At 39.9% G+C, this 461,373-nt stretch carries 435 protein-coding genes, 9 pseudogenes and 3 riboswitches (2 of these 447 cut by a window edge); of the genes and pseudogenes, 123 read left to right on the forward strand and 321 right to left on the reverse strand.

What is annotated here, in order from left to right; all coding sequences use genetic code 11:
• From murQ to BN988_RS08780, 8 genes are all read right to left on the reverse strand, one after another.
• Positions 1-94 carry the 5' portion of an N-acetylmuramic acid 6-phosphate etherase gene (gene murQ / locus BN988_RS08745; protein WP_036575271.1) on the reverse strand. Its footprint begins 821 nt before the window's first position, so 94 of the gene's 915 nt are visible here — the first part of the coding sequence; it begins with the start codon at positions 92-94; its stop codon lies beyond the left edge, outside the window.
• A 356-nt stretch (positions 95-450) separates the two neighbouring features.
• Positions 451-1,305, reverse strand: a complete 855-nt coding sequence (locus BN988_RS08750) for a MurR/RpiR family transcriptional regulator (protein ID WP_036575273.1) — start codon at positions 1,303-1,305, stop codon at positions 451-453.
• Between the two features lie 12 nt (positions 1,306-1,317).
• Positions 1,318-2,277, reverse strand: a complete 960-nt coding sequence (locus BN988_RS08755) for an N-acetylglucosamine kinase (RefSeq protein WP_036575275.1) — start codon at positions 2,275-2,277, stop codon at positions 1,318-1,320.
• A gap of 211 nt (positions 2,278-2,488) precedes the next feature.
• On the reverse strand, positions 2,489-3,511 hold the full coding sequence (locus BN988_RS08760) for a LacI family DNA-binding transcriptional regulator (protein WP_036575278.1): 1,023 nt from the start codon (positions 3,509-3,511) through the stop codon (positions 2,489-2,491).
• Positions 3,512-3,545: 34 nt separating this feature from the next.
• Positions 3,546-5,888: a glycoside hydrolase family 31 protein gene (locus tag BN988_RS08765; RefSeq protein ID WP_036575281.1), complete on the reverse strand. Its 2,343-nt coding sequence runs from the start codon at positions 5,886-5,888 to the stop codon at positions 3,546-3,548.
• Between the two features lie 37 nt (positions 5,889-5,925).
• The gene (locus BN988_RS08770; protein WP_036575284.1) at positions 5,926-6,768 is read right to left on the reverse strand and encodes a sugar ABC transporter permease; all 843 of its coding nucleotides are present in this window, start codon (positions 6,766-6,768) and stop codon (positions 5,926-5,928) included.
• Between the two features lies 1 nt (position 6,769).
• Positions 6,770-8,050 (reverse strand): carbohydrate ABC transporter permease, encoded by a 1,281-nt coding sequence (locus BN988_RS08775; RefSeq protein WP_036575286.1) that lies wholly within the window; start codon positions 8,048-8,050, stop codon positions 6,770-6,772.
• A 223-nt stretch (positions 8,051-8,273) separates the two neighbouring features.
• Positions 8,274-9,563, reverse strand: a complete 1,290-nt coding sequence (locus tag BN988_RS08780; RefSeq protein ID WP_036575289.1) for a sugar ABC transporter substrate-binding protein — start codon at positions 9,561-9,563, stop codon at positions 8,274-8,276.
• A 266-nt stretch (positions 9,564-9,829) separates the two neighbouring features.
• Between BN988_RS08780 and BN988_RS08785 the strand changes: the two genes are divergently transcribed.
• The 4 genes from BN988_RS08785 (at position 9,830) to BN988_RS08800 (ending at position 13,828) form a co-directional block, all read left to right on the forward strand.
• Entirely contained in the window at positions 9,830-11,593 is a 1,764-nt protein-coding gene (locus BN988_RS08785) for a glycoside hydrolase family 13 protein (protein ID WP_036575291.1), read from the forward strand.
• A gap of 238 nt (positions 11,594-11,831) precedes the next feature.
• On the forward strand, positions 11,832-12,587 hold the full coding sequence (locus tag BN988_RS08790) for an SDR family NAD(P)-dependent oxidoreductase (RefSeq protein ID WP_231495227.1): 756 nt from the start codon (positions 11,832-11,834) through the stop codon (positions 12,585-12,587).
• 15 nt (positions 12,588-12,602) lie between these two features.
• Entirely contained in the window at positions 12,603-13,034 is a 432-nt protein-coding gene (locus BN988_RS08795; protein ID WP_036575297.1) for a MarR family winged helix-turn-helix transcriptional regulator, read from the forward strand.
• 59 nt (positions 13,035-13,093) lie between these two features.
• The gene (locus BN988_RS08800; protein ID WP_036575299.1) at positions 13,094-13,828 is read left to right on the forward strand and encodes a glucose 1-dehydrogenase; all 735 of its coding nucleotides are present in this window, start codon (positions 13,094-13,096) and stop codon (positions 13,826-13,828) included.
• A gap of 149 nt (positions 13,829-13,977) precedes the next feature.
• Here BN988_RS08800 and BN988_RS08805 read toward each other — a convergent pair whose 3' ends face one another.
• Entirely contained in the window at positions 13,978-14,478 is a 501-nt protein-coding gene (locus tag BN988_RS08805) for a DinB family protein (protein ID WP_036575301.1), read from the reverse strand.
• Between the two features lie 298 nt (positions 14,479-14,776).
• Here BN988_RS08805 and BN988_RS08810 point away from each other — a divergent pair, with 298 nt between their 5' ends.
• The gene (locus tag BN988_RS08810; protein ID WP_036575303.1) at positions 14,777-15,217 is read left to right on the forward strand and encodes a cell wall hydrolase; all 441 of its coding nucleotides are present in this window, start codon (positions 14,777-14,779) and stop codon (positions 15,215-15,217) included.
• Between the two features lie 448 nt (positions 15,218-15,665).
• Here BN988_RS08810 and BN988_RS08815 read toward each other — a convergent pair whose 3' ends face one another.
• On the reverse strand, positions 15,666-16,019 hold the full coding sequence (locus BN988_RS08815; RefSeq protein WP_036575305.1) for a VOC family protein: 354 nt from the start codon (positions 16,017-16,019) through the stop codon (positions 15,666-15,668).
• 283 nt (positions 16,020-16,302) lie between these two features.
• Between BN988_RS08815 and BN988_RS08820 the strand changes: the two genes are divergently transcribed.
• From BN988_RS08820 to BN988_RS08830, 4 genes are all read left to right on the forward strand, one after another.
• Entirely contained in the window at positions 16,303-17,379 is a 1,077-nt protein-coding gene (locus BN988_RS08820) for an EAL domain-containing protein (RefSeq protein ID WP_051557762.1), read from the forward strand.
• Complete coding sequence (locus tag BN988_RS08825; protein ID WP_051557764.1) at positions 17,360-19,804, forward strand: EAL domain-containing protein; 2,445 nt, start codon at positions 17,360-17,362, stop codon at positions 19,802-19,804. Before BN988_RS08820 ends, BN988_RS08825 begins: the two co-directional genes overlap by 20 nt.
• A gap of 96 nt (positions 19,805-19,900) precedes the next feature.
• Complete coding sequence (locus BN988_RS19295) at positions 19,901-20,032, forward strand: hypothetical protein (RefSeq protein ID WP_261796567.1); 132 nt, start codon at positions 19,901-19,903, stop codon at positions 20,030-20,032.
• Between the two features lie 109 nt (positions 20,033-20,141).
• Positions 20,142-20,537: a hypothetical protein gene (locus tag BN988_RS08830; RefSeq protein ID WP_036575310.1), complete on the forward strand. Its 396-nt coding sequence runs from the start codon at positions 20,142-20,144 to the stop codon at positions 20,535-20,537.
• A gap of 79 nt (positions 20,538-20,616) precedes the next feature.
• On the opposite strand, the gene BN988_RS08835 is transcribed toward BN988_RS08830, so the two are convergent.
• The 3 genes from BN988_RS08835 to BN988_RS08845 are packed head-to-tail and all read right to left on the reverse strand — an operon-like array spanning position 20,617 to position 24,208.
• On the reverse strand, positions 20,617-22,284 hold the full coding sequence (locus tag BN988_RS08835; protein ID WP_036575313.1) for an acyl-CoA dehydrogenase family protein: 1,668 nt from the start codon (positions 22,282-22,284) through the stop codon (positions 20,617-20,619).
• Positions 22,285-22,299: 15 nt separating this feature from the next.
• The gene (locus tag BN988_RS08840; RefSeq protein WP_036575315.1) at positions 22,300-23,814 is read right to left on the reverse strand and encodes a class I adenylate-forming enzyme family protein; all 1,515 of its coding nucleotides are present in this window, start codon (positions 23,812-23,814) and stop codon (positions 22,300-22,302) included.
• Entirely contained in the window at positions 23,801-24,208 is a 408-nt protein-coding gene (locus BN988_RS08845) for a MerR family transcriptional regulator (protein WP_051557766.1), read from the reverse strand. Before BN988_RS08845 ends, BN988_RS08840 begins: the two co-directional genes overlap by 14 nt.
• Positions 24,209-24,364: 156 nt before the next feature.
• Between BN988_RS08845 and BN988_RS08850 the strand changes: the two genes are divergently transcribed.
• Positions 24,365-26,425, forward strand: coding sequence for a thioredoxin domain-containing protein (locus BN988_RS08850; protein WP_036576539.1), 2,061 nt, complete (start codon positions 24,365-24,367; stop codon positions 26,423-26,425).
• Positions 26,426-26,829: 404 nt separating this feature from the next.
• On the opposite strand, the pseudogene ltrA reads toward BN988_RS08850, so the two are convergent.
• The 3 genes and pseudogenes from ltrA to BN988_RS08870 form a co-directional block, all read right to left on the reverse strand.
• Positions 26,830-27,912: pseudogene (ltrA, locus tag BN988_RS08860) on the reverse strand (group II intron reverse transcriptase/maturase); the annotation flags it as partial.
• A 958-nt stretch (positions 27,913-28,870) separates the two neighbouring features.
• The gene (locus BN988_RS08865) at positions 28,871-29,110 is read right to left on the reverse strand and encodes an indolepyruvate ferredoxin oxidoreductase subunit alpha (RefSeq protein WP_036575320.1); all 240 of its coding nucleotides are present in this window, start codon (positions 29,108-29,110) and stop codon (positions 28,871-28,873) included.
• 99 nt (positions 29,111-29,209) lie between these two features.
• Entirely contained in the window at positions 29,210-29,536 is a 327-nt protein-coding gene (locus tag BN988_RS08870) for a CHY zinc finger protein (RefSeq protein WP_036575323.1), read from the reverse strand.
• Positions 29,537-29,625: 89 nt separating this feature from the next.
• Here BN988_RS08870 and BN988_RS08875 point away from each other — a divergent pair, with 89 nt between their 5' ends.
• The gene (locus BN988_RS08875; RefSeq protein ID WP_036575325.1) at positions 29,626-29,823 is read left to right on the forward strand and encodes a DUF2188 domain-containing protein; all 198 of its coding nucleotides are present in this window, start codon (positions 29,626-29,628) and stop codon (positions 29,821-29,823) included.
• A 65-nt stretch (positions 29,824-29,888) separates the two neighbouring features.
• Positions 29,889-30,401 (forward strand): YtxH domain-containing protein, encoded by a 513-nt coding sequence (locus BN988_RS08880; RefSeq protein WP_036575328.1) that lies wholly within the window; start codon positions 29,889-29,891, stop codon positions 30,399-30,401.
• Between the two features lie 161 nt (positions 30,402-30,562).
• Here BN988_RS08880 and BN988_RS08885 read toward each other — a convergent pair whose 3' ends face one another.
• Positions 30,563-32,734 (reverse strand): DNA topoisomerase III, encoded by a 2,172-nt coding sequence (locus tag BN988_RS08885; RefSeq protein ID WP_036575330.1) that lies wholly within the window; start codon positions 32,732-32,734, stop codon positions 30,563-30,565.
• 149 nt (positions 32,735-32,883) lie between these two features.
• Between BN988_RS08885 and ytaF the strand changes: the two genes are divergently transcribed.
• Positions 32,884-33,486, forward strand: a complete 603-nt coding sequence (ytaF, locus tag BN988_RS08890; protein WP_036575332.1) for a sporulation membrane protein YtaF — start codon at positions 32,884-32,886, stop codon at positions 33,484-33,486.
• A gap of 360 nt (positions 33,487-33,846) precedes the next feature.
• Here ytaF and BN988_RS08895 read toward each other — a convergent pair whose 3' ends face one another.
• On the reverse strand, positions 33,847-34,743 hold the full coding sequence (locus tag BN988_RS08895; protein ID WP_036575335.1) for an AEC family transporter: 897 nt from the start codon (positions 34,741-34,743) through the stop codon (positions 33,847-33,849).
• A gap of 32 nt (positions 34,744-34,775) precedes the next feature.
• Positions 34,776-35,024: a hypothetical protein gene (locus BN988_RS08900; RefSeq protein WP_036575338.1), complete on the reverse strand. Its 249-nt coding sequence runs from the start codon at positions 35,022-35,024 to the stop codon at positions 34,776-34,778.
• Positions 35,025-35,147: 123 nt separating this feature from the next.
• Between BN988_RS08900 and BN988_RS08905 the strand changes: the two genes are divergently transcribed.
• From BN988_RS08905 to BN988_RS08920, 4 genes are read left to right on the forward strand one after another with little or no spacing between them, the layout of a single operon-like run.
• On the forward strand, positions 35,148-35,522 hold the full coding sequence (locus BN988_RS08905; protein WP_036575340.1) for a GntR family transcriptional regulator: 375 nt from the start codon (positions 35,148-35,150) through the stop codon (positions 35,520-35,522).
• Positions 35,523-35,526: 4 nt separating this feature from the next.
• A complete protein-coding gene (locus BN988_RS08910; RefSeq protein ID WP_036575343.1) occupies positions 35,527-36,381 on the forward strand; it encodes an ABC transporter ATP-binding protein in 855 nt (284 codons plus the stop codon).
• Positions 36,378-37,019 carry an ABC-2 transporter permease gene (locus BN988_RS08915; protein WP_036575346.1) on the forward strand — a complete coding sequence of 214 codons (642 nt, stop codon included), beginning with the start codon at positions 36,378-36,380 and terminating at the stop codon, positions 37,017-37,019. The genes BN988_RS08910 and BN988_RS08915 overlap by 4 nt, the downstream gene beginning before the upstream one ends.
• Positions 37,020-37,032: 13 nt before the next feature.
• On the forward strand, positions 37,033-37,698 hold the full coding sequence (locus BN988_RS08920) for an ABC-2 transporter permease (RefSeq protein ID WP_036575348.1): 666 nt from the start codon (positions 37,033-37,035) through the stop codon (positions 37,696-37,698).
• Between the two features lie 113 nt (positions 37,699-37,811).
• Here the strand turns inward: BN988_RS08920 and BN988_RS08925 are convergent, their stop codons facing one another.
• Positions 37,812-39,254, reverse strand: coding sequence for a serine hydrolase domain-containing protein (locus BN988_RS08925; protein WP_036575351.1), 1,443 nt, complete (start codon positions 39,252-39,254; stop codon positions 37,812-37,814).
• A 580-nt stretch (positions 39,255-39,834) separates the two neighbouring features.
• Here BN988_RS08925 and BN988_RS08930 point away from each other — a divergent pair.
• A complete protein-coding gene (locus BN988_RS08930) occupies positions 39,835-40,689 on the forward strand; it encodes a CvfB family protein (protein WP_036576541.1) in 855 nt (284 codons plus the stop codon).
• A gap of 44 nt (positions 40,690-40,733) precedes the next feature.
• Here BN988_RS08930 and BN988_RS08935 read toward each other — a convergent pair whose 3' ends face one another.
• The 3 genes from BN988_RS08935 to BN988_RS08945 all read right to left on the reverse strand — a co-directional run bounded on the left by BN988_RS08935 (position 40,734) and on the right by BN988_RS08945 (position 41,614).
• Positions 40,734-40,925: a hypothetical protein gene (locus BN988_RS08935; protein WP_036575354.1), complete on the reverse strand. Its 192-nt coding sequence runs from the start codon at positions 40,923-40,925 to the stop codon at positions 40,734-40,736.
• Positions 40,926-41,034: 109 nt separating this feature from the next.
• On the reverse strand, positions 41,035-41,319 hold the full coding sequence (locus tag BN988_RS08940) for a hypothetical protein (protein WP_036575357.1): 285 nt from the start codon (positions 41,317-41,319) through the stop codon (positions 41,035-41,037).
• A gap of 100 nt (positions 41,320-41,419) precedes the next feature.
• Positions 41,420-41,614 carry a YwbE family protein gene (locus BN988_RS08945; RefSeq protein ID WP_182858811.1) on the reverse strand — a complete coding sequence of 65 codons (195 nt, stop codon included), beginning with the start codon at positions 41,612-41,614 and terminating at the stop codon, positions 41,420-41,422.
• A gap of 108 nt (positions 41,615-41,722) precedes the next feature.
• Between BN988_RS08945 and BN988_RS08950 the strand changes: the two genes are divergently transcribed.
• Positions 41,723-43,420, forward strand: coding sequence for a M3 family oligoendopeptidase (locus BN988_RS08950; protein ID WP_036575359.1), 1,698 nt, complete (start codon positions 41,723-41,725; stop codon positions 43,418-43,420).
• Between the two features lie 127 nt (positions 43,421-43,547).
• On the opposite strand, the gene BN988_RS08955 is transcribed toward BN988_RS08950, so the two are convergent.
• From BN988_RS08955 to BN988_RS08965, 3 genes are all read right to left on the reverse strand, one after another.
• Positions 43,548-44,045, reverse strand: coding sequence for a hypothetical protein (locus tag BN988_RS08955; RefSeq protein ID WP_036575362.1), 498 nt, complete (start codon positions 44,043-44,045; stop codon positions 43,548-43,550).
• A gap of 159 nt (positions 44,046-44,204) precedes the next feature.
• Entirely contained in the window at positions 44,205-44,471 is a 267-nt protein-coding gene (locus tag BN988_RS18635) for a helix-turn-helix domain-containing protein (protein WP_231495207.1), read from the reverse strand.
• 115 nt (positions 44,472-44,586) lie between these two features.
• A complete protein-coding gene (locus tag BN988_RS08965) occupies positions 44,587-45,027 on the reverse strand; it encodes a cyclic nucleotide-binding domain-containing protein (RefSeq protein ID WP_051557768.1) in 441 nt (146 codons plus the stop codon).
• Positions 45,028-45,116: 89 nt separating this feature from the next.
• Here BN988_RS08965 and BN988_RS08970 point away from each other — a divergent pair, with 89 nt between their 5' ends.
• Entirely contained in the window at positions 45,117-45,887 is a 771-nt protein-coding gene (locus BN988_RS08970) for an HAD-IIB family hydrolase (protein ID WP_036575364.1), read from the forward strand.
• A gap of 148 nt (positions 45,888-46,035) precedes the next feature.
• Here the strand turns inward: BN988_RS08970 and BN988_RS08975 are convergent, their stop codons facing one another.
• Positions 46,036-46,494, reverse strand: coding sequence for a hypothetical protein (locus tag BN988_RS08975; protein WP_036575367.1), 459 nt, complete (start codon positions 46,492-46,494; stop codon positions 46,036-46,038).
• Between the two features lie 305 nt (positions 46,495-46,799).
• Here BN988_RS08975 and BN988_RS08985 point away from each other — a divergent pair, with 305 nt between their 5' ends.
• Positions 46,800-47,585, forward strand: a complete 786-nt coding sequence (locus BN988_RS08985) for an HAD family hydrolase (RefSeq protein ID WP_036575373.1) — start codon at positions 46,800-46,802, stop codon at positions 47,583-47,585.
• 47 nt (positions 47,586-47,632) lie between these two features.
• Here the strand turns inward: BN988_RS08985 and BN988_RS08990 are convergent, their stop codons facing one another.
• The 3 genes from BN988_RS08990 to ggt all read right to left on the reverse strand — a co-directional run bounded on the left by BN988_RS08990 (position 47,633) and on the right by ggt (position 50,431).
• On the reverse strand, positions 47,633-48,160 hold the full coding sequence (locus BN988_RS08990; protein ID WP_036575376.1) for a chromate transporter: 528 nt from the start codon (positions 48,158-48,160) through the stop codon (positions 47,633-47,635).
• Complete coding sequence (locus tag BN988_RS08995) at positions 48,157-48,732, reverse strand: chromate transporter (protein WP_036575379.1); 576 nt, start codon at positions 48,730-48,732, stop codon at positions 48,157-48,159. The genes BN988_RS08990 and BN988_RS08995 overlap by 4 nt, the downstream gene beginning before the upstream one ends.
• Before the next feature lie 85 nt (positions 48,733-48,817).
• Entirely contained in the window at positions 48,818-50,431 is a 1,614-nt protein-coding gene (gene ggt / locus BN988_RS09000; RefSeq protein ID WP_036575381.1) for a gamma-glutamyltransferase, read from the reverse strand.
• Between the two features lie 157 nt (positions 50,432-50,588).
• On the opposite strand from ggt, the gene BN988_RS09005 reads away from it, so the two are divergent.
• Positions 50,589-51,038: an Lrp/AsnC family transcriptional regulator gene (locus tag BN988_RS09005; protein WP_036575383.1), complete on the forward strand. Its 450-nt coding sequence runs from the start codon at positions 50,589-50,591 to the stop codon at positions 51,036-51,038.
• Here the strand turns inward: BN988_RS09005 and BN988_RS09010 are convergent.
• The 10 genes from BN988_RS09010 to BN988_RS09055 all read right to left on the reverse strand — a co-directional run bounded on the left by BN988_RS09010 (position 51,028) and on the right by BN988_RS09055 (position 62,704).
• The gene (locus BN988_RS09010) at positions 51,028-51,219 is read right to left on the reverse strand and encodes a hypothetical protein (protein ID WP_036575385.1); all 192 of its coding nucleotides are present in this window, start codon (positions 51,217-51,219) and stop codon (positions 51,028-51,030) included. The two genes, BN988_RS09005 and BN988_RS09010, sit on opposite strands and share 11 nt — an antisense overlap.
• 160 nt (positions 51,220-51,379) lie before the next feature.
• The gene (locus tag BN988_RS09015) at positions 51,380-52,783 is read right to left on the reverse strand and encodes an SLC13 family permease (RefSeq protein ID WP_051557769.1); all 1,404 of its coding nucleotides are present in this window, start codon (positions 52,781-52,783) and stop codon (positions 51,380-51,382) included.
• A 4-nt stretch (positions 52,784-52,787) separates the two neighbouring features.
• A complete protein-coding gene (locus BN988_RS09020; RefSeq protein ID WP_036575386.1) occupies positions 52,788-54,275 on the reverse strand; it encodes a tripartite tricarboxylate transporter permease in 1,488 nt (495 codons plus the stop codon).
• A 12-nt stretch (positions 54,276-54,287) separates the two neighbouring features.
• Entirely contained in the window at positions 54,288-54,746 is a 459-nt protein-coding gene (locus BN988_RS09025; RefSeq protein ID WP_036575389.1) for a tripartite tricarboxylate transporter TctB family protein, read from the reverse strand.
• Between the two features lie 78 nt (positions 54,747-54,824).
• Positions 54,825-55,835 carry a tripartite tricarboxylate transporter substrate binding protein gene (locus BN988_RS09030; protein WP_036575390.1) on the reverse strand — a complete coding sequence of 337 codons (1,011 nt, stop codon included), beginning with the start codon at positions 55,833-55,835 and terminating at the stop codon, positions 54,825-54,827.
• Between the two features lie 332 nt (positions 55,836-56,167).
• Positions 56,168-56,845, reverse strand: coding sequence for a response regulator (locus BN988_RS09035; protein ID WP_036575393.1), 678 nt, complete (start codon positions 56,843-56,845; stop codon positions 56,168-56,170).
• Between the two features lie 17 nt (positions 56,846-56,862).
• A complete protein-coding gene (locus tag BN988_RS09040; RefSeq protein ID WP_036575394.1) occupies positions 56,863-58,449 on the reverse strand; it encodes an ATP-binding protein in 1,587 nt (528 codons plus the stop codon).
• Between the two features lie 199 nt (positions 58,450-58,648).
• Complete coding sequence (locus BN988_RS09045) at positions 58,649-60,100, reverse strand: carbon starvation CstA family protein (RefSeq protein ID WP_036575395.1); 1,452 nt, start codon at positions 60,098-60,100, stop codon at positions 58,649-58,651.
• Between the two features lie 137 nt (positions 60,101-60,237).
• Positions 60,238-60,963, reverse strand: coding sequence for a LytR/AlgR family response regulator transcription factor (locus tag BN988_RS09050; RefSeq protein ID WP_036575396.1), 726 nt, complete (start codon positions 60,961-60,963; stop codon positions 60,238-60,240).
• The gene (locus BN988_RS09055) at positions 60,950-62,704 is read right to left on the reverse strand and encodes a sensor histidine kinase (protein WP_036575397.1); all 1,755 of its coding nucleotides are present in this window, start codon (positions 62,702-62,704) and stop codon (positions 60,950-60,952) included. Before BN988_RS09055 ends, BN988_RS09050 begins: the two co-directional genes overlap by 14 nt.
• Positions 62,705-62,837: 133 nt before the next feature.
• Here BN988_RS09055 and BN988_RS09060 point away from each other — a divergent pair, with 133 nt between their 5' ends.
• Both BN988_RS09060 and BN988_RS09070 read left to right on the forward strand, forming a co-directional pair.
• Entirely contained in the window at positions 62,838-63,089 is a 252-nt protein-coding gene (locus tag BN988_RS09060; RefSeq protein WP_036575398.1) for a hypothetical protein, read from the forward strand.
• A 354-nt stretch (positions 63,090-63,443) separates the two neighbouring features.
• The gene (locus BN988_RS09070) at positions 63,444-63,923 is read left to right on the forward strand and encodes a GNAT family N-acetyltransferase (RefSeq protein WP_036575409.1); all 480 of its coding nucleotides are present in this window, start codon (positions 63,444-63,446) and stop codon (positions 63,921-63,923) included.
• 106 nt (positions 63,924-64,029) lie between these two features.
• Here BN988_RS09070 and dhaM read toward each other — a convergent pair whose 3' ends face one another.
• From dhaM to BN988_RS09150, 15 genes are all read right to left on the reverse strand, one after another.
• Complete coding sequence (gene dhaM, locus BN988_RS09075) at positions 64,030-64,404, reverse strand: dihydroxyacetone kinase phosphoryl donor subunit DhaM (protein WP_036575412.1); 375 nt, start codon at positions 64,402-64,404, stop codon at positions 64,030-64,032.
• 3 nt (positions 64,405-64,407) lie between these two features.
• On the reverse strand, positions 64,408-65,028 hold the full coding sequence (gene dhaL / locus BN988_RS09080) for a dihydroxyacetone kinase subunit DhaL (protein ID WP_036575414.1): 621 nt from the start codon (positions 65,026-65,028) through the stop codon (positions 64,408-64,410).
• A gap of 30 nt (positions 65,029-65,058) precedes the next feature.
• A complete protein-coding gene (gene dhaK, locus BN988_RS09085) occupies positions 65,059-66,054 on the reverse strand; it encodes a dihydroxyacetone kinase subunit DhaK (protein ID WP_036575416.1) in 996 nt (331 codons plus the stop codon).
• 186 nt (positions 66,055-66,240) lie between these two features.
• Positions 66,241-67,734, reverse strand: coding sequence for a glycerol kinase GlpK (glpK, locus tag BN988_RS09090; RefSeq protein ID WP_036575419.1), 1,494 nt, complete (start codon positions 67,732-67,734; stop codon positions 66,241-66,243).
• 12 nt (positions 67,735-67,746) lie between these two features.
• Entirely contained in the window at positions 67,747-68,577 is an 831-nt protein-coding gene (locus BN988_RS09095; RefSeq protein ID WP_036575421.1) for an MIP/aquaporin family protein, read from the reverse strand.
• Positions 68,578-69,058: 481 nt separating this feature from the next.
• Positions 69,059-69,700 (reverse strand): queuosine precursor transporter, encoded by a 642-nt coding sequence (locus tag BN988_RS09105; protein WP_036575424.1) that lies wholly within the window; start codon positions 69,698-69,700, stop codon positions 69,059-69,061.
• Positions 69,701-69,743: 43 nt separating this feature from the next.
• Positions 69,744-70,232 (reverse strand): preQ(1) synthase, encoded by a 489-nt coding sequence (queF, locus tag BN988_RS09110; RefSeq protein WP_036575426.1) that lies wholly within the window; start codon positions 70,230-70,232, stop codon positions 69,744-69,746.
• A 77-nt stretch (positions 70,233-70,309) separates the two neighbouring features.
• Positions 70,310-70,356: riboswitch (PreQ1 riboswitch) on the reverse strand.
• 47 nt (positions 70,357-70,403) lie between these two features.
• The gene (locus tag BN988_RS09115; protein ID WP_036575428.1) at positions 70,404-70,685 is read right to left on the reverse strand and encodes a YciI family protein; all 282 of its coding nucleotides are present in this window, start codon (positions 70,683-70,685) and stop codon (positions 70,404-70,406) included.
• Between the two features lie 69 nt (positions 70,686-70,754).
• Entirely contained in the window at positions 70,755-73,145 is a 2,391-nt protein-coding gene (locus BN988_RS09120; protein ID WP_051557872.1) for a penicillin acylase family protein, read from the reverse strand.
• Between the two features lie 352 nt (positions 73,146-73,497).
• On the reverse strand, positions 73,498-75,345 hold the full coding sequence (gene asnB / locus BN988_RS09125) for an asparagine synthase (glutamine-hydrolyzing) (protein WP_036575431.1): 1,848 nt from the start codon (positions 75,343-75,345) through the stop codon (positions 73,498-73,500).
• Between the two features lie 296 nt (positions 75,346-75,641).
• The gene (gene opp4A, locus BN988_RS09130) at positions 75,642-77,483 is read right to left on the reverse strand and encodes an oligopeptide ABC transporter substrate-binding protein (protein WP_036575433.1); all 1,842 of its coding nucleotides are present in this window, start codon (positions 77,481-77,483) and stop codon (positions 75,642-75,644) included.
• 155 nt (positions 77,484-77,638) lie between these two features.
• Positions 77,639-78,547 carry an ABC transporter permease gene (locus BN988_RS09135; protein WP_036575435.1) on the reverse strand — a complete coding sequence of 303 codons (909 nt, stop codon included), beginning with the start codon at positions 78,545-78,547 and terminating at the stop codon, positions 77,639-77,641.
• Positions 78,548-78,574: 27 nt separating this feature from the next.
• The gene (gene opp4B, locus BN988_RS09140; protein ID WP_036575438.1) at positions 78,575-79,537 is read right to left on the reverse strand and encodes an oligopeptide ABC transporter permease; all 963 of its coding nucleotides are present in this window, start codon (positions 79,535-79,537) and stop codon (positions 78,575-78,577) included.
• A 7-nt stretch (positions 79,538-79,544) separates the two neighbouring features.
• Positions 79,545-80,474, reverse strand: a complete 930-nt coding sequence (locus BN988_RS09145; RefSeq protein ID WP_036575439.1) for an ABC transporter ATP-binding protein — start codon at positions 80,472-80,474, stop codon at positions 79,545-79,547.
• Positions 80,461-81,477, reverse strand: a complete 1,017-nt coding sequence (locus BN988_RS09150) for an ABC transporter ATP-binding protein (RefSeq protein WP_036575442.1) — start codon at positions 81,475-81,477, stop codon at positions 80,461-80,463. Before BN988_RS09150 ends, BN988_RS09145 begins: the two co-directional genes overlap by 14 nt.
• 607 nt (positions 81,478-82,084) lie before the next feature.
• Here BN988_RS09150 and BN988_RS09155 point away from each other — a divergent pair.
• The 8 genes from BN988_RS09155 (at position 82,085) to BN988_RS09190 (ending at position 90,454) form a co-directional block, all read left to right on the forward strand.
• Positions 82,085-83,239 (forward strand): acyl-CoA dehydrogenase family protein, encoded by a 1,155-nt coding sequence (locus tag BN988_RS09155; protein WP_036575444.1) that lies wholly within the window; start codon positions 82,085-82,087, stop codon positions 83,237-83,239.
• Between the two features lie 451 nt (positions 83,240-83,690).
• Positions 83,691-84,617 carry a glucose-1-phosphate thymidylyltransferase RfbA gene (gene rfbA / locus BN988_RS09160; RefSeq protein ID WP_036575446.1) on the forward strand — a complete coding sequence of 309 codons (927 nt, stop codon included), beginning with the start codon at positions 83,691-83,693 and terminating at the stop codon, positions 84,615-84,617.
• On the forward strand, positions 84,614-85,651 hold the full coding sequence (rfbB, locus tag BN988_RS09165) for a dTDP-glucose 4,6-dehydratase (RefSeq protein ID WP_036575448.1): 1,038 nt from the start codon (positions 84,614-84,616) through the stop codon (positions 85,649-85,651). Before rfbA ends, rfbB begins: the two co-directional genes overlap by 4 nt.
• On the forward strand, positions 85,627-86,604 hold the full coding sequence (locus tag BN988_RS09170; protein ID WP_051557874.1) for a glycosyltransferase family 2 protein: 978 nt from the start codon (positions 85,627-85,629) through the stop codon (positions 86,602-86,604). Before rfbB ends, BN988_RS09170 begins: the two co-directional genes overlap by 25 nt.
• A gap of 4 nt (positions 86,605-86,608) precedes the next feature.
• Positions 86,609-87,298: a GNAT family N-acetyltransferase gene (locus tag BN988_RS09175; protein WP_081779424.1), complete on the forward strand. Its 690-nt coding sequence runs from the start codon at positions 86,609-86,611 to the stop codon at positions 87,296-87,298.
• Between the two features lie 2 nt (positions 87,299-87,300).
• Positions 87,301-87,657: an EamA family transporter gene (locus tag BN988_RS09180; protein ID WP_036575453.1), complete on the forward strand. Its 357-nt coding sequence runs from the start codon at positions 87,301-87,303 to the stop codon at positions 87,655-87,657.
• Between the two features lie 6 nt (positions 87,658-87,663).
• A complete protein-coding gene (gene rffA, locus BN988_RS09185) occupies positions 87,664-88,797 on the forward strand; it encodes a dTDP-4-amino-4,6-dideoxygalactose transaminase (RefSeq protein ID WP_036575455.1) in 1,134 nt (377 codons plus the stop codon).
• Positions 88,757-90,454 (forward strand): DUF6044 family protein, encoded by a 1,698-nt coding sequence (locus BN988_RS09190; protein ID WP_051557771.1) that lies wholly within the window; start codon positions 88,757-88,759, stop codon positions 90,452-90,454. The genes rffA and BN988_RS09190 overlap by 41 nt, the downstream gene beginning before the upstream one ends.
• A 356-nt stretch (positions 90,455-90,810) precedes the next feature.
• Here the strand turns inward: BN988_RS09190 and BN988_RS09195 are convergent, their stop codons facing one another.
• The 6 genes and pseudogenes from BN988_RS09195 to BN988_RS09215 all read right to left on the reverse strand — a co-directional run bounded on the left by BN988_RS09195 (position 90,811) and on the right by BN988_RS09215 (position 95,606).
• The gene (locus BN988_RS09195; protein ID WP_036575458.1) at positions 90,811-91,260 is read right to left on the reverse strand and encodes a hypothetical protein; all 450 of its coding nucleotides are present in this window, start codon (positions 91,258-91,260) and stop codon (positions 90,811-90,813) included.
• Between the two features lie 80 nt (positions 91,261-91,340).
• Positions 91,341-91,418: pseudogene (locus BN988_RS19425) on the reverse strand (hypothetical protein); the annotation flags it as partial.
• 82 nt (positions 91,419-91,500) lie between these two features.
• Positions 91,501-93,096 (reverse strand): esterase/lipase family protein, encoded by a 1,596-nt coding sequence (locus BN988_RS09200; protein ID WP_147629701.1) that lies wholly within the window; start codon positions 93,094-93,096, stop codon positions 91,501-91,503.
• Positions 93,097-93,331: 235 nt separating this feature from the next.
• Entirely contained in the window at positions 93,332-93,562 is a 231-nt protein-coding gene (locus BN988_RS09205) for a hypothetical protein (RefSeq protein ID WP_036575460.1), read from the reverse strand.
• Between the two features lie 42 nt (positions 93,563-93,604).
• The gene (locus tag BN988_RS19185; RefSeq protein WP_036575463.1) at positions 93,605-94,069 is read right to left on the reverse strand and encodes a hypothetical protein; all 465 of its coding nucleotides are present in this window, start codon (positions 94,067-94,069) and stop codon (positions 93,605-93,607) included.
• Positions 94,070-94,196: 127 nt separating this feature from the next.
• Entirely contained in the window at positions 94,197-95,606 is a 1,410-nt protein-coding gene (locus BN988_RS09215; RefSeq protein ID WP_036575464.1) for a hypothetical protein, read from the reverse strand.
• A gap of 393 nt (positions 95,607-95,999) precedes the next feature.
• Here BN988_RS09215 and BN988_RS09225 point away from each other — a divergent pair, with 393 nt between their 5' ends.
• Both BN988_RS09225 and BN988_RS09230 read left to right on the forward strand, forming a co-directional pair.
• Positions 96,000-96,455: a CoxG family protein gene (locus BN988_RS09225; protein WP_036575469.1), complete on the forward strand. Its 456-nt coding sequence runs from the start codon at positions 96,000-96,002 to the stop codon at positions 96,453-96,455.
• Between the two features lie 282 nt (positions 96,456-96,737).
• Positions 96,738-97,604: a YitT family protein gene (locus BN988_RS09230; protein ID WP_036575472.1), complete on the forward strand. Its 867-nt coding sequence runs from the start codon at positions 96,738-96,740 to the stop codon at positions 97,602-97,604.
• 350 nt (positions 97,605-97,954) lie between these two features.
• On the opposite strand, the gene ilvA is transcribed toward BN988_RS09230, so the two are convergent.
• The 10 genes from ilvA to ilvD all read right to left on the reverse strand — a co-directional run bounded on the left by ilvA (position 97,955) and on the right by ilvD (position 109,624).
• Complete coding sequence (ilvA, locus tag BN988_RS09235; protein ID WP_261796576.1) at positions 97,955-98,941, reverse strand: threonine ammonia-lyase; 987 nt, start codon at positions 98,939-98,941, stop codon at positions 97,955-97,957.
• 38 nt (positions 98,942-98,979) lie between these two features.
• The gene (leuD, locus tag BN988_RS09240; RefSeq protein ID WP_036575475.1) at positions 98,980-99,558 is read right to left on the reverse strand and encodes a 3-isopropylmalate dehydratase small subunit; all 579 of its coding nucleotides are present in this window, start codon (positions 99,556-99,558) and stop codon (positions 98,980-98,982) included.
• Between the two features lie 13 nt (positions 99,559-99,571).
• Positions 99,572-100,978 (reverse strand): 3-isopropylmalate dehydratase large subunit, encoded by a 1,407-nt coding sequence (gene leuC, locus BN988_RS09245; RefSeq protein ID WP_036575478.1) that lies wholly within the window; start codon positions 100,976-100,978, stop codon positions 99,572-99,574.
• 17 nt (positions 100,979-100,995) lie between these two features.
• Complete coding sequence (gene leuB / locus BN988_RS09250; protein WP_036575481.1) at positions 100,996-102,102, reverse strand: 3-isopropylmalate dehydrogenase; 1,107 nt, start codon at positions 102,100-102,102, stop codon at positions 100,996-100,998.
• A 21-nt stretch (positions 102,103-102,123) separates the two neighbouring features.
• Complete coding sequence (locus BN988_RS09255) at positions 102,124-103,674, reverse strand: 2-isopropylmalate synthase (protein WP_036575483.1); 1,551 nt, start codon at positions 103,672-103,674, stop codon at positions 102,124-102,126.
• Positions 103,661-104,704: a ketol-acid reductoisomerase gene (gene ilvC / locus BN988_RS09260; protein WP_036575486.1), complete on the reverse strand. Its 1,044-nt coding sequence runs from the start codon at positions 104,702-104,704 to the stop codon at positions 103,661-103,663. Before ilvC ends, BN988_RS09255 begins: the two co-directional genes overlap by 14 nt.
• A 63-nt stretch (positions 104,705-104,767) precedes the next feature.
• Positions 104,768-105,286: an acetolactate synthase small subunit gene (gene ilvN, locus BN988_RS09265; protein WP_036575488.1), complete on the reverse strand. Its 519-nt coding sequence runs from the start codon at positions 105,284-105,286 to the stop codon at positions 104,768-104,770.
• Complete coding sequence (gene ilvB, locus BN988_RS09270; protein ID WP_036575491.1) at positions 105,283-107,001, reverse strand: acetolactate synthase large subunit; 1,719 nt, start codon at positions 106,999-107,001, stop codon at positions 105,283-105,285. Before ilvB ends, ilvN begins: the two co-directional genes overlap by 4 nt.
• Before the next feature lie 666 nt (positions 107,002-107,667).
• Complete coding sequence (locus tag BN988_RS18855; RefSeq protein WP_147629702.1) at positions 107,668-107,898, reverse strand: hypothetical protein; 231 nt, start codon at positions 107,896-107,898, stop codon at positions 107,668-107,670.
• A 37-nt stretch (positions 107,899-107,935) separates the two neighbouring features.
• On the reverse strand, positions 107,936-109,624 hold the full coding sequence (gene ilvD, locus BN988_RS09280; protein ID WP_036575498.1) for a dihydroxy-acid dehydratase: 1,689 nt from the start codon (positions 109,622-109,624) through the stop codon (positions 107,936-107,938).
• Between the two features lie 276 nt (positions 109,625-109,900).
• Between ilvD and BN988_RS09285 the strand changes: the two genes are divergently transcribed.
• Positions 109,901-110,374: a divergent PAP2 family protein gene (locus BN988_RS09285; RefSeq protein ID WP_036575501.1), complete on the forward strand. Its 474-nt coding sequence runs from the start codon at positions 109,901-109,903 to the stop codon at positions 110,372-110,374.
• A gap of 61 nt (positions 110,375-110,435) precedes the next feature.
• Here BN988_RS09285 and BN988_RS09290 read toward each other — a convergent pair whose 3' ends face one another.
• Entirely contained in the window at positions 110,436-111,260 is an 825-nt protein-coding gene (locus BN988_RS09290; RefSeq protein WP_036575504.1) for an aldo/keto reductase, read from the reverse strand.
• Between the two features lie 143 nt (positions 111,261-111,403).
• Here BN988_RS09290 and BN988_RS09295 point away from each other — a divergent pair, with 143 nt between their 5' ends.
• On the forward strand, positions 111,404-112,879 hold the full coding sequence (locus BN988_RS09295; protein WP_036575507.1) for a potassium/proton antiporter: 1,476 nt from the start codon (positions 111,404-111,406) through the stop codon (positions 112,877-112,879).
• 227 nt (positions 112,880-113,106) lie between these two features.
• On the opposite strand, the gene BN988_RS09300 is transcribed toward BN988_RS09295, so the two are convergent.
• The 29 genes from BN988_RS09300 to manA form a co-directional block, all read right to left on the reverse strand.
• The gene (locus BN988_RS09300; protein WP_051557776.1) at positions 113,107-113,463 is read right to left on the reverse strand and encodes a nucleoside/nucleotide kinase family protein; all 357 of its coding nucleotides are present in this window, start codon (positions 113,461-113,463) and stop codon (positions 113,107-113,109) included.
• 345 nt (positions 113,464-113,808) lie between these two features.
• Positions 113,809-115,161, reverse strand: a complete 1,353-nt coding sequence (locus BN988_RS09305) for a transposase (protein ID WP_036573490.1) — start codon at positions 115,159-115,161, stop codon at positions 113,809-113,811.
• A 181-nt stretch (positions 115,162-115,342) separates the two neighbouring features.
• Positions 115,343-115,897 (reverse strand): GNAT family N-acetyltransferase, encoded by a 555-nt coding sequence (locus tag BN988_RS09310; protein WP_036575509.1) that lies wholly within the window; start codon positions 115,895-115,897, stop codon positions 115,343-115,345.
• Between the two features lie 192 nt (positions 115,898-116,089).
• The gene (locus BN988_RS09315) at positions 116,090-116,308 is read right to left on the reverse strand and encodes a hypothetical protein (protein ID WP_036575512.1); all 219 of its coding nucleotides are present in this window, start codon (positions 116,306-116,308) and stop codon (positions 116,090-116,092) included.
• Positions 116,308-116,649, reverse strand: coding sequence for a hypothetical protein (locus tag BN988_RS09320; protein ID WP_036575515.1), 342 nt, complete (start codon positions 116,647-116,649; stop codon positions 116,308-116,310). Before BN988_RS09320 ends, BN988_RS09315 begins: the two co-directional genes overlap by 1 nt.
• A 161-nt stretch (positions 116,650-116,810) precedes the next feature.
• Positions 116,811-117,128 carry a hypothetical protein gene (locus BN988_RS09325; protein WP_036575518.1) on the reverse strand — a complete coding sequence of 106 codons (318 nt, stop codon included), beginning with the start codon at positions 117,126-117,128 and terminating at the stop codon, positions 116,811-116,813.
• Between the two features lie 115 nt (positions 117,129-117,243).
• Positions 117,244-117,927: an ECF transporter S component gene (locus BN988_RS09330; RefSeq protein WP_036575521.1), complete on the reverse strand. Its 684-nt coding sequence runs from the start codon at positions 117,925-117,927 to the stop codon at positions 117,244-117,246.
• Positions 117,903-119,543, reverse strand: a complete 1,641-nt coding sequence (locus tag BN988_RS09335; protein ID WP_036575524.1) for an ABC transporter ATP-binding protein — start codon at positions 119,541-119,543, stop codon at positions 117,903-117,905. Before BN988_RS09335 ends, BN988_RS09330 begins: the two co-directional genes overlap by 25 nt.
• On the reverse strand, positions 119,516-120,406 hold the full coding sequence (locus BN988_RS09340) for an energy-coupling factor transporter transmembrane component T (protein ID WP_036575527.1): 891 nt from the start codon (positions 120,404-120,406) through the stop codon (positions 119,516-119,518). The genes BN988_RS09335 and BN988_RS09340 overlap by 28 nt, the downstream gene beginning before the upstream one ends.
• Positions 120,403-121,248: a DUF4430 domain-containing protein gene (locus tag BN988_RS09345; RefSeq protein WP_036575530.1), complete on the reverse strand. Its 846-nt coding sequence runs from the start codon at positions 121,246-121,248 to the stop codon at positions 120,403-120,405. Before BN988_RS09345 ends, BN988_RS09340 begins: the two co-directional genes overlap by 4 nt.
• Positions 121,249-121,314: 66 nt before the next feature.
• Complete coding sequence (locus BN988_RS18340) at positions 121,315-123,360, reverse strand: DUF4430 domain-containing protein (RefSeq protein WP_051557778.1); 2,046 nt, start codon at positions 123,358-123,360, stop codon at positions 121,315-121,317.
• A gap of 273 nt (positions 123,361-123,633) precedes the next feature.
• A riboswitch (cobalamin riboswitch) is annotated at positions 123,634-123,822 on the reverse strand.
• Positions 123,823-124,361: 539 nt separating this feature from the next.
• Positions 124,362-125,339: a Gfo/Idh/MocA family protein gene (locus BN988_RS09360; protein ID WP_036575537.1), complete on the reverse strand. Its 978-nt coding sequence runs from the start codon at positions 125,337-125,339 to the stop codon at positions 124,362-124,364.
• A 17-nt stretch (positions 125,340-125,356) separates the two neighbouring features.
• Positions 125,357-125,980: a 3-hexulose-6-phosphate synthase gene (hxlA, locus tag BN988_RS09365; protein WP_036575539.1), complete on the reverse strand. Its 624-nt coding sequence runs from the start codon at positions 125,978-125,980 to the stop codon at positions 125,357-125,359.
• 14 nt (positions 125,981-125,994) lie between these two features.
• A complete protein-coding gene (locus BN988_RS09370) occupies positions 125,995-126,948 on the reverse strand; it encodes a sugar kinase (protein WP_036575541.1) in 954 nt (317 codons plus the stop codon).
• Positions 126,949-126,970: 22 nt separating this feature from the next.
• Positions 126,971-127,642, reverse strand: coding sequence for a ribose-5-phosphate isomerase RpiA (rpiA, locus tag BN988_RS09375; protein ID WP_390620575.1), 672 nt, complete (start codon positions 127,640-127,642; stop codon positions 126,971-126,973).
• Positions 127,643-127,764: 122 nt separating this feature from the next.
• Positions 127,765-129,051 (reverse strand): TRAP transporter large permease, encoded by a 1,287-nt coding sequence (locus tag BN988_RS09380; protein ID WP_036575547.1) that lies wholly within the window; start codon positions 129,049-129,051, stop codon positions 127,765-127,767.
• The gene (locus BN988_RS09385; RefSeq protein ID WP_036575550.1) at positions 129,051-129,536 is read right to left on the reverse strand and encodes a TRAP transporter small permease; all 486 of its coding nucleotides are present in this window, start codon (positions 129,534-129,536) and stop codon (positions 129,051-129,053) included. The genes BN988_RS09380 and BN988_RS09385 overlap by 1 nt, the downstream gene beginning before the upstream one ends.
• A gap of 18 nt (positions 129,537-129,554) precedes the next feature.
• On the reverse strand, positions 129,555-130,574 hold the full coding sequence (locus tag BN988_RS09390; RefSeq protein ID WP_036575553.1) for a TRAP transporter substrate-binding protein: 1,020 nt from the start codon (positions 130,572-130,574) through the stop codon (positions 129,555-129,557).
• Between the two features lie 162 nt (positions 130,575-130,736).
• Complete coding sequence (locus tag BN988_RS09395) at positions 130,737-131,366, reverse strand: bifunctional 4-hydroxy-2-oxoglutarate aldolase/2-dehydro-3-deoxy-phosphogluconate aldolase (protein WP_036575555.1); 630 nt, start codon at positions 131,364-131,366, stop codon at positions 130,737-130,739.
• Positions 131,367-131,380: 14 nt separating this feature from the next.
• A complete protein-coding gene (hxlB, locus tag BN988_RS09400; protein WP_036575557.1) occupies positions 131,381-131,938 on the reverse strand; it encodes a 6-phospho-3-hexuloisomerase in 558 nt (185 codons plus the stop codon).
• A 23-nt stretch (positions 131,939-131,961) separates the two neighbouring features.
• Positions 131,962-132,966: a LacI family DNA-binding transcriptional regulator gene (locus tag BN988_RS09405; protein WP_036575559.1), complete on the reverse strand. Its 1,005-nt coding sequence runs from the start codon at positions 132,964-132,966 to the stop codon at positions 131,962-131,964.
• A gap of 220 nt (positions 132,967-133,186) precedes the next feature.
• On the reverse strand, positions 133,187-134,725 hold the full coding sequence (locus BN988_RS09410) for an arylsulfatase (RefSeq protein WP_051557780.1): 1,539 nt from the start codon (positions 134,723-134,725) through the stop codon (positions 133,187-133,189).
• Between the two features lie 20 nt (positions 134,726-134,745).
• A complete protein-coding gene (locus BN988_RS09415; RefSeq protein ID WP_231495208.1) occupies positions 134,746-136,524 on the reverse strand; it encodes a glycoside hydrolase family 2 protein in 1,779 nt (592 codons plus the stop codon).
• 19 nt (positions 136,525-136,543) lie between these two features.
• The gene (locus BN988_RS09420) at positions 136,544-137,407 is read right to left on the reverse strand and encodes a carbohydrate ABC transporter permease (RefSeq protein ID WP_036575560.1); all 864 of its coding nucleotides are present in this window, start codon (positions 137,405-137,407) and stop codon (positions 136,544-136,546) included.
• A complete protein-coding gene (locus tag BN988_RS09425) occupies positions 137,408-138,283 on the reverse strand; it encodes a carbohydrate ABC transporter permease (RefSeq protein ID WP_036575562.1) in 876 nt (291 codons plus the stop codon).
• Between the two features lie 59 nt (positions 138,284-138,342).
• Positions 138,343-139,641: an extracellular solute-binding protein gene (locus tag BN988_RS09430; protein WP_036575564.1), complete on the reverse strand. Its 1,299-nt coding sequence runs from the start codon at positions 139,639-139,641 to the stop codon at positions 138,343-138,345.
• 240 nt (positions 139,642-139,881) lie between these two features.
• A complete protein-coding gene (locus BN988_RS09435; protein ID WP_036575565.1) occupies positions 139,882-140,805 on the reverse strand; it encodes an ArsR/SmtB family transcription factor in 924 nt (307 codons plus the stop codon).
• A gap of 156 nt (positions 140,806-140,961) precedes the next feature.
• Complete coding sequence (locus tag BN988_RS09440) at positions 140,962-142,053, reverse strand: nitric oxide synthase oxygenase (RefSeq protein ID WP_051557782.1); 1,092 nt, start codon at positions 142,051-142,053, stop codon at positions 140,962-140,964.
• A gap of 77 nt (positions 142,054-142,130) precedes the next feature.
• Positions 142,131-143,087, reverse strand: a complete 957-nt coding sequence (manA, locus tag BN988_RS09445) for a mannose-6-phosphate isomerase, class I (protein WP_036575567.1) — start codon at positions 143,085-143,087, stop codon at positions 142,131-142,133.
• A 239-nt stretch (positions 143,088-143,326) separates the two neighbouring features.
• Here manA and BN988_RS09450 point away from each other — a divergent pair, with 239 nt between their 5' ends.
• Together BN988_RS09450 and BN988_RS09455 are read left to right on the forward strand one after the other, a co-directional pair.
• Complete coding sequence (locus BN988_RS09450) at positions 143,327-143,563, forward strand: hypothetical protein (RefSeq protein WP_147380280.1); 237 nt, start codon at positions 143,327-143,329, stop codon at positions 143,561-143,563.
• 103 nt (positions 143,564-143,666) lie between these two features.
• Entirely contained in the window at positions 143,667-145,061 is a 1,395-nt protein-coding gene (locus BN988_RS09455) for an NAD-dependent succinate-semialdehyde dehydrogenase (RefSeq protein WP_036575571.1), read from the forward strand.
• A gap of 265 nt (positions 145,062-145,326) precedes the next feature.
• On the opposite strand, the gene BN988_RS09460 is transcribed toward BN988_RS09455, so the two are convergent.
• From BN988_RS09460 to BN988_RS09515, 14 genes are all read right to left on the reverse strand, one after another.
• Entirely contained in the window at positions 145,327-147,168 is a 1,842-nt protein-coding gene (locus tag BN988_RS09460) for an exo-beta-N-acetylmuramidase NamZ family protein (RefSeq protein ID WP_081779387.1), read from the reverse strand.
• 21 nt (positions 147,169-147,189) lie between these two features.
• Positions 147,190-147,552, reverse strand: coding sequence for a PTS lactose/cellobiose transporter subunit IIA (locus tag BN988_RS09465; RefSeq protein WP_051557784.1), 363 nt, complete (start codon positions 147,550-147,552; stop codon positions 147,190-147,192).
• Entirely contained in the window at positions 147,539-148,294 is a 756-nt protein-coding gene (gene chbG, locus BN988_RS09470; RefSeq protein ID WP_036575573.1) for a chitin disaccharide deacetylase, read from the reverse strand. The genes BN988_RS09465 and chbG (BN988_RS09470) overlap by 14 nt, the downstream gene beginning before the upstream one ends.
• Positions 148,295-148,301: 7 nt before the next feature.
• Positions 148,302-149,588, reverse strand: a complete 1,287-nt coding sequence (gene celB / locus BN988_RS09475; RefSeq protein WP_036575575.1) for a PTS cellobiose transporter subunit IIC — start codon at positions 149,586-149,588, stop codon at positions 148,302-148,304.
• A gap of 22 nt (positions 149,589-149,610) precedes the next feature.
• A complete protein-coding gene (locus BN988_RS09480) occupies positions 149,611-149,913 on the reverse strand; it encodes a PTS sugar transporter subunit IIB (RefSeq protein WP_036575577.1) in 303 nt (100 codons plus the stop codon).
• Between the two features lie 25 nt (positions 149,914-149,938).
• Positions 149,939-151,237, reverse strand: coding sequence for a 6-phospho-beta-glucosidase (locus BN988_RS09485; protein ID WP_036575579.1), 1,299 nt, complete (start codon positions 151,235-151,237; stop codon positions 149,939-149,941).
• A 222-nt stretch (positions 151,238-151,459) separates the two neighbouring features.
• Positions 151,460-153,367 carry a BglG family transcription antiterminator gene (locus BN988_RS09490; RefSeq protein WP_036575581.1) on the reverse strand — a complete coding sequence of 636 codons (1,908 nt, stop codon included), beginning with the start codon at positions 153,365-153,367 and terminating at the stop codon, positions 151,460-151,462.
• A gap of 119 nt (positions 153,368-153,486) precedes the next feature.
• The gene (locus BN988_RS19190; protein WP_315970414.1) at positions 153,487-154,200 is read right to left on the reverse strand and encodes a PrsW family glutamic-type intramembrane protease; all 714 of its coding nucleotides are present in this window, start codon (positions 154,198-154,200) and stop codon (positions 153,487-153,489) included.
• Positions 154,201-154,407: 207 nt separating this feature from the next.
• The gene (gene tnpB, locus BN988_RS09500) at positions 154,408-155,559 is read right to left on the reverse strand and encodes an IS200/IS605 family element RNA-guided endonuclease TnpB (RefSeq protein WP_036575582.1); all 1,152 of its coding nucleotides are present in this window, start codon (positions 155,557-155,559) and stop codon (positions 154,408-154,410) included.
• Between the two features lie 110 nt (positions 155,560-155,669).
• The gene (locus BN988_RS19430) at positions 155,670-155,795 is read right to left on the reverse strand and encodes a zinc-ribbon domain-containing protein (protein WP_081779389.1); all 126 of its coding nucleotides are present in this window, start codon (positions 155,793-155,795) and stop codon (positions 155,670-155,672) included.
• A 68-nt stretch (positions 155,796-155,863) separates the two neighbouring features.
• Positions 155,864-156,016 carry a hypothetical protein gene (locus BN988_RS19085; protein ID WP_187120246.1) on the reverse strand — a complete coding sequence of 51 codons (153 nt, stop codon included), beginning with the start codon at positions 156,014-156,016 and terminating at the stop codon, positions 155,864-155,866.
• Between the two features lie 64 nt (positions 156,017-156,080).
• Positions 156,081-157,205, reverse strand: a complete 1,125-nt coding sequence (locus tag BN988_RS09505; protein ID WP_036575584.1) for a M20 family metallopeptidase — start codon at positions 157,203-157,205, stop codon at positions 156,081-156,083.
• A gap of 348 nt (positions 157,206-157,553) precedes the next feature.
• Positions 157,554-158,768 (reverse strand): MFS transporter, encoded by a 1,215-nt coding sequence (locus BN988_RS09510; protein WP_036575586.1) that lies wholly within the window; start codon positions 158,766-158,768, stop codon positions 157,554-157,556.
• 67 nt (positions 158,769-158,835) lie between these two features.
• Positions 158,836-159,906, reverse strand: a complete 1,071-nt coding sequence (locus tag BN988_RS09515) for an AbrB family transcriptional regulator (protein ID WP_036575588.1) — start codon at positions 159,904-159,906, stop codon at positions 158,836-158,838.
• A 142-nt stretch (positions 159,907-160,048) separates the two neighbouring features.
• Here BN988_RS09515 and BN988_RS09520 point away from each other — a divergent pair, with 142 nt between their 5' ends.
• The 3 genes from BN988_RS09520 to BN988_RS09530 are packed head-to-tail and all read left to right on the forward strand — an operon-like array spanning position 160,049 to position 160,944.
• The gene (locus BN988_RS09520; RefSeq protein WP_036575589.1) at positions 160,049-160,354 is read left to right on the forward strand and encodes a PadR family transcriptional regulator; all 306 of its coding nucleotides are present in this window, start codon (positions 160,049-160,051) and stop codon (positions 160,352-160,354) included.
• Complete coding sequence (locus BN988_RS09525; RefSeq protein WP_036575592.1) at positions 160,351-160,734, forward strand: hypothetical protein; 384 nt, start codon at positions 160,351-160,353, stop codon at positions 160,732-160,734. Before BN988_RS09520 ends, BN988_RS09525 begins: the two co-directional genes overlap by 4 nt.
• Positions 160,735-160,752: 18 nt before the next feature.
• Positions 160,753-160,944, forward strand: a complete 192-nt coding sequence (locus tag BN988_RS09530; RefSeq protein ID WP_036575595.1) for a hypothetical protein — start codon at positions 160,753-160,755, stop codon at positions 160,942-160,944.
• A 190-nt stretch (positions 160,945-161,134) separates the two neighbouring features.
• Here BN988_RS09530 and BN988_RS09535 read toward each other — a convergent pair whose 3' ends face one another.
• From BN988_RS09535 to BN988_RS09575, 9 genes are all read right to left on the reverse strand, one after another.
• Complete coding sequence (locus tag BN988_RS09535; protein WP_036575598.1) at positions 161,135-162,397, reverse strand: metal-dependent hydrolase family protein; 1,263 nt, start codon at positions 162,395-162,397, stop codon at positions 161,135-161,137.
• A 26-nt stretch (positions 162,398-162,423) separates the two neighbouring features.
• A complete protein-coding gene (locus BN988_RS09540) occupies positions 162,424-163,590 on the reverse strand; it encodes a hypothetical protein (RefSeq protein WP_036575599.1) in 1,167 nt (388 codons plus the stop codon).
• 674 nt (positions 163,591-164,264) lie between these two features.
• Complete coding sequence (locus BN988_RS09545) at positions 164,265-164,912, reverse strand: class II aldolase/adducin family protein (protein WP_036575602.1); 648 nt, start codon at positions 164,910-164,912, stop codon at positions 164,265-164,267.
• A gap of 15 nt (positions 164,913-164,927) precedes the next feature.
• A complete protein-coding gene (locus BN988_RS09550; RefSeq protein ID WP_036575604.1) occupies positions 164,928-166,202 on the reverse strand; it encodes a TRAP transporter large permease in 1,275 nt (424 codons plus the stop codon).
• The gene (locus BN988_RS09555) at positions 166,199-166,696 is read right to left on the reverse strand and encodes a TRAP transporter small permease (RefSeq protein WP_036575606.1); all 498 of its coding nucleotides are present in this window, start codon (positions 166,694-166,696) and stop codon (positions 166,199-166,201) included. The genes BN988_RS09550 and BN988_RS09555 overlap by 4 nt, the downstream gene beginning before the upstream one ends.
• Entirely contained in the window at positions 166,697-167,713 is a 1,017-nt protein-coding gene (locus BN988_RS09560) for a TRAP transporter substrate-binding protein (RefSeq protein WP_036575608.1), read from the reverse strand. It lies immediately after the preceding gene.
• Positions 167,714-167,727: 14 nt separating this feature from the next.
• Positions 167,728-168,756, reverse strand: coding sequence for a zinc-dependent alcohol dehydrogenase (locus tag BN988_RS09565; RefSeq protein WP_036575611.1), 1,029 nt, complete (start codon positions 168,754-168,756; stop codon positions 167,728-167,730).
• A 15-nt stretch (positions 168,757-168,771) separates the two neighbouring features.
• A complete protein-coding gene (locus BN988_RS09570; RefSeq protein ID WP_036575613.1) occupies positions 168,772-169,392 on the reverse strand; it encodes a GntR family transcriptional regulator in 621 nt (206 codons plus the stop codon).
• A gap of 19 nt (positions 169,393-169,411) precedes the next feature.
• Positions 169,412-170,743, reverse strand: coding sequence for a four-carbon acid sugar kinase family protein (locus BN988_RS09575; protein WP_036575616.1), 1,332 nt, complete (start codon positions 170,741-170,743; stop codon positions 169,412-169,414).
• Between the two features lie 355 nt (positions 170,744-171,098).
• Between BN988_RS09575 and BN988_RS09580 the strand changes: the two genes are divergently transcribed.
• Together BN988_RS09580 and BN988_RS09585 are read left to right on the forward strand one after the other, a co-directional pair.
• Positions 171,099-171,530 (forward strand): MarR family winged helix-turn-helix transcriptional regulator, encoded by a 432-nt coding sequence (locus BN988_RS09580; protein WP_036575618.1) that lies wholly within the window; start codon positions 171,099-171,101, stop codon positions 171,528-171,530.
• A complete protein-coding gene (locus tag BN988_RS09585) occupies positions 171,527-172,711 on the forward strand; it encodes an MFS transporter (protein ID WP_036575620.1) in 1,185 nt (394 codons plus the stop codon). The genes BN988_RS09580 and BN988_RS09585 overlap by 4 nt, the downstream gene beginning before the upstream one ends.
• 55 nt (positions 172,712-172,766) lie before the next feature.
• Here the strand turns inward: BN988_RS09585 and BN988_RS09590 are convergent, their stop codons facing one another.
• From BN988_RS09590 to BN988_RS09605, 4 genes are all read right to left on the reverse strand, one after another.
• Positions 172,767-175,859, reverse strand: a complete 3,093-nt coding sequence (locus tag BN988_RS09590) for an AAA family ATPase (protein WP_036575622.1) — start codon at positions 175,857-175,859, stop codon at positions 172,767-172,769.
• 30 nt (positions 175,860-175,889) lie between these two features.
• Positions 175,890-177,083 carry an exonuclease SbcCD subunit D gene (locus BN988_RS09595; RefSeq protein WP_036575624.1) on the reverse strand — a complete coding sequence of 398 codons (1,194 nt, stop codon included), beginning with the start codon at positions 177,081-177,083 and terminating at the stop codon, positions 175,890-175,892.
• Between the two features lie 134 nt (positions 177,084-177,217).
• The gene (locus BN988_RS09600; protein ID WP_036575626.1) at positions 177,218-177,613 is read right to left on the reverse strand and encodes a hypothetical protein; all 396 of its coding nucleotides are present in this window, start codon (positions 177,611-177,613) and stop codon (positions 177,218-177,220) included.
• 534 nt (positions 177,614-178,147) lie between these two features.
• A complete protein-coding gene (locus BN988_RS09605; RefSeq protein ID WP_036575628.1) occupies positions 178,148-179,188 on the reverse strand; it encodes a lactonase family protein in 1,041 nt (346 codons plus the stop codon).
• A gap of 125 nt (positions 179,189-179,313) precedes the next feature.
• Here BN988_RS09605 and coaW point away from each other — a divergent pair, with 125 nt between their 5' ends.
• A complete protein-coding gene (coaW, locus tag BN988_RS09610) occupies positions 179,314-180,114 on the forward strand; it encodes a type II pantothenate kinase (protein ID WP_051557786.1) in 801 nt (266 codons plus the stop codon).
• A gap of 50 nt (positions 180,115-180,164) precedes the next feature.
• Here the strand turns inward: coaW and BN988_RS09615 are convergent, their stop codons facing one another.
• On the reverse strand, positions 180,165-181,031 hold the full coding sequence (locus tag BN988_RS09615) for an ROK family protein (RefSeq protein WP_036575632.1): 867 nt from the start codon (positions 181,029-181,031) through the stop codon (positions 180,165-180,167).
• Positions 181,032-181,274: 243 nt separating this feature from the next.
• Between BN988_RS09615 and BN988_RS09620 the strand changes: the two genes are divergently transcribed.
• The 9 genes from BN988_RS09620 (at position 181,275) to BN988_RS09660 (ending at position 192,532) form a co-directional block, all read left to right on the forward strand.
• Positions 181,275-182,726 carry a sodium:solute symporter family protein gene (locus BN988_RS09620; protein WP_036575633.1) on the forward strand — a complete coding sequence of 484 codons (1,452 nt, stop codon included), beginning with the start codon at positions 181,275-181,277 and terminating at the stop codon, positions 182,724-182,726.
• 169 nt (positions 182,727-182,895) lie between these two features.
• Entirely contained in the window at positions 182,896-184,539 is a 1,644-nt protein-coding gene (locus tag BN988_RS09625; RefSeq protein ID WP_315970416.1) for an amidohydrolase, read from the forward strand.
• Between the two features lie 345 nt (positions 184,540-184,884).
• Positions 184,885-185,421, forward strand: coding sequence for a hypothetical protein (locus BN988_RS09630; protein ID WP_036575638.1), 537 nt, complete (start codon positions 184,885-184,887; stop codon positions 185,419-185,421).
• A 412-nt stretch (positions 185,422-185,833) separates the two neighbouring features.
• Positions 185,834-186,139, forward strand: coding sequence for a hypothetical protein (locus BN988_RS09635; protein WP_036575641.1), 306 nt, complete (start codon positions 185,834-185,836; stop codon positions 186,137-186,139).
• Between the two features lie 224 nt (positions 186,140-186,363).
• Positions 186,364-187,413, forward strand: a complete 1,050-nt coding sequence (locus BN988_RS09640) for a 2,3-butanediol dehydrogenase (RefSeq protein WP_036575642.1) — start codon at positions 186,364-186,366, stop codon at positions 187,411-187,413.
• Positions 187,414-187,927: 514 nt separating this feature from the next.
• Positions 187,928-189,718 (forward strand): cation:proton antiporter, encoded by a 1,791-nt coding sequence (locus BN988_RS09645; RefSeq protein WP_036575644.1) that lies wholly within the window; start codon positions 187,928-187,930, stop codon positions 189,716-189,718.
• Between the two features lie 170 nt (positions 189,719-189,888).
• Positions 189,889-191,142, forward strand: coding sequence for a M20/M25/M40 family metallo-hydrolase (locus tag BN988_RS09650; RefSeq protein WP_036575646.1), 1,254 nt, complete (start codon positions 189,889-189,891; stop codon positions 191,140-191,142).
• 113 nt (positions 191,143-191,255) lie between these two features.
• Positions 191,256-192,047 carry a DUF3100 domain-containing protein gene (locus BN988_RS09655; RefSeq protein ID WP_036575648.1) on the forward strand — a complete coding sequence of 264 codons (792 nt, stop codon included), beginning with the start codon at positions 191,256-191,258 and terminating at the stop codon, positions 192,045-192,047.
• Positions 192,047-192,532, forward strand: coding sequence for a hypothetical protein (locus tag BN988_RS09660; protein WP_036575651.1), 486 nt, complete (start codon positions 192,047-192,049; stop codon positions 192,530-192,532). Before BN988_RS09655 ends, BN988_RS09660 begins: the two co-directional genes overlap by 1 nt.
• 40 nt (positions 192,533-192,572) lie before the next feature.
• Here the strand turns inward: BN988_RS09660 and BN988_RS18345 are convergent, their stop codons facing one another.
• The 16 genes from BN988_RS18345 to BN988_RS09740 all read right to left on the reverse strand — a co-directional run bounded on the left by BN988_RS18345 (position 192,573) and on the right by BN988_RS09740 (position 208,386).
• Positions 192,573-192,983, reverse strand: a complete 411-nt coding sequence (locus tag BN988_RS18345) for a DUF4064 domain-containing protein (RefSeq protein WP_051557788.1) — start codon at positions 192,981-192,983, stop codon at positions 192,573-192,575.
• Positions 192,984-193,236: 253 nt separating this feature from the next.
• Positions 193,237-193,524, reverse strand: coding sequence for a PTS sugar transporter subunit IIB (locus tag BN988_RS09670; protein WP_036575653.1), 288 nt, complete (start codon positions 193,522-193,524; stop codon positions 193,237-193,239).
• 16 nt (positions 193,525-193,540) lie between these two features.
• Positions 193,541-194,194, reverse strand: a complete 654-nt coding sequence (locus tag BN988_RS09675; RefSeq protein ID WP_036575655.1) for an L-ribulose-5-phosphate 4-epimerase — start codon at positions 194,192-194,194, stop codon at positions 193,541-193,543.
• Positions 194,195-195,550, reverse strand: coding sequence for a PTS galactitol transporter subunit IIC (locus BN988_RS09680; RefSeq protein WP_036575657.1), 1,356 nt, complete (start codon positions 195,548-195,550; stop codon positions 194,195-194,197).
• 57 nt (positions 195,551-195,607) lie between these two features.
• Positions 195,608-196,057, reverse strand: a complete 450-nt coding sequence (locus BN988_RS09685) for a PTS sugar transporter subunit IIA (protein WP_036575659.1) — start codon at positions 196,055-196,057, stop codon at positions 195,608-195,610.
• Positions 196,047-198,149 carry a BglG family transcription antiterminator gene (locus tag BN988_RS09690; RefSeq protein ID WP_036575661.1) on the reverse strand — a complete coding sequence of 701 codons (2,103 nt, stop codon included), beginning with the start codon at positions 198,147-198,149 and terminating at the stop codon, positions 196,047-196,049. The genes BN988_RS09685 and BN988_RS09690 overlap by 11 nt, the downstream gene beginning before the upstream one ends.
• Positions 198,150-198,308: 159 nt before the next feature.
• Positions 198,309-199,685 (reverse strand): dihydrolipoyl dehydrogenase, encoded by a 1,377-nt coding sequence (gene lpdA / locus BN988_RS09695; RefSeq protein ID WP_036575664.1) that lies wholly within the window; start codon positions 199,683-199,685, stop codon positions 198,309-198,311.
• A gap of 11 nt (positions 199,686-199,696) precedes the next feature.
• Positions 199,697-201,031, reverse strand: a complete 1,335-nt coding sequence (locus BN988_RS09700; RefSeq protein ID WP_036575666.1) for a dihydrolipoamide acetyltransferase family protein — start codon at positions 201,029-201,031, stop codon at positions 199,697-199,699.
• 11 nt (positions 201,032-201,042) lie between these two features.
• On the reverse strand, positions 201,043-202,026 hold the full coding sequence (locus BN988_RS09705; RefSeq protein WP_036575668.1) for an alpha-ketoacid dehydrogenase subunit beta: 984 nt from the start codon (positions 202,024-202,026) through the stop codon (positions 201,043-201,045).
• Positions 202,027-202,038: 12 nt separating this feature from the next.
• Complete coding sequence (locus BN988_RS09710) at positions 202,039-203,019, reverse strand: thiamine pyrophosphate-dependent dehydrogenase E1 component subunit alpha (protein WP_036575671.1); 981 nt, start codon at positions 203,017-203,019, stop codon at positions 202,039-202,041.
• A 359-nt stretch (positions 203,020-203,378) separates the two neighbouring features.
• Positions 203,379-204,671: an NAD(P)H-dependent oxidoreductase gene (locus BN988_RS09715; protein WP_036575674.1), complete on the reverse strand. Its 1,293-nt coding sequence runs from the start codon at positions 204,669-204,671 to the stop codon at positions 203,379-203,381.
• A gap of 30 nt (positions 204,672-204,701) precedes the next feature.
• Positions 204,702-205,073 (reverse strand): PTS glucitol/sorbitol transporter subunit IIA, encoded by a 372-nt coding sequence (locus BN988_RS09720; protein ID WP_036575677.1) that lies wholly within the window; start codon positions 205,071-205,073, stop codon positions 204,702-204,704.
• Positions 205,074-205,330: 257 nt separating this feature from the next.
• Positions 205,331-206,383 (reverse strand): PTS glucitol/sorbitol transporter subunit IIB, encoded by a 1,053-nt coding sequence (gene srlE, locus BN988_RS09725; protein WP_036575680.1) that lies wholly within the window; start codon positions 206,381-206,383, stop codon positions 205,331-205,333.
• Between the two features lie 27 nt (positions 206,384-206,410).
• Positions 206,411-206,956, reverse strand: a complete 546-nt coding sequence (gene srlA / locus BN988_RS09730) for a PTS glucitol/sorbitol transporter subunit IIC (protein WP_036575683.1) — start codon at positions 206,954-206,956, stop codon at positions 206,411-206,413.
• Positions 206,944-207,342: a transcriptional regulator GutM gene (locus BN988_RS09735; protein WP_036575685.1), complete on the reverse strand. Its 399-nt coding sequence runs from the start codon at positions 207,340-207,342 to the stop codon at positions 206,944-206,946. The genes srlA and BN988_RS09735 overlap by 13 nt, the downstream gene beginning before the upstream one ends.
• Positions 207,343-207,432: 90 nt before the next feature.
• The gene (locus BN988_RS09740) at positions 207,433-208,386 is read right to left on the reverse strand and encodes a sugar-binding transcriptional regulator (protein ID WP_036575688.1); all 954 of its coding nucleotides are present in this window, start codon (positions 208,384-208,386) and stop codon (positions 207,433-207,435) included.
• A gap of 215 nt (positions 208,387-208,601) precedes the next feature.
• Here BN988_RS09740 and BN988_RS09745 point away from each other — a divergent pair, with 215 nt between their 5' ends.
• From BN988_RS09745 to BN988_RS09755, 3 genes are all read left to right on the forward strand, one after another.
• Positions 208,602-210,254: a glycerol-3-phosphate dehydrogenase/oxidase gene (locus BN988_RS09745; RefSeq protein WP_036575691.1), complete on the forward strand. Its 1,653-nt coding sequence runs from the start codon at positions 208,602-208,604 to the stop codon at positions 210,252-210,254.
• 15 nt (positions 210,255-210,269) lie between these two features.
• Positions 210,270-211,316: a zinc-dependent alcohol dehydrogenase gene (locus tag BN988_RS09750; RefSeq protein WP_036575694.1), complete on the forward strand. Its 1,047-nt coding sequence runs from the start codon at positions 210,270-210,272 to the stop codon at positions 211,314-211,316.
• A 234-nt stretch (positions 211,317-211,550) separates the two neighbouring features.
• Positions 211,551-212,120, forward strand: a complete 570-nt coding sequence (locus tag BN988_RS09755; protein WP_036575696.1) for a hypothetical protein — start codon at positions 211,551-211,553, stop codon at positions 212,118-212,120.
• 208 nt (positions 212,121-212,328) lie between these two features.
• Here BN988_RS09755 and BN988_RS09760 read toward each other — a convergent pair whose 3' ends face one another.
• The 11 genes from BN988_RS09760 to BN988_RS09810 all read right to left on the reverse strand — a co-directional run bounded on the left by BN988_RS09760 (position 212,329) and on the right by BN988_RS09810 (position 224,577).
• Complete coding sequence (locus BN988_RS09760) at positions 212,329-213,273, reverse strand: sugar-binding transcriptional regulator (protein ID WP_036575699.1); 945 nt, start codon at positions 213,271-213,273, stop codon at positions 212,329-212,331.
• A 126-nt stretch (positions 213,274-213,399) separates the two neighbouring features.
• Positions 213,400-214,800 carry a dipeptidase gene (locus tag BN988_RS09765; RefSeq protein WP_051557878.1) on the reverse strand — a complete coding sequence of 467 codons (1,401 nt, stop codon included), beginning with the start codon at positions 214,798-214,800 and terminating at the stop codon, positions 213,400-213,402.
• A gap of 336 nt (positions 214,801-215,136) precedes the next feature.
• A complete protein-coding gene (locus BN988_RS09770) occupies positions 215,137-215,913 on the reverse strand; it encodes an SDR family oxidoreductase (RefSeq protein WP_036575701.1) in 777 nt (258 codons plus the stop codon).
• 162 nt (positions 215,914-216,075) lie between these two features.
• Positions 216,076-216,606 (reverse strand): GNAT family N-acetyltransferase, encoded by a 531-nt coding sequence (locus tag BN988_RS09775; RefSeq protein ID WP_036575703.1) that lies wholly within the window; start codon positions 216,604-216,606, stop codon positions 216,076-216,078.
• Positions 216,607-216,774: 168 nt separating this feature from the next.
• Positions 216,775-218,109 carry a GH1 family beta-glucosidase gene (locus tag BN988_RS09780; RefSeq protein ID WP_036575705.1) on the reverse strand — a complete coding sequence of 445 codons (1,335 nt, stop codon included), beginning with the start codon at positions 218,107-218,109 and terminating at the stop codon, positions 216,775-216,777.
• 44 nt (positions 218,110-218,153) lie between these two features.
• Positions 218,154-218,981, reverse strand: coding sequence for a carbohydrate ABC transporter permease (locus tag BN988_RS09785; protein WP_036575708.1), 828 nt, complete (start codon positions 218,979-218,981; stop codon positions 218,154-218,156).
• 16 nt (positions 218,982-218,997) lie between these two features.
• A complete protein-coding gene (locus BN988_RS09790) occupies positions 218,998-219,891 on the reverse strand; it encodes a carbohydrate ABC transporter permease (RefSeq protein ID WP_036575711.1) in 894 nt (297 codons plus the stop codon).
• 156 nt (positions 219,892-220,047) lie between these two features.
• Positions 220,048-221,352: an ABC transporter substrate-binding protein gene (locus BN988_RS09795; protein ID WP_231495210.1), complete on the reverse strand. Its 1,305-nt coding sequence runs from the start codon at positions 221,350-221,352 to the stop codon at positions 220,048-220,050.
• A gap of 463 nt (positions 221,353-221,815) precedes the next feature.
• On the reverse strand, positions 221,816-222,814 hold the full coding sequence (locus BN988_RS09800) for a LacI family DNA-binding transcriptional regulator (RefSeq protein WP_036575714.1): 999 nt from the start codon (positions 222,812-222,814) through the stop codon (positions 221,816-221,818).
• A gap of 157 nt (positions 222,815-222,971) precedes the next feature.
• Positions 222,972-223,613, reverse strand: coding sequence for a YesL family protein (locus BN988_RS09805; protein ID WP_036575717.1), 642 nt, complete (start codon positions 223,611-223,613; stop codon positions 222,972-222,974).
• Positions 223,614-223,806: 193 nt separating this feature from the next.
• Positions 223,807-224,577 carry an acetoin reductase gene (locus BN988_RS09810; RefSeq protein ID WP_036575719.1) on the reverse strand — a complete coding sequence of 257 codons (771 nt, stop codon included), beginning with the start codon at positions 224,575-224,577 and terminating at the stop codon, positions 223,807-223,809.
• Between the two features lie 277 nt (positions 224,578-224,854).
• Here BN988_RS09810 and selD point away from each other — a divergent pair, with 277 nt between their 5' ends.
• The 3 genes from selD to BN988_RS09825 all read left to right on the forward strand — a co-directional run bounded on the left by selD (position 224,855) and on the right by BN988_RS09825 (position 227,890).
• Positions 224,855-225,907, forward strand: coding sequence for a selenide, water dikinase SelD (gene selD, locus BN988_RS09815; RefSeq protein ID WP_036575722.1), 1,053 nt, complete (start codon positions 224,855-224,857; stop codon positions 225,905-225,907).
• Between the two features lie 57 nt (positions 225,908-225,964).
• Entirely contained in the window at positions 225,965-227,023 is a 1,059-nt protein-coding gene (gene mnmH / locus BN988_RS09820; RefSeq protein ID WP_036575724.1) for a tRNA 2-selenouridine(34) synthase MnmH, read from the forward strand.
• Positions 227,024-227,263: 240 nt separating this feature from the next.
• Positions 227,264-227,890, forward strand: a complete 627-nt coding sequence (locus tag BN988_RS09825; RefSeq protein WP_036575727.1) for a DUF421 domain-containing protein — start codon at positions 227,264-227,266, stop codon at positions 227,888-227,890.
• A 97-nt stretch (positions 227,891-227,987) separates the two neighbouring features.
• Here the strand turns inward: BN988_RS09825 and BN988_RS09830 are convergent, their stop codons facing one another.
• The 7 genes from BN988_RS09830 to BN988_RS09860 form a co-directional block, all read right to left on the reverse strand.
• Positions 227,988-228,674: a plasmid pRiA4b ORF-3 family protein gene (locus BN988_RS09830; RefSeq protein WP_036575730.1), complete on the reverse strand. Its 687-nt coding sequence runs from the start codon at positions 228,672-228,674 to the stop codon at positions 227,988-227,990.
• Between the two features lie 141 nt (positions 228,675-228,815).
• Positions 228,816-229,739: an LCP family glycopolymer transferase gene (locus tag BN988_RS09835; protein WP_036575733.1), complete on the reverse strand. Its 924-nt coding sequence runs from the start codon at positions 229,737-229,739 to the stop codon at positions 228,816-228,818.
• Positions 229,740-230,011: 272 nt separating this feature from the next.
• Positions 230,012-230,482, reverse strand: coding sequence for a FixH family protein (locus tag BN988_RS09840; protein WP_036575736.1), 471 nt, complete (start codon positions 230,480-230,482; stop codon positions 230,012-230,014).
• Between the two features lie 21 nt (positions 230,483-230,503).
• On the reverse strand, positions 230,504-231,892 hold the full coding sequence (locus tag BN988_RS09845) for a PepSY-associated TM helix domain-containing protein (protein ID WP_036575738.1): 1,389 nt from the start codon (positions 231,890-231,892) through the stop codon (positions 230,504-230,506).
• A 307-nt stretch (positions 231,893-232,199) separates the two neighbouring features.
• A complete protein-coding gene (locus tag BN988_RS09850) occupies positions 232,200-233,198 on the reverse strand; it encodes an NADP-dependent oxidoreductase (RefSeq protein ID WP_036575741.1) in 999 nt (332 codons plus the stop codon).
• Between the two features lie 32 nt (positions 233,199-233,230).
• Entirely contained in the window at positions 233,231-233,566 is a 336-nt protein-coding gene (locus tag BN988_RS09855) for an ArsR/SmtB family transcription factor (RefSeq protein ID WP_036575744.1), read from the reverse strand.
• A gap of 265 nt (positions 233,567-233,831) precedes the next feature.
• The gene (locus BN988_RS09860) at positions 233,832-234,047 is read right to left on the reverse strand and encodes a hypothetical protein (RefSeq protein WP_036575746.1); all 216 of its coding nucleotides are present in this window, start codon (positions 234,045-234,047) and stop codon (positions 233,832-233,834) included.
• A gap of 450 nt (positions 234,048-234,497) precedes the next feature.
• On the opposite strand from BN988_RS09860, the gene BN988_RS09865 reads away from it, so the two are divergent.
• Positions 234,498-234,803, forward strand: coding sequence for a hypothetical protein (locus BN988_RS09865; RefSeq protein WP_081779391.1), 306 nt, complete (start codon positions 234,498-234,500; stop codon positions 234,801-234,803).
• Between the two features lie 152 nt (positions 234,804-234,955).
• Here BN988_RS09865 and BN988_RS09870 read toward each other — a convergent pair whose 3' ends face one another.
• Both BN988_RS09870 and BN988_RS09875 read right to left on the reverse strand, forming a co-directional pair.
• Positions 234,956-235,972: a 2,3-butanediol dehydrogenase gene (locus tag BN988_RS09870; protein ID WP_036575751.1), complete on the reverse strand. Its 1,017-nt coding sequence runs from the start codon at positions 235,970-235,972 to the stop codon at positions 234,956-234,958.
• Positions 235,973-236,400: 428 nt separating this feature from the next.
• Positions 236,401-236,847, reverse strand: a complete 447-nt coding sequence (locus tag BN988_RS09875; protein WP_036575754.1) for an RrF2 family transcriptional regulator — start codon at positions 236,845-236,847, stop codon at positions 236,401-236,403.
• A 135-nt stretch (positions 236,848-236,982) separates the two neighbouring features.
• On the opposite strand from BN988_RS09875, the gene hmpA reads away from it, so the two are divergent.
• Positions 236,983-238,206, forward strand: coding sequence for an NO-inducible flavohemoprotein (gene hmpA, locus BN988_RS09880; RefSeq protein WP_036575756.1), 1,224 nt, complete (start codon positions 236,983-236,985; stop codon positions 238,204-238,206).
• Between the two features lie 35 nt (positions 238,207-238,241).
• On the opposite strand, the gene BN988_RS19300 is transcribed toward hmpA, so the two are convergent.
• Together BN988_RS19300 and BN988_RS09885 are read right to left on the reverse strand one after the other, a co-directional pair.
• The gene (locus BN988_RS19300) at positions 238,242-238,373 is read right to left on the reverse strand and encodes a hypothetical protein (protein WP_259343691.1); all 132 of its coding nucleotides are present in this window, start codon (positions 238,371-238,373) and stop codon (positions 238,242-238,244) included.
• 11 nt (positions 238,374-238,384) lie between these two features.
• Entirely contained in the window at positions 238,385-239,413 is a 1,029-nt protein-coding gene (locus BN988_RS09885) for a TDT family transporter (RefSeq protein ID WP_036575759.1), read from the reverse strand.
• Positions 239,414-239,594: 181 nt separating this feature from the next.
• Here BN988_RS09885 and ytvI point away from each other — a divergent pair, with 181 nt between their 5' ends.
• Positions 239,595-240,743, forward strand: coding sequence for a sporulation integral membrane protein YtvI (ytvI, locus tag BN988_RS09890; RefSeq protein ID WP_036575762.1), 1,149 nt, complete (start codon positions 239,595-239,597; stop codon positions 240,741-240,743).
• 112 nt (positions 240,744-240,855) lie between these two features.
• Positions 240,856-242,055 (forward strand): cytochrome P450 family protein, encoded by a 1,200-nt coding sequence (locus BN988_RS09895; protein ID WP_036575764.1) that lies wholly within the window; start codon positions 240,856-240,858, stop codon positions 242,053-242,055.
• A 189-nt stretch (positions 242,056-242,244) separates the two neighbouring features.
• Here the strand turns inward: BN988_RS09895 and BN988_RS09900 are convergent, their stop codons facing one another.
• From BN988_RS09900 to BN988_RS09935, 8 genes are all read right to left on the reverse strand, one after another.
• Positions 242,245-242,988, reverse strand: a complete 744-nt coding sequence (locus BN988_RS09900; protein ID WP_051557790.1) for a basic secretory protein-like protein — start codon at positions 242,986-242,988, stop codon at positions 242,245-242,247.
• Positions 242,989-243,029: 41 nt separating this feature from the next.
• The gene (locus BN988_RS09905; RefSeq protein ID WP_036575767.1) at positions 243,030-246,185 is read right to left on the reverse strand and encodes an alpha-mannosidase; all 3,156 of its coding nucleotides are present in this window, start codon (positions 246,183-246,185) and stop codon (positions 243,030-243,032) included.
• 62 nt (positions 246,186-246,247) lie between these two features.
• Entirely contained in the window at positions 246,248-247,084 is an 837-nt protein-coding gene (locus BN988_RS09910; protein WP_036575769.1) for a carbohydrate ABC transporter permease, read from the reverse strand.
• Between the two features lie 11 nt (positions 247,085-247,095).
• The gene (locus tag BN988_RS09915; RefSeq protein WP_036575772.1) at positions 247,096-248,016 is read right to left on the reverse strand and encodes a carbohydrate ABC transporter permease; all 921 of its coding nucleotides are present in this window, start codon (positions 248,014-248,016) and stop codon (positions 247,096-247,098) included.
• A 61-nt stretch (positions 248,017-248,077) separates the two neighbouring features.
• A complete protein-coding gene (locus tag BN988_RS09920; protein ID WP_036575774.1) occupies positions 248,078-249,373 on the reverse strand; it encodes an ABC transporter substrate-binding protein in 1,296 nt (431 codons plus the stop codon).
• A gap of 192 nt (positions 249,374-249,565) precedes the next feature.
• Entirely contained in the window at positions 249,566-250,726 is a 1,161-nt protein-coding gene (locus BN988_RS09925; protein ID WP_051557794.1) for a GntR family transcriptional regulator, read from the reverse strand.
• A gap of 382 nt (positions 250,727-251,108) precedes the next feature.
• Positions 251,109-252,665 carry a zinc ribbon domain-containing protein gene (locus BN988_RS09930; RefSeq protein ID WP_036575777.1) on the reverse strand — a complete coding sequence of 519 codons (1,557 nt, stop codon included), beginning with the start codon at positions 252,663-252,665 and terminating at the stop codon, positions 251,109-251,111.
• 309 nt (positions 252,666-252,974) lie between these two features.
• The gene (locus BN988_RS09935; protein WP_036575779.1) at positions 252,975-253,565 is read right to left on the reverse strand and encodes a TetR/AcrR family transcriptional regulator; all 591 of its coding nucleotides are present in this window, start codon (positions 253,563-253,565) and stop codon (positions 252,975-252,977) included.
• Positions 253,566-253,805: 240 nt separating this feature from the next.
• On the opposite strand from BN988_RS09935, the gene BN988_RS19435 reads away from it, so the two are divergent.
• Entirely contained in the window at positions 253,806-253,877 is a 72-nt protein-coding gene (locus BN988_RS19435; protein ID WP_220473663.1) for a putative holin-like toxin, read from the forward strand.
• 130 nt (positions 253,878-254,007) lie between these two features.
• On the opposite strand, the pseudogene BN988_RS18655 reads toward BN988_RS19435, so the two are convergent.
• Positions 254,008-255,200: pseudogene (locus tag BN988_RS18655) on the reverse strand (ISL3 family transposase).
• Positions 255,201-255,780: 580 nt separating this feature from the next.
• Here BN988_RS18655 and BN988_RS09945 point away from each other — a divergent pair.
• Together BN988_RS09945 and BN988_RS09950 are read left to right on the forward strand one after the other, a co-directional pair.
• The gene (locus tag BN988_RS09945; RefSeq protein ID WP_051557798.1) at positions 255,781-256,230 is read left to right on the forward strand and encodes a DUF2975 domain-containing protein; all 450 of its coding nucleotides are present in this window, start codon (positions 255,781-255,783) and stop codon (positions 256,228-256,230) included.
• 9 nt (positions 256,231-256,239) lie between these two features.
• On the forward strand, positions 256,240-256,455 hold the full coding sequence (locus tag BN988_RS09950) for a helix-turn-helix domain-containing protein (RefSeq protein ID WP_036575782.1): 216 nt from the start codon (positions 256,240-256,242) through the stop codon (positions 256,453-256,455).
• A gap of 74 nt (positions 256,456-256,529) precedes the next feature.
• On the opposite strand, the gene BN988_RS09955 is transcribed toward BN988_RS09950, so the two are convergent.
• From BN988_RS09955 to BN988_RS09970, 4 genes are all read right to left on the reverse strand, one after another.
• Entirely contained in the window at positions 256,530-257,228 is a 699-nt protein-coding gene (locus BN988_RS09955) for a copper homeostasis protein CutC (protein ID WP_315970417.1), read from the reverse strand.
• A 306-nt stretch (positions 257,229-257,534) separates the two neighbouring features.
• Complete coding sequence (locus BN988_RS09960; protein ID WP_036575784.1) at positions 257,535-258,041, reverse strand: DUF1648 domain-containing protein; 507 nt, start codon at positions 258,039-258,041, stop codon at positions 257,535-257,537.
• A 20-nt stretch (positions 258,042-258,061) separates the two neighbouring features.
• Positions 258,062-258,346: a hypothetical protein gene (locus tag BN988_RS09965; protein WP_036575787.1), complete on the reverse strand. Its 285-nt coding sequence runs from the start codon at positions 258,344-258,346 to the stop codon at positions 258,062-258,064.
• A gap of 56 nt (positions 258,347-258,402) precedes the next feature.
• Positions 258,403-258,861: a nuclear transport factor 2-like protein gene (locus BN988_RS09970; protein ID WP_051557800.1), complete on the reverse strand. Its 459-nt coding sequence runs from the start codon at positions 258,859-258,861 to the stop codon at positions 258,403-258,405.
• A 715-nt stretch (positions 258,862-259,576) separates the two neighbouring features.
• On the opposite strand from BN988_RS09970, the gene BN988_RS09975 reads away from it, so the two are divergent.
• Complete coding sequence (locus tag BN988_RS09975) at positions 259,577-260,881, forward strand: S8 family peptidase (RefSeq protein WP_036575789.1); 1,305 nt, start codon at positions 259,577-259,579, stop codon at positions 260,879-260,881.
• Between the two features lie 159 nt (positions 260,882-261,040).
• Here BN988_RS09975 and BN988_RS09980 read toward each other — a convergent pair whose 3' ends face one another.
• From BN988_RS09980 to BN988_RS09990, 3 genes are all read right to left on the reverse strand, one after another.
• A complete protein-coding gene (locus tag BN988_RS09980) occupies positions 261,041-261,514 on the reverse strand; it encodes a hypothetical protein (protein WP_231495212.1) in 474 nt (157 codons plus the stop codon).
• Between the two features lie 224 nt (positions 261,515-261,738).
• The gene (locus BN988_RS09985; RefSeq protein WP_187120240.1) at positions 261,739-262,404 is read right to left on the reverse strand and encodes an N-acetylmannosamine-6-phosphate 2-epimerase; all 666 of its coding nucleotides are present in this window, start codon (positions 262,402-262,404) and stop codon (positions 261,739-261,741) included.
• Positions 262,405-262,457: 53 nt separating this feature from the next.
• Positions 262,458-263,120, reverse strand: a complete 663-nt coding sequence (locus BN988_RS09990; RefSeq protein ID WP_036575796.1) for an HAD family hydrolase — start codon at positions 263,118-263,120, stop codon at positions 262,458-262,460.
• Positions 263,121-263,433: 313 nt separating this feature from the next.
• On the opposite strand from BN988_RS09990, the gene BN988_RS18360 reads away from it, so the two are divergent.
• Entirely contained in the window at positions 263,434-264,354 is a 921-nt protein-coding gene (locus BN988_RS18360; RefSeq protein ID WP_051557802.1) for a DnaD domain-containing protein, read from the forward strand.
• A 73-nt stretch (positions 264,355-264,427) separates the two neighbouring features.
• Here the strand turns inward: BN988_RS18360 and BN988_RS10000 are convergent, their stop codons facing one another.
• Both BN988_RS10000 and BN988_RS10005 read right to left on the reverse strand, forming a co-directional pair.
• Positions 264,428-265,087, reverse strand: a complete 660-nt coding sequence (locus BN988_RS10000) for a hypothetical protein (RefSeq protein WP_036575797.1) — start codon at positions 265,085-265,087, stop codon at positions 264,428-264,430.
• Positions 265,088-265,175: 88 nt separating this feature from the next.
• On the reverse strand, positions 265,176-265,928 hold the full coding sequence (locus BN988_RS10005; protein ID WP_036575799.1) for an alpha/beta family hydrolase: 753 nt from the start codon (positions 265,926-265,928) through the stop codon (positions 265,176-265,178).
• A gap of 266 nt (positions 265,929-266,194) precedes the next feature.
• Between BN988_RS10005 and BN988_RS18860 the strand changes: the two genes are divergently transcribed.
• Positions 266,195-266,371 carry a hypothetical protein gene (locus tag BN988_RS18860; protein WP_231495213.1) on the forward strand — a complete coding sequence of 59 codons (177 nt, stop codon included), beginning with the start codon at positions 266,195-266,197 and terminating at the stop codon, positions 266,369-266,371.
• 151 nt (positions 266,372-266,522) lie between these two features.
• Positions 266,523-266,651 carry a hypothetical protein gene (locus tag BN988_RS19305; RefSeq protein WP_259343693.1) on the forward strand — a complete coding sequence of 43 codons (129 nt, stop codon included), beginning with the start codon at positions 266,523-266,525 and terminating at the stop codon, positions 266,649-266,651.
• Between the two features lie 70 nt (positions 266,652-266,721).
• On the opposite strand, the gene BN988_RS18365 is transcribed toward BN988_RS19305, so the two are convergent.
• The 6 genes from BN988_RS18365 to BN988_RS10035 form a co-directional block, all read right to left on the reverse strand.
• A complete protein-coding gene (locus tag BN988_RS18365; protein WP_051557805.1) occupies positions 266,722-268,086 on the reverse strand; it encodes an OmpA family protein in 1,365 nt (454 codons plus the stop codon).
• Positions 268,087-268,911: 825 nt separating this feature from the next.
• Positions 268,912-269,121: a hypothetical protein gene (locus tag BN988_RS18865; protein ID WP_147380268.1), complete on the reverse strand. Its 210-nt coding sequence runs from the start codon at positions 269,119-269,121 to the stop codon at positions 268,912-268,914.
• Between the two features lie 674 nt (positions 269,122-269,795).
• Positions 269,796-271,352 (reverse strand): ROK family protein, encoded by a 1,557-nt coding sequence (locus BN988_RS10020; protein WP_036575803.1) that lies wholly within the window; start codon positions 271,350-271,352, stop codon positions 269,796-269,798.
• A 3-nt stretch (positions 271,353-271,355) separates the two neighbouring features.
• The gene (locus BN988_RS10025; RefSeq protein WP_036575805.1) at positions 271,356-272,447 is read right to left on the reverse strand and encodes a DUF917 domain-containing protein; all 1,092 of its coding nucleotides are present in this window, start codon (positions 272,445-272,447) and stop codon (positions 271,356-271,358) included.
• A complete protein-coding gene (locus BN988_RS10030; protein WP_036575807.1) occupies positions 272,444-273,760 on the reverse strand; it encodes a purine-cytosine permease family protein in 1,317 nt (438 codons plus the stop codon). Before BN988_RS10030 ends, BN988_RS10025 begins: the two co-directional genes overlap by 4 nt.
• Positions 273,753-274,349, reverse strand: a complete 597-nt coding sequence (locus BN988_RS10035; protein WP_036575809.1) for a TetR/AcrR family transcriptional regulator — start codon at positions 274,347-274,349, stop codon at positions 273,753-273,755. The genes BN988_RS10030 and BN988_RS10035 overlap by 8 nt, the downstream gene beginning before the upstream one ends.
• A 276-nt stretch (positions 274,350-274,625) precedes the next feature.
• On the opposite strand from BN988_RS10035, the gene BN988_RS10040 reads away from it, so the two are divergent.
• The 3 genes from BN988_RS10040 (at position 274,626) to BN988_RS10050 (ending at position 277,931) form a co-directional block, all read left to right on the forward strand.
• Positions 274,626-275,627, forward strand: a complete 1,002-nt coding sequence (locus BN988_RS10040; protein ID WP_036576609.1) for an ROK family protein — start codon at positions 274,626-274,628, stop codon at positions 275,625-275,627.
• Between the two features lie 510 nt (positions 275,628-276,137).
• Entirely contained in the window at positions 276,138-277,349 is a 1,212-nt protein-coding gene (locus tag BN988_RS10045) for an MFS transporter (RefSeq protein WP_036575811.1), read from the forward strand.
• Between the two features lie 24 nt (positions 277,350-277,373).
• Positions 277,374-277,931 carry a sugar O-acetyltransferase gene (locus tag BN988_RS10050; protein ID WP_036575813.1) on the forward strand — a complete coding sequence of 186 codons (558 nt, stop codon included), beginning with the start codon at positions 277,374-277,376 and terminating at the stop codon, positions 277,929-277,931.
• 113 nt (positions 277,932-278,044) lie between these two features.
• Here the strand turns inward: BN988_RS10050 and BN988_RS10055 are convergent, their stop codons facing one another.
• Positions 278,045-278,710: a lysozyme inhibitor LprI family protein gene (locus BN988_RS10055; RefSeq protein ID WP_036575814.1), complete on the reverse strand. Its 666-nt coding sequence runs from the start codon at positions 278,708-278,710 to the stop codon at positions 278,045-278,047.
• A gap of 220 nt (positions 278,711-278,930) precedes the next feature.
• Here BN988_RS10055 and BN988_RS10060 point away from each other — a divergent pair, with 220 nt between their 5' ends.
• The 3 genes from BN988_RS10060 to BN988_RS10070 all read left to right on the forward strand — a co-directional run bounded on the left by BN988_RS10060 (position 278,931) and on the right by BN988_RS10070 (position 281,115).
• Entirely contained in the window at positions 278,931-279,725 is a 795-nt protein-coding gene (locus BN988_RS10060) for a sulfite exporter TauE/SafE family protein (RefSeq protein ID WP_231495214.1), read from the forward strand.
• Positions 279,726-279,754: 29 nt separating this feature from the next.
• Positions 279,755-280,489, forward strand: a complete 735-nt coding sequence (locus BN988_RS10065; protein ID WP_036575816.1) for a class I SAM-dependent methyltransferase — start codon at positions 279,755-279,757, stop codon at positions 280,487-280,489.
• A gap of 392 nt (positions 280,490-280,881) precedes the next feature.
• Entirely contained in the window at positions 280,882-281,115 is a 234-nt protein-coding gene (locus tag BN988_RS10070; protein WP_036575817.1) for a hypothetical protein, read from the forward strand.
• A gap of 137 nt (positions 281,116-281,252) precedes the next feature.
• On the opposite strand, the gene BN988_RS10075 is transcribed toward BN988_RS10070, so the two are convergent.
• Both BN988_RS10075 and BN988_RS10080 read right to left on the reverse strand, forming a co-directional pair.
• Positions 281,253-281,966, reverse strand: a complete 714-nt coding sequence (locus BN988_RS10075) for a GntR family transcriptional regulator (protein ID WP_036576612.1) — start codon at positions 281,964-281,966, stop codon at positions 281,253-281,255.
• A gap of 254 nt (positions 281,967-282,220) precedes the next feature.
• The gene (locus BN988_RS10080) at positions 282,221-284,071 is read right to left on the reverse strand and encodes a glucose PTS transporter subunit IIA (RefSeq protein ID WP_036575819.1); all 1,851 of its coding nucleotides are present in this window, start codon (positions 284,069-284,071) and stop codon (positions 282,221-282,223) included.
• Between the two features lie 253 nt (positions 284,072-284,324).
• On the opposite strand from BN988_RS10080, the gene BN988_RS10085 reads away from it, so the two are divergent.
• Together BN988_RS10085 and BN988_RS10090 are read left to right on the forward strand one after the other, a co-directional pair.
• Complete coding sequence (locus tag BN988_RS10085; protein WP_036575821.1) at positions 284,325-285,524, forward strand: enolase C-terminal domain-like protein; 1,200 nt, start codon at positions 284,325-284,327, stop codon at positions 285,522-285,524.
• A 211-nt stretch (positions 285,525-285,735) separates the two neighbouring features.
• Positions 285,736-286,698 (forward strand): TRM11 family SAM-dependent methyltransferase, encoded by a 963-nt coding sequence (locus BN988_RS10090; protein ID WP_036576614.1) that lies wholly within the window; start codon positions 285,736-285,738, stop codon positions 286,696-286,698.
• Between the two features lie 25 nt (positions 286,699-286,723).
• Here the strand turns inward: BN988_RS10090 and BN988_RS18870 are convergent, their stop codons facing one another.
• The 9 genes from BN988_RS18870 to BN988_RS10135 all read right to left on the reverse strand — a co-directional run bounded on the left by BN988_RS18870 (position 286,724) and on the right by BN988_RS10135 (position 294,652).
• On the reverse strand, positions 286,724-286,861 hold the full coding sequence (locus tag BN988_RS18870) for a hypothetical protein (protein ID WP_155988279.1): 138 nt from the start codon (positions 286,859-286,861) through the stop codon (positions 286,724-286,726).
• A 260-nt stretch (positions 286,862-287,121) separates the two neighbouring features.
• Positions 287,122-287,850: an SIS domain-containing protein gene (locus BN988_RS10100; protein ID WP_036575827.1), complete on the reverse strand. Its 729-nt coding sequence runs from the start codon at positions 287,848-287,850 to the stop codon at positions 287,122-287,124.
• Positions 287,850-288,566: a KDGP aldolase gene (locus BN988_RS10105; protein ID WP_036575829.1), complete on the reverse strand. Its 717-nt coding sequence runs from the start codon at positions 288,564-288,566 to the stop codon at positions 287,850-287,852. Before BN988_RS10105 ends, BN988_RS10100 begins: the two co-directional genes overlap by 1 nt.
• 50 nt (positions 288,567-288,616) lie before the next feature.
• Positions 288,617-289,336 carry a creatininase family protein gene (locus tag BN988_RS10110; RefSeq protein ID WP_036575831.1) on the reverse strand — a complete coding sequence of 240 codons (720 nt, stop codon included), beginning with the start codon at positions 289,334-289,336 and terminating at the stop codon, positions 288,617-288,619.
• A gap of 69 nt (positions 289,337-289,405) precedes the next feature.
• Positions 289,406-290,398, reverse strand: a complete 993-nt coding sequence (locus BN988_RS10115) for a phosphotriesterase family protein (protein ID WP_036575834.1) — start codon at positions 290,396-290,398, stop codon at positions 289,406-289,408.
• A 71-nt stretch (positions 290,399-290,469) separates the two neighbouring features.
• Entirely contained in the window at positions 290,470-291,765 is a 1,296-nt protein-coding gene (locus BN988_RS10120; RefSeq protein ID WP_036575836.1) for a PTS ascorbate transporter subunit IIC, read from the reverse strand.
• A 22-nt stretch (positions 291,766-291,787) separates the two neighbouring features.
• Positions 291,788-292,057: a PTS sugar transporter subunit IIB gene (locus tag BN988_RS10125; RefSeq protein WP_036576616.1), complete on the reverse strand. Its 270-nt coding sequence runs from the start codon at positions 292,055-292,057 to the stop codon at positions 291,788-291,790.
• Between the two features lie 6 nt (positions 292,058-292,063).
• Positions 292,064-292,504, reverse strand: coding sequence for a PTS sugar transporter subunit IIA (locus BN988_RS10130; protein ID WP_036575839.1), 441 nt, complete (start codon positions 292,502-292,504; stop codon positions 292,064-292,066).
• A gap of 27 nt (positions 292,505-292,531) precedes the next feature.
• Positions 292,532-294,652 (reverse strand): BglG family transcription antiterminator, encoded by a 2,121-nt coding sequence (locus BN988_RS10135; protein WP_051557806.1) that lies wholly within the window; start codon positions 294,650-294,652, stop codon positions 292,532-292,534.
• Between the two features lie 543 nt (positions 294,653-295,195).
• On the opposite strand from BN988_RS10135, the gene BN988_RS10140 reads away from it, so the two are divergent.
• The 6 genes from BN988_RS10140 (at position 295,196) to BN988_RS10165 (ending at position 302,031) form a co-directional block, all read left to right on the forward strand.
• Complete coding sequence (locus BN988_RS10140) at positions 295,196-296,059, forward strand: AraC family transcriptional regulator (protein ID WP_036575842.1); 864 nt, start codon at positions 295,196-295,198, stop codon at positions 296,057-296,059.
• A gap of 191 nt (positions 296,060-296,250) precedes the next feature.
• Positions 296,251-296,352: riboswitch (SAM riboswitch) on the forward strand.
• 119 nt (positions 296,353-296,471) lie between these two features.
• A complete protein-coding gene (locus BN988_RS10145) occupies positions 296,472-297,236 on the forward strand; it encodes an SDR family NAD(P)-dependent oxidoreductase (protein WP_036575845.1) in 765 nt (254 codons plus the stop codon).
• 53 nt (positions 297,237-297,289) lie between these two features.
• Positions 297,290-298,612 carry a Na+/H+ antiporter NhaC family protein gene (locus BN988_RS10150; protein ID WP_036575848.1) on the forward strand — a complete coding sequence of 441 codons (1,323 nt, stop codon included), beginning with the start codon at positions 297,290-297,292 and terminating at the stop codon, positions 298,610-298,612.
• A 64-nt stretch (positions 298,613-298,676) separates the two neighbouring features.
• On the forward strand, positions 298,677-299,147 hold the full coding sequence (locus tag BN988_RS10155) for an S-ribosylhomocysteine lyase (RefSeq protein ID WP_036575852.1): 471 nt from the start codon (positions 298,677-298,679) through the stop codon (positions 299,145-299,147).
• A 500-nt stretch (positions 299,148-299,647) separates the two neighbouring features.
• The gene (locus BN988_RS10160; RefSeq protein ID WP_036575854.1) at positions 299,648-301,111 is read left to right on the forward strand and encodes an Msr family ABC-F type ribosomal protection protein; all 1,464 of its coding nucleotides are present in this window, start codon (positions 299,648-299,650) and stop codon (positions 301,109-301,111) included.
• Positions 301,112-301,134: 23 nt separating this feature from the next.
• A complete protein-coding gene (locus BN988_RS10165) occupies positions 301,135-302,031 on the forward strand; it encodes a macrolide 2'-phosphotransferase (protein ID WP_036575856.1) in 897 nt (298 codons plus the stop codon).
• A gap of 339 nt (positions 302,032-302,370) precedes the next feature.
• Here BN988_RS10165 and BN988_RS10170 read toward each other — a convergent pair whose 3' ends face one another.
• The 5 genes from BN988_RS10170 to BN988_RS10195 all read right to left on the reverse strand — a co-directional run bounded on the left by BN988_RS10170 (position 302,371) and on the right by BN988_RS10195 (position 306,788).
• On the reverse strand, positions 302,371-303,012 hold the full coding sequence (locus BN988_RS10170) for a chloramphenicol phosphotransferase CPT family protein (protein WP_036575858.1): 642 nt from the start codon (positions 303,010-303,012) through the stop codon (positions 302,371-302,373).
• Between the two features lie 55 nt (positions 303,013-303,067).
• Entirely contained in the window at positions 303,068-303,586 is a 519-nt protein-coding gene (locus BN988_RS10175; RefSeq protein ID WP_036575860.1) for an NUDIX hydrolase, read from the reverse strand.
• A gap of 296 nt (positions 303,587-303,882) precedes the next feature.
• Positions 303,883-304,338 (reverse strand): GNAT family N-acetyltransferase, encoded by a 456-nt coding sequence (locus tag BN988_RS10180; protein ID WP_036575862.1) that lies wholly within the window; start codon positions 304,336-304,338, stop codon positions 303,883-303,885.
• A 522-nt stretch (positions 304,339-304,860) separates the two neighbouring features.
• Complete coding sequence (locus BN988_RS10190) at positions 304,861-306,087, reverse strand: TolB family protein (RefSeq protein WP_147629706.1); 1,227 nt, start codon at positions 306,085-306,087, stop codon at positions 304,861-304,863.
• A 317-nt stretch (positions 306,088-306,404) separates the two neighbouring features.
• The gene (locus BN988_RS10195) at positions 306,405-306,788 is read right to left on the reverse strand and encodes a DUF192 domain-containing protein (protein ID WP_051557808.1); all 384 of its coding nucleotides are present in this window, start codon (positions 306,786-306,788) and stop codon (positions 306,405-306,407) included.
• A 206-nt stretch (positions 306,789-306,994) separates the two neighbouring features.
• On the opposite strand from BN988_RS10195, the pseudogene BN988_RS18875 reads away from it, so the two are divergent.
• A pseudogene (locus BN988_RS18875) lies at positions 306,995-307,123 on the forward strand (IS256 family transposase); the annotation flags it as partial.
• Between the two features lie 169 nt (positions 307,124-307,292).
• Here BN988_RS18875 and BN988_RS18880 read toward each other — a convergent pair.
• The 12 genes and pseudogenes from BN988_RS18880 to BN988_RS10255 all read right to left on the reverse strand — a co-directional run bounded on the left by BN988_RS18880 (position 307,293) and on the right by BN988_RS10255 (position 312,491).
• Positions 307,293-307,442, reverse strand: coding sequence for a hypothetical protein (locus tag BN988_RS18880; protein ID WP_155988281.1), 150 nt, complete (start codon positions 307,440-307,442; stop codon positions 307,293-307,295).
• Between the two features lie 262 nt (positions 307,443-307,704).
• A complete protein-coding gene (locus tag BN988_RS10205) occupies positions 307,705-307,986 on the reverse strand; it encodes a type II toxin-antitoxin system RelE/ParE family toxin (RefSeq protein WP_036575869.1) in 282 nt (93 codons plus the stop codon).
• A complete protein-coding gene (locus BN988_RS10210; RefSeq protein WP_036575871.1) occupies positions 307,986-308,255 on the reverse strand; it encodes a hypothetical protein in 270 nt (89 codons plus the stop codon). The genes BN988_RS10205 and BN988_RS10210 overlap by 1 nt, the downstream gene beginning before the upstream one ends.
• Before the next feature lie 137 nt (positions 308,256-308,392).
• Entirely contained in the window at positions 308,393-309,052 is a 660-nt protein-coding gene (locus BN988_RS10215) for a DNA alkylation repair protein (protein ID WP_036575874.1), read from the reverse strand.
• Positions 309,053-309,219: 167 nt separating this feature from the next.
• Positions 309,220-309,594 carry a VOC family protein gene (locus BN988_RS10220; protein ID WP_036575877.1) on the reverse strand — a complete coding sequence of 125 codons (375 nt, stop codon included), beginning with the start codon at positions 309,592-309,594 and terminating at the stop codon, positions 309,220-309,222.
• Between the two features lie 154 nt (positions 309,595-309,748).
• On the reverse strand, positions 309,749-310,042 hold the full coding sequence (locus BN988_RS10225) for a type II toxin-antitoxin system RelE/ParE family toxin (protein ID WP_036575879.1): 294 nt from the start codon (positions 310,040-310,042) through the stop codon (positions 309,749-309,751).
• Positions 310,030-310,212, reverse strand: a complete 183-nt coding sequence (locus BN988_RS10230) for a hypothetical protein (RefSeq protein WP_036575881.1) — start codon at positions 310,210-310,212, stop codon at positions 310,030-310,032. Before BN988_RS10230 ends, BN988_RS10225 begins: the two co-directional genes overlap by 13 nt.
• Positions 310,213-310,412: 200 nt before the next feature.
• Positions 310,413-310,529, reverse strand: a pseudogene (locus BN988_RS19465) (VOC family protein); the annotation flags it as partial.
• Positions 310,530-310,652: 123 nt separating this feature from the next.
• The gene (locus tag BN988_RS10240) at positions 310,653-311,195 is read right to left on the reverse strand and encodes a hypothetical protein (protein WP_036575886.1); all 543 of its coding nucleotides are present in this window, start codon (positions 311,193-311,195) and stop codon (positions 310,653-310,655) included.
• Positions 311,196-311,241: 46 nt separating this feature from the next.
• Positions 311,242-311,625: a VOC family protein gene (locus tag BN988_RS10245; RefSeq protein ID WP_036575888.1), complete on the reverse strand. Its 384-nt coding sequence runs from the start codon at positions 311,623-311,625 to the stop codon at positions 311,242-311,244.
• A gap of 39 nt (positions 311,626-311,664) precedes the next feature.
• Positions 311,665-311,943 (reverse strand): ArsR/SmtB family transcription factor, encoded by a 279-nt coding sequence (locus BN988_RS10250; protein ID WP_036575890.1) that lies wholly within the window; start codon positions 311,941-311,943, stop codon positions 311,665-311,667.
• A gap of 161 nt (positions 311,944-312,104) precedes the next feature.
• Positions 312,105-312,491: a YkvA family protein gene (locus BN988_RS10255; RefSeq protein WP_390620595.1), complete on the reverse strand. Its 387-nt coding sequence runs from the start codon at positions 312,489-312,491 to the stop codon at positions 312,105-312,107.
• Between the two features lie 356 nt (positions 312,492-312,847).
• Here BN988_RS10255 and BN988_RS10260 point away from each other — a divergent pair, with 356 nt between their 5' ends.
• The 6 genes from BN988_RS10260 to BN988_RS10290 all read left to right on the forward strand — a co-directional run bounded on the left by BN988_RS10260 (position 312,848) and on the right by BN988_RS10290 (position 317,162).
• The gene (locus BN988_RS10260; protein ID WP_036575894.1) at positions 312,848-313,252 is read left to right on the forward strand and encodes an RDD family protein; all 405 of its coding nucleotides are present in this window, start codon (positions 312,848-312,850) and stop codon (positions 313,250-313,252) included.
• A gap of 601 nt (positions 313,253-313,853) precedes the next feature.
• Positions 313,854-314,039: a hypothetical protein gene (locus BN988_RS10265; protein WP_036575896.1), complete on the forward strand. Its 186-nt coding sequence runs from the start codon at positions 313,854-313,856 to the stop codon at positions 314,037-314,039.
• A gap of 329 nt (positions 314,040-314,368) precedes the next feature.
• Positions 314,369-314,683, forward strand: coding sequence for a hypothetical protein (locus BN988_RS19090; protein ID WP_187120241.1), 315 nt, complete (start codon positions 314,369-314,371; stop codon positions 314,681-314,683).
• A gap of 603 nt (positions 314,684-315,286) precedes the next feature.
• Entirely contained in the window at positions 315,287-315,586 is a 300-nt protein-coding gene (locus tag BN988_RS10275; protein ID WP_036575898.1) for a hypothetical protein, read from the forward strand.
• 86 nt (positions 315,587-315,672) lie between these two features.
• Positions 315,673-315,900 carry a DUF3923 family protein gene (locus tag BN988_RS10280; RefSeq protein WP_036575900.1) on the forward strand — a complete coding sequence of 76 codons (228 nt, stop codon included), beginning with the start codon at positions 315,673-315,675 and terminating at the stop codon, positions 315,898-315,900.
• Positions 315,901-316,346: 446 nt separating this feature from the next.
• Positions 316,347-317,162, forward strand: a complete 816-nt coding sequence (locus tag BN988_RS10290; protein ID WP_036575905.1) for a hypothetical protein — start codon at positions 316,347-316,349, stop codon at positions 317,160-317,162.
• A gap of 329 nt (positions 317,163-317,491) precedes the next feature.
• On the opposite strand, the gene BN988_RS18370 is transcribed toward BN988_RS10290, so the two are convergent.
• The 10 genes from BN988_RS18370 to BN988_RS10340 all read right to left on the reverse strand — a co-directional run bounded on the left by BN988_RS18370 (position 317,492) and on the right by BN988_RS10340 (position 323,762).
• Positions 317,492-317,878 (reverse strand): retropepsin-like aspartic protease, encoded by a 387-nt coding sequence (locus BN988_RS18370; protein WP_051557810.1) that lies wholly within the window; start codon positions 317,876-317,878, stop codon positions 317,492-317,494.
• The gene (locus BN988_RS10300) at positions 317,878-318,135 is read right to left on the reverse strand and encodes a hypothetical protein (RefSeq protein WP_036575907.1); all 258 of its coding nucleotides are present in this window, start codon (positions 318,133-318,135) and stop codon (positions 317,878-317,880) included. Before BN988_RS10300 ends, BN988_RS18370 begins: the two co-directional genes overlap by 1 nt.
• A gap of 220 nt (positions 318,136-318,355) precedes the next feature.
• Positions 318,356-318,835 carry a GNAT family N-acetyltransferase gene (locus tag BN988_RS10305; RefSeq protein WP_036575910.1) on the reverse strand — a complete coding sequence of 160 codons (480 nt, stop codon included), beginning with the start codon at positions 318,833-318,835 and terminating at the stop codon, positions 318,356-318,358.
• 37 nt (positions 318,836-318,872) lie between these two features.
• Complete coding sequence (locus BN988_RS10310) at positions 318,873-319,187, reverse strand: putative quinol monooxygenase (RefSeq protein WP_036576630.1); 315 nt, start codon at positions 319,185-319,187, stop codon at positions 318,873-318,875.
• Positions 319,188-319,279: 92 nt separating this feature from the next.
• Complete coding sequence (locus tag BN988_RS10315) at positions 319,280-319,837, reverse strand: dihydrofolate reductase family protein (RefSeq protein WP_036575914.1); 558 nt, start codon at positions 319,835-319,837, stop codon at positions 319,280-319,282.
• A gap of 82 nt (positions 319,838-319,919) precedes the next feature.
• Positions 319,920-320,819, reverse strand: a complete 900-nt coding sequence (gene bla / locus BN988_RS10320; RefSeq protein ID WP_081779428.1) for a class A beta-lactamase — start codon at positions 320,817-320,819, stop codon at positions 319,920-319,922.
• 586 nt (positions 320,820-321,405) lie between these two features.
• Positions 321,406-321,711, reverse strand: coding sequence for a type II toxin-antitoxin system RelE/ParE family toxin (locus tag BN988_RS10325; RefSeq protein ID WP_036575919.1), 306 nt, complete (start codon positions 321,709-321,711; stop codon positions 321,406-321,408).
• Positions 321,701-321,967 (reverse strand): type II toxin-antitoxin system Phd/YefM family antitoxin, encoded by a 267-nt coding sequence (locus tag BN988_RS10330; protein WP_036575922.1) that lies wholly within the window; start codon positions 321,965-321,967, stop codon positions 321,701-321,703. The genes BN988_RS10325 and BN988_RS10330 overlap by 11 nt, the downstream gene beginning before the upstream one ends.
• A gap of 479 nt (positions 321,968-322,446) precedes the next feature.
• The gene (locus BN988_RS10335) at positions 322,447-322,773 is read right to left on the reverse strand and encodes a hypothetical protein (RefSeq protein WP_036575923.1); all 327 of its coding nucleotides are present in this window, start codon (positions 322,771-322,773) and stop codon (positions 322,447-322,449) included.
• Positions 322,774-322,886: 113 nt separating this feature from the next.
• Entirely contained in the window at positions 322,887-323,762 is an 876-nt protein-coding gene (locus tag BN988_RS10340; RefSeq protein ID WP_036575925.1) for an EamA family transporter, read from the reverse strand.
• Between the two features lie 578 nt (positions 323,763-324,340).
• On the opposite strand from BN988_RS10340, the gene BN988_RS18375 reads away from it, so the two are divergent.
• The 3 genes from BN988_RS18375 to BN988_RS10355 all read left to right on the forward strand — a co-directional run bounded on the left by BN988_RS18375 (position 324,341) and on the right by BN988_RS10355 (position 325,657).
• Complete coding sequence (locus tag BN988_RS18375; protein ID WP_051557812.1) at positions 324,341-324,724, forward strand: helix-turn-helix domain-containing protein; 384 nt, start codon at positions 324,341-324,343, stop codon at positions 324,722-324,724.
• A 74-nt stretch (positions 324,725-324,798) separates the two neighbouring features.
• On the forward strand, positions 324,799-325,314 hold the full coding sequence (locus BN988_RS10350; RefSeq protein ID WP_036575928.1) for a sigma-70 family RNA polymerase sigma factor: 516 nt from the start codon (positions 324,799-324,801) through the stop codon (positions 325,312-325,314).
• A 46-nt stretch (positions 325,315-325,360) separates the two neighbouring features.
• Entirely contained in the window at positions 325,361-325,657 is a 297-nt protein-coding gene (locus tag BN988_RS10355) for a hypothetical protein (protein WP_036575930.1), read from the forward strand.
• A 103-nt stretch (positions 325,658-325,760) separates the two neighbouring features.
• Here BN988_RS10355 and BN988_RS10360 read toward each other — a convergent pair whose 3' ends face one another.
• From BN988_RS10360 to BN988_RS10500, 31 genes and pseudogenes are all read right to left on the reverse strand, one after another.
• The gene (locus BN988_RS10360; protein ID WP_036575933.1) at positions 325,761-325,940 is read right to left on the reverse strand and encodes a hypothetical protein; all 180 of its coding nucleotides are present in this window, start codon (positions 325,938-325,940) and stop codon (positions 325,761-325,763) included.
• 381 nt (positions 325,941-326,321) lie between these two features.
• Positions 326,322-327,689: an FAD-dependent oxidoreductase gene (locus BN988_RS10365; protein ID WP_036575934.1), complete on the reverse strand. Its 1,368-nt coding sequence runs from the start codon at positions 327,687-327,689 to the stop codon at positions 326,322-326,324.
• A gap of 163 nt (positions 327,690-327,852) precedes the next feature.
• Positions 327,853-328,212 (reverse strand): hypothetical protein, encoded by a 360-nt coding sequence (locus BN988_RS10370; RefSeq protein ID WP_036575937.1) that lies wholly within the window; start codon positions 328,210-328,212, stop codon positions 327,853-327,855.
• A 24-nt stretch (positions 328,213-328,236) separates the two neighbouring features.
• Positions 328,237-328,581: a hypothetical protein gene (locus BN988_RS10375; protein ID WP_036575940.1), complete on the reverse strand. Its 345-nt coding sequence runs from the start codon at positions 328,579-328,581 to the stop codon at positions 328,237-328,239.
• Positions 328,582-328,774: 193 nt separating this feature from the next.
• On the reverse strand, positions 328,775-329,077 hold the full coding sequence (locus BN988_RS18380) for a hypothetical protein (RefSeq protein ID WP_147629707.1): 303 nt from the start codon (positions 329,075-329,077) through the stop codon (positions 328,775-328,777).
• A gap of 12 nt (positions 329,078-329,089) precedes the next feature.
• Entirely contained in the window at positions 329,090-329,230 is a 141-nt protein-coding gene (locus BN988_RS18885; RefSeq protein WP_155988283.1) for a hypothetical protein, read from the reverse strand.
• A gap of 53 nt (positions 329,231-329,283) precedes the next feature.
• Complete coding sequence (locus BN988_RS10385; protein ID WP_051557818.1) at positions 329,284-329,640, reverse strand: hypothetical protein; 357 nt, start codon at positions 329,638-329,640, stop codon at positions 329,284-329,286.
• Between the two features lie 243 nt (positions 329,641-329,883).
• A pseudogene (locus tag BN988_RS19200) lies at positions 329,884-330,172 on the reverse strand (NAD-dependent epimerase); the annotation flags it as partial.
• A 135-nt stretch (positions 330,173-330,307) separates the two neighbouring features.
• Positions 330,308-330,847 carry a restriction endonuclease gene (locus tag BN988_RS10390; RefSeq protein ID WP_231495215.1) on the reverse strand — a complete coding sequence of 180 codons (540 nt, stop codon included), beginning with the start codon at positions 330,845-330,847 and terminating at the stop codon, positions 330,308-330,310.
• Between the two features lie 70 nt (positions 330,848-330,917).
• A pseudogene (locus tag BN988_RS10395) lies at positions 330,918-331,523 on the reverse strand (NAD-dependent epimerase/dehydratase family protein); the annotation flags it as partial.
• Between the two features lie 50 nt (positions 331,524-331,573).
• Entirely contained in the window at positions 331,574-332,926 is a 1,353-nt protein-coding gene (locus BN988_RS10400; RefSeq protein ID WP_036575943.1) for a hypothetical protein, read from the reverse strand.
• Positions 332,927-333,043: 117 nt separating this feature from the next.
• Positions 333,044-334,027, reverse strand: coding sequence for a UDP-glucose 4-epimerase GalE (gene galE, locus BN988_RS10405; protein ID WP_036575947.1), 984 nt, complete (start codon positions 334,025-334,027; stop codon positions 333,044-333,046).
• Positions 334,028-334,226: 199 nt separating this feature from the next.
• Complete coding sequence (locus BN988_RS10410; protein WP_036575950.1) at positions 334,227-335,510, reverse strand: lipopolysaccharide biosynthesis protein; 1,284 nt, start codon at positions 335,508-335,510, stop codon at positions 334,227-334,229.
• A gap of 84 nt (positions 335,511-335,594) precedes the next feature.
• Positions 335,595-336,938, reverse strand: coding sequence for an O-antigen polymerase (locus BN988_RS10415; protein ID WP_036575952.1), 1,344 nt, complete (start codon positions 336,936-336,938; stop codon positions 335,595-335,597).
• Entirely contained in the window at positions 336,926-338,017 is a 1,092-nt protein-coding gene (locus BN988_RS10420; RefSeq protein WP_036575955.1) for a glycosyltransferase family protein, read from the reverse strand. Before BN988_RS10420 ends, BN988_RS10415 begins: the two co-directional genes overlap by 13 nt.
• Before the next feature lie 113 nt (positions 338,018-338,130).
• Positions 338,131-339,156 (reverse strand): glycosyltransferase, encoded by a 1,026-nt coding sequence (locus BN988_RS10425; protein ID WP_036575957.1) that lies wholly within the window; start codon positions 339,154-339,156, stop codon positions 338,131-338,133.
• A gap of 134 nt (positions 339,157-339,290) precedes the next feature.
• Complete coding sequence (gene wecB / locus BN988_RS10430; RefSeq protein WP_036576639.1) at positions 339,291-340,370, reverse strand: non-hydrolyzing UDP-N-acetylglucosamine 2-epimerase; 1,080 nt, start codon at positions 340,368-340,370, stop codon at positions 339,291-339,293.
• Between the two features lie 33 nt (positions 340,371-340,403).
• Entirely contained in the window at positions 340,404-341,624 is a 1,221-nt protein-coding gene (locus tag BN988_RS10435; RefSeq protein ID WP_036575960.1) for a nucleotide sugar dehydrogenase, read from the reverse strand.
• Between the two features lie 39 nt (positions 341,625-341,663).
• Positions 341,664-343,517, reverse strand: coding sequence for a heparinase II/III domain-containing protein (locus tag BN988_RS10440; RefSeq protein ID WP_036575963.1), 1,854 nt, complete (start codon positions 343,515-343,517; stop codon positions 341,664-341,666).
• On the reverse strand, positions 343,514-344,791 hold the full coding sequence (locus BN988_RS10445; protein ID WP_036575965.1) for a glycosyltransferase family 4 protein: 1,278 nt from the start codon (positions 344,789-344,791) through the stop codon (positions 343,514-343,516). Before BN988_RS10445 ends, BN988_RS10440 begins: the two co-directional genes overlap by 4 nt.
• Before the next feature lie 4 nt (positions 344,792-344,795).
• Entirely contained in the window at positions 344,796-345,674 is an 879-nt protein-coding gene (locus BN988_RS10450; RefSeq protein ID WP_036575967.1) for an NAD-dependent epimerase/dehydratase family protein, read from the reverse strand.
• Complete coding sequence (locus tag BN988_RS10455; protein WP_036575969.1) at positions 345,671-346,327, reverse strand: sugar transferase; 657 nt, start codon at positions 346,325-346,327, stop codon at positions 345,671-345,673. Before BN988_RS10455 ends, BN988_RS10450 begins: the two co-directional genes overlap by 4 nt.
• A complete protein-coding gene (locus BN988_RS10460) occupies positions 346,324-347,151 on the reverse strand; it encodes a formyltransferase family protein (protein WP_036575971.1) in 828 nt (275 codons plus the stop codon). The genes BN988_RS10455 and BN988_RS10460 overlap by 4 nt, the downstream gene beginning before the upstream one ends.
• Positions 347,152-347,172: 21 nt before the next feature.
• Positions 347,173-347,853, reverse strand: a complete 681-nt coding sequence (locus BN988_RS10465; RefSeq protein ID WP_036575972.1) for a PIG-L deacetylase family protein — start codon at positions 347,851-347,853, stop codon at positions 347,173-347,175.
• 288 nt (positions 347,854-348,141) lie between these two features.
• Complete coding sequence (galU, locus tag BN988_RS10470; protein WP_036575974.1) at positions 348,142-349,020, reverse strand: UTP--glucose-1-phosphate uridylyltransferase GalU; 879 nt, start codon at positions 349,018-349,020, stop codon at positions 348,142-348,144.
• Positions 349,021-349,086: 66 nt separating this feature from the next.
• The gene (locus BN988_RS10475; protein WP_036575976.1) at positions 349,087-350,916 is read right to left on the reverse strand and encodes a polysaccharide biosynthesis protein; all 1,830 of its coding nucleotides are present in this window, start codon (positions 350,914-350,916) and stop codon (positions 349,087-349,089) included.
• Positions 350,913-351,563: a helix-turn-helix transcriptional regulator gene (locus BN988_RS18385; protein WP_051557821.1), complete on the reverse strand. Its 651-nt coding sequence runs from the start codon at positions 351,561-351,563 to the stop codon at positions 350,913-350,915. Before BN988_RS18385 ends, BN988_RS10475 begins: the two co-directional genes overlap by 4 nt.
• A gap of 145 nt (positions 351,564-351,708) precedes the next feature.
• Positions 351,709-352,374 (reverse strand): response regulator transcription factor, encoded by a 666-nt coding sequence (locus BN988_RS10485; RefSeq protein WP_036575978.1) that lies wholly within the window; start codon positions 352,372-352,374, stop codon positions 351,709-351,711.
• 178 nt (positions 352,375-352,552) lie between these two features.
• Positions 352,553-353,317 carry a tyrosine-protein phosphatase gene (locus BN988_RS10490; protein ID WP_036575980.1) on the reverse strand — a complete coding sequence of 255 codons (765 nt, stop codon included), beginning with the start codon at positions 353,315-353,317 and terminating at the stop codon, positions 352,553-352,555.
• Between the two features lie 254 nt (positions 353,318-353,571).
• Positions 353,572-354,273: a CpsD/CapB family tyrosine-protein kinase gene (locus BN988_RS10495; protein WP_036575982.1), complete on the reverse strand. Its 702-nt coding sequence runs from the start codon at positions 354,271-354,273 to the stop codon at positions 353,572-353,574.
• A complete protein-coding gene (locus tag BN988_RS10500) occupies positions 354,248-355,012 on the reverse strand; it encodes a YveK family protein (RefSeq protein WP_036575983.1) in 765 nt (254 codons plus the stop codon). The genes BN988_RS10495 and BN988_RS10500 overlap by 26 nt, the downstream gene beginning before the upstream one ends.
• Positions 355,013-355,329: 317 nt before the next feature.
• On the opposite strand from BN988_RS10500, the gene BN988_RS10505 reads away from it, so the two are divergent.
• Positions 355,330-356,421: a C40 family peptidase gene (locus BN988_RS10505; RefSeq protein ID WP_051557823.1), complete on the forward strand. Its 1,092-nt coding sequence runs from the start codon at positions 355,330-355,332 to the stop codon at positions 356,419-356,421.
• A gap of 473 nt (positions 356,422-356,894) precedes the next feature.
• Here the strand turns inward: BN988_RS10505 and BN988_RS10515 are convergent, their stop codons facing one another.
• Positions 356,895-357,833, reverse strand: a complete 939-nt coding sequence (locus BN988_RS10515) for a nuclease-related domain-containing protein (RefSeq protein ID WP_036575988.1) — start codon at positions 357,831-357,833, stop codon at positions 356,895-356,897.
• 266 nt (positions 357,834-358,099) lie between these two features.
• On the opposite strand from BN988_RS10515, the gene BN988_RS10520 reads away from it, so the two are divergent.
• Positions 358,100-359,020 carry a type II toxin-antitoxin system SpoIISA family toxin gene (locus tag BN988_RS10520; RefSeq protein ID WP_036575989.1) on the forward strand — a complete coding sequence of 307 codons (921 nt, stop codon included), beginning with the start codon at positions 358,100-358,102 and terminating at the stop codon, positions 359,018-359,020.
• Between the two features lie 112 nt (positions 359,021-359,132).
• Here the strand turns inward: BN988_RS10520 and BN988_RS10525 are convergent, their stop codons facing one another.
• Positions 359,133-359,714, reverse strand: a complete 582-nt coding sequence (locus tag BN988_RS10525) for a class D sortase (RefSeq protein ID WP_036576644.1) — start codon at positions 359,712-359,714, stop codon at positions 359,133-359,135.
• 13 nt (positions 359,715-359,727) lie between these two features.
• A complete protein-coding gene (locus BN988_RS10530) occupies positions 359,728-361,107 on the reverse strand; it encodes a processed acidic surface protein (protein ID WP_036575992.1) in 1,380 nt (459 codons plus the stop codon).
• Positions 361,108-361,249: 142 nt separating this feature from the next.
• Between BN988_RS10530 and BN988_RS10535 the strand changes: the two genes are divergently transcribed.
• A complete protein-coding gene (locus BN988_RS10535; RefSeq protein WP_036575994.1) occupies positions 361,250-361,723 on the forward strand; it encodes a hypothetical protein in 474 nt (157 codons plus the stop codon).
• A gap of 58 nt (positions 361,724-361,781) precedes the next feature.
• Positions 361,782-362,975: an AGE family epimerase/isomerase gene (locus BN988_RS10540; protein ID WP_036575996.1), complete on the forward strand. Its 1,194-nt coding sequence runs from the start codon at positions 361,782-361,784 to the stop codon at positions 362,973-362,975.
• 275 nt (positions 362,976-363,250) lie between these two features.
• Here the strand turns inward: BN988_RS10540 and BN988_RS10550 are convergent, their stop codons facing one another.
• The 6 genes from BN988_RS10550 to BN988_RS10575 all read right to left on the reverse strand — a co-directional run bounded on the left by BN988_RS10550 (position 363,251) and on the right by BN988_RS10575 (position 370,566).
• On the reverse strand, positions 363,251-364,003 hold the full coding sequence (locus tag BN988_RS10550; protein WP_379553672.1) for a carbohydrate ABC transporter permease: 753 nt from the start codon (positions 364,001-364,003) through the stop codon (positions 363,251-363,253).
• Positions 364,004-364,071: 68 nt separating this feature from the next.
• On the reverse strand, positions 364,072-365,010 hold the full coding sequence (locus tag BN988_RS10555) for a carbohydrate ABC transporter permease (RefSeq protein WP_036576003.1): 939 nt from the start codon (positions 365,008-365,010) through the stop codon (positions 364,072-364,074).
• Between the two features lie 343 nt (positions 365,011-365,353).
• The gene (locus tag BN988_RS10560; RefSeq protein WP_036576006.1) at positions 365,354-366,649 is read right to left on the reverse strand and encodes an ABC transporter substrate-binding protein; all 1,296 of its coding nucleotides are present in this window, start codon (positions 366,647-366,649) and stop codon (positions 365,354-365,356) included.
• 104 nt (positions 366,650-366,753) lie between these two features.
• Positions 366,754-368,163 (reverse strand): response regulator transcription factor, encoded by a 1,410-nt coding sequence (locus tag BN988_RS10565; RefSeq protein WP_036576008.1) that lies wholly within the window; start codon positions 368,161-368,163, stop codon positions 366,754-366,756.
• On the reverse strand, positions 368,144-369,589 hold the full coding sequence (locus BN988_RS10570) for a sensor histidine kinase (protein WP_036576010.1): 1,446 nt from the start codon (positions 369,587-369,589) through the stop codon (positions 368,144-368,146). The genes BN988_RS10565 and BN988_RS10570 overlap by 20 nt, the downstream gene beginning before the upstream one ends.
• Positions 369,586-370,566, reverse strand: a complete 981-nt coding sequence (locus tag BN988_RS10575; protein ID WP_036576013.1) for a substrate-binding domain-containing protein — start codon at positions 370,564-370,566, stop codon at positions 369,586-369,588. The genes BN988_RS10570 and BN988_RS10575 overlap by 4 nt, the downstream gene beginning before the upstream one ends.
• Before the next feature lie 353 nt (positions 370,567-370,919).
• Between BN988_RS10575 and BN988_RS10580 the strand changes: the two genes are divergently transcribed.
• Entirely contained in the window at positions 370,920-371,165 is a 246-nt protein-coding gene (locus tag BN988_RS10580) for a hypothetical protein (RefSeq protein ID WP_231495216.1), read from the forward strand.
• 133 nt (positions 371,166-371,298) lie between these two features.
• Here BN988_RS10580 and BN988_RS10585 read toward each other — a convergent pair whose 3' ends face one another.
• On the reverse strand, positions 371,299-371,574 hold the full coding sequence (locus tag BN988_RS10585) for a helix-turn-helix domain-containing protein (RefSeq protein WP_051557825.1): 276 nt from the start codon (positions 371,572-371,574) through the stop codon (positions 371,299-371,301).
• Positions 371,575-372,008: 434 nt separating this feature from the next.
• Here BN988_RS10585 and BN988_RS10590 point away from each other — a divergent pair, with 434 nt between their 5' ends.
• Positions 372,009-374,108, forward strand: a complete 2,100-nt coding sequence (locus BN988_RS10590) for an AAA family ATPase (RefSeq protein ID WP_036576015.1) — start codon at positions 372,009-372,011, stop codon at positions 374,106-374,108.
• A gap of 573 nt (positions 374,109-374,681) precedes the next feature.
• On the forward strand, positions 374,682-375,221 hold the full coding sequence (locus BN988_RS10595) for a hypothetical protein (RefSeq protein WP_036576018.1): 540 nt from the start codon (positions 374,682-374,684) through the stop codon (positions 375,219-375,221).
• Positions 375,222-375,407: 186 nt separating this feature from the next.
• On the opposite strand, the pseudogene BN988_RS10600 reads toward BN988_RS10595, so the two are convergent.
• Positions 375,408-378,374: pseudogene (locus tag BN988_RS10600) on the reverse strand (Tn3 family transposase).
• Positions 378,375-378,521: 147 nt separating this feature from the next.
• Between BN988_RS10600 and BN988_RS10605 the strand changes: the two are divergent.
• The 5 genes from BN988_RS10605 to BN988_RS10625 all read left to right on the forward strand — a co-directional run bounded on the left by BN988_RS10605 (position 378,522) and on the right by BN988_RS10625 (position 382,332).
• Entirely contained in the window at positions 378,522-379,013 is a 492-nt protein-coding gene (locus BN988_RS10605; protein ID WP_036576021.1) for a recombinase family protein, read from the forward strand.
• Positions 379,014-379,178: 165 nt separating this feature from the next.
• A complete protein-coding gene (locus tag BN988_RS10610) occupies positions 379,179-380,009 on the forward strand; it encodes a GNAT family N-acetyltransferase (protein WP_036576024.1) in 831 nt (276 codons plus the stop codon).
• 205 nt (positions 380,010-380,214) lie between these two features.
• Positions 380,215-380,871 (forward strand): Type 1 glutamine amidotransferase-like domain-containing protein, encoded by a 657-nt coding sequence (locus BN988_RS10615; RefSeq protein WP_036576026.1) that lies wholly within the window; start codon positions 380,215-380,217, stop codon positions 380,869-380,871.
• A gap of 272 nt (positions 380,872-381,143) precedes the next feature.
• Complete coding sequence (locus BN988_RS10620) at positions 381,144-382,076, forward strand: alcohol dehydrogenase catalytic domain-containing protein (RefSeq protein ID WP_036576030.1); 933 nt, start codon at positions 381,144-381,146, stop codon at positions 382,074-382,076.
• A complete protein-coding gene (locus tag BN988_RS10625; protein ID WP_036576034.1) occupies positions 382,063-382,332 on the forward strand; it encodes a hypothetical protein in 270 nt (89 codons plus the stop codon). Before BN988_RS10620 ends, BN988_RS10625 begins: the two co-directional genes overlap by 14 nt.
• 136 nt (positions 382,333-382,468) lie before the next feature.
• Here BN988_RS10625 and BN988_RS18890 read toward each other — a convergent pair whose 3' ends face one another.
• Positions 382,469-382,627 (reverse strand): hypothetical protein, encoded by a 159-nt coding sequence (locus BN988_RS18890; protein ID WP_155988285.1) that lies wholly within the window; start codon positions 382,625-382,627, stop codon positions 382,469-382,471.
• A gap of 86 nt (positions 382,628-382,713) precedes the next feature.
• Here BN988_RS18890 and BN988_RS10630 point away from each other — a divergent pair, with 86 nt between their 5' ends.
• Positions 382,714-383,589: an aldose 1-epimerase family protein gene (locus tag BN988_RS10630; protein WP_036576036.1), complete on the forward strand. Its 876-nt coding sequence runs from the start codon at positions 382,714-382,716 to the stop codon at positions 383,587-383,589.
• A 99-nt stretch (positions 383,590-383,688) separates the two neighbouring features.
• Here BN988_RS10630 and BN988_RS10635 read toward each other — a convergent pair whose 3' ends face one another.
• From BN988_RS10635 to BN988_RS10680, 9 genes are all read right to left on the reverse strand, one after another.
• Positions 383,689-387,909 (reverse strand): GH92 family glycosyl hydrolase, encoded by a 4,221-nt coding sequence (locus BN988_RS10635; protein WP_231495217.1) that lies wholly within the window; start codon positions 387,907-387,909, stop codon positions 383,689-383,691.
• Between the two features lie 307 nt (positions 387,910-388,216).
• Complete coding sequence (locus BN988_RS10640; protein WP_036576039.1) at positions 388,217-389,710, reverse strand: BCCT family transporter; 1,494 nt, start codon at positions 389,708-389,710, stop codon at positions 388,217-388,219.
• 593 nt (positions 389,711-390,303) lie between these two features.
• Positions 390,304-391,278 (reverse strand): LacI family DNA-binding transcriptional regulator, encoded by a 975-nt coding sequence (locus BN988_RS10650; RefSeq protein WP_036576043.1) that lies wholly within the window; start codon positions 391,276-391,278, stop codon positions 390,304-390,306.
• A 20-nt stretch (positions 391,279-391,298) separates the two neighbouring features.
• On the reverse strand, positions 391,299-393,284 hold the full coding sequence (locus tag BN988_RS10655; RefSeq protein ID WP_051557826.1) for a beta-galactosidase: 1,986 nt from the start codon (positions 393,282-393,284) through the stop codon (positions 391,299-391,301).
• The gene (locus BN988_RS10660; protein ID WP_036576045.1) at positions 393,285-395,540 is read right to left on the reverse strand and encodes an alpha-galactosidase; all 2,256 of its coding nucleotides are present in this window, start codon (positions 395,538-395,540) and stop codon (positions 393,285-393,287) included.
• Positions 395,541-395,551: 11 nt separating this feature from the next.
• Positions 395,552-397,276, reverse strand: coding sequence for a glycoside hydrolase family 35 protein (locus tag BN988_RS10665; RefSeq protein WP_036576047.1), 1,725 nt, complete (start codon positions 397,274-397,276; stop codon positions 395,552-395,554).
• Positions 397,277-397,294: 18 nt separating this feature from the next.
• Positions 397,295-398,131 (reverse strand): carbohydrate ABC transporter permease, encoded by an 837-nt coding sequence (locus BN988_RS10670; protein ID WP_036576049.1) that lies wholly within the window; start codon positions 398,129-398,131, stop codon positions 397,295-397,297.
• Positions 398,128-398,982, reverse strand: coding sequence for a carbohydrate ABC transporter permease (locus tag BN988_RS10675; RefSeq protein ID WP_036576051.1), 855 nt, complete (start codon positions 398,980-398,982; stop codon positions 398,128-398,130). The genes BN988_RS10670 and BN988_RS10675 overlap by 4 nt, the downstream gene beginning before the upstream one ends.
• Positions 398,983-399,208: 226 nt before the next feature.
• A complete protein-coding gene (locus BN988_RS10680; RefSeq protein ID WP_036576052.1) occupies positions 399,209-400,486 on the reverse strand; it encodes an ABC transporter substrate-binding protein in 1,278 nt (425 codons plus the stop codon).
• A 561-nt stretch (positions 400,487-401,047) separates the two neighbouring features.
• Here BN988_RS10680 and BN988_RS10690 point away from each other — a divergent pair.
• Genes BN988_RS10690 through BN988_RS10705 form a run of 4 tightly spaced genes read left to right on the forward strand, consistent with a single transcriptional unit; the run spans position 401,048 to position 405,743 of the window.
• Complete coding sequence (locus BN988_RS10690) at positions 401,048-402,223, forward strand: galactokinase (RefSeq protein WP_036576056.1); 1,176 nt, start codon at positions 401,048-401,050, stop codon at positions 402,221-402,223.
• Positions 402,220-403,221, forward strand: coding sequence for a UDP-glucose 4-epimerase GalE (gene galE, locus BN988_RS10695; protein ID WP_036576059.1), 1,002 nt, complete (start codon positions 402,220-402,222; stop codon positions 403,219-403,221). The genes BN988_RS10690 and galE (BN988_RS10695) overlap by 4 nt, the downstream gene beginning before the upstream one ends.
• Entirely contained in the window at positions 403,218-404,690 is a 1,473-nt protein-coding gene (gene galT, locus BN988_RS10700) for a UDP-glucose--hexose-1-phosphate uridylyltransferase (RefSeq protein WP_036576061.1), read from the forward strand. The genes galE (BN988_RS10695) and galT overlap by 4 nt, the downstream gene beginning before the upstream one ends.
• Before the next feature lie 15 nt (positions 404,691-404,705).
• Positions 404,706-405,743 (forward strand): aldose epimerase family protein, encoded by a 1,038-nt coding sequence (locus BN988_RS10705; RefSeq protein ID WP_036576063.1) that lies wholly within the window; start codon positions 404,706-404,708, stop codon positions 405,741-405,743.
• Between the two features lie 54 nt (positions 405,744-405,797).
• Here the strand turns inward: BN988_RS10705 and BN988_RS18895 are convergent, their stop codons facing one another.
• Entirely contained in the window at positions 405,798-406,034 is a 237-nt protein-coding gene (locus tag BN988_RS18895) for a hypothetical protein (RefSeq protein WP_147629708.1), read from the reverse strand.
• An 82-nt stretch (positions 406,035-406,116) separates the two neighbouring features.
• Positions 406,117-407,445: a 6-phospho-beta-glucosidase gene (locus BN988_RS10710; RefSeq protein WP_036576065.1), complete on the reverse strand. Its 1,329-nt coding sequence runs from the start codon at positions 407,443-407,445 to the stop codon at positions 406,117-406,119.
• 343 nt (positions 407,446-407,788) lie between these two features.
• Between BN988_RS10710 and BN988_RS10715 the strand changes: the two genes are divergently transcribed.
• Entirely contained in the window at positions 407,789-408,523 is a 735-nt protein-coding gene (locus tag BN988_RS10715; protein WP_036576068.1) for a MurR/RpiR family transcriptional regulator, read from the forward strand.
• Positions 408,524-408,933: 410 nt separating this feature from the next.
• Here the strand turns inward: BN988_RS10715 and BN988_RS10720 are convergent, their stop codons facing one another.
• The 11 genes from BN988_RS10720 to BN988_RS10765 all read right to left on the reverse strand — a co-directional run bounded on the left by BN988_RS10720 (position 408,934) and on the right by BN988_RS10765 (position 419,411).
• The gene (locus BN988_RS10720) at positions 408,934-410,082 is read right to left on the reverse strand and encodes an ROK family transcriptional regulator (protein ID WP_036576070.1); all 1,149 of its coding nucleotides are present in this window, start codon (positions 410,080-410,082) and stop codon (positions 408,934-408,936) included.
• Between the two features lie 97 nt (positions 410,083-410,179).
• Positions 410,180-410,590, reverse strand: a complete 411-nt coding sequence (locus BN988_RS10725; protein WP_036576073.1) for a GNAT family N-acetyltransferase — start codon at positions 410,588-410,590, stop codon at positions 410,180-410,182.
• Between the two features lie 36 nt (positions 410,591-410,626).
• The gene (locus BN988_RS10730) at positions 410,627-411,253 is read right to left on the reverse strand and encodes an SGNH/GDSL hydrolase family protein (protein ID WP_036576658.1); all 627 of its coding nucleotides are present in this window, start codon (positions 411,251-411,253) and stop codon (positions 410,627-410,629) included.
• Between the two features lie 67 nt (positions 411,254-411,320).
• Positions 411,321-411,452, reverse strand: a complete 132-nt coding sequence (locus BN988_RS19310; RefSeq protein WP_261796572.1) for a hypothetical protein — start codon at positions 411,450-411,452, stop codon at positions 411,321-411,323.
• A 258-nt stretch (positions 411,453-411,710) separates the two neighbouring features.
• Positions 411,711-412,421 carry a chitin disaccharide deacetylase gene (chbG, locus tag BN988_RS10735; RefSeq protein ID WP_036576075.1) on the reverse strand — a complete coding sequence of 237 codons (711 nt, stop codon included), beginning with the start codon at positions 412,419-412,421 and terminating at the stop codon, positions 411,711-411,713.
• 42 nt (positions 412,422-412,463) lie between these two features.
• On the reverse strand, positions 412,464-413,780 hold the full coding sequence (locus BN988_RS10740; RefSeq protein WP_036576076.1) for a 6-phospho-beta-glucosidase: 1,317 nt from the start codon (positions 413,778-413,780) through the stop codon (positions 412,464-412,466).
• A 14-nt stretch (positions 413,781-413,794) separates the two neighbouring features.
• Positions 413,795-414,106: a PTS lactose/cellobiose transporter subunit IIA gene (locus BN988_RS10745; protein ID WP_036576078.1), complete on the reverse strand. Its 312-nt coding sequence runs from the start codon at positions 414,104-414,106 to the stop codon at positions 413,795-413,797.
• Between the two features lie 10 nt (positions 414,107-414,116).
• Complete coding sequence (gene celB, locus BN988_RS10750) at positions 414,117-415,445, reverse strand: PTS cellobiose transporter subunit IIC (RefSeq protein ID WP_036576081.1); 1,329 nt, start codon at positions 415,443-415,445, stop codon at positions 414,117-414,119.
• Between the two features lie 12 nt (positions 415,446-415,457).
• The gene (locus BN988_RS10755; protein WP_036576083.1) at positions 415,458-415,763 is read right to left on the reverse strand and encodes a PTS sugar transporter subunit IIB; all 306 of its coding nucleotides are present in this window, start codon (positions 415,761-415,763) and stop codon (positions 415,458-415,460) included.
• A gap of 271 nt (positions 415,764-416,034) precedes the next feature.
• Positions 416,035-417,606, reverse strand: coding sequence for an FMN-binding glutamate synthase family protein (locus tag BN988_RS10760; RefSeq protein ID WP_051557828.1), 1,572 nt, complete (start codon positions 417,604-417,606; stop codon positions 416,035-416,037).
• A gap of 89 nt (positions 417,607-417,695) precedes the next feature.
• The gene (locus BN988_RS10765) at positions 417,696-419,411 is read right to left on the reverse strand and encodes a pyruvate oxidase (protein ID WP_036576086.1); all 1,716 of its coding nucleotides are present in this window, start codon (positions 419,409-419,411) and stop codon (positions 417,696-417,698) included.
• Between the two features lie 230 nt (positions 419,412-419,641).
• On the opposite strand from BN988_RS10765, the gene BN988_RS10770 reads away from it, so the two are divergent.
• The 3 genes and pseudogenes from BN988_RS10770 to BN988_RS10780 form a co-directional block, all read left to right on the forward strand.
• Positions 419,642-419,977 (forward strand): PadR family transcriptional regulator, encoded by a 336-nt coding sequence (locus BN988_RS10770; protein ID WP_036576088.1) that lies wholly within the window; start codon positions 419,642-419,644, stop codon positions 419,975-419,977.
• A gap of 5 nt (positions 419,978-419,982) precedes the next feature.
• Complete coding sequence (locus BN988_RS10775; RefSeq protein WP_036576089.1) at positions 419,983-420,336, forward strand: DUF1048 domain-containing protein; 354 nt, start codon at positions 419,983-419,985, stop codon at positions 420,334-420,336.
• Positions 420,333-420,644, forward strand: a pseudogene (locus tag BN988_RS10780) (DUF1048 domain-containing protein); the annotation flags it as partial. The gene BN988_RS10775 and the pseudogene BN988_RS10780, both read left to right, overlap by 4 nt.
• A 232-nt stretch (positions 420,645-420,876) precedes the next feature.
• Here BN988_RS10780 and BN988_RS18900 read toward each other — a convergent pair.
• From BN988_RS18900 to BN988_RS10825, 10 genes are all read right to left on the reverse strand, one after another.
• Complete coding sequence (locus tag BN988_RS18900) at positions 420,877-421,035, reverse strand: hypothetical protein (protein ID WP_155988287.1); 159 nt, start codon at positions 421,033-421,035, stop codon at positions 420,877-420,879.
• Between the two features lie 51 nt (positions 421,036-421,086).
• Positions 421,087-421,362, reverse strand: coding sequence for a hypothetical protein (locus BN988_RS10785; protein WP_036576092.1), 276 nt, complete (start codon positions 421,360-421,362; stop codon positions 421,087-421,089).
• Positions 421,363-421,704: 342 nt separating this feature from the next.
• Positions 421,705-422,529 carry an endonuclease/exonuclease/phosphatase family protein gene (locus tag BN988_RS10790; RefSeq protein ID WP_036576095.1) on the reverse strand — a complete coding sequence of 275 codons (825 nt, stop codon included), beginning with the start codon at positions 422,527-422,529 and terminating at the stop codon, positions 421,705-421,707.
• Between the two features lie 120 nt (positions 422,530-422,649).
• Positions 422,650-423,480 carry a hypothetical protein gene (locus BN988_RS10795; protein ID WP_036576097.1) on the reverse strand — a complete coding sequence of 277 codons (831 nt, stop codon included), beginning with the start codon at positions 423,478-423,480 and terminating at the stop codon, positions 422,650-422,652.
• 14 nt (positions 423,481-423,494) lie between these two features.
• Positions 423,495-424,118, reverse strand: coding sequence for an NUDIX hydrolase (locus BN988_RS10800; protein WP_036576099.1), 624 nt, complete (start codon positions 424,116-424,118; stop codon positions 423,495-423,497).
• A 12-nt stretch (positions 424,119-424,130) separates the two neighbouring features.
• Entirely contained in the window at positions 424,131-425,300 is a 1,170-nt protein-coding gene (locus BN988_RS10805) for an extracellular solute-binding protein (protein WP_036576102.1), read from the reverse strand.
• Positions 425,301-425,322: 22 nt separating this feature from the next.
• Positions 425,323-426,756: a phosphohexomutase domain-containing protein gene (locus tag BN988_RS10810; RefSeq protein ID WP_036576104.1), complete on the reverse strand. Its 1,434-nt coding sequence runs from the start codon at positions 426,754-426,756 to the stop codon at positions 425,323-425,325.
• A gap of 188 nt (positions 426,757-426,944) precedes the next feature.
• Positions 426,945-428,621, reverse strand: coding sequence for an ABC transporter permease (locus tag BN988_RS10815; protein WP_036576108.1), 1,677 nt, complete (start codon positions 428,619-428,621; stop codon positions 426,945-426,947).
• Complete coding sequence (locus BN988_RS10820) at positions 428,593-429,705, reverse strand: ABC transporter ATP-binding protein (protein ID WP_036576110.1); 1,113 nt, start codon at positions 429,703-429,705, stop codon at positions 428,593-428,595. Before BN988_RS10820 ends, BN988_RS10815 begins: the two co-directional genes overlap by 29 nt.
• A 68-nt stretch (positions 429,706-429,773) precedes the next feature.
• Positions 429,774-430,796 (reverse strand): ABC transporter substrate-binding protein, encoded by a 1,023-nt coding sequence (locus tag BN988_RS10825; protein ID WP_051557829.1) that lies wholly within the window; start codon positions 430,794-430,796, stop codon positions 429,774-429,776.
• Between the two features lie 112 nt (positions 430,797-430,908).
• Here BN988_RS10825 and BN988_RS10830 point away from each other — a divergent pair, with 112 nt between their 5' ends.
• Both BN988_RS10830 and BN988_RS10835 read left to right on the forward strand, forming a co-directional pair.
• Positions 430,909-432,690, forward strand: coding sequence for a cache domain-containing sensor histidine kinase (locus BN988_RS10830; RefSeq protein WP_036576112.1), 1,782 nt, complete (start codon positions 430,909-430,911; stop codon positions 432,688-432,690).
• 3 nt (positions 432,691-432,693) lie between these two features.
• Positions 432,694-433,809, forward strand: coding sequence for a response regulator transcription factor (locus tag BN988_RS10835; protein WP_036576115.1), 1,116 nt, complete (start codon positions 432,694-432,696; stop codon positions 433,807-433,809).
• Between the two features lie 593 nt (positions 433,810-434,402).
• Here the strand turns inward: BN988_RS10835 and BN988_RS10840 are convergent.
• The 6 genes from BN988_RS10840 to BN988_RS10865 form a co-directional block, all read right to left on the reverse strand.
• Positions 434,403-435,224: a carbohydrate ABC transporter permease gene (locus BN988_RS10840; RefSeq protein ID WP_036576117.1), complete on the reverse strand. Its 822-nt coding sequence runs from the start codon at positions 435,222-435,224 to the stop codon at positions 434,403-434,405.
• Between the two features lie 13 nt (positions 435,225-435,237).
• On the reverse strand, positions 435,238-436,563 hold the full coding sequence (locus tag BN988_RS10845) for a carbohydrate ABC transporter permease (protein WP_036576120.1): 1,326 nt from the start codon (positions 436,561-436,563) through the stop codon (positions 435,238-435,240).
• A 76-nt stretch (positions 436,564-436,639) separates the two neighbouring features.
• On the reverse strand, positions 436,640-437,968 hold the full coding sequence (locus BN988_RS10850) for an ABC transporter substrate-binding protein (protein ID WP_036576122.1): 1,329 nt from the start codon (positions 437,966-437,968) through the stop codon (positions 436,640-436,642).
• A gap of 151 nt (positions 437,969-438,119) precedes the next feature.
• A complete protein-coding gene (locus BN988_RS10855) occupies positions 438,120-438,866 on the reverse strand; it encodes an SDR family oxidoreductase (RefSeq protein ID WP_036576125.1) in 747 nt (248 codons plus the stop codon).
• Positions 438,867-438,879: 13 nt separating this feature from the next.
• Positions 438,880-439,863, reverse strand: coding sequence for a LacI family DNA-binding transcriptional regulator (locus tag BN988_RS10860; protein ID WP_036576128.1), 984 nt, complete (start codon positions 439,861-439,863; stop codon positions 438,880-438,882).
• 441 nt (positions 439,864-440,304) lie between these two features.
• Positions 440,305-441,252: an acetylxylan esterase gene (locus tag BN988_RS10865; protein WP_036576131.1), complete on the reverse strand. Its 948-nt coding sequence runs from the start codon at positions 441,250-441,252 to the stop codon at positions 440,305-440,307.
• A 381-nt stretch (positions 441,253-441,633) separates the two neighbouring features.
• Here BN988_RS10865 and BN988_RS10870 point away from each other — a divergent pair, with 381 nt between their 5' ends.
• Positions 441,634-442,038: a secondary thiamine-phosphate synthase enzyme YjbQ gene (locus tag BN988_RS10870; RefSeq protein WP_036576133.1), complete on the forward strand. Its 405-nt coding sequence runs from the start codon at positions 441,634-441,636 to the stop codon at positions 442,036-442,038.
• 68 nt (positions 442,039-442,106) lie between these two features.
• Here BN988_RS10870 and BN988_RS10875 read toward each other — a convergent pair whose 3' ends face one another.
• The 6 genes from BN988_RS10875 to BN988_RS10905 all read right to left on the reverse strand — a co-directional run bounded on the left by BN988_RS10875 (position 442,107) and on the right by BN988_RS10905 (position 451,933).
• Positions 442,107-443,141, reverse strand: coding sequence for a Gfo/Idh/MocA family protein (locus tag BN988_RS10875; RefSeq protein WP_036576136.1), 1,035 nt, complete (start codon positions 443,139-443,141; stop codon positions 442,107-442,109).
• Between the two features lie 118 nt (positions 443,142-443,259).
• Positions 443,260-444,282 (reverse strand): Gfo/Idh/MocA family protein, encoded by a 1,023-nt coding sequence (locus tag BN988_RS10880; protein ID WP_036576139.1) that lies wholly within the window; start codon positions 444,280-444,282, stop codon positions 443,260-443,262.
• A gap of 15 nt (positions 444,283-444,297) precedes the next feature.
• Positions 444,298-445,017, reverse strand: coding sequence for a ThuA domain-containing protein (locus BN988_RS10885; RefSeq protein ID WP_036576142.1), 720 nt, complete (start codon positions 445,015-445,017; stop codon positions 444,298-444,300).
• A gap of 55 nt (positions 445,018-445,072) precedes the next feature.
• Positions 445,073-445,822: a sugar phosphate isomerase/epimerase family protein gene (locus BN988_RS10890; protein WP_036576144.1), complete on the reverse strand. Its 750-nt coding sequence runs from the start codon at positions 445,820-445,822 to the stop codon at positions 445,073-445,075.
• 341 nt (positions 445,823-446,163) lie between these two features.
• Positions 446,164-449,496 carry a GH36-type glycosyl hydrolase domain-containing protein gene (locus tag BN988_RS10895; RefSeq protein ID WP_036576147.1) on the reverse strand — a complete coding sequence of 1,111 codons (3,333 nt, stop codon included), beginning with the start codon at positions 449,494-449,496 and terminating at the stop codon, positions 446,164-446,166.
• 277 nt (positions 449,497-449,773) lie between these two features.
• The gene (locus tag BN988_RS10905) at positions 449,774-451,933 is read right to left on the reverse strand and encodes a glycoside hydrolase family 3 N-terminal domain-containing protein (RefSeq protein WP_036576151.1); all 2,160 of its coding nucleotides are present in this window, start codon (positions 451,931-451,933) and stop codon (positions 449,774-449,776) included.
• A gap of 538 nt (positions 451,934-452,471) precedes the next feature.
• Here BN988_RS10905 and BN988_RS10910 point away from each other — a divergent pair.
• The 5 genes from BN988_RS10910 to BN988_RS10930 all read left to right on the forward strand — a co-directional run bounded on the left by BN988_RS10910 (position 452,472) and on the right by BN988_RS10930 (position 458,096).
• Positions 452,472-453,710, forward strand: a complete 1,239-nt coding sequence (locus BN988_RS10910; protein ID WP_036576153.1) for a sugar ABC transporter substrate-binding protein — start codon at positions 452,472-452,474, stop codon at positions 453,708-453,710.
• 566 nt (positions 453,711-454,276) lie between these two features.
• Complete coding sequence (locus tag BN988_RS10915) at positions 454,277-455,161, forward strand: carbohydrate ABC transporter permease (RefSeq protein WP_036576154.1); 885 nt, start codon at positions 454,277-454,279, stop codon at positions 455,159-455,161.
• Positions 455,162-455,174: 13 nt separating this feature from the next.
• A complete protein-coding gene (locus BN988_RS10920; RefSeq protein ID WP_036576156.1) occupies positions 455,175-455,996 on the forward strand; it encodes a carbohydrate ABC transporter permease in 822 nt (273 codons plus the stop codon).
• Between the two features lie 262 nt (positions 455,997-456,258).
• Entirely contained in the window at positions 456,259-457,032 is a 774-nt protein-coding gene (locus tag BN988_RS10925; protein ID WP_036576157.1) for an alpha/beta hydrolase, read from the forward strand.
• Positions 457,033-457,100: 68 nt separating this feature from the next.
• Positions 457,101-458,096: a LacI family DNA-binding transcriptional regulator gene (locus BN988_RS10930; protein ID WP_036576160.1), complete on the forward strand. Its 996-nt coding sequence runs from the start codon at positions 457,101-457,103 to the stop codon at positions 458,094-458,096.
• A gap of 17 nt (positions 458,097-458,113) precedes the next feature.
• Here BN988_RS10930 and BN988_RS10935 read toward each other — a convergent pair whose 3' ends face one another.
• The 4 genes in view from BN988_RS10935 to BN988_RS10950 are tightly spaced (at most 46 nt apart) and all read right to left on the reverse strand, a layout consistent with a single transcriptional unit that may run on beyond the window.
• Positions 458,114-458,500, reverse strand: coding sequence for a hypothetical protein (locus BN988_RS10935; RefSeq protein ID WP_036576163.1), 387 nt, complete (start codon positions 458,498-458,500; stop codon positions 458,114-458,116).
• A 46-nt stretch (positions 458,501-458,546) separates the two neighbouring features.
• Positions 458,547-459,707, reverse strand: coding sequence for a mannitol-1-phosphate 5-dehydrogenase (locus BN988_RS10940; protein ID WP_036576166.1), 1,161 nt, complete (start codon positions 459,705-459,707; stop codon positions 458,547-458,549).
• Positions 459,708-460,145, reverse strand: a complete 438-nt coding sequence (locus BN988_RS10945) for a PTS sugar transporter subunit IIA (RefSeq protein WP_036576169.1) — start codon at positions 460,143-460,145, stop codon at positions 459,708-459,710. It abuts the gene before it with no gap.
• A 15-nt stretch (positions 460,146-460,160) separates the two neighbouring features.
• Positions 460,161-461,373 carry the 3' portion of a BglG family transcription antiterminator gene (locus BN988_RS10950; protein WP_036576174.1) on the reverse strand. It continues 899 nt past the right edge of the window, so the window shows 1,213 of its 2,112 coding nt (coding positions 900-2,112); its start codon lies off the right edge, out of view — the gene reads right to left on this strand; it ends in the stop codon at positions 460,161-460,163.

Here is a 461,373-nt window from a genome sequence, read left to right on the forward strand (position 1 = left end):
GCTGTAGGATGTCGCGAGTTGGCATTCCATCCAGATTCATAGAATTAGGATTTCTTTGCTCCGTAACCAATCCGGCAAGATTAGATAGGTTCATATGTATATAATCTCCTTATCTGCTAAAAGCTGAAATAAAATAAAATTTCAATTGGGGACTCTTACTATAATTAAAGCGCTTTCATACATTTTCTATAAGGAAGCCCGTAAAAAAATTCTTTAATTCTACCGACTTCTTTCATCTGCCAGCGTACTCCAATTTGTCATAGGTGTCTGTGCAGCTCTTTGTTTAGTTGTTTATATTATAGGGTGAATGATATTTTTTGTCAATTTTATTTTTAAAATAAGAAATAAAATTTCACAAAGCATATAAAGCGTCCCTTTGCTTAAACTTTTTCAGTAAAACTTATCTCTACCTAGCTTAAGTTGGAGCCGTTGGACGCTAGATTTATCTAGTTAATCACGTAAAAACATGACCGCTTCTCTTGATGCATCAAGGTGTTGGATTGTTTCTTCATAATGGTTGGATGCAAGACACATCAATAACATATCAACGACATGTAGCTGGGCAATCCGAGACGAGGTAGCCCCGCTGCGAAAGGTTGCTTCCTTTGCTGCAGACGTATGTAATAAAATATCAGCGTATTGGCTTACAAGGGAATTTCCATATTTCGTTATCCCTATCGTTGTAATGTCACGTTGTTTTGCCAACTGAAGCAATTTGGCAACTTCCTGTGTGTCCCCAGAAAAAGATATCCCGATCACGACATCTCCTTTTCCTTTGTTTGCAATCAGTGTTGCTGCTAAATGAATGTCTGAAAAGGAATAGGCATTTTTATCGATTCGCTGAAACTTTTGCTCTCCATCCTTGGCAGCAATATAAGACGCACCCACCCCAGCGAGTACGATAGAATTTGCATTCGCTAATGCTTCTACCGCCTTTTTCAATTGATTCTCATCGATAATATCCACTGTTTCCTTCAATGTTTGCACTGTATTTGCTGTCACTTTGTCTATAATACTTTTATAGGTTTCATTCGGCTCAATATCCCGGTAAACGGTTGCATCATCTGTCTGGAGATCCCCAGCTACTCGAATTTTTAATTCCTGAAATCCTTTAACGCCAAGTGATTTACAAAGCCGAATCACTGCTGCACTACTTGTATTACTTTTTTCCCCTAGACCGAGTGCCGTGAGATGGATCGCTTCCTGTGGATGGTCAATAATATATGTTGCAACCTTACGCTCTGATGGTGACAGACTGTTCACCATTTCTTTCAAAATCACGAGTCCGCCTTTAACATGTGCCATGACTTCACCTTCTTATTGTGTATTTTTCATCTGCTCTAACATATTTCGGCTTACTTGAATAGTTGCTTGTTTGTATGCTCCGATTAGCGAACCAGCCACTGGTGGAAATTCTGGTTGCACGAGGGTGATTGGAATATTTTCCAAATAGTCCTTTAAAAGGAATGGCATCACGGCTTTCTCTTGAAAAACACCACCACAAAGCACGACCTTTGTTTTCTCATCACCAGTAAATAGTGTACGATATAGTGCCATAATTTGGGAAGCAATGTCTTTGGCAGCCTGTTGTAAGATAGCTTGTGCCACGAGATCTTCTTGGGCATATGCTTGAAATACAATTCGGGATAATGGCGCAATAATCGTTTTCGGTTGTTTGGCATTATAGACTTTCTTTATAAGCTCCTGGGCTTGCGAAACTTGAAAATGCTCGTAAAGCATCTCAAGCAGAATGGTAGGTTCCCCTCTCCCATCAACCGATTTCAACGCCTCCGTTACGCCTGCTCTGCCTATCGCATAACCACTGCCCTCATCACCAAATAAATAGCCCCATCCGCCTACTCTTCCTTGATCACCAGCTTCATTCATCCCGTATGTAATGGAACCTGTGCCAGCAATCTGAACGATCCCCGCTCCCCCATACGTCCCAGAATATAAGGCGCAAACAGCATCCGGCTCAACAAAAACAGTTGCATGTGGAAGGAGCTTGGAAAGGATACTTTCTAATAAGGTTCGATTAGCTGGATTGGCTGACCCGGCAATGCCGGCATACACCCATTTTACATTCTTTAGCGGTGTTTTTCCCTCGTTATCCAATTTTAGAAAAAGGGTTTGGAACACTTGGCTAAGCTCTTGCTCCCCGACAGCATTTGGATTACTTGCCCCACTGATAGCCTGTGATAAAATGTTCCCTTTCTCATCTGCCAATACAGCATTAGTTTTCGTACCTCCACCATCTATTCCAATATAATATGCCATTTGTCTCCCTCCCCGCTTGATTGATTATCCAACACACATTACAAAATTTTATTTTAAATTCATAAGTAATTATTGAAATATTATTATAACATAAAATTTCATTTACTTTTATAGCAAACAAGTTGAAAATATCAGGAAAGTTTTCGATACAGAACTGAACTCCCTATCTACAAAGAAATAGCTCCATTCCTGAGAACAGAGCTATCTTCCACTATTTTTCTATTTTACTTACTGAATCCCTGTAGACAATTTGATGCGGGATAATAATTCGCTTAGCCGGTTCGTCCTTATTAAGTGTCAATTCAATCAGCGCTTTTGCTGACTGTGCTCCAAGCTGATGGATTTGTACATCCACCGTCGTTAAAGCAGGCCTGGTTATCTCCGATAAATAGACATTATTAAAACTTACCAACGACATATCAAAAGGAACATGGAAGCCCAGCTCCTCCAACGTACTTAGCACCCCTAAACTCATCAGGTCATCTGTTACGACAACGCCTGTTGGCTTCACATCAAGTGACAGGAGCTTTTCTACTGCTTCCCTACCACCAGATTTTAAAAACTCGGTGTGCAATTTATACGCCGGATTTTCTGAAATGCCCGCCTCTCGCATTGCCGCCTCATAGCCAGCTTCCCGGTCAACTGTCACAAATAAATCCTTCGCACCACCTATGAAAGCAATTCGTTCATGCCCTTGCTCAATTAGATAGGAGGTGATGTCTTTGCCTGCTTTAAAGTTATCATTGTCCACATGCGTAATATTGCTTACATTATCATACGGCTTTCCGACAATAACAAAAGGGAAGTTTGTTTCGATTAAGAAATCCGTAATCCGATCGTTTACACGGGAATACAGCAGAATAACCCCGTCAACATAGCTACCATAAACCATACGTTCCACTTCATTAAATATCTCTTCCTCTGTATCTCCACTCGATAGTGTCATGGAATACTGCATTTTATGTGTGATGGAACCAATTCCTCTTAGTACTTCGGGAAAAAAAGGATTTTGCAATGATTTATCAGCAGAAGATGGCAGAATAACGCCGATTGCTTTTGTTGATTTCGCGACAAGATTCCGGGCGTTTACGTTTGGGTGGTATCCCAGGTCCTTCATTGCTTTGCGAACCTTCTTTTTCGTATCTGGACTTATTCTTGGATTATCGGCAATCACTCGTGACACAGTAGAAGGTGAAACCCCTGTTGCCTTTGCTACATCTTTAATTGTTACCATTACCTTCACCCTCTAGTTTTTTTGGAAAGACCTTTTAATTAACCACAGGTATAGTGTTTCTTTGTTGACCATTTATTAAAAGCACCTGGCCATCATGTAATCCAATACCATTTATAGTAATCTCTTTATATTCAGGAATAAAATTCCCTTGTTTTTGAACAACATTAACTTCAACCTTAGCATTTGTTGAAATAACCTCAATATCTAACTTCAGATAATTCCCTTCTTCATGAGCAAATGTTTCACCATCATCGTCATAATACGTAAATTGATATTTTTCGCCTGCTATACCAGCATATATATTCATATTTACATTTCGGGGAGTTTTTTGAGTATTGGAAACCCATTCTCCTTGCATCAATGCTGTTCCTTGCTTTACAAAAATCGGTAAATCTTCAAGTTCAGCATGGATTAAGTATGTCTTTTCTCCTTCAAAAACCTCTCCCGTTGAAAATTCTACCCAATTTCCTTTTGGTAAATAAACAGCACGGTCTGTTATTGCTGGTTGTAATATTGGTGCAAAAATCACATTATCTCCAAGCATGAATTGATCATTTAAGTTATACGTTTTTTCATCCTGAGGATATTCCATTAGCAATGGTCGCATAACCGGCAGTCCTTTTTGACTTGCTTCATAAAACAGACTGTATAGTTGCGGCATCCACTCATAACGCATTTGAATGTAACGCTTCATAATTGCTTCATATTTTTCACCAAACTGCCATGGTTCCTGATAGCGGAACCCGATTGCAGAGTGATTACGGAAGAATGGCGTAAAAGCACCAACCTGGGTCCAGCGTGTTAATAATTCGGCATTCGTATCGTGCGCAAATCCACCAACGTCCGGCCCTGTAAAGGCTACACCCGATAATCCTAAGTTCATAACCATCGGAAGCGACATTTGAAGATGTTCCCAAAAACTACGATTATCACCTGTCCAAACTGATGCATATCGTTGCACACCAGCATACCCTGCACGAGTTAGTAAAAATGGTCGTTTACCATCTAATTGTTGCTTCATGCCTTCATAAGTTGCTTTCCCCATTAATAACCCATATACATTATGAAGCTCACGATGTGTTGTTGGTTTTCCATCATTTCGATGCATGACTTCAAGATCCATTGTTTTCGATTCATTAAAAACAGCTGGCTCATTCATGTCATTCCATATGCCTTCGACTCCTATATTAGTGTAAAAAGCGTGCTTCTCTCCCCACCAATTACGAACTTTTTCTTCTGTAAAGTCAGGGAATGCACTAACACCAGGCCAAACTTCCCCAAAATATGTTTCACCTTCTATATATTTACAGAATAGATCCTCATTAACTCCCTCTTGATAAATAGCATATTCAGCATCTTTTTTCACCCCAGGATCGACAATTGGTACTACACGAATCCCCATTTCACGTAAGTCACTAATTAATTTCTCTGGGTTTGGAAAACGTTCCTTATCAAAAGTAAAGACTCGATAACCATTCATATAATGAATATCCAAATGAATGACATCAACTGGGATATCCTTATCTATAAAATACTGTGCTAATTCACGTACTTCTGTTTCTGATTCGTAGCTATAACGGGATTGGTGATAACCTAGTGACCATTTTGAAGGAAGTGGAATTCTTCCAGTTAAATACGTATATTGCTCCAAGACTGATTTCGGTTCTGGTCCAGCCATAACATAATAATCTAGCTGACCACCCTCAGCTGAGAATGTATAGTACTCTTCTGAAGATGCCATATCAAATTTTGAACGAAAAGTATTATCAAAAAACACACCATGTGCTCTTCCATTACGCAGCGTCATGAAGTATGGAATAGATTCATATAAGGCATTTGTTTCTGGATTATGAGGAGCATAAACATCAGAGTTCCACATTTCAAATTTCTCATCTCGTTTATCTAAATGACCTGATTTTTCTCCAAAACCATAGAAATGATCGTAATCGTACATCTTTTTAAATGCTACCACTTCACCATTTTCCCGGTATGCCATGCCACGTTCGGTTTCTGATACCAGCTCTTTTCCTAGTTTATCAAAAATATCAACTCGGAAAGGAGCTTTTCTTATTTTTAGTTGGAGTTGTGAAGTAGCAAGGATTATAAATTCTCCCTTACTACTAGCTTCAACCTTAACTGTTTCAGGTTTCACAATGACCGATTTGGATTGGTTTAATATTGGATCGGTTTGTGGATTCATTGTAATTCTAACAATCGAACTTGTATAAAATTGAATTGCTACATTTCCACTTTCACAAGTGAATTTATATATAGTAGAAAAATCTTCTGCAATCAAGTTACCAATATCACGGTAAACAACTGCTTTTGAAGCCTGGTCCTTTCCTGGATGAATAGCAAAGCTAGTATCTTCAAGCATTAGAATACCTCCTGTAATCGTTTAAAATCTATCATTCTTATCCTTTAATTCCACCTGCAGTTAAACCAGATACAAAATACTTCTGTAGCGATAAGAATAAGATGGCTATGGGAACTGCGATTAAAATACTACCAGCAGCAAATAATGTAAACTCACTACCATATTGACGTGACACTAGCTCGTATAAGCCAACAGCTAGTGTATATTGTTCTGGCTGCCTTAGTAGGACTTTTGCTAAGATAAAATCTGTGAACGGTGTGATAAATGAAAATACGGCAACAACAGCAATCATAGGTTTTGCTAATGGCATAATAATTTGCCAGAAGATACGAAAATGTCCTGCTCCATCCATTCGAGCACTTTCATCTAATTCTTTAGGAATCGTTTCTAAATAACCCTTCATCAGCCATGTATTCATCGGAATAGCACCACCGATATAAATAAGAATCAAGCCTAGATGTGTATTAATTAGTCCTGTCACATTAGCTAGAACAAAGATAGCAATAAGTGCAGCAAAGTTTGGAATCATCTGCAGAATTAAAAATGTAACAAGACCATTTTTTCTTCCTACAAATTGATATCTTGAGAAGGAATAAGCCATTAAACTAATTGTAATTACAGAAGCAAGCATTGAAAGAATACTTACTTTGATGGTATTCCAATACCATGTAAGATAAAGACTCTCTTCTGAATTAAATAGCTCTTTATAATGTGACCATGTAGGATTATCTGGAATAATACTAGAACTCGAAATACTTGTGCCAGGGGTTAAGGAGGCGCCAAAAACCCAGACAAGTGGATAAATAATTACCACTGCCATGATAGCGATAATGAAATAGCTTGCTGTTATACGCACGATTTTTGATTGTTTTTTATTCATATTACATCATATCCTCTTCTTGGAATGACTTTGTTCTTCTAAATTGCCAAATTGCGATAGTGATAACAATAGCTGACATAATCATCGTTATTACGGAAGCCATGCCGTATTGCTGTGTTGTCATCGTCAAATTGTAAATCCATGAAATTAGAATATCCGTCCCACCAGCATTTTGTTCAGGTATGGAAGGTCCGCCGCTATTGAATAAGAATATAACGTTAAAGTTATTAAAGTTAAACGTATATTGCGTGATCAATATCGGGGCAATGGAAAACATGACAAGTGGAAATGTAATCTGTTTAAACTTTTGGAATACGCTGGCACCATCAACAGTTGCTGCTTCATATAATTCATTTGGTATTGCTTGTAAAACCCCGGTAACCATAACAAAAATAAATGGAAACCCAAGCCATGTTTGAATCATAATTAACGCTAACCTTGTCCACATCGCATCGGTCATCCATGGGATAGAATCAATTCCTAATGCAGATAAGATCGTCGTATTTATAGCACCGAAAGATTCATTAAACATACCCGAGAAAATTAAAATAGTAACAAAAGCAGGTACTGCCCAAGGTAAGATTAGCAACGTACGAATAATTGCTTTCCCTTTAAGGTCTTTTTGATTGACCAACATTGCTAAAAATACGCCCAAAGCGATTTGAAGAGTGGTGGCAACCAATGTCCATATAATGGTCCAAGCAAAAACACTAAAAAATGTGTTACGCCAAACTTCCATCGTAAATAATTTTTTGAAATTCTCAAAACCAATCCAATCCGTTAATTGCGCTGGCCAGTTATGATATAAATCATAGTTTGTAAAAGCTAGTAAAAATACAAATATGATTGGCAATATAACAACGAATAGTAATAAGAAAAAACCTGGACTTAACATTAGATATGGAAATCCATTATCAACTAAATTGCGATACTGTCCACGAATTGAATTCAATTGTAGCCCCATATCTCGCTTTTTCCCATTTTTATATGCATCACGTAAATTGATGTACATAAAAATAAAAGCAATCGCAAGTAAAAATATTGAAATTATCCCATATACCAAAAGGAAAATTGAATTATCCCTTGGAAGTTGTTCCCCAAGTGTAATAAACCCCCATATCCCAAGATCAATAAAGTCCCAAAAAGCAATTAGGAAAGATGTTCCTAGTACCAGAAAAATTAATCCTTTCATATATTGCTTGTTATAAATTTGTCCTATACCTGGAATAATGGATAGCGCTAAAGCTATTTTTCTATGATTTGTTTGATGTACATTATCCATTGAAAGAGACTCCTCTCTTCTACAACATTAGAATACTCAATGCTTTAATGACTAAAATAGTAAACACGATAATTTAAATTTCACCTTTTACTAAGAAGAACATATATATAATTTGCGGAGCTTTGTTAGTGGTCATTCTATTTCCTATAAATAATGCGTTTATTCTATCCCTTTAGTAAAAGGGAAGGCAGTATCTTGACTAACAAGATACCGCCCATGCAAATTAGTTAGCTCCACCATGATTCATTTCAATGTTTTGCTTGATCAATTGAACTGCTTCCTCTAGTGCTTCTTTTGGTTCAGCTTTATCAGTAGCTACTGTTTGAATTGCAGTTTGCATTGGGTCCCATATTTCTGCCATTTCTGGAATAGATGGCATTGCTACAGCGTTTTTAGATTGAGCCATTACAGCTGCTGCGCCTTCATTTTCACTTACCCATTGCTCATCTTCTAATAGGGATACTAGTGGAGGAATTTCTCCTGTTAATTCATATCTTTTCTTTGCATTTTCTTCGTTAGCAACAAACTCAACAAATTTTTGTGCCCACTCTTGGTTATCTTTAAAGTTAGTTACAAACCAACCTTTAACACCCATAAATGTACCAACAGGTTCTCCACTTGGTAAATTAGGCATTGGAGCAATCCCGATATCAATACCAGCATCTCTATAATCATTAAATGCCCAAGGACCATTTTGTACTGCAACTGCTTTCCCTTGCTTAAATAGACCATTCATTTGGTCATTTGAAGTTTCTCCGATAATTCCACTTGGGAATAATCCTTCTGCATACCATTTTTGAATATATTCTAACGCCTCAACTGATTTTTCATTATTTAAGCCGATATCTGATGAATCATCATTATTTCCTCCGAACACATATCCCCCAAACCCGTGAAAGATACCATGCGCATGATAGAAGTCATCCCAAATAGCTAAGAATCCATATTCATCACCATTTAATTTTTCTTGTGACAATTCATATAGTTCATCTAGTGTTTCAGGAACTTCTGGTAGTAATTCTTTATTGTATATAAATACGGGTGTTTCAGTTGCTTTTGGTAAACCATATAAATTGCCTTCATACTCAAATGCTTCAACTGAAGACTCTGTATATTGACTTAATACGTCTTCGCTCACTTCAATTGGTGCAATATAACCTTTGACTACTGACGGACCTACACCATCATGTGACATTGTTACAACATCAGGTGCGGATTCAGTATTCCCATCCAAAGCCATGTTTTCTTGCATTTCAGTTATGTTGTATTCTTGGTACTCAATTTTTATACCATATTCTTCCTCAAACTTAGCAGCTGCATCCTCTAGTGCAACTCCTTTATCCTGGTCTTCCCAAACAATAAGTTTTTCAGGTTTATCTGTACTATCTGTATTTTCTGAGCCATCCGAATTAGATCCGGTCGAGCCTTCCTCAGCCTCATCATCCGGGCCACATGCTGCAAGTACACCTATAATCAATACTAAAGCAAATAATACACCTAACCATTTCTTCATCTAATTGACCTCCCCTTAGGAATAATTTGTAAGCAATTGACCATATCTGTGAAATCGTTTGCGCAATCACTTAAATTTAATTATACAGCGTTTTCATAAAAAGACAACTATAAATTTAACACCTTACTATTCTATGTTTAGATATACAGGTAACGCTTACATTAAATTATTATTCTGTTATACTATTCTTAGTAATAGTAAGTTACTATAATACACATTTTTTCTTATAATAATGCAAACGTTTGAATTAAAAAGGAGTGTCTTATGTGATAAAAGAAGCAATCTACCACCGCCCCAAAAATAATTTTGCCTATGCTTATGATGCGGACACGCTTCACATTGTTTTGCAGACGAAAAAAGGTGACATGCAGGATGTTCAGCTGATCTACGGGGATCCCTATAATTGGAAAGATGGAAAATGGCAAACTGAAGCAGAATCTATGACCTGTTCCGGTTCTACAGACTTATATGACTACTGGTTTATTGCAGTTAAACCGACATTCCGTAGAATGCGATATGGCTTTTATTGCTCAGATGGTGAAGAAGAATGCTATGTTGCGGAAGATGGCATCTTTTCTACTTTGCCAACTGAAATTAGCCATTTCTTCTGTTTTCCATATTTAAATAAGGCTGATGTCTTTCAGGCGCCAAATTGGGTGAAAGACACTGTTTGGTATCAAATTTTCCCAGAGCGATTTGCTAATGGGGATGCTTCTATTAACCCTGAGGGCGCACTTCCATGGGGATCTGAGGACCCAACACCTTCAAATTACTTTGGCGGTGATTTTCAAGGGGTTATAAATAATCTTGATTACTTAGAGAAACTTGGCATTAACGGGATTTACTTTACCCCTATATTCAAGGCATACTCTAACCATAAATACGACACCATTGATTATATGGAAATTGATCCGCAATTTGGGGATAAGGAAACCTTCCGTACGTTGATTAAGAAATGTCATAAACGTGGTATTCGAGTAATGCTCGATGCCGTGTTTAATCATAGTGGATATTATTTCCCTCCATTTCAGGATGTTCTTGAAAACCAAGAAAACTCCCAATACAAGGAATGGTTTCACTTATGGGATTACCCCGTTGTTACAGATCCTGCACCAAACTATGATACATTCGCTTTTGTTTCGTCGATGCCAAAACTAAATACGGAAAACAAAGAAGTCCGTGACTATTTACTCGAAGTGGCCCGTTATTGGGTAGAGGAATTTGACATTGATGGCTGGCGACTTGATGTTGCCAATGAGGTGGATCATGCGTTTTGGCGTGACTTTCGCCGAGTCGTAAAAGAAGTAAAACCGGAAGCATATATTCTCGGAGAAATTTGGCATGATTCCATGCCGTGGTTACAAGGGGATCAGTTTGACGCGGTTATGAACTACCCATTCACCAACGGGGCCATTACCTTTTTTGCCGAAAACAACATGCAACCAACCGCGTTCTCTCATGCTATTAACCGGGTTATGCATATGTATCCGCAAAACGTCAATGAGGCAGCCTTTAATCTTTTGGATAGCCATGATACACCACGCATTCTCACTTTGGCGAAAGAAAGTGTAGCAAGAGTGAAGCTACTTTATTTATTTCAGTTAACCTTTACGGGGAGTCCTTGCATTTATTATGGTGATGAAATTGGAATGAGCGGTGGGCAAGACCCTGGATGTCGTGCCTGCATGGAATGGGATTCGAGCAAGCAAGATCAAGAGCTGTTCCAATTTGTCCAAGAACTCATCGCTTTACGTAAGCAGAATGCGTTATTTGGAAATCAAGCAACATTTCGCTTCCTCCATGCAGATGATGAGAAAAATGTGCTTGTCTATGAAAAGAGATTGGGTAACCAACAGCTAGTCGTCCTGTTAAATAACAGTGAATCTGTATCGTATGTTTCGAAAACTATTTTTGATAAAGAGCTAAACAGTGAAATTTCCCTACCTACACAAAAACTCGAACATCAAGATAGTGCTTCGGAGTTTGAAGTCCCTCCTTTAGGATATCGAATTTTTGAAGTGATAGATTAATGAGTAAAAGGAAATTCGAACTAGATTGTATGAAAGACAATCCAAGTTCGGATTTCTTTTTTACTTATATACTCCTCCCTCTTTTCTTCTTTTTATTTTCCATTTCTTCTATCGAACAATTAATCTTATTGATTTTATCTAGTAGTTTTATGTATTTAATTTTCATAATAATCTATACAGTTTACTACCGAACCTTTATTGTTTATAATGACATTAAATCTTAGGAAAGGAAGTAATAATCATGCGTTTAGAGGATAAGATTGTGATTATCACTGGCGGTGCTGGTGGTATAGCTACTGGTATGGCCACAGCCATGGCCAAAGAAGGTGCCATTATAGTATTAGTTGATATTAATGATGAAGCTGGAAAAGTTGTGGAAGCAAAAGTTAGAGAGATTTCTCCTAAATCAATGTTTATAAAAGGAGATCTTTTTGATGTTGAAAACTTACCTACTATTATTGAAACGGTTGTTGCAAAGTATGGTAAATTAGACGTACTAATTAATAATGCGCATGCGTCGAAACAAAAGCCGTTCGAAGAAACAACCCAAGAAGATTTTGATTTCTCATTTGGTACAGGCTTTTACCCTACTTTCTACTTGATGAAAGCAGCATTTCCTCATTTAAAAGAGACAGAAGGCACCGTGATTAACTTTGCATCTGGTGCTGGCTTATCGGGCCAACCAACGCAAACCTCTTATGCAGCAGCAAAAGAAGCAATCCGTGCTATTTCCCGCGTTGCAGCTAATGAATGGGGCAAATATAATATCAATGTTAATCTAATCAGTCCTATTGCAAAAAGCCAAGCTGTAGAAAAATGGGCTGAGGACTTCCCTGAAATGTATGAGACAAGCCTTTCCTCAATCCCATTAGCCCGCTGGGGAGAACCTGAAGAAGATGTCGGGCGTGTCGCTGTGTTCTTAGCCTCTGAGGATGCTCGTTATATTACAGGACAAACGATAATGGTAGACGGTGGTTCGATTCAATTGCGCTAATCAAAGGAGAAGCCAATGAATAAACCTACATTTTATGAATTAATTAATATGGTCGAACAGGTGAACAACGCAAATATTATCCAATTTACAGAAGGATTGACTAAACCAATTGGCATTTCTTCGCTTATCGTATTAAGCGAAATTCGCAAACTTGAACAATGCCAACCCGTAGAATTATCCAATAAACTTGGATATTCAAAAAGCAGTATTTCTATTATTACTAAAAAATTAGTTGATGCTTGCTATATTGAAAACACATTTGATCCACATGACCGGAGAAAAATTTATTTAAGCTTAACAAACGCAGGCAATGATATGTTACGCGAAGCCGAATATCTTGGTCAGCAATACTATGAAAATATATATAGTGTACTCACTGATGAAGAGTTACTTCAGTATATTGAGATTCAAAAAAAGTTACTGAATAAGTTGAAGGGTTCAAAATAACTATTAACATTCCGTTCTGCATAGTTTTTAGCTAATCTAAGACACGGAGGCAAATATAAATGAATCGTTTAGAGAATAAAGTTGCAATCATTACTGGTGGAGCTCAAGGCATGGGTGCTGCCCATGTGAGATTATTTGTAGAACAAGGTGCAAAAGTGGTACTAACAGATTTAAACGAAGAAAAAGGCCAAGCATTAGCTGCTGAATTAGGTGATAATGCGATCTTTATAAAACAAAACGTTACAAGTGAAGAAGACTGGAATAATGTACTTAGAGTAACAGAAGAAAAGTTCGAGCAAGTGAATGTATTGGTTAATAATGCAGGAATTACGATGGCCAAAAGTATACTAGACATTTCGCTTGAAGAATATCGCCGAATCGTGGATATTAACCAGACTTCCGTATTTCTTGGCATGAAAACTGTTGCACCGTTAATGGCTAAATCAGGCGGCGGATCTATCATAAATATTTCTTCAATGAATGGTTTAGTTGCAGGCGCTGTAGGTTATACAGATACGAAATTCGCGGTACGTGGTATGACAAAAGCAGCAGCCATGAATTTAGCGGCTATGGGTATCCGGGTGAACTCTGTACATCCTGGGGTGATTGCTACCCCTATGGTAGTACAAGAAGATACTAAAGCTGCTGTAGAAACATTTTCTGCACAGATTCCATTAAAACGTGTAGCGCAACCAGAAGAGGTATCGAACATGGTACTATTCTTAGCTTCGGATGAATCGAGCTATTCAACTGGCTCGGAATTTGTAATCGATGGTGGATTAACTGCACAGTAATTTGGTTATTCAATATAAAATTGGTAGCACCGAAAGTAATTTTCAGTGCTACCCTTATAGTATAATCTTTTCTCCCATTTCTTTTCTGCAATGTCTTTGTATTGCGATACAACGGGTCTTCCTAATGAGGCGTCCCATTTAATCATTCATTAAACGGATTGGTTCTGCTCATCTAAGAAGTTTTCTATTTGCTTCCTGTGATGGTTGTCATGCCAAACAAAGCCTGAGAAGTAATTAAACGCATTGTGCGGATAGCCAGAGTGCTCGTCAAGGGTTTCACCATTTAACTTAAAAGTTGTCGTGAAAAATGATTCATCCTTTGCTTTCAACGCTGTAAGTAAAGCATTCCTTGCTTGCTGCTGTTCCTGCAAAATTTGTTTCTGGCTAATTCCTGATTTCGCATGCGTAGCCGCTTCCTTGTTAAGTTTTTCAATATCGATGCTTTGAATGTCCGCATCTTGCTCCATTTTGGGTAGCATAGCAGTAAGAATATATGTATCCCAATAAGCAATATGTGTCATAATCTCCGCCATTGCCCATTTGCCCTTAGCAATTGGGGTAAAAAAAAGATTCTCCTCAACCTTATATAAGGTTTCCGCCCATTCTTTAAATTGCTCCATATCCTGGTAAAGTTCGTTTATTGTATACATACATGTACCTCCCTTTCTTTTTAACTATTCTATAAAGGGAGAGTTAATCCCTCTTTCTAGATAATATATATCCTTGGATCTTGTTAGGCCCTTCCTTCTTGTATTAAAAGAATCAATAATATCGGCTTATTTAGGCTATATGATATGGAGAAACCGATGATATTTACCACATTGGTGTAAAAAATGGAAAAATCGAAACTGGCCTTACTAAAATTTCTACTTGTCCATTCGTAAAAATTGTAAAAAGCCTACATTTTAGTAGGCTTTTTTTAATACACTGCTTTTAGAGGTGATAAATATGGCTAGAGTGAGATACACGGATAAAGATGTTGATTTAGTGGCAAGGATGATGCGAGCAGAAGCAGAAGGTGAAGGCAAACTGGGAATGCTGATGGTTGGGAACGTTATCGTTAACCGATTAAAGGCAGACTGTTTAGATTTTCAAGATTTAAGATCCATTAACGATGTGATTTTTCAAATCCAAGGTGGAAATTACTCCTTTGAAGCAGTACAAAAAGGAAACGTCTTTTATAACAGAGCAAGAACTACAGAGAGACGATTAGCCAAACAGACCTTAGATTATTGGCGACAACACCCTTCCAAATTTGCGCTTTGGTATTTCAATCCCTATGGTGAATGTCCACCTACTTGGTATGATCAACCTTTTGCAGGACAATTTAAACAGCATTGTTATTATGAACCAATTGCTGATACATGCGAAAGTGTTTATAGTTACTAAGAAAATCCCCACTCTACATTTCTACTTTTCTTTAGAAAGGAGAAAAAGGTTGGTAAGAATTTTTTTCTCCAAATCAACCCCTTTTAATTTTAAGAGGCCAGAACATAACTAAATTGTAAGTTTTTAAACACAAATAATACTTTATAGCACCTCTTTGGCAGAACACTATGCTTTCCACGGGCATGGCTTCAGCCTCCTCGTGGAAAGGAAATCACTGTGGCGGGTTCAGTTCGTGCTGTTCCCGTAGGACAAGGAGAGCTTCGACAGCTTCACTTCGCACGAAGAAAATTGGTTTGGATTTTTGAGGAGTCTCCATGTTCTGCCTAAGCTAAATTAGATTAGATTCATACAAAACCCGTACTAAGCAAATCTTTATTCAAGGCTTTGTATTATAGTTTGGGTTATAATCTACCAGCAATACTTTTGTATGTCGCTCGTATAACTAACATCAACATTTGCAAATCATTAACATATTTCCATCAGGGTCTTGAAAATTAAAATAGTGATCATGTTCAATCTCCGTCGTTACGTTAACACCCTTCTTCTTCATAAATTGAAATGCTTCTTTAATATCTTTCGTGTTCAGGTGAAATGCTGGGGTTTTATATATATGGTCCTCTGAATAAATCTTGCTGTCTAGCACAATCCCTGCTCCCTCCATTGGTACCACATAAAGATGACCAAACTGTATTTCTCCCACAGTTTTTAAACCTAACACATCACTATACCAATCCCTTGCTTTCTCTATATTGCTTACCGGAATGAATACAGTTCCAATTTGGTTTTGAATGGGATGAGTCATGAAAACACCTCCTATATTTAAATTTCTACCGTCAACATAGTTTGTATATAGACAACTCTTTAATTAACTTAAAATATAGCATATTCACATAATTTAGCAAGCCAAAATAAATGCTGGACTTCTTGCCTGTATTTTGGCTAGATGTGCCTACATGTAGATCTTTATCCAGCATCTTCTTAACCATAAAAATTTCCTGAAAAATCCTCTCTCTTTAATAGTAACGGGTCTTCTTATCTGGTATAAATAGACTAGGAAGAAATAGCTTAAGAGAGGTGTACTAAACATGTTTTGTGATATTTGTCAGCCAAAACCAAAAGGTTATACTGTTTATTTTGCTGATGATCAGGATGCGCAACCACTTATACATTACATAGAAGGAAAACCAGAGAATACGTGGAGTGTAATAAATGAAAGAATGTTTTGGGTTATGGAAGCTATTCTATTCGATATGATCGATTATGTAGAAGCCCATTTGGATCCTAAGAGCATTTATGCTGTCGAGGCAAACAGAGAAGATCCACTTAAAACGTTATATAAAATGAAACAAATCCATGAGTTTCAAATAGAACGGGAGTCAAGCTGGATTGATGAGGTTATCGAGCAAAGCCAACTTCGCACCCATTTCCAACCTATTATAGAAAGAATAAATGGAAGTTCTGAAATTGTAGGGTACGAGCTTCTTTCAAGAGGCGTAGATCAGGATGAAAACATCATCCCACCTTTCAAGCTATTTGAGGCAGCAAGAGTGAGAAATCGGACGTTCGCTCTTGATCGCGCTTGTAGGCTACAGGCAGTAAGAAACGCTGCTACTTTGCCTTCTGATAAATTAATCTTTATTAATTTTATTCCAACCGCTATTTATGTTCCGGAGCATTGTCTTGCCACTACCTTCGCTTTGATTAAGAAGCTTAATATAAAACCGGAGCAGGTGGTATTTGAAGTAGTGGAAACAGATGAAGTAGAAAATATTGAGCATTTGAAATCCATCTTAAATTATTATCGTGATCACGGTTTTAAATATGCCTTAGATGATGTTGGAACAGGCTTTAATGATCTGCAAAAATTAGCCGATCTAAGACCTGATATTGTGAAGCTTGCCCTGGAATTTTCTAATGGCGTGAGTGAAGACAAAGCCAAACAGGAAGTTGCAGCATCCGTAGTAAAACTCTCACGTGAGATGGGTGCAAAAGCACTTGCTGAAGGTGTCGAAATAGAAACAGATTATCACTATCTTACTAAAATGGGATATGAATTATTCCAAGGTTATTATTTTGCCAAGCCGAGTCCTACACCACTGGAAACACTCAACTTAGAAAAAGACGGAAGGCCTGAACACTTACATGATAACAGCAGAATATAATGTACCACTTGTATTACTTTCCGTAGCAATTGCTATTTTTTCATCATACACAGCACTCAGCCTAGCAAGTCGATTACAGTCAGCAAAAGGAAAGTTGCGAAGAGTCTGGCTGTCTGCAGGTGCCTTCTCCTTAGGCTTTGGGATCTGGTCCATGCATTTTATTGCCATGCTTGCCTTTCATTTATCGATTGAAGTCTCCTATAATATTCTGCTTGTTGTACTATCTATTATCCTTGCAGTACTAGCAAGCGGAATTGCATTTTATATTGTCAGTAAAGGTTTAACCAAAAGACGTCATATGCTAATAGGTGCCTTTTTCATCGGCTCAGGTATTGTATCCATGCATTATATCGGCATGGACGCAATGCAGATGGAGGCTACTATTGTATACAATCAATTTTTGTTAATCACTTCCTTTGTGATCGCATTTCTGACATCTTGGGTTGCCTTATACTTACTTTTTTATTTTCAAAAGGACTCCACTCGGTTTAGCCTTCGTGTTAGAAAAGTTATTAGTTCGATCATTATGGGGGTTGCCATTTCTGGGATGCATTACACTGGTATGGCAGCAGCAGATTTCTCCTCTACTCACCAACATCATATGATGCCTGAGATGGGTGGTACGATAAACAGTACCATTATGGCATATGCTGTGGGAGTTGGAATGACATTTATTCTAGGTATTGTCTTAAGTAGTATTTACTTTGACAGAAGACTCCAGATGAAATCTTCTGAGTTGGAATTTATAGATAATATCTACCAGAATTTTGTAATGCATGCGAGTGACGCCGTGATTCTAACAGATAAGAACGATATAATCATATCCTGGAATCTAGCAGCAGAAACAATTTTCGGCTATACAGCAGAGGAAGCGCTGGGTCAAGTTATAGAGACTATTATTCCAGAAAGATATAGGGAAGAACATCGAGAAAAGGTAACCTCCTATTTGCATACTGGGCATACAAGCATGAATGGCAAAACAGTTGAACTTCTTGGTTTAAAAAAAGATGGCACAGAACTGTCGATCGAATTATCCATTTCCATTTTAAAGAGAGAAGAAGAAACCTACTTTAGCCGCATTATTCGTGATATATCCGAACGTAAAAAAGCGGAGGAACAGATTAACGAATTAGTTTACCATGATCCGTTGACCGAACTGCCTAATCGCCGGTTATTCAATAATTACCTATCCAAAAGCATTGAACAGACTTCCATAGATGGTCAAATGCTCGCCGTTATGTTCATCGACTTGGACCGTTTTAAAAATATTAATGATTCGCTCGGCCATGCCACAGGGGATAGTTTATTAAAAGAAGTGGCAAGAAGAATGGAAGCATGTATTGGGCGTAAAGACATGTTAGCACGCCAGGGTGGTGACGAGTATATCCTCATTTTCCCTCGCACTTCTCACAAGGAGGTTGCCAACACAGCTCAAGCTATTTTGAAATCCATTAATCAGCCTTTCTTTCATGAGCAAAACGAGTTGATTATTTCTGGATCAATTGGAATTAGTATGTTTCCCGAAGACGGGTTGGAAGCTGAAACACTTGTAAAACATGCTGATTTATCCATGTACCGGGCCAAGGAACTTGGTAAGAATAATTATCAATTTTTCACCAAGGACATGAACGAGATTATTGCCAATAAGATGAACCTTGAACTCGGTTTGCGAAAAGCGCTTATAAACGAAGAATTCGAATTGTATTACCAGCCACAAGTAGATGTGGGAACTGGTAAAATAAAAGGAATGGAAGCATTAATTAGATGGCAACATCCAGAGCATGGCTTAGTCCCACCCAACCAATTCATTCCATTAGCTGAAGAGACTGGCTTAATTATCCCAATTGGCAAATGGGTCATGCAAACTGCTTGTGAACAAGCAAAGAAATGGGAAGTTATGCTACATAGACCATTAAGAGTCAGTGTAAATATTTCAGCTTTGCAATTTCAGCAAACAGACTTTACGGAGGTAGTGAAGGAAGTATTGGAAACAACGAAGCTACCTGCTTCTTCTCTAGAGCTTGAATTAACTGAGAGCATTGTCCAAGATCCAGAGCAGGCTCTCCCAGTAATGAATCAGTTAAAAGAGATGGGAGTGCTTTTGTCACTCGATGATTTTGGAACAGGTTATTCATCGTTAAGCTATCTACGCTCTTTTCCACTTGATACGTTAAAAATTGATAAGCTCTTCATAGATAATATGAATGATGTCAAAGACGATGCCATCGTCAGAACCATTATTAGTATGGCAAACAGTCTGGAACTTAACGTTATTGCGGAAGGTGTTGAAACAGTCGACCAGTTAACTTCTTTAGCTGGGAAAGCTTGTGATGAGTACCAAGGATATTTATTTAGCAAACCTGTTCCTCACCAAGATTTAGAAAAAATTCTACAAGCTAATACATCTACTATGCCCGTGATATAATTCTACTAAAGTGACTCCTTTTCAGGAGCCACTTATTTTTTTATGGACTTATTTCCTGTATACTTGGGTTATGCAATGAATTGGAGGAGAACAAAAATGAAGGTAAAAATGAATGTACAAACTGCCTACCATGGGGATTTGCTCCGTGCGGGGAAAATATATGAAATTGATGAAGCGACTGCAAAACGTTGGATCGCCAGTAAAATTGCGGTAGCGGCTGAAGAATAAAGCGAACCCCCTTTGATTGAGACATACAGACTTCAAAGTGGGATAAATTTCCCCTGTAGAAACCTTATAGATGGTACGTTATAATGAGTAGGACAAGGAGGTGATTAGGTTGAGTGAGGAACGATTTGACCGGATGGAGAGTACTCTATCTCAAATTATTACAATGCTAGGTAATGTTATGGAAGAGCAAACTGCTATGAAAACTGATCAAGCTACTATGAAAGAGGAGCTAACCACTCTAAAAGACATGCAAGCTGCTATGAAAGCCGATCAGGCTACTATGAAAGAGGAGTTAACCAGTCTAAAGGACATGCAAACTGCTATGAAGTCAGATCAAGCTACCATGTGGAAAGAGATCACCGCAATGAAAAAAGAAAGCAAAGAGCAACATACTGAAGTAATGGACAAGCTAAAATCCATCGAGGCAGACCAAGAACATATTTGGGAAAAAGCCGCTCGTAATGAACGAGAGTTTGCGCGATTTAAGAATCAATTCCACTTATAATGACCCACAACAAAAAAACAATCTACAATAACGCCTCATTTTAACCCGCTACAAGCTCCCAGCCTGTAACGGGTTTTGTTTACCCACAAATAATTTGAAAATATTCTAAGGTAACGGGGTCTGCTTCCATCTCATCCTTATTCCAGGTGTGCTGCAAGTAAACTTCTGCGACAGCCTCTTCTCTACTTCCTCTCTTAACAGCTGTCTCCATCGCAATGACACTTTCGAGAAGAATAGCAAATTTATGCGCGATATCCTTGCTGTAATATGTTTGAAGCTCCTGCTTTTTCGAAGACCTTATTAGTGTAATCTGCTGGATTAACGAAGACAACTCTTCTTCAAGACGCGTAACCCACTCAGACAAAACTGATTTTTCATTTATGTTGGCAAGCCTTTTTTTCATTTCCTCTATAAAAATAGTGTCCACGTGATATTTTTCAATGAGACGAACAACCTCTAATCCAAGAATATTAGCTGTTCCTTCCCAAACGGTAAGGACTTGGGCGTCGCGCAATAGCCTAGAGGTAACAAAATCTTCAATATAGCCATTTCCCCCATGCATTTCGATAGCTTCATGTGCAAAATGTATTGCCTGTTCAGCAGTTTCCTTTTTTACGATGGCCACATAGAGTCGAAAGAGGATTTGCTCTTCTTCGGTAGCTTCATGCTTTGTCTGCTTCCCCATCACCTTATCCATCAGCTGAATCACGTGAAACAGCGTATTAAGTTCCACTTCTTGCTTTGTAGCCATTTTACCTAATGTGTCCTGAACCATTGGATAATGGGTTAAGGGATTGCCAAATGCTGGACGATTTCTTGCATAGTTTCTTGCCTCAAGATAAGCACGTTTCATAATCCCGAGTGAGGCGACAGCATTCGCTACACGCGACAAATTAAGCGCCTCCATCATGTATCCCAGCCCCTTGTTTGGCTCACCTACAAGGAAACCTTTCGCACCAGAAAATTCCACTTCAGCCGACGGAACGGCTCGCACACCGAGCTTATCTTTCAGCCTGCGAATACGTAGGAGTCCTTCTTTGCGGTTCTCTTCCCACGGAACTAAAAACAGACTAAGTCCTTTCGTCCCCTCTGGTGCTCCGTCCATTCTAGCAAGTACCATTGCCAGACCACAGGCACCGGCATTACTCGCAAAATATTTTTCACCACTAATGCGGAAGCTCTTTCCATTCGGCACAGCTTTTACCTCATTTGCGCCGACATCTGATCCTCCCTGTCGCTCTGTTAGAAAGGTTGCCCCTTCATAAAGTTCTACTTCTCCGGTTGAAAGTACATGTGGCAAGTATAATTGCTGCAAATCTTCTGAAGCATAGTGGTCTATCAGGTAGGCAGTTGCTTGGGACAGGGTGACAGGACAATAAAAACCAGCTTCCGCATGTGATAATAGATAGGCTTGAGCAAAAGCATACACATAATTTCCCTTTTGTTCTAATGCTGGTATTTCTTTGTGCACATAAGCGACAATCCCCGTATTATAGGTTTCTTCTACTGTTTGACGATATCCTTCATTTAACCAGACTTCAGATATTTCCTCACCCATTTTGTTATAGCGAATTAACTTTGGTTGCCCCTCTCGGTCTGTATGCACAGCACGTTCATCTATTGGACCAGCGCAAAGTTCGCCAAATATTCCAAGCTCCTTGTCCGCCCATTCCCAAAATGGCTGGGGAAGCTGATCCTGTAAAATCTGCTTTAAGTTAGGATCGTTATGATAAAAATTTTTCAATATGGTGCCTCCTCTTCCCTACTGTTGTATGCGCTCCCTCAATTGGTTTTTTTGTAGTTTCCCAGTTATGTTCCTAGGAAGCGCTTCCAATTGTTCGCATAGTTTTGGAATTTTATAGTCTGCGAGTTTTCCTTCTAGAAAACTTGTGAGCTCCTCCAATGGCTCGTTTATTGGTTTGTCTGCAACGATAAATGCCTTTACGGTCTCTCCCCAATTTGGGTTTGGAACTCCCACTACAGCAACTTCTTGTATGGCTGGATGTGTAACAATTAATTTCTCTATTTCCTGTGGGAAGATATTAACTCCACCAGAAATAATGATATCTTTCTTTCGATCTACTACCCAGAAATAACCGTCCTTATCCTCCATTGCCATGTCCCCCGTATACAACCATTCTCCTTTTAAAACATTTGCTGTTTCTTCAGGATTTTTGTAATAGCCTTTCATATTTCCTTCTCCGCGAAGGATGATTTCCCCAATCTCTCCCTGTTTCACATCATTTCCATTCTCATCTACAAGCCGTAGTTCACAATGTAAAGCGGCACGGCTTCCAATACTTCCTGCCTTGTTGTCATGTTCCTCTGAGCGAAGCAGTGTCCCACTTGGACCCGCTTCCGTTAATCCGTAAACACAGGCTAGTCTGTTTGTTGAAAAATGTTGTTTAATATACGACACCTCCTGCTGGGAAAGTGGCGCACCTCCATAAACCCAATATTCCATGGAACTTAAATCAAAGTCTTTTAGTTTAGAATGCTTGGTGCTAGCTAGGTAAGCAATAGGAGCACCAAAGAAATGCGTAATTTTCTCTTTTTCAACTGTTGATAGTAATAATTCTGGTGTGAAGGTTGGCACGACGACATGTGTAGCACCCACATTTAAAGCCGCTGCCATAAACAAGTGCAATGGAGCTGAATGGCTGAGAGGCATGATATGAAGTACCCTGCTTTCAGGTTTCATTGTCATTTCAATACAAATCATGCGGGCAACAGTCAAAATATTCCGATACGTGAACAAGACCCCCTTTGGATCTCCTGTTGTACCAGAGGTGTATAGAATACTAGCTTCATCATCTTCGTTTAGATCAGATAAGATCTCTTCCTCCGAAGCATTATCCATTATTTGCTCAAGACTATACCAAGTTGAAGTGGGTTCCCCTGTTGTGATAAAAAGGGAGGCATTATCATTTGCTAACTGCTCCACTTGCTGAAAAATGAGCTCATGCGTGATAAACGCCTTTGCCTCACTGTGGGATAAGATGTAAGTTAATTCGTTTGCAACTAGCTTGGCATTAACAGGAACAATAATTCCGCCAAGCCGTTGGACCGCAAAATAAGTATAGAGGAATTCTTTTGTATTTGGCATATGGAGAATTACTTTATCGCCCCGCTCAATACCTAGTGTTAGGAGGGCATGCGCCAATTGATTCACCTTTTTATTCCATGTCTCATAGGTGACACTTTCTGTCGGTGTTATGATAGCTTCTTTGGTTGGATATTTTCTTGACTGATGGGCTAATAAGTCAGGCATATTCATCTTTGTCACGCTCCAATTCGGATAATTTTTCCTGAAAATCTACGATATACTGCTCCATCTCTGAACGAATCTGAACTAAATCTTCTATTCTGCTGCTCACCTCCTCTATTTTTTCTTTTCCGTATTGTATCGTGCGTTCAAGCTGCTGACGTCCACTTGGATCCTGATCAAAAAGCTGGATCATGTCTCTTATCTCATCTAAGGAAAAACCATATTTCTTTCCACGAAAAACGAGTTGAAGACGTGCTTTCTCTTTTTTGGAAAATAAGCGTTGGCCACCTTCCGAACGATGTGGAGTGAGTAAACCTATCTCTTCATAGTAACGAATTGTTCGTGTTGTAATCTCAAAATGCCTGGCGAGCTCCGAAATAGAGTACATTTCCGTTTGAGACATGTGATCACCTTTTCTTTCAATTTTCCAATAATTTTAGTTTACCATTAACGTTAACGTCAAGTTCAAGGGGGAAATGATGCATTCCTATTTGGTATGGAATTGGTGTTTTGTGGTAAAGTAACATATAACATTTTACGAAAAGAAGGTGATCATCTTATGACATCAGACCAAAAACCGAACGGATTAATAAATGAAAAATCTCCATACCTACTTCAGCATGCATATAATCCTGTGGATTGGCTTCCATGGGGAGAAAAGGCGTTTGATAAAGCAAAGCGGGAAGGTAAGCCGATCTTCTTATCTATTGGATATAGTACTTGTCATTGGTGTCATGTTATGGCACATGAATCTTTTGAAGATAAACAGGTTGCAGAGCTGCTCAATAAGCATTACGTCTCTGTAAAGGTGGACAGAGAGGAACGCCCTGATGTTGACTCGATTTATATGAAGGTATGTCAAATGATGACAGGACATGGTGGCTGGCCATTAACCATTATCATGACGCCAGATCAAATCCCTTTTTATGCAGGTACATACTTTCCAAAAGAAAGTACATACGGAATGCCCGGTGTAATAGAAATGTTGACACAGCTGCACAGAAAATATGAAGACGATCCTGCCCATATCTCAGAGGTTACGGAAAGTGTGCGTGCTGCACTGAAGCGAACCGTCATGGCCAAAAGTGAATCGAGACTTACGGAGAAAAGCTGTCAGGAGGCGTTCGACCAACTTTCCGGCCAGTTTGATCTAACGTATGGAGGCTTTGGGGAAGCTCCAAAGTTTCCTATGCCCCATGTACTTACCTTTTTACACAGACACTATCAAACAAATGGGAACAATACTGCACTCGATATGGCGAAGAAAACCCTTTACTCTATGGCTGAAGGGGGCATCTATGATCATATAGGATTTGGTTTTGCGAGATATGCGACAGATGAAACATGGCTTGTCCCTCATTTCGAAAAAATGCTATATGACAATGCTTTACTGTTAATTGCATATACAGAAGGGTATTTACTTACAAAGGATGAACATTTTAAAAATGTAGCTACAGAAATCATCACCTTTTTACAGCGGGAAATGAAGGGGTCAGATGGAGCCTATTATTCGGCAATTGATGCCGATTCTGAAGGTGTGGAAGGAAAGTACTATGTTTGGGATAACGACGAGATAATATCCGTTCTAGGAGATGATGCAGGTTCTTTATTTGCAGATGTCTACTCCATTTCCCCTCAAGGTAATTTTGAAGGGAAAAATATTCCAAACCTTATTGGCAAGGACTTAGGTATTGAAGCAGCAAAACGAGGCATTAAGCCTGTGCAGTTAAGCAAGCAGATAGAAGAATCCCGACAGAAACTGTTAGAGGTAAGGGAAAAACGTGTCTACCCACATGTCGATGATAAGGTTTTAACCTCATGGAATGCCATGGTAATTGCCGCTCTAGCGAAGGCCTCTAAAGTTTTTGAGCAGGATGATTATTTAGGTTATGCCAAGGGGGCAGTTGCCTTTATTGAAGAAAAACTTATGGATGATGACCGCTTGATGGCTCGGTATCGTGATGGCGAAACGAAGTATAAGGCTTATATTGACGACTATGCATATCTTTCCTGGGCTTATCTTGAATTATATGATGCAACGTATTCATTAGAATACTTGGAAAAAGCGAGAGCTCTAGCAGATAACATGTTGGCATTATTCTGGGATGAGGAAAATGGTGGCTTCTTTTTCAGTGGGAATGATAGTGAAGAACTCATTGCTGTAGATAAAGATATTTACGATGGAGCACTTCCTTCTGGAAATAGTGTCGCAGCTGTAATGCTTGCAAGGATTGGATATTTAACTGGAGAGTCTCGTTACCTTGATAAAGTGGATGAAATGTATTATAGCTTTTATGATGATATAAAGCGTCAAGCCTCTGCAGCGCCGTTCCTCCTGCAAGCTCTGCAGCTTACAGAAAATCCAACGAAAGAAGTTGTGATTATCGGTGCGGAGAGCGACCTTGAAAGACAGCGTTTAATCCGACAGCTGAACCAGCATTTCCTCCCTCATATCACATTATTGGTTGCTGAGGATGCGGAACGTTTGGCACAGGTTGCCCCATTTGCAGCAAATTATAGGCAAATTGGCAATAAAACGACTATCTATATTTGTGAAAACTTTGCCTGCCAGCAGCCGACAACAGATATGGAGAGTGCTTTAGAGGAGATATTGAAGTAGTTTAGGAATGGTGTTGGCGCGCCTCTTTGGGATATTGGTGCGTCTCTTGGGAGGCGAGCTGCGTCTCTTGGGAGGCGAGCTGCGTCTCTTGGGAGGCGAGCTGCGTCTCTTTCGGGTGGTGGTGCGTCTCTTGGGATGGGGGGTGCGTCTTTTTTGGGTGGTGGCGCGTCTCTTGGGAGGCGGGGTGCGTCTCTTTCGGGTGGTGGCGCGCGACTTTTCCGAGTTGACACGCGGCTTCACGTAGCTCCCGCGCGACTTTTCAAGAACCATAACAGGCAGTAGAGTAGGAGGAGGGCTTTCACCCTCCGACCCCTCGTCAAACCGTACGTGCAGATTTCCCGCATACGGCTTTCACTTTGTCAGTTCCCCATTTCCGGGAGTGAGCCCATGATTTCACCCACGGATTAGGAACGGTTGGTGAGTAAGTCGACCATTGAAACCAACCCCAGATGAGTTAGTACTTTGTTCGGTATTCGCCAATTGGATTCCATGGAACGTTTCTTTCGCATGTAAGCTCGAACTCTCATTCGAATCCATTCGTCTTGCCGTTCGAACTTCTTCTTCACATTACCCACCTTAAAATAATTTGCGAAGCCACGGATAACTTCATTTAACTTGAAAATCATTTCTTCCGTACTTCTGCCTTGTTGCCTTCTCGATATTTGCCGGATTTTATCTTTGAACTTCCTAACTCTGTCTTCCGGTAAAACCATATAGTCTTTCCAGAAGTCAAAGCCCAAAAAGCGAAATCCTTCATCGAAATGGACAACCCTTGTCTTGGTGGGATGCATTGTTAAATGGAGCTTTTGTTCCAATATCCACTGTGCTTCCATATATGCCCTTTCTGCTTGCATTCTGGACTTACAGAAGATAACTGCGTCATCCGCAAAGCGGACTACTGGAAAGTCTGCCTCCACCATTGACCAATCAAATTCATCCAAATATATATTTGCCAACAACGGTGAAATGACACCCCCCTGTGGCGAGCCTTGATGCGTGTCATAGAACCGATCGTCTTCCATGACTCCAGCTTTTAACCACATTTCGATCAAATCAAGTACTCGCCCGTCGGCTATTTTGTTCTTGATTCGCTCCATTAGTTGGTTATGTGGGATATTATCAAAATACGACTTGATATCTAAATCAACAACGTATTCATATCCGCTTCGCTTAGCACGTCTCACCACATTCAATGCTTGATGTTGGGAGTGACCTTTTTGAAATCCATAACTATGTGGATAAAAGTCTCGGTCAAACAAGGGGTCCATCACCTGTCGGACTGCTTGTTGAATGATTCGGTCTCTGACTGTGGGTATCCCCAATGGTCGCTTTTGCTTCCCATCCCCTTTCGGGATATAATGACGCAAAACCGGCTCTGGTCGATAGCGATTTTGCTTCAGAAGTCGTTGAATCTCTCCGAGATTCTGTTCCAGTTGTGCCTCAAACCACAAAATCGTTTCTCCATCTACTCCGGCGCTTCCTTTATTGGCTTTTACAGCGTTTCATGCATTAGTTAGGTTACTCCTACAGTATACCTTATCTATAATGGAATAGTATTTGCGCTTAGGTCTCATACATATCACCACCTTCGCGCTTGCTCACCACAGTGTTCTTACGGTCGTTACAGGAAACGATTCCTTTCTCATTCCATCGCAAGGAATTGCGTGTCTAGGTAAAACCAATCGCTCCTATTCCTCTGCGATGTACTCAGGTCGCCAGTTCCTCTTTATCCTTACACAATTGTTGATGTTCGGCGGGCAATTCCCTCTTGAAGAACCTCTCCTCATTTAAGGCGTTACGTTTCCCACTCACTTCCATTCACAATGTTGACAAAGCAGATCCCTTCGCCTCTATTATGAAACTTTTGGTTTCATAGTAGGTTGGGCAACGCAATGCACCCACTCATCCGAGTTTTCTCCTCCTCACTGTCGCCAGCTTTCATTGGCTCGGATTTCATCACTACTACGGAGTCATCCGCCACCTGCAGTGCCGTCGGTTCGGCTTTCCCTTAAAGGTTATACCTCCCCTACCTAATGATGTTTACCATTAGGAGCCTACAGTGCTTCCCCCAGTAATTGCACACTCTCTTCCATCCATCCTGACCCTAATCACGTCGATGTGTCCTATAGGTCATTTCCCTTTTCCTTGTTTTCCTATAGAGTATACTTTCGTATAGGCTTCCCCGTTTTTCGGGCGGGTCACCCAGCATCGCCGCCACCTCTGGTTCACATGTTGTTCCGGGCTGGACTTTGCCTGCAGACCTTTCAGATTCCCCTTCGCAGAGGACACCCTGTCCATCCTTCTCCAGCTTGGAGGGAGGATGTTGCTTCGGCTACGTCACTTTAAAGGGTAAAGTTAACGGGTGGATTTGAACCACCTAGACTGTGTAACAGTGGGGCACACCAAAAAAAGCCGCTCCATCAATAGATGGAGCGGCTTTTTTATCTATTTATTCGCAAAGAATTTCTCTGCTTTTTCTAGGAATACTTCTTGTTCTGGTGTTATATCGTATTCTTCTTCTATTGCATCTACTGGGCAGACGGCTTTACATGCTCCACAATCGATACAAATATCTGGATCTATGTAAAACTGGTCTGGACCTTCCTCTATACAATCAACTGGACACACACTGACACATTCGGCTGCTTTCTCCGGTCCGCATGGATCCAATATAACGAATGCCATTTAAGTTACCTCCCTTATTACGTAAAAGATAGCTAGTATCTCTTCTATTATGATACATGAGAGGGCAATTGCAAGTAAACAGCTTAAAGCAAATTCCCGTTATTTTTCGAAGTAAAGCTCGTAATGTAGTGCACATCCTGGGTTAAAAGCTGCTTGACAGGAAGGGCAAGCATAGCCTGATTTTAAATAGTTACCAATACTTAGTTCTTTACCACAAGACCCGCAGAGAATGGCCTTATGATCGAATTTCTCCTTTGGCCATACTTCTTCTTTGCCACAACCATGCTCCTCATGGCATTTATAGCAAGGATAATAATCCTGACAGCAATAAAATTTTATTGCAATCCGGTCTGTGGGACCATGGTAATGCGTGCAACGCGTCTCTTTATCCAGAGAACCTTTTATATTAAGTCCTTGTATATTCAAGAAATTAGCCCCTTTATCATGTTTTACTTACTCTTTCAGTGGGAAAAGATTAGATATAATCATTATAAAGGATAAAGGAGTTTGTCAAAATGAAAACATATAGTGTCGTACCAAATGTAGATGTGTCAGGGTGGTTTGTTAAACTAGAAAATGTGGCACCTGAAGATGTATACGAGGCAAAAGATGATGCCATCGCCGCCGCAGAGCAAATGGCAAAAGAAAACACACCAAGCATGGTGGAAATCATGGACAAGAATCATAACGTCATAGAAGAAAAACGATTCTAGTAGTTTACATTTCTATTGCGAGGGTACTAGTAGACTAAATCAATAAAAGGCAGGAGAGATGAACAATGGAAAAAACGAAAAATAACAAAGTTGGATTACTAGTAGGTGCTGGAGCTTTAGCAGGTATTTCCTTCATCCTTCTGAATCCAAAAACAAGAACAAAAGTAAAAGATTCATCCATGAATGCAAAAGATTCTGTTGTAACGTACACGCAAAAAATTAAAGAAGATCCAAATGGCACAAAACAATCTCTTGTTGAAAATGCCAAACAAACACTATCAAGTGCACAGCAAGCACTTGAAAAAGTACAAAATGTTTGGGCTAATGAAGGCCAGGAAATAAAAGAAACAGCTAAAAATATTGTAGATGAAACAAAAGAGCTTGGTGACCAAGCAAAAGATGTAAAAGAAGGCGTGAAGGATGCCAAGTCTGATATAGACGAAGCAAGAAACACTGCAATGGATGCTGGTAAAAAGGTGAAGAAGGAAGCAAAATCGACTAATACTTCATCAACATCCAGCGATTCTTCTAACGAAACGGATCATCATGTACTAGACGAACCAATTAATAAAATGTAAAACCGAAGCGCCGTGATTGGCGCTTCTTTTTATGTGTTGGCATATTTTCGCATCTGTGAATCTCCCTCGACCAATATTTTCCCAAACAAAAATGCCTCGTTTCTCTCTTTGCTAGAAAGAAACGAGACTTTTACATAACGAGTGTTTCGAATTTAAATTCCTTACTTTTTCAACTTAGCCAACTGCTCTGCCAAGGCATTATTGCTAAAGCCTTCATCCTGCTTTTTCAGATACTTATTAACATCTTTTTTGGAGACTTTATGCTTTTTCTCTTTTTGCTTCCGCTCATTAAAGGTAGACAGTTTTTCTCTATGGCCACATTTACAGGTAAACATCTGGCCTTCTCCTTGTCCGCGCAGTTCTAAGCGTTTATGACATTTTGGACAACGGGCATTTGTTTGTTTGGCAATGTTTTTCTTATGACCACAAGAGCGATCCTGACAGACTAGCATTTTGCCGTTTTTGTTCTTGATTTCCAACATTAATTTACCGCAGTCAGGACATTTGGTTCCTGTCATATTATCATGCTTGAATGTTTCGTCACTGTTCTTAATTTGCTGTACGACATCTTTGGCATACTCTTTCATTTCGCCGATGAACTTATTTTTATTAAGTTTTCCTTCTGCTATTAAACCTAGCTTCTGTTCCCACTCTGCTGTGAGTGCAGGGGATTGCAGGTCATTTGGAACAAGATCCAGCAATTGTCGCCCTTTTGATGTGATGAAAATATGCTTACCTTTCATCTCCATATACATACCGTTAAATAGTTTTTCAATGATATCAGCGCGCGTGGCAACAGTACCTAGGCCACCTGTTTGATTAATGGTTCCAGCAAGATGCTTCTCATCTGGCTGCATGTAGCGAACAGGGTTTTCCATTGCTTGCAGGAGCGCACCTTCCGTGAAGCGTTCTGGTGGCTTCGTTTCCCCCTGTGTACGGGATAGCTGCAAATTGGCGAAGGTATCGCCTTTTTCCACTTCTGGCAACTTCTCTTCGTCCTCTTTGTCCTCATCATCAAAACGATTGTTGTACACTTCTTTCCAACCTTGTTTTTTCACTGTTTTGCCTCTTGCAGAAAAACGTTCCCCATTGATCGTGGCAACTAATGTGACCTGCTCGTATTCAAATGGATCGGATAAAACGGCCAAAAAGCGTTTTACTACAAGATCATAAATCTTGCGTTCTTTATCATCCAGATCAGCTAAAATTACATGCTGTTCGGTTGGAATGATGGCATGGTGATCGGAGACTTTCTCATTATTAACTACAGATTTAGATAGCTTGAATTGCTTGTTTGCCAGCTTTCCAGCTATCTTCGCATACTCATCTACCCCACATGCCTTTAAGCGATCCTTTAATGTTGGTACGATGTCTGTCGTGAGGACTCTTGAATCTGTACGTGGATAAGTTAGAACTTTATGGCGCTCGTAAAGACGTTGCATCAGGGATAGTGTTTGCTTACCGGAAAAGCCAAAAATTCGGTTGGCATCACGCTGAAGCTCGGTTAAATCATACAGCTGTGGTGCATGTTTTTTCTTGTAAGCTTTATCTACCTGCACAATTTTAGCCGGCTTGTTTTTTAATTGCTTATACAAGCCATCCGCTTTTTCTTCTGAAAAGATGCGGGTGTTATTTTTATCATCTTGCCACGTAAGCTTAAATCCTTTGCCAGTCCTTGCTACAATTCCATAAAACTTGCGTGGATTAAAGTCTTTAATTTCCTTTTCTCTAGCCGCAATCATAGCAAGTGTAGGTGTCTGCACTCGACCACTGGAAAGCTGTGCATTGAACTTTGTTGTCAACGCACGTGTGGCATTAAGCCCAACGTACCAGTCTGCTTCAGACCGTGCGACCGCTGCATGGTAAAGATTTTCAAATTTACCACCGGGTTTTAATTGATTAAATCCATCCCGAATTGCTATATCTGTTACAGAAGAAATCCACAGACGCTTCACGGGTTTGGTGTTCCGTGCTTTTTCCAGGATCCAGCGTGCTACTAGCTCCCCTTCTCTTCCAGCATCTGTTGCAATAACAACAGATGAAACATCATTTCGGTTTAGAACCGATTTAACCGCATTGAACTGTTTTCCGGTTTTCTTCATTACTACAAGCTTTAGCTGCTTTGGCAGCATCGGCAGGTCATCAAGCTTCCATGTTTTATATTTATCATCATAAACTTCAGGGTCGGCAAGTGTTACCAAATGCCCTAGAGCCCATGTCACAATATATTTTGAGCCTTCCATATAGCCATTGCCTTTTTTATTGCAATTCAGTACACGGGCAATGTCTCTGCCAACAGAAGGTTTTTCTGCTAATACAACCGTTTTACTCATACACAAAAATCCTCTCTTTTTGTTAAAGCGCTCCTTCTACTTTACCACAGAATCAATTGTTCTTGCAGAGCCACTTTGTTGGACAGGAACAGAGTAAGCCACCTCTCCATAAGCTATGGATACAACGAACGTGTAAAGGAATTGGTCGTATGCTTTTCTATACAGGATTATTACTTTTAGTTGTTGCAGTAAGTCTTGACGGTTTTGGCGTTGGGATTACGTATGGAATGCGAAAAATACATGTGCCTGCTGTTGCTCTATGTATTATAATGCTTTGTTCAGGTGGGATCGTGTTACTGGCCATGACGATCGGGACTGGGATTACCTCCCTCCTATCACCAGATATAACGAGGTTCATTGGTGGCGGGATATTGATTGCGATTGGTTCGCTTACCTTTTATAATAACGTCCGCTCCGGAAAGGCACAGCAACAAAACCACAATGCGATTACAACGGTTCTGACTGACCCAAATAAGGCTGACTTAGACAAATCTGGGAATATCTCCTCCACCGAAGCCTTATTACTAGGTGCAGCGCTGGCTTTGGACGCTTTTGGTGCAGGAATTGGTGCATCTATGCTCGGCTACCCACCTGTTTTTACAGCCATTCTTGTTGCCTGTATGAGTGGAGTATTTCTCTTTAGCGGAATAAATTTAGGTCTTTACTTGGCGAAAAATAAGCAAATGCAACAAATGTCTCTCCTCCCATCCGTTCTTTTAATCACCATTGGTGTATGTAATATCTTTTTATAAAGTGAAACTTCAATCAGTGGGGATTTTCGAACTTCCCCCACTGATTGTTAGTTGAACGAATCGGGGTGTTAGCGTCCTTTTACTCACACTTCATATTTTGAAGTGGGAGTCTTACGGACGGTTGCACCGGGATAAAACGAAAGTTCATTTGGTGGGAAGGCAAAATAAAAAATCCCGAACGCTTTAAAGGCGCTCGGGATTTTTATTTTTTTACAGCATGGAGATGATCCAACCTATAACAACGATTGCTCCGATAATCATTAAAATGGTGCGTAACATACATTTCATCCTTTCAGTGTAACTCTTGGTTTCTTTTCGTCTCCTGTCTATAGGTTACCCTGTATTAGATGGTAAGAAACATTACGAAACAATGTTAAGGAGTAATGTAATTGTTACAATACTGACGAGCGTTGCTGCAAAGGTGATGCTGGAAACTAGTTCTGGCTCTGTATCAAACTCAATAGCATACATCGTAGTGGTAGCCGCTGTTGGCATTGCCGAGATGATGATAAGCACAGATGCAATGATCGGATCCATATCCACAATCGCTACAAACCCGAAGGCAATCAGTGGTGCGACAATCATTTTTAAGGTAACAGCCGAAATCAGAACCTGCCAATTAAGCTTTAGACCTGTAATGGACGCTAGCTGCATACCAAGCATTACCATCATGACGGGAATGGCTGCGTCTCCTACCATCGAAAGTGTAGAATGGGCAGCTTCAGGAACCGGGATGCTAAATTGCTGAAAGACAAAGGCCAGGATAGCCGCATAGGTGGTCGGCATTTTCAATACATTCAACACAGCTCGCTTCATTCCGCTCGTACTCCGAGAAGCATAATAAACACCGAAGAAGTTATTTTGCAGCGCCTGTACTACCATAATAAAAATTGCAAACGGTACTGCTTCCTGTCCTACACTGAAGAGCACAACAGGCAAACCATAGTTACCAGAGTTCATAAACCCTGTAGCTAGAATAGATGCACTCTCCACTGATGGTGACCATTTAAATACACGTGCCACTATTTTATTTAGAAGAACCATTATAAAAAATAGGACAAAGATATAAATGAATATAATTAAAAAATCACGATCAAACGACGCATCGTACAATGAAACGAAAACAAGCGCCGGTGACAGGATATAAAGCGACACAGCTGAAACAGATTTCACATCAAGCAATCGAATTCGCTGTAATACATACCCTGCTGCAAAAACAGCCATAATTGGCAAAATAACATTTAAAAATAAACTCATGCTGACATCCCCACTATAATTTTTGTATTTTCCTAGTTTACCATATTTGGTTCTTTTAGGACGGGCGATTTGGTTGGAAGTGGTTTCAGTTTTGGTGGGTGACGATTCAGTTTGGGGCGGTGTGGTTTCACTTCTCGCGGCTCAGGTTTCACTTTGGAGACGTGTGGTTTCACATCATGCCGCTGACGCTTCACTTTTAGCGCCTCTTGCGCCACTTTTTCTTTTGCTGCTTCTCTTCTCCCTTCCACCGTGTCACTTTTTCCTATTCCTGCGTCAATCACTGCTCCCCTTGCGTCTTCCTAACTTATTCCGGCGTCTCCTCTCCCACAGTAGTTGACAAAGGAACTAAATGTGTATATATTGTATATAATGTATATATACAATAATAAAATGAGGTTTTGTAAATGAATATTTTAATTGCCAGTACGAGTAAAGAGCCATTGTTCCAGCAAATCAAGGAACAGATTAAACAGCATATTTTTTCGGGAGAGCTGAAGGAAGGCGATGCGCTTCCCTCCATGCGTGCGCTTGCCAAGGATTTGAAGGTAAGTGTGATTACCACCAAAAGGGCGTATGAGGATCTGGAAAACGAGGGCTACCTTATATCCTCTGTTGGCAAAGGAACCTTTGTAGCCGGTCAACAGCCCCATGTATTGAAGGAATGGCAGGTTCGCGAGCTAGAGAATGAACTGGAAAAACTCACAACGGAAGGAAAACGGCTTGGACTTTCTAAAGCTGACTTAATCGAACTGTTGGAGATTTACTATGAAGGAGAGTAGATGCATGAATGCTGTAGAGTTTCATGACGTTACAAAGAAGAGAAAAGATTTTACGCTGGATACAATTAATTTAACGATTCCTCAAGGCTATGTTACCGGATTTATTGGCCCAAATGGCAGTGGCAAAACAACGACCATCCAAATGCTGATGGACCTCCTCCCTCCTGACAGTGGAGACATTACACTATTTAATGAAAGCAATAAAAACCATCGAATGAAGCAGCGAATTGGATTTGTCTATGATGAACTCTATATGTATGAGGAGTTTAACATTAAGAAAATGAAGTCGTTTATTGCCCCACTTTATGAAAATTGGAATGAGGCGCTGTTCCAACAATATTTAAAAGAGTTTGATTTACCATTAAAGAAGAAATTAAAGCATTTTTCCAAAGGTATGAAAATGAAGTGCTCGCTACTTTTCGCGCTAGCGCATGAGCCTGAATTCATTATTATGGATGAACCAACCTCAGGTCTTGATCCGATATTTCGCAGGGAGTTACTTGATCAACTACAGGAGCTTATGTTGCGTGACAACCAGACGATTTTCCTGTCCACACACATCACCACTGACCTTGAACGAATAGCTCATTATATTGTTTTCATATATAAAGGCGAAATTATTTTTCAAAAAAGCATGCTGGAAATACAGGAACAGTTCCATATTGTAAAAGGGAAGCGGGAAATGATTGATGCAGATACAGAAACTCTCTTCTCGGGGATAAAAATGAACCAGCATGGATTTACAGCACTCTTTGAAGGTGACTCAACTGTTTTTAATGCTTATAGTGATGATTTAGTGATAGAGAAAGCTAGTCTGGAAGATATTATGTACTTCCTGACAAGGGAGGGACCTGAATGATTGCGCACTTGATGAAGAAAGATTTCCATATTAATAGTTTCTATTACGGTTTTAATGCGCTATTAATCCCATTATTTTATGTGATGGGATTTACAGAAAGTTATTTCTTCTTTGTGATCATGATTCATTTCCTTTTTAATCTATTCTATTTTGATCATCGTAATCATGTAAATCGATTTATTAGTAGCCTTCCTGTAAAGCTTCATCATGTTGTATTAAGCAGGTATCTGTATTTGCTTTTATTTCTAATCGGCTTTCTTCTATACGTCTGGCTTGTTGATAGCATTGCTTCTAAGGGGTTGCCTTATCTGACTTCCCAACCTATTGATGCCTTAAGTATAACGTTATTGTTTACTACGATTTGCATAGTTATATCGTTATCTATGCCAATTTACTATCTCGTAACATCCTTTAATAAAGCATTTGTAATTCAGATGGGGCTACTAGTTTTTAGTACCTTTGCTTTCTCAGTCACGCTTGGAAATGATCTCATTACTTTTCACGAACCGATTTTATCGTGGTTTTCCAATTTAATTGAAATACAACCAATCATTATCCTAGTGGCCATTTCCCTTGTATGCTTATACTTGTCCTATCTTTTATCTGCATGGATATATACAAAAAAAGCGAAAGTTTGAGAGGAGGATTACCATGCTACACTTTGTTAAATATGATCTTATGATGCCTACTTGGGGCGCAATACTGGGATTTCTGTTTATCATACCATTATTTTATGCTGTTATGTTTCCATTGTTTTTTATCTTTGTTTCCTGTGTACTGGCAATTACAGTAGGCTTATTTTACTCCGACCAGCGGGAGAAAAGTAAGCTCTATATGTCTAGTCTTCCTGTCAATAGGGTTTCCATCGTGCGGGGTAGATATGTGTCCATTTTAATGGTAAGTATATGTTTCGTCTTATATCAAAGCATATGGGGAAGGATCCTCAGCCTTACATTAGAAAATAACTACTATGTTTACAGCTGGAAGAATATGCTGGTCCTTTTGTGTATAGCAATCTTAATAGAAGTTGTTGCTATCCCAATTTATTATGGTCTTTCTTCTTTTATAATGGCTACTGGAAATCTAGCATTTTTGTTTTTTCTCTCCATAATTTTCATTTTACCTCCTCTAACTAACGTTTTAGGGATGGAGTATGAGATTATCTTTAATGACCTTGACCCGGGGTTTGTGTTGCTCGTGGAAAAGTACATTCCTTTCCAGCCATATGTAACAGTTAGCTTGGTAACAGCTACCCTTTTTTATCTTTCCTTAAAGCTTTCCGAACTGCTGTTTGTAAAAAAAGCTAAGGTTTCTTGAAAACAATTGTTCTCAAGAGATTATGTGTTAATTTTATAAATAGAATTAAAAACAGCCTAGAACCTTGTAATTACTGGTTCTTCGGCTGTTTCTGTTTTTCAAAAAGTAGGAGTCTAATTCATCGATTCATTACCTTCCTCTACCTTTGAAATTTGTCGGAATGCAACTTCAACCCGATGAATATTTCTGTTCTCATTTCTTCTAAAACGAATGGTGGTATCTTGGTCCCTCATGGATGTTAAAAACTGGTCATTCCCAATTGGTTTAAGTACTTTAGTAGCAAAGCCAGGAATTGCCACATACAACTCACCATTTTCTAAAGAAAACGTGCTTGTCATGCCATCGTTTGCCATGAAGGTTCCTTCAAACTCTTTTAAGCTTTCACATGGTATGTCGACAATCTCGACATCTAAGTGTGAAGCATCAGCAGGCTTTCCTAAGTAACCAGCAAATGCACTAAATAAAAGTTTGGAAGACGGGGCTTCTGCAAGATTTGCAAGCGATATTCCGGTTAATCCGATTTCTGGAAGAATACCCATTTGAGCTGTTACCCCTTTTATATCACCCCCATGGTGAATGAGCTTATATCCAAAGAAATCTGGAATAATCATGACGCCATATCCGTAATAAGTGTCATGTGAACATTGCATGTACGGCGTAGTCATAACCTTCACACTTTCCGTGGATAGGATTCTTGCACGTCCAACTTTACCTTCATTCCGTATGATTTCCATAAATTTGAGCATATCATTCACTGTCGACTTTATAAACCCTGCCGCACGCATTGCTGGTGCATCCCATGGATGATTGGACCTCGCTATCATTTTTTCATCCTCATTAGTTTCCAAGACATATAAGACGGCTATATCTTCATATCCCTTCAAGTCCTCATATTGAAAAACACTATGGTACATACCAGCAGGGTTGAAAATATTATCTTGCACATATTGTTCGTACGACATACCACTAACCGTTTCTATAATTGCACCTAAAATGGCATAACCGTCATTGGAATAACTGAATTCTTTTCCTGGTTCCCCGAGCAATGTGAATTCTGTTCTTGCAATGGTATCCATTAAATCCCCATGTGTATCTATTGTTTGAATCGCGTCCAATGGGTTTCCTTGCTCTGGATCTACTATAAAAGTTGGATCACTTTCCATACTTTTCTTTACTGCGCCCATTAACGTGGCTAATGGTGGAATGCCTGATGAGTGTGTCAAAAATTGGTGTAGACTTATTTTTTCGGATTGTTCTTCATTAGGCGTCTTAAATTCAGGTAAATAGTTACTGACAGGGTCATGTACGTTGAGCTTTCCACTTTCTTGTAGCTGAAGAATAGCAATCGCTGTAATGGCTTTTGTTATAGAACCTACCCCAAAAACAGTATCCAAAGATAACGGTAGCTTCTCTTCACTGTCGCGGAATCCAAACTCTTTCTTATAACCCAATTCACCATATTCGGCTATTCCCATTGCAAAACCAGGTACGTTGTATTTTTTTAAAATGACATCAGTATATCGTTCAAATTCGCGGATCTCTGTAGTTTGTTTCATAAAGTAATCCCTGCTCTCTATTTTTTTATTGCCTGTAGTTACACTCTAATTGTATTTTGTCGTTTATGCGCCCACCGAAAGTTTGGAATGATCTACGACCTCAGACCGATATTTCCATTTGTTGTATTACATTCGAAATTCTTCTTGACAATGCACAACATATATGAGATTATAAACGTTGGTAGTAAAAGAAGTAACAGATAAGTGATCTGGCATTCTACAATGTTTATCGAAGATGCTTATTCACACTGGCGCGACTAAGGGGTCGCAAGGACATAAGAGCAGGTAGGGCTTATGTTGCTTAAGTTAGAGAACACCCAGTGGAACACGTACCGCGGTTAAGTGAAATTCTAAAAAACCTCATAAAGGTTTTCGAATTATAAAGGAAGAATATATGGCTTGTAGCCTAAATACGCCTGGAAATCGTATGTTTTCCGAGGTTATAAAAAGAATTTCCCACCCGATCTATTCGGGGTTAATAAAAATTTAAATCTTATGTGTTACTTTGTAAATCAAAGGGGTACTCTTACTAGTGAGTACCCCTTTTCCAATCTTACATAAAATGAAAGAAGGTTTGCTAATGAGTGATTTACCTATAGGTACTATCCAAACAATGGTAGTACTTCGAAAAATTGATACGGGTTATGTCCTGCAAAAAGATTTAGAAGAAGCATTGCTGCACCGCAATGAAACGGAAACAGAGCTTGAAGTTGACCAAGAAGTAGAGGTCTTCCTTTACCAGGATAAAAAAGGAAACACGATAGCTACAACAAAACTCCCTTCTATTCAAATGGATGAGTATGGCTGGGCTGAAGTGGTAGAAGTGCTTGCTAATCTTGGAGCTTTCGTTAATATTGGTACAACAAAGGAAATACTTGTTTCCAAAGATGATCTTCCCCTGTTTGAATCCGTCTGGCCCGAAAAAGGAGACAAGCTTTTTGTTACACTTGGCAAAGACCAAAAAGACAGATTACTTGCCATCCCAGCAACAGAAGGTGTGATTGCTCGTGAAGTGGAGCTTGCTCCAGACGAATTGTTGAACCAACAGGTTTCGGGAACGGTGTATCATACAAGCAGAGAAGGAGCAGCTTTCCTAACAACTGAAGATTACCGTGGATTTATCCATTACACAGAACGAAAAACAGAGCCGCGCCTAGGTGAGTTTGTAACCGGTCGTGTTATTGAAGTAAGACCTGATGGGACATTAAATGTTTCGCTTCGTCCGTTAAAGCAAGATAGCATGGGCGAAGATGCCGATGCCATTATGGAGCGTTTAGAGCTAAGTGGTGGCGTCATTCCATTTGGTGATAAAAGTGATCCAGAAGATATTCGTGGAACCTTCCAAATAAGTAAAGCAGCATTTAAGCGGGCGCTTGGAAAGCTTATGAAAGAAGGAAAAGTTGAACAGCGTGACGGTAGTACGTATTTAAAATAAATAAGAAAATCCACCTAGCTCTAATGCAGGTGGATTTTTTCATTCTATGGCAAGTATTTCTTTAACTTTTCATCCCATCCAGTAAAAAGCATCACTGCGGTTATCGGTAGTGCTACTGTTATGAGGAAAGGTACCGATATGGCATTAGAAGACCCGAGGAGAAAAGTAATTAACAGCAAGATCATCACAAATCCAATGTAATGCTTTAAGAATAGCTTGAAGGGGATTTTCTTCATCCCTATAACCCCTCTTCCATTTAGTATTCGGAATATCAAACTGGTTTTCTTCTAAAAAAAACCGTAGAAAAGCATTGCTCCTCTACAGGTTCCTTGATGCGATCATTTGTTATGCCTCTGCGTTTGCAGACGAATCTAGTATCGTTGTGATAAGGATGCCAGCTGCTGCTGCAAATAAGAATGCGATTCCCCATCCGCCATAGCCTAGTCCCATAATGTCTGCTTTACCAGCAAGTGCGGACAGCACGATAAATACGCCACCAGCAAGTGCAACAATAAAGCTTGGAAAATATCCAATATATTTATCTTTTGATACCGCTTTAGAAATAAATAAACTAATTGCGACAAGGATTGCAGCCGTGACGCCTCCGATAGTTAGAACGGTTTCTATCATCTTTTCACCCCATGATTTATGTATAGTAAGCTACTTCCAGTCTACAAGTGAACAATTGGAAAGTCAATTGCCAGAAAGATAGTCTAGTTAACTATCTTTCTTAATCATACACCACTCTGCCTACCTGTCCATCTTCTAAGCGAACCTTTATGCCATGTGGATGAAACGAGGACTTTGTTAATAAATCTTTTACAATCCCTGCGGTTCGATTTCCTGATCTTTGATCCTTCTTTAAAATGACCTCAACTTCAAGTCCTGGGTATATATTTTTACGATGTCTTCCATCTATTTGCATTTTCATAGCTCCTCCTACTGACTTCGCTCCATTATATAATAATTTTATTTAGAGAAAAAGGATTCTCCCCTTTTATGTCGAATATTAGTAGGATAAAGGAGGGTCATCATGCAAACTTTTGAAAATTACACTTATGAGCGACCAGATATGCCAGTAGAAAAAGAGAAATTCAACGCGTTATTAAACAAATTCAAAGAAGCTTCTTCTTATAAGGAAGCTACAGAAGCGATCGAAGCAATTAATAAGAGAAGAAATACATTATCTACCATGTTCAATCTTGTCTACATACGTGCTTCGATTGATACAAATGATGCTTACTATCAAAAAGAGCGGGACTTTTTTGACGAAGTTAGTCCAGAGATATCTGAGATGGCAACTGCCTTCTATAAAGAATTGGTCTCCTCTCCTTACCGAGAAGAGTTGGAAAACCAATGGGGTTCTCAGCTATTCCAAATTGCCGACTACCAAATTAAATCCTTCTCACCTGAAGTGATGAATCTATTGCAGGAGGAAAATAAATTATCATCCAGCTATTCCAAGCTTGTCGCATCTGCGGAAGTTGAATTCCAAGGTGGAACGTATACCTTAGCTCAGCTAGGTCCTTTTGCAGAGCATAAAGATCGCGCTGTACGTAAGGAAGCAATGAATGCCAGTGCTGGTTTCTTTTCAGAACACGCCGATAAATTTGATGAGATTTATGACAAGTTAGTAAAAGTACGTCACGAAATCGCCGTGAAATTAGGCTATAAAAACTTTGTTGAACTAGGCTATGTGCGGATGCAGCGAATTGATTATAATGCAGAAATGGTAGACGTCTTCCGTAAACAAGTTCGGGATGTCATCGTACCACTTGCTTCTAAGCTTTATAAAAAGCAGGCCGAGCGGATCGGGGTAGATAAGCTGAAATTCTACGATGTTAATTTTGACTTTAAGACAGGGAATGCCACACCAAAAGGATCCCCTGAATGGATCATCGAAAATGGGAAACAAATGTACAAGGAATTATCTGATGAGACCAATGAGTTTTTCCAATTCATGCTTGATCGTAATTTGATGGATCTTGAGGCGAAAAAAGGAAAAGAAGCTGGTGGATATTGTACCTTAATCGAGGACTACCAAGCACCATTTATCTTTGCTAATTTCAATGGCACATCTGGCGATATTGATGTCCTTACACATGAAGCAGGCCATGCATTCCAGGCGTATTCCAGCAGAAATATCGGAGTGCCAGAGTATTTGTTCCCAACATATGAATCTGCAGAAATCCACTCCATGAGCATGGAATTCTTTACATGGCCATGGATGGAGTTATTTTTCAAAGAGGATACGGAAAAATATAAATATGCACACCTGGCAAGTGGACTACACTTTATTCCATACGGTGTTGCTGTAGATGAATTCCAGCACCTTGTTTATGAGAACCCAGAGTGGACACCAGATGAGCGCAAGCAGGCTTGGAAAAAGCTAGAGGAAACATACCTTCCGCACATTGACTATGATGGAAATGCTTATTTGGAAGCTGGTAGCTATTGGCAACGTCAAGGCCATATCTATGATGTTCCATTCTATTATATTGATTACACATTGGCACAAATTTGTGCATTCCAGTTCTGGAAAAAATCTAGAGAAGACCAAGAGAAGGCATGGGAAGATTACCTACATCTTTGTAAACTTGGTGGATCAAAATCTTTCCTTGGTCTCGTCGAAGCTGCCAACCTAAGATCACCATTTGAGCAAGGTACAGTGGAAGATACCGTTGCGGTTATCGAGGAATGGCTTGAAAGTGTGGACGATAAAGCGTTATAGGTTATAATGTTTCAGAAATAGTTAAGCAAGAGCCGAATGGTTATTTTCTATCCATTCGGCTCTTACTATCTTTGAAAAGCCTATTACCGTACAGACAGCACGTAAAAAGCTTCCCCTTCCATATTTATTAATTCACCGTTCCTGTCATATTTACAGTTGGATTTTTCTTAACATATTTCGTAAATACATAACGTACGATCGGCCCCATGATGATAAGCTGTAACGGTAACGCCATGATCAAATTCTTTAAAGCAATCGAAGCATAGCTTTCCCATAAGGATGTTTCACCTAAGCTGTCCATAACTGCCGCCGTTATTAACCCGTAAAGCGACATGCATAACACCATTCCCAATACCATCAAGACAGTCATCGTCAGGATTTTATAAATGGGTTTGTCTTGTTTGATAGGCAGTGAAAATGCGATTTTCCGCGCAACAGGCCCCACAATAAATAAATCTAAACTAAATGCAACGATAAATCCTAATAGAAGATTTATAATAATTCCGGTCACGGGTATGACGCCAAACAATTCCTGTAAAAATAAATTATAAAAGGTCATCACAATAACCATTCCCGAACACATCATAAAACCAAAATAGAAGCTTTCTTTTTTTGTTGTCGGCATTCTTTCCTCATCCCTTCTCTTTAAAATGTCTAGGTTCACGCTTCAGAAACGCTACGCTTTTCCAAGAACACTTCGTTATTATATAGGTTTAAAAAATTCTTCATAAGTGAACATTTTATGACAGTTTTGTATTACCAAGAGAAGCGATGTTTGCCTGTCTCATTCATAACGTATATCATTGGACAATTTCTCTAGAAGTGACCAATCTTGTATTTGAATAAAATGCCTGTCTTTTGTGATGATCTCCCTTTCGATAAGAGAATGAACTACTCTATTAAGATGGCGATAGGTTGTGCCAAGTAACCCGGCTATTTCTTGCAGATTTGTAGTCTTTAATTCTAAACCAAAGGGATGCTCTGCATCAGCAGCTAGGGTGGACAAAAGATAACTCGCAAATCTATTTTCCACAGATGCTAATAAATTCACACGCGAAGCTGTCGTACAGGTTTGTAGCTTGTAAGCTACATGATCTAATAATAAGTGCAGAAGCTTCGGGTTGTCCTGCTCGTACTTTTTTACACGTTAGGAAAAGTATAAAATTTTAGCTAGGAAGCAATAACGACGTAGTTAAAATTTTGAAGTCCCAAGTATAAGAAAAACGTACACATTCGCTAAATGGCGAGCGAATGCGAGTTTTTCTAACATAGTCTCGTGGTAAGCCAATTAGCAGGCTTTTCTCCACTGCCTTGATTTGTGATTGAACAGAAACGTTTCGAATGAGTTCAATGTCGCCAATAATAGAAAAAGGCTGAACAAATCGCAAAAGCAGTGATTTTCCTGTAGCGACACTCGAGGTTACTTTTACTTTTCCATCCACTAAAAATAATAGTGATTCCAGTTCTGTACCTTCATGCAAAATGACTTCATTTGCATCATAATATTGGAGAGAAAACGGTGGCTTTTTTTCCAGGTCAACTATTTTGTCTAGCTTATATTTTTGTAAGGTTGTTTGCAGTAGCTTTTCGTCTTGAATATTTTTCATTATAAACCCCTTTTTAGGACATATGTCCTTTCCATTATAATACAACCTGATATGATGGAAACATTAACGCGATTATTGGGGGAAATTTTATGAAATATGTATTTGATTTGGATGGAACCATTTGCTTTAAGGGGCAGCCTGTTTCAGAGAGCCTTTTGGTTGCATTGGAGAAATTAGTAGAAGATGGACATGAGGTGATTTTTGCTTCCGCAAGACCAATTCGAGATATTCTCCCCGTATTACCTGAACGTTTTCATCACTACCCTATGGTCGGTGGCAATGGTTCGCTCGTTGCCAGAAACGGAGAAATCCTTTCAGCTGTGTCGTTTAGTGAAGAAACACTTGCTAAAATCCTAGCCATTATTAACATTAACCAGGTTAGTTACTTAATAGATGGAGAGTGGGATTACGCTTATACAGGACCTGCTAACCATCCCATCTTAAAAAATTTAGATACCCAAAACCGTGCAGAAAAGGTTCCTTTAAACCAGCTACAATCTATTGTAAAGATTTTATTGTTCGCGTCTGCAAATATAGAGACTATGGAAGAAAAGTTGAACTTATCAGATGTGGTGGTTAACAAACATGGAAATGAAGGAATTTTAGATATTAGTCCTAGTGGTGTTAATAAGTGGCGTGGATTGCAACAGCTGGGACTAGAAGACGGGGAGTACATTGCATTTGGGAATGATGTGAATGACATAGCGATGTTCCAACATGCTTTACATACCGTAATGGTTGGCGAAAATACGCAACTAGCCCCGTTTGCATCGGAAAGCCTGTTGGTGCCAGAGATCGAGAGCCTGTTGCCGAAAAAACTACAAGAATTAAGTGAGAAGCAGATATCATTAAACATATAACCAATTCATGCAAATAAAGCTTCTTTTGTTATACTGTGGGGATTATCACTGTAATTCACATTTTAGATCACACTAGAAAAAGCTTAGAGAAGTTTTTCCTCTTAGCTTTTTTATAATTCGTTCCACTTGTAATTTCAACGATATTTTATCACTCTTTTACTTCAATAAATTCAACATAAGTATCGTTATTTAATGCAGAAAATAGATTTTTAAAATGACTTACTGCATCCGCATTCGTCATTTCAAAATCAGCATCACTAACTTCTGCTGCATACGTACTGAAATCTTTCTCACTTTCTTTAATTTTAAAGCTTAGTTTTAATATTTCATTGTCATTTTTAAAATGAAGCAAAAGTACATTGTCATTTAGTACATATGTTCCCTCTCCGTTTTGAATAGAGCTCGTGAACGTCTTTTCATCTAAAAATTCTACTGTCAAAAGGGACGCATAGTTATCAGGATCATCAGCATCCCCCTCTATTGACATGTTTGGATCCACGGATGGATAACCAAGTTTAAACGTTTTTCCAGCTAATTCGTCGTTACCGTTACAAGCTGAAAGGAAAAGTACAAGAAAGAATGATAATAGAAGGAATCGCTTTTTCATCATGAACACCCCTTTTTTTCTTAATATACAAAATAGTTTTATTACTATATATACGAAAGAAAACAGGATAACGTTTCACTCTATTGAACATGAGTTAAAAGAATGAGTAAATATGTGATTTTGCTCTACCTCTCCAATATAATCGTTATGTTGGAATTGGAAAGGTTTAATTTCCTCACCTATATGAAAAACTATGTTAGAATTTCCTATATAAAGTGAAACTTTAATCAGTGGGGGATCTTCATTCTTCTCCCATTGATTGTTAGCTGCACCAGGATAAACATGTATAGAAGAAGGAGAGCCAGATGACATATAAACTATTATTCCTCGATATCGATGGAACCATTTTAAAACCAGATCACACATACAGTGCATCTACTAAAGAAGCAATTGCAGAAGTAAAAAAACAAGGGGTCGAAGTATTTTTGGCAACAGGAAGACCACTCCATGAAGTAAGAGAGCTTGCAGAAGAATTGGACGTACAATCTTTTGTTGGGTATAACGGTGCATTTGGAATATACCAAGATGAGACTATCATCAATGAACCTTTAAAAGAAAGTACAATAAAGGAATTCCTTAGACTAGCAAAAGAGCATAACCATGAGCTTGTTTGCTATACGTCCGAGAAAAATTACTTTACATCTTTAACCCATCCAAAGGTGCAGCAATTCATTGATATTTTTAATCTGAAATGGAATGAAGCTCTAACAGAAGACGTCGTAAGTGGCATCCTTGGTGCTACGGTAATGAATTTAAAACCTGAAGATGTAGCATTATACGAGGAAGAAGCAGATATCCACTTGTCCCAAGTTAACGTGGAAGAAGTTAAGCATGGTTATGATGTTATCCGAAAAAGTGTTAACAAGGGTGTTGCTGTGCAACGTATTATGGAGCGCTTAAATATAAAAAAAGAGCAGACCATTGCATTTGGGGATGGGATGAACGATAAAGAAATGCTCCAAGCGGTTGGGGAAGGCTTTGCAATGGGAAATTGTGCGCCAGAACTTCTGCCCTATTCGAAACACCAAACTACCACGGTAACAGAATCAGGAATTGCAAACGGACTAAAACAACTTGGATTGCTGAAATAACAAAACGGGGCTGTGTCATCCTTGACACTTGCCCCGTTTTTATTTTGCTATAGCAGAAAACCACCATATATTAGCGCCCCAGCAATAACAAATGCCGGATGAACTTTAAGTCTTTCGATCAGGATATAGCTAGCTCCAGTTAAAAATACCGTCTGCCAAATGCCGACTCCTTCATACGATTCGAAGAAAAAACGCCAAGCCATGACCCCGAGTAGGATTGCGATAACTGGTCTGACAAATAAGGTAAGCCTTTTTACCTTTGGGGAATCCTTGTATTTAAAAAGGATGCGCAATAGGAGGATCATTAAAATTAGTGATGGTGCAACAGCTGCAAAAACGCCCACCACTGCACCAAGTATCCCCCCTACATCATAGCCAATATAGCCAGCGAGCTTTGTGGCAATCGGCCCTGGTAATGCATTTGCAAGGGCGAGCATTTCACTGAATTCCTGAACACTCATCCATGCAAAACGACCGACCACTTCGTTTTCAACGAGTGGAATAGATGCTGGTCCGCCACCATAGCCTAGGATACCTGGTATGAAAAAGGCAATAAAAATTTCCCAGTAGATCATGAAGGATCACGCTCCTTCCCACCAGCGCCTTGTTTCGGTTTATCTTTTATAAGCAAGGCAATTGCAAGCAGGCTGGCAATGATTATACCAGGGTGCAAGCCAACGATCTGAATAAGTACAAATAGAATCACTATCATGATCGCCGTTTTCACCCAACCAAGCCCACTGCCTGATTTCGCAATAAACTGCCAGGAGAGAACTGCTAGCATCATGCCTACAACAGGGATAACCGCTGCTGTCATTCCCTGTACCCAGTCATACCCCTTAATGGAGGAAAGCGATCCAAGTAATATGATCATGAGGAGAATCGTCGGGACCATAGTTGCCACCACAGCATTTAGCATGCCCCATATGCCTGCTACCCGGTAGCCAATATAGCCTGCCAATTTCGTAGCAATTGGTCCAGGTAGGGTGTTTCCCAAGGCAAGCAGATCACCAAACTCTTCATTATCCATCCACTTATATTTCTCAATTACTTCCTTCTGGATTAAGGGAATGGAAGCAGGTCCGCCACCATACCCAAGAATCCCTACTCGAAAGAAAGCTATAAATAAATTCCAATGTGTTTTCATACGTCACGAACCTTTTCAACATAATAAAGTTACGTTACTCTTTTGTCAGGTCTGGTTTACTCCCAGTCCCTTTCGCATTCTGTGCTTACCAGGCGGAAACGCTGCCGTCTGTACGTGATTCTGTACCACCGATTAAAATTCCGGTCTCCTGATCACGCCAAATAATTTGCCCTCTTCCAAAGCTATTTGGCTCTAGTTGTATTTGTATTTTGTGTCCCTTATCTGCCAGCCCTTGTGCAAGATGGTGTGGGAAGCGATTTTCGACTTCAACTTGTTTTTCCTTTAACCACTGCCAACGAGGCGCGTCCAAGGCTGCCTGCGGGTTCAGATTAAAGTCAATGGTATTCATCATCACTTGCACATGGCCCTGTGGCTGCATAAATCCACCCATAACACCAAATGGTCCAACAGGCGAATCATCCTTCGTTAAGAAGCCTGGAATAATTGTGTGGTACGTGCGTTTGCCACCTGCCAATGCGTTCACATGGTCAGGGTCCATGGAAAAATTATGCCCGCGATTTTGCAGTGCTATTCCCGTTCCTGGAACCACAAGGCCGGAACCAAAGCCCATATAATTACTCTGTATAAAGGAAACCATATTTCCTTCCCCATCTGCTGTTGCTAAGTAAACAGTACCGCTGCTGTTCGGCTCCCCCGCTTCCGGCAACAGTGCTTTATCAGTAATGAGCTTCCTGCGTGTTTCTGCATAAGCTTCACTTAGAATGTCTGCTGTAGTATGATGCATCGCATCCTCTTCTGTCACGTGTTTTTGACCATCAGCAAAAGCCAATTTGATTGCCTCAATTTGTTTGTGATATGTATCTACAGATTCTTTTTCGTTAAAGGTAAAACCTTTAAGTATATTTAGTGCTTGCAGGGCAATAATTCCCTGGCCATTTGGCGGGATTTCCCATACATCATAGCCTCGGTAATTCACTTGAATTGGATCTACCCAATCTGGTTTATATGCAGCTAGATCGTCTGCTGTTAAAAAGCCTCCATTTTCCTCAGAGAAGGCTGCAATTTTCTCAGCAAGCTCTCCCTTGTAAAAAGATGCTCCTTTTGTTTCCGCAATAGCACGAAGCGTCTTAGCATGATCAGGTGAAGACCAGATCTCTCCTATTTTTGGAGCACGGCCTTTAGGCGCAAAGGTTTTGAACCAGTTCTCAAATACTTCATCCGTTAATCTTTCTTTAAAAACTTCATATCCACGGGCCCAAAACTTTCCTAAAGTTGGCGATATCGGAAAGCCCTCTTCGGCATACGTGATTGCTGGTTGTAGAACTTCGGTTAAAGGTAGCTTACCAAATCGCTCAGAAAGCTCAGCCCAAGCGCCTGGTGCACCAGGTACTGTAACAGGAATCCAACCATGTGTAGGGATTGTTTCATGCCCCTTCTCTTTTACTGCATCAATTGAAATATTTTGTGGTGAACGCCCACTAGCATTCAGTCCGTGTAGTTTCCCTTTTGTCCAAACAAGGGCAAATGCATCTCCGCCTATTCCGTTTGAAGTCGGTTCTACAACAGTGAGACATGCTGCAGTGGCGATTGCTGCATCAATGGCATTACCGCCTTTTTTTAATATTTCTAATCCGGCCTGTGAAGCAAGAGGCTGTGATGTTGCCACCATTCCATTTTTTGCATATGTCGCATGCCTTGTAACAGGATACGGGTAGGATGGGTTTGTGAATGAATCCATTTTTTTCACTCCTTTGTTGTCTGAATTATAAAAACATCATACGTAATGTACAGCAATTTGTCAACACAATAAGAAGGTGATAATATGGTTATACTTACATTTAGATTAATGATCTTAGCATATACTTTCATAATGTGGATATAGTGGAGGTTTAACGATGAAATATGATGATATTGATAAAAAGCTTCTGGAGGAACTAACTGAAGACGGCAGGTTATCCTATGTCGAATTGGCAGAAAAGGTCGGTCTCTCCCGTGTCGCTGTTAAGGACCGTATTCAAAATTTGAAAGACAAGGGCGTCATTGAAAAATTTACTGTCGTCATAAACTCAGAAAAGTTTGGCAAGAATGTTTCTGCTTTCTTTGAAGTAGATGTGGAGCCCAAACAGCTGCAGCAAGTTGCACAAAATCTAGCGGATAATCCACACGTTGCAAGCATTTACCAAATGACTGGTCCGAGCACCTTACACATGCACGTCCTCGTGGAAGACTTTCAAAAGTTGGAAGTGTTTATAAATGAAGAGCTATACGCCGTTACAGGCATTACCCGTGTTGAGAGCTCTGTTATCTTGAAGCGATTTAAGAGTCGGACTGGGTTTAAGCTTTAGAGTTGGTGGAGTGGATGGCATTGTTGCCTATGGCATGAGGGTGCGGCGCTTTGTTTCGTGGTGCGTCTCTTCCTCTTACTGATGCGTCACTTCCTCCTGCTGGGGCGTATCTTCCTCTTGCTGGGGCGTCTTTTTCTCTTGTTGGTGCGTCACTTTTTTTGTTGGTGCGTCTCTTTCTCATGGTGATGCGCCGCTTCCCCTTGCTAGTGCGTCACTTTCTAATATTGGCGCGCGACTTGGCTCCGCTCACACGCGACTTTCTTATGTTGACGCGCGACTTTCCCTTGCTGACACGCGACTGCCTGTCCAGATGTATAAAAAACCAGCATTCAGCTGGTTTTTTACCAATAATAGAGTGTAGAAAGAATAGCGATCACCATGAAAAATAGGCTAGAAAATATACTAATGGTGTAGTGTTCCTTTTTACTAAGGATTCCTGTGTCGTAAGCCAAATAGGAGGTAGTCGTATGTATTGGCAGAACCATCATGCTGCCAATGATTAAAATGATAAGAAACGCAAGTTGAATTGGCGGCAATCCGATTAGCTCTGAGTACGACATGACGATCGGAAAAATTACAATTACTGCAGACGATGGGACGACAAAGAAAAAACGAAGTACAAATACAATGAGTGCAATGATCACTACCTTTATAACGATCCCCGCATTATCAGGAATCAATTCAACCAGCATCCCTGCCAGCTGCTGAGCAGTACCATTTGCTTCAAGAACGTAGCCCAGCGAAAAGGAAGCTCCGAGCAGTAAAAAATTTTCCCAATCAAAGCTCCGAATAGTGCGATTGGTGATCAGCCCTATCCTAGGCAACGAATAAAACACAATTAGCAACATAGGTGGAAGTAACAGGGGCACTCGATTTTGATCGGTTACAATCCACGTCAGAATCATAAGTACAAATGCACCTGTCATAATCCAGAATGTACTATTAATTTCTTCGGTCTCCATTTCTTCATGCTTGGGTATTGGTTCCTTATCTTCTGTATTTCCAACCCTCTTTAAGTAGTTCCAACCTAAAAATGCAAGGATAAATGCCCCAATCCATAATGGAGGCGCAATAAGTAGAAACCAGTCCATCCACCCAAGGTTCGCAATTTGATAATCTCGAATTAACTGTGAGGCCAAAATTGGAAAGCCACCACCAGTATAAATGATCATGGTAGCGTTCTGATTCATCATGCCTATTACATAGATACAATACTTCTGGAAAACACTCTTTTCTGTGAACCCGTAAATGCGATTTAAGCTTACCGTGACTGGTAACAGCATCTTAAAGCGGGCGACAGCTGACGGCAGAAAAATAGGCAAAACTGAAATGAACAGTGGCATTCCAATAATGACAAATGCTGGTCCTCCTCTGCTGATTTTCAACAAAAACCCCGCAATAACACGATCCATCCCTACTTTTACAAGAGACTTGCTGATCAACGATAGCATGAAAATAAAATACAACGCAGGTGAAAGAAATCCGATTACGGCTTCTTCCATGGTATCGACTAGGCCGAGTAATAGTAGCATGGCGAGAATAAGGATACTGCTGGCGCCTGTCGGGATCGGTGCTGCCACCCATAGATAAATGGCGAACAGAAGCAGTAACAATGTTCGCAGTTGTTCTGGGGTGAACTCTCTCCATATCCCTGCATTCCACAAGCCGAACAGGGCAATCGCGGTGATGCATAACAAACTGTAACGAACGATATTTTTAAACAATAGCATTTCTCGTACCCGCATATACTTACGCTCTTCTACTTCGGACAACACGAATCAATGGAAAAACGAAAGAAAGCAAGGCAACAAATAACAATGTTAACGCAATTGGATCTTGGACAAATACCGTAAGACTACCATTGGAAATGGTTAGGGACTGCCTAAATGCCTGCTCCATCATGCCACCAAGAATAAACGCGAGAATAAACGGTGGTGCCGGAAATGAAAACAATCTCATTACAAAGCCGACGACCCCAAAGAGCAATAACATATACAGATCAAATGTATTAAAACTAATGGCATAAACGCCGATGATACTAAACATGATCACAAGGGATATCAATAACGGCCGTGGTATTTTTAATATCTTTGCAAAATACGGAATGAGAGGCAAATTTAAGATCAGCAAGAAGACATTCCCTATGTACATACTTGCAATAATACCCCAGAAAATCTCCGGCCTATCCGTCATTAACAGTGGACCTGGCTGTACACCTAGCACAAGAAAGGCACCGAGCATCACTGCAGTTGTACCAGACCCAGGAATCCCCAAGCTCAATAACGGTACAAACGCTCCACTGGTTGCCGCATTATTGGCTGTCTCTGGGGCAGCCAGTCCTTTGACGGATCCTTTGCCGAATTCTTCAGGATTCTTTGATAGCTTCTTCTCCGTAATATAAGAGATAAAAGATGCTATCGTAGCACCAGCACCTGGCAAAACGCCAAGAATAAATCCTAGAAAGGAGTGGCGTGTTACCGGGCCGCTCATGTCTTTGAAATCCTGTTTACTGAGACGCATACTTCCCAACTTATGTGCATTTTCCTGTGAAAGATCTTTTCGTTTAATAATTAGCGTACAAACCTCCGCAAGTGCGAAAAGTCCGAGTGCAATGACTAAAAAATCAATTCCTTCTAATAGGTTTACATTCCCAAACGTAAACCGCTGTGTTCCTGTTTGTGCATCAATACCAATTGTGACAATCATAAATCCCGCCACAGCAGATATAAGTGCTTTAATCGTACTACCTTCAGACAAACTTGAAATAGCTGTAAGGCCCATCAGCATTAATGCAAAATAGGCAGGTGGACCAAACGAAATCGCAACACTTGAAAGCATCGGAGCCAGTAGCATCAGCAGAATAACACTAACCGTACCACCGATAAACGAACTGATCGCGGCTATGGCCAATGCTTTTCCGGCTTTCCCCTGTTGCGCCATCGGATAACCATCAAATGCGGTTGCCACTGCACCAGACACACCTGGGGCATTTAATAAAATCGAGGATGTTGATCCGCCAAATATAGCGCCATAGTATACACCTGCCATCATAACTAACGCAGGCGCCGGATTCATTCCAAACGTAATTGGGATCATGACCGCGATGGCACTTATGGGGCCCAACCCCGGCATCATTCCAATAAAAGTACCTACAAAAACACCAATCATAACAAACAACAAGCCTTCCAAACTGAAAGCCACTTGAAACCCTGCTATAATTCCTTCTAATGAACCCATCTAGATTCCTCCTTAAAAAGGCCATAATCCTTGTGGCAGACTTATATTAAGAAACTCTGTAAACATCCCATACATACATAACGGAAATAGGATAGACACAAGGGCATTGCTTAGATGTTTTTTATACCCTAGAAACCACGAACAAAAGAAAATAAACAACATTGTCATTAGGACGAATCCCAATAATTCCAAAAATAGTATATATACAAAAATAAAGGAAAAGACAGCAAGCAATGCTCCAATATCCTTCTTAGGAATTTTTCTTCTCGCCTTCTGCTCTTCTGTTTCCGAGTCTTTCGAAAAATAGAGGCAAGATGCCAATAGGATTAAAAGAATGCCTAGTGTTATGGGGACTACATCAGCATCGACTGGCACATAGGCATACGAAGGAAGCTGAAATGCGAGAAGCAAATAACAAATCCCAATGGCAATTAAAACTAAACTAATTCGTTGATTCACTGTTTTTAACATGCTTACACCACCTGGTTTGTGAAATAGATAGAAGTCAATGATCTAAAGTTGATCACTGACCTCCCTTAATATAAATTGCTATTCGCCAAGTCCTAATTCATCAAGTAATGATTGTATTTCTCCCTTTTTTTCATCAAGGAACTGCTGGTATTCCTCACTATTCATGTACATTTCGTCCCACCCGAACTGTTTGCGTATATCTGCAAAGGCCTCTGAATCGCTCAATTCTTTAAACTTTTCTTCATAGTAGGCTATCGCCTCTTCATCCATGTTTGGTGGTCCAAAGAATCCTCGCCAGTTAACAAACGTCGCATCAATCCCCTGTTCTTTAGCTGTTGGGAAGTCTTCCAATACTTCACCTTCCAGCCTTTCCTCTGAGGTTACCCCAAGAACTTTGATTGTCCCCGCTTTAACTTGCTCTACTGTTTCAGAAACCCCAGTGGAGAAAACATCCACACTTCCATTTAAAAGTTGTGTCAAACCGACTCCATCTTGGTCTGATACGTATTTGATTTTTGTCACGTCAACCCCTGCTGCCTTGGCAATTTGAACAAACTGAATGTGATCCATACTTCCTGGTGACGATGTTCCAACCACTGTTATACTGGAAGGGTCTTTCTTCATATCATCAAATAGTTCATTTAAGTTGTCCCATTTGGCATCTGCCGCTACTGCAAATGCTGCATAATCGGCTATCACGTTAGCAATCGGAGTAAAGTCTTCATGACCATATTCCGATTGTCCATTTAACGGGATAAAGAGAAGTGGCGGGGAAGCAACAAACATATTGTATGGACTTCCCTCTTGCCCAGCTACATAAGCCCAACCGACTGCACCGCCACCACCGGCTTTGTTAACCACACCAATATCACTGTCTATGATTTCTTCTTCCGTAAAGACCTTTGCTGCCATTCTGGCTGTAGTATCCCAGCCCCCACCTGCCCCAGCAGGTGCGACAATCTCAATTGGCTTCTCAGGTTTCCATTCTTTGGAACCCTCTGTTCCACTTGCCCCTTCATCGCCTCCAGAACAAGCTGCTGAGAAAATAAGTAGTATGACAAATACGATGCCTATAAAAACCTTCTTCATAAAAATTCCTCCTCTTTAAATCAAAAAATTCACATAATTATTACTTACCACTCACTATAAAGTAGGATGATCATAATGTAACCGTTTTCAAAATAATGGGTAATAAGTTTTTTCTATACGTTTTGGTCATTTTGTTCATGGGTCTGTGAGGGAAAAATAAGTCCTTGTGATGCAATATAAAAAAAGCGAACACGATAGTATTCGCTTTAGGGTTAGCTTAATTAAGCCAGCCAATATAATAGGCTGCCAAGTACCTTTATACTAATCTGAGTAATAAGATGAATATTCTTTGGTGTGAAGATCGCTCCTTCTTATTTTCTTCTCACGGCTGACTACTTTTTAACATGATATTTTCTTTCTGGCCTTCCTACTACGCCATATTCCAATTCTGCTTTGATCTCTCCCTCTGTGATAAGATATTCGAGATAGCGCCTTGCAGTCGTTCGGGAAGTGCCAATTTCCATACCCATTTCTTCTGCAGTTACCCCATTGTTTAAAGTATGTATGCGTTGCTTTATTTTTTCTAGTGTAAGAGGGTCAATACCTTTTGGTGTTTGCTTTTCCATAATTGACACACTACTTCCATAGCCGAAATAATCATCAAGAAAACTCTGGTCCAACTCCTTTTGTGCTGCAAGTTTTCCCTTTACTTCTTTGTACCGTTCCATTGTCTCCATGAATCGCTCCAGTTTTACGGGTTTCATAATATAGTCAAATACCCCGTTGCGTAACACTTCCCCTACGATTTTTGCTTCGGTAGCTGCAGAAATCATAATAATGTCCAATTGTTTGTTTAAGGATCGAATGGTTTGTAGCAGTTCTGACCCTAAAATATCAGGCATATAAATATCTAGCAGTACAAGATCTATTTTCTCTTTTTCTATGATTTCCAAGGCTTCTTTCCCATTTAGCACTTTTTCGACTACTTGTATCCCCTCTACTTTCTCTAAAAATTCTTCATGGATACCTGCAATCCGGTAATCATCTTCCACAATAAGTACATGTATCATACGTCTGCCCCCTTTTTTCAACCATGAACTCGAGGAATGAACACAGTAAATACCGCTCCCCCATTCGGTTGCGTGTGTACTTCCAAATGCCCTCCCAAGTCTTCTACTGTTTCTTTTACAATGGCTAGTCCATATCCATGTGCCTGCTCATCATGTGTTTTTGTAGTATAGCCCTGCTTAAAGATTCGGTCTAGATTTTCTTCAGGAAGACCTGGTCCATTATCCGCAATCTCAAATACAATGTCTTCTCCCAAATCGGTTGCAAAGAAAACGATGTGTTTTTCCGTCTGACCTGCTACCGCCTCTAGGGCGTTATCGATTAGGTTTCCCAATATGGTTATAAGCTTAGCAATATCCACCTTTTCGGGCAATGGTTCGAGATAACTGTTTTCATCGATTTCAAACGTTACCTTTTTCTCTGAAGCTTTTCCGATTTTCCCAAGTATTATGGCTTGTACGGTACGATCGTTTATCTGGTCAAGCAGCACTTTATGCTGGTTTGCAGCAAGCTGTGACTCTTTTTGAATAAGTTCAATTGCGTCCTGGTAGTGACCAAGCTGTAACAATCCTGATATAACATATAATTTGTTAGTATATTCATGGGTTTGCGCACGTAGATCTTCAGAGTATTGTCTGACTTCTGATAATGTATTAATCATCTCATTTAATTCGGTCTTATCCCGAAAACTGGAAACTACTCCTACCACCTCATCTCCATCCATGATAGGGGTGCGATTAACAATGACCTGCCGGTTATTCAGGATAAATTCTTCATCTTGACCAGTATTCTTGGAAAGCAACACATCATACATTTTGGTATTTGGAAAAACATCCTCAATTTGCCTACTCTCCGGATCTCCTTGTAAACCTAATATTTTCCGTGCTGATCCATTCATCAAGCTTATTTTCCCTGTCTTATCCATTGCAATAATCCCTTCTCTAATACTGGAAAGAATTGCAGTTCTATCTCGGTACAAGGAGGCAATTTGATGTGGCTCCAGTCCTAGCGTATCCTTTCTTATGTTTCGAGCTAGCGCGATACCTCCACCTATACCAATGAGAACGACGAAGAGAGAAGCTCCGCTTATTTTCACCAATTTGCTAACTATCATGGAACGAATATCCTCCACCATAAAGCCAACTGAAACAATTCCTACAACTTCTCCCTCGTCATTAAAGATCGGTGCTTTTCCCCTTAATGATGGACCAAGACTTCCTATTGCTTTTGAGGTATAATACTCTGCATCTATTAAGGCCCGGTCATTATCGCCCCCGACCATTTTTTTGCCAATCTTTTCGATATCAGGATGAGCGACGCGGACACTTTCTTTATCCCCGACCACGATAAACTCTGCCCCAATAAACTTCCTAATTTCTTCTGCTATGGGTTGGATAATGTTCGCGGGGTTTTCGTTAGCAAATGCAGCTTTGACGGAAGGCATAAAAGAAAGAGTAGTAGCAACTTGTAGCGCCCGCTCTCCTACTTGCTCCTCCACATCCTTGGATTCAAAATAGGCATTAATCGCGGTTAACAAAAGTGTGACCAACATAATCAAAGTGGTAATAAGCACCAGGACTTTTGTTTGGAGAGAAAACCGAGGCATAGATATTCCCCTTTCTATGAATCTATATCTACTTGCAATTCATCTATGTAATCGCTTTATCATATCATGGTAAATGTGTACTGAAAAGCGACTATTTTAATGAAAAATAGTCTGGTAGTATTGGCTGGAAAACGAGGAATTTTTTAGAGAATTGCTTTCTTATCTAAAAAAGGTATCAGGTCTCCCTGATACCTTTTCATTATGCTGATTTTTTCCAATTTGTAATATCTTCTTCTAATGGTATGTTCTTTCTCCGTGCCTTTACTGCTGCTAAGAAGAAGGTTATGACAAGTGCGATCGTAATAATGGTTGCACCGATATATGAAATATTCATCGGTAAGCGGAAACCAATTGGAGCATTTAGTATATAGGTCATGGTTGCCATTAGCATAAACGTACCTGGAATTAAGGCAATCCAATAATTCTTCTTGGCAATGAACAAATACATGGATCCGACAAACAAGGCAATTACTGCTGTTGACTGGTTGGCCCAAGAGAAATAGCGCCATAACAGGTTAAAGTCAATTTGAGTAAGGGCAATTGATATAGCGAATAATGGTAGTGCGATCCATAGACGATTCATTATTTTTTTCTGTGGGAAACGAATATAATCTGCAATAATCATACGTGCACTGCGGAATGCTGTATCTCCTGACGTGATTGGCAGGATAATAACTCCAAGTACTGCCAACGTACCACCAATAGCACCAAGCATTAAGGTAGAAGCTTCGCTTACAACAGCTGCTGTTCCACCATTGTTAAGTAACTCGTTTAGGCCAACTGGTCCGTCGAAAAGACTCATGGCTGCTGCGGCCCAAATCATGGCGATGATTCCTTCTGCAATCATCATGCCGTAGAAAATTTTACGGCCTTGTTTCTCCCCTTTGGTTGTACGAGAAATGATTGGTGTTTGCGTTGCATGGAATCCAGAGATAGCCCCACATGAGATGGTTAAGAATAACAATGGAAAGATTGGTGCATTATCCGGATGGAAATTTGCCAATGTAAGTTCCGGGATTGGAGCACCTGTTACAATCATTCCAACTGCCACGCCAATTGCACTAATTACGAGCAAGGCACCAAAGATTGGGTAAACTCGTCCGATGATTTTATCAATTGGTAGCAGGGTTGCCAGTAAATAATAAACAAAAATGGCGCCAATAATATAACCTAGTGCAACCCAGCCATTCATTAGATTATAAAGTAAATCTGCTGGTGCTGTTACAAAAACAGTAGCAACTAATAATAGCAACAAGACAGCGAAACCGTTTACAACATGTTTCATAAATCGACCTAGAAATTTTCCAGCAAGCTCAGGTAAATGTGCGCCTCTGTTGCGGATGGAAATCATTCCAGTTAAATAATCATGTACCGCACCGGCAAAGATACAGCCCACCACGATCCAAATGAAAGCAACTGGTCCGTATAGTGCGCCCATAATTGGACCAAAAATCGGACCAACACCAGCTATATTTAATAATTGAATCAAAGAATTTCGAGGTGTACTCATAGGCATGTAATCTACGCCATCACTGCTTGTATAAGCAGGTGTATCCCTCTCCTCTTTCACTCCAAAAATCTTTTCTACTATTTTTCCATACGTGAAGTAACCTATAATTAAAAGTAAAATACCAGCTAAAAATGTATACATAATATTACCCTCTCTTTCCGATGTATGCGATTACATACAGTGTAAGACATAAACCATTGAAAGGGCTTTATTTAGCGTAAGATGTTGCAAAGGGAGGTTGAAATGCATTAGCAGACAATCAAGATGCACAGCTGGTCTCACAATTCCAGCTTGCTACGAAGTGCTTTGACATAGTTACGACTCACCGCTAATGCTTCCTCTTTCCCTTCTAACTTTAATTGGTAGGCACCATTAAACCATGGTGTCAACATTTTTACATAGGAAAGGTTCACCACATAGCTCTTATGTATACGAAAAAACTCAAACCCAGCAAGCCTGGCTTCCAAATCTTTTAAGGTAGCCCGAACATGGTATTCCTTATCAGCTGTAAAAATCTTAGTAAACTTGTCTTCACGGGACAAATAAAGAATATCGGCTGGATTAAGATAATGAATTTCCCCTTCAGTTTCAATCGACAGCTTTCCTTTAGCAACTATGGTCTGCTCATCGGCAGTAAACAACCGCTTTTCCACACGGGAAATCGTTTCCTGTAGTTGCTCTTCTTCATAGGGTTTTAATAGATAATCAAGTGCCTCAAGGCGAAAAGCGTCTGCCGCAAACTGTGGGTATGCTGTTGCAAAAATGATGAGCGGGGCTTTTTTTAACTCCTGTAATACTTTGGCCGCTTCCATCCCGTTCATTTTTGGCATCTCGATATCTAGAAAAACAATGTCTGGCTTTAAGGTTAGACTCTTCACAATCGCATCCTCTCCCGATTCCGCCTCCCCTACCACGCGAATATGTTTAAAATCACCTAACAGGTGGACTAGTTCCTCGCGTGCGTAGCGCTCATCATCCACAACGAGTACATCAATTTGTTTCATTCATTCTTTCCCCCATTCCAATTGGCAGATTTAAGCTAATTCTAGTACCATGACCTGGCTTGCTGGTTATTTGAATACCTGCCCGCAACCCAAACTTCATCGTTAATCGTCTGTTGACATTATACAAACCAATGCCTGTCCCTGTTTCAGATTCAAACTGTGTTTCGCCCAAGTTCTTTAGCTTGCTCTCTTTAATCCCTACCCCATTGTCTTCGACTATAATGACAATCCTGTCCTTTTCTCGCTTAATGGAGATATGAACAAGCGCGTCTTTTTCCATTTCCTTAATCCCATGCTTGACCGCATTTTCGACTAGTGGCTGCAGTGTTAATGGTGGAATATTGTTTTCGAGTACCGCTTCTTCGATGTCATAGGTGACGTGTAATTTGTCTACAAACCTCGATGATTCGATTTCAAGGTATGCCTTCACATGCTCCAGTTCTTGTCTTAAGGAAACAATCTCAGCGGTCGTTCCAGCTAGGTTTTGCCTAAAGAAATGGGAAAGAGACATTAAAAGCTTTCGTGCTTTTTTTGGATCGGTACGAATTAAGGAAACAATGATATTTAAGGAATTAAACAGGAAATGTGGGCTAATTTGCGCCTGTAATGCTTTAATTTCTGCCTCTTTTGCTAACTGGTAAGCTTTTTCGGTGTCTGCTAGCTCTACCTGTGTACTTAACAAGGAGCTGAGACCAGAGATAAGCTCCAAATTTACATTGGTGATGTGTTTTTCCGACTGGAAATAGACCTTCAGTGTTCCGATAACTTCATTACGGCTTTTTAATGGCGCCATGACGACCGCACCGAGCGGACAACCTTCCACACTGCAATGAATTGTTTCATCATTGGCGACGACAAGTTTTCCATGCTGAATTACCTCTTTTGTGAGTTTCGTGCGAATCGGTGTATTTGCTACATGGTGATCACTTGCCAGTCCGACATGCGCCAAAATAAGTTCCTTGTCAGTAATTGCAACGGCACTCGGATTTATTTCTTTATAAAGAATAGAACAGACGGCTAATGCCGATTGGTTGGTCATCCCCTGTCTTAAGTAACCGATCGTCTGCTCAGCAATGCGCAACGTCTTTTGAGCCTGCTCGGCGCTTGCATTTTCTCTTTCTTTCACAACATTTTGCACAATTAACAAGAAAATTGCTGTTCCAAGCCCGTTTGCCAATATCATAGGAATTCCAATGATCTGAACGAGCGTCCACGCCATCTCAAATGGTTTGGAGAGAATTAAGATAATGAGCATTTGAACCGATTCTGCAAGTGCGCCAATCAAAAATGCTGTTGGGAGCTTTAAATATTTCCCTTTCTTTCTGAAGTAACCAGCCATAGCGCCAGCAATGACACTGGCTAAACTACAGGAAACAGCAGTGAAACCCCCGAGCGTTAAACGGTGAATCCCTGCTATAAGTCCAGCTCCTATTCCTACTCGATAGCCTCCTAAAAGGCCTGCAATGACCACCCCTATCACACGAGAATTTGCGATTGCTTCCTCTGCAGCGAGATCCATTGTCACACTATCGAATAGTAGAGTACCCGTATTAAGGGCCACACCATAATATGTTCCCATAATGCCAAATAACCCAAAGAAGAGAATGGCAGTAAACTGCTTCCTATTATTAAGCTGATCTTGATGAATCATGTCCTGGAAGAAGCGAAAACGTGTCAGCACAAACGCAACTGCTACCAAAATACCAATTCGCTCTAGCATCGTTATAAGTAGATCAATCAATGCTCGCACCTCACTAACCATCCGTAAAATAAATTCTTAGCTTATCATATCACATTATCAAATACGATCTTAACAAGCAGCGCTAACATGGTATCATGGCATTAGAAGTTTTTTCTAAGGAGGAGTTAAATCAATGAAATTATTTGGAGCTATATTTTTTAGTACCATTTTAGGGTATATCTTAATCCCCTTTAATGTATTTGGTATTGCAATTGCATTTGGCATTATCGCAGGGTCGCTATTCTATGGTATTAGCCAGTTACTATCTATTAAAGAAAAACTAGCAATGATTAGTAAACACCTTGATATAAAAGAAGAAAATGTTGAGGTGACTGATGAAGAGATTGAGAGAGAATTAGAAAGTTTTTCTAAGAATGGAGGATGATTGATGAAGTGTTATCCTCCAGAAATGCTAATGATGAGGGAAGTGTTTAAATCATCGCTACGGAAAATTTTACGCTTTCCAGGGGCGGCTGCTAAGTCTCCTCGTGCTTGTCGCACTGCGGGGCCTTATCTAGGCCTTTTCTCCCCTAGGAGTCTACAAATTTTCCTCCGCTGGATGTTGTGTACTTTATCTCCTAATCTTTAACTATTAAACTCGAGTCCTATAACATGTATCTGGTTGGTTGATATACACTTCTGTTAGAAAAACTACACGATATCTTTTAATTAATTTGAATTGTAGAAAGAAAGTGAATAGAATAATACTATAAATTGCATACGCTGGGGGAGCATTTTCATGATCATTCGAGAAATAGAAGTAAAAGATAACCAAAGAATAGAACATATTATCAAACGTTCACTAGAATCATTTGATTTGGACATTCCGGGAACAGCCTATTATGATCCACAACTAGCAAGCTTGGCGCAATTTTACCAGCAACAAGCAAAGGCTAATTATTGGGTTGCTGTCAATGAACATGACGTAGTCGTCGGTGGTGTCGACATTGGTCCATATGGCCAGACCGCAGACGTATGTGAACTGCAAAAGCTATACATCGCACCAGAAGCTCAAGGAATAGGACTGTCAAAAAAGCTGATGGATGTGGCCCTTACATACGCGAAGGAACATTATTCATATTGTTACTTAGAAACATTAGACAAGCTTGAGGTAGCAAATTCCTTATACAATAAATTAGGATTTGAGCTACTTGATAAAGCACTAGAGGGATCTGATCATGATGCAATGGATGCTTGGTATATAAAAAAATTGAAATAAGTGGGGTTTATGAAGAAAGGTAAATATGTAATTCCTTTTTCCTTGCTTCTTATCCAGAAAACAGCCTCAAGGATTTTCTCCCCTGAGGCTGTTACTCTATTTTATTTTAAAATGATTTCTTTACAGCGTCATGCACTTCCTGCAAGGTTTTCCCCATGCCTGACTCCACTGCTGCTACATAAGCCCCTTCAACTAAAGGACCTTCGACAAGGAGAGCCTGCTCTGTCTCGTTCATTTCGATTGCCATTTCCGCATTCATCTTCGCGCTACCGATATCATAAAACAACAGCACGCCTTCTCCCTTATCTGCTTCCGCTATCGCACCTGTGATTTTCTCAATGCTAGTACCAATCTCACCGTCATCTGTGCCACCGGCTGTTTCTATTGGTACGTCTGTCATAACCTGACGAATTAAATCTTTGAGACCTTCCGCTATTTTAGAGCTATGAGAAATCAGGACAATACCTACATAAGAACTCATCGATTATGCACGCTCCTTCAGTACATCACTTAATGCTTCGAATAAATAGAAGGAAGAGGCAGAACCTGGATCAATATGTCCCTGTGACTTGTCTTTAAAATAAGCGGCACGCCCTTTTGTGGCCAGCATATCCTTCGTGTTCTCCATTGCCTGCTTTGCTGTCTCTGCTAAAACCTCTGCAGAAAAATCTTGCTCTTCCGTGAGCGCTTCGGAAACCGGGTACCACACATCAACCATAGTTTTTTCTCCAGCTTCTGCCTTACCACGTTGTTTTACCCCTGCGACTGCTTGCTCTATTCCGTTAACAAAAGCCTCATATGAGATCGTTTCGGAACCTTTTACCGCAGTGGAAAGCTTCAAAAAGGCTGTTCCAAATAATGGGCCAGATGCGCCACCCACTTTTGACATGAGCGTCATGGCAATATCTTTTAGCACATCTGCAGGTGTCTCATAGGTTTCCTTTGTTACCTTGTTTTCGACTTCTTGAAAGCCCCTTGCCATATTAATCCCATGGTCGCCATCCCCTATCGGTTGATCCAATGTCGTTAAATAAGGTTTGTTTTCCTGCATTTTTTCATTTGTTTTTTTCATCCAGTCTACTATGAGTTGTACGTCTAATTCCATTGCGAATCCTCCTTTCTTTGTTGACCAATATTAGCTACGAAAAGCAGGAGCATCTGAATCGGCATCCAGCAATGTTTTTAACTCATCATCCAGCTTGAGTAAGGTGACAGAACATCCTGTCATCTCCAGTGCTGTCATGTACTCCCCGACAAATGTTTTGTACACGGTAATACCCTTCTCTTTTAGTATTTCTTGTACCCGTTTATTTACAATATACAGCTCCATTTCTGGAGTAGAGCCGAGACCATTGATCATCACAGCAACATCTTCGCCTGTAGTATAGTCAAGATCTTGTAAGACTTTTGCGGTTAATTCCTCTGCTATTTGGTCTGCGCTGGCTATTTCCTTCCGCTCTATCCCAGGCTCGCCATGGATTCCAATGCCGATTTCCATTTCATCGTCTTTCAATTCAAAGCTTGGACTCCCAGCTGCCGGGACAGTACATGGCTTTAACGCCATCCCCATGGAACGGACGTTGGCAACCACCTTTTCTCCAACCTGTTTCACTTCTGCTAAAGATCCACCAGACTCTGCTTTTGCGCCTGTAATTTTATGAACAAAGACTGTTCCAGCAATTCCTCGTCGGCCAGTCGTAAACGAACTATCTTCTACTGCAACATCATCATTGACGACGACATACTGCACATCAATACCTTCAGCTTCTGCTAGTTCTGCTGCCATTTCAAAGTTCAAAACGTCTCCCGTATAATTCTTTATAACAAGAAATACGCCTGACCCACCATCTACTGTTTTGATCGCTTCCAATACTTGATCTGGTGTTGGCGAGGTAAACACTTCACCTGCTACTGCAGCATCAAGCATGCCTTTTCCAACATACCCAGCATGTGCTGGCTCATGGCCGCTTCCTCCGCCACTGACAATCCCTACTTTTCCTTGGACAGGCGAATCTTTTCTAGCAAGAACCATTGTCTCAGGTACTTGCTTTAGTGCTTCTGGGTAAGCTGCTACCATTCCTTGCACCATGTCTTGTACAACTTGATTTGGATCGTTAATAATTTTTTTCATTATCTTCTCTCCTCTTCCATTAAAGTTTGCAATGAATCAAGCAATCATGCACGTTATATTAATGTGCTTCTTTTCGATTTCTTTTACTCTGTCATTTTCCATTGTATATGAGAAAGAGGAAGTCTCTACTTACCTTTGTTTATAAAGATAAATGGAGCTTCCCCTTTCTTTTCCCTTTACGGGTTTCTATTTAAACGTTCTTGTCGACGCAACTGCTTTTTCCCAACCAGAATAAAGTTTATTGCGTTTTCCTTCTGTCATAGCTGGTTTAAATGTTTTCTCGATATTCCATTGTTTTGCAATTTCTTCTTTATCTTTCCAATATCCTACAGCTAGGCCAGCTAGATAAGCAGAGCCAAGTGCAGTCGTTTCCTGTACAACTGGTCGTTCAACCGGTACGTCCAGCATGTCACTTTGGAACTGCATGAGGAAGTTATTTTTTACAGCTCCACCATCAACGCGCAAGGTTTTTAAATCAATTTCAGAGTCTTTAATCATCGCATCCAACACATCTTTTGTTTGATAAGCAAGTGATTCTAACGTTGCGCGGACAAGATGGTCCTTTGTAGTCCCTCGTGTAAGCCCAAACATTGCTCCTCTTGCATCACTATCCCAATACGGTGTGCCAAGTCCAACGAATGCCGGTACCATGTAAACACCATCTGTAGAATCTACGTTAGTAGCAAGCTGCTCACTTTGTGGTGCGCTTTCAATTACTTTCAAGCCATCACGTAGCCATTGAATTGCAGATCCGGCAACAAAAATACTACCTTCTAATGCATACTCGACTTTTCCATCAACACCCCAAGCAAGTGTTGTTAACAATCCATGCTCAGATTTAACGCCTTCTTCGCCAGTATTCATGAGCATGAAACAACCAGTTCCATATGTGTTTTTAGCCATGCCTTTTTCAAAACATGCCTGACCAAATAATGCTGCCTGTTGGTCTCCTGCGATACCTGCAATTGGCACTTCATGGCCAAAGAAATGATAAGAAGCGGTATTCGCGTACACTTCAGACGATTGCTTCACCTCTGGTAGCATGCTTTTCGGTACAGTTAGAATATCTAGCAATTCATCGTCCCATTTTAAATCATAGATATTAAACATAAGGGTTCTTGATGCATTAGAGTAATCAGTGATATGTGTTTTTCCACCGGAAAGCTTGTAAACAAGCCAGCTGTCAATTGTTCCAAATAACAGATCGCCATTATCTGCTTTCTCTCTTGCTCCTGCCACATGATCGAGAATCCATTTTACTTTTGTTCCAGAGAAATATGGGTCAAGTAGTAAACCTGTTTTCTTATTGAAAAGTTCGTTGTGACCTGCTTCTCTTAATTCTCTACATATGCCTTCTGTCTGTCTGGATTGCCACACAATCGCCTGATAGATCGGCTTTCCTGTGTTTTTATTCCAGACAACAGCTGTTTCACGCTGGTTCGTAATTCCAATACCAGCAATGTCTATTGGTTCAGCATCTGCTTTACGAAGCACGTCCGCGATACAAGCAAGTACGGATGTCCAGATTTCATTTGCATCATGCTCTACCCAACCTGGCTGTGGGAAAAACTGCTGAAATTCCTTTTGTGCTGTTTCTACGATTTCTCCATCATGATTAAACAAAATGGCTCTTGAGCTCGTTGTCCCTTGATCAATGGATAAGATATATTTTTTACTCATTATATTTCCCCCTTAAGAAATTTTTTGTTCTACTTTGTTTGCTGTACTTTTTCCTTTTTTCAATTCTGCATTTGCTGCACCAATGAATAGGATTGCTACTAATGCGCTCATTATCCAGAAGAGAGCACCAAAGTTTCCTAGAAACATAGCATTATAGAATACTGCTCCGTAGATACCTCCAAGAATTGGTCCTACTACTGGGATCCAAGAATATCCCCAGTCAGAACCGCCTTTTCCTGGTATTGGAAGAAGCGCATGTGCGATACGTGGACCCAAATCCCTTGCAGGGTTAATCGCATAGCCTGTAGCTCCACCAAGTGACATCCCGATTGCAATGATAAGAGCACCAACGATAATTGGGTTCAAACCTTCTGTGAATTCGTTTGCACCGATGAATAAAAGTCCCATTAATAAAGCAAAAGTTCCAACCATCTCACTAATTAGATTGGAGAATGGGCTACGAATTGCTGGATCTGTAGCAAATACGCCCAGCTTAGCACCTTGATCTTCTGTTTCTTTCCAATGTGGTAGATAATTAAAGAATACGATTGCTGCCCCAATCATGGCACCAATTAATTGTGCTGTAATGTATAATGGTACATCGGCCCACGGAAATTCACCAATTGCGGCAAATCCGAGCGTTACGGCAGGGTTTAAATGTGCTCCTGAAAAATTCCCAACGGCATAAACACCTAAAGCAACAGCAAGACCCCAGCCAATTGTAATGACTACCCAGCCAGCACCTTCTGCTTTGGTTTTCTTCAAGACGACGCCACCTACTACACCGCCACCAAAAATGATTAAAATCATTGTACCAATAAGTTCTGCTAAAAACTCGGACATGTAAAACACCCCTTTATGTTCATTAATAGTTAATTGCCAACGGTAAAAGACCCACACTTTAACAGACATACTCCTAGCAAGGAATATCTATTAAAGTGTGGGTCTCCATATCTCCGCCACATAATTAACTTGTGCTTTCATCATAAACGAAACTGAAAGCGGTGTCAATGAGTTTTAATAAATTATTCCTAGATTATTAGATTTCTTTCTTACCTGCCTCATACCTTTGAACCGTATACAAGTCATTACACGCAGAAAGTCTTATATGGACTGCCCCCCTTTTTGCTCTTATGAGGTACAAGCACAAGCGTTATTAGTTTATGTAACGAAAATTAAAAAAATACCGCTGCTATCTCATCCTTTAGGTGGTGTTTTCTTGCAAATAACGACATATATTTCCCGGGAAATGAAACAGTTTCGTAGTGCAAGTTTCCTAGAGCTAGATTGTTTATGCTCCAATGCGAAAAAAACCATTCCGATGTTAGGAATGGTTTACAAGTAAATCGCTCGATTCAGTTTTATCTTTGTCACGCTTCGCTAGTCTGACAAGAAGATACACAATAGGAGTATCTACAATGGCAACAAGCAGTTTAAAACAATATTGTGTGGCAATCATTCCAAGTAAAACGGCAGTTGGCACTGTTCCCCAGAATGCAATGGTGATAAAGATGCTCGTATCCACCAGCTGACTCGTCATTGTGGAGAGATTGTTACGTAGCCATAGCTTACTATTACCATGCTTCTTTTTTAGGCGATGAAACAAGCTGACATCCAAGTGCTGACTGGCCAAGTAAGATAATAGACTTGCTAGCATCACACGAAAGCTACCACCTAGAATGGTTTCGAATTCTGTCTGTACTGTAAAGACTGGTGCCGCTGGTAACTCGATTGCAATAAATACAAAAACGAGTACGAGGATCTGTGTCAGAAATCCTGCCTGAACCGTCTTCCTTGCAGCTCGCTTCCCGTACACCTCCCCAATAACATCCGTGATGATAAAGGTAATAACATATACAATAACCGCTGCCGGCAAAATAAACTCTCCGATTGCAAAAAGTTTCACACCGAGAATATTTGATACAATTAACAGTCCTGCAAATAAAGCATTTAGATATAAATACATTTTTTCTCTCCTCTTTATATGAGAAGAACTTAGCAACCCTCTATTATCGATTGTCTATTTTTTCTGGATAAAGATCATGATTCATTAGTCGTTGCTCTGCCATTTTTTCATACTTTGTTCCAGGCTTCCCATAGTTACAATATGGATCGATCGAGATGCCACCACGTGGTGTGAATTTACCCCAAACCTCGATGTACCTAGGATCCATCAAGTTAATCAAATCGTTCATGATCACATTGATACTATCCTCGTGAAACCCACCATGGTTACGAAAGCTGAACAAATACAATTTAAGAGCCTTACTTTCTACCATTTTCACATCTGGAATATAGCTTATGTACAAGGTAGCGAAATCTGGCTGCCCTGTCATTGGACAAAGTGTCGTGAATTCAGGGCAATTAAATTTCACAAAGTAGTCTCTGTCCGGATGGTTGTTTTCAAAGATTTCTAGCACGTCAGGATTATAGTCAAACGCATAGGTTGTTCCCTGACTTCCAAGCAGTGTTAGTTCGGAAAGATCTTGTTCTTTCATCGTATATACCTCCTTTTCCTATTTTCACATCAAAAAAGCCATGTACCTACTAAGGCACATGGCTTGATTCGCATCATCTGTCCTTAGTTTTTTATAGAGGGTTTAAGCTAAGAACCTCTCGCATTGTTACCTGACATATTATATCGATTGGCCATAGCACTGTCAATGCAATTATGATTGTGGTTTGTCCCCTACAAGCACCATTGTCCATTCATGCACTTCATAATTTCGTGCACCTTTTTCAACATACGGATCTGCTTTAACTAATACTTCTGCTTCTTCTAGACTATCAGCCTGGTAAATGACAAGTCCACCAGCACCGTCTGTAAATCTACCTTTGGCAAATACTTTCCCCTGTTCCTCCATCTCTTCCAAATAGGCTAAATGGTCAGGACGATACGTTTTACTTTTTTCCTCATCTTTCATTGGCAACAATGCCGCATAGTAATTCATTATGTTCTCCCTTTCTATTTCTAGCATATCTCTTATTTTGTCGTTTTTCTCGCCACATGGCAAGTGGAATTATTCCGGCTTTAAAGTAAGTTCCTCGCCATTGAATGACTTAAGATTTGTTTCATGATAGTTTCCGTACACCCAATCTTCCAACTGGTCATCATACCAATCACTCTTAAAATGCCCGGATTGCCCTGGACCGACGATATGATAGCCCTTCTGCATTTCATTGGAATCAATCACAAAACGCCAGGATGCCCCGTGATCAACCATCCCTGTCTTTTTGTCATAGCTTGCTGCCATTGGTGTAACACTACTTCCTCCGACTTCCATCGGCTTTTCATTATTGAAGAAAAAGGCCAGGACAGGATTGATTCCAGAGAGTGGATGGACAAATTGAACCTGGTGATAGTCTCCCCATCGCCATCCATTTATCGAGTCCCCATACTCTTCCTGTAGCTTCTCTATCGTTTTACTAAATGTTTCTCCCAATAGCCCTTCTATCCCGCCTTCTTCCTCGACCCAAATAGAAGTATCTCCACGAAGCGCGGTTCGTAACAATTCATCTGTTGTTTGTCCTTTACCAGAAAACATGCCCATCATGTTACGTGGTATATCTTTATATAACCGGTTTTCGATCTCTTCCATCCAATGGTGATAAAGGAGGGCTTGGGAACTTTCGACATCATCTTCATAGTTCCACTTTTCTAACAGCTGGATAGCCTGTTGCTCGATATCTGTATGCTCGGTTCCACTTAAAGTCTCTATAAAAAGCGGGACAAATTCTCTTGCACGCAAATTTTTAATATCCACCTGTATTGCCATCATGTCTTCTGCTGTTAGGTTTGTTCCTGATTCTAACACTTCCGAAATTCGCTCATATCTGTATGGCTGTGCCCACACATTACTTATATGGTACGGATAATCGTCTCCGGTAATTTTATTGTTCGCTGTGGCAATATAGCCTTTTTCCCGATTTACTACACGAGGGAGTTCATCAAACGGTATAAATCCTTTCCATTCATTTTCTGCTTCCCATCCGGCTAATGGAAGCAAAGCATCTTCCCCATCCTCATAGATGGGAATGTTTCCGTTAGCCTTATAGGCAATGGTGCCATCCTTGTCGGCAAACACAAAATTCTGTGCTGGAGCAAGGAACTTCTCTAAACCTGTTTCGAATTGCTCCCAATCAGCTGCTTTATTGATAGACAAAATCGCTTCCAGCTCTGTTGTCGCATCCAAGGCTGTCCATCTTAAAGAAAGAACGGTATCTTTGCCTGTGTCCTCAGCAAATTCGGAAATAATAGGACCGTGCCTTGTTTCTATCACGTCATAATCGATTGTTTCTTCATCTTTTACCTTAATTGGTTCTTCAATAACATTTGCTTCTTCCCAGCTATCTTCATAAAGAAATGCTGTGTCGTTTTCCGGGCTACGCTTTTCGACATATAGCTGTTGCACGTCCGGCCCTGTATTGGTTACGCCCCAGGCTATATCCTCGTTATGGCCAAGAATAATTCCCGGTACTCCAGCGAAAATCACGCCACTTACATTCATTTCCTCTGCTTGTAAATGCATTTGAATCCAAATCGAGGGTGTTGCTAACCCCAAATGCGGGTCATCTGCAAGCAGTGGCATGCCTGAAGCTGTTTTATCACCGCTAACCACCCAGTTATTGCTCCCATTAAATGTATGAGGGATCACTGCCTTCTCAAAGCTAGTCGCAATATCCAGCTCCCCTTCTCCGATAATAGTCGGCATATCTTTCGGATATGTGGGGAAAAGTTCTAATGCTTTTTCCTCGTCAAATGTTTCTAATAGGTAGTGATTAAAGGCTTGGCTTTCCCAATGTCCGCCTAAATCGAATGCCATATACTTTCCAATAGTTAGGGAGTCTAATGGTGTCCATTCAGCTGGCTTGGAACCCATCAACGTAAACTCAATTGGTAAACTGTTTTCTTCAATTGCTTCTTCAATATAGGCATTGACGCCATCTGCAAAGCTCTGCAGTACAGCTTTGGATTCGTCGGTATATAGCTCATATGATTTCTCAGCCGCTCTTCTTAACCCCAATGTACGGAAGTATTTATCATTGTCCACTGCTGCTGAACCTACGATTTCACTCAATGTCCCTGAAGCTTGGCGACGCGACATTTCCATTTGGAAAATCCGGTGTTGAGCCTGCACATAGCCTTGAGCCATATATAAGTCATGCTCTGTGGTTGCGCTAATATGTGGCACTCCTTGTTCATCTGTTACAACTGTTACCTCATTCTGTAATCCTGCCAGGTCAATTTCGCCATCAACTTGTGCCAGAGAACGGTTTATGTATGCGTTTACAAAAAATAAGGTAATAAGTAGAATAATTATGATTATGCCAGTAGTTATCAGGACCCGTTTTTTCCATTTTTTCTTTTTTGTTTCTTGGATTACTTCTATACTTTGTGCCTCCACCGTCATTCCCCCAATTAAATTTTCTCTATGATATAGCTTATTCGCCATCATTTAGAATAATCCTGCTCATTCCGATGTTTGGTCGACTGGAGATCTTGTGTAGTGATGCGGAGAGCCTGTTTGATTGATTGATTGAAGTGCGCGTGCCGTTGATTGGCGTTTCCGTTTGATTGATTGAAGTGCGCGTGCCGTTGATTGGCGTTCCCGTTTGATTGATTGAAATGCGCGTGCCGTTGATTGGCGCTCCTGTTTAATTGATTGGAGTGCGCAGGCCGTTGATTGGTGCATCTGTTTGATTGTAAGCCACGCTAATACCTCTCTATTAAATAAAACCCTGCACTTTTGCAGGGTTTTATGCTTATTCGGATACGGTCACATTATACTTCCGCAGCCAATAGTCAATTTGGCATAAATGAGCAATGAGTTGCGGCCCTTTCATAAGCTGACCATACCATGGATCCTTAAATTCCTTGCCTTCACTTTCCAAAATGGCTTTCACTTTCTCTCTATCCATGAATTCAAAAAGCCGGGCATTTTCATCATCTAAAATTTCTTCCATCCAGGTAACGACTGCCTTCGTGTACTCTGGTTGAAATGTTTTAGGATATGGGCTTTTTTTGCGATATAGCACTTCATCAGGTAATATGCCCTCCATTGCTTTACGTAAAATCCCTTTTTCTCTATCTCCTACCATTTTTATATCCCATGGAATGTTCCAAACGTATTCTACAAGCTTATGATCTGCAAAGGGTACTCGGACCTCAAGACTGGCGCCCATGCTCATCCTGTCCTTACGATCAAGCAGCTGTGCCATGAACCAGTGCATGTTCAAGTAAAAGAGTTCTCTACGACGTGCATCCTCTTCCGTCTCTCCCTCCAAGCGCGGGGTCTCTGCGATCGTTTCCTGATAGCGATTTTCTACATATACTTTAAGATCCAGCTTTTCCTGCCATTCTGGGAGTAATAAATCCACCCTCGAATCAAGGGAGCGCATCCAAGGAAAGCTTGCTTCTTCACTACTTGGAGGGTTATGAAACCATGGGTAGCCACCAAAGATCTCATCAGCACATTCTCCTGATAAACTCACCGTTGTATGCTCTTTAATTTTCCCGCAAAACCATAGCATTGATGAATCAATATCTGCCATACCAGGCTGGTCACGCAAATAAACAGACTCCTTCAAGTGGTCCGCAAGTTCCTTTCCGCTTATCACTTCATCATGGTGATCTGTTTTACTATAAGCAACCATTTTCTTTATCCACGGTTGATCACTAGATGGTTGGAACTTACTTGCAACAAAATGCTCGTCGTTTCCCTCATAATCTATTGAAAAAGTTGTAAGCTGTTCTTGTCTCAGTTTTTCAAAATGCTCTGCAGCGATTGCTGTAATCGCGCTGGAGTCTAACCCACCTGATAAAAAGGTTGATACGGGTACATCTGCAACGAGCTGACGTTGCACTGCATCAACGAATAAATGTCTTACTTTTTCTGCTGTTTCGTCCAATGAATCGGTATGCTGTTTACTCGCTACATTCCAATAGCGCCATACCTGTAATCCTTGCTTGGAATAGGTCAAAGAATGTCCTGCTCGCAATTCCTTACAGCTTTTAAATAGGCCATGACCTGGTGTTCGTGATGGTCCTAGTCCAAATACTTCTGCAAGACCTGAATTATCTACTTCTGGTTTTACATCAACATGTGCCAAAATAGCCTTCAATTCTGACCCAAACACAAATTTCCCTTCTGCCTCATAGTAAAAAAGCGGTTTTACACCAAGACGATCACGACTCATAAAAAGTTGATTTTTCTCTTCATCCCAAACCCCAAAAGCATATATTCCATTTAAGTGGTCTACACACTTTTCTCGCCAAGCAATGTAGGCCGTAAGTAGAACCTCTGTATCAGATGTAGTCTTAAACTGATACCCTTGTTTAATTAAGTCGGTTCTCAATTCTTCCGTATTATATAGCTCTCCATTATAAACAATTGTAAATTGGTAGCCGTTCGCCTTTCTGGTCATCGGCTGTACGCCGCCTTCTAAATCTACTACAGACAAACGTTTATGTCCAAAGGCAGCGTGAGGATGGAACCAATACTGCGTATCATCCGGTCCTCTAAGTGACAGGGTATCTGTCATATTTTCTATGATGGTTTTATCTGAACGTGCAAATGTATGCCAATCTACATAGCCGGCAATCCCACACATAGTGCGTCATCCTTTCTCGTTGCAAAAATCTATACAGACCATCCTATGCATGTGGGCAAAAAAGTATGCGCGCCCTTAAGTTAACATGCTATGTAGATACAGTTACGAAATATGCAAATATGTAAAAATTCGTTTAGAAAAACTCGCATTCTCTCGCCCTTTAGCGAACGTGTATGTTTTTCTTATACTTGGTACCCCAAAATTTCAACTGCGTCTACTTTACTTCCTTGCTGAAATTTTATACTTTCTCAATGTGCAAAAAAAGAAGACCCGTAAAGGATCTTCTTTTTTTATGCTTATTCAGCTGTTGGTGCTTCTTCAGCAGTAACAGCTAGGTTGTATCTGTCAAACCAGTCTACAGCAATAGAGTAGTTTTGTACACGGTTATTTACCGGTACTAATACTGAACGATATAGCGTAGGGAATACTGGAATTTCATCTACCATTAACTGTTGCCATTCATTGTAAACTTTTTTACGATTCTCTACATCAAAGGAATCAGCCGATACGCCTGCTTCCAATAATTTGTCATTTTCTTCACTAGCATAACGTGGGAAGTTAAATAATGCGTCACGTCCATAAAGTCCATCAGGGTTCACATCATAGCCTACGCTCCATGCACCTTGGAAAATATCTACAGCCGGATCGTCATCGCCACTTTGCCCTACACGATCGTAGAATGTGTTGAACTCTTGTAGACGTCCATCAAGTAATTGTACATTTAAACCAACTTGTTCCCAAGACTGAATGTAGTAGTTAGCTAGTGGTTCAGCAGTGTCTCCACCTGACATAGAAGCAAAGTTAATTACCAACTCTTCGCCTTCAGGGTTTTCACGCATGCCATCGCCATCCACATCTTCGTATCCAGCTTCATCAAGAATTTGTTTCGCTTTTTCAGGGTCATATTCTACACCAGGATTTTCAGCATCATGGAATTCAGGATGTGATGGCGGAATTAATGTAGTTGCATTCCAACGCAACCCGTTATAGAATTTTTCTCCAACTGCGTTATTATCAACAGCATGCCACATTGCTTTACGCAAGTTAACGTCTGCCATTTTCATACTATCATCTGGTTTTACTTCTTTAGCTTCTTTATCCCATGTTCCTAGCTTAAACCCAATATATGTGTAGGCTAAATCAGTCATACCCAAATATTCAACATTTGACATATCTGCATTATCAGGGAACTGATCAACAGGGAAACTATCAACTAAATCTACTTCGCCTGTTTCTAGAGCCTGAACGACTGTACTTGGGTTAATAACTTTTAGTGTAACTTTGTCAAGATTTACTTCTCCTTGCCAATAGTCTTCGTTTTTCACATATGTTACAGATTCCCCAGGAACAAGGCTATCTACTTTAAATGGACCCATTCCAATCGGGTTTTCGCGTACTTCTGGTGATTCAGCCATATCTGCTACAGCGATATCTTTAAAGATATGTTTAGGCATTGCATATGGCCAGATTCCACCGGTTAGTAGTGATGGTGTAGATTCTTTAAACGTGATTTTCAATGTTTTTTCATCTACAACTTCAATACCAGAAATAGAGTCTGCTTCTCCGGCATGGTATTCATCCATACCTTCAATGTTTGTAAAATCAGAACCATAACGAACACCAGTGTACGCTGCATCTCCGATTACTTCAAAAGAGTATGCCCAGTCTTCAGCTTTAACTGGTTCGCCGTCGTGCCAGTTTACATTGTCCTTAATAGTAAAAGTAAATACTTTTCCTGAATCATCCACTTCATAGGAAGCTGGACCATCATTGGTATAAAGGAAGTTCTCATCATTATACAACATTGGTTCATCAAACCAATTGATTACTTCTGCATCAGGAGCTCCTGAATAGAAATTCCAGTTTAGCGTTCCTTCGAAAGCAGTATCACTAACTAAACCAAAGTTCAGTTCTCCACCTTCAATTGCGTCTCCTTCATTTGTCTTAGCAGCGTTAAAGTCATCGATAGAATATAATCCATCTTCTGATTTTTCTTTATCCCCATCTTTTTCACTACTTCCTTCTGTGTCAGAGCCTTTGCTTTCCTCAGAATCTCCACCACTGTTACACGCTGCAAGCGCAAGCAACAAAACAAGCATAAGTGCGAATAGCGCCTTACTCCACCTTGCTTTCGTCATCCTAATAACCTCCCTTTTTTTGCCTTTCTTTTGTGTAACAGAACCGATAGGATAAATCGGGCCGTTACAATATATACTCAACATTTCTACATTTAGTCATAGAAATGCAGGTAACAATGATTAAATGTTCCGCATAGAGGGTAAAGCTATCTATATTACCCTCTTCGTTGTCTTGCATCGGTGGCCCGTTTTAATGCCTGCCCGACATTGTTAACACTTAGCATTAATACTAATATTAAGATGGCAGCTGGAACCCAAATCCACCATCGATATTCCAACGTTTGTGGGTTTCTAGCATAACTTAGCAATGTTCCTAAGCTCGGTGTGCTTTCAGGAAAGCCAAATCCTAAAAAGGATAAGCCTGATTCCAAGCCAATATTTGCTGCAAGGTTTAACGTCATGGTTACTATAATTAATGAGCTTAAGTTAGGTAATACTTGCGTTAACATTATTTTTAAATTGGAGGATCCCAATGTTTTAGAAGCTTGTGCATAATCCAATTCTTTTTCCTGTAAAGCTTTTGAACGAATGAGTCTTGCAATTCCCATCCATAAGAATGCTGTCATAATAAGCGAGAAGGACAAAACACTATATTTCGGAACAATTGCAACGAATACGATAACAATCATTAGGAATGGTAGGATTAAAAAGAAGTCAACGATACGCATCATGATATTATCAATCGTTCCTCCGAAGTAGCCTGATACCAAACCATATAGTACACCGATAACACCTGTCATCAAGGTAACTAAGATCCCAATAGATAATGAATTTCGTGTCCCAATAATTAGCTGCCCGAAAATATCTCTACCGCCATAATCGGTTCCGAGAAGAAAATCTTCACCAGGTGGTTCATGTATCGCAAACAAATCAACTGTTACAATTTCGTCTTGATTAAGGAATAAGGAAATACCATATACAAAGCCTGTTATTAAAACCAATAGGATTAAAGAGACTAATGCTATTTTGTCTCGTACAATCTCTCGCCAGATGATACTAAAACCAGATGGACTTTTCGTTTCCACATGCTGTGTATCATCGAGTTTTATTTCTTTTGATTCCATTTTTTTCACCTCAGAGTCAATCGATTTCTATTTTATACGTATACGTGGGTCTACTAGACTTAAGATTATATCGGAGATCAATGCCCCTAAAATCGAAGCAATACCGAACAGTAACACGACTGCTGTTACTACACTATAGTCACGTAGCAAAATGGATTGGATAAATAGATCCCCCATACCCGGATATCCGAATATATTCTCCACAAACACGGTCCCACCGATGAGCCCAGTAATTTCGAAACCGAAAAATGCTGCAATCGGTAATAGTGAGTTTCTTAAGATATGTCGATTATAGACTCTAGATTCAGAAGCACCTTTTGCTCTTGCTGTAATAATAAAGTCTTTCTGTTTGGTGTCTATAATTTCACTTCGCAAATATTGCACTGTGTTTACTGTAGTGATGAGTGCCATTGAAATGGCAGGCAGTAAAAGATGCTGCAATTTACTTAGTACATAATCAAACGATCCTGGTTCTAAACCTGGAGCAACACTTCCGCCCGTTGGGAACCAGCCTAACTGATATCCAAACACCCATAGCATTACAAGTGCGAAGATAAATAACGGTGTTGCAAATCCTATATAAGTATAACCAGTTATCATTTGGTCTGCCCAAGAATCATTGTACCGACCACTTGTGATACCTAGCGGAATAGCAATGATATAAGTAATAAGTAATGTGGCAACAGAGAGCCAGAAAGTGTTAATTAAACGTTGTTCCACTAATTCTGTTACAGGCATTTTATATCGGAATGACTGCCCAAGATCTCCCTGTAATGCTCCAGTTATCCAGTCTGTGTATTGTACATACCATGGATTATTTAACCCTAGGTTTTCCCTTTGTTGCTCAATCGCTGCAGGATCAATATTTGGATCAATAAGTCCAGATAGTGCATCACCTGGCATCATTTGTGCCATTAAAAATATTAAGACACTCAATAGAATAACTTGAGGTAGTGTTATAAAAAGTCGTCTAACTATGAATTTCCACATGTTCTATTCAACCTTTCTCCGGCAAAGCTACTAAGTGTGTATCGGATACGGATTGTAAACCGTAAGCCAAGCCCTCGTTATCAAAATAGTCATTGTATGATTGCTCGTATTCCGTTTGTACTTCCTGCCTAAATTGCTTCTTTTCTCCCCGTTTTTTCGGGTCAATATCCGGAATCGCGGCAACCAATCTTTTCGTGTATATATGTTGTGGATTGTTGAAAATATCTTGCTTCGTGCCTGATTCTACATAACGGCCCTTATACATAATGCCGATCTCGTCACACATATGTTTTACAATCCCTAGGTCATGACTAATAAATAAATAGGTTAAATTTAGTTCCTTTTGTATATCCTGCATAAAGTTTAGTACCTGTGCTTGTACAGAAACATCTAGTGCAGAAACTGGTTCATCAGCAATGATTAGTTTTGGTTTCAAGGCAATTGCTCTTGCAACCCCAATCCGTTGCCTTTGCCCACCGGAAAACTCATGTGGATATTTCAAAATACTCTCTGGACTTAGCCCAACTTGTTCTAATAGTTCATGAACACGTTGTTTTTCTTCTTTTCTTGAGAGCTTTTCATAATTTCGTAATGGCTCTGCAATGATATCGAACACGCGTTTTTTTGGATTCAAGGAAGAATATGGATCCTGAAAGATCATTTGAATGTCTCTTCGTGGATCAATCGCCTTTCCTTTTATATTCAACTCTTCGCCTTCATATGTGATTTTGCCTTCGGTAATTTCATTTAATCCAACAATTGCTCTACCTGTTGTCGTTTTACCTGATCCAGATTCACCAACTAGACCATACGTTTTACCTTGCTCGATTTCAAAGGACACACCATCAACAGCTTTGATTGCGCCGATTGTACGATTAAATAGTCCACCTTTGATAGGGAAATGTACTTTTAAATCTTCTACTTTAAGAAACGCCATTTGCTTGCTCCTCCTTGCTCTCATCTGGGAAGTAAAAATGGTTATGACATGTACAGCGAACAAAGTGACCTGGCGTTACTTCATGTAATTCCGGGTTTTCTTCATGGGCTGATTCATCAACCCAAGGAATACGTGCAGCAAATCGGCAGCCTTGACGTGGCAGATTTTGCAATGATGGTACAATTCCTTGAATTACATGTAATTTATCCTGTGCTTCATCCTCAGATGGCATGGAATTTAACAACGATCTTGTGTACGGGTGAAGAGGGTTATCAAACAATGCCCCAACTTCTGCAATCTCTACGATTTGGCCTGCGTACATAACTGCAACCCTGTCAGCCATTTCTGCAACAACACCAAGATCGTGTGTAATGAGAATAATTCCGGCATTCATGTCCTCTTTTAAGTCACGAATCAAGTCCAGTATCTGTGCTTGAATGGTTACATCTAGCGCAGTTGTTGGCTCGTCTGCTATAAGGAGCTCTGGCTGGTTGGCGATAGCGGTCGCAATGATTATCCGTTGTCTCATACCACCAGAAAGCTCGTGTGGAAACTGATCATAGGTATGCTCCGGACGAGGAATACCTACTTTATTGAGTAAATCAACTACCTTATTTCTACGCTGTTTTGTTGACATATCTTTCTTATGGAGAAGAATTGCCTCTGCAATCTGATCTCCAACTGGCATCAATGGGTTTAAGGCGGTTAAGGGATCTTGGAAAATCATGGCCATATCATCACCGCGTAACTTATTTAGTTTAGTAGGTGATATATTGGCAATATCTGCATCCTTAAAATGAATATTCCCTTCAATTTTGGCGCGATTATGTAATCCCATAACTGAAAATGCAAGTGCACTTTTACCGGAACCAGATTCACCTACGATTCCAAGTACTTCATTCTTATTCAGTGTTAACGTTACATCATCCACTGCTGCATAATAGTCATCTTTTATTCTAAATGAGGTCTTTAGGTTTTTAATTTCTAACAACTCTTTACTCAAATTAATCCCCCTACAAATATTTCTATAGTTTTATATATTGGCCTAATAGCCAGTAACTCGTGCTAATTTTGGTTATCGAATGAACGTTCTGAATATTTAAGGTAGAAAAAAGTAGTTATGTTGCCTATTTTTCCATTTTCGCCGCTTTTTCTATTCTTCTGAAAATTCAAAACATTAAAGGGGTACCCTCGACGTTTTATTATCCCATATGCTCACTCACTTCAAATCAGCATTGTTTTATCTACCTTTGAAATCTATAAAAGTTGGAAGTATGTGTAAGAAATAAATTCTTAATAAAAACTTAATAGATTATATGTGATTATAAGTGAATATTTCCAAAAAAGCAATAGCTTCTCATACAATTTCTAGGTATAAATTTCTAGATTTTGTGGAATCCTGTCATTTGTGAGGACTTTTATCTAGTAAGTTCAACATGCTAGTATTGTAGAAAAAGCTTTATATACGTCGATTTCCAGAGAATTTTACCCCATTTTCTCTACTATTCTCCCCCTCTCTCTTAATAGGCTCTTTCTTTTGTAAATTTTCGCACTGAATGGAATAATATATATAATCCCAAGTAATTTTATAGACATTAGGAGGAAATAAATTGAATTTACTTGATTTACAAACAAAGGAAGAACGCCAAAAAGCATTATTAGAGATAATTAAGCCCTTTAAAGAAAGAGCTGCTAAACACGATGAAGAAGCAAGTTTTCCGTTTGAGAATTTCCAAGAGCTCAAGAATGCACGCTACACGGCACTTACTGTTCCACAAAAATATGGTGGGGCAGGTATTTCGTTGTCTGAGTTATTGTCCCTGCAGCAGCTTATTGCCGAAGCTGATGGCTCCACTGCACTTGCAGTTGGGTGGCATATGGGGATTACGAAGCACCTCGGAGAAAATAATGTCTGGGACGAAGCAACATATCGTCGTTTTGCTGAAAATGTCGTCAAAACTGGCGCCTTAATCAATAATGCTGCCTCTGAACCTGCAACAGGCAGCCCAACTAGAGGTGGCAAGCCTGAAACCACTGCAACATTGACAGCGGACGGTTGGGTACTGAACGGACGTAAGACCTTCACTACGCTGGCCCCTGTTTTGGATTATATTGTGGTCAGCGCCTTTATCAAAGACCAAGACAAGGTAGCGAATTTTCTTGTTAGACGTGGTTTACCTGGTGTTCAGGTTGAGGAAACGTGGGATTCTATTGCCATGAGAGGCACTGGTAGCCATGACCTAATTCTAGAGAATGTCCCTATTAATAAGGATGACTTGGTAGAAAATCTAACACCAGGCAAAAAACCTGCAGCAGGGTGGCTTCTTCATATACCTGCCTGCTACTTAGGAATAGCACGTGCTGCTCAACGCCATGCACTTGATTTTGCTACTAGTTATTCTCCTAATAGTGTGGAAGGCACCATTTCTGACTTGCCTAATGTAAAACAGAAACTCGGTGACATCGAGCTAGCATTGATGGAAAGCACTTATTTCTTACAAGCTGTAGCGCAGGAATGGGACTCGGCTACTGATGATACTCGCAACCAAATGAAACCTACACTTGGTGCCGTGAAGCTTTCTGTAGTGAATAAAGCACTTGAAGCAGTTGATTTGGCAATGCGCGTGGCAGGTGCAAGGAGTCTCTCACGGAAAAATCCGCTTCAGCGCTATTATCGTGATGTAAGAGCAGGCCTTCATAACCCGCCAATGGATGATATGACCATCATGCAGTTAGCCGATAAAAGCATAAAAGAAAATGAATAGTTTTGTTGTAACCCCTCTGGTTTGCGTTGCGGATCGGAGGGGATTTTTAGTGTGGATAGGTGGTGTTGCGCATTGTCTGGCGGTTTTGCTTTCACGAGCGATGCTTGCTAGTTCTCGGGGGATGTTAGCTCGCTCTGGGGTGATACTCACAGCTTCTCAGCCGATATTTGCTCGCTCTCGGCTGATACTCACAGCTTCTCAGCCGATATTTGCTCGCTCTCGGCCGATGTTCACAACTTCTTAACCGATATTTGCTCGCTCTTGGCTGATGTTCACGGCTCCACAGCCGATGCCCCCATCTCCCCCTCCCTTCCAAAATAGTAAACAACCCTCTGCAATAGAATTGCAATCTAACTGTAAGATTAACTTTCTTCAAAAAAGGTAATAGTATACAAGATTTACTATGTTCATTTAACACAGGTATATAAATTTAGCCAAAGGGGTGGAAAACATGAAAGGTATCATCTTAGCCGGAGGAAGTGGGACACGTTTATCTCCCAGTACGGACAGTATCAACAAGCATTTGCTTGCAGTATACGACAAGCCAATGATTTATTATCCGTTATCTGTTTTAATGCTTGGTGGAATAAAAGAAATCATGATTATCAGTACACCTGAAGATACTTCCCGATTTGAGGAGCTTCTTGGAGATGGTTCTTCCCTTGGTATAACACTGAAATATAAGGAACAGCAGGATCCGAAAGGGATACCTGAGGCTTTAACAATTGCCGAGAAATTCATTGGTAAGGAACCTGTAACCTTAATGCTTGCAGATAATATTTTTTATGGGCAAGGCTTCACAACCTTGTTACGAAATGCAATCAAGCATCATCGGCATGCAACCGTTTTCGGCTACCGTGTTAAAGATGCTCGTCGTTTCGGTGTAGTTGAATTTGATCACAAACAAAAAGCAATCTCGCTTGAAGAAAAGCCAAGTAATCCAAAGTCTGACTTTGCAGTGACAGGTCTATATATATATGACAATAAAGCGGTTCAGCTAGCGAAAAAGCTGAAGCCTTCTGCTCGAGGGGAACTTGAGATTACCGATTTAAATAAAGAATACTTAAAACGAGGACAGCTAGATGTGGAGCTACTCGGCAGAGGTTTTGCCTGGATGGACGCCGGGACACATGAATCCCTATTTGAGGCTTCTGAATTTGTAAAGATTACCCAGCAACGTCAAGGGTTTAAGCTTGCTTGCTTGGAGGAAATAGCATATTACCTTGGATATATCTCACAAGAGCAACTTTATAAGAAAGGGAAGTCCATGGAAAAGAATGACTACGGGCAATACTTACTAGAAATTGCCGCTCGGAAACACACACAACAATACTGGGATTCAATTGATCGAAATCCTATGCTGGGGCTGGTCGAATGAACAAACAAAAACCTGTACTGCTTATAACGGGAGGCGCTGGATTCATTGGCTCTAATTTCATACGTTATATGCACGAAACCTATCCAGATTACCATCTATTAAACTTAGACAAACTTACGTATGCTGGGAATACTTCGAATCTAATTGGGCTTGAAGCCTCTCCCACCTACACGTTGATAGAGGGAGATATCGCGGATGAACACTTGGTCCATAGCCTTTTTGATGAGCATGATATTCACGGTGTCATTCACTTTGCGGCAGAGTCCCATGTAGATCGCTCTATTGAAGATTCCAAGCAATTTGTCGAGACCAATGTCCTAGGCACCCTCGTTCTCTTGCAGGCAGCTAAACAAGATTGGGAGAAAAAGGGCGTTCTACAAGAAAGGCGTTTTCACCAAATATCAACAGACGAAGTTTATGGCTCCCTTGGTGAAACAGGGGAATTCTCTGAAGACACACCATATGATCCACGAAATCCCTATAGTGCGTCTAAGGCTGGGGCAAATTTAATGGTCAGGAGCTTTGGTCATACGTATAACATGAATGTCGTTATTTCAAGCAGTTCTAATAATTACGGGCCAAGACAACATACAGAAAAGTTGATACCAACCATTGTTTCTAAAGCACTAAAGAATGAACAGATACCGATTTATGGAGACGGGAAAAATGTCCGCGATTGGCTCTATGTAGACGATCATTGCCGCGCTTTGGATCTTATTTTCCATCAAGCTCCCCCCTTCTCCACTTATAACATTGGAGGCGGAAATGAAATACGGAACATCGATATTGCAAAAGAAATTTGCAGTATCCTAGATGACATAAAACCAGAGCTTTTAAAAGAAACAAAGCTTGCTAGTTTTCAAGATTTAATTACACATACAAATGATCGACTTGGACATGATCGCAGATATGCCGTGGACGATTCCAAGCTGCGCAAAGAGTTAGGCTGGGAGCCAAAGGAAGCATTGTCCACTGGATTACGTAAAACGGTTCAATGGTATGTGAACCAATGGGAAAGTGTAGCATCGCCATGATTTCGGTTGTCATCCCCGTCTACGGCTGTAAAACCTGTCTTGACGAACTAAGCAGCCGGCTTGCATCGACCTTTGCAACAATCCCAGTCGACTATGAAATCATTTTTGTAAATGATGCAAGTCCTGACGGGGCGTGGATGAAAATAAGTGAGCTACATGAAAAGAATCCCCACATTAAAGGGATTGACCTTGCACGTAATTTCGGGCAACACCATGCCATCACAGCAGGACTCGACCATGCCAAGGGTGACTGGGTGGTGGTGATGGACTGTGATTTACAGGATCGGCCAGAAGAAATTCCGAAGCTGTATGAAAAAGCACTTGAAGGCTATGATGTCGTTTTCGGACGAAGAGTCCAGCGTCATGACGGACTGCTGAAAAAGGCATCCTCCAAACTCTTTTACCGGGTTTATGATTATATTACAGGTCATACATCAGACCATACGGTGGCCAATTTCAGCATCAATTCCAAAAAGGTAGTAGAAGGTTTTAAAACCATGCGCGAGCAGAGTCGCTTTTTTCCGCTATTTATTCAATGGATGGGCTACCCATCCGTCTCGATTGAGGTAGAACATAATGAGCGGAAAGCAGGGAAATCCTCCTATAATATAAAAAAACTGGTGCGTTTGGCTACAGACGGTATTATCTCGCAATCAAATAAACCGCTGCGGTTATCGATTCAATTTGGCTTCTTTATTGCCAGTATTTCATTTTTATATGGACTTTACTTGTTCTTTCGCTACTTTTTTCTAGCAGAGCCCGTGCAAGGCTGGACCAGTGTCATGGTGTCCATCTACTTTATTGGAGGACTAATGTTCTGTAATCTCGGCATCCTTGGCCTTTATATCGGTAAAGTATTTAACGAAGCAAAAGGTCGACCACTATATCTCATACGCGACACTACTGAAAACGCAAAAACTACAGACAGCAACTATACAAGGAAACGGAGCTGATATGATGGAAAACTATTTGCAGCCTACCCCATGGGATAAACGAAACTTTCATGTTGAAACATATGAAGTAACCACTTTATCAGAGGAAGCGTTAAAGCAGACAAATGAAACGGAGGGCCATTTCACCTTAAAAACAGATCCGCTTGCCAACAAAGAAAATCTTCGTAAGTATGGTTTTTACTATGTAGATACATTAATTGAACCAGTTTGCAAAAAGGACGATTTACAGGTAGTGGAAAAGGAAGGGATTGAATTGTCCAGAACCTTTCCTACTGATGAGATCATTGCAATAAGCGGAGAAGCTTTTTCAGGAGGACGGTTTCACCGCGATCCGGAAATTCCAAATTTCATGGCAGATAACCGTTATCGAAATTGGGTAAAGGATTTGATTGAGGAAGATAAGATCATTGCTCTTTATTATCAAAATGAGCTAGCGGGATTTTATGCCTACCAGGATGACAAGGTGCTGTTGCTCGGTATCCATGAAGCATTTCGCGGTAAAGGATTAACAAAGGCATTTACAAGTCTTGCCGTCCAGGAGCATTTCCATTTCAGTGAGCTTGAAACGATTCGAACTTCCATTTCTCCTTCCAATCTAGCATCCTTAAATCTCTTTTTATCACTAGGGTTTAAGATGAGAGGCGCGGTGGATATCTATCATAAACTAAATGGTTCACTGCCAGTAGGTGTCTAGATATGGGCTATCTTTATATACTTGGCACCATTTCCTTTACAGTATATGGTCAACTCATTTTGAAGTGGAAGATGGATCAAGTCGGTGAATTACCCGACTCCTTCGTGGAGAAGTTCACGACATTGCTCCAGCTGCTGCTAAATCCATGGATCATATCCGGCTTTCTATCAGCCTTCTTAGCAGCATTATGTTGGATGGCAGCCATGACGAAATTTGATATTAGCTATGCTTATCCATTTATGAGCCTTTCATTTGTCCTTGTATTTATTCTCTCTGCATTTCTATTTCAAGAACCGGTTTCCATGCAAAAAGTCATCGGTTTTTCTTTCATAATTCTAGGCATTATTGTGATGAGGTGATGTAACATGATTCCATTTAATATTCCATGTGTGACAGGTAAAGAATCTGTCGCCATCCAACAAGCCATAACCGCACAGAAACTATCTGGCAATGGGTCGTTCGGAAAAAAGTCCTGTACCTGGTTAGAAAAAAACCTGTCATGTGAGCGCGCTATGCTAACACCATCCTGTACGGCTGCCTTAGAAATGACAGCAATCCTGGCAGAAGTCGGGCCAGGTGATGAAGTCATCATGCCTTCCTATACCTTCGTCTCGACAGCGAACGCTTTCGCATTACGGGGAGCAGCAATACGTTTCGTTGATATTGATCCTGCTACGATGAATATAGACCCAGTGGCAGTAGAAGCAGCGATTACCGACAAGACGAAAGCCATCGTAGTTGTCCATTATGCTGGCGTTGCTTGTGATATGGACCGCATTTTGCAGATTGCAGAGGAACACAGTATTTTTCTTATTGAAGATGCTGCCCAAGGGCTGATGAGTACATATAAAGGAAAAGCTCTCGGAACAATTGGTCACATGGGAACCATTAGCTTCCATGAGACGAAAAACTACACATGCGGAGAAGGTGGGGCTCTGCTGTTAAATGACCCGCAATTAATTGAGCGAGCGGAAATTCTCCAGGAAAAAGGAACAAATCGCTCGCAATTCATCCGTGGCCAGGTGGATAAATATACGTGGCGCGATGTCGGGTCTTCTTATCTATTGAGCGAGCTCAATGCCGCCTATCTCTCTGTCCAGCTTGACCATGCAGAAGAGATAAATGAGCAGCGCCTTGCCAGATGGGAAGATTATAATCAGGCATTGAAGCCACTGATGGAGGATGGCAAAATTGTCTTGCCACATATCCCCGATGAACATGCACATAATGCCCATATGTTTTATATAAAAGCAGATAGTGAAGCGACACGTAATGAGCTAATGGATTATTTAAGAGATCAGGAGATTATGGCAGTCAGTCACTATGTTCCGCTCCATTCCTCTGTTGCTGGTAAAAAGTACGGCAAGTTTATTGGAGAAGATACGTACACAACCGTGGAAAGCGCAAAACTTCTGCGTCTGCCGCTATATTATGGATTAAAAGAAGAGGACGTCGCCTATGTGGTCAAAGCCATTCAACAATTTTTCGATATTAAATAAGGTAATTATCGGGATAGCACTATTGATCATCGCTGCTTATGTGGCGCCATACTATATACTTGGCGAAGATGCGCACATTCGGGTCCACGACAACATGGACTCAAACATCGTCTGGTACAAACTATTAGCCGAAAGTGGCCAGATTTTCACTCTGACGGACACCACGTTGCCCAATGTCATGAACGGATTGCCAAGAAGTGCGCTGCCTTCAGGCTTTGATGCAATGGTATGGATGTACACTTTATTTGAGCCAATGACAGCCTATGCAATTGGCCAAACTTTCATGCGTCTAGCCGCCTTTTTCGGTATGTACTTCTTGTTAAAGCATCATGCCATTCGTTCTGATAAACAGCAGGTGCTTTGTATTGGGGCCGCTTTAGCATTTGCCTTACTCCCCTTTTGGCCTTCTGGCATGCTGTCAATTGCTGGACTGCCCTTAGCGCTGCATTGTTTTCTCATGATTCGGGGAGAAGGAAAAAGTGCAAAGATCTACTACTGGATCACGCTTGGTGTCATTCCCTTTTTCTCCAATTTTGTTTTGTCATTTGTGTTTTTCCTTGCAGTGATAGGTCTAATTTGGCTTATTGACTGGATCAGAGAGAAGCGGAGCAATTGGGTATTCTTTTCAGCCATTGCCATGATGTCTGCTATATATATCGTGAAAAATTACTTGCTTATCTTCTCGATGTTTTTCGAGTCAGGTTTTACATCACACCGTTATGCACTGGATCTTGGCCATAACTCCTTTGAACGAAGCATGGATCTGACCTTGGAAAATTTCCTGTACGGACATACACATGATCTGGCTGAGCAGTTTCTCATTATTTTGCCTGTTATTGGCTTTGCCTTCGCGCTTGCTGCTTATCGAAACATCAAGCCGTACTGGCTACTTAGCTTGTTTTGCTTTAATTTCCTGCTTTCCCTATGGTATGCCTTTTGGTACTGGGAAGGATGGCGTATCGTGAAGGATAATGTGATGGTGGCAAACACGTTTAATTTTGCTCGGATCCATTTCTTTGACCCAGCTATTTGGTATATTTGCTTTGCGCTAGCGCTTGCGATTATCTGGAAGCATATGCGTCTTGGAAAGATCATCGCGATTGTGCTGATCGTCGCTCAATGCTATCATCTCTTCCCTCTTAATGAAGAGAATAAATATAGCGAATTTGATACACCAACCTTTAAAGAGTTTTATGCAGAACCTTTGTTTGAGGAGATAAAAGAGTATATCGGAGAAGACCCGTCTTCTTATCGGGTTGTCAGCATCGGCATGCATCCAACAATTGCTCAATATAACGGGTTTTACACTTTAGACACCTATAATAACAGCTTTCCTCTAGAATATAAGGAAGCATTTAGGGAAGTCATTGCTGGCGAACTTGAAAAAAGCCCATCTCTTGAAAACTACTTCGATACATGGGGCGGAAGATTATACATGTATGTAGCAGAACATGGGGAAAATTATTTGTTTACAAAGGACCGTAATGATCCTATTGAGAAACTGGATATTAACACGACTGCTTTAAAAGAACTCGGTGGAGATTATATTCTTTCTGCAGTTCCAATTGAAAACTACGCTGAGCTTGGACTAACGTTTGAAAGCGAATTTGAAAAGGCTGAATTACCCTGGGAGATTTTTTTGTATCGGGTGGATTAGGCAAGGACTCAGGTTATTATTTGGATGATTATAGTGTTATTTTACGTATTTCACTGCAAACACTTTGAAGACTGGTGGCGAAGTGAATTCAATCAGCAAAGAAAATACACGAAGAATCTAGCGGGAGGAAAGGCATAGGTGAGACCCCGAAAGTGCCTACTTAAGGAACAAAGGCTAAAAGCGCCACATCTTGGGGCAACGCCTTCGTGACCAACGTCCTGTTGGCCCGAGGCTCACCAGCCGCCCGCGGAAAGTGTATTTGCGAAGCGGTAAGAAAGGATAAATCGTAATTATCTTCAATGTTCTCAATTTTTATTGCATGACGTTGACTTGATTATTTAATTCTTGTCATCGTTTTAGTTTTTTTTATAGTTCCATAAAATTCTCCATTGTCCATCTACCTCGGTTGCATAGACATGTTGAACGATAGTGAAATTGCCAAAATCGCCTTTAAACTGTTGGTTAACCTGTACTCTATATACAACAGCAAAAGAATTACTTGTTTCATCCATGGCCCAATCCTTCAGTTTTTTCGTTTTTTCCAATGAAAAACTAAATTCCTCTGTACCGAGATATCCCATAAACAATTCGCCTCTTACCTGGAGATATTCCTTCTTATCCATTTTTTCCTGCATAAAGGGATGGAACAATTCCCAAGAAAGAGAGTAAACGCCAGCCTTTTCATACTCATAAAAATTCTCTACAGCCCGTTCAGCTTGATTTTTCGGTGAAAACAACTGAAATAATAGCACGATAATCGTAATTAAGACGACTCCTGCAGCAACAAGGACAATTCCTTTCTTCATAGAAGCGCTCCTCCACGAACATGGTATCCATACATTCTATTCGTAGAAGAGCACTGATATTAATTAAATTGACAAGCTAATTAGGTTGCAAGTGACCCGCCGTCTACTGGATATGTTGCACCTGTTACGAAAGAGGCTTCATCTGAGGCGAGGAATAATACGACTTATGCTACTTCTACTGGCAGCCCATAGCGTTTCATTGGCACACTTGCCTGGATTTGTTTTCGCACGTTTTCTTTATTATCTGGTCGCACGGTATACTGAATTAATGAACGTCCGTTTAAATGTATTCCCTTGTTTGGTGGTACCTTCCACTTCTGTGGTAATGACATAGCTTTGATTCTTTTTTTGCAATGGAATTGTCTGTGACAGACTCGTTTTATTTTCATAGGTGGTAATTCGTTCAGGAGCAGCACCAGACTCTTTAACGTAATAGGTTGCCTTTACTGTTTCGGCTTTCACATACGTAGGATCTGTTAAGACAGCAAATGGGATATGGCTTGTTTCTACAAGGTTTTCTGCTGACACAGTTACGAAAGCTTTTTCGTCATAATCGGCAATAAGAAGGTACGCATTTGCTTGGGCGCTTTTCAAGCGAAGCTCCCATTTCCCTACCTGTAAATCTTCGAGTGAAAAATGGTGGGCGATTGCGTTGATGAAATATCCTTCCTTGCTGTCTGTTACTTTCGGCTTCACTTCCACTGTTTTACCGGAAGGATCCGTTAGTTCAATGCTAGATAACGGCTCTGCTGTCAGGAGTTCAAGCGAAGCCTGTTGGATTGTTTCATCCACGAATAGAGAGACCTTTTCCTCCGTCCCATTTTCCAATTCTCCACCTGTAACCCATTGATTGGGTGCTTCGTTCGCTTTAATTGCCTCTTCATAAATAGGAATATTCTGCGTTAGACGGCTCATGCTGGTTCCTGTAATAACTTCTTCAAATATGGAGAATGTTGCACCAGATCGTACGGTAGTATGGTTCCAGTTACCGATTTCGAGCAACTGCCCTACAGGGAGCTGGCTGCTACTTGTCGTCACTACTCCATCATTGTCCCCATAGCTATTTAAGTACATCCCACCAAACCAAGTAGACGAAAACATAGAGCCCCAATTTGTCCCGCCAATTGTATAATAATCATGAGCTGATGCAGTAGGTTCTGCATCTGTTATCGAACGAAAGTATGCCATATACCCTGTTTCCATTGCTGAGGTTCCTTCCCCTTGAGCGCCAATCAAATCAGCTAGCCAGCCAGCCCAACTGCTATCCGCTAGATCTGCAAGCTGTGACCCATGGTGTGGACTAGAAAGGGTAATTACATTTTCTACATATTGCCCAGCACCATAATAGGTAAGAGCCGTCTGTGCATCCACACCACCTTTACTGTACGCAATAATCGTGATCGGTTTATTCGAAAAATGTGCCGCAATTTCTTCTATTTTTTCGGCTAGGAGTTGGCCATTGTCCCACATATCCGCGGAAGCCCCACCAGCATCATGCAGCTGAATAAATGCGGTCTGATAACCCGCATCAAAGGCCGTCTGGTACATATCATTATCCTCCCAGAAAATCTGTGCAGCATTATTCAGTCCTGGAACGAATAGCAATATGGGAGCATCAGCGATCAGGTTTGTTGGTGTATCCCCTGCATACCACTCCCCTGGTGTCTCGTCATTTCCATTACTAGCCTTGCCATTTAGAGAATACGCTGGGTCTTCTTCTACTAACACAGGATCTGAGATGGGCTGTTCAAGAGGTTGTGCTTGGATCGTGTCACGAAGTAACCCAATTAACAAAATAAACAATAAGGATACGGCAATTCTTCCAAGTGTTTTCACAAGAGAACCTCCTCATTTTTTTACCTTAAGAAAATATTAAAATTCCAAGTAAAAGAGAAACGAATGCATTTGCTAAAAGATGAGCAATTTTCTAAAAAGCCTTTACTAGTTGATATGAGATAAAAAGCTTATCCTATTACTAAATTGGGACAATTTAACAAGGGTTTTACATTTGGTGAATTGAATATTGGATAAAACTAGAGATGTTTTGCGGTTTGTTGCGAGGAATATTTATTCATTTTTTATATGCCTTTTTCCTTAACTCAGTTAATTCGGGTATACGGTGATATATAGTTGACACTCTATCCACTACTTCTAGTTTCACTTGGTCCCCGCCATTCCCTGTCATAGCAGTATCAACATATCCATAAATTAATCTCAATAATGACTTCGCATCCTCTTCTGTTAGTTGATTAACGGCATTTATAGTCTTTTCAAATGTAACCATATGAGAAGTCTTTTCCATTTATAATTCCTCCTATTCCTTGGTAATCGCAGTCCTTATAAGTTACAAAACCAGCCCCTTTTTCTTGGCATTTGCATCTAATGCTGCGCCGATGGCGACACCAAGTCCAACACCAAGCGGTAATCCTATCCCGATATTATCAAATATAAGGAGCCCAAATACGACACCTAAACTTGTTCCAATGGGCATATATACGCTGAAATAAAAGCCGCTTGTTACTAAATTGTGTTTTTTCATTAGGTGAGTACTGATGTTATTTATTTTTTGGTTGTGATGTTTAATATCATCTTCTGTGATCGTGCTGTTCTTTTCCAAAAGGTCCTTAATATGGGACTCTAAGTCAGTAAAATACTGTTCACACTCTTCACATTCATTTGAGAAAGAATCTAATCTGTTTATGATTCGATTAAATTTTTCTAATTCAAGTTCTGTGGCAACCTGTTCATCAACATTGTTACTTATTTCTTCAATACTATTTACTACGTTCTTCACTCTTTGACTTTCCATGGAACACCCACCTTTATTGGTTAATTCCCTTCATAACCTAATACGGCTACAAAGTTAAAATGTTTCGAAAATTAACCACAATAGGAGGACCAATATTAAAATTTGTCCTCCTAAACCTATTGTTTTTCTAAAACACATGAATCATAGTCTGAATATAGCATTGTACAAGGATATAAAACACAATGGCATACCCCAAATTAAACTTAATTCCATTTTTAAACCCATTCAACCCGTTGGATGCGCTAAGTACAATAACCGGCATAATGAGTGGGGAAAGTAAGATAGAAATAACGCTACCTGAAGTCACCGCAAGCACGATGAGTTCGGGTGGATATGGCAAGGCAATGGATTCAAGAATTCCAGCAACAAGAACCATAACGGTCAGGGGACCAAGCCCCAAGAATCCGAGCAAGATAACGATAAATGGCAGCAGGTACAAGAAATTAAGAAACGGAATGTGCTGCTGTAAGTAATAAACACCATCCACGATAGATGTGCCGAATCCCGTTTGGTTCAGAGCTGAGATCAGCATACCCGCTCCGAGCATAATACTAAGCTGATAGGATTGCTTTAGCATTCCTTCTATCGTGTAATGATGCGCTTCTTCCACAAATTTACCGGGGCGCCGTTTTATTGCGTAGTACAACAAACTCCAAAAGAAAATGACAATGGGGATGGTCATCATTAACTCAAGCCCAAAGAACCCATGCAATGCAAAAATGGTGCCGAATAACGTCACGAATAAAAACAAAAATTCCATAACAAGTTTCCGACTTACATTTTTAGAGGAAGCGCTTTGCAAGATTCCAGCGATTTTCCCCTGTAAAACAGATGTGATATCAAGGCCATATTTTTTTTCATGCCTGATGGAAAAAACAACTGATATTCCTATACCAAGCGCTGCGATTACCATCCCTTGGATAATGGCAAGCCATAGCGAGGCCTTCATCGTCTCAACCGCAAATATAAAACTCGGTATGCTGACAACCCACATGGTAGAAAGGGCAAAAGATCGGAGCACAGCGGTCCCTTTGAAATTTTCCCAGCCCTCCCCTTTTTCGTCCTTTAAAATATCATTAATAAACTGATACACCATTGGAATGGCTCCAAAAAGTAAGAAGTAAGAAATCACCTGGGTAAATACCATGGCAGAAAAATAAAATTTCCTGCTCGTGTTAATCGCATGATGTGCTCGTGAAAGAATTGCCTCCATATAGGCCTCTCCATGCAAAACCCAGCTGATCATTGGAACGATAATAAGCAGTCCAATAATGTCTCGCATTTGTAAAAAACCAGCGTAGATGTCGGAAAGGGTAAAATTGTTTGCATATAAGAGTACAACTAATCCGATAAGAAATAGCATGAGTGGTAGCTTGAAACCCTTCAGGCCAAAATGCAGAAAGGCAAACAATAAAATAGCAAAGCCACTAATAGCTAGGACAGTTAGCAGGATGTCTGATGGGTAAAAGTAAGTTAAAAAATGTAAAATAGCATAAACTATTGTGGCAATACGTAGCCCGTAAGCTTTTATTTTCATTAGGCAAACTCCTCTTGTTAGCAATCTATCCATTAATAGCATAGACCTTTTTTAACGTGTTCTCAAGCTAAGGAAATTGATTTGTGAAGATGTTTGATTGGTGTTGTGGTTCCAGTTTGGGTGTTGTGGTTCCAGTTTGGGTATTGTGGTTTCACTTTGGGGTGCTTTGGTTTCACTTTGAGGTGCGGTGGTTTCACTTTGGGGCGTGATGGTTCCAGTTTGGGGCGTGATGGTTTCACTTTGAGGTACTTTGGGTTCACTTTGAGGTACTTTGGGTTCACTTTGAGGTACTCTCGATTCACTTGCTCCAAGTATTTTATAGAAACAACTTCTAAAATTTCCCCTCCTACATAGGATAGTAAAGTGTGTTATTAACATCAGGGAGGGACAGCAATGCCAAGTGGAGTTCATCAGCTGGAAGTGGATCTTCCCATTCGTAATACGTGGTCGTTTATTAGTAATATTGCGAATTGGGCAACCTTGGTTCCGGGTTATGTGGAACATGAAATTCTTAATGAGAGGCAGTCTACGTGGACATTTCGCGGGGATGCAGGCCTGGTACATAAAACGGTGTGCCTCAAAATTGATATTCAGGAATGGGTGGAACCTGCACGTATCTCCTTTACTCTCAAAGGGTTAAATGAAAATTTTTCCGGCGATGGCTATTTCCACGCAGAGGAATTAACAAATTCGACAGTTAAAATGACCGGTTATCTGCACATCACGGCCAAGGGACTAATTGGACCGATGGTGAACACGATGCTACGGACCATGCTGCCACGTACAACGAAGGATTTCACAGAAGCAGTAGTAAGAAAAATGCAACGTGCAGAAGCTGTTGCACGATAAATATAGATTTTTTAAGATTACCTTTATGGTAGTCTTTTTCTTTTTCACTTCATAGCAGGTGTGATTTACTCTTCATATCCATAATGATAGAATAGATCAGTCATCAGTTTTTATCCCGGTGCAACCGTCCGTAAGACTCCCACTTCAAAACATAAGGCAAAACCGTGGTGCTTAGTGGGATAAAACGGACGCTAACACCCCGATTCGTTCAACTAACAATCAGTGGGGGAAGAATGCCCGCCCCACTGATTGAAGGTTCACTTTATATGAAGGAGATCTCTTATGAACATATTAAATAAAAACCGTGCAGTGAACGATGCGCTGAAAATTATTATTGGCGCTACACTCGTTGCGTTAAGTTATAATGTCTTTTTATTACCTTCAAAGCTAGCTGCAGGTGGAATTTCCGGGATTAGTACCATCTTATTTGAAATGTATGAATTGAGTCCTGCTTATACACAAATGCTTATCAATATTCCAATTTTCATTATCGGCTGGATTGCGCTTGGAAAAAGCTTTAGCTGGAAAACGTTGATTGGTACGTTTTGGGTACCGTTTATCATTTGGCTTTCCGCTGATATTCCGTATACCGTTACAAATCCACTATTAGGTGCAATTTATGGAGGAATTGTCCTAGGTACAGGTCTTGGCATCGTTTATAAAGGGAATGGCTCTACTGGTGGAACGGCCGCCATCGCCCAAATCGTAAAAAAATTCACAGGGATCTCAAGTGGTTATTCACAGTTGATTGTCGATGGCTTTGTTGTCATTTCTTCCATTATTGTGTTCAGCCTTGAATTGACATTATTTGCCTTGATGGCGATTTATATTACAAGTAAAACAATTGATATTGTTCAATTACGTACCTCTGCTACAAAATTAATTATGATTATCACAGAAGAAGAAGAGAAAATACAGCAGCTAATTCGGGATGGAATCGACAGGGGGATTACCAAGGTGCGCTCTGTTGGTGGCTATTCCAATCAGGATAAGACGATGATTCTTTGCGTGACAGAACAGCAAGAAGCTGTGCAACTGAAACGTATTTTACAAAAAGAAGAGCCAACTACATTCGTTATTTTCATTAATGCTTCGGAAATACTTGGTCGCGGTTTTTCATTGGACAAGTATTATGGACAGAAATTATAAACGAGTAACCTGGCAACTTAGTTATTGAGGCTTTTGTGTTGGTGCGTCACTTTGGGAGGGTGGTGCGTCTCTTTGGGAGGTCGGTGCGTCTCTTTGGGGTGGTTCTGCGTCGCTTTGGGAGGTCGGTGCGTCTCTTTGGGAGGTCGGTGCGTCTCTTTGGACTTGCGTCGCGTCTCCTCGGGATATCGGTGCGTCACTTTGGGAGGTCGGTGCGTCACCTCGGGAGGTTGTTGCGTCACTTTGGTTTGGTGCTGCTCTCGTGCGACTTGCTCCCACTCTCACTCGACTTCACATTACCTCAATTTATAACATCCAAAAAGAAACGCCCTCACATTGGAGGACGTCTCTTTTTATGCAGGATGATGCAGTCTCTCTGCCATATGTTGTATTTTCGCCATGGTGCTGATGTCCATATTGCCACCACTGACGACAACTCCTAGGTGTCTAGACTTGATGTGTTGATGGTGTGCAAATAATGCTGCGATGGCGGCCGCACCTGCGCCTTCCATTAAGGTTTTGTTTCGCTCCAGCATATAAACAATGGCGGAGGCAATTTCCTCATCGGTCACGGTGAGGATATCATCTACGTATTCTCTAATAATAGGTAAGGTGCGCTTGCCGGGTTGTTTAACTGCAATGCCTTCTGCAATGGTGTTGACGGATTGCAGCCTAACGTCTTTCCCTTTATAAAAGCTATCATACATCGCCGACGCGCCTTCTGCCTGGACGCCGATAATTTTAATATTTCGGTTAACATATTTTGCAGCGACAGCTATGCCACTGATTAACCCGCCCCCGCCAATTGGGACCAAGATGGTATCAAGCCGGTCTTCTTGTTTTAGCATTTCCATGGCGATCGTTCCCTGACCTGCCATAACATCATAATCATCGAAGGGATGAATATAGACGGCTCCTGTTTGCATTTGCCTTTTCAGTGAGGCATCATAGGCTTCCTGAAATGATTCCCCTGTCAATACAATTTCTGCTCCGTAGTTTTTCGTTGCCTGAACCTTAGCTGAAGGTGTTTTTTCTGCCATAAAAATGGTTGCCTTGATGCCGAGCTTCGCTGCTGCGTAAGCAACTCCTTGGGCATGATTTCCTGCAGACGCGGTGATTACACCCTTGTTTCGTTCCTGCTTCGATAACTGCATTAACTTAAAGGTTGCCCCTCTAAATTTAAATGCCCCTGTTTTTTGCTGGTTTTCCATCTTAAAATAAACGTTTTTACCTACGATGCGATTTGTAGTTTCTGACGTGATAATCGGTGTTCGGTGAACAATAGGACGTAAAATTCCTAATGCGGTATGAACCTTTTCACCTGTTAAGCAATCCCCAATGGTTTCACACTCCTTGAAATTTTTAGACCTGGAATCAGCTATTGGTTTTCGAATGCTACAATCTTCTCCTCGTGGTGCAGGGTTAACGCAATATCATCCCAGCCATTTAATAGCTTCTTTTTATGATATGACGGAATCTCGAAGGATATTTTCTTTCCTGTCCGATCCGTGATGCTTTGCTCTTCCAATACAACCTTTAATACTAATTCGGATTGTTGTGCTTGTGCGATCCAGGCATCAACTTGATCCTTCTCCATCTGAATCGGTAAAATGCCATTTTTTAATGCATTGTTATAAAAAATATCGGCAAAGCTTGGGGCAATCACAACCTGAAAGCCATAATCCAACAATGCCCATGGGGCATGCTCTCTTGATGAGCCGCAGCCGAAATTTTCACCAGCCACAAGGATAGAAGCACCATCGTAAGCTGGATCATTCAGAGAAAAATCCTGACGTTTCAGCCCATCATCATCATAGCGCCAATGGTAAAATAAAAACTTCCCAAAACCAGTGCGTTCAATTCGCTTTAAAAATTGCTTCGGTATAATTTGGTCTGTGTCTACATTCGTTCGGTTTAATGGATAGACCAATCCTTCATGCTCCTGTAATGCCTGCATTTCGACCCACCTCCTAGCTCGGTACACTTGTATAGTTTCTGACGTCAACAAAATGGCCTTCAATCGCAGCTGCTGCCGCCATTTCTGGACTTACTAAATGAGTACGGGCACCATTTCCTTGTCTACCTTCAAAATTTCGGTTAGAGGTGGAGGCACATCTTCCGCCTGGTGGCACAACATCATGATTCATTGCCAGGCACATGCTACATCCTGCTTCTCGCCATTCGAATCCAGCTTCTTTAAAGATCGTGTCCAGTCCTTCTTTTTCGGCTTGTAATTTTATGCTGAAGGAACCTGGTACGACGATGGCCCGCACGTTTTCACTTACCTTCTTCCCAGCAACAATCGCAGCCGCTTTTTGTAAATCACTTAACCTAGAATTCGTACAAGAACCAATGAAAACATGGTCAATGTTAATGGAGGTAATCGGCTGATTTTCTTCGAGTCCCATATATTCTAGAGCGCGTGCTACATCTTCTTTGTATTCAACGGCGCCCAAGTCAGGCGTCTTACCACTTACTGGAACACACATGCCTGGGTTGGTTCCCCAGGAAACTTGAGGCTCTATCTCATCTGCATGGATGACCACGCGGTGATCATATTCTGCGCCCTCATCTGTAGCTAATGCCAACCAGGAATCTGCCAGCTGATCAAAAGCTTCGCCGTCTGGCACATACTCTTTCCCTCTTAGAAAGTTTACTGTTGTTTCATCAGGGCTAATTAGTCCTGCTCTCGCTCCTGCTTCAATCGACATATTGCAAACCGTCATACGACCTTCCATGGACAAATTACGGACCGCCTCACCGGTATATTCCATCACATGGCCTGTGCCGAAACGAACACCAAACTTCGCGATGATCGCCAGGATCAAATCCTTAGCTGTTACACCAGGACCTAGATCGCCTTCGACATGGACATTTAAGGTCTTTGGTTTTTCTTGCCAAATACTCTGCGTTGCCAAAACATGCTCTACTTCGCTTGTGCCGATTCCAAAGGCCAAAGCACCAAATGCACCATGTGTAGAGGTATGGCTATCCCCGCAAACAATGGTTTTACCTGGTTGCGTAAGGCCTAGTTGTGGCCCGATTACGTGCACGATTCCCTGGTCAGGATGCTGCATATCAGCGAGTGGAATCCCAAACGCATCACAGTTCTCTTTTAATGTCTGCATTTGTTTTTTAGCAATCTCATCTTTCATGCTGTCTCTGTTTTTAGTTGGAACATTATGATCCATCGTCGCATACGTTAAATCTGGTCTGCGCACCTTGCGTCCATTTAAACGTAAGCCCTCAAAAGCTTGTGGGGATGTAACCTCGTGTACAAGGTGGAGATCAATATATAACAGGTCTGGTCTTCCCTCTTCCTGATGCACAATATGTTTTTGCCAAATTTTTTCTATAATTGTTTTTGGTTTATCCATCATGCCACCTCCTCGAATTAGGCATAGGTACTGCAAATACTATCGGAAACACTTTTTGTCGTGATGTTTTCAACTACTGCCTCTGTCATTTCTTTGGTTCCAACCTGCTTGCCATTTTTTACTGACAAATCTGCTGTATGATAGCCCTGTTCAAGACATGCCCTGACTGCTTCCTCTATTTCATTTGCCTCTTCCTCCATTTGCAAGGAATGTCTTAGCATTAATGCAGCGGAAAGGATCATGCCAAGTGGATTGGCGATTCCTTTTCCAGCAATGTCTGGTGCTGATCCATGAACTGGTTCATACAACCCGACCCCATCTGAGCGAATACTTGCTGAGGGTAGCATGCCGAGCGATCCGGTTAACACGGATGCTTCATCACTTAAAATATCGCCAAATAGATTCTCCGTTACGATGACATCAAATTGGGTTGGTGCTGTGATCAGCTTCATAGCACCTGCATCCACAAGCATATGCTCAACAGTTACGTCAGGATATTCCTTACTTTTCTCATTAACTACTTCTCTCCAAAGTCTACTAGACTCTAATACATTTGCTTTATCAACAGAGGTAAGGTGTTTACGTCTAAGTCTTGCACTCTCAAATGCTTTTTCAACAATTCGTTCCATTTCACTGCGTTCATAATAAAGTGTGTCAACGACTGCCTTCCCGTTTTTGATTCGTTCACTCGGTTTTCCAAAGTAAAGGCCACCCGTCAATTCACGGATAATTAGAATATCACTTCCATTCACCACTTCTTCTTTTAGTGGAGAAGCATGAAGAAGTGGTGCGAACCCTTGAATAGGCCTTAAGTTAGCAAAAAGGCCCAGCTTTTTTCGAATGCCGAGTAATCCTTGCTCTGGGCGGATATTACCGGGGAGTGCTTCCCATTTCTTCCCACCAACAGCTCCTAGTAAAATAGCATCTGCTTGTTCGCACGCATTGATCGTATCATCCGGTAACGGGGTTCCATACTGGTCGATAGCATCCCCGCCAATTGCATGGGAATGGAAGGTAAAACGATGACCAAATTCGCTTGCCACTGTATTTAGCACATACTTCGCTGACTCCATAATTTCTTTTCCAATACCATCACCTGGTAGCAGGATAATTTGTTTATTCATACGCTTCTCCTCCATTCTATTTTACGTTTCCGATGCGACCACATTGCTTTCTTGTGAATGCTGTCTGACGATATAACGATTGACCGCGTTCAAAAAGGCGTTTGCAGATGCTTCGATGACATCCTGTGCTGTTCCTCTTCCGTTTACCGCTTGCCCATTCACCTCAAGCTGGACATGCGATTCGGCCAAGGCATCCTTTCCTCCACCTACAGAACTAAGTTGATAATCTATAAGTTTAAGATTCTCAGAAATTAACTCATCCAATGTCCGGTATACAGCTTCGACACTTCCCTGTCCGGTGCAAGCTGTTTGAACTGTCCTGCCATCAGGTGTTTGAAGTACGACAGCGGCAGTTGGAATATTCGCTGTACCATATTGAACCTGGAACATTTCGAGCTGGTACTTGTTAACAGAAGTCGTATCTGTTTGAACCTCCATGAGGATCGTAAACAGATCATCATCCGTTACTTCCTTTTTGTGATCGGTTAATTGCTTGAATGCATCAAAAGCACTTTTAAGCTTTTCTTCACTAAGCTCCATGCCGAGCTCTTTGACTTTATCCTTAAACGCATGTCGTCCTGAGTGTTTGCCAAGCACAAGGTTATTTGCTTTTACACCGACAATTTCAGGTGTCATAATTTCATAGGTTGAAGCGTGCTTCAAAACACCGTCCTGGTGGATGCCAGATTCATGAGCAAAGGCGTTGCGTCCCACTACTGCTTTATTTGCCTGCACATACATACCCGTTAATTTTGCTACAAGGTCGCTTGTTCGTTTTGTCTCTTCCAGTTGTAATCCTGTCGTATAAGGATAAAAATCAGAGCGAACTTTTAACGCGACGGCAATTTCTTCTAAGGAGGCATTGCCTGCCCGCTCCCCAATTCCATTGATCGTTCCTTCGATTTGCGTTGCACCATTTTCCACAGCGGCTAGTGAATTGGCAACTGCCATCCCGAGATCGTTATGGCAATGACAAGAGAGGTGCGCTTGGTCAATGTTTGGCACAGTTTCTTTAATATATTGGAACATCCGCCCATATTCAGCTGGCGTCGTATATCCAACTGTATCTGGCAAATTGATCACGGTTGCCCCTGCGTTGATGACACGTTCAATGATTTGCGCCAAAAAATCTAAATCTGATCTGGATGCATCCTCTGCTGACCATTGAACATCATGGAATTTCGTTTTCGCATAGGTGACCATTTCGACTGCCGTATTCATCACCTGTTCAGGAGTCTTTTTCAATTTATACGTCATATGAATCGGAGAAGTAGCCAAGAATAGATGGATGCTTGGATGTTCTGCCCCCTTCAATGCTTCCCATGCTGTATCGACATCTGACTTGACGGTACGAGCTAAAGCTGTAACCGATGTGTTTTTTATCGTGTCAGCAATGGCTTTAACAGCTTGAAAATCTCCTTTGGAGGAAGCAGGAAACCCTGCCTCCATCCGATCGACTCCAAACCGCTCTAGCTGTTTGGCGATTTCCAATTTTTCTAGTTGGTTCAGGTTGACTCCAGGTGACTGTTCGCCGTCTCGAAGGGTTGTATCGAAAATTTTAATTCGTGACATGCTCTTTCACATCCTTTTGCTTAGATTGTTTTGCTTGAAGTGGTTGCTTAACAAAAGGCATTAATTCACGTAACTCCTTTCCAACTTTTTCGATTTGGTGATTGTTTTCTTTTTTATTAATTGCATTGAATTTTGGTCTGTTTGCTTGGTTTTCCAAAATCCACCCTTTGGCAAATTCACCAGTTTGGATGTCTGTAAGAACTTCTTTCATCCGAGCTTTTGTATCCTCATCGACAATTCTTGGCCCTGAAGCAAAATCACCCCATTGTGCTGTGTCAGAGATAGAATAGCGCATGTTTTCCAGTCCACCTTCATAAATCAAGTCCACGATAAGCTTCATTTCGTGCAGACATTCAAAGTAAGCAACTTCTGGCTGATAGCCTGCTTCTGTTAAAGTCTCAAATCCTGCTTTGATTAAGCTTGTAAGGCCGCCGCATAATACTGCCTGCTCACCAAACAGATCTGTTTCGGTTTCTTCTTGGAATGTTGTTTCCAGCACACCCGCTCTTGCTGCACCAATGCCTTGGGCGTACGCTAGTGCCAGCTCTGCAGCATTTCCTGTTACGTCCTGATATACACCGAACAATGCAGGGACACCAGCGCCACCCTCATAGGTTCTACGTACGAGATGTCCTGGTCCTTTTGGTGCTACTAAGAAAACATCCACATCTTCTGGAGGGACAATTTGACTAAAATGAATGTTAAAACCATGGGCAAAAGCAATGGCATTTCCTGGCTGCAGGTTAGATTTAATGCTTTCTGTGTAAACAGCTGTCTGATGTTCGTCAGGCAATAGAACCATTACCACATCTGCCTGGCTAACAGCTTCTGCTACAGAATGGACATCAAAGCCATCTTCCTCTGCTTTTTGTTGTGATTTCCCTGGTCTTAGCCCAACCACGACATCATAGCCGCTTTCTCTTAGGTTTAACGCATGGGCATGCCCCTGTGAGCCATAGCCAACTACCGCGATTTTCTTGTCTTTCAATACCTCTGTTTGAATATCATTTTCATAGCGTACTTTTGTCATTTTATATTCCTCCTCAAGTTTTTATCCCGTCTTACCTGGCAATCCACCAAATGACGTATCACTTTATAGTGGTGTGGCATGTAAATCTGTAACAGTTTTAGGTTGATGTCCTCTTAAGAATGCGGTGACGCCTGTTTTGGTCAACTCTTTAATGCCGTATGGATGGAGCAGCTCAATAAGTGCTTCCACTTTGTCTGGTTTACCCGTCACCTGTATGGTCATACTTTCCTTGCTTACATCAATTACCGAGGCTCGAAACGGGGAGATAATCCCTTGAATTTCAGCCCGCTGATGCCCATTGCTTCCTACTTTGATGAGGGCAAGCTCTCTGGCAACAATCGCCTTGTCGGTAATGTCTGATACTTTGATCACATCAATTTGTTTGTTCAGCTGTTTTGTCAGTTGTTCGAGGTTTTGGTGATCACTTACCTCAACGACAAACGTCATTTTCGAAATGCCCTCTGTTTCTGATTTCCCAACTGAGATACTGTCAATATTGAATTGCCGTTTATGCAGCATGCCGGTAATGCGGTTTAGCACCCCGCTCCGGTCTTGCACAGTGGCTGTAATGATGCGCTTCATCTCTTCACCCCAATCATTTCATGGAGCCCTTTTCCTGGTGCAATCATCGGATAGACACATTCCTTTTGGACAACCCGACAATCAACCACTACTGGCCCGTTATAGGAGAAAACCTCTTCTAGCATCTCGGGTGCGTCTGTCTCCTTTTCTATTCGTACACCTTTGATCCCGTAGCTTTCCGCAAGTTTTACAAAGTCAGGATTCTCGATGAAAAGTGATTCTGAGTAACGTTCCTCGTAAAAGCTTTCCTGCCACTGTCTTACCATCCCTAATGCCTGGTTGTTTACAATGATGACTTTTACTGGCAGCTGCTGTTCCTTCAAGACGGAAAGCTCCTGTAAGGTCATTTGAAAGCCACCATCTCCTACCACTGCTACAACCAACTCTTCAGGGGCACCGAGCTGTGCGCCAATTGCTGCTGGAAAACCAAATCCCATCGTCCCAAGTCCACCTGATGTGACCCATTTATTCGGCTTATCGAAGGAATAATATTGTGCCGTCCACATTTGATGCTGTCCCACATCTGTTGTAATGATTGCATCCCCTTCCGAAATCTGGTGGATTTGATTAATGAGCCACTGCGGAGAAAGCAACTCATCTGAACGGTCATACCAGAGTGGAAATGTCAGTTTGTTGTGCTGCAATCCTTTTTGCCAGTCTTCATGGTCTGTTTTAATGTCCTTTGTTAATAATGCTTGTAGTGCAGCCTTGGCATCCGCTACAACTGGGATAGCAGTTGGAATATTTTTGCCGATTTCAGCTGGGTCAATGTCAATATGGGCAACCTTGGCATGTGGAGCGAAATGCTGTAAATTCCCAGTCAGTCGGTCATCAAATCGTGCTCCAATGTTTAGCAATACATCACATTCATACAAAGCCATGTTTGCTGCATAGGTTCCATGCATCCCGGCCATTCCGAGCATTTGGGGGTGGGAGCCTGGAAAGCTTCCCAAACCGAGTAATGTATTGGCAACAGGTAGCTCGTATTTTTCAGCAAATTCCTTTAATTCTGCTGAAGCTTTTGAAAAGAGTACCCCTGCTCCCGCTAGGATGAGCGGCTTTTTAGCATGGCTTAAAGCCTCCGCTAGCTTCGTAATTTGTAAAGGATTCGGATTCACATTCGGCTGGTAACCTGGCAGTGAAAAAGTGTTCGGGTAAGACCCACCGGTTACTTCAGCTGATATATTTTTTGGGATATCTACTACTACAGGACCTGGACGGCCAGTAGAAGCGATATGAAACGCTTCTTTGACAACTCGTGGTAATTCCTCGATCGTTTTCACTTGGTAGTTATATTTCGTTATGGGTGTCGTAATTCCCAGTACATCTGCCTCCTGAAATGCATCCGTTCCAATAACACCACTGGCCACCTGTCCGGTAAAAATAACGAGTGGTAAAGAATCCATCATGGCATCCGTAATTCCTGTAATAAGATTTGTTGCGCCAGGTCCGGAAGTTGCGATCACAACACCTGGTCTCCCTGTTACTCTCGCGTATCCTTCCGCTGCATGAATGGATCCCTGCTCATGCCGGGAAAGAACGTGTTTAAAAGCTGCCTTACTTCTGTACACCGCATCATAGATTGGCAGAACAGCCCCGCCAGGATATCCGAATATGGTGTCCACTTGTTCATCAACCAAAGTCTGAATGAACAAATCTGCACCTGTCATAAATTCAGTTTCACTTTTCGGTTCCTGTTTTACATCAAGTTTCACTACTACATGCCTCCCCCATTTGCTTTACTATCAAAAAGGCCCTTCTCTCCCCTAAAACTGCGCAAATCAGCAGAATTATTGGGGAGAAAAGAGCCATCTTTTCACGGTACCACCCAGGTTTTATAGCATCCTCACGAATACTACCTTATGAGACTGATCTTCAGTCTCCTTGATAACAGGCACATACTCTGTACCTGACCACGCCTACTTGGCATTCGCCGTTCAACGTGGCACTCAGGGAAGATGTCAGAACAAAATGTACTTCTGGGCTTCCAGCAACCCCAGCTCTCTGTGAATACATTGCGTTTGTTCCTTTGCTCCCGTCATCGAGTTAACCTATAGTTTTGTGTTGTTTAAAAGTTGATAGTCAATTTATTGCTTTGTTCAATAAAGTTTGAATATTTGATATTGCGGATAATCATATACCGTTTTAAATCAACAGTCAACAGCTTTTTTGAAGTTTTTTATTTCTTTAGATAACTCAGTTAATTTGAATGCGCTTTCATGCTTGCCAGGTAGGGAAACCTCTGAAATGTTACAATTACATTACATTGCGATATATTAGTTAGATTATTGTGTTTGCGGTTAAAATTTAAATTTTGTTTAATTAATATATCGCAGTTGTTGATTTTTCGATTTATTGCCGTTATTTGGGGTTATTTATTTTTATATAGTGATATATCGGTTAGGTGAACTTATTTTATCGAAGGGGCCTGTATGCGGTGAAAGATTGGTGTGAGCGCGGTCGATGTTGTGGCGCTCTCGGCTGATATTGACACGCTCTCGGGCGATGTTGCGGCGCTCTTGGCCGATGTTGACACGCTCTCGGCTGATGTTGCGACGCTCTCGGCTGATATTGACACGCTCTCGGGCGATGTTGCGGCGCTCCTCTACCAAAAAATCTCCTCCCAAGTGTGCGGGAGGAGATGCTAGATTATTCTTTATCTAAAAAATCGGTAACGGCACCTTTGGAAGAGCAGGAAACATTATGGGCATACTTCCCAAGAATTCCTCGCTTGTACAATGGGGGTGCTGTCCAATTGTTCTTGCGTTCTTCAAGTTCTTCAGCACTTACTTCCATGCTAATTTCTTTTTTATTAGAATCGATCGTGACAATGTCGCCTTCCTTGAGGAATGCGATCGGGCCACCAGCCTGGGCTTCAGGTGAAATATGTCCTACGACAAGTCCATGAGTTCCGCCGGAAAATCTACCGTCTGTAAGCAGTGCTACTTTTTCTCCAAGCCCTTTTCCGACCAGGATAGCAGAAATCGAAAGCATTTCAGGCATGCCTGGCCCACCTTTTGGTCCAACATAGCGGATTACCAATACATCCCCTTCGTTAATTTGGTTATCCATTACTGCTGCTGTCGCTTCTTTTTCTGTATCAAAAACACGTGCTGGCCCTGTATGTCGGTTAACCTTCACACCAGAAACCTTCGCTACAGCTCCGCTTGGGGACAGATTCCCTTTGAGTACGATGAGCGGACCATCTGCCCTTTTCGGGTTACTAAACGGCATAATAACCTCTTGGCCTTCAGACAACGATGGTGCGTCCTCTAAATTTTCGGCAATTGTTTTTCCGGTAACAGTTAGACAGTCCCCATGCAAGTAGCCATTTTCATGCAACAACTTCATGACAGCTTGTACTCCGCCAACTCTGTGCAGGTCCTGCATGACATATTTCCCACTCGGTCTTAAATCAGCAAGATGTGGGGTCTTTTCTTGAATTCTATTAAAATCATCAATAGTCAAATCTACTTTAATCGCATGCGCAATGGAAAGCAAATGGAGAATTGCATTCGTGGAGCCACCTAACGCCATAACGACAGTGATTGCATTCTCAAATGCTTCTTTTGTCATAATATCTTTTGGATAGATTCCTTTTTCAAGCAAATGATAGACTGCTTGTCCAGCATCTGCGCAATCTGCATGCTTTTCAGCGGACTCTGCTGGGTTGGAGGAACTTCCCGGAAGACTCATCCCCATTGCTTCTACTGCCGAAGCCATCGTGTTGGCAGTATACATCCCGCCACACGCACCCGCACCTGGGCATGCATTACACTCGATAGAAGTTAATTCTTTGTCATCAATCGCGTTATTATTATGCTTCCCGACGCCTTCAAACACGGAGACAATGTCAATATCCTTGTCATTATGTCGACCTGGTGCAATCGTACCTCCATATACAAAAACGGCTGGTACCTCAGCATTGGCAATTGCGATCATACAGCCAGGGATATTTTTATCACATGCTCCAATCGCCACGAAACCATCCAAGTTCTCTGCTCCTACAACTGTTTCAATTGAGTCGGCAATGACATCCCGGCTCGGTAGGGAATACCGCATCCCCTGCGTTCCCATGGAAATCCCATCCGAAACCGTGATGGTGTTGAAAATGAGCGGAACCCCGCCAGCATCCCGAGCACCTTTTTTACTGCTCAGCGCTAAATCATCAATATGTATATTACAAGGCGTGACCTCGCTCCATGTACTCGCAATCCCAATCATCGGCTTCTTGAAATCCTCTTCGGTCACACCAACCGCACGAAGCATTGCTCTATTTGGTGCTTTCATCGGTCCTTCACTGAAAACTTGACTTTTAATTCGCAAATCTTTATCCATCTAGTATCCCTACCTTTCTTTCGAAACATTATATGCCTAATTTTCTAATAGTTCAATGTATTTTTTGTTTTTCGTGATAGAGAATTTTTTGGTGATAGAAATAAAACGCATTAGAGATAGGATTTTGTCAGCAGGTTATTTTCTAATAAATTTCGGGAAAACAAATTATGGACATCGAAGAAAATCGAATGGCTTTTAAACATTTCAGACATGATTCGACTTAGAATTCATGAATAAATATTCTTCTACTGTCCAACTTAAGATGGAGGTGAGTTTATGTTAAATCGTGGATTGACGACTGCTTTATTAGGTATTGGAACTGCTCAATTTTTAAAAGTCCCTCTTCACTATGTGGAGACAGGACAATGGGATTGGAAAAAAACGTTTGGATCCGGTGACATGCCTAGTTCCCATTCATCTGCTGTTACTTCTCTTACTACATATGTGGGCATGAAGAATGGGGTTTCTTCGATGGATTTTGGGATCTGCAGTATCTTTGGACTAATCGTCATGTATGACGCAATGGGTATCCGCTGGCAAGCTGGGCAAACAGCAATTGCCGTAAATGATTTATACGAGCAAGTAGAGCATTTCGCTGACAAACATCCAGATATCAATTACAAAAAACAGGAAAAAGAACTGAAAGAGATGTTGGGTCATATGCCTATTGAAGTTGTTGGCGGTGCTGTGTTAGGGGTAGCTCTTGGGGCACTAAGTTACCTTTTGGAAAGTGGAAAGAAAAAGGCATAAAAAGAGCAGGGGCACATCTTTAGGATTCACCAGATGTACGCTGCTCTTTTAAGCTTAAAAATTAGATGTCGTCCGGGTTTTTCCCTGTTCGATCATTGCAATCCATCGCATCAATGAGACGCATTTCCTCATCAGTCAACGAAAAGTCAAACACGTCTGCATTAGCTACAATTCGTTCTGGATTCGTTGATTTAGGAATGGTAATAATGTCGTGTTGAATGTCCCAGCGTAAAATAACCTGTGCTGGAGTCTTCCCATACTTATGCCCAATCTTCGCAAGAGTTGGATCTTCAAGCAAACGTCCTCGTTTTAACGGTGCCCATGATTCCAGTTGAATCGCTTCTTTTTTACAATACGACTGAAGGGCTGTCTGTGTAAGGTGCGGATGGTATTCGACTTGGTTTACAACAGGTTTTATTGTTGCATTTTCTAGTAAGTGTTCGAGATGTTGTTGATGAAAATTACTCACACCAATCGCGCGCACTTTCCCCTCGTTACACAATTCCTCCATCGCTCTCCAGGTATCAGTGTAGAGATCTCTAACTGGCCAATGAATTAGGTATAAATCCAGGTAATCTAAACCAAGTTTCTGCAGGCTTCTCTCAAAGGCTTGCTTCGTTTCATGATAGCCTTGTTCATCATTCCAAACTTTTGATGTAACAAAAATTTCCTCTCTCGGTACACCAGATTCTCTTATTGCCTGACCAACGCCTTCTTCATTTTCATAATAGGACGCTGTATCAATACTACGATATCCATGCTGCAATGCCGCCTTCACAGCATCGACCACGGTTTTCCCGTCCTCTACTTTGTATACACCAAGGCCAAATCCCGGCATCTTTACACCATTGTTCAATGTTACGGTATCCTGCAAGCTTGTGATCATGCATATCCTCCTCGAAGATTGTAGTATTCTACCTTCATTGTATAAGAACTAGTCAGAAAATCGCAAACCTTTAGCGAAGTGTCAATTCAGATGAAAAAGGGTATAAATAAGTTATTAAAACAACATAGAACATGGAGAGAGCTATGATACAGGAAATCTACAATTCAAATTTATTTATACTTATCGTTTCACTTTTATTAATTTGCAGTATTCTGGCGGTACAATTTTCCGTTAAAGTAAATGCTCCATCTCTTCTGTTTTTTATTTTATTTGGGATGATTGCCGGCAGTGACATACTCGGAATTATAAATTTTAGTAACCCAGAAATTGCACAGCTTGTCGGGATGATGGCCCTCGTCATTATCTTGTTTGATGGTGGGATGCAGACACAGTGGAAAACGATTCGACCTGTGGCTGCACCTGCTATATCCCTTGCCACAGTTGGTGTGCTACTAACAAGTGCCCTGGTTGGGGTGGCAGCTTATTTTCTATTTGATTTAAACTGGGCCGAAGCATTTCTAATGGGTGCACTTGTTGGCTCTACCGATGCTGCAGCCGTATTCGCCATGCTTGCAGGTAAAAATATTTCCAATCGATTGGAAGCTACTTTGGAAGGGGAATCTGGCGCCAATGACCCCATGGCAGTTTTCCTTACTACAGCTTTAATTTCAGTTGTGAACCAAGAAGGAACGGGGCTTCTGGAGTTTATTGGGCAATTTATTTTGCAGATGGGCGGAGGCTTGCTCATTGGTCTGTTAATTGGGAAAATTGCCAGCAAATCTCTTTACCGGATCAAACTATCCTCGAGTGGACTATACCCATTACTCGCCATATCCTTTGCATATTTAGCATACAGTATCGGTTCCCTTTTGAATGCGAGTGGTTTACTTGCCGTTTACGTAACCGCTCTTGTCATTGGAAATTCGCAACTAAAACAACGAAGTCCGATTTTGCGATTTAATGAGGGCTTTAGCTGGATTGCCCAAATTGGATTGTTCGTCATACTAGGGTTGTTCGTTGCACCAAGTGATGTATTCAGCTTTAGTATTATGGTAAAAGGGCTATTTCTGTCCTTGATTTTAATGTTCATTGCCCGGCCCGTAGCCGCCTTCCTCTCTGTTACAGGAATGAAGTTTAAATTCAAAGAGAAACTTTTCTTATCCTGGTCTGGCCTGCGCGGAGCAGTACCAATCGTACTTGCGCTTTTTCCTTTACTTGCAGATCTGGAAAACAGTTCCTTGTACTTTAATATTGTTTTCTTTGTTGTGCTGACATCCACACTTATTCAAGGGACTACCATTCCTAAAGTTGCGTCAAAGCTAGGACTTGTGTCAACTCCCAATACGAATCCGATCTACACAATGGATCTCTTGTCTGTTGGGAAAACAGAGCTTGAAGTGGCTGAATACCAAATAACGGAACACAGTAATGCTACAGACAAGAAAATAAAGGACTTACATTTGCCTGAAACAGTCAATATCACGTTGATTCTTCGAGAGGGGAATACGGTTCCACCAAGCGGGAGCTTAACCTTAAAAACTGGTGATACATTGTATATGCTTTTGCAGGATGATGAAATGAAGGCGGTAGAGGAAATTTTCGAAGCTGAAGAAGAGTAAAAATGGGGAGCAGGAACTGGCATGTGAAGCGCGTGCTAGCTATATTTTTCTAAGTAAATGCAGATCCTGACGAAATAGAACCATGAAACCAATGTTGAAAATACGACAATTATACTCCAAAACGAATAAGAAAACGCAGAGATTCCAACATCCTGCGTTTTTTGGTTTCTATTTTTCTATAAATTCAACAAGACTTGGTAAATTAGTGTAGAAATTTTTATATTTGCTTACCTGCTCAAAATCTTCAATTTGGAAATCTGAATCAATAATCTCTGCTGCATATTCGCTATTGCACTCATTTTTGCATTTTTATAAGCAAAAGGGTAATCGAGTACAATGTAATTTAGAGGTTCATGTCTTAACTTGTCTACGTCTTTAATTAAAGGAGATAAATCCCAACTTTCATAATCTGCTCCTTTATTTACCCAATCAATTATATCGTCCACACCGTCAAAATCATAATCATCGAAAAAGTGTATTCTAGAATTTTTTAATTTTCTATGTAAGTATTTAGCGATCGTTGTTTTGCCGCCACCTGAAACTCCTGCAATAGCGATAACTTGTGGTTTCATTCGATTATTCATAGCATTCTACTCCTCAACCTCTTTCGGCTGAAGCCCTTTAATTTTGTAAAAATAGATCACAGCTCCCTGGACAATAAAATAAAGTCCGACCAAGATCCATAAAGAGTCACGGTAAAATGAATAAGAAATATCGAAAATAGAGTGCGCAATCTCCAACAGTAACCAGCCAATTGGAAAAATCGGTACTATCGCATGAGAAGATTTCTTTAAGATTTCTTGTCCTTGTTTACTTTTCCCTTCTATTCCCCAGGTGAATTTTAATGTGATAGAGTCAATTTCATAATTGCTCTTTTTAAAAATACAAAGACGAGCCGAATTCTGATCTTGTATTCTTAAAAACAGGAATCATGCAGTTTTATGTTGGTTTAATCGTGCATTCATACGGTCTGCAGCTAATTTTGAAGCATTGTAAATAAGCGTGATCATATCAAAATGAACCTTGGCGCGCTTTCCGGTACGATAACGAACATTATTAAGTTGAAAAAACTCCTTAAGATATGCGTTTACGCGCTCAACAGCTGTACGACGTTTAAAGATTGTTCTCCAGGCTTTAGATCCACGAGCTGGCGCTGTGTATCTTCTGAGGTCTTGCGTTATCTTTACTTTATATACCTTTTGACAGATGCCTTCGTTAGCTAAAGGACAGCTACTGCACTCCTTTGGCCTCGTGAATTTCAGCGTTTCATAGTTGGCATCAAAGCTATCGTAACGGTAAGAATGCTCACGAAAACAAGTTGGGGCAAAGTATTTATCAAAGCCAATTGGTTCCCTTTCATTTTTCTTATTATAGGCAATGATAGACTGATTCCCCATTCGATGTACTTGTTCATAAATAGGTTCATAGTCGTAACCCGCATCCATTGTTTGGTAGCGCAAAGAAGAAAGAGCTAGTTCCTTCACCCCTTTTAATAAGGGAATGGCAGCTTTTCCGTCATTCAAACTTCCTGACGAAAAGAGTGACTGTAAAATATATTGACTAGATGTCCCAACAGCTAAATGGCCCTTGTAGCCGTACCAGAAAACATTTTTTCCTTCACTGTTCTTTTTTATGCCCCATTTTGGGGCTTGGGGGACTTCAGCCCGTAAGTCGGTTAAAGGTACGTCTAATTGCGCTTCTATTTTCTTTTCATAAAGAGGCAAGTTTGCTTCTATTTCAGCCTGTTCAAGTAACCATTGTTCCCGTTCTTCCTTGGGTTTGCGTCCACGTTTTTTAGGTTCTGTTTTGGGCTTATCTTCTTTGGGTGGTGCTTGATCACGTGCTTCGAAGTGAGTGGCATCAATGGCGACGGTGTTGTCACTAATAAAGCCTTCCACAATGGCTTGTAGGACTACTTTTTTCTGTTCTTCTTCTAGAACGCTAGAGTCACTAAGTTTCGTCAGCAGGCGAGAATAGGCAGCTTCGGAAGGTGTCTCGTCCGAGACAAGAAAACCACAGTTCAATTTAAAAACAAAATCATCATTCAGGCGTTTCACCAAATCTTTAATCGTTGGAATACGTTCAACTATGCGAATGAAAGAGCTGATAATCATCGCTGCATAATTAAGCTCCACAGGAGCGCCACGTCGTGATTTTTTATTCACTTCATGGAAGATTCGATCCACGTCTATCTCGGATATAATTGAATCATACCGTTGGGTAGGTTCCATCTTGTATAATTCTTGGATGCCAAATAAGCTTGTTTGTCGTATAATAGTCATAAGAAGTGCTCCTTCAGTCTTTTTATGGTTTTATAGTCAACTACCATTATACAAGATTTGGGGAGGTACTTCTTTTTTTGTCTCTCAAAAGCGTTGAGACAGAAGGATTAATAATTATGAAATTCATTCATTAAAATAAATATTATCGTTAACATACACAGCCCTCCATTATTAATTCTTTTTAGGCTTTCTCTCCTTCATGAATAATCCCAGAATAAACAAGATCTTCATAACGGTCTTCTTTTCTTACATGGTCTTTCAGTATTCCTTCCTGTTTCATCCCTACTTTTTGCAACACTCTTCCAGACGCCGGATTTGTCCCGAAGTAACGTGCAAATACTTTATGATAGTGTTTTTCCTCAAAGGCAAATTGGATGATAGCTTGCGCAGCCTCTGTTGCGTACCCCTTTCCCCAGAAAGGCTCCCCAATCCAGTAGGCCACTTCCCCATTTTTGTGTACGTAATGGTTTGAGAGTGCAATCGCGCCATATAACTTCCCACTTTCCTTATCTGTAACAGCAAACTCATAGGATTTATCCGCCACAATACGGTCAAGATGGGGTTCCATCCAAGCTAACGCGTCTTCTATAGAATACGGATATGGAAGATATAATGTATTTTGGTAAATGTTTATGTTATTACATAGCTTTGCTACCACTTCTGCATCAGTCTGTTCAAACAACCTTAGCACAAGCCTCTCTGTCGTAATCGTCCGCAACGCTTGATTGTAAAGCATGGATAATCCCCCTCAGTGAATCTTTTTTACTTATAGTGCGTGTTCAAAAAAGAGGATAAAAAGGACCGAGAAGTTCGAGGCGGTGTAGCTTTGAGTACCGGAACGTATGTAATTAATACGTGAGGAACGGAAAAGCAAGCCAACGAAGAAATTCGATGCGTCATTTTAACCGAATTTTTTGAACAACCTCTACTACTTCAAATAGATTTGGAAAGAAACTTTATTATTACCATAGGACCAGACAGTACTTTCTATTTTTAGGTTGGAACTAAATCTTTCAATCCAGACCTGTTTTGCGTTTAGTAAAGCTGTTAATTGAGCAGAATTAAGATGCACTTCTTCGGTCTGTTCTGTTTTTTGAAAAACAAACACAACACATATACAATCTGTTTGATTTGCTGCAACCTCCATTAGTTGGCCTCCTTGTTGATATTTACTGCTTTCGAGGATTTCCACTTCATTGTCATTACCACCCACCAAAAGATCAAGTAACCATAAAGTGCAAGTACAAAAATTGCCATGACGTCACCTTTCACTACGTTTTGCAAGAAGTACTCCAACTCATTTGACCCTTCAGGTCTCCCAATGAGATAAAACAACGTTGCAATAGGGGTGATAAATGTCATGGCCAATGCAGGATAGGCTAAGTCTTCCAGTCGTTTTCTTCTAATACTCCATATTGCCATCACAATTGTTATCAGGAAAAAAAGAAAATACAAGACCGTAAACCAAGGTAGCAGCGTCTCCCACATAAAAATCCCCCTTAAATTTGCTGTTATTTTTACCCTTATCATACCATAATTTGTATTTGTTTGAAAATTAACAATTGGTTATACACAAGCTTCTTGAGGCTAAATTTTTCCCATAAAACAAAAAAGGAAGCAGTCGTATGCTGCCTCCCTTGCTTGTAAGCTTATTTATGCCTTCCACTATGTTCTGTTTTAATTAACGTGCTTTCTGTCTTTGTTTCATCATGGACATCGCAATAATATACGACCACTTTGATATGGTGGATGATCTGACAGGTGCGCGTATGACGCATAAAATTCTTCCAATAGGTGAATTCATGCTCGCCCCCGTCTACCTTTTCTGTATATGTATCCTGCACTTGCCAATTGTGTTCCTTTTCCTCTTCTGGGATTACTGTTCCACCATCAACTTTTGCATAGGAAATTTCTCCACTTAGGAGGATGAAGAAAATCCCAGCCAGCATCATGCCACGCTTCCACATATCATCAGCCCTTTTTAAAGATTCGGTTACCCTTAGTTATTGCCGGACAGTTAAAAAACATACATGGTTATCCATCTTACCTGGTAGTAAAATCACCATTTAATGGAGCTGCACTTTATTCGAATAAACCGTATTTGGTCTTAAAACGTTTTATGATTTTAATCCAGGCATTGCTGAATAGAAGCAAGAAAAATACATTTGAAAGGGCATGGGCCAAATCAAAATAAAAACTCGCACTGTAATATAAAAGAATCTCTGTCCAGCTTATTTGGTTGATCATGCTTACGACGAACCAAAGATTCATAAACCAGCCAAATAGAAAACCGACCCCAAATCCGTACACACATCTACCTAGCAAATGTTTCATAAACAGCGTGTTGCGCAACAGTCCTGCGGTCAATCCAATCATGCCCCAAGCATACATTTGCCAAGGCGTCCACGGGCCCTGGCCTAAGAAAAGGTTGGAAACAATTGCTGCCAACACACCAATAACAAACCCACTTTGCGGGCCCAAGACAATCGCTACAGCAATGATGACGAATGTGGTTGGCTGAACACTGGGTAATGAAGCAAATGGCACCCGACTCACCGCTGCAATCGCTCCAAGGATCGCAAGCATGACAAGCTCTCTGCTCGTCAATTTCTGTTTAGAAAAACGGTACATAAAGGGTACAAAGGAAATGCCCATGATAAGCAGACTAACGATCATATAATGTTCTGAAATGATTAAGGGAAAACAACAGAGCAAAAGCAATACAGCGACACTTAGGATAATTAAGGTTTTCTTTGAACGCGCCAATTCTCTTTTGCCTCCTCTAATGTTACAGCTAGCGGTGCTGCGGATTTTCTGGTCATTCGATTCATTACCGTTGTGTAATAGGTATTTCCCTTAAAGAAGGCTCTGGTACCCTCTACAACCGAAACATCCCCCTGAAAAAGCATGCTAGAACGCGTTGCATAATTTGCTGCGAATTCAACATCATGGGTCACCATCACAATGGTCAGCCCCTGCTTCCTAAGATCCCCTAGTAATGTTCCAAGCACTCTTTTCGAGTAAGGATCAAGGCCTTTTGTCGGCTCATCAATTAACAAGATCTTTGGATCCTCGAGCAGGGTGCCAAGTAAAGCTGCTTTTTGTAATTCACCACCACTTAAATCAGCAGGATGTCTTTCCGCAAAGCCTTTAAGGCCAAATGTATCTAGCAGTGTATGTATCATCGCTTCTCCATTCTCAACTGGGTGTTTCTTTACAATCTGTCTGTATTCCGCCATTAGCGTATCCTCAAGGAAATAAAGGGCGGGATTTTGCGGTAAATAACGAATAGCCATTTTCTCGTGCTTTTTCTGTTTTTTTCCGTCATAAAGCACTTTTCCATGTTGAGGTCGTAGAATGCCGGCCATGACTTTAAGTAACGTTGATTTTCCCGTACCATTTGCCCCGAGAATAGCGAGCAATTCTCCTTTGTTCACAGAAAGGGACAGATTATGTAGAACAGGTGCTGTGTCTTTGTTATATTGAAAATCGATTTCCTTTAGAGTAAATAAAGGAGTGGCCTCTTGCTCTACTTCCATATCCGAATCAGCTGTTATGTTGTTTGCCAAAAGCCAATCTCTACCTTCCTTTACATTAACAGGGATACTTTCTAGATCTACCTCTGGTTGAAAGTGTAGAAACAATCTAGAAGCACTTGGTAAAAAATAATTTAAAATAGGATGTGCATGCAACATTGCGACAGCTTCACGGGGCGGAGCATCTACCTTCTTTACCCCTCCTTCTAAAACAAGGACCCTGTCGGCTGCAGCAAATAGTTCTTCTAGGCGATGCTCCACCATTAAAATAGTGATGCCAAATTCACGGTTTAACTGCGTTAACGTTTGGATAAACTCTTTGGCTGCAATTGGGTCTAACTGTGCTGTAGGTTCATCAAGCAATAAGAGGTCTGGTTCCAATAAAAGGACGGACACCAAATTCACTTTTTGCTTTTCCCCTCCTGAAAGCTCACTTGTTTTTTTATCAAGCAGGTGAGTTAGTCCAAAGTAGTGCGTCATCTCGGCAACTTTTTTGCGCATATCTTCCGTCTGATATCCTTTATTTTCCATACCAAATAACAGCTCTTCCATAACATTATCCATTACGATTTGATTTTCCGGGTCTTGAAAAACAATGCCAATGTCATCTGGTGGCGTGTCGTGCTTCTCAAGCTGAGTTCCATTATAAAAAATGCTTCCCTCCAGCTTTCCATGTGGCGCTATTTCTTGTTTCACAAGGTGAAGCAGAGTCGATTTGCCACTTCCAGATGCACCGCAAAGGACCACAAACTCTCCTTTATGTACATGAAAATCCACTTCTTTTAATGCTGGATTTTCTTCCAGTGGATAGGTAAAACTTATGTTTTTTGCAGATAAAATTTCCATTTTGCTACTTCCTTCCCTTCTAACCACAGCGGAAAAGCGAGTAACAGGGACCAGTTGGCGATAAAGAGCCATTCTCTCTGTTCAAGTTGGGATGTCTCAAGAACAGGCAATAGAGACAGGACACTATCTTCAAGCCACCATCCATAAACCATGCAAGATCCTGTTACCAGGATAAATGCCAATGCGTACCAATCCTTGTTCTTCATGGTAAAGGCTTGGTATTGGGTGCGTTTTTGTTGGCCATATCCTCTTGCTGACATGGAATCAGCCGATTGGATGGATTGCTCAAGTGAGCCTGTTAACAAGGCCTGTAAAAATAACATGCCGTTTTTTCCTCGCTCTTTTATGCTCCCTTTTGTAACAGAGAATCCCCTTACCTTCTGTATCTCTTCTATTTCCTTTAAGCGTTTTTTTAACAATGGTACAAAACGGACAGCAAGCATACTTAACAGCGCCCATTGCGGGGAAATGCGAGCAAATAAGTATAAGAACCGGTCTTGGCTAATGATTTGATTCAGACTTATAAACGCTAGCAAGATACCTACTATGGTTAACGCCAGCATAATCCCTTGTATGATCGCCTCAAGCATGACTTGATTGCCAAATAAATAAAATAAAATATGATTTCCTCTCCGGTTAAATACCGGGGTTAATACAAGAATAAATATTGCCAATGTAAAAATCATAGTTGACCAGGTTTTCAATTGCTTTCCTTTATCTATAAGAAAATGAAAGACAAGTAGAAATCCTACGCCTACTGCCAAAAACACAGGATGTTGAGAGAGCATGAAACCAATTATGACAACAACATAATAGGCAAGCATCACAGCTGGATGAAAGGACCGAACACCCCTTGTGCTCATCCTTCCACCCCACTTTCTTCCAGATAATTTGTGGTATAAAACCAGTAAATTACTTGGCCATCCTGTACAGGGGTTGCCCCGGCACTCTGTTTAATCAGCGCGCCATCAAGACGGACCATCCACCCACTATTTTGCCCTTCATCGAATTCATACAAGTTATCAATACCTTGAACATATGCAGTGGAGTTAGAACCCGTTACGCTAAATTGGATCCCCCTCTGCTTTAAGACCCTTCGTGTAATATCAAGTATGGTATCCCCTTCCTTCCGTTCCACCCTTGTTTGCGGAACAATTTGACCTTTTATATCCCGTGCGTCAACGGAGAACGTGACATAGGAGGATGGTTCTTCTGGCTTCTTGGGGGGATCCTGCTTTTCCACTTTTCCCTTGCTTTTATCTGGTTTCTCTTCGGATTTTGTTGGTGTCTCATTCTGCTTCGTTTTTTTCGTTTCTTCTTTTGTATTGCTATCCTGCTGTTTCTCTGTAAGAGGCTCTTCTTTCTGAGCAGCAGGTGCTTCTGCCTTGTTGGACGTTGAACTGGAGTTTGCGTTGGTATCTGTGCTACTTGAACCGCTATCATGTTTCTCTTCCTGATTCGAATTTTCTTCGGAGGAATTAGCGTTCGTTTGTTTCGATGTCTTTTCCTCTTTTTGCTCGGTTTCCTGCTTCGCTTTGTCTGTTCCTACTGGTTGTTTTTCCTGAAGCATGATTTCCTTTTCTGGTATTTCAGCAGCTGCTACAGGTTGCTCACCATTAGCAGGGGTTACTTCATCCTTTGCACAGCCAAAAGCAATGAAAACGATAAGACCAATCATGAACAACAGACTCGTATATCTTCTCATGCGTTTTTCCCTCCTTGGCTAAACATACAATCGGGTAACCATTCATCGATTACCCGATCTTTTGTCTTACATACTTTCGTTTGCTTGACGCTTTCTCCACATCAAGAAAATGGCTCCTCCAATAAGCAGAAGCACTAAACCACTTGCTAGGAAGTTAAATGTATTCGTTGATGTATTCGGCAGTTTTTCACCAGATGCATTTGTTTGTTTATCACCCGCGTTTTCAAGCTGTTTTACATGCTCATTTGTTTCATTGTTTTTCCCATTATCTGAAGTATTGTCTCCCTTTTCAGGTTTCGGATCTTCATCCTTTGGTTCGTCATCTGTTCCTGGTTGATTAGGATCCGCTTCCGGTTTTTCTGTATCTTCCGGATCCTCTGGCTGTTCAGGTTCATTAGGAGGTTCTTCTTCAACTGGTGCGGAGAATTGATAAACCGAACCAGTTCCGTTTACTAGCTTTTGGTAGGCGACAAATGCTAATAATGCCTGCTGTGTTGACATATCAGTAGACCCACCAACAAGTAGGTGGCTATATCCGCCATCCTCCTGTTTAAACTTAAGCAAATGCTGCAGGAGGTTGCCACCTTCTTTTGTAAACGACGGGGATGTTGGATCTGCTCCAACTGCTGCTAATCCAATGATTGCCTGTGAAACAGACTCACTAGAATCGCCGCCATTAAACTCAATATCATAGCCACCTTCAGCATCCTGACTTTCTGCTAGATACGTTACTGCGCGATCAATTGCTGTTTTCACTTTTGGATCCTCTTTATAAGGAGCAAGAGCGGCTAGGGCCATTCCGGTAATGTCTGGACTTGGATTACTTCCAAAGAAAGACCAGCCTCCATCTTCTAGCTCTTTATCTAAAATACTTGTGATCAGCATGGTACGGAAATCTTCTGACACAGCAAATTCCGCACTATCTATCGCGAGCAATCCATAGATTGCGGCATTGATTGCCGGATCCCCCTCCTCCATCCAAGAGTGAGTTGCCAGCTTGTCGATTAGATTTATGCCATTTATATCAGTGGCATCTTTTCCAGCAGCACTAAGCGCGATAATTATTTTTTCAAGTTCAAATAGATTACGAAATTCTCCCTCGTTATCTTTCACTAATGCTTCAATGCTTTCTACATAGCTATCAGGGATTTCCCGGTTCGTATGGGCAACACCCCAAACCCACCATTCGCTACCACTGGTTAGCTGAATAGATGCTGCATCCATGTATGATAGAATATCATCAACGTTTACTTGAACCTGCTTCTCGTTGATTGCTGGTGTTTCCTTATCTGCAGGTGTTTTGGATTCATCTTCGGTTTCTTCAGCTGGAGCTTCTTCTTCCTCTGATGGTGTTTCTTCCTCTTCATCTACTTCTTCAGGAGGTTCATATGTAGTAACCTGCAATTGAACCTCTTGGCCTTCCTGAACTGGATGGTCAGCAATACTTGTAGAAAGTGCCTCATTATCCACCGCTACATTCCAATAATCATTCGGCCCAAGATCTGTTTCTCCAACGTTGTTAATAAAGGTTAGTAACGAATCATCTACGGAAACATCAAGGCTCAGACCCTCTTGTGCTGCCGCCTGATACAATGCATCATATGCACTGGACCCTGTCGCAACGGCTACTTCTCTATTAATGATAGCGTTATCATTAATGTCGGTCGCTGTCACACTTATCGACACTTCAGGGGAAAAGTCATCCAAATCCCTTAATGCAAATAAAACATTATCTCCATTCTCTACTTCGAAAGAGGATGCCCCAACATCTGCAGCCTTCCCGTTCACATTGAAGGACCAAGAGTGGGTATCGGTTTCCAGCACCTTACCGATGCCAGTTACATAGTTTCCGAAATCATACTCATCATATTGTATTTCCTTATCTTTTTTCTCGCCGGCTTCCAGTAATACATCAAAGGCAGTGTCGCCTTCGTCTATTTCTATGGCCGTCAATCCAAACACTTCTTCACCGTTTTCATCAATTGCCTTTATCGTAACACCATTATCCATAGTTGCAGCATGAACTGCCAATGGTTGTATAAATGTTACATTACCGACGATGAGTAATAAACTAAGTAAAAATGCAGCGTATTTTATTATTCTATTCTTCATATGCCAACCTCCTTATTTTATAGATAAACGTCGCTATCGCCCCTATGAACTCATTAGAAAAAACTCGTATTCTCTCGTCCTTTAACGAAAGCACCTCAAAATTTCAACTACGTCGACTTTACTTCCTTGTTGAAATTTTATACTTTCTCAGAGTACAAAAAAATACACCTCTTCCCGAAGAGATGCATGCGTGACGTAGCGCATTAAACAATTATGTATACAAAACTCTAGCTGTAAAATCCGCTGACACACCTCCCTATCCGCGTAGGTTTGAATGGTGTAAAAAAACAGGCAGGTCTCCTGGCTCATGATCTTCATTTTCTATGACCTTCCCATCAAGTGACAGTGGTATGCAATAGAAAACTCCCATTTACAGTGGCGGGACCGCACCGGAATTGCACCGGACTTCCCTTTTAATGAGCTATACCTCGGTATAGCCCAACCCATCTTTTTCCTATTCAATTGCTTTCATGATAATCAACTCTAGGTAACTAGTCAACTTCCGTTTTTGATTATTCGCAATAGATTAGGGGAGAATTTGGAAGGAATACTTGGGCAGGAGGCGTGGGATTTAGGAGGTTAGTCACGCGAGTTTGGCTGCTTCTCACGCGAGTTCAGCGACTCCCCACGCGAGTTCAGCTACCCCTCACGCGACTCTAACTGCTTATCACGCAAGTTTAGCGGATCTCCACGCGAGTTTCATAGATTAAAAAAAAGCGGGGTAATAATATCCCCGCCCGAACTATATTGCAAATTGTTTGCTTAGATTTTTAGCGTAGGCAGAACATGGAGACTCCTCAAAAATCCAAACCAATTTTCTTCGTGCGAAGTAAAGCTACCGAAGTTCTTCTTGTCCTACGGGAAGAGCACGAGCTGAAGACCCCGGAGTGGCACCCTTTCCACGAGGAGGCTGAGGCCGTGCCCGTGGAAAGCGGAATGTTCTGCAGAAGCGGTGGTCAAAAAGTTATTTTTTGCACTAACGATTTAGTTATCTCCCACGCTCATCCTTCAAAATAAATCCCGCTTTGTTTTCGTGCTGTTTCAGTAATGGCAAGTACTTCTCGACTAATCGCCTTCATTTCTTCATAGGCTGGTGAATCACCTTCCTGCATACAATCCAAAAAAGCTTCAAGTTCATAGGCCATCACATTTTCCCGCTGAGTAGCTCCGTTCCAGGTAGATCCCCCTTTCGAACGTGGCTTGTACTGGATATTAGAAAAGGCGCCAATATCATCAATGCTAATGGTTCCTGCCTCACCCTGAATTTCCGATTGCAAATGAGAGTTAGAAATTTTCGAGCAGAGGATGGTGCACACAAACCCAGGATATGTTAGCACTAAGGTCCCGCTACCATCCACACCACTAGAAAGCATGACTGGAGTATACTGCACATCAAGCGGTTTTCCAAACAACGCAACAGCCACTGCAATAGGATAGACACCTAGGTCAACCAATGCACCACCCGCAAATTTTGCTGAAAAAATGGCTGGTTCCTTTCCTGCTAGTAGCTCATCATAGCGAGAGGAATATTTCATCCGATGAAAGAGCACATTTCGCAGCTGCCCCACATCATCCAACTCTGCTTTTACCTTTTGAAAGTTTGGTGTATAAAGATTGCGCATTGCCTCGAATAAACGCACCCCATTTGCCTCTGCAACACGATGAGCTTCCTCAAATTCTTTTAAACTGGCAAACATCGGCTTTTCACAAATCACATGCTTGCCCTGTTCCAGAAATAACACAGCCTGCTTAAAATGAAGCGAGTTAGGAGATGCAAGATATACACAATCCAAATGGTCACTCTTAGCCATTTCCTGTAAATCCGTATAGTAATATGCTGCACCATGTTTTTGGGCAAAGTTTTCAGCTTTTACTTCTGCCCTTGAATGAACAGCACATAGCTCTGCTCCATCGACCTCTTTTATTGCTTCAATAAAGGATTCTGTAATCCAGCTTGTGCCAACTGTTCCGATTCTCATTCCAACCGCTCCTTACCCTATCCTTGTGATAACAGCTCTTTCAGTTGGACTGCTGCTTCACGCGGGCTTTTTGCCTTGGTAATCGCACTTCCAACAATGACAGTATTTGGTTTTCCTTCTATAATATCAGGTAATGTATCCGCATTAATTCCACCTGCTACTGTCACTTCGATATCATGGTCTTTCACTAGGGCAAACAGACCTGTATCAAAACTTCCCTCCTGTTGCTTATCCTTGCCGACATGTAAGCTTACTAAATCGACGCCTAAACCAACCAATTCTTCAACTCTTTCTGCTTTATCGACCTCTAGAAGGTCAATCATAATCCGACTTCCATGCTCTTTTGCTACGCGCAATGTATCGGTAATCGTAAGGTCGCCAGAAAATGCCATTACCGTCGTAATGTCTGCCCCTGCGTCAAACGCCTGTTTTGCCTCGTGTTTGCCCGCATCGCATGTTTTCATGTCTGCTACGATTGTTTTATCAGGATACCTTGCCCGTACCTGACGTACAATCTCCATCCCATATTCTTTAATAACCCCTGTGCCTACCTCAATAATATCAACTGACGCTTTTGTTTCTTCCAGTATTCGAAAACATTCCTCTCGGCTTAAACGATCCAGAGCAAGCTGTAGCTTCATCGTCCCCATCCTTTCTAGCGTTCAATCCGTTCAATTTCTCCCATTCTCGCTTGAACATCTTCATAATAAGGCAGCCCTTCATTATCCCCTTTCACACTAACGACCATCGAACCAATCGTTGCCGCAAAGGTAGCAATTTTCTCTAAAGGCCAATCTTGCAAGATTCCATAAAGCATCCCTGCATCAAAACCATCGCCCGCTCCAACGGTGTCCACTACTTTTGAAGCCTTAACTACCGGTGCGTGAATGAGTTCGCCATTGTGATAAACAACTGCACCTTTATCTCCCTGTTTTACCGCAATGTAGGAGATACCAAGTGTTTTCACCTTTTCAATAATCGCTTCTGGGTCATTCTCTCCCATGATGATTTCCATTTCTTCATCTCCTGCCAGAAGAATATCGACATGCGGCAGAATGGTTGAAAGTGTTTCCCGAGCTTCTTCTTTTGACCACATCCGTAAACGAATATTTGGATCAAATGAAACAAGTACATCGTGCTTCTTTGCTAACTCGATTGCCCGCTCAAAAATCGCCATATTCTTTGGATTTATTGCCGGAAAAATTCCTGTTAAATGGAGAACCCGTGCTGATTCAAAATAGCTTTCATCTAAATCTTCTGGTTCCATTTCTAGTACAGGTGATTTATCACGATAATAAAATGTCCGTACATTGCCATCCTCCATTACTTCTTTAAAGTTTAGAGAGGTTGGGTAGCCATCAACAAACCCGATCTGCGATACGTCGATGCCTTCTCCTCTGGCAAAATTGTAGATATATTTTCCAAACTCATCATTTCCGAGCTTGCTGATAAATCCTGTTTGGAGTCCAAGTCGGGAGCAGCCTATTGCTACGTTGAGCTCTGCCCCACCTATATTTTTTTCAAAGCCGTTCACAAATTTCATCGGTCCAGTGGAAGATGGATTGAATGCAATCATTGCTTCCCCGATTGTTATTACATCTTTTTTCATTATTTCTCCCCCTCATCTTACATTACGCTTTTGTTAGCACGTCCACCATCCCGGCATGGCCGACCATGACGACGTCCGCCATGTTAATAAAGAGTCCTGTCTCCACCACGCCGACCAATTTCTTCAGATTTTCATGTAGTTCGGCAGGCTTTTCAATGCTTTCAAAATCGCAATCTAATATATAATTCCCATTGTCTGAAATGAATGCTTCTCCGTTTTGTTCTCTTCGACGCGGGAGGCAGCCGTATTCCGCTATCCGTTTACTTGTCGTCTCCCAACCAAATGGTACGACTTCAACTGGCAAGGAGAACGTCCCTAAATAATCCACAACCTTTGTCTCATCAACGATAATGATCAGTCGCTTTGCTAAAATGTCGACGATTTTCTCCCGAACTAGTGAGCCACCGCCTCCCTTAAGCAAATTCAGATGTGGATCTACCTCGTCTGCCCCATCTATCGCGAGATCAATACCATCTACTGAAGAAAAATCTGCTAAAGGAATGCCTAGTTCTTTCGCTAGCTTTTCTGTTTTCTGTGAGGTGGGAATACCTACTATTTCAAGTCCGTCCTTTACCCGCTCTCCCAATGCCTGAAGCATCCAATATACTGTCGAGCCAGAACCAAGTCCCACTGTCATGCCATCCTTAATCTCATCCACCGCTTTTTCCGCTACTATTTTTTTATTTGAATCCAATATCATCTGCTCCTTTTGTTTATCGCTGTTTTACTATCTATCAAACTAATGTACCCTGTTATATGGCATATCAACCAGATCGTGCTTGTCCCAATCTCTCTAAACCAGTATCGAAAGTATTTTTAAAATAATGATGGATTAATGAGTTTTGGAATAAAGAATGCAATGTCTGGGAAGAACGCGATAAACACCAGCACGACAAGAACAATAGCAATATACGGTAAAACCGCGACGAAAGAGCGTTCAGTCGACATGTTTCCAATTTTCGCTGCCAGTAACAAACATAATCCATATGGCGGTGTGATGAGCCCGATAGCAAGCGTGATAACCACAATTAATCCTAAGTGAATTGGATCGATTCCAAACTCCACTGCTGTCGGTAGAATAACTGGAACAAACAGGATCATGGCAGGAATTGCATCCATAAACGTACCTACAAATAGGAAGAATGCAATAATGACAACGATAAATAGCCATTTCGCACCGATATTATCTGTGAAAAACTCCTGTGCCATTGTTCCGAGCTGATAGTAGCTCATTAACTCACCAAGAGCGCTTGCTGCAGCTAGTGCAAATAAGGAAAGCGAGCTTAATGCCAATGTATCCATCAGAATTTTTGGTAAATGCTTTAGCTTTAATGTTTTATAATAGAACATGCAGATGAAAAGCGTGTAAAGGGAAGCTACAGCTGCTGCCTCTGTTGCTGTGAAAAACCCGGAAATAATGCCACCAATGATAATGATTGGTGTAAAGAGTGCCGGGAGCGCTTCCAAAGCTAGCTTACCAAATGCCTTAAGTTCCGTTTTCTCTGCTTTCGGGTAATTACGTTTTACCGCAATAATGTAGATGAATACCATCATAGATAGACCGATTAAAATCCCTGGTATGATTCCTCCGAGAAAAAGCCCGCCAATCGAAGCATTTGTTAGCCCAGCGAATATGATCATCGGAATGCTAGGTGGAATGACCACTCCGACTGTAGAAGATGCAGCAGTAACGCCAACCGCAGTCTCCTTGTCATAGCCATTTTTCAACATACTTGGTATGAGGATTTTCCCTACACCTGCCGTATCAGCCTGGGATGCACCGGATACTCCAGCGAACATCATGGAGACCAAAATATTTGCGTGAGCAAGACCACCACGAACTCTTCCTACCATTGCAAGTGCAAGCTGAATTAATTTTTCCGAGATCTTTCCAGAATTCATTAAGTTCGCTGCCAAAATAAATAAAGGTACTGCGAGCAAGACGAAGGAGTCGAGTCCATTTACCATCTTCATCGCGACCGTTGCTTCAGGTGTATACGGAATACCGAAAATACCAATTAAGGCGACAATCCCGATAACAAAAGCGATTGGAACGCCAATCAACATCAGTACGATAAACATTCCCAATAAAAGAAATCCCATTATTCCGTTACCTCCTTCGCTTTCCATGCTTTCATATGTTCCATCAGATGGGTGATGGAATAAAGCAACATTGTCCCAGCCATGACCGGAATGGATAGCCAAACATATCCCATCTTCATCTCAGGAAGGGTAGCCCATGTGTAATTCCAAAACTCCATGACGATTTGGATGCCAAGCAGGAATATAACGACATGGAATCCAATTAAAACGAGGTCACTAATAATGCTTATAGAAAGTCGTTTCTTTCCTTTTAACTTTGTTCGCAGCATGTCAAAGTTAAAATGCTCTCTTCGGTTCACCATGACAGCTGCCCCCATAAATACTGCCCAGATAAACGTATAATTGGCCACCTCTTCCGTCCAGATGACAGATACGCCCATATACCTTGTTGCAATTTGTAGTAAGATCACAAGGAAAAACATGCATAAAAATACGATGCCTAATGTGATTTGTATTTTCTCCAGTGCCTGAACAAAACGTTTCATCTCCAAACCTCCCCACATTTACTCTGCAGCTCTAATTTGTTCTAACAGATCTTCTACCTCAATTTCTTTAGCAAATTCATCTATAATCGGTGTGGCGATATCAATAAATGGTTGTCTATCAATTTCATTCACCGTAGCGCCTTCCTCTATTGCCTTTTCTTTATAATCCACGTCCTGTTGATTTGTCGCTTCTCTTTCCGCCTTCACCGATGCTTCAGCGGCCTTCATAATAATATCCTGATGCTCTTGTGAGTAGTTATCAAATTTTTCTCCGTTAATTAATAAGAACCTTGTTGTAAAATCATGTGCTGTTTCCGTAATGAATTTCCCATTTGGTGTAGCATGGTGGGACTGCTGTACGAAGAATGGGTAGGCATTTTCCGAGCTATCTACTACATCCTGTTGTAACCCTTGGTATAGCTCTCCCCAAGAAATACTTGATGGGATTGCGCCAAGCTCTTTCCAGAAGTCCCCAATTACGCCAGATGTCTGTGTTCGAATCGAAACACCTTTTAGGTCTTCCGTAGATTCAATCGGTTTTTTCCCATAAAAATGTCTAACCCCAGCAGACCAATAGCCTAATAGTTTGAAAGAGTTATTGGACTTTTCATTAATTAGTTCACCCATTTGCTGACCAACTTCTCCATCCACCACGTTTAACCAATGATCATAATCCTTGAACAGATATGGAGCGGAAAATAGATCGACTTCTCTAATTCCCGTTTGTGTCATGAAACCAGGTGATGCGAGTACCACGTCAGCCGCACCTAGTTCTAATTTTTCTACAAGCTCTGACTCTTCGGTACCAATCGTTCCAGCATGCACCTCCACCTCAATCGTTCCGTTGGAAAGTTCTTCTGCTACTTCTTTGAATTTAAGCATGCCTGTTTGGTATGGGTTTTCTGGTGCTGTTTGGTTATGTGCTGCAATAATTTTTATTTTACCGTCTTCACTACCACTAGCCTCATTTGCACAGCCAGCCAATGTTAAAATGGCAGCGATTACAATTAAGATTAAAAAAGATCTCTTGTTTCGCATTCCATACACCCCTTGTTCATTTAGGGAGAATAGTGTCCACCTTCTGCATTCATGGCACCATTCTCCTGTAGGATTCATACTCTTTTTGCTGAAGAATTTTTAGAATTACGCGCATTCGCTCTTCTTTTAGCAAAATGTTAGCAACGTCTTTACAGCTTCTAGCTAAGATTCCTTACGTAAAACAAATGCTCTTGCCCGGTCCGTCAATTCCGTATAAGCTCCTTCATTTGTTAACGCTTTCGCATTAACTAAATTACTACCAATCCCCACGGCAGCACTTCCATTTGCTAGATATTCGTTCATATTGTCTAGGTTGATTCCCCCTGTTACCATTGCTTCCACATGTGGGAGAGGTCCGCGAATATTCTTTATATAACCAGGCCCGAAAGTATCTGCAGGGAAAATTTTCACCATGTTTGCCCCATGCTCATACGCTGTTTGAATTTCAGTAGGTGTTAACACACCTGGTATTGTTTCAATATGATAGCGATTCGTTAATTTCAATGTCTCTACATTTAATGTGGGAGAAACAATAAACTGTGCCCCTGCCATAATGACAGTTCGTGCTGTTTCCGGATCGAGAACGGTACCTGCACCGATGATCATATCATTTGGTCCTTCCTTTACAGCAACCTCGATAATGCGCTGTACATTCGGTGTCTCCGCAGTGATTTCTACCGCAAAAACCCCTCCAGCAGCTAAAGCATTAAGAATTGGAACGATATTTTGTTCATCCGCGTGACGAATAACCGCTACTATCTTATGTTGTTTGATTTGCTCTAAAATGTTCATACATTCATCCCTCTCTATTCCAAATTGGCGTGCACTTGATTAAGTTTCGTATTATCCTGGCCAGCAGGTTTGTTTTCTAGCAAATAGACGACAATGGCATCAAGCAATAAATGGGCAGACTGATCAAATTGACTACCAAGCGGTTGGATGGTAGCTGGTTCTTGAGGAAGCCGCTTCTTCGTTGCCGAAGGAATCGTTACAGTCACATCACTTAGCTTCCCTATTGCCGAATTCTTATTTGTCGTCACAAGGGCTACCTGTGCGCCTATTTCTTTTGCCTTTTCGCCATATTGCTTTAGGGAACCTGTAGATCCCGAGCCTGATATGAGCAACAGAAGATCATTTGTGGCAATACTTGGTGTGATTGTTTCGCCGACAACATAGATCGGGTATTCACTGTGCATCATGCGCATTGCAAACATTTTGCCAACTAGTCCAGAACGACCAGTACCTGCAACAAATATGCGATCAGCCTTTTCCAGTTTATCTGCTAATTCCTTTGTTTCTTCTGGACTTACATTCTCTAAAACTGTTTTTATTTCAGTACCAATCGTTTCGATTATATTTTTCATCCTAACCATCCTCCCAAAAGTTGTTAGCAAGAGTCTCGCTGCATTAATAGTGGTTCAAATCGATATATTTTTGTTTCCTTTTCCTGTGTTTTATTTTGAATCCGATTCAACAATAGCTCGGCCGTTTTTTTTCCCATTTCAAATGCAGGCTGCGCTATCGTAGTTAGTGATGGACTATAGAAGCTAGCGAATGTGACATCGTCAATACCAATCACGCCCAAATCATCAGGTATGCTCAACTTTTTTTCTTTTATATAATGAAGAATCTCAAAGAGCACACGGTCATTCACTGCTAAAATTGCGTCAGGCCTTTGTGGTTGCTGCAACAATTCATCAAGCTTTATTCTGATGTTTTCAATCTCCTCACTGACCAACAAATTCGGATCAAAGTTTTGATTATTGGCTTTTAAGGCCTGCTTGAATCCACTGACCCTTTCCAGTCTTGGGGTAACACTCTCTTCCAGTGGCGGGGTAACCATTCCAATTCGTTGGTACCCTTTTTCCACCAGCAGGTCAACCCCCATTCTGACAGCCTTTTCGTTATCCAGTAACACGGTGTTAACCTCAACTTCTGGGACCATTCTATCAACAAAAACGATGGGATAATTATCTTGCACAAGCTGCTGATATAATGCTAGATTTCCACCAGTCGGAAAAACAATAATGCCATCTACCTGTTTGGCACGCAGCATGTCCATATATTTTTTTTCTTTAATAGGATCGTCATCTGCATTACAGACGATAATATGAAAATTCGCTTCATTACAAAAGTCTTCAATAGCTCGAATAACCTGTGTAGAAAAAACGTGAAGAATGTTGGCAACGATAACGCCAATCGTGGTCGTTGATTTCTGCTTCAAGCTTCTGGCTATAATATTTGGACTATATCCTAATTCTGCTATGGCCTTTTCCACGCGTTCCTTTGTCTTCTCCCCCATGTAATCATAACGTTGATTCACATATTGAGAGACTGTACTCTTGGAAACACCTGCATGCTGAGCAACATCCGCCATCGTTATCGTTTTCATTTTTCATTCTCCTAATTGTTTAATATCTACTAAACCGGTTTACTAAATCGATTTAGGTTCAGTATAAAATAACTGTAAGCGTTTTACAAGCGTTTTTATGAAATTAATTTTTCGATGAGGATGGGAGGTTTACTTGTTGAGGATTGAATTAATCTATTAGCTTGTTAAACACAAAAAAGGAAGACCTTTTATTAAAATGGTCTCCCTTTCACTTACTTACTTAGTTAAAACGAGGGTATACGTCAGTACGCTTTGCCCATTCTTGCCAAATTTTTTTCATTTCTTCCACTAAATCTGGATAAGTATCTCGGAGGTTATGAAGCTCGGTTCGGTCGTTTTCGATATCGTATAGCTCCCAGTCCATTTCTTTAATCTTTGATAATTTCCACTTCCCTTTACGGATACCACAGTGTTGCTCATGCTCAAAGCAGAAGATCCGCTCCTCTGCTGCTTCACCATAAAATGCGGGCAACAAACTCTCACCTTCCATAGGGAGGATGTTATGGCTGTTGTACACTTGTGGGTAGGATGCTCCAGTAATATCTACAAATGTTGCCATAAAATCAATGAAATGTCCTGGTCGATGATCAATTTCACCATTACGAGTTACTTCTTGTGGCCAGTGTGCGATTAGCGGTGTACTGATGCCTCCTTCATGTCCATAATGTTTGTATAGACGAAGCGGTGTACTACATGCGTTGGCCCAACCTGATCCGTAACTGTGATAGGAATCTTGCTGCCCCATCCGATCCAAATCTTCTTTACGATGCAAGAAATTAGAGGTTGTAATCCAATCATCAAATCCCCATGGATCCCACTCTGCACAAGCTCCATTATCGGAACAAAATAATACAAGAGTGTTATCCAGTTCTCCCTTTTCCTTTAGATCGTCTATCACTCTTCCTATATTCTGATCCATTCGATCAATCATTGCTGCGTAGATTGCCATTCTTTTTGCCAAGTCCTTCTGTCTGTCCGGGTCTATGGCATCCCAGGCAGGATTGACTCCTTGAATTTCGCGGTCTCTATCCCAATACTCTGAACGTGGTGTCAATGCAGTATCCGAGGGAACAATTCCTAGCTTTTTCATCCTAGCTAGCCGGCTTTCTCGTATATGATCCCAGCCTTTTTCATATACCTGTTCATATTTCGCTATATCTTCCTTCGGTGCTTGTAAAGGAAAATGAGGAGCATTGTAAGATAAGTAAAGAAAATATGGCTTTTCATCCTGACGTGCTTCCTGAATAAAATCCAAAGCATGGTCTGTAATAGCATCGGTTGCATAAAATTCATCATCCGAATACTCTCGCTTGGCGCGTCCTTTTGGCAAACGGATGTAATCCGGTTGGTTCCAAAAACTAGTGAAGCCTCCGAACAAACCATAAAATTCATCAAACCCACGTTCAATCGGGCCTCTTTCTCCGACATGCCATTTCCCTGAAAGATACGTATGGTATCCACTGTCTTTTAATACTTCAGCAAGTGTGACACACTGATCCTTTAAATATCCACGGTAGCCTGGTGTTTCTCTGTCTTCATCCATTTCCCCAACACCCGCTTGATGTGGGTACAGGCCACTTAGCAGAGAGGCCCTGCTTGGGCAGCAGCGTGCCGAATTATAATATTGTGTAAAACGGAGCCCTCCGGTAGCCAACTGGTCGAGATTGGGTGTCTGAATCTCTCCGCCAAAACAACCAAGATCGGAAAATCCTAAATCATCAGCTAAAATCAGTACAATATTAGGTTTATTCTTTGTCATGCTACGTCCTCCCGTACCTATTATGTTGCATCATTTACTTGCTTGATTTTTTCCATGGCTATTTTCGGTTCCCTGTTTTCCTTTAGCAAGCCATTGATCTCCTGTTGAACATCGGTTGTTTGCGTATAACAGTAACCACTGATCTCTGGGATAGCTTTTATAGCATCGGTTGTTTCCTTATAGCGTTTCAAAAATTCTTCCTCAGTTGAGACTTGATTTCCGTATCCCCAACCACTTTCGTCCTTAAAAGCTATACCACCATATTCTGTTAACATGATGGGCTGCCCCTTGTATTGATACCCTTCAGCAAACGCGTAGCGATGATTGTTGTGTGGAATCTTGTTTTGTAGAATGGCATCCATATCTTTATATCTCTCATATAATGTCTTTCCTGACTCCTCATAGTCATGGAGAGCAATAATGTCAGAAACAGTGTGTTCCCAACCATCGTTCACGATTACCGGCCGCTCTGCGTCTAATGATTTAGTTAAATAATAGATGGACTCCGTAAATGCTTGTTGTTGTTTGTCTTTGAAGATATGCGGAACGCCCCATGACTCATTAAATGGCACCCAAGTTATGATGGAGGGATGATTATAATGTTGCTGCACAATATCCAGCCATTCCTTTGTAAAATTCTCTACCGCTTGATCGGAAAACTCATAGGTGGCAGCCATTTCTGACCACACGAGCAAACCTTTCTTATCACACCAATACAGGAATCGATCATCCTCAATCTTCTGGTGTTTGCGCACTCCGTTATATCCCATCGCAAGCGTCTTATCGATATCTTCAAGTATCGCTTCATCAGAAGGCGGGGTCAGCATAGTATCCGGCCAATACCCTTGATCAAGCAGTAACTTTTGATAGATTGGCACATTATTGAGCAAGACTTTACCGTCTTTAATGGATATCTTACGCATTCCAAAATAAGAATCTACTTCATCCTTTAACACGTCATCCACATATAAACGAAACTTAACATCATAAAGATTAGGGTGCTCTGGTGACCAATGCAGGACTTTCCACTCATGAATATCAGCCGCCAAATCTACTTCTAAGTGAAAAGTGCTTCGATCAAGAACCGTAGTAAACTGTTTGACTTGCTTCCCATTAAAGGAGATCACGGTTTCCAACCTGCTATTCCTTGGTAATTCTCCATGTAATGTATAATCAAATACTACAGAATTGGAATCGACTTTAGGTGTTATCTTCACATGGTCTAAGCTATTTTCTTCTAGAAATTCTAACCATACGGTTTGCCATATTCCTGTATTTTGCACATACCAACAACCAAAATTCTCATTGATCCACCTCTGTTTCCCCCTCGGTTGGACACAACTTTGACTATCTTCAACTTTAACAGTTAGTTCATTCTCGCTCGCACTGTCCACTGCTTTTGTAATATCAAAGGAAAAAGCGGCATTCCCTCCAGTATGCTGACCAATATAGGAACCATTTACCCAGACCTTCGTTATATAATCGGAAGCCTGAAATCGTAGAACCGTCCGTTTGCCTATTTCCTCTTCCGGAATCAAAAATGTGCGGCTATACCATACATAAGGATGGAAGGCCTCCTCTCCAATCCCACTTGCTTTTGTTTCATACGTAAATGGTACTATGATTTCCGAAGGGTAGGTGTATTGATCAAACCATCTTCCCTGCTCTCCTTTGTTTTCATCATCAAAAGCAAACTTCCATTTTCCATTTAGATTCATCCACGCATCCCTTTGAAACTGGGGACGGGGATATTCTGTTCGTTGATACGTTTTTCCTGCCTTCATCGTTGCTTCTTTCATTGTATACACGCTCCTCTTTTTAACCTTTTATTCCTGTAAAGCTAATCCCTTTAACAATTTGTTTTTCAAAAAGCAAAAATGCAATGATAACTGGAATCGAGGCAATTGCATTCGCCGTCATAGGTAAAACATATGCCTGTGAATAGGTAGAATTAAATACTGGTAATCCTACAGGCAATGTATATAACGTTTCAGATAATATGGAAAGGTAAGGCCATAGGAAGTTATTCCAAGAACCAATAAAGGTAAAGATACCAATCGCTGCAATTGCTGGTTTTGCCAATGGAAGGACAATTTTATAAAACAACTTAAAGTAAGAGCAGCCATCGATAATAGCACTTTCAATAATTTCTTTAGGCACATTATCAAAAAAACTCTTTAAAATGATTACGCCGAGCGGCGATGCAATCATTGGTAGAATCAGGCCACTATAGGAATCAATTAAGTTCATATTTTTTACTATTTCATAGAGAGGAATAATAGTAGCCTCTCCTGGTATCATCAGACCCAATAAAAAGAAAATAAAGATAAAATTCTTAAATCGGAACTTCATTTGCGAAATAGCAAACGCCGCTAGGGAGGTAATAATTAATGTTAGAATGGTTGTAACAAATGCTACAAAGAAACTATTAAACAACCAGCGCAGTATCAAACTATCCATAATAATCGTAATATAGTTTGAAATGGTATACGGTGGAAGAAACCATTCAATTGGTGTAGATGTAGAAAATCCATCCGGTTTTATCGAAACAAAGAGCATCCATATGATTGGCGCAATAAATAAAATGGAGACAACGATCCCTATCGTTATTTTCCCTTTAAGAAACGGATCTCGATTTCGATCAAGCGCTCTCCTGCTATTTGAGGTAGTCTTTGCAGCCATTTATTTTTCCTCCATTCTCTGGTTTTTTAATTGAATAACCGATAATATAAGCAGGATGAAAAACAGTGCATAAGACATGGTGGCCGCATATCCAAGGTTATTCTGTGTAAAACCTATTTCGTAGATATACTGAATTAGTGGTCGTGTTGCTCCACCTGGCCCTCCTCCGGTTATCAACAGAATTTGAGCAAATACTTTGTACGAGGCAAGGATTTGCAATAAGATTACTACCCGCCCAATTGGTATTAGTTGCGGTAAGGTAATATAGCGGAATTGCTTCCACCTTGATGCTCCATCAATTTCGCTTGCCTCATAGAGGGCATCTGGAATATCCTGCAGGCTGGTAAGGAACAAGATCATATTAAATCCAACAGACCACCAAAGTGTCACCACAACAATACTAACCCAAGCCAACCCTTTGTCCGCCATCCAAAATGGCTCGGCATTAAACCCTATACTCTGGAGTACGGTATTTACGAGACCGGTATATGGTTGCAGCATAAAGATCGCCAAAAAAGAAATGACGGCAACCGAGAGAATGCTCGGAATGAAAAAAGAGCCACGAAAAAATGTTCTAAGCTTCGTATTTAAATTAGCCAATAGGGACAATCCAAGCGCAAGAAGTACCATGGTAGGAGTTGTCAACATAACAAATAATGTCGTATTCCATAATGTCTGCCAAAAATTTGGATCTTGCACCATCTCCGCGTAATTTTCTAATCCAACAAACTCCATCTTTCGGACGAGATTCCAATCATAAAGACTCATTTCCAGTCCCTTGAAAATAGGGAAAATAGTAAAGATTAAGTAAGCAAGTAAAAACGGAAGCAAAAATGGTATCGCTTTCATATCCTGAATCCATACTTTTTTGTTCATAGCTAAACCCCCTCATTACACTTCATTTTTCCGAAATGATAATTGGAACGAGCGTGAAATTAATCGGCAATTAAATCTTTTACCTCAGTTTCAACAAGTTGGAATCCTTCTTCAGGTGTTACCTCTTTCGTCCAAATTAAATCTAGATTCCGAACCATGATGTCGTTAATTGCTCTTGCATAAATGGTCCGATCCATAAAATTAATGTAGTCCGCAGTCTGTGCGTAATCCTCTCGATAGGGCATCTCCTGAAATGCTTCGGACTCCACTACTGTATCCTTTGCGGGGATATGACCGGCCTTTGCCCAGATCGCACCTTCATCAGCTGCATAGTTCATAAACTCTAAAGCGCCCTTTTGTTTTACTGGGTCTGTCTCTTCATAGGAAGGAATCACAAGCGTATGGGAACCACCCCATGCTCCTTTCTCACCAAAGATATTTGGGAGTGGCATGGCAGTAATCTCCAAACCCTCTGTATTTTCCCACGTACCAGTTGACCAGACGCCTGTCGCAATCGTAGCAGCTTTGCCTGATTGAAAATCGCTATAAAAGTCAGCCAGATTTAATGGAATAACTTCATCTTCATACCAGAATTTAAGCATGTATTCTGCTGCCTCAATTGCTTTCTCTGTATCTAGAGCGTAAGTCGGATTTTCTAGATCTTCTGTCACGATATGTTCCCCGCCAAGCTGGCTATAGTACGACCACCAATGGCGAAAGCTATCCACCCCAGCTGTCACAAAGGCAAACGGGAACTTACCCTCAGGCAACTCATTTTTTAATGTATTAAAAAATTCTCGGTAACCAGAAGGTGTTTTGTCCATTTTCAAAGTCCCATCATCATTCAAAAGCCCCGCCTCTCCTACAAGCTCGTTGTTGATGTAGAAGATATGTGGATGTGTATCAATTGGAATTGCATAATGCTGGTTATCAAACATGGTACTTTCCAAAATATTTTTGTTATATTCACTCCAGTCAATCCCAACCTCTTCTGCCAAACTATCCAGCTTTTCCACCACATCCAGATTTACCAACTCTGGCAAGGTATGTGCATGTGACACAGCGATATCGGGCCCCTTCCCTGCACCAAGACTCGTTAGTAATTTTGTATAATATTCTTCATACTCCTGTTGGACGTTATTAATAAAATACGTATCTTGGCTGTTATTGTATTTATCTACAATTTCCTGCATGTATGCGGCATCTCCTCCGGCAAATAAATTCCACATCACAATTTCTGTAGCGCCCTCCGGAACGTCAGCGCTATTCCCACTTACGAGTCTATCTAGACCGGAGCAAGCGGTGATCATTAGTACCATTACGAAAAAACTCAACAATAGGAAAGTCTTTTTTATCATTAAATGCCCTCCTTTCATTAATACATAAATTATGTATTAAACTTGATTTTCTGTAACTTAAAACAAATAATACGCTTACATTTCTGAAAAGTCAATAAATATTTAAAGTAAATAATAAGGTCATAGAAAGAATTCAAAGCTTCCCTTCTAAATGTTATATTTAAATACAAAGTTGCTGTCACAAAAAAACGACTCCCTGAATAAGAGAGTCGTTTTTTATCCGATATTGAGAATTGCGCTTTACAAGAAATCGATTTTTAATTTAATATCCTGTGCATAATCCCCAAATTCCTTGCCAAATAGATTCATCCCACCTTTATGAACTGCGTCTTCCTTTATCCCGACTTTTACCGACAAAAAGTCACTATCTAACAGTGCAAGGTCCTTTATTCCACAGTTTGAAAGGTGAAAGCTGTCAATCATAGTCTTCGTTTCGGTAACGCTCCAAGTCTTGAGTGTGCCATATTGAGTGCTTGTCGTTTCAGACCAATAGGAAGGATTTAACTTTCCAGGTCGGTTTCCATAATCTCCTGGACTTGTCCATGTTCCTATATCTATCCCATTAAGCCATAACGTTATGTCCGATGGCCAATTATGATCATAGTTCGGCGCTTCAGAGCATATCTCCATAGAAATATCCACTGATTTCACCACTGCTCCATGGGGGATAACAATCGGAAACTTATATTCGAAATATCCTTTACGAGTCCACATGATCTGCGCTTTAGAACGTTCAGGACTATAAAAATGAACAGGTTCATCCTCTGGTATAAGAAACGCATCCTGACTTGCCATTCCGCAAGTAGGAGCAACATGAAAATCTGTATATTGACCAATAGGCATTTCCAGCTCATAACTTTTATTTGTGATATCAAAGCCTGTTTTCTCGTTTAATTGAATATGTATGTCATCGAAGTTCCTCGTACAAACCTTCATTGCCCCTCTGCTGGCAGGTCTTAATTCTGTTTGAATCAATGCGGATTGTTCTAACACCTTTACGTGAGAGGCAGCAGTAGAAACCGGTATGTTAAGTGCTTGGGCCAACTGATGGATATTCATATTACCAGAATTCAGCAAATTTATCATTTGCAATCGAATCTCAGATGATAGTGCGTGCGCCACTATCCTTAACCGTTCAGCTTCGTTGATTGATAATTCCAACATATTATCTTCCCCCCACCCATTCACCTTAGATATTTTGTATTAATACACAAAAACTGTTTTAATATTCTCATCATACTATATTATTTAAAACAATGGTACGATTTCTACTTCAGATCCTTTGAAATAAGGAAAGACAGCCAGGAAGCTGTCTTTTCATCATTCATATATAGTCTTGTCTCGATAAAAATAGTTTGGCTTGTTGACGGTGTTGTCAAACGGCTTATGAAAAATATGCGTTGTTGCCGGCGAAAGTGGCGGGATTAGCCAGGCCCATTTTCCTGTAACAGTTCGTCCGGCCTTTTTTTCATTGTTCTCAAACACTTTAAATTGCTTTGCGGCAGTATGGTGATCCACAATTGCTACACCATGTTTTTTATAAGAATCCAATACTGCTACATTTAACTCTACAAGTGCGCGGTCTTTCCATAATGTGTTTAAATGCTTTGTATTGAGACCTAACTGTTTGGCAACATGTGGGAGCAGGTTATAGCGGTTCTCATCTGCAAGGTTTCTGGCACCAATCTCTGTTCCCATATACCAGCCATTAAAAGGAGCAGCCGGATACTTAATGCCACCAATTTCTAAAAACATATCTGATATAATTGGGACCGCATACCATTTTACTTCCAAGTGATGAAAGATAGAAAAATCCGGATGGCGAATTGGTACTTCTAAAACAAGCTCCTCTGGTATTTCTCTATAGGTTGGTGCGTCATTGCCTATCTGCACCACAATTGGCAATAAATCAAAGGCTGTACCTTCTCCCTGCCAGCCTAACTGCTGACACTTCTCCGTAAAAGCAAGCGACGCAGGATCTCCCACTATTCCATCCTCTGTTTGATACCCTGCATAGCGAAATAATTGGTGATTCCAGATCCGCACGGGGGTTTCTCCATTATACTCAGGCGGAAAAATAGTAATACGAGGCTTAATCCTGCCGTTATTCGTCGCCTGTTCTATATGGGTAAACAATGCTTGAAAAACAGCATCCTCAGATGTTACATGTCTTGCATCCACAACCTCGAGCTTGTCCCAAAACAACCTTCCAATACAGTGATTGTTGTTTCGCCATGCAATCTTAGCCCCTTGTGTCAGCTCCTCTGTAGTCTGAACATATGTCCCTGTTTCTTTAAGTTCTTGTTGGACCACAGTACGACGTTCCTCTATTTCCTCTTCTGCTTTACCGAGCTCTTTATATACATTAAAAATATAATAGTCAGCTTCCTGCATACGTTCTGATAGATTCATCTCTGTTCTCCCTTAAGCGATCTCTTTGCTCCATTTTACCAAACATAGGCGCTTTTTTTGTGACGGGAGTTCGACAATTACGTGTGGGATACAATCCATTCTGCTTTTCCAGAAATCTGATAGTCTGTCACACCATTTGGCAGGATAAAATGCTCTCCTTTTTCCACTGGGAAGGTCTCCCCTTGAATGGTAATTTCCGCTTTCCCCGCTATCACACTGCATTGCAGGAAATCAACGTCCAATTTCCGCTGTACCTGTCCGTCAAGCTTCCAGTGATACACTGTAAAATACTTCTCCTCTACAAGCTTTGTGGAAAGAAACCCTTCGTCTTGCTCTTTCTGTTTCGTCAACTCAGGAGTTTTATGAGGAACGGTAGTAACCTGTTTTGCACGTTCTAAATGCAACTCCCTTGTGTCCCCTTTGGCATCCGTTCTGTCGTAATCGTAGACCCGGTATGTGATATCCGAGCTTTGCTGTGTTTCTAGTATCACAATACCCTTGCCGATCGCATGGATTGTCCCACTTGGCACATAGACAAAATCGCCTGCTTTAACGGGTATGTATTGGAGGAGGTTATTCCATTTTCCCTCATCTATCATATCTTCTAGTTCTGCCTTTGTTTTGGCATGATGGCCTAATACTAGTTCAGCGCCTGGCTCTGCCTCTAGCACATACCAGCACTCGGTTTTCCCATAAGGCTCCCCTTCTTCCTCACGAGCAAACCTATCATCTGGATGCACTTGAACAGAAAGGTCGTCATTAGCGTCTAATACTTTTACTAGCAGTGGGTACGCTTCTACATTATCCTGGTTTTTATTAAAAAGCTCTCCATGCTTCTCCCAGGCATCTGCAAGTGTTTTTCCCTCTAAAGGTCCATTCCGAATTATACTGGGACCGTTTGGATGGGCAGAAATCACCCACGCCTCTCCTGTCTGTGCAGATGGAAGCTCATATTGATAGAGTTGTTGCAGCTTCTGTCCTCCCCAGATTCTTTCCTGTAAAACGGGTTGTAAAAATATCGGTGCATTATACATCTAAAAACCTCCACTCTCTTATTTTCTCTGCATTCATTATAGCAAAGTCAGAATGAAAATATAGAGATAATGTGTGCTCTGTTTGCTTCTTTTCTTTCTATAGCCTTTCAACATATTGGTCGGTGCACGCTCAGAAATAAAAGTTTTTAACGAAATGTATAAAGAAAAGGTTTAACGAAATCTAAACTGGGGTAAACAACTATTACTATATATAGTTATTTAGAGGGAAGGTGCCTGAAGTGAAGCGGTTAAATGAGAATGAAGAAAAGTTTTTACAAACAATTATCGAAAAAGATAACGCCCTTTTTAAAATGGAAGGGAAGGTTTATACCATTTCGCTTGTGCAGGAATCAAAGCAGCCATTAAAGGTACCAATGCAACCCTCATCCATTGAAGAAAAGAAGAAAAACATATTAGAAGGCAAAGAATTTTCCATTGATGATGTTGTCGACATGATGGATAGTGGTGTCTTATAAGCATAATCAAACAGTCCTCATTTTGATAGGACTGTTTTTTGTTTTTAATTACTTAAAAAAGGGAATTAACTGGATAGGAACAATTTTAAAGGAGTGAATAATCTTGGCAGATATGATAAAAGTAATGAATCCCGCAACAGGGGAACTCATTAAAGAAATTAAAAAATTCACGGAAGAGGAAGTAACCGAAGCATTGCGTAAAGGGAAGGAAAGCTTTGCTTCATGGAAAAAAGTTAATGCCCATGAGCGTGCACGCCTCTTAAATGCCTGGGCATCTAAATTACATGAAAACAAGCAAGAAATTGCGGAACTTATGACATTAGAAAACGGAAAGCCTTTGAAAGAGTCAGAAGGAGAAGTAGCCTATGCCGCTAGCTTTATCGAGTGGTATGCAGAGGAAGCAAAACGGGTTTATGGACGCACTGTCCCTGCTAACACGGAATCCAAGCGCATTATTGTGCAGAAGGAACCGATCGGATTGGTTGCAGCGATCACCCCGTGGAACTTCCCGGCGGCAATGATGACGCGAAAAGCTGCACCTGCTTTGGCAGCTGGCTGTACCTTTGTAGTCAAGCCTGCATCAGAAACTCCGCTATCCGGCATTAAAGTAATTGAGCTTGCACATGAAGCCGGAATCCCCGAGGATGTTATTCAATACGTTTCTGGTTCCGGAAGTGAAATTGGCAAACTGTTTACCGAAAGTGAATATGTGCGCAAAATCACGTTCACAGGCTCCACTTCAGTCGGTAAAAAATTAATTGAGGGTAGTGCCAGCACTGTAAAAAATGCAACAATGGAGCTTGGCGGCCATGCGCCCCTTATCGTAGCAAAAGATGCGGATTTAGATCTAGCGGCAAAACAAACCATTGCTACCAAATTCCGTAACGCTGGCCAAACCTGTGTCAGTGCAAATCGGATTATTGTCCATGAAGATGTAGTAGACGAATTTGCTGAAAAGCTCGTCGAAGAAACAAGAAAGCTTAAAGTTGGTAACGGTCTAGAAGAAAATGTAGGGATCGGGCCGATTATTAATGAAGATGGCTATGATAAAATCGTGGCCCATGTAAAAGATGCGAAGCAAAAGGGTGCGGAGATACTACTTGGTGACGAATATGATGCAAACCAAGAGAAAGGTTACTTCTTCGTCCACCCTACCGTATTAAAAAATGTCACAACCGACATGGATATTATGCATGAGGAAACCTTTGGCCCAGTTGCTCCAATTACTACCTTTAAAGAGATAGACGAAGCCATTGAAATAGCGAACGATACACCCTTTGGCCTTGCTGCCTACTACTTTACGAACAATTATAAAACAGGTACGTATCTAAGCGAGCAGCTTGAGTATGGTATTCTCGGTTGGAACGATGGCGGTCCATCTGCAGCACATGCCCCATTCGGCGGTATGAAGGAAAGTGGTCTCGGCCGTGAAGGTGGACTTGAAGGAATCGAGCCATACTTGGAAACAAAATATATTTCAATTGGTGATTTTGAATAAGTTGATTTTGGGGGCGAATCATGGCAGACGCATTCTGAAGCGTGAATACTAGAAACTGAAGCGACAGAGGCGCATTCTGAAGCGTGAATACTAGAAACTGAAGCGACAGCGACACATTATGAAGCGTGAACGCTAGAAACTGAAGCGACAGAGGCGCATTTGAAGCCACAGGCATGATAGTGAATCATCAGCCAACTTTTCAAAAAGTAACTCCAAAACAAAAACCAAGCCTGAGCAACTATCTAGTAGCTCAGGCTTGGTTTTTTTAATGTTGCAGGTCAACTACGATTCTAGATGAAAAACTAGGCGTCTCATATGCAACGTCTCCATCTACATGTAGCTCTACTACGATGAAATCCTCTTCCGTATAATAATCTATTTGGGACAGCACTGGACTGTTATTTATCTGGATCGTTCCTCCGTTCGAATCTAACTGTCCTTGTATTCCCCCGTACGGAACTTTTATAAACAGACGATCCTCTCCTCTTTCTATTTCATAATTGGTTATTGTTTTATTTAGGTCGAGCACGACTCTAGAATAACCTGACTGGAGACCGAAGCGAATGTTTTCCAGCAAAGGCGTTGAAATAACAGCAGGACGTTCTGCTTTTAACTTTTCATAAAAAGCACGTACAATCCCCGACCCGTCCTGACCCGCTATAAATGTGCCATTCTCAATATTGCCGTCCAGTCCATTTAATTCCCAATCCACCTCCTCTTGAGCAATCGTCATCTTTTCTCCGTTTTTGTCATAGCCTTTTACTGTTAAATCCACAGGCTCTCCTGGTGCGGCAGTTAAATCAAGTGGAAAGATCCCAAGAACCGCTTGCTTTTTATATGGTTTCGCTCCCTTCGGATAAGAGCCATACATTAAATATTGGTTCCTTACCTCGCTTACCCACTCCTGTTGTTCCTCTTTCCATGATGCCATAATTTGTGATACTGGCATGTCATCGAGAATCATTTGAGGTACTTCCGGATCGCCAATCAGATTGGTATAGCTTGCTGTCATGTCAAATTCCTCAGGATTTTGATCTCTCATGGCATCGACTAAATGTAAACCAAGTGCAACCAAATTGATGGAGGACGGATCCGTTATATGGACCTGTACACCTGCTACTCGCTCGCCTTCATACTTTCCAAACATCGGTGTATAGTATGCTGGGCGGAAATTTACACCAGCTAATTCTCGACTTTTCATTTCCTCAGCAAGCGCTTCAGCGTCGATCCACGGAGCACCTACCTGTTCAAATGGTTTGGTAGTGCCAAGACCTGTAGAAAGCGTTGTGTCATCGACAAGTTCAGTTCCAGCATAAAGGTAGGCGGATTCCTGTGTTGGAATATTGGGCGATGGGAGTATCCAAGGAAGTCCCGTATTGTCAAAATGCATGTCCCGCTTCCAGCCTTTCATTTCAGCAACTTTCAAATCAACGCCCATGCTATACTCATGGTTCCACATTGTTGCCAATTCACCTGGCGTCATTCCATGTCTGACAGGCAGGAGGAATCTCCCCATAAAGCTCACGGCCTCCGCTGAACGAAGTGGCCCTTCAACCCTCTCTCCACCAATTGGATTTGGCCTATCAAGGACAATGAGCTCCTTATCCATCTCACCTGCAGCCTCCATAGCAAATCCAAGTGTATAAATATAGGTATACACATTAGAACCAATGTCCTGAATATCAAATAAAAGAACATCTACTTCTTCCAGCATTTCCTCAGTTGGCTTCCAGGTTGATCCATATAAACTATAAACGGGTAGTCCTGTTTCCTCATCAATATAGGATTCGACATATTCGCCTGCCTCCTGGTCCCCTCTTATGCCATGCTCAGCCCCGAATAACGCGGTTAAATTAACGTCAGGATGTTCGTAAAGTAAGTCAATTGTACTGTTCAATTCATGGTCTACTCCCGTTGGGTTCGTGATAAGGCCAACACGTTTTCCCTCCAGCCAATCTAAATGGTCTTCCATTAACACCTCTACTCCCGGCTTAACACTCGCTTTTTTCTTACTTGTTTGGCTAGCTTCTACACGATGATTACTCCCTCCCCCAAACAGGCTAAAGAGTAATACAAAACAAAGTACTAAGATATGACGTCGTTTCATAAAAAACACCCCTAACTAAGATTAATCAAACTTCTCCATCTCCTTTGTAGCCATCCACTTCTCTACCATTCGCTCCAGTCTATCTTGCCTTTTATACAGGTACATCATTTCTTCTATAAGTGTTTTTTCGGACATTACGGTCATAAGGTGATCTTGGGCATGTACTAATATGACAGGGAGAACGCCTAACTTTTCTTGTGCGTCTTCTTGAATAAAGGAGGTTTGCACCTTGTGCGCTTTAAGGAGTTCATCAGAAGCTTCTTTGAGCAATTGATCTGTTTCAGAGAAATTTCCAGTCCTTGCTTTTTCTAACGCTTCGTGTAAAATCGCCTTGGCATTCCCAGCATGCAAGATAATTTGCATCGATAAATTATTTATGTTCATCATGTATTCCTCCAAAATGTATGAGCTCAATAGATTCAGAAGTAAAGAGGTGCTTCACGTTTTTGTCTGTTAGAAGTTCGAGCTCCTTCATCCGCGTCTCGGTGTAACTGCTTCTTTCTAAAAGCCATGTATCCAAAAATGCTGGATGGCACATGATTTCACTCACGCCCTCCTCAGTGGAAGTAATGAGATTTTCCAAAAAAGCAGGTTGAACAGTTTCTTCATAAAAATCATAATGCAGATAATCCGTACTTCTCACCTTCTGCCAGCTATTTTTTGAAAAAGACCTCACTGGTAGTCTGTACTCCTCGGCAACCTCCAGTACAGCTTCCAGCACTTGTGGGATATGCAAATGCTTATGGTGATGACTGTCTATATGGGTAACATGCGGATACCATTGTAGCAGTAAATCAAGCTGCGCAAGTAATTCCATCTTTATCTCTTCTTTTCTGGCAGAATTTCCTAGTACTTCCCCTTTTAAAAAGGACCCACCCGCATCTACTAGACTTGGGACATGCCGGGAGATTGGTTTCCCGGCATCCAATACAAAATGCAATCCAACGCCTAAATTTGGATGCCCCTTGGCAAGTTCAACTGCCTGTTTGGCAAAGGCGGTGTTCACCATAGCCGTCGTGCTTGTAACGATCCCAAATTGATGTGCATATAAAATGCCCGCTGTCACGCCTGGTGTCATCCCAAAATCATCTGCATTGACGATTACTTGTCTTTTGCTTTGCTGCATGAACGTGTTACGCCTCCTCTTCCTTAGCTGCCGCAGCTGTTTCTTTTCTCTCTTCTTCCTCTTTTAGAAGCTGCTTATCATATAATTTAAAGAACGGGAAGTAGATAAACATCGCTACCGCAATATTGACGAGCATGAGAATACCTCCACGAAAATCACCTGTCGTTAAAATCCCGGATAAAGGTGGTGGCATGGTCCATGGCACTATAACATAGGGCTTCCCAACTAAACCGATCGACATGGAGAAATACGTTATAATACCAACTGCGAGCGGTGCTAGAATAAACGGAATGATTAATAACGGGTTCATGACAACTGGTGCACCAAAGATAACTGGCTCACTAATATTAAAAATACTTGCTCCGATTGATCCTCTGCCAAGTCCTTTAAGATGCTTGGATTTTGCCAGGAACAGAAAGAGCAATGTAAGTGCCAACGCCATGCCCGATCCCCCGACTGCCCACCAAATCGCCATATAAGGCTGGCCAACTATGTGTGGAAGTTCTTCTCCTGCTCGCTGTGCTGCAATATTTTCATCTGTTAGGCTATACCAAATTGGTGCCATAACACTTGCTACAACAGAAATTCCATGAATCCCAAAAGACCAAAGCAGGTGAATAAGTAAAATGGCGATCATAGCTCCCCAGAAGCTCCCACCAAGCATTTGCAGTGGTTCACGTAGCACCGCTCCAACAATTCCATGCAATGATAAATCCCAGCTAGATCGAAGTAATAGATCGACTCCCCATACCAAGGTTATGATCACCGCACCGGGTATGAGCGCTGTAAAGGCTCGCCATACGGATGGTGGTACAGTGTCTGGCATGCGGATCACAATGTTTCGTTTTTCGAAAAAGCGAAAGATCTCTACTGTGATAATGGCCAGCAAGATGGCAATAAATAGTCCTTCACTCCCCATTAGGTTAAGCGGAATATTTCCTTCCTCTGTTAAAGGGGTTGCGACAAAAAATGCTGCAGTACTTAACACACCTGCTGAAAGACCATCCATGCCGTAGCTTTTAGCCAGATTATAGGCAATGGAAAAGACAGCAATCAAGCCAAGCAACCCGAATGTTGCGTCTACCGGGATGCTAAGCGAAGCTGCAAATGGTGCCATAAATTCTGCCCATGGTTTGTAAGGTGGTGAGGAAATAATTAAAAAGATACTACCAATGATCAATAATGGCATAACAGCAATAATCCCATCACGCACCGCTTTTAAATGGCGCTGCTCCGCCAATTTTCCAGCCACAGGCATAAAATAACGTTCCATAAATGCTTGAAACCCTTTCATAGACCTTCTCCCCTTTGTTTCTTTATTTTTTCAAAGCCAATGCTTGCTCTAATACTGCTTTCCCATTGAGCGTGCCATATGCTTTCATATCAATGATTGCAATAGGGACACCGGCTTCCTCTGCCTGCTTAAACAATGCGTTTTTCTTGTAACGAATTTGCGGACCAATTAACAGGACATCTGCTGTCTTGAGCTGCTTTTCAAGATCATCCACAGAGTGTGCTTCAATTTCCGCATCAATTGACTGGTTTTCAGCTTCCTGGTTCATCTTCTTAACAAGTAAACTTGTACTCATTCCAAGCGCGCATAATAATGTGATTTTCATCTCTTCACCTCCATAATAGAAAAATTTATACTTGCCAATTTAGATAGGGCTCGTTAACTGCCAGCATTTCCTCTAAAATTTGCTTAGCCTTCTCCGCTGATGGGATAAGCGGGTGTATGGTTAAGGCTTGAACCGCAATTCCCTTATCTCCCGTTACGGCTGCTTCTACTGTCAATTCTTCATAAGCCTTTACGACTTGTAGTAATCCTCGGATTTGGGCTGGTGGCTCCAACGTTTGCAGTGGTGTAATCTGATGGTTCTCAACAACACAATTGATCTCCACACAAACATCATCCGGCAGGCAGGATATCGCACCATTATTGCGCACATTTAATGTATGAACCTGTTGGGTGTTTAAATGAATATCACGAATGAGCCGAACTGCTGCTTCCGAATAATAAGCGCCACCTCGTTGTTCCAAGGCTTTAGGTTTTTTATCTAATCCTGGGTTTTGATATAGCTCAAACAATTCTGCTTCCACTTTTTTGACTTGATCTGCTCGTGTTTCATTTTTTTCATATTCTAAAAGCTGTTTCTGCAGAATTGTGTCCGTTTGGTAGTAATACTTATGATAGCCACAAGGTATTGCCCCGAGGGACTGCAGAAAGTCATGGTCCCAGCCAAAGTCAGGTATGTTTGCAGCCTCATAACTGGCAGATTTACCTGTCAAAACATCCTGAATGTGTGATTTTCCTTTAATATACAATCCGGTTATCCAAATTAAATGATTAATACCGATGAAATTAATCCGCACCTCATCCATCGCTACATCATACGTGTTCGCGAACTTCTTATAATAATTAATCGGATTATTGCAAAGCCCCACCACTTTAATAGTAGAGTGTTTTAACACAGCCTCTGTAACGATGCCTGCAGGATTCGTAAAATTTAACAGCCAGGCATCTGGAGCAAGCTCTTCCATTTCCTTGCAAATACCTAATATAACCGGGATGGTACGAAGTGCTTTCATAAACCCTCCTGCTCCAGTCGTTTCCTGTCCAATAACCCCATGCTTAATTGAGATGTATTCATCATGTCGACGCATTTCTAACTGCCCTACTCTTATTTGCGTAATGACATAGGTTGCTCCCTTAATTGCAGCACGTCTATCCAATGTAGAAACGATCTTAATGTCGTGCTTGGACTTTTTTACCATGCGTTTTGCCAGCGCATCCATGATCTGCAGCTTTCGCTCTCCTTGTGGGATATCCACCATCCATATTTCCTTTATTGAGAGCACGTCAGCTTCCGCAAGCAACCCTTCCAAAAGCTCTGGAGTATATGATGAACCTCCACCTATTACTGTTACTTTGATAGGTTCCAAAGGATTCCTCCTTTCTTTAATGTGTCATTAATATTTTATTCTGAAAAATAAGTCATTTGCACCCACTCTTTTTCCATTGGCAACGGAAAAAGGCTGTATGGAAATCAAAAATGAAAAAAGAATCAAGCCAACCTTTTGTAAATAAAGGCAGATTGATTCTCTATACGCCATCCATTAAATGAAACACACTGCTAAGGGAAATTGTTAAAAACGCAAGGGAAATCACCCTATACCCATCAATCGCTTAAACGCATTAAAATTTCTAGCTGCAACTAGTCGTCTAATCAGATGCTGATCCTCCAACAAGTTCCCTATTTCTTCAAACATCGGCTTGAGTTCATGCTGCCTATCCTTGCTGGCATTTAAGAGAAATATTAACTGGACCGGCTTGTCTCCCCACTCAATAGGTTTTACGAGTGTCATAACAGACCAAAATGTACGGTCCGTTTGTGGCTCCAATGGATGAGGAATTGCGACAAGGTTGCCAAAACTGGTGGATGCATATGCCTCTCTTTGCAAGACCGAGTCGAGGTAGTTGCTATCAACCAGTCCCAATCTCTCGAGATCGTTACATAGGAAACGCAAAATTGTTTCAGGTTTCGTAAATTCTTTACGGAAGTATGTAAACGGTTCCAAAAAATAGTTACGTATTACTTGAGTGTTTCTCTTCATCATCCCCTTCACTTCGGATATATCCGCTTTCCCTAATATAGTGCTTACTTGGATAACAGGAATTCCTGGATCCCATAGGAGGGGGATCGTCGTAATAATAAAATCAATTTCGTCAAGGGCGTAATGCTTTAAATTGTGCATTTCAGTAGTTCCAGCAATAACTATCTCTTCATGAAAAAGATCCTTTAATTTATACGTCAACAGCTGGGCGCTGCCCATCCCTGAAGCACACACAATGAGACATCTTTGTTTATTCCTAGCTTCCTGTTTCTTCCGTTCTTGTGCCACTTCCAAATGAAGGGCAAGATAGGCCACTTCATCCTCTACCAGTTTAATAGATTGGATTTCATTTAATACCTCACTGCCAATAAGTGCTGCTTCAAAAGATAGTGGATAATTTAATTTAATCTCATCTAGCAACGGATTGCGAATGTTCATTTGGTAGTGGTAGCGATTGATAGCAGGCTTTAGATGCAGAGCTAATGCTAACCGTAATTCCATATCCTCTTTCAATTGAAAACCATACTGATTATCTATTCTTTCTACCATCTTCTCTACCAGTTCAGAAATTGCTGGATCCATGCTACAAACATGGCGATCCACCTTTTCGTTTGGTGATACAAGCCTTGTGCCTAATAAATGCATGGCCAAATAGGCCACTTCATTTACTGGAAACGTAATCTGTAAAGTATCCTCTATATCGTCTACTATTTTTCTAGCAACGATATATTCTTTTTCATTCTTTAAATGGGCGTAATCCAAGCCTGTTCCAATCGCTTGATTTTCTCCCAGTCGTCTAACAGCTATGGCAACATGGGTAATGAGGTTTTGGAGGCTTATATCTGAGATGAGAATTTGATTTTTTCGTAGGTTGGTTAAAATACTATTTTTTATAGTCTGCAAATCCTTTTCTGGCAAAATGTCCAAGTCGACAGCACCTCGTAAGACAGATGAATCCTGTTGGTAAAGCCATTCTGCAATACAGAAGCGTATTTGCATCTCATCGCCGATGACTTTTATCCCATAATTAGGCTTTTGCTCTAGTGCTAGGTTATAATCACTCAATATCTCCCGGACCTGCCGCAAATCCCCTTGCAGACTTGAGCGGCTAATGAACAGTTCATCAGCCATATCTTCAAGTTTGGTATAGGTTGTTTGCAAGAGTAATTTTTCCATCAAAAAATAGACCCTATTTTCCGGCTCAATTGGCGAAGCTTTTAGTGCCTGTTGTTCTAATAGTAGAGTCACTTTTTCCTTATCAGAGGGAAGTAGCTCATAGCCCTTCCCTCGAATTGATGTCAATTTTATATGATTTTCTAAGAGTAGTGGCTGAAGGTCCTTTAAATCATTTCTTACCGTCTTTGAACTAACTTGGAGTGCTAAGGAAATCTCTTCGCTTGTGATAGCTTGCTTGGCTGAAAGGAGTAATTGTAGAATTTTTTCACAGCGTGCATTCATATACAACCCTCATTAATTGAATATTTATTCCGCCTCACCTGGCAGGAAGAGCCTTACAAAATGACGTTTCACTTTATCCTATCTAAAAGATAGCATATTACGTCTTCTTCCCCAACTGTCTATTGGCCTACATTTAATCGAACGATCTGTTTCAACCCTGCATGAATTAACGTGAAGATAAATATCCAAGCAATTATAATTAGCACGATATACATCAGATTAAATACTTGGAATAAATAGAGCGGCATATCCCAAACAGAATGGAGTATGACAGGGACAGCAAAGAGCTTAAGAAATTTTGCATCGGTTAAATGCTCCCCTTTTAAGGGCTCCGCTTTTTTGACATAGACGAGCGCGGCCCCTGTTATGGCTGCCCAACTAACATGTGTGCCAATGGACATCCAGGCCCGGTCAAACATGACAGAAAGCATAAAATCCGTCCCATTCATCGTGCCGAAGCGGAAGGCATAGCCTGCTGATTCAAATGCTGCAAATCCTGCCCCAATGGCAGCCACAATAAGTAGGCCATTTAATATGTACTTTGGGTTCAATTTCTTTATAAAATAAAGAATGATGACTAGCTTTCCGACTTCTTCCACTACGCCTACGATGATGGCGCCCCCAACATTCAGGTTATAAACCGGCACGATTGAGAACAAGATTAAGGTGGTCACAAGCGAAGCAGTCCCCCCTATGAAAAACATTTTGGCAATTTCATAGATACTCAGATTCCGTGGAGCGTTCATTTCCCAAAAGAAAATGAGTAAGGAAAAGGGTACGACAAACGATCCAACCACAATAAGTCCTGGCAAAGCGTTAGGATTATGAAACATATAAGTACATACGTATAGGAAAAGATATGTAACCGCCAGAATGAGAAAGATTCTAGAAAACAACCACGGCTTTGGCCAAGAGGTAGAGATTTCTTCCTCCTTTGGTGTCGTCAAAGAAGTTCCAGAATTGAATGACCCCCACTTAACGGACGTTTGAAGTGGGGGATTCCTAAGAACACCTTCGTAACCGAAAGTTATGTTATTAGGCTATCCCTGCGTCCCCGCAGTTAGAAGTCGTAACGCTTCGTTTTTAAGATTCAAGCTTGCATTCTTATCACGGTCATGATGTGCGCCGCAATGGGGACAAACCCATTGGCGCAACCCGAGATTTTTAACGGCTTTATTTTGATAGCCACAATTTGGTGTGGAACAAAGCTGACTAGACGGAAAATTCCTGGCAACGATTATCACTTGCTTCCCATACCAAGCCGCTTTGTATTCCAGCATCTGTCGAAACTGTGACCAGCTCGCTTCGCTAATAGCTTTTGCTAATTTGTGATTTTTCAGCATGTTGGACACCTGCAAGTCTTCGATCCCGATAATGTCGTGGTTTTTGACAATAACAGTAGAAATTTTATGAAGGTAATCCTGCCGTGCATTGTTGATACGTTCATGGAGACGGGCCACTTTACGCTTTTGCTTTTGATAGTTCATGGCGTCCTGTAATGGGTGGTTTTGCTTTAGCGCCAGCTCTTTACGCCGGGACAGGATACACTGTTCTTTTGCCAAGCGGGACTCTAATGTACGAAAGTGTTTCGGATTCTTATATACTGTTCCATCCGAAAGAACGGCAAAATCCTTGAGTCCGACGTCAATTCCAACAGCAGAACCAGTTTTGGCTAACGGCTTTACTTCTGTTTCAGCTAAAACGGAAACAAAATATTTCCCACTCGGATTGCGCCTTATCGTAGCGCTCAGGATACGTCCGTCAATTTCCCGGCTCTTGGAAAATCTGACAAGACCTAATTTTGGCAATTTGAGTTTGTTCCCAACTACCGCTATATTATGATTGGTACACTTGGTTGTATAAGACTGAACAGGATTTTTCTTTGACTTAAACCGTGGCGCTTTATTTTGTTTTTTAAAAAAGCGGTTGTATGAATCAGCCAAGTGTTTAAGCGCTGACTGCACGGCTATGCTATCCACTTCTTGGAGCCACACCAGTTGCCTTTTGAGTTGTGTCAGCTGGGAGGAACAAGCCTTGTATGTCAAGCCTTTTCCCGTCTTCGTGTAAGCTACATTCCATTGATTCAGAAAATGATTGAACACAAAACGGGAGCAACCAATCGTCTTCGCAATGAAGACTTCTTGTGATGCATTTGGGTAGATTCGGAATTTATAGGCTTTGTGAATAGACATATTTTTCACAACTTTCTTATATGAATATTGCATCTATTATATCAGAAAAACACGCACGAATGTTCGTTATTTGTATGTAATACAGGAGAACCAAACAATTCATCTCCACCCTAGCTAAGCTTGAGAATGGAGTCTTCTTGTCCAAAACCAATAAACAGAATATTTAGATTTATACCACAAGACGGACAAAACTTCGCTTCCGGTGTCACCTTTATTCCACAATTAGGGCAATACATAGAAATCCTCCTTCTTTTATACACTTCATCAAATTATTACCCTAAATTGCTCAAACTTGCAACCAAATTCAGCTTCTTTTCCTACTGCTGAAAGCCATAGCTAAGAACCCCGCACCCATACCAATCAACGTTCCTGCTGCCACATTATCAAAAAGCAGTCCTAGCCCAATTCCAAGAAACATGCTGCCAACAAAAACAACGCCACCCATACCTTGATTCATTTTCCTCATCCCCCTTACTCTTTATTATTCCTATTCAGGTTAAGCTGGGAAAATCCCCAGCGATTTAAACCGAATAAAGTAACTTACAAAGCAAAGCGGTTCGCTCCGGAATGTCATCGATCAAAATATGTTCATCTCTGGCATGTATCCCTTCACCAGCAGCACCAAGTCCATCGAGGGTAGGAACCCCCATCGCTGCAGTAAAGTTACCATCACTTCCGCCACCTGCACTCTCTTCCTTAAGCTCCATATTTAGCTCTTGGGCTACTTCTTTTGCTTTTGTAAATAGCTTTTCTGTTCGTTCATTCTTATGCATTGGTGGTCGCATAACGCCACCGTGCACCTTTATTTTTGCGCCCTCTGTATGAGGTTCTAGCTCTTCCATAATGTGTTCGATTCTGTCTTGTTCTTCTTCGGTTTCCATTCTTACATCAACCCCAATCGAGGCTGCATCGGCAACAACATTTAGCGGCCCTCCACCCTCCACAGAGCCTACATTCACGGTTGTGCCTTTATCGTAGTCTGTAAGCGACTCTAAATAAAGAATTTGTTCGGCCACTTCTTTAATGGCATTCACCCCATCTTCATGATGATTACCAGAGTGGGCTGCTTTGCCTGTTACATCTACATAGTAGCGAGCAGAACCTTTTCGTTCTGTTTTTAATGCCCCGCTTCCAGCAACGGGAGGCTCTGTAACCAAAACACAAAAGCTGCCTTTCGCTTCCTGTTCGATCAATGCTTGCGAGCTTGGACTGCCAATTTCCTCATCACTTGTACACAAGAAAACGATGCGCTTATTTACGTGCAGACCTAGATCCTTGCATGCTTTCATCGACCAAATCGCTTGGACAAGCCCACCTTTCATATCGAGGATGCCTGGACCAAAGATTTTGCCTCCCTCTTCCTTAATAGGAAGCTCTCCTTTATCCCAAACGGTATCAAAATGGGACAGAATTAAGAGTTTTTCTTCCCCTTCTCCGTATTCAAACCGTAAATGATTTACGTGTTCCTTCTCTTCTATTAACATTGCTCGATAGCCAAAGTGCTTTTCCAATAAGTCTTGGATTCGTTGACCGCAAACGTCCAGTAGTGCTTTATCATGGGAAGGCGATTCACTCTCCACAATGTATTTCATATCCTCCATAATGTCCTGGTGATGTTTAGTCATGTATGCTTTTATCTGATCCATGTTGTTTCTCCTTTCGTTAGAATGGTCCGTAATTTATAAGAACCGCAATGCTATTAAATACTGCGCCAATGAATGCCCAAATAAGGACGAGTGGTACAATAAATAGCGTAGTGCCCGCCTGAGCTTTCTCTTTCAAAAATTCCTGTTGATATAATATATGTAAAAATCGCTGCAAGGAGCAACAAACCAAACGGATAACGAAGGCATCTGGCGTTTTTGACGCCCTTTTTTTAATAACCTCATCCTTTGCGACCTCATATGCCCTAGAATAAGTTAATTGAAATTAATAACTTTTATAGCGATACAAGTTGTTTTTATTGGTATTCCCCTACTATTATCTAAAAACCCTTAACTTGCTTCTCTAAAATACGTTTTCTTGGCCGGCATTAATGCACTGTATCCAATTAGAATGGCTATTATCAGCATAGCAATAGATAACACAATGATCATTATTCTAAGGGAAATAAGGTCCCCCATCGTTCCAACCAGTAATACCATTAAAATTTGTAGGGCGCTTTGCAGTAATTGCACAAGACTTGTTACCCTTCCCATTAAATTTGTTGGGACATTATTCTGATAAAACGTCATTATTCCCGTGTTTAAGAAACTGTTAAAGAAGCCTAATATGATGAAGCCGATCGTTATGGTTAAGAACGACCAGGAGAAGGCATAGAGAACATACCCAACCGACTGAAATAGAATTCCCAAGGCAATCAAATATCGTAGTGAGAAAAGATGAGAGAAAACAGACAAGAGTATGGCACCCGTAATCGATCCAATCCCTGTAATACTAATGAGTAAGCTATAATCCATTTCGGATAACCCTACTACATCTTGGGTAAACACTACTTCCTGAGCATCCATCGCAAATGCAAAAATCGTGGTGACCAGAAATAATCCGTAAATATACGCTACATAATGGTTGACCTTAACAAAGTTACGAACAACTTGGAAGTCTTCTCGTACCTGATCCCAAGAAAGCTTTGGTATGGTTGCCTTCTCAACTGCACCCATTTCAGGCAATAGCATTAGGAAAAACGCAGATAGTAGAAAGGCTGACGAGTTAAAGAGTAGCGTTATATCGATGCCCCAAAGTAGAATAAGGGATCCGGCTACAGCTGGACCTATAATGAAGGCACCTGATGTTGTAAGGGACTGAATAGAATTAAAACGTTTCCGCATCTCTTTCGGTATCATTTCTGTTATGTACGTCATAGAAGAAGGGCCAAAAAATGATTTCGCAACACTTAGCAAGATGAGAAATAAAAAGATGAACCAAATAGAAGATAAGAAAGGAAGGCAGAATACAAATATCGCCCTAGCCAAATATGTAACAATCATGATCTTCCGCTTACTTCGGTACTCAATAAAACTTCCGGTCCAAAATTTAGTTAACACATTTACGATGGGCCCGACTACCCAAAGCCCAGCCACCGCAGCCGCTGAACCCGTTATTTGAAAAACTAATAAGTTGATAGCGATAAGATATATGAAATCTCCAAGACTAGCAGTTCCTACTGAAATTAAAAGAATGGTCGGTTGCTTCCATTTGATCCATGACATAACCGGTTTTCCTCCTTCTGTTAAACCTTCCTAAACTCTCAGTCCAAGTACAATGCAAACAAAAAGTTTAAGATATGTGACTGGTTGATCTTCTATCACGAAATAACATACCTAATAGTGGTGGCACGCCGATTACAATGACAAGTATGCGAATGAGTTGCAAAGAGCTGACGACAGCAGGATCTCCCCCAAGACTATATGCTGTTAAAACCATCTCAAATAAACCACCTGGAGCAATGCTTAAAATAGCTGTAACATAATCTAATGAGGTTAGGTTTGCTAGAATCACACCAAGCAGAATAGAAAAGGCAATAATGCCAAGGGATGTGCCAAAATATATAAAGGAGAGCTTTCCACCTGCCTTTATATCTCGAAATAGAATATTTTTACCAAGGCTTGCTCCGACCGCAACCTGTGCTGCATACATGAGAGTGGGCGGGACTGCTGGCAGCTCCACGAGCGTAATATTAAGTGCCGCTGTCACCCCAATTGCACCAATAATAATCCCCGCTGGAATTTTTTTATTCAAAAACAACGCGGCCAATGCTGGCAGGATAAAAGCCAAATAGCTAACAGGAGATCCAAGGATAACCTCTGTGGAAGCCTGAGCACTAGTGTTCCCAGTCCCTTGTCCGAATAACAAGGCCATAATAGAAGGAACGGTAAAGAGAACGGTCACCAGACGAATGGTTTGAAAGATAACCACCAAAGAGGTTCGCGCCTTAAATGCTTCACTCGCCAATGTCATCTCAGACAAGCCCCCTGGAATACTACCAAAAATACTTGTCATGCTGTCTACCTTCACCCACGATAGTTTTGTAACAATGATACTGATAACGATACTAGCAAAAATAAGAATGAGGGTAAGCAAAAGATATGGAAGAAAATATGGGAGTATCATCTGGAAAGTTTCCAATGTAAAATAAAGACCAAAATAAATTCCTAGTATAATAAAGCTTGTATTTTTTATTGGGGTCGGGATATATGCTTCTCGCTTTAATAGCCCTTGTACGATAAAGGTAAACGTTAAGGCACCAAGCACCCAGGGAAGCGGCATATTTAGAATGGAAAAAATATAGCCACCAATCGCAGCAACAAAAAATGTGAAGATTAACCGTTGTGTTTTATTCGCTTGCATTATAAAACCCCTTACTTATTTCTCTCTAAACCTAGCATACCATGGTTTTTGCACAATTGTGACAAAAGTTGACTCATAGAATCTTTTTGGTTACTATTACGTTATACGATATAACACAAAACGTAATAGATGGGGTGAAGCAATGCAGTCACTTGACCGGTTTTCAGAGCCTGCTTTATTTATCTTAATCAGTTTAGCTGAAGGAGAAAAGCACGGCTATGCCATCATGGAAGATGTTGAAAAACACTACCAAAAAAAGCTCGGCCCAGGGACTCTATATGGCGCCATTAGCCGACTGGAAAAGCTGCATTTCATAGAAGCTATGCCCTTACAAAACAGAAGAAAGCCGTATAAGGTTACGGAATCTGGCAAAGCGTATCTGGAGGAAAGACTAAAGGAATTGGAACAAGTGACATCGCTTGGGTGGAGGAGGCTTGGCTTATTATGAAATGGCTTCTCTATGTATACCCCCAAAAATGGCGTGCGCGTTATGGAGAAGAGCTTTTATATATACTTAGCATGAAAAAACCAACCATTCGAGATGTCATGAACATCTTTTTCCACGGTATCTTGGAACGATTCCTTGCAGGGAAAGATTTGCTTAAATCTTCATCACAAACATCGCTCTATCATTTGCAAAGAAGTTTTCCCCTGTTACTATTACTCATCGTGGTCTGTGCATTCACTGGATATAGTCTTTCCATGGCTCCCATACTTGATTTCTCAATAGAATGGATTTTGCTGTTCGGTGTTGTCGCCATATCCTATTTTTGCTATGTAAGTGGGATAATAAAGGTTTTATTTCTTTTTCAAAAGCACACAAAATAAGAAAAGCGAGGAAAAATGATGAATTATACCATGTTAAAAGATGTTAAGACGATGATCGGATTTTTCTCCTCTATTATAGGAAGTATTATTGCCATCTTCTTAGCAGCAGGAGATTCGGATGTATGGGTGGTTTTTATTGTATTATCCCTCATTCTTCTGGCGCTAAGTGTAACGCGGGCAAGTCGTTTGTATAACCAAAAAAGCACATAAAAAGAGAGAAAAGCTTCCACTTTTCTCTCCTTTTTGCTTCTTATCCCGGTGCAACCGTCCGTAAGACTCCCACTTCAAACATGAAGTGAAGCTAGTTTTGAGTGGGAGTAAACGGACGCTAACACCCCGATTCGTTCAACTAACAATCAGTGGGAGAAGAATGAAAACCCCCACTGATTGAAGTTTCACTTTATATACGTACTGTCGTTTTAACCGTATTTTGCTTCACGAGTTGTCCATCTTTAATGACGGTTGTGATGTTTTCCTTGTTTTCTAAACTCCGGATGTCCGTAAGCGGATTGGTCTTCGTAATGATAAGATCCGCTACTTTTCCAGTTTCCAATGTACCCAGTTTGTTATCCCAACCCATACATTCAGCAGCCACTTTTGTCGTTGCCTGTAGGGCTTCCATTGGGGTCATCCCTATCTCACACATTAGGCCAAGCTCTCTTAAATTGGTACCATGTGGCATGACACCAGCATCCGTCCCCATTGCGATTTTCACTCCCGCACGATGCGCTTTGGCAACACTATTTTTATGAATCTCAGCAACCTCTTTTGACTTTTCTACCGCATAGGCTGGCATGTCATTCGTCGTTTCGGCCAACTCTAGTACAGAAACCGGCGCAAGCAATGTTGGCACTAAGTACGTACCGTGCTTTAACATCAACTCAATTGCCTCATCATCCAAGTAAATGCCATGTTCAATGGAATGGATTCCGGCACGAACTGCATTCTTTATCCCCTCAGAACCTTGAGCATGGGCCATTACCTTGACTCCATTACGGAAGCTCGCCTCCCTCACGATAATCTCTAGCTCTTCTTGCGAGAATTGCGTAAATTCTGGATGGTCAGTAGGACTAAGCACACCACCTGTTGCGTGTACCTTGATAATATCTGCCCCTGCTCGCAGCATTTCCCGCACCTTTTTGTGTACTTGATCTGGGCCATCACATATCGCATCCGGCATGGAAGGATAGGTTACATTCGTGACATCTATGCCAGAACGCATCCACGAGTCCCCATGACCACCAGTAATGGTAAGCGGATTAATGCTTACCTGCATTCTCGGTCCCGCAATTAATCCTTCTTCAATCGCTTGCTTCACACCAACATCCGTAAACCCTGCGTCTCTTACAGAAGTGATTCCGATATCAATCGTTTTCTTTAAATAATCCATCGCCTGATAAAAACGCATGGAGAAAGGTGTCTCCAATGTTTTCTGCATCTCTGCTTTTTGGAACATCATGTGAACATGTGTATCAAATAGACCTGGTAAAATGTAGCCTCCATCTGCATCAACTACTTTTGTGTCGGGTTGCAAAGATGCCAACTCTACTTCTTTTCCCACTGCCTCAATTTTCCCATCGTTTAATAGTACAGCAGCCTTTTCTACTGGTTCTCCTCCATTGCCATCAATTAACGTGCCATTTTTTACAAAAGTGTATGTCATATGTAACGCTCCCCTTCTATTGAGTTTTATAGTGTACCAACAAGAATACTTGCAATCACAATCGATGCAATCGTGACGGTCGTAAACCCACCAACCAGCATCGGTGTTAAAATCTCGTTAAAAATGGCCTTTCTTTCCTTCTCATCCTTTCCTATACTTCTGCTGACTTCCTCACAAATAATATAATCACCAGGAAACCCGAATAGTGCTGTTAAGGCAACAGGTATTCCTTTATTTGGATTCCATTTAAATAATTTAGAACTGAAATAGCCGCCAATTAAAATTCCGATTATCCCCACCACCATGATCAAAAGCACCTCTGGAAGATAGTCCGTGAACATGGACGGTGTGATGGAATTCATGGAAGACATCACCACAACGATTAAGAGTGCCATCGTTATCCCAAAGGAATTTGCCTTTTCCATCATACTTCCTTGATAGAAGCCGAAATAAGTTCCTATAATCCCTATTGCAAGTGCCCATAGACTATAATTAATGCCTGTCAAGGATCCAAGGACTACCGCTATGGCAGCTCCTAGAAACACTTGAAAGAGAAGAATGACCTGTGTTTGGTATTTTTCCGGAAGCAAGCTTTTCCTGCTTTTTTCTTGCTTCTCTTTCGTTGCGGCTACTGTCTGATAGCCTGTCTCACGCAATTCTTTTTGTACGGAGACGCCAAGCTTACGTAGGAAAAATGCAGCAAGCGGCATTCCAACAAAGTTTTGAATTCCTAAAATGAGTGCTGGAATGGTGATCAAGCTAACTAGTCCAAGTTCCTGCAGACGTTCTGATGTAATAACAAACGCGATAATACCACCCGTTAATGGCCCTAAACCAACCACGGAAGATGTGTAGCCAACAAACGGTGTAACCAATAAAATAACAAGCACTACGGCGACAAGGATCCCGGATAAGGCAATAAGTACTGCCTTATACTGCTCCTTCAATTGTTTAAAAGGGATTAATGTCCCCATATGCACAATCAACACTGCTGGCAATATAGAAGCGAAAGCAGAAATATTCGCCTTGTCGGCAATATCAGGTGGAAAAACACCTGTCCAAAGTAAGAGTAAATAACCGAACATCACGACAAATAACATCGGGATTCTTGCTCTGGAAACAACGGATAAAAATTCTCCCAATGCGAATAAAGCAAATATTAGCATTGCAGCAACAATGGGTTCGTCTATCATGAGGATCAGCTTCTTTCTCTACTAAATTTGTTCCTGCGTTAGATTGTGACGTCACTTTAACGTAGTAAACAGTAAAAGATTATTACCCATTCTATGCCCCATTTTTTAAATTGTCAATATATTTTTTATAAAGTGAAAACTTCAATTAATGAGGGGCTTTTTCCCCCCACTGATTGTTAGTTGAACGAATCGGAGTGTTAGCATCCGTTAACTCCCACTATAAACTAGATTCACTTCATATTTTGAAGTGGGAGTCTTACGGACGCTTGCACCGGGATAAATAAAATATTTGGATTTTAATGGTAACAAGGGCTATTTCTATTACATGAAAAGAGCTTATGTGAGAACGTTGATGAAGGTAGTTGTTTAAAGAATGAATAGGGAAAGGATGGGGTGTGACGCGTGATTGATTGAATAGCTTTTTTGATTGATTGGCGAACGCTTTTGATTGATTGAATAGCTTTTTTGGTTGATTGGCGAACGTTTTTAATTGATTGAACAGCTTTTTTGGTTGATTGGACAGCTATCTTGGTCGATTGGGGCTCTGCTTTGGTTGATTGGCCCACCCATTTGATTGATTGACGTACCTTTTTGATTGATTAAACATCCCCCTTGATTAACAATCCACCTAAAAAAACAGCCGAGACTGTGTCTCAGCTGTTTTTCTATTTACCTTAATCCCATTTACGAACTGGTTTGTACCCGGCATTATAAAGGAAGTCGTTAACAGTGTCTTCCGATAAGCCGTTTATCTTAATACCACTCTGCATTGCCTGAATATGCATTCTACACGTATATTCCAGTGTCTGCAATGCCATTCTAGCTTCTTTTAAATTCGTGTCATATACGATAACACCATGGTTTTCAAGTAGCATCACATTTCCAAGTTTCGCCTTTTCCTTTACAGCATCTGCAAGCCCCAGACTTCCTGGATGCTCATATGGAATGCGTACGATCTTTTCCAAATAGTACATTGCTTCTACAAAATAATTAGAAGGAATGGCCATATCTGTATTGGCAATAAGCGTACTGTAGAAAGGAGAAGCATGCAAAATAGCATTGATCTCTGGTCGCTCTTTGTAAATATTTTGATGCATAATATGCTCTTTAGATGGCTTTTTCCCTTCTACCAATCCGTCATCTGAACAGAGGGAGAAATCGCCTATATCCATTTCTCCCAGATATGTTCCACTTGCAGATACGTAAAATTGGTCCTCGCTTACCCGAGCGCTAATATTTCCTGCTGTTCCCCAAGCTAGATCATTGTCCATCATGAAAACGCCTGTATTTTGCAGGTCTTTCACTAACTCTAATCTATCCATTCTTCTCAAAACTCCTTAGTCAAGCAAATTTAATAGTCCCAGTGATACAGATGGGAATAGTGCAATAATGAGTAATGTAATAATCACTGCAATATAGAATGGTATCATTCCTTTTGTAACCTGGTCTAATCTCAAGTTCGCAATCTTTCCTGCGACAAATAGATTTAACCCTAGTGGAGGTGTTACCATACCAATTGCGAGTGTTACGATCATCACGATTCCAAAATGAACTGGATCAATTCCCATTTCTAAGGCAACCGGTGCCAAAATCGGTGCGAGAATGATAATAGAAGCATTGGTTTCCATGAACATTCCTACCAATAATAGTAACACCATAATAACTAATAAGAATACTGTTCCATTAGTAGAGAAAGATGTAAACATTTCTGCAACCTGCTGCGGAATATTTTCGATGGTTAAAATCCAACTGAAAAGCCCAGCACTTGCAATGATAAACATGATCGTTGATGTTGTAACGGTCGCTTGTGTAAGAATCTTGTTGATATTTTTAAAGTTGATCGTTTTATAAAATACAATACTGATTAGAAACGCGTACGCTACGGCAATACCGGCTGCTTCAGTTGCAGTAAAGATTCCACTATAAATACCACCTAAAATGATAACAGGCATAATAAGAGCAGGAATCGCTTCCAAGAACGCTTTACCTAATTCTTTGTTTGTCTTCTTCGGCTCTTTCAGGTAGTTTCGTTTTTTAGATACGATGATTACCACGATAAGTAATCCGATACCAATCACGATACCTGGTGTTACACCTGCGATAAATAAATCACCAATGGACGTCCCAGCTGCCACTCCATATAAAATCAGCGGAATACTAGGTGGGATGATGATGCCCAATGTCCCTGAAACGCCTTGAACACTTGCAGCAAAATCCTTATGATAACCTCTTTCAACCATTGCAGGAATAAGGATAGCCCCTAATGCTGCAGTTGCGGCAACACTTGAACCTGAAATTGCTGCGAAAAACATGGTTGTTACAACCGTTACAATGGCCAACCCACCAGAAACATGTCCAGTTAAAGCATTGGCTAAATTAATTAATCGTTGAGAAATACCACCGTATTCCATAATGACACCAGCTAGCATGAATAGCGGAATAGCCAGCAATGGGAAGGAATCGAGTGATACAAACGCCCGCTGCGCGAGAACCATTAACGGGATATCTCCTGCAACGAGCAGGGCGATACTTGATGATAAGCCTAGAGAGATCGCAACAGGAACCCCTAGAAGAAATAAGATGATGAGGGATACAAATAATGCGATTATCATTGCGCCCCACCTCCCTCTATTGTTTTACCTTGTTTGTCTTCAATCATGACAGCAATTGTATTAAGCAGAAGCAGCAGAGATCCTAAAGGAATAGCTGCATAAGCCCAACTCATGGAGAATTGCAATGTCGGTGTAGCTTGGTTTACTACTGTTAAGGTTAAAGCAGAACCATAATAGAAAAGAATCGCTGCAAAAATAAGAGAAATCCACAGAATAACGGAATTTAGAACCTTCTTTCTTTTAGCGCTTACAATTTCTACTAAAAAGTCTATTGCAATATGTTCTTTATTTCGCATTGCAAGGGCTGCCCCAAAAAATACAATGTAAATCATTAAATATCGAGATATTTCTTCAGACCAACTAAGCGGATAGTCAATGACAAAGCGTGTAATGACCTGAAGTACCACTAATACCGCTAATACGATAAACATGGCCGATACGATATATTTCACTGCTTTATTAATTTTATCTATAAAACTCACATAGCCCTGCATCTAATTACCCCCTAAACTACTCATCTCAATAATTGAATCATAGAGATCTCTGCCATACTTATCTGCTAAGCGTTCATGGACAGGCAATACCGCTTCACGGAACGGTTCTTTGTCTACTTCAATTATTTCAACTCCAGCGTCTTCCATTTCTTGAAGCGCTTTCTTATCTTGCTCAGCAACAAGCTCATTTTGATAGTTTCTTGCCTCTAATGCTGCTTCTTCAACTGCTATCTGTTCTTCTTCACTTAGCTTTTCATACGTAATATCACTCATAATCATTTGCACGTAGCCATAAACATGGTCTGTTTTGACTAAGTAGTCTTGTACTTCATGAATCTTAGCACTAGTCGTAAAGGATGCCGGATTTTCCTGTGCATCAATTACCCCAGTTTGGAGTGACGAATACACTTCACTAAAGTTCATCGGAGTCGGATTGGCTCCCATTGCGCCCCATCCTTCTACAGATGCTTCAATATTTGGAACACGAATTTTTATTCCTTTTAAGTCGTCTATTGTGTCAACTCGTTTATTTGTAGTTAATTCTCTTGGTGCACGCGCCCAAAATTCTAGACCGCGAATTCCTGTTTCTTCTAACATATCGCGTTGTAATTCCTCGCCACCTTCTCCGTATAAGAAGGATTCCATATGTTCTTGATCATCAAATAGATAAGGCAATTCCAATATGGAATATGGTTTATAAAAATTAGACATTACCCCTGCAACTAATGCAAAGTCGACAGAGCCTATTTGTGTTCCTTCTATTAAATCTCTATCAGAACCAAGTGTGGAGCTAGGATAAATTTCGACGTTTACTTTACCATCTGTCTTCTCTTCCACCAGTTCAGCAAATTTTACAGAGGCCTTATGCCATGTATGTGATTCACTTTGGATATGTCCAAGCCTTAGTGTTGTTACATCCTTTTCCCCTTCTTGGGAGCTCGCTGTGTTTGAGCAAGCTCCGAGAAGGGTGAAGGCAGCTATTAGTAAAATTAGACCAATTATTCTCTCCCGTTTCACCCTAAATTCCTCCTCTATGAGTCAAATCTAACTAGAACTTTTACTGAGTTGTCTTGTTTTTTATTTACAATTTCAAAGCCACGTGCTGCTTCTTCATAATGCAGAACATGTGAGATAATTTTTTCAACAGGAATCTTAGCTTCTTTAATAATTTCTAGCGCTTCCTCTGTATCTGGTCGGTTATATGTCATACAGCCCACAATTTCTTTTTCATTTTGCTGTAATTGTTCAATGTCCACTTCTTGCTGACCATGGAACATCGCGACGGTTACGACACGTCCACCTTTTTTCAATAGGTTGAGAGCTTGATTGATAATGCCTGGAACACCTGCTGTGATAAAGACTTTATCAAAAGACCCTCCCATTCGTTCTTTTGTTTCCTCAATCCAATTTGGATTATCCATAATGTTGACCGTTTCTGTTACATCAAGTTCTTTGGCAACATCAAGTGAGTAATCAAGCACATCTGTGATAACCGTCTCTGTTACGCCTTTGGCTTTTACTGCAGCAAGTGTTAACAGCCCAATTGGACCAGCACCGATAATCGCTACTCTATCACTGGGTTTCACATCTCCTTTGAATGCTGCGTGAACGCCAACAGCAAGTGGTTCTACGAGAACACCTTGGTCATAGCTCACACTATCAGGTAAGGAAATCACGAGATCTTCTGGTGACACAAAATATTCAGCCATTGTTCCTAACCAATCTCCCATGCCTGGCGCAAGTCGCTCATCTGAATAATTCACATTCCCCGTCATAACGCCTTCGCTTACTCCGGTACCTTTTTGTGGTTCTACGGTCACTCGATCGCCAACTTTAACGTTCTTTACCGCGTCCCCAATTTCTACAACCTCACCAGCCACTTCATGGCCAATCACAACTGGAGGCTTTCTAAAAGGGTGTAGCCCTTTGTAGGTGTGGATATCAGAACCACAAATTCCTGCTGTCGCTACTTTAATGAGTACTTCATCACTGTTTATTGTTGGACGGTCAATGTCCTTGATTTCAATTTTCTCAGCGTCTTGAACAAATACTGCTTTCATATTGGCATCTCCTTCTTATTGAAATAACATGGATTTCGATTCTTGCAAGTGCTGTCTCATCAGGGTAATACTTTCTTCCTGATGTGCTTCTAGAGCGTTTACAATCGCAACATGGTCTTCATAGAACTTTCGAACCCTAGTAGGATCCTTGCGCAAATGACGCAAAGTAATACGAAGTAAATGATCATGGTAGTTTAATAGAATGCGTGTAATCTCTTTGTTACCGGCAATTTCACTTAGATCAACATGAAAATCATGATCCAATGAAGCAAAGCCTTTCACATCAAGTTCCTCTGCTGCTACCTTGGTTTGCTCTAAGTTCTCTCTCAAATCACCAAGTTGCTGTGGTGTAATTCGTTCATATAATGCATCACAGGTAAAGGTTTCTAACGCGATTCGCAGATTATAAATATCATTGATTCTTTCAATTGATAGATCATTAATCACGATCCCCTGCTTGGAAGAAACAGTGACAAACCCCTCTGATTCTAGACGAACAAGTGCATTTTTTATTGGTGTCTTACTCATATCTAACTCTTGTATTAAGGTGCGTTCTGAAAGAAATTGTCCTGGTGGATATTCTTCTTCCAAAATTTTCTCCTTAATTGTTTGGTACGCTACATCTTTTAAAAGCATCGCGATCCCCTTTCTCCCATTAATAGGTTTTCTTCGCTAAAAAGACATTCTCAAAGAATCCTTCTCCACCTAACTGTCCGCTCTTTAACGCAATTTCTAAATCATCAAAGCGCTCGTCCTCTGAATATGCGCGACATAAAGGAGCACCTGGTGCAATGCCTTGAAGGACTTCTAGTCCATAAATGCCAAGCTGTGATGTAACAAATCCAGAAGTGTCACCACCAGAGATAACAACTCTCTTCAGTGGAGCACGCTCCATAATGTATTTTGTCCAGCGTCCTAATTGTTGTCCAATATGGATTCCAATATCTGAAATACCTGCTTGTGTAAGATGATCTCTTGTTGCTTTAATTGCTTTATCTTCCGTCCCTTTTGCTGTATATAGAATCACTTTCTTCTTGGAGTCTAGTAATTCAATAATGCGATTTAGGTAGCTTTCAGGGACATTCTCTTCCGTAAACAATTCATATGGCAGTTGTTCCATATGGAAGCCTGATTTCTCTGCATGTTCCAATTGTCTTTTGGTAACTTCTGAAACACTTCCAGAAACAACGAGCATTTGGTCGATATTACGTGGTTGACGTTCCTTCGCTTTGCCCTCCACAATGTTGTCTTTTTTCCATTTGTTGCCGAGTGCATATTCAATGCCTGAGGACCCAATTAGAAATTGCGTTGTGGTTTCACTTCTATCTTGCCAAACTTTGTCAGCGAACCAACTCATCTCTTTTTCCTCTGCTGCATCATAGAGCACAATGTCTTCCGCACCGTCGGTAAATTCTGCTGGGGCTTTTTCCATATCTACCATGTTAATTGTTCCGATAGATTGCTTCGTCTGCTTTTGTAGATGAACTGCTAAATTCGCCTCATCCATTGGCGTTACGGGGTGTTTTGACATTACAGGATGTTTATCAAGTCGATAAATGGACCCATGAAAATTAGCAAAATGATTGCCAAATACCGTATATCTTCCCAATGCTGGTGCAGCGACGAGCAATGGATAGGAGCCGCTTTCAAAGTAACGTCTAGCTAAATCAGCAGCATATCCGATACTTCCCACCTCTGGAGCAGAATCAAAGGTTGAACAAACCTTGTAATGAACAAAATAAGGATTTATCTCTTTAAATTTTTTATAAACTGGTGTAAGTTCTTTTTCCATTTCTTCGTTATTTTTCGCACGTGCAGTTCCTGCAACCCCAATACATTGGGCATCAGAGAACCTTTCTAATAATTCTTCTGTTGGCGGTTCCAAAAAAAGAATTGTTCTAAGTCCGAAACTATCTAATGCTTCCATCGCGTCGGTGGATCCCGTGAAATCATCGCCATAGAAAGCAAGAAGTCTTCTATTTTGCATCTGTTATTGCCTCCCACATGTAAAAGATCCAACATAGATCTAAGATGAATCTATGTTAACATAAGCGTTTTCAAAAATGCAAGCTCTTTTTTGCAAAGGCTTACTAGATCGTGAAAATGGGAGGGCGATGTTGGGCGATGTGGCTATGCTTGGGCGATGCTGTGGCGCTCTCAGGCGATGTGTCGGTGCCCTCGGCCGATGTTCACTCTCTCAGCAGATTTCTCGGCACAACTTGGTTAATTAACTCCGCGACTATATCAACAAAAGTGTCCACTCGCTTTACAACGTACTAAATTTCCTGTAATATAGTTCAGGTGTTTATTTACCTGGGTAAGTATTGAAGAGGGGTATGAAAATGAAGAATGTGGAGAACCGGGATATTATGCATGCTTTAAATCAACTGTCTCGTTATACGGTGAAAGAATTAAACGTACAGCTTAAAGATCATGATTTATATGCATCACAATGGGCCATAATCTACTGCCTGGATACGTTTGGAGCTATGACACAAACGGAGATATGGAAGTATTTAAATACGGAAGCACCAACTGTCACACGGACCTTGGTTCGGATGGAGAAAAGTGGTTGGATTAGCAGAAAGCAAGGACAAGACAAACGTGAGCGCATTATTGAACTAACTCAGATGGCAATAGAACGGATTCCTACTATCAAAAAATCGGTGGAAAGCTTTGATGAGAAGTTGCTTTCGGCTTTTTCACAACAAGAGAAAAACCAATTATACACGCTTTTAGCTAAACTAAAATCATCAGGAGAGACATCAGAATGAAAAACCAACTAGAAAAGATATGGACTCGTAGTTTTATTAGTATTTTTATGACGCAATTCTTAGTGTTTGTAGTATTTTATACATTAATAACCACCCTTCCGCTTTATGTAATTCAAGAAATGGATGGAACAGAAGCACAAGGCGGCCTTGTTGTTACCTCTATTCTAATCGCCGCCATTGCTGTTAGACCTTTTTCAGCAGGCTTACTTGATCGAATTGGAAAGAAAAAGGGACTTGTTTTAAGCGTAAGTGTCTTCACACTCACAACTTTTATCTATATCGGGATTGAATCCTTTGTTCCATTAATGATCTTGCGCTTCATTCATGGGCTTTCCTTTGGCGTAATTACTACCGCTACAGGTGCGATTGCAGCTGATTTAATTCCGCCAGCACGCAGGGGAGCCGGCTTAGGATATTTCGCAATGTCAATGAACCTGGCGGTAGTGGCTGGACCATTTATTGGGCTAAGTCTACTGCAATTTGTCAGCTTTAAAACCTTATTTATTATCCTTAGCATATTTATGATTGTAGGGATTTTATCAACCCTTCTCGTTCATGTGAAAGAACCAGTAGGAGCAGAAACGACTGTAAAAAAAGGAAAGCTTTCTATTCACAGTTTAGTCGAACTTAAAGCTTTACCAATCGCCATTATTGCCAGTCTCATTTCCCTTGCATATGCTAGTATTCTTTCCTTTATTTCGGTATATGCAGAGTCAATAGGACTTGCAGCTGCAGCAAGCTTTTTCTTTCTCGTTTTTGCAGGCGTAATGTTACTTTCCAGACCTTCACTTGGTAGAGCCTTTGATAGCAGAGGAGCGCGTTTTGTTATCCTCCCATGCCTGCTTATCTTTGTGGCAGGGCTTGTGATGTTAAGTATTACGTCATCTGCCTGGATGCTCTTTGTCGCCGCAGCCTTAATCGGTCTTGGATATGGCACACTACTTCCAAGCTTCCAAACGATGGCAATTCAAACAGCAGAGCCTGCCCGGAGTGGTCACGCAACCGCCACTTTCTTTATGCTTTATGATGCTGGTATTGCACTTGGCTCCTTTATTTGGGGACTTGTGGTTTCGGGATACGGTTACCAGAGTCTTTACCTAGTCTGTGCTGTTCTTGTTCTTGTGGTCATGGTATTGTTTAATATGTATTATAAAAAACAACAGAAACCACATGCATCTTAATTAGCATTAAAACAAAAAAACACAGTACAAAGCCACGCTAGTACTGTGTTTTTTGCTATTTAATTAAGAATTTGGCTCTACTAGAACCTTCCTTCGTTTTCTTCACTTCCAAAACAGCTGGGAAGATGGTTTTTAGCTCTTGAACATGCGAAATTACGCCAATCATTCGACCAGATTGCTGTAAGTCGACGAGTGTATCAATTGCTTTATTTAATGCTTCTTCATCCAGTGTTCCAAACCCTTCATCAATAAACATCGTTTTTATAGAGATATTACCTTGGAAACTTTGGATTACATCTGACATGCCCAGTGCTAAGCAAAGTGAGGCGTTAAATTTCTCTCCACCAGACAAAGTTTTGACATCCCTTGTCTGGCCTGTATATGCGTCATAGACATCGAGAGCAAGCCCGCTTTGCCGACCATGAGACTCTTGTCGGTCACTGCGCATTAAGAAAAATTGCCCATTTGATAAATGCTTAAGCCGCTGATTTGCTGCATCGATAATTTGTTCAAGGTACTCAATCTGTAAGTACCTTTCAAAGGATATTTTACGATTATTCTGCCCACGAATGGCATCGTATAGGTCAGAGATAGTCCGGAGTTTTCTTTCAATGTCTCCAGATTCTTCACTTGCTTTTGCTATACTTTGATGTAAATCCTTCGCTTCTTGATGATAGTTTTTCGACTCTTGCCATGTTTTCAGGGTTACTTCATATGTCTCCTTTAACTTAGCCAGTTCAGATTCGATCGCCGACAGATCAGCTTTTTCCTTATCCTTTAACTCTGTCCTAAGCTCAGACACTTGCTCCCTTACGGTGGAGAGTGTTTGCTTAAACTGCTCTACGCTATTTTTTAGTTCATGAAACGCTTCTTCAGATAGCTTTGCATCCTGATAATCAGTTTCCGCGGAAAAACTTGCCTCTGCTAAAGCTGTACTAAATTGCTTTTCCACTTCTTCCCTTTTGGCAGTCGTTTCTACACACTGTTGCTGCACATGGGTAAGCCGTTCTGCCGCTTTTGCCTGCATTTCTTTTACTTCTTGCAGTCTTTTCTGGATAGACTCCCAAGCATTTTCCAACATTTCTTGTTGCTTTTTCGCTTGTTGAATTTTTTGCTCAAGTTCTGTTAAGACCCGAACGTCTTCCGGAATGTTGTTTACTCTCTCTTGATAAACTGCTTTTGACGTATCATAGGAGGATTTAATCTCTTGATATGCTTTTTCTTTTGCTTGTACTTTTTCTTCTAATTGCTTTGTTGTTTCTTTTATCTGTTCATAACTTTGCTTTTGATCTGCTAGTTCTTTACGTGCTTTGTTTAGCTGCTCTACTTCCTGTTTAAGCGCGGTACCAGATTCAGTAAGCTTATCCTTTGTCTGTTCTGCATTTTCCAAGGAAATCGAATAGCCATTTAGCTCCTGCACCTTTTCCTCAACCTGTGTTTTCGCAGCCTGATAGTTTGCCGTAACTTCTCTATATTTATTATCGACCATATCAAATTCCTGTTTGGCTTTTTCAAGTTGTTCCTTAGTAATCGCATCCGCTTTGCTAGTCGCTTTTTCCGGATGTTCCACACTTCCACACACAGGACAAGCCTCTCCATCATGAAGATGTTCTGCTAAAAGAGTTGCTTGGTTGCTAATCCAATTTTCCTCCAGCTTAAGATAGTGCTTTCTATTGTCCGCTACTACCTGCTTTTGCTGCTTTATTTCTGCTTCCAATGTACGTAAATGATCTCTTCGTTTCAGGTAATCTAATACCAGCTTAATTTGTTCGCGCATTTCACCTAATTGTTGCTGCTTGTCGGGCAACTTTTCCACCTGCTGATCAAGTCTTTTAATTTTTTGATCGAGCTGCTCTGCTTTATTTTTCTGTTCTTCCAGTTTTTCTTTCGCTTGCTGCCATTCTGCATAGGTGGCTTTTCCTTGGTGGTGGAGACGTTGAAGCTTCTGTTTCGCTGTATCCATTTCCTTCACAACTGGTAAAAAGTCATGCAGCTTATCCAATTCTTTTCGTATCGCTTCTCGCTCAGCTTTTTTATTCTCTTCTTTTTCATACGCAGCTTGAACTTCTACTCTTTTCTCATCTATCTGTTTCTTGTTTTGTTCTGCCTCTTTTCGAGCTGCTTGTTTTGCTGCCTCTTCCCGACGCCATTCTTCTCGCTGTTTTTCATAGGGGGCAAGACGCTGAGCTCGTTCTGCCTTTTCTAGCTGTACTTCTTTTTTCTCAAATTGTGCAGCCTGGTCTACTAATTCCTTTAATCGATTTTCTTTTTGTTCTAAGGCAGCAAAACGGTCATTCAATGCTTTAGAAAGATGGTATGTTGTTTGTTTCTGATTGTGTGATTTGTAAGCATGCTCATAGGCCGATTTATCCTCCACAATTTTTGCCTCATAGTATTGACGTTCTCCCTCGAGACCATCTAGCACTTGCTTTGTATTTTGATATTCCGCCTCTAATAGTGGAAAAAGGGTACTGCTATCTCGTTTCGGCAAACTTTTTCCAATTGCTGCAATATATTGATCACGCACACGAACGGCCTGCTTGTATGCATCGTCCATGGCAAGCCGCTTTTGTTTTATCTTCTCCGTAATATGCTTATAGGGCTCTGTTTTAAAAAGTCGACGCAGTATTTCTTCTTTGTTTTCCGTCTGTGAGGTTAATAGTTTACGAAATTCCCCTTGTGGTAGCATGACAATTTGCTTGAATTGATCCTGTGTCAAGCCAATAAGTTCCTCTATCTTTCTATCAATCTCGGATACCATCTGTCTATCCACAACCGGGATTTCATTACCATTGGTTATCTCGAAGAACTCATATCGTTCCCCTGTCTTCGTCTTGTTACCACTTTTTATATGCCCCAACTGGCGGAGTACCCGGTAGGTTCGCTCATTTAAAGCAAACTCCAGTTCAACTGCTGTATGGACATTGTCATCAGCAAAATCACTGCGCAGCATCGCATTGTTTTCTCTATCTTGACCACTTGCGGAGCCATACAGGGCAAAACAGATACCATCAAAAATGGTGGTCTTTCCTGCCCCGGTATTACCAGATATAACAAATAAACGATTTTCCTGTAGATCTGTAAAATTGATGACTTCTTTTTCCTTATATGGGCCAAACGCTGTCAGGGTTAATTTTAATGGTTTCAAATCGCTCGCTCCTTACCGCCTGGAAGGCAACTAATTCGTCACTGCATTCCTTGTTCTTTGAGGGGATGATGTTTCATTTTCTTCTTTTAATAATTCATCAAGTACTTCTTTAAAAAGCTCTTCCGCTTCTTCTGTCGCCTCATTGCCTTTTACTTCTTTATAAAAAGCGTGGAATAGTTCAATATCACTCATTTTCGTTCGTTCCATTGGCTCATTAGACGCTTCTGATTCCGGGGAGAACATATAATTTTTCCGTTCTACATGCATGGCATTTGGATAAACAGAGCGTACTTTTTCCATCGGTGAAAGAACGGCTGTTTCATCAGTCAAGCGAATGAACACATAATCTTCATTGATAGGATGCTCTAATAATTCATCAAGTGATGCTTCCACTGTACGGATATCCCGACGTGGCTGAAGTTCTTTTTTCTCAAGAGAGACATCGCCCTTCCCGTCCATTTCCACAATAAAGTAGCCTTTCTTGTGATTTTCTTCCGAGATCGAATACTTTAACGGTGATCCGGCATAACGAATTGTTTCCTTTGTTACATAATGCGCCTGATGCAAATGCCCCAGTGCAGTATAGTGAAAACTACTAAAATGTATAGCATCCACATACTCCGATCCCCCAATGGATAATGGGCGTTCCGAGTCACTTGTATTCTCCTCTTCTTCCCCATATGGTGTCACAAAAGCATGACCAACTAATACATGCCGTGCATTAGGATCCATTGTTGCTTTGATCTCTTCTGTAATTTTTTTAGCAGCATCGTTATGGGTACGGATCTCTTCATCCCCAAATTCATTGCGTACAACACTAGGATCACAGTACGGAACAAGATGAAAATGCACTTCCCCGTGCTCATCATGAAGAATAATTGGCTCCATGTCCTTTTTAAGATTCCCTGTAATATGGCAGCCGTTATCGCGCATGATTTTACTACCGAAATTCAAGCGTCCAGGACTGTCGTGGTTGCCCGCAATAGCCAGCACAGGTGTTTTGAGTTGTAGCACTATTTTATCTAACGTATCGTTGAGCAAATGGACAGCATCTGTTGGCGGGACTGCTCTATCATATAAATCACCGGCAATAATAACGGCATCCGGTTTTTCCTCTTCAATTGCCTGAACAAATTGGTGCAGTATGTACGCCTGGTCCTCGGTCATATACACACCTTGTACTAGTTTTCCTAGGTGCCAATCCGCTGTATGAAAAAATTTCATCGGGTAGTCCTCCTTTATATCTATCTTGTTTAGTTACGTTGTGTTTGGGGAGCTCTTTAAGTGTGAGGGCTAAGAAAAGGGTACTAAAAAAGAATGATTGCACAAAGGCATCACATTTAACCATTGTGCAATGATTAGCTATGCTGCTGTTTTAATTTATATATTTCTTTCTCTAGATGAAGCGTCTTATCTGCCCAGAAGGCTGTCTCTACAAGAGGTGTGAAATTTTGTGTTATATCTTCCTTTTGATTGGTAATGACTTCAACAAGATCCCGATATGCCTGTGTAGTTTGCGAAGTCAGCAGCTCTATTTTTTCTTCTACCTTGTCAAGGCGGCCTTCCACCAACACAAGACGTTCATCCATTTGTTCAATCCGCTTCTCTATTTGTACAATCCGCTCTTCCATTTGCACGAAACGCTCTTCCACCTGAGTAAAGCGCCCTTCCATGTTGGCTTCTAATGCCTCTATTTTTTTATTTGTCTCGACCTGATTATCAAGAATTTGCTGTAATATTTCGTTCGTCTCCAACTCATCACCTCCTCTACTTATTATAAATTAATTTTTATCCACACACTATATCAATCTCCGAATTCTCTAAAGTGAAACTTTATTTGGTAGGAGGATTATTGCCCGTGATGGCAAGGTAAAACTTCTAGTTCTAACGTTAAGCTACTCTAGTAAAAATGTAAACTGAATAAAAAGCTATTTCTCCGTCCAATTTTATCCTTAAAATACAATTAACTATTAGGGAAAATTACAAAATGAGAGTGCCTAATTCCTTTAAAAATAAAAAGCATTATTCTCCCCATTATATTTTTTTAATTACAAATTTTCGGGTAGCCTTCCTCCATAAAAAAACAGAGAAAAGCAACGCGCAGCCTCTCTCTGTTTGTACGTAATGTATTACATATTTTTACCCAATAAAGTGAAACTTCAATCTGTGGGGGGCCATTCTTCCCCCACTGATTGTTAGTTGAACGAATCGGGATATTAGTGTCCGTTTATTCTCACTAAAAACTAACGGTTCCACCTCATGTTTTGAAGTGGGAGTCTTACGGACGGTTACTCCGGGAGAAATTTCACACAAACGACTTCTGGCACATCAATTACTTCATCTGTCTGTGTTAATTTCCCTGTTACTTCATCCCTTTTAAATAATACGATATTTCCACTATGTTGATTGGATGCAACGAGGAATTTCCCTGTTGGATCTAGCACGAAATCTCGTGGCCAATCTCCACCTGAAGGCTTTATCTCCACAAGGGAAAGTTCACCTGTCTCTTCATTAACAGCAAAAACGGCGATACTGTTATGTCCTCTATTTCCGGAATAAACAAATTTCCCATCCGAAGAAACGTGAATGGCACTCGCATCATTTGTCTCCGTGAAATCTTCTGGAATTGCTTTGATATATTGTTTTTCGGTAAAGCTTCCCGTTGCTGCATCATAGTCCAGGACCACCACTTCTGAGCGGAGCTCTGTAACTAAGTATGCTGTTTTGCCGTTTGGATGGAAGGCAATATGACGTGGACCACTTCCCTCTTTGACTGTCAATGTGTTTACATGAACCAACTCGTCCTTTACCTGTTTATAGGTGACAAGCTTATCTGTCCCGAGGTCAGCCACTACAATATATTTTCCATCTGGTGTATAGCCAGTAAAATGCACATGCGGTTTTTCCTGGCGATCGTGTGGGCCACTTCCTTCGTGTTTTAAAAATTGCCCCTGTTCCACTTCATTATTGCTGCCAACCTGGTGCAGGCCGATATCCCCCTTATGATAGTTCCCTGTTACAAGCACACCGCCCTTCACATCAAGGTGGCATGGTGGGGCACCTTCCACAAGCTGCCCATTAATGGAAGAAAGTTCAGCCGTTTGCTCTGTTAGTTCATAGGCATGGACGCCGCCCATTTCTCCATCCTGAGCAACAGAATATAAATGCTTCTTATCTTCACTAATGGTTAAATAGGTGGGACTGCCTACCTTTGCCGCCACTTCAGCTTTGCTTAATGTTTCCTTTTCCGTATCCAGTACAAACCGATAAATACCTTCGCTCGTCTTCCGTGTGTATGTTCCTGCATAACCGATAAATTTTGCTGTCATACGTATCTTCCTTTCCAAATTTGTTAAATCTGTATAGCTTAATTGTATCATGTTACCTTATAACTAACGAAAATATCGCTCGTATTTTGTTATGATAGCAGTAGAAGGTAATTGGAGGGATGGGAATGAATCGCATTGGAATTGATGCAGGAGGAACACTTCTAAAAACGGCACATCGTATGCACGGCGAAATGGTTACACGTACTTTCCAATCTGAGCAAATGGAAGAATGTCTAAGCTGGCTTGAAAAGCTTGGTGGCGAATCGGAGTTTTTCATAACTGGAGGAAAAGGTGCACATATCCAATCCAACCTATCAGGACAGGCTCAGCAAATAAATGAATTCACAGCAACTATAAATGGTACGCGTTACTTAATAGAAGAAGAAGGTCATGAAGTAAGCAATTATATTGTGGTAAGCATTGGTACAGGAACGTCGTTTTACCATGTGACACCCCATTCTTTTCAACGTTTGTTCGGTAGTGGAATTGGGGGCGGAACACTAATCGGTCTTGGCTCCCTTCTTTCCAACAAAGAGACAAATTTTTCGTCACTCGTGGCTTCTGCTGAAAACGGTGATGAGAAAGAAAGCGACCTTTTAATACGGGATATTTATGCTCCAGGTCCCGCTCCTCTGATGGGAGATCTCACTGCTGCTAACTTTGGAAAGGCACATCTTAATCAAGAAGCGACCTCCCATGACCATATGGCAAGCTTAGTACGGTTGCTTGCAGAGACAATTCTTCTACTTTCCATTCAAGCAGCACAGGCTCATCATACCAAGTCCCTTGTTTTTATTGGTAGTACCCTGGAAGATAACCCACCTTTAAAACGGCGACTAAAGATGTTTGAAGAAAGCTTTGATTATCAAGCCATATTTTTGGAAAAGGGTGCTCATGCTGGGGCAATCGGGGCGATGTTAGGATAAGCAGGCCCCGTTCCCAGCGTGGAAAAGTTCTTAAAAAACACAGTAAAAAATTATTCCAACACTAATGCCAAGGACCCTTTTAAACCAGCTTGGGAACCAAGACCAGGCAAGGAAATATAGTCCTCGATATTGTCGGTGATTTGAGTTTTTTTAATATATCCATTTAAAAGCTCCAGTGTTTGCTTTTGAATCTGCTCTATCAACCCTGGGCGCTGTGACACTCCCCCGCCAAATATAATTTTTTCCGGAGAGTATGTAACAATAGCATTTACAGCTGCCTGCGCTAAGTAATAGCCTTCCAACTCCCATGCACGATCATCTGTCAGCTCTGTTCCAGCAACACCCCACCTTGTCTTTAAGGCAGTGCCTGAGGCAAGTCCCTCGAGACAATCTTTGTGGTACGGGCAGCAACCTGAAAAATCATCCATTTCATGGCGCTTTATAAACATGTGTCCAGCCTCTGGATGCATTAAGCCATGCAAGAGCTTCCCATTGAGAAACACTCCAGCACCAATGCCTGTCCCTACAGTAAAATAAACACAGGAATCTTTTCCTTTTGCTGCGCCCCATTTAATTTCTCCAAGTGCTGCTGCGTTCACATCTGTATCTACCACGATTGGCATACCAGCCGGAAAATGCCCTTCAAGATGCTTTAATAATGGGTAGTGCTTCCAAATCGTTTTCGGGGTTTCTAAAAGTGATCCATAATCAGGCTGAGTCTTATTCACTTGAATAGGCCCAAATGAACCAATTCCCAGTCGTTCAATTTCTTTCCCTTTAAAAAAGTCCACGACGTCCTTCAACGTTTCCTCAGGACCTCTTGTTGGGATACTTATCTGTTCTAGTATTTCTCCCTGTTCAGTACCAACTCCGCAAATGAATTTGGTGCCCCCTGCTTCAATTGCTCCGACTAACATCTTACCACTCCCCCTATGTAAGCGTTCTCCGTTTCATTATATAAGGAATAGGGTAATAAATATAGCGTTTGTTCTGAAAATCATTGCAGCTGTGGTACAAATTTTGCCTACTCAAAATCGACACAACATGACAATTCTTGAATATTCAGTCTGTGTTTGGTTTAATAGTACCCATACTAAAAAAGGTGGTGTGATCAAGAAGACAGAAAGAAACCGAAAAAAATTTTGAGGGGATTAACTTACATGACTTGGTATTTAAGCTATATTGTAATCTATTTTATTTTAATGTTTTCTATGGGGGTTTACTATTTCTTTAAGGTGAAAACTTATGATGACTACCTAATCGGCGGCTGGAACACCGGATTTTGGCCAATAGTCGGAACTATTATAAGCACATGGTGTGGTGCAGCTGTTTTTATTGGTTGGGTGGGCATGGGCTTTACCGTAGGACTTTCCGGATTCTTCAAATTTGCACTTCCAGGAATTTTATTCTGCTTGCTACTTATTGTTGCTTTTGCCGGTCCATTAAGACGGCAACGCCTCTATACATTGGCTGATTTATTTGGCGAGCGTTTCGGCGGTAAATCAGGCATTATCCCATCTATTCTTTCAGCATTTATTTATTCCGTTCCAACACTTGCCCTGCAAATGGTTGGGATGTCCACGATTTTTAAAATTACGCTTGGAGTGGAGCTAAATACAGGGATTGCGATTTCCTTTGTCTTAATCGTTTGCTTTACCATTTTGGGCGGCTTACCAGCGACGATTATTACAGATGCACTGCAATCAGTCATTGTGATCATTGGGATCATTGTCCTTGCTGTATCCAGTGTTATATATGCCGGTGGTTTTCAAGAAATCCTTGCTAACACACCAATCGATTATATTTCACCATTAGGTGCAGAAGGCTTAGGTAGTGTCCTGCTTTACGCTTTATCTGTAGGTCCGTTTTATCTCGTTTGGCAATCCACCTGGCAACGAATTTTTGCTTCAAAAAGTGAGAAGGTTGCAAAAAGAGCTGGTATTACAGGGTTTGTTATTGCAGGGGCAATCTCAATTCTCCCTTATTCCATCGGCGTCATTGCGCGTCAATACGTGCCAACCGACATGGATGCAGACCTGATCTTTTCCTATGTAACGGCGGAACTGCTGCCACCTGCAGTTGGTGGAATTGTGTTTATCGGATTAATGGCTGCCTTAATGACTGGGGCAACATCCTTTATTTTACAAGGAAGCTCTAACCTGACAAGAGATTTATTCCAGCGGCTGATTAAACCAAATGCCACGAATAAGCAGTTGATGTTTTCGGCAAGGCTTTCCGTTGTGATCATTTCAATTCTCGGTATGGTAGCAGCATATTTTGTCACAAATATCGAAACGGCCTATCAATGGGCACTAAGACTCTCCGCGACCGTGCTTGTATTCCCATTCCTTGCCGTCATGTTCTGGAAGAAAGTGACGAAGCATGGAATGATTTGGAGTATGATTCTCGCTTTAATTGCAACATTAAGCTGGCCCTATCTTAATCTGACCATCGACCATACCATATTCGGCTTTGCCATATCTATTCTGACATTAGTCATCGTTAGCCTACTTACGAGCCATGACAAAACAGAACAAGTCCGCGCAGTTTATTGGGAGGATCTAGATTCAGCAACTGCCACAACAGAGACAACAAAGGAATCCACAACATAAAAGTGAAACTTTTTCTGGTGGGGGTTCCTTACCTCCCCACCAGATGTTAGTTGAACAAATCGGACCTTTACTGGCAATTGATCCTCCATTTATAATACTGGATTGTTTTCCACATTCTTAAAGTGGAGCCTTTACTGCCAGTTTAGTCGGGATAAAGGAGAACACAATGATGACAATTGATTTAGTAATTAAAAATGCAACAATCCTCACAATGGATGAAAATTTTTCACGTGCTGGTTCACTAACTGTAAAAGATGGACGAGTAGATCAGGTTTGGGAAACTGCTGAGCCGCCAGAAGCGCTACTAGGAACTATTGACACAAGTCAAGTTATCGATTTAAAAGGAAAAACAGTTGTGCCTGGCTTCGTTGACACGCATAGTCACCTGCTTATGTATTCACAATTTCGAGATCAAGCTAATTGCAGCTCCCCATTGAATCAAAGCATTAGCGACATATTAGAAAAATTAAGGGCTCAGCTGGAAAAAGTGAATGAAGATGAATGGGTGCTTGGCTGGGGGTATGATAACACATTACTTAAGGAAAACCGACATCCTACTCGCAAAGAATTAGATCAAGTTTCCACAGAAGTACCGATTTTTATTCGCCACACATCGGTTCACTTTGCTGTAGCTAACTCAAAGGCTTTAGAATTAGCAGGCCTGACAGATGATACAAAGAATCCAAAGGGCGGACACTTTGGAAAAGACGAAGATGGAAAGTTAGATGGCGTACTTTATGAGTTGCCTGCCTTGGAGCCAGTCCAGGCGGCAATCCCTACCCCATCTATTTCTGACATGGCTGACCTGCTTGGTGAAGGAGCAAAAGATTACCTAGCTGAAGGGATAACGACATGCTCAGATGCCGGCGTTGGACTTGACCTTGGGATGGCTGAATATGAGGCACATCTAAAAGCAGTTAAAGAAGCCAAGCACCCATTGCGTATGCGTTTAATGGTCTTACATCATTTACTAAGTGGCGCGTTTAAGGAAAAAAATGCTGAAACACTTAATAAAGAAATCCAAGCTGCAACGGAAGGGCGCGCGGTATTAGATAGCGCGAAGCTTTTCCAAGACGGATCTATTCAAGGATTTACTGCTGCTTTACGTGAGCCGTATTACACAAAACCAGAGGAATACGGGGAGTTGTTGCGTGACCAAGAAGATTTTGAAAAAGAACTACTTGATTTACACAACCGTGGTTTCCGACTTACGATACACGGAAATGGAGACAAGGCAATTGAATCCATATTGAATGCTTATTCGTTTGTATTAAATAAGAATCCTCGTGCTCATCACCTACATCGAATTGAGCATTTGCAAACAGCTTTACCCACTGACTTGGACAGAATGAAGGAAATGGATGTTGCAGGTTCATTCTTTATTAATCATGTTTATTACTGGGCAGATCGCCATAAAAAATATTTTCTCGGGCCAGAGCGAACAGCTCGGATAAATCCACTTGCCGATGCTTCAGAACGAGATATTTTGTACACCTTGCATTCGGATTGCCCGATTACACCTATCTCCCCTCTGTTTTCCATTTGGGCTGCCGTAAACCGCCAAACAATGGACGGAGAAATCCTCGGAGAAGATCAGTGTATTAGTGTGGAAAAAGCTTTACAAACCATGACAATTGATGGATCGAAGCTTAATGCAGATGAAACAAATTCAGGTAGCCTGGAAGCAGGGAAACTTGCAGACTTTGCAATACTAGATCAAGATCCAACTGCCGTTGATAAGATGGCGATAAAAGATATTACGGTCTTGGAAACCTTTATTGGTGGCGAACGCGTTTACCAAAAAGAAGAATAACAGGCTACAAGGAGAAGCCTCCGCTACCTATGCGGAGGTTTTTCTATGTGTGAAAATTTGTTTTGAGCTCCCTCCTACATCGCTTCTTCTAACTTCATCCTCCACCTATAATGTATTGGGAAAATCCCATACTTTTTCCACATTTATGCCATTCACGTTCCTACTATTTTGCCTATAGTAAGACCACACGCATAAAGTGAAACTTCAATCAGTGAGGGTGTACGTTCTTTACCCACTGATTGTTAGTTAAACGAATCGGACCTTTATTAGCAGTTGATCCCTCTTAAAGTTAGAGTTCTTACAGTCAGTAAAGGCGAGATAAAACAGTGAAAGATGGTGAAAAGAATGGAATTACTAAGCTTTCAAGGACTTTGTCATATCGTTGGAATCCCCCAGCAAACAGGGGAACATTGGATGAAGGAGTTCTCGATGTATATTCCAAAAACCCAACAAGATGATACAATCTACTTCCTCACTGAAGCAATTGACGTGATGCGTTTTATAAAAAAGTGTAAATTTCAGAATATGGGAACGACAACCATCACAAAACAGCTTGCAGGGAGAAGTTTTCCAATGCGTGTAGACAATCCACAAACCGACGTTTATATAGAATGGGAACAAAAAATTAGCCACGATACTGCTAATATTGCTGCATTTATGCGCAATATCGGGACAACCATATCGCGTGTGGCAGCACATGAGCATATGTTGCAGAAATTAGTAGAAAAACAGGATGCTTACGAAGAGCATTTTATTACAATCAAAGAACAGCAAATGGAAATTAATCAACTTAAAGAAGAAATCGGCATGCTACAGAAACAAATAACACAGACGGAAGATTATAAAACAAAAAAACAATATATGGCAAACCTTTTTAAATAATAATGTTGCCCCCCCAGCAATTGCTACAATTGCTGGGGGTTTAATTAATTACCTGGTGGTCGATTTCGCTTGTATTTATTGTCATTTTTCATATCATTAATTTCTTCCTTGCTCTTGTTCTTCGTTTTTGTTTTTCCTTTTGCCATCGATTATCCCTCCTTGCTCTTTCCCTTTAGTTTTAACTAAATATAAAAATTGATGTAGTTTGTATATGTTTTTAAGTATCGTATTCAGAATAAACTACCTTTAAAGGTAACCCGGTGATATCATCTTCAGATTAGCGGAAAAGCTCATGCCTATAAAAAAACAGTCCCAAACTGCATTTTTCAACCTAAATGCTATCTAGCTGAAAACCTTATGGAAATTTATGCTAATATAAAATTAAAAGTTAGTGGGAAAAGGAGCGCCGTCCATGACGAAGGCAGATGCAAGTATTTTAGTAATGTTTGGTGTAGCAATCATCACAGGATTTTGTGCACAAAGTATAGCTTATTTTTTGGATGACTACATTTTTAAATCATATCCGATATACTATTTAACCGGCACCACTATAATAAGTCTACTTCTATATTTAAGTAGCTTTGTTTTCACCTACATCCAGTTTAAAAAACAGAGAATTGAAAAGGATAGAATGGAAGCCTATTTTGTTATATTCGGCATTATAGGGTTATTGACGTATAGCTGGTCTTTTATTGTTTTGGCTATGTGGTGGGGATAACTAATATTTCATTCCCAACTATTTTCACACATACTCCTACAAACGTTATGGTTCACGTTTTTCCCTCCCCCGAACCCAATGGACTGCTGGATCCTTTAACCTAGACGAACCATTTAGATGATTAATTGGCGAACAACTTCACAAGTTGTTTAACTTTCTAGTAGAACAGGTATAGTACAATAGTACCGAATTATAAAAAAATTTCTTCCTAGGAGGTCACTTTAATGAAAGCAGCAGTGTGGTATGGAAAAAAAGATATGCGAATTGAAGACCGTGAATTGAGAGAATTAAAAGATACAGAAGTAAAAGTAAAAGTTGCCTGGGCTGGCATTTGTGGGAGTGACCTACATGAATATGAACATGGACCGATTACCGTCCCAGTTGAAGAGGAAGAGCCGCTCACTGGAGACAAAGCCCCTTTCACATTCGGCCATGAATTTGCTGGTGTTGTAGAAGAAGTTGGGAAAAATGTAACAGAGTTTAAGGCTGGAGATCGGGTAGCTGTTAATCCTACATTAACATATGGAAATAAAGAAGAAGGTATGGATATATATGACGGATTTGCATTTATAGGACTTCATACAGACGGCGGTTTTACAGACTACGCCAATGTACCAGCAACAAACGTTTACCATTTACCAGATTCATTAACTTTACAAGATGGTGCGATCACAGAGCCTACAGCAGTTGCAGTACAGGCTGTTAAAGAAAGTGAAATGTCCTTCGGCGATACAGTTGCCGTGTTTGGTGCTGGCCCGATCGGTTTGCTCACCATTATTGCTGCCAGAGCAGCAGGAGCTACTAACATCATCGCACTTGATTTATCTGAGACTCGTTTAGAAAAAGCAAAAGAACTTGGTGCAACCCACTGCATTAATTCCGGTGAAACAGATCCAGTCAAAGGTATTCTTGAGATCGAACCAGAAGGCGTGGATGTATCCTTTGAAGTGGCTGGCGTAGAAGCTACTTTCCAACAATCTATAGAAGCAACAAAGCCACGTGGCATGATGGTAATCGTGTCTATCTTCTCTAAACCTATCAAATGGAATCCATTTCAGCTAACTGCTAAGGGAGTGCGCGTCACCTCATCTGCAGCATATGCACCATCTACTTTCCAGAAGACCATCGATTTAATGGCCTCTGGACAGCTTAAGCCACAAGGCGTCATTACAGATAATATCAAGCTTGATGATATTGTAGAAAAAGGATTTGAGGCATTATCCAATGATAAGTCTCAAGCGAAAATTCTTGTGGAGTTAAGTGGAGAAAAATAATTACCTCTTTAATATAGAAGGCATGCGAGTGGTTGCTCGTATGCTTTTTCATTTTGCTAGTGACAAGGCACACTAACCTTGCAACAGCAAGTGGAAACAACGAAACATATAAAATAGCTTCAACGACAACCTTATCATCAAATAAAGTTTCGTCACCTAGTTACTATAGTGATTAAACCGAATATCTTCACATGGGGACACGTTAATCATGACAGGCTATTTGTTGTTTTTCATTAAAAAGGTAGTTGCATTTCTTCTAATACTGCTTCACTTCGGGGACTTCCTGCGTCAGCTTAACTTGGCTTGGCGTCTCTTCTGGCTGTCTCGCGTCGCTTTGAGCTGGTGTTGCGTCTCTTCCAATGGCTATCGCGTCTCTAGGACTTGAGGATGCGCCACTTCAGGCAATTCAAGCGTCACCTATACTAGCTCCTCCCCGCTAAACTTCTAAATAGCGACAAACTCTGGCAAAATTGGTAAAATGAATACCATTATATAATGATTAGAAGGTGCTCGCATGGAAAATGTTGTGTTAATCAGTATGGTCGTTATCCTTGTCGTTGGTATTTTTTCACAATGGCTCGCTTGGCGGATACAATGGCCATCGATTGTAATTATGTCGATAGCCGGCTTATTGCTCGGTCCTGTCTTTGGGTTATTTAATCCCCAGGAGGCATTAGGTGAACTATATAGCCCGCTTATCTCGCTTGCCGTAGCCATTGTCCTATTCGAGGGAAGCTCAACGCTTGATGTTAGAGAAATAAAGGGTGTTTCCAAATCTGTATTTCGTATTGTTACAATAGGTGCCATTATTGCCTGGATCTTCGGCGCACTCGCAGCGCATTACATAGCAGGTCTCAGCTTGGAAATCTCCTTTATCATTGGTGGGTTATTTGTTGTTACAGGTCCAACTGTGATTATTCCCCTGTTACGGAATGCTAAGCTAAGTCCGCGGATTGCTGCTGTTTTTAAATGGGAAGGAATTATTGTCGACCCATTCGGCCCATTACTTGCTCTATTTGCTTATGAAGTAATTAAAGTCATCAACACAGAAGGCTTGCATGCAGATTATATGCTTACATTCTTCTTCAGCGCCTTTATCGCCATTTTATTAGGGCTAGGTGTTGGCTTATTGGTAAGTTTTATGGTAAGCAAAGGGGTTTTTCCTGAATATCTTAAATCACCAATCATTTTAGCCTTTGTGTTACTTTGCTTTACCGTGGCTGAGGTCATTATGCATGAAACGGGAATGCTTGCTGTAACGGTCATGGGACTCACGCTTGCCCGCACGAAGCGGTATCTTTCGTCGATTGGCAATGTAAATCATTTTGTGGAGAACATTTCGGTGCTTTTAACCTCCACGATTTTCATTTTACTAACAGCATCTCTTTCTCGGGAAACGATTGCGGAGATCTTTACTTGGCCAATTATCGGGTTCGTACTCGTGATGCTCTTTATCGTTCGTCCATTATCTATCTGGCTCTCCACCATTGGAACAGAGTTAACGAAACAGGAGAAAACCCTAATTGGTTGGGTCGCTCCCAGAGGGGTGGTCGCACTGACCGTTTCCGGCTATTTTGCCGCGATTTTACTTGAGGACGGGCATGAAGGTGCAGCCTTGTTAACAACCCTAACCTTTGCCCTGGTTTTCATCACGGTTTGTGCCCATGGCTTCACTTTACGCCCTATGGCGAAAGCACTTGGTCTGGCGAATGATGCACCACCCGGCATTCTTATCGTGGGAGCGAGTAGCTTTTCCATAGCTTTTGCCAAATATATAAAAGAACTTGGTATTCCTGTTTTAATTAGTGATTCCTCTAGAGGAAGATTACAGGCAGCTATCGATAAGGACATCCCGATCTATCATGGCCAGCTTTTATCAGAGCATACGCAATACGACGTGGATCTTACACCATATGAAACGATACTAGCGATGACTGGAGACATGGCCTATAATGCACTCGTCAGTCAAACATTCGCACCGGAATTCGGCTTTAACAATACCTTCTCCTTACCAGCAGGAAGTAGCATGGGTAAAAAAGAAATAAATACATCCCATAAAGCACACCTGCTATTCGAAGAGAATGCTATTTTCACTGAACTCAATCGAAAAATAAATACAACGTATGAAATAAAGCCAATTTTAATTAACGAAAATTGTAAGTTGGACAAAGACACTATACCGGAGGAATCTACTCCTCTCTTTGTTCAGAAAGAAAACAAAACGATCCAGCTCGTGACCTTGCGTAAGAAAATAAACCTGAGCAAGGGAGAGCAACTTGTTGTATTGAAAAGAAAAAATAACTAGTGTAACGCCCATTGCTTCCTAGCAATCGGGCGTTTTTTGTATAGGTTCTCGCCAAAACACGAACATTACGTAAAAATAAATAAATAAAATTCGGTATTGACTCGAAATTTGTCGAATGCTAAGATAAAAACATACTTTAGGACGTTAAAAAAATTTAGGAGGTATTGGTGATGCTTTTTAAAGAGCAATACGAGGAAATTAAGGATATAGCAGAAGATATCTATTATCATCCTGAACTAGGCTACAAAGAGACACGGACAAAAGAAAAGGTAATGAATTATCTTAAAAAGGTAAATCCGTACGTTGACTTTGAAGAGTTCAGTACCACTGGGTTTAAAACAACCATGGGGAACCCGAACGGGGACACACATATCGCTTTCATTGCGGAGCTTGATGCTGTGTATGCGCCTAGTCATATGTATGCTGATAAGAATTCGGGTGCAGCACATAATTGTGGCCACTATACGCAGGTCGCTATTGCCCTTGCACTATATAGCCATCTTCATAAATCTGGAGCAACATTAACAAACAAAATTAGTTTTATCTTTGTTCCGGCTGAAGAATACCTTGATCTCGATTACCGAGACGGTTTAATCAAAGAAGGTACGATTTCCCATTATGGTGGAAAACCTGAAGCAATGAAGTTAGGTGTCTTTGATGATATCGATCTTGGTATTTGTGTTCACGCAATTGGCGGGGAATTTGAAAAAAGGACAGTTGAAGTAAATTGCGACCTGGCGGGATTCCTTTATAAAAAATATACATTTGAAGGAAAAGCAACACACGCCGGGTTTGATCCTTTCTCCGCGAAAAATGCTTATAGCATGTCGACATTATTTAATACAGCGGTAGCGCTTGGTCGTCAGCAATTAGACGAAGCCGAGCATGTACGGATTAACCCAATTGTTATGCAATCCGATATGTCTACAAATGTTGTCCCTAATCAGATTACAGTCGGTACAGATCTGAGGACCAAGACAGTCGATTATTTGAAAAGGACCGCTTTAAAGCTTGATGACGCTGCAAACGGAAGTGCACTGGCACTTCAAGGCAAGGTGAATACACATACCCAAATGGGCTACCTTCCATTTGTACAGGATAGATATTTATCTACTTTTGTAAAAGAAGCGTTTGATGAAACCAACGAGATAGAAGAATTATTAAACAACAACTTCATTAGTGCTGCAGGAGATATCGGAGACCTTTCTTATATGATGCCATGTATTCAAATTGGCTATAGTGGCTTCACTGGAACCATTCATGGTGACGACTTTATTGATGTGGATCCAGAATACATTTATGAAACGTTCCCACGTTTCCTTGCGAATGTACTAGAAAAAATGGACGGTAATATAGACAAAGAAAAACTTTATCGAAAATCTTACGCGGAGTACGAAAAACTTATTGCCGGAATTATAGAGTAAACGTTATTATGGGTTGCTCGACTTGGCCAGGGTCTCGCTCGGCTTAAAAAGAGACATATAACGAACTCTACTAATCTATCTAAATAAAAGAACTTTCCAGAATCGAGGGGTATATGTTGTTAAAAAACTTTTCTTATTTCCTTATTTTCATCTTGGCTGTCATTACCATTTCAGAGATGATAGGCTTCCAAAGCATTCCAATCGGCCCTTTCAACATTGGGTTATTGCCACTAGTTTTTGCCATTATTATTACGATGGTTCTCGGCCTACAAATTTTCCGGAAAGGAATCTGGAAGAAAGTATACAGTGATCGAAACATTAGTTTTGCGGGGAAATATCTCATCTTTATCATGCTGCCACTGATGGCTAGATACGGGGCAGATGTCGCTCCACAAATCAGAGAAATACTTCAGGTTGGCTGGGTATTTATCATTCAAGAAATTGGTAACCTAGGAACTGTTCTGATTGGTCTTCCAATTGCACTGCTACTCGGATTACGGAGAGAAGCAATTGGTGCCACATTAGGTATTGGACGTGAAGGAGAACTTGCTTATATCTCGGAAAAATATACATTGGAATCAAAGGAAGGCCGTGGCGTGCTTTCTATTTACATTATTGGAACATTGTTTGGGGCTATTTTCTTTAGCGTGTTTGCACCCATAATGCTTGATCTTGGCCTTCGTGTCGAAGCATTGGCAATGGCTTCAGGGGTTGGTTCAGGTAGTATGATGAGCGCTGCTTCTGCAACATTGGTCGCACGTATACCAGAAATGGAAAGCACAATCCTAGCATATGCTTCAGCTAGTCAGCTACTCACCAGCTTCCTTGGAACATTTACGATGGTATTCCTAGCCGCTCCACTACAGCGGTTTATGTATAAAACTTTCACTAGAGGTGACAAATAATGAGTCCAGCTTTACGCAAATATACTAAATACGGTCTTATCCTTCTATTGAGTGTTGCCCTTATATTATTCACTCAGGAAATAAAACTTTTAAAAAATCCGGAATCTACACCTGTTTCAGGAATGACAATTGCCGGACTCGCAGTATTATGGCTCTTTTCCATGATAGGAATAGTCATCTCAGATCTTATGCAAAAATCGCCAGTCAAGTTTATTCGTGATTTCCCTATTCTCGGCTGGGTATCCATTACATCACTTGTTCTTTGTTTGCTCTCAAATTTCTTTGTACAAGCTATCCAGGCTGTAGACTTTCTTTCCATTACAACGCCTATCCTTACCTTTGCAGGGATCTCTGTTGCTAATCGATTAGTTGACCTTCGTAATACATCATGGAAGGTTGCGATTGTTGCCGTATTTGTTTTTACGGGAACGTACGCTGGTAGTGCGTTACTTGCACAGCTTGGTCTTCTCCTATCGGGAAATTAAGTCATGAAAAAATCCGCGCCATTAAGGTGCGGATTTTTCTTTATACTCTTACGCCAGCCTCATCTTCATTTTTACGAATAAAGCACATAATTCCAGCAATCAAATATAAGATTGACTGAAACGCCACTCCGGTGAATAAGAGCCAACTACTAATGGCTGCGGAAGCGATAAATAATCCGCCGGCAAGCTTGGCATTACGCTTCACTTTTACTACAGCAATAAGTCCTAAAATAAAACTAACAACACAGCTTAGCACTGGGAGCCAAAATAAATTATTTACGATATAAAGTATGTTAGAGACAAAACCCCATTCCACAGTATTAATGGAATCTCCGAACCAGCCAATACCTAGATTGACTACCACTATGAGAATAGTGCCTAGTATCGCGAACAGAAAATCCATAACAATACCAACAGAACCTAATATTCTTTCGATCATACGATTCGTCATCTATACTCCTCCTTCCATGAAATTAATATTATATCTAACGTTTCATACGGAAAACTTCCTTCGTTGGTTTCAAATTCCCGACTTTTGTGAGGATTAAACTAAGACCTACTATACAGATCAGGCACGAGACTCAAAAAGCGAACAGGAACAGATAGCACAGATTTTTAAGAATAACCTTACCCAAATTCATATAGTCCCATTATTCCCTCCAACCTAAAAAGAACTCCCGTAAAAAATACGGGAGTTTTAAAGTTTATTCCTTATTTAATCCATTGAGAACTTCTTCGTACATTTCTTCAGTACCTATACCAGTCAGTAATGGCACACCATCAATCACTTTATCCTTAATATTATCAGGAACGAGCGTGGTAGAAACCACAACGTCATAGTCATCAATACGATTCAATTCATCCGTTAATTTCGATTGATATAGAGAAACTTCATTTTCTAACCCCTTTTCTTTAAGCCATTCCCTAACTTTCCCTGTGACCACTGTAGAAGTTGCAATTCCGGTACCACACATAATTAATAACTTTTTCATCCATAATCTCCTCCACCTATTTTAATTTTTGTCCATATGAAGTTGTGTAGAATTCATAACAGGCTGCTACTACCTCTTCTGGTAGTGGTTTTATATTGGGTTCTTGTAAAGTTGCGTAATATGCATACTCTGCTACTTCCTCTAAAATAACGGCAGCCTTCAGAGCTTTCTCTATTGATGAACCTACAGTGAAAACGCCATGGTTTCTTAATAAAATGGCTGGTCCACTCCCAATATGCTTTACGATTTCCTTTCCAATTTCATGCTCCCCAATGGTTGCGTAGTCGGAACATGGAACACTCTCTCCAAACACATTTGCTGCAGTCGTTGTATAGGCCGGGATAGATTCTCCTCTTATGGCAAAGCTTGTAGCAAAAGGGGAGTGTGTATGAATAATACTGTTTACATGTGAGAGATGTCTGTAAACATATAAATGACTTTCCGTATCTACAGATGGTTTTAAATCTCCTTCCACAACCTCACCATCTAACGTTACAACTACCATACTTTCAAAAGTTAATTCGTCAAAATGAACGCCACTGGGCTTAATGATTACTAGATCTGTCTCTGGTAAACGGTAACTAACATTGCCACTAGTCCAGCGTACTAAGTTATTCTCTTTTAATCTTTTATTCGCATGACAAACTTCTTCTTTGAACTTGTCGTACATTTAGCTCACCTCCTGTTCTGCTGCATTTTGAATCTCCCTTTTAGGTTTGATTTTATTAATGTAAATGAGTCCAGCCAGTAGCAAAAGCCCCAATGCTCCTATTCCAAACCAGCTAAATACTTTTGGTAGCCAAACGAACAAGAATGTTGTCCAGACAGCCCCGTCTACCAAAGCAGAAATACTAGTATTACTACCCATATCAAAATTAGCGGCGATCGCGGAATCGGTGAAGAGTGGCGATACCCATGTAGCAATATACAGTCCTACTGCGATATAAAAGGAACCAGCAATTACGGTACGTAGAATATTGCCTTGAAATACTGGTACCATTAAACAAATCAAGAATGGAATGGTAGCCAAATCACCGAAAGGCAATACCGTATTACCAGGTAAAATCACCGCTAGAAATAGAGTAACTGGGACAATGATTAATGAGGCAGATAATACTGCCGGGTGGCCTACAGATAGCGCACTATCCATCCCGATATAGAGATCTCTCCCTGGAAAACGTTTCTTAACAAAATTACCTGCTGCTTCCGACACTGGTGAAAGACCTTCCATCAATAAAGCCACCATTCTCGGCATTAGCATCATGACGGCACCAGTTTGAACAGATAATTGCAGAATCTCTGAAACGTTGTATCCTGCTAAAATACCAATGACAATACCAATCATCACACCCATTACAGTAGCGTCTCCAAATATACCCATTCTTTTTTGAATTGCTTCTGGATTTGCTTTTAATTTATTAAATCCTGGTATTCTATCAAACACCCAATTAAAAGGAAGTGCTACTAGAAAGGATGGTGCTGATGCGCCATGTGGAAAGGTAATATTCTTAAATCCATAAAACTTCTCAATATGCTTTGCCAAAATATCTCCTAGGAAAAAAATGAGTAGTAAATGAACAGTGATCGTAAATAATCCGAGTGCAAAGTCTCCTGTTAATGCATAAACAAGAGAGCCAGTAAAAGCACAGTGCCAATAATCCCACACATCTACATTTAACGTTTTGGTTAACCCAAAGGTTAATAAAATGACATTGGTCGCGATCCCGATGGGAATGGCTAAGCTTCCAAGAGCTGTACCATACGAAATAGCTGCCGCGGCAGGCCAACCTACATCGATCGTATTTAGAGCGAAACCAAAATTATCAACCATGGATTGAGCTGCTGGTCCTAAACTATCTGTCAATAACCCAATGACTAGATTTAGCCCTATAAAACCAATCCCTACCGTAAGACCTGCTCGAAATGCTTTTCCAGGCTTAGAACCTAAGACTATTGCAAAGACGAAAATAATAATCGGTAACATAACACTTGCTCCAAGATCGACAAACCATTGCAAAACTCCCATTGTATTTCCTCCCTTGTACATTTTATATTTTGAAGCTTATTGCGAAACCTAATCTTGTTAATAATGAACGTGCATTACACTTGTAAATTCCTCTGAACTGTTAACCTCTGCCAGTTTCTTCACCATCTCTTCGTTTTGAAAAATACTTGTTAGTTGTTGTAAGGTTTGTAACTGTGCCTCTGGGTTGTCTAAAGCAAGCATAAAGATTAACTTGACCTCTACGTCCGCCCCAGAGTTGCCCATCGCTTTAAATTTCACGGGGTTTTTTAATGAAGCGAAGGCTATTATAGGCTCCATAACTTTATCCGCATCAGTATGTGGAATAGCGACACCGAAAGGTAATGTTGGCAATCCTGTAGGAAAAACCTCTTCTCTCTCAAGAATGCTTTCAACAAACTTCTCCGTAACATAGCCACTTTTAACTAACTGATTCGCTACAAACTTCAAAACTTCTTCTTTTGTCTGGCATTCAATATTTGGGTAAATAAGCTCTGGGTTAATTTTCATATCCACTTACCTCTTTCACCTCTAATCTATGAGTCTGACTTAGCTCTTCTAATAATTGGGTAATGGTCTTTTTATCACTCGTATACATTACTTCCTTTAGTAATTCTTGATTCATAGACAAATTTGTCAGTTGATAGATGGCTTTTACATGTTCTTCAGTGTCTGTAGGTGCAATAACTACGACTAGGTGTATTTTTAATCTTTCAGAAAACTGGACGCCTTTTTTAATAACCAAAAGACTCATCCCTAGACGGTTTACACCCTCCTCTGGCTCTGCGTGTGGGATCGCCATGTGCTCTCCAAGAACCATATATGGGTGATGATAATTATGTGCCTCAATCATTTTGTTCACATAGTTTTCCGTGATCATATTGTTTTTTAATAGGGGAATAGAAGCTAATTGTATCGCATCTTTCCAGCTTTCAACTTCATTCGTAATGGCTATCATTTCTGGTGTTAGTAGTTCATTTAAGTTAGGATGGCTTTCTGTATGAGGATGTATAATGTTCCTGTTATTATGATCAGTCTGTTGAAAATAGCTCTGCAGATCTTGCTTTAAACGTTTCTTATCTAAAATGTCTGTGGAGCTTTGAATAACATCTATTAATTTATCTACATTAATTAAGTCGTGGTCATAACCAAATACTTTCTTCATAACGCGTTGTCTCAAATTCCACATTGCCCTTTCTTGTAGCAATGGATTAACGATAAAAAAGTATTTGTTTGTTGTTACTGGGATAGGAGAAAAAATGATTTCAGCACTTGAATGGTCTATTTCATTAAACTGCCTCAAAGACATGGTTGGAAAAAAATCAAACTCAGGAAATAGCTTGGTTAGTGTATTTCTCAGAAGTTTAGATACAGTTACACCGTTTTGACATAGCACAATGGCCTTTTTCCTTGTTGTGAGAATTTGCTTTGCTTCCAGCAGATGTCCTCCAATAAAGATCGTTATATAATGTCTCTCCCTTTGAGGAATCTTGCTCTTTATAAACTCTTCTAACGGCTTTAAGGAGCGCTCGACGATAGAATCTAGTTCGAGGTAGGAATCATCGATGTATGGTGCTGGGCTAGCATAACTTGTAAGGTTATATTTCATTCTGTAATAGGCAGGCTTTAAATGTAACATGAGTCTTTTCACAAGCATTTCCTTATTCTTTAACTTAATAAAGGCAAGTCTTTCTACATTGTTTAACGTCTCAAATAAGGCATTCTTCAACTGCGGTATCTCTAGTTGCGCCAAAGTCTCGCTTGAAAATATGTTCGCTGATAAGAGTTGTAGTGTGATGTACAATCTTTCCACTTCAGGGAGCCCCGTGTCGTTTTCCACCAGCAGTTCTGTTGCTTCAAACTCTTTAGTGCCCGATAATTCCTTAAACTTAATTTGGTAATCTACTTCTATTAAAAATCCCTGCTCAATTCGCTTAAATATAATTCCTAAATAATAAGGTAATAGTTGAAACTTTTCATCCGTAAATTTTATTTTTAATACTTCTTCAATCTTCTCTAATTGCATCGAGATATTATTTATTTCGTTAATAGGTATCAGGGTGAAATCCTGTACGAGAGAAAGTCCACTATACATAAGTGTCATTTCTTGTACACTATCGTGTAGTAAGTTTCTTATATGCCATTCATTTCCTTTCAGCACATAACCACCGCTACGACTGTAATGGATTTTAAGCTGGTATTGTTTTACTTTTCTTTGGGCTTCTTTCATATCGTTTAAGACTGTAACATTACTAACCTTAAGTGCATGTGTAAAATGGAATAAAGATAAGTTCTTCTGAGACATCATAATGAATAAGAGAAGTAATACTCTTTCATTTTCCGAGGGGATGTAACTACTTGTGTCCAATTCATTTTTCTGTGTAATAATTTCATTTAACGTTGCATCCACGATAAAGTTGCCATTATTAAGTCGTTTAATTTTTGGATAGTTATTGCCTTGAAGCCAGTTATTAATCTTTTCAAAGCTATACTTAATCTGTCTTCTGGATAATTGCTTTCTAATCTCCATTTCTTTACTCGTAATCTTTGGGTTTACGATTAACTCCTCAAGCAATTCAAAGCTTCTTTTATCCAGATACATGTTGTTACCTCCTTCGCTATTTATTATATTTCAATTCACGCTATTTTTGAATGCGCTTTCATTTCAGATTTTATTAGTTAAATTGTCCGATATTTTAATTAATTTTTAATGAGTATAAAAAGACGTTAGCATTCCTACACTGCTAACGTCATAAGAAAACTACTTATAATGAATCCCTTTTCCAAGCCAAGAAGCAGCTGCCTCGGATAATGCCTCCGATACGGTAGGGTGTGGGAAGATCATCGAGTCCATCTCTTCTGCAGTTCCTTCTAAGTGCATGAAGGAAGTTGCTTGACTTATCATTTCCGTCACATGGGCACCCACCATCACAACGCCTATTACTTCACCAAATTTTTTCTCTGCTATTAGCTTCATAAATCCTGTATTCTCGCCAGCAGCGATTGCTTTTCCGTTCCCCGCTAAGTCTACTTTTTTCGTTTCTATGTCATGGCCGAGTTCGATTGCCTTCTCTTCCGATAGACCAACACTGGCAATTTCCGGGAAGGTGTAGACACATCGAGGCACCGCTGCATCAACAACCGGGTTTCCGACAATATGGTTTACAGCTTTAATCCCTTCCTCACTTGCTACATGCGCTAGCTGGTAGCCACCAGCAAGATCTCCAATCGCATAAATCCCTTGCACAGATGTCTGCATGTTGGAATCCACCTTCACAAACTTGCCATCCATCTCAAGGTCTAATAATTCAAGTCCCATCACATTTGGCACTCTGCCAACACTCATTAGCACGTGGTCTGTTTTGAGGCTTTGTATCTCACCTTTATGCTGCATTTCCACTTTTGTCTCGCCGTCCTCTTTCGTAAACGACGTGATTTTTGTTTCCGTATGAATCTTGACCCCAGCTTTTTTTAGTTGCTTCGCTAAAAAGGCACTCGCGTCCTTGTCTTCACTAGGTAAAATGCGGTCTGCCATTTCCACGATTTCTACTTTTGTGTCCATACTATTAAAGATACAGGCGATCTCCAGCCCAATGACACCACCACCTACGATTACGAGATGCTTAGGTACTGCTTGGATATCAAATATCGTATCACTTGTATCATACGCAATATCCTCGAGTCCCGGTAAATCTGGTACAAAAGGTTTTGAGCCATTTGCTAGGATAATATGCTCTGCTGCAAGTTTCGATTCTTGCTCGTCTGACAAAACCGTAATGGTTTTATCCTTTTGTACTGTTCCATATCCCTGATAGAGTGTTATCTTATTTTGTTTTAATAACCCCTCTATCCCGCTCTTTAATTGCTTAATAACCTTGTTTTTCCTTGACACCATTTGTTCTAGTGAATAGGAAAAAGAGGAAACCTGTATGCCAAACTTTTCTGCTTCTTTAATTTGGTTCAGGACTTCAGCATGCTTCAACATTGTCTTGGAGGGAATACAGCCACGATTTAAACATGTTCCACCAAGATCCCGGCCTTCAATTAGTGCAACCTTTTTCCCTTCCTTTGCTGCACGTATTGCTGCAACATAGCCTCCCGGGCCTGCCCCGACGATAACTAGATCAAATTTCTCCATTGTTTAACCCCCTAGACTAACAACCCAAATGGGTTTTCTAATCTTTCTTTCAACTCTGTTAGAAAAGCAGCAGCTGGGGCTCCATCAATGACCCTATGATCAAAGGACAAACTTAGGACCATAATTGGTCTTATTTCAATTGATTTATCGACGACAACTGGCTTATCTGCCATTCTTCCCACACCTAAAATTGCAGTTTCGGGTGGGTTGATAATGGGTGTAAACCCTTCGATTGCATACATGCCAAGATTGCTTATCGTAAATGTGCTGCCTGTCATTTCCGCTGGTTTTAATTTATTTTCTCTAGCTTTTGCACCAAGCTCTTTGCTTGCCACCGTTAGTTCAGCAAGTCCTTTGTCTTGGACGTTTGGAACAGAAGGGACAATTAATCCGCTTTCGACCGCTACGGCCAGCCCTAGATTAACTGACTTATTAAAGACAATCTCGTTGTCTATTAGCGCAGCATTTAGTTTTTTATGATTACCAAGTACATGGGCTGTTGCCTTCATAATGATTTCTGTATAGGATAGACGGTAACCTGTTTGCTTTTCAATGATTGGTAGCAGAGATTTCCGGACCTCCACGGTTGCCGACATATCAACCTCTGCCGTCAGCGTAACATGCGGGATCGAGCGCGCACTTTCCAGCATTTTGTCTGCAACTGCTTTACGAAGACCTTTTAGCTTAACACGCTCTAATGGTTCTTGGTTGGATGTTTCTATTTGCCCACTGGATGCAGATAGCACATCTGATTTCGTAATCTTTCCGTTAGCACCAGTTCCTTGAACACTTCCCAGTGATACGCCTTCATTTTCTGCAACCTTACCAGCAAGTGGTGTATGACGTCTTGGTGTAACTTTTTCAGAAGAGGCTTCTACATCTGCCGCATGAATTCGCCCTTTTGGCCCACTGCCATTTACATTTTCAAGGGAAACACCTTGTTCGCGAGAAACGCGTCTTGCTGCAGGTGTGGCTCTTACTTTTCCACCAGCTTCGCGCTCTACTTTTTCATTTTGCTCGCTTACATAGACTGTTTCCTGCTCCGCTTGCTCAGCTGTTTCGTTATCATCCGAACCAGGAATTGGCGGCGAATCTGGTACACTTTCATTTGCTTCTCCTATATAGCCGACAATAGCATTTACAGGTACCTCATCATCTACTTCATTATATTTTTTAAGTAGAATACCTTCTTCATAGGACTCCACTTCAATATTTATCTTGTCTGTCATAATCTCAAAAAGAGGTTCGCCTACTTCTACTTCTTCGCCCTCTTTTTTAAACCATTGAAGCAAGGTACCAACCTCCATCGTACTACTCAGCTTCGGCATAAAAATTTCCTTCGCCATCCGTCTCCCCCCTATGCTCTATTTAATGTTTCTTTTACTGCCTGCACAATGTCCTCTTTTTGTGGCACATGCATTTTTTCTAGTTCCGGATTGTATGGAACAGGGGATGGTGCACCACCTAAACGCTTAATTGGTGCATCCAAATAATCAAACGCTTCGCTCTCCGCAATCATGCTCGCAATCTCTCCACCATAACCACCGCGCTTTACAGCTTCATGAACAACTACAAGGCGACCCGTTTTGGAAACAGATTTTATAATGGTTTCTGTATCTAATGGCACAAGAGTGCGTGGATCGATAACTTCTACGTTGATCCCTTCTTTTTCTAATTCTTCTGCTGCTTCTAATGCTCTATGCACCATGATGGCAGTAGCAACAATGGTGGCATCTTTTCCTTCACGCTTTACATCCGCCTGGCCAAGCGGGATAGAATATTGCTCTTCGGGAACATCGTCCTTTGTTTTATAAAGTAATTTATGTTCATAAAAGATAACCGGGTTGTCATCATCCATCGCGGCTTTTAAAAGCCCTTTCACATCATATGCAGTGGATGGCTGGACAACCTTTAATCCAGGAATATGTGTTACCCAAGCCTCTAAGCTTTGTGAATGTTGGGCTGCCGCTCCCGTTCCTGACCCACTTGGCGTACGGAGCACCATTGGTACCTTTCCTTTCCCACCATACATATAACGCAGTTTCGCTGCTTGGTTCACAATTTGGTCCATAGCGATTGTAATGAAATCAGAGAATTGCAGCTCCATGATTGGGCGCATTCCCGTTAATGCCGCTCCTACTGCTGTTCCGGCAATTGCCGACTCACTTATCGGGGTGTTACGTATCCGTTCTGGTCCGAATTCCTCGATCATTCCTCGCGTTACACCGAATGCTCCTCCATAAACGCCAATATCTTCTCCTAAAATAAAAACATCCTCATTCTTACGCATTTCCTGACTCATTGCTTCTCTTACTGCCTCTAAGTACGTTATCTCCCTCATTGTTTCCCCTCCTTAAGCGTAAACATCTGTTAATAAATCTTCTTTACTAGGCATTGGGCCTTCTTTTGCGAATTCAACAGCATCCTCAATCTCTTTCTTCGCTTCTTGCTTAAGCTGCTCCGCTTTTTCTTCTGTAATTACACCTGCCTCAATAAGTACGTCCTTGAATCGTTTAATGGAATCCTTTGCTCTCCATTCTTTTTCTTCTTCACGTGTCCGATATTTCTTCGCATCACTTTTCGAGTGACCCTTCCACCTGTATGTTTTTGCTTCAATTAACGTTGGGCCCTGCCCGTTACGTGCTCGTTCTACCGCTTCATGGCTCACGTTCATCAGATCAACCATATCGGTACCATCAACCACTACACCAGGAAAGCCATAGGAGTCAGCGCGCGTTGCGATATCCGGAATTTTAACCATATCCTTTACAGGTCCAGACATTCCGTACTGGTTATTCTCACAAATAAAGACGACTGGCAAATTCCAAACCGCTGCTAGATTCAGTGCTTCGTGAAAGCTTCCTTCATTCGTTGCTCCATCCCCAAAATAACAAACCGTTACATAGTTTAGCTTTTTCATAGAAGATGTGAGTGCAGACCCTACTGCTAAGGGGATACCTCCCCCAACAATGCCATTTGCACCAAGATTCCCTTTCTCTACATCGGCAATATGCATGGAACCGCCTTTACCTTTACAGTAACCTGTTGTTCTACCAAAAAGCTCTGCCATCATTCTATTAACGTCAGCGCCTTTGGCAATACAGTGGCCATGCCCTCTATGTGTACTCGTAATTTTATCTTCATCCCGTAAAACAGCGCATGGACCAGAAGCACTTGCCTCCTGTCCCACAGCCAAGTGGGTTGTACCATGAATCAGACCTTTTGCGAAAAATTCATCTACCTTTTCATCAAAAAAACGAATGAGCCACATTTCTTTATAGAGATCCGTAAGCTTTTCGTTCGTAATATTCTCTGGCAATGATAGCTTTGTCATTTTTATCGCTCCTTTTTACATTTGTTCATTGTGTTTACATTTGTAATAAGAATACCTTTAAACACTAAAAACGTCAAGAATAATTAAAGCGTTTTCTCCTCCTCTAAAAGAAAAGCCTCTACACAGTATTTAATTGTGGAGAGGCTTTGATCAAAAGGGCAAGGCGCCCTGGGTAAAGACGTACGGACTGGACAGAACCGCAGGAGATAAAGAAAACACGGCGATCGAAGAAAGCCGATGTTGACTTATCGTACGGAGGTGAGGGAAGTCTCGCTAGTCTTTGGGCGCAAGAACTGGATGTGGCCATTTCAGTCTATGAACAATTTAAAGCAAAATCTTTTTTATATTTTTTATCATTTCTAAGAAAAGTCTTTATCTTGGATGGCACGAAGCTTCCAAATAGTTGTTTCTTTTGTTTGTATAATATCATCATATGTGATGGTCTCGCCTTTCTTGATCGATCTTTTCAGTTGCACGTTTTGATCGATTAATCCTAATGGCAGAGCATTCATTTCTTTTGCTTCAGAGGCTTTTAACAGCTTCCCGTAAACGGTAAAGCCTCCTATATTATCTAGATATTCTCCTTCTTCTAAATCCTTTTTCGCCACTGTTACTGTTTCACCCTGCAATCCATAATATGGTGCAATGGTAGGCTCATGATCAAAATAAGCTTTTGCAATGGAAAGAGGTGTCTCTAGACTTGTTAGGTGGTATGGACGGTATAACACGTAATTAGGGCCATCGCCCATTTTAAGATACTTCATCTCCGCATTTACTTCGTCTTTATCTGAAGCAATAATTGCAAACACACCTGGTGCAATCCCGTTTACAAAATCAACCACTTTTTTATTTTTTACTTTACCGCCTTTTTCTTCTTCCAGAAATAGTCCAGGTAGCTCAGATACCGAACCACTGAATCCATGCATACCAGGTTTATCTGGAAGGAAGCCTGTAGCATTTGCAACCGCATTCATCTCTACCATTGTTTTTGTACCATCTTGGAAGGATGCTAACATTTTCGGGCTAGAACCTTTTGATAAAGCCTCTTCTTCGGCTGTAGCTGGGTTTGCCTCCAAATTAAGCGGATTGTTTTTTCCTTTTCCTAAAGCAACGATTTCAAAGCCCATTGCATCCGCAAAATCATAAAGCTCCATAATAGCGCCAGGTTCATCACCGGCAGAACCTGTGTACACAACACCTGAAGCGTCCGCCATTTTCTTCAGTAATGGACCAACGGTTACATCAGCTTCTACATTAAGCATAACAATATGCTTTCGGTTCAAGATGGAATCCCAAGCAATCTCTGCTCCTATATTTGGTACACCAGTCGCATCTACGACAACATCTACTTCATCGAGTGATGTTACAAGCTTCATGTCGGTTGTTGCCACCACTTGGTTATGTTTTACTGCTGAAGCAGCTTCTTCTTTAACATCTGTTGTGATAACATTTGCTGCTTCAATTCCTGCATGTGTATACGCATTCTTAATGTTATCTACCTGTAGGTCAGCTGTGATAACAACACGCATCCCTTTCATACCTTCTATCTGAGAAATCATCCCTCTTCCCATTTGGCCTGCACCAATAAGTCCTACTTTTATATAGGAACCTTCATTTTCTAGTCTTTGCAACTTTCTATTCAAACCAAGCATATTTCTCCACTCCTCACAGTTGTATTCTATTTATCTTCTAAATGAAATGACGGTATTTTCGTTAATCGGAGGGATCGTCTTATTTTCTAAACAAACCGTTCCTGGCATATCTGAATGGGACTCACCGTTAAAGTGAAAAGTTGCATGACCTAATTCAGTCAATGTTTCATTTGCTTTATCTCCCACAAACAATACCTTGAAGACTTCCTCATCGATTAACATTTCATCCCCTGCTTGTAATGCTATCGACAAGCTTCCACCATCATGCACAACAGCAATTTCTTTTAAATCATTAGGGACACTGCTGTTAAAAAGAATAATCATGTTTTCCTCAAGCATTAATTCGGCGTCCTGTCCTACTTGAACAACGTTTACGTCTACATAAGGTTTGGTCATCTCCATTTTCTCTCTCCTTCATTACTAGTCTTGTATCTAATTACTCCTGTAGAAAAAACAATTCTTCACTATCTGTGCGAATGGGCACGTTTTCCTTTAGACTTCAAAATTCAACCGCATCAGCTTACTCTAGTTAAAACGCTACTTTCCTTTATCTCTTAAAATAAAAATTACAAATGTAATGGTTAGTTACATTTGTAATTATAAAGCGTTTTCTTTTTTAGGTCAATAGATTTGACGAAACCGAATGAAAATTATGTTTTTTAGCTATATAAACCAAAGCTAGCAAAGTATGCGATGACTACTGCTGCTGGTCCTGTAATCAACCTTGAAAATAGAACTGCAGGTACACCTACTTCCACTGTTTCCGGCTCTGCTTCTCCAAGCGTCAATCCGACTGGTACGAAGTCCGTTCCTACTTGCGGGTTAATCGCAAACAATGCTGGTAGTGCCATCTGTGGAGGGATATTTCCATTTCCAATTTCCACCCCTATTAATACACCAACAACCTGTGCAATAACAGCTCCAGGTGCAAGCAATGGAGAGATTACCGGAATGGAAGCTATTAATGATAGAATTAACATCCCTATTAAACTAGTCGCCATCGGTGCAACAAACTCCGCAATAATATCACCAATACCGGTATAATTAATAATCCCAATAAGCGCACTTACAAATGCCATGAATGGTAAAATATTTTTTATGATTGTATCAATCGTATCTCGACCAGATTGGAAAAAGATACTTACTACATTACCTACTTTATTTCCAAGTACTTCGATGAACCGCATAATCGGATTCTTTTTGCCCCTTTGTTGCTTCTGTTGTGCCACTGCGTCTTTTGCTTGTTGCTTCTTTTGCTGGGCAACATTTTTATCAAGCAAAGAGCTGTCTTGTGATGTTGGGTCCTGTGATTTGTCTATTGCAGCTGCTGCTTCGGAGTTATCTGTGGATGCAATTTGCGCAATATCGACTCCAGAAACGAAGTTGCCCTCATTAATAAACTTCATGAGCGGGCCTGATGGCGAATTACTGAACGTGTTTACTGTTTTAATGCCAAGTCGAGGATAGACCCCACTTCTTGCTGTTCCACCACAGTTGATAACAGCGGCAGCTACCTCTTCGTTTGGAATTGATTTTTCGAATCCATCAACCGCTATCCCACCAGTAAGATCAGCAATTTCCTGTGCTACTGCGTGAATTCCGCCACCAGTAACTGATAAAATATACTTTTGATTATCTGTAGGTTCAATGATTAATGGTCCTCCCCATCCAGATGGACCCTTTGATATTTTTACAGCTTTATATTCACTCATTATATTCTTCTCCTCTCCCGAGCTAAATTAAGATGCAACGTTCGCTTCTGCATTCTTCGCTTTGTTTTTGATCATGCGGTCTGTAATAATCTCTGTCACTAAACCTCTAAGTAACATTACAACAATTCCAACTAGTAAAAAGCGTAGAGCCAATGGTCCTAATGATAAACCTAGTGACGTGATCCCTGCCGAAACCCCCATGTAGACAAACAACTCAGCTGGATTAGCATGTGGGAAAAGCCCTGTTACCGGATGAACAAACGAAACAGCCGAGTCATAGAAAGCTGGCTTTTGTCTCTCAGGTAAAAAGCGTCCAAATGTATAACACATCGGGTTAGTTAGGAAGAAAACGGCGATAAACGGAAAAACGGTATATCTTAGAATGAAATATTTCGTACACTTTTGGGCAAAGGCATTTACTTTGTCTTCCCCGATAAATTTTATGACGGCATTTACTGCTGTAATAAGAACGACTAATAACGGAATAATACCTGTGACGAGCCCCATAAATTGTTCTCCACCGGCCTCAAACATACCGATAAAACCTTCAGCTAAATTAATTAAGAAATCCATGCTTCATTCCCCTCTCCTTTGTTTACTTCTTTTTTAATCATATCGATAGCACCTTGCAATGCATTTCTTTCTTTAATGGATAAAAATTCTGCTTCCTTGCTTGATTCCAGCTGCATGCCAATAAGTTTGTTCATATTACGAAACCTCGCAAACACAGTAAGCCCTTTCATAATTCGAGCTTCCACAATCTCCATTTGTTCATCACACACGATTAGCATAAGCGCGCCCGTACCTAGTGTCTTTTTGTAGTAGCCAGTACCGAGATATCCTGCTTTTCGTTTAGCAAATTCTTTAATATTTGCTCTGTAATGCTTCACTTGAAGCTGTGTTAACAAAAACTGTAGTGCCCAGATACCTGCAAACACAAGAATGAATGTTCCCCACAATTTTACCCCCCACCTTTACACTTGTAAAAGATTATGACGTTTGTAAACATAATAAAACGCTTACATTGAATTGTCAATGATTTTTGAATACTAATTTAATGAGCTACTTTCCAAAAGCAATTCCGCTGTCTGGTCATCCATGACTAAAGTGGTTAATATCCCTGCTTCTAAGGCTACCCGAACGCTTTCAACTTTGTGTGCACCCTGCACAATGGTAATTACTTCCGGTATTTTTTTTATGTCCTCAAGGCTTAGGCCAATCTGTCTGTCATTAAGCGAGTGATGAATCAGTTCACCTGCAGCATTGTAAAAATTGGAGTTAATATCCCCTACAGCCTCTGTTTCTTGTAGTGTCTGAATATCTTCTTCACTTAAGTACCCTAACTCTTTCATCGTTGTCTGAATAACAGGGTGCCCAACCCCGACTACCGCAATATCTACTCTTTTCCCAACCTCTAACACTTCTGCCACATCTTTAGATGCAATAATTTCTTTTTTAAACTCAGTGGTTTCTGCCACAGCCGGAGCGTACAAATAAGAGGAGCGCGTATTTAATTTTTGCGCCAGCTCGAAGGTTAAATGGTTAGAATGATAGTTTACATGAGACTGCCCCATTCCGCCGATCAGTGGAACAATGTGTATATGGGGCTTTTCCATGTTAGGAAACGCCTCAACCATGGCCTCCATAGATTTTCCCCATGAGATTCCAACTGTCCGAACTTCATCTAACCGTTTGGCTAAGTAATTTGCGGCGACATTACCTAATTGGCTTTGTGTCTTTTCTCTACTTCCATTTTTCCCCGCAATAACGAGAACTTCTTTGAGTCCATACCTTTTCTCTAACTGCATTTCTAGTTCTACTGTGTGAGCTGCTTCATCTTTTATATAGATTTCTACAATATCTTTCTCCTTTGCCTGCTTAAGTGCTTTGGAAATAATTGGGCGTGATAAACCCACTTTTTTAGCTATTTGGCTTTGGGTCCACCCCTCTAAATAATAGAGTTTAGCAATCTTCACAATAAATTTTCGTTCTTTTGTATCCACTTCTTTTCCCCCTTACGTATATCCATCTATGATGCTATAAGATTACCACAAATTTTCATTAATGGAAGCGGTATCAATTATACTCACCGTTCAAACACCGCACAATTGTAAGCCCTTTATTGACTAAAAATTTCAACAACGTTATACTGAATGTGTATTTTTACTAATGATACCACATCGAACATTTGTAAATAAGATAAAAAGGGGATGCACGAATGAAAACAGAAATCTTCTCTACTGTGTCACGTGAGACAATAGTGAAAAGAATGGAAGCAGATCATTTCGATGTATTGGTTATAGGTGGCGGCATAACCGGGAGCGGAATTGCATTAGATGCTGCGACAAGAGGGTTAAAGGTAGCGCTCATCGAAAGAAATGACTTTGCTTCTGGCACGAGCAGTCGATCTGGGAAGCTAATTCATGGCGGGCTAAAATATCTACAAAACCTTGATTTCCCAGTTGTAAAAGAAACAGGGCGCGAAAGAGCGATTGTATATAATAACGCTCGCCATCTTGTCTATCCAATTAAAATGAACTTTCCACTAGTAAAAAAGGAATCTTATAATCTTGTAACATTAAAAGCAGGTCTCACTCTCTATGATCGATTGGCAGGCGTAAAAAAAGAGGAAAGACATACCATCTATTCGAAGAAGACAACGCTAAAAAGAGAACCATTGTTTAATAAAGATACTGTTCAAGGGAGCGGAGAGTATGTAGAGTACCGAACAGATGATAGTCGGCTAACAATGGAAGTTGCCAAAACAGCTGCTGAGGCTGGAGCCTCTGCCTTGAACTATGCGGAAATGACAGAATTTCTAAAGAATGAACAAAACCAGGTGAAAGGGGTCGTTGCCAGAGACCACATTGGGGAGCAAACCTTCACGATCACAGCAAAACACATTGTCAATGCTGCTGGTCCATGGGTTGATAAAGTCAGAAAGAAAGATCGACCAATTGAAGGGAAATACATGGTACTTGCTAAGGGAATCCATCTTGTTTTCCAATATCGTGATCTACCCGTTTCTTCTTCTATTTATTTTCAGCATAAAGGTAGAATGATTGCTGTTATTCCAGTTGGTGACAGAACCTATGTAGGATCAACAGAGTCTCTCTATAGTCAGAATATGGATGACATTCATGTCAACAAGTCAGAGGTTACTTATTTGCTAGGATGTCTGCATGATATGTTTCCAGATGTGAATCTCACGGAAAAAGACATCACCTCAAGCTGGGCTGGTATTCGTCCGCTTATTGGAGAACAAGGTAAATCGCCATCAGAACTTTCAAGGCATGACGAAATCTTTGAATCGGATACAGGCCTTGTTACGATTGCAGGCGGAAAATTAACTGGTTACCGTAAAATGGCTGATAGAGTGTTAACTCATATTGAAGCAAAGGCTGGTATTCACTTAAACGGCACCCAAACGGATACAGTGAAGCTTTCCGGAGGCAAATTTGATTCCAATGAAGAAATGAATCATTATGCCCGTAAACTACACGGCATGTATCATGATCTCGAGTTGACTGCAGAAGAGATCATGAACTATGTCCTTCGTTATGGATCAAATACAGAAAAGCTACTTCACCTAATCAGTGAGCTGAACACCACTTATACCGATAAAGAAGAGCGAGATGTCCTTGCAGAAGTACACTACACTATTCAGCACGAAATGGTAGCATCCTTAATAGATTTCTATGACCGCCGAACAAGTTATCTCCTTTTCAACCTTGAAAAAGTGAAAAGGTCGCTACCCTATGTTGCGAAAGAAATGGCGACAATCCTGCAATGGGACAGTGCAAAAGAAGAGGAAGAAAGACGAGAAATGAATTATTTAATTACGAAAGCCGTGACATTTAAAGAAGCATAAAGGGGGAGACATTGGATGAAAGCAGTCGAACTTACCGGAAAAAGGAGCTTAAAGCTTACAGAAAGAGAACGTCCAAGTATACAGGACGATGAAATATTGCTGAAAGTTCATGCTGTAGGTGTATGTGGTTCAGACCTGCGCATTTTCCAGAACGGGGATGACCGTGTAGATTATCCTCGTATCACTGGGCATGAAATAGCAGGAGAAATCGTCGAAATCGGGCCGGAGGTGTATCGCTTTCAAATTGGCGATCGTGTAACACTTGGTGCCCATATGCCTTGTGGCACCTGTCACTTTTGCCAGGCAAATGAAGGGCATCATTGTGTCAAGGGCTGGTCAATTGGCTATCAAGTTGATGGTGGATTCGCTGAGTATGTAGTATTGCCAAGTCTCTTTATTCGCAACGGATCTGTTCAGCGAATTGCGGCTACGACGTCTTACAAGCTTGCCTGCTTATCCGAACCGTTTTCCTGTGTGTTAAGTGGCCTCCAAGAATTAGAAGTACATGCTGGAGAAACTGTTGTCGTTTACGGAGCGGGCGCAATCGGTTGCATGTATATTGCTGCATTGAAGCGTATGGGTGCTGCGAAAATAATTGCAGTCCAGCGTTCTAAAGATAGGCAAAAGAAAGCACTCGAAATTGGCGCAGATATTGTCATTGACCCGAACAGGGAAAACACAGTGGACAGCGTCATGGCGGAAACAGAGGGACTTGGTGCACATGCTGTCATCGTGACAGCGCCGTCGCCAGCAGTTCAAAATGAGGCGCTAATTCTTGCTAGAACAACAGGACGCGTGTTGTACTTCGCAGGGATTAAAAGTGTCACCGACATGCCAATCAATACGAACCCAATTATTTATAAGCAACTAAAAATTGTTGGGACCCATGGTGCTCCAAGACATCTTCACATGGAAGCAGTAAAATGGATTGATCAAAGTTTACTGGACTTTTCTTTTTTTGTTACCCACACCTTCCCATTAGAAGAAACAGAAAAAGCATTTGAAACAGCATTAAGTAAAGAAGGTTTGAAATCGGTGGTTGTACCTACGCAGAAAAAGTAAAGTATGTTTGCAGGTTTCCCACTTACTTAAGAGATAGAATGACCAGACCAAATCGCCTATGATTTGGTCTTTACTTATTTATAGGCAGAGGATTTACATAACAACTTAGCAAAAGGTAGTTTAACATATAGCTTCTTCGGTATTAATTATTGAATATTATGGTATTATAAAGTAAAGTTATCTAACTATCTGGACAGATTGGTTTAGTTAATTAATAATGAAGGGGTGAATTTTTTGGATGGTTGGATAAGTGGATTACCTGATATGTTAATATTCATTATTTTATATAGCCCTCTTGCAATGGGCATTTTTATCATGGTTAAATTAACAAAATGGTTCGTCATAAAAAAAGAAATTAACAATCGTATGCTCCTTATCGCTTTGGTAATAAATGTACTTAATTTTTATCTCATCTATGATTTGATGACGCCATCCCCAGAGGTCAGTTCTGGAAACGGCAACCCGTTTATACCAAATATCTTTATCTCCTTCCTACTATTTATCTCTTTCTGTGTTGTTTTTTCAAAAAAGATTATTGAAATTCTCTCAAAGCAAAAGACTTGGATTAGTATATTAGTCATTGCCATTACGTTAGCAATCACTTGGTTTTCATTTGTTTCCCAAATGGATTTTGTCTTAACGATAAAAGAAGCGCTTTACTATCCACTTGATAATTGGTTAACTTGGTGGAAAAGCATCCATCTAAACTATCTATACTTTAACCCTTTTACCTTTCTACTTGGAATCTGTATTTCTTGTTTAGTCGCAGGTATTCTTGGTTTATCTAAAAGGAAGCCATTGTAAAGTGAAACTTCATATTTTGAAGTGAGAGTCTTACGGACGGTTACAGCTGGGTAAACCATCCTTTTATTTAACTGCATTAAAACAAAAAGCCCGGATTTAAATATCCAGGCGGTTTTTTTGCTTACTATTACGGTGCTAACGTACTGTCTCGTTTAGTATGTTTAGCACCTGTTTTGAATTTCCTCTTTACTAATTATTTCTATATCCATTAGTCTTCCACCAATTCCTGTGCTGTTCGATCATCTGTAATGAGAACATTTAAGTATCCACCCTGTAGTGCGGCTTCAATACTTTCAAGTTTGTAGGAGCCCTCTACTATCCCGATCACCTTAGGTATTTTACGTATTTCATCCAAGGTAAGGCCTATGACTTGGTTATTCAGCGGATGATCTACTTCCTCACCGACAGCATCAAAAAACTTAGAACTGATATCGCCTACCACCCCAGCTTTTCGTAAGGAAGCTAAGTCCTGTTCATCTAGATAACCAATCTTCTCCATCGTAGAACTTTTATAAGGGTTACCCAGACCTACTACGGCCATATCTACATTTCTTCCCTCTTCAAGCACAAAAGCTATATCCTTTGAGCTAACAAGTCGTTCTCTTAAATCCTGGCTTTCTACCATTGCGGGGGCATATAGATATGAGCAGGATGCGTTCATTTTTTGTGCCAGATTAAAGGACAGTTGATTGGAATGTAAATAAACATAATCACTTCCCATCCCCCCAACTATTGGCACAATATGAATATCGCTGCGACGCTCATACGGATATTCTTCTACAAGGGATAGAAGCGTAGATCCCCAGGAAATTCCTAAACTTTTTATATTCGTAAGACTCTTGGAAACATATGAGGCAGCAGTCTGGCCAAGTTGTCGCTTCGCCATTTCCGGTGCAAATCCTGCAGTAGACACGACAATTACCTCATTTAAGCCATACTTCTTTTCGAGTTGTTGCTCTAAATCCACCGTGTGGGATGTTTCATCTTTAATGTAAATCTCAACAATACCTTCTTTTTTTGCTGTGTTTAATAGTTTGGAAATTACTGGCCTTGATACATTATGTTTATTCGCTATTTGTTGTTGTGTCCAACCATCAAAGTAATAAAGCTTGGCCACTTTCACCATTAATCTTCTATCTTCCCAATTCAGCATAAAATCTCTCTTCCCTCTTAGATTACATATGTTCACCATTCATACATATGTATGTATCATATACTTCCGCTCGTTGTCCTGTCAAGGTGAAATAGGCGTCAGGTTAAGGGTTTTGCTTCCCAATACCTATTCCACTCTAAAAATCCTCGTTGTCCTCTGCTCGTTTCCTTCTTTATCTGCACCTAGGAAGGTGACAACATGGAATTTTTCCTTCAGTGGTTCTTTAGGTGTAAAAGATAGGATAGCTAATTTCTTATCATACGTTGCCTGGTTTGAAATGCCATCCACGATAACTTTTAAGCTCTCCGGATCGAGCTCTGTTCCTTCCTCCACCTTCAATTCTGCAGTTAGGGTAGGTGTACGTTCATTAAGATTTTCTCCCATTTCTACTTCAGGAATGATAGAAAGTCCCTGGGCACGGATCACTCGGTCTGCCGCTCCCTGGATCTCATTTAGCACTCTCAACGTGTTAAGACCCATGATTTTGCTGACCTCTTCCTCTGAGTATCCTCGTTCGGTCAGTGCTTCTTTTATTTTTCCAATTTCACTGGAGTCCTTTATATCACTCGGCAGCTCAGCTCCATCAAAATCAGAGCCGATCGCAACATGATCTACTCCCATTATTTTAACAGCATGATCAATGTGATCTACCACATCAGAAATCGTGGCTCCACCCGAATCTGTAAGAAATTCTGGATAAAAGACAATTCCGATGACACCGCCATTTTCTTTTAGTGCGACGAGTTGCTCATCTGTTAGGTTACGCTGGTGATCTTTTAATGCCTTAACACCAGAGTGGGTGGCAATAACTGGTGCCTTCGTTGTTTCCATTACATCCCAAAACGTGCTCTCCGCCATATGGGAAACATCCACTGCCATCCCTAGACTATTCATTTCTTTAACTACCTTCGCTCCAAGTTCTGTAAGACCGCCTGATGAGGCCGTTTTCGCCTGGTCATCATAAATTTGATCGGCCCCTTCTCCAAGGGCGTTGGAATAATTCCACGTAAAGCCCATTACTGCGATGCCAAGATCTTGATATTGGCGAGTTAGCTCTATAGCATTTTCCTTATTTAAGGAATAAGCCCCTTCAATTGTTGGGACAGCTGCAATTTTGCCACGATTTGCAGTGGCAAGGATATCAGGTGCATGTGAAACGATTTGTAGCTGCTCGGCATTATTTTCTGCCGTCCAATATAAAGAGGAGATTTGCGCAAGTGTGTGGCTTATGCTCCGCGCATCATTTCCATAAAAGCCTGGTGTATATGCAGCTAAAAAGGGGACGTTTAATCCTCCTTTTTGCAACTTGGGGATATCAACTTCAAAATCTGTATTTTTCCCGAGATCTGTTGTCGGCAACCAAGTCTCAGAGTCTATTGATTTATACAGTGCATCCTGATGCCCATCCACAATAATTTCTGCAGTATTTGATCCCATCATCCCTATTCCCCCTTTCATATTGCTAAGCAATGTTGTTGAATTAGGAAGCACGAGGACAATAGACAGGATGATATAGAATAATTTCATATTCAACGTGATGCTTCCCCCCTTTTTTTAATTATTTTATTGTTTGCTGTGCAAGATGGTTAGAGGTGCGCCACTTTTGGTGTTACTTGCGTCTCTTTCTGATTTGGCCGCACCACATTTGGGTAGGGCTGCGTCACTTTTAAATTGCGGCACGCCACATTTGGGCAGAGCTACGTCTATCTCGAGCTGTGATGCGTCACTTTCCGCTGTTCACGTTTCACTTCGCCATGTTTTGGTTTCACTTTCCACTGCTCTCGATTCACTTCGCCATGCTTTGGTTTCACTTTTGGCTGTTCACGATTCACTTTAACATGATATCGTCCCTCTCCCCACACATCATCTCAACAAAGACTCTGCTCCGTCAATGAATAGTTCGGTACCTGTAATATGGCTGGATTGGTCTGACAGGAGAAAGTGAACGAGATTTGCCACTTGCTCAGGCTTTCCTGCACCATGCTCGAGTGGCTGGCCGCCTTCTGGGAATTCTATTGGGATTTGCACCTTTTTTAAATTCTCTTCTTCCGGAAACGTGTTCTTCCCAATATTTGTTTCAATTGCTCCAGGGCAGATGATGTTCACTCGAATCCCATACTCCGCAAGCTCCAGTGCAGCCATTTTCCCGAAGGCCATCTGTCCAGCCTTGGATGAGCTGTACGCACTCATGCCAAACCCTGTGAAGGTACGGTTCCCATTGATGGAGCTTGTGATTACGATGCTGCCGCCATTTTCTTTCATATGTGGAATGGCGTATTTTACTGATAGGAACGTGCTCCGGAGATTTGTTTCCAATGTTTTATCCCATTCCTCTGGGTCTAAATCTTCAATGGGGGCAATTGTGCCGTTGATCCCAGCATTGGCAAACACTGCATCTAAACGTCCCCATTTACTGGATACCTTTTGAAAGCTTGCTTCCATCTCTTCTGGTTTGGAAACATCTGTCTCACAGACAATCGCTTCCCCGCCTTCTTTTTCGATTTCCAGTTGTACTTTCATTGCATTCTCTTCCTTAAGATCAAACAGTGCCACTTTTGCTCCAGCTCGAGCCAATTGTAAAGCAGAAGCCCTGCCAATTCCAGAACCTGCACCTGTAATGATTGCAACTTTATTTTCCATTACCGTATACCACCTTTTTTTAGGGAGTATACCCTTTTGCAGAAGATGTATGTAAGATTCTCTGCTTTTTATAACATACCAGCCTCTGTTGTACGGGTTAGAATGGGGAAAGGTTCCAGCCTAAAAGCGCCCCAATGATTCATGCAATTGGGGCGCTACTTTTTAGTCTGTACTTAACTTTGCATACAGGGCGAGGTCGACGAACCTCCCCTTTGCTTTCTCAGCTTCACGTAAAATGCCTTCAAACGTAAATCCGAGTTTTTGTAGCAATCGAATAGAATTGTCATTTTCAGGCTCCACCTTCGCTTCAATTCGGTGAAAGCCTAATTCTGCATATGCATACTTAGTAAGTGCATGAATAGCTTCTGAGGCGTAACCCTTTCCCCAATGTTCCTTTGCCAGTTCATAGCCCAGCTCTGTTTTATGGTTTTCAAAATCGAGTACGTTATAGCCACAACTGCCGATAATTTTCCCACTGTCCTTCATCCGGATAGTATACCGGAGAGCCTTGTTCTCTTTAGCCAGCTCTGTTAAAACGTTGATCATTTCTTTCGCCTGATCTTCCCCGGTAAAGGAGGGAATGTTCATAAACCTGGTGACTTCAGGGTCTGACCATATAGCAAACAGCTCAGCCGCGTCGTTCTCTTGCATCCTTTTTAATGTCAATCGTTCTGTCGTAAGGTCGTTCATCAATTTCTTCCTCCAATTTAGTAGAATATGAGAGTAGAATATTGATATCTGTGCATCGTTCAGTCCCTTCATCTTTTCTCTACTCTTATTATATCCACTTCTCGTGCGTTGTCACCATATCAAAAGCCTGGGCATACTAACGGCCCAGGCTAACTCTCCCTATAAACAAGCTCACACTTCTCTTTTTTCTACAACAGATTGATAGAATTTGGCACTGTCCTTCCATGTTCGCTTTTGTGTTTCAAAGTCTACGTGTACGATACCAAATCGTTTTTCGTAACCAAATGCCCACTCGAAATTATCAAATAAGGACCAAACATAATATCCGGAAATATTCATACCCTCCTCATTTAATTCTGCAATAGCTTGTAGATGTTGTTTTATATAATCCATTCTTTCTGGGTCATGGACTGCACCATCTTCTGTGAGTTTATCCGGATAGGAAGCACCATTCTCAGTTATGATAATTGGCAGATTGGTATATTCCTTTCTCAGACGGCGAATAAGCTCTTGGAACTCCTTCGGTGACACGTCCCAGCCCATTCCCGTTTTAGCATAATCCGAATGCCCTCCCCGGTACATAAAATCCCCTGCACTCGTGAACTCCACCAGCTGGCGACTGTAATAATTAATGCCAAAGAAATCACATGCTACCGAAATTTCTGCAAGATCCCCTTCATGAATAAAGGAAAAGTCATGTACATACTTGGAAAATAAATTGACCATATCTGCTGGATAGCTCCCTTTAAAAATAGGATCTAGATACCAGCGATTCGAATAACCATCTGCATTATTAGCGGCAATCTTATCATTAAAGGATTGGCTTACTGGGTAAATCGGGCTTAGATTTAAGGTAATGCCAATTGGCGTCTCAGACTTCATGGTTTCTTTCAATAATTTCACTGCTTGCCCATGGGACACTAGAATATGATGTGCCGCCTTCAATGCTTCTTCTACATTTGTATGGCCAGGTGCGTGAACTCCTTGATGATAACCGAGAAATGCAGCGCACCATGGTTCATTATGGGTAATCCAGCTGTCCACTTCTCCATCTAATTCTTCAAACACTTTTTTCGCATACGTGTAAAACCATTCAAGAGATTGTCTGTTCACCCAGCCTCCCTTGTCCTCAGCCCATTGGGGGAGATCCCAGTGATAAAGTGTCACAACGGGCTTGATTCCCTGTTCCTTTAATTCGCTAATTAAATTTTTATAAAATTGCATACCAGCCTCATTATACTCTCCCTCGTTTGGGAAAATACGTGGCCAGGCAATGGAGAAACGATAGCTTTCCACACCTAACTGCTTTATGAGCTGTACATCCTCTTTATATAAATGATAGTGGTCACAGGCTACTTCACCAGTGTCCCCTTGGTAAACCTTCCCAGGTGTAGCAGCGAACGTATCCCAGATCGACGGCGATCGACCATCCTTATTCACTGCTCCTTCCACCTGGTAGGAAGAAGTTGCCGTACCAAACACAAATGCAGGGTCGAATTTTTTCAATCTAAACATCCTCCTATATAAAAACAAAAATATTTTATTGTACGTTATCCTTTAATCGCACCAGCTGAAATACTGCTGATGATATAGCGGGATAAAAATAGAAATGCAATCATGATTGGTACTACGGAAATCGCAATGCCAAGATACATGGCTCCCAGATTCATCGCAACAGGTGAGCCGCGGAGTGCGCCCATCATGACAGGTAACGTAAATAGTTCAGGTGACCTCAAAATAACTAATGGTGTAATGTAGTTGTTCCATGATCCAATAAAAGTAAAGATTCCCATCGTAGCAATGGCAGGCATTAACAATGGCAGCACAATTCGGTGGAACATGTGAAGCTCTGTCGCGCCGTCGATCCTTCCTGCCTCCAATATGGAGGTATGCATTGTGGTAATTAAATATTGTCGGAAGAAAAAGACGGTAAATGGCGCCGCAATGGCTGGGATAATCAATGGCCAATAAGAATCTAGCATGCCCAGTGCTTCACTTAAATCATAAAGGCCAAGTAAGCCTAATTGTCCTGGCACCATCATCATAACCAAAAACGACACAAAGATAATATTCTTCCATTTAAACTCATAGACAACGAGAGCAAAGGCAGTCAAAGCAGAGAAATAGGCGTTCAACACTGTGACAGAAACAGCTACTATTAAACTGTTTGTAAACCCACGCCAGACATCCATGTAACTAATAAGTGTTTGATAGTTATCGAGAATCGCGCTCCCTGGAATTAAGGTAAACCCTTGTAAGATCTCAGAATTGGACCTCGTCGCATTTACGATCATCATATAAAACGGAACAAAACAAATGATCACAAGCACAGTTAACGCAATATAGATAAATGCTTTTAGAAGCGTAATTTTTTTCATCGCTTTCCCTCCCCCTTTACTTAACTTCCTTCCGATACATTGTGCGGAAGGTGACGGCCGAGAAGATCACGGTAATTATAAACAACCCGTATGCCAAGGTCGCGCCATATCCGAAGTTATTATACTTAAATGCTTGGTTATACAAATACAACACCATCGTATTAAGAGAGCCTTGAGGTGCACCGCGCGTATCAGTTAGAAGCATTGGTAGATCAAACAGCTGCAATCCACCAATAATCGAGGTAATTAATACATACAGCAAAATAGGTTTTAGTTGTGGCAAGGTAATGTTTGTAAAGGACTGCCACCAGCTTGCCCCATCAATATATGCAGCCTCATAATAATCTCGGGAAATACCAGAAATACCGGCCAAAAGAATAATGAAAGAGTTCCCAAACCACATCCAAGCCCCGATTAAAGCGACGGCAGATTGGGCATAGACAGGGGAATTCAACCAGTTTATTGGAGAGTCGATAATTCCGAGACTAAGCAGCATTTGGTTTAATGCCCCATGGTTCCAATCAAGTAATATATTAAACAACAAAGCAACCGATGCTATCGTGATAATATTAGGTAGATAGAATAGTGCTCTAAACAGTCCAACACCTTTGAGCTTCAGTCGAATATCTGAAAACAACAAGGCCAAGCCAAGCGCAATCATCATCTGTACGACAAAGTTAAATCCCCATATTTTTAGCGTGTTTCCAAAAGCCTCAAAGAAATAACTATCGGTTACAAGTCTTATGTAATTCCCAAACCCAACAAACTCTGCATTTGCGATACCACCCATGCCACTGTAATTGGTTAAACTATAATAAAAAGTAAGCAGTATCGGATAGATATTAAACACCAGAAACACGATTACAAACGGGGCGATAAATAAATAGGCGCGACGATTTGTCTTTTCCATGCTCTTCCCCCTAACCTAAAAAATTTAGATAAACGCGCATTCGCTCTTCCTTTTGCTAAGATGTGCGTTTTTCTTATACTTGGGACTTCCAAATTGCCTAACGTGTTAATAAGTGGGGAACACAGCCAATTGGGAGTGCTCCCTCACCTTGTTTGTCTATTCCGGAATGATGATGTCTGGGAAGGCATTTTTCACTTGATTATAAAACTCCTCTAATGCCTCTTCCTTTGTGACCGTTCCTTCCACATAGTTGCCTACCTCTGTACCAAATAAGTCGCCGATCTGCTGGTCATATTTGGTGATCGTGCTGGCATCAATTTTGTTTGCTTCTTCCAGGAAGAATTCATAGTGGTTCTGCCCGCCTAAATACTCCTCCTCATACCCTTCACTAATTTTACTTGTAACAGGAATATAGGAAAGGACATCCCCTGTAGTCTCTGTAACCCATTCAGTTAGGAACTCTTCATCATGTACGAGCATTTGGATAAACTCCCAAGCCAGATCCTTGTTCTCTGAATCCTTATACATGCCAATCCACGTACCACCTTGGAAATATGGAGTAGGACCGTTGGTAACTGCCCAATCTCCAGCGGTTTCTTCTGCTTCAACTTTAAGCACAGAATTCAGTGCCCACGTTGGAAGGGAGACAGCAAATACTTCTGTCTTGTCTTCTGCTTCTGCACTATCATCCAACTCATCCCAGCCGACATTATAACTAATTGGACCAACGAAGGACTCATACCAGGCTGGAGACCAAGCAGGAGCAAGGGCAGTATACTGCTTATCACGTAGTTCTTTTGCATAATCAAAGTAAGATAAACGTGCTTCTGTCATCACAAGCTCATTGGCTTCATTTACCCACGGCTGTGGATCCTGTCCATTCGTGTATGGTTGAATCGATCCTTCATCAGGGAAGAGACGATAATTCTTTTCTTTCATCTTTTCTCCAACCTCCATCAAGCCTTCCATAGTGGAGAACATTTCGCCTACTTCTGCAGGATCATCGGTTCCCAGTACTTCTTTTGCAATGCTTCTACGATAGTAGATACCACCTGGCGTTGTTTGCCAAGAAACTGCTCTCACATTATCCTCTGGGTCTTTTCCTAAATCCCAGACATACTCCATATAATCATCTTCCCAGCTATCTACGTTATAAGGATCTGCAGAAAGATTTTCCCAGTAATCTTGTTCCAGCCAATCTTTTAAATAGACGATCTCCCCAGTAAATACATCTGGCGCTCCCTTCCCACTTTCTAAAGCAGGACGTAGTGTTGTTGTGTAATTTTCGGTAGGGATAATCTGTAAGTCTACTTTTACATCATGCAACTTTTCGAACTTATCAATTGGTCCTTGCAATTCATCTGTAAACGATGTAACAACTAAATCTGCTTTCTCCTCAGAACAAGCAGTAAGCACCAGAAAAACACTTGTTATAGCTAGTAAGAACATCCATTTTTTCAACGTAATTCCCCCTCGATTACATTTAGAAAAACTAGCATTCGCATGTTTTATAGCGAATGTGTACGTTTTTCTTATACTTAGAACTTCAAAATTTTAACTGCGTCGTGATTACTTCCTAGTAAAATTTTATATTTCCTAATGTGCTTGAAAAACTAGCATTCGCAAGTTTTATAGCGAATGTATACGTTTTTCTTATACTTTGGACTTTAGAATATAAAATATTGCACAACCATCGTTCCACTACTTTTCTCTCCTTGACCCCTTTTCCTTTTCACATTTAAAAATTTAGGTAAAGCGCTTTACTATGAAAAAGCAAACTAGTATTGGAGATTTATTTAGCATACGGTACATGATTACGCTTACATTTAACGAATTATACAGTTTTTTTCCTATTTTCACTTATTCTTTATTCCACTACTTTAGTAAAGCGCTTTACCTTTTTGCAATAAAATTCCCTAATCCCTTACAATGCACTGCAGGAATTCCGTTTAATTAACTGGACAGGAACGATTTTATCCTGATTGTTTTTAGATAGCCCATTAATCTTATCGAGTAATAGTACCGCAGATTGCTGGCCTATCAGTTGTTTATCCTGCCTTATTGTCGTTAATGGTGGGTCTACATGCTTGGAAAGTGGAATATCATCAAACCCAATTACCGAAATATCCTCGGGTACACGAAGTCCCGCTTCTTTGATTACTTTAATGGCCCCTAGTGCCATCTCATCACCTGCGACAAATACCGCAGTTGGCGGATCTTCCAAACCCAATAACCTGACCATTGCCTCACGACCACCCTCATAGGAATAATAGCCACCATCCACTATGTACTGTTCTGGTATGGTTAACGCCTTTTCGCGGGTGGCAAGTTTAAATCCTCTTGTGCGTTCAACAGCTGTGAACATGGTATCACGTCCAGCAATATGGGCAATTTTTCGATGCCCTAACCCATACAGATAATCTACTGCCAGCATCCCACCTTGCTTGTTATCACTGTATACTGCGCTTGATTTTTCAATCGGCATATCAACGAATACCGTCGGCAATTTGGAAGTGGAATATTCAATCGCTTCTTCCCCTAATGATTGGACCACTACTACCCCATCCACACCTCGATGTTTCAAATGTTTATAGGTACGCTTTTGTAATCCCATGTTACGAGAAACAAAGAGTAGATCATAATCATATAGCTCTACTTGTTTTTTAAAGCTCTCGATGACTTCACTAAAGAAAGGATGAGCCATGCCGACACCCAAATGCTCTGCGAACACCACCCCAATCATCCAGGATTTGTTTGTAGCCAACGTACGGGCAGAAGAATTTGGTGTATACCCCAGCTCTTCTACTGCTTGCAAAACCTTCTTCTTTGCTTTTTCACTTACATTTGGATAGTTGTTTAATACTTTGGATACCGTTGTAATCGAATACTCTGTTGCTTTTGCTATGTCATAAATTGTTGTCATGTTCTACTCCTAACGAAAGCGCTTTCCATCTTAATATAGAGCGGTTTGGTTGATTTGTCAATAGTTTCTGAAAATTTATCGCGTAGCAACCGTCCGTAAGACTCCCACTTCAAAATATGAGGTGAAAAAGTGATGTTTAAGCTGAAGTATACGGACGTTAACACCCCGATTCGTGCTTCACACGTTTTTGATGTAGTTGGAACGCCTCCATCTTCCCAAATGCCTGCAAAGCACAGGCCTGAATAAGTAACACAGGGATACTTACCCCAAAGAACAACAGGGTTGCGGGAAAAAGGAAGGAAAGAAGTGAAATAAGTGCTAAGCCAAAAATAATTAAAACAACAGACAATGGAGATATCCCTGCTGCTAGCACTGCATATGTAACATATTTCCAGAAAGGAAGGTCAAAATGGGTATGGACTGCAAATAAATAGCTTGATAGAATAACAACCAAAACGGAAAGCAAGAGAAGCGCTGGAAATACGATATAATCTATAAATACATCATAGGGTAATGTTTGAATGATTGAAAAATCTACATAAATAAAGAGATAAATAGGTAAAAGAAGTAATGTTAGTTTATTTCCTTCCCAAAAGTCATTCCGATATGTGTTAGCAAAAACCTGCCATGTGGAAAACCCTTCTCCCTCTCTCAGTCGCTTCCTTATTACGGTAAATGCACTCAATGTTGCTGGTCCCACACCTAACACTCCGGCACCAAGGATAGAGAATAGAATCCATAATACGTTCACATAAGCCATTCGTGCAACCCACTCAAATAATCCATACAATCCTTTCATAGGCATCTCCCCACTATTGAAATAATCATATTTTTGGTCCTATTAACTAATTCCAATATAATGCAAGCGACCATTGTTCGCAATAGACATTAAAATGAAAAAGCTGCCGGCCAACGACCGACAGCTCATGTAGAGGGAAATGAAAACCTTAACGATTGAAGATTCCCCATTTCCTATTCAATTCCATTATGAATTAGTGTACTTCAATTCCACCATCAATGTTGATTGCTTGTCCGGTCATATAATCAGCATCTGATGAAGCAAGATAAGAAACTAAGTTTGCCACATCCTCTGGAGTTTGAGAGCGCTCTAGTGGGATGCCGTTTACTTGCTCTTGCCAAGCTTCCCCTTCTTTTAAGCCTTTATATTCTACCATGCCTTTATCAATACGATCCCACATGCTAGTTCCCACGATTCCTGGGCAATAAGCATTTACTTTAATATTAAATTGGGCAAGCTCTTTAGCTGAAACCTGTGTCAGCCCATGGACAGCGAATTTTGTTGCTGAGTATGCTCCAAGTAATTCAAATGCTGTTTTACCGGCAATACTGCAGGCATTAATAATTTTACCGCCATTTTCTTGTTCTTTCATCTGCTTCGCTGCTGCTTGTGTACCATAGACTGTTCCGTATACATTTACGTTAAAGATTTTATCCAGATTATCTGGTGTTATATCTTCAACCGCCTCTACTTGATCAATACCAGCATTGTTAATAAATACATCAACCGAACCGAATTTATCAACTGCTTTTTTTACTAGATCAAATTGGTCTTCTTGTTTCGCCACATTTCCTTCAACCGCGATAGCATCAATATTATTCTTTTTAAATTCTTCTACCGTTTCCTGGGCAAGGTCAATATTCATATCGTTAATAACAATATTAAATCCGTCATTCCCCAGTCGTTCGGCAATCCCTTTTCCGATACCTTGTGCTCCACCTGTAATGACTGCTACTTTACTCAAAAATATCACCTCTCCTAAAATTTATCTCATAGTTTTTTTACCCTAGACCTTTTTGACTAAAACATTGAAATAAAAAAGAACCTGGCACCTTAAAAAGAAATGTTAATGATAGCAGTCTTACCATGTATTCACTCGACATTTATTAGATTCTTAACTCCTTTTTACCTACAGTTAATTTGTACAGACTATGTTGCCATTTCAGTTTATTACCATGCAATTGCGGAATAGTTGGACTATAATAGAGAGAAAGCAAGGCTTTAGAAAGGAAGATGAATCTATGACGAATGAAACAACGATTAAGTTAACCTCCCTATCATCCAAAGGCGGATGTGGCTGTAAAATTGGCCCCGCGGATTTATCGGATATTCTCAGAGGGTTACCTCCTGTATCCCCAAACCCAGATTTGCTTGTAGGATTAGACACAAGTGATGATGCAGGTGTATTTCGTATCAATGACGACACAGCACTTGTACAAACGGTTGATTTTTTCACACCAATTGTAGACGATCCCTATTCATTCGGACAAATTGCTGCAGCAAATGCGATTAGTGATGTCTATGCGATGGGCGGCACACCGTTAACTGCACTAAACATTGTTGCTTTTCCAATCGCTACGCTTGATAAACAAATTCTTACTGATATTCTACGTGGTGCAGCCGACAAGCTGAAAGAAGCAAATATCACACTAGTTGGTGGTCATTCCATAGACGACAAAGAACCCAAATTCGGTTTAGCTGTAACAGGAACTGTCCATCCTGATAAAGTCCTTACAAACGCTGGCGCAAAGCCCGGTGATAAATTAATATTAACGAAACCCATTGGTGTAGGTATCACCACAACTTCTCTTAAAAAAGGATTGCTCACAGATTCTGAAATCGATGTGGCAACGAAAACAATGGCTACACTGAATAAGACTGCAGCAGAAACGATGCGTCCGTATGACGTCCATTCATCCACTGATGTAACGGGATTCGGCTTACTAGGCCATGCATCGGAAATGGCAAAAGCTAGCAATGTCACACTGCGTATCGTAAACGAAAACGTTCCAAGGCTCTCAAGGGTAAAGGAACTAGCTGAAGCGGGTGCAGTGCCTGGTGGGACAAAAAATAATTATGCCCATTTGCAGGACGATATCGTTTTTCCTGACACAATGGACCAAGTCGATCAATGGATCTTATGTGATGCTGTAACCTCTGGTGGTTTATTACTTTCGGTTCCGGAAGAGGAGGCGAGCGATCTCCTTAAAGCTTTACAGCAAGCAAAGGTGGAAGCCGCTATGATTGGAGAAGTAACCGAGAAGAAATCTAAACATATTTACGTTGAAGCATAGAAAAATTTTGCCTGGTTTGTACGTCATACTAAAAATCAGGAGAAAGGTGGGCTACTCATGTTTGAAGATATTAACGTAGATTCATTACGTGCCTTACATCATGCCGGCGAACTAACGATAATCGATGTCCGTTCCCCTTCTGAGTTTAAGGATGCAACCATTCCAGGTAGCATTAATATTCCCTTTTTCAATGACGAAGAGAGAGCAGAGGTTGGAACACTCTATAAACAGGTAAGCCCTGAAGCAGCAAAAGAAAAGGGGCTTGAGATCATCTCAGCAAAGCTACCTGCTTTTATCCATGAATTCTCTGGCGTCCCTGGAGCAAAAGCTGTTTTTTGCTGGCGTGGAGGAATGCGAAGTAAAACCTCTGCAACCGTTCTAGATTTAATGGGAATTAAGGTGAAGCGATTAACTGGCGGTTATCGCAGTTATCGTAATTGGGTTGCATCGACACTAGATGCGTCTGATTGGAAGCATGAGGCTTTTGTTCTCAATGGCTATACTGGATCAGGAAAAACGAGAATTCTACAAAATCTAAAAAATGCAGGCTATCCGGTACTTGATTTGGAAGGAATGGCGAATCACCGCGGCTCCATTTTTGGGCAAATTGGTTTGGACCCATACAATCAAAAAACATTTGACGCCTTATTTGTTGAAGAGATGGAATTAATCCATGACGCCCCTTACGTTCTGTTTGAAGGGGAAAGTAAACGTATAGGAAAAGTATTGTTGCCTACAGCTCTTTTGGAAAAAAAGGAGCAAGCTACACAACTTATCCTTCACATGCCAATAGAAGTGCGCGTTCAGCAAATTTTGGAGGACTACCAACCATGGGAGCAAAAACAAGCATGCATTGAAGCATTTAAACGAATTAAAAAGCGAATCCATACTCCTGTTGCAAGTCAAATAGAAGCTGACTTAAATACAGAGCAATACGCTTCTGCAGTTAGACTCTTACTTGAGTACTATTATGACCCGTTATACGACCATCTTGTTGACCAGGTTCCCTCTAAAAATAAGGTCAGCCTCACGGCAAACTCCATAGAGGAAGGGACAAGTTTGGTTACTGATTACCTAACTACGAAGAACATTGCACGGCATCGCTTGCAAGCGTAACTTATTGCGCTTTCTCACATACATGTGTCGCAATTATGAGAACCCCATCTTGTAGTTCAAACCTTTAAGGAAAAGCATGCCCCCTCGATTGTACGAGCAGCATACTTTTCCTTTTAAATTTGGTCTACTATTTCTTCTATTCCTCCACTCAAGTGCTGCTCCTTTTAAAGTTTAGCAAGGTATAATTTTCAACAAATGGAACAAGGTAAATACGAGTATATTTAGATTGGAGTTTGGTCTGTGGAAGAATATCTTTTCATTCTCTATCGCACCCCCATTGCTTTTATTGCAATTCTACTGTTTTTTAAACTGACAGGGAAAAAGGATATTGGGGAGATAAGTATTTTGGAGATCGCGGTCACGCTTATGATTGCCGACATTGGTGTAATTGTTATCGAAGACCAAGAGAGATCTCTGTTCATAGCGCTTCTACCAATCTTCCTCCTAGTTATTATTCAATACATTGTATCCAAGCTCACCCTTAAAAGCCAAAAAGCTCGTGACGTTATTGACGGAAGGCCCTCCCTTATTATTGAGAATGGAAAATGCCATCAACAAAACATGAGGGATAATGGCTACACGGTTGACGATCTTTATACCCAACTTCGCGATAAAGGCATCGCGGATATCTCAACCGTAAAATATGCCCTGATCGAAGCTTCGGGTGCTTTTTCTGTCTTTGATTACGACACCCCCTTTAGCCTGCCCGTAATTGTGGACGGCGTGGTCCAAGAGGAACAGCTAGACATCCTGCGCGTTAATAAAGATTGGCTCTTTAGCCAAATCAAGCAGCGCGGACTTACCGTAGAAGATATATTTATTTGTAGCTATACAGACGGAGAGCTTTATATGGAGAAAAAGGAGTAAGACGTCACAGTTATCTAGTGCGTCTTTTTCTTTCTACATCCTCCTATTTTCACCCTATTGCGATCAGGAGAAAATGAAAAGAGCCATGAATCCCACTTCATGTCCACTCTGTCTTCTTATATTTAATCCCTTTTAATCTGCTATTAATCTGAGTCTTATCATATTCCCGGTACTGTTGCATTTCGGCCCATTGTACTACATCATCATGATCTGGATCCTTCTGATCATGATATTTCTTTAGAAATGAAGCAAACCCCAGTAAGCCCCCGACATCTTCTGGCGGAGCCGTTCCAGCACCATCAAGAAGTGTAGGATAACCGTATGGGTAATCTTCCCTAATCGATTCCAGCGTGATTAAAAATCGCCAATCATCCCCAAAGTCATACGTATAAAGCAATTCTCCATATTTTTGTAAATAATCATCAATTTTCAACCCAGTAGGCTTTCTGACCACTGTCTGCAATGATTGTAGTCGTCTTTGCACAAACTTTTCATGTTCAGGTAATACCTGCTCCCTCATTTCTTTCTCCATTACTTTTCTGTTTTTCATAAAATGTTTATGCTCCACATAGGCTTCTTCGTCGTTTGTTACCAAGATATTATTTTTTACTAAGTCAAATTTATATAGATGATAGCCATCACTTGGGTAGCCACCTAAAAAATTAGTTGTATTTTGAATCACATCATGTAATCTTTTGAAGGTAGCATCTGCTGGCATTACGACTTCCCTCCAAATTGCCGGGTCAGCATCGAGTAACTCAATCTTAATCTTATAAGCTTCCATTTCACTTCCCCTTCCTTCTCCCAGAAATTTAAGAGAAACTTTCTAGTATAGTCAAATTATTACTAACAGCCAGTTACATTGTGTAGCTAAATTTTTAAAAAACAGCACGCTCCTGAGATGGAACGTGCTGTTATATCGCCTTTACGACTTGATATCTGCAATCATGGAATGTACTTTCTGAATCTCTTCATCTGGCACTAGATAGTAATAAATGCCATCAATAGTGGTGCCACTTCCTTCTAACATGTAGTTATCCACGTTTTTACGGACGCCTCTGTAATTAGAGAACAAATTCTTCATGTCTTCAAAGTCTAGGTTTGTCGCCATGTTGTTTCCAAGAACGTCAATCACGCCACCAATTTTATTCACAGAGCCAACCGAAGCCCCTCTATCCACTATTCCTTGAATTACCTGACGCTGACGCTTAGTACGTCCGAAGTCTCCAGCGTTATCCTGCTTTCTCATCCGGACAAATGCCATCGTCTTATCGCCATCCATCTCGACAGGGCCTTCTGTAAAGTCATACTTTCCATCATTCCAGGCAATTTCATTATTCACTGTAATGGTTCCTAGTTCATCAACTAACTCTTCAAGCCCCTCCATGTTCATGCGGACATAATAATCCAAGTCAATATCGAGGAAGTTTTCTACTGTGGCTACCGACATGTCCGGTCCACCGAATGCGTAAGCATGGTTAATCTTGTCTTCTGTACCTCTACCGACAATGGTTGCACGTGTATCACGTGGAATACTAATTAGTTGCATGCGCTCTGAATCAGGATCAAGTGACAAAACCATAAGAGCATCAGAACGCCCTTTGTCTGCTCCCCTTGCATCCACACCCATAAGTAAAATATTTAAAGGCTCTAAATCCTTAACCTTTTTCTTCGTAACTGCTGTATCAATTGACTCTATTGGCTCATTCATCTTTTCATTGACTGTACTTTTAGCATTGTGATATAAGGAAAATGCATAAACTCCAACTCCAACCAAAAGCAATAGCACTACAATTATTGGTATCTTTAGCCATAATTTTTTTGACTTCTTGCGCTCAGACCTTCTCATATAGGTGCCCCTTCTCTAACTCAATCTTTATAGTAGTAATCTTTTACCGGTATTCTTTATAAACACTACTCTATTATACCTACAAAACTAGACAGAAAACAACACCAATTTGCCAAAAAATACTATATAATGTTGAGGTCGCAGGGCGGCTGAGGCTTGGTTGCTATCTGGAAATGTTCACTCGCTCATGGGCGATATTCTTTCTCTCTCGGGCGATATTCCCTCACCCTAAGGCGATACTCTCTCGCTCATGGCCGATGCTCTCCCCTTGATTAGTGATGATGCTCGTGATCGACTTCTTCCTCCTGGGCGCCCTCTTGCAAAATTTCTAGTTCTTCATCTGAAAGCTCTCCTACGATAAATTGCTTTTTGGGTGTGATGATCGAACCATTAGAACTGGCATGGAGTTTTATAAAATAGAGTCCGTCCTCGTCAAAGTCCTTTTTCACATAAAAAGCGCCATTTTCATCCTGCTCTACCTCTTCCATTGGAAAAGATAAGGATCCATCCTGCTTCCAAATTTCCGCATGCAGAAACTCTGGGTTCTCCACGCGTTCCCCGTTCTGTTCCAGTGCAATAGAAATCACGTCCTCGACATTTTCTTTAAAAGATGCTGGGATCTGAATATCAGCATGCAGGGGCGATTCTTCCTTATAAAGACTTGCCACACCTGTATTCAATGAACAAGCAGCAAGCACAAGACTGAGCCCTATTAGAACCAAGCTGGTTATACCTTTTTTCATCGTGTAAGCCTCCTTCTATCATTAGGCATTGAAAAACCGTCGCAGTGCAGGAATTCGTTTAATTAATAATAGATCTATGATTAAAATACAAATAATGGACAAGCCAACTAATGGGAATAGAATTCCTAGTCCGATTAATATGATGAAAAAGAGTTTCATATTAAAGAGTCCCCCAGATTTTGGTGCTCCCATTCCGTTCTCCGGTTTTCTTTTCCACCATAAGTAAAATCCGCTTAATACGATGAAAATGATACCGAGACAAATTGCCAGACTCACAAGTTGGTTTACGATGCCAAACTCTGTTCCTTTATGCAATGTGATGCCCAACGCAACCAGCTTTCCAATTGGTTCATAATTGTCATACCGATAATCTGCAAGGACGGCACCTGAATACTGATCAAGGTGCATGGTAATTTCATCCCGTGCTTTAGGTGGAAAAGCAGATAGCGTGTAGACCCCTGCTTCGTCATTTGGAAAAATAACCGTATAGCTTGGGTGGACACCCTCTCGCTTGGCGGTTGACGTAATATCATCAATCGAAGCAGGCACTAAGCCCTGCAAATTCGACTTTGGCACATCTAAAGTTTCCGCAGCCCATGGCACCTCTGCTATTTCCTTTGTTTGCACACCAGAGCTAGGTGCATCCCCCACCCAAACGGAAGGTGGATAACCAACTCCTGCGTTTGTTGCGATTGTTTGGAAGTTCGTCCCCCAGAAGCCAGACCATGGCAGGCCAGTCATGATTAGAAAGAACATCCCTGCCGCTATCCAGAACGCTGGAACGGCATGTAAGTCACGTCGTAACGTCATTTTTCCTTTATGAAAACGGGGATAGACTACGCCTGACAAACTCTTTCTTTTTCTAGGTAACCAAAGAAAAATTCCGGTCACAATGAGGACCATTCCCCATGATGCAGCAAGTTCTACAATTCGATCACCCAACGTGCCTACCATTAATTCTCCGTGGAACTCTTCTATTTTATCCATGATGCGATCTTCATCATTTAGCTCACCAAGTGAGTCACCTGTATAAGGATTCACAAAAACAGTCAGTGATTCTCCATCAGACGACAGTCCAACTTCACTCGAGCGCGTGTCATCCTCACCTGGTCGAAAGCTAGTGACCACCGCACCCGGATGCATTTCTTTTGCCTGATCTATGATCTCAGAATCTGCAAGTCTCTCATCATGTGGCGTGACATCATAATAATCGGCGTAAATCATGTTTTCAATCTGTGGTTTAAACAAATAGACACTTCCCGTCACGGCAAGTATCAGAAGGAATGGCGCGATGATAATACCTGCATAGAAGTGCCATCTCCATACCGTTTTATAGAATAAAGCTCTCTTTTGCTTTTTTGTTTTTTCTTTAGAGGCTTGATTAGACATTTCTTTTTTTATGGGATCCATAATTTTACTCCTATACTTTTTCTAATTTCATGAAGGAATGGAGGTAAGATAAATATTCCTATTTAGCTAACGCTATTCGTACCATTTTAGATCACTTACCGTACATGTTATTTCGTTATGAATTAATAAGCAAGAGAATTAGTGAGGTTTTTTGTTAAGAATTGTGGAGTTGTAACATTTTAGACAAGAAGATACGCGAAAGGTTTCGTTGCAGGGGGAAGGGAGTGAAAAATATAATGGGATGCGATCCTTGTTCCAGATTCGCACCCACACTTATTTAGAAAGAACTTTTTGCTTCGTTTCTTAACTATTTTATTTTTAATATTATTTTCCCTTTAGCCCTTCCAGACTCAGCATATTCCATCGCCTTTTGAGCATCATCAAAAGGATAAACTCTATCAATTATAGGCTTAATTTTACCAGTCTCCATATAGTTTGCGATTATACGTAATTGCTCACCACTTGGCTTCATAAACAAAAATCTATATTGTGCATGATGCTTTTTTTCAAGCGCAGTTAGTTTATGGCTTGCTACTGAAAACAACAACGTCTTAATAAACCCGGAACCATTTTCTTTACCAAAGCGAGCATTCGGCAAACCCGAAACAGAAACAATTTTTCCGCCGCGCTTTATTACTTCGAAGGATTTTTCAAGTACCTCGCCACCAAGTGTATCAAATACAGCATCATAGTTTCTTAATGTCTCTTCAAATTTTTCTTCCTTGTAATTTATCATTTTATCTGCTCCCAGAGAATTTACTAAATGTTCACCAGCTTCACTTGCAGTGGTTGCAACTGTAGCCCCCATTAATTTGGCCAGTTGAATAGCAAAGGTACCAACCCCCCCTGCCCCAGCTTGAATTAAAATCTTTTGTTCCTTTTGTAATTGCAAAATGTCTACTAGGGCTTGATAGCTGGTTAACCCAACCAATGGAATTGATGCTGCTTCTTCAAAGCTTAAATTTTTAGGTTTTAAGGCGGTGTCATCTTCATGAATGGCGATATATTCAGCAAAAGTTCCAATTTTACTTTTACGTGGACGTGCATATATCTCGTCACCAACTTTAAAGCGAGTCACTTTTGCACCAACCTTGGCAACAACACCAGAAAAGTCATTTCCTAAGATAAGTGGCATTTTATACTTAACTAATAATTTCACTTTTCCATCCCGTATCTTAAAATCAATAGGATTAATACTAGCAGCATGAATTTCTGCGAGTACCTCAAATTCACCAAGTTCAGGTGTAGGCACATCTGCCATACGTAATGGCGCTTTCCCATACTTCTCAATAATCATTGCTCTCATTGCCATTGCCTCCAAATAATGTCTATTTATGTTCAATAATTGTTCTGCATGAAGTTATCAATATTCGACATAAGTGTTTTTAATAAACCTAATTCCGTACTTACATTAATATAGTAAAAGTTTTTTGTCCCTTCCTTACGCATTAAAATAACACCGGCCTCTCGTAAAACCTTAAGATGATGAGACACAGCAGGACGAGAAAGATGTGTTTGTTTTGTGATTTCCCCCACGCGTAATCCAGTTTCACAATCCGTCCCCATGAGGACTAACAAAATCGATTGGCGTGTTTCGTCTCCAATTGCCAAAAGTACCTTCTGACTATTAATAAAACCCTTTTTGATTATATTTAGTTGGTCCTGTTTATTCATTCAATAAAATACCTCCAAAATTAGTTTAACTGTTTAAGTTGATAAACCATGTTGCAACAAAATAACAATACAATAGCGTTATGCGTGTTGCAATATTGAGAAAGCAAATCGAGACGAATACATCCAAAAAGGGAAGCATTAAAATGTTCAGCAACTTTCGTGTCCACTTCATACACAAACCTAAAAAAGCGTAGTTTCTGCCTACACTTTTTTAGGTTAAATATTTATCATCTTTTGGAGCGTCGTCATCATCTAAATAGCTCCGTCATTTTTCTTCCTTTACCTGCTTTATTAATCCTCGAACAGTTAGAGAGAAAAGGATAATAATGAGCACACTTACAATAAGGATGGATGCAGTGTTTGCCTCACCGAAAATAACTTCAAACAAATCACTAAAGTTCGGTAATCCCAACGAGTTGAACAAACTCGATAATAGAAACCCAATTAATATACCCAGTAAGAAAAGCAGAGCCACTTTCATCGTCTCGACCTCCTTCTATCCATTGACTTTTCCAAGATCTTAATTAATTATTAGAATAGTAAGTTAAATAAAGTGTACCGCTATTTTCCAGTAATGTATAGTAACTTCCATACAAATGGATAAAAGTAATTCTCCCCAATTACGTACGAGCAGATGCTTATTAAAGAAAGGGAAGAAGGACAATCTACTGCTCTGTAGAATTAACTAAGTAAGGGATTTAACTAACCGTAAAAGAGGATTAACCATGACTAGCTCATTTCAGTTCATCTCCAATGAAATATAATGTAGACATAAGGGTACTGATTCTCATATATATAAGTAAGATCGATCTTATCCAAGGGGGACGATTTTATTAAAAGGTTTTTATACTATTTCAGTTGTACAATTGTAATTGGATGTATAATCTATTTAGGGATTAAATATCAGGGGCGGGTAGAAGAAACAGCAAGTATGAAGTTTGAAGTAATGCCTGTCGTCCTATATGGCATCATCTTCCCGTTCGTTATTGGACTCCTACTGAGATTGCCCAAATTGCTTATTGAAATGAGACAGAATAAACATTGGACATTTGATTGGATAAAGTTTATAGCAATAGCGATTCCAACCTTATGTGTAATTGCGATGGCCATTTTGCCTTATACTGCTGCAGCAGAAATTATTAAAATACCTTTAATCATGATGGAAGGAACACCAATCATACAAACCATTACTGGAATTGTTCTAGGATATACATTATTGGATTGTTTAAAGAAATAAGTAAGTGGCTTTTATATTAAATCGTAACTAAGCAATAGCGGCTGCATTCGCAAGTCGCTATTGGCTTTTCCTTTGGGCATGTTTCAAAAAATAAAAATAGCACTTCCCCCTTACCTATAAGGGAAAAGTGCTATTTCGTTTACTAATACATTCTATTTCGGGCTTACTAAAATTTTACACTCAGATTTGTCTTCGATTAATTTATCAAAGCCTTCTTCGATGATGTCATCTAGTTTAATTTTATTTGTGATAACAGGGTCAGCATTGATAGAGCCCTTCGCTAGAAGATCAATCACTTCACCAAAGATACTGTTATATCCTAGGGAAGCTGTGATTTTCTTTTCACTAATTAGCTGTGTTGCAGGGTGGTAAGAAACCGGTTTAGAGAAGACACTTACGACCATAAATTCACCATTCGGTTTCGTGCAATCCAATGCGCTATTGAATGTTACCTCAATACCAGCTGCATCATACGCAACGTCAACGCCTCCGTTTGTCATCTCTTGGATGATCTTCACAGCATCTTCTGTTGATGGATCAATTACTACATCAGCGCCCATTTCCTTCGCAAGCTCGCGTCGTTTTTCGTTTACTTCCACAACAAAAATCTTGCTCGCACCAGCAGCTCGTAATGTTTCAGACAACAACAAGCCAATTGGACCTGCGCCAAATACCGCAACCTTGTCCCCTATTCTAAATTCGCTGTTACGTACTGCATGTAGCACAACTGCAGTCGGTTCTACCAATGCGGCAAGCTCATAGCTAAGACTCTCTGGAAGAACAAATACATTTTCTTCTTTCACAACTATGTATTCAGCAAATCCGCCATCTTCATGGATACCATAAGATTCCATGTTAGGGCACGTATTGTAATTTCCTTTTTTACAGGAGGCACATTCTCCACATCCCCAAATCGGTTCCACTGCTACTCGGTCACCTGATTTGAACCTTGTAACACCTTCTCCAACTTCAACTACTTCCCCAGTAAATTCGTGTCCTAAAATCATTTTGTCAGCTGTGACAAAAGATTTGTGCATGTATTCATGTAAATCTGTACCACAAATACCCGCATATTCCACTTTTACTTTTACTGTACCTTGTGTTACTTCTGGTGTAGAAATTTCTTCTACTTTGGCATTCTTTGTACCATAATAAACTAACGCTTTCATCGTAACTTCCCCCTTCTCCTGCTATATTACTAGATTAAGTAAGTAATATAGTTAAATTGTACTGCAATAGAAGATAGAGAAACAAGAAAATTGTATTATTTTGTTGATAATTGTCGAAATTATAGAGATATCATAAGTCCAAAGCACATGTTAACTCTCCATTGTAACCAAACGACTGGAAAAAGTATTAAAACACTATATTAAAAGTTGTCTATAGCAATGACTATCCAAAGTATAAGGATATTGATTGGAGAAAATGCTCTTATAACAAAAGCGGCTCCATAAGTGAGCCGCTTTTGTTATATGCTTGCTTTGGGCATGTTTTTGAATCGACCAAGTTGTATTTCCAATCAACCTACCTTATGTGTCAATCAACCACATTTGGCTTTCAATCAATCAACTCCACTGCCCTAACGCCCTTCAAGCTCTTAATCACTATTTCCCATTCCCATCAATGCTCTTAATTCTTCTTCATTATGAATAAGGTCCTCGAGCGTGTATTCTTCTAGCACTTTAAAAAATGTACCAAGCGCTTTATTGATGACATGCTTTAGGCTACAGCCTGGAGAGATGACGCAATGGTTTGTTCCTTTATCAAAGCATTCTAATAACGCGAAGTCCTGTTCCAAGTCACGCACTAGCATGCCAACATTGATTTCACGTGCAGGCTTAGCCAGCCTGATCCCCCCACCTCTTCCTCTGGTGGATTCTATAAGTCCTCGTTTCACAAGATCGTGCACGACCTTTCGCACATGCTCTTGTGAAATGTTGTAGACATCGGAAATTTCTTTTATTCTAGCACGTTCCTCGCCATGCTTTAATCCAGTAAAAATTAAGACACGTAAGGAATAATCCGTGTATTTTTTTAAGTTCATGGCAAGCACACCCTCTTGTTCATCTTTTCACATTATTGTAACATACTTCTGCCTAAACCCCATTGTAAAAGACATTAAAGCGTCTTACAATAAAGATGTATTCAAAATACACCTTTTAATAAGGAGCGAATTTTTATGACAACTCAAACACAATTATTAGATCAAAAAACTATGGACATTATTAAATCAACAGTTCCTGTATTAGCGGAACATGGAGAAAGCATTACAAAACACTTCTATTCAAGATTGCTTGAAGATCATTCTGAATTAAAAAATGTTTTCAACCAAACGAACCAACGAAAAGGGGATCAACCAAAAGCATTAGCCAATACGGTGTATGCTGCTGCGGCAAACATTGATCGCTTGGAAGAAATCCTGCCACATGTAAAGCAGATCGCACATAAACATAGAAGTTTAAACATTAAGCCTGAACAATACCCTATCGTAGGGAAATATTTATTATTAGCTATCAAAGAAGTACTTGGCGATGCTGCAACTGACGACATCATTGAAGCATGGGCCAAAGCATATGGTGTTATTGCGGATGTTTTCATTTCAGTGGAAAAAGAGATGTATAAACAAACCGAGCAAACGCATGGTGGTTGGCTAGGATTCCGTGATTTCATCGTAGAGAAAAAAGTTGTGGAAAGCGATGTTATTACATCCTTCTATTTAAAACCAGCAGACGGGCTGGCAATCCAAGCCTATGATCCTGGCCAGTATATTACCGTAAAAGCACAAATCGAAAATGATCCATACGACCATTTACGTCAATATAGCTTGTCCACCGCACCAGGTAAAGATTATTATCGGATTAGTGTAAAACGAGAAGATGCACTTGATAACCTACCAGCAGGTGTTGTCTCAACATTCTTGCACACGCAAGTTCGTGCTGGTGACATTATTCCAATCACTGCTCCATCAGGTGATTTCACATTAAATGAAGAGCAAAAACCGCTTGTTCTGATTAGCGGCGGAGTTGGTTTAACACCATTGATGAGTATGCTAGAAGCTACTCTAAAAGAACAGCCAGAGCGCGAGGTCATTTTCATCCATGCAGCAAAATCAAGCAAGCATCATGCGATGAGAGAACAAGTAGAGACCTTAGCTAGCACGCATGATAATGTGACACATTACTTCGTATACGACAACCCACAGGATCCGGTATCTTGTGACAAACACGGAAGAATTGATGAGGAATGGTTAAGAAGCATTATCCCTTCAACAGATTCTGCGTTTTACTTCTGTGGACCAAAAGGATTTATGCGCGGCATGTACCAAGCATTGAAAAAAATGCACGTTGCAGACGAAGCAATTCACTTTGAAATCTTCGGCCCGGCAGCAGACATAACAGCCTAACCCCTTAACAAAAAAGTTGACTTCTACCACGGAAGTCAACTTTTTTTCTTTTCATAACAGGCAAAACAGAAAAGATCCTTTCCTTCCTGCACCCCTTCTAAAAACCCACTGTGACAATACACAACTTTCTCACATTCTACACACGCGCCGACACGTTCTTTCTCCATCTTCAGCCCCCTTAAACACTGCTTTTTTCCAGTAACTTCTCCCTCTGAAAACGGGCCCCAACCCACAGCACTATTTCCACTACAAGTAAGCCTAAAACAACCCATGCCCATACCTTTAAGAATACAGACTGCAAACGATATAGCAGACTTCCCTCTGAAAGCGCGCTATGCAACGCTAGGGTGAAGGCATACAACATCCCAAAGGTGAAATTTCTTGACCACTGGCTAATATGGTAGGTGAAAATTCCTCTTTTCCATCCATATTTCGTTATCCTGCTGATTGCTCTTCCTATCTCTATGCCCTCTACGAAGATAAAAATGATAAAAACAATTACCCAAAATACGGTCATGAACGACGAAGACAGGAGCTGAGAAAAAACAAGCGCAAGGCCGGTAATCGATAAGGCCCCATGTAGGATACAATTTGTGTTTGCCCAGTCATCGGCAAGCGTCCATGTACTTGCAATATAGCGTAGACTAATGAAGACAACTCCAACAACATAGAAGCTAAAACCAAGGCTAACCATAAACACGACTAATGGAAGAGGGACTCTTGAAAAAGCCTGAAACCATGAGATAACCACAGATTGCGTCGCGACTGCCGATAATAACAGCACCCCATGGATTGTGTAGACATGATACTTTTTGAAAAGCTGTTTGAAATGATAAATACATAGAATAACAAAGCATATCCATATTAGACTATTGATTACGGCAATAAGTTGCGTAATCAAATAAAATTTAGGGAAATACTTCATTACAACGTCACATATAATTGCAATTCCTGCTATCCAGGACCCAACCAAAAAGGAATTCACTGGATTATGTATAAAAGAATAGAAAAATCCTTTACGAAAAATCTGTACGGTTAGCAATGTATAAATAACCATACCAAGCATAAAAAAAGCCACGACAAGGACTATTCGCAAACCTTCTTGCAACCCGAAGGCGTCCATAGCAGAAAAGAGAAAGATCCCGATCGCCATTACAATCGTGCCAGCTGCCGGATTTATAATTTTTAATTTATCTATAGATAACATGAATGACACCTAATTTCCTTTACTTGCAGAAATCATTTTATCACAAAAACTTTTCGAGTATCTATTTTTCATATTTGGTATATCTTATTGTCGTAATTGCTTGTAATACTTTCTTCAGGCTTTCTTTGATATGATAATAGAAATACTTAACCGAAGTTTAAAAGAAGTTGGAGGAGTAACCATGACAAAAAACCAAGCTATCATTATTGCAAGATTTATCATAGTCCTCTTTTCTGTCCTGGCGTTAAGTTGGGTGGCGGCTTGGGTATTTAAAATATCTTATCCTTTTTGGATTGCTGCCCTGCTCGTATGGATGTTTTATCCACTCGTCCGCCTGATTCGATCGAAAATTAGGCTCCCGAATGCGCTAGCTGTATTTGTAGTGCTATTAATTAGTCTCGCCGTACTAGGTGGCGCGATTACTGGGTTGGTCTTCTTAATTATTTGGGGAGTGAAGAGCCTTTCTAAAATTATACCGGATTGGATTCAGAGTACCACTGGCCAGGCTCAAGACTTTTTCAATAATTCCATTTTACCGATTTGGCAAAGACTTGGTGAATTTATGAATGTTTTTTCAAGTGAGCAACAGTCTGCACTTCAGGAGAGTATCTCTTCAATGGGTACACGACTAGCTTCTTCCATAGCTGAGATTGGGACTGGACTAGTTAATGGACTAACACAGCTATTTGTTATCGTTCCATCCTTTCTCCTTGCCTTTCTGTTTGTATTTATCGGCTTTTACTTCATCGGAAAAGACTGGGAGAAAATAGTAACAAGAGTCCGTACAAAAATGCCTGTAAGTGTTTGGGATAAAGCTAAATCCTTCCGAAACATACTGAGGTACCGTGTGTGGGGGCTAATTCGCGCTCAAATTTTGCTTATGTTTATTGCCTCCATCATCGTATTTATCGGGTTACTCATACTGGGAACAGACCATACCTTGGCCGTCGCGATCGTAGTAGGGGCTGCGGAAATTCTCCCTTATCTCGGCTCGGGAACCATTTTAGGGCCGTGGGCCTTGTATATGTTTTTCACAGGAGATATTGGGATGGGCATCGGCCTTGCCATCTTATATGGTGTCACAGCTGGCGTCCGCCAAGCAATCGAGCCAAAAATCCTGTCCTCCAGCATGAATCTGGATGCACTGGCAGTCTTGATCTCCTTATTCGTCGGTTTGCAGTTATTTGGAATGGTAGGCGTTTTTCTCGGCCCCATCATCCTTGTTATTTTTATCATATTTAAAGACATCGGAGTCGTCCGAGACCTCATGAATTTTATTAAATTCGGATTTAAAGAAGAACCAGACAGTGTGAAGGAGCGTAGGAAGTAGGCCAAATTATAAAGATGCTACAGGCATTTTAGTTCCGAGGAATCAGGCGTTAAAATGGTAGCGTATGTTATGCTGAAATAGAAATCGTTTTACCTGAAAGGGGACAATCAAAATGAGCTCCATAGAAACGGTAAAAAGTAACTTATTCACAAAAGCTTTCACACCAAATCCCTATCCTGCATACACACAATTAAGAAATGAAGAACCGGTGGCACGAGTATTGTTGCCAGACGGTCAGTATGCCTGGATGATAACACGCTATGAAGACGCATTAGAAGCACTGAAGAACCAGAAGTTCATAAAAGATTATAGGAAGCTTTACGAGGAGGATGACTCCGATTATGGCAGCGTTTTTAGCGAAAATATGCTTTTTGCTGATATGCCAGACCATCGCCGTTTGCGCGGTCTAGTTTCCAAAGCGTTCACACCACAAATGATTGCAGGCATGCGAGATCGTATTCAAGAGATTACGGATGAATTACTGGATGAAATCGCCGACCAGGAAACCGTTAATTTAATTGACGCGTTTGCTTTCCCACTCCCTATCATTGTCATTTGTGAAATGTTAGGTATTCCTACAAAGGATCGCGATGATTTTCGTGTTTGGTCCAATTCGATGATTGAAGGATCCAATGGAGCATACGCCCAAGATATTCAGAAGCACATGCAAGATTTCATTCAATACCTCAGAGATCGCTTTGAAACGGTAAGGAAAAATCCAGGGGGAGACCTTATTAGTAAATTGATTGTCGCAGAGGAACAAGACGACCAACTAACCGAGAAAGAGTTATACGGCGTCGTTTCCCTCCTCATTATTGCCGGCCATGAAACAACGGTGAATTTTATCGGGAACAGTATTATGGCGTTGGTCGAAAACCCGGATCAGCTTGCATTACTGAAGGAGCAGCCTGAGTTGATCAAATCAGCAATTGAAGAGACCCTACGATTTAATGATCCTGTTGAATACAGTACATCTCGCTGGGCAAGCGAAGACATGGTGTTTAAAGGTCAAGCCATGAAAAAAGGTGATTTAGTAATTGTCATCCTTAACGCAGCCAACCATGATCCCAGTCAATTTGAAAATCCTGAGCAACTGGATATCACCCGGGAAAAAAGTAAACACCTCGCATTCGGCAAAGGAATTCATGCCTGCTTAGGCGCACCACTCGCCCGACTTGAAGGGGAAATTGCCATTGCCAGCTTTTTCAAACGATACCCTAATGCCCAGTTGAACATAAACAAAGAAGATTTAGAATGGCGGACTGGCATGATTGTAAGAGGGGTAAGAGAATTACCGCTTTTACTGAATTAGACAAGTTATTTATCTTGGAGAAGATTGCGTAAGTTAAATGTTAGTGGTTTTCCTCACATTAGTTAGAAAAAGCGGATTAACTCCTTTAGAGAATTAATCCGCTTTTCTTATTAACAATTAGGTCATACTCACAGCAAGTATCGATAAATCAAATGGTTCTCCCTTTATAACTATATTAGTTTATTTCCCTTAATAGTGGGTTCTCACATTAGGGTTCTGAACGTACTCTTCCCATAAGTCCTCAATTGATTTCCCTGTTATTTCCTCAAACAGTTGAAGATCGAATGTGCCGTTTTGCATCTTCCTATTTACGATGTCAACAGCAAAATGATTCTTATGCTGGGTGATCCATAGGAAAAACCGCGCTGTTACACGATAGCCACTGTCATAGTTGTCAGCGTCTTCTACTTCTTCTGGCAACCTCCAACTCCCATTATGTGGTCCATAAATATATCTAGTATAATCTGCAATTCCCTCGGTAATCCACCATGTTTCATCATCATATGTTGGATACGCTTGAGCTAAATGAGTTAACTCATGTGTGAAAAGAGCCACATCATCAGGGTTAGTAAGAATCCAGTCAGTACTAACAACTATCTTGCCATTGTCTGCATATGCTACACCGTCATACTCAGGATCAAATTCAAGGATCACCTCTCTACTTGCTTCTTTTGGATTATATGCATACTTTTTTATCAATTTTGGATAAACTTTGAAATACAGGTTAACAAACTCATTAATAATCGGTTCCATAGCTGGATCTGTTTCCCCATTTATAACTTGAAGACTGTAACCTCTTTTTTCATACTCATTTGTTGTCTGGATGGAATTGTTCAGCTCATTCGTTACCCCTTCTGCATGTACACTAGCGAAACCGCCAAAACCACACACCAATAGTCCAGTACAAATTAAACTGCTCACAATTTTCTTCATAAAACTACCTCCTATTTATTTAGTAAGGAATATATTTCTCCCTATTTTTCTAGCAAGGTTTGCTTTCCCCCCTCCTTTAATTCTACTAGAAACGTTTTAATCTCATAGGGAGTAATAGAAAATGTTAAGTTCTCATCCAGTGAAACTTCACCTGTTGCTTCTTCCATCAAGTTACATTCTTGCCAACTTTTAATAGAGACTCCTGATGTTATCGTTACAGGACCTCTTCTTCCTGTATATTCATGTAGCCGAATTACTATTTTGTTGCTATCTTCTGCTTTCTTTACAGCGTCGACAATAACGTGATCAGTTGATAGCAAAAATAGACTTAAGTCACCCACTGTAGATTTACCTGAAAAATAGGACAAAGGTTGATTTAGATCTGAAGCTTCTTGAACCGTATTTCCTTCTATCCAGTCCCCTTTATGTGGAAGTAAGGAATATGAAAAAGTATGCTCTCCCTGATCTTGTGTATAATCTGGGAAAGTTGCACCTTTCAATAGAGTCAACCTCATTGTTCCATCCTTAATGTCATAGCCATATTTGCAATCGTTCAACAAACTAACTCCATATCCCTCCTCGGCTAAATCAGCCCATTGATGACCTACTGTTTCAAATTTGGCTAGATCCCAGCTGGTATTCCAATGGGTCGGGCGCTTTACGTTACCAAACTGAATATCAAAGGTAGCTTCTGTTGAACGAATATCTACCGGGAATGCCACTTTAAGTAACTGGTTAACCTCATGCCACTGTACGCAAGTCTCAAAGTCTATTCGGCGCTTATCGCTATAAACTACCATTCTTTGTTTAATGAGAGACTGGTTGTACTTCCACGTAAATTGGACTACAGCCCGAAGTGAATTGACTTCTAGCACCTTTATTTCTTGCACGTTCTCTATTTCCTTCATTTTTTCAAGATAGAAAATATCAATTTCCCATGCATCCCAGCGTGTTGGCTTATCTTCAAAAATTTGAAAGACATTTCCGTTTTGGCTGCCTTTTAAAACGTTGCGGTTGTTTTCTATATCAAAAATTCGCGTAAGGTGACCCGACTTATTCCATGCGATTTCATAATAAGGAGTTCTAACTCCATTACCTAATATTTCAATTGGGGTTATTGTCTCTTTACGTTTGTTATGGTTCGATTTGAAGTGTACCGTTGTGATCCCTAGTGAAGGTACCGTTACCTCTACCAACCAATACCCATCCAACTTTTCTGCAAGCAAAGGCTGCTGTGATCCATCAAACCAAGTTCCTGATTCTTCCCCTAGTTTAACTGGTATCTTAACTAGCGACTGGCGATTCCAAGAGGATTGGTTAATGATTGTATAGCAACCAGCCGCTTCGGCCACTACACCCTCTGTTGTTGTGTTTTTGATAGATAATGCTATGTCTTCAGCTTCCTTATATTCAAGTCTACTATCTTCATAAACTTCTTTAATAGATGATCCTGGGAGAATATCATGAAACTGATTTCTTAGAATTACTTTCCACCCTTGGTTTAGTTGTGTCAAAGGGTATTGTTCCCAGTTGTCCGTAATGGCACTCGATAGTACACTTTCTAATTCTACTTCCTTATACAAGAGTTCCAACTTGCGATTTGATTTCTTGTTATATGCTTGAGAGGTATAGGTTCCTCGATGGAATTCTAAATAAAGTTCCCCGTCCCACAAGTGGACATATCCCTCTGTTTCCTCTACATCCTTTTGCAGCTTTTGCAAATAATCCACCGCTTTACTTGGTACTACATTTGGCATCCCAGGCATAGCATCTAAGCGCCGGCGCATTTCTAACATGTCCCGCGTCACTCCACCTCCTCCATCTCCGTGTCCATAGGTGATCATAATATCTTTTGTTACATTTTTATCACGAAAAGCCTCCCATGCCCCTAGCATTGTTTCAGCACTTATAGACGCATTGTAATCTGCGCCCCATCCTTTTCGTCCAGGATAAGGTGTAGTTATGAAGTAGGTTAGTATTTCTGTTCCATCTATACCGCGCCACTTAAACACATCGTGCGGCATTCGATTGTACTGATTCCAGCTGATTTTTGTTGTAACAAAAGATTGAATGCCTGACTTTTTCAATATTTGGGGCAACGCCCAGCTATAGCCAAACACGTCAGGCAACCAAAGATAGGTACACTCCACATTGAACTCTTCACGCAAAAAGCGGGTACCGTGTAATAATTGACGGACAAATGATTCCCCAGACGGAAGGTTACAATCTGGCTCTAGCCACATTCCTCCTTCAGGTTCCCAACGACCTTCCTTAACACGTTGCCTCATTTGTTCATAGATAAATGGGTAATCCTGTTTAATAAAATCATAAAGTTGGGGCTGCGCCTGTTGAAAGGTGTATTCCGGATATTTCTCCATTAAGCGAAGCACTGTAGAAAAGGAACGAGCAACCTTTTCTCGCGTATGTTTCAAACGCCATAACCAGGCAACATCAATATGTGTATGACCCACCGCGTGTACGGTAACAGAATGGTGTTTTTTAATCTGCTCCAATCCAGCATGTAAACAATCGACCGCAACTTTAGTAGATTGATAAAATGAATCCGACCCTGGTGAAACCCAATCCAATAGGTTAACTGCCCGGTTTAGAAATAATAACAGGTCCTCTCGAATCGGGTTGTGCTTATCTAGCATTTCTATGGTTTGCAGGACAGCTTTCCCTGTGTAATATAAATCATCGACATGTTTATCTAGCCAGGATATAAACGCCTTTTGTATTTGATGATCTTGTTTTTTCGGACGCCCTCCTCCCTCCAATCCTGACCATAGACGGAAAGAGAGCTGCACAGAATCTCCTACAAATTCATCTGGAAGGAAAACCTCTTTATGATTTCCATCCACACCCTGGTACGGCAAATTATTCACATATAACAGGGACTCAAAACCAGCATTCGTCCCCCCATCTGTTATTCCAAAGTCAAATACTCCTACTACCTCTTTTTGCTGCCACGTTTTCGGAATTTCCACTTCCGTTGTAAGCCAAGCATATAGATCTCTCCCAGACCACGTATCTCCTAGTTCGATCGTTGTCCATTCCCCTTCAATTGGTGGAGTGACTCCTATTACTCCTTCTGCATCTAACTGAAACCGGAAAATAGGAATCTCTTTTTTCTCCCTATAACGATATTGGTTTAATTCAGTAATTCTTGCTAATAGCTTTTTCTCGGTTTGAAACAATTAATCTCCTCTTTTCCTTCTCATTTGTTGTTCACTTCGCCAATTCCATTATTCCATCTCATTTAGCCCTTAATTCCACTAAACGTAATCCCTTTAATAAATGTCTTTTGTAGAAAGAAGAATAATAAAATAATTGGGATTGTCATTAACGTTGAGACAGCCATCATTAAACTCCATTCTGAACCTTGTTTGTTTTGAAATTGCTGCAAAGCAAGGGAGAGCGTATAGGAATCTTCATTTGTTAAATATAATAATGGTCCAAGAAAATCGGTCCAACTCGCCATTAATTGAAATAGCCCAACTGCAAGGACTGCTGGTTTGGCTAATGGCAGCATGATCTGCCAATAAACTCGTAGCTCGCTTGCACCATCCATTTTGGCTGCTTCCCTTAAGGAATCTGGTAATCCCATAAAAAATTGCCGTAACAAAAATATGTAAAATGGAACACCAAAGAACTGCGGAATAATGAGTGGTAGTGACGTCCCGACCCAACCTAATTTGTTAAACAGAAGAAATAAAGGAATCATGGTAACTTGAGCAGGAATCATCATAACAGCCAACGTTAAAGCGAAAAGGACATTTCTCCCTCTCCACTTTAATTTAGAAAAACTGTAGGCAACAAGTGGACATGATAGCACAACTCCTAATGTACTTAATATCGTAATGACAGAGGTATTAAACAAATACTTCCAAAAAGGAATATATTCAATTGCTCTACTATAGTTCTCCCATTCGAACGGTTTTGGAATCCATTCGGGCGGAAAGGTAAATACTTGATCAATTGGTTTTAATGATGTGGAAACCAACCAAATAAACGGCACTAAAAAAAATATAGAGGCAATAATTAAAAAGACATGTGCGACAGCGTTCTTTCCCTTTTTTACATGAGTAGGGTTCATTACTCTCCTCCTTATTTACCTTGATAGTGTACCCAGCGCTTGGAAGACCAGAATATTAGGACCGTTAACAGCATGATGACAACAAATAGAATCCACGCCATGGCAGAGGCATATCCCATCTTAAAATATTTGAACCCATTGTCATATAGGTACATGACATAAAAGGTTAGGGAATTAGCTGGTTTTCCCTGCCCTTGTGTAAGGGTGTATGGCAAAGTAAACTGTTGAAATGCTCCAATTACACCCATTACAAGATTAAAGAATATAACTGGTGTAAGTAATGGAATGGTGATATGAAAGGTTTTTCGAAACCAGCTTGCTCCGTCGACTTCTGCAGCTTCATAATATTCATCTGAGATATCACCAAGTCCCGCTAAATAAATCACAACGGCTTGCCCAATTCCCCAGAGCGACATAAAAATCAAGGATGGCTTTGACCACTCCTCGCTTCCTAACCAGGCAGGTCCACTGATGCCAATCATATCGAGAAACCCATTGACAAGCCCAAACCCTGGGTTTAGAAGCCACATCCAAAGAACAGCAATAGCGACATGGGGAACCAAGGTCGGTAAAAAGAAGATGGTTCTATAAACTGTCATACCTTTGATTTTCAAATTCAACAGCATGGCTAAAGCTACACCTGAAATAATACTCAATGGGACAAAGAAAATAGCGAAATATACTGTATTATAGATAGATTTAAAAAATAGCTGGTCATTCATTAATTCTTTATAGTTCTGGAAACCGATAAATTCACCCGGCTGTAGTATAGAATAAGAGGTAAAGCTAAAATAAATTGATACAACTAATGGTAAAATGTAAAACAAAAGTAGACCGATAATCCAAGGTGCTGCGAATAACCATCCACTTGTCTCCTTATTTACTTGATTGCCTCTCCTTTTCTTATTTCCATTATTGGCTAACTGTCTCATTGTGTTCACCCCTTGCATTGTGAAGTGGGAGAAAGGAATAACCCCATCCCCCACTTTTCATTTATTCGAGTGCTGCATTTACCTTTTCATTAGCAGATTTTAAAAGATCTTTTGGTTTCCCATTTCCATGGATGGCATTATCTACCGCATTAGATAGTTCATTCCATAAAAGCTCACCCTCTGGAAGCACAGGGCGGTTGTGCGATTCGGGAAGAATGTTAATAAATTCACTGAATATCGGATCATCCTTATACCCTAGCTTCTCATTAACTGAATCAATAACAGACAATGTTTTATACATACCGTTGTATATTTCTTGCCCTTCTTCTGACCCAAAGAACTTAACAAATTCCCATGCTTCATCTGGATGCTCTGCTCCCTTAGGAATTACCACAGCCATCCCTCCAGACCAAGAAGTAAAGTTTTCGCCTGTAGGTGTCGGGATGGGTGTAACACCGTAATTTAAATCAGGCTTGTACTTTAGATAACCGGAGATGCTCCAATTTCCACCAATGTGCATCGCAAGTTGACCAGTGAGAAAAGGATCCATCTCCCCAGAACCACTAGAATCTGTAAATCCAGTTATATCTTCCACATTGTATTCCTTGGCGTATTTTGTCATCCATTCTAGAGACTCCACAACTTTTGGATCATCGGCTGTTACTTTCCCAGCCTCTTCGTCATAGAAATTGCCTCCATATGCCCATCCCCAAGAATAAAGCCAACCTTGGTTGTACCAAGGAATAAATCCAATTCTTTTAAATCGATTTCCGTCCTTAATAGTTAATTTCTCAGCTGCTTCTTCTAATTCATCAATTGTTTTGGGTGGTTTTTCAGGATCTAACCCAGCATCTTTAAACGCATCCTTATTGTAAAATAATAGGCGTGCGTCTGTATCTACTGGCATAGCATAAAGCTTATCCTGATATGTGGCTTCTTCCCAGGCAAATGGGTAATATTTGTCACCCGTTATGCCATCCTTTTCAGCATAGGCAGTAAGATCGGTCAATGAACCCTGATCAGCCCATGACCCCACCTTAAAACGATCAAACCAAGATACATCGGGAGGATTCCCTCCTGCCACAGCTGCTAATAATTTTTCATTTTGCGATTCATTTGCAGCAGTATACACAGCATCTACTTTTATATCCTGATGCTTCTCATTAAAAGCATCCACTACCGCATTAATCGCTTCTTCCCCTACCCCAGAATTTTCATGCCAAAAAGTAATAGTTGTTACACCATCTTCATCTTCCCCTCCCGAAGTTTCGTCACTTGAACAGGCGGATAATGTAAGCGCAATCATAATAAAGACAGCTAAATAAACCTTTTTTAAATTATGGTTTTTCCATAACATCCCTTTCACCCTTTTTCTTTGAATTTGCCATGCTCTTTACTTCTTTCATCCTCCCCTTTGCACGTTAAAGAAAACTGAAAAATCACACTCCTTTTTGATATATCAATATACTAACAATGGCAATTACTAATGTCAATATATTTTTATTTTATTTTATTTTCTAAATTTATCCCATAAAAAAAAGAAACCATATTATTCATGGTTTCCTTGTAAATGATTTATCTTGGTTGAAATTCCTGGGACTAAACGATAACCTACTTTACAATCATGTAATTCCCTCTCTCCATTTAATTGTTTAATTAGTAAGTCAGCTGCTTGATATCCCATTGCCTCTTGATCTTGCCTAATATGAGTGAAAAAAGGTTCATTAAGATAAAAAGTTGGTGAATCAAAACAAAGGATAGAAATATCATCCGGAACTTTTTTCCCCATTGATGTTAGCAATTCATTCAGTAGCATCGCTATTTCAAACTCACTACAAACATATGCTGTAACCTCTGGATGGTGTTGAATAAATTGAATAAGTCTTTCACGATCCTTCTCATCAGATATATTGTGATTCTCACTGTATACATGGACCGGCATCGTACTGTGTATTTCTGTTAAGACATGTTCTTGATTTATCGGTTTTCCTTTTTCAGAAAAGGCGGCTTGATATCCCCTAAATCTTTCTTCCACAGAGGAAGTGCCATCAACTGACGGAGAAATAAATGCAATGTTGTCATGACCACTATCTAAAGATAAGGTGGTCAGCTCCTGCATAGCTTTTCTATTATCTATAGAAACAGAAGTTGCGGGTATCCTCTTTAAATAGCGGTCAATCAGAACTAAAGGATATTCTTCCACTACCATTCGAAGTAATTCATTATTATAGTGAACCCCCTGAACTGGTAAAATGATAATGCCTTGTACTCCCATCTCCAGTAATGAATGAATGGCCTTTTTCTCCTCTTCCTCCAAACCAAAAGTTCGTTTTAGCACAAGATTATAGTTTAGTTCTGCACACCTTTTTTCAATTGCCCTTACTAAATCTAAGCCATATGTATCAGTAAAATCGGGTATGATGAATCCAATCACTTTTCGATAAGCATCTGGTTTTATTTCGGTTGACTCACTCAATGGCGTAGAATCAAAATTAGGTAAGTTTTTTGAGACAAAAGACCCTTTGCCTTGAAAGCGTTGTATAATATCTCGTTGTGAAAGTAAATCAAGTGCTTTTTTAGAGGTAATCCTACTCACCTGAAATTGTTTGGCTAACTCCTCTTCTGTAGGTATTTTATCCCCGCTTTTTATATCTCCTTCTTTAATCATATTTAATATATAGTCATAAATTTGTTCATATAAGCTACTCATTCCAACCATCCTTAGTAAATTGTTATATTCATTATAACAATTTACTGAAAGTTGTTCAATTGAATCTAGTATTGGGTAGAAAGACATATAACCTATTGCCAATAAGTTAGGGCTTTACTTTCAGTATCAAAAGGCGCTCTTTGGTTGATTGATTGCCATCAATAAAGGCGATGTTCACGCGCTCTCAGCCGATACTTCCTCGTTCTCGGCCGATACACACGCCTTCTCGGACGATACTTCCTCGTTCACAGCCGATACACTCTCCCTCTTACCCGATCCTCCCACGCCACCTTGATCAACCCCACCCCAACTGTTAAAATACCCCATAAATAACCAATAAAAAACGATACTCCCATGCCAAGCAAGGAAGCATCGCTGAATTTTATTCTTTTTCTTTTCCTTTATCAGAGGTATGGAAAACAGGTTCCTCTACCGTAACACGTTCCATGCGGTCTTCTTCCATCGATCCTGCGTAATCTATTCCTCTGACCGCCCATGTTTCTTGCTGTTGGTCATAAGCTAATACATATCGCGTTTCGTCCTCTACTTGTTCTAATTCTGCATCGGTGCCTTTTTCATAAATTGCTTCTTCGTAATAGGTTATTGTATCGACGGTTAATTCCCAGAAGCCTTCATATGATTTTTCTAACGTAAAAGAATCCTGATAAAAATCCATCCCGTGAAAAGCTCCATCATACATTATATCGTTTTCCAGATTATATGCTGCCTCCTCTACGATCCGATCCTTTAAATCTGGAATTGCTGTCGTTAAGGCATCTGGATTTGCCGTTGAGTAGACTTCGCCAAATTCCTCATTATAAGTTACCAAGATATCTTGGATCTGTTGCTTAAACTCATCACTATCTCCTAGGTTAAACTCCATGTAACGTTCAGTAAGTGGCTGGTCATTCGTTCTTACCGTTCCCCATGGAAGTTCTGCTTCAAATGAGACATTCATTGATCCATCAATCAGTAGTGGTCCAACTTGATCTTGCTTTGATAAATCCACACCAGTATCTTTGCCATTAACAAATAATTTAATGGAACTTAGTTCATCATAGCCTTTCATCCCTAAATCAAATGTTACCATGTCACCATCTAAATAAAGATCCACATATGCTGGAAAATTCGGATCACCTACAGTCGTTTCTTCCCTCTCTAAGTTAAAGAATCCGGTATCAAGTGCTGCTCTAATCGTATGCTCGCCAGGTAAAAAGGGGCCAATTTCTAATTGGGCATTATCCTTATCAGCTGTTGCGACAACTTCATCGCCTACAATGATCTCCGTGTCTTTATAATTCGTTGCAACTTCAAAGTAAACAGGATTTACTGTGATCTGGTAATCATCAAACAAGAGGAACTTCTTCCCGTCCTTTTGAAAATCAAGTGCGTACGTTCCAAATTGATCTACTTCGCCATCTGCTTGGTACTCCAAATGATTCAGCACAACCTTAAATTCATTCTGCTTTGCGTTATATAACGCTATCATCCCTTTTACAGATTCTTCCGTGATCTCTAAATCATCGTCATCTGTTGTTAATAAGGATGCTAGTTTGCCAGCATCTTCCTCTTCAATGGCCGATTGAAATTCATCTAAAACATGCTTTGGTGAAGTCATCGTGTTGCCTACAGCGTAAACCCCAATTAATAAAATGATAAGTGCAGCAGTAGAAAATAGAATGATTTTTGACTTCTTGTTCATTTTCTTCCTATTTTGATTTCCATTCGATCCAGTTGTTGCCTGATCAACTTGAGGATCTTTATGTTGCTCCACCTCTAGCGACGGGGTGACGTTTTGTTCTTGTTCCTCGTTTTGACTAATATATGTATTCCCCGTATTTTCGTTAGGTTGCCCCCCATGCTCTAATGCTTTCCCGCAATGCTTACAAAATCGTGCATCTGGTGCTATTTCCCCACCACAATTTATACAGTATGCCATGTGCTTCCTCCTGCCCTATATTTAATTTACTTCCGCCAGCTCAGCATATAATAACCGATATAGGTTTAGTCCTTTTTACATGCTTTACTGCTGTAAATCATCATAAGTATACAACAAAAAAACCGCCATTTGGGGGCGGATTAGATTTGTGGGGGTTCAATTTAAAAAACAGGAGGAAATACCTAAATAATTTTTGTGTAGTACGAACTTTCTTTAGTTATAAATAACCAGTTCTATCTTACCGGTTTTCGTATGATGTGGAAAACAAACATAGGACAGTTCTAACTCCCAAGCGGGAAAGAACTGCCTTTAATACTTTGTCGTCCCGTTTAAAATCAAATCGACAAGTAAACTATATTGTCCAGCTAACGTTTTGGGCTTTTCCTTCCATTGTGACATGGTTTGGCCCAATGTTAGTAAGCAAAAACGGGCAGCATCCTCTGGCTGAATACTTTCCCTGAGCATTCCTTCTTTTTGCATTTCCTCAAAGATTTTAATAAACGGATCCAAATATGTTTCTTTCCACAAGGAAAAAATACGTTTGCGGTTTTCCTCTTTAAATTCAACTAAGATATCATGCACCATCATCATCATGCTTGTAGGATGCTCTGCAGACAGAACTTCTAACATTCCTTCAAGCCGCTCTGCAATTGTACCATCGCCAACAACATGTATCCTTTTTTGAATGTGCGAAACAAACCTTTCTAACATCGCTATGTAAAGGGATTGCTTGTCTGAATAATGGTAGTAAAGAGCTGGCTGCGTTATTTCGCATTGGGCCGCAATCTCTCTTGTTGTGACAGCTCGGTAGCCCTTTTCCATGAACAATTGCTGTGCCACATTTAATATACGGCTCTTCGTCCATTCGGGATCCTTGCGATTTGCCTGTGATTTTTCCATCGTAGATCTTCCTTTATCTATATAATCTCCTCTATTTTAGCATGAAAAGGGCCGTCCGTTTCCAATAATGTGTAAGTCTTAACTTACACATTATTAATAGAGCAATATTTAAAATTTTATTATAAATACATAAGGAACTCACGTTCGTTTATGATATAATCGTAATACAATAGACTGGCTTTACATGAGGGTTAGGCACATTTCCTCCTGGGAATTTTCCCATGAAGGGGGGTGTTGCCTATGGATACGAAGGATGTGTTAACACTGATGATTTCATTCGGTATGTTAATCGCGTTTATCATGTCCGGTTAGAAAAACTCGCATTCCCTCGTCCTTTAGGGAATGTTTATGTTTTTCTTATACTTGGTACTTCAAAATTTTAGCTGCATCGTAAATGCTTCCTAGTTAAAATTTGGTTCTATGTCAAATGTGGTGGGTTGAATCAACCCATCACCTTTTTCATTTCTTGTTGCCAGAGAATTTTCTTCTTTAATCTCTCGAAGCCTTTGATTCCATAAGAATTGCGTTTTATTACTTTAATCGTGTTGTTCACACCTTCGATGTATCCATTGTTATAAGGATATACAAAGGCTTGTAAAATCTCTTGTCTCCAATTTAAAAAGGTTTTTCTCACACGATGAAAGGCTTCAATCCTTGACCTCTTTAAGGATGCTAAACAATGATCTAGGTTTTTACTCGCCGTTTGATGATCACTTTCCTTAAACCATTTCTCCATCATGACCTTCAATTGGTAGGCCTCTCTTAAACGGGTATCAATCTCTAGAAGCTTTTCAACTTTTTCTTCTTGGTCTTCGTCCAGATTAAAATGTGACTTCCATAATAACTTCTTACCTCGCTTCATTTGGAGGCGGATGGGTTTATCGACATCTGCTTGCACTTGTCGTCTCACTTCATCCAAAGCCCAATACACTTGACGCATGAAATGGAAACGATCAGCGATAATAAGCGGATGATCAAGCACATCACAGACAGCTTTCTTGAACCACTTCGACATGTCCATGACGACAATTTCCACTTGACCTGTATCGCGGGAACGCAGATACTTTTTAATGGTATCCACTTTCCGATCTTCTAAAATATCAATAATATGTTTATTTTCCACATCGACAATGACCGTTTGAAACCGTTCGCCTCCGGCGTCACCTTTAAATTCATCTATGGCTATCGCTCTCGGGAGTACTCGGTTTGTCTTTATGTTTCGACGATCAAACAGTCGCAAAAGGCGAGTGTCCGTCAGGCCAGTCCATCTCGCAGCTGTTTTAAATGAGCTGGAAGATGTATACATCAAAGCTTCTGCTTGCACAGAGGTGGTACAACGTTGATAGCGATCTACCATTTGAAGTCGTTCGTAAAAGGTCTTACCACAATCCTTGCACAAATATCTGCGTTTCCGAAGGAATAGTTTACCTGTTGGTTAGGTAATACGGGCCCTTGAATCGGTTGAATTCGATAACTATGAACCCGTTTGGTTTTACATCGGCAGAACGGACATTTCTGCTGACGTTTTTCAGTATAAAGTTCAACAATCAAGGCATCCGAACCCTGAGATATATCCCACACCTTCACATTATTATCTTTTATCCCTAACATTTCTATGATAAAATGGTTTTGCATTCGTTCTCTCTCCTTTGCCTTTTGTGTCGCAACTTTAGGGTATCAAAAGAGAGAGAACGGTGCATTTTTTTACATCTTTAAAACATTGGCAGGACAAGAAGCACCACCACATTCATTGTAGAGCCTAAAATTTTATACATTCCTAACGTGAAAAAATGAAAAATAACCCCTCATGTGCTTTAGCCAGGCCTTGAGGGATTATTTCCTAAAGTGTGCCACCCCTTACGTCGGGTTGGTCTATTGTACCGTTCCATGTGTCCAGCATGGAACGGTTTTTAATATTTTATATGCTTCTTATTAGATTATACCATGAATTTGTTTCATGTACACTGTAATGTAACCATGAACACCTTTCAATGGCACAATCCTCTCACGACAATTTTTTTATGCTCTTACCTCTCAAACAGAAACACCCTCCTCACCTCTTAATCAAAGCAACACAACAATATAATATTAAAATCTAATAATTATTTATTGTAAAACGATAAATAATATGGTAAATTAAATAAGACAAAAAATTAGTGAGGTGTTTCGCATGAAGCAAGGATCAACTACCTTTTAAAAAATAGCTGTGTTCCTAATGGGTATCCCAGTACTAGCTTTAGCTATTCTTTTATTACCTAAAATAGGAATGGAAGCAATGGATCAGGCTGCAAGTGGTGGTACACAGTTGGCTTACATGGTCTTTGGAATTTTATTTATCATGTATGTATCGATTATCCCATTTTACTTTGCTTTGTATCAGGCTTTTAAGCTTTTAAGTTATATTGACAAGAACAGAGCGTTCTCTGATATTTCGGTAATCGCGTTAAAGAAAATAAAACAATGTGCCATTACAATCAGCGGCTTGTATGTTATCGCGCTGCCACTTGTTTATATCATAGCCGAGTGGGATGATGCTCCAGGGCTTATCATCGTTGGCATGGTCCCAATTGGCGCTTCCCTAGTGATAGCAGTCTTTGCTGCCGTTCTCCAAAGACTTCTAAAAGAAGCAATTAATATCAAATCTGAAAATGATTTAACGGTCTGAGGTGATAACATGGCGATTATAATTAATGTTGATGTGATGCTGGCAAAAAGGAAAATGAGCGTTACCGAATTATCCGAAAGGGTTGGAATCACAATGGCTAACCTGTCTATTTTGAAAAATGGCAAGGCCAAAGCAATTCGCCTCACGACGTTAGATGCGATTTGCAAAGCATTGGATTGTCAGCCAGGGGATATTTTAGAGTATCGAGATGACGAGGAAGAATAATTACGCAGACTTGTAATATTTTCAAAAAAATCCCACCTTTGCTTGAGCTGAGCATAAGTGGGATTTTGTCTTCATCACCTTTTTAAATACCCTAGAACTTTCTCCACTTCCTCTTTAGAAAAGCCCTTCGCAAACGACTGATCGATCCTAACAGCTTTCCCAAAGTGAAACTGCGTACCGCCTGTTGCCTGCTTGATTTTTTCTATATTATTTGCAGAAAGTCCTGCGCCAGCCATAATAGATGGATCTTGAAGCTCACGCTCTAAACCAACCAATTTAATAAGCTGCTCTAGCCCCGCTTCGCAATTTGCCTTTCCACCAGAAGTCAAAATGCGCTTAACGTTCTTTTTATATTTAGACAACGTTTCATAAGCTTCTTCCTGTGATACCACCTCGTCAAACGCGCGATGAAAGGTCATATCAAGGTGAGGAAACAGATGAAAAAGCTTGCTTAACATTGCTTCATTTATGGTGTGATCTTCATTTAACGCCCCGAAAACAACCCGGTTGCCTCCAAGCCGCTCAATGGCTTCGATATCCTCACAGATCACCTTGAACTCGTCTTCCGTATAAAAGAAATGATGGCTGTGAGGGCGGATCATAATTTGCACGGGGATTTTCACATTCTCAAGTACTTGCTTTATCGTTCCGTAGCTTGGTGTAAGTCCACCTTCTGAGATAGCGGATACGAGTTCCACCCGGTCTGCTCCCAGCTCCTCTGCCTGAATTGCTTCCTGTTTATTTTGTACGATAACTTCTAGTTGCATGTTCATTCGCCCTCTCTTTATAATATGAAGCTTCAATCTGTAGGGGTTGTCTTTCTTCCACCACTGATTGTTAGTTGAACGAACCGGGGGTGTTAGCGTTCGTTTACTCCCACTTAAACATCATAGTTTCATATCATGTTTTGAAGTGGGGATCTTAAGGATAGTTGCACCGCGACAAACTCCCTTAAGAAGGCGCACCCCAAATCCATTTGCCCTCTTCCCATGATATCCATATTGCTTCCATTACCATATCAAGGTGCACCTATTTAGTATTTTTCAACAAAAATTGGATGTAACTACTACGATACCCCTCTATTTAATTTTACGTTGCTTCAACAGACCTAACACAATGGGGATAAATGAGCTACTTATGATTACGGGTAAAACCCATGCTCCAAATCCGTTACTCCATCCGAGTGCTACTGTTATGGATTGGACTAAAATGACAGCAAAGAGGATGAAGCAAATATTCTTTAATAAATTTACCATTTTTCGGCTATTTAAATAAAATTCGGCTGCATTTTCTTCATTTATTCGTTGCGGATAATTATGCGTTTCTGGGAATTTTTCAAACACCTGCATTAAAAATGCAGTAAACAACCCGACAATAGGTAGAATAAGTAATTCTAATTTGGAACCCCACCTATCAACCTCTCCAGAAGCATTATAATGTGCCGGGACTTCTTCTGGAAGCATTCCCCAACTAAAGATTAAAAAGACAACCGACCCTAAAAAGGAGAGGTAACCAATAATGTCTGAACCCCACTCCATTTTCGTTTTAGGTATGTTTATTTTTGGTCTATTCCAAGTTCCTGACATCTCTCACCCTCCTTTTTTGTCTACGAGATTGCTATATAGATGGACATCGCGAAAATGACAAACGTCCCCAATAAGTGAAGCTTTTCTCTCTTTTTATTTACATCAGGATAAACCATTATTTTTAAAAACCTATACATCATAACGATAGTTAAAATAACCATTATGGATAAACCAACCGGATCGAAATTGCTTTGTATGTCCCAGAAAATCGTGAACAGCAATACTTGTGAAAGAAGCGCTAAAGTTAATTTAAGACTAGAGTATCTATCACTGAAAATAGCATATGCAACACCTTGGCCTGACACGCAAGCACCTCCACACAAGGTTAAAATAGTGTAAGACAAATTTGTGTATTAGCTTTCTACTTTATTATATCGGTATTTGTAATCTCTGACTTAGCTATTCGCCACTCACCCTCTTCTCTCACAAAGGTTTGTTCAGACCTTGCTATATGGTCACGGTAGGAAAGACCTTCTGCGACATATGTAGCAGTTGCTCGTTGTTCAGCTTCTATGACAATACGCTCATCTTCCTCTTCCAAAATCTCAAAGCCTAACAATTCGTACTCCATATCATAGTCTTCAAAGAAACCTGCGATCTCCTTCTTTGTGCTTTCCCTGCCACTTTCCACAAGTGTAGCTAAATAGGCATCCATGTCCTCTTCTTGTATGGCTTGTAGATTTCTTTTCAACACTTGCTTTACTTCGCTAGCATTCTCACTTAAATCCTCTGCCGGTGTATCGTTAACAGTAGGTCCACTATTGGAGCATCCTATCAGCAATATAGGAAGCGCTATCATAATTAGGAAGCCTTTTTTCATCGTATGCCCTCTTTCTATGTATGGTTTCATATTATGTCCTACATTAAAATCGTACTATACCCATTGCAAAATGGGAAGTACATATTCGCTACCGTGTATTACTATGGGCCCAAAGCCAATCCAGTGTACAGTACAGGGGAATACAGAATCAAGCCCTTCAAAAGAGAGTTTTTCTTTGTTTAAGAAGAGATAAATACTGTTTTTCTTTTCATACATAATAGGGTATACTTCAAGTAGGAAGTAATATAATAATAAAAGCCGCTTGGTGCTATCAACACCAAACGGTTTTAAGCACAGTAGCCCTTCGAGGGGGCAGCTCACAAATTAGAGCAAGAAAAAAATAACCACACTAATTGCTTGCTAGGCTATGGGTGGTTATTTTTTTTGATTAAAAGACAGCACTGCGACAATCAAACTGGCAAATGCCACAGAAAACATAAGAGTTTCGAATACTGTCATTCTCTCACCCCCTAAAAAAGGGCATGAACCAGGCCCTATGAAAAGCCTTATGTACGTAATTACATAATAGTATAACAGTTGATCTTCTATAGAGATGTAAAATAATAAGGATAAGCTACCTAAATAGTCCTTATTTTCTGATAAAAATAGATATCTTGGCGGATTGTCCTATTTCGAATAGATTGTTAAATTTATAGTAGTTGGATGTTTTTTACATTCATTAAGATTGAAAAGAGAAAAAAGAGGAGGAGAAACGATGAGTAACCGTAAAAGAGTATGGTTTGAAGAAGCTGGAAAAAGGCTGGATCCTGGGTTAGTGGAACAACTGCAATTAAATCGAAAAGATGATCCATTAGAAACAGGTAATAGAAAAATCCCGGTAATTGTATACCTTAACTCCGATTGCGAACATGCTTCAAAAGATGACCTCCTTAAAACCTGCAACAAAGAATCCCATAATAAATTAGAAAAAGAGTTAGCAACTGTAAATGGAATCAGGGGATATTTAACACCTGGGAAAATTAAACAAATTAAGGATCATAACGCTGTGGACCGTATTTTTCATGATCGAATTGTAACAGCTTATCTTGATATAGCAAGTAATCATATTCGTGCGACTAACGTTTGGAAGGAACACAGCGTAAAGGGTAAAAATGTTTCGATCGCTGTTATTGATACAGGTGTGCACCCACATGAAGACTTGAAGGATCGAATTGTAGCTTTTAAAGATCTTGTTAATGACCGAAAGGATACCTATGACGATAATGGCCATGGAACACATTGTGCTGGAGATGCTGCGGGGAATGGTCAACTCTCCAATGGACAATATTCAGGTCCAGCTCCAGAAGCTACCATTGTAAGTGTGAAGGTTCTGGATGAACAAGGGAGCGGAAGGTTGTCCACTATCATTGAAGGGATTGAATGGTGTATAGACAAAAAAGAAGAACTTAATATTAAAGTCATCTCCTTATCTCTTGGAGCGACAGCATATGAATCGTTTAGGGACGACCCATTAGCGATTGCTGCGCAGCAAGCATGGCATCAAGGTATTGTTGTTTGTGCAGCTGCTGGTAACAGCGGACCAGCCCCAACAACGATTGGTACCCCTGCTATTGACCCGTTTATCATTACAGTCGGATCTGCCTATGACCAGGATACACTTGAACGATCCGATGATGTAATCGCAGACTACTCTAGCAGAGGACCGACCATTGATTCCTTCGTGAAACCTGATATTTATGCTCCAGGTACAGACATCATATCTCTTCTCTCTCCGGACTCTGCACTAGAATACCAGCTTCCAGAACAGATTGTCGACGAAAACTACATTCAGTTATCCGGAACATCTATGGCAACCCCAATTTGTGCTGGTGTTGTGGCATTAATGCTTGAAGCCAATCCGAATCTTAGTCCAAATGACGTGAAAAGCATTTTAAAAGCAACCTCTCATCCAATGTTCGATGACCTGTGGGGCTATATTGATGCGGTAGACGCAGTGGAAATGGCAAAAAACTACTACAATGCACAACAAACGGCGCAAGTATCAACTACAAAAGGATAAGTGTAACGGGTCCATTATGAGGTCCGCTAAACTATATATCATAGTAAATTGAAAAGGAAACCACAACTAAAATCGTAAAAAGGTCGCAATATAATTCAAAGATGGAGCTTGAATTAACAAGCTCCTTTGTTATTGGATAACTATTTTCTTCTTAAATAATTATGGAAGAATATCAGACAAATCGATAAATTCTAGTTCAGTTTCTGCTTCTGCCTTCGAACAATAAACGGTAATTTTATCATAGGGTTTCATGCTGTCTTGCCATGATTCAACTTTGCTCAGAAAATCTTTCCCGCTTTCAGAAATTTTGAAGCTCTCCAACTCCTTATTGATATAACAAATTGGTGCATTACTTTCTAAGTCACATTGGTGGTCGACAGTTCCGATAAATCCACCTTTACTATCTTGTGCCATAATATCAACATGTGGAACCGTAAAAAACTCTAAACGTGGAATATCATCGTCAAATATAAACTGAATATCATAATCGTTAGCGTATCTTTGATACTCTACATTTCTGTTATGAGCCCCCATTGAATAAATGGTTGCTCCTGCTGATATAACCTCAGTATCTTCTAAATTAACAATTACCGCTCCAGAGAATGCTGTTCTATCTAGATAAATTTTTCGCATATAACCCCCCCGTTTAATCTTAATTTTAATGTAAATGCTCATTACTTTTGTGATTTCTTATTGAACTAAACTGCCCCGTTAGTTTAACAAGTCACGCTTCAATGCTAACATAATATTCCATAAACAGGCCTTAAAATTTTAGATTAGAAAAGGCGATCATTTAAGATCGCCTTTGTTTCATTAGATCACGCTTTAAAATCATCAGCCCTAATAAAGCCTTATTCCTACGATTTCATCCCATCAACAAAGCTTTTGGTTATAAGCTGCGGTCGTGTTATTGCCCCACCAACCACTACAAAGGCTGCACCAATTTCCAAAGCTTTTTTCGCTTGCTCAGGGCTACCGAAATTTCCTTCCGCCACTACTGGTGTGGAAACCTCTTTAATTAGCTCTTCGATAAGAGAAAAATCTGGTTGTGCCCTGTCTTTGGTATAAGACGTATAACCCGACAAAGTCGTGCTAATATAGTCACATCCCAATTCGCGAGCATTTTTCCCTTCCTTCAGCGTAGAAATATCTGCCATTACCTTCTTACCTAGCACCTGTTGTATGTAATCAACCAATTCTTCTAGCTTTTGCGGTCTCGTCTGCTCGGTTGCATCAACGGCTATAATATCTGCTCCAGCTTCAGCAACACTTTTTGCATCCTCGGTCGTTGGTGTGATAAATGCATCAAAGCCTTCATAATCCTTTTTCCATATACCGATGATTGGTAAACCTACCTTTTCTTTGATTTGCCTTATATCAGAAGGACCGTTTGCACGAATGCCTACTGCCCCGCCTTGCACAGCTGCTAATGCCATTGCTGCCATATGTCCATTTCCATGAAGGGGTTCATGTTCTAGGGCTTGGCAAGAAACAACCAAGCCTCCCTTTAGTTCTTCCATCAAATCCTCCTCTTCCTGCCTGCTTTATTAAGCTCAACGTAACTAGTAATATACCGTTACTTTACTTCCTCTACTGACTTGATAATCTCCGTCAAACTCATCTCTTTCATGGAACCAATTTTTAAATGATGATCTTCAAAAGGAAGGTGTTCTGTAACGGGATTTGGCACAATAATTGTTTTTATATTCGCCTTGCGAGCAGCAATCAGCCCATTTAGAGAATCCTCGAATACAATTGCTTCCTCTGGTTTTACAGCCAATTCCTCAATAGCCTTTAAGAACAAGTCTGGAGCCGGTTTTATATTTTCCACATCATCTGAAGTAACAAAGTGATCAAAGTAAGAGATCAACCCAAGGTTTGTAAGATGTGTTGTCACCCATTCACGTTTTGAACTAGATGCGAGGGCAATTTGATAGCCAGCTTCTGAAGCTGCTTGTAAATAATCCTCTACTCCCTCTCTAGCTTTAGCTTCTTTTATTCGTTCAGCATGGATAACATCCACTTTTTCTTGAAAACCCTCTAGTTGAAATTCCCCTTTCAATTCCTCATCTATGTAACTTAACAATGCGGTATCTTCCCCACCTACACCTTTAACAAATTCAGAAAGTGGGAGGTCAAAATCATATGTCTCTTTTAAAATTTGTTTATATGTATCATACCAAGCCGTTTCTGTATCCAAAATAAGTCCATCAAAATCAAAAATTACTGCTTTTATCATGTATATTCTTCCTCCTTATATTCAAACTATTCTATTAGGATAACACGAAAACAAGAATTGTTGAGAGCCAAAAGCTTGTCTCCTTCACACATAGAGACGCCCTTTCCAATAGCGCAACAAAGCGATTGCAACCTTTATAACGAACAATTCCTGCCGATTCGCTCATATAAACACCCAGATTGGGTGTTTATACTTTTATCTTCCTTACCAAACTCAAGGTAAACATAAAAAAATTTAGAAAGCACCCCCTGCCCCAACTTTTTTTCGATAGTAGTTATGGACACCTATATTATCGAAAAAGGAGTTTTTCAAAATGAATTATATTAAAGAAATCAATGGTTTTCACAAACGAAATATCTTTGAGCCCCTGTCCAGTTCTGCTGTCTCTCTTTGGTTTACCCTCATGCATTTTCAAAACCTTTGCGGGTGGAAAGAACAATTTTCTGTTGCAGCAAGTCAGCTCCAATCCCAAAGTGGCCTTAAAAACACTAGTTTTAAATCTGCACGCAGAGAACTACAGGACAAAAATCGAATTATTGTTACCAATCGTGGCAGTAATCGATCCGCCATCTATCAAATGATTTCCCAAGTTGAGGATTGCGAACAAACGCAAGGAGAAAATACGCCATCCAAAATTACACCGTCAAAGCCACGACCTGCCAAAAATTCAAAAGAGCAATCAAAGCTACCAATCACTGAAAGCCGTTCTACATCAGAAACAACCAACCAGAAAAACAACCACAAAACAGACTGCAGTTCCGCCCACACAACCGGCCCATTCATTAAACAAAACGAAATAATAAACAAAAATAATAAACAAACCAATACAGCTGCAAGCCATTTCTACACGACACACTTCAATGAACTAACGCCACATATTTCCAAGGAAATAAAGGAGTGGGCCGCTGCTATGAACGAAGAACTTTTGGTTCATGCAATGAAAAAGGCGTTGAAGAAAAATAAGATAACCTGGCGCTATGTCCGAGGTATTTTAAAGGCATGGGAAAAGAAAGGAATTCGGACTGTTGAGCAGGCGAGAAAGGAAGAAATGCAATTTTCCCGGCAGCGTACACGCTATACAGGAAATGTCCAAACAGAAATAGTGCCGGAATGGTTTTATGAACAGAAGAAGATGCGAAAAACAATGCAACCTAAAATTGTGGTGGATCCGGAGAAAGAAGCAGAAGAATTGAAAGCATTGTTGGGTCAATTTGCAAAGGCGGAGAATAAGTGAGGCTTCTATTTGCCTTATGCCTAAAAGCAAAAAATTAGGAGCACCCCAATAAGCTACAGGTGCTCCCAAACTACTAAGAACTTATTTTTTCATAATGCCTTTTCGTCACTACTAATAAAAGCATTAAAAGTAGCTCAAATCCGTTCGTCACAGCTGAACTCGCAAAATCAAATGGAATCACGTTAAAGACAAGAATGATACATAGAGCACCAAACATCCATGGCCATTTCGTCAACTTCCACAGGATAATACTCGTCACGAGCAACACGGCCATAACCAATAAAATCATGATTGGTGGACCTGAAGAGGATTCTACTGTGTTATAGCGAAGCACACCATATTCCCATACTGGCTCTAACGTTTTATTAAGGATACCTGTTTGAATTTCATAAACGATTAGGCCAGCTGTAATGAGGAGGAAGCTACCTAAGGCAAGCCTGCTTTTTCTCCATTTTTCATTCGTTAAACGTAATAATCCTAATGCATAGAATACAAGGGTCGGCGTAATAAAGGCATGGAGCCAATAGCGCATTTCGTTTAAGAATGCCAGCAATTCTCCTTCCCCAATGACCTTGCCACTTGCGATCACGGCATTATCAAAAATAAGTCCAATAATCACAAGGTGAACAAAAGAACGCATGGACCAGCGGAATTGAGTTGGTGTAGCACGCAAACTCCAAATTAGGATTACGGCATAGGCTATGGCGTAGAAAATGTAAAGAAACGTATCCAATTTCATCCTCCTTTATGGGCGAGTTTCGATAAAGTGAAGCTTCCTTTGGTAGGGGTTTTACTGCCAGTTTAGGCTGGATAAAGCACTACTACTGCATTTCGTTTTCTGTTGTATCCTGTTGATCTAACCATTCTATGATTACGTGCATGATCTCATTCTGCTGCTTTTCAACCGAAATGGTTGCATCCCCGTCTCCTTTTTGCGGACCGTACACGCCAAACTGAGCATGATTCCCACCCTTTATTTCATGTAATTCAGCTTGTTCAGATAGGAGATGTTTTGTGTCTTCTATCTTAGCTAGTGTTGTTAATTGATCATGCTCCGCATAAATGGAAAGCATCGGCATCGACACATCTGAGAAATCGGTGCTATCACTTGGATAAGACCCAAGTAAGATGACACCATCCACGACATCTTGGTTGTTCATAGAAAAGCTTGTTGCTCCAATACCACCTAAAGAATGTCCTGCAACATACCAACTTTTCATCTCGGGATGCTTCTCAATTACCTGCTCTGCTTTGTTTAAATCAAGGATAGCGAGGTTCAACCGTAAATTTGGTATGGCAACAAAGTACCCTTGCTCTGCTAATCGCCTACCATAATAGCTATAGGCATCTGGTTCTACCTTTGCACCTGGATAAAGTACAACTCCAGTATCCGCGCCTCCCTCTGGCTCGAATAATAACCAATCTTCTTCAGAATGAATGTCTTCTTTATCAACAAGTTGAGACAGCGTATCTGAGGCTTCATATGTTTGTTGGGTCCAATAATAAAAAACCCCTGCCCCTACTAAAATGATTGCTAATAAAACCGTAAGTATAATCTTGAGTGTCTTTTTCATTTTTTCTCTCTCTTTCTGTTTTTGCTTACTTACTTTTCTTATTTATATCATAGCCGTTTTCCCTTATCAATTGATAAGTAAACTTAAATTTTACATGATTATATTCAGGTTAAGTCTCCAGCACTAATGCTTCTTCCGTAAATAGCCAGCAAGACTCATTTTTAGTTTGTGTAGCGATTATTACATTTACTTAATAGTACATTAATGAAGCTGGTTTATACTGTACTGGAAACAAACTTTTATTAGGGAAGGTGATTGGGTTGAAAATGAAAAAATTAGCTTTCGCATCCATGACTGCACTTCTATCAACAGGTTTATTAATCGGATGTTCATCGGATGATGAAGAAGACCAAGACGATCCAGCAACTGAAGATTCTACGGAACAAGAAGATCAAGAAACAGATGAAGGTACAGATACAGAAGAAAATGAAGATGAAGCGTAATTTATGATTGGAAAAGCCCTCATTTGATGTGAGGGCTTTTTACATTTTATGAATGCACAAAAGGGCACTATATAGATAACTCTCTATTAAAATTCTGGAACAAATATTTTCTCTCTCTCCACAGATAATATATGAGAAAGGAGGGTCTGCTTTGAAAAACAAAGGTGCTGGAGAAATGATTGAAGAAACTGCAGAGAGCTTAATGAAAAAAGGGGTCCCTGCAAGAACAGCGGCATATGCCTCTTCCATGGGATATCTCAGGCAGCTGAAAAAGAAGTAACTGCAAAATAAAAGGAGCAAACTAGTTTGCTCCTTTTAAAATAGACTTCTTTGTTCATGTATTCCGATCTCTAATTTGGATTAATCACAATTTCCACTCGACGATTTCGCTCTTGGCCATCTTCTTCTTTATTAGAAGCAATTGGTTTGGTGTCGCCAAATCCTTCAATTTGCACATCCAGTCCAGTCACATCACCACTTTTTTCTAGATAGGCCCAAACTGCTTCCGCACGTTCCTTTGATAAGTTCAAATTATAATCCGGATCGCCGACATTATCGGTATGTCCATTAATTTGGATTTCCGTATTTTCATCTAATTTTTGTAAATCTTTCATCACATCATCAAGTGTTTTTTTCGCATCTGCTTTTAAGGTACTTTCGTCAAAATCAAAGAGTAAGTCATCAGGCATTTGTATTTTTACTTCCTCATCCTCTACTGTCAAACCTACATCCTTAGGAGGATCAAAGTCCGGTGCATCGATCTCTACGATCAACTCCACATATTGATCTTCCCCATCTTTTTCAACAAGTTCCCCTTTCAGCTTCTCTCCATGCTCGCCATATGTATCCAGGACATCTTCCCAGACATTGTTCTTTGGCTCAAAGCGTATTGGCATGTACATTCCTTTTTGCAGCTTATAATACGGCACACGTAACTCAAACGTGCCATCTGGATTTATCCGTGTAAACCCAAACGAAAATGCATCAATGATACCCGAAGCCTTACGCAGATTCCCACCAACTCTTGTGCCTTCCACTAGGTTCGTCTCTCCATGAAAATAGAGGTATTCGTGGTCACTGTCCACCTCTGCTTCCATCCAAACTTCCGGCTCCCCATAATCATCTGGCTTTTCTTGCCATTGAGGAATTTCGATTGGAATCGTGTAAGGCATTGGCTGATCTACATCAATATAAAATTCAGCTTTCACTTCGTACTCGCCATGTGTATCGGTCACATACACTTGTGGCCCTGTTGCCTTCTCCAGGTTTTCCCCGTAATGCTCCTCTGTCTGGTTATTGGTATATAAATTCAATTTAACGGTGGTACTTGTGCTTATCCCAGAAAATTCAAAGGAAAAACTGCCATCCTCTTGGACTTCTGCTGTATCAATAAACGTAGAAGAGGCAAAGCCGCCATCCGTCACACCACCTGAATAGATACTTGAACCAGGCAGCAGATTGCTTTCCCCTTCTATTCTTATTTGGTCCTCCTCAATTATTGCTTCACCACTTAGCTTCACTTCTAAATCGCCAAGTTCCGACGTAGCCTTCTCAGCATCCCCTTCTTCATCTTGCGCCGTATCGGTCGCTTCCGTTTCCTTCTCCTGCTCTGAAGTCTGTTCCGGTTCTCCTTTGGTCTCACTGCTTGCATCCTTTTCTTTTACACAGCCACTGATCAACAAAACAATGACAATCGCCATGAATAATTTTCTCAACTTAAACACTCCTCTTGTTCAATCGAGACAAGTCTCCTGTCCCCTCTGTTCTCTGAGTTTAGTATACCTAGAGAGGCTAAAGAAAGGTAGCAATCACTGTGCGTTTTTCATAAAAATACTACTTTCGTCATGTTTTTGTGGCAGAAAAAAGAAGCCTCAGGAGATATGTAAAGGGCTCGGTTTTAAGATGGATATGGTGCGGGTTTTATATTTTTTTGAGCACTACTGAGTTTCTTATATTGTGTTTTATCAATTTCAATCATTAAATTACCGCCTACGACTATGCCAAGAACTGTCCCTAAAGCGGCATAGCCACTGCTTATTTATTATGAATGATAGCAATATGATATAATTAAGTTTAATAGACTGGCTTCACATGAGGGGTGGCGCACTGGAAACCTTCTTCGGAATTTCCGAGAAGGGAGGTGGCGCCTATGGATATAATAAGCGTTCTAATGCTAATGGTTTCATTTGGCATGCTAATTGCGTTTATCATGTCCGATAAAAATAAAAAATAATCCCTCATGTGGTTTGAACGGCCTTTGAGGGATTATCTCTTCCTTGAATGCGCCTAGCCCCTCTTGACGGGGTTCGGTCTATTATGACCGTTCCATGTTATAGCATGGGCGGTCTTTATTATGATATGCACTTTTTATGCTTCTATGTTTACTTTACCATAAATTCTATGTTTGTACACTTTTTTCTCTGTATTTGTGTTGTTGTAATATACACCGACAATGGATTGGCCACATTGAGGTTTTATCATGTTCTTTATAATATAAAGTAGTCTTAATTAAAACTAATTTTCTTCCTATCCTATCCAATTTATTTTGTTTCATCATGAAGCCATTCTCCATCCTTCCGATAATACCATTCCAAATATTCAGTTGGGTCACCTTTAATGGTATAGCTGACAACAAAGTATTTTTCTTCGTAGTAGTCCACTTCGTCTATAAATTCTATCGAGAACGTTTCATCTTGAACTTTTTCTTCAATCACGTCATAAACTTCATTTTCTAATTTGTTTTCTTGCAACTTTAGAAAACCCCATATCATCAAAATAATTAAACATATTGCGATTACTACCCAATCCCTAGCCATTGTTTTGATGTTCTTTTTCTTGTTGTACCACGTTATTTGAAATACAGACAACACCAATGCAAAGATTAAAAGAGGTACGAAAACATCAATTATAGGAACTTCAAAAACATACGATAGATATAAGGCAACTAAAAGTAACAAAATGGTAAGAAAGGCTCTCGAGAGTTTATACTTTTCTCCGTTAAATAAGTATTCAATAACTTTTGTCTTAATAAAAGACCCACCCCTCCATGCTACTAAATTACGCTCTTATAAAACAATTGCGCTCCATTAAATAATTAGTGTAAATCTTCTTCTCGGTTGATTAAGCCCAATATTTAACAATTATTTTATCATATATTTAAAATTTTAAAAAAACTAATCAGAATCCTTTACAATAAGAAGAGTTTTCAAAGAGATATACCTGGCACCCTCTGTGTCTATCCCCTATCAATTAAAGAGGTCGTCCTCCTCCCAAATAAAAAGAAGAAAGAAGGCACATGCTGTGTATGCCTTCTTTTCTTCGTTCTATGTTGCAATTCTATTGATAATTAATATACTTGTATGGTTAGTTTCATCCATATGAGGTTCATAAAAATATAATCCAACCAGTTACTGTGTTCCCCCACTTATATCGCCAAGTCTCCAGCTGCCTTTATCTTCACTCTTGTTGCATCACCAGGTAGATAGGCAAGTGGTACACTTTCCATGTCTACTATTTCTACCTTTTTACTATCAGCACCTGCTTTAATGGTTTCTGATATCGCAAGCTCTCTGGCTTGCTTTAATATCTCTTCTCTATTTTCCTTATTAATTGAATAGATCTTTTCAATTTCCCCACTGATTTGGGAAATAGCTGAACCAATTGCGTTTGCAACCCCACCGTTCTCTGGTTGGTAAACAAAGGATGCGCCTTTGATTTCATTCGGAAATAGGACACTTCCTCCTCCAACAAATACAACTGGCATATCATCTGCACTTGTTTTCACTTTATCAATAGCTTCTTCTATCATTTCCACCATTTGCTTAAAAATCTTATTTAATAGATTTTTATCAAGGTGTGCGACATTCTCTGGGTTTCCTAGTTGTACTTTTCCTAATCCAACCACAACGTCTGTCGCGGTAAGGGTAGAACCACCAAAGACAAGTGCATCTTTAAGGATACGGTGCCCTACACTATCAGGTCCAATTTTAAATGTATTGTCCTCTGCAACGCGGATGACGGTGCCTCCGCCCAGTCCAATAGAATTGATATCCGGCATACGGAAGTTTGTACGAACTCCACCTAGGTCAACAGCAATGGAAGATTGACGCGGAAATCCTTTAACTAATACACCAACATCTGATGTTGTGCCGCCAACGTCGACGATAATAGCGTCCTTATTATCCGAGAGGAAGGAGGCACCTCGTAAACTATTCGTAGGTCCACATGCTACAGTTAGAATTGGATATTTCAAGGTGTATGCTTTAGACATTAATGTACCATCATTTTGGCAGAAAAAGACTTTGGCATGTATTCCGTTCTGCTCGAGTGCCTTTTCAAACCCTTCTGCTGTTGTTTTTGCCACATTAATAATAGAAGCATTTAAAATGGTTGCATTCTCTCGTTCTAATAACCCGATGCTACCAACTTCACTCGAAAGAGAAATTGAAACATCGTCTCCTAATTCCTCACGCAAAATTTCTGCTGCCCTTGTTTCATGTGACTGATCGACAGGGGAAAAGATGGAGGTAATGGCGATAGAATCCACTTTTCCATTCACTTCTTTCGCAATGGAACGGATTTTCTCTTCATTTAACGTGTTAATTTCCTTGCCGTTAAACTCATGTCCCCCTTCCACCATATAGGTATGACCATCAAGCATTTCTTTTAAATCTTCTGGTACACCAGCAAGTGGTTTTATGGATGTTCCAGCAGGAGCACCAATTCGGATGATTGCTACTCGGTTTAATTTCTTCCTTTCTACAATGGCATTGGTACATTGCGTTGTTCCTAGCATCGTAAATTCGATATTGTCCACCTTTACGTTTGCTTCCTTAACCAAACTACTAATCGTATTGTAAATCCCTGTCTCTACATCCTCTGTGGTTGGTGTTTTCAAGGAATGAATCACCTTCATATCCCGGTCCAAGAGAACGCCATCTGTATTCGTACCACCTACATCAATACCTAAACGATAGTTCATGATTTATTTCCCTGCCTTTCTGATCAATTGTTCTACCGGAGTAAAGTCGTGGTCATATCCGAAGTATCGCGGCCCAGCAACTTCAATTCCTTTTTCTGTTCGCCATTTTTCATCAGCAGGAATTCCAATCACCGTTGTCCTTGCCCCATATCTTAATCCCTCTGTAGTAAAGGGAAGCGCTGTATCCGTATCCATGACACAAATTAAATCGGGTGTCATACAAAGCACCTCATGATCGGTTTTCGCCATTAAGTTTTCATTTTGAAATTCTAAATAACATTGTTCCCCTTTGTTTTGGTCTAGCCCTTCGATTGTCGCTGTACCACGAACAAAGCCTCCATCTGTCTTCCGTTCGATATCGGTAACTTTCCCAGTAAATAACTTGAAGCCACCTAAAAGCTGTAATACTTCCTCGATTGGATTTTGTTTATTGGCTTTTGCTTCCTTGATCACCTTCCCAATATTTTCTTCTAAGGTTAGAGAATGATAGATACTTGATGCTTTTACTTGTTTTCCTGACATTGGGTAAATAGCATTCATGACCGAGCCACCCATCACCATGGTTGCAGCTCGTGCGATGTCCTCTGCCCATTTTCCATTAACCGTATTTAATACCATGCTATTTCCTTTTTCATCGGCCAAAACCATAGGAGTGGTACTAACACCATGAAGATAAAACGTAACCATTTGTAGTTCTGGAAAGGCTCGTCCCATCCCATCCGCATCGACTACAGGTAAACCGACTGATGCAGCTAATGCTAAAGGTAATAAGGAGTTTACACCACCGGCCTCAATTGGCATGGTCGCTTTAATTTTTTTATTTAGTACTTCTTCTAACGCATTAAAAGCTTTTAATGCTTCGTCACCACTTGCTAATTTCTCCACCAACACAGTTGGTGCACCCATCATCGCAGAGGGGACGATTAAATCATCATCATCAATTTCATCCACACTAAGTAACTTCACAGGGCCGTTTTCTTCGATCGCTTGGAGTGCCATCATTTTCCCAACGAAGGGATCTCCTCCTCCGCCAGTACCTAATAAAGCCGCTCCAATAGCTATATTTTCTATTTCTTCTTTCCCAATTAATCTCATGCTGCATCCCCCTTCAAGGCTTCTTTATTATTTTTAATGTAGGAAAATCCAAGTATAGATTGGATGATGAAAGCTACTAAAAATGCATCAATGCCTGATGCTCCGGTAAGGCTAAATACTCCAAATCCAGTTGGACTTGGGGTGGTCATAAACGCGACCGCTGAAGCAACTACCCAGTTTAAAACACTTAGTACTCTAATATTTGAAACATTATGGATGTTGGAGAAATGATACTCGCGATGTCTAAATATAAAATCAGCTGTATAAATCCCTCCAATTGGTGGGATAAGGACACTTAGTACATTTAAAAATGGTATGAAATGATCGTAAATTCCCATGATAGCAAGCGCTGTACCAATAATCCCTGCAATAATGGTTAAAATGTATTTTGGTACTTTTTTAAAGATAACGGAAAATCCTAATGCGGATGAGTAAATGTTGGTGTTGTTTGTCGTCCATTGTGCAAAGATAAGCACAAGCATGCCACCTGTTCCCCATCCAATCCCAATCATAATCGCAACGACATCAACTTCACTGGTTGCTTTCGCTAATACGGCTGCAATAATTAATACAATACTATAGCCAATGAAATAGCTTAGAAATGCGGATATTGTTGCATCTTTCGCTGATTTTGCATAGCGCGAAATATCTGGACCGATAATCGCACCAACCGCTAGTGAACCGATAACAGAAGAAATACCCATCCCCACTGTTAAGGGATCTGAAGTGAGCGACATGTCATTTAGTTGATTAAATGTAAAGCTCCTGCTTGTCATATAAACAGAACCAATAAGCAATATGGCAAGCAATGGTACTGCAAGAATACTTAATTTTTCAATCGCTTTGTAGCCAATACAAGCGGTAAGTGTCATCAATATTCCGCCAATTATCATTAATATGGTAGGTGAGATATCTAACCCAAAAACATCGCTAATGACTTTATTTAAGCTTGAACCAAATAAATCCAGTTGAACACCAAACCAGCCGAATAAAGAAAGGGCAATGACGACCGATACAGCCATGGAACCATACCTTCCCAATGCAAAGGAAGAAACCAATGCGGTAGATAAGCCTGTTTTAGCACCTACGATACAACACAACGCACTAAGCAGGGATAACAAGAAAGTACCAATAATTGAAACGATAATGGCTTGCTGTAAATCCATCCCACTCCCTAATGCTCCACCTAATGCAGTTGCAGATAAAGCAATGATTCCCGCAATCCAAACCATTGTCTGTTTCAACCATCCCTGTCTTTTTTCGTCAGGTACTCGGTCAAGCTCGTAATCTTCAATTAATTTTTTGTCACTCATCTTTCTCACTCCCTAACGATTGGTTTAAATATTGATTCATTAAATTGGTAGCTTGTTTTAAATTCTTCTGCATCTCGGATTTCTCATAAATAATAACTCCCCAAAATAAACCATTTCCAAGAAAAATAAAGTAATCGATAATCTCTTTAATCTCACTTGTATCTAAATGAGGATTCCTTGAAGCAATTTCTTCCGTCAATTGTTCTACCAACCAAACATTATAAGTAGCTAAATAGTTACGAACCTCTTCTTTGATTTCAGGAATCGCAGAGTTCACCATCAATACATAAGCTTTTGTTTCTTCTTGATTCGAAGTATGATGGCGGACGATATTATCGAATAGTTCTGAAAATATTGTGTGTAATTTTTCCGTTTGATACTGTTCAAACGTTCCTTTCATACTAGTAAAGTGGTGTTCTAAGATTACCTTTATTGCTTGGATAAATAAGTTCTGTTTGTTCTCAAAAAAGTAATAAATAGAAGCTGGCTTAATGTTGACCTCCTCCGCAATTTTCCGCATGGAAGCTCCCTCGTACCCATACTTAGCAAAATTTCTAATTGTCGCTTGGATAATTTTATCTTTTGTCATCATCTTCTCCCTAACTAACGTTTGTTAGGTATAATACCACCAGCTTTTTGTATAGTCAATATTTTTTAAAAATTTACGCTAGATCGATACTTTGTAAAGGGTTTCATGTGAAAACACTACTATTTTATTGCTTTCTAGCATGACAAAAACCGTTTCCATTTTCTATTGTTATAAAAAAATAACTATGGTATAGTTTCACCATAACTTATTAAATCATTTTAATAAGTGGCTTAGGTGGTGAACTTTGTGCAGGAAAAATTAACGAACCCCAAATCAATGAAGAAGATAATCCTTCGTGATATTCGCAAAATACTTTTAGAAATGGGAAGTACAACAAAAGTAGAGCTCCGTAATAAATTGGAAATTAGTTTCCCGACAATAAGTAAAATCCTAGCGCAGATGGAGAAAGATGGCGAAATTATCTCTGCTGGCCTGGATGAATCTAGTGGTGGCAGAAGAGCAAAACGATATATGTACAATCCGGAGTATATGCTAGGCGCTGCCATTTTCTTAGAGAAGTCAGAGACAAATTATACAATCTTTAATTGTTTGGGAGAAATAAAGGATCAGGGCAAGATTTCAAGTGTGTTAGTAGACGATGGGTTACATTTATTAACTTCCTATATTGAACAAATCATAACAGCACACCCAAAAATCCGTGCTTTGACAATTGGTGTTCCGGGTGCAGTTGATAACGGGCGTATTTTTCATATACCTGGATATGAAAAATTTCATAATGTAGATTTAAAGGAATATTATGAAGCATATTTTTCCCTTCCTGTTGCTGTCGAGAACGATATGAATGCAGCTGTTCTTGGCTATTACCATAACCTGAGAATTCAGAACCGGTCTCTTGTATATTTATATGCCGGGAATAATGGGCCAGGAGCGGGGATATTGCTTAATGGGGATGTCATTCGTGGAAGCACGTTTTTCTCAGGAGAGGTTCAATATATCCCACAATATAATGACCAAAATTTTCAACAAGCTTTAAATTATGGATCAAGAAATGTAGTCTTGGATGGGAGAGCTGAGATAGATGCCATTAGTAGATTAGTAGCGTCTTTTGTTGCAATTATTAATCCACATATGTTTATTTTTTGTGATAACCAGGTGGATGATACCCTTGTTGAAAAAATTGAAATTGCAAGCGCAACATATATTCCATCCGAACACCTTCCTGAATTCGCAATAAGCGATTGGGAACAAGACTATTTATTTGGATTACAAAGACTTTGCCTCAATATAATGATTGATGGGATAAGTAATATCTCATAAACGTCAAGCGATGAGCAGTCTAGGCATCTGCAAAATAAGTGGATGCTGAAATTTTTATATACTTATTAAATCTATTTAATAAGTTGATTTTAGATAAAGTGAAACTTCAATAAGTTTGGGTTTTCGTTCTTCCCCCACTGTTAGTTGAACGAATCGGGGTGTTAGCGTCCGTTTACTCCCGCTTAAAACTTTTTGGCTTCCCTTCATGTTTTAAGTGGGAATCTTACGGACGGTTGCTACGGATAAATTTAATGGTTCAACACAAAAATCTATGGTTGATATTATTTCATAAGTAAGTTAGTGAGACGAGTTAGCGGAGGAAAAACACGGTGAATCCTATGGGAAAGCGCGGTGGGAAGACCCCGCAGAAAAAAGCGAACTTCTTTTATCGAGGAGGCTGAGCTCAAGCCCATGGAATGCGTAGCGGTTGCTATTATCAAAAATATAGCTATTTGGCACCCATAGATTTTGATGAAGAGCCAATTTAACTAATATAGAAAAGGGGTACACATGACATTATTACTTTTGCTAGTTATTTATTTAGCATTTATTAGCTTAGGATTACCTGATCCCTTATTAGGAGCCGCATGGCCTGTGATACAAGAAGACATTGAAGCTCCACTTGAGGCAGCAGGTTACCTGTTTATGATCATTTCTGCTGGTACCATTATTTCGAGCTTACTTAGTGGGAGGGTTATCAAACGATTCGGAACTGAAAAGGTTACCTTTGCTAGTGTCTTATTGACGGCTGGTGCATTACTTGGGTTTTATTTCGCGCCGTCGATCATTTGGTTGGTTCTATTTGCTATACCGCTTGGCTTAGGTGCGGGAGCTGTAGATACTGCATTAAACGATTATGTTGCTTTACATTATAAGGCACACCATATGAGTTGGTTACATAGTTTTTGGGGTGTGGGAGCAACTTTAGGGCCAATCATCATGGCCCAATTTATTACAGGACAGCAGGCATGGAGAAATGGTTATCTCACCATAGCCGGAATCCAATTTGCATTAGCAACTATCCTTTTCTTTTCCTTCCCATTGTGGAAGAGAGTAGCACAGAACAGAAGTAGGACATTAAACGAAACAACAGAAGAGATTCACAATGAAGTCCATGAAAATACAAAACATACAAAACCATTGCAAATAAAAGGAGTGAAATTCGCATTGTTGTCCTTCCTATTTTATTGCGGGGTGGAAACAACAGTCGGCTTATGGGGAAGTAGTTTTCTCGTAAACGTCAAAGAGTTGTCAGCATCATCTGCTGCCCAATGGGTTTCCCTATATTGGGGAGGTTTAACAGTTGGTAGATTTGTAACTGGTTTTGTAACGTTTAAATGGAGCAACCGTATTCTGATTCGAATTGGACAAATTATCGCATTAGTTGGTGCTGTACTTCTCGTACTGCCCTTTCCAACTACGTTTTCACTTGCAGGTTTTATCATGATAGGGTTTGGTTTAGCACCAATTTTCCCTTGTATGTTACATGAAACACCAACACGCTTTGGCAAGACACATTCCCAGACTATTATGGGCTACCAAATGGCGTTAGCATATACAGGTAGCACCTTTCTACCACCGATTCTCGGTATGATTGCATCTCATTCAACAATTGCCATCTTCCCGTTTCTTATCGTTATCTATATTGCAATAATGCTTTTATGCTCAGAGCAATTAAATAGGTTATTAGGAAAGAAGAAGCTAGTATCCAAAGAAATTTAGTTAAATTAAAAGGAGAGTAGAACGATGACAGAAAAAGAGATCATGTTAGCTGGAGAAATGTACGACCCGATGGATCCTGTTTTAACCAAAGAACGGAAAGAAGCAAGGCGCAAGGTCAGAATCTATAATGAAACCATCGAAACAGATGAAAAAATACGTGTAGCATTATTAAAAGACATACTCGGTTCAACTGGAAATAATGTCTATATGGAGCCGACTATTCGTTTTGATTATGGATATAACACACATGTTGGAGAAAATTTCTTTGCAAACTATGATTGTACAATTTTAGATGTTTGTGAAGTTCGGTTTGGTGATAATTGCATGCTCGCACCAGGGGTACAAATTTATACGGCAACACATCCAATTAATCCAACCGAGCGTAATTCTGGTAGAGAATACGCAAAACCGATTACGTTTGGAGACAATGTATGGATCGGTGGCAGTGCAGTTATAAATCCAGGTGTAAATGTCGGTCATAATGTTGTTATAGCCTCCGGTGCAGTCGTAACGAAAGATGTCCCAGATAACATTGTCGTTGGCGGGAATCCAGCTAAAATAATCAAGGAAATTGATTTATAAAATGATTTTTTTAGTCAATTTGAAGGTGTCTGATTTATTGGAGCATTTCGGCCGAGAGTGAATGAGCATCGGCCGAAAAAAGAACACTCCAATTTGGAATGCTCTACTTTACATTACTTCATATACTCTTCAACCAGTTCCGTGCATCGTTCTATCGTAAGGTCGTTAAGGACTGTTGTATATACTAGGTGTTCTGCAGTGCCCCCTTCATATTCTAGGGATGCTTCCTCTGCCTTGTTATCGCGGTGCTTAATCCATTCACGTTGTTCTACTCTCAGTTGCTCCATCTCTTCTGTAGAAAGTTGCTCCTCCAGAACTCCATAAATTTCGTTTAATAACCCGTCCCACAGGTCGAATAAATTGCCTTCCACACCTTTTAACTCGATTGTTATGCCATCTGCTGACTCTTCCCGCTGCTCACGTGTTTCTCTTTTTGCATCTTTTAATTTCTGAAGGTATTCTTCTTTCTTGCTTACTGTACTCTTAGTCGAGGAGTCTTCTTCCTCTGCGGCATCATCATTAGCTGTCTCAACTTTTTCGGTAGTTTCCGCTTCTTCCGTTGTGCTTCCCTCCGAGTTGGCTTGATTCGATTCGTCTGCATTTGAACCCGGATCTTTCCCTGCTTCCTCCTCTACAGCTTCTCCATTTTCATTTGCCGTTTGGGTTTCTGACTCGTTGTCTGTCGTAGCGCTAGACTCGGCAGAAGAATTCTCACATGCAGCTAAAAGGAGCAATCCAACTGTTAGCATTCCGATTAAAAAATGACGATTAAAGTTCATTAAAATCTACCTTTCTATGTAATCTAGTTCTAAAATAGATTTTAAATCATTTTATAAAATTCTGCCAGTTCATGGAATTTATACAACGACTTTTAGAAGGTAGAAAGTGCTTGGCCAAATGATAGGTTTTTTCAAAAAAGCTTCTTTAAATTCCCCACTCAATTAGCCCCAACTAAGCCATATTGTTTCACCACTATGATAAAATAAAGGTAGATAATGAATGTTATATTTTAAGCTGCAATTTGAGCTACTGGAGTTGTTTTATATGTCTACGACCCTCATCCTATTGGTCATCGCCGTTGTTTTCATCGGCTCTTTGATGAGAGCTACGTTTGGTTTTGGGGAAGCTGTAATAGGGATGCCTCTCCTTGCATTGCTACCACTAGATTTACATACTTCCATATCGCTGATAGGATTGGCCGGGCTTACTGTAGCTTTGCTCGCTGTGTCTACAGGATGGCGTCACATTGATCAGCCCGCACTTATTCGGTTAGCCATTACTACCTTGCTCGGCATTCCTGCTGGCCTGGTCTTAGTCCTTTATGCTCCTGCAATGGTGATCACGGTTGCACTTGGTATATTTCTTGTTGCATATGGAGCGTATTCACTGGCCAAACCAATGATTACGAAGTCAGCACAACGTCCTTTGTTGGATAGTCCAGCATGGGCGTTACCGTTCGGTTTTGCTGCGGGAACACTTGGAAGTGCTTATAACTTCAATGGTGTACCCGTTGTTATTTACGGCACAATGCGTCGCTGGAGTCCAGATCGCTTTCGAGGAACATTGCAAGCTCATTTTCTTATTTCTGGGATAATGGTGGTACTAGGCCAAGCACTTGGAGGTCTATGGACAAAGGATGTATTTACGCTCTTCGGCCTTTCCTTGCCTTTTATCATTGCCGCAACATTTTTAGGTGCGTATTTACATCGTCGTATCCCAAGTCATAAATTCGAGCGTTACGTCTTTATTCTTATCGTTCTGCTTGGGGCTGTGCTGCTGATTAATCCAACTTGATCATAGTAAGAATAGGAGATGGGTTCACGATGAAACAAAATAAATATGATGACCCGAATTTCTTTTCTGCATACGAACAAATGCCCCGCTCCGTTCATGGGCTTGAAGGTGCTGGAGAATGGCATATTTTAAAAGAACTATTACCGGACCTTAAGGATAAAACAGTTCTTGATTTAGGTTGCGGTTTCGGCTGGCATTGTCGGTATGCACGGGAGCAGAAGGCAAGCTCTGTCACAGGTATAGATATTTCTGAAAAAATGATTCAACGAGCTCGTGAAATGACAAAAGATCCTTCCATTTCATATATTAAAAGGCCTATTGAAGACATCGACTTTTCAGCGTCTCCATTTGACGTGGTAATCAGTTCCCTTGCATTTCACTACATTAAGTCATTTAAAACAATTGGTGAGAAGGTTTATGATTCATTAAAGCCTGAGGGAAGCTTTGTCTTTTCTGTGGAACATCCTATTTTCACTTCTCGAGAAGAACAAGACTGGTATTATGATGAACAAGGGTATCGCCTGCACTGGCCAGTTGATAACTATCAAATCGAAGGCGCGCGTGAAACGTCCTTTTTAAATGAACCTGTGACAAAATACCATCGAACCATTGCGACATATATGAACGATTTGATTCATTCTGGTTTTCTTATAAAGGAAGTGAAGGAATCCTATCCTACTGAGGAATTGGCAAAAAAAGACCCTCTGATAGCAGATGAAAATCGGAGACCAATGTTTTTAATTATTTCAGCGTATAAGAAATAGAGGAACATCCATGACATAATGTGGACCAAGAAGCTCTCCAGTCCTTGAAAACCAGATTAGGATATAACGAGGGGTTATCATAGGTTGAAGATTGGCACGAAAGTTTAATAAATCTCGCAAAAAAAGATGGAGGCGAGTTTTATTATCTGATCCATTTGGCCATTGAGTATGTAATTTATAATTAGAAGGCTCTAAGAAGGGAAAATCCCCTTTTTTGTTTATAGAAAACTACTCCAAGCGGTCTATCGTAATTAGTAGTAATCATTTCAGAAATGGTTTCATTGAATAGTTTCATTTGGGCAAGAAATGATTATAATTAGAATAGGAAGGTATTCAATTGAGTGATAATTAAAGTACATTACCTTTACGTATTGGTAAAAGGGGTGGTTTTAATGAGAAAGATTAATTTAAATGAGATCGATGACAATATCATTTCAAATAAGAAACAGGCAAATGAAATCATACAAAAAGAATTCGGTTCAGAACGACGCAAAAAATCAAGAACTCGTTCTGAAGGCGAAAAAATAGCATTAGATGAAATTTCTTTAAACAGGTGGGAAAAAGCCGTAAAGGCTGGAAAAATAAGAAGAACTGGGAAAAGGCGCTTGTATTATGATTACGATTGAGGAGCTACTCCCACGTCATGTTTTGAAGTGGAAGTCTTACGGACGGTTGCTCCGGGATAAACTGCTGTCTAATTTTTGAACTGAATTGAGTGAAGTAATGCTAGTTATAGTATAAAACTCTTAGAAAGCCTTCATACTTATTTCTTCTGCTTTCGTTGTGAATGGTTCTGTTTATTAAACGGGGTAATATACGTACAAGAATAGTCTAGAGCAATGACCTCACTATACTCGTAGACAGTTCCCCCTCTAAGCATACACCTATTCTGTATATTCATGGCTGGAAGGCCTTTTTTACAAGACATCAATTGGGATTGTTCTTTATTAATCAATACTGGTGTATAGGACGTAATGTAGTGGGAGATTTCATACCCTTTCCGTTGTACGTACTCCTGTATGGAATTAGAGATATCTTCTTCTTTTAAATTTGGGAACAATTTATAAGGTAATCTGGAATTTTCAATCTGGACAATTTGGTAATTGACATTTCTTATTCTTTGAAACTCCCAAATTTCATCTCCCTTTTCAATTTCGAACATGCGCTGATCTGCTTCTGTTGCTACTTCTTTTTTTAGATAAATTGGCTTAGATGAGATGCGTGAATACGGTGTTGCTGTTATCGAATTATAAATGAGAGGATTTTGGCTAACATTTTTCTGCACGTAAATACCAGAGCCTTGAACCACATTAATCACACCAATATCCTGCAATTTAACAATCGCATCCTGGATAGTATACCGAGATACCTCATAAAATTCCGCTAATTGGCGTTGTGTCGGCAATTTACCGTCCGTATAATAATTTTGATAGATTTTACTTAACACATCATTAATAATAAATTCTTTCTTTTTCATAATCATAACGCTTCTCTCTAATTTTATATTTAATGATTAGATTCCGTCGAAAAAATTTAGACGAGACTACTAAGCCTAGTACTCACAAGACATTTACTATAGGCATTATCATACATTACATATAATATTCTTTCAATAAGGATAAATCTTTCATTTTCTCTCGTTCTTACAACAAAATCAACCTCAGCTCATACTAATCATGAGCCAAGGTCGATAAGGTAATTTCTTTATATAAAACCATTTCCATCTACAGTTTAGTTTGGTAGAATATCACCGATTTTCTCTCCTGCAGAATACGATTGTTTTGTCGCTTCAGGAAGTGATTTTACTTTTTCCATATTGGTTACCACGACCATCGTTGTTATATCCATTTTGTTTTTTTCTAATTCTTCTATATCCATCGTTGCAATTTGTGTCTTCTTGTCAACCACGTCACCCGGCTTCACTAGTATTTCGAATGGTTTTCCATCTAAGCTAACGGTCTCTATCCCCATATGAATCAAGACTTCTAATCCGATATTGGTTTCAATTCCTATCGCATGTTTGGTTGGAAAAACAGTTTTAATTTTACCGGAAACTGGTGAGAAGATTTCACTCTTACTCGGTTTTATGGCATATCCATCACCAAGTGATTTTGAAGCAAATGCTTCATCTGCTACTTGATCAATGGCCACATAGTTACCTGTTGCTACTGCTGTTAATTCCTCTTCCCTTAATTCCGTTTTTGCTCCTGTTGGTTCTAATTTCTCATTTGATTTAGATAATAAGGTAGCTGCTATATAAGCAACGACGATAGCGATGACAATACCTAAAATAGCAAAAATGAAATATTCCCCGATATAAGCTGGTAAACTGAAAATACTAGATAAAATGTAACCGTAAATACGTACACCAAATGCACTAATGAAAGCTGATGCAAGTGCACTACCAATCGTTGCTGCAAGTAATCCACGTTTATATTTTGTTAGAACACCAAATAGTGCTGGTTCGGTAATTCCCAAAAACGCTGAAAGGGATGATGACACAATGATTGATCTTTCATTTTGAGATTTCGCTTTGCGATACATAGCAAGTGTCGCACCAGCAATGGCCATGTTTGCCATGAACATCATTGGCATTAACATGTCGTAACCTTGGTCGGAAAAGTTCTGTAGTGCAATAGGTGTCATCGCATGATGTAAGCCAGTCAAAATAGCTACCGGTCTGATTGTCCCTACGACCACACCCGCTAAAATAGGTGACACATCAAATAACCAGGCAATAACATCTGCTAGTCCTCGTCCTAAATGAATTCCTATTGGTCCAATCACTATAAACGCGATTAATCCAGCAATAAATAATGAAAAAGTCGGTGTAAATACTGTTCTCAAAACTTTAGGTAATACTTTATCAACCCATCGTTGCACGTAACTTAAAACAAATACAGCAAATATGATAGGGATTACATTTCCGGCATAATTAAAGACTGGTATCGGTATAAGTCCAAAAATATGAAATGCATCAATATTTCCAGCTGCTGCAGCGTCCGTCATCGTAGGATATTGCATTGCTGCTGCAATGGCTATTGCTAAGTATTGATTTGTTTTAAAGATTTTTGCTGCAGATGCTGCTATGAAGAATGGTAAGAACGTAAACACACCACTCGCTAGCATATCCAACACTTGAATCGTCTGACTTTCATCAGATACGACGCCTAATGCCACAAACCCGGCGATTAAACCTTTGATCATCCCCGCCCCTGCTATAGCTGGGACAATGGGCCCGAAAACACCTGAAACAATGTCCATAAACATGGTGATTAGACTCTTTTTCTCTCCCTTATTTCCATTGGAGGAAGATTCAGCTCCACTTATTCCTAGCTTACTAGCTAACACTTCAAAATAAGACTCTACTTCTGTTCCGATAATAATTTGGTATTGATTGTTTTGATTCTGCGCCCCCATTACCTCTGGAATACTTTTAATGTTTTCCTCTTCTATAAGAGATTCATCTTTTATCTCAAAGCGTAATCGAGTCATACAATGCCATGCATTACTGATGTTTTCTTTACCGCCCAAATAATCAATAATGCTTTTCACTACTTTTTCTTGATTACTTTCGCTCATGTCTCCACCCCTTCTACGAAATATTTGTGCGCGCTTTCAAAGAAAAATATAACACACAATCACAAAACAAAAAAACGTACAAAAATGACATCACAATCATGATGAACCCTTGTCAGTAAAGGATTCTATCAATTTAAAAACATAAATTGGACTGGTTTTTATCGCTTATAGGTGATGATACCAATCCAAATTGACATGGTGTTATTGCTAGTGTTTCAATGAAATAGTAAAAGCTTAGAATAGAGGTGCCTCAATGAGTCCTATATTAATTACCGATGTAAAATGTTACATTACGCGACCTGATAGACATAATTTAATTGTGGTAAAAGTTGAAACAAATAAAGGCGTACACGGATACGGGTGTGCAACTTTCCAACAACGACCACTTGCAGTTAAAACAATGGTTGACGAATATCTAAAACCTATCCTTATTGGCAAAGATGCTAACAATATTGAAGATATTTGGCAGATGATGATGGTTAATAGTTATTGGAGAAACGGACCTGTTATTAATAATGCCGTTTCTGGCGTGGATATGGCACTTTGGGACATTAAAGGAAAGCAAGCAAATATGCCTTTATACCAACTCTTCGGTGGAAAGTCACGTGATGCTATCGCTTCCTATACGCATGCCGTTGCAGATAACTTAGATGAACTTTATAAGCAAATTGATACCATTTTAGAAGAAGGATATCAGCATATCCGCTGTCAATTAGGCTTCTATGGAGGTCTAGCCGATCAGTTACTCACTACGGAAAACCCTAGTATAGGCTCTTATTTTGATCAAAATAGTTACATGCAGACAACCGTCCACATGTTCAAATCGATTCGTGAAAAGTACGGTTTCTCTTTCGAAATTCTACATGATGTTCATGAACGACTTTTCCCAAACCAGGCAATTAATTTCGCCAAGGATGTAGAAGCATACAAACCATATTATATCGAGGACATTTTGCCTCCTGACCAAAATGAATGGCTGGAGCAGTTACGTTCTCAATCAGCTACACCACTTGCAACTGGTGAACTGTTTAATAATCCGATGGAGTGGAAAGAACTCATAACCAACCGCCGTGTCGATTATATGCGTTGCCATGTGTCGCAAATTGGTGGTATTACCCCTGCGCTTAAACTTGCTCATTTCTGTGATGCAATGGGAATTAGAATGGCTTGGCATACGCCATCTGATATTACACCTATCGGAATGGCTGTCAATACACACTTAAATATTCATCTTCACAATGCAGCGATCCAAGAAAATATACATGTTAAAGAAACCACAGCATCCCTATTTAGTTATGTCCCTAAGCCAAAAAAAGGCTTTCTTTATCCAATTGATAAGCCTGGGATTGGTGTTGATTTTGATGAAGAAAAAGCAGCAGAATATCCAGTGGTGTATAGAGCCCATGAATGGACACAAAGTAGAATACCTGATGGAACAATCGTTACCCCATAACAAGAAATACCAGATATCCTTTATTTGCAAAGGAATCTGGTATTTTTTTGCATTGATAAAGATCTACAATACATGTGGAAGAGTTTACCCCATCGCAACCGCGCGGAGCGACGTCTTTATTACTTTTTTCGTTATAATGAGTTATATAAGATATAATAGATTGAATGGTAATGGATTGATTATTGATCGAAGAAGGGCTAATACACAAATTATGACAATACTTAACTCGCAAACATCTGAATACATATACACGTGCACACATGGTCTCGAAGAAAGATCTCTCTGTGCATTAGAGCAAAGGGCTCTCTTTGGCGAAGAAGCCGATAGCCTGATAAAAAGCACAAGAAACATCGATCCAAGCAGGAGTCCATTTATAAAGGGGAGGCTCTCGATTCTTTTCTCTGGCAAATCTGTTCAGGAAATCGCTAAACAGGTTCACCAACTCGAGCTTGATGACCAAACCTTTAAGGTACTCTACATAAAAATAAATGACCTTTCCAATGACCTGAAAATAGAATATGCAGAACAGCGGATTATTGAAAAAGAGATTGGATGGAATATCGTCGGAAAAGCGAAGATGAAAAATCCTGATATTCTTTTCGGCATTGTACCATTTAAAGGGCAGTGGTACTTTGGGACATACCAGGAAAGCGAGTCTGTCTGGCTACGTCATATGAAGAAACCTCAAGAATACTCGACTGCCATAAGCACACGTTTGGCCAGAGCTGTTGTAAATATAGCAGTTCCAGACCCATCAGGTGTCCGGGTAATCGATCCGTGCTGCGGAATAGGGACGGTACTTGTGGAAGCACTTTCCATGGGGATTCATATCGTTGGTTCTGACCGAAATCCATTAGTAGTAAAAGGATCCAGGGAAAATATCACGTACTTTAACTATGATGGACGAGTGGAAGTAAAAGATATAGCCGAAGTAGAAGGCCATTATGATGCGGCAATCATTGATATGCCTTACAATATTGCATCCCTAGCTACACCAGAAGAGCAGTTCACTATTATCAAACACGCTAGAAGAATAGCGAATAGAGTTGTTATTCTTACAATCGAAGACATAGATGAAGTGATTTTGATGGCTGGTTTTACAATAGTCGATCGATGCGCTGCTCATAAGGGACTAAAGGAGCTTTTCTCACGGCAGGTAATTGTTTGTGAATAGCGGACATAGATGGTTAGGGGGATTGTTACAGCAGTAGTGCTGGAATGTCTCTCATTCCTTTATTCTTTGGGATGATTAAATATTCAGTTCCAGCAACGATTACTTCTTCTATTCTTATTATCGCAATCTTATCTTCCCCTTTTGATAGTGGGATCGGGTCCAACCTGTTTTCTTATGCCATAATACCAATTATGCTAGGGATCATTGATTTTGGTGTAGCGAGTCTAGTGATAAGTAGAGTAGTAAAAAGGGGTTTTTAAGTCTGAGGAGGATATTAAGTGCGGTCGTAACTGATAAGAATTTACTTATTAAGTAGAATTAGAGCATATTCGTCATCCATCACTCTAATTCTACTTAATTACTCAATCAAACTTCTTTATGTGTCTTTTCATCACATAAAATGTTGCTACTCTAATGAGTCATCTAAAGCTTTACCCGATCCTTATATTTATCGATTAATAACTGATTATGTTCATCTGCACCTTCTATGTTGCCACTTAGAAAGACTGGTGGTTCAAAGTTATTGTCTGCCATTTGTTTAATAGATTCTGCAAAAATGGCATTTAATATGGTAGATCCAATTACCGTAGAGCTAGGAGAAAAGTTAACATCTACTTTGTCATGAGATAAGAGTGCATCTCCAACCGGAGCATGATTGTCAATTACTAGATCCACAGCATCGAATAAGTGCAGTTCACTAGTATGCCGCGAAGGTTGGCTAGAAGAATATGAAATCGAAGTTATACCAATAACAAAAGCTCCTTTACTTTTAGCAATTTTCGCTACGTCTACTGGGACCGGATTTCTTCCTGACGTAGAGATAACGATAAGGAGATCACTGTTTCGAATATCCTGAGATTCCATAAATGTTCTTGCATAGTCATTCTTTCTTTCAAAAGCAGAAGAACGAACAGCACCTTCATGAAGCATTAAAGGTTCATGTAAAATAGGGTGAATTGGAACTAAACCACCTGCACGATAATAGACTTCTTCTGTTAGAATATGTGAATGGCCGCACCCAAATAAATGGACAACCCCACCATTTTGTATGACTTCCGCAACTTTTTTTGCGGCAAGAGACATTCCTTCCAGTTCTTCTTTTTCTACAATGGCGAGTAAATCCGCAATTTTACTGAAATATTTATCAATCATTATAATCCCTCCACTTCTGCTAGAATCTCCGATACTTTGGCTGGAATTGTAGCTCCAGTCCTTTTGTCAATCGTTGATCCAAAGATATGTGGCATAAAGAAATCAATATCGATATCTTTTATTGCTGTAAAAATCGCTTTTATGTTGTTTACATCGATTCCACCTGCAGGTTCCACACCGCGAATCCCTTTTGTAGCAGCCACTCTCGTTAGATATACTAATTCTTCTAGGTGTTGCGTACCCTTAATTGGCATCATTTTTATACTCTCAATCCCATATCCTCTTGCTACTTCAATAAATTCCTCGACTTGCATTACTTGTTGTGAAACAGCTAATTTAATCTTCCCTACTTCTCCTGTTGGTTGAATAAGTGCATTGACTAATTGAGCTGGAGCACCTTTTCTATCAAGATAGCGTCTCGCATAGGATGTAGTTTCAAATGGCTGGTTGATATGGCCTGGGCTTGAGGCAACCGCTATGTCTAAGACCTTTTTCCAATTAGCAGGATTTCCACCCCCACCGAGGCCGATACTCACCGTATTCGTAATAGATTTTAATTCCTCTACCTTCTTTACAGCCGCGTCAACAGTATCAAATTTATCTGATACAATGCCTGGTACTACATAACCTGATCCAGCTTCTATTATTGCCTCAGCATTCTCGCGGTCATTCGCTAAAAAATTGAATAGAAATTTATCATAAAGTTTTTCTTTCATGGCGTGTCACACCTTTACTATTTCATACTAATTCCATATGTTATCTACTATTATTTTAGGTCTTCCATGATTTTGACCATATTCTCCAAAGCTGTATTAATAATATGTTCGCCTTTCTGTTTCGTAGCTAGGCTTGCATCTCCTAATACAGCTGTTTCTGTAAAATCCTCCCAAGGTGTAGGAGTGAAATCTGCATGCTGAGGAATAGTTGGTATATCTGTAAGTGCCTTTTCCATGTTTACCAATTCAGGTGCAAGGTAAAGCATGAACGATGTTTCAATTTCACATGCGTGGAAGTAAGTATTATGAGTTGAGCTTTTTTCTCTCACTTCAGCTGCAGCATTGTTCATACCAGGATAAAAGAAATAAATCACCCGCATTTCTGGGCACGATTCATACAACACACGTGCCGCTTCTTTTAATGCCGTTTGATTCCCTAAATGGCCATTTACCATAACAAATGTTTTGAAGCCTTGTTTATATAGACTTTCTCCAATATCAACGAGAAAAGCAATCATGGAATTATTTTTTATATTGATACTTCCAGGAAAATTGCGTAGGCTCCATACTTGCCCATAAGGTAAAGTCGGTAATATAAAAGCCTTTGTTCGTTCTGCCAATTTGTGGGAGAGCCGCTCCGCAAGGAAATTATCCGTCCCCAGTGGTAAATGCGGGCCATGTGCCTCTACCGCACCAACTGGTAAGATAGCAATTTTTGATTGATTAATTTTTTCTTTTACGTCAAACGAATTTTCATATTGGAATTCCATTTTATCACCATCCAATTTATTAAAAATTTTCCAAGGTAGTAATGTAAGGCCGTTACAATGCCTTTCAACCTATTTTTTAAATGTGAAGCAACGTGCAGGGTTTTGGATGAAAAACTTATTAATTAACTTTGCGCCATCAAAGCCATTTTGATTTGCTTCATCAATGAATCGTGGAACCCATTTGCCAATAATATATTCCAAGCCTAATCCATAATCATAATGTTTATAGTAAGACTTTCTTGCTGTGTCACCACTTACTAAAATCTGATCCTCATATCCCTTTTTAACAAGTTCTAGGATACATTGAATTCGGGTGCTTTCTGGTGCATATTTAATTTTCGAAATGCCATCAAAAGATAGTAATGCACCAGTTTGGGCTACTTTCTCATGATAATAAGGATCGGGGTTTCGATCCATATGGCCAAAACTAATATATTCTAAATTTATACCTTCACTCTTTAGTAATTCAATTTGTTCAAGCCCCATTGTTCCTGCTTCTGTATGAGAATGCAAAGGCGCCTTTGTTTCATGGTGTGCTCTTGCAACCGCGCGTAATGTTTTTTCCTCTAATGGTGTTATCCTGTTATAGCCTGTACCAAATTTCACCTGTCCTCCCCGTATAGTCGTTCCTTCAAGTCCCTCTTCCACTTCACGGATTACGAAATCAGCTAGCTCGTTAATTGATTTTGCCTCTATCCATTCAGAATACCTATCATAGTCGCCTGTTAGTCTTTTAACATGTTCAGGGATTGGGGCATCCCATAGAAAACTTTTGTTAAATCCTGCAGTCCCAATAATCGTAACGCCAGTTTCTTCTGCAATCTCTTTAACTGCTTGCACGTCACGCCCATAGTCCACTGCCGTGGCATCAACAATCGCCTGTCCGCCGAGATTTTTGAAATCTTGGACATCCAGTTTGGATTTTTCCCTGTCATCTAAAAGCAGATCGTCTTTCTCTTGTTCAACCCAATATGGTGGACGACATACAATATGTTCGTGTGAATAGGTAAAACCTAATTTTGATGGCTCTATATCGCCATGAAATGTTCTAATAAAACTCATTGAAATCACCCCTGATGTAATTTATTAATTAAACTTGAAAAAGGGGACATACATCCCCTAACTCTCTTATTCTAGAAAAATAATTGTGCTAAAAATCGGATGATTGGGCCTAAGATGAACATGTCGGAATCCGCTGCCCACATTGCTGTATCTGGTACTGTCCCAGGTAAAAGCATTTTCACCATTACAAATTGTCCCCATGCCACGACAGTTGAGGTAATGAAACCACCCATAATGGCACCTCTAACCCCACCTGTGGCATTTCCGAATACCCCTGCAGTAGCAGAGTGGAAGAATAGCACGATCATCGTTGGTACAAACACATAGCTAACTGTATTCCCTAATATCACCAACCAAATTATTGCCCCAACGAACGATCCCAAGAACCCTAGGATTACTGCGTTTGGTGCAAAAGGAAAGACAACTGGGCTATCTAGCGCTGGTTTCGCACCAGGTACAATTTTCGTTGCAATTCCCTTAAAGGCAGGAACCATCTCCCCAATGAACATACGCACACCTAGTAGTACAACTGCAATACCTGCAGCAAATGTGAATGACTGTATAATAGAATAAACAATAAAGTTTTGATCTCCTGCAGCATCTACTAGCGCCTGAGCCCCTGGTGTATCCTTAAAGGAAATAATTATTGCTCCAACTAAGAATAATAAACCCATTGTCAAAGCGGTAATAACGTTTGAATCTCTGAGAAATTCTAATCCTTTTGGTAGTTTTATTTTCTCAGAATCATTTTCTTTATTACCTAAATATTTACCAGCCAAAGCAGCTAATAAGGATACAGAGGCTGATGTATGTCCAAGTGCGATATTATCATTTCCCATGATCTTCCTCATAAAAGGCTGGGTTATAGCAGGCTGAAGTGTCCAATATAACCCCATAAACACGGCTAAGAATATAACGAGTTTACCGAAGGAAACATCTCCAGCAGTTTGAACAACAATTCCAGCAAAAATGGTGGTTGTCCAGAACATCATATGACCAGTTAAATAAATATATTTAAATCTAGTAAACCTAGCTAGTAAAACGTTAATAACAAATCCTAACGTCATTGCTAAAGTAACAGCACTACCATACTTCGCGTTAAATGCTTCTTGGCCCATGAAATCACCAAGCGGCTCTGCCGAAAGATTAAAAACTTCTTTCCACAACGGTTCAAAGACAGTCAAGGCTCCTGTGATTACGGTGGAACCAGCACTTATGATTAAGAAACCAATAATGGCTTTAAACGTACCGCTAATTACCTGACTCGCCGTTTTTTTCTGTAGTAGTAATCCTAATAGAACGATGAAACCTAGTAGAATCGCTGCTTGCCCAAAAATATTCGTTGCTACCCAAAAAATAGCATCCATTTACGTTTCCCCCCCTGTTAATTTAACTTTCGATGTTCTCATCTATTGCATTGTTTATTTCTTCCATATCAAAATAGTTATTAACTATGAAGACTTTTGCGCTATGCTCCACAAGGCTTTCTGCTAATTCATTACTTGTAATGATATAATCCGCCTGCATTGTTGAAGCAGTCGAAACATCCATATGCTCCACCTCCGCACTAATTCCTTTATCTGCTAATGCTTGTTCAACATTCATTTTCAAGATTAAGCTTGTTCCCTGACCTAGTCCGCAAACAGTAAGTACTTTCATCATCACTTATCTCTCCATTTCTAAAATGTTTTTTATTTCTTCATAAGTTGTTGCCGAAGTTAATTTTTCTACATTGCCAGAGTCATTGAGTAGCCCAGTTAATTTTCGAAGTAAGGTGATATGTTCCTCACTCGAAGATGCCCCTAATCCAAATACAAGTCGTACCGGATCGTTTGAAGAATGACCAAACACCACAGGTTCCTTTAATTGCACAAATGAAACAGAAGCTTCATTTACCCCATCCTCTGGTCGTGCATGTGGAATGGCAATACTGGGCGCTAGTACAAAGTAAGGTCCGTTTTTTTGATAGGAAAACTTCATCGCTTCAATGTATGATTTTTCTACAAGTCCAGCTTGCCTCAGTAAGTCTCCCGCAATTTCAATAGCATCCTCTGCATCCGCTGCTTCTACACCAACTGATACAATGTCTTTTTCTAAAAATCTCATCTCTTTCACTCACCTATCCCTTGCTGTTTAATTAATCTCCGTTGAATATGTCTGTATGAATTTGTTTACTTCACGTCTATCCGTTGCTTGCAGCATATATTCCATAGTCGCTTTATCAGAAAATAATTTCGTTAGCTGCGCCAATGCCTTTAAATGCTGTTCGTTATCCCGTGAAGCTAAAACAACCATAATTTGTACAGGTTTCCCTAATATGTCAACAGCTTCTTCCAAATGGAGCATGCTCATCCCCGTTTTCATTACCCCATCATCTGGATTCGCATGGGGGAGGGCAAAATGGTGGGATATAACAATATAAGGACCAGACCTCTTAACATTTTTAATCATTTCTACAATATAACTCTCTTGAATATATCCTTGTGTCAACAAAGGTTCAGCTGCAACCTTTATTGCCTTTTCCCAGCCTTCTACTTGCTTCTTCATCAAGATTCTTTCTGGTGGTAAAAGTTCATTTAAATTCGGTTTCTTAATTTCATTTTCTACATTAAGAGGTGCTTGGAAATACCTTCGAAGCTCCTTAGATAAGGATTCATTATCCTCGATAGTAGCGTATCTTTGAACAATATCCAGGACTGTTTCTACAGAGTAAACTTGTTTTCTTGATGTACGATCAAACAAACTGTTTACTTTTTTCAATAGCTGCTCTTTGTCTTTATTATCCAATACAGGATTCACAACAAAGACTGGGATTCCTCTTTCGGTGAGCTGGATGGTCGACACAATAAAGTCGACATGTAGATCCATTTTTTCATACTCTCTTAAGGAGGTTACCCCTACCGTTTCTACGTCAGTGAAAAGCCCCTCAAGTTGACTTTCTAACAGCCTCGATGTACCCAGCCCATTCGTACAAACAATAAGCATTCTCTTCCTAGTTTGTTCAAGCATCACCCCTTCCTTACGAAGCCATCCTCCAAAGTGAATCGTAATATATGCAATTTCATTTTCACTAATGGGTTCACCAATCAAATCTTCAAAATGATGGACTACTTTCTTTGTTAGATGGAAGACCTCAAAATAATTTTGGCTAACCGAATCCCGTAAAACATTTTCTACTTCAATTCCGTATTTAATCCTGTAGTACGCAGGCTTTAAGTGTAGTAGCAAATTCTGGATCATCTGCTCTGGTTCTTGGAATTCAATTGCAGCATGTAACTGAAAAGAGGAGACCATCTTTTCTACCACCTGAAGAAGTGCTTTCATCTCCTCACTTTCCATTTGTGGCCTAAAATTATAGTTAACCTTTGCACTAAGGAGGTACTTGGCAAAATAATAAATTTCATCAGACGGCATTTCCGTTTTTAACGAGTCGGATAAGCGGTTACAAAGGGACTTAACGCCTGTGTATTCATCAGTTGTTTTTATTACTTCCTTCTCAACTACATCTACCTCAACAAATTTCCCTTGCTCTATTCGCTTTAAGAAAAAGTGAAACCAAACGACAATATTATTAAAAACTTCATCAGTAAACTCCACCCTAAAACGCTGCTCATGCTTCTGTAATAATTGCCTTAGTAGATGCACCAATGAGAGATCAAAGCTTAAATATGGTCTAAAAGCCTGGTCTTCTATGTTGATAGAAGAATTTTGTAGATTACACAAAATGCTGTACCAGCTTTCTTTTGGTGTAACCAAAGATAGATAATAGATCAACAGCCTTCTGATATCGTTTTCATTTCCTTTTATCGAGTACCCAGTCTTACGATCAGAATAAAAATATAACTGGTTCGTTTTCATTTCTTCTTTAAGCTTCTTAATATCATCTAGGACTGTATTTCGACTTACTTCAAAAATTTGTCTGATATCCTCTAAAAAGTAAGCCTTTTTCTCCCCAACAACATGTATATAAATCCAAGCCCTTCTTTCTACAGGAGAGAATTCGTAGTACGTCGCTCTTGATGAAGAATGTTTGGCAGTAATATCTTTTTTAGTTTGTTCATCGATATATATGCCTTGCCCTCTCACTTGCTTGACCTCTTCTAATTGATGGTCATTAAGCCAATTATTTATTTTGTCAAGGTCACTATAAATCGTGCGCCGTGATACATTTAACAAGGTTGCAAGTTCTTGGATGGTAATGTATGAATCTTGAATCAGTAACTGATTTAATACTGCCATACTACGTTGATCCATCTTTATCCCCCTAATCAATAGTTCATAAGTAGTATGTTCTATACCTATATTTTATTAAAATATAGCCTACATAATAAGACCAAATGAACCACATCGTATTGTGCAAAGTTGTACTGAAGGTCGAGTAACCTAATGAATCTGTCGAGTAATATAAAGTGAAACTTATATCAGTAGGAGTTTTACATACGGTTCCACCGTAAATTGGAACCGTATGGCAAATAGGCTATTTCCTCATTCCATAGATTAAGTAATATACAATACTAATTATATTTGATTAATTGAATTCAAAATGTGATCTTTTTATGAAATGGTATGAAAAAGGGCAATCAAACCGATATTTATCACCCTAAACATGTCGAGTATTTAAAATATTTCTTTGCTATCATATAAAGTGAAACTTCAATCAGTGGGGATTATCGTTCTTCCCCAATGATTGTTAGTTGAACGAATCGGGATGTTAGCGTCCGTTTTACTCCCCCTCCATGTTTTGGAGTTGGAGTCTTACGGACGGTGGCACCGGGATTAACAGAAAGGAGGGATAACGTGTTAAAGGAATTAAACCAAGTCATTGAATATATTGAAGAACGGTTAACGGATGATTTGTCGCTTGAAACTATTTCTGAATATGCCGGGGTTTCCGATTATCACTTTAGAAAAATATTTTTTTACCTATCCGGAATGACACTAAATGAATATATAAAAAACAGAAGACTATCAGAGGCAAATAAGGACTTGTTGCGAGGAGAAAAAGTAACAGATGTTGCTTTCAAATATGGATATCAGTCAGTGGACGGCTTTAGCAGAGCATTTAAAAAATGGAACGGTTTTCTACCCTCAGAAGTAATGAAAAGAGGAGTAAGCAAAACGTTTCCGAAGTTCACATTTGTCATAACAGTACAAGGAGGAACTACAATGGAATTTAGAATAGAAGATAAGCCAACATTTAATTTAGTTGGTGTAAGTAAACGTGTGCCAATGCAATTCGAAGGAGTGAATAACGCGATTGTCGAGCTTGCGAAGAATATAACAGATGAACAAAAAGAGGAAATGCATTCTCTGCAAAATTTAGAACCATATGAGATCGTGAATGCTTCCTATGATGCAGATGCTCAATTTCTGAAAGAGGAAGGCGATTTAACGCACTTGATCGGTGTATTAACAACGGAAGATAACGTCAGTGGTCAATTAGATAAAGTAACCGTGGATGCCTGTACATGGGCGATCTTTCCTAATGAAGGTCCATTCCCATCAACACTGCAAGAAACCATGGCAAAGACCTATTCAGAATGGCTCCCCTCTTCCGATTATGAAGTGATCCCTGCCCCTACCTTTTCGTTTACTAAAATGGATGAACAGAAAGCGGATTATGCCTATAGTGAAGTCTGGATTCCAGTGAGGAAAAGATAAATACGAGGACTTATAATGAATGAAGAGCAACGCTGACTAAGGGGCGTTGCTCTTCTTATAAAAATCCTCCCCCCTCTTTAATGACCACAAACCCAAAACATCACCTCTCTATTTCTTAATTATCAAAAAAATCACTTGACGGTAATTTCATTTTACTGTATCTTTAATCTACAAATTACATATCACGAATTTTCTTATCCAGAGAGGTGGAGGGACTGGCCCTACGATACCTCGGCAGCAGCTCTTTTAGAGTAATGTGCCAATTCCAGAAGCGTAACGCTTGAAGATAAGAAGAGTATTTTAACGTTGACGTTTAAGGTCTCTTCTTGCTATAGAAGAGGCCTTTTTTGTTTGCATTTTACTTTCGCAAACTAAATGTACAGCAGGGCAACAGGAAAGGAGTATGTTTTTTATGTATACGATGGATTTAACCAATAAAGTGGCCATTGTCACGGGTGGTGCACATGGTATTGGAAAGGCGATTGTGGAGGCATTTTTAGATTGCGGGGCAAAAGTTGCGGTTGTAGATATGGCTGAGACACATGATGAAACAACAGCTAATACGTTTCATGTTCAGGCCGATGTGTCCAATCCGGAGCAAGTAACCACGGTGGTTGCTTCGGTTATTGATCATTTCGGCAGAGTAGACATTTTAGTCAATAATGCGGGGATTTCCACGATGGACTATTTTGTTGATATAAAAGAGCAAGACTGGGATAAAACAATCGATGTGAATGCTAAAGGGGTCTACCTTTGCATGCAATCTGTTGCGAAACAACTACAAGCTCAAGGCCAAGGTGGAAAAATCATTAACATTGCCTCACAAGCTGGGAAAAACGGCTACCAACTAATGGGTAGTTATGTTGCTTCAAAACACGCGGTACTAGGGATGACAAAAGTGGCTGCACTAGAACTAGCCAAAGACAATATTAATGTGAATGCCGTTTGCCCAGGAATCGTGGAAACAACGATGAAACAATCAGAAAGAGTGATTGGCGGCCACCTACGCGGTCTTCAAGCTGAAGATATTAAACATGAAGATAATTCACAAGTTCCCTTGGGTAGAACTGCTGTACCATCTGACATCGCGAATGTCGTTGTTTTTCTTGCATCCACCTACTCCGATTACATGACTGGCCAAGGAATCAATGTTACGGGTGGGATGACCATGAACTAATCTCTTGTTACATGCTTACCCACTAAAAAATCAAAATGAAGGAGGATATTTTGATGGCTAATGCGAAAAAAGGAAATGCACTTGCACTACTTCCGTTACTTATCTTTGTATTACTATTTATTGGCACTGGCGTTATTTCTGGAGACTTCTCCAATATGCCATTAAACGTTGCGATTATTATTGCGGCGGCTTTTGCTCTCGCCATGAACCGAAAAGAAAAGCTATCTAGCAAGATTGATATCTTTACGAAAGGCGCAGGACATCCGAATATTATCTTAATGGCGGTAATTTTTGTAATGGCCGGGGCATTCGCTCAAACAGCTAGGGACATGGGGGCTGTAGATTCCACCGTAAACTTGGGATTATCCGTTATTCCTCCTAATCTATTAATGGTTGGACTCTTTATTGTAGGATGCTTCATCTCTGTATCAATGGGAACATCCATGGGTACCGTGGCCGCGCTAGCACCAATTGGCATTGGGATCGCGGAGCAAACAGGCATACCAATAGCGCTTGCGATGGGAACGGTTATAGGTGGCGCAATGTTTGGTGATAATCTATCCATGATTTCCGATACCACCATCGCAGCTGTCCGGACCCAGAAAACAAAAATGAGTGATAAATTTAAAACCAACTTTTTCATTGTTCTACCTGGCGCAATTGTAACCGCGATTCTTTTATGGATCGTGACCGCTGGAGCCGAAATCGATACCATTGGCGATTACGCGTTTGATTTCGTGAAGGTTTTACCTTATATAGCGGTACTCATTGCCGCCTTAGCTGGCGTTAATGTCTTAGTCGTATTAATTGGCGGCATCGTTTTCGCTGGGATTATTGGCTTAATAGATGGTTCATATACGTTATCTAGTTTCATTCAAGCTATTTCACAGGGAATCATGAATATGGAAGATATTGCAATTGTTGCCCTATTAATTGGTGGGATGATTGGAATTATCCAGCATAACGGCGGGATTCAGTGGTTATTAAACTTTATAACGCGTAGAATTAAAACGAAAAAAGGTGCGGAGCTTGGGATTGCAGGTTTAGTAAGTGCAACCGACATTGCAACGGCCAACAACACCATTTCCATTATTGTAACAGGTCCATTAGCAAAAAATATTTCCGATGAATACGATATTGATCCTAGAAAATCAGCCAGTATTCTCGACATATTTGCTGGCGGATGGCAAGGTATCGTTCCATACGGTGGGCAAATGCTTGCAGCTGCAGGTTTAGCAGCTATCTCACCAATTAGCATCTTGCCGTATTCCTTCTACCCGATTGCCATCATCCTATGTGGAATTATTGCCATTCTCATTGGCTTCCCTAAACACAAGGGAAAGAAAGCCGCTAAGGGAAGTAAAAAAACAGCTTAACGAAACATCTAATCTGGTAAAAAGCATATAAATCTAGAAAAATATACTATTAGGAGTGGAATACATGGTTAAAAAAATGAACGTTGAAAGCTTTAATCTTGATCATACAAAAGTGAGAGCACCTTATATTCGTCTTGCCGGGACTACTACTGGGGCAAACGGCGACGTTGTTCACAAGTACGACCTCCGTCTCAAACAACCAAATCAGGAGTATATGGAAATGCCTGCACTCCATTCATTAGAACATTTAATGGCTGAAAATATCCGCAATCATCACAGTAGTGTCATTGATTTAGGTCCAATGGGTTGTCAAACAGGCTTTTACTTATCAGTTATTAATCATGATAATTATGACGAGGTATTAGAGGCTGTGGAAGCAACGTTAAAAGATATCTTAGAAGCAACAGAAGTTCCTGCCTGTAATGAAGTGCAATGTGGTTGGGCAGCAAGCCATAGCCTAGAAGGTGCAAAAGCACTAGCAGAAGATTTTCTTGCTAAACGATCAGAATGGGCTTTTGTATTTGGTGAAGAATAAGAATGGAAAAGGTGAACAGTTGACTGGGCTGTTCACCTTTTTAATAACCGAAAATGCATTATACTAACGAAAAAATCTCTGTCATTAGACCAGAAAAAGACTAATTTCTCAGGGTTTTTATTGACAATGATAATAAGCAAATGTATAGTGTATGTAATATTAAGGAAAGGAGGGTTATTAAAAATGATGCCATCAGGAAGATTACGCCAGCAAACTTTGAACAATAGGTAACTTAATATGTTCAAAGGCTCTGTTTTCATAAAACAGAGTAAACGGGAGTAGTCTGCACATTTTTAATAATCTTCGACGGAGAAGTATACACTTTTGACGTGAAGAAAGGCAGATATTCATCTGTCTTTTTTTCGTATGTTTTTTCGCACTTACGAAGGAAGACGTCTATTTTGCTATACCTCGTTTACTCTTTACCACAGACAGTAGCTTGTCTGTGGTTTTTTTATGATTACATCCCTTTAAATTCCATAAAAAAAGGGAGTGTAATAATGCAAAAACTAGTTTTGGAATTGAAAGATATAGAAGTTTCATTTTTGGACCGAACCATTCTCACGATTCATAACCTGAAAGTCCATCAGTTTGATCGAATTGGTGTCGTTGGGAAAAACGGCAGTGGAAAAAGCACATTATTACAGCTTTTACACCAAGATCTCGAACCTAATAAAGGACATGTAAACCGTTTGATTGATTTTGAGTATTTTAAACAAACCGAGTTCCCTACTTATCAAGCATCTGATTTTAAATTACTTGGCCAATTAAACGTACCAGATCGTCATGCCAAACAAATGAGTGGTGGAGAACAAACTCGGTTGAAGCTAGCTCAGCTATTTTCTACTTATCATGAAGGGCTACTAATTGACGAACCGACTACTCACCTTGATACAAATGGCGTTGATTTTCTTATCAAGGAATTAATGTACTACTATGGAGCTCTTATTTTAGTTAGTCACGACCGTTTCCTACATGATCAGCTCGTGACAAAGATCTGGGAGATAAATGAGGGCGAGATTATCGAATATACAGGTAATTATTCTGATTATGAACAACAAAAGGAACTTGAACGTATCCAACAACAAGAACGACATAAAAAATATGTAAAGGAAAAACAAAGGCTGTTATCTGCTGCAGATGAAAAAATGAAAAAGGCAAAGAAAATTACACAAGCAAACCAGTCTATGTCAAAAAAAGAAGGAAATACACCTGCAAACCGCATGTATATGACTAAACAAAAAGATACTAGTCAAAAATCGGTTCAACGAGCGGCAAAAGCATTAGAAAAACGAGTTGAACAATTAGAAGAGGTGGAAGCGATAGAACCTGAAAAGACAATTCGCTTTCATCAACCAAAACTACTTCAATTGCATAATAAGTTTCCGATCATGGCAGACCAACTTACCATTAAAATGGAGGATAAATTACTGTTTGACAATGCAAGATTTCAGTTTCCGTTGGGTAAAAACATTGCCATTACTGGCACAAATGGTTCTGGAAAGTCAACGTTATTAAACCATATCCTTCATGATGGAGAAGGCATTACCTTTTCTCCCAAAGTCAGTTTTGGTGTGTATCAACAGCTTGATTATCAATTTAGTAATGATAAAACGGTTTTAGAATTAATGAAAGAAAACAGCCATTACGAAGAAAGTAAAATCCGAGCTGTTTTACATGCGATGAACTTTACAGGAAACGATCTAAAAAAAGAAACCTCTCAGTTAAGTGGAGGAGAGGCTATAAGATTAAAGCTTTGCCAACTTTTTCTGGGTTCTTATAATGTGCTCCTATTAGACGAACCAACAAACTTTTTAGATATTCATAGCATGAAAGCACTCGAGACGTTTCTGCTTAATTATGAAGGAACCGTTTTATTGGTTAGCCATGATCGTGAGTTTGTTAAACGGGTGGCAGATCATAGGTACGATATACAAGAAAAAAGCATCAAACAAATTTATTAGCATGAATATTTGGAGGAATAAACATGAATAAACTAAAACTTAAACAATTAGCAACGAGTAAAGGATTGGATATCGTCGAAAGCAGTATCATCATCAATGAATCTGGCGTTGACTTTCAAGTAGCCCAGGCCAAAGATCAACATGGCGAGAAATGGATTTTGCGAATTCCACGTAGACCTGAGTCAATGAGACATGCACGACAAGAGAAAAAAGCTCTAGATATCATTCACCACCATGCAAGCTTCCAAGTTCCGAATTGGTCTATCTTCTCTGGAGACTTAATTGCTTATAAGCAACTAAGCGGAATTCCTACGGCTACAATTGACGTGGAGCAACTGAATTACGTTTGGAGTTTTAATGAATCCAATGTGCCATCTGCGTATTATCATTCTTTAGGAAAAGCCCTAGCAGATTTACACTCATTACCTCCCAAAGAGTTCAAACATATTGGGCTTGAAATTCTTCGTTCCAATGAATTAAGAGTTTCCATGAAACAGCGAATGGAACGGATAAAAAAACAATACGATATCAATCCAAATTTATGGGATCGCTGGCAAGCATGGCTTGCGGAAGACTCTCTTTGGCCCTCCCATGTAGGGGTAAAACACGGCGACCTACATCCTGGTCATATTCTCATTAATAAAAAACATCAAGTAACTGGATTAATTGATTGGTCAGAAGTCGGGGTTGCTGATGTTTCTGTCGATTTCTTGTCACATCGTCTTCTTTTCGGGAGTGATGGACTAACAAAGTTAATCGACGCTTATGACAATGCCGGTGGAAAAACATGGTCAAGAATGGATGAGCATATTGTAGAACTTCTAACAACAAGCGGCATCACTGTTGCTGAATTTGCCGAAATCTCTGGCTTGCAAGAGATGCATGAAACGGCTGCAAACATGCTAGCTAGCGAAATGTAATAAAACGTTATGGTTATCATTTACGTTTGCCATCATTCTCGTATTCTTATTCCCAGAAAACGGTATGCGAATCTTTATTGATGGCCCTGCTTTTGTTGAAATTTTTTCATTTCCTTAGTATGTGGTCTACCAAGCTTCTTCGGAATTACTGGTATATTTTTCACTTTTCCCATATACAACTTTTAGCCTTTCTACTCTCAGCTTATTTACTGTTCGTGATGGAGTTACAATCTTGGGTAAAAGGGAAGAAAACTATAATATCCACAAAGGAATACAATATGTCTACATAGCTCAAACTGTGTAGACATATTGTATTTAAATCCCTTTCATTTAAATGTACTATCTATCAGGAAAATCCCCTCTACTCATATCTGCAATTCGTTTAAATGCCACACCATATGACTCTGTTTCTAATCGCAATCGGATTGCATCTGCACATTCTTCAGAGCTTAAGACCGATGTATCAAGTTCCAAATCATAAATACCAGGCACATGAACGAAGTCTTGCCAAAGAATCACGGGTTGCGGTACTTCCCCCGCTTCTGTGTAACCAGTGTTCCACGTTTCAATTCGCCGCTCCATCACAACATCTAAGGGACATCGGATACCTACAAATAACACAGGGAAGCCCTTTAACAGGGTAGCACAATTAGAAAGAATGCTCCTTGGAGCTGAATAGAAATCATGATGTCCAACATCAACCACAACGTTTAAGCCTAAACGGCTGTGTGCTGCAATTGACTCGTACATAGCTTGATATAATGTAACAATTAAAGGCTCTAAATCAGGTCGTTCTCCCCCAGGTCTTAGACCAATTCCTGGTTGATACTTTTTTGGGGTCATTTTTATAAACGTATCAACTCCCAGATTCATCCACACCCCATCAAAAGTATTCTGGACAACCGTTGCAATACTTGATTTCCCAGACCGAGGAGTCCCGTTTAGAATCACAATATTACCGAGTTTATGTTCAGTTGGCACTCGACATCCTCCCCTTGTCTTAATAGTACTCTAATAATAGCAAAACTCTTTAGATTTACAGACGAATAGAGCCATAATGATGTCGACCCTCAAAAAGAAACGCAATAATACTTTCATAATAGGGTATGAATTTTTTGAGTTCAATTAGCTTTATGATCTCCTCTTTAGACGCCCATTTGACTGCTTGTACCTCTTCATCCTGTAACGTCAATTCATTCAAATCTACATCATATTCAATTAAATAATAGTCATCAAAGCCGCGTTCAAAGTTAATAGTAAAGTGGGGACGAACCTTTTCAAAGTTATAATGAATCCCTAACTCCTCGAATAACTCTCTTGAAGCAGCCTGTTGACTTGTATCGCCTGTAACCGCACTACCACCACAAGTTATATCCCAAAGGTTCGACCATCCTTGTTTAAAGGGTTGACGCTGCTGAATGAGCATTTCCCCTTTTGAATTAAATATACATACGTGTACTACTAGATGAAACTCTTCAGGTGTCATTTCATCTCCACGAGTTATTTGTTTTTCTATTTTATTACGATGTTTATCATATAAATCCCACTTTTCCATTGCTAAACTCCTTATGTATACCATAATTAGGAACTTTTTTTACGTAGAGTTGGATGGCTGCAAAAAACTGACGGTATTCTTGTTGCGCTAAAGCACCTGTTAACTCTTTTTTCTTTCCACATATATCCAAGTGTAATATATTATCCAAAAAAGTATAGGAAGTGGTAACAGATAAGGTCTCTGACTTGCTGGAAGATAAAATAGTAAAATTACTCCAATTAGTAGCATAGGTGTCAATAGAATAAAATACTTCTTTTTATGCACTTTAAGTTCCCCCATTTCATTTCAATAACATTTCAGCTGTTAAACTCCATAAAATGACTTGAATTTGAATAAAGATCTCCCTTTGAAAACCCAATAGAAGTATAAAATTTATCAGCTTGTTCGGTATCTGTATGAAGCACCAAAATTTTATAATTTCCTTTTGCTTCGTCTATAATCCTTTGAACCAATAAGCTCCCTATACCGTTTCTCCTATACGCTTTACTCACATAAAACCTTCTCAACCTACCAATATATTGTTCATTTGAGAATGGGTCTCTGTTTAATCCACCAATAGCAACAAGTCCACCTTCTTCATTACATACACCAAATAAACCTTCTCCAGCATGGTTGAATGTATTACTACCATTCGAATAATCATTTACCAATCTCTCTACAAAATGAAAACCATCTTCTTTACTTTGCTGTATTAAACCATCTAAATTAAAATTAAATAGATTATTTATATGTTTTACATCAAACCTCTTCATATAATCCCCACCCAATAGCGTAAATGTTGTAGTTAAAAATAAACGGCGTATTGACGATATCCTTGTTGAGCTACCCCCGGTTAGGATAATAAGCACTGAATTAAATATCTGTTAGAATCCATTCTTCTTTCAATGAAGGCTACTGAATCATCTACCTTTTTTGTTTTCTCAGGGAAAGATAGCCATTTCCCAATATTTTCGCGACTTTCATCTATTACTTTAAACAATTCGCTTCCGTGACTCGGTTCTAGAATAGAAAGATGATTATCAGAATCAATATGCACTTTATACTATCTTTTCCCCCTGTATTATTAACTTTTCCTAAATCAATACTACCATAATATTCTAAAAACAAAATTTGTATTTTAGACATAGAAAAAAGGTGATCATACGTGGATCACCTTTTTCACTATTGCACTCGCTCGTTTAATTCTTATTTAAAATTCTTGTTGGTCAAGTGAAAAGCGACCTTCAACTTTGAAAAATCGCAATCGTTATTTAACCTTTTTAATAAACGTATTCTCAATGCTTACCTTTGTTCGTATAAAAAATTGGAGCTGAATCAACGTCCTGAATCCATATCTGTTCTCGATCAGTTAATCCTTCCTTCACCCATACATCGCCTTTTGTACTATTTAAATTCTCTCGAAACCAAGTAAGTTTAGAGTCAACAACTTGAGGATCTCTGTCAAGTTCATTTTTCTTTGGAAGTGAGATTTGTTTTTGCTCTTCTGTTTTAACATTGATAACATAAAGTGCTGTGAACATGGTTGGAACAGGTCCTTCATTCCACTGCTTGTTCTCTTTGGCACGAGCGACAATGATCTGCTCGGGCGAAAACCATTCCAAATCAAGATCAACATAACCTTTAGGTGTATACTCCTTTTGCTGCTTTGAAGTTGGTATATCAGCAATTGTGGTGTTCTTGTTCTCAACAAAAAATCTTCCGTCTCCCGAAATATATGCGAGTTTGTTAGCAGAAGGAGCCCACTTTATCCAGTCCTGATACCAAAGCATTTTTCCTATTTCTTGAAAATCCTTTCCCTCTGATGACAACACGCTTAATGTATTACTATCATTTGCCCATGAAGCCGTCGGAGTGGCTAAAAAGCTAACCCACTTTCCGTCATAGCTCCATTTAAAGTTCTCAGCGGAAATAGCAAAGAAACCTTGATTTTTTGTTTGAATAGTATAAAAAGGTTTCATCTTCTCTTCAGAAAGATTCGCATCTACGGGCACCCTATAAAGTGGTATTGGCCCCCACCCAGTAGGACGCAAACTGGCTTGGGAAGAAACGATAAATTCTCTTCCGTTTGGAAACCACGCAAAATCACTAACACCTAGAGAGACATTTTTAAAACCATGTGGACGGCCATTTTCCATTTTTGTTACATTTAGTATCCCTTCTGAATTGTAAGCTATTTGATTTTTAATCGGCGACCATTTGAAGTTCGTTGTTTCAACCCTCACATATGGCTGGTAATTCTCTCTTTTCTTTGTGTCATATATGAATAAATCCGTTTTTTCTCCTTGCTCATCCCCATCGATATATGCAATAAATCGACCGTCATATGACCATTTCGGAGAAGACACATATTTATCTTTTGTACGTTGTCTTTCTGTATCACCGTCTTTAATCCATAACTGGTTGTCCCGAATAAATGCTGCTTTTAATGGTGTACTTGCACTAACTATGGTTGATAAATGAAAACTAATGAGAATAAGTAGTAATAATACTCGAAGTACCAAAATCATCCCTCCTGCTTTTAGGATGACCTAATATTTCTGGAAAATCCTACTTAAACTATCTAGAATAGATTTTTTCCTTAATCCTATTTTCAACTACCCTGCTTCATTACTATAAGTTTCATATTTCACCACCCCTTTTTTTACGGAAGCTGTCTTTCTTAACCAGCTTCGTTAGTCGAATACTACAAAAGCTATACTTCTTATTGGAATATAGCACCAGTTAAGTTTATTTAAGTATATTTCTTCAAAGTTTTTCTGTAATATATAAAAATCCAATAAAAAATCACCTTACCCTAGTTCTTAGAGGTAAGATGAATTCAATTAAACTTTACATAATCTCCTTCTTTGATTTGATTCTTTTCAAACCAACCTATATTCACTTCAATAGCATAACGATAAAAACATTTCGGATAATAGATAGGACATTCATCCCCTTTACAAGGCTCCATATCTAGTATGTTTAGAATTTCCCCATCTGAATCAAGAAAAGCAATAGATAAAGGAATTACTGTGTCTTTCATCCAAAAGCCACCAAATATTTTTCTTGAAAACACAAATAACATCCCCTCATTTTCGGGTAATTTTTCAATAAGCATTAAGCCCTTTTCAATTTTTTCTTGCGTATCTGCAACTTGAACGGTTAACCTAGTTTCCCTGTTTCCACTGATTATATATATCAATTTTGTTTTTACTCTATTCATGTTCACTCACCTTCGAGTATTAGTAAAAGCGTGAAAAAAATTTGGTTAAAACAAGAAGAAAAAATAACGGGGTAAGCTCCTTAGAGAGCGTAAAATATTTTGTGTAAATAAATAGAAAAAGGAAGACCTATTCTTGTAGAATCAAGTTACCACACAAAATCCCAAGAAAAGAGGTCTTCCCTTATGATCATTTTACATCAGATATTATGCAAGCTCTAGTGGTAAAAGAGGATATTACGGAAATTTTTCGTAGCCATCTGGAATGTGCAGTGAATAACCTACTACTTCAAACGGAATTGACAGCTTTCTTATACTATGAAAAGCACGATCGCCTAAGCTGTTATGAAAAAGGGTTCTTTTAACTTCTCTCCGACACTATTTTCCGAAACCCAAAAAAGAGTAGCGAGGTTTATTTTAAAATTTTCCTTGATTTGGGTATGTTCTACTTGGTGAAAGAGGGCATATCGCCTTCAAAAGTATTAGAGAATTTTAGTTTTCAATTTATCATTTTTGCTTTCTTAATAAAAACACAACAATACCTCCACCGATTAAAGCACCTACTCCTCCAAAAAGAGAAGTAGAAATAGAAGTTCCTTGCAAAAACATCATTAAAAACAAAGTTATACCCATTGCCAAAGGAATAAGATATTTCATAATAACACTACCTTTCGAAACATTTGAAAAGTATAGTACTTATGTTATCTTAATTTTGAATACTTTTAAAGGAGGAAGTTTAAGGTCACGGGGCCCGGAGGATTAGCTTGTTCAGTTCTATGCACGGCTTATAATGGTATTCCTTTAACACAGGCTATTGAGGATATTTGCGGATAATTATGTATTAATAAATATACAACCTTTTCTTTCCAAAAGGTTTACTGGATTAAAAGACTAATCCTTTTAGTTTATAAGTTTGGTTTTAGTTCTCACCTGGGAAAAGAACAGCTAATATAACAACATCATTTCCAGTCATTTTATAATAAACTCTAAAATTTTTAATGACTACCCGTGAAATTCCTTTATATTCGCCGAATTCTTCCGTGTACGTTTTTCTAATCATACTATTCTTTAATAGATCTTCGGTTTCGATGACAAAATTAGAGATAAAACCAAAAGTCTCTTCAGGTGTAAATCTCTCACTCCTAAACTGAGTTAGTTTTTCTCTAACAGCAGGTGACCAAATAACATTTCGGTCATACATTACATAAAGTCCTTTTCAGACAAAGATTTCAATAAATCTGAGGTAGTCATGCCACGTTTATTATCATACTGCTCCTGGCTTTCTTTTAACATACGTTTAAGTTCAGGGTTTTCTTCAGCTTCCAGATATATGGACTCATTATTATCTTCTTCTTGTAAAACAAGTGTAAATTTCCCTTTGCCTGGAATAGAAAACTGTAATACAGAGTTATCACGATTCATACTCGAAATATAATTCATAAGTTCTTCTGAAGATTGAATTTTTTCCATGATAATTAATCACCACCATTGATTTCCTTGTTTTTATAATATCATATTCATACGGCCATGTGACGAATCAATAGTACTTATACTGGTAAGAAAAAGTTATTTAATTAAGGTTTTTCACAAATTTAAAAATCGGAGTTTTACAACCGCTTGTTAACTTCAATCCTAATGAATTCCGGCAAATAGCTGGGAGTACATCCTTTTGATACTTTTTCATCTTTATATAGACCCGTTTTTTCACCAAGTTTTATACATCGTGCACGATTCTGTTCATCATAAACACCTATCCAGCCTGCGGTGAAATTCATAGCCCATTGAACTTCCGGTTCTTCCTGCTCAATATTGGCTTCTAATGCAGATAACAAGTCTGCGTTATCCGTTGGTGTTTTTCCAGTCCACCTCAAACGCCCTTGGTAATACCAGAAAGTTCGTCTTTGAAGAGCAGAAGGACTGTTTTCCCATGACTTTACCAATGCAATTTTCTTCTTGTCTTTGGTCAGCTGATTAGCCATTAACCAATCCATTAAGTTATTTCGCTCGCCAAAAGTGTGCGTCAGCATATCCTTATCAAGCTGATTTAGCACATCTTCTGAAAGAAGTTTTTTGTCCATAATTAAGATGGCTAATAGTCTGGGCGAATACGCTTCGGATGACCAAAGTTCCATAGCAAGTTCGTGATTTTTTTTAATGTCCTTCGCGATTTTTCGTAAGTCGCCTAGCTTCGTTTTACTATTGATCTGAGATAAAATGTTTTCTGCTTTTGAAGAGCGTTTTATTTCGGTATCTTTTTTTACATCCATTCTATGCAACTCCTTTTATAATGCATTGTTTCAATGAATGACCATATGCATCACCTTTCACAAACTCCACTGCTTTGCTTATACCATTAATTCAACAGAAAAGAGCAATAACCCTTCATTGGTTAACGACCTTCTTGTCCCTATCAACCTACTTAAACCATATACTCTCACCAGTGTACTTGAAGCTTATTATCATTTGGATCAAAAAAGTGGAAATAAGCATGTCCGTTATCTTCTACAATATCCTCCACCTTAACCCCATGATCAATAAGGTGTTGATGAAAACCACTTAAATCCGGACTCGTAAAGCCAATGCTAAATACTGGTTCATTTTCGATCGTAAAATGTGCAAACGTTTCATCTTCACTAGGAACTAAGATAAGTAAAAAAGGTCCTTCATTTACTTTTATAATCGCATATGGATCCTCCGTTATGGATAACAACTGAAGCCCTAATACATCTCTATACCAATGTGAAGACTGATTTAAATCTCTAACAGGGATTCGAATATAATGTACTTGTTCTATAAATGATTTGCTCATCATTTTCTCTCCTTTAGTTAATTGGATATAAAACATTAAAATTAAATGCCTGGATGAAATGATTCCTGTGATTTTTTATGACAAAGACTTCAATACAAATCTTAATATATTTTATAAAAATAACATCATAGCTACCAATTCAATGCCATGATGTTTATTGGGTAATATCTTTAAAGTTCCTAGCATTGTGGATGATTCGAACTACTTCTACTGCATCATTATTAATTCGATAAATTATCCTGTAGTTAGATAATACTTTTTCTCTGACCTTTTCATCTTTCAGTTCCGGAACAATACGCCCAGAATGAGGGAAAACAGCAGCAGTTTCAATTGCTTCCATAATTCTTCTTGCAAACATCCTTGCATACTCTTCAGAGTCTTCAGCAATATAGGTACAAACGTTATCTAAATCTTTTACAGCAGATTCTGCCCACCTTAATTCAGCCATTTTCCTAATTTCTCCTTAACTACATCATGAGAAACAAATTTTTCAGCATCCAACTCTTTAAGCCCTTTATCAATTTTTTTTCTAACATAAAGCTCCTGCATAATATCATCGAGGGTTACATTTTCTGGTAAATCCTTAATTAGTTTAATTACTTCTTCTTTCGTGCTCATGCGACCTACCTCCTTGTTAAGGGTTTACAATTATTATAATACACATCGAACTATATAACATTAATATTTATACTAATGATCAAATTTGCTCCTGCATTCCGCAGCTTTTAATTGTGAAGTAGCAACAGCCTTGTTCCACTATTGCACCAGTTACTTTAAGTACATCTATCCATTTCTCTAACCTTCTGAAAACCACCGGAGTACCTGTCTTCTGTTTGAACAAACACAATGTAAGTGTCACCCAGTTTCCAACTGTGACCACTTTCCCATTCTTGAAAAGAATCATAGCCTCATTCTTCTAGGAACCACCCCCTAAATCATTAAAACAATCAATTTATTTATCTACCTGGAAATCACACTAACACCATGTTATCTATAACCGTTAAAAAATAAAAAAGCTGAAGACACCTCATCTCCAGCAAACTCCTGCTATGGTTTTACTACTTCCATATCCCCAAATACTTCTTCTTATACTTTTGGTCGTCCACCGTTTCAATCAAATCTAAAGCTGTCTGTTTAATAGACTCCTCATTGTAATGATCATATAAATTTCGCATGTTTTGTAGGATGTCGTTTCGAATTAAGGTATAATTTTTTTCATCTGTTCCTTTAAACCGCTCCACCATATATTCCATTAGCCTTTCTCTTTGCGGTGTTCCAGCAATGCCGACCTTCCATATGGATTGGAGGCTATGTCTAGCTGTCACGAACTTTTCATCTTTCGTTACCTCCCATAACAAAGGGAAATCATTCATCATTCTTATTTCTGGATCGCTTTTAGCTAGGTTGGCTAAATATTGTGCTGCACGAGAGCGTTGATGATTATCTTTATGGGTTAAGTCCTCTAAAAGTTGGTCCCATACTTCATATGCCCAATCAACCTTTTGGTCTGTTGCCTCTAAAATGGTTTGATATGCTTCAAAACGTTCTTCTTTATCGCCTGATTTCGATTTTTCGAATGCCAATTCCATTTGACTATCCATATTATCTCACCTCATTTTTTAAGTAAGTTGCGTCTGTAAGTGTCTATTACTGCTGGATGATCTGGATTAGATTCCCACACGTATCATTGAAAACAGCGATCGTCACATTCCCCATTTCTGCCGGTTCCATCGTAAACTGCACGCCTTTTTCCACTAGTTGTTTATACTCTTCATGAATATCTGCGACCCCAAACATGGTTACAGGAATACCTTCAGCAAATAACCGCTGTTGATAATCCTTTGCGGCCGGGTGTTCATTCGGCTCAAGTAAAAGCTCTGTTCCGTCTTGGTCATCTTGAGATACCAGTGTAATCCATCTATGTTCTCCTGTTGGAACATCGTGTTTTTTTACAAATCCTAACGTTTTGGAGTAAAATTCTAACGCCTTATCCTGGTCTTCTACAAATATACTATTCACAATAATTCTCATAATGGGTTCCTCCCTTATTTTGTTGGTTCCAAAAACGTATTACTCCACCCAGCCTTTCAGCAGGTCTTTAAGTGGTGCGTTGTTGAAAATAAGTACTCGATATTTCCCCTTTCTTTTCGATTCAACAAGCGCAGCATCCTCGAGTACTGCAAGGTGTTTTGCTATCGCTTGTCGTGAGATGGAAAGGTCATGCTTCATGATTAGTCGTGTTGTAAGTTCATACAACGTTAACTCATTGCGCTCGGCTAACTCGTCTAAAATAAGCCGCCGTGTTGCGTCGCTAAGTGCTTTGAATACCACATCTTTGTCCCAATTCATGTATCTAGTATAAGCAACCTTATAGTTGCATGTCAAGGATGTGCAACTAAATGGTTGCATGATCAAAATACTAATATGTTCTCCCCGTCATAACTTCTTACTATAAATTCCAATAAAAAAAGCCCGCTCCCAAAGAAACTTCTGGAAACAGACTCACGCTATCATTGGCTAGCTAATTTATTATCAATTTCTGATGTATCTACATTCTCGCCAAATAAATCTTTTAATTTATTCTTGGCTTTTAATTTGACTTCATCATCCACATATATTGCTACTTGAATTAAAGCGAAAAGTACCACACTTAAGTCATCAGCATATCCTGCACCAATGGCAAAGTCAGGGATAACATCGAGTGGTAAAATAAAGTAACCTAACGCCCCTACAATAGTTGCTTTCACTTTCATTGGAACATCTGGCTTTTGAAGTGTGTAGTACAGTAACAGCACAGCGTAAACTACTGATGTTCCGGCTTTCTTAGAAAACTTCTGTACCTTCTTCCAAAACCTCTCCTCAGAAAAATGCTCTTCGTGTTGGCTTATAACTTCAATATCAAACTTTTCAGCTTCGTCCTTTAAATCATCTACTAGTTCTTCTTCTATTTGAATTTCGTTGGTTTCCTCAATATTAGAAGACGATAATTCGTCTAGCTCTTCTTTCTTCTTAAATGGATTCTTAAACATGAAATCCCTCCAAGTGGATTAGTACATTATAAATTCATTTTACACCATAATTATCATTTAAAACACCATTGCAAATAACTGTGTACATTTCTCCCTATTCTTTTTCAGCAAAAAGGGGGCAACCCGTTGCTAATTAATTTTTACTTTTCTGTTAACAATGTTTTTTCAAGTTAGAAAATGTTACCATTAATAGGAGCTTTAGAGTTTTAAGGAGGTCCTGACAAATGGTAAAAACAGCTGGTTTTCAAGTTAGATTTATAGCATTATTTATCGACTTTATTATCTGTACCATTGGTATTGGCTTACTAAGCTTACTATTTTATGGACAGTTTTTTGCGTCTGATCAAAACTTTATCACCGATTATCTAGGCGTATTATACTCTATCCTCTTACCCGTAATATGGCAGGGCCGTACAATAGGGAAACGTCTAAATCATATTCGCATCATGAAAACCAATGGTGAGAATGTGACGCTAATAACGATGCTCATACGAACGATTGTCGGCAATTTAATTTATTTATTATCTTTTGGAATCTGTTTTATTATAAGCGCTTTTATGGTCGGAATGCGCGAGGATAATCGTTCTATTCATGATCTTATTGCCGGTACATATGTTACATATAAATAAGATCTTTTCTCAAGGGAAGGAAGTGGTTTTTATGAACAAAAAGTTTTAAGCGGGTTTATTGTGCACCCTTTTTGTTTTGCTGCTGTTTTTCTTAGTGACCTGGTTGAGATTTGAATCATTTATTATAGGTTTGGAAGGTCCGTTTGCAAAACAGGATATTATGATTTCCCCGTTGTATTTGGGTTATTTCATTACCCTGATTTCTTTATCCCTTTCTTTTTTTCTCAGTATGGGCAGATCAAAGAAAAGCAAATTCAGGATATGGGGAATTTTTATTATGGTACCAATTTCTTTACCCTTAGCCTATTCGCTTGGTATAACCTACTCTTTAATCGTGAGAAATCCTTGGGCAACAATGCTGATGTTCTATATATTCCCTTTGATATTTATCGCAGGACTTATTCTGTTATGTGTTGGGGTTTTTAAGAAAAATTAAGTAAGAAAGTATTAACCGCGTGGTTGTAAAATAAGCGATTACACTCATATCAGTATTATTACTATTACGAAAAGTGAACTCTCCACTAATCGAGCGCCATTCTTGAAAACAGAGTGGTCTTCAGGATCGGTCCACTTTGCTTAATAGAGATGGGAGGGATAAATTATGGAAGGTTCATTTATTGGTACTATCGTGCTCTGGATTATAGGTTTAGTTATTCTATATTTTGTGATTTATACTGCAGTAAAAGATGGGATCAACAAGTCTCTAGTTGGGCAAGTTCTTGAGAAGAAATATGATGTTAAAGAGGAAAAGAAATCATTCCTCGATAATGATTTGGATAGTGACTGAAGAAACGCTTTAAACAATCGGTCATGTTAATTGAAAACCTATCATTAAAAATCGGAAAGGAAGGAATAACTTGGAACTCTTACTATTTCCTGTTACTTTGTTTTTCTATATCGGAATACCACTCGCTATCATTTTCTTTTTAGTATGGATCTACAAAATAAAGAAGAACAGCGAGTTAAGCACTAGACAAAACCAAAGAATTATTCGTTTACTAGAGGATATTAGTAAAAAATCTTGACTGCTTCAAATGTCTGATTGCTACCATTAGGCACTTAACCGGAATAGAGATTAGAAACGGGCCCGTTACTAGAATGTTAGGAGGACGAGAGATGAGAAAAAAATTAAGAAACTTAGGATATGTATTATTTTTGGCGGGAACCGTTTTATTCGGAATCATGCATCTCGCAATCGCTTTATACATACCTAGTATGGGCGGTTGGGGAGACCCACCCGGTCTGATAGCTACTGTTTTGTCTGAAATCGCTGGCTGGGTTCCGTATGTTTTAAGCATTATTTTCATGATTATTGGTGCTTTTCTAATAGCTATTGATTTAAGCAATAACTCTAGCTTATGGCAAAACATAAATGCAGATGAGAGAAACCAGAAGTCTGGCGCAAAACAAAATACAGAAGAGATAAAATAGTATCATGCTATTAAATTGAATCATGCAGGGAGTGAAGGTTTATATTTTTCTCACGTTGGACGTTATTTCAGGGCATTATAATCGCACTACTAATCGTTCTAGGTTTCATAGCAGATATATTTAAGAAAGATATAGGCGTACCCGCTTCTTCAACAGCTGTACTAAATATACAGCCAATGATGACAGCTTTATTTTTAGTTATCATAATAGGTCTATTGAGTCTTTCCATGTACTTTCAAACAAAGAAAAGTGACACATTCCTAAAGCACCAATTATGGGATAAAATGTATATCGTTATGCCGGTAATTGTTTTTATGTCTTTGGTTCTTGTTATGATTTTATTTTTGACGGGTCCACTAAGTGAGGTAACGCAGAGCAATCGATGGCTTATATATGTAGTAATGTAATGTATTACATGTTCTTTGTAATCAATATGACTGTTTTAGCAATTATACATAAAGTAAAAAAGAATACTATATCCATTGAACATAAGATCGGTTATTCATTTGTTATCACATCATTAGGTCTCTTACTCGTTATTTTTATACTGTAACTGTCTTACTAGTTATTTAGATAAATTAGGATTAGATATGGGGGATTAATATGGAATTTGATTCAATTTGGATTGCATTAGGAATTGCTGCTGCAGGATATTTTATAGGGAATGGGCTCAAGAATTTTAACAATCCGGATGCTAAAGATAGTCTCAGCGAACTCTTTAGCGAAGACGATGAACACGAATTGATCAAAGAGAATGAAGTCCATTACTTTATAGGGATTTCTAAAGAAGATGCGAAGAGCTTGATTCAAGATTATCCAGACATACCCCACGTCACGATAAATAATAAAATATATTACCCTAAAGCGAAACTTCGTAAATGGTTATCTGATTTAGGGGTATAAATGTAAAGCTCGGCGCTATTCCGGAATAAGGATTGGCGCCTATATTGCAAACAGGTCAGATTGTAGGGAACCATGGGGGGAATTATGTGAAGAAGGGATGGGTTTCCTGGTGGATCGCAAATGGTATCTGGATTGCTCTTTTTGCAATAGGTACATTTGTTGTCTGGACAAGAGAGGTTGACGGTGCGGGTGTAACTCAATCACCTGAACTAAAACTTGTGGCATTTATAGTATTATTGATTGCGTTTATAATTCCATTAACTATTCAAATTGTATGGATGATTCTTAATCAAAAAAAGGGTAGGTCAAGTTAAGCAATCTGGTGCGTTTGTTTGTAAACTAGTGGTGTTCCAGGATGGGGCGAAATTGCTGTATAAACGATTGCGCCTAGATTGCAAAGGAGCTATTTTGTGAGAACTTGCAGGTTTTAAAGAAAGGCGTGTACATATGATAAAAGCTATTACAAAAATATTCCTTCACCCATTGTTTCGTTTTTTCATATTCTTAGTGGCTACCGTGTGGCTTACTTTACTGGGGATTGCAGAAAGCGGGTTATTTCGTTGGGTTGATTTTATATTGGCTTTCATATTATTGGGATCCGTAATCGAAAATGGAGTAAAGTCTGTAGCATATTTCCAAAAAGATCAGCATGGCTAAAGTAGAGCGATTAATAAGTAATAGGGCGCTTTTCCGGAATAAGGAGTGACAGCTTCTCCTTCCATAAAGCCAGTTTGCTATTTAAATTTTTAGGGGTGATAAATTGTACAGAACAAAAGAAACACCGAAATGGAATGGATCTACTGTCCAACCAAAAAGGAAAGTAATCATCAGCTTATTTATTATTCTATGTGGAGTGCTGCTTATGCAAGGTTGTAACATGGAAGATGCAAATAAGAAGGACATCGCAAGCGAAAAGGTAAGGGATTTGTTTCAAGATGAAGATTTTAAAAAAGTGAAAGAAGATGGATCGGGTAGGATAAAAGATTCAACAGACCAAGAAAACATTAATGAAGCATCAGAAGCAATAGAAGAGATTGATATAAGCGATGAGGAGAGAGAGACCATTGCATTTGTATTCGGCCTTCGGTCCGCTGTCCTTGTAGCGCAAAATCAATTAAATGAACGGGATGTTGTACCGAAGTCATCTAAAAACACCGATTCACAAGACGACCAAATAGAAGAAGATTTACCTGACTATCAGCCAGGTGAAAATGATGTTGTTTTGAAAAATAGTGAACTAAAGAATAAAGAAATCCTTGAAGAATTTATGAAAGTCGCTGGAGAAAACGGCAAAAATAATACTAGTGAAATTAGAGTAGTGAAAGATGAAGGCTCACAAGGTGTGCTGGTTTATGATTTAAAATCAATGTACGACAAAAATGCGGACCAAAGTTGGATTCGGGTTAAGCCAGATGTGAGTCACTATCGGGCATTAGAAAATGAAGTACAGGATGTTTTTAATAATGCACCGCAGCAATGTGGATATATGTCAAAAGATGAAAAAGAAGGGTTTTATAAATTATTTGAATGTCGAACACATTGGGAATACCGGTTACTTCCTATTGTAAATCAGTGATGAGATATAATCATTTTCCCTAATACGATTGGGCACGCATCTAGAATTGTATGTTTTCACTGAACAAGCTTTTCGTCCATTAATGTTTCATAGGAGAAACCCTTCACAAACCACCTGGCATAGGACCTCTATACTGAAAAGTAAGTGTCAACTAAGAAAGAAGACCACCCAAAAAGTAATCGTCTTCTAATGTTTATAGTATTATCAGTATGGTTGGACAGCGCAACCATACTTCCGTTAAAGTTTTGTTCTTTACAAATAAGACTCTCGCTCGTTTAACAAGCTAAATAAAAAAAGCAAGTATAGAAGTGCTCCTACTAAACTCGCCTTTAGCTATTTGCCTTGACTGTTAATTCATCTATATTTATAACAGCTTTCAATTGTTGTAACAAATCCAATCCAATGATACCGTCCAAGTCAAAACCATAATTCATCGCACCAATTTCTAAAGTTAAATCTTTTGCTTTCATGTCTCCAATTTTAACCGAGTCAACCACCTTTGAATACACAAACTCTGATCCACCAACGCCACTAATGCGATATATCATATCATTTTCTTCCGCAACAATTCCTATTGATTCTGCTAAGTCTGTTGATACAACTGTACTTCCTGAGCCAGTATCAACTAAGACACGTTGTAAATGAAGTAATTGTCCGTTAAATATTAGTTCCATATCCGTAAGTAATAAACCGCCTTCAATAATTAGCTTTTTCACTATTTCCTTACACCTACCCATTTTTTCTCAATGATATTAGGCTCCTTACGGCTAGTGTGAAGAACATATAATTCACGACGAGGATCATTTCGATGGATTTTTTGATACGCTCTCATTGCATCTGGAGAATTAGAAAATTTCTTCAAGGGAGCAATCTCATCTAAAATACGCTCACTCTCCTCATTTGTATGTGCTTGAACAGCTTCTATTAAAACCCATTGTTCCGGAAACGCTTGGCACACATCTTCCCAATTCATTTATCTCACCTCCAGAATATTTACTTATATTGTATCATGATAAAGTAAAGATGTAATGACACAGATGAGAGGTCCTCGTTTGTTAAAGGGTGCTTCCCTTAGTAAAAAATAAAATTTACGAACAAACTAAGTATTATCATCAGAATAATTCCGGTTGCCATAAAATTTAGTACGCAATTTGGCTAAAATCTACCACAATTGCGGCCGTAGTTATATAAAATTATTCGGATATTAACCCCTTAGACATTTTAAAATTAACTAACGTAATCCCTTTACGCTCTACCGTTTGAGGTTCGATTACCTGGTACCCGCGGCGTTCAAAGAATGGTTTTGCTGTGATATTTGCCTCTGTCTCTATTTGCGGAAGTCCGATTTTTCTTGCTTCAGACTCAAGCCTATTCATTAACGCCGTTGCAATTCCCTGTCCCTGAAAATCTTTACGAACGAAAAGTCGATCAAGGTAACCATTCTGAGTCATGTCACCGAACCCTACAATTTCATCATTAGTTTCTGCAATATATGTAATGTTACGAACGAATGAATTCTTCCAATTTATTAGCTTCGCATCCATCTCATCTTTCGGTGCCCAGGCATTAAGTTGTTCCTTTGTGTAATCTCGTGCGTTGACAGCATGTACTGTTTCGTAAAATAAAGAAACCATCTGATTGATATCTGCACTTTGAAAGACCCTAATTCGCATATGTTGTATCTCCTTGCCACTTTGTTCACTCTAATTTTTAGGCTCTTGCAATTCCCTTCCCGCCTATGGGTGACGATGTATTCATTTTTTCTATTCCCACAATTATCGGTTTGGCTTTTTGGATTAATGTTTGAGATGCTTCCAATGATAAGGAAGCGCGATGGGCATTCTCGTCACTCCAAACCTCGTAAACATAAATGGAGTCCTTATTGTCATCATCTAAACTCACGACATACAACTCACATTCATCTATTCCCTCCATCGATTTCGCTGCCTCCAACAACATTTCTGCCAAAGCATCCCTTTTCCCTTCAACCGCAGTAAACCTGTTATATAAACCGAATTTATTCAATTCCATCCCTCCATTTAAAAAAAGTGTAATATAAGGTAATTCCATTTAATCTCTACTAATCCTTCTTTTATTCCCCAAGCGAGCACGATAATTTAATTTCTGTCTGAACGGTAAACGAGTTGAACAACGCCGGAGGAGAACGTTCTTGTATTCATCAAATTTAAATTTAGTCTATGCTTTATATCACGAAATAATGGTTTTCCTTCTCCTAATACTACAGGGTGAACAGATAATCTGAACTCATCAACAAGCCCAAAATCGATAAACGTTGTGAAGAGGCTTGACCCGCCGTATAACCAAATGTCTTTACCAGGACTGTTCTTTAATTGGGTTACTTCCTCGGAAATATTTTCATTTACAAAGATTGCTTTATTATCAGACCTGCTTGCCTTTCTGGAAAAAACATATTTTTGCTTGCTGTGTACCAATTCCCACATTTCTTTTTCATCGTCAGGAGCATCTGTTGCTGGAATATATTCTCCCCATAAATCGTAACTCTTTCTCCCATACAAGATGGTATCGATTTGATTTAGAAAATGAGTAAATTCCATTTCAGGATCCATGATGCACCAATCAATTTCTCCATTTTTACCTTCAATAAATCCATCTAACGTAACTGCTAAATCTAAGATTATCTTTCTTGATCCCATTATTTTTCTCCTTTCGTTTTCAACAAACTACCTTCTATTAAAAACGATAACGCATTCTATTCCATTTGCCTACTCCCTAATATCACTTCAACGCATCAAAAACAACTTCTGCAGCCTCCGAGATTAGCGCATCGTCATAGTCTGCATCCTCGGTATCATGGCGGGACATAATCGCAATAACAATTGGTTCTCTATCTGGTGGCCAAACAACTGCAATATCATTTCTCGTTCCGTACGTTCCTGCCCCACTCTTATCACCGACTACCCAGCCTTCAGGTGCGCCAGCACGAATTAGCGTATCACCTGTCGCATTGCCCTGCAGCCAATCCGTGAATAGTTCACGCTTTTCCACTGTTAGCAAGTCGCCTACTGCAAACTTCTTAAGATTGGTGGTCAGGGCTTTAGGTGTGCTGGTGTCACGGGTATCTTCTGGATTGAACTCATTCAATTCTGTTTCGTATCGATCAGCCTGTGTAACCTCATCACCGATTTGTCTTAGCGCTTCCTCAAATTTAGCTGGCCCTCCCAATGCTTCAAATAATAGATTTCCAGCGGTGTTGTCACTTGTGCGAACTGCCGCTTCCCCTATTTCTATAAGAGTCATGCCCGTATCTACGTGCTTCTCCGTAACCGGCGAATAGGGAACCAGGTCATCTACCGTGTATGTGATGATTTCGTTAAGCTCTTCCTTAGTGTTCTCCTTCAGCACAAAGGCTGCGGCCAACGCCTTGTATGTAGATGAAAAGGCATAACGCTCCTCAGCTCGATATGCAATCGTCTGATTCGACCCTGTATCAAGCGCATAAACACCAAGCTGTGCGTCAAAATCATCCTCTAGTGCGGCGAACTGCTCATCTAGCTTAGCACTTTGTCCGTTTTCGTTCTCCTCTTTTGGTGAGGATTCGGTTGAACTGTCTGCCTCCGCACAGGCTACGAGCGAAATCAGGGCTAGTAAAGACGTAAACAGAATAAACTTCTTCATGCTCAATTTTTTCAAGACCAAAACCTCTTTCTTATTATTAGAATTTAGTATAAATCGTTTCTTCCTACAAATTCTGCTCACACACGATAAAAGACCAAGATATAACAGGTATTTACAACCTACATTATGCATGATTGCGCTTAAAAATCAATATGTATAAGGAACTATACGTGTTACACTTGTTGTTGAAAATTTACTAATTTACGTATTTTAAAAGAGGCATAGATGATCTCATTGAATACGATACACTCGTGGAAGTAGCCGATGCTGATAATCTTAGTTCCCAAGTTGTTGAGAACAATCCACACAAGCGTATCATTCTATAAAAAGACAACAATGGGTAGCCACTTTTCAAGAGCATTTATTATAAGAACACAGACACATCAAATACACAAAAAAGCATGCCACAAAATACAAATCACGCATTTTGCGATAGCTTTCTTAAGTTAGCCACCCGCTCTAAGCATTCTAACGCTCAAATAAGCGTCCTCTATTTAGTCCATTAAAATAAGCACTTCCTATTCAAGAAAGCGCTCGTTAGTTGAATAGTTAAGTTTTTTAAACAAAAAACTTAATTCACCTATTACTAATAAAATAGCTTAGTATATTCTGTCTGTGTATCAGCGATATGATAAATATAAATCGTATCCTCGATCTTACGATAAATTGCTACATGCTTTTTAGAAATTACCATACGGTAACCTTGTTCATTCAACCATGTATCGGCTGTCATGGTACTCGAATCTGGGGAATTCTCCAGTCGTTCAATCTTATTCAATATATAGTTACTGACCTTCGTTGCCGTTTGCAAATCAAACTGTATCAAATAATAATCCTGAATCTTTTTTAAGTCTTCCCAGGCGGAAGGCAGAATTTCAATTTTATACTTCATCTGCTCGCTCGCTTAGTCTTCTTCTTGCCTCAGAAATACTGAGGGTTTCTGCTCCACTGATTCTTTCTTGCTCTGCCTGTAGAACTTTTAAACGGAGCTGTAAAATTTGTTCCCTTTTTTCAAAGGCATCAATACTCATGAGAACCATATCCCCCTCGCCATTCTTTGTTATATATATAGGCTCTTTGGTTTCCTTTGCAAGATTTGATATTTTAGCATAATCATTTCTTAATGCTGCTGATGGTTTTATTATCATAACTTCACGCTCCTTATATCAATTAATTGCTATAATTATATTACCATTCTCATATAAATTACAGCGGTAAAATACCTACATACCATTCATAACATAATATCTCCATAGTATTATCAATGTTTTTATATAAAGTGAACCTTCAATCAGTGGGGGTTTTCGTTCTCCCCCCACTGATTGTTAGTTGAATGAATCGGTATGTTAGTCCGTTTACTCCCACTAAAAACTAACGGTTTCACCTCATGTTTTGAAGTGGGAGTCTTACGGACGGTTGCACCGGGATAAAAACACGGTTACATATCACTGAGCAGCTTGTTTAATAATAACGCCCTTATCTGGAAAACTCGAAATCAAGGGGCGGGAACTGGACATGGCTGTTGCTGTCTAAAATGAGTATATCGCTAAATTTTGATACTTTCTTACCTAATCAAAAAGGCCCGTCCCCAAGACGGGTACAGACCTTTTAACTTCATTATACACTTTTAACCAATCACTTCGTTGTAAACTTGGCCTTCACCGTCTTCCCCAATACTCATAATTTTTAAACGCTGCTCATCTAGAATATATACAGACTTGTACACAGGCTTACCATTATTTTCATAAAGGATTACTCTACTATTTCCTTCGTCGTTCTCCACGTTTATCGATTCGAAATCGGAGCCTATTTCATTTTCAATCACCTCTAGCTCTGGCCAATCACTTTCATTTTCAGCAAAAAAGCTTGTAGCATTCTCTTCTCCGCTCCCACAGGCGGCTAGCAATCCCGTAGATAAAAACACCGCTAATGTCAATTTTAAAAATTTTTTCATACCAAGTCCTCCGTTTATTAATTCTTTCCTTACACTTTTAGAGATTAATAATAACTTCCAACTCACCTTATAACTTTAACTTTGTAAGGCCTACAATTGGGCTTGACCTATATTCAGGCTGTTGGTTTTTTAAGCTCATTAATAAAAATGGCTGCAATAATCAATAAAACGCCAACCCATTGTATGAAGCTGACAGATTCGGAAAGAATAATCATCGCTGAAACAATAGCAACAGGTAATTCTATAGAGCTTAAAATACTTGCAAGTCTACCAGAAATAAGCGGAGCGCCTCCTGCAAAGAAGGAAGATGGTATGACGGAACCGACTAAAGCAACTCCTGCACCAATTAACCATAAGCGACTATCAAGAGGATCAACTGAAGGAATATCTTGAAAAAATACGACACAAACAAGAATGAATGATCCGGTCACCATCCACGTACTTTTGATCAAAGGGGGTTGTTCCACAGCTACTTGCCCACTAAAAAAAATAAAGCCTGCATAGGCAACCCCTGATAATAACCCTAAAATTAATCCTGTTGTAGATATGTCTATCAATTCTCCTCCTATAATATCAGAAGCAAAGAAGACGCCTAACAACGTGACCAATAACGACATGTAATTCATTTTAGTTGGTTTTGTTCCATTAAAAATTCGCTCATAGATCATGCCAATCCATACGAATTGAAATAAAAGGATGATGGCAATAGATGCTGTTAAGTACTGTAAAGCCCCATAATAAAATATACTCGTCAACCCAACTGTTGTGCCTGTAGCAAGAACCTTTAAAATATCCCGCTTTGATATACGTGATACCTTCATTCTTTTTACTAACGTCACACTCCACAGAAGCAATAAAGCGATAAACATCTGCACAAGATTTAGTTGTCCTAGTGAATACCCGTTGGCAAATCCTGTTTTCACAAAAACAGGCGTAAACCCAAAACTTGCAGCTCCAATTAATACTAGAACTACCCCTTTAATACTCATAGAAAAATCTCCTTAACTAATATGAGATAACGATTGATAAATGAATTAGTATTACACTCTATAGAGTACAATACAGTCGATAGTGTAACATAGTTACACTAAAAAAATTAATAAACCAGCTTCTACTCTATTAATGAAACATTTTGCAACGACTTCATTAAAGGATGCAGCATCATAAAGTGAAACTTCAATCAGTGGGGGTTTTCGTTCTTACCCCACTGATTGTTAGTTAAACGAATCGGGGTGTTAGCGTCCATTTACTCCAACTTAAACATCACGGTTTTACTTCATGTTTGAAGTAGGAGTCTTACGGACGGTTGCATCGGGATAAAAATAACATAGTTTCTTCAAGAAAGAGAAATCATTCCACCCTTTAATCAAATACCAATCATCACACACACTAGATTCACTAAGTTCGAAAGCACGTCTTTCATTATTCGTTTGCCTCTAATCCCATGTTTTTAACTTTATTACGAACAAAACACCCACCACAACCAACTAAAAACACCCGAATTGGGTGTTTTTCCTTTTGTCAGAATTATTTGTGGTATTTTTTAGGCGATAGAGAGGTGTTCATAGTGGAAGGGTTCGGTTTACGATTAGAAAATCTTCGCGAAAAGGCTGGCTATACACAGCAGGAAATAAGCTTCAAATTGGGATATTCCCAAAATGCATTTGGAAAATATGAAAGAGAAGAACGCAGGCCAAGCTATGAAGCGCTCATCCAGATAGCCGATCTTTTTCAGGTGCCGATTGATTCCCTGTTACGAGGAGAAGAACCAGTTTATTTAAAGAACTACCGCAAAATAAATGACGTTCTTAATCTATTAGAAGACGCAGGATATAAGCAGCCGTTTCTATTAGATGTGAACAGTTGGACCAGACTAGGGGAAAAGGAACTTCACGACCTCTCCCACTACTTCTATTGGCAGGTACAACAAGCAGCAAAGAAAGAAGACTAGCATCCCCGTTCTCCCCCTCTTCACCAAGACAGAAATGGCATCTCCCCTCTCCAATCCACTAAAGGAGGCATTTCATGTCAAAACCCTACAGCTTTGAAGAAATTTACGAGCAGAACAAGCGACGCATTCATTACCACATCCACAAGCTTAATCTCCAAGACCCCCATAAGGAATACTACCAGGAAGGGCTGATCGCCATGTGGCAGGCCTATGAGAAGTACAACCCCGACAAAGGCCCCATGGCTACTTACTTCAATTACACTATCCGCCATAAACTCATCGACTTGCTTCGAAAGGAAACGAACGACTCCCTCAAGCAACAAAACTATCTCGATAGCCAAGCTCCCTTATTACCCCAAGCATCTCCTCCCGTAACATATAACGAACTCCCACAACTACTCAAGGAAATAAAATCCCTCCTTACCGAAAAACAATGGAAATGGTTTTATCATGCCATTTTATTAGGTATGCCCATGAAGGAAATTGCTGTACAGGAAAATACGAGCGTTGAAGCTGTGAAGAGTTGGGGCAAAGATGCAAGAAAGAAATTGAGAAAACTACATTTTGAAGAAAGACTGAAGGAAGAATAGCGCAAACTTCCACAGTAAATAAGTAGATTATAAAGGAGGACTATCCATGCCAATTAGAAAGAAAAAAAGACCCTTGTATCAAGTTATTCTCCCAACACCTGTAATAATTGAAGATCAGGGTGTTGAGAAGGAGGTAATCGCATTTCGAGATAACCATGGCTTTATTCTGACTAAAGGAGAGATAATAGAAGCTAGAGATGAACTAATAAAAGAAATTGAAAGATCCAAAGAATTCTATGTACTGGAGGGAGTTGAGGAGGCCATTCGGATAGAGAATATGAAAACATGCCTTTCCTCCCCTTCATTCGAGATGGAAAATTCACGGTTCCCAATGCTAATTTAAAAAAGAAACATAATTGGTTTGTACCAAGGTCTGTGGTCAATATATGAGATGAAGTACTTCAATACGGTTGGCTAAAACCATTCTGGCTAAAGTGCTAATTGTGCTAATCCCTCTTCTTATATAAATTAAAACCCAAGTTAAAAAGCAATAGTAAGAAAACAAACGGAGTAAAAAACCAGATTGGCCTCCAATCTATTTGTCCATCTCGAATCAGACTCGCAATCATAGGACCTATGACGACACCCACAATTCCACCAAGAAATGACTTCCATCTTTTACTCAAATTACCCCTCCCCCTATTTCGTTTAGACGTTATGCTTTATTAAAGGTTAACGTGAGATTGCTGTATGGTCAAATCAAAACGCGTTAGGGACCGTACCCATTTACAGAGAAAGGTCATAACATTTTTAGCCATTAAAAAACTCCCTCATGCACTCTAGCAGGTATGTGAGGGATTATATTTCCTTGTGCCGCCTTGTGGGGTTCAGTCTATTAGCCGCACATGTACCATGTATAGGCTGTCTTTAATATTTTATGAATCTTCTACATAATGCTTCGAATACTGTCATTGGCATCTTTTAGAATTTATTTGGGCTTAGTTGACTACATGAAAACAGCTATTGGAATCCAATAGCTGTTGTTTTATCCTATCAATAAGTCTTCTCTAAACCACTGCTTCTAACTCTTTCCCTCTCTTCGCTTCCTTCGCCATTGCTTCCATTGCGACTTGATTCAGGTAATTGACTGGTTTGTTGTAATGTGGTTGGAAAAAGAAATCTGTTAAAGCTAATTGCTCAATCGTCATATTGTTGGAGATCCCAACGCTTATTGTATTGATTGCCTGTGTAAAGTCAGCATCAGAAATGACTTGCGCACCAACAATACGATGTGTTTCTAATTCATAGACAAGCTTCAATTGGATAACCGCGTTTTCTGGCATAAATTCCGGACGATAATTATCTGTGATCAACGCACTCCCTACAGATAATCCTGCTATTTTTGCACTTGTTTCCGTTAAACCAGTTGAGGCGATGTTATGGTTGTAGATCTTTAACCCTGACGTTCCTTGTGTTCCAGGGTGAGGTAACACAGGGTTTACGAGGTTATGCGCCACAAGCGTTCCCATTCTAACCGCGTTGGTTGCCAATGGGATATAAGTCGGTTGTTGGGAAGCATTATTATATACCGCACAGCAATCCCCCGCTGCATACACATCTTCCCTACTTGTTTGCATATATTCATCCACGATAATGGCACCATTGCCTAACATATCCACTTGCCCTTTAACTAGCTCTGTATTTGGTCTAAATCCAATACACATCACAACAAGGTCTGCGTTATATTCCCCTTTATCCGTAATGACCTTTTCTACTCCATTGGCTCCTTCGAATTTTGCAACGGTTTGGCCAAGGGCTAATTCAATGCCACGTTGTTCAAATGTCTCTTCTACTGGAGCTGTAAATTCCGCATCTAAATAACGATTTAAAATGCGTTCTTCACTATCAATTAAGGTCACGTTTTTGCCATTTTCCTCAAAGGCTTCCGCAAGCTCAATCCCAATATAGCCCGCTCCGACAACTACCACATTCTCGACTGGTTCTGAACGTTTAATGATCTCCTTGGCATGGTAAAAGTTCTTACATAACAATACGTTATCTAAATCAGAACCAGGAATTGGTGGTGTTACGGGCCAAGAGCCAGATGTAATGATCAACTTATCATAGCTATAGTCTTTTATGGCCTGTGTTTTCATATCTTTTGCTTGTAATTGTTTAAGATTCATATTGCAGGAGGTCACTTCATGATTCATATGCATCTGTACACCTTGTTTCTCAAATTGTTCTACGGAAGCATAAAACAGTCCATTCGGATCTTCTACCACTCCGCCTACATAAAGCGCAATTCCACAAGATAGGAAGGAAACATTATCGTTCTTTTCAAAAACATCGATCTGTGCGTTAGGGTAAAGATTTAACATATTATTAATCGCTGCTGTTCCTGCGTGTGTACACCCAATAACTGCTACTCTCATTATTCAACACTCCCATTTGTTAGTTAGTTTGTTCAGCATTTCACATGTTACTGAATACTAGCTCCATGTGATTATGTGTTTATTATAATACATTGTTCAGTATTTCACAATATATATTTATGAAGTTCACAAGATTGACAAAGGTGGAAAGGAGATATTTTACTTAGTCTATAGCATAATCGGATAAAAGAATTTCTATATGGACATTGCCTTTAGAGCTATAAACTGCTTTAAGTACTTTAATAACTGTTCTTACTTCTGCCAAATCTGCACAATTAATCGTAACTATTGGCTCTACTTCCTCAAAAGGTTCATCGTCAATGATAATGATATACTCCTCATCAAAACTGACAACACTTACCCATTTCGGCATTTCTGATATTGGCTTTTCAATGAAATCATAATCTCTTATGGTCTCATTGTACACCCACTCACCATTAGTTGTATCAAGTTCTACTGCATTTTCTTGTCTTTGTATTTTTGAATTGCCAATTTGAAAAAATAATTCACTAAGTAACCACATACAAATCGCCCCGCTTATTTAAAATTAGTATCTAATTAATCTTGCTCCAGGAATAACCTGATTACAAGATGGACAGCGATATCTCAACCCCATTTTCTCATGTATCTCTTTCTTAATAATTATCCAGGGATAGAGCTGTATTTCATCCGTAGCCCAATTATTTACAGTATGACTATCCCAAAGTTCGGAATCAGTTTCTTCACTACATTGAGGACAACCAATCTGTTCATTAACGTAAGGTTTATTCCCAACTACTGAATAAGCAAACACATACTCCTGACATTTATCACACATATACTTATCAGTAGAAATCTCTTTATCACAAATAACACAGTTGCCACTATAAGTCATAATTAATTCAGATGTCATAGGATTTCTCCTTTACAAATCATGATGGTATATTAACTTTCGCTTGATAAATATCTTTTAATTCATTTAATAATATTTTTTGGTCAATAAGTAGGTGCGGACGTAAATGATAATAGTCTAACTTGTTTTTATGTAGCTTCCCAAAAAATGAGATTCCTGATTCCTGTATTCTTCTATTCCATAAGGATTTGATTTACTGTAAATGTTTGTATCGCTTTTCACTATTTATCCCCCAGCCAAGACAAATCCATGGATGTCCTTGTAGCTCTTCTGCAGAAGGTACAACCTCCATCGGATCAATTACATTCTTCTCTGCTAATTCTTCAAAGTTCAATATTGCATCTACATTTTTGGGGTCCCTCAAGGAAAATAAATTGTAGATTTGAACCCTCCCGTTTAATTGATTTGTATTATAAATTTTTTCAACCAATTGGACCATTTGCCTCATAGTAGGGTCAATGTCTACTCTATGTTGTTCAATGACCCCCTCTTTCAAAATATCAAGTTCTTAAGGCTTAGCTCTACCCGGATTTAATAACAGAAAGCTCCCAATCGACTTTTTACTAGTACCCCATTGTAAATATGCTGACTTCCTAAAGATAATCCCATCTTTCTTTAGAAAAACACCAAACGCTTGAACACTTTTCAATATTCATCATCTCCCAACTCTTAGTCTAATGTTATTCTAATATCGTAAAAAAATTAATATCCCCTAAACTTGTGTAGGCAACTACTTAACTCTTGGTTCTTTTGAATGAATTCGAGTAAATATTTTTCAGTAATAATAAACTGCTCTCCATTTTTCTTCTTGGTAGCTAAAATTTGAATGTTATTATGAGTAACTTGGAAACTATGTATAATCCTATTTCTCATTTGAACAATTTCATTAAAAAGAGAAGCAATTCTTGTATCCGAAAATTTAGTTATATTTTCCTTAATTGGTTGAGCAAGTTCACCTGATGTGCCATCAATTAATTGACTCCAACTATATTCATCACTCTCACTGTGAGCAAGTATATTCTCAATAATAAACGCATTATTGGAGTTGAAAACACACATTGCACTTCCTAATAACTCTTGATACTCTCTAGAAGGTAAAGCTTGCCTACTATATTAACTCCTCACTTCATACTATTTTGTCTCTTTAAGAAAAAATTTTGTTATAGATTAACCCTTGGTTCTATGATATACATATTCTTAACTAATGCCTAGAATTTTCTATCATGTTCTATACTTCCAACTTTTCTCTATTTTAAAATAACTGCCAAGTTCTCTTGACAGCCAAAATTTTTCAGGTTCCCTCTACATCACTCCATAATAAACCACATACCATTCCGCGAACTGCTGCAGACCTTCTTCAATTGTTGTCTCAGGTTTAAAACCAACAGCTTCCTGAAATTGCTCTGTTGATACATAGGTTACTAGGACATCTCCAAGTATAATAGGTTCAAATACTTTCTCGAAGTCTACTTCTTTGCCTAGAGCATTCCCTCCCCAAACATCTCTCTATTGTAGTAATAAAGGTCATGAGTTTCTCTTTACTGTTGTTACCTTTATCGAATACTTTATATTGCACATCGCCTTCTGGGGCGTGTGTGGTATATAATTCCCATTTGCCAAATACCCCTTTATTGTTTCAACAACATGGCATGATTCCCTTACTCCGTTTGTATATAATTGTAGTATTTGACGCTTGCGTTTATAAGTCTATGTTAAGAGCTTCTTATTAACTAGCCCCTTTAACCTCCTCCAACATCCATCCCATCAATTCTTTCCGATCAACCAACCGAACCTGATTGGAACGCGCTAACTTTTTAGCCTGGTCGGTAAAAAAGCTATTGGTCACTACCCAGCATTCATCCACGCTATAATAGCTTCTAGCTGACACGACTTCTTGTACAGCTTTCACGCCTACGTTTTTCTTATATCGTTTTGCTTGTACCGCAATTTTCTTTCCTTTACCAGTTAAAAGGAGATCTGCCCCATAGTCGCCACTTGCTGGTGTGATTTTTACGTTATAACCTTTTCCTTTGAACAAGGCGTGTAAATATTCCTCAAACATTCTTCCTGACATTTTATCAACTTCTAGCATGCCAGATTTTCTTAGCTTGTTTTCTCGAATTGTGTTTACTATTATTCCAGCGATGGTAGAACCAATCACTATCAAGAAGCTACCGACTAAAATAAAAGGTACTGCAGGATGCGAATTTATGAGAGTCCAAAGTAATTCCCACCCCATTTTAAACCCCTCAAAGAAACCTTCCATCACAAACTACTCCCCTAATGTTATTAAAATGGCTGCCGAGTCATACTCGACAGCCACTGTTTTCAGAACTTTACTTCACTCCATAATAATCCACATACCAGTCCGCAAACTGCTGCAGACCTTCTTCAATTGTTGTCTCAGGTTTAAATCCTACTGCCTTCTGCTATTGTTCAGTAGATGCATAGGTTGCTGGTACATCGCCAGGCTTAATTGGTTCAAATACTTTTTTTTACTCTACTTCTTTACCTAAAGCATTACCTAAGCATTTCTCTAACGTGGTAATAAAGGTCATAAGCTTCTCTGGACTGTTATTTCCGATATTGAATATTTTATGCTGTACATCGCCTTCTGGAGCGTTGCTGAGCAATCTTTCAATACCTTCTACAATATCATCAATGTAGGTGAAATCGCGGTATAGATCGTTCTCAAAGTCGCCGTTATTGAAAATCTTGATTGGCTCACCAGCAAAGTATTTATCTGCAAAACCGAAATATGCCATATCTGGTCTACCCATTGGGCCATAAACTGTAAAGAAGCGTAGCCCTGTTGCTGGGATATTATACAGATGGCTATATGTATGTGCCATAAGCTCATTTGATTTCTTTGTAGATGCATACAGAGATACTGGGTTGTCTACAAAATCAGTTTCCTCAAAAGGTACTTTTTTGTTAGCTCCACCCATTTATTCAATTCTCAGTAATCAAACTAAGTTTTAATAATTTACACTTAGCCAAGTTTTAACAATTGATCAAGCTCATCTCTTCTATGTTGATAAAACTGTTTAAGAGCATCAAGGCTCATTAGAAGCGGAAGTGATGTGTTACCAATTTGTTTTATTTCTTTTATTACTTTAGGCAAATCATCCACTGACTCCAGATAAAAGGTGTCTGTATCTGCTTTACTGTTCATATCAATTAATTCATTATGATCTGGAGTCAATTGATCCAGTGAGCAATTTAGTTTACTAATACCTACAAACTCTGGTTTACCGCCTCTCTTCAACCACCGAAAATAACCTAAGAGTTTAGTTTCTGCAAATTCATCAATACCAGATTTATGGTTCCTGCCACCATTCTCTTCCCATAACTCTCGCTTCATTGAGTACTCAATTGTCGAACGGAATGAACCTTCCTTAATATCTGACCAATTACAAGATCCACTCCCGGTTGGAACGTACTTGTTAATATTTTGTTGTGTACCTGCACCTTGCTTTCGTATTACAAGATAGTTGTCATCTGTAACTGCAAGCGTTGAAGCGCCTATATGATTGTTCATTTCGGATTTATCTATCGACTGTAAATAATATTTATCCTCTGCTCTGTTATACTCACATGGATAAAAATTCGAGGCGTCGTAGATTATCGTGGCATCCTCTATCCTTTTTAATACAGAAGTAGAGATCTCGTTAGTCAGGAAAGAGTTATAGTAGTTACTTTTATGACAACTAACATAACTTCTTTTGGGATTGATATCACTAGACATACAAAGCTTTGTTTCGTTAAAAAAATTTTGGTTTTTTCTTTTTGAATTATAATATTTGTATTGAAAAAAAGGAGTTATAATCTCTCTATTTTTAATTATGAACTTTTTAATCTTCTTTTCTCTTGTCCCATCATCCTTCTTAAGTTCAAAGTCATAATCCCAAAGATAGTTATTTAAGTCCTCTGATCGTACAACTCTATTTTCTGAAGTACTATCAGGACTAAAATTTTCGAATAACCAGTTTCCTCTTTTTTCACTATTAATTTTATCTAATTGAAAAACAAACTCATCTTTTACTAAGTTAGTTTTTGTAGTCATTTCTATTAGTTTGTTTTTGCCAATAAATTCTTGTATTTCTTTATATTTCTCTATCATACTCCAAGTAGCATTAAATAAGGAGTACCCAACTAAAAACAACATGATGAGATTAAAATCATTCATTGCATTAACAAAGTTGCGATTATTATACACCAATGTAATGAGGGAAACTAAGAAAATAAACAAGTTAATAATTAACCCTATTCCCTTACTCTGGTTTAACATGAATAAATATTTATAAAAGTCCATAGTCATTCTATAGGATTTTAATTTCAACATTAAGGTCTTAGCATTCCTTTCAAAATGTTACTATTTAGCATAGCAATAAATTAATAAGAGATCATTAACTTTTTGGTAAACTTAAGAGAGTATAGTTAACTCACATGAAAACAAATTTTAACTATAGCCTTCTGGATTATTTTTATGCCATCTCCAAGCGTCATTAATAATCTTTTCTAAAGAATTAAATTGTGGTTCCCACCCTAGCATATCTTTTGCCTTTTCTGAGGAGGCAATTAAAATAGCGGGATCTCCTGCTCTTCTCTCTTTTACTTCTGCTGGAATGGGGTTATTTGTTACTTGTCTTGCTACATCAATTACCTGTTTAACAGAATATCCATTTCCGTTTCCCAGATTAAAAACTTCACTCGGATTATTGCCCCTTAAATATTCTAATGCTAAATAATGTGCAGAGGCTAGATCCATTACATGAATATAGTCTCTTACACATGTCCCATCTTCTGTAGAATAATCGTCTCCAAACATGAAAATCTTTTCTCTTTGACCGAGTGGTACTTGTAAAATCAAAGGAATAAGATGGGTTTCTGGATCATGTTCTTCACCAATATTTCCACTTTCATGTGCTCCTGCAGCGTTAAAGTATCTTAATGACACGTATTTAATATCATAACCTTGATCAAACCATTTCATCATTTTTTCCATTGCTAATTTTGTCTCACCATAAGTGTTCGTTGGGTTTGTATCATCCTCTTCTATAATAGGAATGTTCTTAGGCTCCCCATAGGTAGCTGCCGTTGAAGAAAAGACAATTTTCTTTACATCATTATCTTTCATTACATCTAGTAAGCACATCAATCCATATACATTGTTATGATAGTATTCAAATGGTTTTTCCATACTCTCGCTAACTAAGGAATTAGCAGCGAAGTGAATTACCGCTTCAACATTATGAACCCTAAAGATTTTGTCTAATTCTTTTTTATCTCTAAGATCAATTTGATAAAGATGTTCTATAGCAAGTGATTGTCTATGACCTGTTTGTAAGTTATCAACAACAATAACATCTTCATTCTTGTCTAAGAAATATCTAACTGTGTGGGAGCCAATATAGCCTGCTCCACCAGATATCATAATTGCCATACGTAATTTCACCATTCTTTCTATACATTTATCATTCCAGAGAACAACTTTACGAAAAAGTCGTAAATTCTACTTCCTTTTTAATAAATTGACATTGCAATAAGTTCATTCAATGTTTAGAGGAGCAAATCACCAAATGATATATTAGTTAACCATAGCTAATAAAAATCTTTTATAAGCTTCAAATTTTGAGATAAGTTTAGCTACACCCAACTTTTTTGCTGATTCTTAGCGTGATTAAAATTAACACTATACAAAGGATAGCACCAGAAGAACCGAATAAAGCTATTATTACTAAGTCGCTAGAGAAGATATAATATCCTATTATTATATTAGATGTTTGAACTAACAAAGTTAACACAGTGAATATAAGATGAAAGCCCTGTGCTGACAAAACTGGTAATGCACGAATACATGGCTGGTAAGTAAAATTAAAAAACATCCACAGTGATATCCATCTGGCATACTCTCCTGCTACTTCCCATCCTGCTCCAAATATAAAAGTAAATAACCATGGTCCAAAAGCTACAATAACGCCAAATGGTATTATCCCTACTGCACCAAGAAGTAAAATTGCTTTTCTAATCAGTTTAGTAAGGTTTTCCCCGTTATTTTTCGCTTCAGATATACGAGGATAAAATACGTCGCCAATTGATTTACCAATGAGGTTTGATGGGACTTTTAATACGCTTCTACATAAGGTATAAAACCCTGCAGATGCAGGGCCAAAAAAGACTGATAACAATAGAACAGGCATATTATCAGAGAAAGCATTTAATAATACTTGGGGAGCTCTAAACAAGGGAAAATCTTCATATTTTTTAGCTGTTGTTTTTAAAGACAAAAGTTTAGTAAATTGAAACGGAAGTGGTTTCCCAGTCTTTTTGGAAAAAACCAGCATCATTATAGCTCTAATACCTTCATTTATAGATGACAGTATAATTAATGTAGTTGCAAAAGGATGCAAGTACCCAAGTCCTGTTTTTGCCCCATTAACAAGTAAAGACTGCGAAAAAGCAACTTTTGCTGATATTCCAAACTGTTTTGTTCTAATAAGCCACTGTTCCATTACTTGGAAAAAACCTGCGCAAAGTATAACTACCGGTATTAAAAATAAATACGGAGAAATTTCCTCTATATTAAATAACCGGACGATAAATTGTTTAAAAAAACATAAAATCAATAATACCAATATTGCAAGCCCTATAGAAATGTATATTGAAAGCTGAGCTAAAGATTGTGCTTCCTTATTTTTCTTTGGCAGTACTATAGCTATCGGATAAGTTAGAGCTGCAATGGGAGTGACAACCCCCATAATAGCTATAAATACTCCCATTAATCCATAGGATTCTGGTCCGTATATTCGAGTTATTATTGGAGTTAACAAGAGTGAAATCGCTTGGGCTGCAATAGTTCCTGTAGACATTATAATAATATTTCGGACAAACGATTTATTAAATAGCCTTGCTAATTTGTTATTCATCCTGATTATCTCTTTTCTATTCTTATAATTGATATAATCAAATATTTATTCAAAAGTAATTACTAGTATTTTGTTCAAAATTTTTTAATCTTGAGAACTATCCTCTCCGTGTTTCTTTGAAAAGAGAACCAATAAAACTATAATTAGTACTACATCAATCCGCCTTCTCATAAAAGCTTCAATATCAGCATACATCGGGTAAAACGAAATAACTTGGAACAACCTAATTTTAGCTAAAGTTATGAAAGTAGACTGATGTGAATTATTGAAAAACCTATCAAACCATGACACGAGTAGACCGAATAGAAAAGTTATTATAATTACCCCTACTATGGAAAATTGATAATAACCAAAGGTTACTATATCGGTCGGAACCCCTCCCGCAGTTTTATTAGAAGGGTCAAACATAAGGTGGTTTTCAGTATTTAAAGTATAAGATGGTGTTATTTGATCTAATCCTATAACACTAGCTATATTAGAGGGTAAATAGTTTATAATCCAACTAATCAAATCAATAAAATATCTGAACTCTATATTACTATAGGTAAAATCATGCACATGCAGAGTATTAATATAAGGAAAACTAAATTGTGCAATTAGTCTAGGGATATTATCTAAAACACTTTTTACTGCAATGTCATCTGATGATTGCGATAGTAATTTAAACAGGCTATCTAAATAATTTAAAGATAAAACACCAACAATGAAAATGAGAAATAGGTTCTTAAAACCCCATTTCCCTTTCCTTTCCATGATATACATAGGTATTATTAGTATAAATAAGGCAATTGGCAACCTTCCTCCAAAAATTAATAAATAATAGATTGAATTAATTAAAGATATTAATAAAAATAGGAAGTTTATTGAAAATATATTTACCTTATCCAACTGAAAAGACAAATATATTAAAAAGGAAACAATTGATACAGGTAATAATAAAAATATAGGTCCAGGTATGTTAATATTACCAGCTCTTATAGCTTCAATATATTTAAAAGAATTAATAAATCCTCCCATACTTACAAAGAAATAAAAAACACAAAAAGAAGAAACTAAAAGTAAAGAAAATGCAACATACTTTAAGTATCTTCGGGGAATGTAGAACTTCTGTTTGTATCTTTTATAAGGATTTGATAAAAAATATCCAAGAAGCATACAAATATAACCGATTAAAATAACAATACTTATGTAGAGATATGGTTCATTTTCTTTATCTATTGTGTATATTAAGTAAAAGTCTGTTTTTCCTACAAAAAAATCATTTAGTATTAAAATTGCTGGAATTAGCCCGTATATGAAAGTAAACACAAGGTTAGTTCCCATAAAGACACTTAGTTTATTGTTATGTCTACGTTTATAATCATAAATTACAAAACTAATTCCTAATACTATTATAAATAAATGAATAACTATAGCTAATCCAACCATTTTTCACCAACTTTAGTTACAAAATCCTTTTCGCAATCAATTTTACTTATACTTGATACATACAATTTATAACTATTTAATATATCTTCTTTATTCTTTCCACCTACCATATTGGAGACAAACATGTTAAGATCTTGGTTAGAATAAAATAACTCTTTTTCTCTTAAACCTATCTGAAACAAAAAATTTTCTGGTAGTATATTCCTTACCTCTCCTGCTATATTATCAGTTAGAATTATGCCTAGTCCATTAGATATATAATCTATTACTTTGAACGGTGAGGCTGTTATATTGACTAAATTATTGTCTCGAATTATTATACCTATATCATAATTTCTTAATTCATCGTCTAATTTGTTCGGGGATATATACTTTAAGATCATCTGGTCAGTTATATTATACTTTCTAGCTAAGTCTTTCGCCCTTTCAAAATTTCCCTCAAATGTTAGAACTGTAAATTCACATTTAATTCCACTCTGTATGATTATATCACTTACAACCTTAAAAACCAGGTTAATATTTTGCCATTTTGAAAAACCACCTGAATAAAGTAGTTTAACTTTAGAAGAAGCATAATTTAAATTAGAGTTAGTGGATACCTCATTCATCAATTTAACATTTGGAAGGATCCTTGCCCTTAGTATCTTTTGTTCATGTTTTGAGTATTTTAATAGGAAATGTTGCTTTTGTTCATTGTTGAGAAATATAAAGTAGTCTGTAGACTTGATTACTTTAGATTCTATAAAATTTAATATAGTTTTTTTTAATATACTATTATTTTTATAATATGATTCTTCAGGTAGAATCCCTCTGGGTCTAAAAACAAGAAGCAGGTTATCGAAACTTTTATATTTTTTCAGATTATATCCATCAATAATGTTAAAGTATATTATTACTTTACTTCCTTTTCTATCTACAAATTTTTGGAAGTCTAAATAATCAATCTCAGTTGAATTGTTGAGATAATTTCCCCATTGTTCATTTAAAAATATTTTTTTGCAATCTAAAAATGAAATAATCGTTTTCATTTGCCTGATAGACTGTTCGGAAAAATCATTACTATATAAATATATTTCCATAATTCCCTCCGTTGTTAGCTAAATAAAGTATGTGGACTAACCTCAATGCTAGTGAGCTATTAAAGGACTATATAATTGGCTTTATAAGTGTCACACAATAGATAAGGAATAGGTTATTGATCATTATTTGTTAAACACTGAATAATTTCTTCTATATAGTTTTCAATAATAAAATATTCACTTGATGCTTTTGCTTTATGTTTCATTTCAGCTAGCAAATCTCTATTTAAATATAATCGTTCAATGACATTTGCTAGCTCCTCAGGGGTATTTTGTTTTAAGACAATCCCAGTAGATTCATCTTCAATTATTTCAGAATTAAAGTTTAAATCACTTACAATAGAAGGCAAGCCCGAAATTTTAGATTCTACTAACACACCTGGCACACCTTCATTTTTCCATCTAGTTGGGAATAAAAGAACATCATAGTGACTTAACTTTTCATATAAATCGTTGTTAGTCGATGATTTGTAAACTCCGCAATAGTGTATGTTACTATTAGAATCAATGGTAGACTCAAAAATCATCTTGTATTCACTCACAATTTCTCCATAAAAATCTATTGAATATGCAACACCTTTATTATCTAAAATCCCCGCCATATCTAGGACATTATCTACACCCTTTTCAAGTGATACTTGAGAGAAAAATAAACAGCGAATTTTTGGATTTTCATTTAAGTTAATACTAATATCCGCTCTTTCCCTGCAATTTGGAAATACTGTTACATTCGATATTCCAACAGAATTAAGAGCTTTTTTCATTCCATCTGTTTCAATATATATTTTTTTATACTCCTTTAAAAATTTCTGTAACTTTTTATCTTTCAGGACCATGTGATGAAAAGTTCCACCCATTACCATAACAATAGAGTTATTCATAACTTTCTTATTAAGATAATAGAGAATATACGTTAATATTTTTAAAGAGCCCTTACTTACACCAATAACTAAACTATTATTTTTATTAATCAACTCTAATAATAGAGCAATAACTCTATATACTATATTTTTATGATGATTGTAGAAACCTGACTTCTTAATTTCTAGATTACTATTTAATTTCTTAAAAAGAAGTTTATTTTTTACTGTCACACCGCCGTAAGGAGGAGGAAAGCCCCCAAGATAAATAAATTTCATTTCAACACTCTCTTCTATCCGTTATACCTAACTAATTTCTATACTTTCACATAAAAATTGAGATAGCAAGTAATTGACATACCTATTGCTATTGATTGTTATTCTCTAAAGTGTGTACAATAAGTATTTAGCACTTACTTAACTAAAATATCAGCTATTTTCTTACTTGCTAATCCGTCACCATAAGGATTATTCGCATAACTCATTTTTGCATATTCTGTTTTATCTTCGAGCAACTTTTTAACTGTTAAATAAATAATTTCTTCTTCAGTCCCAACCAGCTTTAACGTTCCAGCAGCTATACCTTCTGGGCGCTCCGTAGTATCTCGCATAACTAAAACTGGCTTGCCTAAACTTGGTGCTTCTTCTTGAATACCACCACTATCAGTCAATATCAAATATGATCTTGAAAGGAAATTGTGGAAATCCAGGACTTCCAATGGCTCGATAATTCTTATCCTGTCACAGTTACCAAAAACTTCATTAGCAGCTTCTCTTACTACTGGGTTCATATGAATGGGATATATGACCTTAATATCTTGTTGTTCTTCTACAATTCTTTTTATAGCCCTAAACATATTTCTCATTGGTTCTCCAATATTTTCTCTTCGATGGGCTGTAATCATAATTAATTTGCTATCAGATGCCCAATCTAAATATTTATGAGAATAATCCTCTCTCACAGTCGTCTTAAGTGCATCAATAGCTGTATTTCCTGTCACATAAATACTTGAAGACTCTTTTCCTTCTTTTAATAGATTTTTTCTGGATTGTTCTGTGGGTGCAAAGTTATACTTTGCTACTAGCCCTACAGCTTGACGATTGAATTCCTCTGGGTATGGAGAGTATATGTTATAAGTTCTTAATCCAGCCTCTACATGCCCGATTGGTATTTGTAAATAATAACAAGCTAAAGCAGTTACAAATGTAGTTGAAGTGTCACCATGAACTAAAACTACATCTGGTTTAGAATCTTCTATTGCGCTTTTCATTTTCTCTAAAATGTTAATAGTTACATCAAACAGTGTCTGTTTTGATTTCATTATTGAAAGATCGATATCCGGCACAACATTAAAAGCACTCAAAACTTGGTCTAGCATTTCTCTATGTTGACCTGATACACAAACAATTGTTTTCAAATTTTCTCTCGTTTTTAGCTCTTTTACTAACGGACACATTTTTATTGCTTCAGGTCTTGTTCCAAAAACCACCATTATTTTCTTTACCAAATTTAGACACCAACTTTTCTATAATTTATAGGCTCCATCAAATGTACATATGTTTTTAGTATCTAAAACCCACTTATCTTGTAACAAACCCATGTTATTCTTTAGATGGTCATGACCAACCATTACAACAACGATTTCTACCTCATTTAAAAAGTCTTCAAAGTTTAAAAATTGATGATCTACTATTCTATCTTTAACAAAAGGATCAAATACTTTTACTCCAAAGGCCAAATGCTCATCCATTCTTTCTAATAATTGAAGAGTAGGACTTTCTCTTGTATCATCAACATTTTCTTTATACGATAAACCGTACAACCCAACTTTAGATATGTCTTTGATACTATGCTCTCTCATTATATCTCTAATTCTTCCCAATACATGTCTTGGCATGGAATCATTAATTTTACGAGCCGTTAATATGAGGTTTGTTAAGTCTGGGTAATCTCCAACTAAGAACCATGGATCTACGGAAATGCAATGCCCTCCAACTCCAGGTCCTGGTTGCATAATATTAACCCGTGGGTGCATATTTGCAATCCTTATAATCTCGTAAACGTCCATATTATCTGTATGGCAGATTTTAGCTAACTCATTAGCGAAGGCAATATTAATATCACGATATGTATTCTCTACTACCTTAGACATTTCAGCTGACCTTATATCCGTTACTTCAATCTCCGCTTTGCAGAAATTTGAATATAGCCCTTTAACTTTCTCACCAATTTCTAAGTTATCTGCTCCAATCGTCCTTGAATTGTACTCAAGCTCATAAATCATGTTTCCAGGTATTATTCTTTCTGGGGCATGTAACAGATGCACATCTTTCCCAATTACAAACCCTCTTTTTTCAATTTCAGGACGCACATATTTATCTATAGTTCCAGGTGAAACAGTTGACTCCACAATTAGTGCTGCGCCCTTTTCACAAACATCTAGAACACTATTCACTGCTGAAATAACATACTTTGGATCAAGTTTCTTACTATCCTTTATATAAGGAGTTGGAACTGAAATAATATAGGTATGTGTCTCCTGGTATTTAGTAGCAAATTCAATTTCATTAGCAAGAGCATCAGTAAATAGTTCTTCTAATCCCTCTTCCTCAAATGTAAGTCTACCCTCATTTAAAGAATCTACTAAATCGGTATTGTAATCAGTACCTACAACTTTTAATCCACTCTTAGCAAACATAAGAGCAGTTGGTAATCCTATATAGCCTAGTCCAATAACATTAATCATAAAGAACTTCCCTTCTTTCTTTTATTCGCACTTACCTTTTCAGTTAATTAGCGTAAGGCTAAATTTCATACAGCATTTATTTTTGGTTATTGCACTTCTAACAGTTATGCAATTTATTTCTTCTTTTTTTAAGTAATACAAGCTCCTATATGTCTTTCCTACTTCTACATGGCCATCCGTTATTATTTTGCATATTAGTTTATTTTCATGATAAAGTTCAAATCCCCTTGTAGTCACCAAAACTTCACACGGCGTATGAAAATAAAAGTCTGCGTACTCCCCTAAACCCAAAACCTTATCAGTAATGATATAACTTAAGTTGTTCTTTTCAATATGTCTAGTATGCTCATATCCATTATTTGAAACCATAGTACCTTTAAAACTCTTATCTTCTAATTGTACACCCTTACGTTTTGTCCAGTTCGTGACTAAAAAGGCACCTCTTTTATTCATTTGCTCAATACCAGAAACTTTCACAGTATTATGACCAGCGGTAGAAGTAAGTTTCTTACCAAGATCACTTGCATAAGAATGGGTGCCACTGTCACAAAGGATATTTATCCCTTTATGCCATAAATCTATATGAAGTTGATCCATGTGAGCTGGTCTGGAGTTAAAGTTTTGTAGACAAGTCATCAAAAAGCCACCATTATGTTGTAATTTATAAAACCCGGATTTTTCAAAAAAAGTAGTTTTACGTAATACCTTTTCAATTGGTAAGCATATGCTACTTCCAAACCACAGTAGTTCTTCGTCAAAATCACCAGACTCATAGAGTCTTTTTCCCTCAATTAAAGCATACACTGTATTTAACACTGGTCGAAAATCACGATAGCTACAAGAGGTTAAGGGAAATATTAAAGCACCATCATTTGAACCATAGTTTGGGACGTCTCCTTTACCATCCTGAACTTGATATAATAAAAGTACGCTATTTTTTATTCTTTCTTTTTCAGTAATGAATACCTTTGTCTTTTCGCTAAGTTTATATACACATTCAATTATTTGAAGGGTGAATCTATGATAATTAAATGAATATTGTGTGAAACCCCCATCTGGAAGAAATTGTTTTTTAATTTCTTTATCAAGTAGTTTATAAGCTCTTTTCACCTCAACTTCGTCATCACAGCACCACGCACCAACAATTAACCCACATATTTCAGAAAAGGTATGATTATTTTTAATACACTTATGGGCATAAAAAAAGTTTGACAAGACCTTCTTATAACATACTTTTACTAGTGTTTTTACATTCACTTGGTCATCACTAGTAGTAACCCCGCAAGATGAAAAAACGGAATAAGCGATTAATACGTTTATCATACGAAGAGTACATTCTTGTCCGCATTTAAAGTTTGCTCCATAAGGGTAAGGGTTCTGTTCTAACCAGTCCCTAAGTTGACTTGAGAATGCATCATAGTATTTAATATTCTCAGTTATCAGATATGCTCTAACAAAATAAAAGAGATGTGTAAATCTAGATGCCTCCCAAACAACTTTAATATCACCTAATTGACTATCAAAATCCGGTATTTCAAACCATTTGACATCCTTTTTACTTTCAAATCCAGTTAACGGATTATAATGCCAGTTAATAGGCTTACCATAATCAAGTTCAATTGAAGAAAAACCATTAAAAATACCATTAATCGCTTTATCAGCAATAGAAGTTATTTCTACTTTATCCTTTTCCGATAACTCACCTAAAAAGGTTCTAATTGTAGGAACATCAAAATTAAATATATCTACCCTTTTTATATTGACATTTTTTTCATAAAATTTCTCTGTAACGGGGATAGCAGACATTGTTTTTAGCTTGGCTGAATATAAAGAGCGATTAATCGTCCATTTTAACCCATATTCTGTTAATAATGATTTAACTACTTCTTTCATGAAATTACCTTCTCCATAACTGTTTCCAATTTTTGGGTTAAGACTTTATAGTCAAATTCCTTAGCCCCTATTTTAGCGTTTTGACTCATTTCGTAATAAGTTTCATTAGGCAGATTATAAATTTGCATAATATTGTTTGCAAGATCCTCCGGTGTGTCTCTTGTTAAGGATAACCCGCAATTATATTTCTCTAACGGACTATAACCCATTTGAACAGTTGATATAATAGGCTTACCAGATGCCATATATTCAAATAACTTGTTTGAACTGTTCCCCCTAGACCAATTGTATTTGGTTTGGGAATAATTCAATATGTTAACTGACGAATTGCTCAAAACATAAGGAATATATTTCTTATCTACATACCCTTTCATCTTAACATTCGTTAAGCCCTCTTCTTTTACACGTTTTTTCAAAGAATCTAATTGATTTCCATCTCCATAAATTAAAAATTGTATGTTAGTTTTTCCTTTTAATAATCTAGCCGCATCTAGTATATTTCCTACATTATTAATAGGACGTATTGCACCTGTATAAACAACATTAAATTTCCCACTAAGTAAATCTTGATCTTGTAAAATATTTTTTTCAATTTGGCTATTAAATGCAGCTATATCAACACCATTATTTATGTAATGGCACTTATTTAAGTCGATCTCTCCACCTTGTTCTGTAGTCCAATTTCTATCTCTGAGATAGTCTGTATCTCCCTCTTTTAGAAACACCAATCCATCTGCTCTTTTGTATATCCAATGTTCTCCAGCTATTAGAAGCTTCCCTAGAATACTATTCTCTTTAGTTTTACCGAAAGCGAATATGGTCTCTGGCCACAAATCTCGAATTTCACAAATACAAGGAACGTTTAGTTTTTTTGCAATTTTTATTCCAGCAACCATAGCTAAAGGATGAGGAGATGAAGCAATAATAACGTCAGGTTTACCATATTTTTCAGAAATTCTTTTAGCTACACTAAATAATTTTTTATAGTAAGTAGCCATATTTTTTATTCGAGCTATTGTACTTTTGGCTGAAGAAGGTGTGTTTACAAATACAAAAGAAACATCTGAATGATCTTCTACCGTGTATAGCCTCTTATCACTAATTAAGTTAACATCTGAAAAGTGAAGATAAGAAGCTGCAAAAACTGTAGTCTTAACATTTTCATCGTTCATATTTATTGCAAAATTATATGGCCTCGTAAAACCATTCATTGTTGGTGGTGTTGCATAATGGTGAAAAACCCAAACGTTTTTATTGTTATTTTTTTCCTCCATAATTTTAATCACCCACATTCTTTTCTGTTAATATAATGGATTCTTCAAATGAAACAGTTTCATAATCTACTTCTTTTCCATTTATTAATCCCGTCCGCAAGCGTGAAATCTTTTTATCATAGACAAATGTCCCAAATACTTTTCTTAATGTCCCAGACATTTTAATCCCTACTGCAACAGCCCAATTGAAAACCTTTGAGGTTTTAATTTCCCTGCGGTGAGCTTTAGCAATAAGTCTTACTAACTCAGTGGTATTCACATAATCCTTATTTTGTGGAAAATATATACCAGATTGATTATTATCAGTTAAAATCTTTATAAACTCAGATAAATTATTAATGAATATCATGCTACGTTCATTTTCTAAATTAGGAAAAACCGGTAGCTTTATTGCCATATTTGCTAGCCTGGTATAGTTTCCAGGGCACCCCTTCCCATATACAAGTGGGGGTCTAAGAACAGCTACATAAAAAGTACTAGATTGAATTTCTAAAAGGAGTTGTTCAGCTTCATATTTTGACTGGGCATAAGGGGTTTTCGGTACTGGCTTAGTATCTTTATTAATATAACCCGTCTCTGTCCCATAAACCCCCATGGTACTTAAAAATATGAATTGCTTCACACCTTCTTCTTTCGCCTTTAATGCTAACTCAACTGTTAGATCTCTATTTACTTCAAAATACTTGGATTTATCAATTCCCTTAACATGAACAATTGCTGCAACATGAACAATTACGTCATAATCAGAGAAAGACTCCTTTTTCCAGCCGTCATTTTTTAAACTAATAAAGTCTATAGAATACATATCTTTATACTGTGAGACCCATTTTTCAAATGATGTACCTATGTAACTATTTACTCCTGTTATAAGCACCCTTTTCATTTGAAAGAATCCTCTCTAATTGCAGCTACCTCTTCAGTTCGATAATTTATATCAACTAAATTATTATCAACATATTTGTCTTCACCTAGTAAAACAACACCAATGGTCCTCAAGAAAATCTTTAAATCAAGCCACAAACTAAAGTTCTCAACATAATACACATCAAGCTTGTAACGATTATCAAGTGCAAGGTAAATATTACCACTAACTTGTGCTAAACCTGTCATACCGGGCCTCACATTAAGTCTCTTTAAGATTTCTTCATCATAATCTGAGAGCGATGCAATTCTTTCAGGTCTTGGACCGACCAGGCTCATTTCACCCTTTAATACATTTATTAATTGAGGTATTTCATCTACTTTAGTTCTTCTAAGTAACTTACCAATAGAAGTAATTCGAGCATCATTTTGCATTACTTCTTGTCCTTTAATCATTTTTTCCGATCCAGGTCTCATCGTCCGAAATTTATAAACTTTAAAAATTTGCTTATGTAGGCCAGGACGATCCTGTAAAAATAAAACCGGCCCTTTTGAAGTAGCCTTAATTAGAATTGCGACAATAATCCATATTGGTAAAAAAGGAACTATAACAATTAAAGAGACTACAATATCTATTGTACGTTTAATAAACCTTTGAATTTTTTTCCCTTTCATGACAATCCCTCAATCTCATAATCGATAGGAGTTAAATACCCATCGTTGAGTTTTATTGTACCACCGTTTTTTTGGGTTTTTGCTGACCATATCCTAAAAGTATTTTTCTCATTAATGTAGAAGGCTCCTGGATAAGGATGTGTAACTGCTCTTACTAAATTATCCGCTTCCTCCATCGTCATACTACTTAGGATCTCCCCATCTTCAGGTTTTCTACCAGGCCACTCAGTAGCTTTTGAGTCATCTTGTTTAGTTAGCTCAACTTTATTATTAACAATTTTATCCCAGTAATTTGAGATTAGTGTAATATGCATTTTATTAACATCTTCATACAATACTTTCGCCGTCGTGTTATGGTTAAGTTCAATTGTCTCTTGTCCAATAATATCCCCAGTGTCTACACCCTCATCTAACTTGAACATAGTAACACCTGTTTTTTTAAGCCCCTTAATGATTGCCCATGGTATTGCTGCTCTTCCTCTGCCAATCGGTAGGAGGGTAGGATGCATACCAATACAACCATGGGTAGGTGTATTAAGTACGTCCTTTTTAGCAATTTGCGACCAGCCAATTATAAATAACCAGTCAATTTCATAATCCTCTAGTGCAGATATTACTTCCTGATCGTTAATATTATTAATTTTCAGTAGAGGTGCATTATGTACATTTGCGATATCATCTAAATATATTCTTCCAGACTTATTTCTGGACTTATCATCATTAAGTGTAATAAGTAAATCCAGATTCCCACCTATACGATAAATCTCTTCTATACAACTCAATCCCAATTGTACACAAGTAGCAAATGCTATTCTTTTCTTCAACGTATCCCACCCTTTCTATTTCTAGAAGCCACGCCTAAAAACACTCTCAAAAGCCTCTGCATAAATCGTTCCTGATTGTCCACCTCGGTATGCTGCTAACCCCTTTATCGCTTCTTCACTTCGAGGGTGAGGATAATTTCTCATAACACCCCTATATTGAGCAAGGGCTTCTATTTTTTTATCTACACTCTTTTCACCAACTTCAATAAAGGCATTAGGCGAAAACTGATTCATAGATTTATTTAAGCCCCATTCTGTGGAAGATGGTACCTCCATGAAAAGTAATTCTTTAAGAGGTTTCACGTCATTTCTTCTTTGGAACAATCTTACTGCAGCTTGACAGGCCATTGATGTATGCAAATGGTCGTTATTTAAGTCTGCTGGATGATGAGTAAATATAACATCTGCTTCCGTTTCTATTATTGCTTGCTCTATAAATTGTACCAATTTCAAATGGGGGACCATGTTAAACTCAATATTAGGAAAGTCCCCTGAAATAACTTTATCAACACCAATAATGTTCATTGACTTATTAACATCTTCATTTAATTCTTCAGTGCTTGGTCTGTAATTCCTTGCGTTTACATCACCTGATAGAATACAAACGTTTACTGAATGCCCTTCTTGTGCAAGTTTATACATTGTAGCCCCTGCACCTAACACCTCATCATCTGGATGAGCAATAACAACTAAGTATGACATATAAAAACCTCACTTGTGATTTTTGATTCTATTAAATTAATTGATTAACTTGGTTAGTTGGTTAGAACTTAGCTGGATCACTTTTTCCAATCAACTTCTAACCTACTAAGTCAATATAGGCGCTTCTTTCTTTGCTTTCAATATAAGTTGCTTTTATATTGCCCTATAGCATATCGAATGGTAAACTCTCGACTTTTTACCGCCTTGTTTCACAATTTAATCATTAATAAATCTTAACATATGTTTACTACACAAAGTATGGAGGGGTAATAAACATTCTTAAGAGAACTACATTTTTGTTTTAAGGCCTACCTTCTCCTTTAAATAAGCTAGTAACTCATCTTTAATCTCCTCATTCTGCAAAGCCATCTCAATATTGGTCTTTACAAAACCTAGCTTCTCCCCAACATCATAACGCATGCCTTCAAAGTCATAAGCATAGACATTTTGTAGCTCGTTTAGCATTTGTATCGCGTCAGTTAATTGGATTTCCCCACCTGCACCAATTTGTTGCTTGTCTAGGAAATCAAAAATCTCAGGTGTGAACACATAACGACCCATAATGGCAAGATTAGAAGGTGCAGTCCCTTGCTTTGGCTTTTCAACAAAGTTATTCACCTGATAACGTCGCCCTTCTATGGTGCTTGGATCTACTATCCCATAACGATGTGTCTCATCATCTGGAACTTGCTGTACTCCTACAATAGAAGACTGTGTTTCTTCGTATTGTTGAATTAATTGCTTTAGACTAGGAGTTTCAGCACGAACAATATCATCCCCTAATAACACAGCAAATGGCTCATTGCCAATAAATTTCCGAGCACACCATACTGCATGACCTAAACCTTTCGGATCTTTTTGGCGGATATAATGAATATCAACACTAGAAGCATGATTTACTTTTTCTAAGAGAGCAAACTTCTCCTTTTTAACTAAGTTATCTTCTAATTCAAAGTTATGGTCAAAATGGTCTTCAATAGCACGCTTCCCTTTACCAGTAACGATGATAATATCTTCAATACCAGATTCAATTGCTTCTTCTACAATATATTGAATTGTCGGCTTGTCTACAATTGGAAGCATTTCTTTTGGCATCGCTTTTGTAGCTGGCAAGAACCGTGTTCCTAACCCTGCTGCTGGTATAATTGCCTTTTTTACTGTTTTCATTACTCTTTCCCCCATCCAAGTAATTTAGCGTTTATAATTCATTATTCATGGAGTCTACCAAACGTCTTAACTCCCTTTCACACTCATGTACGTCTTCTCCATAAACACAATGGCCATGAGCTTCTCTTTCAGCTCAGTTTTATCGTAGCCTTCAAAGCTATCAATTAAATCTAAAAAGAGTTGCTTATCAACTTGCATAGTACGTCCCACATAAATCTTCTCGTATACTTCACCAGGATGTACTTCGTCTTCCCCAAGAAGTTCCTCAAACATCTTCTCCCCTGGCCGTATACCAGAGAATTGAATTGGAATCTCCTCTTCACTATAGCCTGATAGTTTAATAAGGTTTCTCGCTAAATCTACTATCTTAACAGGCTCTCCCATATCAAGGACGAAGATTTCGCCACCTTTAGCAAGGGTTCCAGCTTGCACGACTAGTCTAGAAGCCTCTGGAATGGTCATAAAGTATCGCGTCATTTCTGGATCGGTTACTGTGACAGGGCCACCCTGTTCAATTTGCTTTTTAAATAGTGGGATAACACTACCACGACTACCGAGGACATTACCAAAGCGTACAGCCACAAACTTTGTTTTACTGCGACTGGCTAGATCCTGAATGACCATCTCGGCAACACGCTTGGTTGCACCCATAACATTTGTTGGGTTAACTGCTTTATCCGTTGATACGAGTACAAATGTATTGATGCCGAATGTATCTGCTGCTTCCGAGACATTTTTCGTTCCGATAATATTGTTCTTCACCGCTTCGTGCGGATTATATTCCATAAGTGGTACATGCTTATGTGCTGCTGCATGGTATATGATTGCTGGACTATGTGTGTTTACTACCTCAAAGATTCGTTCCCTATCTTGGACATCTGCAATAACCGGAACGATTTCAATATCTGCGTCCCCGTATTGCTGCTTTAATTCCATATCAATTGTATAAATGCTGAATTCCCCGTGTCCGACAAGGACGATTTTCTTCGGTGTAAACTTCATAATCTGACGACAGATTTCTGAACCAATCGAACCACCAGCACCGGTTACCATTACCGTGCTGTCTGTTACATATTCTGAAATCGCGTCAATGTCGAGCTTCACTGGCTCGCGGCCAAGTAGATCTTCTACTTCCACATTTTTCAGGTTGCTAACGGATACGCGGCCTGTCATTAGATCCTCAATTTTCGGGATCATTTGTACTTTTGCTTTTGTTTTATTCGAGAAAGCAACGATCTTTTCCAGTTCCCCATTTTGTAAGGAGGGGATGGCAATGACAATGTGCTCAATATCGAGCTCTTCAACAACTGTCGGAATATCTTGCACGCCACCAGCTACTGGTAAGTTGAATAATTGCATCTTTTGTTTATGTACATCGTCATCCACGAAAGCGACTGGTGATAATTCGGTGTTTTGCTGCTCGTTTCTCAGTTGACGGGCGATCATGGCTCCGGCAGATCCGGCCCCGACAATAAGGGTTCGCTTTTGATTCCTGTTCTGCTTTATGTATCGATCACGGAATATACGCCATACAAAGCGCGATCCCCCAATTAGAATAATATGGAGCATCCAGGTAACGACCAATGCTCTGCGGTAAAGGGCATAATCATTAAATAAATACATAACAATGCCGGCAGCTAATACAGAAAACGTAACAGCTTGTACAATGGCGACTAGCTCGCCGACACTGGCATAGGACCATACTTTGTTATAAAGCTTATAAATAAAGGCAAATAAATGATGGAATAATAAAAGGGCTATTGCGCTAATAATGATGGCATTCATGTTAATAACAGAAGTAAATGGATAAACAACCCAAGAAGCAATGAAAATCGCGGTACTTACAATAATGGAATCCAATAAGATGAGTAAGCTTAAGCGCGTACGATAGCTCATGAACATGCCCCTTTCTCTTTGTATTTTAATTCTTTTAGATGTTGGACAAGATTTTTGCGGCGTTTGATAGCGAGTTTTGTATAAATATGACTAATATGTACTTTAACCGTGGTTTCTTTCATGCCAAGTAAAAAAGCGATATCACGGTTTTTCAATCCCTTTTCTACGTAATAGGCGACTCCTATTTCTTTTGGTGTCAGATTAATTCCTGCTTGTAATAGATTATGAGCGAACGCTTCTTCCTCCGCCTGACTCTTTTCGACAACTTTCTTTTTTAATAATTGTAACAGTTCTGACGATAGAATACTATGATCCTTTTGCGTTGCATAAATTGCCCGCTTTAAGCACGTAGTGGAATAATCTACTAGAATACTCGTCATCCCTTCCTCTAGAAGGTTGAGCAAAAAGTCAGGTGTTTCTTTCCCACTCGCCAGCCCAATCGTTTTCACGTTATGGTTTGCCAACTCTTTTAAAATCACAATTGTTTCGCCTACGGGGAATGAGCGCAGGTCAATAAAAATAACCGAACAGCTTGTCCGCAATACCTCGACCGGATCTGTGTGTACGGTAATATCTGACTGTTTCTCAAGCCGTATTGCAATATCTACTAAGTTCGATGTCTTGGTTGTCAATCCTACATGAATCATTCCTATACCTTCACTCTCAACTGTATTGTATAGCCAAAAACAGAAAAGGCTTGTCAAAATAGGCCACAAAATTTATCATACTAAAGACCCGGTCATAATTGAAGTGACTTTTGGAAATAAAAGTCACTGTTCTTCCAATTAGCACCTAATTCTTCTTGTTTAATACTTTATTTAAGTAATTGATAAGGTTTTTGCGATTGGGGATATTGAATTTGTGATAAAGCTCACTAATATAGTTCTTTATTGTGCCTTCACTAAGGTACAGTTTTTCAGCAATTTGTTTGTTTGTATGGTGGTCCATTAGCAAGCACGCAATATCTAGCTCTCTCTTAGATAGAACGTAGTTGCGATTTTGTAGTTTACGATCGAGGATTTGTTTTTTACTATAGGTTTGATTGCGAATTTTCTCTGCCAGGATGCGTGCCGCCGCACCAGAGAGTACAATTTCATCAGCATACACATCACGAATGCAGCGAATAAGACTAGCTGCCCGAAGACTTTTTAAAAGAAACCCGTCAGCACCAGCATTGATACCCGTGATAATTAAATCTTCGTCTGCATAAGTCGTTAGCAAGATGATCTTTGTATCAGGATGGTTCTCTTTGATTCTAACCGTAGCCTTAATCCCATCTAAATGGGGCATATGGATGTCCATGAGTACGACATCAGGGAGACATTGTTTGAATGTTTTAATTGCTTCTTCCCCATTGGCAGCAACCCCGACAACCTGGATATCATCTGTGTTTGATATTAATGCTTCTACCCCTTCGCTGAATAAACGCTGGTCTTCTACTAGCATAACTTTAATCATGAATCCTGCCCCTTTTATATCTATATTGGATCCCCTTTTATTAGCAACACTCGCATCCGCTCCCCTTTAGCGAATGTGTGCGTTTTTTACTTGGAACTGAATTTTAGTCTTCCCTAACGTGTAAAAAAGAGAGCACTGTACCGTACTCTCCTCTCCCTTTTTTCAGCGCACATCAAAATTAAAAAAGACCGAGAAATTTCTTCTTTTTCACTTTAAATGGCTCCATTTTATTTACATTGCTATTATCCACTAACAATTGACTGTTTTCCATGAACATATAATAGTACTCATTTCCGTACTGTTGCTTGATTGTCTGCATTGCCTCTTGCAGACAAAAACCACGTGTCGTAGTATTATGCGCATCTGTGGCAATAAAATGTGTCAAGTTTGCCTCAATCAGCTGGTGTGAAAATTTCTGGATGTTTTTACCGAACTTGCCTATTACACTTGCAGCTGTGACTTGCGTAAGCGCTCCCTTACGAACGAAATCATAGAGCTTGTTCGGTTCTTGAATTAATTCTGCATTGCGCTCAGGATGTACAATAACCGGGGTGTACCCAGCAACTTGAATGTCATACAGCATTTGACCTGCATAACGTGGCACACTACCAGAAGGAAACTCGACAAATAGATATTTGGTATCGTGAAGGGGCAAGAGTGTTTCGTTTTTCAATTCCTCTATCATATCGCCGTTAATACGTACCTCTTGTCCAGCCAGTACCGATAACGGGATATCTTCCCTCACAAAAAGCTCACTTAATATTTCCACATGTCGATGAATCGTCGCACGATCGTTATCATATTTTCCATTTCGATGGTGTGGTGTCGCAATGATCGTATGAATTCCCTGGTCAACCGCAGCCTTCGCCATTGCAATACTATCCGCCTCTGTCTGTGCTCCATCGTCAACACCAGGAATGATATGACTATGAATATCGATCATTCTCTTCACTTCCTACTAATGTATTCTTTAACAATTACCGAAAAACATAAGAATCAAACCAGATTATAGCAGACTTATAAAGGTAATAACAAACATTCCTAACTAGCATTTTTTAGTAATTTAATAAAATTAACTATTAATGATCTGGGTCATATGGCTCATTTAGTATATCAGAAAATTAAGTAATTCACTAGAATAATTTACTAAAAAAGTAAAAAAACCTGCTAATTACCAGCAGGTTTTCCTTTTCGTTATTAATTTGTACCGTAATAATAATAGTTATGAGATGCTTTCTTTTCGCGGTCGTTGAGCACAGCACCAAGTAATTTCGCTCTTGCCGGCTCAAGTGCTTCCTTCGCTCTTTCTACTGCATCATTTTCTGTTTGCTTACTTCGTACGACCATTAATGCCCCGTCTACAATGTTAGCTAAGATTTGCGCATCTGTAACGGCAAGCACTGGTGGTGTATCAAAGATGATTAAGTCATATGTCTTCCTTGCTTCGATTAAGAACAGCTCCATTTTTCTGGAAGCAAGCAATTCAGCTGGATTTGGTGGGACAGGCCCACTGGAGATCACATCAAGGTTGTCTACATCTGTCGTATTCGCGGCTTCTTCCAGCGTTGTTTCTCCTACGAGAATATTACTTAGCCCTCGTAAGTTATCAAGACGAAACGTATAATGTACCGTTGGCTTCCTCATGTCCGCATCAATTAACAGTACTTTTTTCCCTTGCTGGGCATAGACAACTGCTAGATTAGCTGTTGTCATCGACTTTCCTTCTCCTGGACCTGAAGAGGTAACAAGCATCGAGCGTAGTTCCTCATCCACGGAAGCAAATTGAAGGTTGGTACGAATGGTACGATACTGTTCCGTTATCGGTGACTTTGGATTCAGTTTGGCAACGAGGTGTCGCATTTTATTTGCTTTGTTAGCTAGACTTTTTCTGCGGGCCATCAAATCCACTCCTTTGCATACGATTCCCTTGGAAGGCGGAGTTCTCCCCGTGCAGGTCTGTACTATCGATATGGGCGATCACACCAAGTACGGGCAGACCATGTTTCTTCTCTAGATCGTCTTCTGTCGTAACCGTATTATCTAAGTATTCAAGTAGGAAGGCTAAACCAACACCAACCATTGCTCCTAGTACGACTGCAATTGCAATATTTAATACTGGGTTTGGTGCAACAGGTGTAGGGTTTTCACTTAACTCCGCTTCTGACAAAATACTTACATTATCGACATTCATAAATTCGGTAATATTTTCTTTGAAGATGGAAACTGTTGCGTTGGCGATGTTCACTGCACGTTCAGGATTTTCATCCGTTGCCGTTACAGAAACAACCTGAGAGTTTTCGGCATTAGAGACTTGAAGCTTGTCCCCTAGCGCTGAGGAGCTATAAGGTAGATTTAATTCCTCTACGACCTCATCTAAAATAGCAGGGCTTTTTATAATAACATTATATGTATTTATGATTTCAACATTGGCCCTTATATCATTGACATTGTACTGGACTTCTGGATCCTGCTGTCCTTGGTTTACAATAAATTGTGAGCTCGATTCATAGGTTGGCGTTAGGACAAAATAACTAACTGCAGCAGCGATCAAAGCCGCCCCAAAAACTAAGGCTAGTATCAATAGTAGACGTTTTTTGATTACCCCGAATATCTCCTTCAGGGAAATAGTTTCTTCCATGTTAGTACCCCCATCTCCTTCAGATCGTGATAGTTTTTTACACATTTCGACATTACAATATCAAATTATATCATAAATGATAGATCTTAAGATTACTTTTTTTATATATTTTAACATTTTTAAAAAGATGGGAGACTTGTAGGATATTTTAAATGGGTGTTTTAAGTTGGGGGTAATTTGTAGGGCTTCTGCTCTATATTACAGTTATATTACAAAGCCGCTTGTTGTCTATGAATCTATTGTCGGAAAAGATATAATAAAAGTACTTTCTAGTAGATATTGGAAAGAAAACACAATTTATGCAGGGGGAAACGACTTTGGCCAATAAGAAAATGATCATGTCGGTTACTGCCGGTGCAGCTATAGCATCAGCCATTGTCGGTGCAGAAGAAGCAGACGCAGCATCATATAAAGTAAAGAGTGGCGACTCGCTTTGGACCATCGCACAGAAATACAACACGAGTGTTTCAGATCTGAAATCAATCAACAAACTTTCAGGAGATATTATCTTCCCGAACCAAGTTCTCGAAACATCGAAAAAGCAATCATCTAATTCTAACTCTAATTCTAGTAATTCAAATTCTACTAATACATCTACTTCAACTAAATCTACATACACCGTGAAAAGCGGCGACACATTGAGTGGCATCGCCTCGAAACACAACATTTCATTGAAGAATTTAATGGATTGGAATGGGTTGAATTCAACGCTCATCTTCCCAGGTAACAAATTCATTGTTAGCAAAAATGGAGGATCTAGCTCAAGTTCTAGTGGATCTAGTTCAAGCGGAAGCAGTTCAAGCTCTGGCGGAAGCAGCTCTCCATCAACTGGTTCAGCAAAAGTTTATACCGTTAAATCAGGCGATTCCCTATCACGTATCGCTTCACAAAACGGTACTACTGTAGCTAACTTGAAAAAATGGAACAACTTGAAATCTGATTTAATCTTAATCGGACAAAAGTTGAACATTGGCTCTACTGGGTCCTCTAGCTCCGGTTCTAGCAATAGCTCAGCTAGTGAAAAACCAACAGCTGACGTAAGCTACAATGTAAGCAAGCTTATCTCAACAGCGAAAAGCCAATACGGCGTACCATATGTATGGGGCGGATCTACTACAAGCGGCTTCGACTGCAGTGGTTTCATCTACTATGCATACAAAAAAGCAGGCATGAGCATCAGCCGCCTCTCAACAGACGGCTACTATAACCGCTCATACTATGTCAGCAAACCACAAGTAGGCGACCTTGTATTCTTCTCAGGTACCTATCGCTCCGGCATCTCCCACATGGGGATATATGCCGGAAACAATGAATTCATCCATGCAGGCTCGTCCACTGGAGTTACCAAAACAAGCTTAAGCAACTCATACTGGAAGAAGCACTTTGAAGGATTCAAACGTTTTTACTAATATAGATTTTGATTAATGGGAACTCCAGCGTGGCTGGAGTTCTTTTTTTGGTTGGGGTTGGTGGGTCGGTGGTGCGCTTCTTCTTAATGGTGCTGCGTCTCTTTCCTTGATCGACGCGTCTATTCTGGGGGGTGCTGCGTCTCTTTCCTTGGTTGGTGCGCCTCTTCTCGGGGGTGCTGCGCCTCTTTCCTTGGTTGGTGCGCCTCTTCTGAGGGACGCTGCGTCTCTTTCCTTGGTTGGTGCGCCTCTTCTGAGGGGTGCTGCGCCTCTTTTCTTGATTGGTGCTCCTCTTCCTGAGGGGTGCTGCGTCTCTTTTCTTGGGCAGTGCGTCTCTTCCTGATGGTGCTGCGTCTCTTTCCTTGGTTGGTGCGCCTCTTCCTAATGGAACTGCGTCTCTTTTCTTGGGCGGTGCGTCTCTAGGAAGCTCCACCTCACAAGATACCAATACTCCCCACTATATTAGGAACTCTTATTCAGCGGTTTTTCCAACTTCTTTTTGTTTTATCATATACTAATTCTTTTTTTAGTAGTTTAGTGGCTATATTTTTAGAGGAAATATTAAGGTGTCTTCTACATTCTCTATTGCTGATGGTTGGTTGGATGAGGAACAAGTAGTCATAAATAGCACGCTTATGCGCCTCTTTGCTTATCATTTTACATTTCGGGCACAGCCATTTGCCATACAGCCTGCGCATCCCTAAGTATCCACACCCTGGACAGCGCACACCTGGCAGTATATCCTCCGGCCTTATCTCATAGTTTCTCATCAGTTTATATTCTCTCTTCCTGGCTGCCTGCATAAGAAAGTGACCCAGCTTTTGATGCTGAATCGGCTGTTGGTTGCTGCCTCGGTCCTCGTGCTGCTTAATTTTATTTGGTATATGAGCAGCGTGGGCCACGACTTTGGCGATCTCTTCTTTATTTCCTTCTACTCTGATGATAGTGCTTGGGTCACTGATGGCGATAAAGTAATAAATGGGGATTGGAGGTAGGTTCATTTCCTGCAGCCATGCTTGCAGTCGTTGCTTCTGCAGTTCAGCCTGCTGGATGGGGTGGCGGAATCCTTTCTCCTGTGTGCTGTCATCACGGGTGAATTGCTGCAACTCCGTGTCGAATGTAATAGATCCTGTGAAATTTTTAACTTCCACAATATACGCGGCGTACTGAGAGATAAGTAGGTTATCAAGCTGCATATTCTTTCCCTCAACGGATAGATTGAGATCCTGTAAGATTGTCATTTCAGGTGCTAGATCCTCTAAATAATAATCCACCTGTCGCTCGCCAATATAGCCCTTCTTACGACGTGCATAGTCGCTTTCTACCTCTCTGAATTTCGGGTGTTCAGGTCTCATCCTTGATAATAGGGCTTCATATTGGTCTAGCTCCGTTTTGTTTCTTTTTTTTATAATCATTTCGTTCTCCTTTTTACCTGCTATCTTACCCTCTATTCGAAGGCGTGAGAAATAAATAAAATCGTATTTTCACAAAGAAAAGCACCCTCAAACTAGTCTTTTCTTTTAAACAGAAATTAAATTTTTCTGCGATTTTGGGGTATGATAATTAATTTTTACTCTCTTTTATCGAGAAGCAATTCTGTTATAATAAAATAAAGTTACAAGCAATTTGATCGTGGAAAAGCTTCTATTGTATCTATAGATATAAACGAGGAGGAGATAGGTTGGAGACTTTCGCACTCATTGGAATGTGGTTGGTGTTCGCCTTACTATTAATTTATACGGTAATTGCTTGGTTAAACAGAGGTTTGGAAAACTATACATCTGCAATAAGAAAGACATGGTATGTGATTTTTATTTTTGGTAGCTTGGTGTTTATAAGTGACAACCCAAGTCTGTTATTTACAAATTGGAATAACTACCTAATAGTGCTTTTTATCTTTGTTATCGTTGATTCTTTAGTATTCTTAAACCTTTATGTAAGTACGCTAGGTGGCCACCAATTAGAGAGTGTAAAAGTCCAGGTTGGAGTTACGCAGGAAGAATTGGAAGAAAACAATAGAAAAACAGGGCATATACCCGATATCTTGACCTCTTTTGATTTTCCGATAAATACTTTAGATAAGGATGAGTATATTTTTCAGTTAGGAGAAATCTTGAATAAGTATGCTCAAAGAGAGAATTTAGTCATTGACCTTCTTCCTTATGAAACGGAAGAAGAAAAGGAAAGTATTTTCGAAGGGTTAGGAAGGAACAAGAAAAGGGCTGAAAGGTTTCTAAGTCAACAACATAGTATTCTCTTAGAGAAAGACCATTTAGGTTTATACCCATATCATATATTGAAGAGATTCTATGTGGTACAAGTTCAAACTGTCAACGAAGGAAATAAAATCTCGAAAATAGATGGATTGGTTATTAATACGCTAATCATCACTTTTAGTTTAGCAGTTAGTGAATATCTTAACGATAGTGTAGAAGTAATGGCAAATCCTGAGAAAGTAACTGGTAATATGAAGTCGACTAAACGTGCAACCGCCACGATTCCGCAGATTACAGAAAGTAGCCACTCTATAAGGATGAGAGAAAAGAACAGAAGAATTGTATCCACTTTAAAGAAAGAACATCAAAAAAAGTTCAGGTTTTAATTCTGGAGTGCTTATGTCGCTCTTTTTTCATATTAACCGACATTGCATCTTGGCAGAACCGGAGACACTGAAAATAGTCCCCAATTAAAAAACCCGGATTTCTCCAGGTTCTTTACTTCACCAAATATGCTTCTAATATATAACGCTCTGGTGCACTACCAACAAAATCGAACGGATAGCATGTGCTGACAGTTAGAGTGGCCCGTGGTTTTGGCACGATAACGGTGCGATCATCTGCATCGACAATTCGCACTTTGCGCACCTTGTACGTGAACTCCCCAGCTTCGGTTGTGACGATTAGTTCGTCGCCAACACCTACTTCTCCTAGCTTACGAAATACGGTATCCCGGTGTCCGGAAAGAACGGAGTTATCTTTCTCGCCTGGAAGTACACTATCTGCGAAATGACCAACCCCCTTGGCTAATTCATCTTCATCTGTTCCGTGGAAAATGGGCAAAACCGCCTTAAGCTTCGGAATGGAAAGCTCCCCTATCTCGTCACCGATTTCTGGTCGCACTGGATAAAGCACTTCTGATGCTGCTATCTTTTTTTCCTCGACAACCTTGTTGCTTTCTGCAGAGACTTCAACCTGCTCAGCTCCTCCACCAAGATTATATCCTTTTAAAAAGATCCATCCATTGGTTGCGGTTAACCAGAGACCACCCGCTACAAGCAGGATGGCAGTGGTTAGCATGAGCCGTTGCTTTTTACTTTTCAAGGCTTGTTGCCCTTGTTTTACTAAATAAGAATATTCCTCCACTGATGATCAACAATCCAGCAAGCGTCCCCATGCCATAGTTGGAAGCTGTTTTTGGCAGCTCTCCTCCTTTTACAGTAGCTGGAGCTGTTGTGTCAGATGAAGCGGTCTTCTTGATTGGTGGGGCTGTTGGTTTTTCGGTTCCGTTTGAAAGTGCTTGTCCTGTGTCATGTAGGCTTTCCGAGTCGACCATCTCTCCCGTTATGATCAAGTCTGCCAGGAATTCGCCCTGTAAGTTATATAGTGAGATTTTCAAGTCTGCATTCACAAGCTCTGTCATATTGAACAAGGCAGTTAAGGATAGTGGTTTTTCTGTGCCATCTTGAATGAGGCTGAATTCTACTTTCAACTGGAAAATGGAAACGAATTCTTTGTATATGGATAGTAATTCGGCTGCCTCTTTTGGTGTTAATTCTGTTGCTGTGTCAAAGTCTTCGAATGCCATCATGCGCTCAGCCAAATTAAATACGCGCTCTAGCGTTTCGTCATCCATTGTTTCAAAGATGGAAAGGAAATGTGCTTCCAGTCGGTCCATTTCTTCCATGGTCACCCCATACTCTTCCATCAACACGCTTAATTCATCAATGAGGTACATGTCCTCAAAGAAACCATTTATATCCTGGTCAAGATCATCGATAAAAATATAGTCATTAATATTAAGTCCGTTCTCCTTCATAAGTGCAAGTAATTCATCTTTGTTAACATCATATACGTCAGTAAAATAATCAAGATTACTTAAATCTTTCTTAATAATTTCGCCTAAAAAATCAAAAAGGCGATCTATTGTTTTAAAGTTGTCCAATGTTTCTTCATATCTAGCAAGTGATGCTACCACATCCTCGCGGGTGACCATAAATCCTCTTACTTTGCTAACTTCTTGTAAACGGATCTCTAGATTTTTATCAAAATCTGGATCACGTACAATCCTTGCTTCTAGATAAAAATCAACCGCTTGATAAAGATCATCGACGAATACATAGTCATCCAATGTTTCGCCGTTTTCAGCTAATAATGCTCCCAGTTCCTCTTTGCTTATTTCGTAGTCTTCATAAAGATAACGTATGTTCCGGCCATCTTTTTGAATAACTTCCCCTAAAAAAGCTTCTAAGTCTTCCACTGTTTCAAAGTTGTCTAATGTATCTTCATATAATGAGAGGGAATACTCGATATCTGTCTCTGTTACTGTAAAGCCTCGCTCATTGCTGACCCTTTCCAAGTATTTGGCAAAATCCTTTTCAAATCCTGTGCTCTGCGCTGCACTTGCAAAGCCCGGCATTACAGTAAAAACGAGTAGTACAAAAGCCAATAAAGCAATTGCCCTTTTTTCCATTTCTTCTCCTCATTTCCTAAAATTGCATATCTTTATGAAATGATTATAGCCGTGAACGGGTGTTCTGGCAATCTATTTTTTTATAAATTTTTGTAAAGATTCGAATGGTAAAAATGTTAGGATAGAAGTAAGGAGGTTGCCTATGAAACTATTTAACTCAAAAGCTGAACGGATTTATTATCTTATTTATACAATCGTTATGCTCCTTCTCTATCTTGGCTATGTGGCTTTAGATAACGCTCGTATTTCCAAAGGAGCAATGATTGGAAATGGATCGATTACAGAATCGGAGTGGGAATCCATGTCACAAATGGGAGCCTGGACAGTAAACCTCGAATTTATCTTTCTTGGATTATTTATCGTCATGTTAAGTGTTATGTATTTTCGTTCCTTTAAAAACAAATCGGTTATCAAGCCGTTCTTGGTTACGCATGCTGTTCTATTTACCGTTTTAGTGGTGTTGAGTTTTGCCTTGCTTCCTGTAACATCGCTACCAATCGGCAATTTGCTTCAACCTCTCCTATCTCTAGCAATCATCACGCTCTTTCTCATTTCTCTATTCTTTGTGATTTTTATCTTGAGAACAATGAAGAAGAAAACGGAGCAGTCGTTTTAAACTTGGATGTGGCCGGGAATAGTCCTATTACATACATTCCGATTTAGGAGATGATTTTTTGGGGCCGGAAACATACACGGAAAAGTGGTTGCTGCAGCAAATTGACAGCACGTTAGCATTTTATTATCCAACCTGCATAGATGAAGAGAATGGCGGGTATCATCATCGTTTTTATGATAATGGCGAGCTTAGTTCTGACACGACGAAGCACTTAGTCGGGACCTCCCGCTTCATTTATAATTTCAGTATTGGTGCCATTCTTGGTCGCGGGGGTTTTTGCAAAGACGCTGCCGAACATGGCCTGCGCTTTTTACAAGAATATCACCAAGATAAGGTGAATGGTGGTTATTTCTGGTCATTAGATGGCCAGGAAGTAACCGTGGATAAGAAGTATGCCTATGGCCATGCTTTTGTATTGCTTGCGGCATCTAAGGCCTATGAGGCAGGCATCGATTGGGCGCGTGACGTGGTGGAATCTGTTTATCAGGTGCTAGAGAAGCATTTCTGGGAAGCGCCGTATCAGTTATATGCAGACGAACTAACTGCTGACTGGTCTGAAATGTCAGAGTATCGCGGCCAGAATGCCAACATGCATATGTGTGAAGCGATGATGGCGGCCTATGAAGCGACCTCTGATAGGAAATACTTGGAGCGTGCATATGAAATTGCCGACGCAGTTACAGGACGCCTTGCCGCACAGACAAAGGGGCTTATTTGGGAGCACTATACGACAGATTGGCAGCCAGACTGGACGTTTGTCGAAACAGAAGAAAGCAAGCAGGAATTCCGCCCACATGGTTTTGTGCCAGGGCATTCCATCGAGTGGAGCAAGCTGTTGCTAATGCTGGACCGACATATCAGCGAACCGTGGATACTAGACAGAGCTGTTCATCTCTATCAAGAAGGCTTTCAAAAAGGTGCCGATATGGAATATGGCGGAATCATCTATTCTATCTCCGCTGACAAAGTCATGATGGACACCGATAAGTATTATTGGGTGCAAGCCGAAACGTTCGGCGCTTCCGCCCTCTTAGCGGCGAAGTTGGGAAATCCCGCATACTGGCAACGCTATAAGGCTATGCTTGACTATTGTTCGGATAATTTCATTGATCAGGAGCATGGTGGTGGCTGGTTTAACATGTTATTCCGCGATAACTTGCGCCAGAGCCCAATAAAAAGTGAAAAAGCAAAAGCCGATTACCATCCGATAGCGAATTATTATGAAACATTACGAGCAATGGGAGCGGTTTGATAAGGAGGGGTGCATCACCTTTGGTGGTGCGCTTTTTTATTGGGGGCGGGTTTCACTTTAGGGTGTTCTGGTTTCACTTTGGGGTGCTGTGGTTTCACTCGGAGGTGCTGTGGTTTCACTTTGAGGTGCTGTGGTTTCACTTTGAGGTGCTGTGGTTTCACTCGGACGTGCTTTGGTTTCACTCTCAACCGATGTGGTTCACTTTGTCGCCAAGTCCAAGCCACACTAATCAAAACAAAAAAACCTTCCTGCCATGAACAGAAAGGTTTTTACTATTACCCTTTAACAGAACCTGCGAGCAATCCTCTAACAAAATATTTTCCAAGGAAAATATATACGAGTAATGTTGGGAGGGCTGCGAGTAATGCGCCGGCCATTTGGACATTCCATTGGACGATTTGGCTACCTGATAAGTTTTGCAGGGCTACCATGATCGGCTGTTGGTCGGATGTCGTGATGGTGACGGCGAATAGGAATTCATTCCAAATGTTTGTAAACTGCCAGATTGCCACAACAACAAAGCCAGTAATCGATAACGGGACAATGATATGGCGGAAGATTCCTAGAAAGCTAGCGCCATCTATTTTAGCTGCTTCGATCATTGTATCCGGAATGTTAGCGTAAAAGTTACGGAACATCAACGTTGTGATAGGCAGACCATAGACAACATGTACCAATATCAGTCCGGGAATCGTGTTATATAAATCTACTGTTCTCAGAAACTGAATTAATGGAATAAGAATACTTTGATAGGGGATGAACATCCCGAATAGTATAAAGGTGAAAATGGTATTGGCGCCCCGGAATCTCCACTTCGATAGAACATACCCATTCATCGCACCAAGCAGTGCTGAGATTAGGGTCGCTGGGATGACCAGATAGATACTGTTCATAAAGTTAGGCGCTAATTGTTGAAATGCCTCCGCGTACGAGCTGAAATCGATCGCGGTCGGTAGCGCCCACATGCTTTCTAACGATACTTCACTTAGTGGCTTCAGGCTCGTGACAATAATGACGTAAATCGGCATTAAAAATATGATAGCCAGCACGGAAAGGATGAGGTATTTAAATAGTTTTCCAATGTTAAATGTAGCCATTATTGTTCCCCCTTTCGATTGCTCCACAGGTACGGAACAATGAATACTGCCACCAATAGAAGCATGATAATCGCAATTGCTGCCCCGTTGGCGTAATAGTTTCCACGGAAGGTTGTTTCAAACATGTAGACACCTGGAACATCTGTTACGAAGTTAGCTCCAGAGCCGGTCATGGCGTAAATCAGGTCAAAGATTTTCAAAGAGATATGTGCCATGATGATAACCACACTCACAGTGATTGGCATCAGCATTGGCAGCACCACTTTACGGTATACTTGAAATTCGCTTGCGCCGTCCATGCGGGCCGCTTCCCGCAATTCATCGGGGATTCCCCGTAATCCGGCAAGGTACATCGCCAGGGAGAAGCCAGTCATTTGCCAGACCGCTGCAATCACAACCGCGATGATGGCAACAGGTAAACCAAATTCAATGCTGCCCCACTCGAACCCGGCAAGGATGTTCGTGTCCGTATACCATTTCGGCTGGATTCCAAACACACTTAAAAATTGGTTGAACCCTGTTGATGGGTTAAGCAGCCATTGCCACACAACCCCTGTTACGACAAAGGATAAGGCCATTGGGAAGAGAAAAATGTTTCGGAAGATCGATTCTCCTTTAAGTTTTTGGTCGATAAGGACCGCAATCCCCATACCAAGTACAATTACGAGGCCGATAAATAAAATGGTGAAAAATAAGGTGTTCCGCAGATCTGCCTGAAAACGGAAATCCTGGAATAAATAGATGTAGTTTTTTAATCCTGCGAATGAAAAATCTGGAACGAGTGAATTATAATTGCTTAATGATACATATCCCGTCCAACCGATAAAACCATAAACGAATACGAGAATTAATAGAAATGACGGGATTAGAAATGCAATGGCTGTCCAATGATCCTTAGATAAGCGTTTTTTCGTTCGCACTTGCAGTTCCTTCGCCATAGAAATCCCTCCTTGCAATTAAACAGCAAGAGGCCGCCTGCTTTCCTGAGGCAGCCTCTGCATTATAGTTTGGTGTTGATTAAATTTCTTTTAGATAGGTGTGTTGAGCTGACGTGATGCGGTGGTTTCACTTTGCGTCACTCTGGTTTCACTTTGCGCCACTCTGGTTTCACTTTGCGCCACTTTGGTTTCACTCTGCGCCACTTTGGTTTCACTTTGCGTCGCTTTGGTTTCACTTTGCGTCGCTCTGCCTGGGAGTTGCGCCACTTCTCATGAATCTCGCGCCACTTCTCATGAATCTCGCGCCACTCGAAGCGAGTCCCGCGCCACCTCAATTCAAATCCTACATCTCACCTGCTGCATTGGTTAAAGCTTGTATTAGGTTGTCGACATCACGTTGGGTTACGAAGATGTTGACTGCTTGGTTTGCTTTTGTCAGGAATCCTTCTGATGCTGCGGATCCGTGAGCTAAGCTTGGTACAAGTCTGGAATTTTTGAAGTCTTCCATGGCGTCTGTGCCGTATTCATCATATTTGGATGGGTCTGCATCAACGCGTGCTGGAATGGATCCTTTTAATGGGTTGAATGCGTCCTGTCCTTCCACTGAGCCAAGGACGGTTAAGAATTCTTTTACTTCGTCTGTGTTTTCTACGCCTTTTGGCAAGCCAAATGTATCGGTGATGATGGTAAAGCTATCATCTGTTGCCGGGAATGGGAAGTACCCGAAGTCTTCATTTGTTTTAAGATCTAAATCATTCGCAAAGTAACCTTTTGCCCAGTCACCCATGTTAATCATAGCCGCTTCTCCATTGGCTACTAGTTGAGCGGAATCCTGCCAGTTACGGGATGCATGGTCTTCGTTTACGTAGTCGAGCATTTTGCCGAAGATCTCAGCTGCTTCTACGACACGCTCGTCATCAAAGCCAATTTCTCCTGCGAATAGTTTTTTATAATCATCTGGTCCAAGAACGCCTAATAAGATGTTTTCAAAGACTTGCGTTGCTGTCCAAGATTCTTTATCCCCTAAAGCAACTGGTACGACGCCAGCTTCTTGCAAGGCATCAGCTGCTTCGAAGAATTCATCAAAGTTTGTTGGAACCTCGATTCCATGCTCTTCGAATACGGCCATATTATAGAAAAATACGTTACCGCGGTGAATGTTTACCGGTACGGAATAAATATTGTCATCTTGGCTTACAAGGTCAATCAGTTCTTCTGGGAATTTATCCATCCATTCGTTTTCTTCATACAAATCATTCAATGGCTCCATCTTATCGGCAGCCACCCAGCTTTTGTTCAATTCTTCCCCGCCATGTACTTGGAATGTAGATGGTGGATCATTCCCTTGCATCCGTGTGGCTAGAACAGCTTTGGCGTTCGTTCCTGCTCCGCCAGCAACTGCTGCATTTTCTACTTCAATATCTGGATGTTTTTCTTCAAATAAATCAATTAATGCTAATAAACCATCTTCTTCTCCTGCCCCTGTCCACCAGCTAAAGATTTCGACTTTACCAGCACTTTCGCCGCCTCCATCTCCTGATGAATCGCCTTCTGCTTCGCCTGATGTATCTGAATCTGAATTACAGGCAGCTAGTAAAAGTACAAGTGCTACAAAAAGTAAGTAAAATAATTTCTTCACATGGAGTCCCCCTTTGTTTTTGTTACCGCTTTCAATGTTTAGTATATAGTAGGTTACTAGGTGAATGACCACTCAATTTCTATATTATTTTACGGTTTTCTTCATTATTTACAGATTTGGCGTTGATACTGGGTAGGAGAAAGGTCGCAGTGTTTTTTAAACACCCTGCTGAAGTAATTTGGGTCTTTATAACCGATCATGAAACTGATTTCTTTAAGCGTGTACGCATTATTCTTCAGCAACTCTTTCGCTTTTTCCAGTCTTACATGGGTCACATAATCGATAAAGGTCTCGCCTACCTCCTGCTTAAATAAATTGGAGAGGTAATTTGGGCTTAATTGCACGACACCCGCTACTTCCTCTAATGTGATCGGGTCCCGAAAATGCTCCTGTACATATGCCTTCACCCGCATGATGGTTTGCCTTGAGCTTAGATATTCCCCCATTTGCACACAGCAGAGATGGATGAATCGTTGCCAGGCATCTTCTGTCTTTAAGGTAGTGAACGATCCTTGGGGTAGTGGGGTATCGTATTTGGTTAGCAGTTGTTTTACCTGTATGTACAAATCCTCCCTTTCCCCATCGGATAGGACCTTATTGTTCTTTTTAAAAAATAATACCGCCTCTGTCGCGTTTCCTGCTTCAATATGGGACGTAATTTGTTCTACTAATCGTTGATTGGGAATGGCTTTTTGTTCGGCTTGATAAAAACCATAATGCCTGCCATCTGCCCCTTCTAGCTGCATACACGCCGCATAGGCCTCCTGATAAGCGTCCGGCATTTTTTGTAGTGAGGTGCATGGCTCACTTATCCCGATAAACAGGCCGGGTTTCGCCTCCTGCAGCTGTTTGGCCGCGCGTAAAAGCACTGACTTTTCCAAAAGTTTATCTGATATGGCGCCCATAATCCAAGCATGCTGCTGTTCGAACAAAATGATTTCACAAGCTAGCAAGTCGGAAAGCTCTTGCTCCACCTCTGTTATGGAGGAAGTGGCTTTTATCACAAAAAAGGCTGCACTTTTCATGTCTGGAAAGCATTGTTTTTGTAGCCGTACGTCATCTTGGGCAATTGGCTGCTGCATCATTTTCATCAGCAACTGTTCTTTTAAGAGGGCTTCTTCCTGGGCATGGTGCTCCCTTTCTGCCTTAATTTCTTTCGCTACGCGGAGGAGCGTTTTGACAATTTCCTCCTTGCGGCCAGGTTTTAGAATATAATCCTTAATGCCAAATCGCATCGCCTCTTTCGCATAGGCAAACGAGTCATAGGCAGAAACAAGGATAAATCGAATCGCCGGGTTGTGTGCTTGAATCTTTTCGATGGCCTCCAGTCCATTAAGGCCTGGCATCTGAATATCAACGAACATAATATCCGGCTGTTTTTCAACCGCCAATTCTACCGCCATACGTCCATTTGCCGCTTCTCCCACTACTTCCATGTCCTGAAAATTTTCCTGCAAAAATTTCACCATCGCTTTGCGCTCAATCATTTCATCTTCAGCTAAGAGGATGCGCATTTGCTTCGCCCTCCTTTTTTGGTAATGTTAAACGGACTGTCGTGCCTTCTCCTGGATTGGAGAGGATCTCGACCACATCTTTTTTCTGATAGTACAGCTGTAATCTGCGTATCACGTTCGCTAAGCCAATGCCTGTTGAATGGCCAACATGCTCTTTCTCTGCTTCCATTTCCTCCGTTAGGTCGCGGATTTGCTCCTGGCTCATCCCAACACCATCATCCGTCACTTCGACGATTACTTCGGGGCCTGCCTGATAAACGCTTAAGGATATCGTGCCGCCCTCTTCCATTGTCTCAATCCCATGGATAAAAGCATTTTCCACAAGTGGTTGGAGCGTCAGGCTCGGAATCCGAATGTCTAAGCAGGATTCATCAATCTCCGTTTTAAAAGCAATTCGCTCTGAGAAGCGAACCTTTTGAATATGAAAATAATCGCGTACCACTGCTACCTCGTCTTGTAGTGCTACCTGTTTATCAAGTTGCCCCAAGCTATGACGAAGCAATGTTGCGATCGAATCAATCAATTTCGATGTTGATTTGGCATCCTCTAAATAAGCGAGCTTTGATACCGTGTTTAATGTATTAAATAAGAAATGCGGATTGATTTGGCTCTGCAAATGCTTTAATTCCATGTCCTTTACAAGCCGATCAAGCTCAGACTGATCCTTGATTTCCTCTACAAGTCCATGAATGTTGGAGCGCATATTATTGAACGCGTCCCCTAACACTTTTAATTCATCATTGGACTCCACATGTACCGGTTCTCCTGTCAGCTTCCCCTTGGCCACATCCCTTGCTGCATGGGATAGATGGGCAATTGGCCTTGTAATCCCTTTGGAAAACCACAGCGCAAAGAAAATTGCCAGCAGGATAGTTGTACTAAATAATAGAAGAATAAACAGGAAAAAGTCCTCGTTGCGCTGCTGCATGTCCGTATAGAAGGATTGATAATCGGTTAGCTCCACATCTAAAATTTCCAGTGCTGCTGCCTGAATATAGTCTGAGGCGACCCTTGCTTCCTCTAGATGCAGTGTGTATTGTTCGATATCATCCTTTATAACAAACCCAGCTGTTAATTCACTCTCGTAAATAAACGTATCGATTAGATTGAGGTAATTCTTCATTTCGATTTCATTCGGGTTTTCAAATTTGTGGCTAAGGCGTTCCTTTTCATCCTCTAATTTCCGCTTTGCCACATAATATGCCATTCCATCCTTGGATTTCGTTCCGGATACAAGGGCCTTTGTTTCGGTATAAAGCACTTCGGATTGGTGTGAGATCGAATTTAATAATAAAAAGCGTTCAAAGCTATCATGGTAAATAGTCGTGAGCTGGTTTGAACTGACGAAAATAGAAATGGCGGTTATCTGAAATAACAGGACAAACACGAAGAAATAGATTAGTAGCTTTCCCCGGATCGTTTTCATGGTTGCCCCTCCCGTAATGCAGGAAGATTTTCCTTGTCGATAATCCCTGTCTCCGTGTAAATTAAGTTATCCAGTAAGTCCTTCTCTTGCAACTGAAGCAAAGATGTTACGGACTCCTTCCCCATTTCCTCAGGAAACTGCGCAATCGTGGCCTGGATCTTCCCCTCTTCAATGGCGTCCAATGTCTCGGGAATGAGGTCAAATGCGGTGATATACACATCCTTATCAGGGGCGATTTCCTCCAGCCCCTCTACCATCCCAATGCCGTCCAGCGCACTTGTCCCGACCAATGCGGTAATTTGCGGATACTCTTTTAAAAGAGAATACGTTGCCTGGGTTGCCCCAATTTCCGTGATACCGGATTCTTTAACACCAACAATCTGGATGCGCGGATTTCCTTCGAGTATATGTTTTAACCCAGCGATTCTTTCCTGCTGATTAATCGCATCAAACCGTCCCGTGACAATCCCGACAAACTGTTCTCCCTCTGTATTTTCCAAGATGCTCTTGCCCGCAAGTTCCCCGGCATGATGATTATCCGTCCCAACATAAGCCTTTCGCTCACTACTTTTCACATCTGTATCCACTGTAACGACCGGGATACTCCGTTCTGTCGCTTTATGTACCAGGTCAACAAACCGCCTGCCTTCAATGCCCTGAACAATAATCCCATCCACCTTCGCGGCTATCATTCTATCAAAGAGCTTAAGCAGCTCATCATTATCCGCTCTCTGTGGTGCCACATATTCCAAGTAAACATTCTGCTTGGCCGCTTCCTTCCTGGCTCCCTCTTCAATCAGCCGCCAGTACTCGTTATCTGTTTCCTCCGCTATTAAAGCAAAATGATAGCGATATTCCTTTGAGGCAGCCAGCTCCTTTTCTATGTAAAAGGTTTTGTACCCATAGATCAGCATGCCAATGAAACTAGCAAGAAATACTAGGATGGCAGCTCCATATAAATATTTCCTTTTATTCATGAACGTCGCCCCTTTTATTGTAAGCGCTTTATAGTATTGTAGCATGGAAGGGTGGATTGCGTGGGATTTTTTGGAGGGATATTAAATGAACGGTTGGTTATATGGTATATATGTTTTTATTATAGTAATAGTCTCTTTATTTACAGGAAAATCGTAACATTTGCTATGCTTGGATTTATTTTAAGAAATCTTCAAAATAACAGTTATACGTTGGAAGAGAAAGCGGACTAGCGGGTACGCTAGACATAGATGGGGGGATATGAATATAGATACTGATTCAATGGTTACTTTCCTTATCATGAGGGGAATACGAACTTTTATGGTTGTTCAAACTTACTTAGAAATGGATAAAGATGAAAAAAACTCTGCCAAGAGGTATTTTAAAACACCACATTTTATTTTCACTATCGGCTCTTGGAATAGGTTGTTTTTTTGCTTCTCTCGGAAATCTACTGACACTAACTACCATTAACGTACTTGGGATTTCCTTAATGATTATAGCAGGGATTACAATCACGGCAGATATGTGGAAAAAAAACAAAGAGAGAAGTATTTTAACTCCACTGCTAATTGCAGTTGCAATTTTCTTCTTGATATAGTAGTAGAAACAAAGAACTCATCGTGGTGCTATCGACAGCGATTATTTTCAAACATATGAGATAAAACAGCAAGCTTTGAAAGCTGTTGAGTTTGAGAAAAGGTAAAATTTAATACATAGATTAAAAAATGTACTTAATCAACGAAAGTTCTATTGATCATCTTAGATAATGATATAGATACTTTTTTAATTTCTTCATCTGTCATAGTAATACTATAATTAAGAAGATCATCCACTGAAATATTAAATACTCTTGCTAATTTAGGAAGCATTGTAATATCAGGATAAAGTGTTGCATTTTCCCACTTGGAAATGGTTGTTTTTGTTGTATTAAGGTATTCAGCTAGTGCTTCTTGAGTCATTCCACGACTTAAACGTTCTTGCTTAATTGTTTTAGATATTTGAATCATTAATAACACCTCTTATATTTAATGTTACTAGAAAATTTAAATAAGGTATATTTCTTATATAACAACTTATAGAAACTTTGTTTCTATATAAGAAACAATAGTATGCTAAAAAACCATCTCTTTTTAAAAGAGATGGTTTAAAAATTTTGTTTCAATAACGAACAATTTTGATTTTTTAATCTAGACAGTTATAAAAAGTAAAATTTTTTCAATAGGTTTAACAATATACTATAAGTGGAATAATATATGTAGGAATTTAAATTTAATTAGCGATTGGTATTAAAGAATTAGCTTTAGACATATAAAAAATAAGGATTATGACACAATAATTCGAATTAATTAATTCATTTATTATTGATTCGAAGCATTCGTTGTATCATTTATGATTTAATTGTTGTCTTAAGTATTTCTAAAATTTCTTAGAGGTGATATGTATGAGTAATGGATTTTTCAATGATGATTTTGATTCAATTTTCGGAAAAATATTCCAAGATATGCAAGAATCTGTCAATAATGGTAATAAAAAATATTATATCAATGGTAAAGAGGTTTCTCCCGAACAATTAGCCCAATTACGACAACAGCAACAACAAGGCGGAAATTCTGCTGAGCAAAGCGCGCGTGCATTTCAACAATCTAGTACTCAAGGACAAAATGATGAAAGTAATTATTTGGAAGAAATTGGGCGCAATTTAACACAAGAAGCACGTGATGATTTATTAGATCCAGTAATTGGTCGAGATAAAGAAATTCAAGAAACTGCTGAAGTCTTAAGTAGACGTACTAAAAACAACCCTATTTTAGTTGGTGAAGCTGGTGTAGGTAAAACAGCTATTGTTGAAGGTTTAGCACAAGCCATTGTTAAAGGTAACGTACCAGCATCTATTAAAGATAAAGAAGTCATCTCAGTAGATATTTCTTCTTTAGAAGCTGGCACACAATATCGTGGCGCTTTTGAAGAAAATATCCAAAAATTAGTTGAAGCTGTTAAAGAAGCGAAAAATGTTGTATTATTCTTTGACGAAATTCATCAAATTATTGGTTCAGGCTCAACTGGCGGTGATTCTGGTAGTAAAGGGTTATCAGATATAATTAAACCTGCATTAAGCCGTGGTGAATTTTCAATTATTGGTGCAACTACACAAGATGAATATCGAAATAATATTTTAAAAGATGCTGCATTAGCACGTCGTTTTAATGAAGTACTTGTTAATGAACCAAGTCCTGATGACACTTTTAATATTTTAAAAGGTCTCCGTGAAAAATTTGAAGAACACCACCATGTTGAATTACCAGATGACGTATTAAAAGCTTGTGTAGATTTATCAATTCAATATATTCCACAACGTTTATTGCCAGATAAAGCTATTGACGTACTAGATATTACTGCAGCTCACTTGTCAGCACAAAGTCCTGCAGTAGATAAAGTGGAAATTGAAAACCGCATTGCACAATTACAAGATGATAAAAGTAAAGCCGTGAGTAACGAAGAGTATAAAGAAGCTGACAAATTCCAAAAAGAAATTAAAGAACTAGAAGATAAATTAAAAAACAACAATGGCAAAAATAATACTAAAGCTACTGTAAAAGACGTGTCTGACTCAATAGAACGTTTAACTGGTATTCCTGTATCTCAAATGGATGCAAGTGATATCGAAAGATTGAAAAAAATCAATAAGCGCTTAAAAGATAAAATTATTGGTCAAGATAAAGCTGTTGACCTTGTTTCTCGTGCAATTCGTCGTAATCGTGCTGGATTCGATGAAGGAAACCGCCCAATTGGTAGCTTCCTTTTCGTAGGCCCTACAGGTGTAGGTAAGTCAGAACTTGCAAAGCAGTTAGCGATTGATTTGTTCGGTAACAAAGAGGCGTTAATTCGCTTAGATATGAGTGAATATAGTGACCAAACTGCCGTATCTAAAATGATCGGAACAACTGCTGGTTATGTAGGTTATGATGATAATTCAAACACATTAACAGAGAAAGTTAGACGTAATCCATATTCAGTTATCTTATTTGATGAAATTGAAAAAGCCAATCCACAAATCTTAACTTTATTATTGCAAGTTATGGATGATGGTCACTTAACAGATGGTCAAGGTAATGTCATTAACTTTAAAAATACAATTATTATTTGTACTTCTAATGCTGGCTTTGGTGACGAAAATGAAGAATTTAATGATATTATGGATGAAATGAAAAAATTCTTCCGCCCTGAATTCCTCAACCGTTTCAATGGTATCGTTAAATTCGAACATTTAGATAAAGATGCATTACAAGACATCGTGAACTTATTATTAGAAGATGTTCAAAAAACATTAGATAAAAAGGGAATCACAATGAACGTTACACAAGATGTCAAAGATTGGCTGATTGACAAAGGCTACGACAAACAAATGGGTGCGCGTCCGTTACGTCGTGTTGTTGAACAAGAAGTACGCGACAAAATCACAGATTACTACTTAGATCATACAGAAGTAGAACATGTAGATATCGTACTTGAAAATGATGAAGTCATAGTTAAAGGTAAATAAACTGTTACATTAAGCACAGGAATCTATATTAAAAAGAGTCTGGTACGTGAATACAAAAAACGCCAGTAAGATAGTTTCGAATTGAAAATTATCTTGCTGGCGTTTTCTATTTATCAATTAAAATGTTTTTGTGGCTTTTTATAAATCACTTAAGAGTAAAGAAATTCTTGTATATTCAAGGTTGTTTAAAGATAAGCGAAAATAATTCATACAAAGAAAAGCTTAGAAAAATCATAAATAACGTTCTAATTTTTTATACCAAAATAGCTTCTAATAAATTTAAGAGATGGAAAAGTTAAAGTAAAAAAATTGATAATCTTCATTAATTTTACTCTCCCTTGTCTTCTAAATTATTAAGATAACGGTATATTGAGTGATTTGGCTTATCACTTAAATATATTTAGAGACATTTAAAGCATAATAATTATTGATGATTTTCTAATTTATAACTTTATTTTTAAAACCTGAATTACTAAAATGATACGGCAATTATACATCCTTTATTTTATATTATTAACCATAGCTTGTATAATCTAGATAGAGTAGAACTAAGTTACTATAAGGAGGAATTTAATGTTAAGTATTTTACAAGCAATTGGTTCAATTGGAACATTTATTATGGCGATTTTATATTTCGTTTCAGTAATGGTACAAATAAGACAAATCAAGATTTCTTTTATACCATTCTTGGCCTTCGATCAGATTATTATTGAACAAACTGACCGTTTGAAATTGAAGAATATAACTGAATCTGATACTGACTATGTAAATACTGCTTTTAAACTACAAAATTTAGGTGGAGGGACTGCTAAAAATATTGATATAAAAGTTTATTTAGATGAAGATGAAAATAAAGTTTTACAAGAAAAACATATAAATATTTTGCCTAGTAATAAATTTTATTTAATGCCTATTAATAAAAAGGCGTTTGAAGAGTTTGAAGATACAATTAAAAATAATGGCTATACAACTAATATGTATATAAATATAAAATATTTTAGCCAAATCTCTAAAAAGCAAAATAGTATCACATATAGAGTAAATATTGAGGAGTTTGTTAATTTAGATGATAAAGATTTGTATGAAATGACATTTGATACTTTTAATTCATAAACCATAGTGAATTTCAAACGATAAGTATTTAATATTTCTGCAAAAACGAGTGAAATATCATACTAAGGAGAACAAATCATGAAAATTAGTAAACCACTTAAAGAAACAGGTTGGGGTAGCGTCAGGAAAATGCGGATTTACAACGCTTAGCCTATTTTCCTGACGAATCCCTCGTTTTTAACAACGTTAAGAAAGTTTTAGTGGTCTTAAAGAATCTAATGAGACAACTTTCTCTGAGTTAAAATGGTATTCTCCTAGTAAATTAATATGTTCCCAACCTAAGGGTGACATATGGTGTAACAAATCTTCATTAAAACCACCTGTCCGTTTTTTATATTCAACAGCTGTTGTTAGGTGGAGAGTATTCCAAATACTTATAGCATTGATAATTATGTTTAAAGCACTGGCTCTTTGCAATTGATGCTGTATGGTTCGTTCCCTAAGCTCTCCTTGTTTTCCGAAGAATATAGCTCTTGCCAGTCCATTCATGGCTTCTCCTTTATTCAATCCTCTTTGTATTTTTCTTCTTAGCGATTCATCCGAAATGTAATTCAGAATAAAGATGGTTTTTTCGATTCTTCCCATCTCACGTAAGGCTGTAGCTAAGCTATTTTGTCTTGAATAAGAACCTAATTTCCCCATAATAAGGGATGCTGAAACTGTTCCTTCCCTTATAGAATGAGCTAATCGCAAAACATCCTCATAATTCTCTTTAATGACCTTTGTATTTATTTGTCCACGTAAAATGACTTCTAATTTTGGATACTCACTTGCCTTATCTATTGTAAATAATTTCGAGTCTGATAAATCTCGTATTCTTGGAGCAAATTTAAATCCTAATAAATGGGTCAGTCCGAATATTTGGTCTGTGTAACCAGCCGTGTCTGTATAATGCTCTACTATATTTAGATCCGTCTCATGGTGTAACAAACCATCCAAAACATGAATCGCATCCCTTGAATTAGTATGAATAATCTTTGTGTAATAAGAAGAAAATTGATCACTTGTAAAACGATAGATGGTGGCTCCTTTTCCAGTTCCATAATGTGGGTTTGCATCTGCATGTAGCGATGAAACGCCTATCTGCATTCTCATACCATCGGACGAGGATGTTGTACCGTCTCCCCAATAGGAGGACAATTGCAATTTGTGATGAAAATTTACTAATACGGCTTGGGCTTTATTCATTGCATCTTCATACATGCGCCATTGTGATACATTGGCCAATTGCTTATATGTAAGTCCGGGTGTTGCTTCAGCCATTTTGCTTAAACCAATATTCATTCCCATTCCTAAAAGAGCAGCCATAATAATAATTGTTTCTTCTTTATCCGGTTTTCGATTATTGGAAGCATGAATAAATTGTTCATGAAATCCTGTTATATAAGCAATATCCATCAGTAAATCGGTTAATTTTATTCTTGGTAGCATCTGATACAGGCTTGCACTAAATTTTTTTGCTTCTTCTGGAACATCTTTTTCTAAGCGTGCAATTGACAGCTTTCCTTTTTCAAGAGAAACCCCGTCTAACTTGTTGGAATTGGTAGCTAACCACTTTAACCTTTTGTTAAGGCTGCTGGTTCTCTCCGTCATATAATCCTCGAATGATAAACTAACTGATAATCTTGTATTCTCCTTCGTTTGATTCCATGTATCTTCTGAAAACAAATATTCTTCAAAGTCTCTATATTGTCTGCTGCCAACAATGGAAACATCTCCTGCCCTAACATGCTCCCGAAGTTCTGTTAAAACAGCCATTTCATAGTAATGACGATTGATTGTTGTACCATCATCCTAGTATAAATGCTTTTTCCAACGTTTTGAAATAAAATCCACAGGTGAGTTATCAGGCACTTTTCGCTTTCCGGATTCGTTCATTCCACGGATAATCTCAACAGCTTGTAAAAGTGGCTCATTTGCTTTTGTAGAATGAAATTCCAATACCCTTAATAGCGTTGGCGTATATTTTCTAAGTGAATAAAATCGTTTTTGCAGTAAGTCTAAATAATCATAGTCGGCAGGGCGTGCAAGCTCCTGAGCTTCTTCGACCGAAGAGACAAAAGAATTCCATTCGATAACGGATTCTAAAACCTCAAAAACGTCTAATTTTTCCTTTTTTGCTTTGATTAAAGCTTGTCCGATGTTCGTAAAGTGTATAACTTTCTCATTCAGCTTTTTACCGTTTTGTTTCTGAATTTCCTCTTGAGCCTTACGGCCTTTTGATAACAGACTAAGTATTTGTCTATCATGAATTTCAAAAGCTTTATCCGTTAACTCTTGAGTAAGATGTAATAAATAGACGGTTAATATCGAATATCGCTTATTTTCTTGAAAGTCACGGAATGCATATGGCTCATATCTTGAGCCTAAGCGAGATAGTTGTAACAGGCGATTGCGATGCAAATGACTAATTTGTACCGTTTCTAATTCCATTCCTCGTATGTATTCGAGTCGTTCTATTACTTTTAGAAATGTTTCGGGTGAAGGATGACCCGGCGGTTCCTTTAACCAACCCAATATCGTTTTATTGGATTCGGATGGATGCTGCGAAGTAATGATCTCTTCAAGCTTTCCTTTTTGTTCATTTGTAAGAGATTGACTAACAGTATTAAACAGTTTCTTTTCAGCCATTGCCCTTGCCTCCCACACCATTCTTTCAAGTGTAGTAATAGCAGGCAGTATGATTTTGTTTTTTCTTAGAAAATCTATACATTCATGTAGTAGATGTATGGCATCGCCATTTTCAAAAGCTAATTGATGAAGATGCATAAAAGCTATTCGATATTCTCTTAGAGTAAAAGTTACAAAGTCGTATTCACTTCGAAGTTCTTTCAAATGATCCCAAAGTGTATTTTCTCTTTGAGGATAAAGACTAATCGAAGATGGAGTGGCACCGATTTGTTTCGATATATAATGTATGACTGATTCCGGGATGCTTTTGATATGAGTGTATGGCCAACCGGGATACCGAAGAACAGCTAATTGAACAGCAAACCCTAAACGGTTTTCTTCTCTCCTTCGCTTATTAACTATTTCTAAATCCCGTTTGGAAAAAGTGAAGTAGGTCCCCAATATCCATTCATCTTCAGGGATTTGCATAAAATCCTGCCTCTGTTCCAGTGTAAGCAATTCTCTACCTCTCGCAATTTTCATTCAGTATCATCCCATTTCCATAATTATTCAGTTAATTAGTTCAATTATATATCAATAGAGTGTACTCTATTGATATAATTGTAAGAGACAGATAAAATAATTGTTTCGACTGTCTCATAAGACTTGTCTCGAAAACGAGGTGATGTTTTGCGGAAAATCGGATATATACGTGTCAGTTCGACCAGCCAAAATCCTTCAAGGCAATTTCAGCAATTGAACGAAATCGGTATGGATATTATTTATGTTACAGACTTAACTCGTATCACTCGAAGTACACAGGATTTATTTGAATTGATTGATTTAATACGAAGTAAAAAGGCAAGCTTAAAATCACTCAAGGATTCATGGCTAGATATATCAGAGGATAATCCATATAGCCAATTCTTAATTACGGTAATGGCTGGTGTTAATCAATTAGAGCGAGACCTTATCCGTATGCGTCAACGTGAAGGGATTGAGCTGGCTAAGAAAGAAGGGAAGTTTAAAGGTCGCTTAAAGAAATATCATAATAATCACGCAGGAATGAATTATGCAGTAAAGCTATATAAAGAAGGTGGTATGACAGTAAATCAAATTTGTGAAATTACAAATGTGTCTAGGGCTTCATTATATAGAAAGCTGTCAGAAAGGAAAAAATAGTCATGCTTTATTCCGTTAAAGGGAGGTTAACAGAATAAGCAGTGCTTAAAAGCTGGCGTAATCTCAAAGGAGATTGCGTCTTAATTTTTTGTCCTGTTAATGGAACAAGAGCATTGCCGAAGCTCATAATTTTTGAAATAATTGGTATTAGAGAGGATGAGACAGATGATTTCAGAACTTGAAAAGTCTGAATATTATAAGTGTAAAGAATTAATATATGAAGAAGGGCTCTTAGAAGCAGAAGCCGTAATCGAAGGAGAGAATACTGGTCGCATATTTGTTGATGACATTATTGCTCCTACGTCAGGATTCATTTGGTTGGGGAGTAATAATGGTTTTATCTTTATTGGGAACGAAGAAAATGAGGAATTTAATGTCGAATTATACAAATTTTTTAATACAGTAATCAAACCTGATGCCAATAAATTGGGTTTAACAGCATTTGAAGCGATAGGAAATCATTCGAAATGGAATAAGACTTTCAAAAAAGTATTTGGCGAAAATGTGATGGGTTACAATCAAAGAGTTTATGAATTAAAAAAAACTGATTATAGAAAGCAAAATGAACCTGTTATAGAGCAAGGATATGAAGTAATAAAAATCACAAAAGACATCTTGGAAAACAAAGGTTATGTAACCTTTGAAAACATTGATTTTTTACGTTCGAAAATCTTGGAGTTTTGGACTTCATTTGAAAGGTTTTTAGATTATGGTATTGGGTATATTGCCGTTTATGAAAATGAAATTGTAAGCGTTTGTTTTTCTGGCGTAGTAGTTGGAAATGTACATGGTATTGACATTGAGACTTTAAAACATCATCAAGGAAAGAAACTTGGACAAAAAGTTACTCATTTTTTTGTTAATGAATGTATAGAGAATAATATTACTCCATATTGGGATTGTATGGAGATAAATAAACCTTCTGTTTCTGTTGCAGAAAATGTAGGATTCGTGAATAAATTTAATTATTTTTGGTATAGCATATCTTTTGAATAAATTTAGTCTTTATCTAAGAGGGCAATAAATGAACTCAAGCTATTGCTTTCTTCAATATATGAGCAGGTTAAATGAAGAATGAAGACCGTTGTTTAACTTGTGTTCAACAACCAGGCCATATTGAGAGTATTTTGTTAGTGACAAGAATACAGAATGCGTGAACGCAAGGAATAAATGTTTTTTACACTTTGCTACGGGGGTACTTATGAAAACTCACTATTATTTAGGTTGGTTTAACAATTTCTTTCCAGAGAATATGTGCAGGATGTTACAGGAGGATATAACTGATAGAAAATCGCTTGCTATGATTAGCTCGAATCCATCTATTTATGAAGATGATGGTGCTACTGAACGCTCGTGGCTTGACCAGGCTGGCATTATGTTTGATGAATATCATTTAATTAATTATCGCCTACAGAAGGAAGATGCCCAAACGAAAATTCAAAATGCTTCAGTCATTTTCTTGTTGGGTGGAAATACTCTTAAACAAAATGGTTTTTTGATGGAATATGAATTATCGGATCCGATTAAAAAAAGCAACGCCGTTGTGATTGGAGCAAGCGCTGGTGCAATCAACATGTCCGCTAAATGGTTATGCTCGAAAAACTTTGGATATAAAGTTGAAATGAGCTCTGTTTACGACGGAATCGGCCTTGACAATTTTTCCGTCCTGTCTCATTTTGATCTTGAAAATAATATTTCACTAGTTCAAAGTGAACTATCTGTCCTATCGGAAGAAATAAATATTTATGCGTCGAACAAAGATTGCGCTGTACGAGTAAAGGGAGACAAAATCGACAACTTTGGCAATGTTTTTTTAATTTCCCACTCAAAGATTCACAAATTGGATGAGACGCTCTAATTGTATGACTATGGCTTAATTGAATTAATTTCTTTATGCAAGGCCTATATATTAAATTTAGTGAAGGAGAACTATGTAAAATAGGATCGTCCGGAAAGCATAGATGTGCAGAACGGTCTATTGCAATCGGACGCGAGTGTTGAATGTGCATCTCTTTTTACTGCTTCAACTAAACGGGGGCACTTGCTGAACAAGCAGCCGCCCTTTGTTCAAGTAAAGAGGCAGGATTGTTGAATAAAAATCAAAAAGTAATTTTATAAAGGAAGTTATATATGGAACAAAAATCACTCGTATTGTATGAAAAAAAAGAGTTGAAATGGAATCAAAAAGAATTATCACCTCTTGAAAAAGATGAAATTTTAGTAAAAACGATTGCAGGAGCAATTAGTATTGGAGCCGAACTTCCACAGTATATGGAAAGTGACAAAACTGAATTGTCACCGCATTATCCTAAAGAAACTGGGTATGAAAGTTATGGTGAAATTGTAGAAGTAGGAAGTGATGTCAAAACACTCAAAATAGGTGACAGGGTAGTAGCATTTTATGGACATAAAGACTACGAAATAATTAAAGAGAAAAAGGCGATACCAGTTCCCAAGGATATTCATTATTCAAATGCCTTACTTACCATCTTGTCGTGTGACTCTGCAAAAGGTGTTCTGAAACTTAAACCCAAAGAAACAGATAAGGTATTGGTTACAGGTGCAGGAACAATGGGTCTTTTAACGGTTTATTTTCTAAAAGAATATATGAATGTTCATCAAGTTGATATGTTAGAACCAAATCCATCGAGAGAGTCCTTTGCTAGACTGTTAGGAGTAAATAATGTCTTTAGCAATATCTCTGAATGCCCAATTGACTTTTATGACTATGGATTTGAGTGTTCAGCAGATAACGAAGCCTTTAATTCGCTTCAAATATCATTACGTAAGGATGCAGAGATTTGTATACTTTCAGATGGAAATAAAGACAAGTTTGAACTACAACCAGAATTCTATGAAAAGGAATTAAAGATTGTTGGTTCAAGTGATGGTTGGGATTATAAAAAGCACTCCGAATGGTATTTTGAGAATATAAAACAGAATGGTTCTCACTTAAATAAAATTTTTGAACTTAAAATTGGAAAGCAAAAGCTAATCCAATGCTTTGAAGATTTGAGTAAAGGAAAAGTTAATCCATTAAAAGTCTTAGTTGAATACTTATAGAAAATTTCTTCTTCAAAACCTTTTCAACAAACGGGGCGTTAATGGAAGTAACCAAAGCCTAATTTCTAACTTATACTACCGAGAAATTAGGCTTATTTTATATCTGGATTTCCTTATCGTTGTTAATCCGCATTTTCCTGACGGTACCCCAGGTTGGACTGAAGATGAGATTCATAAAAAACTAGATTCTATTATTGAAGAAGATAATATCGATGTGACAGAGGTGGAAGATATAGACGAAATAATAGAGGAATAAAAAAAGCCCCATAATGTGGTGAACCCAAAAATTTGAACTTTTTATTAAGCTATTTTCATTAAAAGCGGGGTATTTTTACTTTCATTTTACTACTTCTGGTATCAATTAAAATATTTTTATGGACGTAACCGGGACATTAACTGTGCTGCTTTGCTGAGCCTTCCTGTCTCTTTACGTGCTCTCTTGTCACTTCTGCCCGCTCTCTTGTCACTCTGCCTCGCTCTCTTGTCACTCTGCCCCGCTCTCTTGTCACTCTGCCCCGCTCTCTTGTCACTCCTACCCGCTCTCTTGTCACTTCCCCATTCAATCTCCCCCAACAGCTTGCTGGGCGAAACTTTGCTATAATGTAAGCCATGACAACAACGGAAATGAGGTATAGCCATGCAAGTAATTGAAAATGAACATTTAAAAGTGAGCATCAGTCCTGAGGGGGCGGAGCTTCGGGAAGTATGGAGCAAACAAGAGGAATTGCAATATATGTGGGAGGGCGATCCTGCCTATTGGGGGCGCGTTTCGCCTGTGCTTTTTCCTATTGTGGGACGGTTGAAAGATGATCGCTATTTTGTTGACGGCAAGGAATATGCCATGAATCAGCACGGCTTTCTGCGTGACGTGACATTTGAGCTTTATGAACATCGCGCAGACCACGTAAGCTTTTCCTTTTCATCAAATGGGAAGTTTACGGCGCAATATCCTTATGAATTTCAGGCTACCATATCCTATACGCTAAAGGAGGACAGTCTCTCCGTCAGCTGGAAAATCATCAATGAAAATGAGGAGAGCATGTACTTTTCCATTGGAGGGCATCCCGCTTTCCAGGTTCCTTTACTTGAAGGGGAGACACTTGCTGATTATCGGTTGGAACTCATAGGTGATGGCAATGTGACGCAATTCGAGTTAGAAAATGCGCTGATACATGTGAAAGAAAGCAATCTGGAAACTCCAATCACCCCTGTTCTTTCGGATAATCTATTCAAAAATGATGCGCTCATCTATAGTAATATCAAGCAAGTGAAGCTCCAATCAACAAAGTCCGATAAAGGCATCCAAGTTGATTGTGCAGGGTTCCCGTATCTCGGTATCTGGAGCAAATACAACGGGGAAACTGGCAAGATCGCTCCGTTCCTCTGCATTGAACCATGGCATGGTATTGCGGATATGCATGACACAACGGGAGACCTAAAAGAAAAATCCGGGATAAACCAGCTGCCTGCTGGTGAGGCATTTGAAAGTACGTACGAGATTACGTTTAAATAAAGCCAGTTAGACATACTGACTCGCAACGTCTTTTTCACTAGCCAACAAACAACAAAAAACCTAAATTGGTGCACGCGCACCAATTTAGGTTTTTCCACTTTATTCCCAGCGTTGTAACATATAAGCTGCATTGTCTTTTAATAGCTTGTAAGCATCCTCTGAGATCAATGCCGTTTTATGTTGCTGGTCAAGCAACTTTTGGAAGCCTTCCATATGTTTTACAACCTTGTCTTCATCTCCCTTTTCTTCAAATCGTTCGACTGCTGTTAGGTGCATCAATAGGGAACGACTTGCCCCATTATTTTTAAACTCTCCTTCTTCAGCTAGTTGGTCCACAACATCTTGCATGCCAGCAGCCAGGCCAATAAGCTGTTCCCCATATCCTAGTAATTCTACTTCGGCCAGGGTTGTTGTTTGGTGACCTCCATTATCCGTTATTTCTAACTGATAGTAGGAGTAGGCTTCAGGCTCCGCAATTTCAAATGCCCGGGTGTATTTTCTCCATTTGAAGGATTCATTTTCCCGTTCATCTAATACTGTCCAATTTTCTCCGTCATCAGATCCTTTCAGCACCCAGCTTTTCGGGTCGGCCGCTTGCGGATCTGAGCCATCCGCTGCATTTGCTGAGGTTAGGGTGTACATGTTTGCTTTCTTCTTTTCTTCTGTGAACTGGTACTGAACCCAAGGTGTTTTCCCTTCTAACTCCAGTTGTGTTCGCGACGTGTTATCAAACAGTTTGCTTGTATCGCTTCCATCACTATCCGTCGCGATGCCTGCATCCTCTTCTATTGCCTGATCGGTCACATCGCCTAATGATTCTGGTGCAAAGAGTCCATCGGTTGCCGCGGGGGTAATCGATTCAGGTAAATCGGTTAGCTTACTGCCCCAATCTGAAGGCTCTGGCCCCATATCAAATTCCAATGTGCCTCCTTCTGCTATGTCTTCATGTGTGATGTAATTTTTCGTATAAGCTTCTCCATTCACTTGAAGACCTTGGACATATTTATTCTCTTTACTATTATTTGGTGCGTTTATGACAAGATCTTTTCCATTTTCTAAATGAATCGTTGCTTTTTCAAATAATGGTGCGCCAATTGCATACTCTGGGCTTCCCATTTTAAGTGGATAAAACCCTAGTGCACTGAAAATGTACCAGGCAGACATCTCCCCATTATCCTCATCTCCTGCATAGCCCTGGCCAATCTCACTGCCAATATACAGTCTGTCTAAAATCTCACGTACTTTTTCCTGTGTCTTCCACGGCTCGCCCGCATAATTATACATATACGCAATGTGATGGGCCGGTTGATTACTATGTCCGTACATTCCCATTCGGACATCCCTGGCTTCCCGCATCTCATGAATCAGTCCGCCATAACTACCTGGATAAGCTGCCTTTTCTGGTGTGGTAAAGAAGGTATCAAGCTTTTCAGAAAGCCCTTCTTTTCCACCATATAGGTTTGCAAGTCCTTGCCCATCCTGTGGTGCGTGGAAGGCCATGTTCCATGCATTCGTTTCCGTATAGTCATGCCCCCATTCAGCTGGGTTGAAATTCTTTAACGTCGAACGCCATTCTCCGTCTGGGTTTTTACCATTAAAGAACCCAAACTCCGAATTAAACATGTTGTCATAATGCTGTGCGCGACTTAAATAATAGTTATAGTCCGCACTGTACTCAGATTGATATGGGTCATCTTCGTTTTCTTTTTCAGCGAGTGCTTTCGCCAAATTCGCAATCCCAAAATCATTGATATACCCATCAAGTGCCCATGACATTCCTTCATGAGTCGATGTGTTTGTGTAGCCATCAAAGATTGACGTTTCCGTTCCCTTTCTGCCCACATTCGCATTTGGTGGTACGACAGATGCATCCTTCACGGCAGATTGGTAAAAGCTTTCGACATCAAAATTGGTAACTCCTTTTAAATAGGCGTCAGAAAATGCAACATTGGCACTTGTCCCTGCCATTAAATTCGCATAGCCTGGGGATGACCATCTGGCAATCCAGCCTCCATCCTTATAATGCTGGACAAAGCCATCAATCATGTCACCAGCTTTAGAAGGTGTTAACAAAGCGTATGCCGGCCAGGTTGTTCTGTAAGTATCCCAGAACCCATTATTTACATAAATTTCGCCGTCTTCTATTGGGGCACATGTTTCGGTCGCGGTACTATTTGTACATGGCGATAATTCCAGTTGGCTTGCATATTTATATTCCGGTTCTTCCACTGTCCCGACATTTTCATAAGCGGAATTTGGATATAAGAATAAGCGATACATATTGGAATAAAGGGTTGTCAGCTGATCATCTGAAGCGCCCTCCACTTCAATAATTCCTAGCTTCTCATTCCATGCATTTTCTGCTCGATTTTTTACCGATTCAAATGTATCATCAGCATTGATTTCTTGCTCCAAGTTTTTCTTGGCTTGGTCTACACTGATGAGGGACGTGGCCATTTTCATCGTAACTTCTTGATTGTCTTCTGTATCAAACTTGTAATAAGCAGAAACGTTATCTCTGCCTTCTCCTGTTAACATGCCACTATCTATAACAGGCTTATCAAACGTGGCGTACACAAACATGCGGGTAGCACCTGTTGATAGGCCGCTTTTTTGATCGGTATAGCCTGAAATGATCCCATTTTCCGCATCAAGGGTAATGCCGCCATTGTTACTGACATTGTCAAAAATAATATTCGCATGCTCGTCATCAAATGTGAAGCGCATCATCGAAGCATGATCTGTTGGTGTCATTTCTGTTTTGATGCCATTTTCAAATTCCACGCCATAATAATGTGCTTTTGCCACTTCATTATCATGGTTGAAGGCTAATGCACGATCGTTACGATCTGCACTCGGTTCCGCTTCTGCATTGGATGGCATGACTTGGAATGTCTGCCTATCTCCCATCCATGGGCTCGGTTCATGGCTTAAAGAGAAAGCTTGCAGCTCAGGGAGGTTCTCCTCGTTATTGCTTTCATTATAAGAATATAGCCAGTTTGAACCGGCATTAGTTACAGGCGCCCAAAAGTTAAACCCATGCGGGACAGCAACGGCCGGAAAATTATTTCCTCTGGAAAAGCTACCATTTGATTGCGTACCGCGCAGTATGTTCACGTAATCAGATGGATTTGTAAAGCTGTTCTCCTCTGTCTGTTCTTTAATTTGAATATCATCGATATGCCCCGTAAAGGTTGCTGGGCCTTTTGGATTGTCATAGGCAATCAAAATTCGTTCAATCGTCTTTCCTTCTGCCACATCGCCAATCGCTGCTTTTTTAAGATTCCATTGATTAGCATAGAGTGTCTTTGAATCACCTTGCGCTTGTGGATCCAGTTTGATGCCATGCTGGTCATATGCTTCAAGGTCATGTAGATAGGTACCATCTGAAAATGCTAAATCAACTGAAGCATACGTGCTTGCATAGTTCGTATGGTCTTTGTCTGTAAATGCTGGAAAAATATAATAGGATAGTTCCGTATGCTCTGTTACGTCAATGTCCACATCAAGAATTTTATTATAGGAATATGCCCTTCCCTCTTCAAGATGAGAGCCTAAATAGGTTACCGTATTCAGTCCAGACCAGCCGACATTTGTTTTTGACGTGTACGCGCTTGTCGGACCGTTCGTTACGGTTGTTTTCATATCGGATGCGGGCGGGGCTGGCTTGTCAATTCCATTGGAAATAGCAAGCTCTGCAAGTTGGATAATGGATTCCCCATGGTTCTTCGTTATATTGAGGCGATAATACTGATAAGCTGTGCCGTTATCAAACTCGTACAGCTTTCTTTCATAACGGTCCTCAAATGATTGCTCACTCCTATTGTCCAAGGCTGTCCAGTTCTCCCCATCATTGGAGCCAAGTAACTCCCAATCCTGCGGGTCCCTGCCAGCATAATCATTTGCTGAGGTTAGGGCATATTTTACAACTGTATCTGCCTCTTCAAGCTCGAATTCAATAAAAGCAGTATCCTCAAAGGTTAGCCATTTTGAAGTCGAATCGCGGTCAATGAGCTTGTTTTTTGTCTCACTTGGCGGATTTTCACCAGAGACCTCGATATTTACTATTCTTTCTGTGATATCACCTTGAATTCCGTCAAATGGGATATTCCCATCAATACCGGAGGCCATCTTATTTCCATCAGCATCTGTTTCCACTGTGTTTTCCCAATCAAGATCCGGATCATTCTCTTCAAAAGATGTAGAAAAATCCTTTGCAGCGGCTGATGCTGTTTGTTGCGATGGGATTTTTACAAATGTCCCGATTAGCGCAACACAGCATAGAATAGGAAAAACTTTTTTCAATCGTTTTCTATTCACCAATTAAACCCTCCTTGTTTACTGTTTTTTGGTAAGGAAAGCTGCTGGCGTTCATCCTATCCCCCTTCTCTTCTGCATGTGAAAATACAATACAGCAACTTTCCGACCAAGGAAACGCTTACATGCAGTATATAAAATATATTCTGATAATAATAACAGCAAATACAGCATTTGTTTACGATTTTCTGCATTATTTACAGATGTTTTTTTCATAACAAAAAAACTGTAGAAAAAGCACTAATACTCTTTTCCTACAGTTTATCTTACCAGATTTACTTGGGGTATCTTTTCTCCTAGGAAGGCAATTCTACTTCCCTCCCACTTTATCCTTTGAAAGTGCTTTGTAAAATGATATACACATTAAGAGCATGATAATGGAAAACGGAAATGCCGCTGAAATGAGCACGTTCTGTAAAGCCTGTAACCCGCCGGTGTATAATAGGACGGCCGCGATCGCGGATTGAGCAATTCCCCAAGTGAATTTTACCATAGTTGACGGTGATAAGGAGCCATTTGTTGTTTGCATTCCTAGCACAAAGGTTGCAGAATCTGCAGATGTAATAAAGAAAGTCGAGATAAGCAAAATTCCTAATATGGAAAGAATAATTCCCATAGGAAGTTGATCGAACATACCGAATAATACCTGCTCGTCCGGCAATCCAGCTAAATCTGCACCACTATTTTGAATGTCAATGCCTGACATACCAAATGTTGCAAACCACAGGAAGCACACAATAGTTGGAACAAATAGCACACCTGAGAGAAATTCTCTTATCGTTCTTCCACGAGAGATACGGGCGATAAATATCCCCACAAATGGTGACCACGCAATCCACCAGGCCCAGAAGAACACGGTCCAATCCATAACCCATTGTCTCTCGGACTCACTATTAGGCGCAATTCGTAAAGCTTCAATAGGCAGACTCATCACATAAGTTCCGACCGTATTTGTGAAGGAGTTGAGAATATACAGGGTTGGCCCAAGTATCAAGGTTCCTAAAAATAAGATCCCTGCCACACCCATGTTTGTATTACTTAAATATTTAATTCCTTTTCCTAGACCAGAGTATGTGGAAAGCATAAATAAAATAGTTACAATAACAATGATTAAGAGTTGGACCCAAAAACCACTGGCTACTCCAAACAGGTACGTAAGACCACCATTGATTTGCGTCGCACCAAACCCTAATGTTGTAGCGACCCCAATAAGCGTTGCGAACACGGCGATTACATCAACCGCCTTGCCCCACCCTTTTTTCATATGGTGACCAAATAGCGGCTCTAAGGTGGCACTGACTAAAGCCGGTTTTCCATGGCGGAAAGTAAAATATGCCAGTATTAGGGCGATTGTAGCGTAAATTGCCCATGCATGAACACCATAATGGAAAAATGTAATACGTAGCGCATCCTCTAATGCCTCAACTGAGCCCGCTTCAGCGGTTGGTGGTGTTTTAATATAATGTGATACTGGCGAAGCCACCCCATAAAACACGAGGCCGATTCCCATACCTGCACTAAACAACATAGCGAACCATGAAGCATAACTAAATTCGGGACGATCATTTGGCTTCCCAAGCCTTATTTTGCCAAAGCGGCTAAAAATTAAATAAATGCAAAAGAGCACAAAAAACGTAACCGCAAGTAAATAATACCAGCCAAAATGCACGGATATAAAATTCATTAATACCCCAGAATATTTTTCAAATAAACCAGGAGCCACCGATCCCCAAATAGACATAGCTATTGTTATTGCTAGTGTAATCCAGAATACGGATGTTACCTCAGCTGTAACTTTCTTCATTTTTCTCTTCCTTTCCACTTCCGCTAGTTCAATACAATACTCTAGTTGTCCTTTTAGTATTTAAACTGCGGCTTAAAATATACAGGGTACCGTTTTATATTTTAGTAGTAAGGGGGGAGTTCGCTTGGCTTTTTGGGCTTGCTTCGCTTTGGTTGGTTGGTGCGTCTTTTCTGGGGGTGCTGGCGTCTCTTCGGGTGGTTGGTGCGTCTCTTATTGGGACTGGCGCGCCACTTCGGGTAGTTGGTGCGTCTCTTATTAGAATGCTCGCGTCTCTCCTACAGATCGCAGCGTCACTTCGTAAGGTTGGCGCGTCTCTTTTTGTGGCTCGCATGCAACTTTACGTGGTTTGCACGCGACCTTGTGAAGCTGGCATGCAACTTTACGTGGCTCGCACGCGACCTCGGTTGGATCCCACGCGACTTCACGAAGCTGGCACGCGATTTATCGGGGGTGACACGCGACTTCCGCAGCTGACACGCGCCTTTGCAGAGAACCCACGCGACTGCCCGCAGCTCACATTCTCAACGTAAACGCCCGCTACTTATCAGAAACAGAAAAGCAGCTATTCACAATGAATAGCTGCCTTCCAGGTCTTACGTTTGTCGTATAATTAATTTATTTGATAAGTATACTTTCTTTGGCACTTCTCGTTTGTCGTCAATTCGCTCTAAAATCAGGTCTACTGCTGTTTCTCCCATTAATTCGGTATAAATTTTAACCGTGCTTAGAGAGGGATAAACATACTTGGACACACTGATGTCATTGACACCGATAACGCTCACCCTGCCAGGTACAGGGATTCCTTCCTCATGTAGTGCTCGCAATCCGCCGATTGCAAGGGGATCATTTGCCATATAAAAGGCTGTCGGCAATTCCTCGCCCAAGTCGTGAATCGCTTGCTTCATGAGTTCATAACCATCGTTAACTGCAAAGCTATCGAGAAAAATAAACCGCTCATCAAGCATATTTCTCTCTTGTAAGTAGTTACGGTAATGCTTTTCACGCATGTCCTGAATAGGAGCAATCTTTTCTTTAAATGTTTCATATCCACCGATAAATCCAATGGATGTATGTCCTTTTGCAATAAAATGGTCCATCACGAGTTGGGTGACCCGTTCGAAATCGACTAGAACGGCATCAAACTCTGCTTCGTTTGGATTGGAATCGACGAATACAATCTGCGGAGAAATAGCTTTTAACTGACGTACTTGTTCTTCACTAAAGCGGCCAACAGCTATAATTCCATCGATATTTGTATCAATGGTTTCCCCTTCGACGTATTTTACAAGCTCAACGTCTAACGCCTCAGCACGCCGCTCAATCCCATAACGTATGCCCATATAATAAATATCATCTAATTCTTCTGCTTCTGTGACCCAATGCAGAAAGGCAATCTTTCTACTAATTGGTTTTCGGTGACGTCGCTTATAGGATAGTTCTTCTGCGACTTCAAATATTTTCTTTTTTGTATCAGCTGCAACGGAAAGGCTTTGATCATAATTTAATACCCTTGAAACGGTTGCGGCCGAAACGCCTGCTTTATCAGCAATGTCCTTTATTGTTGCCAACATGGCCACCTCTACTTTTTTCAATCATCTCTTTTAACTATACCATTTTCTTTGGCATTTTCATTACTCTTACGTACAATTTTACAAGCATATGGCGCAAGCTGTACATCATTATAATAGCCTTCCTGACCGTTATGGTTCATGATGAATAAATAACTGCTTCCATCCTCTGTTGTTCGTTCCATTACTTCAATCCCAGCACTTGTTTTTGTAGTATTTAGTCCCCTTTCATCTGCCACACGATTTGCGATTTCCTGCATGACCTCTTTATCTGCACCTGTACCGATATAGTAGGCATTGCCTTTCCCAAACGTATTGACTGTCACTGCAGCATAGTCGCGATATGCGTCTGTATAATGGTAAAGTCCTGTAGCATCAAGAGGCTTGATCAGGTCCCGCCAAACCTTGCTCGATCCCTTTTTCCCTTTATCGGTTTGAATTTCTATTTCTTTGCCATCAGGCAGAGATTCCACCTCTTCCACCTGGACACCAAGTAATGGACTTAACTTACCTGGTTGCTGTTCTCCTAACACTAGGTTATTGTTACGATCTCTTACACCAGCCCGATAAGAGAAAATAACAGTCCCACCGTTAGCCGTGAATGCTTCTAAGCGCCCGACCAGTTGCTCATCCATTATTTTCATTACAGGAAGTAGCAGCACCCGATAGTTCTCGAAATCCACATCCGCTCGTATAACATCGATCGATTGATTCTGAGTGTAAAACGGTTCATACAAGCGCATTACTTCCTCTGTAAAGTCAAAGGCTGCACTCTCTTGTTGTATTTGCCAAGACCAGATCGTATCAAAATCATAGACCAGTGCAATATCCGATTGAATCGGAGAATCAACTACCTTTTTATAGTTGGAAATATCCTTAAAAAAGGACTGTACTTCCTTGTATTTACGGGTTAAACGGTTGTCTGTATCCAGAATGCCCAGACAGTTCTGCTCGGCTCCATGTGTCATCCCACGCCAGCGGAAGAACAGCATATCCGTTGTTCCATGAGCAAAGGCGTGATATGCCCAGAGTTTTGCCTGGTTAGGCCTTGGCAAATAACCAATGACATCATGCCCCTGTGCACCCATCAGTTGTTCCACAATCCAGAAGTTTTCCTGCTTCAGCCCCCGAACGAAATCAAGAGTCATGGAAAGCATTGCTGGCGACACCGGTTCAGCTAAACCACCCCATACCGGATAATTATCATAGGAAACAAAATCAAGGTCTCTTGAAAATTCATTATGGTCAAATTTCTTCTCGAAGAATCCACCAGGAATATTTGTTGTAACCGTTTGGTGTTCCCCTTTAAATCTTCTTATCTGTTCCATATGTTGTTTTGCAAACTGACTAAGAGAGTAAGAGCGAAACCGGAGCCATTCCAGTCGCATGCTCGGATTGTGAACCGTGATCGTGCGGGTTGGCATCGGGATCTGATCAAAGGATTGATAGGTTTGCCCCCAAAAAATGGTGCCCCACACCTCATTTAGTTCATCAATTGAATCGTAGCGCTGCTTTAAATATGCCGAAAAAGCCTCCTGGCAATTAGAACAATAGCAATCATCGCTCCCCTCATGACCTAGCTCGTTATCCACTTGCCAAGCGAACACTTGGGTTTCCTCCCTATAGTGTTGCACCAACTCTTTTACAATCCTTAACGAATAATTCAAATATGTAGCAGAGTTATAACAATATTGTCTTCTGCCACCGAAGGAAATCCGTTGCCCATCTTCCGCTACATTAAAAATGTCTGGCTGTTTCGTTGCAAGCCAAGCAGGAAATGTGGCTGTTGGTGTGCCAAACATGACCGATAACCCATATTCCTTACACTTCTCAATCACCCTATCAAAAAAGGAAAAATCGAATTCTCCTTCTTCCTTCTCCATCATGTTCCATGCGAACTCGCCAATTCTTACAGTGTTTACGCCCATTTCTTTCATTCTCGTTAGATCTTCGTCAATTAAGCTAATGTTCCAATGTTCCGGGTAATAATCTACACCAAGATGCATTTAAACCTCTCCCTCTTCCTTGGAAATATAAAAAATCTCGGATTGAAAGTCGCCTATTTGCATTGGGATCGAGAGTTCGCCATTTGCTCCATTAAATTCGCCTTTAAGTGGGATCCCTCTATACATCAATTCACTCCCATAGTAATGACGCACAACACCTTCCGTGTCCTGACAACGATAATACGCATCAGATTCCAGTCCCTTAAGGCGAAGAAACTTCATCTTACCGGGATTCGATTCAGCTAAAATTCGGTAATGACTGACAAGCGCTTCCTCTCCTGTCTCATTCACCATCATCCAGGCAGCCTCATTCCCATCAGCAGGGTTTTTCAATCGAATGAAGTCCCCTGTCAGCATGAGATGCTGATGTTGTTTGTAAAGCGCAACCTGCTTGCGTATTTCCACTTTCTCTTCGGCCGAAAAGCCCAGTGGATTTAGTTCATACCCAAACGTCCCGAACAAAGCGACATGCGCACGGAAACTTAACGAGGTTGTTCTTCCTGTCTGATGATTCGGTGTTGCCGATACATGAGTACCAAAACTGCTTATCGGGTAGGCAATCGAGGTCCCATATTGAATATGTAGGCGTTCGACTGGATCGGTATTATCACTAATCCATCCTTGTGGTGCATAGTACAGCATTCCAGGGTCAAAGCGTCCGCCCCCACCTGCACAGGATTCAAACAGTACATCCGGGAATTTACTCGTTAAATTTTCATAGAGCTGGTATACCCCGAGAATATAGCGATGATAAAATTCCCCTTGCTGCGCTGCAGGCAATGTGGATGAATAGGCTTCTGTTATGTTTCGGTTCATATCCCACTTTATATAGGAAAGCTGTGTCTCTTCGATCAATGCGCGCATCCGCTCATATAAATAAGCCACGACCTCTTTATTGCTGAAATCTAATACCCATTGGTTACGCCCATACGAAGCTGACCTCCCAGGTGTCTTCACCACCCAATCTGGGTGCTCACGATAAAGGTCACTGTCTGGACTGACCATTTCTGGTTCAAACCAAAGGCCGAAATCAAGACCAAGATCCCGAATGTCTTGGGCGAGTTTCCCAAGTCCATTCGGCAGTTTTTCCTTGTTGACGAACCAGTCTCCCAGTGATGTCGTGTCACTGTTCCGTTTACCAAACCAGCCATCATCAAGCACAAACAGATCTAGATCCAAGTCTACTGCTTCTTTCGCAATTGCTAGTATTATTTCTTCATTAAAATCATGATAGGTCGCTTCCCAGTTATTGAGCATGACAGGGCGTGGTGCATCAAGCCATTTCTGATTAATTAAATGGTTGCGGTAAACATTATGGAATTGCTTACTCAATCCATTTAGACCGTTCGATGAAAACGCCATGACAACCTCAGGCGCTTGGAACGACTCTCCTGGTTCCAGCTTCCATTGAAAGCCAAATGGGTGAATCCCCATGGACACTCTTGTTTGCTCATAATGGTCTACTTCCACCTGCGCTAGAAAGTTGCTGCTATATACAAGATTAAAACCGTACACATCCCCTGTGAATTCTGTCGCATCTGTTTCTTTTAATGCTAGAAATGGATTCTGACTATGAGAACTGGAACCTCGTAAGCTAGAGATAGACTGGATTCCACTCTCAAGCTTACGTTCTTGCAGGTGCCTTTCCCGTGACCATGCCCCTGATAGCTGGAGCATGGCAAAATCAGCGTGGGGGAAATCAATGCTGCCACTCAGCAATCGATCCAATGTCAAGGTTGCCTCTCCCCTGTTCGTAACCCGCGCATGACGGGTAATTACAGCTACATTTTTGAAAATCGTGTAGCTTAGTAAAAGTTCCATATCGGTTACCGCATCATACAATGTAATTTCTATTGTTTCGGCTTCTTCCTCGCTCGTAACATAGGTAGCTGGCAAGCCTTCCAGCATGGGTTTCCCTTTCACTACACGATAAGAGTCAAACACGAAATTGCTTATATGACTCCCATTATCCTGTAGAATACTGAGGGCTGGTTCGCGAAAGTCCGTTGCGCCAAATACAGGGAATTCCTGCCTCGTTGTTTCCATTGTAAATGCCGGATCGTTTGCCTCAAGATGGGTTGTATTTGGTGTCGGAATGTTATAGCGTTGGAAGTCTGCTATATGCCCTGCTGTCTTGATAGCTTTTCCATAATACAGATGGCCAAGCTGTCCATTTTTCATCACATGGAATAGGTAGCTTATTTTTCCGTTTGTTAAATGAAATTGTTTTCTGTTGTCGTCAATTGTAATCATCATCATAATCCTTCCTATCCCAAGTCAGGCTTATTGGCAAAATGAACTTCCTGCTGTTTCGTTCCTTCAAGTTCTAGAATTTGGATCGTATTTTCTCCTACATTTAAAAAGGGTGCAGGCAGGTATAGCGTTTTCTGTGGTCCAATCTCCCAATATCGTCCCAGGTTAAATCCATTGATAAACACATTGCCTTTTTTCCAGCCTTCCATGTTAATAAAAGTGTCACCTGTTTCGGTCAATTCAAATGTCCCTTCATAAAACTGCGGAAAACGCTCTGTAGTTGCCCTTGAAAAGTCTAGGACGACTTCGTCAAGCTCAATACTGAACATCTCCCAATGGAACATATATTGATTATCAATCCATAGATTTTCGATTATTCCTTTGCGATCTCTCAAATGCTTTCCATAATTAACCCGGCCCATATTTTCCACGAAAATTTCAAGCATGTTTATCTCCTCAGGGAAGGAGAGGGTAATTTCTTTTTTCTCATCATTTCGGTAAACGGTTTGGACATATTCTCCGTTAATATAGAGGAATGCTCTGTCACGGATCATCGACGTATCCATTACCATATCGGCTTTTCGGTCAATCGTCGTGCGATACAATACATAGCCGTATGCTTGATCCATTTCTTCCATGGACATCGGAACCACATGCTTATGATGATTGGCTATCGTCGTTAACGTATCAAATAAACTAACAGAACGATCAAGCTGCACCTTTTGCTCTGGCAAAATTGGAATAGTCGGAGGCTCCACTGGCTCAGGTATGGTCACGAATTCCTTGAGAACCTTTTGGACTTCCCTGTATTTTTCCGTTATCTCACTAGACTCTGTTAGCAAGGAATCATAATCATAGCTGGTAATGGTTGGATCATATGTCTCGTATTGATTGGCACCATTATAAAACGCGAAATTCGTTCCACCATGGAACATATAGAAATTGACGGATCCACCCTTTTCTAGCATGGCACGCAATGTAGCTGCTGCATCTTTAGGATCTCTTGTGTGGTGTTCCTTTCCCCAACTATCAAACCAACCGATCCAAAATTCCGCACACAGCTTCGGACTATTTGGCTTGTATGCATCCAGCATCGCATAAGAATCTTCCACACGAGAACCAAAGTTTAAGGTTGTAAGAACATCTGGTAAGGAGCCATCTTCAATCATATCTGGCCCATCTGAGGTGAACAGCAACACATCAATGCCTTTTTCTTTGTATATCTCTCTGGTTCGTTCCAAGTATTGCTTGTCATTCCCGTATGCACCATACTCATTTTCAATTTGCAAGGCAAAGACGTTCCCACCATTCGTAATTAAATGCGGTACGAGCTTAGGAAGGAGCACATCATAGTAATCTTCTATATGTTTCAGAAAGTTCGGATCTGCACAACGCAGCGCCATATTACGATCTTTAAGCAACCATGCCGGTAAGCCACCAAACTCCCACTCTGCACAAATATATGGAGCTGGCCTGAGGATGATATACAACCCTAGACTTTCCGCTGTTGCAATAAACTGTTCAATGTCTGCCATGCCCTCAAAATGAAATTGCCCTTTTTTCGGTTCATGAAAATTCCATGGGATATATGTCTCTACTGTGTTGAACCCACAATTTTTTAATTTAATTAAGCGATCCTCCCAATATTCTTGGGGGACACGGAAGTAATGGATACTCCCTGATAAAATTTGAAACGGCTGTCCGTTTAACATAAATTGGTCGTCTTTCACTGTAAGCATATCGTTCACGCACCTTTTCTATTTTATTGCACTGCCAAGCATTCCCGAGATGAAGTGGCGTTGTAAGACCAAGAAAAAGATCATAATTGGAATGGTGGCGATCGTAATTCCTACCATTACTTGGCCATAATCTGTAAAGGAAACGCCGTTTAAAGTAGATAATGCAACCGGGAAGGTATACATATCCTGTGATGTAATGGCAACTAGTGGCCACATAAAGTTATTCCATTGGAACATAAACAAAAAGATAGATGTTGCAGCTAGTGCAGGTTTCATAGAAGGTAGCACTATTTTCAGGAAAATTTTCAGTTCACTTGCACCATCCAGTCGTGCAGATTCCATTAACTCTGTAGGGAATGCTGCAAAGTTTTGCCGCATTAGGAAAATTGCAAAGGGATAACAAAGCTGTGGTGCGATTAACGCAAAATATGTGTTTAATAGATTGTAACTAGACATCATCTGGAATAACGGAATCAATGTCGCTTGATAGGGAATCATCATCGACAGAATAAATATCGTGAAAATCACATTTTTCCCTTTAAAGTCATATTTAGCAAAGGCATAGGCGGACGTCGCACTCACTGCCAAAGCAATCACGACATATAGTCCTGAAACAAGCAAGGAGTTAAACAACACCCGCCAAATCCCTACTGTCGCATCAAGATTGTTTAAGTTCGTCATAAACTCAGACCCTGGAAGCAAGGTTGGTGGGCTCGTAAACATCTTGTCAGACGTGTTAGTTGACCCAACTAACATCCAATAGAAAGGAAAAATGGAGATAACTAAAAACAGAAGCAACAACGCATACATGCCAACTTTGCCGAGTCCCCGTTTCGATTTGTTTGTATTCATCATGACCTTTCCCCCGTAACCTTAAATTGAAAGTAAGATAGTATAGCCACAAGTACAACGACTACATAAGCAACCGCACTTCCGTAGCTAAAGTCAAAGTACTCAAACCCATTTTCATAAATGTATAATCCTAGTGTCATCGTAGAATCTGCGGGCCCGCCCTGCGTCAGGTTAAACGGCTCATCAAACAACTGTAAGGTACCAATCGTTGATAGAATTCCTGCAAATAAAATAATAGGTTTCAAGTTTGGAATCGTAATGGAAAAGAATTGTCGTATCTTTCCGGCACCATCGATCGAAGCCGCTTCATACATGTGATCCGGGATGTTCTGCAATGCAGCAAGGAAAATGATCATGTTGTACCCTGTCCATCTCCACATCATCGCCATCACAATTGATATTTTTGCCCAAAATGGGTCGGATAGCCAAGGAATATTCTCGATACCAATCGCGTTTAATAACGTATTTAAAATTCCATTGTCCTGCAAGATAATCGAAAAAAGCAGGGAATAGGCAACAAGGGATGTTACGGCTGGTAAAAAGAAAGATACCCTAAAGAAGCCTTTTAATTTAAGCAATTGACTGTTCAATACGCTTGCAAGTGCCATCGCCATTAATAACATAATCGGGACCTGCAAAATGAAAATGATAAACGTGTTCCCTAACGCTTTCCAGAAAATAGAGTCCTCTAGTAAACGCGTATAATTACTTAACCCAGCAAAAGAATAACTTCCTCCTTCATAGGTCTGGAAGCTTAAATAGAGGGAAGCAATAATGGGGTAGGCCGTAAAAACAATAAATAGAATAACGGCTGGGGCTATGAATAAATAAGGAAATTTTTTAGACTGCTTCATGCGTTTTCCATCCTCTCTCCAGAATAGAGTGATTCTTTAAAATGACAGAATAAAGGGTGCATATTTCCCCCCTTTATTCTTCATTTGTTTAAACTATTTGTTTACTAGTACGTCGAACTGTATGGACTCCTCATGGGAGACGCCTTCGCAAAATCAAACCAAGAACGCTTCCCATGATGATAATTCTATTAGACTGACATCTACACTTCTCCAACGTTCATATTGTTTACTTATTTAATCTGTTTTCTAATTGTTTTGCAGCTTCTTCTAATGCCTCTGCTGGGTCGCTCCCATCAGCTGCTCGTGATTGTGCCTTCGTCGCTTCGTCTCTTGCAAGAGAATAATCTCCCGTATAGTTAGCATATGGAACGTCCTCAATTAGGTCTGCAAACATCGTCCAGATAGGCTGATCATTGAAGTAAGCTACTTCTTCACTAAACACGTCTTCCGTGTAGATAGTATTTAATGATGGGAAAAGTCCATTTTCCATCGCAAAAATCTGGACCTCATCAGATGTTGAGAAAAACTCCATAAATTCATAAGCAAGGTCAACCTTCTCAGAGTTAGAAGAGATCATATAGTTACTTCCCCCAAGGTTTGCTGCTCTGTTGCCGCCCTCTTCCATGGCAGGAAGTGGAAATACGCCCCATTGTCCTTCCATATCAGGAGCCTGCCCAGTTAATGAACCTGAAAGCCACGCACCAGATGGAGCAGTTGCTACTGTACCGTTAGCTAGCCCACCAATCCAAGCATCCCATCCAACAAGATTTTCATTTAATCCTTCTTCGCTCAATTGTTGGATTACATTCATCGCTTTCACAGATTCTTCAGAAGTAAGGTCAACGTTTCCTTCCTCATCAAAGTAGAACGTACCTTGTTGGTTTAACATTAAACGGTATACTCCATCATCGTTATTAATGTCGATTCCAGTTAAGGCAACATCCAATTCGTCTCTAAGTACTTTTCCTGCCTCGATAAAGTCGTCCCATGTTTCGATTGCGTTAGCATCGATTCCTGCTTCCTCAAATAAATCAACACGGTAAAACACGCCTGCAGGACCTGAATCAAATGGGAAGCCATACATATCGCCATCTTTAGATAATAATTCCGTCTTGTATTCTGGGAATTTATCCATATGGTCCTCGGCAAATCCTTTTTCAGATAAGTTCACAAATGCTTCAGGGAACGAGTTAAGATAACCTTGAAGTCGATCATCTTCCACAAGCATGACATCTGGTAATCCTTCCCCTTTTGCTTGCAATCCTGTCGTGATCTTTTGATATACATCCGGTGTTCCAGTTTCCACTATATTAAGTTCAAATCCAGGGTGATCCTCTGCAAACATTTCCGCAGCTTTTTCAATAACAGGCACATTAATATTCCATGCCCATACCGACAATGTATTATTGTCACCGCTTTCATTTTGTTCACTACTTCCATCATTTCCACTACATGCAGCTAAAGCAAAAAGTAATAATGCAAAGATAATTGAAGCTCTTTTCATTCTCTTTCCCCCTAAAAATTTGGTTTTGAAAGCCTTACCAATACCATAGCTTGATTTTAAATAATTAGCAATAGTTTTAGTAAATATTTTAGTAAATATATTTAGTTAATGATATTGGAGGCTGTTGTGGTGCGGTTTTCGGGAGGTTGGTGCGTCACTTCTGGGGGTGGCGCGTCTCTTTGTGGGGTTGCTGCGTCAGTTCTGAGGAGTGGCGCGTCTCTTCTTGAGGGGACTGCGTCAGTTCTGGAGAGTGGTGCGTCTCTTCTTGAGGTGCTTGCGTCACTTTTGTTGGTTGACGCGTCACTTTTTGAGATGCTCGCGTCACTTCTTAAGATTCTCGTTTCACTTCTCTGGTTCTCGATTCACTTCTTGAGGGTTCTCGATTCACTTCTCGTGGTCCTCGATTCACTTTTGAGAATCTCGTTTCACTTTTTGAGGTGTACTCGCGCCCTCCAATACCTCCTTCACTTTAATCAAGAAAGCGCTTGAAAGATTACGAGAAACAAGGTAAGCTTAACTTAATTAATTAAATTAATAAACTAAACAAACAAGGAGGATATCATGAATTTAGTTACGGATTTTAAAAGAATTTTCCCTGCATCAAGCCAGCCACGTATGTTCTTCGCCCCGGGGCGTATCAACTTGATCGGGGAGCATACGGATTATAATGGTGGGCATGTTTTCCCTGCTGCCATCTCGTTTGGCACGTATGCGGTTGCCAGTAAGCGTTCGGATCAAAAGCTACGTTTTTACTCGATGAACTTCCCAGATGCTGGGGTGATTGAATCTGATATCCATGCCCTTGATTACAATGAGGCTGACAGCTGGGCTAACTACCCAAAAGGGATGATCCGCGCCATCATCGAAAAAGGGCACCAACTAGAAACAGGGGCTGATATTTTATTTTACGGAAACATTCCGAATGGAGCGGGATTGTCTTCCTCAGCCTCGATCGAAATGGTGACAGGTGTGCTTGTTGAGGAGTTATTCGACGTAACACTTGATCGAATTGACATGGTAAAGCTCGGACAGCATGTAGAAAATAACTACATTGGGGTAAACAGTGGCATTATGGATCAATTTGCTATCGGCATGGGCAAGCAGGATCATGCGATTCTATTAAACTGCCAAACGTTGGAGTATCACTATGCCCCGCTTGTACTGGAGAACCATTCGATCCTCATTATCAATACAAACAAACAACGTACATTGGCCGGTTCAAAATATAATGAGCGCCGCAGTCAATGTGAAACAGCACTTGCTGACTTGCAGGAGGAGCTGGGCATCATAAGTTTAGGAGAACTTTCCAAGGAAGCTTTTGAGCAAAACAAACACCTTATTAAAGACCCGATCCATGCCAAACGGGCAAAGCATGCGGTTTATGAAAATGCGCGCACTTTAGAGGCAAAAGCAAAGCTAGAAGAAAACGACATTCAAGCTTTCGGTAAGTTGATGAATGCTTCCCACCTCTCCCTAAAAGAGGATTATGCGGTGACCGGGGAAGAACTCGACACGATTGTGGAGACAGCATGGGAGTTAGATGGCGTTGTTGGCGCACGCATGACAGGGGCAGGCTTTGGTGGTTGTGCGATTGCGATTGTTGAAAACGCGAGGCTAGACACGGTAAAAGAACAAATCCAGTCCACCTATAAACAGAAAATCGGCTATGAAGCCACCTTTTATACTGCAAACATTGGCGACGGGGCCAAGGAAATAACGGAAGGAGTGATGAGATGAGCATTCTTGTGCTAGGCGGAGCAGGATATATCGGTTCTCATGCTGTCTATCAATTAATTGAAAGTGGCAAGGACGTAGTGGTGGTAGATAATTTGCTGACAGGTCATAGGGCTGCTGTTCATCCGAGAGCTACCTTTTACAAGGGAGATATCCGTAAGCGCGACTTTTTACACGAGGTTTTTTTCAATGAATCCATTGAGTCCGTTATTCATTTTGCCGCAAGCTCACTTGTTGGAGAATCGATGGATAAGCCATTACAATACTTTGATAACAATGTTTATGGCACCCAAATCTTGCTCGAGGAAATGGTCGAGCATGGTGTAAAAGAGATTGTCTTCTCCTCTACTGCTGCGACATATGGAGAACCAGAAGCCGTGCCAATCACCGAGGCAATGCCGACAAACCCGGCAAGCACGTACGGCGAGACGAAACTGACGATGGAAAAGATGATGCACTGGGCAGCTCAGGCTCATGGCATCCGCTATGTCTCCTTGCGCTACTTTAATGTAGCTGGCGCCCGCGCGTCAGGGGAAATCGGTGAAGATCATCGACCCGAAACACATCTCGTTCCGATCATCTTACAAGCCGCCCTGGGCCAGCGCGACTATATTACCATCTTTGGAGAGGATTATGACACGGATGATGGGACGTGTATCCGCGATTATGTGCATGTCGAGGACTTAATCGAAGCCCACCTGCTTGCACTGGAGTATTTAAAACATGGCGGAAGTAGTGACATTTTTAACCTTGGCAGCAGTCAGGGCTTTTCCGTCAAAGAAATGATTGAGGCTGCACGAACGGTAACAGGGGAAGAGATCCCAACCCAGTCTGGTCCACGCCGTTCCGGAGATCCAGCTATTTTAATCGCGAGTCCAGAAAAAGCCAAGCGCATCCTAGGCTGGAACCCAACACGCACTGCCATTCACACGATTATGCAGGATGCTTGGAACTGGCATACATCCCGCCCAACCGGGTACGAGGAGGCTGACAACAAATGATTTATGAAGACATCGATGCCCTCGTTCAGCAAGCCATCTGCGAAAATTTAATTGAGCCTGCTGATGAGATTTATGCACGGAATCAAGTGATGCAGCTTTTGCAGCTCCCATCCTTTCCGGAAATAGAGGCAGTAACTACAGATCGCACCATTCCGGATATCCTGGAGGCAATTACTTCCTACGCCATAAATGATGGCATCATTGCCGATGTGCTCGAGGAAAAAGAAATGCTATCCGCCAACATCATGAATTGCTTTATCGCGCGCCCCTCTGTGGTGAATGAACAGTTTTATAAAAAATATAATGTCTCTCCAGTTGAGGCAACCGACTATTTTTATCAGCTCAGCAAAAATAGCAACTATATTCAAATGAATCGGATAAAGAAGAACGTCCATTTTAAAACCGAAACCAAATACGGGAACTTGGATATTACGATTAATTTGTCCAAACCAGAAAAAGACCCGGAGCAAATCAGACGAGAGCGGGAAATGAAGCAGGCACTTGATTATCCAAAATGTGTGCTTTGTATCGAAAACGAAGGCTATGCAGGATGTACAGGACACCCGGCAAGGGCTAACCACCGAATGATTCGGGTCCCCCTTGGCGGAGAAACATGGTACTTCCAGTATTCTCCTTATGTTTACTATAACGAGCACAGCATTTTACTTGCAGAAGAACACCGTGACATGAAAATTAGCAAGGAAGCATTCGCCCGCTTGCTCGCATTCACAGATATTTTCCCGCACTATTTTATTGGTTCCAATGCAGACCTGCCGATTGTTGGCGGTTCGATCCTAAGTCATGACCACTATCAGGCAGGGCGTTATGATTTTGCCATGAGCAATGCGGCAGAAGCCTTCCCCGTTAAACTTGATACGTTTCCTGATGTACATGCAGCTGTTTTGAACTGGCCACTATCGGTTATTCGCTTAAAAGGTGAGCAAACAGCACAGCTACTAGATGCAGCAGACCATATTCTTCAGACATGGAGCGGGTACTCAGATGAGCGTGCAGCCATTCAGGCTTTTTCTGGTGATGTGGCCCATAACACCATCACCCCGATTGCGCGCATGCGTGATGGCAAATATGAGCTGGATCTCGTCCTGCGAAACAATCGAACATCAGCGGAACATCCAATGGGAATTTTTCATCCCCATGCTGATGTCCACCATATTAAAAAGGAAAACATTGGCCTGATTGAAGTAATGGGCCTTGCCGTTCTCCCCGCTCGTTTAAAAGAAGAGATCGTCGAACTAGAAAAAGAACTGTTGGATCAAGATGCTATAGTTGATCCGATTCATCAGCATTGGGCAGCAGAGCTAAAAGAAACATATGGTACGATAGAGTCAGCATCAGAAGCGAAAAAAATCATCCAGCACGAGCTTGGTAAAAAATTCGTCCGGGTTCTCGAGGATGCCGGCGTTTTTAAGGAGAAGGATGCTTTTCAGCGCTTCCTTCACACATTATAGAAAGGTGGGATCAAGTTGAAAATAGAAGTTAGGGATTTGGAAAAATCATGGAAGGAATATACCCTTACGAATGATCATGGGATGCAGGTTAACGTACTAAACTTTGGTGGCATTATTACAAAAATGCTCATTCCAGATAAAGCTGGCAACCTGGAAAACGTTGTGCTTGGCTATGCCGATTATACGGAGTATCAAACCAACCCCAATTACTTCGGTGCCATAATCGGCCCAGTGGCAGGGAGAATTGCAAACAGCCATTTTACGCTGGATGGCCAGGAATATAAGCTGGAAAATAATGAAGGCGCCCATCACCTGCATGGTGGCTCAACGGGATTTCATCAAGTTATCTGGGATGTAGATTCCTTTGAAAAGGCCGATGCTGTGGGACTTGTGCTTTCTTATACAAGAGCCGACGAGGAAGGCGGCTATCCAGGAAAGGTAGACGTTCAGGTCACCTACACGCTCCATCAAACCAACCAATTTGAGATTAGCTATACAGCATCAACGGACAAGACAACACCGCTCACGCTGACGAACCATTCTTATTTTAACTTGAGCGGAAATTTGCGGAATACCCTGCATGAACAGCAGGTGTCTATTGATAGCGATCATGTTGTAGAGCTTGATGAAAAGCTTATCCCGACAGGTGAGCTGCTTTCCGTAGAAGGAACGACCTTTGACTTTCGTAAAGCCCGTGCCCTACAAGATGGCTTTAATGGGGATACGGAACAAAATCGTGTCGCCGGAAAGGGCATCGATCACTATTTTATTTTTAACGAAAATAATAAGGAAACAAAAGCAACAGCAGCTGATCCGGTCTCCGGGAGAAAAATGACGATCCAAACAGACCAGCCTGGCATGGTGATGTATACATCGAATAATTTGCCTGAAGGTTTGCAGCTACAAGAAGGAACTTCACGACAATACCTTGGTGTCTGCTTCGAAACGCAAGCCTCCCCCGCTTCCTTGCATCATAAAGGATTTCCGGGAGTAGTGTTGAAGCCAGGGGAAGTCTATCAAACTAGGACTTTATTTGATTTTGGGGTTTTGTAAGAAGGATTAGTTAAAAGTAAACACCAGCTCTCCATGTAGAAGCTGGTGTTTTTATTATATGCTTGTCTCATGGCTAATATGGACGGAGTAGTCGAAGAGAAGTTCTTCTAATTGATTGGAGAGCGTTCGTGATTGATTGGAACACTCCTCTGATTGATTGGCGGGCGTTCGTGATCGATTGGAACACTCCTCTGATTGATTGAACCGCTTTTCTGATTGATTGGCCTCATTAATTGATAACCTTGCTATTATCAAATAGAACCCCGCCTTTATGGTCAATACAGTAGTCATTAAAAATATATAATCTCCTCATCACCAATATCCAATCCGAAAAAAGAGCAGCAATATAATATATCACTACTCCCTTTTCTACTTATTTTTCAATTGCTTGGAAAAACTGTGGTAAATGTTCTTTATGTGCTTCCAACATTTCATCCAAAATTACTTTTCCTACTTTGTCAGACGGAACGAGCGGATTGATTGTCATTGCAAGTAACGCCGTATCATAGTTACCCGTTACGGCCGCCTCTGCCCCTACGCGTTCAAATGATTTAATTTGTTGTACTAAACCTCTAACTGCAACTGGCAGGTCCCCATTTACAATCGGCTTAGGTCCTTCTTTGGTAATCACACAGCTTACTTCCACTGCTGAGTCATTCGGGATGCTTGCAATCGATCCATTATTTTTTGTGTTAACCGGTTGAATATCCCGCTTATCATTATACATGGATGAAATCAATCGAACCGCTGCATCACTGTAATACGCCCCGCCTCGCTCCTCTAGCTGTGGTGGTTTAATGGAGAGGTTAGGATCTTTGTATAGCTCAAATAATTCCGCTTCCAATTTTTTCACTACTTCTGCTCTTGTCGTACCCTCTTTAAAGTTTTTCAGCTCTTTTTCCAGCATTTCATTCCGCTTATAATAGTAAAGATGGTATGGACAAGTTAAAGCATTTAACGCACGAATAAATTCTGGCTCCCATCCTAGTCCGTCTATATTTTTCACAAAGCTACTATTCTCTGGAGTAGCTAACAATTCTATAACGCGATCTTTGACACTTACACCGTCCAAATACACGTCTAATCCGTATACCATGTGATTTAGACCAGCGAAGTCAATTCGAATACGGGAGTGATCTACATCCAATAGCTTTGCTGTGCCTATTTCCATTCCAATTGGCACGTTACATAAGCCAACTACTTTTTCGTGATCTGTATAGCGAAGGATTGCTTCTGTTACCATACCAGCCGGGTTGGTGAAGTTAATTAACCAAGCATCTGGGCAAAGCTCCTTCATGTCTTTTACAATGTCTAAAATAACAGGGATCGTACGCAATCCCTTAAAAAGTCCACCAGGTCCATTTGTTTCTTGGCCTAACACACCATGCTTTAGTGGAATTCTTTCATCCTTAGCACGTGCGTCCAATTGGCCGACACGAAACTGGGTTGTTACAAAGTCAGCATCCTTTAATGCGGCTTTTCTATCTAATGTTAAATGAACTTCCATTGGCAGTCCTGCTTTCTCAATCATTCGTTTTGCAAGGTTTCCAACTATTTCTAGCTTTTCCTTCCCTGCTTCTATATCCACCAGCCATAATTCACGTACTGGTAACTCTTCGTATCGTTTTATAAAGCCTTCTACTAATTCCGGCGTATAGCTTGAACCTCCACCGATCGTCGCAACCTTCAATCCTTTGCTCATAATTCATCCTCCTAAATAGATAATGAACGTACAAACCCTATTCTATAGGAGACTATAGGATTCTGATAGGCTTATGAAAGCGTTAGATTTTTGTTACATCGAAAGCAATTTGTTTCGCATTCGTCACACAGTGTTTCCTATTTAGTTTATGCCGGTGCAAACGTCCGTAAGACTCCCACTTCATAACATGAAGTGTAACAATGATGTTTAAGTGGAAGTAAACGGACGCTAACACCCCGATTGGTTCAACTAACAATCAGTGGGGAAGAATGAAAACCCCCACTGATTGCAGTTTTACTTTATACTAAATGAATAGACTACTATTTCGGGAGGGACTAGGCCTTTGTTTACAAATGAGGTTATCGCATCGTTTAATGATCTAGAAATGCTTCTATATAAATATGTCATGCAGCATAAAGAAAAAGTCGTTTATATGCGCATACGCGATCTTGCAGATGAATCACATGTTTCTACCTCTACTATTATGCGTTTCTGTAGAAAATTACATTGTGATGGTTTCTCAGAGTTTAAAGTAAAGTTAAAGCTCTTACTTGATGAAAAACCTAACATGAAGGTTAAAAGCGGCCAGCATGTGTTAGCGGAGTTTTTTGAGCGCATCCAAAATGAGCGCTTTACTTCCAAGCTAGAGGATGCTGCAGAAGCTATTTCTAAAGCGAATCATGTATATTTCATAGGGATTGGCAGTTCAGGAGCACTTGCAGAATATGGTGCTAGGTATCTATCGAGCTTAGGCACCTTCTCCACGTATTTAAAAGACTGGTATTTTCCAATTCACGCCGACTTACATGACTGCGTTACCGTTGCATTGTCCGTTTCTGGTGAAAGCGGGATTACCTTATCTCACATTCATAAGCTTAAAGAAAAAGGTAGTGAAATTTTAAGTATCACAAATAACATGCAATCCACGATCGCCAAGGCTTCTGATAACAATGTATCCTACTATGTGACGGAGGAATTTTTTGCCGAGTCCAATGTGACGACACAAATCCCTGTTATTTATATATTGGAAGAGTTAGCAAGAAAAGTGTATGAAATACGAAATAGGAAGAAAATTTGACTCATCTTTATAAATAGGTAGTTCGAGATGTAAATAAAAAGAGAATGAGACAAAAGTTCTCTTAACACAAGAAATCCCGAACTATCTTGCAAATCCGTTAATAAAGGTTTGCCTAGTTCGGGTTTTCTTATTTTAGCGTAGGCAGAACGCGAAGACTCCTTGAAAATGCTATAACATTTTCTGCTTGCGATGTGTTGCTGACGTAGCCTTTCTTGTCCAACGGGAACAGCACGAGCCTGAAGACCCCGGAGTGGTGTCCTTTCCACGAGAAGGCTGAGGCCGTGCCCGTGGAAAGCGGAGTGTTCCGCCGAAGCGGTGCTAAAGCTTATTATTCGCATTTAAGCATAAACGATTTAGTTATGTCCCAGACTCTTCTTTGTGTTTACTATTTATAACTTCTCCTACGTCTCCTACCCTACTGGATCAAACAACTCCACAAGCAAGAGTGCTACAGCTCCCAGTAATGTTGCATGAGCACCAAGCTTTGTAACCGAGACGTTGGTTTCTTTGGCATCTTGAGTAAGGCCCCTGGATGAAATGGTTTCTTTAATCGCTGGCAGGATGAACTTCTCGCTTTTCATCACTCCACCCCCAAGGACAATCTTCTCTGGGTTAACCAAATGAATGAGGTTCACTAATCCAATACCGATCAGCTTGCCCGTTTCCTCTAAGAGGGCAGTTGCTTCCTTGTCCCCACTCTTGGCCTGTTTCGCAATGTCTTCACCAGTTAGCCCCTCTTTGTGGGAACGCGCTGCTATAGCAGGTCCTGAAACAAAAGCCTGCAAGCATCCGGTATTCCCACATGTACATGTGGGGCCATGCAAATCGATCGTCATATGGCCGATTTCCCCCGCGATATCCCGAACCCCGTGGTATAATTTTTCATTTATTACGAGACCTGCACCGACACCATGGCCAATATTAACGGCAACCATACTGGCTGAAGCATGCCCACCAAACCATGACTCGCCTAATGCCATGGCCCGCGCATCGTTTTCTACTTTTATATCAAGCTCGAATTCCTTCTCTAATTCTTCTTTGATCGGTATGTTTTTCAGGTTTAAGTTTGGTGCAATGAGCGAGGTTCCTGTTTCCACATTGACTACCCCATGCATGGCAACACCAATGCCGACCATTTCTCTTTTTTCCCTGTTCGAGGCCTCAATTGTTTCCCTTATGGCATCCTTTAAAATTTTCATGAATTGCTCATTAGTTATCGGTGTAAACAGCTGCTTATCTGCACGGTGGATGATGTTCCCAGCCAGATCTGTCAGTATACTTGTTACCCTTTGTGGCCCAGCGTCCACCCCAATGACATAAAAAGCATCTAAATTAATATGTAGCATGGTTGGCTTCCGGCCACCTTGTGATTCTCCAAGACTACTTTCTCTAATAATCCCTTCTTCCAGTAGTTCCTTCACAATACTGCTGACAGTGGGAGGTGTAAGCTTTGTCTCTTTCGCAATTTGCGCACGAGAGATTGGTTCAGACGTTCGTACTTTATTTAAAATGATCGATTTATTTACGGATTTCATTAATTGGAAGGTACCGCGTTGCATTTTACCGCTCCTGTTCTTTGTTGTTCCAACGTTTTAATCCGATTATATCATAATTAATTAAATTAATTTAGAGAGTCTATTCTTCGCTCACCTAACACTAATACATGCGAAACATACCATGTGACGCTGGATATGTATAACGAAATCCAAATTGTTCATAAAGCTTATTTGCTGGGTCGTCTGCTATTAGACTTACATAGGAGCCGGAATAAGTATGGTTATCCAAATAACTCATAAGCTTTCTCATGACTGCCTTTCCTAGACCTTTACCTTGATAACTTGGCTTTACTACAATATCCACTACTTGAAAAAATGCTCCTCCATCACCGATGATTCGTCCCATTCCAATGAGTACTCCCTGATCATAAATGGACACTGCAAATAAGGAGTTTTTCAAACCAATTGTTGCAGCTTCCTTGGACTTTCCACTAATGCCACCCTCTAATCGTAGATCAATATATTCTTGCGGAGTCGGGGCTTCATGTAAAATACTAAAATTATTATCCATTATACTCTTCTCCTTCTGGTTATTAACATCTACCTCTTACTTAGCGCTAAGAAGCTTCGCACAGCTATCTCCCACGACATCAAGCCACGTCTTCGCCATGAGCATATTACCTTTTGAATTCATATGTACACCATCTGTCGTCAACCCTACTCCACTTCCAGCCTGTAAATAAGTTAAAAATGCTTTATGGGTTGGTACTACTTTCGCCTGATACTTTTCTCCAAGTTCACGAATTATCTCTACATATTCAGAAAGTTTTTGGTTCCCCACTGCTTCTACGTTCTCCTCAATAACCGTCGGCTCCATTAACACAACTTCCATGGCACTCAGCTGCTGTAAAAGCTTTTCATAAACTTGCGCAAATTGTTCTGGAGTTACCTGGTCCATGTCTGGCTGATCTAGTTGTCGCCAAACATCATTTACACCAATAGAGATAGAAAGCAAATCCGGCTTCTCCTCCAGTACATCGTTTTCCCATCTTTCAGCTAAATCCGTGACACGGTTTCCACCAATGCCTTTATTTACAACACTAAATTCCTCCCCAGGATAGGTAACCCGTAAATAGTCATGAACCAGACGAACATATCCAATCCCTAAGCCTTCTGGGTCTTCCGGCTTTCCCCACTCTGTTATACTGTCGCCGATAAAGAGTATTTTTTTCATAAATTCTGCTCCTTTCAAAAGTACAAAAGAAAACACCAGCCGCTTATTTAGCTGGTGCTTGCCTATTTTACATGCGGTATACATTTAACCTATCATTTACCTTCTCCGTCTGTCCATACACATCCTCATAAATAGCAAACAATTCTTTATATTTCGCAATATTTTCAGTGTGCAGTTTATAGACTTTATCTGTCTCCAAGAATTTACCTGCACATTCCTGCAGGGAAGTTAAAGTAATATACTTTCCGTCATTAATACTGCAATTATATACAACATCCTTCTTCTGAAAAAATGAAAACCAAAGAAAAAAGCATCACCACAAGAAAGTTTGGCGACAATATCATTTCTTTCACATCCTCTGGATAGAACCTTAGTTTTCTTTTATCTCCTATGTCTCACCAGTGCTTTCTCTCTACTTCAAACCAATCCTGTTTTAATTCGAAAAACCCATCAAACACTACTCCTTTTCTTTCACTAGAAGAACATGCTCTGGCACATCCCAAGAGGTCAATACATCCACTTCCTTTACACGCTCTACATTATAGGAAGAGCCATTCAGGATTACAGAATCCAAGTAACCAGGATGGACCATTATTTCCATGCTCTTTTTATCTTCTATGGTTAAAACAGCATCATCTAGGACGCTGTGAGAGATATTCTCGCCAAAAAAATCAACATTTAGTTCATCTGTAAAAGGGCTTATTTTCATACCAGCGTATTTCCGTACAGGCAAGTCATGCTCTTGAGCAAGTTTTTCGATAACTGCGTGGAGTTCTCTCCTTGCGTGCATGTGATGGTGACTATCTAAGTGAGTAGGAGTAAGACCACAGCTTAGGAAAAGTTCAATTTGGGTTCTCCATTCTCTCTCCACATCTGACATGCTAATATGGTTAGAGAAGAATTGATCCGGATTTCTAAAAAAATTCCCCTCTTCATCAGTTAGACTATCTACATCATGGAGTAAGGGCTTGCCACACGTTAATACCAGATGAATGCCAACACCAAGTGAAGGGTTTTCCTTTGCTAATTTTACCGCATGTTCTGTACCAGGCATATTCATCATCATGGTAGTGGAACGAACGACACCGTATTTAAACGCATCGAGAATACCATAGTTCACCGCATTGGAATACCCGAAATCGTCTGCATTTACGATTAGCTTTATCATTTGACTTCCCCCTAAAAAAGCGAGTTTTTCACTTCCTCACACTCAATCAAAAAACCGAGGCAAAAACTCCTTATGATCTTCTAGCATTTCATCTAATATCTTTTTCGCCACAACATCGGACGGTACAAGGGGATTAATGGTCATCGCTAGCATTGCCTTATCATAATCGCCTGTTACAGCAGCATCAGTCGAGATGATTTCAAATGATTTGATTTGCTGCACAAGACCCCGGGCTGCTACAGGGATATCTCCAACGGAAATCGGAATAGGTCCTTCTTTTGTGATCACACAGCTTACTTCAACGGCAGAGTCACTCGGAACACTGGCAATCGCACCATTATTCATCGTGTTCACAGGCTGAATGTCGCGCTTATCATTATAGATAGAAGTAATAAGCCGAACTGCAGCATCACTATAATAAGCCCCACCCCGTTCTGCTAATTGTGGTGGTTTGATAGCTAAATCAGGGTCTTTATAAAGCTCGAATAATTCCTTTTCAAGCTTCATTACAACTTCTGCTCTCGTTTCCCCTTTTTCATAGCTTTCGATCGACTTTTTTAGCATTTCATCTGTTTTATAATAATACATGTGATACGGACACGTTAGAGCTTCTAACCCACGGATAAACTCTACTTCCCAGCCTTGACCATCAATATTTTTAACAAAACTACTATGTTCTGGATTAGATAGCATGTCGATTACCTTATCCTTAACACTGACGCCATCCTGATAGACATCTAACCCATAAACCATATGATTTAACCCTGCAAAATCGATACGAATTCTTGAATGGTCCACTTCTAATAGTTTCGCAATACCCATTTCCATGCCAATTGGGACATTGCACAACCCAACTATCTTTCTAAAACTCGTATGGCGGAACACGGCCTCTGTCACCATGCCTGCAGGGTTGGTAAAATTAACTAGCCACGCATTTGGACAATGCTCCTCCATGTCTTGAATAATATCCAAAATGACAGGGATTGTTCGCAGCCCTTTAAATAACCCGCCAGGCCCGTTTGTTTCCTGGCCGATGACGCCATGTTTTGCCGGGATTCTTTCATCCTTAGCACGCGCATCCAAGAGTCCTACACGGAACTGGGTCGTTACAAAATCTGCACCTTTTAACGCTTCTTTACGATCAAGCGTTAGATGAATAGCCATTGGAAGTCCTGCTTTTTTTACCATCCGTTTTGCAAGGTTGCCTACAATATCTAATTTCTCTCTTCCAGCCTCAACATCCACAAGCCATAGCTCGGAAACAGGAAACTCCTCATATCGGTTAATAAACCCCTCCACTAACTCCGGGGTATAACTGGAACCTCCACCAATGGTGACAATTTTTACTCCTTTACTCAACAAAATTCCTCCTTCTATTTCTCCGCGAGTCTTCGGTGAACGTCAATAATTTCGCTTGCCAGATCAGTAATTGTCATAGCATTCATAAAATGATCTTGGGCATGGACAAGCAACACACTAACCTGTTTAATCTCGCCCTTTGCTTCCCCTTGAATTAAATCCGTTTGGAATCGGTGTGCTTTTCCCAGTTCCTTTCTGGCTTCCTTTATTTTCTCAGATGCGGATATGAAATCCGCATCCTTGGCAAAGCGCATTGCTTCCATTGCACAACTTCTTGCATTTCCACCATATAAAATAATATGAAAGCTTATTTCTTCCGTATTCATATAAAACCTCCTAGTTCGTTTCCTCTGCCGCTTTTTCTTCTTTTACTTTCATCGTGTCCCAAATCTTGAAGAATGGTAGATAGATGAGTAACCCAATGAAGATGTTAATAAGTTGCAGAATCGAACCAGCTAGACTTCCCGTTGCTAAATACCCTCCTATAACCGGTGGAGTCGTCCATGGCACTGCAATACCAATTGGTTTTGGAACGAGGCCAGTCGACATCGCAATATAGGTTGTAAGGACAATAACAAGTGGTGTTAGCAAGAACGGAATGATTAACAAAGGATTTAACACAATAGGCATACCGAAAATAATCGGTTCATTTATATTAAAAACTCCAGGACCTACGGATAATCTGCCAAGCTGCTTCATCTGTTTACTTTTCGCCCAGAACAAAATCGCAATAACGAGCGCAAAAGTTGCACCAGATCCACCCATAAAGACGAAAATATCAAAGAATTGTTTAGTAAAGATGTTCGGTAAATCGGCTGCAGCCATCCCCTCCTGGAAAGCAATACGGTTTTCATCCATTTTTGATAACCAAATCGGATCCATCACGCCACCAACAATGGATGCTCCGTGAAGACCAGCAACCCATAAGAGGATAATTAGTGTGACCGCTACCAAAGATCCCGTTAAACTTCCGCCTACTGCACTGAGCGGGGTATAAAGTAAATCACCAACAATGTTATGAATGCTTTCAAATGGTGTGGCTTCAATAATTAAACGAACAATCCATACAATAGCAATTACAGCAAACCCTGGAACAAGTGCTACAAACGATTTGGCCACTGATGGCGGAACTCCTGCTGGCATCTTAATGGTCAAATTTTTGCTAACAACCCAGCGATAAACTTCCGTTGACAGCATCCCAATAAGTAATGCTACGAATAGTCCTTGACTCCCCATAAGCGCAGCGGGGATTACACCGCCCACTTCATATGCAGTGTCAGATCCCTCTGGTGTAAACATGGTTGTATAAGGAGTAGCGAGTATAAAAGCTGCTAAGGAGATAGCACCTGCTGTTAACCCGTCCAATTTATATTTCAAAGCTAAGTTGTAAGCAACACCAATTGAAGCAACAAGTGCCATAATGTCAAAAGTCGCTGAAACCGGATAGCCTAATTTGTCCTTCCACGCGTCGCCAAATATATTTGCCATAAACCCTTCATACCCAGGAATTGGAATGAACATCAAAATTAAAAAGAAAGAACCAATAATAACTAAAGGCATGGTAAGGATGATACCATCTCTTAGTGATTGCAAATGTCGTTGTCCGGCAATTCTCCCTGCAACAGGCATGAACTTTTCTTCTAAAAATTTCGTAAACCGATTCATGTCGACTCCCCCTTATTCTTCCGTTAACTTTAAGGCATATTTGACGACGTTTGCTCCATTCATCATTCCATAATCAACCGTTGGAATGACGTCAATTGGAATATTGTTTTCTTGTGCAACAGGCGTTAACTGATGTAACATGTAACGAACTTGTGGACCTAATAGTAAAACATCCGCTTCCTCAATATGACCTCCTACCTCATCAGCACTTACAGCCCAAATTTTCCCCTCTATTCCTTGTTTGGTAGCATACTCTTCCATTTTGGTTACTAATAGACTAGTAGACATCCCCGCAGCACAGCATAATAAAATATTCATCATTACTCCCCCTAAAATAGAATGAATTCCAAACAACGTTGTATATAGAAACACTAGTATTGATGTCATTATATTTTGTAAGCGATAACATTATGCTTTAATTATATTTTTATAGATTGAGGGACAGGGGTTCATTGCTTCCACTATATAATGCGTTGGAAGTAAGTCGCGATTTCAAGAAAAGATAGTAGATATGTAGAATTACGTCAAAAAGAGACATTTCATCAACCACAAAAAAAGCACCAGTTTTTCACCAGTGCTTTACTCGTTTCTATTTCGCCTCTACACTACTCCGATTAGAAAACGCTCTAAATTGCGATTGATAGACAATATGATCTTTTGTAAATTTGGTCGGACTGTCAAGACCAGCAATGGCTGCCAACTCAAACAATCCTTGCCTTAAGGTAACTAAGTAATTACATACCCGATATTTCTTCTCTTCTATAACCAATGCTTCCTGTAGCTTTTTATCTGTTGTTGCCACCCCGACGGGACATGTATTCTTATGGCAAACTTGCGACATAATGCATCCAGTACTAATCATAAATCCTCTTGCAATATTGACCAGGTCTGCCCCTAAGCATAATGCCATTGCGATTTTATCAGGCGTGAGCAGCTTACCTGAGGCAATAATCTTCGTTCTGTGACGAATCTCAAATGCTTCCAGGCATTCATGTACCAACGGAATGGCAGTAAAAGCAGGGAGTCCAACTGAATAAGCTAGTTCGTAGTAGGAAGCGCCTGTTCCGCCCTCTCCTCCGTCTACGGTGATAAAATCTGGCACAATATCATTTTCTTTCATAGCTTTAACTAGTTTCTCAACTTCTGCTTCATTACCTGCCACAATCTTGAGCCCCACTGGCTTCCCTCCAGATTCACGGAGTTCTTGCAGAAAGTGTAACAATTCCTCTGCTGTGTTAATACCAGGAAACCTGTTTGGACTGTCGATATCTTTTCCTTCTTCTACATTTCGTACTTCCGCAATCTCCTTGGTAACCTTTTTCCCATCAACATGCCCGCCTCGCGTTTTAGCTCCTTGGGCGAGTTTTAGTTCAAAGGCTTTTACTTGGGGTGTTTGCGCCTTTTTCTTAAATTCCTCAAATGAAAAATTCCCATCGTCATCTCGCACCCCGAACAAACCAGGACTAATTTGCATGATGATATCTACATTACCCTTTAAATGATAGGGAGATAAACTTCCTTCCCCCGTATTCATCCACGTGCCGCCTGCCATTCCTAACCCTTTTGAAAGGGCAGTAATAGCATTTTCACCAAGTGATCCATAGCTCATCGCGGATTGTCCGATGATTCCCTTTAAATAAAAAGGTTCCTTAACCGTGTTTTCACCTAAAATCACCCGCTCCTCATCGGGAAGAAACGCCGGCTTAATTTGTGATTTCTTTCGTTTTTCTTTTCTACTAAACAGGTTTTCCTCTTTTACTTCATAGATTTGTGTAGAAATAGTAGGCTTATTCTCTACTTTTATTTCTTCATCCATCTTGGGAAGCATACTGTTAACAAGGTAATAGTCATTCTCTTTAAAGTCCTTCTCTGCGCCATATCCTAACAAACTTGATTGATATTTCCCTGCTTTATTCACATATTCGAATTGTTTTCTATTAAATGGTTTTCCTTCTCTATCGTTATTAAATAGGTATTGTCTTAATTCAGGCCCCATCTTTTCAAGGATATACCGCATTTTACCTAAAAGCGGGTAATTCTGTAACACAGAATGCTCCTCTTGCTTCCTATCATGCACATAAAGCCTAATGATTAGGAATACAGGGACAATAATCACAATCGCTAAGAGACATATTAAGATAATCGCAAAAACATCATCCATTTCCTATTACTCTCCTTTAAACAAGACGTCCAGCTATTGTAAGCAAACGATCTAATCCCCTGATTAGGAATTAGATCGATTGTTTCATCTTAAAATAGTCGCTTTAATACGGTTTTTAATGGAGGCATGTCAAAGTTCCCTTCACCCTCTATCAGCTTTTTCAACATATGCTTGGAATAAGATCTTGCCTGATTCCATTCTATTTTTCCTGGTAATGGAGCACGTTCTTTTATATCCACATCGATAATAGTTGGTTTATTATTCGCTTTTGCGGACTCAAGTGCTACTTGCAACTCTTCTTGTGTGGTAACTTTATATCCTTCGCCACCACTAATTTTGGCAAATTCCGCATAGTTCATGCCTTGCAAGTCTGTTTGATATGGGATATTTCCCATTTGTTCTTGTTCATATTTGATCATACCGATTTTTTCATTGTTGAAGACAAGGATATTAATTGGCAATTGGTACTTAACAGCTGTAAGAAAGTCCTGCATGCCCATGGAAAATCCGCCATCGCCACAAATTGCCCATACTTGTTTTTCCGGATTGGTTAACTTTGCTGAAATGGCACCTGGTAAACCACAGCCCATTGTTGCTAACCAGCTTGAGATAACGAAGTCCTGGTTGGTCATACGGAAAAATCCTGCAAACCATGACGTGACATTTCCTACATCAACGGAAAGAATCGCATCTTCTTCCACAACACGATTTAGTTCATGCATAACTTGTGGACCTTGTAAGGCTTCTCCTTCTTTTGCCTCTGCAATCTTATCTACATGCTCCCACCAGTTTGCCATGTTTTTTTGACATGCATCTAGGAAGGAACGGTTTTTCTTATAAGACAGCTGTTCATTAAACCGCGCTAAAATTCCTTCTGAAGAACCGACAAGTCCTACCTCTGTTGGATACCATTTCCCAATCTTTGCGGGATCAATATCGATTTGTATTGCCGGGACATCATCAGGCAAGAAATCACGATACGGGAAACCTGTTCCAATTAAGATAAGCAGGTCTGTTTCTTCCATTGCTTCATAGGATGGTTTGGTACCTATTTGTCCTAAATTCCCTAAGTTATACGGATGCTCATCTGGGAGTACTCCTTTACCAGGTAATGAGACGACAACAGGGGCTGCTATTTTTTGTGCAAATTCTTCTAGTTGTTCTCGTGCAGAGAGTGCGCCTCTACCAGCAAGAATGACAGGCTTTTCCGCTTCGTGTAACAGTTTAGCAGCCTGCGCAACATCCTCCTTTTCAGGGAATAGTCGATAATTGCTTTGAACGGTTGAACGCAGCTTATCTTTTTTAACAGACTCTTTAAAAACATCATCCGGGATCGTTAAGACAGCCACACCATTATGCGTTGTTGCTTCTTTAAAGGCTTGTTTAAGTAAAGGTTGCACGAGCTCCCCAGAAGTTACCCGTTTATTAAACACTGCGACATCATCAAACATTCGCTCCAGATTTACTTCTTGAAAGTTGTCGGTGCCGACTAGGTCTTGGGAAACCTGCCCGGTAATGACGACTAATGGTGCGCCATCTTCTCTTGCATCATACATTCCGTTTAACAGATGGATTGCTCCAGGTCCGCCGATTGATAAACAAACACCAACATGATTCGTCAACTTAGCTTCTGCCGAGGCAGCAAGCGCACCTACCTCTTCATGCCGTACCTGGATAAACCGGATGTCATCTTCTGCTTTTCGCAATCCTTCGATTAAATTATTTACAGAATCACCCGGATACCCGTATACATGCTTAATATTCCAATCTTTTAAAATATCAATAACCGCTTCCGATGCTTTCATTGATAGACTCTCCTTCTTTACTGCTTATTGTTGTTCATGGCTATATAATCACTTCCCTTTCACATGTGAATAAAACCTTACTTCGTTATTTTGAAAATTCGTCGTCGAAAAAATGGGTTGACAAATAACGCTACTCTGTAATACTGTATACCATTAGTAAGTAATACAGAATACTAACACGTAAGATGTCACGCACAAAAAAAGTATCGAAACACAAAAGAGGGATGAATTTGGAAAATATTACAGAAATGCTTAAAGGAGTACTCGAGGGGTGTGTGCTTGAGATTATAAGTCGCGGGGAAACGTACGGCTATGAAATCACGCAACACCTAAGAGATCTAGGCTTTACCGATGTTGTGGAAGGCACGGTATATACGATTACGATAAGGCTCGAAAAAAACAATCTAGTTAACATTGAGAAAAAAAAGTCCACTGTTGGACCGCCCAGAAAGTTTTATACCCTTACCGAAGCAGGCCGAGAGCAGCTTGATCTCTTTTGGGAAAAATGGGGTTTTGTCACAAACAAACTTGAAGAACTTAAAACGAAAGAAATGAAAAGGAGATGACGATAATGAACTTCTTTGAAAAAGTGACCGGTAGCGATATGACGAAAGAAATGAAAAACTTTGAAGCACGCTCTAAACTCCTACCTGCTGAATATCAAACTGCTTGGGAAGAGATCAAAAATAATCTCTGGGTTTACACTGATTTTACCGGACGAAACCTAATGCCGATTCTAGACAGCGCCCTTGAACTACTTGAAGTGACAGCAGCAGACGGCCAAACCGTCGAAGAAGTACTAGGTGATGATATTAAGGGCTTCTGTGCCGCGCTTGTTGGGGATGACGGTGCAATAAATTATAGAGATAAATGGCGTGACCAACTTAACAAGAATGTATTAAAAAAATTAGGAGGGCTTAAATGAATATTAAAAAAATAATTGAAGGTAAAAAAGAATGGAGAGCCCATGTATCACGTGTTAAATCACTTCCCGAAGACTACCAAATTGTCTATAAAGAGATCCAAAAATATCTTTTTAAAGTCGGACCCGTTGAGCTGGGCGAAGGGATTGGATTGCTATCTGAGATTCTCACCTTCTTTGAAGAAGGAGTAGCTACAGGCAAGAGTGTGCTTGAGGTTACAGGAACAGATGTTGCTGCATTCTCTGATGCGCTAATTGAAGACTCCAAAACATACGCGGATCTCTATCAAGAGTCGGTCAAGAAAAAATTGATAAAAAGAAGTAACTACATTGAGTTTAGTGGATATTTTATTTTACACAGTCATGAAGAGAGAGATACTCCCTTTTATTGCTTTTCGGAGATAATGGCTATAAAAATTTCTTTCTAGGTCAAAAATGTAGTGTTGCTTAGTGAAGCCGCATCGTAAAAGATGCACCAGCTAATTGAAAGTTGGTGTATCTTACGTTTTCATTATTGTAGACTTTTACCTCAACGAAGTCTTCTTAAACTTTGTTATAGTCATCTTCTTCCTGCCGTTCTTTTAACTCTTCTCTAAGCTTCTCAATCCTTTTCACCTTTTTTAAAGTAAACAATGAGAGTAGTGTGATGACAATATATTTCATTTTCACTTCCTCGTTGTTTTGCTGGATAATCCGTGCCATACTATCCCTCCTTTGTTTCATCGGGTCAGTAATAATTAATTTTAACAGCCTTTAGACTAACAATTTGTCTCTTCGCCTTTTACAATCTCCCCCGCTTTGATCATCTATATAGTCTATACCAAACTCACAATTTGCATCAATTTCCCACTCCACTTTATACTCCCCAAAACGATGACTCACTGCTTTTATCTTAACTTCTTCACTGCCTCGTGAATGACTTTCTAAAACGATAGATACAGCCTCATCTTCTGATATCTTAGGGCTTTCACAACTAGCAGATATTAAAAGGATGAATAAAATCATGACCATAAAGGTTGGTTTTCTCACTATATAATCCCCCTCCTTATGCTAATTTCAATATTACTTTTTTAGCCCGCCTTCCTCCTATCTGTATTGATTTATTTAAATTGGACTTTAGCTGCTCATTCTTAACTTCCAATATATACTTCTTATTCCATTTACATAAAAAAGGGCAGCTCGCCATAACCAGTGAGCTACCCTTCTTGAAAAATACCTACTCCTTCATCGACCCAGAAATCAAAACAGGCACTAGCCTTTTTGGCATACCCTAAGCTTCGGATATTCTTATAAGTTTAGTAATTTTCAATAACAATTTCCATTTCCTTTTTATAGAAATTCCTAAATATTTTTAATACTTAACGGGCTCTCTTATCTTACCCGCTTAATTTTCATTTCCGTAACTATCGGTAGATGATCTGATGCTTCAGAGTAGATTACTCGCTGATTGGATAGCTCTATGGACGGTGAATGCAGAATATAATCTATCCTTTTAGTCGGATCAATTACCGGGAAAGTATTAGCATTCTCTTCCCCTGCAAAACTATCTACAAAGTTCCCTCCATCCAGTAAAAATTGAAATTCCTCACTATCGGGTTCTGCATTAAGGTCACCAGTCAAAATCCGTGGACCACTAAATGATGACGTAACATCAATAACTTCTTCTACTTGTGCCATGCGACTAGGCACATCCAACCCTAAGTGTGTATTGTACACATTTACATGGATGCCTCTAACATTAACCTTTGCCCGAAGAAGGCCTCGCTGCTCCTTACCAAAGCTACTGAGAAAGATATTTTCTGAATCAATGATGGGGTACTTGCTTAGTATAGCAGTACCATATTGTCTGTTGTTTTTTTGCCCTTCACCAGGTTCCAAGTCAAGATTTGCGCCATACACATAATGGTAGTTAAGTAATTCAGCTAATTCTTTTGCCTGGTCTTGAAAATCACTTCTCTCACCATAAAACCTATCCACCTCTTGTATCCCTATAATTTCTGCTTCAGCATCTCGCATGACATCTGCGATTCTTTCTAAACTTAGCGTCCCATCCAGTCCTACACCGTGATAAATGTTATAGGACATGACATTAACTTCAACTGCTTTTCCATATCCCTTCCCATCTGCAAATACACTTGTTGACATGGAGAATACCAATAGAATACTTAAACCAATTCCGAAAAGATACTTTCTCATTTAAAACTCTCCCTCTCCTTGTAATTTTTAAAACTTTTAGTTTCACCACACTTTCCTTGGGAGTTTTACCAAGCATCTATAAGTCATTCATGATGTACATAATTAATGGTCACCATATTTTTATTTAATTCTGACTTTTAAATACGTTCTATCATCAAAAGATATATTGTTTTTAGCTACACCTTTTGTACCAATATTTTCTTTAATGCAAAGTGGGTCTATTAAAAGAAGCCTGGCCAGCTCCTCTTCCGACTTTTCCAGGTTTTCATAAATTCTAGGATATCCATCTGAGGCGAGTGAAATAAACTCTGTTTGCTGGGATACTTCGAGTGTTTTTATTAATTCGGGAGGAATGGAAAAACCATTCACCACCCCATAGCTCAAAGTACTAATCGGTGTCGCATTCTGGAAATTATACTGTTTTTGAATGAGAGGTTTAATCAATTCAAAACCGATATCTTTTTCTAATAATTCCTCAAGCCGCTTCCCAGCTTGTAATTCTCCTTTTATTATAATACTCCGGACTTCTTCAAATACTTGATCTACCCGCTTAATATTTTGGTATAGCGTATCATTATAGAAACATTGGCAGTCGCCAATCATCCATACTTTATTATGAAATTTACTAAAAACAATCATAGCAGCACTAGGGCGTATGTATGGCTTCTCAAGTATTTCAGCTTCTATATCTAATGTTTTATACAAATATTGGAAATTTAAATTAATCGATTGAATGATAGCTATAATATCCTCTTTCCCATTCAATTGTAGGAAAGTATCTCTAATGGTAGCTGCGGCTAGTTGCCCAGGGGACTTCCCGGAAAACTGTCGTCCAGAGACATTTGTTGCTCCATCAATGACTATTGCAAAATGTTCATTACAGTAAAATGTATCTTCACATTGATCAATATTTCCAGATTTGGACTGAATGAATTGCTCAACTATTTTCATAGCACACCTCCATCTTAGTCAAAATATATGTTGCTGCTATCTTTTCTAGCAACATACAATGCTTTTTTTATTTGCCAAGTCATTATTCTTTCACTTGAAAGAGAGGGTAGCTCGTTTTCATTAAAAAACGCTACATCCTCCGTTTCTATACTATTTCTTAACTCCCCACCAATTAACTCGCACTGAAAATAAATGGTATAAATATGTTGCAATGTTACGGATGAACGATGTTTTGTTTGATCAAACAAACAAAGAAGTCTAGTTGCTTCTGTTCGTAAACCTGTTTCTTCTTCTATCTCTTTTATAATATTTTGACTCGGAGATAAGCCAGTGTCACACCAACCGCCTGGTAGGCACCATAATCCGTCTGCTGCTTCTTTAACCATTAATAACTTTCCCTTTTTTAATACCACACCCCTTACAGCTATTTTTGGTGTGCTATAACCTGTTTCTATGGGAAGCAATTTCCTTATTTCTTCCATTTTTTTACCCGAAATAAATGAGAGCATTTGTGTAGCTATTTCGTTCATTTGATGATACCTTTCCCGATCAAAAACGTCTGTTCCATAGGCTAAGCCAGTTTGTGCGATATCTTTTATTTGTCTTGCCCAAAGCTTTATCTGCTGAGCCGTTTCCACCGTAAATCCTCCTCAATAGTCACTTTCTATTTTATGAGCTTTCTTTTTAATACCAGTCTGTTCGCTTTTGGCATTATTCGTAGGTTTCTTCCCTCTAAAATTCCCACTGTATTTTAGTAAGGAATTTAAATGTTTTGCCATCGGAAGCTCATGTAAGACTTCTGGTTTGTTCCACAGAGATTTCAGTGTAGGAAACCACCCTGTCTTACTCAAAATCTCCGTTTGTATTTCGTCACTACTCATAAATTGGAAGAGTTCTTTTATATGTTTACTATTTCTAAGAACCACAAGTCCATTCCCTGATACGAGAATAGGATCATTGTTATTTTGAATAAAGGGAAGTACTTCAAATTCAAAGCTATTACCAATTAGGTGTTGAATAGTTTGTAACTGCTGAGAAGTAGTTATTAATACACCAACCTCCGTATTTGCAAATCTTGTAATTGCCATATGATTATCCAAGGGGGGAACTAGTTCGTATTCTACAATCAATCGCTTCCACATATCAGTAAAAGAATGCGTATCACTATTCCCATGGGAGTATAAGTAAGAATTCCAATATAACGGTATATTATTATCTAAATGAAAAAACCAAAACGGCTTTGTATTGTCGTTCTTATCAATCTTGTTTTGTATCCGCTTATATTGCACCAGTTGGCTTTCTGTAGCAAATGGATATAGGCTCAGATCTGTACTTATTTGGTTATTTATGATTGTACGATTTATCAAAATCAGCGGTATTTCAACGCCAACTGGAAAGGCGAACAATGAATCATTGTGATAGAAATTAAGACTAATGGAATGATAAAATTGATCAGGTAAACTTTTTGATACTTCGCTGAGTGGAACTATATTTCCAAGTTCTGAAATTTCCTCCATCCCAAAATTGGAGTCCGTTTCTACGATATTAGGGTATTCACTATTATCTGTATCTATTAATTCTAATTCTTCGAAAAGCGCTTCTGTATCCTTAAATTCTCTCACATTCATTCTATTATTCGATTCTGTCTGAAATTGTTTCAAAGCTGAAACTAATCCTGGGGTAGTTATCCATACATTAATTGTAGAATTGTAGTCGTCATCTTTGTTTAATATAAAGTCCTGATTTAATAGATTTATTATATAAACGGTGGAGATAATAACGATACATATTGACAAAGTTAATAAAATTTTAATTTTCAATGTAACTACCCCTAGAAATGTTTTATGGATTATTCAGCAATACTTTATTTTCAATAATACTTATTACATTCTGGATGATAGAATCTATCTCCTGCTTTCTGGGTGATTCTACCATAATTCTTAATAAAGGTTCAGTTCCCGAAAATCGGACTAAACACCACGTTCCATCCTGCCATTCCCATTTCACACCATCATAAGTCTTGTAATTAAGTAGTTCATCTTTGTATATTTCTTCAGCTTTCACTTTAGTGATGATAGATTCAATAAATTCTTTATCATCTGCTTCATACGTATAACTATATTCTTTAAAAAATCTTTTCCCAAACTTAGATACAATTTCTTCACGAATTGTTCTAAGCGACATTTTTGTGTGGGCAAGCATTTCGAGCAATATACCTGCAGATAATATCGCATCTTTTTCCAATAGATGACCTCTGATCGTAATTCCTCCTGAGCTTTCTCCACCTAGAATGGCCTTCGTTTCCAGCATTCCTTCTGCAATATGTTTAAAACCAACTGGCTTTTCATAGCATTGATGGCCATAGCTAACTGCTATTTCATCCAGTAAGTGTGTTGTTGATATGTTTCGTACTACATTACCCTTCTCCTTTTTATATTCCAAGAAATAATAATATAATATAGTAAGAATTTCATTAGCGTCTACATAATTTCCTTCTTCATCAATAATAGCAATTCTATCTCCGTCCCCGTCTGTTGCAATACCAAGATCGTAATCTCCTTCTTTCATCATTGCCATTAAACGCCATAGTGTGCTTTCAGTTGGAGCAGGAACACGTCCACCAAAAAGGGGGTCCACTTCATCATGAATAATTTTCACATTAGAACGGGTATCCACAAGTAATGTAAGCAGTGCGTTCACACCTGTACCAAACATTGGATCATACAACACTTTAATAGAAGATTCCTTTATTAAATCCATATCCAATTGGGATTCTATAAAATTAATAAACTCGTCTGTGTAGCTTCTTCTGGTTATTAACTTTGTTGAAAGAGACTTCTTATAAGACAACTTCTTAATATCCTCAATAGGTATATTATTAATTGATTTTTCCAGGTTTGATGTAACCTCTTCGGTAGCTGGAAGGCCACCTTCACACACATATTTAATACCGTTGTATATATGGGGATTATGACTGGCTGTAAAGGTTAGACCGGCAGCTGCATTTTTCTCCTTTGTAACAAAATTAACTAACGGTGTTGGTACAGATGGTGTTAACAGAATCACTTTAATATTATTACCTGCAAAAACTTCTGCAGCAGATTTTGAGAATTCCTCTGCCATAAATCGATTATCGTACCCAATTACAACCCCTTGACCTTTTTTCCCTTGTTGAATAATTTGTTCTGCAACTCCTTGCGAAAATCTTCGTACATTATCAAAGGTAAAGTTTTCCCCAATTATATCTCTCCAGCCTCCAGTACCAAAACGAATCATGTAATCCCTCCATATATTAAAGTTATCTGTCCAACTCCAAACTACAACTAGAACACTCATCCTTCTTCCACACATTCAATATTAGTTCGCTACGCTAATATCATTTCCTTAACACTTTTTCAACGATTGAATTATCCCTTATTTATGCAGTACTTAAATTATCTCTCTTTACCTGTTTTCCTCCCCTATCATATATTAATATCCTTCTTCCCAGTCAAAAGTGTAATGATGATCAGCGATATGATAGTGGCTAATGACAAAATAGATGCTAAAGCAGCTGCAGTTCCAAAATTGGCTGTAAAGACTTCACTGTAGATCGAAACCGTAATGGTGGCGGTTGCACCATAGTAAAGGACAATGGTTGAACTAAGTTCATTAATAGTCGTTACCCAACTCAATATCGCCCCAGACAATACACCAGGTATCATCAAAACAGCTGTTGTCTTAAAGAAGGTTTTCATAGGCGGTACACCTAAGCTAATAGAAGCTTCCTCTACGCTCTTATCGATTTGATGCAATATTGCTGTACTCGAACGCATGGTATAGGGTAACTTTCGAATACAATATGCTACAACTAAAATTATCCATGTTCCAGTAAGTTCAATAGGTGGTTTATTGAATGCAATAATTAAGCTGATTCCTAGTACCGTACCTGGTATTACATATGGAATCATAATGAGCGCATCTAATAGAGAAGTAAGTTTTGATGGCCTTCTAACGACGACATAGGATAGTAACAGCCCCGCTATAACCATGAACACGATCGCTAGACTCGCATAGGTGAATGTATTTTGAATTGCTTGTGGGACTTTATACAACACTTGCCTGTAGCTTTCCAAGCTAAACCCGCCAACAAATACTGGCCCATTTGTTTTAAGAAAAGAAGTAGTAATGACGGTAGCCTGTGGAATAATGGACAATGTAACAACAGCCATTACCAATAATGTTGCCATTACTCTCTTTGCTGGTTTTAGTTTAATGATTTTAGGTGGCCGTAATGCACTCATCGTATATGTTTTTTTTGCAACTACATACCTCTGCAAAAATAAAACCATTGTTGTTACGGTTAATAAGATCATACTAAGTGTGCTAGCCATGGCTGGATTTGATCCCATTTCACTTATAAATTGTTCATAAGCTAAGATAGGTAAGACCTTTTCTCCTTGACCTATTAACATTGGGGTTCCAAAATCTGCAAAAGAAGCCATGAATACCATTAAAGCACCAGTAGAAACAGTAGGGAAAATTAAAGGAAGTGTTACCTTACGAATTCTCTTCCAACCAGATACACCTAAGCTGGCAGAAGCTTCTTCCAGCGAAACATCGATTGTTTTCAATGCACCTGATACATATAAATATATGTGGGGATAAAACTGTAGGGTAAAAACCCATATCATTCCATGCAAACCATAAATCGAAGGAATATCCAATCCTAAGTCCGCAAAAAAGTTCTTTATAAAACCATTGTTACCTAACATTAAAATCCAGGAGTACGCTCCAATAAACGGTGGAGAAAGCAGAGTTAAAATAATTAATATATGAAATAAACCCTTAAATGGTATATTAAATCTCGCCATAGCATAAGCTACCGGTATCCCTAGACAGCACGCGAAGAAAGTTGCCGTAGTGGACACAATAAAACTGTTCAAAAGAGCTGAATAGTAATATTTATATGAAAAGAATTCTTGGTAATTTTCCAATGAAATTTTCCCATCCTGCCAGAAACTATTAACAAATATGTTGAACAAGGGGTAAATAAGGAAAAAACCAATAAGTATAAATGCAATAATAACCACATAATTCCAAAATCCTAACTGAATGCGAAAAGGGTTTCTGTTACGAATGCCTAATGTTTTTATGCTCATTTATCACTTCCTCCCCGCTTTCATCAAAAATAACCGCTTCGTTTGGATTTAAGTCAACTTTAACTTTGTTTCCTTCCTCCCTTAACATACCAAATCTTATAGAGTGCTCATGGACACTGATGGTATAACCGGAGTTAAAAATAATTTTATATACAACAGATTCACCTAAGAAAGTGGCATCCACAATCTCTCCTTCCAATAAAGTGGGGGAGGTCTCTTTATCATCCCTAATTTTGACTTGTTCAGGACGAATGGAGTATAGCACTTTACCTTGAAAAGGTCTTCCAAATTTAGTAGCCAACTTAACTCCCTCTACCGTTACCATTGCATTTTCACCTTCTTTTCCTGCTTCAACCTTTCCTTCAAGGAAGTTTGTACTTCCAATAAAATTAGATACAAATTTATTAACTGGGCTTAAATAAATTTCATGGGGTCTACCAATTTGCTGTATTTTCCCATTGTTAAGGACTGCTATCCGATCAGATACAGCTAATGCCTCTTCTTGGTCATGGGTAACATAAATAGTTGTAATGTTTAAGCGTTTTTGTAAGCTTCTAATATCCTCTCGCATTTTGACACGGAGTTTTGCATCCAAATTTGATAATGGCTCATCCATTAATAACAAACCTGGATGAATTACAATTGCGCGGGCAAGAGAGACCCTTTGTTGCTGTCCACCACTCAGCTGGGATGGTTGCCGATCTTTTAGATGGGATAATTCCACCATTTCTAGTGCTTCATTTACACGTACAACAATCTCATCTTTTTTTACCTTTCTAGCTTTTAGGCCATAAGCAATATTTTCAAAAACTGTCATATGAGGGAAGATTGCGTAGTTTTGAAATACCATTCCAATATTTCGTTTATGTGCGGGAACCTCATTTATAAAAGTATCACCAAAAAAAATGTCTCCCTCTTCTTGTTGGTAAAACCCTGCCAACGTCCTGAGAAGAGTGGTTTTACCACAACCACTAGGTCCCAACAAGGTGAAAAATTCCCCTTGATTAATGGTAATATTAATATCATCTATTGCTTTGGTGTCTCCAAATAATTTACTTACATTATGTATCTTTATATGCTCCACTTTATTATTTCCTCCTTTTTAAAGGGACCCGTGTATCAGATCCCTTTTTTGTTATTACTCATTTTTTATTATTGTGCAATTATAATTTGGTGAAAATCATCCATAACCTCATCTTTGTTCTCTGCAGACCAGCCAAAGTCATAATCTAGCATTTTTATTTCTTCTGAACTGATTAACCCTTCTGGAGGAGACACGTCATCTCTAATAGAGCGGCGGTTAAAATCTTCTACAATCATTTCCTGAACATCCTTACTTACTAGGAAATCAATAAATTCTTGCGCATTCTTATTGTTTTTTGCCTCTTTAATTAATGCTATACCGTCCGGTACAGCTGATGTACCTTCTTCAGGGTAATTCACATCGACTGCAGCTCCTCCTGCAATATATCGATAAGCAGCCTCTTCTAACGTAATGCCGACAGGAAACTCCCCATCTGCAACACCCTTAGGAACCATACTGGAACTTGATAAGATTGCACCATCTAGGTTAGCTACAAAATCTTTAACAAATCCCCAGCCATCTGAACCATCGTCTTGATAGGCAAACAACATCGTTACTAATTGTGTGTATGCTGAACCTGACTTACTTGGGTCAACATATGCAATTTTTCCCTTCCATTGTTCATCTAGCAAGTCCTCCCATCTTTTAGGTGCATCACCTTCAGCTACCATATCTTGGTTATACATAATTACCATAGGCAATGCTGAGAATCCGGTCCATACATTAGAGGGGCTTTTAAAATCCGACGAAATAGACTCATCGCTTTCGGTAACATAAGGTTCAAAACTGCTTTCATATGCCTCTAGCGATTCGGCTCCACCGCCCCAAAAAACATCCCCTCCAGGATTTCCCTCTTCTGCTGTAACGCGATTTAGGAGTTCTCCCGTACCACCTGTTACCATATCAACTTTAATCCCAGTTCTATCCTGAAATTCTTTTATAATTGGATTAATAATTTCGTTTTGGTGTGGTGAATAAACCGTCAGCGAATTTGAATCTTCATCACTCCCTGCTTCACTCCCACCTGAACTGCATGCACTTATAAAACTAAGTAATAATGCAACACTCATCATAAATAGAATCTTTTTCACTATTAAGCCCCCTGATAAATTTTTTATGATACACTACTGATATTAGCAATATATGAAAACGCATACAATGCATTTTTTTTCATAAAAAGTATGTAATTTTTCATGATTGAAGGTGAAGCACATATTAAAAAAATTTCTTAGTAAAAACTTACGAGCAAAGTTAAATATCGTTATCCTTTTCACATCAATTATTCCATTATTACTTCTAGGTTTCTTCACCTATAAATATATATCTGGACTGCTACAAGAAGAAATAAGTGCAAACGAATTGGAAAGGATTACAGCTGTTAATAACCAATTCACTTATTTTCTCAAAGATATAGAACAAATGTCTTTATTCTTTTACAAAAACGACCAAACTCAACGTATATTAAAGGAAGATACAAATAGAAACTTAAAAGAAAAATACGCTGACTATGAAACAATAAACGAAGTATTTGATACAATTACTGGAATAAAAGACTGGGATGTAAATATTTACATTATTGGCTTAAATGGAGATCGTTACTTTTCCAATAATTACTTACCTGCAGATTATACGAACATACGTGAAAATTGGGGAGTATTTAGAAAGGCAAAAGAGGCAAATGGAATGATGGTGTGGGATACAAGATATACAACCGATGAATATGATAATCAAGATGTCGTACTAACAGCAGGAAGATTACTTGTGGATTCGGATAATGATCAAGATCTCGGATATATCATGATTGATATCTACGAATCAGCTTTTACTAGTATTTATGAGGATAATAACCCTCTTGAAAGTAAGCAATATTTTCTGCTGGACAACCAAGGGTATGTTATTTCAAGTCAACCTGATAAAAGTAATATTGGAACTATCTTGAACTCAGATTATATTTCAAGAGTGATGATTGGTGAGAATGGCTTCTTTAAGTTTACTAGAGATAAGGAACCGTACGTTCTCACCTATCACACCTCAGATAAAACAAACTTCAAGCTAATTAGCACTACTCCTTTGGATGTTATTCAGAGTAAGAATAATTTAATCAGAAACTTAACATGGAATTTCGCATTACTAGGAATCATCTTATCAGGCTGGCTCGCCTATTACCTTTCTAAGACCATCACGATGCCCTTATATAAGCTAATGTCTCTTATGGGAGAAGTTGAAAAAGGGAATCTTGATGTAAGATTTGCCAGCAAATATAATGATGATATAGGAATATTCGGCAAAAGATTTAATCGTATGTTAAAAAGGCTGAAGACCCTTATCCAGGAAAGCTATGAGAAACAGGTGCGTTTAAAGGATTCGGAACTAAAGGCATTACGCGCACAAATAAACCCACATTTTTTATATAATACTTTAGAAACCGTCAACTGGTTGGCATGCCTGAAGGGTGTTCATGATATCAGCAGAATCGTTGTCTCCTTAAGCGAAATTATGAAATATTCGGTAAAAAAGGGAGATGATTTTGTTACAATTGAACAAGATATTAAGCAACTGGAAAATTATTTGACGATACAGGAATTCAGATATAGAGATAAATTTGATGTCCATTTGCATGTTGATAAATCTATTCAAAACGGATTAATTCCCTCCCTTCTTTTACAGCCAATAGTCGAGAATGCAATTATTCATGGGCTGGAAAATAAACTAACCAAAGGGAATATTGAGATATCTATTACCAGTTTCCAAGAATATATTAAGATTTTTGTTATAGATGATGGAGTAGGAATGGATAAACATACTCTTGAGATCGTTAATCAAAAAATGGAAGAGGCTTTATCTCTGGACGAATTAGGAATTGGCATAGAGAATGTACGAAAACGTTTATTCTTATGCTATGGAGACGAATATGAATGGAAGCTTTCTTCTATAGTAAATGAAGGTACCGAAATCATGATGATAATTCCTTATAAGGAAGGTTAGAATATGTTAAAGCTATTAATCGTTGATGATGAATGGGTAATAAGGGAAGGATTGGAAAAAACTATTCCTTGGGAAGAGTGGGGGATAGCTGTTACTACAACTGCAAAAAATGGCAATGAAGCGTTGCAAATATTGGAGCAACATAAGCTGGATATCCTTTTAACAGATATTAGAATGCCAGGAATCAATGGTTTAGATTTAATTGCTTCATGTAAAGATAGGTATCGAGCGCTAAAAATTGTTATTCTAACTGGCCATAATGAATTTGAATATGCACAAAAAGCTCTGCGATTGGGAGCAGATGATATTTTATTAAAACCCACAAATGTAGATGAGCTAAAGAGGACCATGTTACATGTTGCTCAAGTATTAAGAGAAGAACTAATTGAAGATTTACATCTTCTTTCCTATTTAGCCAAAAGTGTAATTGAAGATCCGACACAAGATAAAATTCAAAAACTAAAATCCCACGATAGACTCAAGCCTAACTTTTGTATAATCATGATTAAAAATGAAACCCATCTTGTAGAAAGCATACCTTCAGAAAGATGTGTTCTACTAGATCAGACAGTTCACAAACACATTTACCTTTTTCATCATATTGAAAATGAAAGTCACTTTGAACGAATAATTAATGAACTAATTATCAATGTAAAACAAGAAGAAACGAAAATATTTATTAGTTTGTTAACAAATGATTTAGCTGATTTATTAAAAATATACAAACAATCGAGCGTAGCAACTTTCACTTACTATAAAAATGAGACACTAACCATTTTTAAATATAAAGATGAGAAGTATACACGTGGTATAGAGGACGCTATAAGATATATTAATAATCATTTCAACAGTTCAATTAGCCAAGTTGAAATGGCTAATCAGTTATATATGAGCAATAGTTACTTTAGCAAATTATTTAAACAACATACTGGTATGAACTTCGTAGATTATATCACACTAAAGAGAATAAACGCTGCTAAGCAAATGCTACGTGCAACCAATTTAAAAACGTATGAAATTGCTAAAGAAGTCGGGTATGAAGAATCCAGATACTTTAGTCAATTATTCAAAAAGAAGACCTCCTATACCCCAATGGAGTTCAGAGAAAAAAATAGTTAGTGAAACAATGCAGTGCAGATCCAAACTGGTATTTTATGGTATAAAAAACTCATAGGAAGGATCAAGCGGATAGTAAATTCATAGATTCTCGCTCTCGCGCGAAGACACTGCCTAATATAAAACTGTGCCAGCATACAATCGACAATAATGGAAGTAAATCTAAATTGTTACAAAAGTTATTCGCTATAATAATTACACAAAAAATTAGAATTAGTGTTTCTACTAAAAACCCTAAGCTCTCTAATGTGAGCCTTCACTTGTCCCGTTATAGTTATACTACTTGTAATGGGGACGCATCACCATCTCCGATTAGGGGCCCCATTTTCAACTAGTATATTCTTAGTCAAAAACCGACAATGAGATTAATGTGTTTTCTAGACAATCTCTACAGCCTATTGCTTTCACATGCCGCTAGGTCAAAGCAGAGCTCTAACTCCTACTAGACACCAGACATGTTCGTACCTCGTATAACTTTTTCTTCATTCCCCTGAATACTTTCTGTATTCTAGCAACTAGATCTAAATGGTTTCTTTAATTCCATATATAATAAAGCACAGAGCATCATTCTACCCTGTGCTTTCAAGTCATTATACCTACTCCTTCATCGACCCAGAAGTTAATCCAGACACAATTCTTCTTTGGAAGAACAGTACCAGTATTACAATTGGAATCGTCACAATTACCGTTGCTGCGGAAATATCGCCCCACGGTACAGAGTATTGACTCTGGTACATGGAAATCCCTACTGGGACGGTACGCCATGCATCATCACTGTTAATCGTCAAAGAGAAGAGATACTCATTCCATGCTGCGATAAACACGAGGATTCCTGTCGTGAAGACTCCTGGCGCTGCCAAAGGAAAGATAATTTTCCGAAATGTTTGGAAGGGACTTGCTCCATCCAATTTGGCAGATTCCTCTAACTCGAATGGAATCTTTTTAAAGAAGGTTGCCAGAATCCAGATTGCTAATGGAAGACTAATTGTAATATAAGGAATTACCAATCCTAGGTAACTGTTTCGCAGCCCCAAATCTGTTACTAAATTAAAGATTGGGGAGATAATCGCGATTTGGGGGAACATGGATGCTGCAAGCACTATTCCAAGTATGAGACCTTTCCCCTTAATCGGCAGCCTTGTCACAGCGTATGCTGTAAAAGCTGCAAAAGCTAGTGATACAATCGTTGTTAGTCCAGATACGACAAAGCTATTTAGCATATACCTTAGTAATGGGCGGTTTGTCAAAGCTGCATCATAGGAATCCAAGGTCGGCGATGTAGTAAACCATGAGAAGGATGAAAAGATCTCCCCCACAGGTTTAACGGAGGTTAAAAAGACCCAGATAAACGGAAACATGACGAGAAAGACAAAGGCTGTCAAAAAGATATAAAATCCAATTCCTGCTTTTTTATTCATCTGTTTCCCCTCCTCATTTTGTACGACCTGCAAATAGATCGGATCCGATTAATTTAACAAAGATAAAACTAATGAGCGCTACACACAAGAAAACGATAACGGAAAGAACCGAACCTTCTCCAAAATTCTGTTGCGCGAAGAGTGTTTTATAGGCATAAACCGATATAGACTCGGTCGCATTCGCCGGTCCACCACCTGTTAGCACATAAATTAAGTCAAATACCCGGAAGGCATCCAGACTTCTGAACAATAGCGCTACAAGAATAGAAGATTTCAAGAGTGGTAGGGTGATGCTCCAAAATTGCTGCCATTTATTCGCTCCATCCACATTTGAGGCTTCATAGAGTGGTGCTGGTATGGTTTGTAGACCTGCTAGGAGCAGTAAAGCCATATACGGCGTTGTTTTCCAAACATCTGCTAGGATGATAGAGAACATTCCTCCATCTGCAGTCGATAACAACCAAGATGCACCTGGAATAAGGTTAAATACCTCCATGTAGTGAGCCACAATCCCGGATTGACCATCATATAAAAAGCCCCACATCATGGCCGCTACTGCTGTCGGTATCGCCCAAGGGATTAACACAGATGCTCGGACAAGTCCTCTCCCTTTAAAGGCTCGGTTGATTAACAGTGCCACTGCAAGTCCGATGACAAGCTCAAGCGCTACGGTTACGACAGTAAAAAAGGCCGTATTACCTAAAGCTCCCCACATTCTCGAGTCTTTCAAGTATTTAGCGTAATTTGCTAAACCAATAAAGTTAGATTCTAAAATATTTTCGGATGTAGCACCTAGTAAATCAGCAGTCTGGGTGATCGTTGACGCTACTTCTTCATTCGGCGCCTGCTCTGCGGCAGTCATTAACTCTTTCTGTGCATTGGTTAAAGTATCCCTGTATTCCGATGCAAAATCATTATCCAAATCGGCATATTTGAGCTCATTGTCTCTCACAGGGGTAAAGCTTGCCAGCATTTCATCGATTTTTTCAACCTTTTGCTTCATTTCTTCATCCTGAATCAATTCCGCATGAAACCCTTCAATATCTTCTTGGATAGCTGTCGCTGTGGCAGCTAAGTCTTCATTCTCACTGCCCAACGTTTCCAGCTGGCCCTCAATATAAAAATGATTATCGACATAGCGTTCTAAATCAATTGTGGATCCTAACATCAATTGCGATCTTGTCGGGTCGTTTAGCCTGTAATCAAACAAGCTATTATAAAAGGATTGTGCAACCGGCCACAGTACGACTGCAATAACTAATAGAAGTGATGGAAGCACCATGGCATAACCGAGCTGTTTCTCATTTAGTTGAAAGCCACGCCGATTGTTTTTTTTCATCCTGATCCTCCTTGCTCATGTTTGCTTAATAGAAAAGCAAGATGAGCAACTTGCTCCTCATCTTGCTTTATTCAAGTTATTCCACCATGGCTGCTTCCATTTTCTCCTGCATGTTTGCAGCTGCATCTGCTGCAGACTGTTCACCTGTTAAAGCCTTTGATAATTCAATTTGCATAATGTCAGAAATCTCCGGATAGATTGGTGTTACAGGACGCGGTACTGCTGACTGCAATACTTCTCTAAATTCCGGGTTAGCAAATAAAGAGCTAACATCCTGAACTTCTGGGTCATCGTACAATTCAACAATTGTCGGGGCACGACCACCTTCAACAGCGGAGATTTTTTGCCCTTCTGGACCAGAAATAAATTTCACAAACTCCCACGCTGCTTCAGGATGTTCGGAGTAACGGTTAATCATCGTCATCCAACCACCAAGTGCTGCTGCACTTCCCTCATCACCGGCTGGAAGCATTGCCATTTCCACATTATCTACAATTGCGGAACGTTCTTCGTCATTGGATGAAGCCATCATATACGGCCAGTTTCTAGCAAATACCGCTTTTCCTTCGATCCAAGCATTTTCTGTTTCCGTTTCCATGAAATTCAGAATGTTATCAGGAACAAAATCTGATCCTACAACTTCCTGCATCTTTTCAATTGCTTTTACTGTCTCAGGACTATCCACTACGACCTCGTTATTCTCATCCACGACCTGCCCACCATAAGAGGCTATATATTCAATCGCATTTGTAATTAATCCTTCATATTGAGCAGATTGCATAAGATAACCAAACTCTGTTCCTTCTTGTCCTTGAAGTTCTTTTGCCTGGCTAATTAGTTCATCCCATGTTTCAGGTGGTTCTTCTACAATATCCGTACGATAGTAAAACACTCCGGCATCTGTATATTGCGGCATCGCCCATTGTCTTCCATTAAATTTCCCTGCGGCAACGGTACCTGGGAAATAAGACTCTAGATCTATGCCATCCTTTTCAATGAAACGATCTAGCTCTAGTGCATAATTCGCTTGGGCAAATTCTGCTGGCCAGATTACATCCGCATTGAAAACATCAATTTCCGTACTTTGCGAACTGAATGTAGTTACATATTGGTCATGAGACTGACCCGTGTCTGCTGGCATCTCCCGTTGTTCCACTTTAATATTAGGATGTGCCTCTTCAAATGCTTTAATGACAGCATCTGTAGCTGGTGTCGTATCCACCCCACGTGCATACACGATTGTAACCTGTTCATCTTCTGTTGCTTCCTCAGCGTTTTCACCAGAATCTGTGTTTTCCTCTCCATCCGTGCTTGATGTTTCTTCCCCTTCGCTATTACATGCTGCTAAAAATACCGCCAACGAGATAACCAATAATGACCAAATAACATAACGTTTGTACTTCATGCTTTTAACCCCCTTGGTATAGTAAACATTTCCTACGTGTGAAAACGTTTACATTTGACTTTATAATATACACTGCAACCCAATCTGTCAACCTGTTTTTCGAATTATTGGTGAATTATTTTGCCATTTACCATCTTAACTAAAGGAAGATTTAGTTACGGAAGAAGCCTCCTTCTGAATTGATCACCTGGCCTGTAATCCATGCTGCTTCTTCGCTCGCAAGAAAGGCAATTAATCTGGCAGCATCATCCGGCAGGCCAATTCGCTTTGTCGCAAATTTTGGTGCCAACTCCTCTTTTAGCTCCTCTGACATCCAGCCCGAATCTGTCGGACCAGGATTAACAGCATTCACTGTAATGCCAAGATTTCCGATCTCTGCTGACAAAGAAAGGGTGAACGCAGAGATGGCTCCTTTTGTTGCTACATATGCCAGCTCTTCCAGCATGGGACCTTGCGCCTGGCCTGAGGTCATATTAATAATTCTCCCAGCTTGGATTTGCTTTTTTTCAAATCTGCGAGCAAATTCGACACATAACAAAGATACCGAACGAATATTTACGGCATAGTGCGCATCCAACGTTTGGGCATCCAGCTGCTGGTATCCATCTCGTGTGGAATATGTTGCATTATTTACTAAAATACATGGAAATTCGAGCGCCTCCTCTGCTACGTTTAGAACCTTTATTGCCGCATCACAATTTGCCAAATCAATCGATGCTCCTTCACACCGTACGCCATATCCCGTAATCTCTGCTTTAAACTGTGTCTCCCATTTTTCAGAGGCTTGCCAATGCGTAAAAAAAATATCATGCCCAGCTGCAGCCAACCGTTTGCATGCTGCTGCCCCGATTCCGTTTTCATGGCTAACCCCTGTGACCAATGCCGTTCCTTTTTTCATATTATTCTCTCCCTTATGTAGAATCTCGTTTTATGAGCTTGTGCTCTAGTACTCTACTATTTACAAGAATCCCACTGATTTCATCCATAATCATCTCAGCTGAAATACAACCCATTTCATACATTGGCTGAGCAATCGTTGACAATGTAGGAAATGCCATATCCGAAAACGTAATTTTATCAAAGCCAATAATGGCAATATCCTCTGGTACTTTCTTCCCCAGTCTATGAATCTCCTTTAATGCCCCAATCGCATAGACATCTGACACTGCAAACACGGCAGAAGGGCGATCGTTGAGCTCCAGGAGTGTCCTGATGGCCTTTTGACCAGCTTCAAATTGGAGATATTCAGCGTTGTAAACCCACTCGTCATGAAATGGTAATCCGTGTTCCTCCATTGCCTTTTCATAGCCATTCTGTCGCTGTCTGGCATACAAAAATCGTTCATCAGAATTAATCAGTGCGATTTTTCGGTGTCCTGACTCGATGAGATGCGTAACAGCATCATATGCTGCTTGTTCATTATCAATTGTCACATACGGAATAGGGCTCTCTGTATCATATTCACTGCACTGGACGACTGGGTAGCTCTCTGCAAGTTCCAGCAGTTTATTTTTATTTACAGAGGGATCCATGGATATAATTCCTTCTGCTAGCCTGTTGCGAAGAAGGTTGAAATAAATGGCTTCCCGCTTAGGATTGGAATCCGTCTCGCAGAGCAAGATATTATAGCCTCTAGCAATTGCCGTATCCTCGATCCCATTAATAATTTCTGTGTAAAAAGGGTTGGAAATACTTGGTAGAAGCACAAGCAACAGATTGCTTTTTGAGGTTCTTAGGTTTCTGCCTAACACACTAGGTGCATAGTTCAACTCGCTAATCGCCCATTCTACCCGCGTCCTTGTTTTCTCCGCTACACGCTTATTCTCATTCACCACCCTGGATACCGTCGCAACCGAGACCCCAGCTAACTTCGCCACATCATGAATCGTCACCATATCCCTCACCCATTTCTTTTTGTAAACGTTTTCATTAATCGTAAATTGAAACCCAAATTGTGTCAATAGGTGAATAGGAGTAGAATGGAAATTTTTTCTTGGTGGATGGATGGGATCAGGTTGGTTCTTGGGTGATATTCTCTCGCTCTCGGACGATGTCCTCTCGCTCTAGGGCGATGTGCTCCCGCTCTCGGCCGATGTCTCCTCGCTCTCGGGTGATGTCCTCTCGCTTTAGGGCGATGTTCTCTCGATTTCGGACGATGCCTCCACGCTCTCGGCCGATGTCCTCTCGCTCTAGGGCGATGTGCTCTCGCTCTAGGGTGATATTCTCCCGCTCTCGGGCGATGTCCTCTCGCTCTCGGCTGATACTCTCAGTCTCTTGGGCGATACTCTCTCACACTCAGGCGATACTCTCAACCTATCAGCCGAAAGGCACCCCCTCTACAAATAAGCTGCAATAAACTCCAATGTTTTATCCGTGTGGCTATTCATACTCATATCATGGCCAGAGAAAGGATAGACTTCCATGCTTTTGGGAGCATGTATCAAATTATATACACCATAGCTCGGCTGAGGTGGGCAAATAATATCACGTAGGCCAACCGCGAATCGTGTTCGGCAAGTTATTTGCTCTGCTAGGTTGACATGGTCAAAATACGACAGGGTTTCATAAACCTGCTCTGTAAGTTGCGGATTCTGCCGCAAGAAGTTTTCGACTATTGTTAAAGAACCTTCAAATTTCTGCTCCATTGCCAGCGGGATATCACACATGTTTGGCATATCCGCCACAGCAAGCTTAGGACGATCATCCAATGCAGCAACCGCAAGCGTGATTCCTCCCCCCATACTGCCGCCAATTACACCAATGCGTTCAGCATCTATCTCTTTCCTCGTACAGAGAAAGTCGATTGCTCTGACAGCATCCATATATACATTCCGGTAATAATATTCATTTTTATCTAGTATCCCTTTTGTCACCCAGCTACCAGTTACCTCTGAAGAATAAAGCGCGGCATCGCCACTTTCTCCATGACCACGGCTATCCACTGCCAGCACTGCGTACCCTTGGATTAGCCATTGCATATACTGTGCAACAGATCCTTTATTTCCTCCGTAACCGTGAAAAAATAGCAAACAAGGCAACTTCTCCTCCGCATTCCTTGGCAATAGGTAGTGGGCGTGAATCGGTGTGCCGCCGAAACCCTGATAAATAACACGCTGAACTTTTACTTGCTTAATTGGATATTCTCTTTCTGATATTGTCGCTGATAAAGGTTGTCTACTTGATTCTAGCAAGGACTTATCCCAAAATGCCTTATGATCAGAACGTTTAGTTGATGTAGGTATATAGGTTTTTAAATGTTCTACGGTTCTTTGAATATGTTCCATTTTTCTCGCTTCCTTTCGTCCTTGTTTCGACAGATAGCCAAAAAATATTACCCGGGAAATAAATAGCGAATCCTGTTTGCAATATTTCCACGAATCACTGTCTTATTTGTCTGTATTAAACTGGTAAGAGCTCTTTTTTTTCTAATTGCGCTTCTATACGTTACTCCAATGTCGTTAGAGTTTCTAGCATTTACTCGTCTTTTAGCAAAGGCTTCGTATACTTCAAAATTTCATCAGCTTCATTCTATCTTATTGGCTTTACTTTATGCCTATGGAACCTACAAAAAAGCATCTTTTTCAACAATTTAAAAAAACATAGATTTCCATCTGCACCAAAAGGGTAGTATACTAAAAGCAGGATGTTGCGAGAGGAGAATCGAATTGCAAAAAACGTTTTCAATTAAGACAACACGTCACGCAGATATGCTCGACATTACGAGCAAGCTAGAAGAATGGATCTATGAAACAGGTGTCGAAGAAGGGATTCTCGTCGTTTCCTCTTTGCATACCACAGCGGGAATTACCGTCAATGAAAATGCGGACCCTGATGTAAAAACGGATATGCTTATGCGCCTTGATGAAATTTATCCTTGGGATCATGCTAAGGACCGTCATGCAGAAGGAAACACAGCTGCCCACTTAAAAACAAGCACAGTCGGTCATGCCCAAACCCTGATCGTAGCTGAAGGAAAATTGGTACTTGGTACATGGCAGGGTGTCTATTTTTGCGAATTTGATGGCCCACGCGAAAGAAAATACCAAGTTAAATTAATAGCTGCTGATTAGAAACTTTATGTTTTCCTAATAACGTATTAGAAAAAGCATGGCCACCCAAGGGAGCCATGCTTTCTTTATTATGAGAGACGAACAGATGTCCCAGTTTCACTACTTTTATAAATGGCTTCAATAATGCGAGAGACTTCAAGTGCCTCTTCTGGTTTTACGACTAGCTCCGCATTCCCCAAACAACTATCGACAAAGTTATGGGCCTGCGCGATACCCGCCTCATTTTCATTATGATCCGCTTTCGTTGTCGTCGTCATAAAGGTTCCGTGTTTTGGCTGATAAAATTCCAATGGATAGAGATTCAGACCACCATCAACGCCAGAAATGCTCAGGTGTCGTGCGTCTTCCTTGATATTTGCGGACCATGAGCATTCTAAAAACAATGACGCTCCGTCTTCGAATGTAATATAGGCTGATACATGGTCATCCACATCAAATGTTTCGGTATCAAATACGCCCCAATCATTTATTTGATTAGGTGTTTTACTAAGACGGTTATATGTTCTGCCACTAACTTCAGCAGGTTTTGGACCATCAAGCAACCAAAGGGCAAGGTCAAGCATATGACAGCCATAGTCTATCAGACTACCGCCCCCTTGTAATTCCTTGTTTGTGAAGACGCCCCAGCCAGGAACTTTACGACGTCGCATTGCTTCCACACGGGTTACAAGCGGATCGCCTACTTCTTGATTACGTACTGCTTTTTTGGCCACCTGTGCTGGTTCAGTGAACCGGTAATGGTAAGCTATGGCTAATTTTTTCCCTGACTTTCTGGAAGCATCCAGCATGCGCTGGCATTCCTCTGCAGTCATAGCCATCGGTTTTTCACACAACACATGAACTCCGGCTTCAAGTGCAGCTACTGCGATGTCTGCATGAAACTTATTTGGTGTGCAAATGGTTACTGCGTCAACCACATCAAACAGATCCGTATAGTTATCAAATACTTGTGTGATGCCAAGCTTTGATGCCACTTCATCTGCCCTTTCTTTATTCACATCCTGTACTGCTGTGATCTCGACTTTCTCTTTCATTTGAAGATATGCGGGGATATGCCTGCCCTGCGCTATCCCGCCTACTCCGATAATTCCCATTTTAAGCATGTATGTTAACCCCTTTATTAAAAAATAAGCAAGCACAAAATTATGGCTAAGAACTGTTCATAGACACGAATGGAGATGTCCATCTCCAGCCCCTAATATAGGCGCTGGAGCTTTTAAATCATCCGCAAATTCGCTTTGTTTCTGCTGATTCTAATGCATTCAAAATAACTTCTAGTGATTTCTTTCCATCTTCGCCATCAATTGGTGGGGTTGTGTTTTCCGTAATACTTGTAATAAAGTGATGGATTACTTTCGAGGTCGTCTGTCCACCAGCATCATTTGTTTGAATACCACCAAGCTCATACTTCACAACTTCTCCGCTCACATATTGTGCAACTAAGGAGAAGTTCGGGTCATCTTCCAATCGAAGTGTTGCCTTCTCTCCGTAAATAACCGTCGAATTATCCTCTTTAGCGGAATATGCCCAGCTTGCTGCCAATGTTCCAACAACCCCGCTTGCAGATTTTAAGATACAAACGGCATTATCGTCCACGTCAGAACCTTCTTTTGCCGAGCTTTCTACAAACCCCGCAACTTCTGTAAATTCTTCTCCAAGCAAGTAGCGCATAAGGTCCGCTTTGTGAACACCTAGGTCACCCATTGCACCGATAAACGCTTTTTCCTTTTGAAAGAACCAGCTGTCTTTTCCGTCTACGCTCCATCCTTCAGGTCCACCATGGCCGAACGCAGTACGGAAGCTGTATATTTTTCCAATTTCACCTTGCTCAATTAATTCTCTCGCCTTCTGATGTGAAGGTACGAAACGCTGATTATGCGCGATCATGAGCTTCTTCTCGTTTTTGTTTGCTGCATCAATCATTTGCTGTGCTTCCTCACGAGATGTCGCCATTGGCTTTTCACATAGCACATGGCATCCTGCTTCCAGTGCTGCTATGGATACTGGTGCATGTAAATAGTTAGGTAGACATACACTTACAGCATCCACTTCTTCTTCTTTTAACAGCGTTTCATAATCTGTATAAGCGGTTGCTCCGTACTTTTCTGCAGCTGCTTTTGCGCGTTCCTCCACGATATCGCAAACTGCCGTGATTTCGACTCCTGGCTGTAGATCATACTCGATTAAATGGCGATGCTTTGCAATGCTTCCACATCCGATTACTGCTACTCGAACTGCTGTCATGTTATTTTCTCCCCTTTATTTCTTTGTGATTTCCTCTAATGGCTGGTGGTTTCCACGAACAGGCTCCGGTGTATTCGTATTGGCTGCCCATTTCACGCCATTGATGATAACTTTTTGAATTTCCTTGTTATGGTAAGTGGGATATGTTTCATGTCCAGGTCGGAAATAGAAAATCTTCCCACGGCCACGCTTAAAGGTTGCTCCACTACGGAATACTTCCCCACCTTCAAACCAGCTAATGAATACTAATTCATCTGGTGCTGGAATATCAAAATGCTCTCCATACATTTCTTCTTTTTCTAACTCAATGTATTCCCCAATGCCTTCCGTAATTGGGTGGGTCGGATCTGCAACCCATAGTCTTTCTTTTTCATCCGCTTCTCGCCATTTTAAGTCACAGCCAGTACCCATTAGCTTCTTAAATACTTTGGAAAAGTGAGCTGAATGGAGCACAACTAACCCCATGCCATCAAGGACACGTTGCTTCACTTTTTCAGCGACCTCTTCGGTAACCTCTTCATGGGCCATATGTCCCCACCAAACTAAGACATCGCTTTCATTTAAGACCTCATCTGTTAATCCATGCTCTGGTTCGTCAAGCGTTGCTGTTCTCGTATCATAACCTGCTTCTTCTAGAAAAGATGCTAATTGCCCATGGATTCCTTCTGGATAAATCTCGGAAACTTTCTCATTTGTTTTTTCATGGCGATTCTCATTCCAAACCGTTACTTTCATTTTTAAAAACTCTCCTTCTGTCTAAATATAGCGCTTACTTTATACTTAACTATGATTATATCATTTTCTTTAATGCTTCTACATTTTTCTTTGCACTATCTAATGGGTCACCTGTGAAATGCTCTTGCTCTACGATAAACCACTCCACATTGTGATCAAGCCCTGATTGAATTAATTTATTCATATCTAGTGTGCCTGTGCCTATTTCAGTAGAGATCTTTTCTCCATTTTCTACTTTAATATCTTTTAAATGAAGGGAGATACATCGTGTTTTATAATCACGGATAATTTTGTTCGGATCATGTCCTGCATAGGTTGCCCAAAAGCAATCTAGCTCCATTTTCACCAACTCTGGATCGGTGTTCTCAAATAATAGTTCAAATCCAGTTGTTTCTTCTATTCTATCAAACTCAAAAGCATGATTATGATAACCAAATTGAAATCCTGCTCCTTTCAGCTCTTTCCCAATTTGATTAAATAATTCTGCTGTTTGTAAGTAGCCCGCTTTATTTTCACGCATGGAGTCGGGCAGGTATGGACAAATGATTAACTGATTCTCAATAGCTTCGTGGTAGCGCATAACCTCTTGCAGGTTATTTTGTAGTTGATCGATAGGCACATGCGCCCCAGCTGGTCTGAGCGTTGCTTTATGGAGCGTCTTTTTCACATCTTCTGCTGATGCATCATAAAAACCGGCAAACTGTACGCCTTCATAACCGAGTTCCCCAACATCTGTAAGTAATTTTTGAAAGTTTGCTTCAGCAGAATCCCTTACTGTATAAAGCTGTAATCCAATTTTCCCCATATGATCCTCTCCTTTTCTAATAAAGTGAAACTTCAATCAGTGGGGGGGTTTCGTTTTTACCCCACTGATTGTTAGTTGAACGAATCGGGGTGTTAGCGTCCGTTTACTCCCACTCAAACTACTGTTTCTCTTCATGTTTTGAAGTGGGAGTCTTACGGACGCTTGCACCGGGATAATTTTAGTTTAACAGATGGTCATCCTGGGTAATAGTATAATACCCTTAAAACCTTCCCTTTTTAAATAATGTAATGTAGAAAACCGGACGATACCAGTATGGATCGCCCGGTTTTCTTTTTGAGATCACGGCTTGTATAAAGTTAACGCACTTTGTATGACCCTTCTTACACAAATACTTCGATTGTATTGTCATCCGCTTCAAGCGCTTGATCTAGCTGTTCACGCGGAATACGAATTCCACCCGCTCGGTATGGGTTAATAAGCTCGGTTGCTTCACTAATTGCACCGTTAATTAGCACTTGCTGCTTCTCAGCATTTAAGTGGTAAACAAACGTTACAGGCTTGCCATTCCACGTATATGTGAAGCGCAGACCATCCAGACGTTCAGGCAGTACTGGATCAACGATAAGATCGCCGGCAAATTGGCGTACGCCTAATGTATTGGCAATTAGTTGATTCATGTAGATTCCCGGGCCGCTGGAGTAAATGCGCCAGCCACCTTTCACCTTCACAGAACCGTCTCGTAATTTACCAAATTGCTCTTGTGCTTCATAACGAGTCTTAAAGTCACCATCTGAGCTACTGAAGTAAGCATTGCTCTGACGCAGCTCAGCGTTTGGCACCACATCTTGGATCGCGATCGGGTTAATAACTGCTAGTCCATCCCATGTTTCGTCACCATATCCAAGCTTCGCCATCGCTTCTACATACCGAATATGTGCATGAACATACTGAAGGCCAATTTCCCGACCAAAGTTTGACGCTTGCTCTGCCCGCTTAAAGTGTGTGCTCACACCACCTTTATAGTTTGCCGGGCGGTTCATTAAGCGAACACCATCTGGGAAGAAAAGATGTTTTTTAATGATGTCATAATGTGATTCTGCCTGTTGTAATGTAAACAATTCACTAATGATGCTTTGTTGCATAGGAAGCAGTCGATAATTAATCCCTGTTTTTTTATCGGTAGGGTGCAGCATTCTTTCCACTTCCCCTGGCTCTTCCATGTAAACAAAACCTGGGATAATGTCTGTTTGCATTAGGAAGTCATTGAAATCACGCTTAATTCCTTCTACCAATTCCTGTGTTTTGTTTGCCGTTTCTTCATCTACATCTTTCAACACATTTGTCATCTTGCGCAATGCTTCATACGTCAACGCGACAGTCCAGCTGCTTGCCATATATTTTTTTAGGTTCTGATTCGCAGGCTGTAGCGTGTCGTCCCAATCCCCATCATCATATGCTGACAAATACGTATCATGAAGAAAATGTGCGTTGATGTAATCCATTTCTTTCTTCAAATGATCAAGTAGTGTTGCTTTTTCTTCGGTGAATTCATACGTATTACGATCTGTATACGGAATCTCTTCCTTTAAAATTGCTGTATCGCCTGTTGCCTCAATATAATCACATACGACCTTCATCGGCCACACGATAATATCTCCATGGCTGTCATCCTGCTGAATCTTGTTATATTTATCAAACATAAACCACTGTGGCCAGTTACCCGTATCCTCATATTGGTGCGCAAAGATCGTCTTAATGATATCTCTTACCGTTTCATAGCGCTGGGTTGCCATGAAATACTCGGCAGGTCCTTGGCTGACGTCCCTTGTTCCCCAAGCAGCACCACCGTATTGCTCCAAGCCGTGCGGAACAGAGAAATGTACCAGCATATTATGGGTATACCACCATGCAAGGGTATTTACCTTCTCTATTTCTCTTACATCCCGCTTGTTTTCCTGTTCTAAATGGAAGCCTTGCATCACTTCTTTGTAATAGGAACGATAATCTTTAACGACGTCTGTAAAAAGGTACGGTGCAGGACGGCGCTTTTCACCATAAAGATCACCAGATATGATCATCGTCCACTTGGATGTTGGCTGTAGTTCTAGAACAACAAGGGAAGCACTGCCAGGTTCAACATTTTCAGCGAGTACTCTCTCATCTTTTACATCGATTTCGGTTCCCATCACCTGCATGGTGTACGTGAGGTCTGGATACGTTTCTTTACTACCAGCTTCCTCACTCGCTGCGAAGGTTAGCGTGTTGCCGTCAGTAGCCAGCTCGTATGGAACTTCAAATTCGTTGTTTTGCATCGTCGCCTGGTTTGTCACAAGGAAGCGATATGCTTTCCCTTGTTTTGAGGTCACATCAAGTTGAACATCTGCTGTATCAACCATCGTAAAGGTGGTAACCGTCACAACATCATCCTGTAGCTTGTAAATCCAACGGGCATAGTTAAAGCCAATTTCGAATAAAGAAGGCATTGTTAGCAAACGGAACTCCCCGTCTACCTCTAGATAAATTCGTTGACCAGATGTCTTCATTCGATTTAGTGGGTTTCTAGCATTGGACAGCATTTTATTCATATTCGTATTCCCAATCGAAACTTGCGAGTTAAATAACCCATACATATACACGTTAGTGGTGATCGTCGTATCTTTGACCACATCATTATGACCACTCATTAAAATATGGCCATGTGGACGCTCAACCGCTAATTCCTTTTGTTGCAAAACGACGTGCTCATGCGTTGGGGTGAAAAAGGAAAGAAGCCCTGCTTCCGTTTTTTCCTCAAGGCGTCGTTCTGGATAGTAAGACCCAATCTCTGCTTCTGTCAGTTCCTCGGCAGCCAGTGGTGCACCAATTGTGTTTGCTTTTTTGACTTCCGGAAGTGCTGTACCTTGTCCTGCTTCCTCAAGATTATCCCACGCCTGCTGTACAAGGCTCTCTGCAACCGCCTCAGTTACTGCAGCTTCCTGGTTTTCTTGAAATAGTCCGTAAAAGACAAATTGTTGCTGACCATTTAGTTGTAATTTTTCAGATTGAAGGGCTGTATATGCAAATTCATATTGATACACTTCGTTTGCCAAGCTCTCCTTGTTCAAGACCTCAGGTTGATTTGTTCTGCGATAGCTTTTCCCGAAAAATTGAAAGCCGTCTGTCGAATACCCGACTGTTTTGCCAAGTGCTCCCTGCTGAATATATGGAAAACCACTTTGCATCGGCTGGTTTTGTCTTGTCGCAATCGTATAACCATCGTGATTTTCAAATATTTTATGGTCCATGTACTGGGACATATAGGCCTCATTGGAGCGGACTGCTCCCTTATCAGCAAGACCTAAGTCTTGTCCGTAGACAAGGTCCACTTCTTTCCCTTCCCCTTCTAACTCAACATTCCAAAACCACATGTTTTCTGTTGCCAATTGGAAGGTGACGGTGTAGTCGATCCCAGCAGCCTCTCCCTTCCACTGCATGCCATTATCTAGCTGGCTAAATGTGCTAGTTGATGCCACTCCAAGCAATGGAAATGTTTGTATTTCATTAGTTGTGTGCAATCGTAAGTAAATGTTATTTAGGGAGCCATCAATCGGGTTCGCCATAAGCTGATTAATTAATGTTTCGTTGTGCGTTACTTCGAAGATATCCCCGCTGTTTAGGAACGTAACCTGTAAATCTCCTTTTTGCATAGGGATGTAGGTATTAGTTAGCTTCATGAAGCATTCTCCTTTTTCTTATGTCTAGTCACTATATGGAATCGCGTTGGTAGAGCCCGCGTTCTCGGCCGATGTACTCTGGCTCAAGGCCGATGTTTTGGAGCTCGCGGGCGATGTTTTGGAGCTCGCGGCCGATGTTTCAGTTCTCTCAGGCGATGTCTCCGCAATTTCGGCCGATGTTTTCACTCTCAAAGCCGATGCACTCGCTTTCTCGGCCGATGTTCCTTCGTTCACGGCCGATGCACCCGCTCATTCTAAACGGACACTTATCACTTTTCTATTCTAATTCAAAGCTCTGTGCTTCTACCTCTGCACTATTTGGTCCTACAAACACGACAAATTCGCCTGGGTCACTTGTGTAGCTTAGATCTGCATGATGATAACGCAGTTGCTCTTCTGTGATTGTAAATTGGACTGTTTTCGTCTCGCCTGGTTCTAGATGGATTTTTTCAAATCCTTTTAATTCTTTCAATGGGCGAACTATTTCGCCTACTTTGTCCTGAATATATAGTTGCACAATTTCTTCGCCTGCTACTTTTCCAGTATTGGATACATTAACCTGTGCTGTGAGCGTTTCGCCCTTCTTAAGTGTCTCACGAGAAAGGGAGAATTGGTCGTAGGCATAGGTCGTGTAACTAAGGCCATATCCAAACGGGAACATTGGCGCATTCGGGCTATCAAGATACTGCGATACATAGCGAATCTGCGCATCTGGCGCTCCTTTTGGTCGGCCAGTATTGAAATGATTGTAGTAGACAGGTACTTGTCCTACATTGTCTGGGAACGACATGGTTAATTTACCTGAAGGATTCACTTCCCCATATAGTAAGTCTGCAATGGCTGCTCCGCCTTCCGTGCCTGGGAACCATGCCTCCAGCACCGCATCGGTTTTATCAATTACGCCGTGTAAATCTAGTGGTCTACCATTAAATAGCACTGCTACAGTTGGCTTTCCGATTTTTACAATCTCTTCTACTAATTTAAGCTGTGGTGCTGGTAGTTGAATATTTGTTCTTGAGCCTGCTTCTCCACTCATTTCCGAAGCCTCGCCAAGTGCAAGTACAACTACTTCTGCCTCACCTGCTAACTTGATAGCTTTTTGTAAATCATCATCTTCTCCTGTTTCAATGTCACTGCCTTTAGCGGCTATAACTTCTTTGTTTAGCTTTTGCTCGATCCCAGCCTTTACCGTAATCGCATCATCGGTTGAACCGAGGAAAGACCATGGTCCAAGGATATCGTTTCCTTCCGCAAATGGGCCGATGAGGGCAATCTTTTGCTCTTTTTTCAAAGGAAGAACATTGTCATTCTTCAAAAGGACAGCCGATTTAGCGGCAAGATCCTGTGCTGTTTGGCGATGCTCGTCACAGCGGATCACCTCTTTTTCACGTTCTTCATCTGCTCCCCGATACGGGTTTTCAAATAATCCTAGTTTCTGTTTTAATTCAAGCACCCGTAAGACAGCTTCATCTAATAGGCTTGCATCCACTTTTTCTTCTTCAATCAATTCCTTGAGATGGCTGGCATACGTTGTAGTCATCATTTCAATGTCCAAACCTGCCTTTATAGCTTTTTCGGCTGCTTCTTTCTCATTGGCGGCAACCCCATGTGGGATAAGCTCTTTCACAGCACCCCAGTCAGAAATCAAGACACCATCAAAGCCCCATTCCTCACGGAGAAGATCACGCATCAAGGTTTTGTTTCCGGTAGCGGGAATGCCATCAACCGTATTAAATGCAGTCATGACCATTTCACTTCCTGCCTCCAGTGCAGCTTTATAAGCAGGCAGGTAATATTCTCTTAAATCTCGTTCTGACATATTGACTGTATTGTAATCACGTCCACCTTCTGCTGCACCATAAGCAGCAAAATGCTTCACACAAGAAGCCAGTGTGTCCGTATTATTCTTTAAATCATCGCCCTGGAATCCCTCTACTTGAACTCTAGCAAACGCCCCATTCAAATAAGGATCTTCTCCTGTTGACTCCATAACACGTCCCCAACGTGGATCGCGTACAAGATCAACCATTGGAGCAAAGGTTACATGTATACCTGAAACAGCTGCTTCTTTCGCTGCAATCTGTGCACTCTTTTCTGCAAGCTCCAAGTCCCATGAGCTACCTATTGCAAGTGGCACCGGAAAAATTGTCCGGTATCCGTGTATGACATCCGCCATCATTAAAAGCGGTATTCCCAGTCTGTTTTCCTGTAAATGGCGTTCTTGGATTGCTTTTATTTCTTTTGCACCCCACGCACCAAGTACGGAACCTGTATTTTCCACTGTTTCATCCGTAACGTTCATATTTACCATCGGACCGGTTATTTCTCCGCTGTTGGATGCACCTTTAAAGAATGGTGTTGCAAGCTGCATGAGCTGTGCCACTTTTTCATCTGTTGTCATTCTACCTAATAAATCGTGTAGGAATTGATCTGTCATGTGTCTTCCTCCGTTTCAGCATATTATACAACTTTCGTTGGCTTCATTTTTCCAGAAAAAACTTGCATTCTTTCTTCTTATACTTAGGACTTCATCATTTCAACTACGACCTCATTTGCTTCCTAGCTAAAATTTGAAAAACTTAGCTTATCGCCAAGCCTTCATGGCACTAATATAGTAGAGATGTTTTCTACTTCCCTATCTGCCAAAAAATAAATTAATAGTTGCAATCGGTTTCAAATACTACTATAATCGATTTGTAGAAACGTTTCAACAAAAACATAGAATTTTCAACAGGGGAATTTTAATCTCCTCTCCTTAAGAACCGCCAGAACAACAAGAAGTGATTATAAATTCACGTAAAGTGAGTATTTTTTAATCTAAACTTGAAAACGATTTCAAAATGTTTTATGCTATTTTTGAAGAAACGTTTCAATAAAACTCTCTGAACAAGGAGTGATGGTGTAACTAGCCAGAACATGGAAGACTCTGAAATACTTTATTATAATTAAAACTACTATATTTAAGGGGTGTACGTATGAAAAACAATAAATATGCATGGCTTTCAGCAATTTTGCTAAGTGTAGTACTTGTATTAGGCGCTTGTTCATCTGATGATGAATCGAGCAGTGGATCCTCAAGTGATTCGGATACTATTTCCGTTTGGACAATGACAAGTGGATTAGAAGAATTTGTAACAGAGTATGAAGATGAATCTGGTGTAACTGTTGAAGTACAGGCAATCCCTTGGGATAACGCCCATGACAAACTTCTAACTGCTGTAGCTTCAGGCAATGGACCGGATGTTCTACAGATTGGTACAACATGGGTTGCAGAATTTGCCGAAGCAGGAACATTCCTTGATATTTCGGATAAAATTGATGACTATGACAACTTAGCAGCTGACAATTTCTATGAATCTGCTGTGGAAACAACGAAATATGAAGACACTACGATCGGAATTCCTTGGTATGTTGATACACGTGCTTTATTCTATCGTACTGATTTACTAGAAGAAGTCGGATACCCAGAAGGTCCACAAACATGGGATGATATGGTAGATGCATCTCGCCAGTTGGCTGATCGCGGCGATGGACAGTATGCCATTGACTTACCTGCAACCGATCCGCAATTCCCGTTCTTATTAGCATGGGAGCATGGTTGGAATTATGATATGGATAAAGGATCCGCAAGCTTTGATGATCCTGGTTTCAAAGAAGCAATTGAGTTACACAACCTTTTCTATAGTGAAGAACTTTCTCAAACCGGAGAAGGAAAAGAATTCTTCCAAGCATTTGAAGATGGCTCTAAGCCAATGTTCTTCAGTGGCCCTTGGGATATCAAAACAATTACCGAAAGAGCCCCTGAGATTGAAGGTCAATGGAATGTTAAAGTGATGCCTAAAGCAGAGAACAACAATTCTATGATGGGTGGCGCACACTTGGCTGTTTTCAATAACTCTGAAAAAGTAGACCAAGCGCTAGATTTCATCAACTGGATGGCAGACCCGGAAACACAAGTAAAATGGTATGAGGAATTTAGTGAACTGCCTGCAAACCTAACTGCTTGGGAAGATCCTGCATTAACAGAAAACGATATGGTTGCGACGTTTGGTGAGCAATTGAAATCAACACAACCACTTCCACTAATTCCTGAGTATGAAAGATTAGGTCAAGAGATTCTGAATATGCTTGAGCAAATCAACCGTGGTGGCGCGGATATTGATGAAGCATTAGAGGATTACAAAGCCGAGGCAGCACGCGTTCTCGGTGAGTAAGATAAGTAAAATCTTAGAATCATAAAATACAAAATAGAGTTTATCAAGCTACGGCATGATAAGCTCTATTTTTTAATAATGGTTGTGGAACGTATGCGATGGAGACAATAACTTTTAATTCGCTCAGCGTTTTGTTCGCTCCAGCTGATTAGACCCTCTCCTCCCTCTATATTACTTCGTCTTGATCAGTCTCCAATAGTCGATAGCAGATCTCCTAATCTATAGTTTGCGAAAAATGATAGAAAAGGAGGAATTTTTTCTTGCAATCGATTTCAAAACCCACTATAATCAAATTATAGAAACGTTTCAACAACTTATGCTTTAATAAGAAAGTGAAACGAGTTCATCATATAATACTTATACCAATACCAGTTGCGGGAGTTTCCTTACATTTTTTATTGATTTGTTGAAAACGATTCCAATATTTCGGTTGCATCGGTTTAATAGAAACGTTTCAACTTTTCTAAACTTTATTTGGAACCAACTCCTGTCAGTATGTAGAACAAGCGCACACAAGTGAAAGGAAATCCTAGACCTTTCGACATGTCAATTAAGGGGTGAACGTAATGAATCGCTTTAAAAGTAATTTAACACCATATTTCTTTATCATGCCTGCTGTTATCCTACTCGGTATATTTTCTTTCCTACCGATCCTTGTTTCATTAGTTATTAGTTTTACAGATATGAATTTAAGCGGGCTAGCAAACTGGTCGCAAATCAGTTTTATCGGCTTCGATAACTTTGTCCAGTTATTCCAGGATGATGTTTTCCTTAAATCGATGGGAAACACTTTTATTTACGTTATTATTGGGGTACCTTTGGCAGTAATTAGTTCCTTTGTCATCGCACTACTATTAAAACTTGTATCTGACTGGATGTCCACGACTTTCCGCGTCATTTACTATGTTCCTTCTGTAACGAACATTGTAGCGATAGCTGTCGTGTGGAGTTTCCTTTACAATCAGGAATACGGGCTTTTTAACTATCTATTGTCACTTGTGAATTTTGACGCCATCCCATGGTTAGAAGATCCATTTATTGCTAAACTTTCCTTGATTGCAATGGCAGTTTGGAAGAGTAATGGAGTCAGCATGCTGATTTTCCTTGCAGCACTGCAGTCCATTCCTAACATGTATTATGAAGCAGCAGACATTGATGGTGCAAACCGCTGGCAGAAGCTTTTCAAAATCACGCTACCTTCTATGAGCTTTGCTACTTTCTTTGTTGTGGTTACAACACTAATTGGCTGGTTACAATTCTTCGAGGAACCATTTGTTATGACAGAAGGTGGACCTTTGAATGGTACGAATTCACTTGCTCTATTTATCTATCAAGAAGGTTTCCAATATAGTGAATTTGGCTATGGTGCAGCAGCATCCTTTGTTCTGTTCATCATTATCATTCTAGCAACTCTATTACAATTTAAACTAAGAAAATCTGAAGATAATTAAGGAGGCGGCTTCCATGGATTTAAAAAATAATTTTGAACGTGCCATTATCAACACGGTCCTTTTCATTGGCGGGCTGCTTGTATCATTGCCATTTGTTTGGATGATACTTAGCTCATTTAAGAATGAAAGAGAAGTATTAAGTATTCCGCCAACCTTGTTCCCAAATGCTCCAACATTTGAGCATTATATAAATCTATTTACAAATTTGAACTTTGACGTTTACTTAGTCAATACATTGGTCATCGTCTTTTTCTCCATGATCGGTTTACTGTTAAACACAATGGCCGGCTATGGTTTTGGTAAGTTTCAGTTTAAAGGAAAAGAAATTTGGTTCGCAGTTGTGCTTCTAACCATGATGATACCTGGTCAGGTGACCATGATTCCTACGTACTTAATCCTAAATGAAGCTGGCTTAACGAATAGCATGACGGGAATTATTCTTCCTGGGTTAATTGCTGCATTTAATATTTTCTTAATTCGACAGTTCATGGTAACCATTCCAGATGACCTGATCGAAGCAGCTCGTCTCGACGGTGCTGGCGAAATGTATATTTTCCTTAAGTTGATTATTCCCTTGGCAAAACCAATTCTCGCCGTACAGGTTATCCTGACATTCATCGGTTCATGGAACAGTTTCCTATGGCCATTGATTATCGCAAACGATGAAAAATTGTACACGTTATCGGTAGGCCTTGCACTACTACAAGACCAAAACGTTTCAAACTACGGCTTGCAGATGGCAGGTTCCACCTTTATGGTTGTTCCTGTACTCATTATCTTTATCATCTTCCAGAAACATATTGTGGAAGGGTTCAACGTATCTGGTATAAAGTAAAACTTCAATCAGTGGGGGGGGTTCGTGCTTCCCCCAACTGATTGTTAGTTGAACGAATCGGAGTGTTAGCGTCCGTTTCCTATCACTTTGTGTTTTGAAGTGGGAGTCTTACGGACGGTTGCACCGGGATAAATAAAATTTTACCCGGTAGAGGTCTTACTTCCCGTTACGGCGGGATAAAATAACTAAACGATGGACTGTTGGAGACTCGCTTAGCGGCGAGCCTTCTTCTTTCCTAATCGTAATAGAAAGGAAAAATGACATGGCGCTATTTCAATGTGAATTTTCGTCAGAAGTTTTATCAAGATCTGTTTCCATGAACGTCATTTTACCACAGCCTTCCTTTAAGAATGGTGCTACAGGAAACAAGAAATATCCAACCCTATTTCTTCTACATGGCTTCAGTGACAATCACACTGCCTATCTTAGAACTACATCTATTGAGCGGTATGCCGCTGACAAGGGGCTTGCTATCGTTATGCCAGGCCTTGATAACAGCTATTATACAGATATGGCTCATGGCGGAAGGTACTGGACATTTTTAACGGAAGAGCTTCCTGCTGCTGCCAGATCTTTCTTCCCCCTTTCTGAGAAACGGGAGGACAACTTTGTAGCAGGTCATTCGATGGGCGGCTTTGGTGCATTGAAATGGGCATTGAATTTCCCTGATCGCTTTGCAGCAGTAGCTAGCATGTCTGGTGTCACCGATATGGTATACCATTTAGCAAATGTTAGAAAAGAGCCTGGTGACAAAAAGCGTTCATTGGAGCTCGTTTTTGGTGAAGCGGATGTCAGCAAAACAGAGAATGATTTAATCTATAAGCTGGAGCGGTTAAATGAATCATCCAGTGAAAAACCAATGCTTTATCAATCTTGTGGTACTGAAGATTTTTTATATGAACATAATTTACGTTTTCATCGTATTTGCAAAGAAGCAGGCCTTGACTATACGTATGATTTCGGACCTGGAGACCATACTTGGGAGTATTGGGATGATAAGATCCAGGACATATTGAAGTGGCTCCCTATTCGGTAAAATTCAGGTAATTCCTAGCATGTAATGTATGATACGATGTTAGTAATGAATCGTTGGAGGAAAATGACATGGCAACTATAAAAGATGTAGCAAAACGTGCTGGGGTCGCAATATCCACTGTTTCCTACGCCTTAAACAACAGTCCAAGAATAAGTATGGCAACAAAGAAAAGGGTTGAAGAAGCGGCGAAAGCATTAAACTATAAGAAAAACGGCTTTGCTTCGGACTTAAAAAGAACAAAGACAAACACCATCGCACTGCTTTTGAGCGATCTTTCTGGACCTTTCTATTCAGACCTTATTCAAGGGGTGCAGGATGTCACATCTGCTAATGGGTATGATCTAATTGCTTGTAGTTCGATTGGCGGCGCACAATCAACCGCAGTAAAATTTCTCACAGAAAAGCGTGTAGATGGAGCGATTATTCTTGCCCATAATATTAGTGACGCCATTACACTGGACGCAGCACAGCACGGCTCCCCACTCGTTGTGCTTGATCGATATTTGGAAGATGAGTCTATCTACCACGTGGAAGTGGATAATATACAGGGGGGCTATCATGCCACAGAATATTTAATCAACCATGGCCATAAGCAAATTGCGTTTATTAGCGGACCAGCAGCCTCTCACGATAACGTGCAACGGTATAAAGGATATCGACAGGCATTAGAAAACTATAATATTACGTATCAATCAAAATGGGATATTGCCAGCGACTTCACCCGAGAGGGCGGCTACCGGGCGACAAAATTGCTTATCGCCCAGCGGAACCTTCCTCAAGCCATTTTTTACGCAAATGATGAGATGGCAGTCGGTGGACTTCAAGCTTTTAAAGAAAACAACATCAGCATTCCCGATGATATTTCCATCATTGGTTATGATGATATCCAATTATCCGAATATGTAACCCCGCCACTAACAACTATTAAACAGCCAAAATACGAAGTCGGGGCCCTTGCTGCCCACCTCATCTTTCAACTGTTAGGCGGCGAAAAAACAGATCACCATTACAAGCTTTCAACAGAACTTGTAGAGCGCGAATCTGTGAAGCATATGACAGAATAGATTAGATTAGGGAAGCTCTAACCATGTGGTTGGAGCTTTTTTTGTGGGGGTGGTTGATTGGGAGCTCCATGTGATCGATTGGACTGCTCTTCTGGTTGATTGGGAGCATCTTGTGATCGATTAGACCGCTCTTCTGGTTGATTGGGAGCATCTTGTGATCGATTAGACTGCTCTTCTGGTTGATTGGGAGCGTTATGTGATCGATTAGACTGCTCTTCTCGTTGATTGGGAGCATCTTGTGATTGATTGGACTGCTCTTCTCGTTGATTGGGAGCTCCATGTGAGCGATCAGACTGCTCTTCTCGTTGATTGGGAGCTCCATGTGATTGATTAGACTGCTCTTCTCGTTGATTGGGAGCATCTTGTGAGCGATTTAAGCAACTAAAGGTTAATAAAATCTGCAAAACAAAAAGCTCCTCACCAAGGAGGAGCTTTCGCCTTCATCTAAATCTACGCTTTTAATTGTTTTATTTCTTCTAATTGCTTCATAACACTTTCGACCAAAGGACTTCCTGCTTCTAAGCCTGCTACAGATTGTAGTGCTTGTTCATATCCTTGCTGTGCTACTTTTTCTTGCAATTCTACTGCTTCCGCATCCTCATCAAATTGATAGGAAAGGGCAGCAGCAATTGTTTTTGCTAGAAATACGGGTTCTTTGCCTGTTGTTTCTAAGTACACGCTAGCAGGGCGAATAAGACGGTCTTTTGCGCCAAGCTTACGAATTGGTCCACGTCCTACACGTGTTACCTCATCAGAAATATACGGGTTTTGGAAACGGCCGATAATTTTCTTAATATACGTCTGGTGTTCATCTCTATCAAAGCCGTACGTTTGAATTAATGCTTCACCGGATTCATTTAATGTACCGCTTAGGATTTCTAGAACTTTTTCATCGTGCATTGCTTCATTAATGGTTTTGTAGCCCATGTAATGCCCGATATATGCAGGTACAGTATGTCCAGTATTCACCGTGAACAATTTACGTTCAATATACGGCGTTAAATCTTCGACAAAGGTAATGCCGTCAATATTCGGGACTTCGCCTTTGATTGCAGAACGGTCTACCACCCACTCGTAATATGGCTCTACAGATACTTCAAGCAGGTCCTCATTAACCTGGTTTGGTACAATGCGGTCAACTGCTGCGTCAGGGAAACCAAATAGCGTAGCCATTTTTTCCTGTTCTTCTGCTGGCACATGATCCATTACTTTTTCTTTTAATAACGTACTTCCACCAACCATGTTTTCACATGCAATAATATTCAGCTCCGTTGGATTGGAAGCTAGTCGTGCACGTAAGCCTTTGGCAATTAACTCTGCGATAATTGGTAGGATGTTTGGCCCAACCGCCGTTGTGACAATATCAGCTTTTTCAATTGCAGCAACCACACTATCTGGGTTTTGCATACTATTTATCCCAGAAACATTTTTCACAGTCAGCTGTTCTTTGTTTTCTGCAGCCAAAATAACATTATACTGTTGTTTATTGTTTAATTCCTCAATCACTTTATCATTTACGTCGACAAATGTAGTGTGATAGCCTGCTTGATAAAGTAAGGCGCCAATAAACCCACGCCCGATGTTTCCTGCTCCAAAATGTACGGCTTGCATTTAGTTCACCTCACTGAAAATACGGATGATCTCTTCTTCTGAAGAAGCATCAAGAATGGTTTGAATGTTTTCTTCTTCTGAAAGAACAATCGCAATTTTAGATAGAACCTCCAAATGCTCGTCACCTTTACCAGCAATACCAATAAGAACTTTAACGATATTTCCATCGCCAAAATCAATGCCTTCTGGAACTGTCACAACAGAAAGGCCAGTTTCTGTAACCATTCCTTTTGCATCCTCTGTGCCATGAGGGATAGCAACGTTATTTCCCATGAAAGTAGATGTCAATTCTTCACGCTCTAACATTTTATCGATGTAAGAAGCCTCTACATAGCCATTGTCTGCTAGGATGCCACCCGTGTAACGAATTGCCTCTTCTTTGCTGTTTAATGATACATTTAGTTTAATATTGTCTTTGCTTAATACTTCTTTTGCCATAGCTTGATGCACTCCTTATAATAAATTTTTTTCTTTTAGTAATTTTTGAAACTCCTCTATAAAAAGCTGCTTTATCGCTGCTTCTTCCCCGGATTCAAACAACTGAATCCGCTCCCTGCCCTGGATGATCATCCCACTTAGTAAACTCATGACCTCCAACGCTTCCTGTTCTGTCTCTTCTGGTGCCAGCATGAGCAGGATAGTCTGCATTTGCATGTCCCGATCATCCATCCCCTTTACAGTTACCGGATGTTCAAGATGGTATACCGTGAAGCTCGGTCTGTTCACATCATTGGACCTGGTGTGATACAATCCTAACTTCGTTTCTGGTATCCCAAGTCCACTCAGTTTTTCACGTTCTACAAGCATTTGAAAAACTTGATTAGGATCAGAAAGGGCTCCCTCCTGTGCCAGCTCTGTGCAGAAGATATGCAGCATATCTTTTGTAGTTCGTTTTTCAGCAAGTCTCTTTACCGAAAAATGATCAAGGATCTGTAACATAACGCGGGAATAAACCTCGACGACTCGAAGCCTGCCAATAAACTCTTCAGCAGAAGTTGTTGTGGCAATCATGCCATGTGCTTCCCTATTAACTGGCTTCTTAGTTACAGTTAACTTTTTTTGTCGGATCGCTTTTTTAATCCGGTGCACTTCTTGCTTTGTCAGAATTGGCGAAGCTAGGATATACTCTCCATCAAAGCCCTGCAACGGGATAGTCGACACGATAATATCATAGCCACCAACCGGCAATTCCTGCAGATCAAACATAGATTTATTATCGACATGTCTAATCTCGGGTATGCGTTGTTGTAAGGTTGTGGCAAGCATTTTGGCCGTCCCAATTCCGCTAGAACAGATAACAAGAGCGTGTAAGTCTGTTTTGTTATCGTCATGCAAAAGAATGGCGGCAAAATGCAGTACCAAATAGCCAATTTCATCGTCTGGAAAAGAGATACCTGGAAAAACTTCCAAAACACCAGCCCGCACGATGTCAAAAAGATCGCGATAATCATTCATGATCTCTTTTAAGAGTGGATTCTTTATATTCATTTCCTGTTGCAACCGATACATAGTCGGCTTCAAATGTGCTACGAGGTCGTTTAACATGACCGCATTTTCCGCTAAGTCCACATTCAATTGATTTCCAACATGGTCTATAAGAGCTTTTGCTTTAAAAGCGATATCCATACTTGTATCTTCAATGAGATAATTCTGATCCGCGCGTAGC

The organism is Oceanobacillus picturae, assembly GCF_000612865.1.
GTDB classification, from domain to species: domain Bacteria; phylum Bacillota; class Bacilli; order Bacillales; family Amphibacillaceae; genus Oceanobacillus_B; species Oceanobacillus_B jordanicus.

Bases quoted from the DNA above. Each gene is read 5' to 3' on its own strand.
- leuC (WP_036575478.1), bottom strand. From the start codon at position 100,978: ATGGATAAACCAAAAACAATTATAGAAAAAATTTGGCAAAAACATATT.
- BN988_RS09550 (WP_036575604.1), bottom strand. From the start codon at position 166,202: ATGATAATCGCATTATTTGTATCCCTCATCATCTTATTTCTTCTAGGG.
- BN988_RS09785 (WP_036575708.1), bottom strand. From the start codon at position 218,981: ATGAAAAAAATTACGCTTCTAAAAGCATTTATCTATATTGCGTTAACT.
- BN988_RS09580 (WP_036575618.1), top strand. From the start codon at position 171,099: ATGAAGAATGTGGAGAACCGGGATATTATGCATGCTTTAAATCAACTG.
- lpdA (WP_036575664.1), bottom strand. From the start codon at position 199,685: ATGGAGAAATTTGATCTAGTTATCGTCGGGGCAGGCCCGGGAGGCTAT.
- BN988_RS10040 (WP_036576609.1), top strand. From the start codon at position 274,626: ATGAAGAAGATAATCCTTCGTGATATTCGCAAAATACTTTTAGAAATG.
- BN988_RS10080 (WP_036575819.1), bottom strand. From the start codon at position 284,071: ATGAGCGAAAGTAATCAAGAAAAAGTAGTGAAAAGCATTATTGATTAT.
- BN988_RS09900 (WP_051557790.1), bottom strand. From the start codon at position 242,988: ATGAAGAAAATTGTGAGCAGTTTAATTTGTACTGGACTATTGGTGTGT.
- BN988_RS09875 (WP_036575754.1), bottom strand. From the start codon at position 236,847: ATGAACTTAAAAAAATACACGGATTATTCCTTACGTGTCTTAATTTTT.
- BN988_RS10365 (WP_036575934.1), bottom strand. From the start codon at position 327,689: ATGAGAGTAGCAGTTATTGGGTGTACACACGCAGGAACAGCAGCGATT.
- ytaF (WP_036575332.1), top strand. From the start codon at position 32,884: ATGCTTTTCTATACAGGATTATTACTTTTAGTTGTTGCAGTAAGTCTT.
- BN988_RS10590 (WP_036576015.1), top strand. From the start codon at position 372,009: ATGAGTAATGGATTTTTCAATGATGATTTTGATTCAATTTTCGGAAAA.
- BN988_RS08770 (WP_036575284.1), bottom strand. From the start codon at position 6,768: ATGAATAAAAAACAATCAAAAATCGTGCGTATAACAGCAAGCTATTTC.
- BN988_RS10305 (WP_036575910.1), bottom strand. From the start codon at position 318,835: ATGCGAATTAGGGTCTTTCAAAGTGCAGATATCAATCAGATGGTTTCT.
- BN988_RS09630 (WP_036575638.1), top strand. From the start codon at position 184,885: ATGGAATTACTAAGCTTTCAAGGACTTTGTCATATCGTTGGAATCCCC.
- BN988_RS10355 (WP_036575930.1), top strand. From the start codon at position 325,361: ATGCCAATTAGAAAGAAAAAAAGACCCTTGTATCAAGTTATTCTCCCA.
- BN988_RS10815 (WP_036576108.1), bottom strand. From the start codon at position 428,621: ATGAGCATAAAAACATTAGGCATTCGTAACAGAAACCCTTTTCGCATT.
- BN988_RS10050 (WP_036575813.1), top strand. From the start codon at position 277,374: ATGACAGAAAAAGAGATCATGTTAGCTGGAGAAATGTACGACCCGATG.
- BN988_RS09675 (WP_036575655.1), bottom strand. From the start codon at position 194,194: ATGTACGACAAGTTCAAAGAAGAAGTTTGTCATGCGAATAAAAGATTA.
- glpK (WP_036575419.1), bottom strand. From the start codon at position 67,734: ATGAGTAAAAAATATATCTTATCCATTGATCAAGGGACAACGAGCTCA.
- BN988_RS18360 (WP_051557802.1), top strand. From the start codon at position 263,434: ATGAATTATATTAAAGAAATCAATGGTTTTCACAAACGAAATATCTTT.
- galE (WP_036575947.1), bottom strand. From the start codon at position 334,027: ATGGCAATTATGATATCTGGTGGAGCAGGCTATATTGGCTCCCACACA.
- BN988_RS18345 (WP_051557788.1), bottom strand. From the start codon at position 192,983: ATGACGAATCGTATGATCGAAAGAATATTAGGTTCTGTTGGTATTGTT.
- BN988_RS08985 (WP_036575373.1), top strand. From the start codon at position 46,800: ATGACATATAAACTATTATTCCTCGATATCGATGGAACCATTTTAAAA.
- BN988_RS10315 (WP_036575914.1), bottom strand. From the start codon at position 319,837: ATGGGATCAAGAAAGATAATCTTAGATTTAGCAGTTACGTTAGATGGA.
- BN988_RS09520 (WP_036575589.1), top strand. From the start codon at position 160,049: ATGCAGTCACTTGACCGGTTTTCAGAGCCTGCTTTATTTATCTTAATC.
- BN988_RS19185 (WP_036575463.1), bottom strand. From the start codon at position 94,069: ATGGAAAGTCAAAGAGTGAAGAACGTAGTAAATAGTATTGAAGAAATA.
- BN988_RS10840 (WP_036576117.1), bottom strand. From the start codon at position 435,224: ATGAATAAAAAAGCAGGAATTGGATTTTATATCTTTTTGACAGCCTTT.
- BN988_RS10845 (WP_036576120.1), bottom strand. From the start codon at position 436,563: ATGAAAAAAAACAATCGGCGTGGCTTTCAACTAAATGAGAAACAGCTC.
- BN988_RS10300 (WP_036575907.1), bottom strand. From the start codon at position 318,135: ATGAATTGGGAAGATGTGTGCCAAGCGTTTCCGGAACAATGGGTTTTA.
- BN988_RS10710 (WP_036576065.1), bottom strand. From the start codon at position 407,445: ATGAGCAAAGGATTGAAGGTTGCGACGATCGGTGGAGGTTCAAGCTAT.
- BN988_RS08970 (WP_036575364.1), top strand. From the start codon at position 45,117: ATGAAATATGTATTTGATTTGGATGGAACCATTTGCTTTAAGGGGCAG.
- BN988_RS09370 (WP_036575541.1), bottom strand. From the start codon at position 126,948: ATGAAAAAAGATGTAATAACAATCGGGGAAGCAATGATTGCATTCAAT.
- chbG (WP_036575573.1), bottom strand. From the start codon at position 148,294: ATGCAGCAAAGCAAAAGACAAGTAATCGTCAATGCAGATGATTTTGGG.
- BN988_RS09720 (WP_036575677.1), bottom strand. From the start codon at position 205,073: ATGGAGATGACCAAACCTTATGTAGACGTAAACGTTGTTCAAGTAGGA.
- BN988_RS08780 (WP_036575289.1), bottom strand. From the start codon at position 9,563: ATGAAGAAATGGTTAGGTGTATTATTTGCTTTAGTATTGATTATAGGT.
- BN988_RS09215 (WP_036575464.1), bottom strand. From the start codon at position 95,606: ATGAAAATAAAAGCTTACGGGCTACGTATTGCCACAATAGTTTATGCT.
- BN988_RS09305 (WP_036573490.1), bottom strand. From the start codon at position 115,161: ATGACTATTATACGACAAACAAGCTTATTTGGCATCCAAGAATTATAC.
- BN988_RS10465 (WP_036575972.1), bottom strand. From the start codon at position 347,853: ATGTCATACTTAGTTGTTATTGCTCATCCAGATGATGAGGTGTTAGGT.
- srlE (WP_036575680.1), bottom strand. From the start codon at position 206,383: ATGAGTGAATATAAAGCTGTAAAAATATCAAAGGGTCCATCTGGATGG.
- BN988_RS10670 (WP_036576049.1), bottom strand. From the start codon at position 398,131: ATGATGAATACAAACAAATCGAAACGGGGACTCGGCAAAGTTGGCATG.
- BN988_RS08995 (WP_036575379.1), bottom strand. From the start codon at position 48,732: ATGAAAACACATTGGAATTTATTTATAGCTTTCTTTCGAGTAGGGATT.
- BN988_RS09050 (WP_036575396.1), bottom strand. From the start codon at position 60,963: ATGAAACAAATTGATGTACTCGTTGTGGATGATGAGCGCTACGCACGC.
- ytvI (WP_036575762.1), top strand. From the start codon at position 239,595: ATGACAAAAAACCAAGCTATCATTATTGCAAGATTTATCATAGTCCTC.
- BN988_RS10220 (WP_036575877.1), bottom strand. From the start codon at position 309,594: ATGAGCAAATCATTTATAGAACAAGTACATTATATTCGAATCCCTGTT.
- dhaL (WP_036575414.1), bottom strand. From the start codon at position 65,028: ATGGAATTAGACGTACAACTCATAGTAGACTGGATGAAAAAAACAAAT.
- BN988_RS09040 (WP_036575394.1), bottom strand. From the start codon at position 58,449: ATGCCTCGGTTTTCTCTCCAAACAAAAGTCCTGGTGCTTATTACCACT.
- BN988_RS09205 (WP_036575460.1), bottom strand. From the start codon at position 93,562: ATGGAAAAGACTTCTCATATGGTTACATTTGAAAAGACTATAAATGCC.
- BN988_RS10500 (WP_036575983.1), bottom strand. From the start codon at position 355,012: ATGGAAGAAACTATTTCCCTGAAGGAGATATTCGGGGTAATCAAAAAA.
- BN988_RS09010 (WP_036575385.1), bottom strand. From the start codon at position 51,219: ATGAGAAAGAGACGCACCAACAAAAAAAGTGACGCACCAACAAGAGAA.
- BN988_RS10665 (WP_036576047.1), bottom strand. From the start codon at position 397,276: ATGCTTACAGTGAAAGACGACCAATTTATGTTAAACGGACAGCCGTTT.
- BN988_RS09095 (WP_036575421.1), bottom strand. From the start codon at position 68,577: ATGTCCGAGTTTTTAGCAGAACTTATTGGTACAATGATTTTAATCATT.
- BN988_RS10240 (WP_036575886.1), bottom strand. From the start codon at position 311,195: ATGGATAGTCAAATGGAATTGGCATTCGAAAAATCGAAATCAGGCGAT.
- BN988_RS10885 (WP_036576142.1), bottom strand. From the start codon at position 445,017: ATGAAAGTAACGGTTTGGAATGAGAATCGCCATGAAAAAACAAATGAG.
- BN988_RS08800 (WP_036575299.1), top strand. From the start codon at position 13,094: ATGAATCGTTTAGAGAATAAAGTTGCAATCATTACTGGTGGAGCTCAA.
- BN988_RS09535 (WP_036575598.1), bottom strand. From the start codon at position 162,397: ATGACATACACTTTTGTAAAAAATGGCACGTTAATTGATGGCAATGGA.
- BN988_RS09595 (WP_036575624.1), bottom strand. From the start codon at position 177,083: ATGAAATTTTTTCATACAGCGGATTGGCACCTAGGAAAACTAGTACAA.
- BN988_RS10065 (WP_036575816.1), top strand. From the start codon at position 279,755: ATGAAACAAAATAAATATGATGACCCGAATTTCTTTTCTGCATACGAA.
- BN988_RS10030 (WP_036575807.1), bottom strand. From the start codon at position 273,760: ATGAGTGACAAAAAATTAATTGAAGATTACGAGCTTGACCGAGTACCT.
- BN988_RS10195 (WP_051557808.1), bottom strand. From the start codon at position 306,788: ATGAATAGAGTAAAAACAAAATTGATATATATAATCAGTGGAAACAGG.
- BN988_RS10165 (WP_036575856.1), top strand. From the start codon at position 301,135: ATGAATAAACTAAAACTTAAACAATTAGCAACGAGTAAAGGATTGGAT.
- BN988_RS10410 (WP_036575950.1), bottom strand. From the start codon at position 335,510: ATGAATAACAAATTAGCAAGGCTATTTAATAAATCGTTTGTCCGAAAT.
- BN988_RS09975 (WP_036575789.1), top strand. From the start codon at position 259,577: ATGAGTAACCGTAAAAGAGTATGGTTTGAAGAAGCTGGAAAAAGGCTG.
- opp4A (WP_036575433.1), bottom strand. From the start codon at position 77,483: ATGACGAAAGCAAGGTGGAGTAAGGCGCTATTCGCACTTATGCTTGTT.
- BN988_RS10145 (WP_036575845.1), top strand. From the start codon at position 296,472: ATGTATACGATGGATTTAACCAATAAAGTGGCCATTGTCACGGGTGGT.
- BN988_RS09425 (WP_036575562.1), bottom strand. From the start codon at position 138,283: ATGAACAAAAAAGTATGGATTCAGGATATGAAAGCGATACCATTTTTG.
- rffA (WP_036575455.1), top strand. From the start codon at position 87,664: ATGATTCCATTTAATATTCCATGTGTGACAGGTAAAGAATCTGTCGCC.
- BN988_RS09645 (WP_036575644.1), top strand. From the start codon at position 187,928: ATGGAAAATGTTGTGTTAATCAGTATGGTCGTTATCCTTGTCGTTGGT.
- chbG (WP_036576075.1), bottom strand. From the start codon at position 412,421: ATGATAAAGCTAATCGTAAATGCAGACGATTTCGGGTATTCCAATGCG.
- BN988_RS10385 (WP_051557818.1), bottom strand. From the start codon at position 329,640: ATGTGTGTTTTCAACTCCAATAATGCGTTTATTATTGAGAATATACTT.
- BN988_RS08955 (WP_036575362.1), bottom strand. From the start codon at position 44,045: ATGCCGACAACAAAAAAAGAAAGCTTCTATTTTGGTTTTATGATGTGT.
- BN988_RS09430 (WP_036575564.1), bottom strand. From the start codon at position 139,641: ATGATAAAAAAGACTTTCCTATTGTTGAGTTTTTTCGTAATGGTACTA.
- BN988_RS10375 (WP_036575940.1), bottom strand. From the start codon at position 328,581: ATGACATCTGAATTAATTATGACTTATAGTGGCAACTGTGTTATTTGT.
- BN988_RS09035 (WP_036575393.1), bottom strand. From the start codon at position 56,845: ATGATACATGTACTTATTGTGGAAGATGATTACCGGATTGCAGGTATC.
- BN988_RS08920 (WP_036575348.1), top strand. From the start codon at position 37,033: ATGCTACACTTTGTTAAATATGATCTTATGATGCCTACTTGGGGCGCA.
- BN988_RS09620 (WP_036575633.1), top strand. From the start codon at position 181,275: ATGACTTGGTATTTAAGCTATATTGTAATCTATTTTATTTTAATGTTT.
- BN988_RS09915 (WP_036575772.1), bottom strand. From the start codon at position 248,016: ATGAGACAGTTAGCCAATAATGGAAATAAGAAAAGGAGAGGCAATCAA.
- BN988_RS10440 (WP_036575963.1), bottom strand. From the start codon at position 343,517: ATGAAAGAAGTAGTTAAATCATTATTAACAGAATATGGGTTAAAATGG.
- BN988_RS10725 (WP_036576073.1), bottom strand. From the start codon at position 410,590: ATGGATAATAATTTTAGTATTTTACATGAAGCCCCGACTCCGCAAGAA.
- galE (WP_036576059.1), top strand. From the start codon at position 402,220: ATGAGCATTCTTGTGCTAGGCGGAGCAGGATATATCGGTTCTCATGCT.
- BN988_RS09145 (WP_036575439.1), bottom strand. From the start codon at position 80,474: ATGGCGTTTCTTAAAGTAGAAGATTTAAAAGTACATTTCCCTATCAAA.
- BN988_RS09385 (WP_036575550.1), bottom strand. From the start codon at position 129,536: ATGAAACGTTTTGTTCAGGCACTGGAGAAAATACAAATCACATTAGGC.
- BN988_RS09950 (WP_036575782.1), top strand. From the start codon at position 256,240: ATGGCGATTATAATTAATGTTGATGTGATGCTGGCAAAAAGGAAAATG.
- BN988_RS08775 (WP_036575286.1), bottom strand. From the start codon at position 8,050: ATGGATAATGTACATCAAACAAATCATAGAAAAATAGCTTTAGCGCTA.
- BN988_RS10745 (WP_036576078.1), bottom strand. From the start codon at position 414,106: ATGAATACGGAAGAAATAAGCTTTCATATTATTTTATATGGTGGAAAT.
- BN988_RS10570 (WP_036576010.1), bottom strand. From the start codon at position 369,589: ATGAAAACGATCCGGGGAAAGCTACTAATCTATTTCTTCGTGTTTGTC.
- BN988_RS09605 (WP_036575628.1), bottom strand. From the start codon at position 179,188: ATGACAGCAAAATTTATCGGTTATGCAGGAACATACACACGGAAGACG.
- BN988_RS09480 (WP_036575577.1), bottom strand. From the start codon at position 149,913: ATGAAAATCACATTATTATGCGCGCTTGGAATGAGTACAAGTTTACTT.
- BN988_RS09960 (WP_036575784.1), bottom strand. From the start codon at position 258,041: ATGTCAGGAACTTGGAATAGACCAAAAATAAACATACCTAAAACGAAA.
- BN988_RS08895 (WP_036575335.1), bottom strand. From the start codon at position 34,743: ATGAGTTTATTTTTAAATGTTATTTTGCCAATTATGGCTGTTTTTGCA.
- BN988_RS09030 (WP_036575390.1), bottom strand. From the start codon at position 55,835: ATGAAGAAGGTTTTTATAGGCATCGTATTTGTCATACTACTTATTTTC.
- BN988_RS19190 (WP_315970414.1), bottom strand. From the start codon at position 154,200: ATGTTTCATAATCCTAACGCTTTGCCAGGACTTATTGTGGTTGGATCG.
- BN988_RS09805 (WP_036575717.1), bottom strand. From the start codon at position 223,613: ATGAAAGGATTGTATGGATTATTTGAGTGGGTTGCACGAATGGCTTAT.
- BN988_RS19295 (WP_261796567.1), top strand. From the start codon at position 19,901: ATGAAGGTAAAAATGAATGTACAAACTGCCTACCATGGGGATTTGCTC.
- ggt (WP_036575381.1), bottom strand. From the start codon at position 50,431: ATGGATTCATTCACAAACCCATCCTACCCGTATCCTGTTACAAGGCAT.
- BN988_RS08810 (WP_036575303.1), top strand. From the start codon at position 14,777: ATGGCTAGAGTGAGATACACGGATAAAGATGTTGATTTAGTGGCAAGG.
- leuB (WP_036575481.1), bottom strand. From the start codon at position 102,102: ATGAATAAACAAATTATCCTGCTACCAGGTGATGGTATTGGAAAAGAA.
- BN988_RS09120 (WP_051557872.1), bottom strand. From the start codon at position 73,145: ATGACGGTGGAGGCACAAAGTATAGAAGTAATCCAAGAAACAAAAAAG.
- BN988_RS09840 (WP_036575736.1), bottom strand. From the start codon at position 230,482: ATGAAAAAAGGTATAACCAGCTTGGTTCTAATAGGGCTCAGTCTTGTG.
- BN988_RS10525 (WP_036576644.1), bottom strand. From the start codon at position 359,714: ATGCTAACCACTGCCATCCTGCTTGTAGCGGGTGGTCTCTGGTTAACC.
- BN988_RS09335 (WP_036575524.1), bottom strand. From the start codon at position 119,543: ATGGAAATTTTATCTGCAAAAAACATAAGTTTTACCTATCCACTGGAA.
- BN988_RS08945 (WP_182858811.1), bottom strand. From the start codon at position 41,614: ATGCAAATAGATGGAAGACATCGTAAAAATATATACCCAGGACTTGAA.
- ilvC (WP_036575486.1), bottom strand. From the start codon at position 104,704: ATGACAAAAGTACGCTATGAAAATGATATTCAAACAGAGGTATTGAAA.
- BN988_RS19090 (WP_187120241.1), top strand. From the start codon at position 314,369: ATGAGAAAAAAATTAAGAAACTTAGGATATGTATTATTTTTGGCGGGA.
- BN988_RS10350 (WP_036575928.1), top strand. From the start codon at position 324,799: ATGTCAAAACCCTACAGCTTTGAAGAAATTTACGAGCAGAACAAGCGA.
- BN988_RS09835 (WP_036575733.1), bottom strand. From the start codon at position 229,739: ATGAGAAGGTCTGAGCGCAAGAAGTCAAAAAAATTATGGCTAAAGATA.
- BN988_RS10515 (WP_036575988.1), bottom strand. From the start codon at position 357,833: ATGATTATAAAAAAAAGAAACAAAACGGAGCTAGACCAATATGAAGCC.
- BN988_RS09505 (WP_036575584.1), bottom strand. From the start codon at position 157,205: ATGGATCAGATAAAAGCATACATGACTAAACATCACCAGGACATTATG.
- BN988_RS10930 (WP_036576160.1), top strand. From the start codon at position 457,101: ATGGCAACTATAAAAGATGTAGCAAAACGTGCTGGGGTCGCAATATCC.
- BN988_RS10005 (WP_036575799.1), bottom strand. From the start codon at position 265,928: ATGAAAAAGACACTCAAGATTATACTTACGGTTTTATTAGCAATCATT.
- BN988_RS19430 (WP_081779389.1), bottom strand. From the start codon at position 155,795: ATGTATTGCCCTAATTGTGGAATAAAGGTGACACCGGAAGCGAAGTTT.
- BN988_RS10755 (WP_036576083.1), bottom strand. From the start codon at position 415,763: ATGAATATTTTATTATGCTGTGCTGCGGGGATGTCTACTAGTCTATTA.
- BN988_RS09415 (WP_231495208.1), bottom strand. From the start codon at position 136,524: ATGAAAGAAGCAACGATGAAGGCAGGAAAAACGTATCAACGAACAGAA.
- BN988_RS09180 (WP_036575453.1), top strand. From the start codon at position 87,301: ATGGGCTATCTTTATATACTTGGCACCATTTCCTTTACAGTATATGGT.
- BN988_RS09175 (WP_081779424.1), top strand. From the start codon at position 86,609: ATGGAAAACTATTTGCAGCCTACCCCATGGGATAAACGAAACTTTCAT.
- BN988_RS08915 (WP_036575346.1), top strand. From the start codon at position 36,378: ATGATTGCGCACTTGATGAAGAAAGATTTCCATATTAATAGTTTCTAT.
- BN988_RS10895 (WP_036576147.1), bottom strand. From the start codon at position 449,496: ATGAAGCTAACTAATACCTACATCCCTATGCAAAAAGGAGATTTACAG.
- BN988_RS10155 (WP_036575852.1), top strand. From the start codon at position 298,677: ATGGTTAAAAAAATGAACGTTGAAAGCTTTAATCTTGATCATACAAAA.
- BN988_RS09530 (WP_036575595.1), top strand. From the start codon at position 160,753: ATGAATTATACCATGTTAAAAGATGTTAAGACGATGATCGGATTTTTC.
- celB (WP_036575575.1), bottom strand. From the start codon at position 149,588: ATGAAAGGGTTTCAAGCATTTATGGAACGTTATTTTATGCCTGTGGCT.
- BN988_RS10435 (WP_036575960.1), bottom strand. From the start codon at position 341,624: ATGATTAATGTTATTGGACTAGGCTATATAGGATTACCAACTGCTCTT.
- manA (WP_036575567.1), bottom strand. From the start codon at position 143,087: ATGTATAATGCACCGATATTTTTACAACCCGTTTTACAGGAAAGAATC.
- BN988_RS10035 (WP_036575809.1), bottom strand. From the start codon at position 274,349: ATGACAAAAGATAAAATTATCCAAGCGACAATTAGAAATTTTGCTAAG.
- BN988_RS08910 (WP_036575343.1), top strand. From the start codon at position 35,527: ATGAATGCTGTAGAGTTTCATGACGTTACAAAGAAGAGAAAAGATTTT.
- BN988_RS09105 (WP_036575424.1), bottom strand. From the start codon at position 69,700: ATGTATTTATATCTAAATGCTTTATTTGCAGGACTGTTAATTGTATCA.
- galU (WP_036575974.1), bottom strand. From the start codon at position 349,020: ATGAAAACAGTAAAAAAGGCAATTATACCAGCAGCAGGGTTAGGAACA.
- BN988_RS10690 (WP_036576056.1), top strand. From the start codon at position 401,048: ATGAATTTAGTTACGGATTTTAAAAGAATTTTCCCTGCATCAAGCCAG.
- BN988_RS09555 (WP_036575606.1), bottom strand. From the start codon at position 166,696: ATGCAGGGCTATGTGAGTTTTATAGATAAAATTAATAAAGCAGTGAAA.
- BN988_RS09685 (WP_036575659.1), bottom strand. From the start codon at position 196,057: ATGAAAATTAACCCAGAGCTTATTTACCCAAATATTGAATGCCAGACA.
- BN988_RS10400 (WP_036575943.1), bottom strand. From the start codon at position 332,926: ATGTTGAAATTAAAATCCTATAGAATGACTATGGACTTTTATAAATAT.
- BN988_RS10115 (WP_036575834.1), bottom strand. From the start codon at position 290,398: ATGAGTTTTATTAGAACATTTCATGGCGATATAGAGCCATCAAAATTA.
- tnpB (WP_036575582.1), bottom strand. From the start codon at position 155,559: ATGTCTATTCACAAAGCCTATAAATTCCGAATCTACCCAAATGCATCA.
- BN988_RS09660 (WP_036575651.1), top strand. From the start codon at position 192,047: ATGAGTCCAGCTTTACGCAAATATACTAAATACGGTCTTATCCTTCTA.
- BN988_RS09615 (WP_036575632.1), bottom strand. From the start codon at position 181,031: ATGTTAGTCGGAGCAATTGAAGCAGGGGGCACCAAATTCATTTGCGGA.
- BN988_RS09855 (WP_036575744.1), bottom strand. From the start codon at position 233,566: ATGAATAAACAGGACCAACTAAATATAATCAAAAAGGGTTTTATTAAT.
- BN988_RS10555 (WP_036576003.1), bottom strand. From the start codon at position 365,010: ATGGCGAAGGAACTGCAAGTGCGAACGAAAAAACGCTTATCTAAGGAT.
- BN988_RS08940 (WP_036575357.1), bottom strand. From the start codon at position 41,319: ATGATAGAAACCGTTCTAACTATCGGAGGCGTCACGGCTGCAATCCTT.
- BN988_RS09255 (WP_036575483.1), bottom strand. From the start codon at position 103,674: ATGTCACGAATTAAAATTTTCGATACAACCCTTCGAGACGGCGAACAG.
- BN988_RS08990 (WP_036575376.1), bottom strand. From the start codon at position 48,160: ATGATCTACTGGGAAATTTTTATTGCCTTTTTCATACCAGGTATCCTA.
- BN988_RS09420 (WP_036575560.1), bottom strand. From the start codon at position 137,407: ATGGCTGCAAAGACTACCTCAAATAGCAGGAGAGCGCTTGATCGAAAT.
- BN988_RS09830 (WP_036575730.1), bottom strand. From the start codon at position 228,674: ATGGAAGCTTATAAGATTAAGATTGAGTTACTCGATGCTGACCCGGCA.
- BN988_RS09760 (WP_036575699.1), bottom strand. From the start codon at position 213,273: ATGCTGAATTGGGAAGATAGAAGATTAATGGTGAAAGTGGCCAAGCTT.
- BN988_RS09345 (WP_036575530.1), bottom strand. From the start codon at position 121,248: ATGAGAAGATATACGAGTCTGTTGTTCATGATTGGTCTTATCGTTTTC.
- selD (WP_036575722.1), top strand. From the start codon at position 224,855: ATGACGAATGAAACAACGATTAAGTTAACCTCCCTATCATCCAAAGGC.
- BN988_RS09850 (WP_036575741.1), bottom strand. From the start codon at position 233,198: ATGAGAGCAATGATTATTGAGAAGTATGGGAAAGCGCCATTACGTATG.
- BN988_RS10230 (WP_036575881.1), bottom strand. From the start codon at position 310,212: ATGAGCACGAAAGAAGAAGTAATTAAACTAATTAAGGATTTACCAGAA.
- BN988_RS10855 (WP_036576125.1), bottom strand. From the start codon at position 438,866: ATGAAAAAAGGAACGGCATTGGTCACAGGGGTTAGCCATGAAAACGGA.
- BN988_RS10100 (WP_036575827.1), bottom strand. From the start codon at position 287,850: ATGATTGATAAATATTTCAGTAAAATTGCGGATTTACTCGCCATTGTA.
- BN988_RS10730 (WP_036576658.1), bottom strand. From the start codon at position 411,253: ATGAAAAAAATACTCTTTATCGGCGACAGTATAACAGAGTGGGGAAAG.
- BN988_RS08805 (WP_036575301.1), bottom strand. From the start codon at position 14,478: ATGTATACAATAAACGAACTTTACCAGGATATGGAGCAATTTAAAGAA.
- BN988_RS10055 (WP_036575814.1), bottom strand. From the start codon at position 278,710: ATGAACTTTAATCGTCATTTTTTAATCGGAATGCTAACAGTTGGATTG.
- ilvD (WP_036575498.1), bottom strand. From the start codon at position 109,624: ATGGATAAAGATTTGCGAATTAAAAGTCAAGTTTTCAGTGAAGGACCG.
- BN988_RS10340 (WP_036575925.1), bottom strand. From the start codon at position 323,762: ATGAGTATTAAAGGGGTAGTTCTAGTATTAATTGGAGCTGCAAGTTTT.
- BN988_RS10875 (WP_036576136.1), bottom strand. From the start codon at position 443,141: ATGCTTAAAATGGGAATTATCGGAGTAGGCGGGATAGCGCAGGGCAGG.
- BN988_RS10860 (WP_036576128.1), bottom strand. From the start codon at position 439,863: ATGGTGACGATTCATGATGTGGCGAAGTTAGCTGGGGTCTCGGTTGCG.
- BN988_RS09895 (WP_036575764.1), top strand. From the start codon at position 240,856: ATGAGCTCCATAGAAACGGTAAAAAGTAACTTATTCACAAAAGCTTTC.
- BN988_RS09525 (WP_036575592.1), top strand. From the start codon at position 160,351: ATGAAATGGCTTCTCTATGTATACCCCCAAAAATGGCGTGCGCGTTAT.
- srlA (WP_036575683.1), bottom strand. From the start codon at position 206,956: ATGGATTTCTTAATTAATTTAGCTGAAGGTTTTATCGGTATGTTTGAG.
- BN988_RS08950 (WP_036575359.1), top strand. From the start codon at position 41,723: ATGCAAACTTTTGAAAATTACACTTATGAGCGACCAGATATGCCAGTA.
- BN988_RS09575 (WP_036575616.1), bottom strand. From the start codon at position 170,743: ATGCAAAATAGAAGACTTCTTGCTTTCTATGGCGATGATTTCACGGGA.
- BN988_RS09680 (WP_036575657.1), bottom strand. From the start codon at position 195,550: ATGGGAGTTTTGCAATGGTTTGTCGATCTTGGAGCAAGTGTTATGTTA.
- BN988_RS08750 (WP_036575273.1), bottom strand. From the start codon at position 1,305: ATGGCACATGTTAAAGGCGGACTCGTGATTTTGAAAGAAATGGTGAAC.
- BN988_RS09925 (WP_051557794.1), bottom strand. From the start codon at position 250,726: ATGAGTAGCTTATATGAACAAATTTATGACTATATATTAAATATGATT.
- BN988_RS09570 (WP_036575613.1), bottom strand. From the start codon at position 169,392: ATGCTTTTAAAAGATGTAGCGTACCAAACAATTAAGGAGAAAATTTTG.
- leuD (WP_036575475.1), bottom strand. From the start codon at position 99,558: ATGCAGGCATTACAGGAGCATGAAGGATTGGTCTATCCATTAAACCGA.
- BN988_RS10575 (WP_036576013.1), bottom strand. From the start codon at position 370,566: ATGAATAAAAGGAAATATTTATATGGAGCTGCCATCCTAGTATTTCTT.
- BN988_RS09460 (WP_081779387.1), bottom strand. From the start codon at position 147,168: ATGAAACGACGTCATATCTTAGTACTTTGTTTTGTATTACTCTTTAGC.
- hxlA (WP_036575539.1), bottom strand. From the start codon at position 125,980: ATGAAGCTACAGCTTGCTCTGGATCGTTTAAGCCGAGAGGAATGTTTT.
- BN988_RS09070 (WP_036575409.1), top strand. From the start codon at position 63,444: ATGATCATTCGAGAAATAGAAGTAAAAGATAACCAAAGAATAGAACAT.
- BN988_RS10530 (WP_036575992.1), bottom strand. From the start codon at position 361,107: ATGGAAAAAAGGGCAATTGCTTTATTGGCTTTTGTACTACTCGTTTTT.
- BN988_RS08760 (WP_036575278.1), bottom strand. From the start codon at position 3,511: ATGGTAACAATTAAAGATGTAGCAAAGGCAACAGGGGTTTCACCTTCT.
- BN988_RS09390 (WP_036575553.1), bottom strand. From the start codon at position 130,574: ATGCGAAACAAGAGATCTTTTTTAATCTTAATTGTAATCGCTGCCATT.
- BN988_RS09285 (WP_036575501.1), top strand. From the start codon at position 109,901: ATGTTAAATCGTGGATTGACGACTGCTTTATTAGGTATTGGAACTGCT.
- BN988_RS10535 (WP_036575994.1), top strand. From the start codon at position 361,250: ATGAAACTATTTAACTCAAAAGCTGAACGGATTTATTATCTTATTTAT.
- BN988_RS18895 (WP_147629708.1), bottom strand. From the start codon at position 406,034: ATGACTACTGTATTGACCATAAAGGCGGGGTTCTATTTGATAATAGCA.
- BN988_RS09690 (WP_036575661.1), bottom strand. From the start codon at position 198,149: ATGTATCTGGATAAAAGAAGCTTTGAATTGCTTGAGGAGTTAATCGTA.
- BN988_RS09980 (WP_231495212.1), bottom strand. From the start codon at position 261,514: ATGCGAAAAATTTATCTAGATAGAACAGCATTCTCTGGAGCGGTAATT.
- BN988_RS10565 (WP_036576008.1), bottom strand. From the start codon at position 368,163: ATGCGCATCCTCTTAGCTGAAGATGAAATGATTGAGCGCAAAGCGATG.
- rfbA (WP_036575446.1), top strand. From the start codon at position 83,691: ATGAAAGGTATCATCTTAGCCGGAGGAAGTGGGACACGTTTATCTCCC.
- dhaK (WP_036575416.1), bottom strand. From the start codon at position 66,054: ATGAAAAAAATTATTAACGATCCAAATCAAGTTGTACAAGACATGGTG.
- BN988_RS09310 (WP_036575509.1), bottom strand. From the start codon at position 115,897: ATGCTTTACAATCAAGCGTTGCGGACGATTACGACAGAGAGGCTTGTG.
- BN988_RS09625 (WP_315970416.1), top strand. From the start codon at position 182,896: ATGACAATTGATTTAGTAATTAAAAATGCAACAATCCTCACAATGGAT.
- BN988_RS09360 (WP_036575537.1), bottom strand. From the start codon at position 125,339: ATGAGAATCGGAACAGTTGGCACAAGCTGGATTACAGAATCCTTTATT.
- BN988_RS10330 (WP_036575922.1), bottom strand. From the start codon at position 321,967: ATGATAATAAAACCATCAGCAGCATTAAGAAATGATTATGCTAAAATA.
- BN988_RS09745 (WP_036575691.1), top strand. From the start codon at position 208,602: ATGAAAACAGAAATCTTCTCTACTGTGTCACGTGAGACAATAGTGAAA.
- BN988_RS10455 (WP_036575969.1), bottom strand. From the start codon at position 346,327: ATGAAAGGGAAAAAAATTCAAAGGTTTATTAAACGTACAATAGATATT.
- BN988_RS10390 (WP_231495215.1), bottom strand. From the start codon at position 330,847: ATGGAAGGTTTCTTTGAGGGGTTTAAAATGGGGTGGGAATTACTTTGG.
- BN988_RS10105 (WP_036575829.1), bottom strand. From the start codon at position 288,566: ATGAAAGAAAAACTTTATGATAAATTTCTATTCAATTTTTTAGCGAAT.
- BN988_RS09435 (WP_036575565.1), bottom strand. From the start codon at position 140,805: ATGTTGGAATTATCAATCAACGAAGCTGAACGGTTAAGGATAGTGGCG.
- BN988_RS10160 (WP_036575854.1), top strand. From the start codon at position 299,648: ATGCAAAAACTAGTTTTGGAATTGAAAGATATAGAAGTTTCATTTTTG.
- BN988_RS10485 (WP_036575978.1), bottom strand. From the start codon at position 352,374: ATGATTAAAGTTATGCTAGTAGAAGACCAGCGTTTATTCAGCGAAGGG.
- BN988_RS09405 (WP_036575559.1), bottom strand. From the start codon at position 132,966: ATGAAAACGATAACGATGGCGGATGTTGCTCAGCATGCAGGTGTTTCC.
- BN988_RS08880 (WP_036575328.1), top strand. From the start codon at position 29,889: ATGGAAAAAACGAAAAATAACAAAGTTGGATTACTAGTAGGTGCTGGA.
- BN988_RS09015 (WP_051557769.1), bottom strand. From the start codon at position 52,783: ATGCGGGTACGAGAAATGCTATTGTTTAAAAATATCGTTCGTTACAGT.
- BN988_RS09715 (WP_036575674.1), bottom strand. From the start codon at position 204,671: ATGCTTGGTTTGAATAGAAAGTTGCAAAGACTAGAAAATGAAGGTTCC.
- BN988_RS08815 (WP_036575305.1), bottom strand. From the start codon at position 16,019: ATGACTCATCCCATTCAAAACCAAATTGGAACTGTATTCATTCCGGTA.
- BN988_RS10275 (WP_036575898.1), top strand. From the start codon at position 315,287: ATGGAATTTGATTCAATTTGGATTGCATTAGGAATTGCTGCTGCAGGA.
- BN988_RS10660 (WP_036576045.1), bottom strand. From the start codon at position 395,540: ATGATGATTACAATTGACGACAACAGAAAACAATTTCATTTAACAAAC.
- BN988_RS10490 (WP_036575980.1), bottom strand. From the start codon at position 353,317: ATGATCGATATTCATAGTCATATCATTCCTGGTGTTGACGATGGAGCA.
- BN988_RS10180 (WP_036575862.1), bottom strand. From the start codon at position 304,338: ATGAAGAGGTTTGATGTAAAACATATAAATAATCTATTTAATTTTAAT.
- ilvN (WP_036575488.1), bottom strand. From the start codon at position 105,286: ATGAAGCGCATCATTACAGCCACTGTGCAAGACCGGAGCGGGGTGCTA.
- BN988_RS09320 (WP_036575515.1), bottom strand. From the start codon at position 116,649: ATGTGGGAGACGCTGCTACCTTGGTTTACGGTCTTGTATTTTCTTTTT.
- celB (WP_036576081.1), bottom strand. From the start codon at position 415,445: ATGAATCGGTTTACGAAATTTTTAGAAGAAAAGTTCATGCCTGTTGCA.
- BN988_RS10450 (WP_036575967.1), bottom strand. From the start codon at position 345,674: ATGAAAAGGGTGCTTATAACAGGAGTAAATAGTTACATAGGTACATCA.
- BN988_RS10615 (WP_036576026.1), top strand. From the start codon at position 380,215: ATGAAAACTCACTATTATTTAGGTTGGTTTAACAATTTCTTTCCAGAG.
- BN988_RS08820 (WP_051557762.1), top strand. From the start codon at position 16,303: ATGTTTTGTGATATTTGTCAGCCAAAACCAAAAGGTTATACTGTTTAT.
- BN988_RS10630 (WP_036576036.1), top strand. From the start codon at position 382,714: ATGCAAGTAATTGAAAATGAACATTTAAAAGTGAGCATCAGTCCTGAG.
- BN988_RS09845 (WP_036575738.1), bottom strand. From the start codon at position 231,892: ATGGATCCCATAAAAAAAGAAATGTCTAATCAAGCCTCTAAAGAAAAA.
- BN988_RS09465 (WP_051557784.1), bottom strand. From the start codon at position 147,552: ATGAACATAAATAATTTATCGATGCAAATTATCTTGCATGCTGGGAAT.
- BN988_RS09290 (WP_036575504.1), bottom strand. From the start codon at position 111,260: ATGATCACAAGCTTGCAGGATACCGTAACATTGAACAATGGTGTAAAG.
- BN988_RS08840 (WP_036575315.1), bottom strand. From the start codon at position 23,814: ATGAATATGCCTGACTTATTAGCCCATCAGTCAAGAAAATATCCAACC.
- BN988_RS08935 (WP_036575354.1), bottom strand. From the start codon at position 40,925: ATGAAGAAAATCCCCTTCAAGCTATTCTTAAAGCATTACATTGGATTT.
- BN988_RS09230 (WP_036575472.1), top strand. From the start codon at position 96,738: ATGAACATATTAAATAAAAACCGTGCAGTGAACGATGCGCTGAAAATT.
- BN988_RS10265 (WP_036575896.1), top strand. From the start codon at position 313,854: ATGGAAGGTTCATTTATTGGTACTATCGTGCTCTGGATTATAGGTTTA.
- BN988_RS10075 (WP_036576612.1), bottom strand. From the start codon at position 281,966: ATGAAAAAGAAAGAATTTATTATTAATGATGTGTTAAGTAAAATCTAT.
- BN988_RS08765 (WP_036575281.1), bottom strand. From the start codon at position 5,888: ATGCTTGAAGATACTAGCTTTGCTATTCATCCAGGAAAGGACCAGGCT.
- BN988_RS18880 (WP_155988281.1), bottom strand. From the start codon at position 307,442: ATGAAATATCTTATTCCTTTGGCAATGGGTATAACTTTGTTTTTAATG.
- asnB (WP_036575431.1), bottom strand. From the start codon at position 75,345: ATGTGTGGGATTGCCGGCTATGTAGATTGGCATACATTTGCACGTTCA.
- bla (WP_081779428.1), bottom strand. From the start codon at position 320,819: ATGAAGAAGTTTATTCTGTTTACGTCTTTACTAGCCCTGATTTCGCTC.
- BN988_RS09870 (WP_036575751.1), bottom strand. From the start codon at position 235,972: ATGAAAGCGTTAGTTTATTATGGTACAAAGAATGCCAAAGTAGAAGAA.
- BN988_RS09765 (WP_051557878.1), bottom strand. From the start codon at position 214,800: ATGAAATTATTCTATATCATCCTGTCTATTGTCCTCGTGCTTCCTAAT.
- BN988_RS08825 (WP_051557764.1), top strand. From the start codon at position 17,360: ATGATAACAGCAGAATATAATGTACCACTTGTATTACTTTCCGTAGCA.
- BN988_RS10890 (WP_036576144.1), bottom strand. From the start codon at position 445,822: ATGGGGAAAATTGGATTACAGCTTTATACAGTAAGGGATTCTGCTGAA.
- BN988_RS08930 (WP_036576541.1), top strand. From the start codon at position 39,835: ATGAGTGATTTACCTATAGGTACTATCCAAACAATGGTAGTACTTCGA.
- BN988_RS09190 (WP_051557771.1), top strand. From the start codon at position 88,757: ATGTGGTCAAAGCCATTCAACAATTTTTCGATATTAAATAAGGTAATT.
- BN988_RS09800 (WP_036575714.1), bottom strand. From the start codon at position 222,814: ATGACAACAATTTATGACATAGCAAAAGCAACAGAGTATTCGATTACA.
- BN988_RS10325 (WP_036575919.1), bottom strand. From the start codon at position 321,711: ATGAAGTATAAAATTGAAATTCTGCCTTCCGCCTGGGAAGACTTAAAA.
- BN988_RS09540 (WP_036575599.1), bottom strand. From the start codon at position 163,590: ATGATAGACGAACCCATTGTTGCTGCAATGCTAATATTTGCTTTATTC.
- BN988_RS10655 (WP_051557826.1), bottom strand. From the start codon at position 393,284: ATGCATCTTGGTGTAGATTATTACCCGGAACATTGGAACATTAGCTTA.
- BN988_RS08865 (WP_036575320.1), bottom strand. From the start codon at position 29,110: ATGGCATTCGTTATATTGGATCCATGCGGACCGGAGAAAGCAGCCGAA.
- BN988_RS09315 (WP_036575512.1), bottom strand. From the start codon at position 116,308: ATGGAGGTTGCAGCAAATCAAACAGATTGTATATGTGTTGTGTTTGTT.
- BN988_RS08925 (WP_036575351.1), bottom strand. From the start codon at position 39,254: ATGAAACAAACTACAGAGATCCGCGAATTTGAACGATATACTGATGTC.
- BN988_RS09865 (WP_081779391.1), top strand. From the start codon at position 234,498: ATGAAGTTTGAAGTAATGCCTGTCGTCCTATATGGCATCATCTTCCCG.
- BN988_RS10610 (WP_036576024.1), top strand. From the start codon at position 379,179: ATGATTTCAGAACTTGAAAAGTCTGAATATTATAAGTGTAAAGAATTA.
- opp4B (WP_036575438.1), bottom strand. From the start codon at position 79,537: ATGTGGAAATTCATAGTTAGACGACTTTTTATAACACTACCTCAAGTT.
- BN988_RS10835 (WP_036576115.1), top strand. From the start codon at position 432,694: ATGTTAAAGCTATTAATCGTTGATGATGAATGGGTAATAAGGGAAGGA.
- BN988_RS10620 (WP_036576030.1), top strand. From the start codon at position 381,144: ATGGAACAAAAATCACTCGTATTGTATGAAAAAAAAGAGTTGAAATGG.
- BN988_RS10370 (WP_036575937.1), bottom strand. From the start codon at position 328,212: ATGTGGTTACTTAGTGAATTATTTTTTCAAATTGGCAATTCAAAAATA.
- BN988_RS08795 (WP_036575297.1), top strand. From the start codon at position 12,603: ATGAATAAACCTACATTTTATGAATTAATTAATATGGTCGAACAGGTG.
- BN988_RS10760 (WP_051557828.1), bottom strand. From the start codon at position 417,606: ATGGATGATGTTTTTGCGATTATCTTAATATGTCTCTTAGCGATTGTG.
- BN988_RS09545 (WP_036575602.1), bottom strand. From the start codon at position 164,912: ATGGATAGATTAGAGTTAGTGAAAGACCTGCAAAATACAGGCGTTTTC.
- BN988_RS09930 (WP_036575777.1), bottom strand. From the start codon at position 252,665: ATGGCATACTGTATAAATTGTGGTGGGGAAATAGCACCAGATGCACGA.
- BN988_RS09885 (WP_036575759.1), bottom strand. From the start codon at position 239,413: ATGTTATCTATAGATAAATTAAAAATTATAAATCCGGCAGCTGGCACG.
- BN988_RS09770 (WP_036575701.1), bottom strand. From the start codon at position 215,913: ATGGAAAATAAAGTTGCAATCATTACAGGTGCAGGTTCTGGAATTGGC.
- BN988_RS09710 (WP_036575671.1), bottom strand. From the start codon at position 203,019: ATGACAAAGCTATCATTGCCAGAGAATATTACGAACGAAAAGCTTACG.
- BN988_RS09135 (WP_036575435.1), bottom strand. From the start codon at position 78,547: ATGGAATCAAAAGAAATAAAACTCGATGATACACAGCATGTGGAAACG.
- mnmH (WP_036575724.1), top strand. From the start codon at position 225,965: ATGTTTGAAGATATTAACGTAGATTCATTACGTGCCTTACATCATGCC.
- BN988_RS10775 (WP_036576089.1), top strand. From the start codon at position 419,983: ATGAACTTCTTTGAAAAAGTGACCGGTAGCGATATGACGAAAGAAATG.
- BN988_RS18860 (WP_231495213.1), top strand. From the start codon at position 266,195: ATGAAAAAATTAGCTTTCGCATCCATGACTGCACTTCTATCAACAGGT.
- BN988_RS10060 (WP_231495214.1), top strand. From the start codon at position 278,931: ATGTTATATTTTAAGCTGCAATTTGAGCTACTGGAGTTGTTTTATATG.
- BN988_RS10215 (WP_036575874.1), bottom strand. From the start codon at position 309,052: ATGGATGTAAAAAAAGATACCGAAATAAAACGCTCTTCAAAAGCAGAA.
- BN988_RS09510 (WP_036575586.1), bottom strand. From the start codon at position 158,768: ATGTCATGGATCAAATGGAAGCAACCGACCATTCTTTTAATTTCAGTA.
- BN988_RS09115 (WP_036575428.1), bottom strand. From the start codon at position 70,685: ATGAATTACTATGCGGCATTGTTGCCAATGAAAGATGAGGAAAAAAGT.
- BN988_RS10790 (WP_036576095.1), bottom strand. From the start codon at position 422,529: ATGAGAAAGTATCTTTTCGGAATTGGTTTAAGTATTCTATTGGTATTC.
- rfbB (WP_036575448.1), top strand. From the start codon at position 84,614: ATGAACAAACAAAAACCTGTACTGCTTATAACGGGAGGCGCTGGATTC.
- BN988_RS09440 (WP_051557782.1), bottom strand. From the start codon at position 142,053: ATGAATCTATCAGAACGTATGCAGGAAGCTGACTATTATATTTTTAAT.
- BN988_RS10250 (WP_036575890.1), bottom strand. From the start codon at position 311,943: ATGAATTGGGACAAAGATGTGGTATTCAAAGCACTTAGCGACGCAACA.
- queF (WP_036575426.1), bottom strand. From the start codon at position 70,232: ATGAAAGAACAAGATCTTTCCGAACTAACACTGCTTGGAAGTCAGGGA.
- BN988_RS08850 (WP_036576539.1), top strand. From the start codon at position 24,365: ATGACATCAGACCAAAAACCGAACGGATTAATAAATGAAAAATCTCCA.
- BN988_RS10495 (WP_036575982.1), bottom strand. From the start codon at position 354,273: ATGGCCCGCAGAAAAAGTCTAGCTAACAAAGCAAATAAAATGCGACAC.
- BN988_RS09705 (WP_036575668.1), bottom strand. From the start codon at position 202,026: ATGAGGGAGATAACGTACTTAGAGGCAGTAAGAGAAGCAATGAGTCAG.
- BN988_RS10335 (WP_036575923.1), bottom strand. From the start codon at position 322,773: ATGAAAAAATTTTTAAAATTGACATTAGCGGTGTTTTTATCTACGGGA.
- BN988_RS10850 (WP_036576122.1), bottom strand. From the start codon at position 437,968: ATGAAGTACAAACGTTATGTTATTTGGTCATTATTGGTTATCTCGTTG.
- BN988_RS09225 (WP_036575469.1), top strand. From the start codon at position 96,000: ATGCCAAGTGGAGTTCATCAGCTGGAAGTGGATCTTCCCATTCGTAAT.
- hmpA (WP_036575756.1), top strand. From the start codon at position 236,983: ATGACAACTCAAACACAATTATTAGATCAAAAAACTATGGACATTATT.
- BN988_RS10675 (WP_036576051.1), bottom strand. From the start codon at position 398,982: ATGAAGCAGTCTAAAAAATTTCCTTATTTATTCATAGCCCCAGCCGTT.
- BN988_RS19085 (WP_187120246.1), bottom strand. From the start codon at position 156,016: ATGAATCAAGGTATGGGTGGCGTTGTTTTTGTTGGCAGCATGTTTCTT.
- BN988_RS10110 (WP_036575831.1), bottom strand. From the start codon at position 289,336: ATGGAATTCCAATATGAAAATTCGTTTGACGTAAAAGAAAAAATTAAT.
- BN988_RS18900 (WP_155988287.1), bottom strand. From the start codon at position 421,035: ATGGCACGGATTATCCAGCAAAACAACGAGGAAGTGAAAATGAAATAT.
- BN988_RS10940 (WP_036576166.1), bottom strand. From the start codon at position 459,707: ATGCAAGCCGTACATTTTGGAGCAGGAAACATCGGGCGTGGGTTTATT.
- BN988_RS09005 (WP_036575383.1), top strand. From the start codon at position 50,589: ATGAAATATGATGATATTGATAAAAAGCTTCTGGAGGAACTAACTGAA.
- wecB (WP_036576639.1), bottom strand. From the start codon at position 340,370: ATGGTGGTTTTTGGAACAAGACCTGAAGCAATAAAAATGTGTCCGTTA.
- BN988_RS19300 (WP_259343691.1), bottom strand. From the start codon at position 238,373: ATGGAGAAAGAACGTGTCGGCGCGTGTGTAGAATGTGAGAAAGTTGTG.
- BN988_RS09060 (WP_036575398.1), top strand. From the start codon at position 62,838: ATGAAATTATTTGGAGCTATATTTTTTAGTACCATTTTAGGGTATATC.
- BN988_RS10025 (WP_036575805.1), bottom strand. From the start codon at position 272,447: ATGAGATTAATTGGGAAAGAAGAAATAGAAAATATAGCTATTGGAGCG.
- BN988_RS10130 (WP_036575839.1), bottom strand. From the start codon at position 292,504: ATGAGATTTTTAGAAAAAGACATTGTATCAGTTGGTGTAGAAGCAGCG.
- BN988_RS10765 (WP_036576086.1), bottom strand. From the start codon at position 419,411: ATGAAAGCATCGGAAGCGGTTATTGATATTTTAAAAGATTGGAATATT.
- BN988_RS10925 (WP_036576157.1), top strand. From the start codon at position 456,259: ATGGCGCTATTTCAATGTGAATTTTCGTCAGAAGTTTTATCAAGATCT.
- BN988_RS10085 (WP_036575821.1), top strand. From the start codon at position 284,325: ATGAGTCCTATATTAATTACCGATGTAAAATGTTACATTACGCGACCT.
- BN988_RS09020 (WP_036575386.1), bottom strand. From the start codon at position 54,275: ATGGGTTCATTAGAAGGAATTATAGCAGGGTTTCAAGTGGCTTTCAGT.
- BN988_RS10580 (WP_231495216.1), top strand. From the start codon at position 370,920: ATGAAAAAAACTCTGCCAAGAGGTATTTTAAAACACCACATTTTATTT.
- BN988_RS10720 (WP_036576070.1), bottom strand. From the start codon at position 410,082: ATGCAACGCGGTACCTTCCAATTAATGAAATCCGTAAATAAATCGATC.
- BN988_RS10415 (WP_036575952.1), bottom strand. From the start codon at position 336,938: ATGGTTGGATTAGCTATAGTTATTCATTTATTTATAATAGTATTAGGA.
- BN988_RS09295 (WP_036575507.1), top strand. From the start codon at position 111,404: ATGATACAGGAAATCTACAATTCAAATTTATTTATACTTATCGTTTCA.
- BN988_RS09670 (WP_036575653.1), bottom strand. From the start codon at position 193,524: ATGAAAAAGTTATTAATTATGTGTGGTACCGGAATTGCAACTTCTACA.
- BN988_RS09860 (WP_036575746.1), bottom strand. From the start codon at position 234,047: ATGAAAGTGGCTCTGCTTTTCTTACTGGGTATATTAATTGGGTTTCTA.
- BN988_RS09565 (WP_036575611.1), bottom strand. From the start codon at position 168,756: ATGAAAGCAGTATTTGTTCAAGACGCTGAGAAAATTGAAATCAAGGAC.
- BN988_RS10865 (WP_036576131.1), bottom strand. From the start codon at position 441,252: ATGGAACATATTCAAAGAACCGTAGAACATTTAAAAACCTATATACCT.
- BN988_RS18385 (WP_051557821.1), bottom strand. From the start codon at position 351,563: ATGATTCATGTAGGATTGACAACCAAGACATCGAACTTAGTAGATATT.
- hxlB (WP_036575557.1), bottom strand. From the start codon at position 131,938: ATGAAAAATATAATCGAAACGATTGGTACTGAAATAAAAACAGTTTTA.
- BN988_RS09655 (WP_036575648.1), top strand. From the start codon at position 191,256: ATGTTGTTAAAAAACTTTTCTTATTTCCTTATTTTCATCTTGGCTGTC.
- BN988_RS10245 (WP_036575888.1), bottom strand. From the start codon at position 311,625: ATGAGAATTATTGTGAATAGTATATTTGTAGAAGACCAGGATAAGGCG.
- BN988_RS10445 (WP_036575965.1), bottom strand. From the start codon at position 344,791: ATGGAGGAAAAAAATAACAATAAAAACGTTTGGGTTTTTCACCATTAT.
- BN988_RS10225 (WP_036575879.1), bottom strand. From the start codon at position 310,042: ATGGCTGAATTAAGGTGGGCAGAATCTGCTGTAAAAGATTTAGATAAC.
- BN988_RS08965 (WP_051557768.1), bottom strand. From the start codon at position 45,027: ATGAAAAATATTCAAGACGAAAAGCTACTGCAAACAACCTTACAAAAA.
- BN988_RS10175 (WP_036575860.1), bottom strand. From the start codon at position 303,586: ATGGAAAAGTGGGATTTATATGATAAACATCGTAATAAAATAGAAAAA.
- BN988_RS10125 (WP_036576616.1), bottom strand. From the start codon at position 292,057: ATGAAAGTACTTACTGTTTGCGGACTAGGTCAGGGAACAAGCTTAATC.
- BN988_RS10260 (WP_036575894.1), top strand. From the start codon at position 312,848: ATGGTAAAAACAGCTGGTTTTCAAGTTAGATTTATAGCATTATTTATC.
- BN988_RS08755 (WP_036575275.1), bottom strand. From the start codon at position 2,277: ATGGCATATTATATTGGAATAGATGGTGGAGGTACGAAAACTAATGCT.
- BN988_RS09970 (WP_051557800.1), bottom strand. From the start codon at position 258,861: ATGAAAAAAGGCTTCCTAATTATGATAGCGCTTCCTATATTGCTGATA.
- BN988_RS09515 (WP_036575588.1), bottom strand. From the start codon at position 159,906: ATGCAAGCGAATAAAACACAACGGTTAATCTTCACATTTTTTGTTGCT.
- BN988_RS08875 (WP_036575325.1), top strand. From the start codon at position 29,626: ATGAAAACATATAGTGTCGTACCAAATGTAGATGTGTCAGGGTGGTTT.
- BN988_RS09955 (WP_315970417.1), bottom strand. From the start codon at position 257,228: ATGAACATGCAACTAGAAGTTATCGTACAAAATAAACAGGAAGCAATT.
- BN988_RS09640 (WP_036575642.1), top strand. From the start codon at position 186,364: ATGAAAGCAGCAGTGTGGTATGGAAAAAAAGATATGCGAATTGAAGAC.
- BN988_RS09910 (WP_036575769.1), bottom strand. From the start codon at position 247,084: ATGAACCCTACTCATGTAAAAAAGGGAAAGAACGCTGTCGCACATGTC.
- BN988_RS09170 (WP_051557874.1), top strand. From the start codon at position 85,627: ATGGGAAAGTGTAGCATCGCCATGATTTCGGTTGTCATCCCCGTCTAC.
- BN988_RS09300 (WP_051557776.1), bottom strand. From the start codon at position 113,463: ATGAATAATCGAATGAAACCACAAGTTATCGCTATTGCAGGAGTTTCA.
- BN988_RS09750 (WP_036575694.1), top strand. From the start codon at position 210,270: ATGAAAGCAGTCGAACTTACCGGAAAAAGGAGCTTAAAGCTTACAGAA.
- BN988_RS09045 (WP_036575395.1), bottom strand. From the start codon at position 60,100: ATGTATACATTTTTAGCTGGTATTTTACTTTTAATTATAGGTTACTTC.
- BN988_RS10090 (WP_036576614.1), top strand. From the start codon at position 285,736: ATGACAATACTTAACTCGCAAACATCTGAATACATATACACGTGCACA.
- galT (WP_036576061.1), top strand. From the start codon at position 403,218: ATGATTTATGAAGACATCGATGCCCTCGTTCAGCAAGCCATCTGCGAA.
- BN988_RS09990 (WP_036575796.1), bottom strand. From the start codon at position 263,120: ATGATAAAAGCAGTAATTTTTGATTTTGATGGACTTATTTTGGATACA.
- BN988_RS09920 (WP_036575774.1), bottom strand. From the start codon at position 249,373: ATGTTATGGAAAAACCATAATTTAAAAAAGGTTTATTTAGCTGTCTTT.
- BN988_RS10640 (WP_036576039.1), bottom strand. From the start codon at position 389,710: ATGAAGAAAGTTACAGCTGAGGTAACATCCGTATTCTGGATTACACTA.
- BN988_RS09585 (WP_036575620.1), top strand. From the start codon at position 171,527: ATGAAAAACCAACTAGAAAAGATATGGACTCGTAGTTTTATTAGTATT.
- BN988_RS10475 (WP_036575976.1), bottom strand. From the start codon at position 350,916: ATGAGCTATCGTACGCGCTTAAGCTTACTCATCTTATTGGATTCCATT.
- BN988_RS10120 (WP_036575836.1), bottom strand. From the start codon at position 291,765: ATGGATGCTATTTTTTGGGTAGCAACGAATATTTTTGGGCAAGCAGCG.
- BN988_RS10425 (WP_036575957.1), bottom strand. From the start codon at position 339,156: ATGAAATTTATTTATCTTGGGGGCTTTCCTCCTCCTTACGGCGGTGTG.
- BN988_RS08885 (WP_036575330.1), bottom strand. From the start codon at position 32,734: ATGAGTAAAACGGTTGTATTAGCAGAAAAACCTTCTGTTGGCAGAGAC.
- BN988_RS09340 (WP_036575527.1), bottom strand. From the start codon at position 120,406: ATGAGCACAAGGGGTGTTCGGTCCTTTCATCCAGCTGTGATGCTTGCC.
- BN988_RS10795 (WP_036576097.1), bottom strand. From the start codon at position 423,480: ATGAAAATAGTTGAGCAATTCATTCAGTCCAAATCTGGAAATATTGAT.
- BN988_RS10070 (WP_036575817.1), top strand. From the start codon at position 280,882: ATGAGAAAGATTAATTTAAATGAGATCGATGACAATATCATTTCAAAT.
- BN988_RS08905 (WP_036575340.1), top strand. From the start codon at position 35,148: ATGAATATTTTAATTGCCAGTACGAGTAAAGAGCCATTGTTCCAGCAA.
- BN988_RS10210 (WP_036575871.1), bottom strand. From the start codon at position 308,255: ATGGAAAAAATTCAATCTTCAGAAGAACTTATGAATTATATTTCGAGT.
- BN988_RS18340 (WP_051557778.1), bottom strand. From the start codon at position 123,360: ATGAAGAATAGAATAATAAAATACGCTGCATTTTTACTTAGTTTATTA.
- BN988_RS09395 (WP_036575555.1), bottom strand. From the start codon at position 131,366: ATGAACATTTTAGAGCAAATCAAACAACATAAGATAGTAGCGGTTATT.
- BN988_RS10880 (WP_036576139.1), bottom strand. From the start codon at position 444,282: ATGACAGCAGTTCGAGTAGCAGTAATCGGATGTGGAAGCATTGCAAAG.
- BN988_RS08975 (WP_036575367.1), bottom strand. From the start codon at position 46,494: ATGAAAAAGCGATTCCTTCTATTATCATTCTTTCTTGTACTTTTCCTT.
- BN988_RS10920 (WP_036576156.1), top strand. From the start codon at position 455,175: ATGGATTTAAAAAATAATTTTGAACGTGCCATTATCAACACGGTCCTT.
- BN988_RS09195 (WP_036575458.1), bottom strand. From the start codon at position 91,260: ATGAAGAAAGGAATTGTCCTTGTTGCTGCAGGAGTCGTCTTAATTACG.
- BN988_RS10205 (WP_036575869.1), bottom strand. From the start codon at position 307,986: ATGTATGACCGAAATGTTATTTGGTCACCTGCTGTTAGAGAAAAACTA.
- BN988_RS10945 (WP_036576169.1), bottom strand. From the start codon at position 460,145: ATGGCAAAAGAAGTATTAAGCAAAGACAATATTAAACTAAATGTATCA.
- BN988_RS09700 (WP_036575666.1), bottom strand. From the start codon at position 201,031: ATGGCGAAGGAAATTTTTATGCCGAAGCTGAGTAGTACGATGGAGGTT.
- BN988_RS10905 (WP_036576151.1), bottom strand. From the start codon at position 451,933: ATGACAGATCAATTCCTACACGATTTATTAGGTAGAATGACAACAGAT.
- BN988_RS10045 (WP_036575811.1), top strand. From the start codon at position 276,138: ATGACATTATTACTTTTGCTAGTTATTTATTTAGCATTTATTAGCTTA.
- BN988_RS09635 (WP_036575641.1), top strand. From the start codon at position 185,834: ATGACGAAGGCAGATGCAAGTATTTTAGTAATGTTTGGTGTAGCAATC.
- BN988_RS09380 (WP_036575547.1), bottom strand. From the start codon at position 129,051: ATGGGATTTCTTTTATTGGGAATGTTTATCGTACTGATGTTGATTGGC.
- dhaM (WP_036575412.1), bottom strand. From the start codon at position 64,404: ATGAGTTCTTATGTAGGTATTGTCCTGATTTCTCATAGCTCTAAAATA.
- BN988_RS10020 (WP_036575803.1), bottom strand. From the start codon at position 271,352: ATGAACTATCGTTTAGGTATTGATGTAGGTGGTACGAATACAGATGGC.
- BN988_RS09410 (WP_051557780.1), bottom strand. From the start codon at position 134,725: ATGACAAAGAATAAACCTAATATTGTACTGATTTTAGCTGATGATTTA.
- BN988_RS08845 (WP_051557766.1), bottom strand. From the start codon at position 24,208: ATGTCTCAAACGGAAATGTACTCTATTTCGGAGCTCGCCAGGCATTTT.
- BN988_RS10420 (WP_036575955.1), bottom strand. From the start codon at position 338,017: ATGGAAATATATTTATATAGTAATGATTTTTCCGAACAGTCTATCAGG.
- coaW (WP_051557786.1), top strand. From the start codon at position 179,314: ATGAATCGCATTGGAATTGATGCAGGAGGAACACTTCTAAAAACGGCA.
- BN988_RS09025 (WP_036575389.1), bottom strand. From the start codon at position 54,746: ATGTTAAAAACAGTGAATCAACGAATTAGTTTAGTTTTAATTGCCATT.
- BN988_RS09935 (WP_036575779.1), bottom strand. From the start codon at position 253,565: ATGGAAAAATCACAGGCAAATCGCAAGGATCCCGAATGGACGAAGAGC.
- BN988_RS09490 (WP_036575581.1), bottom strand. From the start codon at position 153,367: ATGAATGCACGCTGTGAAAAAATTCTACAATTACTCCTTTCAGCCAAG.
- BN988_RS09325 (WP_036575518.1), bottom strand. From the start codon at position 117,128: ATGTGGAAGCGTGGCATGATGCTGGCTGGGATTTTCTTCATCCTCCTA.
- BN988_RS10135 (WP_051557806.1), bottom strand. From the start codon at position 294,652: ATGGATCAACGTAGTATGGCAGTATTAAATCAGTTACTGATTCAAGAT.
- BN988_RS10550 (WP_379553672.1), bottom strand. From the start codon at position 364,003: ATGCCGATTTACGTCATTATTGTCACGAGCCTGAAGCCACTAAGTGAA.
- BN988_RS10915 (WP_036576154.1), top strand. From the start codon at position 454,277: ATGAATCGCTTTAAAAGTAATTTAACACCATATTTCTTTATCATGCCT.
- BN988_RS10810 (WP_036576104.1), bottom strand. From the start codon at position 426,756: ATGATTCGTTTTGGTACTGGAGGCTGGAGAGATATAATTGGGGAAAAC.
- BN988_RS10150 (WP_036575848.1), top strand. From the start codon at position 297,290: ATGGCTAATGCGAAAAAAGGAAATGCACTTGCACTACTTCCGTTACTT.
- BN988_RS09945 (WP_051557798.1), top strand. From the start codon at position 255,781: ATGGGTATCCCAGTACTAGCTTTAGCTATTCTTTTATTACCTAAAATA.
- BN988_RS10910 (WP_036576153.1), top strand. From the start codon at position 452,472: ATGAAAAACAATAAATATGCATGGCTTTCAGCAATTTTGCTAAGTGTA.
- BN988_RS10585 (WP_051557825.1), bottom strand. From the start codon at position 371,574: ATGATTCAAATATCTAAAACAATTAAGCAAGAACGTTTAAGTCGTGGA.
- BN988_RS10680 (WP_036576052.1), bottom strand. From the start codon at position 400,486: ATGAAAAGAGCTTCAATTATCTTTGCATTATTACTTTTTGCTTTAGCT.
- BN988_RS09650 (WP_036575646.1), top strand. From the start codon at position 189,889: ATGCTTTTTAAAGAGCAATACGAGGAAATTAAGGATATAGCAGAAGAT.
- BN988_RS10595 (WP_036576018.1), top strand. From the start codon at position 374,682: ATGTTAAGTATTTTACAAGCAATTGGTTCAATTGGAACATTTATTATG.
- BN988_RS09790 (WP_036575711.1), bottom strand. From the start codon at position 219,891: ATGGAAAAGACAAATCGTCGCGCCTATTTATTTATCGCCCCGTTTGTA.